423 protein-coding genes, 8 tRNA genes, 1 other RNA gene, 6 pseudogenes, 1 CRISPR repeat array and 1 riboswitch (1 of these 440 running past the window's edge) are annotated in these 454,508 nt (G+C 65.5%); of the genes and pseudogenes, 196 read left to right on the top strand and 242 right to left on the bottom strand.

Annotated elements, in window-relative coordinates; all coding sequences use genetic code 11:
• The 11 genes from EP380_RS02175 to EP380_RS02125 form a co-directional block, all read right to left on the bottom strand.
• Positions 1-222: the beginning of an ABC transporter permease gene (locus EP380_RS02175; RefSeq protein ID WP_127596770.1), read on the bottom strand. Its footprint begins 780 nt before the window's first position; 222 of the gene's 1,002 nt are visible here — the first part of the coding sequence; its start codon is at positions 220-222; its stop codon lies beyond the left edge, outside the window.
• Between the two features lie 182 nt (positions 223-404).
• Complete coding sequence (locus EP380_RS02170; RefSeq protein ID WP_127596103.1) at positions 405-2,048, bottom strand: phytoene desaturase family protein; 1,644 nt, start codon at positions 2,046-2,048, stop codon at positions 405-407.
• 51 nt (positions 2,049-2,099) lie between these two features.
• Positions 2,100-3,083: a dipeptidase gene (locus EP380_RS02165; protein WP_127596100.1), complete on the bottom strand. Its 984-nt coding sequence runs from the start codon at positions 3,081-3,083 to the stop codon at positions 2,100-2,102.
• Positions 3,084-3,606: 523 nt separating this feature from the next.
• Positions 3,607-4,614, bottom strand: coding sequence for a LacI family DNA-binding transcriptional regulator (locus tag EP380_RS02160; protein WP_127596096.1), 1,008 nt, complete (start codon positions 4,612-4,614; stop codon positions 3,607-3,609).
• Positions 4,615-5,603: 989 nt separating this feature from the next.
• On the bottom strand, positions 5,604-5,906 hold the full coding sequence (locus EP380_RS02155; protein WP_127596093.1) for a DUF1330 domain-containing protein: 303 nt from the start codon (positions 5,904-5,906) through the stop codon (positions 5,604-5,606).
• A gap of 39 nt (positions 5,907-5,945) precedes the next feature.
• Positions 5,946-7,580, bottom strand: coding sequence for a phytoene desaturase family protein (locus tag EP380_RS02150; RefSeq protein WP_127596089.1), 1,635 nt, complete (start codon positions 7,578-7,580; stop codon positions 5,946-5,948).
• A gap of 30 nt (positions 7,581-7,610) precedes the next feature.
• Positions 7,611-8,369: an ABC transporter permease gene (locus EP380_RS02145; RefSeq protein ID WP_164749721.1), complete on the bottom strand. Its 759-nt coding sequence runs from the start codon at positions 8,367-8,369 to the stop codon at positions 7,611-7,613.
• Between the two features lie 88 nt (positions 8,370-8,457).
• Entirely contained in the window at positions 8,458-9,291 is an 834-nt protein-coding gene (locus EP380_RS02140) for an ABC transporter ATP-binding protein (protein ID WP_238719677.1), read from the bottom strand.
• A gap of 134 nt (positions 9,292-9,425) precedes the next feature.
• Positions 9,426-10,457, bottom strand: coding sequence for an ABC transporter substrate-binding protein (locus EP380_RS02135; protein WP_238719702.1), 1,032 nt, complete (start codon positions 10,455-10,457; stop codon positions 9,426-9,428).
• Between the two features lie 63 nt (positions 10,458-10,520).
• Positions 10,521-11,567, bottom strand: a complete 1,047-nt coding sequence (locus tag EP380_RS02130) for a membrane dipeptidase (RefSeq protein ID WP_238719676.1) — start codon at positions 11,565-11,567, stop codon at positions 10,521-10,523.
• Between the two features lie 8 nt (positions 11,568-11,575).
• On the bottom strand, positions 11,576-13,024 hold the full coding sequence (locus EP380_RS02125) for an aldehyde dehydrogenase family protein (RefSeq protein ID WP_127596076.1): 1,449 nt from the start codon (positions 13,022-13,024) through the stop codon (positions 11,576-11,578).
• Positions 13,025-13,125: 101 nt separating this feature from the next.
• On the opposite strand from EP380_RS02125, the gene EP380_RS02120 reads away from it, so the two are divergent.
• The 4 genes from EP380_RS02120 to EP380_RS02105 all read left to right on the top strand — a co-directional run bounded on the left by EP380_RS02120 (position 13,126) and on the right by EP380_RS02105 (position 16,660).
• A complete protein-coding gene (locus tag EP380_RS02120) occupies positions 13,126-14,031 on the top strand; it encodes a LysR family transcriptional regulator (protein WP_127596073.1) in 906 nt (301 codons plus the stop codon).
• A gap of 139 nt (positions 14,032-14,170) precedes the next feature.
• Positions 14,171-14,869: an EF-hand domain-containing protein gene (locus tag EP380_RS02115; protein ID WP_238719675.1), complete on the top strand. Its 699-nt coding sequence runs from the start codon at positions 14,171-14,173 to the stop codon at positions 14,867-14,869.
• A 79-nt stretch (positions 14,870-14,948) separates the two neighbouring features.
• Positions 14,949-15,335 (top strand): DUF302 domain-containing protein, encoded by a 387-nt coding sequence (locus EP380_RS02110; RefSeq protein ID WP_127596070.1) that lies wholly within the window; start codon positions 14,949-14,951, stop codon positions 15,333-15,335.
• Positions 15,332-16,660, top strand: a complete 1,329-nt coding sequence (locus tag EP380_RS02105; protein ID WP_238719674.1) for an APC family permease — start codon at positions 15,332-15,334, stop codon at positions 16,658-16,660. Before EP380_RS02110 ends, EP380_RS02105 begins: the two co-directional genes overlap by 4 nt.
• Before the next feature lie 96 nt (positions 16,661-16,756).
• Here EP380_RS02105 and EP380_RS02100 read toward each other — a convergent pair whose 3' ends face one another.
• The 3 genes from EP380_RS02100 to EP380_RS02090 are packed head-to-tail and all read right to left on the bottom strand — an operon-like array spanning position 16,757 to position 20,178.
• The gene (locus EP380_RS02100; RefSeq protein WP_127596761.1) at positions 16,757-17,719 is read right to left on the bottom strand and encodes a DMT family transporter; all 963 of its coding nucleotides are present in this window, start codon (positions 17,717-17,719) and stop codon (positions 16,757-16,759) included.
• Between the two features lie 25 nt (positions 17,720-17,744).
• Entirely contained in the window at positions 17,745-18,062 is a 318-nt protein-coding gene (locus EP380_RS02095; protein WP_127596066.1) for a hypothetical protein, read from the bottom strand.
• 16 nt (positions 18,063-18,078) lie between these two features.
• Complete coding sequence (locus EP380_RS02090) at positions 18,079-20,178, bottom strand: copper-translocating P-type ATPase (protein WP_238719672.1); 2,100 nt, start codon at positions 20,176-20,178, stop codon at positions 18,079-18,081.
• 494 nt (positions 20,179-20,672) lie between these two features.
• Here EP380_RS02090 and EP380_RS02085 point away from each other — a divergent pair, with 494 nt between their 5' ends.
• The 3 genes from EP380_RS02085 (at position 20,673) to EP380_RS02075 (ending at position 22,457) form a co-directional block, all read left to right on the top strand.
• Positions 20,673-20,993 (top strand): DUF5676 family membrane protein, encoded by a 321-nt coding sequence (locus EP380_RS02085; RefSeq protein ID WP_238719671.1) that lies wholly within the window; start codon positions 20,673-20,675, stop codon positions 20,991-20,993.
• Between the two features lie 442 nt (positions 20,994-21,435).
• Positions 21,436-21,807 (top strand): hypothetical protein, encoded by a 372-nt coding sequence (locus EP380_RS02080; protein WP_146149173.1) that lies wholly within the window; start codon positions 21,436-21,438, stop codon positions 21,805-21,807.
• Between the two features lie 68 nt (positions 21,808-21,875).
• Positions 21,876-22,457, top strand: a complete 582-nt coding sequence (locus EP380_RS02075) for a sigma-70 family RNA polymerase sigma factor (RefSeq protein ID WP_106571386.1) — start codon at positions 21,876-21,878, stop codon at positions 22,455-22,457.
• A gap of 110 nt (positions 22,458-22,567) precedes the next feature.
• On the opposite strand, the gene EP380_RS02070 is transcribed toward EP380_RS02075, so the two are convergent.
• Both EP380_RS02070 and EP380_RS02065 read right to left on the bottom strand, forming a co-directional pair.
• Positions 22,568-23,797: a type II toxin-antitoxin system HipA family toxin gene (locus EP380_RS02070; RefSeq protein WP_127596060.1), complete on the bottom strand. Its 1,230-nt coding sequence runs from the start codon at positions 23,795-23,797 to the stop codon at positions 22,568-22,570.
• Positions 23,797-24,135 (bottom strand): helix-turn-helix transcriptional regulator, encoded by a 339-nt coding sequence (locus EP380_RS02065; RefSeq protein ID WP_164749720.1) that lies wholly within the window; start codon positions 24,133-24,135, stop codon positions 23,797-23,799. The genes EP380_RS02070 and EP380_RS02065 overlap by 1 nt, the downstream gene beginning before the upstream one ends.
• A 546-nt stretch (positions 24,136-24,681) precedes the next feature.
• Here EP380_RS02065 and EP380_RS23915 point away from each other — a divergent pair.
• Positions 24,682-25,551: a TrbI/VirB10 family protein gene (locus tag EP380_RS23915; protein WP_127596053.1), complete on the top strand. Its 870-nt coding sequence runs from the start codon at positions 24,682-24,684 to the stop codon at positions 25,549-25,551.
• Here EP380_RS23915 and EP380_RS02055 read toward each other — a convergent pair.
• Complete coding sequence (locus EP380_RS02055) at positions 25,486-26,379, bottom strand: DMT family transporter (RefSeq protein ID WP_127596050.1); 894 nt, start codon at positions 26,377-26,379, stop codon at positions 25,486-25,488. The two genes, EP380_RS23915 and EP380_RS02055, sit on opposite strands and share 66 nt — an antisense overlap.
• Positions 26,376-27,272 carry an EamA family transporter gene (locus tag EP380_RS02050; RefSeq protein WP_238719670.1) on the bottom strand — a complete coding sequence of 299 codons (897 nt, stop codon included), beginning with the start codon at positions 27,270-27,272 and terminating at the stop codon, positions 26,376-26,378. Before EP380_RS02050 ends, EP380_RS02055 begins: the two co-directional genes overlap by 4 nt.
• 116 nt (positions 27,273-27,388) lie before the next feature.
• On the opposite strand from EP380_RS02050, the gene EP380_RS02045 reads away from it, so the two are divergent.
• A complete protein-coding gene (locus EP380_RS02045; RefSeq protein ID WP_238719669.1) occupies positions 27,389-27,841 on the top strand; it encodes an Lrp/AsnC family transcriptional regulator in 453 nt (150 codons plus the stop codon).
• A gap of 41 nt (positions 27,842-27,882) precedes the next feature.
• Here EP380_RS02045 and EP380_RS02040 read toward each other — a convergent pair whose 3' ends face one another.
• Positions 27,883-28,134 (bottom strand): hypothetical protein, encoded by a 252-nt coding sequence (locus EP380_RS02040; protein ID WP_127596044.1) that lies wholly within the window; start codon positions 28,132-28,134, stop codon positions 27,883-27,885.
• Between the two features lie 50 nt (positions 28,135-28,184).
• On the opposite strand from EP380_RS02040, the gene EP380_RS02035 reads away from it, so the two are divergent.
• Positions 28,185-28,991 carry an AraC family transcriptional regulator gene (locus EP380_RS02035; protein ID WP_127596041.1) on the top strand — a complete coding sequence of 269 codons (807 nt, stop codon included), beginning with the start codon at positions 28,185-28,187 and terminating at the stop codon, positions 28,989-28,991.
• Between the two features lie 145 nt (positions 28,992-29,136).
• Here the strand turns inward: EP380_RS02035 and EP380_RS02030 are convergent, their stop codons facing one another.
• A complete protein-coding gene (locus tag EP380_RS02030; protein WP_127596038.1) occupies positions 29,137-29,706 on the bottom strand; it encodes a TetR/AcrR family transcriptional regulator in 570 nt (189 codons plus the stop codon).
• Positions 29,707-29,787: 81 nt separating this feature from the next.
• Here EP380_RS02030 and EP380_RS02025 point away from each other — a divergent pair, with 81 nt between their 5' ends.
• The 4 genes from EP380_RS02025 (at position 29,788) to EP380_RS02015 (ending at position 32,407) form a co-directional block, all read left to right on the top strand.
• Complete coding sequence (locus EP380_RS02025) at positions 29,788-31,263, top strand: MFS transporter (RefSeq protein WP_127596034.1); 1,476 nt, start codon at positions 29,788-29,790, stop codon at positions 31,261-31,263.
• Between the two features lie 66 nt (positions 31,264-31,329).
• Positions 31,330-31,482 (top strand): hypothetical protein, encoded by a 153-nt coding sequence (locus EP380_RS23460; protein ID WP_164749718.1) that lies wholly within the window; start codon positions 31,330-31,332, stop codon positions 31,480-31,482.
• Between the two features lie 2 nt (positions 31,483-31,484).
• On the top strand, positions 31,485-31,901 hold the full coding sequence (locus tag EP380_RS02020; RefSeq protein ID WP_127596031.1) for a hypothetical protein: 417 nt from the start codon (positions 31,485-31,487) through the stop codon (positions 31,899-31,901).
• Positions 31,853-32,407, top strand: coding sequence for an MmyB family transcriptional regulator (locus tag EP380_RS02015; protein ID WP_127596028.1), 555 nt, complete (start codon positions 31,853-31,855; stop codon positions 32,405-32,407). The genes EP380_RS02020 and EP380_RS02015 overlap by 49 nt, the downstream gene beginning before the upstream one ends.
• Before the next feature lie 113 nt (positions 32,408-32,520).
• On the opposite strand, the pseudogene EP380_RS23695 reads toward EP380_RS02015, so the two are convergent.
• The 6 genes and pseudogenes from EP380_RS23695 to katG form a co-directional block, all read right to left on the bottom strand.
• A pseudogene (locus EP380_RS23695) lies at positions 32,521-32,707 on the bottom strand (IS630 family transposase); the annotation flags it as partial.
• Positions 32,705-33,112: pseudogene (locus EP380_RS02010) on the bottom strand (Arm DNA-binding domain-containing protein); the annotation flags it as partial. The pseudogenes EP380_RS02010 and EP380_RS23695, both read right to left, overlap by 3 nt.
• A gap of 289 nt (positions 33,113-33,401) precedes the next feature.
• Positions 33,402-34,964, bottom strand: a complete 1,563-nt coding sequence (gene guaA, locus EP380_RS02005; RefSeq protein ID WP_106571387.1) for a glutamine-hydrolyzing GMP synthase — start codon at positions 34,962-34,964, stop codon at positions 33,402-33,404.
• 123 nt (positions 34,965-35,087) lie between these two features.
• Positions 35,088-35,546 (bottom strand): PaaI family thioesterase, encoded by a 459-nt coding sequence (locus EP380_RS02000; RefSeq protein WP_106571441.1) that lies wholly within the window; start codon positions 35,544-35,546, stop codon positions 35,088-35,090.
• A 145-nt stretch (positions 35,547-35,691) separates the two neighbouring features.
• Positions 35,692-36,978 carry an RsmB/NOP family class I SAM-dependent RNA methyltransferase gene (locus EP380_RS01995; RefSeq protein WP_127596025.1) on the bottom strand — a complete coding sequence of 429 codons (1,287 nt, stop codon included), beginning with the start codon at positions 36,976-36,978 and terminating at the stop codon, positions 35,692-35,694.
• A 215-nt stretch (positions 36,979-37,193) separates the two neighbouring features.
• The gene (gene katG, locus EP380_RS01990) at positions 37,194-39,389 is read right to left on the bottom strand and encodes a catalase/peroxidase HPI (protein WP_106571389.1); all 2,196 of its coding nucleotides are present in this window, start codon (positions 39,387-39,389) and stop codon (positions 37,194-37,196) included.
• 358 nt (positions 39,390-39,747) lie between these two features.
• On the opposite strand from katG, the pseudogene EP380_RS01985 reads away from it, so the two are divergent.
• Positions 39,748-40,632, top strand: a pseudogene (locus EP380_RS01985) (hydrogen peroxide-inducible genes activator); the annotation flags it as partial.
• Positions 40,633-40,665: 33 nt separating this feature from the next.
• On the opposite strand, the gene EP380_RS01980 reads toward EP380_RS01985, so the two are convergent.
• Entirely contained in the window at positions 40,666-41,085 is a 420-nt protein-coding gene (locus EP380_RS01980) for an MAPEG family protein (protein WP_106571390.1), read from the bottom strand.
• A 142-nt stretch (positions 41,086-41,227) separates the two neighbouring features.
• Between EP380_RS01980 and EP380_RS01975 the strand changes: the two genes are divergently transcribed.
• Both EP380_RS01975 and EP380_RS01970 read left to right on the top strand, forming a co-directional pair.
• Positions 41,228-41,680 (top strand): Rrf2 family transcriptional regulator, encoded by a 453-nt coding sequence (locus tag EP380_RS01975; protein ID WP_106571391.1) that lies wholly within the window; start codon positions 41,228-41,230, stop codon positions 41,678-41,680.
• On the top strand, positions 41,673-42,587 hold the full coding sequence (locus EP380_RS01970; RefSeq protein WP_127596022.1) for an NAD(P)/FAD-dependent oxidoreductase: 915 nt from the start codon (positions 41,673-41,675) through the stop codon (positions 42,585-42,587). The genes EP380_RS01975 and EP380_RS01970 overlap by 8 nt, the downstream gene beginning before the upstream one ends.
• 11 nt (positions 42,588-42,598) lie before the next feature.
• Here the strand turns inward: EP380_RS01970 and guaB are convergent, their stop codons facing one another.
• A complete protein-coding gene (gene guaB, locus EP380_RS01965; protein ID WP_127596019.1) occupies positions 42,599-44,101 on the bottom strand; it encodes an IMP dehydrogenase in 1,503 nt (500 codons plus the stop codon).
• Between the two features lie 240 nt (positions 44,102-44,341).
• Between guaB and EP380_RS01960 the strand changes: the two genes are divergently transcribed.
• The 3 genes from EP380_RS01960 to EP380_RS01950 all read left to right on the top strand — a co-directional run bounded on the left by EP380_RS01960 (position 44,342) and on the right by EP380_RS01950 (position 48,064).
• Positions 44,342-45,451, top strand: coding sequence for a YjgN family protein (locus tag EP380_RS01960; RefSeq protein WP_106571393.1), 1,110 nt, complete (start codon positions 44,342-44,344; stop codon positions 45,449-45,451).
• Positions 45,441-46,517 carry a M48 family metallopeptidase gene (locus EP380_RS01955; RefSeq protein WP_238719668.1) on the top strand — a complete coding sequence of 359 codons (1,077 nt, stop codon included), beginning with the start codon at positions 45,441-45,443 and terminating at the stop codon, positions 46,515-46,517. Before EP380_RS01960 ends, EP380_RS01955 begins: the two co-directional genes overlap by 11 nt.
• A gap of 131 nt (positions 46,518-46,648) precedes the next feature.
• Positions 46,649-48,064 (top strand): MFS transporter, encoded by a 1,416-nt coding sequence (locus tag EP380_RS01950; RefSeq protein ID WP_127596013.1) that lies wholly within the window; start codon positions 46,649-46,651, stop codon positions 48,062-48,064.
• A 7-nt stretch (positions 48,065-48,071) separates the two neighbouring features.
• Here EP380_RS01950 and EP380_RS01945 read toward each other — a convergent pair whose 3' ends face one another.
• Together EP380_RS01945 and EP380_RS01940 are read right to left on the bottom strand one after the other, a co-directional pair.
• Positions 48,072-48,770: an RlmE family RNA methyltransferase gene (locus tag EP380_RS01945; protein WP_238719667.1), complete on the bottom strand. Its 699-nt coding sequence runs from the start codon at positions 48,768-48,770 to the stop codon at positions 48,072-48,074.
• Positions 48,767-50,155, bottom strand: a complete 1,389-nt coding sequence (locus EP380_RS01940; protein ID WP_238719666.1) for a Ppx/GppA phosphatase family protein — start codon at positions 50,153-50,155, stop codon at positions 48,767-48,769. Before EP380_RS01940 ends, EP380_RS01945 begins: the two co-directional genes overlap by 4 nt.
• A gap of 270 nt (positions 50,156-50,425) precedes the next feature.
• Here EP380_RS01940 and EP380_RS01935 point away from each other — a divergent pair.
• A tRNA-Gln gene (locus tag EP380_RS01935) sits at positions 50,426-50,499 on the top strand.
• Positions 50,500-50,620: 121 nt separating this feature from the next.
• Here the strand turns inward: EP380_RS01935 and EP380_RS01930 are convergent.
• A complete protein-coding gene (locus tag EP380_RS01930; RefSeq protein ID WP_127596005.1) occupies positions 50,621-50,857 on the bottom strand; it encodes a hypothetical protein in 237 nt (78 codons plus the stop codon).
• Between the two features lie 427 nt (positions 50,858-51,284).
• Here EP380_RS01930 and EP380_RS01920 point away from each other — a divergent pair, with 427 nt between their 5' ends.
• Positions 51,285-52,292, top strand: a complete 1,008-nt coding sequence (locus EP380_RS01920; protein ID WP_127595999.1) for a hypothetical protein — start codon at positions 51,285-51,287, stop codon at positions 52,290-52,292.
• A gap of 44 nt (positions 52,293-52,336) precedes the next feature.
• On the opposite strand, the gene EP380_RS01915 is transcribed toward EP380_RS01920, so the two are convergent.
• The 21 genes from EP380_RS01915 to EP380_RS01815 form a co-directional block, all read right to left on the bottom strand.
• The gene (locus EP380_RS01915) at positions 52,337-52,891 is read right to left on the bottom strand and encodes a hypothetical protein (protein ID WP_127595996.1); all 555 of its coding nucleotides are present in this window, start codon (positions 52,889-52,891) and stop codon (positions 52,337-52,339) included.
• Between the two features lie 97 nt (positions 52,892-52,988).
• Positions 52,989-53,507 carry a hypothetical protein gene (locus EP380_RS01910; protein WP_127595993.1) on the bottom strand — a complete coding sequence of 173 codons (519 nt, stop codon included), beginning with the start codon at positions 53,505-53,507 and terminating at the stop codon, positions 52,989-52,991.
• Positions 53,508-53,564: 57 nt separating this feature from the next.
• Positions 53,565-53,906: a hypothetical protein gene (locus EP380_RS01905; protein WP_127595990.1), complete on the bottom strand. Its 342-nt coding sequence runs from the start codon at positions 53,904-53,906 to the stop codon at positions 53,565-53,567.
• Positions 53,907-54,310: 404 nt separating this feature from the next.
• Complete coding sequence (locus EP380_RS01900; RefSeq protein ID WP_127595987.1) at positions 54,311-54,859, bottom strand: hypothetical protein; 549 nt, start codon at positions 54,857-54,859, stop codon at positions 54,311-54,313.
• 221 nt (positions 54,860-55,080) lie between these two features.
• The gene (locus EP380_RS01895; protein ID WP_127595984.1) at positions 55,081-57,132 is read right to left on the bottom strand and encodes a phage tail tape measure protein; all 2,052 of its coding nucleotides are present in this window, start codon (positions 57,130-57,132) and stop codon (positions 55,081-55,083) included.
• Between the two features lie 11 nt (positions 57,133-57,143).
• Complete coding sequence (locus EP380_RS01890; RefSeq protein WP_127595981.1) at positions 57,144-58,754, bottom strand: terminase large subunit; 1,611 nt, start codon at positions 58,752-58,754, stop codon at positions 57,144-57,146.
• Positions 58,751-59,161 (bottom strand): phage terminase small subunit P27 family, encoded by a 411-nt coding sequence (locus tag EP380_RS01885; protein WP_127595978.1) that lies wholly within the window; start codon positions 59,159-59,161, stop codon positions 58,751-58,753. Before EP380_RS01885 ends, EP380_RS01890 begins: the two co-directional genes overlap by 4 nt.
• Positions 59,161-59,472: a phage head closure protein gene (locus tag EP380_RS01880; RefSeq protein ID WP_238719701.1), complete on the bottom strand. Its 312-nt coding sequence runs from the start codon at positions 59,470-59,472 to the stop codon at positions 59,161-59,163. The genes EP380_RS01885 and EP380_RS01880 overlap by 1 nt, the downstream gene beginning before the upstream one ends.
• Entirely contained in the window at positions 59,469-59,882 is a 414-nt protein-coding gene (gene gp17 / locus EP380_RS01875) for a tail completion protein gp17 (protein WP_127595975.1), read from the bottom strand. Before gp17 ends, EP380_RS01880 begins: the two co-directional genes overlap by 4 nt.
• Positions 59,879-60,298, bottom strand: coding sequence for an HK97-gp10 family putative phage morphogenesis protein (locus tag EP380_RS01870; protein ID WP_127595972.1), 420 nt, complete (start codon positions 60,296-60,298; stop codon positions 59,879-59,881). The genes gp17 and EP380_RS01870 overlap by 4 nt, the downstream gene beginning before the upstream one ends.
• Before the next feature lie 2 nt (positions 60,299-60,300).
• Positions 60,301-60,591 carry a head-tail connector protein gene (locus tag EP380_RS01865; RefSeq protein WP_127595969.1) on the bottom strand — a complete coding sequence of 97 codons (291 nt, stop codon included), beginning with the start codon at positions 60,589-60,591 and terminating at the stop codon, positions 60,301-60,303.
• Entirely contained in the window at positions 60,588-61,016 is a 429-nt protein-coding gene (locus tag EP380_RS01860; protein WP_127595966.1) for a hypothetical protein, read from the bottom strand. Before EP380_RS01860 ends, EP380_RS01865 begins: the two co-directional genes overlap by 4 nt.
• Positions 61,013-61,354: a hypothetical protein gene (locus EP380_RS01855; RefSeq protein ID WP_127595962.1), complete on the bottom strand. Its 342-nt coding sequence runs from the start codon at positions 61,352-61,354 to the stop codon at positions 61,013-61,015. Before EP380_RS01855 ends, EP380_RS01860 begins: the two co-directional genes overlap by 4 nt.
• Positions 61,351-61,503 carry an HNH endonuclease signature motif containing protein gene (locus EP380_RS23910; protein ID WP_338036289.1) on the bottom strand — a complete coding sequence of 51 codons (153 nt, stop codon included), beginning with the start codon at positions 61,501-61,503 and terminating at the stop codon, positions 61,351-61,353. Before EP380_RS23910 ends, EP380_RS01855 begins: the two co-directional genes overlap by 4 nt.
• Positions 61,504-61,697: 194 nt before the next feature.
• Positions 61,698-62,294 (bottom strand): hypothetical protein, encoded by a 597-nt coding sequence (locus tag EP380_RS01845; protein WP_127595956.1) that lies wholly within the window; start codon positions 62,292-62,294, stop codon positions 61,698-61,700.
• Positions 62,295-62,309: 15 nt separating this feature from the next.
• Entirely contained in the window at positions 62,310-63,899 is a 1,590-nt protein-coding gene (locus tag EP380_RS01840; RefSeq protein WP_127595953.1) for a phage major capsid protein, read from the bottom strand.
• Positions 63,892-64,227, bottom strand: a complete 336-nt coding sequence (locus tag EP380_RS01835) for a gene transfer agent family protein (RefSeq protein WP_127595949.1) — start codon at positions 64,225-64,227, stop codon at positions 63,892-63,894. Before EP380_RS01835 ends, EP380_RS01840 begins: the two co-directional genes overlap by 8 nt.
• Complete coding sequence (locus EP380_RS01830) at positions 64,224-65,462, bottom strand: phage portal protein (RefSeq protein ID WP_127595946.1); 1,239 nt, start codon at positions 65,460-65,462, stop codon at positions 64,224-64,226. Before EP380_RS01830 ends, EP380_RS01835 begins: the two co-directional genes overlap by 4 nt.
• Before the next feature lie 104 nt (positions 65,463-65,566).
• Positions 65,567-67,345, bottom strand: a complete 1,779-nt coding sequence (locus EP380_RS01825; RefSeq protein ID WP_164749717.1) for a site-specific integrase — start codon at positions 67,343-67,345, stop codon at positions 65,567-65,569.
• 391 nt (positions 67,346-67,736) lie between these two features.
• Positions 67,737-68,147, bottom strand: a complete 411-nt coding sequence (locus EP380_RS01820) for a hypothetical protein (protein ID WP_127595940.1) — start codon at positions 68,145-68,147, stop codon at positions 67,737-67,739.
• Between the two features lie 98 nt (positions 68,148-68,245).
• Positions 68,246-68,809 (bottom strand): NADase-type glycan-binding domain-containing protein, encoded by a 564-nt coding sequence (locus EP380_RS01815; protein WP_106573573.1) that lies wholly within the window; start codon positions 68,807-68,809, stop codon positions 68,246-68,248.
• A 137-nt stretch (positions 68,810-68,946) separates the two neighbouring features.
• Between EP380_RS01815 and EP380_RS01810 the strand changes: the two genes are divergently transcribed.
• Positions 68,947-69,570, top strand: coding sequence for a response regulator (locus tag EP380_RS01810; RefSeq protein WP_106573574.1), 624 nt, complete (start codon positions 68,947-68,949; stop codon positions 69,568-69,570).
• A gap of 110 nt (positions 69,571-69,680) precedes the next feature.
• Here the strand turns inward: EP380_RS01810 and EP380_RS01805 are convergent, their stop codons facing one another.
• Positions 69,681-71,444 carry a hybrid sensor histidine kinase/response regulator gene (locus EP380_RS01805; protein ID WP_127595937.1) on the bottom strand — a complete coding sequence of 588 codons (1,764 nt, stop codon included), beginning with the start codon at positions 71,442-71,444 and terminating at the stop codon, positions 69,681-69,683.
• Between the two features lie 317 nt (positions 71,445-71,761).
• Between EP380_RS01805 and EP380_RS01800 the strand changes: the two genes are divergently transcribed.
• The 4 genes from EP380_RS01800 (at position 71,762) to cas2 (ending at position 77,349) form a co-directional block, all read left to right on the top strand.
• Positions 71,762-71,989: a hypothetical protein gene (locus tag EP380_RS01800; protein WP_106573576.1), complete on the top strand. Its 228-nt coding sequence runs from the start codon at positions 71,762-71,764 to the stop codon at positions 71,987-71,989.
• A 705-nt stretch (positions 71,990-72,694) separates the two neighbouring features.
• Positions 72,695-75,997: a type II CRISPR RNA-guided endonuclease Cas9 gene (cas9, locus tag EP380_RS01795; protein ID WP_127595934.1), complete on the top strand. Its 3,303-nt coding sequence runs from the start codon at positions 72,695-72,697 to the stop codon at positions 75,995-75,997.
• A gap of 54 nt (positions 75,998-76,051) precedes the next feature.
• Positions 76,052-76,978 (top strand): type II CRISPR-associated endonuclease Cas1, encoded by a 927-nt coding sequence (cas1, locus tag EP380_RS01790; RefSeq protein WP_127595931.1) that lies wholly within the window; start codon positions 76,052-76,054, stop codon positions 76,976-76,978.
• Entirely contained in the window at positions 76,975-77,349 is a 375-nt protein-coding gene (gene cas2, locus EP380_RS01785; RefSeq protein ID WP_238719665.1) for a CRISPR-associated endonuclease Cas2, read from the top strand. Before cas1 ends, cas2 begins: the two co-directional genes overlap by 4 nt.
• Positions 77,350-77,421: 72 nt before the next feature.
• A CRISPR array of direct repeats spans positions 77,422-78,777; the repeat unit is 36 nt; unit sequence AGGCTAGCAGTTCAGAAATCGCAGGCCAACCGCAAC.
• 56 nt (positions 78,778-78,833) lie between these two features.
• On the opposite strand, the gene EP380_RS01780 is transcribed toward cas2, so the two are convergent.
• Together EP380_RS01780 and EP380_RS01775 are read right to left on the bottom strand one after the other, a co-directional pair.
• Complete coding sequence (locus tag EP380_RS01780) at positions 78,834-79,730, bottom strand: ROK family protein (protein ID WP_127595929.1); 897 nt, start codon at positions 79,728-79,730, stop codon at positions 78,834-78,836.
• 11 nt (positions 79,731-79,741) lie between these two features.
• Positions 79,742-80,602, bottom strand: a complete 861-nt coding sequence (locus EP380_RS01775) for a cupin domain-containing protein (RefSeq protein ID WP_106572256.1) — start codon at positions 80,600-80,602, stop codon at positions 79,742-79,744.
• An 82-nt stretch (positions 80,603-80,684) separates the two neighbouring features.
• Here EP380_RS01775 and EP380_RS01770 point away from each other — a divergent pair, with 82 nt between their 5' ends.
• The 5 genes from EP380_RS01770 to EP380_RS01750 are packed head-to-tail and all read left to right on the top strand — an operon-like array spanning position 80,685 to position 85,123.
• Positions 80,685-81,308, top strand: coding sequence for a TetR/AcrR family transcriptional regulator (locus EP380_RS01770; RefSeq protein ID WP_106572255.1), 624 nt, complete (start codon positions 80,685-80,687; stop codon positions 81,306-81,308).
• Positions 81,298-82,413 carry an ABC transporter substrate-binding protein gene (locus EP380_RS01765; protein WP_127595926.1) on the top strand — a complete coding sequence of 372 codons (1,116 nt, stop codon included), beginning with the start codon at positions 81,298-81,300 and terminating at the stop codon, positions 82,411-82,413. Before EP380_RS01770 ends, EP380_RS01765 begins: the two co-directional genes overlap by 11 nt.
• Positions 82,414-82,416: 3 nt before the next feature.
• Positions 82,417-83,493, top strand: a complete 1,077-nt coding sequence (locus tag EP380_RS01760; RefSeq protein ID WP_127595916.1) for an ABC transporter ATP-binding protein — start codon at positions 82,417-82,419, stop codon at positions 83,491-83,493.
• Positions 83,490-84,347: an ABC transporter permease gene (locus EP380_RS01755; protein ID WP_106572252.1), complete on the top strand. Its 858-nt coding sequence runs from the start codon at positions 83,490-83,492 to the stop codon at positions 84,345-84,347. Before EP380_RS01760 ends, EP380_RS01755 begins: the two co-directional genes overlap by 4 nt.
• Positions 84,344-85,123 (top strand): ABC transporter permease, encoded by a 780-nt coding sequence (locus tag EP380_RS01750; protein WP_106572251.1) that lies wholly within the window; start codon positions 84,344-84,346, stop codon positions 85,121-85,123. Before EP380_RS01755 ends, EP380_RS01750 begins: the two co-directional genes overlap by 4 nt.
• 24 nt (positions 85,124-85,147) lie before the next feature.
• Here the strand turns inward: EP380_RS01750 and EP380_RS01745 are convergent, their stop codons facing one another.
• From EP380_RS01745 to EP380_RS01720, 6 genes are all read right to left on the bottom strand, one after another.
• Positions 85,148-86,509: a phenylacetate--CoA ligase family protein gene (locus EP380_RS01745; RefSeq protein ID WP_127595909.1), complete on the bottom strand. Its 1,362-nt coding sequence runs from the start codon at positions 86,507-86,509 to the stop codon at positions 85,148-85,150.
• The gene (locus tag EP380_RS01740) at positions 86,506-88,509 is read right to left on the bottom strand and encodes a TRAP transporter permease (RefSeq protein WP_127595906.1); all 2,004 of its coding nucleotides are present in this window, start codon (positions 88,507-88,509) and stop codon (positions 86,506-86,508) included. Before EP380_RS01740 ends, EP380_RS01745 begins: the two co-directional genes overlap by 4 nt.
• A gap of 14 nt (positions 88,510-88,523) precedes the next feature.
• The gene (locus EP380_RS01735; protein WP_127595903.1) at positions 88,524-90,245 is read right to left on the bottom strand and encodes a hydantoinase B/oxoprolinase family protein; all 1,722 of its coding nucleotides are present in this window, start codon (positions 90,243-90,245) and stop codon (positions 88,524-88,526) included.
• A 12-nt stretch (positions 90,246-90,257) separates the two neighbouring features.
• On the bottom strand, positions 90,258-92,330 hold the full coding sequence (locus EP380_RS01730) for a hydantoinase/oxoprolinase family protein (RefSeq protein WP_106572248.1): 2,073 nt from the start codon (positions 92,328-92,330) through the stop codon (positions 90,258-90,260).
• A gap of 78 nt (positions 92,331-92,408) precedes the next feature.
• The gene (locus EP380_RS01725; protein WP_127595900.1) at positions 92,409-93,221 is read right to left on the bottom strand and encodes a helix-turn-helix domain-containing protein; all 813 of its coding nucleotides are present in this window, start codon (positions 93,219-93,221) and stop codon (positions 92,409-92,411) included.
• A gap of 146 nt (positions 93,222-93,367) precedes the next feature.
• Positions 93,368-94,534 (bottom strand): TAXI family TRAP transporter solute-binding subunit, encoded by a 1,167-nt coding sequence (locus EP380_RS01720; RefSeq protein WP_127595897.1) that lies wholly within the window; start codon positions 94,532-94,534, stop codon positions 93,368-93,370.
• A 263-nt stretch (positions 94,535-94,797) separates the two neighbouring features.
• Here EP380_RS01720 and EP380_RS01715 point away from each other — a divergent pair, with 263 nt between their 5' ends.
• From EP380_RS01715 to metC, 5 genes are read left to right on the top strand one after another with little or no spacing between them, the layout of a single operon-like run.
• Positions 94,798-95,631 carry a DUF169 domain-containing protein gene (locus tag EP380_RS01715; protein WP_238719664.1) on the top strand — a complete coding sequence of 278 codons (834 nt, stop codon included), beginning with the start codon at positions 94,798-94,800 and terminating at the stop codon, positions 95,629-95,631.
• Positions 95,628-95,975 (top strand): monooxygenase, encoded by a 348-nt coding sequence (locus EP380_RS01710; RefSeq protein WP_106572245.1) that lies wholly within the window; start codon positions 95,628-95,630, stop codon positions 95,973-95,975. Before EP380_RS01715 ends, EP380_RS01710 begins: the two co-directional genes overlap by 4 nt.
• A complete protein-coding gene (locus EP380_RS01705) occupies positions 95,972-97,207 on the top strand; it encodes a CaiB/BaiF CoA transferase family protein (protein WP_106572244.1) in 1,236 nt (411 codons plus the stop codon). Before EP380_RS01710 ends, EP380_RS01705 begins: the two co-directional genes overlap by 4 nt.
• Positions 97,204-99,540: a molybdopterin guanine dinucleotide-containing S/N-oxide reductase gene (locus EP380_RS01700; RefSeq protein ID WP_127595894.1), complete on the top strand. Its 2,337-nt coding sequence runs from the start codon at positions 97,204-97,206 to the stop codon at positions 99,538-99,540. The genes EP380_RS01705 and EP380_RS01700 overlap by 4 nt, the downstream gene beginning before the upstream one ends.
• Entirely contained in the window at positions 99,537-100,721 is a 1,185-nt protein-coding gene (metC, locus tag EP380_RS01695; protein ID WP_106572242.1) for a cystathionine beta-lyase, read from the top strand. The genes EP380_RS01700 and metC overlap by 4 nt, the downstream gene beginning before the upstream one ends.
• A gap of 30 nt (positions 100,722-100,751) precedes the next feature.
• Here metC and EP380_RS01690 read toward each other — a convergent pair whose 3' ends face one another.
• Positions 100,752-101,588 (bottom strand): universal stress protein, encoded by an 837-nt coding sequence (locus EP380_RS01690; RefSeq protein ID WP_127595891.1) that lies wholly within the window; start codon positions 101,586-101,588, stop codon positions 100,752-100,754.
• Between the two features lie 222 nt (positions 101,589-101,810).
• Here EP380_RS01690 and EP380_RS01685 point away from each other — a divergent pair, with 222 nt between their 5' ends.
• Positions 101,811-103,403 (top strand): bifunctional aminoglycoside phosphotransferase/ATP-binding protein, encoded by a 1,593-nt coding sequence (locus tag EP380_RS01685; RefSeq protein ID WP_127595889.1) that lies wholly within the window; start codon positions 101,811-101,813, stop codon positions 103,401-103,403.
• A gap of 56 nt (positions 103,404-103,459) precedes the next feature.
• Positions 103,460-103,807 (top strand): c-type cytochrome, encoded by a 348-nt coding sequence (locus tag EP380_RS01680; RefSeq protein WP_164749716.1) that lies wholly within the window; start codon positions 103,460-103,462, stop codon positions 103,805-103,807.
• 66 nt (positions 103,808-103,873) lie between these two features.
• Here EP380_RS01680 and EP380_RS01675 read toward each other — a convergent pair whose 3' ends face one another.
• From EP380_RS01675 to EP380_RS01615, 13 genes are all read right to left on the bottom strand, one after another.
• Positions 103,874-106,555, bottom strand: a complete 2,682-nt coding sequence (locus tag EP380_RS01675; protein WP_127595882.1) for a bifunctional acetate--CoA ligase family protein/GNAT family N-acetyltransferase — start codon at positions 106,553-106,555, stop codon at positions 103,874-103,876.
• Between the two features lie 374 nt (positions 106,556-106,929).
• Complete coding sequence (locus EP380_RS01670; protein WP_158264393.1) at positions 106,930-107,424, bottom strand: cytochrome c3 family protein; 495 nt, start codon at positions 107,422-107,424, stop codon at positions 106,930-106,932.
• Between the two features lie 63 nt (positions 107,425-107,487).
• Positions 107,488-109,029 (bottom strand): flavocytochrome c, encoded by a 1,542-nt coding sequence (locus EP380_RS01665; RefSeq protein WP_127595879.1) that lies wholly within the window; start codon positions 109,027-109,029, stop codon positions 107,488-107,490.
• Positions 109,030-109,268: 239 nt separating this feature from the next.
• Positions 109,269-109,344, bottom strand: a tRNA-Phe gene (locus EP380_RS01660).
• 316 nt (positions 109,345-109,660) lie between these two features.
• Positions 109,661-109,867 carry a DNA gyrase inhibitor YacG gene (gene yacG / locus EP380_RS01655; protein ID WP_106572283.1) on the bottom strand — a complete coding sequence of 69 codons (207 nt, stop codon included), beginning with the start codon at positions 109,865-109,867 and terminating at the stop codon, positions 109,661-109,663.
• 101 nt (positions 109,868-109,968) lie between these two features.
• A complete protein-coding gene (locus EP380_RS01650) occupies positions 109,969-110,601 on the bottom strand; it encodes a Maf-like protein (RefSeq protein ID WP_106572223.1) in 633 nt (210 codons plus the stop codon).
• A gap of 37 nt (positions 110,602-110,638) precedes the next feature.
• The gene (gene infA / locus EP380_RS01645; protein WP_106572222.1) at positions 110,639-110,857 is read right to left on the bottom strand and encodes a translation initiation factor IF-1; all 219 of its coding nucleotides are present in this window, start codon (positions 110,855-110,857) and stop codon (positions 110,639-110,641) included.
• 94 nt (positions 110,858-110,951) lie between these two features.
• The gene (locus EP380_RS01640; protein WP_420845826.1) at positions 110,952-111,437 is read right to left on the bottom strand and encodes an arsenate-mycothiol transferase ArsC; all 486 of its coding nucleotides are present in this window, start codon (positions 111,435-111,437) and stop codon (positions 110,952-110,954) included.
• 8 nt (positions 111,438-111,445) lie between these two features.
• Positions 111,446-111,928, bottom strand: coding sequence for a UPF0262 family protein (locus tag EP380_RS01635; RefSeq protein WP_238719663.1), 483 nt, complete (start codon positions 111,926-111,928; stop codon positions 111,446-111,448).
• A gap of 7 nt (positions 111,929-111,935) precedes the next feature.
• Positions 111,936-113,228 carry a histidinol dehydrogenase gene (gene hisD / locus EP380_RS01630; RefSeq protein ID WP_127595873.1) on the bottom strand — a complete coding sequence of 431 codons (1,293 nt, stop codon included), beginning with the start codon at positions 113,226-113,228 and terminating at the stop codon, positions 111,936-111,938.
• A gap of 13 nt (positions 113,229-113,241) precedes the next feature.
• Positions 113,242-113,676, bottom strand: coding sequence for a DUF2948 family protein (locus EP380_RS01625; protein WP_127595870.1), 435 nt, complete (start codon positions 113,674-113,676; stop codon positions 113,242-113,244).
• A gap of 116 nt (positions 113,677-113,792) precedes the next feature.
• The gene (gene murA / locus EP380_RS01620) at positions 113,793-115,082 is read right to left on the bottom strand and encodes a UDP-N-acetylglucosamine 1-carboxyvinyltransferase (protein ID WP_127595867.1); all 1,290 of its coding nucleotides are present in this window, start codon (positions 115,080-115,082) and stop codon (positions 113,793-113,795) included.
• Between the two features lie 136 nt (positions 115,083-115,218).
• The gene (locus tag EP380_RS01615; protein ID WP_238719662.1) at positions 115,219-115,416 is read right to left on the bottom strand and encodes a hypothetical protein; all 198 of its coding nucleotides are present in this window, start codon (positions 115,414-115,416) and stop codon (positions 115,219-115,221) included.
• A gap of 176 nt (positions 115,417-115,592) precedes the next feature.
• Here EP380_RS01615 and EP380_RS01610 point away from each other — a divergent pair.
• Positions 115,593-115,667, top strand: a tRNA-Thr gene (locus tag EP380_RS01610).
• Positions 115,668-115,926: 259 nt separating this feature from the next.
• On the opposite strand, the gene galE is transcribed toward EP380_RS01610, so the two are convergent.
• The 3 genes from galE to mscL all read right to left on the bottom strand — a co-directional run bounded on the left by galE (position 115,927) and on the right by mscL (position 118,917).
• Positions 115,927-116,919: a UDP-glucose 4-epimerase GalE gene (galE, locus tag EP380_RS01605; RefSeq protein WP_127595861.1), complete on the bottom strand. Its 993-nt coding sequence runs from the start codon at positions 116,917-116,919 to the stop codon at positions 115,927-115,929.
• Positions 116,920-117,141: 222 nt separating this feature from the next.
• On the bottom strand, positions 117,142-118,314 hold the full coding sequence (locus EP380_RS01600; protein WP_127595858.1) for a pyridoxal phosphate-dependent aminotransferase: 1,173 nt from the start codon (positions 118,312-118,314) through the stop codon (positions 117,142-117,144).
• 177 nt (positions 118,315-118,491) lie between these two features.
• Entirely contained in the window at positions 118,492-118,917 is a 426-nt protein-coding gene (gene mscL, locus EP380_RS01595; RefSeq protein ID WP_106572214.1) for a large conductance mechanosensitive channel protein MscL, read from the bottom strand.
• Between the two features lie 221 nt (positions 118,918-119,138).
• Here mscL and EP380_RS01590 point away from each other — a divergent pair, with 221 nt between their 5' ends.
• Entirely contained in the window at positions 119,139-122,639 is a 3,501-nt protein-coding gene (locus tag EP380_RS01590; RefSeq protein WP_106572213.1) for a NahK/ErcS family hybrid sensor histidine kinase/response regulator, read from the top strand.
• A gap of 4 nt (positions 122,640-122,643) precedes the next feature.
• Here EP380_RS01590 and EP380_RS01585 read toward each other — a convergent pair whose 3' ends face one another.
• Complete coding sequence (locus EP380_RS01585) at positions 122,644-123,306, bottom strand: response regulator transcription factor (RefSeq protein ID WP_106572212.1); 663 nt, start codon at positions 123,304-123,306, stop codon at positions 122,644-122,646.
• 246 nt (positions 123,307-123,552) lie between these two features.
• On the opposite strand from EP380_RS01585, the gene EP380_RS01580 reads away from it, so the two are divergent.
• Both EP380_RS01580 and EP380_RS01575 read left to right on the top strand, forming a co-directional pair.
• On the top strand, positions 123,553-123,972 hold the full coding sequence (locus EP380_RS01580; RefSeq protein ID WP_199190491.1) for a hypothetical protein: 420 nt from the start codon (positions 123,553-123,555) through the stop codon (positions 123,970-123,972).
• A gap of 123 nt (positions 123,973-124,095) precedes the next feature.
• Entirely contained in the window at positions 124,096-124,962 is an 867-nt protein-coding gene (locus EP380_RS01575) for a thioesterase family protein (RefSeq protein ID WP_127595855.1), read from the top strand.
• A gap of 12 nt (positions 124,963-124,974) precedes the next feature.
• On the opposite strand, the gene EP380_RS01570 is transcribed toward EP380_RS01575, so the two are convergent.
• Positions 124,975-125,406 (bottom strand): hypothetical protein, encoded by a 432-nt coding sequence (locus tag EP380_RS01570; RefSeq protein WP_127595852.1) that lies wholly within the window; start codon positions 125,404-125,406, stop codon positions 124,975-124,977.
• A 131-nt stretch (positions 125,407-125,537) separates the two neighbouring features.
• Here EP380_RS01570 and EP380_RS01565 point away from each other — a divergent pair, with 131 nt between their 5' ends.
• Both EP380_RS01565 and EP380_RS01560 read left to right on the top strand, forming a co-directional pair.
• A complete protein-coding gene (locus EP380_RS01565; RefSeq protein WP_127595849.1) occupies positions 125,538-125,885 on the top strand; it encodes a DUF952 domain-containing protein in 348 nt (115 codons plus the stop codon).
• The gene (locus EP380_RS01560) at positions 125,882-126,964 is read left to right on the top strand and encodes a quinone-dependent dihydroorotate dehydrogenase (RefSeq protein WP_127595845.1); all 1,083 of its coding nucleotides are present in this window, start codon (positions 125,882-125,884) and stop codon (positions 126,962-126,964) included. Before EP380_RS01565 ends, EP380_RS01560 begins: the two co-directional genes overlap by 4 nt.
• A 4-nt stretch (positions 126,965-126,968) precedes the next feature.
• Here the strand turns inward: EP380_RS01560 and EP380_RS01555 are convergent, their stop codons facing one another.
• Positions 126,969-128,339: an MATE family efflux transporter gene (locus EP380_RS01555; protein WP_127595842.1), complete on the bottom strand. Its 1,371-nt coding sequence runs from the start codon at positions 128,337-128,339 to the stop codon at positions 126,969-126,971.
• Positions 128,340-128,489: 150 nt separating this feature from the next.
• On the opposite strand from EP380_RS01555, the gene EP380_RS01550 reads away from it, so the two are divergent.
• Complete coding sequence (locus tag EP380_RS01550) at positions 128,490-129,419, top strand: histone deacetylase family protein (protein ID WP_127595839.1); 930 nt, start codon at positions 128,490-128,492, stop codon at positions 129,417-129,419.
• Here the strand turns inward: EP380_RS01550 and EP380_RS01545 are convergent.
• Both EP380_RS01545 and EP380_RS01540 read right to left on the bottom strand, forming a co-directional pair.
• On the bottom strand, positions 129,409-129,663 hold the full coding sequence (locus EP380_RS01545) for a DUF6460 domain-containing protein (RefSeq protein ID WP_238719661.1): 255 nt from the start codon (positions 129,661-129,663) through the stop codon (positions 129,409-129,411). The two genes, EP380_RS01550 and EP380_RS01545, sit on opposite strands and share 11 nt — an antisense overlap.
• A gap of 92 nt (positions 129,664-129,755) precedes the next feature.
• Positions 129,756-130,835 carry an AbrB family transcriptional regulator gene (locus tag EP380_RS01540; protein ID WP_106572205.1) on the bottom strand — a complete coding sequence of 360 codons (1,080 nt, stop codon included), beginning with the start codon at positions 130,833-130,835 and terminating at the stop codon, positions 129,756-129,758.
• 181 nt (positions 130,836-131,016) lie between these two features.
• On the opposite strand from EP380_RS01540, the gene EP380_RS01535 reads away from it, so the two are divergent.
• The 4 genes from EP380_RS01535 (at position 131,017) to EP380_RS01520 (ending at position 136,534) form a co-directional block, all read left to right on the top strand.
• Complete coding sequence (locus EP380_RS01535; RefSeq protein ID WP_238719660.1) at positions 131,017-132,306, top strand: DUF2254 domain-containing protein; 1,290 nt, start codon at positions 131,017-131,019, stop codon at positions 132,304-132,306.
• Between the two features lie 226 nt (positions 132,307-132,532).
• Entirely contained in the window at positions 132,533-134,722 is a 2,190-nt protein-coding gene (locus EP380_RS01530) for an anthranilate synthase (RefSeq protein ID WP_127595836.1), read from the top strand.
• 60 nt (positions 134,723-134,782) lie between these two features.
• Complete coding sequence (locus EP380_RS01525; protein ID WP_106572203.1) at positions 134,783-135,691, top strand: cation diffusion facilitator family transporter; 909 nt, start codon at positions 134,783-134,785, stop codon at positions 135,689-135,691.
• Between the two features lie 168 nt (positions 135,692-135,859).
• On the top strand, positions 135,860-136,534 hold the full coding sequence (locus tag EP380_RS01520; RefSeq protein ID WP_158264392.1) for a DUF1236 domain-containing protein: 675 nt from the start codon (positions 135,860-135,862) through the stop codon (positions 136,532-136,534).
• Positions 136,535-136,690: 156 nt separating this feature from the next.
• Here EP380_RS01520 and EP380_RS01515 read toward each other — a convergent pair whose 3' ends face one another.
• The 3 genes from EP380_RS01515 to EP380_RS01505 all read right to left on the bottom strand — a co-directional run bounded on the left by EP380_RS01515 (position 136,691) and on the right by EP380_RS01505 (position 141,013).
• Positions 136,691-138,370, bottom strand: coding sequence for a formate--tetrahydrofolate ligase (locus EP380_RS01515; protein ID WP_106572201.1), 1,680 nt, complete (start codon positions 138,368-138,370; stop codon positions 136,691-136,693).
• Between the two features lie 218 nt (positions 138,371-138,588).
• Positions 138,589-139,710, bottom strand: coding sequence for a DUF2333 family protein (locus EP380_RS01510; RefSeq protein ID WP_127595830.1), 1,122 nt, complete (start codon positions 139,708-139,710; stop codon positions 138,589-138,591).
• A 16-nt stretch (positions 139,711-139,726) separates the two neighbouring features.
• Complete coding sequence (locus EP380_RS01505) at positions 139,727-141,013, bottom strand: DUF6638 family protein (RefSeq protein ID WP_127595827.1); 1,287 nt, start codon at positions 141,011-141,013, stop codon at positions 139,727-139,729.
• A gap of 226 nt (positions 141,014-141,239) precedes the next feature.
• Here EP380_RS01505 and EP380_RS01500 point away from each other — a divergent pair, with 226 nt between their 5' ends.
• Positions 141,240-142,787, top strand: coding sequence for a phospholipase D family protein (locus EP380_RS01500; RefSeq protein WP_127595824.1), 1,548 nt, complete (start codon positions 141,240-141,242; stop codon positions 142,785-142,787).
• Positions 142,788-142,913: 126 nt separating this feature from the next.
• On the opposite strand, the gene EP380_RS01495 is transcribed toward EP380_RS01500, so the two are convergent.
• The 4 genes from EP380_RS01495 to EP380_RS01480 form a co-directional block, all read right to left on the bottom strand.
• On the bottom strand, positions 142,914-144,824 hold the full coding sequence (locus tag EP380_RS01495) for an AAA family ATPase (protein ID WP_106572197.1): 1,911 nt from the start codon (positions 144,822-144,824) through the stop codon (positions 142,914-142,916).
• A gap of 57 nt (positions 144,825-144,881) precedes the next feature.
• Positions 144,882-146,027, bottom strand: a complete 1,146-nt coding sequence (locus EP380_RS01490) for a hypothetical protein (RefSeq protein ID WP_127595821.1) — start codon at positions 146,025-146,027, stop codon at positions 144,882-144,884.
• Between the two features lie 15 nt (positions 146,028-146,042).
• Positions 146,043-147,131 (bottom strand): hypothetical protein, encoded by a 1,089-nt coding sequence (locus EP380_RS01485; protein WP_127595818.1) that lies wholly within the window; start codon positions 147,129-147,131, stop codon positions 146,043-146,045.
• Positions 147,132-147,269: 138 nt separating this feature from the next.
• Positions 147,270-147,884: a thymidine kinase gene (locus EP380_RS01480; protein WP_106572194.1), complete on the bottom strand. Its 615-nt coding sequence runs from the start codon at positions 147,882-147,884 to the stop codon at positions 147,270-147,272.
• A gap of 242 nt (positions 147,885-148,126) precedes the next feature.
• Here EP380_RS01480 and EP380_RS01475 point away from each other — a divergent pair, with 242 nt between their 5' ends.
• The 12 genes from EP380_RS01475 (at position 148,127) to EP380_RS01420 (ending at position 160,693) form a co-directional block, all read left to right on the top strand.
• On the top strand, positions 148,127-149,071 hold the full coding sequence (locus EP380_RS01475) for a choline ABC transporter substrate-binding protein (protein WP_106572193.1): 945 nt from the start codon (positions 148,127-148,129) through the stop codon (positions 149,069-149,071).
• Between the two features lie 182 nt (positions 149,072-149,253).
• On the top strand, positions 149,254-150,108 hold the full coding sequence (gene choW / locus EP380_RS01470; protein ID WP_106572192.1) for a choline ABC transporter permease subunit: 855 nt from the start codon (positions 149,254-149,256) through the stop codon (positions 150,106-150,108).
• On the top strand, positions 150,105-151,286 hold the full coding sequence (choV, locus tag EP380_RS01465) for a choline ABC transporter ATP-binding protein (RefSeq protein ID WP_106572191.1): 1,182 nt from the start codon (positions 150,105-150,107) through the stop codon (positions 151,284-151,286). Before choW ends, choV begins: the two co-directional genes overlap by 4 nt.
• 461 nt (positions 151,287-151,747) lie before the next feature.
• Positions 151,748-152,827: an ABC transporter ATP-binding protein gene (locus EP380_RS01460; protein ID WP_106572190.1), complete on the top strand. Its 1,080-nt coding sequence runs from the start codon at positions 151,748-151,750 to the stop codon at positions 152,825-152,827.
• Between the two features lie 134 nt (positions 152,828-152,961).
• Positions 152,962-154,050, top strand: coding sequence for an ABC transporter substrate-binding protein (locus EP380_RS01455; RefSeq protein WP_127595815.1), 1,089 nt, complete (start codon positions 152,962-152,964; stop codon positions 154,048-154,050).
• A 75-nt stretch (positions 154,051-154,125) separates the two neighbouring features.
• Positions 154,126-155,391: an ABC transporter permease gene (locus tag EP380_RS01450; RefSeq protein ID WP_106572188.1), complete on the top strand. Its 1,266-nt coding sequence runs from the start codon at positions 154,126-154,128 to the stop codon at positions 155,389-155,391.
• A gap of 9 nt (positions 155,392-155,400) precedes the next feature.
• Positions 155,401-156,252, top strand: a complete 852-nt coding sequence (locus tag EP380_RS01445; protein WP_106572187.1) for an ABC transporter permease — start codon at positions 155,401-155,403, stop codon at positions 156,250-156,252.
• A gap of 257 nt (positions 156,253-156,509) precedes the next feature.
• Positions 156,510-157,271 carry a 3-hydroxyacyl-CoA dehydrogenase gene (locus EP380_RS01440; RefSeq protein WP_106572186.1) on the top strand — a complete coding sequence of 254 codons (762 nt, stop codon included), beginning with the start codon at positions 156,510-156,512 and terminating at the stop codon, positions 157,269-157,271.
• Between the two features lie 16 nt (positions 157,272-157,287).
• Positions 157,288-158,445 carry a CaiB/BaiF CoA transferase family protein gene (locus tag EP380_RS01435; protein ID WP_127595812.1) on the top strand — a complete coding sequence of 386 codons (1,158 nt, stop codon included), beginning with the start codon at positions 157,288-157,290 and terminating at the stop codon, positions 158,443-158,445.
• Positions 158,446-158,481: 36 nt separating this feature from the next.
• The gene (locus tag EP380_RS01430) at positions 158,482-159,261 is read left to right on the top strand and encodes a HugZ family pyridoxamine 5'-phosphate oxidase (protein WP_127595809.1); all 780 of its coding nucleotides are present in this window, start codon (positions 158,482-158,484) and stop codon (positions 159,259-159,261) included.
• Positions 159,262-159,429: 168 nt separating this feature from the next.
• The gene (locus EP380_RS01425) at positions 159,430-159,753 is read left to right on the top strand and encodes an ArsR/SmtB family transcription factor (protein ID WP_106572183.1); all 324 of its coding nucleotides are present in this window, start codon (positions 159,430-159,432) and stop codon (positions 159,751-159,753) included.
• 121 nt (positions 159,754-159,874) lie between these two features.
• Positions 159,875-160,693 (top strand): TrmH family RNA methyltransferase, encoded by an 819-nt coding sequence (locus tag EP380_RS01420; RefSeq protein ID WP_127595806.1) that lies wholly within the window; start codon positions 159,875-159,877, stop codon positions 160,691-160,693.
• Here EP380_RS01420 and EP380_RS01415 read toward each other — a convergent pair.
• Together EP380_RS01415 and EP380_RS01410 are read right to left on the bottom strand one after the other, a co-directional pair.
• Positions 160,682-161,923 carry a coiled-coil domain-containing protein gene (locus EP380_RS01415; RefSeq protein WP_106572181.1) on the bottom strand — a complete coding sequence of 414 codons (1,242 nt, stop codon included), beginning with the start codon at positions 161,921-161,923 and terminating at the stop codon, positions 160,682-160,684. The two genes, EP380_RS01420 and EP380_RS01415, sit on opposite strands and share 12 nt — an antisense overlap.
• Positions 161,924-162,062: 139 nt before the next feature.
• Positions 162,063-162,590, bottom strand: a complete 528-nt coding sequence (locus tag EP380_RS01410) for a DUF1134 domain-containing protein (protein ID WP_106572279.1) — start codon at positions 162,588-162,590, stop codon at positions 162,063-162,065.
• 434 nt (positions 162,591-163,024) lie between these two features.
• On the opposite strand from EP380_RS01410, the gene chpT reads away from it, so the two are divergent.
• A complete protein-coding gene (gene chpT, locus EP380_RS01405; protein WP_127595803.1) occupies positions 163,025-163,654 on the top strand; it encodes a histidine phosphotransferase ChpT in 630 nt (209 codons plus the stop codon).
• Between the two features lie 144 nt (positions 163,655-163,798).
• On the top strand, positions 163,799-164,167 hold the full coding sequence (locus EP380_RS01400) for a response regulator (RefSeq protein ID WP_106572179.1): 369 nt from the start codon (positions 163,799-163,801) through the stop codon (positions 164,165-164,167).
• 200 nt (positions 164,168-164,367) lie between these two features.
• Here EP380_RS01400 and ctrA read toward each other — a convergent pair whose 3' ends face one another.
• Entirely contained in the window at positions 164,368-165,063 is a 696-nt protein-coding gene (gene ctrA / locus EP380_RS01395; protein ID WP_106572178.1) for a response regulator transcription factor CtrA, read from the bottom strand.
• 432 nt (positions 165,064-165,495) lie between these two features.
• Between ctrA and EP380_RS01390 the strand changes: the two genes are divergently transcribed.
• Complete coding sequence (locus EP380_RS01390) at positions 165,496-165,873, top strand: flagellar export protein FliJ (protein ID WP_106572177.1); 378 nt, start codon at positions 165,496-165,498, stop codon at positions 165,871-165,873.
• Between the two features lie 142 nt (positions 165,874-166,015).
• Positions 166,016-166,456 (top strand): paraquat-inducible protein A, encoded by a 441-nt coding sequence (locus EP380_RS01385; protein WP_106572176.1) that lies wholly within the window; start codon positions 166,016-166,018, stop codon positions 166,454-166,456.
• A gap of 15 nt (positions 166,457-166,471) precedes the next feature.
• Here EP380_RS01385 and sciP read toward each other — a convergent pair whose 3' ends face one another.
• Entirely contained in the window at positions 166,472-166,747 is a 276-nt protein-coding gene (gene sciP / locus EP380_RS01380; protein ID WP_106572175.1) for a CtrA inhibitor SciP, read from the bottom strand.
• Between the two features lie 256 nt (positions 166,748-167,003).
• Between sciP and mnmA the strand changes: the two genes are divergently transcribed.
• Positions 167,004-168,185, top strand: coding sequence for a tRNA 2-thiouridine(34) synthase MnmA (mnmA, locus tag EP380_RS01375; RefSeq protein WP_127595800.1), 1,182 nt, complete (start codon positions 167,004-167,006; stop codon positions 168,183-168,185).
• Between the two features lie 39 nt (positions 168,186-168,224).
• Here mnmA and EP380_RS01370 read toward each other — a convergent pair whose 3' ends face one another.
• From EP380_RS01370 to EP380_RS01360, 3 genes are all read right to left on the bottom strand, one after another.
• Positions 168,225-169,178 carry a Gfo/Idh/MocA family protein gene (locus EP380_RS01370; protein WP_106572173.1) on the bottom strand — a complete coding sequence of 318 codons (954 nt, stop codon included), beginning with the start codon at positions 169,176-169,178 and terminating at the stop codon, positions 168,225-168,227.
• A 147-nt stretch (positions 169,179-169,325) separates the two neighbouring features.
• On the bottom strand, positions 169,326-170,762 hold the full coding sequence (locus tag EP380_RS01365; RefSeq protein ID WP_127595797.1) for an aldehyde dehydrogenase family protein: 1,437 nt from the start codon (positions 170,760-170,762) through the stop codon (positions 169,326-169,328).
• A gap of 157 nt (positions 170,763-170,919) precedes the next feature.
• On the bottom strand, positions 170,920-171,534 hold the full coding sequence (locus EP380_RS01360; protein ID WP_158264391.1) for a TetR/AcrR family transcriptional regulator: 615 nt from the start codon (positions 171,532-171,534) through the stop codon (positions 170,920-170,922).
• A 300-nt stretch (positions 171,535-171,834) separates the two neighbouring features.
• Between EP380_RS01360 and EP380_RS01355 the strand changes: the two genes are divergently transcribed.
• The 6 genes from EP380_RS01355 (at position 171,835) to EP380_RS01330 (ending at position 180,204) form a co-directional block, all read left to right on the top strand.
• Positions 171,835-172,968, top strand: coding sequence for an ABC transporter substrate-binding protein (locus EP380_RS01355; protein WP_127595794.1), 1,134 nt, complete (start codon positions 171,835-171,837; stop codon positions 172,966-172,968).
• A 38-nt stretch (positions 172,969-173,006) separates the two neighbouring features.
• A complete protein-coding gene (locus EP380_RS01350) occupies positions 173,007-174,833 on the top strand; it encodes a feruloyl-CoA synthase (protein ID WP_238719659.1) in 1,827 nt (608 codons plus the stop codon).
• A 48-nt stretch (positions 174,834-174,881) separates the two neighbouring features.
• Positions 174,882-175,919: a branched-chain amino acid ABC transporter permease gene (locus tag EP380_RS01345; RefSeq protein WP_106572168.1), complete on the top strand. Its 1,038-nt coding sequence runs from the start codon at positions 174,882-174,884 to the stop codon at positions 175,917-175,919.
• A 50-nt stretch (positions 175,920-175,969) separates the two neighbouring features.
• Complete coding sequence (locus tag EP380_RS01340) at positions 175,970-177,694, top strand: branched-chain amino acid ABC transporter ATP-binding protein/permease (protein ID WP_106572278.1); 1,725 nt, start codon at positions 175,970-175,972, stop codon at positions 177,692-177,694.
• Positions 177,691-178,413, top strand: coding sequence for an ABC transporter ATP-binding protein (locus EP380_RS01335; RefSeq protein ID WP_106572167.1), 723 nt, complete (start codon positions 177,691-177,693; stop codon positions 178,411-178,413). Before EP380_RS01340 ends, EP380_RS01335 begins: the two co-directional genes overlap by 4 nt.
• 141 nt (positions 178,414-178,554) lie before the next feature.
• The gene (locus EP380_RS01330) at positions 178,555-180,204 is read left to right on the top strand and encodes a sulfatase-like hydrolase/transferase (RefSeq protein ID WP_127595787.1); all 1,650 of its coding nucleotides are present in this window, start codon (positions 178,555-178,557) and stop codon (positions 180,202-180,204) included.
• A 40-nt stretch (positions 180,205-180,244) separates the two neighbouring features.
• On the opposite strand, the gene EP380_RS01325 is transcribed toward EP380_RS01330, so the two are convergent.
• A complete protein-coding gene (locus EP380_RS01325; RefSeq protein WP_127595784.1) occupies positions 180,245-181,102 on the bottom strand; it encodes a beta-keto acid cleavage family enzyme in 858 nt (285 codons plus the stop codon).
• Between the two features lie 77 nt (positions 181,103-181,179).
• Between EP380_RS01325 and EP380_RS01320 the strand changes: the two genes are divergently transcribed.
• Positions 181,180-182,070 (top strand): MurR/RpiR family transcriptional regulator, encoded by an 891-nt coding sequence (locus EP380_RS01320; protein ID WP_127595781.1) that lies wholly within the window; start codon positions 181,180-181,182, stop codon positions 182,068-182,070.
• Positions 182,067-183,398, top strand: coding sequence for an aspartate aminotransferase family protein (locus EP380_RS01315; protein WP_127595778.1), 1,332 nt, complete (start codon positions 182,067-182,069; stop codon positions 183,396-183,398). Before EP380_RS01320 ends, EP380_RS01315 begins: the two co-directional genes overlap by 4 nt.
• A gap of 36 nt (positions 183,399-183,434) precedes the next feature.
• Here the strand turns inward: EP380_RS01315 and EP380_RS01310 are convergent, their stop codons facing one another.
• Complete coding sequence (locus EP380_RS01310; RefSeq protein WP_106572163.1) at positions 183,435-183,872, bottom strand: helix-turn-helix domain-containing protein; 438 nt, start codon at positions 183,870-183,872, stop codon at positions 183,435-183,437.
• Positions 183,873-183,874: 2 nt separating this feature from the next.
• Here EP380_RS01310 and EP380_RS01305 point away from each other — a divergent pair, with 2 nt between their 5' ends.
• On the top strand, positions 183,875-185,179 hold the full coding sequence (locus tag EP380_RS01305; RefSeq protein WP_420845825.1) for an MFS transporter: 1,305 nt from the start codon (positions 183,875-183,877) through the stop codon (positions 185,177-185,179).
• A gap of 24 nt (positions 185,180-185,203) precedes the next feature.
• Here EP380_RS01305 and EP380_RS01300 read toward each other — a convergent pair whose 3' ends face one another.
• The 3 genes from EP380_RS01300 to EP380_RS01290 form a co-directional block, all read right to left on the bottom strand.
• The gene (locus EP380_RS01300; protein ID WP_127595775.1) at positions 185,204-185,638 is read right to left on the bottom strand and encodes a universal stress protein; all 435 of its coding nucleotides are present in this window, start codon (positions 185,636-185,638) and stop codon (positions 185,204-185,206) included.
• 11 nt (positions 185,639-185,649) lie between these two features.
• Positions 185,650-188,277 (bottom strand): TRAP transporter permease, encoded by a 2,628-nt coding sequence (locus EP380_RS01295; protein WP_106572160.1) that lies wholly within the window; start codon positions 188,275-188,277, stop codon positions 185,650-185,652.
• 84 nt (positions 188,278-188,361) lie between these two features.
• Positions 188,362-189,330 carry a TAXI family TRAP transporter solute-binding subunit gene (locus EP380_RS01290; protein WP_106572159.1) on the bottom strand — a complete coding sequence of 323 codons (969 nt, stop codon included), beginning with the start codon at positions 189,328-189,330 and terminating at the stop codon, positions 188,362-188,364.
• Between the two features lie 283 nt (positions 189,331-189,613).
• On the opposite strand from EP380_RS01290, the gene EP380_RS01285 reads away from it, so the two are divergent.
• Genes EP380_RS01285 through EP380_RS01250 form a run of 8 tightly spaced genes read left to right on the top strand, consistent with a single transcriptional unit; the run spans position 189,614 to position 196,524 of the window.
• On the top strand, positions 189,614-190,261 hold the full coding sequence (locus tag EP380_RS01285) for a TetR/AcrR family transcriptional regulator (protein ID WP_106572158.1): 648 nt from the start codon (positions 189,614-189,616) through the stop codon (positions 190,259-190,261).
• Between the two features lie 29 nt (positions 190,262-190,290).
• Positions 190,291-191,355 (top strand): C4-dicarboxylate TRAP transporter substrate-binding protein, encoded by a 1,065-nt coding sequence (locus EP380_RS01280; RefSeq protein WP_127595772.1) that lies wholly within the window; start codon positions 190,291-190,293, stop codon positions 191,353-191,355.
• 20 nt (positions 191,356-191,375) lie between these two features.
• Positions 191,376-191,960 carry a TRAP transporter small permease subunit gene (locus EP380_RS01275; protein ID WP_127595769.1) on the top strand — a complete coding sequence of 195 codons (585 nt, stop codon included), beginning with the start codon at positions 191,376-191,378 and terminating at the stop codon, positions 191,958-191,960.
• Positions 191,957-193,270 carry a TRAP transporter large permease gene (locus tag EP380_RS01270; RefSeq protein WP_127595765.1) on the top strand — a complete coding sequence of 438 codons (1,314 nt, stop codon included), beginning with the start codon at positions 191,957-191,959 and terminating at the stop codon, positions 193,268-193,270. The genes EP380_RS01275 and EP380_RS01270 overlap by 4 nt, the downstream gene beginning before the upstream one ends.
• A 9-nt stretch (positions 193,271-193,279) precedes the next feature.
• Positions 193,280-194,056, top strand: a complete 777-nt coding sequence (locus tag EP380_RS01265) for a cyclase family protein (RefSeq protein WP_127595762.1) — start codon at positions 193,280-193,282, stop codon at positions 194,054-194,056.
• A gap of 11 nt (positions 194,057-194,067) precedes the next feature.
• Positions 194,068-195,006: a 3,5-dioxohexanoate:acetyl-CoA acetone transferase gene (gene kce / locus EP380_RS01260; protein WP_106572153.1), complete on the top strand. Its 939-nt coding sequence runs from the start codon at positions 194,068-194,070 to the stop codon at positions 195,004-195,006.
• Positions 195,006-195,497, top strand: a complete 492-nt coding sequence (locus EP380_RS01255; RefSeq protein ID WP_106572152.1) for an OsmC family protein — start codon at positions 195,006-195,008, stop codon at positions 195,495-195,497. The genes kce and EP380_RS01255 overlap by 1 nt, the downstream gene beginning before the upstream one ends.
• Before the next feature lies 1 nt (position 195,498).
• A complete protein-coding gene (locus tag EP380_RS01250) occupies positions 195,499-196,524 on the top strand; it encodes an SMP-30/gluconolactonase/LRE family protein (RefSeq protein WP_106572151.1) in 1,026 nt (341 codons plus the stop codon).
• A gap of 12 nt (positions 196,525-196,536) precedes the next feature.
• Here the strand turns inward: EP380_RS01250 and asnB (EP380_RS01245) are convergent, their stop codons facing one another.
• Entirely contained in the window at positions 196,537-198,054 is a 1,518-nt protein-coding gene (asnB, locus tag EP380_RS01245; protein WP_127595759.1) for an asparagine synthase (glutamine-hydrolyzing), read from the bottom strand.
• Between the two features lie 322 nt (positions 198,055-198,376).
• On the opposite strand from asnB (EP380_RS01245), the gene EP380_RS01240 reads away from it, so the two are divergent.
• From EP380_RS01240 to EP380_RS01210, 7 genes are all read left to right on the top strand, one after another.
• On the top strand, positions 198,377-199,678 hold the full coding sequence (locus EP380_RS01240; RefSeq protein WP_127595756.1) for an ABC transporter substrate-binding protein: 1,302 nt from the start codon (positions 198,377-198,379) through the stop codon (positions 199,676-199,678).
• 66 nt (positions 199,679-199,744) lie between these two features.
• Positions 199,745-200,635, top strand: coding sequence for a carbohydrate ABC transporter permease (locus EP380_RS01235; protein ID WP_127595753.1), 891 nt, complete (start codon positions 199,745-199,747; stop codon positions 200,633-200,635).
• The gene (locus EP380_RS01230; protein WP_106572147.1) at positions 200,632-201,501 is read left to right on the top strand and encodes a carbohydrate ABC transporter permease; all 870 of its coding nucleotides are present in this window, start codon (positions 200,632-200,634) and stop codon (positions 201,499-201,501) included. Before EP380_RS01235 ends, EP380_RS01230 begins: the two co-directional genes overlap by 4 nt.
• The gene (locus tag EP380_RS01225; RefSeq protein ID WP_127595750.1) at positions 201,498-202,373 is read left to right on the top strand and encodes an ROK family protein; all 876 of its coding nucleotides are present in this window, start codon (positions 201,498-201,500) and stop codon (positions 202,371-202,373) included. The genes EP380_RS01230 and EP380_RS01225 overlap by 4 nt, the downstream gene beginning before the upstream one ends.
• Complete coding sequence (locus EP380_RS01220; RefSeq protein WP_127595747.1) at positions 202,370-203,116, top strand: GntR family transcriptional regulator; 747 nt, start codon at positions 202,370-202,372, stop codon at positions 203,114-203,116. Before EP380_RS01225 ends, EP380_RS01220 begins: the two co-directional genes overlap by 4 nt.
• A gap of 26 nt (positions 203,117-203,142) precedes the next feature.
• Positions 203,143-203,937: a sugar isomerase domain-containing protein gene (locus EP380_RS01215; RefSeq protein ID WP_106572144.1), complete on the top strand. Its 795-nt coding sequence runs from the start codon at positions 203,143-203,145 to the stop codon at positions 203,935-203,937.
• Positions 203,938-203,978: 41 nt separating this feature from the next.
• Positions 203,979-205,076, top strand: a complete 1,098-nt coding sequence (locus EP380_RS01210; protein WP_127595743.1) for an ABC transporter ATP-binding protein — start codon at positions 203,979-203,981, stop codon at positions 205,074-205,076.
• Between the two features lie 72 nt (positions 205,077-205,148).
• Here EP380_RS01210 and EP380_RS01205 read toward each other — a convergent pair.
• A tRNA-Gly gene (locus EP380_RS01205) sits at positions 205,149-205,223 on the bottom strand.
• A gap of 68 nt (positions 205,224-205,291) precedes the next feature.
• Positions 205,292-205,771 (bottom strand): class I SAM-dependent methyltransferase, encoded by a 480-nt coding sequence (locus tag EP380_RS01200; RefSeq protein ID WP_127595740.1) that lies wholly within the window; start codon positions 205,769-205,771, stop codon positions 205,292-205,294.
• A 207-nt stretch (positions 205,772-205,978) separates the two neighbouring features.
• Between EP380_RS01200 and EP380_RS01195 the strand changes: the two genes are divergently transcribed.
• Positions 205,979-206,767, top strand: a complete 789-nt coding sequence (locus EP380_RS01195) for an ion transporter (RefSeq protein WP_106572141.1) — start codon at positions 205,979-205,981, stop codon at positions 206,765-206,767.
• A gap of 48 nt (positions 206,768-206,815) precedes the next feature.
• Entirely contained in the window at positions 206,816-207,991 is a 1,176-nt protein-coding gene (locus EP380_RS01190; protein ID WP_127595737.1) for a dipeptidase, read from the top strand.
• A gap of 25 nt (positions 207,992-208,016) precedes the next feature.
• Here the strand turns inward: EP380_RS01190 and EP380_RS01185 are convergent, their stop codons facing one another.
• Complete coding sequence (locus EP380_RS01185) at positions 208,017-209,129, bottom strand: 2'-deoxycytidine 5'-triphosphate deaminase (protein WP_420845824.1); 1,113 nt, start codon at positions 209,127-209,129, stop codon at positions 208,017-208,019.
• 76 nt (positions 209,130-209,205) lie between these two features.
• Positions 209,206-209,283, top strand: a riboswitch (SAM riboswitch).
• A gap of 44 nt (positions 209,284-209,327) precedes the next feature.
• Between EP380_RS01185 and EP380_RS01180 the strand changes: the two genes are divergently transcribed.
• Complete coding sequence (locus tag EP380_RS01180) at positions 209,328-210,521, top strand: O-succinylhomoserine sulfhydrylase (protein WP_127595729.1); 1,194 nt, start codon at positions 209,328-209,330, stop codon at positions 210,519-210,521.
• A 38-nt stretch (positions 210,522-210,559) separates the two neighbouring features.
• Here EP380_RS01180 and EP380_RS01175 read toward each other — a convergent pair whose 3' ends face one another.
• Complete coding sequence (locus EP380_RS01175; protein ID WP_106572275.1) at positions 210,560-211,162, bottom strand: CDP-alcohol phosphatidyltransferase family protein; 603 nt, start codon at positions 211,160-211,162, stop codon at positions 210,560-210,562.
• A gap of 142 nt (positions 211,163-211,304) precedes the next feature.
• Here EP380_RS01175 and apaG point away from each other — a divergent pair, with 142 nt between their 5' ends.
• Positions 211,305-211,697, top strand: coding sequence for a Co2+/Mg2+ efflux protein ApaG (apaG, locus tag EP380_RS01170; protein ID WP_106572138.1), 393 nt, complete (start codon positions 211,305-211,307; stop codon positions 211,695-211,697).
• A gap of 22 nt (positions 211,698-211,719) precedes the next feature.
• On the opposite strand, the gene EP380_RS01165 is transcribed toward apaG, so the two are convergent.
• From EP380_RS01165 to EP380_RS01155, 3 genes are read right to left on the bottom strand one after another with little or no spacing between them, the layout of a single operon-like run.
• Positions 211,720-212,712: an Hsp33 family molecular chaperone gene (locus EP380_RS01165; RefSeq protein ID WP_238719658.1), complete on the bottom strand. Its 993-nt coding sequence runs from the start codon at positions 212,710-212,712 to the stop codon at positions 211,720-211,722.
• Positions 212,705-213,664, bottom strand: a complete 960-nt coding sequence (argF, locus tag EP380_RS01160; protein WP_127595723.1) for an ornithine carbamoyltransferase — start codon at positions 213,662-213,664, stop codon at positions 212,705-212,707. Before argF ends, EP380_RS01165 begins: the two co-directional genes overlap by 8 nt.
• Entirely contained in the window at positions 213,657-214,847 is a 1,191-nt protein-coding gene (locus tag EP380_RS01155) for an aspartate aminotransferase family protein (RefSeq protein WP_127595719.1), read from the bottom strand. Before EP380_RS01155 ends, argF begins: the two co-directional genes overlap by 8 nt.
• A gap of 396 nt (positions 214,848-215,243) precedes the next feature.
• On the opposite strand from EP380_RS01155, the gene EP380_RS01150 reads away from it, so the two are divergent.
• Positions 215,244-215,759, top strand: a complete 516-nt coding sequence (locus EP380_RS01150) for a GcrA family cell cycle regulator (RefSeq protein ID WP_106572274.1) — start codon at positions 215,244-215,246, stop codon at positions 215,757-215,759.
• Positions 215,760-215,865: 106 nt separating this feature from the next.
• Here EP380_RS01150 and phoU read toward each other — a convergent pair whose 3' ends face one another.
• Together phoU and EP380_RS01140 are read right to left on the bottom strand one after the other, a co-directional pair.
• Entirely contained in the window at positions 215,866-216,579 is a 714-nt protein-coding gene (gene phoU / locus EP380_RS01145; protein WP_106572134.1) for a phosphate signaling complex protein PhoU, read from the bottom strand.
• 93 nt (positions 216,580-216,672) lie between these two features.
• Positions 216,673-217,956, bottom strand: coding sequence for an ATP-binding protein (locus tag EP380_RS01140; protein WP_238719657.1), 1,284 nt, complete (start codon positions 217,954-217,956; stop codon positions 216,673-216,675).
• 123 nt (positions 217,957-218,079) lie between these two features.
• Here EP380_RS01140 and ppk2 point away from each other — a divergent pair, with 123 nt between their 5' ends.
• Positions 218,080-218,982, top strand: coding sequence for a polyphosphate kinase 2 (gene ppk2, locus EP380_RS01135; RefSeq protein WP_127595716.1), 903 nt, complete (start codon positions 218,080-218,082; stop codon positions 218,980-218,982).
• On the opposite strand, the gene EP380_RS01130 is transcribed toward ppk2, so the two are convergent.
• Positions 218,969-219,679, bottom strand: coding sequence for a glycosyltransferase family 2 protein (locus EP380_RS01130; RefSeq protein ID WP_127595713.1), 711 nt, complete (start codon positions 219,677-219,679; stop codon positions 218,969-218,971). The genes ppk2 and EP380_RS01130 overlap by 14 nt on opposite strands.
• 106 nt (positions 219,680-219,785) lie before the next feature.
• Here EP380_RS01130 and EP380_RS01125 point away from each other — a divergent pair, with 106 nt between their 5' ends.
• Entirely contained in the window at positions 219,786-220,190 is a 405-nt protein-coding gene (locus EP380_RS01125; protein ID WP_127595709.1) for a hypothetical protein, read from the top strand.
• A 79-nt stretch (positions 220,191-220,269) separates the two neighbouring features.
• The gene (locus tag EP380_RS01120; RefSeq protein WP_127595706.1) at positions 220,270-222,099 is read left to right on the top strand and encodes a site-specific DNA-methyltransferase; all 1,830 of its coding nucleotides are present in this window, start codon (positions 220,270-220,272) and stop codon (positions 222,097-222,099) included.
• Here the strand turns inward: EP380_RS01120 and EP380_RS01115 are convergent.
• A complete protein-coding gene (locus tag EP380_RS01115) occupies positions 222,096-223,061 on the bottom strand; it encodes an IS1595 family transposase (RefSeq protein WP_127595702.1) in 966 nt (321 codons plus the stop codon). The genes EP380_RS01120 and EP380_RS01115 overlap by 4 nt on opposite strands.
• A gap of 106 nt (positions 223,062-223,167) precedes the next feature.
• On the opposite strand from EP380_RS01115, the gene EP380_RS01110 reads away from it, so the two are divergent.
• Positions 223,168-223,389 carry a DUF6471 domain-containing protein gene (locus tag EP380_RS01110; protein WP_127595700.1) on the top strand — a complete coding sequence of 74 codons (222 nt, stop codon included), beginning with the start codon at positions 223,168-223,170 and terminating at the stop codon, positions 223,387-223,389.
• On the opposite strand, the gene EP380_RS01105 is transcribed toward EP380_RS01110, so the two are convergent.
• The 5 genes from EP380_RS01105 to EP380_RS01085 form a co-directional block, all read right to left on the bottom strand.
• The gene (locus EP380_RS01105) at positions 223,384-223,959 is read right to left on the bottom strand and encodes a hypothetical protein (RefSeq protein ID WP_127595697.1); all 576 of its coding nucleotides are present in this window, start codon (positions 223,957-223,959) and stop codon (positions 223,384-223,386) included. The two genes, EP380_RS01110 and EP380_RS01105, sit on opposite strands and share 6 nt — an antisense overlap.
• 101 nt (positions 223,960-224,060) lie before the next feature.
• Positions 224,061-225,506, bottom strand: a complete 1,446-nt coding sequence (locus EP380_RS01100; protein ID WP_127595693.1) for a glycosyltransferase family protein — start codon at positions 225,504-225,506, stop codon at positions 224,061-224,063.
• A gap of 76 nt (positions 225,507-225,582) precedes the next feature.
• Positions 225,583-226,332, bottom strand: coding sequence for an enoyl-CoA hydratase-related protein (locus tag EP380_RS01095; RefSeq protein WP_106572131.1), 750 nt, complete (start codon positions 226,330-226,332; stop codon positions 225,583-225,585).
• A 60-nt stretch (positions 226,333-226,392) separates the two neighbouring features.
• Entirely contained in the window at positions 226,393-227,031 is a 639-nt protein-coding gene (locus tag EP380_RS01090; protein ID WP_127595690.1) for an acyl-homoserine-lactone synthase, read from the bottom strand.
• Positions 227,032-227,121: 90 nt separating this feature from the next.
• The gene (locus EP380_RS01085) at positions 227,122-227,853 is read right to left on the bottom strand and encodes a helix-turn-helix transcriptional regulator (protein ID WP_106572129.1); all 732 of its coding nucleotides are present in this window, start codon (positions 227,851-227,853) and stop codon (positions 227,122-227,124) included.
• 170 nt (positions 227,854-228,023) lie between these two features.
• Here EP380_RS01085 and EP380_RS01080 point away from each other — a divergent pair, with 170 nt between their 5' ends.
• A complete protein-coding gene (locus EP380_RS01080; RefSeq protein ID WP_106572128.1) occupies positions 228,024-228,857 on the top strand; it encodes a transporter substrate-binding domain-containing protein in 834 nt (277 codons plus the stop codon).
• On the opposite strand, the gene EP380_RS01075 is transcribed toward EP380_RS01080, so the two are convergent.
• Together EP380_RS01075 and EP380_RS01070 are read right to left on the bottom strand one after the other, a co-directional pair.
• On the bottom strand, positions 228,844-229,728 hold the full coding sequence (locus EP380_RS01075) for a sterol desaturase family protein (RefSeq protein ID WP_127595687.1): 885 nt from the start codon (positions 229,726-229,728) through the stop codon (positions 228,844-228,846). The genes EP380_RS01080 and EP380_RS01075 overlap by 14 nt on opposite strands.
• 94 nt (positions 229,729-229,822) lie before the next feature.
• Complete coding sequence (locus tag EP380_RS01070) at positions 229,823-230,236, bottom strand: tellurite resistance TerB family protein (protein ID WP_106572272.1); 414 nt, start codon at positions 230,234-230,236, stop codon at positions 229,823-229,825.
• Positions 230,237-230,402: 166 nt separating this feature from the next.
• Between EP380_RS01070 and EP380_RS01065 the strand changes: the two genes are divergently transcribed.
• Positions 230,403-232,061 (top strand): lysine--tRNA ligase, encoded by a 1,659-nt coding sequence (locus tag EP380_RS01065; RefSeq protein WP_127595684.1) that lies wholly within the window; start codon positions 230,403-230,405, stop codon positions 232,059-232,061.
• Here the strand turns inward: EP380_RS01065 and EP380_RS01060 are convergent.
• From EP380_RS01060 to EP380_RS01005, 12 genes are all read right to left on the bottom strand, one after another.
• Positions 232,044-232,712 (bottom strand): thermonuclease family protein, encoded by a 669-nt coding sequence (locus EP380_RS01060; RefSeq protein ID WP_127595681.1) that lies wholly within the window; start codon positions 232,710-232,712, stop codon positions 232,044-232,046. The genes EP380_RS01065 and EP380_RS01060 overlap by 18 nt on opposite strands.
• 7 nt (positions 232,713-232,719) lie before the next feature.
• Positions 232,720-233,370 carry a S24 family peptidase gene (locus tag EP380_RS01055; protein ID WP_127595678.1) on the bottom strand — a complete coding sequence of 217 codons (651 nt, stop codon included), beginning with the start codon at positions 233,368-233,370 and terminating at the stop codon, positions 232,720-232,722.
• Between the two features lie 141 nt (positions 233,371-233,511).
• Positions 233,512-234,132, bottom strand: coding sequence for a 2-hydroxychromene-2-carboxylate isomerase (locus EP380_RS01050; protein ID WP_127595675.1), 621 nt, complete (start codon positions 234,130-234,132; stop codon positions 233,512-233,514).
• Between the two features lie 121 nt (positions 234,133-234,253).
• Complete coding sequence (locus EP380_RS01045) at positions 234,254-234,799, bottom strand: thioesterase family protein (protein ID WP_106572122.1); 546 nt, start codon at positions 234,797-234,799, stop codon at positions 234,254-234,256.
• A gap of 135 nt (positions 234,800-234,934) precedes the next feature.
• Positions 234,935-237,151, bottom strand: a complete 2,217-nt coding sequence (locus EP380_RS01040) for a 3-hydroxyacyl-CoA dehydrogenase NAD-binding domain-containing protein (RefSeq protein ID WP_127595672.1) — start codon at positions 237,149-237,151, stop codon at positions 234,935-234,937.
• Between the two features lie 158 nt (positions 237,152-237,309).
• Positions 237,310-238,518, bottom strand: coding sequence for an acetyl-CoA C-acetyltransferase (locus EP380_RS01035; RefSeq protein ID WP_127595669.1), 1,209 nt, complete (start codon positions 238,516-238,518; stop codon positions 237,310-237,312).
• A gap of 67 nt (positions 238,519-238,585) precedes the next feature.
• The gene (locus tag EP380_RS01030; RefSeq protein WP_106572119.1) at positions 238,586-239,218 is read right to left on the bottom strand and encodes a glutathione S-transferase family protein; all 633 of its coding nucleotides are present in this window, start codon (positions 239,216-239,218) and stop codon (positions 238,586-238,588) included.
• Positions 239,215-239,658 (bottom strand): PaaI family thioesterase, encoded by a 444-nt coding sequence (locus EP380_RS01025; protein ID WP_106572118.1) that lies wholly within the window; start codon positions 239,656-239,658, stop codon positions 239,215-239,217. The genes EP380_RS01030 and EP380_RS01025 overlap by 4 nt, the downstream gene beginning before the upstream one ends.
• A gap of 2 nt (positions 239,659-239,660) precedes the next feature.
• Positions 239,661-240,833 (bottom strand): acyl-CoA dehydrogenase family protein, encoded by a 1,173-nt coding sequence (locus EP380_RS01020; RefSeq protein ID WP_127595666.1) that lies wholly within the window; start codon positions 240,831-240,833, stop codon positions 239,661-239,663.
• A 72-nt stretch (positions 240,834-240,905) separates the two neighbouring features.
• Positions 240,906-242,702 (bottom strand): acyl-CoA dehydrogenase C-terminal domain-containing protein, encoded by a 1,797-nt coding sequence (locus tag EP380_RS01015; protein WP_106572271.1) that lies wholly within the window; start codon positions 242,700-242,702, stop codon positions 240,906-240,908.
• A gap of 137 nt (positions 242,703-242,839) precedes the next feature.
• Positions 242,840-243,295: a MerR family transcriptional regulator gene (locus EP380_RS01010; protein ID WP_127596741.1), complete on the bottom strand. Its 456-nt coding sequence runs from the start codon at positions 243,293-243,295 to the stop codon at positions 242,840-242,842.
• Positions 243,296-243,335: 40 nt separating this feature from the next.
• Positions 243,336-243,719 carry a hypothetical protein gene (locus EP380_RS01005; protein WP_127595662.1) on the bottom strand — a complete coding sequence of 128 codons (384 nt, stop codon included), beginning with the start codon at positions 243,717-243,719 and terminating at the stop codon, positions 243,336-243,338.
• Positions 243,720-243,764: 45 nt separating this feature from the next.
• On the opposite strand from EP380_RS01005, the gene EP380_RS01000 reads away from it, so the two are divergent.
• From EP380_RS01000 to EP380_RS00985, 4 genes are all read left to right on the top strand, one after another.
• Positions 243,765-247,472, top strand: a complete 3,708-nt coding sequence (locus EP380_RS01000) for a peptidoglycan-binding protein (protein ID WP_127595659.1) — start codon at positions 243,765-243,767, stop codon at positions 247,470-247,472.
• A gap of 203 nt (positions 247,473-247,675) precedes the next feature.
• Positions 247,676-248,599, top strand: a complete 924-nt coding sequence (locus EP380_RS00995) for a sulfite exporter TauE/SafE family protein (protein ID WP_106572114.1) — start codon at positions 247,676-247,678, stop codon at positions 248,597-248,599.
• Positions 248,599-249,423, top strand: a complete 825-nt coding sequence (locus tag EP380_RS00990) for a TIGR02186 family protein (RefSeq protein ID WP_106572113.1) — start codon at positions 248,599-248,601, stop codon at positions 249,421-249,423. The genes EP380_RS00995 and EP380_RS00990 overlap by 1 nt, the downstream gene beginning before the upstream one ends.
• Positions 249,424-249,453: 30 nt before the next feature.
• Positions 249,454-249,915, top strand: coding sequence for a DUF3429 domain-containing protein (locus tag EP380_RS00985; protein ID WP_164749715.1), 462 nt, complete (start codon positions 249,454-249,456; stop codon positions 249,913-249,915).
• Between the two features lie 115 nt (positions 249,916-250,030).
• Here the strand turns inward: EP380_RS00985 and pdeM are convergent, their stop codons facing one another.
• Genes pdeM through EP380_RS00970 form a run of 3 tightly spaced genes read right to left on the bottom strand, consistent with a single transcriptional unit; the run spans position 250,031 to position 254,274 of the window.
• A complete protein-coding gene (gene pdeM, locus EP380_RS00980) occupies positions 250,031-250,738 on the bottom strand; it encodes a ligase-associated DNA damage response endonuclease PdeM (protein WP_106572111.1) in 708 nt (235 codons plus the stop codon).
• Positions 250,735-253,257 carry a ligase-associated DNA damage response DEXH box helicase gene (locus EP380_RS00975; protein ID WP_127595652.1) on the bottom strand — a complete coding sequence of 841 codons (2,523 nt, stop codon included), beginning with the start codon at positions 253,255-253,257 and terminating at the stop codon, positions 250,735-250,737. Before EP380_RS00975 ends, pdeM begins: the two co-directional genes overlap by 4 nt.
• Positions 253,258-253,296: 39 nt before the next feature.
• Positions 253,297-254,274 (bottom strand): class I SAM-dependent methyltransferase, encoded by a 978-nt coding sequence (locus tag EP380_RS00970; protein WP_127595649.1) that lies wholly within the window; start codon positions 254,272-254,274, stop codon positions 253,297-253,299.
• Between the two features lie 115 nt (positions 254,275-254,389).
• On the opposite strand from EP380_RS00970, the gene EP380_RS00965 reads away from it, so the two are divergent.
• A complete protein-coding gene (locus tag EP380_RS00965) occupies positions 254,390-255,400 on the top strand; it encodes a ligase-associated DNA damage response exonuclease (protein ID WP_127595646.1) in 1,011 nt (336 codons plus the stop codon).
• Positions 255,401-255,406: 6 nt separating this feature from the next.
• On the opposite strand, the gene EP380_RS00960 is transcribed toward EP380_RS00965, so the two are convergent.
• Complete coding sequence (locus EP380_RS00960; protein ID WP_127595643.1) at positions 255,407-255,730, bottom strand: hypothetical protein; 324 nt, start codon at positions 255,728-255,730, stop codon at positions 255,407-255,409.
• Between the two features lie 103 nt (positions 255,731-255,833).
• Here EP380_RS00960 and EP380_RS00955 point away from each other — a divergent pair, with 103 nt between their 5' ends.
• Positions 255,834-257,435, top strand: a complete 1,602-nt coding sequence (locus EP380_RS00955) for a cisplatin damage response ATP-dependent DNA ligase (RefSeq protein WP_127595640.1) — start codon at positions 255,834-255,836, stop codon at positions 257,433-257,435.
• A gap of 5 nt (positions 257,436-257,440) precedes the next feature.
• Here EP380_RS00955 and EP380_RS00950 read toward each other — a convergent pair whose 3' ends face one another.
• On the bottom strand, positions 257,441-258,634 hold the full coding sequence (locus EP380_RS00950; RefSeq protein WP_127595637.1) for a hypothetical protein: 1,194 nt from the start codon (positions 258,632-258,634) through the stop codon (positions 257,441-257,443).
• Positions 258,635-258,889: 255 nt separating this feature from the next.
• On the opposite strand from EP380_RS00950, the gene EP380_RS00945 reads away from it, so the two are divergent.
• Together EP380_RS00945 and EP380_RS00940 are read left to right on the top strand one after the other, a co-directional pair.
• Positions 258,890-259,843 (top strand): NAD(P)H-dependent flavin oxidoreductase, encoded by a 954-nt coding sequence (locus EP380_RS00945; protein WP_127595633.1) that lies wholly within the window; start codon positions 258,890-258,892, stop codon positions 259,841-259,843.
• Positions 259,840-260,721: a DMT family transporter gene (locus EP380_RS00940; RefSeq protein ID WP_238719656.1), complete on the top strand. Its 882-nt coding sequence runs from the start codon at positions 259,840-259,842 to the stop codon at positions 260,719-260,721. Before EP380_RS00945 ends, EP380_RS00940 begins: the two co-directional genes overlap by 4 nt.
• A gap of 31 nt (positions 260,722-260,752) precedes the next feature.
• On the opposite strand, the gene EP380_RS00935 is transcribed toward EP380_RS00940, so the two are convergent.
• Positions 260,753-261,199, bottom strand: a complete 447-nt coding sequence (locus tag EP380_RS00935; RefSeq protein WP_106572105.1) for a MarR family winged helix-turn-helix transcriptional regulator — start codon at positions 261,197-261,199, stop codon at positions 260,753-260,755.
• A gap of 73 nt (positions 261,200-261,272) precedes the next feature.
• Here EP380_RS00935 and EP380_RS00930 point away from each other — a divergent pair, with 73 nt between their 5' ends.
• From EP380_RS00930 to dgcN, 3 genes are all read left to right on the top strand, one after another.
• Positions 261,273-262,355, top strand: coding sequence for a WD40/YVTN/BNR-like repeat-containing protein (locus EP380_RS00930; RefSeq protein WP_106572104.1), 1,083 nt, complete (start codon positions 261,273-261,275; stop codon positions 262,353-262,355).
• A 47-nt stretch (positions 262,356-262,402) separates the two neighbouring features.
• On the top strand, positions 262,403-262,681 hold the full coding sequence (locus EP380_RS00925; RefSeq protein ID WP_106572103.1) for a MoaD/ThiS family protein: 279 nt from the start codon (positions 262,403-262,405) through the stop codon (positions 262,679-262,681).
• A gap of 83 nt (positions 262,682-262,764) precedes the next feature.
• Complete coding sequence (gene dgcN, locus EP380_RS00920) at positions 262,765-263,763, top strand: N-acetyltransferase DgcN (protein WP_127595630.1); 999 nt, start codon at positions 262,765-262,767, stop codon at positions 263,761-263,763.
• A gap of 24 nt (positions 263,764-263,787) precedes the next feature.
• Here dgcN and EP380_RS00915 read toward each other — a convergent pair whose 3' ends face one another.
• The 5 genes from EP380_RS00915 to EP380_RS00895 all read right to left on the bottom strand — a co-directional run bounded on the left by EP380_RS00915 (position 263,788) and on the right by EP380_RS00895 (position 270,068).
• Positions 263,788-264,708, bottom strand: coding sequence for a DMT family transporter (locus EP380_RS00915; protein ID WP_106572101.1), 921 nt, complete (start codon positions 264,706-264,708; stop codon positions 263,788-263,790).
• A gap of 103 nt (positions 264,709-264,811) precedes the next feature.
• Positions 264,812-265,963 (bottom strand): D-alanyl-D-alanine-carboxypeptidase/endopeptidase AmpH, encoded by a 1,152-nt coding sequence (gene ampH, locus EP380_RS00910; protein WP_127595626.1) that lies wholly within the window; start codon positions 265,961-265,963, stop codon positions 264,812-264,814.
• Positions 265,964-266,150: 187 nt separating this feature from the next.
• Positions 266,151-266,951 carry an FAD binding domain-containing protein gene (locus tag EP380_RS00905; protein WP_127595623.1) on the bottom strand — a complete coding sequence of 267 codons (801 nt, stop codon included), beginning with the start codon at positions 266,949-266,951 and terminating at the stop codon, positions 266,151-266,153.
• Positions 266,952-267,090: 139 nt separating this feature from the next.
• Positions 267,091-269,439, bottom strand: a complete 2,349-nt coding sequence (locus tag EP380_RS00900) for a xanthine dehydrogenase family protein molybdopterin-binding subunit (protein WP_106572098.1) — start codon at positions 269,437-269,439, stop codon at positions 267,091-267,093.
• A gap of 128 nt (positions 269,440-269,567) precedes the next feature.
• On the bottom strand, positions 269,568-270,068 hold the full coding sequence (locus EP380_RS00895; protein ID WP_127595619.1) for a (2Fe-2S)-binding protein: 501 nt from the start codon (positions 270,066-270,068) through the stop codon (positions 269,568-269,570).
• A gap of 314 nt (positions 270,069-270,382) precedes the next feature.
• Here EP380_RS00895 and EP380_RS00890 point away from each other — a divergent pair.
• Positions 270,383-270,458 (top strand) — tRNA-Thr (locus EP380_RS00890).
• Between the two features lie 303 nt (positions 270,459-270,761).
• On the opposite strand, the gene EP380_RS00885 is transcribed toward EP380_RS00890, so the two are convergent.
• Positions 270,762-271,004, bottom strand: a complete 243-nt coding sequence (locus EP380_RS00885) for a hypothetical protein (RefSeq protein WP_127595616.1) — start codon at positions 271,002-271,004, stop codon at positions 270,762-270,764.
• 136 nt (positions 271,005-271,140) lie between these two features.
• On the opposite strand from EP380_RS00885, the gene EP380_RS00880 reads away from it, so the two are divergent.
• Entirely contained in the window at positions 271,141-271,635 is a 495-nt protein-coding gene (locus tag EP380_RS00880) for a DUF2165 family protein (protein WP_127595613.1), read from the top strand.
• Between the two features lie 391 nt (positions 271,636-272,026).
• Here the strand turns inward: EP380_RS00880 and EP380_RS00875 are convergent, their stop codons facing one another.
• From EP380_RS00875 to EP380_RS00850, 6 genes are all read right to left on the bottom strand, one after another.
• Positions 272,027-273,040 carry an ABC transporter ATP-binding protein gene (locus tag EP380_RS00875; RefSeq protein WP_127595610.1) on the bottom strand — a complete coding sequence of 338 codons (1,014 nt, stop codon included), beginning with the start codon at positions 273,038-273,040 and terminating at the stop codon, positions 272,027-272,029.
• The gene (locus EP380_RS00870; RefSeq protein WP_127595607.1) at positions 273,037-274,083 is read right to left on the bottom strand and encodes an ABC transporter ATP-binding protein; all 1,047 of its coding nucleotides are present in this window, start codon (positions 274,081-274,083) and stop codon (positions 273,037-273,039) included. The genes EP380_RS00875 and EP380_RS00870 overlap by 4 nt, the downstream gene beginning before the upstream one ends.
• Entirely contained in the window at positions 274,080-275,093 is a 1,014-nt protein-coding gene (locus tag EP380_RS00865) for a dipeptidase (RefSeq protein WP_127595604.1), read from the bottom strand. Before EP380_RS00865 ends, EP380_RS00870 begins: the two co-directional genes overlap by 4 nt.
• Positions 275,094-275,120: 27 nt before the next feature.
• Complete coding sequence (locus EP380_RS00860; protein ID WP_127595601.1) at positions 275,121-276,035, bottom strand: ABC transporter permease; 915 nt, start codon at positions 276,033-276,035, stop codon at positions 275,121-275,123.
• Positions 276,036-276,041: 6 nt separating this feature from the next.
• A complete protein-coding gene (locus EP380_RS00855) occupies positions 276,042-276,959 on the bottom strand; it encodes an ABC transporter permease (protein ID WP_127595598.1) in 918 nt (305 codons plus the stop codon).
• 91 nt (positions 276,960-277,050) lie between these two features.
• A complete protein-coding gene (locus EP380_RS00850; protein ID WP_127595596.1) occupies positions 277,051-278,562 on the bottom strand; it encodes an ABC transporter substrate-binding protein in 1,512 nt (503 codons plus the stop codon).
• 176 nt (positions 278,563-278,738) lie between these two features.
• Between EP380_RS00850 and EP380_RS00845 the strand changes: the two genes are divergently transcribed.
• Complete coding sequence (locus EP380_RS00845; protein ID WP_127595593.1) at positions 278,739-279,350, top strand: cupin domain-containing protein; 612 nt, start codon at positions 278,739-278,741, stop codon at positions 279,348-279,350.
• A 41-nt stretch (positions 279,351-279,391) separates the two neighbouring features.
• Positions 279,392-280,402, top strand: a complete 1,011-nt coding sequence (locus tag EP380_RS00840) for a dipeptidase (protein WP_127595589.1) — start codon at positions 279,392-279,394, stop codon at positions 280,400-280,402.
• Positions 280,403-280,483: 81 nt separating this feature from the next.
• Here the strand turns inward: EP380_RS00840 and bhcD are convergent, their stop codons facing one another.
• From bhcD to bhcA, 4 genes are all read right to left on the bottom strand, one after another.
• The gene (bhcD, locus tag EP380_RS00835) at positions 280,484-281,449 is read right to left on the bottom strand and encodes an iminosuccinate reductase BhcD (RefSeq protein ID WP_127595586.1); all 966 of its coding nucleotides are present in this window, start codon (positions 281,447-281,449) and stop codon (positions 280,484-280,486) included.
• Between the two features lie 95 nt (positions 281,450-281,544).
• Positions 281,545-282,666, bottom strand: a complete 1,122-nt coding sequence (locus tag EP380_RS00830) for a DSD1 family PLP-dependent enzyme (RefSeq protein ID WP_127595583.1) — start codon at positions 282,664-282,666, stop codon at positions 281,545-281,547.
• Between the two features lie 30 nt (positions 282,667-282,696).
• On the bottom strand, positions 282,697-283,653 hold the full coding sequence (gene bhcB, locus EP380_RS00825; RefSeq protein ID WP_106572858.1) for a beta-hydroxyaspartate dehydratase BhcB: 957 nt from the start codon (positions 283,651-283,653) through the stop codon (positions 282,697-282,699).
• Between the two features lie 20 nt (positions 283,654-283,673).
• Entirely contained in the window at positions 283,674-284,873 is a 1,200-nt protein-coding gene (bhcA, locus tag EP380_RS00820) for an L-aspartate--glyoxylate aminotransferase BhcA (protein WP_127595580.1), read from the bottom strand.
• A 248-nt stretch (positions 284,874-285,121) separates the two neighbouring features.
• Between bhcA and bhcR the strand changes: the two genes are divergently transcribed.
• Positions 285,122-285,961 carry an HTH-type transcriptional regulator BhcR gene (gene bhcR, locus EP380_RS00815; protein ID WP_127595576.1) on the top strand — a complete coding sequence of 280 codons (840 nt, stop codon included), beginning with the start codon at positions 285,122-285,124 and terminating at the stop codon, positions 285,959-285,961.
• Here bhcR and EP380_RS00810 read toward each other — a convergent pair whose 3' ends face one another.
• The 5 genes from EP380_RS00810 to EP380_RS00790 form a co-directional block, all read right to left on the bottom strand.
• Complete coding sequence (locus EP380_RS00810; protein WP_127595573.1) at positions 285,962-286,789, bottom strand: dipeptide ABC transporter ATP-binding protein; 828 nt, start codon at positions 286,787-286,789, stop codon at positions 285,962-285,964.
• Entirely contained in the window at positions 286,786-287,637 is an 852-nt protein-coding gene (locus EP380_RS00805; RefSeq protein ID WP_106572854.1) for an ABC transporter ATP-binding protein, read from the bottom strand. Before EP380_RS00805 ends, EP380_RS00810 begins: the two co-directional genes overlap by 4 nt.
• 2 nt (positions 287,638-287,639) lie before the next feature.
• Positions 287,640-288,548 carry an ABC transporter permease subunit gene (locus EP380_RS00800; protein WP_127595570.1) on the bottom strand — a complete coding sequence of 303 codons (909 nt, stop codon included), beginning with the start codon at positions 288,546-288,548 and terminating at the stop codon, positions 287,640-287,642.
• Between the two features lie 4 nt (positions 288,549-288,552).
• Complete coding sequence (locus EP380_RS00795; RefSeq protein ID WP_127595567.1) at positions 288,553-289,557, bottom strand: ABC transporter permease subunit; 1,005 nt, start codon at positions 289,555-289,557, stop codon at positions 288,553-288,555.
• Between the two features lie 85 nt (positions 289,558-289,642).
• The gene (locus tag EP380_RS00790) at positions 289,643-291,235 is read right to left on the bottom strand and encodes an ABC transporter substrate-binding protein (RefSeq protein WP_106572851.1); all 1,593 of its coding nucleotides are present in this window, start codon (positions 291,233-291,235) and stop codon (positions 289,643-289,645) included.
• Positions 291,236-291,461: 226 nt separating this feature from the next.
• Here EP380_RS00790 and EP380_RS00785 point away from each other — a divergent pair, with 226 nt between their 5' ends.
• Both EP380_RS00785 and EP380_RS00780 read left to right on the top strand, forming a co-directional pair.
• Entirely contained in the window at positions 291,462-292,025 is a 564-nt protein-coding gene (locus EP380_RS00785; protein WP_127595564.1) for a DUF924 family protein, read from the top strand.
• 142 nt (positions 292,026-292,167) lie between these two features.
• Complete coding sequence (locus EP380_RS00780; protein WP_106572849.1) at positions 292,168-293,910, top strand: long-chain-fatty-acid--CoA ligase; 1,743 nt, start codon at positions 292,168-292,170, stop codon at positions 293,908-293,910.
• 54 nt (positions 293,911-293,964) lie between these two features.
• Here EP380_RS00780 and EP380_RS00775 read toward each other — a convergent pair whose 3' ends face one another.
• Positions 293,965-294,666 carry an HAD family hydrolase gene (locus EP380_RS00775; protein WP_127595561.1) on the bottom strand — a complete coding sequence of 234 codons (702 nt, stop codon included), beginning with the start codon at positions 294,664-294,666 and terminating at the stop codon, positions 293,965-293,967.
• Positions 294,667-294,670: 4 nt separating this feature from the next.
• Positions 294,671-296,314 (bottom strand): glucose-6-phosphate isomerase, encoded by a 1,644-nt coding sequence (pgi, locus tag EP380_RS00770; RefSeq protein ID WP_127595557.1) that lies wholly within the window; start codon positions 296,312-296,314, stop codon positions 294,671-294,673.
• Between the two features lie 212 nt (positions 296,315-296,526).
• Between pgi and pdxR the strand changes: the two genes are divergently transcribed.
• A complete protein-coding gene (gene pdxR, locus EP380_RS00765) occupies positions 296,527-298,017 on the top strand; it encodes a MocR-like pyridoxine biosynthesis transcription factor PdxR (protein ID WP_127595554.1) in 1,491 nt (496 codons plus the stop codon).
• Between the two features lie 60 nt (positions 298,018-298,077).
• On the opposite strand, the gene EP380_RS00760 is transcribed toward pdxR, so the two are convergent.
• The gene (locus tag EP380_RS00760) at positions 298,078-299,895 is read right to left on the bottom strand and encodes an IlvD/Edd family dehydratase (protein WP_127595550.1); all 1,818 of its coding nucleotides are present in this window, start codon (positions 299,893-299,895) and stop codon (positions 298,078-298,080) included.
• Positions 299,896-300,038: 143 nt separating this feature from the next.
• Here EP380_RS00760 and EP380_RS00755 point away from each other — a divergent pair, with 143 nt between their 5' ends.
• On the top strand, positions 300,039-300,491 hold the full coding sequence (locus EP380_RS00755; RefSeq protein WP_106572845.1) for an SRPBCC family protein: 453 nt from the start codon (positions 300,039-300,041) through the stop codon (positions 300,489-300,491).
• A gap of 124 nt (positions 300,492-300,615) precedes the next feature.
• On the opposite strand, the gene paaG is transcribed toward EP380_RS00755, so the two are convergent.
• A complete protein-coding gene (gene paaG / locus EP380_RS00750) occupies positions 300,616-301,413 on the bottom strand; it encodes a 2-(1,2-epoxy-1,2-dihydrophenyl)acetyl-CoA isomerase PaaG (RefSeq protein WP_127595547.1) in 798 nt (265 codons plus the stop codon).
• A 172-nt stretch (positions 301,414-301,585) separates the two neighbouring features.
• On the opposite strand from paaG, the gene EP380_RS00745 reads away from it, so the two are divergent.
• Positions 301,586-302,254 (top strand): Crp/Fnr family transcriptional regulator, encoded by a 669-nt coding sequence (locus EP380_RS00745; protein WP_238719655.1) that lies wholly within the window; start codon positions 301,586-301,588, stop codon positions 302,252-302,254.
• Positions 302,255-302,298: 44 nt separating this feature from the next.
• Here the strand turns inward: EP380_RS00745 and EP380_RS00740 are convergent, their stop codons facing one another.
• The 3 genes from EP380_RS00740 to EP380_RS00730 form a co-directional block, all read right to left on the bottom strand.
• Positions 302,299-306,486 (bottom strand): cytochrome P450, encoded by a 4,188-nt coding sequence (locus tag EP380_RS00740; protein WP_127595544.1) that lies wholly within the window; start codon positions 306,484-306,486, stop codon positions 302,299-302,301.
• An 85-nt stretch (positions 306,487-306,571) separates the two neighbouring features.
• On the bottom strand, positions 306,572-308,392 hold the full coding sequence (locus EP380_RS00735) for an adenylate/guanylate cyclase domain-containing protein (protein WP_127595541.1): 1,821 nt from the start codon (positions 308,390-308,392) through the stop codon (positions 306,572-306,574).
• Positions 308,393-308,633: 241 nt separating this feature from the next.
• A complete protein-coding gene (locus EP380_RS00730) occupies positions 308,634-309,788 on the bottom strand; it encodes an Mrp/NBP35 family ATP-binding protein (RefSeq protein ID WP_127595538.1) in 1,155 nt (384 codons plus the stop codon).
• A 263-nt stretch (positions 309,789-310,051) separates the two neighbouring features.
• On the opposite strand from EP380_RS00730, the gene EP380_RS00725 reads away from it, so the two are divergent.
• The 4 genes from EP380_RS00725 to EP380_RS00710 are packed head-to-tail and all read left to right on the top strand — an operon-like array spanning position 310,052 to position 312,184.
• On the top strand, positions 310,052-310,462 hold the full coding sequence (locus EP380_RS00725) for a VOC family protein (protein ID WP_127595534.1): 411 nt from the start codon (positions 310,052-310,054) through the stop codon (positions 310,460-310,462).
• 23 nt (positions 310,463-310,485) lie between these two features.
• Positions 310,486-310,974 carry a VOC family protein gene (locus EP380_RS00720; RefSeq protein WP_127595531.1) on the top strand — a complete coding sequence of 163 codons (489 nt, stop codon included), beginning with the start codon at positions 310,486-310,488 and terminating at the stop codon, positions 310,972-310,974.
• Between the two features lie 22 nt (positions 310,975-310,996).
• The gene (locus EP380_RS00715) at positions 310,997-311,224 is read left to right on the top strand and encodes a DUF4287 domain-containing protein (RefSeq protein ID WP_127595528.1); all 228 of its coding nucleotides are present in this window, start codon (positions 310,997-310,999) and stop codon (positions 311,222-311,224) included.
• Positions 311,225-311,281: 57 nt separating this feature from the next.
• Positions 311,282-312,184, top strand: a complete 903-nt coding sequence (locus EP380_RS00710) for a LysR family transcriptional regulator (RefSeq protein WP_106572836.1) — start codon at positions 311,282-311,284, stop codon at positions 312,182-312,184.
• Between the two features lie 428 nt (positions 312,185-312,612).
• Here EP380_RS00710 and EP380_RS00700 read toward each other — a convergent pair whose 3' ends face one another.
• Positions 312,613-312,867 carry a PIN domain-containing protein gene (locus EP380_RS00700; protein ID WP_127595522.1) on the bottom strand — a complete coding sequence of 85 codons (255 nt, stop codon included), beginning with the start codon at positions 312,865-312,867 and terminating at the stop codon, positions 312,613-312,615.
• A gap of 416 nt (positions 312,868-313,283) precedes the next feature.
• Between EP380_RS00700 and EP380_RS00695 the strand changes: the two genes are divergently transcribed.
• From EP380_RS00695 to EP380_RS00675, 5 genes are all read left to right on the top strand, one after another.
• Positions 313,284-313,769 (top strand): formate dehydrogenase subunit gamma, encoded by a 486-nt coding sequence (locus EP380_RS00695; protein ID WP_127595519.1) that lies wholly within the window; start codon positions 313,284-313,286, stop codon positions 313,767-313,769.
• Complete coding sequence (locus EP380_RS00690) at positions 313,766-315,322, top strand: formate dehydrogenase beta subunit (protein WP_127595515.1); 1,557 nt, start codon at positions 313,766-313,768, stop codon at positions 315,320-315,322. Before EP380_RS00695 ends, EP380_RS00690 begins: the two co-directional genes overlap by 4 nt.
• A 76-nt stretch (positions 315,323-315,398) precedes the next feature.
• Positions 315,399-318,284, top strand: coding sequence for a formate dehydrogenase subunit alpha (fdhF, locus tag EP380_RS00685; protein WP_127595512.1), 2,886 nt, complete (start codon positions 315,399-315,401; stop codon positions 318,282-318,284).
• A gap of 13 nt (positions 318,285-318,297) precedes the next feature.
• Positions 318,298-319,122 carry a formate dehydrogenase accessory sulfurtransferase FdhD gene (fdhD, locus tag EP380_RS00680; RefSeq protein WP_127595509.1) on the top strand — a complete coding sequence of 275 codons (825 nt, stop codon included), beginning with the start codon at positions 318,298-318,300 and terminating at the stop codon, positions 319,120-319,122.
• A complete protein-coding gene (locus EP380_RS00675; protein ID WP_106572830.1) occupies positions 319,112-319,363 on the top strand; it encodes a formate dehydrogenase subunit delta in 252 nt (83 codons plus the stop codon). The genes fdhD and EP380_RS00675 overlap by 11 nt, the downstream gene beginning before the upstream one ends.
• Positions 319,364-319,379: 16 nt before the next feature.
• Here EP380_RS00675 and EP380_RS23690 read toward each other — a convergent pair whose 3' ends face one another.
• Entirely contained in the window at positions 319,380-320,609 is a 1,230-nt protein-coding gene (locus tag EP380_RS23690; RefSeq protein ID WP_127595507.1) for a hypothetical protein, read from the bottom strand.
• A gap of 175 nt (positions 320,610-320,784) precedes the next feature.
• Between EP380_RS23690 and EP380_RS00665 the strand changes: the two genes are divergently transcribed.
• Entirely contained in the window at positions 320,785-321,333 is a 549-nt protein-coding gene (locus tag EP380_RS00665; protein WP_106572890.1) for a VOC family protein, read from the top strand.
• Between the two features lie 134 nt (positions 321,334-321,467).
• Here EP380_RS00665 and EP380_RS00660 read toward each other — a convergent pair whose 3' ends face one another.
• The 18 genes from EP380_RS00660 to EP380_RS00575 form a co-directional block, all read right to left on the bottom strand.
• Entirely contained in the window at positions 321,468-322,307 is an 840-nt protein-coding gene (locus EP380_RS00660; RefSeq protein WP_238719654.1) for a CheR family methyltransferase, read from the bottom strand.
• 166 nt (positions 322,308-322,473) lie between these two features.
• Positions 322,474-323,445, bottom strand: coding sequence for a flagellin N-terminal helical domain-containing protein (locus tag EP380_RS00655; RefSeq protein ID WP_238719652.1), 972 nt, complete (start codon positions 323,443-323,445; stop codon positions 322,474-322,476).
• 428 nt (positions 323,446-323,873) lie between these two features.
• Positions 323,874-324,179 (bottom strand): DUF6074 family protein, encoded by a 306-nt coding sequence (locus EP380_RS00650; protein ID WP_106572826.1) that lies wholly within the window; start codon positions 324,177-324,179, stop codon positions 323,874-323,876.
• Between the two features lie 184 nt (positions 324,180-324,363).
• Positions 324,364-325,125 carry an ABC transporter permease gene (locus EP380_RS00645; protein WP_127595498.1) on the bottom strand — a complete coding sequence of 254 codons (762 nt, stop codon included), beginning with the start codon at positions 325,123-325,125 and terminating at the stop codon, positions 324,364-324,366.
• Positions 325,122-326,048 carry an ABC transporter ATP-binding protein gene (locus EP380_RS00640; protein WP_127595495.1) on the bottom strand — a complete coding sequence of 309 codons (927 nt, stop codon included), beginning with the start codon at positions 326,046-326,048 and terminating at the stop codon, positions 325,122-325,124. The genes EP380_RS00645 and EP380_RS00640 overlap by 4 nt, the downstream gene beginning before the upstream one ends.
• 105 nt (positions 326,049-326,153) lie before the next feature.
• The gene (locus tag EP380_RS00635) at positions 326,154-327,725 is read right to left on the bottom strand and encodes a hydantoinase B/oxoprolinase family protein (RefSeq protein WP_127595492.1); all 1,572 of its coding nucleotides are present in this window, start codon (positions 327,723-327,725) and stop codon (positions 326,154-326,156) included.
• Between the two features lie 117 nt (positions 327,726-327,842).
• Positions 327,843-328,841 (bottom strand): zinc-binding dehydrogenase, encoded by a 999-nt coding sequence (locus EP380_RS00630; RefSeq protein WP_127595488.1) that lies wholly within the window; start codon positions 328,839-328,841, stop codon positions 327,843-327,845.
• Positions 328,842-328,948: 107 nt separating this feature from the next.
• Entirely contained in the window at positions 328,949-330,061 is a 1,113-nt protein-coding gene (locus EP380_RS00625; protein WP_127595485.1) for a M24 family metallopeptidase, read from the bottom strand.
• Between the two features lie 92 nt (positions 330,062-330,153).
• Positions 330,154-330,990 carry an aspartate/glutamate racemase family protein gene (locus EP380_RS00620; protein WP_127595482.1) on the bottom strand — a complete coding sequence of 279 codons (837 nt, stop codon included), beginning with the start codon at positions 330,988-330,990 and terminating at the stop codon, positions 330,154-330,156.
• A 27-nt stretch (positions 330,991-331,017) separates the two neighbouring features.
• Positions 331,018-332,682, bottom strand: a complete 1,665-nt coding sequence (locus EP380_RS00615; protein ID WP_127595479.1) for a hydantoinase B/oxoprolinase family protein — start codon at positions 332,680-332,682, stop codon at positions 331,018-331,020.
• Between the two features lie 11 nt (positions 332,683-332,693).
• Positions 332,694-334,769: a hydantoinase/oxoprolinase family protein gene (locus EP380_RS00610; protein ID WP_127595476.1), complete on the bottom strand. Its 2,076-nt coding sequence runs from the start codon at positions 334,767-334,769 to the stop codon at positions 332,694-332,696.
• A gap of 2 nt (positions 334,770-334,771) precedes the next feature.
• Positions 334,772-335,275, bottom strand: coding sequence for a GAF domain-containing protein (locus tag EP380_RS00605; RefSeq protein ID WP_106572818.1), 504 nt, complete (start codon positions 335,273-335,275; stop codon positions 334,772-334,774).
• The gene (locus EP380_RS00600; RefSeq protein WP_106572817.1) at positions 335,262-336,074 is read right to left on the bottom strand and encodes an ABC transporter ATP-binding protein; all 813 of its coding nucleotides are present in this window, start codon (positions 336,072-336,074) and stop codon (positions 335,262-335,264) included. Before EP380_RS00600 ends, EP380_RS00605 begins: the two co-directional genes overlap by 14 nt.
• On the bottom strand, positions 336,071-336,961 hold the full coding sequence (locus EP380_RS00595) for an ABC transporter ATP-binding protein (RefSeq protein ID WP_127595473.1): 891 nt from the start codon (positions 336,959-336,961) through the stop codon (positions 336,071-336,073). Before EP380_RS00595 ends, EP380_RS00600 begins: the two co-directional genes overlap by 4 nt.
• A complete protein-coding gene (locus tag EP380_RS00590; RefSeq protein WP_127595470.1) occupies positions 336,958-337,791 on the bottom strand; it encodes an ABC transporter permease in 834 nt (277 codons plus the stop codon). The genes EP380_RS00595 and EP380_RS00590 overlap by 4 nt, the downstream gene beginning before the upstream one ends.
• The gene (locus tag EP380_RS00585; RefSeq protein WP_106572814.1) at positions 337,788-338,813 is read right to left on the bottom strand and encodes an ABC transporter permease; all 1,026 of its coding nucleotides are present in this window, start codon (positions 338,811-338,813) and stop codon (positions 337,788-337,790) included. The genes EP380_RS00590 and EP380_RS00585 overlap by 4 nt, the downstream gene beginning before the upstream one ends.
• 65 nt (positions 338,814-338,878) lie before the next feature.
• Positions 338,879-340,471, bottom strand: coding sequence for an ABC transporter substrate-binding protein (locus EP380_RS00580; RefSeq protein WP_127595466.1), 1,593 nt, complete (start codon positions 340,469-340,471; stop codon positions 338,879-338,881).
• 10 nt (positions 340,472-340,481) lie between these two features.
• Positions 340,482-341,156: a helix-turn-helix domain-containing protein gene (locus EP380_RS00575; RefSeq protein WP_238719650.1), complete on the bottom strand. Its 675-nt coding sequence runs from the start codon at positions 341,154-341,156 to the stop codon at positions 340,482-340,484.
• A gap of 274 nt (positions 341,157-341,430) precedes the next feature.
• Between EP380_RS00575 and EP380_RS00570 the strand changes: the two genes are divergently transcribed.
• The 13 genes from EP380_RS00570 to EP380_RS00510 all read left to right on the top strand — a co-directional run bounded on the left by EP380_RS00570 (position 341,431) and on the right by EP380_RS00510 (position 355,583).
• Entirely contained in the window at positions 341,431-342,360 is a 930-nt protein-coding gene (locus EP380_RS00570; protein WP_106572811.1) for a sugar phosphate isomerase/epimerase family protein, read from the top strand.
• A gap of 154 nt (positions 342,361-342,514) precedes the next feature.
• Positions 342,515-343,339 (top strand): metallophosphoesterase, encoded by an 825-nt coding sequence (locus tag EP380_RS00565; protein ID WP_164749712.1) that lies wholly within the window; start codon positions 342,515-342,517, stop codon positions 343,337-343,339.
• Between the two features lie 341 nt (positions 343,340-343,680).
• Positions 343,681-344,913 carry a 3-methyl-2-oxobutanoate dehydrogenase (2-methylpropanoyl-transferring) subunit alpha gene (locus EP380_RS00560; protein ID WP_106572888.1) on the top strand — a complete coding sequence of 411 codons (1,233 nt, stop codon included), beginning with the start codon at positions 343,681-343,683 and terminating at the stop codon, positions 344,911-344,913.
• A gap of 2 nt (positions 344,914-344,915) precedes the next feature.
• Positions 344,916-345,929, top strand: a complete 1,014-nt coding sequence (locus EP380_RS00555; RefSeq protein WP_106572808.1) for an alpha-ketoacid dehydrogenase subunit beta — start codon at positions 344,916-344,918, stop codon at positions 345,927-345,929.
• Position 345,930: 1 nt separating this feature from the next.
• Positions 345,931-347,289 (top strand): dihydrolipoamide acetyltransferase family protein, encoded by a 1,359-nt coding sequence (locus EP380_RS00550; protein WP_127595457.1) that lies wholly within the window; start codon positions 345,931-345,933, stop codon positions 347,287-347,289.
• Positions 347,290-347,293: 4 nt separating this feature from the next.
• Complete coding sequence (lpdA, locus tag EP380_RS00545; RefSeq protein WP_127595454.1) at positions 347,294-348,688, top strand: dihydrolipoyl dehydrogenase; 1,395 nt, start codon at positions 347,294-347,296, stop codon at positions 348,686-348,688.
• Between the two features lie 257 nt (positions 348,689-348,945).
• Entirely contained in the window at positions 348,946-350,562 is a 1,617-nt protein-coding gene (locus EP380_RS00540) for an ABC transporter substrate-binding protein (RefSeq protein ID WP_127595451.1), read from the top strand.
• Between the two features lie 71 nt (positions 350,563-350,633).
• Positions 350,634-351,614 (top strand): ABC transporter permease, encoded by a 981-nt coding sequence (locus EP380_RS00535; protein ID WP_106572804.1) that lies wholly within the window; start codon positions 350,634-350,636, stop codon positions 351,612-351,614.
• Between the two features lie 3 nt (positions 351,615-351,617).
• Positions 351,618-352,601 carry an ABC transporter permease gene (locus EP380_RS00530; protein WP_106572803.1) on the top strand — a complete coding sequence of 328 codons (984 nt, stop codon included), beginning with the start codon at positions 351,618-351,620 and terminating at the stop codon, positions 352,599-352,601.
• Positions 352,598-353,653, top strand: a complete 1,056-nt coding sequence (locus tag EP380_RS00525; RefSeq protein WP_106572802.1) for an ABC transporter ATP-binding protein — start codon at positions 352,598-352,600, stop codon at positions 353,651-353,653. Before EP380_RS00530 ends, EP380_RS00525 begins: the two co-directional genes overlap by 4 nt.
• Positions 353,650-354,702: an ABC transporter ATP-binding protein gene (locus EP380_RS00520; protein ID WP_127595448.1), complete on the top strand. Its 1,053-nt coding sequence runs from the start codon at positions 353,650-353,652 to the stop codon at positions 354,700-354,702. The genes EP380_RS00525 and EP380_RS00520 overlap by 4 nt, the downstream gene beginning before the upstream one ends.
• Before the next feature lie 347 nt (positions 354,703-355,049).
• A tRNA-Gly gene (locus tag EP380_RS00515) sits at positions 355,050-355,135 on the top strand.
• A 25-nt stretch (positions 355,136-355,160) separates the two neighbouring features.
• The gene (locus EP380_RS00510; protein WP_127595445.1) at positions 355,161-355,583 is read left to right on the top strand and encodes a hypothetical protein; all 423 of its coding nucleotides are present in this window, start codon (positions 355,161-355,163) and stop codon (positions 355,581-355,583) included.
• Positions 355,584-356,069: 486 nt separating this feature from the next.
• On the opposite strand, the gene EP380_RS00505 is transcribed toward EP380_RS00510, so the two are convergent.
• The 4 genes from EP380_RS00505 to EP380_RS23450 all read right to left on the bottom strand — a co-directional run bounded on the left by EP380_RS00505 (position 356,070) and on the right by EP380_RS23450 (position 360,431).
• Positions 356,070-357,902: an acyclic terpene utilization AtuA family protein gene (locus EP380_RS00505; RefSeq protein WP_238719648.1), complete on the bottom strand. Its 1,833-nt coding sequence runs from the start codon at positions 357,900-357,902 to the stop codon at positions 356,070-356,072.
• Between the two features lies 1 nt (position 357,903).
• Complete coding sequence (locus EP380_RS00500; RefSeq protein ID WP_127595440.1) at positions 357,904-358,707, bottom strand: enoyl-CoA hydratase/isomerase family protein; 804 nt, start codon at positions 358,705-358,707, stop codon at positions 357,904-357,906.
• A 99-nt stretch (positions 358,708-358,806) separates the two neighbouring features.
• Positions 358,807-359,796, bottom strand: a complete 990-nt coding sequence (nadE, locus tag EP380_RS00495) for an NAD(+) synthase (protein ID WP_127595437.1) — start codon at positions 359,794-359,796, stop codon at positions 358,807-358,809.
• Entirely contained in the window at positions 359,793-360,431 is a 639-nt protein-coding gene (locus tag EP380_RS23450) for a class I adenylate-forming enzyme family protein (protein ID WP_164749711.1), read from the bottom strand. Before EP380_RS23450 ends, nadE begins: the two co-directional genes overlap by 4 nt.
• A 60-nt stretch (positions 360,432-360,491) precedes the next feature.
• On the opposite strand from EP380_RS23450, the gene EP380_RS23445 reads away from it, so the two are divergent.
• Both EP380_RS23445 and EP380_RS23440 read left to right on the top strand, forming a co-directional pair.
• Positions 360,492-360,559 (top strand) — tRNA-Leu (locus EP380_RS23445).
• Between the two features lie 278 nt (positions 360,560-360,837).
• Complete coding sequence (locus EP380_RS23440) at positions 360,838-361,248, top strand: hypothetical protein (RefSeq protein ID WP_164749710.1); 411 nt, start codon at positions 360,838-360,840, stop codon at positions 361,246-361,248.
• A gap of 107 nt (positions 361,249-361,355) precedes the next feature.
• On the opposite strand, the gene EP380_RS00485 is transcribed toward EP380_RS23440, so the two are convergent.
• The 3 genes from EP380_RS00485 to EP380_RS00475 are packed head-to-tail and all read right to left on the bottom strand — an operon-like array spanning position 361,356 to position 364,759.
• Positions 361,356-361,628, bottom strand: coding sequence for an acyl carrier protein (locus EP380_RS00485; RefSeq protein WP_106572794.1), 273 nt, complete (start codon positions 361,626-361,628; stop codon positions 361,356-361,358).
• Between the two features lie 29 nt (positions 361,629-361,657).
• Positions 361,658-363,610, bottom strand: a complete 1,953-nt coding sequence (gene asnB, locus EP380_RS00480; RefSeq protein ID WP_127595430.1) for an asparagine synthase (glutamine-hydrolyzing) — start codon at positions 363,608-363,610, stop codon at positions 361,658-361,660.
• A gap of 27 nt (positions 363,611-363,637) precedes the next feature.
• Positions 363,638-364,759: a hypothetical protein gene (locus EP380_RS00475; RefSeq protein ID WP_127595427.1), complete on the bottom strand. Its 1,122-nt coding sequence runs from the start codon at positions 364,757-364,759 to the stop codon at positions 363,638-363,640.
• A 206-nt stretch (positions 364,760-364,965) separates the two neighbouring features.
• On the opposite strand from EP380_RS00475, the gene EP380_RS00470 reads away from it, so the two are divergent.
• The 12 genes from EP380_RS00470 (at position 364,966) to EP380_RS00415 (ending at position 374,641) form a co-directional block, all read left to right on the top strand.
• Complete coding sequence (locus EP380_RS00470; RefSeq protein WP_127595423.1) at positions 364,966-366,147, top strand: 3-hydroxybenzoate 6-monooxygenase; 1,182 nt, start codon at positions 364,966-364,968, stop codon at positions 366,145-366,147.
• A gap of 28 nt (positions 366,148-366,175) precedes the next feature.
• Positions 366,176-367,225 carry a gentisate 1,2-dioxygenase gene (gene gtdA, locus EP380_RS00465; RefSeq protein WP_106572790.1) on the top strand — a complete coding sequence of 350 codons (1,050 nt, stop codon included), beginning with the start codon at positions 366,176-366,178 and terminating at the stop codon, positions 367,223-367,225.
• An 11-nt stretch (positions 367,226-367,236) separates the two neighbouring features.
• Positions 367,237-367,938 (top strand): fumarylacetoacetate hydrolase family protein, encoded by a 702-nt coding sequence (locus tag EP380_RS00460; protein ID WP_127595420.1) that lies wholly within the window; start codon positions 367,237-367,239, stop codon positions 367,936-367,938.
• The gene (locus EP380_RS00455; protein ID WP_127595417.1) at positions 367,935-368,426 is read left to right on the top strand and encodes a MarR family winged helix-turn-helix transcriptional regulator; all 492 of its coding nucleotides are present in this window, start codon (positions 367,935-367,937) and stop codon (positions 368,424-368,426) included. The genes EP380_RS00460 and EP380_RS00455 overlap by 4 nt, the downstream gene beginning before the upstream one ends.
• Before the next feature lie 271 nt (positions 368,427-368,697).
• A complete protein-coding gene (locus EP380_RS00450; RefSeq protein WP_106572787.1) occupies positions 368,698-368,985 on the top strand; it encodes a hypothetical protein in 288 nt (95 codons plus the stop codon).
• A gap of 100 nt (positions 368,986-369,085) precedes the next feature.
• Positions 369,086-369,481: a hypothetical protein gene (locus tag EP380_RS00445; protein WP_106572786.1), complete on the top strand. Its 396-nt coding sequence runs from the start codon at positions 369,086-369,088 to the stop codon at positions 369,479-369,481.
• Between the two features lie 15 nt (positions 369,482-369,496).
• Entirely contained in the window at positions 369,497-370,612 is a 1,116-nt protein-coding gene (locus EP380_RS00440; protein WP_127595414.1) for a nucleotidyltransferase family protein, read from the top strand.
• Between the two features lie 112 nt (positions 370,613-370,724).
• A complete protein-coding gene (locus EP380_RS00435; protein WP_127595411.1) occupies positions 370,725-372,083 on the top strand; it encodes a hypothetical protein in 1,359 nt (452 codons plus the stop codon).
• A 52-nt stretch (positions 372,084-372,135) separates the two neighbouring features.
• On the top strand, positions 372,136-372,882 hold the full coding sequence (locus EP380_RS00430; protein WP_127595407.1) for a nucleoside/nucleotide kinase family protein: 747 nt from the start codon (positions 372,136-372,138) through the stop codon (positions 372,880-372,882).
• 250 nt (positions 372,883-373,132) lie between these two features.
• Positions 373,133-373,450, top strand: a complete 318-nt coding sequence (locus EP380_RS00425) for a hypothetical protein (protein ID WP_127595404.1) — start codon at positions 373,133-373,135, stop codon at positions 373,448-373,450.
• 101 nt (positions 373,451-373,551) lie between these two features.
• The gene (locus EP380_RS00420; RefSeq protein ID WP_127595401.1) at positions 373,552-374,211 is read left to right on the top strand and encodes an SH3 domain-containing protein; all 660 of its coding nucleotides are present in this window, start codon (positions 373,552-373,554) and stop codon (positions 374,209-374,211) included.
• 223 nt (positions 374,212-374,434) lie between these two features.
• Positions 374,435-374,641 carry a DUF3955 domain-containing protein gene (locus EP380_RS00415; RefSeq protein ID WP_238719646.1) on the top strand — a complete coding sequence of 69 codons (207 nt, stop codon included), beginning with the start codon at positions 374,435-374,437 and terminating at the stop codon, positions 374,639-374,641.
• 14 nt (positions 374,642-374,655) lie between these two features.
• On the opposite strand, the gene EP380_RS23685 is transcribed toward EP380_RS00415, so the two are convergent.
• From EP380_RS23685 to EP380_RS00370, 9 genes are all read right to left on the bottom strand, one after another.
• Positions 374,656-375,429: a hypothetical protein gene (locus EP380_RS23685; protein ID WP_238719644.1), complete on the bottom strand. Its 774-nt coding sequence runs from the start codon at positions 375,427-375,429 to the stop codon at positions 374,656-374,658.
• Positions 375,430-375,591: 162 nt separating this feature from the next.
• The gene (locus EP380_RS00405; protein ID WP_127595398.1) at positions 375,592-375,906 is read right to left on the bottom strand and encodes a hypothetical protein; all 315 of its coding nucleotides are present in this window, start codon (positions 375,904-375,906) and stop codon (positions 375,592-375,594) included.
• A gap of 29 nt (positions 375,907-375,935) precedes the next feature.
• Positions 375,936-378,002: a M13 family metallopeptidase gene (locus EP380_RS00400; RefSeq protein ID WP_164749709.1), complete on the bottom strand. Its 2,067-nt coding sequence runs from the start codon at positions 378,000-378,002 to the stop codon at positions 375,936-375,938.
• 10 nt (positions 378,003-378,012) lie between these two features.
• Positions 378,013-378,675: an MliC family protein gene (locus tag EP380_RS00395; RefSeq protein WP_127595391.1), complete on the bottom strand. Its 663-nt coding sequence runs from the start codon at positions 378,673-378,675 to the stop codon at positions 378,013-378,015.
• A gap of 79 nt (positions 378,676-378,754) precedes the next feature.
• Positions 378,755-379,543, bottom strand: coding sequence for a CPBP family glutamic-type intramembrane protease (locus EP380_RS00390; protein ID WP_127595388.1), 789 nt, complete (start codon positions 379,541-379,543; stop codon positions 378,755-378,757).
• A gap of 109 nt (positions 379,544-379,652) precedes the next feature.
• The gene (locus EP380_RS00385) at positions 379,653-380,096 is read right to left on the bottom strand and encodes a hypothetical protein (RefSeq protein WP_127595385.1); all 444 of its coding nucleotides are present in this window, start codon (positions 380,094-380,096) and stop codon (positions 379,653-379,655) included.
• Between the two features lie 15 nt (positions 380,097-380,111).
• On the bottom strand, positions 380,112-380,441 hold the full coding sequence (locus EP380_RS00380) for a hypothetical protein (protein ID WP_106572774.1): 330 nt from the start codon (positions 380,439-380,441) through the stop codon (positions 380,112-380,114).
• Positions 380,442-380,561: 120 nt separating this feature from the next.
• Complete coding sequence (locus EP380_RS00375; RefSeq protein WP_127595381.1) at positions 380,562-381,563, bottom strand: L,D-transpeptidase; 1,002 nt, start codon at positions 381,561-381,563, stop codon at positions 380,562-380,564.
• Between the two features lie 141 nt (positions 381,564-381,704).
• Positions 381,705-382,592, bottom strand: coding sequence for a LysR substrate-binding domain-containing protein (locus EP380_RS00370; protein WP_127595378.1), 888 nt, complete (start codon positions 382,590-382,592; stop codon positions 381,705-381,707).
• A gap of 269 nt (positions 382,593-382,861) precedes the next feature.
• Here EP380_RS00370 and EP380_RS00365 point away from each other — a divergent pair, with 269 nt between their 5' ends.
• Positions 382,862-385,294 (top strand): DUF3772 domain-containing protein, encoded by a 2,433-nt coding sequence (locus tag EP380_RS00365; protein WP_127595375.1) that lies wholly within the window; start codon positions 382,862-382,864, stop codon positions 385,292-385,294.
• A 13-nt stretch (positions 385,295-385,307) separates the two neighbouring features.
• On the opposite strand, the gene EP380_RS23435 is transcribed toward EP380_RS00365, so the two are convergent.
• From EP380_RS23435 to dctP, 7 genes and pseudogenes are all read right to left on the bottom strand, one after another.
• Positions 385,308-385,598: a hypothetical protein gene (locus tag EP380_RS23435; protein ID WP_338036288.1), complete on the bottom strand. Its 291-nt coding sequence runs from the start codon at positions 385,596-385,598 to the stop codon at positions 385,308-385,310.
• An 83-nt stretch (positions 385,599-385,681) separates the two neighbouring features.
• Positions 385,682-385,825, bottom strand: a pseudogene (locus EP380_RS00360) (IS3 family transposase); the annotation flags it as partial.
• A gap of 132 nt (positions 385,826-385,957) precedes the next feature.
• Complete coding sequence (locus tag EP380_RS00355) at positions 385,958-386,896, bottom strand: IS5 family transposase (protein WP_127596726.1); 939 nt, start codon at positions 386,894-386,896, stop codon at positions 385,958-385,960.
• A gap of 612 nt (positions 386,897-387,508) precedes the next feature.
• A pseudogene (locus EP380_RS00345) lies at positions 387,509-387,845 on the bottom strand (transposase); the annotation flags it as partial.
• A 136-nt stretch (positions 387,846-387,981) separates the two neighbouring features.
• Entirely contained in the window at positions 387,982-389,313 is a 1,332-nt protein-coding gene (locus EP380_RS00340; RefSeq protein ID WP_127595365.1) for a TRAP transporter large permease, read from the bottom strand.
• Positions 389,310-389,849: a TRAP transporter small permease subunit gene (locus tag EP380_RS00335; RefSeq protein ID WP_127595362.1), complete on the bottom strand. Its 540-nt coding sequence runs from the start codon at positions 389,847-389,849 to the stop codon at positions 389,310-389,312. Before EP380_RS00335 ends, EP380_RS00340 begins: the two co-directional genes overlap by 4 nt.
• Positions 389,850-389,916: 67 nt before the next feature.
• Complete coding sequence (gene dctP, locus EP380_RS00330) at positions 389,917-390,972, bottom strand: TRAP transporter substrate-binding protein DctP (RefSeq protein WP_127595359.1); 1,056 nt, start codon at positions 390,970-390,972, stop codon at positions 389,917-389,919.
• Between the two features lie 229 nt (positions 390,973-391,201).
• Here dctP and EP380_RS00325 point away from each other — a divergent pair, with 229 nt between their 5' ends.
• From EP380_RS00325 to EP380_RS00315, 3 genes are read left to right on the top strand one after another with little or no spacing between them, the layout of a single operon-like run.
• A complete protein-coding gene (locus tag EP380_RS00325) occupies positions 391,202-392,536 on the top strand; it encodes an FAD-dependent oxidoreductase (protein WP_127595356.1) in 1,335 nt (444 codons plus the stop codon).
• 9 nt (positions 392,537-392,545) lie between these two features.
• The gene (gene ilvD, locus EP380_RS00320; RefSeq protein ID WP_238719641.1) at positions 392,546-394,213 is read left to right on the top strand and encodes a dihydroxy-acid dehydratase; all 1,668 of its coding nucleotides are present in this window, start codon (positions 392,546-392,548) and stop codon (positions 394,211-394,213) included.
• 19 nt (positions 394,214-394,232) lie between these two features.
• A complete protein-coding gene (locus tag EP380_RS00315; RefSeq protein ID WP_164749708.1) occupies positions 394,233-394,934 on the top strand; it encodes a GntR family transcriptional regulator in 702 nt (233 codons plus the stop codon).
• Positions 394,935-395,159: 225 nt separating this feature from the next.
• Here the strand turns inward: EP380_RS00315 and EP380_RS00310 are convergent.
• Positions 395,160-396,332, bottom strand: a pseudogene (locus EP380_RS00310) (IS3 family transposase).
• A 51-nt stretch (positions 396,333-396,383) separates the two neighbouring features.
• Between EP380_RS00310 and EP380_RS00305 the strand changes: the two are divergent.
• Positions 396,384-397,595 (top strand): recombinase family protein, encoded by a 1,212-nt coding sequence (locus tag EP380_RS00305; RefSeq protein ID WP_127595350.1) that lies wholly within the window; start codon positions 396,384-396,386, stop codon positions 397,593-397,595.
• On the opposite strand, the gene EP380_RS00300 is transcribed toward EP380_RS00305, so the two are convergent.
• The 6 genes from EP380_RS00300 to EP380_RS00275 form a co-directional block, all read right to left on the bottom strand.
• Positions 397,566-397,642: transfer RNA gene (locus tag EP380_RS00300), tRNA-Arg, on the bottom strand. The two genes, EP380_RS00305 and EP380_RS00300, sit on opposite strands and share 30 nt — an antisense overlap.
• Positions 397,643-398,102: 460 nt before the next feature.
• Entirely contained in the window at positions 398,103-398,300 is a 198-nt protein-coding gene (locus tag EP380_RS00295; protein WP_420845828.1) for an ATP-binding protein, read from the bottom strand.
• A gap of 6 nt (positions 398,301-398,306) precedes the next feature.
• Positions 398,307-399,803, bottom strand: a complete 1,497-nt coding sequence (locus EP380_RS00290; RefSeq protein WP_127595347.1) for a sensor histidine kinase — start codon at positions 399,801-399,803, stop codon at positions 398,307-398,309.
• Positions 399,804-399,834: 31 nt separating this feature from the next.
• Positions 399,835-401,265, bottom strand: coding sequence for a dihydrolipoyl dehydrogenase family protein (locus EP380_RS00285; RefSeq protein WP_127595344.1), 1,431 nt, complete (start codon positions 401,263-401,265; stop codon positions 399,835-399,837).
• A 61-nt stretch (positions 401,266-401,326) separates the two neighbouring features.
• Complete coding sequence (locus tag EP380_RS00280) at positions 401,327-402,073, bottom strand: TVP38/TMEM64 family protein (protein WP_238719639.1); 747 nt, start codon at positions 402,071-402,073, stop codon at positions 401,327-401,329.
• A 10-nt stretch (positions 402,074-402,083) separates the two neighbouring features.
• Positions 402,084-402,926 (bottom strand): DUF547 domain-containing protein, encoded by an 843-nt coding sequence (locus EP380_RS00275; protein ID WP_127595340.1) that lies wholly within the window; start codon positions 402,924-402,926, stop codon positions 402,084-402,086.
• 335 nt (positions 402,927-403,261) lie between these two features.
• Between EP380_RS00275 and rpmH the strand changes: the two genes are divergently transcribed.
• The 5 genes from rpmH (at position 403,262) to EP380_RS00250 (ending at position 407,010) form a co-directional block, all read left to right on the top strand.
• Complete coding sequence (gene rpmH, locus EP380_RS00270; RefSeq protein ID WP_106572747.1) at positions 403,262-403,396, top strand: 50S ribosomal protein L34; 135 nt, start codon at positions 403,262-403,264, stop codon at positions 403,394-403,396.
• 16 nt (positions 403,397-403,412) lie between these two features.
• A complete protein-coding gene (gene rnpA / locus EP380_RS00265) occupies positions 403,413-403,781 on the top strand; it encodes a ribonuclease P protein component (RefSeq protein WP_280951743.1) in 369 nt (122 codons plus the stop codon).
• The gene (yidC, locus tag EP380_RS00260) at positions 403,765-405,582 is read left to right on the top strand and encodes a membrane protein insertase YidC (RefSeq protein WP_127595337.1); all 1,818 of its coding nucleotides are present in this window, start codon (positions 403,765-403,767) and stop codon (positions 405,580-405,582) included. The genes rnpA and yidC overlap by 17 nt, the downstream gene beginning before the upstream one ends.
• 151 nt (positions 405,583-405,733) lie before the next feature.
• Positions 405,734-406,273: a sigma-70 family RNA polymerase sigma factor gene (locus EP380_RS00255; protein ID WP_127595334.1), complete on the top strand. Its 540-nt coding sequence runs from the start codon at positions 405,734-405,736 to the stop codon at positions 406,271-406,273.
• Positions 406,270-407,010 (top strand): anti-sigma factor, encoded by a 741-nt coding sequence (locus tag EP380_RS00250; RefSeq protein WP_127595331.1) that lies wholly within the window; start codon positions 406,270-406,272, stop codon positions 407,008-407,010. Before EP380_RS00255 ends, EP380_RS00250 begins: the two co-directional genes overlap by 4 nt.
• A gap of 36 nt (positions 407,011-407,046) precedes the next feature.
• On the opposite strand, the gene EP380_RS00245 is transcribed toward EP380_RS00250, so the two are convergent.
• The gene (locus tag EP380_RS00245; RefSeq protein ID WP_127595328.1) at positions 407,047-407,847 is read right to left on the bottom strand and encodes a glutathione S-transferase family protein; all 801 of its coding nucleotides are present in this window, start codon (positions 407,845-407,847) and stop codon (positions 407,047-407,049) included.
• Between the two features lie 273 nt (positions 407,848-408,120).
• Here EP380_RS00245 and EP380_RS00240 point away from each other — a divergent pair, with 273 nt between their 5' ends.
• Positions 408,121-408,678: a fasciclin domain-containing protein gene (locus tag EP380_RS00240; protein WP_106572741.1), complete on the top strand. Its 558-nt coding sequence runs from the start codon at positions 408,121-408,123 to the stop codon at positions 408,676-408,678.
• A 189-nt stretch (positions 408,679-408,867) separates the two neighbouring features.
• Entirely contained in the window at positions 408,868-409,377 is a 510-nt protein-coding gene (gene msrB, locus EP380_RS00235) for a peptide-methionine (R)-S-oxide reductase MsrB (protein ID WP_127595325.1), read from the top strand.
• Positions 409,378-409,428: 51 nt separating this feature from the next.
• Here the strand turns inward: msrB and yihA are convergent, their stop codons facing one another.
• Entirely contained in the window at positions 409,429-410,085 is a 657-nt protein-coding gene (gene yihA / locus EP380_RS00230; RefSeq protein ID WP_106572739.1) for a ribosome biogenesis GTP-binding protein YihA/YsxC, read from the bottom strand.
• The gene (locus tag EP380_RS00225; RefSeq protein WP_127595322.1) at positions 410,082-410,720 is read right to left on the bottom strand and encodes a CatB-related O-acetyltransferase; all 639 of its coding nucleotides are present in this window, start codon (positions 410,718-410,720) and stop codon (positions 410,082-410,084) included. The genes yihA and EP380_RS00225 overlap by 4 nt, the downstream gene beginning before the upstream one ends.
• A gap of 273 nt (positions 410,721-410,993) precedes the next feature.
• On the opposite strand from EP380_RS00225, the gene argB reads away from it, so the two are divergent.
• Positions 410,994-411,890, top strand: a complete 897-nt coding sequence (argB, locus tag EP380_RS00220; RefSeq protein ID WP_106572737.1) for an acetylglutamate kinase — start codon at positions 410,994-410,996, stop codon at positions 411,888-411,890.
• Positions 411,891-411,919: 29 nt separating this feature from the next.
• Here the strand turns inward: argB and EP380_RS00215 are convergent, their stop codons facing one another.
• Positions 411,920-412,825, bottom strand: a complete 906-nt coding sequence (locus EP380_RS00215; RefSeq protein ID WP_106572736.1) for a DMT family transporter — start codon at positions 412,823-412,825, stop codon at positions 411,920-411,922.
• An 83-nt stretch (positions 412,826-412,908) separates the two neighbouring features.
• A complete protein-coding gene (locus EP380_RS00210; protein WP_238719637.1) occupies positions 412,909-413,811 on the bottom strand; it encodes a GGDEF domain-containing protein in 903 nt (300 codons plus the stop codon).
• Between EP380_RS00210 and EP380_RS00205 the strand changes: the two genes are divergently transcribed.
• The gene (locus EP380_RS00205) at positions 413,810-414,523 is read left to right on the top strand and encodes a pyrimidine 5'-nucleotidase (RefSeq protein WP_106572734.1); all 714 of its coding nucleotides are present in this window, start codon (positions 413,810-413,812) and stop codon (positions 414,521-414,523) included. The genes EP380_RS00210 and EP380_RS00205 overlap by 2 nt on opposite strands.
• Positions 414,524-414,559: 36 nt before the next feature.
• Here the strand turns inward: EP380_RS00205 and EP380_RS00200 are convergent, their stop codons facing one another.
• A complete protein-coding gene (locus EP380_RS00200; protein WP_106572733.1) occupies positions 414,560-415,399 on the bottom strand; it encodes an LOG family protein in 840 nt (279 codons plus the stop codon).
• 150 nt (positions 415,400-415,549) lie between these two features.
• Between EP380_RS00200 and dapD the strand changes: the two genes are divergently transcribed.
• Genes dapD through EP380_RS00185 form a run of 3 tightly spaced genes read left to right on the top strand, consistent with a single transcriptional unit; the run spans position 415,550 to position 417,495 of the window.
• Positions 415,550-416,404 (top strand): 2,3,4,5-tetrahydropyridine-2,6-dicarboxylate N-succinyltransferase, encoded by an 855-nt coding sequence (gene dapD, locus EP380_RS00195; RefSeq protein WP_127595319.1) that lies wholly within the window; start codon positions 415,550-415,552, stop codon positions 416,402-416,404.
• Between the two features lie 5 nt (positions 416,405-416,409).
• Entirely contained in the window at positions 416,410-416,772 is a 363-nt protein-coding gene (locus EP380_RS00190) for a DUF805 domain-containing protein (RefSeq protein ID WP_158264415.1), read from the top strand.
• A 9-nt stretch (positions 416,773-416,781) separates the two neighbouring features.
• Positions 416,782-417,495 carry a hypothetical protein gene (locus EP380_RS00185; protein WP_106572731.1) on the top strand — a complete coding sequence of 238 codons (714 nt, stop codon included), beginning with the start codon at positions 416,782-416,784 and terminating at the stop codon, positions 417,493-417,495.
• 64 nt (positions 417,496-417,559) lie between these two features.
• On the opposite strand, the gene EP380_RS00180 is transcribed toward EP380_RS00185, so the two are convergent.
• Positions 417,560-417,997: a YqaA family protein gene (locus EP380_RS00180; RefSeq protein ID WP_127595313.1), complete on the bottom strand. Its 438-nt coding sequence runs from the start codon at positions 417,995-417,997 to the stop codon at positions 417,560-417,562.
• 327 nt (positions 417,998-418,324) lie between these two features.
• Here EP380_RS00180 and EP380_RS00175 point away from each other — a divergent pair, with 327 nt between their 5' ends.
• The gene (locus tag EP380_RS00175) at positions 418,325-419,908 is read left to right on the top strand and encodes an adenylate/guanylate cyclase domain-containing protein (protein ID WP_127596716.1); all 1,584 of its coding nucleotides are present in this window, start codon (positions 418,325-418,327) and stop codon (positions 419,906-419,908) included.
• Positions 419,909-419,937: 29 nt separating this feature from the next.
• Here EP380_RS00175 and EP380_RS00170 read toward each other — a convergent pair whose 3' ends face one another.
• The gene (locus EP380_RS00170) at positions 419,938-420,975 is read right to left on the bottom strand and encodes a 2-dehydropantoate 2-reductase (protein WP_127595308.1); all 1,038 of its coding nucleotides are present in this window, start codon (positions 420,973-420,975) and stop codon (positions 419,938-419,940) included.
• Positions 420,976-421,119: 144 nt separating this feature from the next.
• On the opposite strand from EP380_RS00170, the gene dapE reads away from it, so the two are divergent.
• On the top strand, positions 421,120-422,307 hold the full coding sequence (gene dapE, locus EP380_RS00165; RefSeq protein ID WP_127595305.1) for a succinyl-diaminopimelate desuccinylase: 1,188 nt from the start codon (positions 421,120-421,122) through the stop codon (positions 422,305-422,307).
• 7 nt (positions 422,308-422,314) lie between these two features.
• Entirely contained in the window at positions 422,315-422,908 is a 594-nt protein-coding gene (locus EP380_RS00160) for a transporter (RefSeq protein ID WP_127595302.1), read from the top strand.
• A 22-nt stretch (positions 422,909-422,930) separates the two neighbouring features.
• Here the strand turns inward: EP380_RS00160 and truA are convergent, their stop codons facing one another.
• From truA to def, 4 genes are all read right to left on the bottom strand, one after another.
• Positions 422,931-423,674, bottom strand: coding sequence for a tRNA pseudouridine(38-40) synthase TruA (gene truA, locus EP380_RS00155; protein ID WP_127595298.1), 744 nt, complete (start codon positions 423,672-423,674; stop codon positions 422,931-422,933).
• Positions 423,675-423,679: 5 nt separating this feature from the next.
• Positions 423,680-424,180: a GNAT family N-acetyltransferase gene (locus EP380_RS00150; protein WP_127595295.1), complete on the bottom strand. Its 501-nt coding sequence runs from the start codon at positions 424,178-424,180 to the stop codon at positions 423,680-423,682.
• The gene (fmt, locus tag EP380_RS00145) at positions 424,177-425,112 is read right to left on the bottom strand and encodes a methionyl-tRNA formyltransferase (protein ID WP_127595292.1); all 936 of its coding nucleotides are present in this window, start codon (positions 425,110-425,112) and stop codon (positions 424,177-424,179) included. The genes EP380_RS00150 and fmt overlap by 4 nt, the downstream gene beginning before the upstream one ends.
• An 80-nt stretch (positions 425,113-425,192) precedes the next feature.
• Complete coding sequence (def, locus tag EP380_RS00140; RefSeq protein WP_106572723.1) at positions 425,193-425,723, bottom strand: peptide deformylase; 531 nt, start codon at positions 425,721-425,723, stop codon at positions 425,193-425,195.
• A 101-nt stretch (positions 425,724-425,824) separates the two neighbouring features.
• On the opposite strand from def, the gene EP380_RS00135 reads away from it, so the two are divergent.
• Genes EP380_RS00135 through EP380_RS00125 form a run of 3 tightly spaced genes read left to right on the top strand, consistent with a single transcriptional unit; the run spans position 425,825 to position 428,996 of the window.
• Positions 425,825-427,078, top strand: a complete 1,254-nt coding sequence (locus EP380_RS00135) for a DNA recombination protein RmuC (protein WP_127595290.1) — start codon at positions 425,825-425,827, stop codon at positions 427,076-427,078.
• A 57-nt stretch (positions 427,079-427,135) separates the two neighbouring features.
• The gene (gene recR, locus EP380_RS00130) at positions 427,136-427,741 is read left to right on the top strand and encodes a recombination mediator RecR (protein ID WP_106572721.1); all 606 of its coding nucleotides are present in this window, start codon (positions 427,136-427,138) and stop codon (positions 427,739-427,741) included.
• A gap of 25 nt (positions 427,742-427,766) precedes the next feature.
• Positions 427,767-428,996: a lytic murein transglycosylase gene (locus tag EP380_RS00125; protein WP_127595287.1), complete on the top strand. Its 1,230-nt coding sequence runs from the start codon at positions 427,767-427,769 to the stop codon at positions 428,994-428,996.
• 103 nt (positions 428,997-429,099) lie between these two features.
• On the opposite strand, the gene EP380_RS00120 is transcribed toward EP380_RS00125, so the two are convergent.
• From EP380_RS00120 to ffs, 5 genes are all read right to left on the bottom strand, one after another.
• The gene (locus tag EP380_RS00120) at positions 429,100-429,945 is read right to left on the bottom strand and encodes an arylamine N-acetyltransferase family protein (protein ID WP_238719635.1); all 846 of its coding nucleotides are present in this window, start codon (positions 429,943-429,945) and stop codon (positions 429,100-429,102) included.
• 32 nt (positions 429,946-429,977) lie between these two features.
• A complete protein-coding gene (locus EP380_RS00115) occupies positions 429,978-430,979 on the bottom strand; it encodes an LLM class flavin-dependent oxidoreductase (protein WP_127595284.1) in 1,002 nt (333 codons plus the stop codon).
• An 88-nt stretch (positions 430,980-431,067) separates the two neighbouring features.
• Entirely contained in the window at positions 431,068-431,391 is a 324-nt protein-coding gene (locus EP380_RS00110) for a YbaB/EbfC family nucleoid-associated protein (protein ID WP_127595281.1), read from the bottom strand.
• A 16-nt stretch (positions 431,392-431,407) separates the two neighbouring features.
• A complete protein-coding gene (locus tag EP380_RS00105; protein WP_476739141.1) occupies positions 431,408-433,267 on the bottom strand; it encodes a DNA polymerase III subunit gamma/tau in 1,860 nt (619 codons plus the stop codon).
• Positions 433,268-433,350: 83 nt separating this feature from the next.
• Positions 433,351-433,448, bottom strand: an RNA gene (gene ffs, locus EP380_RS00100) — signal recognition particle sRNA small type.
• A 239-nt stretch (positions 433,449-433,687) separates the two neighbouring features.
• Here ffs and EP380_RS00095 point away from each other — a divergent pair.
• Together EP380_RS00095 and nudC are read left to right on the top strand one after the other, a co-directional pair.
• A complete protein-coding gene (locus EP380_RS00095) occupies positions 433,688-434,107 on the top strand; it encodes an HIT domain-containing protein (protein WP_127595276.1) in 420 nt (139 codons plus the stop codon).
• A gap of 33 nt (positions 434,108-434,140) precedes the next feature.
• Positions 434,141-435,085, top strand: coding sequence for an NAD(+) diphosphatase (nudC, locus tag EP380_RS00090; protein ID WP_127595273.1), 945 nt, complete (start codon positions 434,141-434,143; stop codon positions 435,083-435,085).
• A 65-nt stretch (positions 435,086-435,150) separates the two neighbouring features.
• Here nudC and EP380_RS00085 read toward each other — a convergent pair whose 3' ends face one another.
• Both EP380_RS00085 and EP380_RS00080 read right to left on the bottom strand, forming a co-directional pair.
• Positions 435,151-436,017, bottom strand: coding sequence for a prephenate dehydratase (locus EP380_RS00085; protein WP_106572716.1), 867 nt, complete (start codon positions 436,015-436,017; stop codon positions 435,151-435,153).
• Positions 436,018-436,021: 4 nt separating this feature from the next.
• Complete coding sequence (locus EP380_RS00080) at positions 436,022-436,759, bottom strand: 3-deoxy-manno-octulosonate cytidylyltransferase (RefSeq protein WP_127596711.1); 738 nt, start codon at positions 436,757-436,759, stop codon at positions 436,022-436,024.
• A 165-nt stretch (positions 436,760-436,924) separates the two neighbouring features.
• Here EP380_RS00080 and EP380_RS00075 point away from each other — a divergent pair, with 165 nt between their 5' ends.
• From EP380_RS00075 to EP380_RS23430, 8 genes are all read left to right on the top strand, one after another.
• Positions 436,925-437,695: a c-type cytochrome gene (locus EP380_RS00075; protein ID WP_106572714.1), complete on the top strand. Its 771-nt coding sequence runs from the start codon at positions 436,925-436,927 to the stop codon at positions 437,693-437,695.
• Positions 437,696-437,874: 179 nt separating this feature from the next.
• Positions 437,875-439,713: an extracellular solute-binding protein gene (locus EP380_RS00070; RefSeq protein WP_238719633.1), complete on the top strand. Its 1,839-nt coding sequence runs from the start codon at positions 437,875-437,877 to the stop codon at positions 439,711-439,713.
• A 13-nt stretch (positions 439,714-439,726) separates the two neighbouring features.
• Complete coding sequence (locus EP380_RS00065) at positions 439,727-441,598, top strand: extracellular solute-binding protein (protein WP_106572712.1); 1,872 nt, start codon at positions 439,727-439,729, stop codon at positions 441,596-441,598.
• Positions 441,599-441,637: 39 nt separating this feature from the next.
• Complete coding sequence (locus EP380_RS00060; RefSeq protein WP_106572711.1) at positions 441,638-442,729, top strand: microcin C ABC transporter permease YejB; 1,092 nt, start codon at positions 441,638-441,640, stop codon at positions 442,727-442,729.
• Positions 442,729-443,880: an ABC transporter permease gene (locus EP380_RS00055; RefSeq protein WP_106572710.1), complete on the top strand. Its 1,152-nt coding sequence runs from the start codon at positions 442,729-442,731 to the stop codon at positions 443,878-443,880. The genes EP380_RS00060 and EP380_RS00055 overlap by 1 nt, the downstream gene beginning before the upstream one ends.
• A complete protein-coding gene (locus EP380_RS00050; protein WP_106572709.1) occupies positions 443,877-445,505 on the top strand; it encodes an ABC transporter ATP-binding protein in 1,629 nt (542 codons plus the stop codon). The genes EP380_RS00055 and EP380_RS00050 overlap by 4 nt, the downstream gene beginning before the upstream one ends.
• Positions 445,506-445,531: 26 nt before the next feature.
• The gene (locus EP380_RS00045; RefSeq protein ID WP_127595267.1) at positions 445,532-446,482 is read left to right on the top strand and encodes a 2-hydroxyacid dehydrogenase; all 951 of its coding nucleotides are present in this window, start codon (positions 445,532-445,534) and stop codon (positions 446,480-446,482) included.
• 109 nt (positions 446,483-446,591) lie between these two features.
• Entirely contained in the window at positions 446,592-446,729 is a 138-nt protein-coding gene (locus EP380_RS23430; RefSeq protein ID WP_164749706.1) for a hypothetical protein, read from the top strand.
• Between the two features lie 27 nt (positions 446,730-446,756).
• Here the strand turns inward: EP380_RS23430 and EP380_RS00040 are convergent, their stop codons facing one another.
• The 3 genes from EP380_RS00040 to EP380_RS00030 all read right to left on the bottom strand — a co-directional run bounded on the left by EP380_RS00040 (position 446,757) and on the right by EP380_RS00030 (position 449,411).
• Entirely contained in the window at positions 446,757-447,614 is an 858-nt protein-coding gene (locus EP380_RS00040) for a C40 family peptidase (RefSeq protein ID WP_127595264.1), read from the bottom strand.
• Positions 447,611-447,961, bottom strand: coding sequence for a MarR family transcriptional regulator (locus EP380_RS00035; protein WP_106572706.1), 351 nt, complete (start codon positions 447,959-447,961; stop codon positions 447,611-447,613). The genes EP380_RS00040 and EP380_RS00035 overlap by 4 nt, the downstream gene beginning before the upstream one ends.
• Positions 447,962-448,034: 73 nt before the next feature.
• Complete coding sequence (locus EP380_RS00030; RefSeq protein ID WP_127595261.1) at positions 448,035-449,411, bottom strand: leucyl aminopeptidase family protein; 1,377 nt, start codon at positions 449,409-449,411, stop codon at positions 448,035-448,037.
• Between the two features lie 120 nt (positions 449,412-449,531).
• Between EP380_RS00030 and EP380_RS00025 the strand changes: the two genes are divergently transcribed.
• Both EP380_RS00025 and EP380_RS00020 read left to right on the top strand, forming a co-directional pair.
• Entirely contained in the window at positions 449,532-450,347 is an 816-nt protein-coding gene (locus EP380_RS00025; RefSeq protein ID WP_106572704.1) for a tetratricopeptide repeat protein, read from the top strand.
• A 173-nt stretch (positions 450,348-450,520) separates the two neighbouring features.
• Entirely contained in the window at positions 450,521-450,982 is a 462-nt protein-coding gene (locus EP380_RS00020; protein ID WP_127595258.1) for a hypothetical protein, read from the top strand.
• A 90-nt stretch (positions 450,983-451,072) separates the two neighbouring features.
• Here the strand turns inward: EP380_RS00020 and EP380_RS00015 are convergent, their stop codons facing one another.
• The 3 genes from EP380_RS00015 to EP380_RS00005 form a co-directional block, all read right to left on the bottom strand.
• Complete coding sequence (locus EP380_RS00015; RefSeq protein ID WP_106572495.1) at positions 451,073-452,092, bottom strand: type II secretion system F family protein; 1,020 nt, start codon at positions 452,090-452,092, stop codon at positions 451,073-451,075.
• 28 nt (positions 452,093-452,120) lie between these two features.
• Entirely contained in the window at positions 452,121-453,134 is a 1,014-nt protein-coding gene (locus tag EP380_RS00010) for a type II secretion system F family protein (protein WP_106572496.1), read from the bottom strand.
• Between the two features lie 26 nt (positions 453,135-453,160).
• The coding region (locus EP380_RS00005) for a TadA family conjugal transfer-associated ATPase (protein WP_164749705.1) at positions 453,161-454,508 on the bottom strand (1,348 nt) is incomplete at its 5' end.

The raw sequence follows: 454,508 nt of genomic DNA, 5'->3' as shown, positions 1-454,508 counted from the left end.
GTTGCCGTCGGCATCGAGGGTCGGATGCTTGGGCAGAACCCCCAGCCACTCGCCGTAGCGCACAAAGAAATTGTCGCGATAGCCGTGCCGCTCGAGCCAGCGCTCGATCTCCTGGTCGCCGGCACGCGCATGCGTCTCCGACATCGCGTACTTCTTCAGGTTCGGCTCGATGTTGACCAGATAGAAGACGGCCATCGAGACGAAAAACATCATGACGACCATCTGCAACAGACGCCGCAGAAGGAACCAGCCCCAGCCGCGAACGCCGTAATACAGGCTGCGCCACGGCACTGCGTTCCTGAGCGGGCCCGGCAAAGCCTTGCCGACGGCGCTTTCCTGCATCTTTGCCCCTCCCCTTGGTCGCGACTGCCGAGCGCGACGCACTGCGGCCGACCGCCTGGCCGTCACTGGATCGGCGATTCACCGAGTTGCTTGCGGACCTCGCGACCGTTCGCGTTCGCCGAAATGACCTTCATCGCCGCGTTGCGACCGGGAATGCCCGAGCAGTAGTTGCTTGGCCAGGTGCCGACACCGCACAGATAGAGCCCGGCGATCGGCGTGGTGTAGTCGCTGCGCCCGGCAATGGCGCCCCAGCCGAACAGACGCCGGCTGCTTAGGCGGCCATGGGTGATGTCGCCGTGAAACAGGCCGAACTCGTCCTCGAGATCCTGCGGCGTCCGGCAGCTCGCCTCCAGGAGGACGTCGTCGAGATTGTCGATATACTCGGCCAGCTCGCGCAGCACGTGCTTTGTCCATGCCTCGCGCCGGCCGTCCCAGCCATCCTTGAGCCGGTAGGGCGAGCCCGACACCGAGAGGCTCAGAATGTGTTTTCCAGGCGGCGTCAGGGTCGGGTCGACGGCGGACGGGATCACGCCGTAGATCACCGGACGGGCATGCCAGTGCCCGCCGGCCGCCTGGGCCGCAGACTGATCCGCCTCGGCAAGGCTGATCGCGGTGCGGAAGCCCGCCTTCATGAGCAGGTCGTTCTCCGCCTCGTTTCGCGCGGCCTTGAACCGCGGCTTGCCGTCGAGCGCGACATAGACCTTCGACATGCAGCCGTCGGTGATGTCGCCGCCGATGCCGTCGCAGTAGCCGGGCGGCAGCTCGCTGTCGGGAACGAGCTCCAGCATCGTCTTGGCGGGATGGAGGTTGGAGATCACCGTCGAGGCGCCGAACTCGCGACCGTCGGCGAGAACCACGCCGCGGGCGCGGCCATCGCGGCAGAGAACCTGCGCCACCTTGGCCTCGGTGACGATCTCGACGCCGGCGGCGCGGATCGACCGCTCCATCGCCTCGGCGATGGCGCCCATGCCGCCGACCGGCACCGTCTTGCTCCACGGCGTCGAGGCGGTCTCCTCCGACAGCCCGCGCGCCAGGCCGTCGCGCGCGATCCGCGCGCCACGCTCAAGCGCCCGGTGGATCAGCGGATAGGCCGTACCGGCGGCGCTCGGACCCGACGCCGCACCGACGACGGAGACCAGGCCGATGGAGGAGCGCATTTCCTCGGATTCGAAATACTCGCGCGCCAGGTCGCCGATGCTGCCGAACATCACCTTGGAGAAGAACTCCTCGCGGCCCGACGACCGCACCCGGTCGATCAGCTCGTCATAGCCCGGCGGCGTCTCGAAGAAGGACACGTTGAGCAGCTTTGCCAGAGCGCTGACCTCGTCGAGCAGCGCGACATAGGCCTCGTAGTCGCGCGCGGAGAAGACCGCGACCTCCCGGCGAAACGCCTCGCGATCCGACCAGTTGACGATGCGGCGGCCGCCGGTGAACAGCGTGGCCGAGCTCGGCTCGACCGGCACCATCGTCAGGCCGTGCTCGTAGAGCTTCATGTCGTCGACGACCTGCGGAGCCAGACTGTGCGCGGCATTCGTGGCCACATTGCCGCGGAAGCCGGGAAAGAGCTCGTCGGTGACGACGAGTCCCCCGGTGACATGACGCATCTCGAGGATGAGAACCTTCAGCCCCGCCCTAGCCAGGTAGTGCGCAGCCACCATGCCGTTGTGCCCCGCACCGACGATGATCGCATCGAACTGTGAACTCATGTCCCGATTGACCTCCCTCTTTCCCTCTGCCCGCGCGTCCGCCGCCGCGCGCTAGCCGAAGTTCGCGCGGAAAAGCCGGATCCAGTTCTCGCCGGCGATCTTGTCGACCTCCGCCTTCGAGAAGCCGCGCTTCTCCATGGCGGCATGAATGTCGGGGAAATCCTCGGGGGACTGGAACCAGTCGGGCCAGCGCGACAGACCGGTGATCGGCACCGCGCTTTCGCGCGCGAAGCGGCCGCAGCGGGCCCATTTCAGGCGGTCGACGGTCCAGCCCATGAAGTAGTCGGTGCCGAAGCCGACCGCGTCGACGCCGATCTTGTCGACCGTCCAGGAGATCATGTCGATGAAGGTGTCGAGCGTGCAGTCGGAACCGCCCTTGAGGATCTTGGGATAGGGGCTGAGGCCGATGACGCCGCCGTTGGCGGCCAGCTTCCTGAGCAGGTCGGTGCTCTTGTTTCGCCGGTTCAGCTCGATCTCCGTGCCGATGAACTCCTCGGGGTTGGCATGGGTGACGGCAACCGGACGGCTTGAGTTCTCGATCGCCTCCATCGAACTCCGTTCGCCGCAGTGGGAGATGTCGACGACCATGCCGAGACGGTTCATGTCCGACACGACATTGGCACCGAAATGTTTCGAGATCCCGCCGTCGACGGTCTCCCAGCAGCCCGAGGCGACGCGGTTCTGGACGTTGTAGGTGAGCTGGATGATGCGGATGCCGAGATTGTAGAAAACCTCGACCAGCTCGATGTCGTCCTCGAGCGGCGTGGTGTCCTGGAAGCCAAAGAGCACGGCGGTGCGGCCGGAGGCCGAGATGGTCTCGATCTCGTCGACGGACCGGGCCAGCGCGATCAGGTCGCTGTTGTCCTCGAGCAGTCTGTTCCAGTTCCCGAGCAGGCTCAGCGTTTCTCGAGCTCCATGCATTGTGGCGACGGTGACATGCACGCAATCAAGCCCGCCCTTTCGCCACTCCTCGAAACGTACACGCTCTGGTTTGGCCGCTTCCAGACAGTCAACAACAAGCGCCTTCCGTACCATTCTCGATCTCCGATTCTCTGCTTCCTGGAAATGGACCAAGGGTTGAATGTCGGCCTTCGTCACCCGGAGAATCGCCTCCGAAACCGGCACAGACCCAGCATCCAACCCGAACTGCAAATCTTATTTTTCAAATTTGTAAACGTTATTTTCTTAATGTCAACGTTTTCATTTTGATATTTATGCACGAACTCGAGCTGTGGGTCAGCAGGCGACCACAGCGGTGGACGGCGGCAAAAGCCAAGCGGAAAATGCCGCCGAACCAAAGGAAGGAAGCTCCGTCAACAGCCGCAACGTTCGCCGTGACAAAGGCGCTGGCTAGGAATTGGAGAGCGAGCCGACCTTGCGCCTATTCGCCCTTAACGCAATGCGCTCCTGACCTCAGCGCCGCGTCTCGAATACGATTAGACGTGCGGGCAGATAGGCGCATCCAGGCTTGAGCGTCGACAACTGCAAAAACCCGCGCCTCTGGCGTACAATCTGCCAGCAAGGTCACGTGATGTTAAGCAACCTGGCGGGCTTCGATCTAGGCCGAGTCCCGCAACACCAGGCGTCGCGGGATCACTGCCGAAATCGAGTCACTCGATCCCGCAAGGGCACTTTTGAGGCCAATGGAAAACTGCTCGGCGATAGCCGCGGTATCGGCGTCGAGAGTGGTCAGGGCCGGCCGTACGTACCCTGCCCATTCCAGGCCGCTGAAGCCAATGATCGCAACATCCTCGGGGACGCGCAGTTTCAGATCCAGCGCCGCAGCCATCGCTCCGAGGGCGAGTTCGTCGCTGCTGGCAATAAGTGATCGGAAATTCACGCCGCGTCGCCTGACATCAAGCATCGTATTGTAGCCGGCGGTAAAGCGGAAGGAGTCCGTCTGGCTCCACTCAAGGCTCGGATCGCGCTCAAGCCCGTTCTGGATGAGCCCTCTGAGATAACCGGCAAACCTTACCTGCCCCGTCATCGACTTTTCGATGCGCCCCATATAGGCGATCGGCGCGAAACCGCGTTGTGCCAAGTGAGATACTGCACGCGCGCCAGCCTCCTCGTCGTCGTAGACGATACTCGGCATGCCCAGCCCGTCGACACGGTGACCGATCGCAATGAACACGATTCCGGCCTCCGCAAGCCGCCGCCATATCCGGGCAATCGTAGCGCTGGGGATCTGGTCGCTGGTCGCGAGCGCCACCGCGCGCAACCTGAGCGAAATGACCCGCTCAACGACCTCGTTCAACCTGCTTTCGCTGCGACCGAGGTTGAAGAGCACCAAATCCATGCCCTCCCTCTCCAGCAACACCTGCATGTCGCGTGTCAGCGAGGCGTACCAGCCCTGCCCTATGTCACCTACAAGCAATGCCACGGCATTGATATGGCCCGCTCGCAGCGCCTGACCGATCGGGTTGGGAGCATAGCCAAGCGCATCGACAGATAGCAGAACCCGCTCACGGGTTTCAGGCGTGACAGACGGCAGATTGCGAAGCACGCGCGACACCGTCGCAATCGACACCCCCGCATGCCTCGCAACGTCATGCAATGTTGGCATAAAGTGTCATTTTCCATTATCCAGTATTCAAATTCAGGCGTCGTAAGGAATCCATTTCCTTCCTCTAGCCTCCCTTGCTCACCTGAAAAAGAAGGAAATCAGCCCACAGCCCCGACAGGTACACTCAGATTTCTAGCTTTTCTCTACTCGGCAAATCCCAAAACCCCGTATCCTGCCATCATATTGTATTGGCAGGATGCCAGCCCCGCCATGAAGATCGCCGGCGGCGAGCCGTGCGTCGCTTGCTTCGTGTGGCTGCTGCGACGCAAAAAACGCGCGCAACTCGGGCCCACAGTTGCGCGTGCTCGCTTCGTCGTCAACTGGAAGGTCGACGCGGCACCTACTGCTGGAGCAGGACGCAGGCCTGCCGGTCGCAGCTCCGGATGTCGTTGGGATGGAGACTGTTCGTCCAAGGACGGGGTAGCGATTTGCAACGATCGCGAACCCGGCCGCGCACTCCAATCGCGGCGGTCTGGTGTCTCGATACCGGCTGGACCGTCCCGGCCCTCGCCCTCGGTCGGTCGTCGCTAAGGCGGAAAAACAGTGCGCAACGGCGCAGCCAGTTCGCGGCCGTGGGGTTTACGGTTCAGATGCGCGTCTATTGGGCTGCGCTTCGCTCGGAGCCGCACCCACCTGTCGTCCGAGAGTCAAATCGCGCGGTGATACAAGATCAGTATCCGGATCCGAACGAACGCCTTTTTGCCATGGTGCCATTGATTGTCATGGCCGGCAGCCATGGGCAACAGAGCAAATGCTGCCCTCGCTTGGGCGTCGTCCACTCCCTGAGGACGTAAACCGATGGCGGTCGGGAAGACACACGCCTCGTCGGTTTGTGATGAGAGATCGTTTCATATGGCCCTTGAGACGCTGGGTGCCGCTGTAAAACAACCAGCAGCGTCTCGCCGTGCTCCCGATCGTGTTACGCTGACAGATCACCGGATCAGCGCAGATCGAGAGCACGGCTTTGGCAACTCGCGGTCGAGCCTTGGCTATGCCGTACCGTCGACGATGAAGACGCGGCCCATGGCGCACGTCTCGCGGATGCGCTTGGCCGCCTGGTACTCGTCCGATTCGTACCAGCGCTGCGCGGCCTCCAGCGTGTCGAACTCCAGGATGATGACGCGCGGCGGGGGACCTTCGGCGAAGGTGACCCCCTCGAAATCGGTCACGTCCGTGCCGGCGGCGAGCACGCGACCGCCATATTGCGCGATCGAGGGGGCTCCGATCTTTTGATAATCCTTGTAGCGGTCCGCATCCAGAATCGCGAACTGGTTGACAACATAGGCTACCATCGACTGTCTCCTTGAAGGTGCTCGCAGACGCGCGAGAAACTAGACCGCGCGCCGCATGCGAGGCTTGGCCTTGAGGTCGGCAAGAATCATCCGGCTCGTGTTGAAGCCCGGAACGCCGGTCACATAGCCACCGGGCCAGGTTCCCGAACCCGTCAGGTAGAAACCGCCAAGCGGCGTGCGATAATCGTCGGCCATGGGATGCGGGCGGGGACCGAACAGGCGTTCGGTAAACATGTCGCCATGGGTGATATGCGAGCGTTCCAGGTCGAGTTCGCGCTCCAGTTCCACCGGTGTCATCGCCTTGACGCCGACGATGCGGCTGCGCAGATCCGGCATCAGTTCGCCGAGCGTGTCGATGCAGCTTTCAACAAATCGCTCGCGCGCCTGCGACCAATTGCGCCCGTCGGCGAGCGCATAGGGCACGTGCCAGACATTCGCGCTCAAAAGGTGACGGCCGCGCGGCGCCAGTTCCGGCGAGGTCAGGCTGGGGATCAGACCCCAAATCAGCGGCCGCTCGGGCAACAGGCCGGCTTTGGCGGTGCGGATGACCGATTCGATATGATCGAGCGAGCCGGCGATCCGAAACTGCGTTCTGGCCGCCTCCTCGTTCGCCAATCCCTCCGGCAGGCCGGCATAGTCCGGCACCCCGTCGAGCGCGAGCACCAGCTTGAAGGCCGAGCCTTGCAGTGGCGAGGCCTCGACTTGGACGCGCATCTCATCCGGCACGCCGCCCGGACCCAGCAGGCGGAAAGCGGCGCGCGGATTGATCGCGGAGACGACCGTTCGGGCATGGAAGGTTTCGCCATCCGCGCCGACCACTCCACTCACGCCCTCCTCGTCGTGAAGGATCGACGCGATACGCGTATTGCGGCGGATTTCAACGCCATGGGCCAGGCAAGCGCTTTCGAGAGCGTCGACCAACGCGCCCATGCCGCCGACGGGAAGGCCGGTGGAGCCTCTGAGCGCCGATCCGCGCGGATCGTCCGCGCCAGACGGCGGGCTGGAGGCGAGCGCGATCGGCCGCAGCATCAGCCCGGCCGCTGTGCCGGTCGTGGACGGAAGCGCGAAGCCGACATTGAGCCCCACCATGCCGAGCAGCGTCTTGGCCTCGACCGAGCGCAACCGCGCATCGAGAAGGTCGCGCAGGCTGCCGTAAAAGACCTGGTCGAAGAGTTCCGCCTGTGTGCGGGAAAGGCGGGCACGGGCCGCCTCGAGGTCGCGGGCGGGCGCATAGAGCGAGATGCCGAGTGCCTGGGCCAGCGCCTCGAGATCGCTGAGCAGCGTGGAATAGCGTGCCGCCTCTCCGGGTGCGCAGGCGTCGAGTTGCGCCGCCACCCGGGCGCGGTCGCGCCAGCCGATGAAGACACGATCGTCGCAGCGATGCACCAGCGTCGGGTCGGGGCGTATGAAACGCAAGCCGTGGGCGGCGAGATCGAGATCGCGCACCACCTTCTGCTCCAGCGAGCCTGGCGAATTCGTGAAGGCTGCGCGATATCCAGGCAGGAATTCGTACGTGCCCACCGGGCCGCCGAGAATCGGCCTGGATTCGAGAAGGGCCACCTTGAGACCGCCTCTGGCGAGATAGGCGGCGGCCACGAGGCCGTTGTGACCGGCGCCGACGACGATGGCGTCGAAGCGATTGCGCGACGAAGCGGCGGAAGGAACGGAAGCCATGCGTTTCAGAGTCCGATGCGCCCAGAAATGTCAGTTCTCGGGGGATTGCTGCGTCTGATGCCACGGCAGCAGCCAGGCCTCGATCAACAGCAGAAGATAGAAGAGCACGACGCCGATCACCGAGAGGACGACGATGGCGGCGAACAGAAGGTTCGTGTCCATCTGGCCGTTGGCGAACAGCAGCAGATAGCCAAGCCCGCGATCCGCGCCAACGAACTCGCCGATGATCGCGCCCGACACGGCAAGGGTAACACCCACCTTGAGCCCTGCGAAGAGATGCGGCAGCGCATGCGGAATAAGAAACTTGTAAAGCGTGACATAGGCATTGGCGCCCATCGAGAGAGCGAGCTTGCGCATCGAGGACGGTACCGAGCGGATGCCGGCGACAAGATCGACGACGATCGGGAAAAAGGCGATGAGCACCGCCACCAAGACCTTCGGCTCCCAGCCGAAACCGAGCCAGACGATGAAGAGCGGCGCGATGGCCACTTTCGGCACAGCCTGCGAAATCACCAGCAGCGGGTAGATCGCGCGCTCCACCGGCCGGAAACTGGTGATGAGCAGCGCCAGAACCACCCCGACCACGATGCTGAGTAGAAACCCGACAAGGATCTCCCCCGTCGTGACGAGCGTGTGCATGGCCAGTAGATCGTAGCGCGCAACGATGGTCGCCAGCACGCTGCTCGGCGGCGGCAGCAGATAGGCGGGGATATCGAATTGCCGGCAGGCGATTTCCCAAATAACGAGTATGGCCACGATGGTGCCAACCGGATAGGCGATATCGCCCACACGCTCAGACAATCGCGCCCGACGCCGCGTGCCACGCGCCTTCGCAGGTGCACCGGCACCGTCGTTTCGCTGAAGAGCTTGTCCCATATCAAAGAACCCCCGCGCTTTCGAAAATCGTTCGGATACGGCCGGTGTATTCGCCGAATTGCGGCGTCTCGCGCAACGCAAGCGGCCGGGGACGGGGCAGGTCGATGTCGATTATCTCGGCGATCCGCCCCGGCCGTGGCGTCATCACCACCACCCGGTCGCCGAGGAAGGCGGCATCCGTGATGCTGTGGGTAATAAACAGCGTCGTCGTCTCTTCGGCCAGACACAGCGCCTGCATGTCCACGTTGAGTTTGTCGCGAGTCAACGCATCGAGAGCGCTGAAGGGCTCATCCATCAACAGCAGGCTGGGTTTGTGCACGAGCGCGCGCGCAATGCTCACACGCTGCTTCATGCCGCCGGAAAGCTGGCTGGGATAGGCATCCAGGAACCCCTCCAGCCCCAGATTGGAAAGCAAATCCAAGGCACGCGCGCGATAGGGTTCAACCGGCAGCCGTCGCACTTCGACCTGCAGCATGACGTTGTCGAGCACGGTGCGCCAATCCATCAACGTGGCGTCTTGGAAGACGATGCCGACATCGGTGAGCGGTGCATTCAGGACCTCGCCGGATACGCTCAGCCTCCCGCCGGTGACGCGCTCCAGGCCGGCAACCAGGTTGAGTAGGGTCGTCTTGCCGCAGCCACTTGGACCGACCACCGACAGGAACTCGCCGCGCGGCACCGTCAAGTCGATTTCCTCCAGCGCGATCACAGGTCCCTGACGACCGTGGTAGATCTTGGACACGCGCTCGCAATCGAGAAGCGTCGGGGCGTTTGATCGCTTAGCTGACATTGGGCCTAGAGTGTCCTGCGCCTTGATGATGGTGGCAAGCTGCACGTAGCATTCTCCTGGAGCATCGAAAGAAGAGACGACAGGCGGCGAGCGGACCGATCCGATGTTCTTTCAATTGGATGAGGTAGGGACGCCCCATGCCGGCTTGGCGCGGTGCCATGGGATGTCCCCGGCCGAGCTCAGGACGGCACAAACGCGTTCGTCCAGTACTCGGACTGATCCTTGTCGGAGATCAGCCCGCCATAGGCCGTCAAAATCTCCAGCGTACCGCCCCAAACCTGCGGGTCGTTGACGCCGCTATAGGGCTTGCCGTCGGTCACACCGGATTTGATCAGGTCCAGGAAGCCCTTGAGAATCTCGTGCACCGTCTCGTCCGTCTGTGCGGTGCCGGAAATCCGTCGGTAGATGGCGATTGCCTCGTCCATGTTTGCGTCGACATAATGATATCCTTCGAGACAGGCAGCGACGAAACGGCTGATGCGCTCGGGATGAGCGTCGATGAAGCTCGTGTTGGAGATCAAGCCATAGCCGATCGTGTTGGCTTCGAAATCGCCGAAAAGCAATTGCTCCAGCTCGACGCCCTTTTCCGCAGCAAGCGCGATATAATAGTAGCCGTCGCCGCTGACGACATCGATCTGGTCGGACAGCAGAGCCCCCAGCTTGGCATCACCCGGCAGGTTGACCAGCGTCACCTGCGTATCCTCGATACCGTTCTTGGTGAAGAAGGCGGGCAGTATCTGCGCATCCGATCCGCCGGCGGTCGTACCGATGCGCTTGCCGAGGAGATCCTTGACGCCGCCTATCGTACCCTTTTTGAACACGAGGGCGGAGGCTCCCTTGTTGGCGATCGTGGCAACGCTTTTGATCGGGATGCCCTTGGCGATGGACTGGGCGGCGGTCGTCTGGTTCACGTGGCCGATGTCATAGCTACCCTGGCCGACGACCTGGCAGGTCGTTCCCGAACCCGCGCCCTGTCGCATCTCCACGTCCAGACCTGCCTTGCCGAAAAAGCCCTTGTCATGGGCTACAAGCAACGGAATCTGCGGCGGCCACCAGGTCCAATCGAGAAGAAACTTCACCTTCTCCGGGCTTTGGGCAAGTGCCGGCATGCCAAGGCCGGCGGCCAGCGGAACGGATGCCAGCCCCTTCAGGACGGCCCGTCGGTCAAGTCTGTTTGTCATGATGTCTCCTCCCTTTGCTTTCTCATTCACTTCCAGCAACAAACCATGATCGCTTCCGGATTACGGCCCGGCTTGCGTGTGATGCTTGCGCGGTCATGTGGCCGGCATGTCGGTCGCGAGGTCAAAGGCCCTGCTCGTCCCGACTTGCGCATCATGCGCGGCATCTGGTGGCGCGTCCTTGCCGGGCTCAAACGCCGCACGCATGAACCGGTGCCAGTTGTCGCCAAGAATTCCCGCGACCTCGGCGGCAGCGAAACCGGCCGCCCGCAGCCCGTCGCCAAGACCCGCAAAATCCAGGCTAGAACGGAAAAAGGCTGGCTGAGGCGGGAACTCGAACGCCTCGCGCTCGGTTGCGAGCGGCGGCCGCCAACGGCCCTCGCGCATCCATTGGAGCACACTGCCAGGCTGCCCGCGGCATAGATCCGAGCCGATGCCGATATGTTCGGGGCCGATCAGGTCTGATAGCCGTGCGGCCATGTCGCAAAAATCCTCGATCGTGGTTGCCGAGCCCTGCGCCAGATGAACCGGATAGAGCGACAGACCAACCATGCCCCTCCGCGCCGCGAGCTGTTTCAGGACATGGTCGGACTTGTTGCGCGCCGTGGCATGCCACGAACTGGGATTGGCGTGCGTGACCGCGACCGGGCGGCGCGACAGATCGATGGCTTCCAGCGTCGAGCGCTCGCCGGAGTGGGACATGTCCACAACCATACCCAGCCGGTTCATCTCCTCGACGACCTGCTTTCCCATATTGGTGAGACCGGCATCCTCGGGCTCCGTCCACCCGGCGCACAAAAGCGACTGGTTGTTGTAGCTGAGCTGCATGAAGCGGATACCTAGATCGTGCAGGACCCGCACGAGCCCGATATCGGCCTCTATCGGCGAAGGATTCTGCAGGCCGAGAAAGATCGCCGTTCGGCCGGTCCGGCGCGCGCGCTCCAGGTCGTCGGCGGTTCGCCCGGGCAGGATCAGGTCGCCATGCCGGCGGAACCGCCAGTTCCAGGCAACGAGATTGTCGACCGTGTCGCGAAAATTCTCGTGATAGGCGACCGTGGCCTGGACACCGCACAGACCGCCGGCCACCATCTCCTCGAAGATGCTGCGCGACCAATTGCAGTACTGCGTCGCGTCAATCAACATCGGCCGGGTCATGCGACCGGCCCCGGCTGGATATAGGCGGTCTTGACGGTGGTGTAGAATTCGGCGGCATAGGCACCCTGCTCACGGGGGCCGTAGCTCGACATTTTCATACCCCCGAAAGGTACGTGATAATCCGTACCGGCCGTGGGTAGGTTGACCATGACGCAGCCGCTGCGCGAACGTCGACGGAATTCGGTCGCATAGGCGATGGAACGCGTCACGATGCCGGCGGTCAGGCCGTAACGCGTGTCGTTGGCGATCGCAACGGCCTCCTCGAAACCCGACGCCGGGATGACGCAGGCGATGGGGCCGAACATTTCCTCCTGGTTGACGCGCATATCATTGCGCGTCCCGGTGAAAAGCGTCGGTTCCATGAAAAAACCGGGGGTGGCCCGCTCCAAGCGGCCGCCGCCGGTGACGAGTTCGCAGCCGGCTGATCGGGCCAGCGCCACATAATCGAGATTCGAATCCAGTTGCTGGGCGCTGACGACCGGCCCGATTTCCGTCTTCGGCTCGAGCGCGTGCCCCACCTCGAGCGCACGGGCACGAGCGACACACCGCTCCACGAAATCGTCGTGCACCGCCTCGTGCACGATCAAGCGCGACGACGCCGTGCATTTCTGGCCCGTGCCGCCGAAGGCACCGCTGACGGCCAGAGCGGCGGCAATGTCGAGATCGGCGTCCTCCATCACCAAGAGCGGGTTTTTCGAGCCCATCTCCATCTGAAGCTTGGTCAGGTTCGAGATGGCGGCGGCCGCAACCTGCCGGCCGACCTCGACGGAACCGGTGAAACTGATCGCATTCACCTGCGGATGAGCGGCCAGCCGACCACCGACGCTGCCGCCAGACCCCATGACGAGGTTGAACAGGCCGGCGGGGATGTCCTGTCTACTGAAGATTTCGGCCAATGCCCAAGCGCTGGCAGGCGTCTGGTTTGCCGGCTTCCATACCACCGCGTTGCCAAAGGCCAGGGCGGGCGCAATTTTCCAGCACGCCGTTGCCATTGGAAAATTCCACGGCGAGATCACCGCGACGACGCCGACCGGCTCACGGGTGACGGTTATATCGACGCCCTGGCGAACCGATTGGGCCGTGTCGCCGATCTGCCTGAGAACCTCGCCCGCGTAATAGGTGAAGAACTGGCCGGCGCGGTAGACCTCGCCCTTGCCTTCGGCAAGCGGCTTGCCTTCCTCGCGCGAAAGCTGCGCGCCCAGTTCCTCCGCCCGCGCCATCAGCTCGCGGCCGACCCGGTCGAGCACATCGGCGCGCGCCTCCAGCCCCTTCGCATTCCACGCAGGCAGCGCATCGTGCGCGGCAGCGACGGCTGCCTCGACCTGATCCGGCGTTGCCTGCGCATAACGCCCGATCAGATCGTTCGTGTCCGACGGGTTGACGTTGTCGATCAGCCTGTCCGATCCGGCCCAGGATCCGGCGATGAAGTTGGCGAAGGGTGACATTGGGTTCCTTTGTTTGCATGTCCTCTTTCCAATGTGCCGTTTCTCCGGCATAAATCAAACGGGAATTAGTCAAGCGAATTTGAGGAAAGCTGGAAGAACCTATGTTCAAACTCGCTCATTTTCGCGTTTTGCACAGCGTGGCCCGGAATGGCGGCCTGGTGCCCGCCGCCGTTCAGCTCAACCGGAGTTCGTCCGCCGTCTCGCTCACGCTCAAGCAACTCGAGGAAGAGGTCGGAGGGCGGCTTTTCGAGGGCGACCGCAAATCGAAGCTCACGCCGCTGGGACGCTTCATCGTCGAAGAGACCCGGCCGCTGCTCGAACATTACGACCGCATCGTCCAGGCGATCCGGCATCATGCCGACGGCGCGCCGGGCCAGCTCGACATTGCCTGTGTCCCCTCCATCGCCGCCACGATCGTGCCGGATGCGATTACCGCAACGTGGAAATCGCGCCCCGGTTCGCGGGTGGAGATCAGAGACATGGATTCCCATTCGGTCACGCAGGCGGTTCTCCTGGGCACGGTCGAGATCGGGCTGGCATCGGCCGTCGGAAGACGGGATGAGCTGACCTTCACTCCCCTTTTGTCGGATCCGCTCGACGTTGTGTGCGCGCAGGACGACCCGCTGGCGAAGTCGGCCCGGCCGGTGGAATGGGATGAGGTTCGGGCACGGCCTTTTTTGGGGAACGGCAGCTATACCGCGACGCCTTCGAGCGAGCTCGACCGGATCAATTCCGACAGGATCATGTATATCGCCAACGTAATCTCGATCCAGGCGGCCGTGCGTGCCCATATCGGGATCACGATCCTGCCACGCATGATGCGCAACAGCGCCATGACCGGGGTCGCGTTCGTGCCGCTTGCCGATGCGTCGGCGCGGCGTACGGTCCATGCAATCTGCCGCAAGGGACACCGGCTATCGCCGATCGGCGAGCGTTTCCTGTCGCTGTTGCGCGCGATATTGGACGCCAAGCGGCAAGAGATGGGCATCGAGCTTTTCGGCACCTGACAGCCGCATCGCCGGATCTCGCACCGCGACGACCGGGCCTGGGCGAAGCCGGTAATTTCACGACGATCTGTAATCATCAGCCGCGCGGCGCGTCTTAGGCAGCGAACGCCATCGTGCAGCATTGTGCGAGCGGCGGTCCATGACGACGCAACCACAGCGAGGACAACCAATGAAACGCATACCGACAACGGCGCTCGGACTGGCCGTCATACTTGGCGTGGCAGCCGCATCACCGGCCATGGCACATGGTCCAGGGTGGGGCGGCCCGGCTCAGGGCATGGGGCCCGGCATGATGGGCCAGGGTCAATGGGGTGGCCAAGGCATGGGGCCTGGCCTGATGGACCACATGTCTTCCATGATGCCGATGATGATGCGTATGCACGGCTCGATGATGAGCGGCGGCATGGGCATGGGCGGTACGGGCATGGGCGGCGGCATGGGTATGATGGGCCCGATGGGCGCCATGACCGATCTGTTCGACAGCGACGAGAACGGGGTTTTGACTGCCGACGAATTGCGCGCCGGCCTCACCGCCCGACTGGAAGAGTATGACGCCGACGGCGATGGCCGGCTGTCGCTCGAAGAATTCGAAGGGCTGCACGCGGTCATGGTCCGACCGGCCATGGTCGATCGCTTCCAGGCTCTGGACGAGAACGGTGATGGTGCCGTGACGGGCGAGGAGATCACCGCGCCGGCCGACAAGTTCGCGCGGATGGAACGCATGCGCGAGGCGATGCGGGCGCAAATGTCCGCTCAGGGCCGTCCCGGCCGACCTGGAACCATGATGGGCAACGGCCGTTCCATGATGGACGATGACGACATGATGGACGACAATTGACCGATCGGACTTTTAGGGTGTCAGGCCGCGTCCGGCGAGCGGGCGCGGCTTGGTTTTATGATATTGCAGGGAGTTTTCCATGGACTACACGATCACCCGCACGATTGAAGGCGCCGATTTCGACGCTGTCGACGCGAAGGTCCGCAGCGTCCTGGCCGACCACGGTTTCGGCGTTCTGACCGAGATCGACGTCAAGGCAACGATGAAGAAGAAGCTCGACGAGGAGATGGACCCCTATCGGATCCTCGGCGCCTGCAATCCGACCATGGCGTGGCAGGCGATCGGCATCGAGCCGCGCGTCGGCGCCATGCTGCCGTGCAACGTGATCCTGCGCCAGACCGAGGACGGCATCGAGGTCAGCGCCGTCGACCCGGTCGCCTCGATGCAGGCCATCGACAACGAAAAACTGGCCGAGGTCGCCGCCCAGGTGCGCGACATGCTTGCCAAGGTGATCGCCGCGCTTTGACACACAATAGCGACGCGCCTGACAAAACCGACCAAGCCGGTTCGATCAGCCTGCCCGGCGCGGTCGCCATGGGCACCGGCGTGATGATCGGCGCCGGCATCCTGGCGCTGACGGGCCAGATCGCCGAACTGGCGGGGTCGTGGTTTGCGCTGTCGTTCCTGCTCGGCGCCGTCGTGACCGGCTTCAGCGCCTATTCCTACGTCAAGGTTTCCAATGCCCATCCCTCTTCGGGCGGCATCGCCATGATCCTGCAAAGGGCCTACGGACCGACGACCGTGGCAGCCGGCGCGGCGCTGCTGATGGCGCTGTCCATGGTCATCAACGAGAGCCTGGTGGCGCGGACATTCGCCACCTATGCGCTTCGGGGTCTGGGAAGCGAGCCCGGTGGCATCGCCGTGCCGGCAATCGCCGTGGCGCTGATCCTGGCGGCCTGGCTCGTCAACGTCGCGGGCAGCCGCTCGGTGAGCCTGGTTTCGCTGGTCATGGCCGTGCTCAAGGTGGGCGGCATTGCCCTTTTCGGCGCCGCCGCGCTGTGGGCGAGCGGCCTGTCGTTCGAGGCGTCGGGCGGGGCAAGCCGCTTTTCGCCCACCGGTTTCCTCGCCTCGGTTGCACTGTCGATTTTGGCCTTCAAAGGCTTCACCACGATCACCAATTCGGGCGCCGAGATCACCGATCCGCATCGCAATGTCGGCCGGGCCATCATCTGGTCGATCCTGATCTGCGTCGTCGTCTATCTGCTGGTCGCCCTGGCGGTAGGGTCCAGCCTGTCGCTCGACGCTCTGGTCGCGGCCAAGGACTATGCGCTGGCTGAGGCGGCGGAACCCGCGCTCGGGCGCACCGGGTTCTACCTGACCGTGGCCCTGGCGCTGGTCGCGACCGCGTCCGGCCTGCTGGCCTCGATCTTCGCGGTCTCGCGCATGCTGGCCATGCTCACCGAGATGAGGCTGATCCCGCACAGCCATTTCGGCATGCCGGGCGCGATCCGAGATCACATGCTCGTCTATACGGTCGTCATCGCCGCCGTCCTGGCCGTGTTTTTCGACCTGTCGCGCATCGCGGCGCTGGGTGCCTTCTTCTACCTGGTGATGGACATCATCATCCATTGGGGCGTTTATCGTCATCTGCGCCGGGACGTCGGGGCCAGCGGCTGGATTCTCTTGACCGCGATTGCGCTCGACGCGGTGGTGCTTGCCGCCTTCACGACGATGAAATGGCGGGCCGACCCGGCCATCGTCGTCATCGCTGCGGGCGCGATGGCAGCGGTGTTCGCCTTCGAGCGGATCTATCTGGCAAGGGTCCGCCCTTCGCCGCAGCGCCAGGATTAAACCCGGTTCCTGACCCGGTTTCCCGAAACGCGGCCGGACGATGGCAGGCGAGAGCGGCTTGCCGACGGCACTGACCGCCCCCGGCCGGCGCCGGTTTCAACGATCTGGGAATGCCGGAGGCTGTTTTGACGGCCTTGGAGACCATGGTTCCCGCCATGCGCCTCCCGGCGTTGCGGGCGCTTCGGCGGGGCTCCCTTGGCCGGTTGCCAGCCAGACGCCAATGACCGACAACACGGCACCGGCAATCGTCAGCGTCGTTACCGTTTCCTCGAAAAATGCCCATCCAACCGTCAGGCCGATCACCGGGACGATGAAACTGAAGGCCACGGCTTGCGAAACCGCGAGCCGCGCGAGAGTGATTTGCCAGAGCCAGAAGGCGAGCGCCGTTCCGGGCAGCGCGAGTCCCAGCAGCGCCAGCACGAAACGCCCGGTCCAGTCGATCCTCGTCGGGTCTTCGATGGCGATCGCCAGACCGGCCAGAAGGAACGCGCCGACTGCAAGCTGCAGCCCCATTGCCATGACCGGTGCGACGTCCTCGGCAAGACGCTTGATCGCGATGTGTCCGGCCGCCACGCCGGTGGTCGCCAGCAGCACATAAGCAAGGCCGATCAGGTCGGTCGCGTCCGCGCCTGGCCGGAAGCTTGGCAGCGCGATGACGGCGACGCCGACGAAGCCGATCACGAGGCCGCTCCAGCCGGTCGCGCCGGTGCGCTCCCCCAGAAAGGCGGTCGCCAGCAGCCCGGCGATCAGCGGCTGCCCGTTGGACATCACCGTCGCCAGCCCAGGCGCGACGAATTCGGCGCCATGGAACATGCCGAAATAACCGATTCCGGTCATGCCGACGCCGGCAACGAGGATCCAGCGCCACTGCCGCCCGGCGGCCGGCCAGCTGACGCCCGTTGCCAAGGCCACCGCCATCAAGGTCGCGCCGCCGAGTGCCGCGCGCAGAGCGGCGAAAGTCAGATGCGGGGCATCGTCGAGCGCCAAGGCGATCAGGGGGTAGCACATCGCCCACAGGGCCATGACGACGACCGCCAGAAGCCGGGGCGGTACGGACATCAGGACGCATACCGGGATTGTGCCCTCACGCGGTCCCCCGGTCGTCCTCGTCAGGCCAGTCGTCCTTCCGGATCGAGCGGTTCCGTTCATGCCCGTCTCGACCATGCCCGCCATGCCCCCGTCCGCGATGTCCCCCTCCACGATGCATGAAGACGTGCATGCCGCCGCACAGCGCCAGCAATGCCGCGACGGAGAGCAGTTCGACAGGTATGGCGGCGCGATACTGGTAGACCAGAGCAGCGATCAGGCCGATCAGGAGGGCGATCAGCGGCCAGGTTCGGCCATTGTCGCGGCGTCCGGGCGATGAGCCACGCCCGCCTTGCGGCGGTGGATTGTGTTGCATTGGATGATCTCCTTGATCATTGCGCGCCGGCGGGCGATCGCACGGCGGCCGGCGCCGGGCCGGCACCGGCGCCGCGCTGCCGGTCGAGCCTGAGAAGCTGTGCGTTGAGCGCGCAAATGACGGTGCTCGCCGACATGAAGATCGCGCCGATGGCGGGGCTCAACACCAAGCCCCAGGAAAAGAACACGCCGGCGGCGGCGGGAATCGCGAAAGCGTTGTAGCCGGTCGCCCAGGCGAGGTTCTGGATCATCTTGCCGTAGGTCGCCCGCGCCAGGCCGAGTATGGCGGCGACATCGCCAGGATCGGAGCGCACCAGCACGATGTCGGCGGTCTCGATAGCGACATCGGTGCCCGCGCCCACCGCGATGCCGACATTGGCCTGGGCGAGCGCGGGGGCGTCGTTGACCCCGTCGCCGGTCATCGCGACGATCAGCCCGCGTTCCTGAATCTTTCTGACCGTCTCGGCCTTTTGCTGCGGCAGGACCTCGGCGATCACTTCGTCGAGCCCGATCTGTCGGCCGACCCAGTCGGCCACTTGCCTGTTGTCGCCGGTCAGCATGATACAGCGGATGCCGAGCTTCTGCAGGTCGGCGATGGCCTGCCTGGATTCGGGCCTGACGATGTCGGCAAGCGCGATCGCCCCGGCGAGTTCGTTGTCGATCAGCACGAACACAACCGTCTTGCCCTCGCCGCTGAGCGTTTCATAACGCGGATCGCCGATTTCGAACCCGTTGGCGCGCAAGTAACCGGGGCTGACGACCTTCACGTCCCGGCCCTTGACGGACCCTTCGGCGCCCTTGCCGGGGATCGCCCTGAAATCGTCGACACCCCAAAGGTCGAGCGCGTCGTTGACGATGCCCTTGGCGATCGGATGTTCCGACCGGCTTTCGACCGCCGCGGCGTAGGCGACGATTTCGGCCTCCTTGTAGCGCGTGTCGAAGACCAGAGTGTCGGTGATGCCGAATTCGCCCTTGGTCAGCGTGCCGGTCTTGTCGAAGATGATGGCCTGGGTATTGCGCGCCTCCTCGAAGGCGGTGCGGTCGCGGATCAGGAGGCCGTTGCCGGCGGCGATCGCCGTCGAGCGCGCCACCACCAGCGGCACGGCCAGCCCCAGCGCATGCGGGCAGGCGATGACCATGACAGTCACCGCGCGCTCCATGGCGAAGGCAAAGCCCTGGCCGGTCGCAAGCGTCCAGAAAAGAACGGTGACCAGGCCGCCGCCGAGGGCGATGAAGGTCAGCCAGCGCGCGGCGTTGTTGGCCAGATCCTGGGTCTTCGACTTGCTGGCCTGCGCGTCCTCGACCAGTCTGATGACGTTGGACAGGAAGCTGTCTTCGCCGGTGTGCACGACCTTGATGGTGAGCGCGCCCTCGCCATTGATCGAGCCGCCGATCACCTGCGCCTCCGGCCCCTTGTGGACCGGCCTGGACTCGCCGGTCAGCATGGCCTCGTTGAGCGCCGACTCGCCCTTGACGATCACCGCGTCTGCGGGAACCTTCTCTCCGGGCTTGACCAGCAGCGTCTCGCCGCCGTTCAAATCCGAGACCGAGACATCGCGGATGCCGCCATCGGGCTCGACCAGATGGGCGGTGTCTGGCATCAGCGCGGCGAGCTTTTCGAGCGCCTTGCCCGCGCCGATGATCGACTTCATCTCGATCCAATGGCCAAGCAGCATGATGGCGATCAGCGTCGCCAACTCCCAGAAGAAGGTCTCCTGAGAGCCGATGGCGACCATCGCCATCGAATAGGCATAGGCCGCGGTGATGGCCACCGCGATCAGCGTCATCATGCCGGTGCGGCCGGTGCGCATCTCGGACCAGAAGCCGGACAGGAACGGCCAGCCGCCATAAAAATAGACGACCGAGGACAACGCGGCGAGCACAGAGGCGTCGCCCGAAAAGTCGAGCGCCTGCTCGAGACCCAGCCAGCCCTGGATCATCGGGGCGAGCAGCAGGATCGGCACGGTCAGGACGAGCGTGATCCAAAAGCGCCTGCGGTAGTCCGCGATCATCGCGCCATGGTCGTGGCCGCCATGAGCGTCATGGCCGTGATGCGTCCGCGACTTGGCGCGCGCGGCGCGGGCGTCTGCGTGGTGGTGGCTGGCCATGTGGTTCATTCAGGTGTTCCCGGTGGTGCGTATCCGGGCCGGCGCGAGGACAGGCTGGGACAGGCCGGGCATAGGCCGCCGGACGCTTGAGGAACCGCCCGTGGCACGCCGCCGTGCGGAAGCAATACTCACAGGCCCCATAGACGGCGCGTCCTTGTGCCGATGCTTGTGCATGTCTTCGCCTCCATCGGTGACTGCCGCCCTCGGGCACGGCCTTTCTCACCGACTAGGACGCCGAAGCCGCCGGTTCATTACGGCATTTCGCGGCGAAGGCTCGAAACCGGGCAATCGGAAGCGGGTCGCCATGGGCGACGCGGGGCCGATGCGGCAAGACCGGCCGATCCGGCTTCCTGGATCCGGTCCGCGCCGTCCGCCGCTCGATGCCCGCCGGGAACGCCGCGCGTAACGAAACGGGCTGCGGGACGTCTTTGTCGGCAGCCGGGTCACGCCCTCAGCCACCGGCCGAGCGGTAGCCGAAGGCCCGCGAGACGAGGAGGATTGTCATGAACACCGTCCGCACCGAGAGCGGCAGCGGCCGCTCCGACATCGCGCCGCACGCGACCACCGGCCAGGTCCCGGTATTTGCCCTTGGCATGAGCCTTGGCCTGTTCCTGGCGATCACATTTGCCGTATGCGTGATCTTCGATCTCGTTGTTCCCGGCCAGGCCATGTACCGGACATGGCTTGCCCTGATTCCCTGGTTCGAATGGCTGAGTTGGCCCGATTTCTTCTGGGGACTTGGCGTTTCCTTTGTCTACGGGTGGTATGTCGCCCTGGTCTTCGCCCCGCTTTACAATCTATGCGCCGGGTGGGGTTCGCGATAAAACCGCCGATCTCAAGGGGCCGGCTGCCGTGGCGGCGCCCTGCCGGTGAAGGTCGCCGCCGCCAGAACCGCTGCCGCGTCCAAAAACACGCCAGCGCGTTGGGGCTCGCCCCCTGTGTCGGGAAGGACGGCAGCGCACAGTCCGCCGGACGTCCCAATGCGACAGTCCCTCATTGGCGCACGCCGATCGTTTCATCGCCGGCGCACCCCTCCTTTCTGTCTGATTTAAGATTGGTGTTTTCACGCGGGGACGAGGCCGGCCAGAGGCGGGTGCCGCCTGGCCAGCGCCCCCCTGCCAACAAGCACATATGCAAAGGGCGCCCAACGCCCATCACAAACGCGTGAACTGTCGAAACCGGCCATGGAATTGACGGAGGTCAAGGCGAAGCCATCGGTTCTTGTCGAGACTGCGGTTGCGATTCCAAGAACCAAAGAGCCTGCTCGTGCGGCGCAAGAAAGCAGAAACGGTCTGGTGGTCGGCGCGCCTGCGCGCCGGATCGCTGGTTTTGCTTGCCGCCATCACGCTCGCCATGGCGGCCGACTATCCCAGGCTCGCCGCGGCCGCCGAAGACGCCCATCAGATCGCGGCCGATCCGACTGATCTGTCCTGCCGGCTGGCCGCCAGCGAACCGGACGTCGCCGTCGACCAGTGTTGCCGCCCGGCGGGGACGTGCGCCATCAATCTACCGCCGAAACCGGTGGATGTCGGCATCGTTGTGACCGCGAGCCGCCTGTCGATGAACCGCCGCGACCGGGATCCGCCAAGTCCCAGCTACCGGCCTTTCAAGCCGCCCCGCCTTCAGACCCGAGCCTGAAGAACCGCCAGCGATGCGCGTCGTGCCCTCGCTGGCTGTCTTGCACGCCTTGAGTTTGGAGATTTGTCATGACTGCCCATCATGCCGCCGACGTCGCATCGGGCGCGGCCTATCGGGAGCCCGTTACCGCGGTTCAACAGTGCCTTGTGGAACACCGCAAGGCGTATCTGCGCTATTTCCGGTGGCGGCTCAATCGGCCAGAAGATGCCGACGACGCCTTTCAGGAACTCTGTTTGAAGGCCTTGCGCTGCAATGGCGCGCCTGACGACGTGCCCCATGCCGAGATCTGGCTGCACTGCGTCATGCGCTCGGTGCTTGTCGATCAGTACCGGCGCCGCGCCGCCAGAAGGCGCGGCGAGGAGGCCTACCGCCTGGAACCGCGCGAGACCGAAACCGACCCGAGCGCGGACGGTTCGCCGGCCTGTCAATGCGTGAGCGCCGCGCTGGCGCGTCTGCGCGACGACCAGGCCGATTTGATCCGTCGCATCGACCTCAACGAGGAGGCTCGCGCCACCGTCGCCGAAGATCACGGTGTGACCCAGAACAATCTCGGTGTGCGGCTACACCGGGCGCGACAGGCGCTGAAGGAGGCGATCGCCGATATGTGTGCGACCTGCGGCGATGGCCGTTTCTCCGATTGCGATTGCTGAAACCGGCTTGCGGCTCGCCCCCCGGGGCGGGCCGCTGGGCATTCGGCCGCCACCCGACCGCAACCGACACTTCGGAAATCGGCTCCAAGTGACTGGCGTTCTTTTCTCGTTCAACCGACAATCCGAAGCGCCCTTGCTGCTTCATCGTGTTCAAAAGCGTCCGCATACACACGGACCTCGTCAGCCGACGATCCTTGATCGCGAAGAGCCTGTCTCCAGCCCTCTGCTATGATCTTCGCCATTTCCGAAATCTGGGCCTTCGCGCTTTCGCGTTTCACGTCGAAGAACTCGCAGGCTTCCAAAGCGATGTCGAGCGACGCATCGAACGAACCGCCCTGGATGATTCCTGTCTCCAATACGCGATGCCGCGACGGCGACGGGTTGATGTCGAAGGCCGGCGATAGCCGCCATCTGTCACCGCCCGCGTAGATGAAGCCGTGGTTCTTCAGGTGATCGTCCTTGTTCGACACGAGGATCGTGAAGACGATCCGTCGCCAGATTTCGTGCAGATCGTCGATCGGCTTGCTCGAAATCTGCCGGATCACATCGGCAATGTCTGTGTAGAACCCGCCCTCGTCGCTCTCCCAATCGAGTGCGGTTTTCGCGGAGATGTAAGGGATGCGCGTATTGCCGCGCCGATCGAACCGCTTAATGAGCGCGACCGGACTGTCGCTGTTCGCCAGTTCGAGCTTCGCCTTCGCGACCCGCAATCCGCACCTGGCCGCCAGCTTCAGCGTAGCGACCTCGACGCGCTCCACCGGTCTCGTGTCCTGGGCCGAGGTGAACTTCGCAATCCAGAGATGGCCATCACCCTCGACATTGGCTTTCGGCCGGGCGCCGCCAAGCGATCCCGCGACGCCCGCGAGATCGCGCGCCTCTTCTTCCGCCCCGCCGGGATCGCGTTCGAAACGCGCGGCGAGCGCCCGAAGCCGTTCCAGTTCGACGAGCCGAGGAATCGGCGGTGTCAGGTCCGACAGCGGCTCCATGTCGTCTCCGAGGAATCGCAAAGCGCCCTGGCGCGTGCGATCGTCTGACAGGACCAGATAGTCGAACTCGCTCAGCCCGCCGCCAAGCGCCCTCGCCATCAACCCGCGGCCCCATGAGTCGGGCGCGGCATCTGCAAAGCATCCAGGGAGCGCCGAGCGTTTGTCGTCCTTGCCGGAAAAGAAATGACCTCCTTCGCGCAGTGGCAGGCCCGGAGACAGCGCAAAGCGATCCGGCGCCGCCAGCCATTCGTCGGAATATTCGAACTGCGAGTGCTGGCGTCGGCCGTCGCTCTCGAAGCGCAGGCGACCAACGACCCGCTTGGCCTCCCCCAGGGCGACAATGGCTTCGGGCATCAGAAACCGACCCCTTCCTCGTCATCGTCTTCGGCGGCGGATGAGCTCTGAGGATCGTCGCCAGCTTTCGATCCCGCTTTTCGCTTGCTATCGATCCGTTTCGGGAGCGATTCACGGTCGAGAAGCAGTCCTGTGTCGTCCGATCCTGGGTCTAGGAATTCCGAGATGCGGTGGATCTCACCGAGAACGAGACAGGCCATCGCCAGCGTTCCAATGCTGACCCCGTCATCGCCTTTCTCAAGGCGCGCGACGGTGCTTTCGGACACGCCGATCCGTTCGGCGAATCCCTTCACCGAGATTCGCCGCTTCAAGCGCGCCGTCCTGATGTTGACGCCCAAGGCTTCTAGCGCCCGGCGTGCGCTCACAGAGTTCACTCTAACCGCCATATCTGACGTCCAAAATACGTTTACCCGTCAAATATGACGGTTAAAACATATACCGCTTGTATGCAACCCAATTCAGGCCGAGATACCGCTCATCCTAAAGCTGCACCTCTGCCTCGGACACTTCCCCGCAGATTGAAAGCCGAAGAACCGCAGGTTGGGAGAACCGTAAGGGGCAGGCGTCACCTGGCGTCAGCGATCAATCCGGCACCGTGGGTGATACCAAAGCTCAGACTTCAGCCGCCACGGTGTAATGATTTGTATCCTCGCCAAGGCAGATGGGGCGTCTCCCTGCGGGCCGGGCTGTCGGCGAAGCGGAAGCCACTGACGGATCTTCCTCCTCCCGGGCTTCCATCCCTGACGCGAGCGTCCAGGGGTTCCAGCCGTCCCGATATCTTCCGCATTCGTCAGCGCGAAAGAGTAAGAGGCCTGCGGCTGTCGCCGCGACGGGTTTGGAGGTCGAGAGAGAGGCTCTCGGGCCGCCCGTCATGGAGATGAGTCATGACTGCAATCGAAATCACGAACGGCCGCCCCGAGAGCGGCGGCTACAAGGTGGATGTGTCGCGCGGCGGGCACAACGGCCGGGTATCGTCCGAATGGTTTTCCCGGCCCGACGACGAGAGATATCTCTCGCTCTCGGACCTCTACGCCTCGGTGAAGGGCCGCGCCGAGCGCAGCCGCACGCGGACGGTTGAGAGCGCGGCGATCCGCGGCGAAGCCCATCGCGACGATCCGAAAAACTTGGCGCTCATATTGCCCGAAGCCGCGCGGCTCAGCCGGCTGTTCCACGACGCCAGCACCGTCGAGAGCGGCGGCATGCTCGATATCGCGGCGCCGACCGGGCCGCAGATCGATCCGCAGACGGTGTTTCCGACGGTCGCGCAGCCAGGATCGGAGCCCAACGCAGTCGAACAACAACAAGCGTTTCTCGCCCAGCCCGTCGACAGGCGCACGACCAGCGGCGAGCGTCTCACCGATCCCGTCAGCCCTTACGTGCTGCAGGCCGGTTCCGTCATTCCGGCCGCGCTGGTGACGGGGCTGCGCTCCGATCTCTCCGGTCAGATCGCCGCCCAGGTGACGCAGCACGTCTATGACAGCCCGACCGGGCGCTTCCTGCTGGTGCCGCAAGGCGCGCGGCTCATCGGCGAACATGACAGCCGGGTCGCCTTCGGCCAGCGCCGCGTGCTCCTGGTCTGGAACCGGCCGCCGCTGCCGAAGGCGTCTCCTGATCCGACAAAGGTGAGCTTCATGACAGGGCCCTCATGCTCTGGTCGCGCCTGGCCGCTGCCATTGTCTCACGCCCGCTCATGCCCGTCTCCGCACCCGCGCCTTCAGGCACACCATCATCGCCACCAGGACGACGGCGGCTGAGGCGAGCGCGGTCGTCGTGATCGTCTCGCCGAGAAAGAACGCCGGCCAGACAAGTGCTGCCAGCGGCAACAGGAGGTTGATCTGCCCGATGCGGGCGATGCCGCCGGCCGCCAGGCCACGATACCAGAAGATCGCCGCAAGAAACATGCTGACGATGCCGAGATAGGCCATCGACACCCAGCTCCACGGCGCCACCGAGGCAAGGTCCACGCCGCGCAGCGACCAGACGAGCGGGCCGGCGGCGAACGGCGTCAGAAACAGCATCGCCCAGCACAGGGTCGTTGTGCCGCCGAGCTCGGCCGAGACGCGCCCGCCTTCCACATAGGCCACGCCGAGGCACAGGAGCGCGAGAAGAAGCCAGCCGTCGGCGGCGCTGAAATCGCCGCCACCGGCGTCATGGGCGTAGGTGAGAACCGCCGCGAAACCGATTGCGCAGGCCAGCCAGAAGATCGGCGGCGGGCGTTCGCCGGCCCGCAGGACGGCGATGATCGCGGTCGCCGCCGGCGCGAGGCCCGTGACGACGGCGCCATGCACCGCCGGAACCGATTGCAGCGCCACCGCCAGAAAGAACGGATAACCCACCGCGAGCCCGAGCCCCATGACGGCGATGGCGAGGAGATGCCTTCGTTCCGGCAGCGCGGTCCGGCCCGTGAGAACGAGCGTGACGCCACCGAGAAGACCCGCGATCACGATGCGCGCGCAGGTGATCGTGAGCGGCGAGAAATCGGCGACCGCGACGCGGGTCGCGGCCAGCGTGCCGCTGAAACCGAGCATGCCAAAAAACCCGAAGAGGACGCCGACGGTCCAGGGCGCGGGTCGCGCACTCATCTCACGGCCGGCCGGTGAAGGGCGATGCCGGCCATGACGAGCGCGATCCCGACCAGATCGCGCGAGCCCGGAAGCTGGGCCAGCACGATGGCCCCGATCGCGGTCGCCGTCGCCGGCAGGAGCGCCAGAAGCAAGGCGAAGGAGGCGCGCGGCAGGCGCGCCATGACAAGCTGATCGCAGACATAGGGGATGACCGACGACGCCAGCCCGACGCCGATGCCCGCCAGAACGATCAGCGGCATGCCGAAGGCGCGGGCCGCCTCCAGAAAGCCGATGGGCATGAGAAGGACGAAGGCGATCGCCATGGCCGCGCCGAGACGCTCGACACCGCCGCCCGCGCCCGCTTCGGCCGCCCTGTGGCCGAGAACGATGTAGCCGGTGAAAAGGGCGGCGTTCAGCGCCGCCCAGAACAGGCCGAGCGGGTCCGAAGCCCAGGTGACGTCGATGAGGAGGACGACGCCGAACGCGGCAAGTGCGAGCGCCAGAAGGTTCCGCCGGGTCCTGAGGCCATGGAGCGCGACGATGAGCGTTCCGAGAAACTCCATCGCCGCGACGAGGCTCATGGGCAGTCTTTCGAGCGCCAGATAGAAGGCCATGTTCATGGCAGCGAGGCAGGCGCCGAGGCCCAGCAGCAACAGCCGCGTGCGTCCGTCGGCCTCGCGCAACGTCCTCCACGGCCGGGTCAGGGGCGCGAAGACCAGCGCCGCCGTCGCGATGCGGAACCACGCGATGCCGAGCACGCCGACGACGGGGAACAAAAGCACGGCGAAAGCGGGACCGAGATAGCGCGAGATTGCGCTGACACCGAACCATGCGAGCGGCGGCACCGCATTGGCGGCGCGGTCGAGCCCGGGGAACGGCGCGCGCGCGGAGACGGTGGGCGGCACCTTCATGCTCGACATCATGGAGGGTCTTGCGGCCTTTTCATATGCTCGAACTGCGTTATCCTGGGCCTTGATCGCAGCAATCGAAGGCCAGTCCTGTGAAACGCCTTGGATACCAAAACGGCATGCTCGACGCGGTCGACCGGAAGATCCTGACCCTGCTTGTCGAAAACGCCCGCACCACCACCGCCGAGCTGGCGCGCGCTGTTGGGCTGTCCGCCCCGAGCGTCGCCGAGCGGGTCCGGCGCCTCGAAGAGGCCGGCGTGATCGGCGGCTATACGGCCGAGATCGCGCCGGAGGCCGTCGGCCTGCCGATCTCGGTCTGGCTGCGCATCCGCCCCGTACCGGGCCAGCTGGAAAAGGTCGTCGAGATCATCCGGGACATCCCAGAAATCACCGAATGCGACCGGGTGACGGGCGAGGACTGCTTTCTCGCCCGCGCGCATCTGGCCTCCGTCGCCGAGATGGAGCGGATCATCGACCGGATCATTCCTCACGCGATGACGAACACCTCGGTCATCCAGTCCTCGCCGGTGAAACGCCGCCTTCCGCCCCTGCCGAACGGGCCGACCCGATGACGGCCAGGCGAGAGGCTCGGCGGTTCGTTGCGTGGACATTCTCATGCGGCGACCAGCGCCAGCCCGACCGAGGCGAGCAGCATCAGCGCGGTGACGCCCGTTGCGATCATCAAGAGCACCCCGGTCGTGCCGGCGACGATGCCGGCGAGATAGGGCAGGCCCGGCCGAAAGCCGAAAGCCGTGCCGATCCCGGCGAGGCTGAGCGTCGCCGGGCCCGGGCTGCCCATCAGCGGGAAAGCGGCGAGCCAGAGCAGGCCGAGCGCGTTTGCAAGATGCGGCAAATCCTCCATCATCGGGCCATGATCGCCGCCGCGCTTCCCCCTGTCTTGAACGATCGTGCGCCATGACCCGTCCCGGCGCCGGCCTGATCCGCTCCCGCCCCGTCGCGGCCGGGCTGGAGGTCGTCGAGACGGCGGGCCTGAGAACCGGCTACCGCCCCCACCGCCATGACAGCTATGTCATCGGGACGACGGCGCACGGCGTGCAACGCTTCCGCTACCGGGGCGAGGAGCGCCACGCATTGGCCGGCCAGGCCTTCATCCTCCATCCCGACGAGCGGCATGACGGACGGCCCGGAACGGACGATGGCTACGGCTATCGCGCGATCCACATCGCGCCCCGGCTTGTCGCGGAGGCCAACGGGCTGGGCCCGCTGCCCTTCGTCGCCAACCCCGTCCTGACCGATGCCGGGCTGATCGAGGCGATCGGCGTCCTGATCGAGGCGCGGGCCGATGCACCATCGGACATCGCCCTCGTCAGCGCGCTCGCCGATCTGGCGGACGCTCTGGAGCGCCTCGCGGGCCGGCCGCGGCGCCGGGCGCCGATCGCCGAGGAGACGCTGCACCGCATCAAGGCGGAGCTCGACGACACGCCCGGCGCCGCCGTCTCGATGTCGGCGCTCGAGACCGCCTACGGTCTCAGCCGCTTTGCGATCGCGCGCCAGTTCCGCCGGTACTACGGCGTCAGCCCGATGCGTTACGGTCTGATGCGGCGGCTCGATGTGGCGAAACGCCGGATTCTTGCGGGCGAAAGCCTGGCCGATGCGGCGCTCGCCGCCGGGTTCAGCGACCAGAGCCACATGACGCGGCACTTCCTGCGGGCCTTCGGCATGACGCCGGGACGCTGGCAGGCGCTCCACGAGAGCCGGTGAGCCGGCGCGTCAGCGCGGGCAGATGTTCCTGTTGGCGGCTACCATTATGCGATTGTGGTGGGGCGCGCCTTCCAGGGCCACCAAGTGACCGATCCCGACGGTCGCCAGCTTTGACAGTCCGTAGGCGCAAAGGCCGCTCGTTTTGCTAAGCCCCGCCGCTCTGATCGGTGTCGTGCTCTTCGATCTTCGACAGCAACTGCGTAAACAGGGCATCCCATTTCGCCTCATCGAGATCGACGAGGCCGAACGCCCGCAGCATGAACGCGCCTTCGCCTGCGAGAAGGGCCAATGCCGCCTCCCGGTCGGCGGGATCGGCCATGTCCAGCGGCGAAAGACGGTCGGTGTACCATTTGCGGGTGGCGGCGACCTGATCGGGGTGTTGCAACTGCGCGATCATCATGACGGCGGAACGCGAATACTCCGCGTCGTCGCTGTCGCGGGTCGCTTCCAGATGCGCGCGAATCACCGAGCGTGGGGATGTGTCGCCGCCTGCGCGGGCCATGACGTCGTGCTCGAAAGACCGACCCCAGCGCTCCACCATCGATCGGATCAGGTTGTCCCTGGTTCCGAAGCAATATTGCACGCCGCTTTTGGTCACCCCCGCTTCCTTTGCCACGGCATCGAAGCTCAGGGCGCCCGCGCCCGACCGCGTCACCAGCGCCTCCGCCGCGTCCAGAACCGTGTCCCGATCGATGCTGCGTGGGCGTCCGGCCATTTTGAGGCTTCCTTTTCTGTACGATCGTATTTATATCGTCCGAACGAGAGTGCAAACACACCACCGAAATCGGAACCGCAAATGGCCGACGCCAATCGCTGGCCCATACTGGCCATTGTCTCCAGCGCCTTGCTCATGATCGTAACCGACATGACGGTGCTTTATACGGCGTTGCCAACGCTCACGCTGGCGCTTGAAGCGACCGCCAACGAAAAACTCTGGATCATCAACGCCTATCCGCTCGTCGTCGCCGGCCTTTTGCCGGGGCTCGGCACGCTTGGCGACAAGCTTGGCCACAAGAAGATCTTCATTGCCGGCCTTATGGTTTATGGCGCAGCTTCCCTCGGCGCCGCCTTCGCGCCGTCTGCCGGGATCCTCATAGCATGGCGCGTGGCCCTCGCGGTCGGGGCGGCAATGATGATGCCCGCCACATTGTCGATCATACGGCTCACCTTCACGGACGAAAAGGAGCGCGCCTTCGCCATCGGCATCTGGGCCTCTGTCGCATCGGGCGGAGCCGCGCTCGGCCCCGTTTTGGGCGGTCTGCTGCTCGAATACTTCTGGTGGGGGTCTGTCTTCCTCATCAACGTTCCGATTGTGCTTGTCGCACTGTTGGCCGGCACGCTGCTATTGCCCGCCCGAGCCGGCGATTCCAGGCGGCATTGGGATTTGATCGGCTCCGTTCAGATAATGGTGGGTCTCATCGGCGTCGTCTTTGCAATAAAGGAGGCGAGCAGACAGAGCCCGCTATGGGCCACGGTCGTTGCCAGCGGCCTCATCGGCGCGGCAGCGCTTTTCCTCTTCGTGCAGCGACAGCGACGGAGCGCGGCACCGCTGATCGATTTCTCGCTGTTCACCAATCCGCGCTTTTCGTCTGGCGTTGCCACCGCGATGGTCGCTTCCGCTGTCATTATCGGTGTCGAGCTCGCGTTCAGCCAAAGATTGCAGCTGGTGCTTGACTATTCGCCTTTGCAGGCGGGGCTTCTCATCTTGCCTATTCCGGTCGCCGCTTTCATTGCCGGCCCGGTTGCGGGCCTGGTTCTGCCCTATGTGGCGCCGAGCCATTTTCTGTCGGGGACGCTGTTGACCACCGCCCTTGCCCTGGCCGCGTTTCTTCTTGTCCGCCATCACGAACCGACGATGTGGATTCTGCCGCTTGCCGTCATGGGCTTTGGGATCGGAGCGGCCATGACGGCGGCGTCGAACGCTATCATGCTCTCCGCTCCGGAGGAGCGCGCAGGCATGGCGGCCTCGGTCGAGGAAGTCTCCTATGAGCTTGGCGGCGCGCTGGGCATTGCCTTGCTCGGCAGCCTGATTTCGGTCCTCTATTCGCGCGCGCTCGTCCTGCCCGGACAGATTGAGATCGCCCCCCAGGCACGAGACAGCCTCGACGAGGCGCTCATGCTGGCGTCACGCCTCCCGATGAATGACGCCATCGAGGTAAGCGTCCTTGCCCGCTCGGCCTTCGACCAGGCGTTTACCGGCGTCATCGCGGCAGCGACCGCATGTCTGATCATTGTCTCGGTGTTCGTGTGGCATATCCGGCCCCGGCGATGATCCTACGCTTTCAGGAAGGCATCGAGACCAAATACACTTGGCTATCGGATGATCGAGGGACTGCCCATGAGAACGCTTCACCAGGGTCTCGACCGTCTCAATGGCTGGCTCGTCGCGCGGCGGCCGCAGGCGCCGGTGGCTTCCGCTTTCGGCGATCTCGCCGCGCTCGCGGCCCTTGAGCCGGGGCGCTGCATGCGCCGCCGGGCGCGGCGCGACTGACCTTGACCGACGGCGCGCCGGGGCTCGGCGGCGGCGATCGCTTTTCCTTTGAAAGCCCCGCGCCATCGGGCGATCCGGCCAATGACCTTGTGCACGGCATGCGATGGCGAGCCGGCGCAAAACCGTCCAAAGCCGCCGTGATCATGCTTCATGGCGGCTTCGCACCGTTCTTTGCCGCCGAAAAGCTGATCGCGCCGCCCTTCCTGAAGGCCGGAATCGATGTCCTGGCCCTCGCCCTGCCATTGCACATGGAACGGGCACGGGCCGGAGGCGCACGCAGCGTCGGTGTCGGCGGCGTCAGCCTTGGCGGGCTCGTCACCCAGCAGATCGCCGGCCATGCCGAGGCCTGGCCCGAGGTGATGCCCCGGACATGGCCTTCATCGGCGCGGGTTCAGGCCGCGTCGACGAGGTGGTCGTGATGGGCGATCTGTCCGCAAGGCTCTGCATGAGATGGCCGTCGGTCGACCCGCTGATCCGGCAATTGCTGGACGATCTGACGGCGCGACCCGCTTATGTCGTCAATCTCCGCTGGGACATCATCGCCTGGAACAGGGCGGCCGAGCGTCTGTTCGACTTCTCCGGCCGGGCGCAAGCCGACCGCAACTTCATCCGGTTGGTTTTTGCCGACCCGGAGTTCCGGCGCCGTTTGCCGGCCTGGCGCGAGGATGCCCCCCGACTGCTGGCTCAGTTCCGCCACGATCTCGCGTCGGCGCCGGACGATCCCGCCATGCTTCTACTGATCGACGAGATGAAGAAGGTCTCGCCAGACTTTCGGCGCTGGATCGAAAAACCAGGCATGGAGCGTTACGGATGGGGCGTCTCCATAGTGCTCGACCACAAAGGCGGGCGCCTGAGCTTCGACCACCAGATGCTCACGGTGGACGAGCACCGCCATCTCAGGATGATCGTGTACTTCGAGCAATGAGGGTGGCGCCCTATCTTCGGAGCACAGACAGACCGTCAGAAGTCTCATTGATGGCGAGCGTGCAGACTGCGCTATCGACCGACGAACGTCACCCGCATTAGAGCAGATTCCGATCATTCCGGTTCATAGCCTGCAGCGGGGAAGAAGCCCCGACAGTCTTGTGGGGTGACAGCGTCGATAGCATCTCGGAAGGCATCCCATAGAGAGGAGACGGTTCTGGCGGCGGCTTTCTTGAGCAAGGCCTCGATCTTCGAGAACGCCATTTCGATCGGGCGAAAGTCCGGGGCTGTACGGCGGCAGCCGCGTTTGCCAGAAAGGGCGAAGCTCGCGTTCGAAGATGGAACGACGCATCGCTCGCGTGCTGTCGGCCATCGGCGCCTTCTGAAACCAGCGCTCGCCGAACTCTCCGAAGCTCTTCGCCTCTTTCAGGCGCCGCTTCTGGCGTTGCTTCTCCTGCGCGGGCGAAAGGCCCTCGCCGACCATTCGTCGGGCGTCGATGCATTTCTCGCGCGCACGGGCCAGCGTGAGATCGGCAGGTCCGTAGCGGCCGAGAAGCACGGTCTCTCTTCGCCCGTTGAGGCGGTAATCGAGCCGGAACGTGATCCGGCCGGAGGGAGCGACGTGGACATATATCCCCTCGCGGTCGCTGACTTTGTAGGGCTTTGCCCTCGGTTTGAGGTTCTTGAGCGCAACATCGGTGAGCATGGCGGTTCCTTTCGCGAATACCGTCAGCTCAGTGCGGTGCCACCACCTCCTCATTTTTTCAGCGTTATCAATGTGATAAGCTAGAAAAACTACCGTCAACTGGGCTTGTGAGAATGGCGGTATGCCCGAAAAGCGAATGTGGCAAGCCCATCGCGGCCCATCAGCCGGCCCGTTGGTTCACTTCCCTGCAGGACGATAGTGGTTGAATGTGATGGAGCGTTTTATAATTTATATCAATGGGTTGAGAACGGCACTCCGATAGCCGCCGATCGTCTTCGGCGCTTCGGAATTATTCCCACTCGATGGTGCCGGGCGGCTTGGAGGTCACGTCGTAGACGACGCGGTTGATGCCGCGGACCTCGTTGATGATGCGGGTGGCGGCGCGGCCGAGGAATTCCATATCGTAATGGTAGAAATCCGCCGTCATGCCATCGACCGAGGTGACGGCGCGCAGCGCGCAGACGAATTCGTAGGTGCGGCCGTCGCCCATCACGCCGACCGTCTGCACCGGCAAAAGCACGGCGAAGGCCTGCCAGATGGCGTCGTAGAGGCCGGCCTTGCGGATCTCGTCGAGATAGATCGCGTCGGCCTCGCGCAGGATGTCGAGCTTGTCGCGGGTGATGCCGCCCGGACAGCGGATGGCGAGCCCCGGGCCGGGAAAGGGATGGCGGCCGATGAAATGGTCGGGCAGGCCGAGCTCCTTGCCGAGCACGCGCACCTCGTCCTTGAAGAGTTCGCGCAGCGGCTCGACGAGCTGCATGTTCATGCGCTCCGGCAGGCCGCCGACATTGTGATGCGACTTGATGGTGACGGACGGGCCGCCGGTGAAGGACACGCTTTCGATCACATCGGGATAGAGCGTGCCCTGGGCGAGGAAGTCGGCGCCGCCGAGCTTTTTGGCTTCCTCCTCGAAGACTTCGATGAACAGCCGGCCGATGGTCTTGCGCTTCTTCTCGGGGTCCGCCTCGCCCTCGAGCGCGCCGACGAACCGGTCGGCCGCGTCGACCAGAACCAGCGGCAGATTGTAATGTTCGCGAAACATGGCGACCACCTCGGCCGCCTCGTTCTTGCGCATCAGGCCGTGGTCGACCAGAATGCAGGTGAGCTGGTCGCCGACCGCTTCGTGGATCAGAAGCGCGGCGACCGAGGAATCGACGCCGCCCGAGAGCGCGCAGATCACCTTACCGTCGCCGACCTGGGCACGGATCGCGGCGACCGCCTGCTCGCGATAGGCAGCCATGGTCCAGTCGCCCTTCAGGCCGGCAATGTCGAGCACGAAATTGGCCAAAAGCCTGGCGCCGTCCGGCGTATGGACGACTTCGGGATGGAACTGGACCGCGTAGAAGCGACGGGCCTCGTCGGCGATCGCGGCGAACGGCGCGCCGCTGGAGGTGCCGACGACCTCAAAACCCGGCGGAATATCGGTGACGCGGTCGCCATGGCTCATCCAGACCTGATGGCGGGTTCCGGCGGCCCAAACACCCTTGAACAGCGCGCATTCCTGCTTGACGTCGAGAAAAGCGCGGCCGAACTCGCGGTGGTGGCCGGCCTCGACCGTGCCGCCAAGCTGGGCGCACATGGTCTGCTGGCCATAACAGATGCCCAAAACGGGAATGCCGGCCTCGAACACCGCGTCGGGCGCGCGCGGCGAGCCGATGTCGACGGTCGAATGCGGGCTGCCGGACAGGATCACCGCCTTGGGCGCAACGCGCGCGAAGGCCTCGGCGGCGGACTGGAACGGAACGATCTCGGAATAGACGCCGGCCTCGCGCACGCGCCGGGCGATCAGCTGGGTGACCTGGCTGCCGAAATCGATGATGAGGACGGTATCGGGATGGGTGGTCTCTGTCATGACAGGGAACTAGGCGGAATCGCACGGCCACGCAATGGCCGGGCACGGCAGGGCAGCCCTGCGCTCACAGAAATCGGCACTTGCTCGCCCACAGGCGTGCGGGATCGCTCGGCTTGGCAACCGTCAGCCGGCGAGGTTTTGCCTGCCCTGCACGGTCATCATGGTGCCGGTCATGGTGGCGACCAGCTTGGCCTCGCCGCCGTCGCCGAACGCATAGGCCTGGCCGTCGGCCACGATGATGGTGCGACCCGGCTTGGTGACGGAGCCGCGAAACAGGAAATGCTCGCCCTTGCCCGGCGCGAGCAGATTGACCTTGAACTCGATGGTCAGTACCGCCGCGTCGGCCGGCATCAGCGAGTAGGCGGCATAGCCGCAAGCCGAATCGAGCGCCGCCGAGATCACCCCGGCATGCAGGAAACCGTGCTGCTGGGTGAGCGCCTGGCTATAGGCCATCTCGATTTCGACCATGCCGGGCGTGACCCGGGTCAGTTCGGCGCCGATCGTCGTCATCGCCTGCTGGCGCGCGAAACTGGCACGCACCCGCTCTTCGAACCCGTCTTCCGGTACGATCATCGCTGCCATCTGCTGCTCCTTCGAGGCCCTCGGCCGACCCGGCACCGGCGCTGCGCGCCGCGTTCAACACTTTGCCGGCTGGCCATTGTCGCAAAGCAATTGCTGCATTGCAAAGGCGAAATGCTGCAACGCAATATCAAACGGCGTCTGCCCGTCAGCCCGCCTTTTGCACCATGGCGAAGAAGAATCCGTCCGTGCCGGTGAGCCGCGGCGACAGAAGCAGGCCCGGGTCGCTCGTGCGGCAATGCGCGGCGTGCGCGGCAAAGCGGTCGCGCCACAAGGCTTCGGCATCGACGGCTGCAAAATCCGCGTTCGCGTCCAGAAAATTCCGTATCTGGACGCTATTCTCCTCGGGAAAGATCGAGCATGTGATGTAAACGAGACGGCCACCGGGCTTCACGAACCGGCTTGCCCGCTGCAGGATTTCGACCTGCTCGGAAAGCCGCACCTCGACCTGGCGTGCCGTCAAGCGCCATTTCGCGTCGGGTCGGCGCCGCCACGTGCCCGAGCCGCTGCAGGGTGCGTCGACGACCACCAGGTCCATGCGCCCGGCAAGCGGCTCGAGCTCGTCCGCCCGCGCCGTCACCTGCACGTTGCGACACTCGGCGCGGCGCAGGCGCTCGAAGATCGGCGCCAGCCGGGCCTTTTCGGCATCGTAGGCGAAAAGCTGGCCGCCATTTTCCATCGCCGCCGAAAGCGACAGCGTCTTGCCGCCCGCGCCCGCGCAATAGTCCAGCACCTGCATGGCGGCGGTGGCGCCGGCCAGCGCGGCGGTCAGCTGCGAGCCCTCGTCCTGAACCTCGAACCAGCCCTTGCGGAAGCCGGGCTCGGCCTGGACATTAGGGTGGCGGCCGCTGCCGCGGATCGGCGGGATACGGACGCCATACGGGGCGATCCGCGCCGGCCCCGCGCCGCTGCGCTCGATCTCCTGCAGCACACGCTCGCGGCTTGCGCGCAGCGGATTGACGCGCAGATCGAGCGGTGGACGGGACGCAAGCGCCGCCGCCTCTTCGACCCAGTCTGCGCCGAACGCGGCCTGGATCGACGGGATGCACCAGTCCGGGCAGTCGGCCCGCACGGGGTCGGGCGCATCCTCGAGCCGGTTTTCCGCCAGTGCGCGGCGTTCCTCGTCCGTCAGGGGCGGCGGAGAAAAATCGTCCTTGGCCAGCGCCGCATCAATGTCGGCCAGGTTCATATCCCATTCAAGCAGCAGCGCGCCCAGCGCCAGGGCGCGCGGGGCGTCCGACTGGAACATCCACGCCGCCGAGCGGCGCCGACGCAACGCGTCATAGACGATATTGCCGATCGCGCCACGATCGCCGGACCCGGCGAAACGATGCGACAGGCCCCAATCCTTGAGCGCGTCGGCGGCAGGCCGATGGCGCGTGTGGATATCCTCGATGATTTCGATGGCGGCGGCGAGCCGTCCCCCTAGACGCATTCCGGTGTCCCCGATGTCGGCATACCCGATTACCGAGCGACCTAAACCATCTTGCCCGCAGGGTGAAGGGGGGTCGTCCAAGCTTGCCGACGGGCACGCCGAAAAACACGCCACACTGCAACGCGAAGGGCGCGGCCGAGGCCGCGCCCTTATGGTTCGTTCACGGTCGCGCCACCGCTGCCGACGCGAGGACGGCAACGCCGGCGCACGCCGGATCAGGCGAGATCGAACCGATCTGCGTTCATCACCTTGTTCCAGGCCGCCACGAAGTCGGCAACGAACTTAGCTTGCGCATCGTCCTGGCCGTAGACCTCGGCCAGGGCACGGAGTTGGGAATTCGACCCAAAGACCAGATCGACACGGGTCCCGGTCCATTTCAGTTCGCCCGTCTTGCGGTCGCGGCCCTCGAACGTGTCCTCGTCCTCGGAAACCGCCTTCCACTGCGTGCCCATATCGAGCAGATTGGCGAAGAAGTCGTTGGTCAGCGTTTCGGCGCGGGCGGTGAAGACGCCATGGCTCGACTGGCCGTGATTGGCGCCCAGCACACGCAGGCCGCCGACCAGCACCGTCATTTCCGGCGCGGTCAGCGTCAGCAGTTGGGCCCGGTCGAGCAGCATTTCCTCGGCCGGCACGGTGAACCGCGCCTTGAGATAGTTGCGGAAACCGTCCGCGACCGGCTCCAGCACATCGAAGGATTCCACGTCGGTATCTTCCTGTGCAGCGTCAGTGCGCCCCGGCGAAAAGGCGACTTCAACATCGTGGCCTGCGGCTTTCGCCGCTTTTTCGACCGCCGCGTTGCCGCCCAGCACGATCAGGTCGGCGAGCGAGACCTTCTTGTTGCCGCTCTGCGCGGCGTTGAAGTCGCTCTGGATGCCGGTGAGCGTGTCGAGCACCTTGGCGAGTTGGGCCGGCTGATTAACCTCCCAATCCTTCTGCGGCGCCAGGCGGATACGGGCGCCGTTGGCGCCGCCGCGCTTGTCGGAACCGCGATAGGTCGAGGCCGAGGCCCAGGCGGTCGAAACGAGCTCGGACACCGAAAGGCCGGAGGCGAGGATCTTGCCCTTCAAAACGGTGATATCCGCGGCGTCGATCAGGTCATGGTCGACCGGCGGGATCGGATCCTGCCACAACAGATCCTCGGCCGGGACTTCCGGGCCGAGATAGCGCGATTTGGGACCCATGTCGCGATGGGTCAGCTTGAACCAGGCCCTGGCGAAGGCATCGGCAAACTCGTCCGGGTTTTGATGGAAGCGCCGCGAAATCGGCTCGTAGATCGGGTCCATGCGCATCGCCATGTCGGCGGTCGTCATCATGGTCGGCACGCGCTTGGAGGGATCGTGAGCGGCCGGGGCGAGATCCTTGTCGGCCACGTCCTTCGGTTTCCACTGCCAGGCGCCGGCGGGGCTCTTGGTCAGCTCCCACTCATAACCGAACAGCATGTCGAAATAGCCGTTGTCCCATTTGATCGGATCGGGGGTCCAGGCACCTTCAAGGCCGCTGCCGATCGCGTCGCCCCACACGCCGGAGCCGAAGCTGCTCTTCCAGCCAAGCCCCATCTCGGCCAGGCCGGCCGCTTCCGGCTCGGGGCCGACCAGCGCCGCATCACCGGCACCGTGGCACTTGCCAAACGTGTGGCCACCGGCAGTCAGTGCGACGGTTTCCTCGTCGTTCATGGCCATGCGCGCGAAGGTTTCGCGGATATCGCGGCCCGAGGCGACGGGATCGGGCTCGCCGTTCGGTCCTTCCGGATTGACGTAGATCAGTCCCATCTGCACGGCAGCGAGCGGGTTTTCCAGATCGCGTTCGCCCGAATAGCGCTTGTCGTCGAGCCAGACGTCTTCCGCGCCCCAGTAAATGTCTTCCTCCGGCTCCCAGATATCCTCGCGTCCGCCGGCGAAACCGAACGTCTTGAAGCCCATCGATTCCAGCGCGACATTGCCGGTGAGGATCAGCAGGTCGGCCCAGGAAATCTTGTTGCCGTATTTCTGCTTGATCGGCCACAGCAGCCGGCGCGCCTTGTCGAGGTTCACATTGTCCGGCCAGCTGTTGAGCGGGGCAAAGCGCTGCGAGCCCGACGAGGAACCGCCGCGCCCGTCGCCGGTGCGGTAGGTACCGGCGCTGTGCCAGGCCATGCGAATGAAGAGCGGCCCGTAATGACCATAGTCGGCCGGCCACCAATCCTGGCTGTCGGTCATCAGCGCGTGAAGGTCTTTCTTCACCGCGGCCAGATCGAGCTTCTTGAACTCCTCTGCATAGTCGAATGCCGGGCCCATCGGGTCGGACAGGCTCGAATTCTGGTGCAGAATTTTCAGGTTCAACTGGTTGGGCCACCAGTCGCGGTTAGACCTGACACCAACGGAGGTGTGCAGGACGGGGCATTTGCCCGCGTTCTTGTCAGTCTTGGCGTCCATCTTGTTCTCCGATCCGATCTAAAATTCTTCCGATCATCCAGCGAGGCCTTCCGGCCTCCGCAGAACGATACCCTTGCCGATTCCGCCGACACGCCGCACGCCACGACCGGTCCTCACCGGGTTAGGCCCGCGGTCCCGTTGCCCACAGGCAAAGCCTTGCGCAAGCGGCAGGCCTGCGCGCCACGATGTCGCCCGGCGGACGATCGATCACGAATTTGGCCTCCCATCGCGACATTCTCGGTGTCGTCGAAACCGCACCGGATCAAGAGCCGGCAGCTTTCGTTGAATGGTTCTAAACTAGGCCGCATCTTTCATAGATACAAATTGCGTTTTCTATTCATTTTGATAATTTCAAATTATGATACGCTTGACGCTGCGCCAGATGGAATATTTTGAAGCGCTCGCCGAAACCCTGCATTTCGGCCGTGCCGCGGCGCTGGTCGGGGTAACGCAGCCGGCGCTTTCGGCACAGATCGCGGAAATGGAGGAAAAGCTCGGCTGCCGGCTCTTCGAACGCGGTCGCGCCGGCGTGCGGCTGACGGAGGATGCGCGCTCGCTGCTGCCTCGTTTCGCCGCGATGCTATCAGAAGTCCGCGACATCGAGGCGGCGACGCAGAGCGGCCGCCGGCCGATGGAGGGACGTTTCCGGCTCGGCCTGATCCCGACGGTCGCGCCCTATCTGCTTCCGCGGGTGCTGCCCACGCTGCAACGGCGTTTTCCGGACCTTCAACTCGAATTGCGCGAGGCGGTAACGGCGACACTGGTGTCGGAAACGTCGGTCGGCGGGCTCGACGCCTTCATTGCCGCGCTGCCGATCAAGGCGCCGGGCCTGGTGGCCGAACCGCTGTTCGAGGATCGCTTCTTTCTCGCCGCGCCGGCCGACGACCCGGACTTCGTCGCGCCGCCGGTACCGCCGGAAAGCCCGGCTCTGGAAAGACTGATGTTGCTCGAGGAAGGCCATTGCCTGCGCGAACAGGCGCTTGCCGTATGCGGCAGCGTCAAGCCGGTGGCGATGGCGAGCTACGGCGCAACCAGCCTGACAACACTCGTCCAGATGGTCGCGCACGGGCTCGGCGTGACCTTGATCCCCGAAATGGCGATCGCGGCGGCCGGCCAGACCCGCGGCCTCAAGGTCGTACCGTTCGCCGCTCCCATGCCCGCGCGCACCGTCTGCCTGGCGCGGCGCAAGAACAGCGCCAGGGCCGAGGAATGCCGAACGCTGGCCACGCTGATACGCGGCATCGTCGAGGCGGCGCCCGAGCGGGATCGACCTGGCTCAGACGAGCCCCAGAAGATGCAAGGCCAGCCACAACCACATCGCGCCGAGCGCGAGAAAGCCGAGGGCGAAGGCCGGCTGGCGGTGGCGGATACGGTTGGTGGTGACATGGATAACGGCGTGGACCACGCGTGAGGCAACGAACAGCCAGGCCAGAACCACCGCGACCAGCCCCGCGCCGCCGGTGACATAAAGCGCCAGGCATCCGGAATGGAACAGCACCGGCAATTCGAACTGGTTGGCCAGATTGTTGCGCACGAACTGGCTTTCGGGCGGCTCGACAACGTTCTCGCGGAACTGCGACGGTTTTGCCGAGCCCGCCTCGATGGCGGCGTAGCGGCGCCGGGCGATCAGCGCATAGATACAGTAGACCAGCACGACATGGGCAATCATCGGCCAGATGATGGCGGTCTGGTTCATGCGCGGCGCTCCTTCGCTGTAGGTCTCTCCCCAAGCCGATAGCACTTCCGGACCCGACATGCGACAGCCGCGAGAAACCCAATTGGCACGTCCTGCCCTGCCTGGGTTGACACCATCGCTATCATGTAACATTTATTGACACATGAAACGCGACACGCGGCTTTCCGCCATGCTTCATCTGCTGCTGCACATGGCAGACACCGACCGGCCGCTCAGATCGGCGGACCTGGCGCGCTTCATGCACGGCAACGCGGCCGCGGTGCGCCGCACGATGGCAGGCTTGCGCAAGGCCGGGATCGTCGTCTCCGAAAAGGGCCATGGCGGCGGCTGGCAGCTGGCGCGCGCGATCGAGGCGGTCACGCTTGCCGATATCCATCGCGCGCTCGGCGCACCGGATTTCTTCGCCTTCGGCAACCGGACGAGCCAACCGCGCTGTTCGATCGAACAGGCCGTCAACGCCGCGCTGGAAGATACGTTAAGCGACGCCGAACAGCGTATTCTGGAACGCCTTTCCTCCGTCACGCTGGCCGACGTCTTCGCCGATTTCCGCAACCGGTTCGACCGCTATCCGGGAAAGGGAGACTTTCATGTTTGACGTCATCATCGTCGGTGGCAGCTATGCCGGCATGTCGGCAGCCTTGCCGCTCGCACGCGCCCGGCGCAGTGTCGCGATCGTCGACGCCGGCGAGCGTCGCAACCGCTTCGCTCGCAGCTCGCACGGTTTTCTCGGCCGCGACGGCCATGCGCCCGAGGCGATCGCACGCGAAGCGCTGCAGCAATTGCTCGCCTATCCGACCGTGACCTGGCTCGAGGGCCATGCGACGACGGCATCGGGGGAGATCGACGGCTTCGAGATCACGCTCGCCGACGGCAGGCGGCTTGCCGGACGCCGGGTGGTGATCGCCTGCGGCGTCGCCGACATCCTGCCCGAGATTCCGGGCCTTGCCGCGCATTGGGGCGTCGGCGCGATGGCCTGCCCCTATTGTCACGGCTACGAGCTCGAACGCGGTCGCATCGGGGTTCTCGCGACCAGCCCGATGGCGTTGCATCAGGCGATGATGCTGCCGGAATGGGGCACCACCACGCTGCTCGCCAATGGCGCCGTCGTTCCCGATGCCCCGGAGATGGCGGAACTCGAGCGGCGCGGTGTCGCGATCGAGCCGGTCACCGTCGCGGAGATCGGCGGCGAGGCCGGCGCCCCGGTCGCGATCCTGCGCGACGGCCGACATCTTGCCTTCGACGGACTTTTCGTCACGCCGCGCACGCGCATCGCAAGCACCATCCCCGAACAATTGGGCTGCGCGCTGAAGGACGCGCCCCTCGGCCCGATGATCGTCACCGACGACACCCGGCAGACCACGGTGCCCGGCGTTTTCGCCTGCGGCGACGTCGTGCGCCCGGTCGCCTCGGTGGCGCTGGCGGTTGGAGACGGCGCCTTCGCCGGCACCGCCACGCACCGCTCGCTGATTTTTGAGACCGCCACCCAGCCCCGGGCAGCGTAAGCGCGGCTTTGTCAGCTCACGCCGGGATAGTTCGGGCTTTCGCGGGTGATGGTGACGTCGTGGGTGTGGCTTTCGCGCAGACCCGCGCCGGAAATGCGCACGAAGGTCGCGCGGCGGCGAAACGTCTCCAGATCGTGCGCGCCGACATACCCCATCGCCGCCTTCAACCCGCCGACGAGCTGGTGCAGGACGCCGCCGACCGGCCCTTTGTAGGGCACCTGGCCCTCGATCCCCTCGGGCACGAGTTTGAGCGTGTCGCGCACCTCGGCCTGGAAATAGCGGTCGGCCGAGCCGCGCGCCATGGCCCCCACCGAGCCCATACCGCGATAGGCCTTGAAGGAGCGGCCCTGATGCAGATAGACCTCGCCGGGGCTCTCCTCGGTGCCTGCGAGCAGCGAACCGACCATGGCCGCGCGCGCGCCGGCGGCCAGCGCCTTGGCCAGGTCGCCCGAATATTTGATGCCGCCATCGGCGATCACCGCAATACCCTGTCTGTCGGCTTCCTCGGCCGCCGCCATGATGGCGGAGAGCTGCGGCACGCCGACGCCGGCCACGATCCGGGTCGTGCAGATCGAGCCCGGCCCGATGCCGATCTTGACCGCATCCGCGCCGGCGTCGATCAGCGCCTTGGTCCCGTCCGCGGTCGCAACGTTGCCGGCAACGATGCGCACGGCGTTCGACAGTTTCTTGGCGCGCGCGACCGCATCCAACACGCGCTGGGAATGGCCGTGCGCCGTATCGATGACCAAGAGGTCGACGCCGGCGTCGATCAGCCGCTCGGCGCGTTCGAACCCGTCATCGCCGACACTGGTCGCGGCCGCGGCCCGCAGCCGGCCCTGCACGTCCTTTGAAGCGTTCGGATTGAGCTGCGACTTTTCGATATCCTTGACCGTGATCAAGCCGATGCAACGGCCGTGCTCGTCGACCACCAGCAGCTTTTCGATACGGCGCTGATGCAGGAGACGCTGGGCTTCCTTCTGGTCGACGCCGTCCTGGACCGTCACCAGGTTCTCGTGGGTCATCAGTTCCGAAACCTTCTGGTCCGGATCCGAAGCAAAACGGACGTCGCGATTGGTCAGGATACCGACCAGCCGCCCGGTGGTGTGGCCGCCAGTGCCGCCGCTTTCGACCACCGGAATGCCGGAAATGCCGTGCGAACGCATCAGCGCCTGGGCGTCGGCAAGCGTGGCGTCGGGGCCGATCGTCACCGGATTGACCACCATGCCGGATTCGAATTTCTTGACCTGGCGAACCTCCTCGGCCTGCTCGGCGGGCGTCAGGTTGCGGTGGATGACCCCAATTCCGCCGGCCTGCGCCATCGCGATCGCAAGGCGAGATTCGGTGACCGTGTCCATGGCCGCCGACAGGATGGGAATATTCAGATCGATGTCGCCGGCAATGCGGGTGCTGACGTCGGTCTGCCCCGGCAGCACGTCCGAATGGCCCGGCTGCAGAAGCACGTCGTCGAAGGTCAACGCTTCCAGACCCGTCACGCTTTCGATGATTTTCGCCATGGCCATTCCTTGAATGCTGAAACCGGCGCGGCCCCTTATGGCCACGCCGAGTCGTTGATTTCCCGTTCAGGATTGGCGCTGGCTGGTATCACGTCTGGATGACATTGAAAAGAAGCACGCAGACAGCTTGACGCATCGTGGTCCGGCGGCCGGCACGAAAAGGTTCCGCTTGCCGTGCCGGCCGCCGGAGGCCAAGATTTGGCCCACGTCAACCGGAGCCTTGGCGGGAAAGACCGGTCCATGAACGAGACGGCACCAATACGCGAACACGGGGACGCCGATCAGGCGATGCGGCGCGAACCGTTCGTCTTCACCGGGACCGCGCGCGAATATTTCGGTATCTGGCTGGTCAACGTGCTTTTGACGATTTTGACGCTCGGCATCTATTCGGCCTGGGCCAAGGTACGTCGCATGCGCTTTTTTCACGGCAGCACCCGTCTTGGCGATGCCAGTTTCGAATATCACGCCAAGCCCGGCCAGATCCTGCTCGGCCGCATCATCGCGCTGGCGCTGATCGCCGCCTACAATCTGGCGCTCTATTTTGCGCCCGGCTTCAGCATCGTCCTGGTAATCGGCTTCTTTCTCGCCCTGCCCTACCTCGTCATGCGCGGATTGCGCTTCCGCGCCCGGGTGACGAGCTATCGCAATGTCCGCTTCGACTTCGAGGGCGGGTATTGGGGCGCCCTGCTCGCCTATGTGGCAGGCGGCGTGCTGACCTGGGGTACGCTGGGTGTTCTTGCACCCGTCGCCTCGCGCTGGATCTGGAGCTATACGCTCGGCAATCTCACCTATGGCGGCCGGCCGATCGACTGCGATCCGCGCCTGGAGAAGCTTTTCGGGCAATGGTGGCTGCCGGCGATCCTGTTTGGCGGCGGTGGTGTGCTGTTCCTCGCCGGCTCGCTCGCGTTCGGCTATCTCTACGGCTCCCAACTCTCGGACCTCGTCGGCGGCGGCGGCGGCGTCGGCACGCTGACCGCCGGCGTGCTGGCGCTGATCTATGTCGGCTTCCTGCCGCTGATCCTGCTCTACGTGGTCGTCGGACTGCTCTACCACGCCGGCTCGCGCAACGTCGCCGTCAGCGAGACCGTCATCGACGGACGCCACGCACTCGCCTCCACGCTCGGGCGCTGGCGCTATGTCTGGATCTCGCTTTCCAATCTCGTCGCCACGGTGCTCTCGCTGGGACTGCTGCGCCCCTGGGCTGCGGTACGCATGGCGCGCTATCTCGCCGCCTGCACGGCGCTCGACACGGTCGGGGCGCTCGACAGCTATATCGACACGATAACCGATGAAGGGGCAGCCGTCGGCGCGGAATATATGGATGTGGAGGGGCTCGACTTTGGCTTTTGAACCCAAGGTAGCTGGCAAATGGCACGCCGCGCGCTCAGGGCGCGACATCGCGGCTGAGCTTTTTCTGACCGACGATGGCGACGTCGCCGTGCGCGACGCGCAGACCGGCGCAATCCTGGTGCGCAGTGCGCGATCCGACCTTCTCATATCGCGGCGCGTCGGCTCGGTGCCCCGGCGCATCGGGTTTTCCGACGACAGCGTGTTCGTGTGCCGCGACAATGACGGTGTCGACCGGCTGCTCGCCGACGTCGTCGGCCGCGGCTCGCGCTGGCTGGTCGAGATCGAGCGTTTTCGGCCGCGCCTGATCGTGCTGGTGGCCGCGGTCGTGCTTCTGGCGGTCGGCGTCTACCGTTTCGCCGTGCCGCTTCTTGTCGAGGTGGCGGTATTGGCGACGCCCGAGATCGTGCCCGAATTGATGAGCAAGGGCGCGCTCGCCTCGCTCGACGAGACCGCCTTTTCCGAAAGCACTCTGCCCGAACAGCGGCGTGCTCGGATCGCGACCGATTTTCTGGAACTCGCCGCACTCACCCCGCGCGGCGCATCGCGCTTCGACCTACAGTTTCGCAGCGGCGGATCGATCGGCCCGAACGCCTTCGCCTTGCCCAACGGCACGATCGTTGTCACCGACGAACTCGTCGATCTGGCCGGTTCGGACGACGAGCTCGTTCTCGGCGTGCTCGGCCATGAGATCGGTCATGTCGAGCACGATCACAGCCTGCGCCAGCTTTACCGCGCCGCCGGCGTCGTCGGGCTGATCATGGTGATCGGCGGCGATGTGGGGTCCGGCGTGCAGGATCTGCTGGTGCAGGGATCGGCGCTCCTGGCGCTTTCCTATTCACGCCGCCAGGAGCGCGACGCCGACCGCTACAGCGTCGAGATCATGGCGCGCGCCGGGCGCGACCCGGCCGCGATCGCGCGGTTCTTCGAGCTGATGCGCGCGCGTTTCGGCGATGCCGGCAATGGCGCGATCCTGACCACCCATCCTGCAACCGGCGAGCGGATCGAGGAAACCCGGCGCTACGCGGCCGAGATCGCGCGAAGCGGCGGCGTGGACCCGTCCAACTAGACTGCGGGTTTGACTGCGCCGGCTCACGGCTCTGTCCAGGCACCGGCCATTTTCGGCTTTGGCACAGGACAGCCACGCCCGGACGTGCTACCGCCCGGGCGAAGAAGAAGAATCGCAGTCAGGACAGCAGTTTGAACCGGACCATTCCGCTGGTGCTCGCGGTCGCCCTGTTCATGGAACAGATGGACTCCACGGTGATCGCGACCTCGCTGCCGGCGATCGCGGCCGATATCGGAACGGACCCGATCGCGCTCAAGCTGGCCCTGACCGCCTATCTGGTTTCGGTCGCGATCTTCATCCCCATCAGCGCCTGGATGGCCGACCGGTTCGGCGCGCGGCGCGTGTTCTGCACCGCGATCGGCGTGTTCGTCGTCGGCTCGATCGCCTGCGCCTTCGCCGGATCGCTTTCCGGCTTCGTGCTGGCGCGCTTCCTGCAGGGCATGGGCGGGGCGATGATGACGCCGGTGGCGCGCCTGCTCCTGGTCCGGGCGACGCCGCGCGGCGACCTCGTCTCGGCTATGGCCTGGCTGACGGCGCCGGCGCTGATCGGCCCGCTGCTCGGCCCGCCGGTCGGCGGTTTCATCACCACTTTCGTGAGCTGGCACTGGATTTTCCTGATCAACGTGCCGATCGGGCTCGCCGGCATCGTGGCCGCCGCCTTTCTGCTGCCGGAAGCCGGTGGCGAGGGTACGGCACCGATCGACATGCGCGGTTTCGTTTTGTCCGGTGTGGCGGCGGCCGGTATCGTGTTCGGCCTCTCCGTCGTCAGCCTGCCGGCGCTGCCGCCGATCGTCGGTCTGGTCACGCTCGGCGTGGGGCTTGGCGCCACCGCACTTTATCTCGTACACGCACGCCGCGCGCCGCGCCCGATCCTCGACCTCAGCCTGTTCGGCAATGCCAGCTTCCGCGCCGCGATCAGCGGCGGCTCGATCTTCCGTTTCGGCTCGGGCGCGACGCCGTTCCTTCTGCCGCTGATGTTCCAGCTCGGCTTCGGCATGACGCCGTTCGAATCGGGGATGTTGACCTTCACCGCCGCCATCGGCGCCATCGGCATGAAGTTCTTCGCCCGGCGCACGCTCAGGCGCGGCGGCTTCCGTACCGTGCTCGTCGCCGCCGCGCTTGGCGGGGCGCTGATGATCGCGGCCGCCGGCCTGTTCAGCGCCGGCACCCCGGTCTGGGTGATCATGGCGGTGCTGGTTGCCGCCGGCTTCCTGCGCTCCCTGTTCTTCACCTCGGTCAATGCGCTGGTTTTTGCCGACCTCGACGATGCCAGGGCCGGACAGGCGACTGCGATCGCGGCGGTGACGCAGCAGGTCAGCATCGCGCTCGGCGTCGCGCTGGCCGGCGTCATCCTGGAGGCCGTGACGATCATGTCCGGCCAGCCGCTGCAGGCCGGCGCGTTCCAGATCGCGTTTTTCATCGTCGCGGGGGTGGCGGCGTTGGCGGCCCTGCCCTTCTGGATGCTGCATCCGACGGCCGGAAACGCGGTCTCCGGCCACAGGCTGGGCGGCGACAATGCCCGCTCGCAGGTGCTGCCACCGCGCTGAGGGCCGCTCAGTCCGCTGCGCGTCCCTTGAAGCCCTTGGCAAGCAGATAGAGTTCGACCGATTCGTCGCGCGAGGCCGGCGGCTTGACGTGGTGCACGCTGGCGAAATTCCGCTTGAGCCGGGTCAGCAGATCGTTTTCGGTCCCGCCCTGGAAGGTCTTGGCCAGAAAATGCCCGCCCGGACGCAGCACCTGGATGGCAAAATCGGCCGCCACCTCGCATAGGTGCATGGTGCGGATATGGTCGGTGCGCTTATGACCGGTGGTCGGGGCGGCCATGTCGGACAGCACCACGTCGGGCGCTTCGCCGAGCGCGTCAAGCAGCCGCTCGGGCGCGTCGTCGTCGAGAAAATCCATCTTCAGGAACGTCACGCCGGCAATCGCGTCCATATCGAGATAGTCGATCGCCACAACCGTGGGCGCATCCGGCGGCGAGCCGGTGCGCCGCACCGCAACTTGCGACCAGCCGCCCGGCGCCGCGCCGAGATCGATGACGCGCGCCCCCGGCTTGAGCAGTTTTTGCCGGTCATCGATCTCGGTCAGCTTGAAGGCGGCCCGCGAGCGATAGCCGTCGGCCTTGGCGCGGTGCACGTACGGATCGTTCAGATGCCGCTCCAGCCAGCGTCGCGACGAGGCCTTCAGACCACGCTTCTTTTTTACCCGGGCCTTCAGCGCCCGCGCGCCCGGTTTCGGATCTGGTTTCTTCACGAGACACGGCTCCGTGGGCGGCGGTCGCGGTCCCAGACCCGGTCCTCCGCCATCAATTCGGTCAAAATGCCCTCGCGCAGCCCCCGATCGGCCACCCGCAACCGGGTCGCCGGCCAGGTGCGCCGGATCGCCTCCAGGATGGCGCATCCGGCGAGCACGAGGTCGGCACGATCCGCGCCGATGCAGGGGTTTTTCACACGCTCGTCGAAGCCCCAGCCGACCAAAGTCTCGACCATGCGGTCGATATCGGCCTCGTTCATCCACAATCCGTCGACGCGGCGGCGGTCGTAGCGCGGCAGGTCCAGAAAGATGCCGGCGAGCGTCGTCACCGTGCCGGAGGTGCCGAGCAGGTGGAAGCCCTCGCCGGTAGCGACCGCGCCCAGCCGGTCGCGGCCGTCGAACGCGTCGATCATGCCGGCGACGTCGTCGACCATGGCGGCGAAGATCTCCGGCGTCACATGGCGGCCGCCGAAGCGCTCTGAAAGCGAGACCACACCGACCGGCAGCGACGTCCACGACACGATATGGTTGGCGAGGCGGCGGCTGCGCCGGCGGGAAATGTCGATCAGCGCGATTTCGGAGGACCCGCCGCCAATGTCGAACAGAACCACGCCACGCGTTTCGCGCTCCACCAGCGAGCCGCAGCCCGACACGGCCAGCCGCGCCTCGGTCTCGCGGTCGATGACCTCGAGCGTCAGGCCGGTTTCCTCGCGCACCCGGTCGATGAAGTCCGCGCCGTTTGCGGCGGCGCGGCAGGCTTCGGTGGCGATCAGGCGCGCGCGCGCGATCTTACGCGCCTCCAGCTTGCCGGCGCACACTTTCAGCGCTTCGAGCGCGCGCGCCATGGCGTCGTCGGCCAGGCGCCCGTTCGCCGTCAGCCCCTCGCCGAGCCGAACGATGCGCGAAAACGCGTCGACGACCCGAAACCGGCCGGGACGATTGGGGACGGCGACCAGGAGGCGGCAATTGTTGGTGCCGAGGTCGAGCGCGGCATAGGCGGGCGGCGGCACGAACGGCGCCTGGGCGTGCCGGTGCCCCGGCCTTTGCACGGCGCCGGAAGCCGCAGGCTTAGTCTTGCCGTTGACGACCGGCGGGCCGGCGGACCGCTCCGTCGGCCCGCCGACAGCGTTTGGCGCCACGGCATTGACGGCATTGCCGGCGTCGCGCACATAAGCCTTGCGGCCGCGGCGACGCTTCTTGCGCCTGCGTTTTTGTGCGTCCTGCGGATTGGCGCCCGGCTTTTCGGCTCCACCGGCGCCGCCGCCATCGGCGCGGTTATGCGCCCTGGCCTGCGCCGCCTTGCGCTTGCCGCGGCGACGTTTGCCGGGGCAGCGGCCGGGAGCCTCCGCGTCCGGCGTTTTGTCGCCGTCCTCGAGGTCCTTCACACTTCCGTCCTTCGGGCGCCGCGCAAATCGCAAGGTTGCCGCTGGCGCCGCAATCGTTCAGTTGCCAACAATGTAGCAGCGGCGGGCGCGATCACCAAGGGTTTTGCGTGACCGCACACCGTGTCACCGGCCGGCGAACGCCGGGCCCTGCGAAATTTGCGCCGCGTCAGGAAAGGCTTGATCGGCGCGGCGGATATGCTAGAAGCGCGCGCATCCGGGTTGCGCGCCGAACTGCCGCCGGATGTGCGCCGGGAAGACCGGCATTGCCGTTGGGGAATAGTTTAACGGTAGAACAGCGGACTCTGACTCCGTCAGTCCTGGTTCGAATCCAGGTTCCCCAGCCATCTTGCCAACTAATTGATTTTGTTGGCTTTTCCGAATTCTATTAGCAGCACTTATTAGCAGTTTTTCTTAGCATCCTAGTCCTTTTGCCAGCAGGCAGTGATGCGGAAAGCGCCTCCCGATTTAGCCCTGTGACATCGGTGCGTGATGCGGCTCGCGGTAATTGGCCGGGCGATCATTCAACAGATTGAGCGCCCGGTGTAGAGCGCGGTCTAGCTCAGAAAGCGCGTTGTAATGCTCGCGAAGCGGCGTGAGTGAAATTTGCGCGCGCCTCGTGGCAATGCGCAACAACCCGATCTGTTGGTCGATCTGTTGCAGGTCATAGCTGTTGATCTTGAGATGGCGTTTTCGACGCGGCATATGTCCGGCTCCCATGATGAGAACAAAATAGGAACATATACCTTGCGCCGTCAAGCGGCCGGTGGCAATCTCGCGTGGCAGGAATGGAGGTCGTCAGATGCCCGGAAGCGTGCCGCAGATATCGTCAGTCGATGGTGACGCCTTGGAAGCTGAGGTTGATGAATGGATCGCCTTGTGCGGCGGGGACATGCAGGAGACGATCCGCGTTCTCGTTGTGGCTCACAACATGCTTCATAGTGAGGTCGCGACAGCACTACCGGCCGTCAGCTACGGCTATTCGAAGGGCTGGCATGCGCGACGGCGAGGATAGCGCCTCGCGACTCCCTGCTTGCTAGACGCCTCACCTTCCTGCCTAGCCCTCTGCGACGATTGTCGATTATTCTCCCGTCCCGAAGAGCGATTCTTACTTTTCGGAGAACTCAAGAGAATGGATATTTCATTTGCTCACCGAGCGGCCAAGTTAGTCCTGCCGAAAATTCAGGATATTATTATCCGCCACGCTGATACGGCGCGCTCAGATCCTGCACATTACGCTGAATGGAAAAATAGATTTATTTCAATTTTTGAATCTCTCCAGTATAGTGATAGATATATATTGAAGAAGCTTGAATTATATAATAGTCTTATTTTTGTTTATGACAAGCAAGTGTCTAATACTTATAACGTGTTGCCGGCAGAAGATCGATCCACCATAGATAGGATTAGAGAAACCATACAGCAATTTATCAATAGCACGGCACAATACGTGGAAAAAGAGCAAGCGGATACAACTGAGCCCGTTTTGACGATCGTTATGCCTATTGAGGCAGGTGCGAATACAACCTTGCATCTAATAAGCGAGATGGAATGGTTCTACCATGTATTTAATAGAGCTTACAAAGGGTATGCTCCAGAAAGTGATGGGCCAAAAATTCTACGTGTAGACAACGTTGATGTAAGTGTGTCAGTCGTAGTCGAGTGGAAATTTATGCTTATTACGGCGATGTTTATTTGGAGAATTGTCAAAAATCGACGAGAGACAACAAGTGCTAAGTCGGCTGTAGATGCGCTTCGCGATGTAGGGATATCCGAGGAGAGGTTGAGCCAGATAGAAAAAGAATTAGATGCGCGCGAGAGTTCGGCGATGGAAACATTCCTTGAACCTGTTAGAGGCATGATACCAGAAATCGATGAAGAGAACGCGAGCGCGTTCACTGCGTATTTCAAGAGAATTTCCGAGGGAATGCAAAGAGGATACAGATTTGGTATTGATCTTCCAAGTAAGGGAGAAGCTCTAACATCTATTGGCGGGGAGCCCGAAGAGGCCAAAAAATTATTTGATAAGATAAAAGAGTTGAGCAAATACAGGCGAGACTCAGAAGATGTTGGCGACACTAATCCCAAAGCTCTAGCCGCTTCGGGCAAGCTGGGGGCCGGTCCAGATCAGAAGGAATGAGTTGGGCGCGAAAAGTAGTTTCCGCGCCCATCGTTCTGTCAGCTTTAGCGCCTGCGATCGGTGTTTGGTAGCAGATTGTCGGTCCAACCCGTCAGCTGTGAACGATACGCGCGGGCGAACGTATTCACGCGCCGGCCCCGATGGTCGCGCGGCATCCCCAGCGCGCAGAAGCTCTCGGCAAGCTTTCGCGGCAGCTTCCGATCCCAGCCGCTAACAAGTAGCAGCCCGTTTATCACTTGCCGGGCTGCTGTAGGTGACTGGGTCTGCCGGTAGGTGTCGGCAGCCTTCTGCATAGTTTCGGTGACCTTGACGTGCTCGAGGTAGCCCGCCTTTAGCTGTTGCAACGAAGCTGCCAGCGACTCAGCGTAGCCAACCAGATCGTGAATCCTGTCTGCCATGTCGGCGGGGCGCTTGCCGTAGTCAACCAAGCTGTCGGCTAGTTCATCTCGGCTCGGCAATTCGTTGTGGATGCTATCGACATCGAACGCTAGGTCTGCGAGCAATTCGCGTCCTTCGTCGCCCCTGAGATACTCGACGAAAGTGAGGTCGTCGGACTGCTTGGCTGTGCTGCCGGCTACCGGCGTGCTATCATTGCTCATACGGAATCTCCTTTTTGATGAGCGTCAGACTGGAATTTCGGGGTTGCGGCATGGCCAAGGTGCAAGCTTGGCCATGCCGTTCTTCGCTATTCTGTCGTCATCGCGCCTCCTCCTCTTCCGCCCTAGTTCCAAGCACGATGTGCCGGGACGGCCGCCTAAGCTCGGATCTAATGGCCTTCAGCCGATAGATCTCCGCAAACGATACCTTGAGGGCTTCAACATCGCCCTTCGGGAGGTCGGCGCTTTCCTGCATCGCGTCCTCGATCGCTCTTTCGATTTCTTGGAGCTTGTAGACGTTGATCAAGTGAGCCAGCTCTTGCGCCGCATCGATGAAGACATCGACCAGTCCCATCGCTCGCTGCAGTGAGGTCAAGGGTTCTTCCCGATCATACTGAGTCGGGAAACTCTGTAGTTCCTCGCTCAGGGGGCTTCCGGTGATCTGAACCCCGAATGCGTCAAGGTTCTCATCGAAGTCGGGCCAACGGTCGGCGATAAAGGCGGAGAACGGCGTCTTCACATAGCTCGCCGGGGTGGCTGGATTGGTCAGCGCCTTCCTCTCCGCATCTTTTTGCCGCTTCCGAAATTCTCGACTTCTTTCCGTTGCTGACTTGGCCATGGGTCTGTCCATCGTTGCGTTGCCGTTGCGCATATATGCAACGGCAACAACCCAAAGTCAAGAAGCAAGGTGAGAGTTCTCTGCCGGCGTCTCGCGGATCGAAGCCGGCCATATGCCGCCGTGCTCGCCGAGCGCCAGCTTCACGCTGCACAGATCGATCTCGCCGGTGAAGGCTGACGGCTCAAGGTCAAGCAGGGCGTCCAGAAGCTCGCCGTGGTGCTCAGGGGCGATCCGGCCGCCGGTGAGGCACAGCCCGCCCATATCGAGCCCCATGGTGCGCAACGCCGCGTGTATGTGGTCCCGGCGCGTGTCCGGGTCAGGGTGCCGCTTGCGCAGCGCCTTGACGAGATAGGCGGCATTGAACGCGTATCGATCGGCCGGCAGATAGATGTCTTCCATGGGAGTTCCTTTCCGGTGCTGATTTGCAGGGCGGATTCTGCAATCAGCCGGAAGGGTTAGGCAATCAAAAAATGAGTAAAAACAGAAATCTATCGCAGATTCTGTCAGTAGTGAGTGACTTTTGTTTGAGTCTGCCGGGACAGGGTGTCACGAAAAACGTTCCGAATTTCCCTACTATAATAGAGTCTGTTCCTTCTTAATAAGATTCTTCTCCTATTTGAAACACCGGAACGTTTTTCGTGACACATGGTGTCGAACACGGTGGAATGTTTTTCGTGACACTGTTCCGGCGAACGAAACACCTCAACAAGAAACAAGATGATGATCCTCCGGCGAACGAAACCCCGTGCGGGGCGCGGGGAACATGATTCGAGGGAATCGCCGGAACACTTCCGCAGGGCTTGTCAGAATCTTCCGTAGAGAGGATTAGGCCGGCGTTTCTTCGCCCGGCGCTTCTGTTGCCGAAGCCGGGCTTTCTCACGATCGTGAGCGGCCCGTTCCTCGGGCGACATTAGCTTGCGGCTCGTATCGTAGAGGGGCGAGCGGTCGCCGGCCTGCCATGCAGCGGCGGACTTCGCGAGCTTGCGATTGCGATCCTTCATCCGCCGACGCGCCGCTTCATCAAGGCCACGATCATGAAAGAGCGCGGCAAGGCCCTTCTCGACCTCCTTCTTGTAGTTGCGCACGAGGGTGCGCTCCCACCAATCAACATGCTCGGATGTCGGCTCCGTTGGCAGGTCGGTATCGCCCGCCTGTATCGCGTTTTTACGCGCTTGGCTGATGGCCTTCGATCGGGCTTTGCTGCGCGCCGACCGGCGCACGGTCTCATTCCAAATCTGGATGAGCGGGCTGTATCTGGGCGGGGTGTAAATCTGACGATAGCGCCGGCCCCTTGGTCGGGTCGCGCTTTGGCGGTCTTCGGGCGTGAGGTCGCACGCGTCGTCGTTCAACATTTGTCGTCCTTGTCGCCGGTCGTCGTTTCGAGAGGCTGGCCCGACGACAAGGCCAGCCTCTCGTTGTAGTGCGGGGAGCTACCCGGCACCGCTGCGCAACCACATTATAGCACGCCGACAAGCGCGGGCGCGTAATTTTTCTCAGGAAATCAACGGCTTGTCAGTCACCATAAAGCTAAGGTGAGTGAACGCGCGTTGGGCAGTCGGAGCGCTCTAGGCTATCAGCCGTGTCCCCTCTGGTTAAGCAGGTTGCCCGGCTTGCGCTGACGCTTGATCTCGTCGACGACGACGCCGCGCAACGTGCCCTCCATCTGCTTGCCGATCTTCGCGGCGAGGTCGGCATTTTGTGCCGGTGTCCCGCCGCTGGCGTTGACCGTGACCGGCGCTGAAATGTTGACGATCTGGCCAGCAACTGCATTGTCATTGTCGCCACGGATCGCCCTGGCGACGGCGCGCGAGCCGGCATCGCCGACATGGCCGCCCGCCGCGAATGCCGGCACGCGGTTCTCGTTTACGGCCTCAAGCAGCGGCCGGTGCTTCGCCGTCGCGGCAGCGTTGACGACGAACTCGCCGTCGCTGAGCATCGCCGGGATACGGTCATCACGCGGCCCGCCGGGGCCGCGCACGTGTCCGCCATCGGCTAGGCGCAAGCCCTGCCACTTGTCGGCGCGGACAATGCCGCCGTCTGCAAAGCCGAAGATACCCATGATGAACTTGGCGAGCCCGCCGAAGATGTTGCCGCTGCCGGCGTTTTCGACGGTGAAGATCGCATTCAGAAGTTCGTCGAGCATGCGATCGGCGAGGCGGCCGATCGCATTGCCGAGCGCGTCCATAGGCTTCACGCCTGCCCGAATGTCTTGCAGGAAGCCGCCTACGAACTCACGGCCAGCATCGGCGACCGTCTGTAGCCGATCGCGCTGTTCGTCGAGTGCAGCGGTTTCCTGATAGATCGCCTCATTGAGCGCGATGATACGCTGGCGCTGCTGGTCAGTCGCGGCAGCACCTGCCATGCGTGAGGCGGCAGCGGCACGCTGCTGGGCCTCAGACGCGCCTATCAGGCGAAGTTCTGCCTCAAGCTCGGCAATGAGGTCCACAACGGCTTGGCGCTCGCGTGCGGCGCTGTCTGTCGAGCTTGAGCGCGCCGACGATGAACGTCCGCCGGTGTTTGTGCGCGCGGGCGGTGCGCCCGGTGCCGGCGAGGTCGGTTCCGGCGCATCCGGCACGCGGCGGCTTTCGAGGATCGACAAGATGCGCGCCTCTTCCCGCGCAAGCTGTTCGCTTTGTGCGGCAAGCTCGTTGATGGTGCCCTGTAGCACGCGGCGCTCGGCTTCAGCGGTGAAGCCGCCGATCTCGGCTTGCTGTTCCTTCAATTCGAGGATGCGGTTTTCGATCTCAAGGCGCTCACGGCCGATGTCCGTCACGCGCTCATTGAGCGTGCGGCTTTGCTGGCGCTCGATATCGCGGAACGTGTCTATGAACGTCTGAAGCGCCGATGTTGCCTCGACGATGGCGCTCTTGAGGCTGGTGCCGATCGTGGTCGTGATCGCCCGGAACTTGCGGTCCACTTCGTCGGCGCGTTCGATCAGTTCTTCGTCCAGCACGACGCCAAGATCGTTCGCGGCCTTGATCTGGTCCCGGATGGCACGCTCGCCGCGATCTATCAGCTGCACGAAGCGCTCGCCGCCCGTGCCGCCGAAGATTTCATCGGCGATACGAATGCGCGCCGCGCGGTCGAGGTTTTCCAGCTTGCCGATGATCTCGGTGAAAAGTGCCGACGGATCTTTCAGCTTGGTCTTCAGTTCCTCGGCAGTGAAGCCCAGCCGGGCGAATGACTCGGCAGCCGGCCCGCCGCCCGTCTCAATCCATTCATCGGCCCGCAGGTTCAACTCCTTGATGCCGTCGGTAAGTGAGTCGACGCCGATGCGGTTCTGTTCCGCGACGTATTTCAATTCCTGAAACGCCTTCACATTAAGGCCCGCGCGCTTCGCTTCGTCACCGATCTGGGCAATGCCGCCCGCCACGTCGACCAGCCGGCCGGCAATGCTGAGCGCACCGCCTGCTACCAGTCCGGCGAGCCCTGCCTTCATCGCCGCGCCCATGCGGCGGCCCGCGCCGCCCATGATCGCCTCAAGCCGGTCGCTCGACTTTTTGGCGCGCCGCTCCATGCCATCCATCTGCTTGCCGAGCGTGCGATTGGCCTTGAGGATGTTGCGCTCGAAATCGCGAATGCGCGCCTCTAGCGCGACGACAAGCCGTTCTTCGTCAGTGGCCATGCAGGTTTCTCCTAGCTGTAAAGGATGTCTTCGTAGTCATCGCGCACATAGATTGACGGGGTATTGTCGGCCGCAATGGCGCGGCCCACAGCCATGGACGCGGCGATCGCTCCGTCGATCCTGTCGAAACGGACGCCCTTGTGCAGGTGGACAAGGCCGGTGTCGCCGCGCGAGACGACCACGGAATCGAAATGATGCCTTAGCGCAGGGTTGCCGCCGTGCCGCAACCGGCGGCCGTTGACGGTGCGCTCAAGATGGCCGATGGCGGGCGCCATCGTGAGCGGTTTCTGCCGGAACTCGATTGCCGGCAGACCTTCCAACTGTAGGCGCTGCATGATGAGGCCTGCCCGGTATGGATCGAACAGCACTTCGCGCACGTCATAGGTGGCGCACAGTTCGCGAATGTGATCCTCGATCGATTGCGGTTCGATCACCGGGCCGTCGATCACCGTGATATGGCCATCGGCGCGCCATTGCAGATATGGCACGCGGTCCTGCTTGGCGCGGCTGTCCAGATCGTCGCCGGGCACGAACAGCCAAGGGTGAATGGTGATCCGGCCGTCATCGTGCCGCCAAGCCGCGACGATCGCAGTCAGGTCGCCATTCACCGACAGGTCGACGCCTAGATAGCAGGGCAGGGCTTCAAGCTCGCTCAGGTCGACCTCGACGCGTCCTTCGTCGTAGGTCGCCATATCGAACAGGGGGTCGCGCGAGTGCGATTTCCAGATATTTAGGTTGAACTGTTCGAAGGCGTGCCGTTCGGCGGGCCGGTGCGCGGCCTCGCGCGCCTGTGTGCGCATCGCGTCGAGATTCGGGAAGCCGTAGCGCAGGCCAGGGTTCACGCGGTGCCAGACCGCTTCGTCCTGCCAATCATCATTCGGGTCCGCTTCGAAGATGATTGGCAGGAAAGCCGGGTCTATGATTTCGCCGGTGGCAACCTTCCGGGCATACTCATATTGCTCGGAACCGATGTTTTCCGAGCCACGGCCCGCCGTGGTGGCAATGAGCATAAGGGTGTTGCTGGTCTTCACAAGGCCGGACTTGAGCGCTTCCCAAAGGTCGCGGCCTTTCCAGACGTGGATTTCATCGACCAGCACGAATGAAGGCGTCTTGCCGTGCTGGGCCGCGCCGTCGCTGGAAATCGCCTGTAGCGTTACGTCTTCGGCCTTGAAGACGATCTTCTTTGCGCTGTTATGCGCGTCATAGATGCGGGTCGCGCTGGCGAGCCGCTTATCCATCCGCACGATGTTCGCGGCCTCACGGAAGCCGAGCCCGGCTTGCTCACGATCGGACGCGGCGAAGATCACTTGCCCGGCGCGAACGCGCTCAGGGCCGATCGTATGCAACAGTGCCAGCGCGGCAGCGAGGCTGGTCTTGCGGTTGCCGCGCGGGATCATCCAGAAGACCGTTTCGACGATCCGGCGACCGTCAGCGTGCCGCGGTCCATAGATGCGCCGCACGATCCGCTCTTGCCAGTCGAATAGCTGGAATGCGTTCTTTGGCGCGGTGCTGTTCGGGTGCTTCAGCCGCCGCAAGAACTCGACGGCATCCGCGCCGTAGCCGAGCGGATCATCAATCGGGCTGCCGTCGAACAGCCATGCAGGATAGGCGCTCTTGGTCATCGGCCGCGCCCCACGGCGAGGGGGCTGTCGGCGTCATCGTCGCCTTGTTCCATCATCGCGGCACGCGACCGCGCCGAAGGCGTAAGGCCAAGCTCGCCGGCGCATCGAAGCTGTTGCTGTTGCGCAGCGCTCAGGATGCCGTAGGCCGGATGCCGCTTGCCGTTCGGCAGGACCATGCCTTCCTGATTCAGCGCGCGGTGCGCCTCGCGCATGGTGCCCGTGGCGATCACGAAGTTCTCAAGCACGGCAAGATCGGCGACCGTCAGCACCTTGCGCTCGTCAATCAAGATTGGCGCGACCCGTCGCCATTCGGCCTTGGCGTCCTTGGACAGGTAGGAAGGCGGGGCAGGCACCTTCGTCACCGGCGACGTGCCCGGCGCGATGTTCGATGGCTTTTTACCGCGCATTAGGTCTTTGCCCGCAGTTCTAGCGCCCGCCTTCGGCCGATCTCGACGATCTCGCCAATGTCGTATGCGGTGCCGGCGTGAACGACCCGATCAGCCGTGGTGATGCCGGCGAGGTAGCGAATGCGAAAGACGATGCCCGTCGCTTCGTCCTCGCCGAAGCCGCTCAGGAACTCATCGGTCGAGCGCTGCACGATCTCAGCGCGCACTGTGGCAAATTCTGCCCAGGTGGTGCTGACTGCACCGGTCGCAGACACGGTTTCTGTCTCGCGTTCGATGGTAATCTGTCGGTCGAGTTTGCCGGCGCGCATCACAATACCCACCGGATGACGGCCTCGACCTTCAAAATGCCGTGGCCGTATTGCGGGTCAGGGTCGCGCGGAAACAGCGCGTGCGTGACGGCGAACTTGTCAAGCTCGCTATCGGCGAGCGCCGGCCACGTCAGCAATGATTTCTTCGCCGCGAACGCGATCGACCTAGCAGTATCAGCGCCGGCTTCGATCGCCCATATGTGCAGGTCAAGGAATACGCGCGCCGCATATTGCCCCCCGGCAGCACCACCGAGAAAGACCGTCTGCGCGCCGGCCATGTTGACGCAAGGCAGTTGTTCCGGGCGGCTTGAGCCGGCGCGAATATGGTCCGCCGGGACAAGGGCGCTCACGGTCGCATCTGCGTTCAAGTGCGCGCGGATGCCGGCCTGTAGTGCAAGCGATGGTTCGATCATCCGCGCCCCCAATGGTCGCGGACAGCCTTGGCGATGGCGCGCTTGGTCCGGTTGTTGATCCGCTTCTTGAGTAGCCGCACCGACGGCCAGAAAAACGGCTGCGCATCATGCTCACTGGTTCCGTATTCCTGTAGGTGGGGATAGCGGACATCACTGTTGCCAACCGTGACGATCGCCTCTAACTCGCCGGCAACGCGCTCGCCGCCCGGCTGCGAATAGGCCGGGGTCTGTTCGCCGGGCGGGGTCGCCACGATCGACGCCTTAAGGTCGCCTTCGTCTTCAGGCGCAAGCTGGCGCATCATGCCGGCGAGTTCGTTGGCGGATTTCGTCAGGCTCGGCTCGACGGCCTTGCGCACTTCGGCGGGAATCGCTTCTAGGCGGCGCTGTATCCGCGCGACTTGCTTTGATCTGGCCATGGTCAGATTTCCCAGACGCGATGCGGCCGGATCAGATCGACCACGCCGAACGGCAGTTCCGAGCCGGACACGCCGACAAGGGTCGCTTCGCGGTTCTCATAGAGATGCGCGGCAAGCTGAAGCACGGCTTCCGTAATGCTCGCCGGCAGCGGGTCGAGTTCGGCGAGCGGCGTGCCGATGAAGCTTTCAATCCAGTTTTCAGCGGCAGCGATCTTCCGCTCAAGGAAGTCGTCTGCCTCGAACCCCGGCTCGATATTCAGTTGCTCGCGTAGGTCGTTGGCGGTCGCGATCATGGTGAGTCCTCGATTTCAGAAAAACCCATTTTCGGCATCGCTTGCACGTCGCTCCCCGCGCCGGTCCCCATAGACGCGGAAAAATTGGAGACCCGCCCCCTCTTGGTGGGCGTTGTGAGCACGCGCTTGATCTGCCAACCGGCGCGGATTCGATCGCGCAACACGCATTGTGAAATGCCGGTAATCTTCGCCCACTCCGCGATCGTATGCGCTTGGCCGTCGAACTCGTAGGTCTCAGGCGTCGAGGGTGGTTCGGGTAATTGATCGCCCGGCTTCGCACGCATCGGTTTCGTTATCGCCCGCGCGGTCGACATGCCCCTGTTCAGCCGTGTCAAGATCAGGCTGGCAGGGATGCCGTAGTCGAGCGCCCATTCTGCGATCGGCTGTGTGACGCCGTTCATGGTGAGAAGGTCGTCGCGGGTCATGTGGCTTGCCGCCCATGCGGTTTCATGGTGATTGCGGTATGAAACGGCATGCCGGTGCGAATGCGTCGTTGAAGCGTGCGATAGGTCACGCCAGCGATTTCAGCCCATTCGCTGAGCGATTTGCGCTCGCCGGCGTGCTCATAGAGCTTCGGCTTGCGGCCCAGCTTCGGGCGCGTGATGAAGGTGGGCGGTGGTTCCTTGCCTATCCAGTCCGCGACGCGCTCAGCTTCCTCCTGTTGCCGCGTCTCGACATGCCGAAGGGCACGCGCACGGGCAGCGCGGCACTCGGCTTCGAACTCAAGCCGGTCGATAAGGCGGGCACGTTCGGCGCGGGTCATCGCCTGCGCTCCTGCGCTTGTAGCGGCCCGTCATGGCAGGGCTGACAGGCAGGCATCCAATTGGAGCGATCCCAGAACAGGCGCTTGTCGCCTCTATGGGGCTTGACGTGATGCACGACGGTAGCCGGCCGGCCGCAGCGATTGTGCATGCAGAACGGGTGCCTGCGCAGATAGTCAGCCCGCGCGCGTTCCCATTCGGCCGTATAGCCGCGCTCACGTGCAGACGGCCGGCGCGCATCGTGGCGGGCCTTGCGGGCGCGATCCTGCTTGACCTGGCAAGCACAGCGCTCGCCGGCTGGCACGACCTTCTGACAGGCGCATATGCGGGGCACACGACGCGGCATTAGGCGGCCTGCCTCGCGCCGCGTCGGGCGCTTGCCTTGAGCTTGTCGATACCTTCTAGAACGGTTTCCGGTGCTACTTCTTCGCGGGGGTCATAGGCGAGTTCATCGGCCGTGCCGTGAACAGCCTTAAGCTTGGCGATCATGCCGCGCTGGGCTGCGATGATCTCGCCGGGCGTTGCGGCCCAGGTATCGGCAGCGCACCAGCCTAACCAGCCGGTGCCGATCTCGAAAAGGCCATTGAGCGCCGTTTCCATGCCGTGCACATCGCCGGCCCGGAACTTCTCTTCCGCCGGATGATCTACCTCGCCATCAACGCCGAACGTCGCGGCGAGGTAGTGCAAGAGCAGATTCTGTAGATCCCCGAATTGGGCGATGCCATCGGTGAGCTTGACGCTCATAAGTGCCTCGCCTTCGATGATGTCGCCGCCCGTCGTCAAGATATCGGTCATGACGGTGACGTTCGCCGTCTCGACGCCCTCAATAAGCTTGCCGAAGCTGTGCTTGCGCAGCAGCAGGATTGCGGCCCGCAAAGACGGCCGCAGCCGCACAGCTTGGTTGCCGCGCAGAACTACGAAATCGTCAGATGCGAGCCGCATGATCGTGTTCCTCGCTTACGCCGCAGCGACTTTGAGCTTGAGGAAGCGATCCGGGTGCGTGACGTCACCGCCCGTGCGTCGGCGCGCGTGGAAGCGGATTTCGCCATTGGTCGCGCGGCTGAACGGGTCGCGCAGCACCTGAAGCTGAATGCGGTCGATGATCCGGTAGCCCTGAAGGTCGCCGAACACGATCGGGTAGGCGTCGGCTTCGATGTCGGGCATGTCGAGGCATTCGACGATCGGCCGGCCCAGCATGGTGATCGGCATGCCGTCGGTGATCGGGTCAATGACGAGATAGCGGCCGTCGCTATCCTTCCACTTGCGGATCGTGGCCAGCGTGTTGCGGTTCATCATCCACACGCCGCGCTGCGCATGCGTCGTCGGCAAGCCGTGATACATGGTGATCAGAACATCGGCCGGGTTCGCTGCCGGGAAGCTCGACGCTTCGCCGGTCAGGATTTCGGCGATATCGGCGTTGACCAGAAGGCCGGTCGGCTGGTTGTTGTTATCGCCGGTGCCGGCCACGAATGCCGCGCCCTCGGCAGTCGCGAAAGCTTCCGCGAACTCGCGCTGAAGCTCGCCTTCCAGATCATAGGCGTTGTCTTCCAGAAGCTGGGCAGAAACGTCCGTGTAGGTCGCCAGTTCGTGCGGCTTGATGGCGATCTGTTCGTAGCTGCCCTGCGAGGCCGTGCGGTTGTCGTTCTCACCGACCCAATAGGCCGTCGGCGAGCCGACGCGGCGAGGATACTTCGTTTCCGGCGCGCCGATCGTGACGACGCGCGCATATTGCCGAATAGGGCTGAATTCCTTTAGCTGCTTGATGAGTTCGGCCGCGAACGTCTCCGGTGCCAGGTATCCGGCAGTCGCTGAGGTGCCCACGGTTAGCGCCTTGCGCTCATCGGGGTCCATCTGTTCCAGCCCGCGCCGGGTGTAGAGGCTAAACGCCTTGGTTTCGACGTTGTCGTTGTCGGCGACCGGCTGGTTGTTGTTCGCGGCCACGGGCCGCTTGCTCTTGGCTTCCAGCTTGTCGAGCCGGGCCTTCATGGCGTCGAACTCTTTCTTGTCGATCACCGGCTCGGCTTTCGCCTCGGCCTTCGGCTCCGGCTGGTCTTCCTTCACTTCTGCATTTTCCATGTCGATTTCCTTTTCGGGGGACGCCGCGCCACCTGCGGACTTGACTGAGTGAATGCGCGCGTCCGGGTGGCACGGGTTCGCGACGATCGAGATTTCAGAGACGTGCAGGGAATAGATGTCGCGGCCGCCGCCGGGGCGTGCCTTCGTCTCGCCGGCCCGGAAGCCGATCGACAGGCCGTTGACGCGGCCATTGCGCAGCCGGCCGTATACATCACGGGCACGCGGCACGCCGTCGACGAAGAGCCGCCCCTTCGCCTCAAGGCCGGCGTCCGTCTCGTTGACCGACTCCCATGTGCCGACGACACGATCGGGGTCGTGTTCGAACAGAATCGGCATTGCCGCCGACACCTTGAACGCGCCCTTGTGAATGACATCGCCGACCCGATCGGCTGAGCCGAACGGCCATGCGATGCCGGTGATGGTGCCGGTGTCGTCGACCGTGAAGCTGGCCTTGATTTCGAGCTTATCCATTGGCTGTCTCGTCGTTGGCGGGGTCGGCTTGGGTGTCGCCGAAGAACGCGGATTCGAGGATCGGCACGACGACGGTGAGCAGTTCGGCGATCGGCCGGTTGTCGGCATATGCCGCGATAAGGTCAGCGGCCTCTTTCGGTGATGCGCCGCCGCCGATCAGCGCCCAGCGGATCGTTTCTGTTAGATCCGCGATGGCGAACTCGCGTGCGAAGACGATCTTGCACAGCCGGCCGATGCCGTGGCCGGTCGCGCGCTCAAGCTGGCGCGTCTCGTTAAGCGGCAAGGCAAAAGGGCGCTCGCCGTCGCCGAAGAATGCGACGTGCGTCATGCGGCTTCCTCGCCGTTGGCAGGGTTGTCGTTGTCGGCGGGCGGCGCGCCGGGTGTGATGTTGGGATTTGCCAGCGTGTCGCCGCCGTCGATCGGCGGCAGATTGAGCCCGCTGCGAACCTCGTTCGCCGTCATCGCGCCCATCTGGCGATATGCCTGATAGGTCTTTGCACGGGTCGCGGCATTCGAAGTCAAAAGGTCGTCGACGACAAACTCGACATAATGACCGGCAGCACGCTCTTCCGACGACAGCAGCACGCGCTGATAGGCTGCTTCCCATTCGTCCAGCCAAGGGCGTAGCGTTAGCGTCAGGAACGATTGGAACATCTCTTCGGCGTTCGACCATGTGGCGCGGGAAAGCTCGAAAAGCAGGTGCGGCGGCACGCGGAACAGGCGCGCAATCTCGACCACCTGTTCCTTGCGCATGGTTTCGAAAAACGCGGGATCAAGCGGCGAGTATTTGGCTTCGTCATAGGTCCAGCCGCCATCAAGGAACATCGGCTCGGTGAACTGGCCGGACGCTGTTGCCGTGCGATAGGCTTGCTTGATCGCCTTGACTTCCGCCGCGCCGCTTTCGCCGCCCTTGGCCTTTTCGTGCTTGAAGATCGCAGTCGGTCGAGCGCCGCCTGCGAACACGCGGCCGGCAGCCTGTTCGATGTCGACCGCTAGACCGATCGACTCGCGCCCGGCAGTGATCGGCGAGATGCCAAGCGGCACTTCGACATGCAGAATGTCGCGATAGTCGTAGCGGACTTCACGGCCTTCCTTGTCGCGATGCACATAGACCGGCTCGCCGCTGTCTTCGCATTCGATCGACGTGGCGTTCGGGTCGAGCCGGATGAACTCGACGACGCGGCCGTCGACACGATTGGCGAAGGCATAGCCGTTGCCGCGCAATAGCGCGTCTGCCGTCAGTTGCGAGCGCAACTTGCCGGCTGAAGTCCAGTCATTTGCCTCATCATGGACAAGGCGATAGGCGGGATGATCCTTGGCGGTCTGCTTGCCGCCGTCCGCTTCCCGGAACAGCTTCGCGGGCAATGAGCCGATCGCGCTGGTTATGAGCGTGACCGCTGAATAGACCGCTGGCACGCGAATAGCGGTCGACGGGTTGATGTTCTGACCGGAAATCGTCGGGCTGCTTCCGAAGATTTCGAACACCGATGAATCAGAAAGCGGAACCGCTTTCTTTTCGGTTCCGCTCGCTGGTAGCCAACTCAGAAGATCACGCCAACGCATATGCTACAATTCCATTTCAAGGATATTGTAACAGTGTTTTAGATAGGAAAATAGTCTCTATAATTGACTAAATAGGAATCTTTTCCATTGATTTTCGTGATGATTTATGATCTAGCTTCGATCGTCGGATACCGCACTTTGTTCACCAACGTCGCGCGCCGCTTCAGTGAGCCGCTATGTTCGGTTCCGTATCGGCCGGTCATCGTTGGCTTGTCGTGTCCGACGACGGTCCCGATTTCTTCGTCCAAGAATCCGGCGTCCCGCGCTCGACCGATGAACGTATGCCGCAAGCTGTATGTCACGATGTCGGTGCCCGTCTTGACGCCGATCTTGGCCAGATAGCGATTGAACTCGCGCGAGAAGGCTGCCGCGACCTGCCCTTCTTCGGGAATGTCGACTTCCGGGAACACCTGCTTGTGCCCGGCAGCGGCCATGCGCTGGCAATGCTCGACAAAGCCCAGCTTGGCGAGTTCGTCGTGGATCGGCACGACACGCATTGAGCCCTTGGTCTTGGTTCTCTTCCGGCCTTCGCCTTCTTCGGTGATATGCATGATCCAGACGCCGTGAGTCTGCCGCACGTCGTCAACATGCAGTTGCGCGATCTCTCCGGGCCTCGCCCCGCTGTAGAGCATTACATAGGGAATCCAGTAACGGTGATCGCGCACTGCGACGTTGCCGGGCTTGTCGACATCGCGCCAAACGTCACTTTTGCATGTCGTGAAGAGCGGCGACGTGAACAGGGCGGACAGCGCGTCATCGGTGAAGGTGCGGCGCTTGTTCGCCGGCCCGTTCTTTTTCGGCAGCATGTCCGTGACCGGGTTCGCCGCTAGATAGTCGTGCACGACGAGCCAACGACAGAAGCCGCTGAGGCTGGCCATGTAGCGGCGGATAGTATTGCGCGTGATCGCAGGCTTGGGCCGCTCAAGCCTGTTGTTGGCCGCGATGATCTCTTTGACGCTCAGCCCCTCGAACGCGGCTGTGTCTGCCGCCTTGACAGGCCACTGTGTAAGCAAGTCCTTCCATTCGCGCACCATGCGCCTGTCGATCTTGGACACGCGCACGCGCGGCCCTACGAAGTCAGAAAAATGCTGCACGTCGCGGCGGGCCTGCTTGAACGTCTCCGGCCGGATGCTATTCGGGTTCTCGGCTTCGTATTTGTCGAACAGCGGCATGATCCGCTCGCCGCCCGCGTCCGGCCTGTCGGGCATTTCTGCCGGCTCGACCACGATCGGGTCGCTAGGCTTGCCGGTATAGTCGCCGCGATCGCGCTCGGCATTTCGCTCAAGCTGCTCGATGTCGGCGCGCATAAGCTTGTGGCAAAGCTCGCGATAGAGTTCGCTGCCGTTTTCGATGGTGAAGCCGTGCTTGGCGAGGAAGCGATCGGCGTCTGGTTCAATGAGGCGCGTGTCGCCAGACGCCAGATCAGACCGCAATCTGTTTAGCCGGGCTGCCCGGCGTCTCGCCGCCCACGTAGCCTTGTTGGCGAGAGTTTCGACTTCGGCCATGGCGTTGATCATGGCGATCGGACCAGCCTTGTGAGCGCCTGAGCGGATCGCGGCCACTCCGGCCTTCTCAATGGCGTCGTCGATCTGCGCTGTCGTCGGACGGCTGGCGCGTTCCCGATCGCCTTCGTCCATCTTGGACGTGTAGTGTTCCCAGACGGCACCGGCGATGTCCGCGTCGGTCAGGTCGCGGCGTCGACGCAACTCGTCGAAAGTCGCCATCCATTCGTCGATCACGGCCGCCTGCCGGCGCGTGGCCTCCTTGCGATCCTTCGTGCGCAGCGAAATCCATTTCTGCTTGCAGCCCATGGCGGTCTGAAGGTCGGTCGGGACGTTGAGAACTACGTAGTAGACGGGGCCGCGCCGGTGCAATTTCGCCATGATTTTCGCGCCGTTTTCGAGGGCATCTATTAGCACCATCTATTAGCAGTAGCCGTTTCGCAACCCCTTGAATCATAATATTTTTCTGCCGCATCAACGACTTGAGTTGCCTTGAAACCTTAGTAGCTGAAAGTCCAGGTTCCCCAGCCACATCTTTGAAGAGCTGATTTTATTGTACTTTTGCGCGAGGCGTCGAAGCCTGCCCGTGGCCGGCGCCGTGATTGTCGGACGTTGCCATAGCGCCATCTCGACCTTGATGCTGCGGGGTTTCGCGGGCGGATCGGCACCGGCCGTTTCCAGGACCATCCGGCCTGATTTGTTCCTGGGTTGCTGGTGATTGCGAACCGCCTCGACGGGCACTTGCCGGAGACGGACCGTCCCTCGCGCCCCGTTACGGCGGCAAGGCGAACCGGAACACCGCACCGGAAATCGCGCCTCCCGCGAGCGCGCCCCACACGAGCGGATTGTGCGCGTTTTCATTCGCCGTCGAGCCGGCAAACAGCAGCGGCGCGATGCAGACCGCACCGATGGCAAGACCGAGCCCCGCCCAGCCCCAGACCGGCCACAAACGCAGTTTCTTGAACCCGAACCAGGCCACCGCCGCCAGCACCAGAAGACCCGGCAGCGCCAGAGGCAATCCCAAAACGACCGTCCAGACCACGCCGAGCACGATGGCACCAGCGCTTCCGCCCCCGGCGACGAGCCAGAACCCGATGGTGGGTAGGCCGGCGGCCGCGAGCCAGGCCGCGATCGCGGCAAAGATCCAGCGCCGCGAGGGTGGACGTCGTTCCAGCGCTTTCATGAATTTGACACTCCCTTTTCGGAAACCTCCTCGCCGATGCCGGTGCGCCGACGCATACATGACGACCGGATCGACTGGGACGCGTTCCCTCACCGTGCCTACATGCCGTAGTCGACCGAGAAGCCGGTCACACAAAGGTCCTCGTCGGTCTGCCCGGGATAAACCGACGTGATGCGCAGCTCGAAATAGCGCGGGTCGGCGACGCGCCAGGGAAGCGCGATGGTCTGTTCCGTGGCGTTGTCGCCGAGCACGATTTCGGCCCTGCGCTGCGGTTGCTCCAGCCCGTAGGAAAAGGCGACCAGTTCCATCGTGCGTATGCGCGCATGATTGCGGAAGGTTTGTTGCGACTTCGCGTAGCCGTTGCGTATCCAGAAATTTTCCGGCGGGGCGGCGTCCTCCAAGCGCACGATGATGGATTCGCCGATCCCGTCTCCGTCGACGCACCAGGCCGTGGCATCGTCCCAATCGGTCAGGCTTCGTATGTCGTAGACTGTGCCGCCCCTCGGCTGCCGGGCGCTCGACACGCAGATGCTCTGCGTCTCGAAGGCCTGGGTAAGACGGGTGGTTGCGCACAATTGCCCGGCCTCAGCCCCGGCCGGGCCGAACGGCAAGGCGCCAAGCATCGACACCCCGCCGACAAGCCAAATCACCATGCGTTTCATGCGCGTGCTCCGGAACATTGGCATTGGTCGCCCAAACCATCTGCACGGCGCGGCGGGAGGGCAACTAGACCAGTTGCACTAATGACCCGCCGGCATTCGATGTTAAGAATCCGGAACGACGCTGCAGTGGAAAGACCATGCCTCCGGTTCATATCGTCATCGCGGATGACCACCCGCTTTTTCGGGAAGGCTTGCGCCGGCTCGTCCAAAGGACGTTGCCCCATGCCGAGATCTTCGAGACGTCGCGCTTCGACGCCGTCCTGGCACAGGCGCAAACCAGGGCACCCGACCTTTTCGTTCTCGACCTCAATTTTCCCGGCTTCGAGCCCCGGCGGTCGATCGCGGCGCTGCGCAGCGCGTTTCCAACCGCCTCCGTCCTCATCATCTCCATGTCGGACGACGACGACACGATCGAAACTGTCATGAAGGACGGGGCCGACGGTTTCGTCAGCAAGGCGATCAATCCCGCGGCAATCGCCGGCGCCGTGCGCGACATACTCGAGGGGCAGATCGTCATTCTGGGGCCGCACGACGCCGACGACGACATCCAGGAGAACGCTTCCCCGAGCGCCGCCGAATTGCCACCCCGGCAAAGGGAGGTGCTCCAGCTGATCGTACAGGGAAAATCGAACAAGGAGATCGCGCGGGAACTGGACATTTCCCCCTTCACGGTCCGCATCCACGTTTCGGCCCTGCTTCGCACGCTCGGCGTGCCGTCCCGCGCGGCGGCCGCCGCGCTCGGGCGCGACATGGGGTTTTGAGGCACGGCGCAGAGCAATTTCGGCAAGGGTGCGAAACGGCTTCCGCGCCCGCAATTCCATGAAATAGATAGCGAGACCCTCTGTGCGATCCGGGTCTCGCCGGATATGCTCTAATCGCGGGTGCTCAGGGCAAGCGAGACCAGCGATGCCCGCAACTGCGCGGGCGGGGCGGGTTTTGCGAGAAGCTGCACGTCGTCGAGCCCGGCAATACCCAACGCCTCGTGATCCAGCGTGCCACTGACGACGATGGCCGGGACGGTTTTGCCGGCCTGTTCGCGGATGGCCGTTATCGCCTGCGCGGCATTCTCGTTGCCATTCATGCCATGATTCAGCAGGATCAGGCCCGGCTTCGATCGGCCCAGGCGCGCGGCCGAGCCTTCCGGCGCAACCACGCAGCCCCAGTTCTCCAGCAGCACCTCGGTCGCCTTTCGCGTATCGCCATCGCGATCGACGAGATAGACTTCCAGTCCCGAAAGCAGATGCGCGGCCGTCCAGCGGCCCTTGACCGCTTCGCGACAGGCAGCGACCCGCTTCATGGCGCCGATTTCGACCAGCGTTCCATGTCCGGGCCTGGTTTCCAGCCGGCAATCATGGCCGAGAAGTTCGGCGAAACGGACGACCAGCGGCAATCCCAGGCCCAAGCCCTGCACGCGTTCGGCGTCGTCGCCCGATCGGTAGAATTCGTCGAATATGCGTGGCCTGTCGGCTTCACCGATCCCCGGCCCCTGGTCCGCCACCACGACGGCGATGCCGTTTTTCCTGTGCCGCACACCCATCAGCACCGTGCTGCCCGGCGCGTATTTCGCGGCGTTCGAGATCAGGTTTTGAAGCATGGTCGTGAGAAGCCGCGGGTCGGTCTCGACCCAGACACTGGTCGGCGAAACGACAATCGCCCCGCCCATGCGTTCGACAAGCGGCATGTTCTGCTTGGCGAGACGATTAAGGACGGCGTTGAGGTCGACGGCCTCCGTCGAAACCCTCATCCGCCCCAGATCCAGGATCGAAAAATCGAGCAGGGACTGGAACAGCTCGCTGAGCGAGGTCAACGACAGGTCGATCTTGCCGACGATGTCGCGGGCGTCCCGGTCGAGTTCGTTTTCGCGCAACAGGCTGATCAGCAGATTCATCGTGTGCACCGGCTGGCGCAGATCGTGGCTTGCGTGGGCGAGGAAACGCGTCCTGGCCTCCTGGGCCATGTCGGCGCGTTTTTTTTCGTATCGCAATTGATGAACCTGCCGGTCGAGCCTCTCGACAAGCGCATGGTTGGAGGCCACGAACCGGTGCATTCGCGTGGCGAGGATGGTGAGCACCGCGCCGTAGAGGACGATCATGGCCGCATTCGCCTGGCCCAGCCTCGTCGCATCCAAGGCCAGATGCGCGGCCGCCAGGCCGGGGACCGACGTCCAGATGCTGAGCAGGCACGATCGCATCACCGCGTGCTGCGACGACACGGCGCCGAGCGCCGTCCCACCCAGCGCCAGCGTGTAGAGAAGCAGGTTGTCGAACCCCGCTTCGGCGGCCACGAACGCCCCCCAGGCCCACAGCAGCCCGACGGTCGCGGTCAGCGCGGAATGAAACCAGGCGGCGATCGCGAGCGCGCGCGGCGGGACGTCCGGCAGGCGCTGGCCATACTGGCACAGTCCTGCAAGCACGAGTGAAAGAGTAATCATGCCGGTCAGCCACGCCTGGGCCGCCAGTGACAGGTTCTGCTGCGCCACAAACGCAAGCAGGACGACAAAGACATGGATCAGCCAGCTTCTGGCGCCGATCGAAAACAGGTAACGGGTCTTCCACGGCTCGGGAGACAGAAGCCCCGCAACCGTTATGCCTGGCGCGCGCGCCGCGCCGCCGACACTTTCCTTCGCACCGTCCAAAATGCCCCGTCGCCCTGTGTCCGAACCTGTGGCCCGCAACGTTTGCGACCATGCATCGTCACGGGCCGGGTTCCGCTCACCCTAGAGACGGTTTGTGGCAGGAATCAACCCGCGGCAGCGGCCCGGCGATCGACCGCGCCAGTCAAGGCACGACCAACGGCCAAACGACGCGCGCCGCCCCCCCTCATCGGGCCGCGCAGACGCGTCGATGCCGGCGACGGCAGGCGCAAGTTCAATTAGTGCAGCCGACCTAATTGTGTGCCGCTGCCGATTTCGTTTCTTTCGCACCGTCGAAAACACAAGGACGGAGTTCTGCCATGACACTCAACCTGGACAACACAAAACGCCTCGCAGCCGCCGCCGCGCTGGCCTCGTTCACGCTTGCCTTCACAGGCTCGGCGCATGCGGGCAGCTACAAGCTGAGCTGTGTCGATTCGGTCACCGGGCAGTCCGTCTCGGTCACCGTCGAGGCATCCTCGCGCGCCGCCGCGATCGACAAGGTCCGCAACGACCCGGCCTATTCGAATTACGACAAGTGCCAGTAAGACGGCGTGACCGCGCAGCCGGGCCTACACGGCATTCGGCGATGCGTGTGGGCTGACGGGCCGGCCCCGTCAGTCCCGCCTTGTTCGCCCTGCCTGGCGGTGTGCCGGTGCCGGCCCGCCAAAGCCCGCCAGCGGGCTCTTGCCCAAACGCCGTTAAATAAAACGCGTCGGCTCCATCGCGCTGCGGCAGGCATGCGGCAGCTCATTTCGGGCCCGCGCCCGATGTGGCGGCTCCCGCACGGACGATCCGGCGCCCAGCGCCCAGGCGTTTCCCGCCCCGCCATATGACGGCGCGACTGCCGAGAGACCAAACAAAAGCGCCCGCCCTTTCTGCAAGCAGGAGGTGCGAGCGCCTTATCTGGTGCTATCTCAGCTTGTTAACGGCTGGACTGCGATTTCTGAACGCTTGTTCCCTAGTTCATCAAAGACCCGAAATCAAACAAAAAGGAGAGGCCGCCCCCCTCCTTCAACCCGGGTTCAGAAATCGCAGACCAACCGTAATCACACGCTCGGCCTTGCTTAATCCAATGAAGCAAGAGAATAGTATAATTGCAATTGAAACGCGGTGAAACGCGCGTCCGCCGCGATTGATCGCTTTGCGTATCTCTTATTTCCGGGAACGATCTGGAAACCCAGGCACAAAATTGATTTATGAGACCAAATTGTCATCCAGCTAAAAATACATAGAACATAAGGGGAGCAAAAATGAGGACACTCGGCCTCGATCTCGGCACCAACTCCCTCGGCTGGGCGATCATTGAAACGCGCGGCGAGCCAGGTGAGGGTGACGAGGGCCGCATCGTCGAGTGCGGGGTGCGCATCTTCTCCCAAGCCGAGATGGCGGGGCGCGACCCGCAGTCGAAGGCCTCACTGGCCGTTGCCCGGCGCGAGGCGCGCGGCGCGCGGCGGCGACGCGACCGCTATCTGAAACGCCGGCAGCGCCTGCTCGATCTGCTGACACAATACGGGCTGATGCCGGCCGACGACAAGGCGCGCGCGGCGCTGGTGCGCGACCATGGCGATGGCGCGGGCGGCGATCTGTCGACGTCCGTCTATGCGTTGCGCGCCCGGGCGCTCGACAAGGCGCTGACGCCGCACGAGATCGGCCGCGCGATTTTCCACCTCAACCAGCGCCGTGGGTTCAAGAGCAACAGGAAAACCGACAGCAACGATGCCGAACAGGGCAAGATCGCGACAGCCATCAGCGCTTTGGACGCGCAGATGATGGAGGCAAAGGCGCGCACCTTCGGCGAATGGCTGCACATGCGCCGCGCGCGCGGGCTGTCGGTGCGCGCACGCATGACCGCCGACGGCAAGGGTTACGATTTCTACCCCTCGCGCGCCGCACTGGAACGCGAATTCGACCTGATCATGCGTTGCCAGAAGCGCTTCCATCCGAAGCTGCTGGACGATGCCGTGGTCGACAATATTCGCGACACGGTGTTTTTCCAGCGCCCGCTGAAGCCGGTGAAACCGGGCAAATGTTCCTACAATCCGGCCGAAAGCCGGCTCGCCAGGGCGCATCCGCTGTTCCAGAAATTCCGGCTTTTGAAAGAGATCAACGAGCTGGAGATCATCGGCGAGGACCAGCGGCATATCAAGCTGGCGCCGGAACAGCGCGACATCCTGGTGCTGGCGCTGCGCACCGGCCTCAACAAGCAGGGCAAGATGCCGTTCTCCAAACTGAAGAAGCAGCTTGGCCTCGGCAAGGAGGTGCGTTTCAACAAGGAGACGGACAACCGCACCGACCTCGAAGGCGATGTGATCCATTTTCGCATGACGCGGCCGGACTGTTTCGGCACCCGATGGGCTGACATGCCGGCGGACGAGCAGGCGAAAGTCAGCGAAATGCTGCGCACCGAGCCCGACCACACGCAACTCGTGCAATGGCTGCGCACGCAGGCCGGGCTGGACGAGGCGCGCGCGAAAGCGGTGGCCGACATTCCGATTCCCGACGGCTTCGGCCGGCTCGGTCCGTCGGCGCTGGCCGCGCTCATCGACGCAATGGAAAACGAGGTCGACGAGAACGGTTTTGTCATCACCGAGGCGGCGGCTGCGAAAAAAGTTTACGGCCGGACCAATTCCGAAGTCGATCCGAACCGTCGGGGCGCCGCGCGCTTGCCGAAATACCAAGACGTTCTGGAACGCCACATTCCGCCGGGAACCGGGGAGCCGGACGATCCCTACGACGAGCGCATGGGCCGCATCACCAATCCGACGGTGCACATCGCGCTGAATCAGTTGCGCCGGGTGGTCAACGCGTTGATCGCCAGGCACGGCAAGCCGGATCGCATCGCCATCGAGGTCGGCCGCGAGTTGAAGCTGAACGAGAAGCAGCGCGAGGAAATCAACCGAACCATCGGCCGCAACACCAAGGCGGCGATCGAACGCGGTAAGAAACTGGTCGAGACCCATGGCCAGGCGAATACCGGTTACAACCGTCTGCGGCTGGAATTGTGGGAGGAGTTGAACCAGAAGCCGGAGAACCGCGTCTGCACCTATTGCGGCAAGCCGATTGCATGCCACATGCTCTTCAACGGGGAGAGCGATATCGATCACATCCTGCCCTATTCGAAGACGCTGGACGACAGCAAGGCGAACCGGCTGCTGTGCTGCACGGCGTGCAATCGCGAGAAGAAGAACCGCGCGCCCGCCGACGTACCGCAATGGAAGGCGCGCTATCCCGAGATCCTCGCCCGCGCGGCCACGCTGCCGAAGAACAAACAGTGGCGGTTTGCCGAGGACGCGATGGCGCGTTTCGGCGAGGAGGAAGGTTTCCTCGCCCGGCAGCTGATCGACATGCAATATATTTCGCGCCTGGCCTTGACCTATCTGGCGAGCCTCTACGGGGCCGAGCAGGTCGACCCGGACGGGGTTTTCAAGCGCCATTCGCGGGTACGGGCCCTGCCCGGTCGGATGACCGAGATGCTGCGCCGGCAATGGGACCTCAACGCCCTGCTCTACGACCACAACATCGCCGGCGCCGACGTGACCAAACCGAAAAACCGTCTCGACCATCGGCACCACGCCATCGACGCGGTGGTGATCGCGTGTACCACCCGGTCCCTGATCCAGAAACTGGCGACCGCCTCGGCCTCCGCCGAGGAACGCGGCGCGGAGCGCGTGGTGGAAAGGATCGCGCCGCCCTGGCCCTGTTTCCGCGACGATCTGCGCAAGGCCGTCCACGACATCACCGTCTCCCACAAGCCGGATCACGGCACCGTCGGCCGCGCCGGTTATGCCAAGGGCCGCGGGCAGACTGCCGGAAAGCTGCACAACGATACCGCCTATGGCCCGACCGGGCAGAAGGACGAGAAAGGCAACGATCTGGTCGTGCGCCGTATCGCGATCACCGACATCAAGAAGCCTGGCGACATCATGAAGATCCGCGCCAACGACCATGGCCACTCGGAACTGCGCGACCGGCTGTGGGAGGCCACGCGCGATCTTGAGGGCAAGGCCTTCGAGGAGGCCGTGCTGAATTTCGTGAGCAACGACGCCAAGTTCAAATCCATCCGCCATGTGCGCGTCGTCGAGCCGTTGAAGACGATCCCGATCCGCGACCGCAAGGGGCGGGTCTACAAAGGCTACAAGGGCGACAGCAATCACAGCTTCGACGTGTGGCAGGGACCGGACGGCAAGTGGGCGAGCGAAGTCGTGTCCACCTTCGATGCCCACCAGCCCGGTTGGCAGTCGGCGATACGATTGCAGCATCCCACCGCCAAGAAAGTGCTGAGCCTCAAGCAGGGCGACATGGTCGCTCTCGATGGCGAGAACGGTCGCCGCATCCTGCGCGTGGTGAAGTTCTCGGAAGCCGGTTCGTTGACACTGGCCGACCACAACGAGGCCGGCTCCCTGAAGGGGCGCGATGCCGACAAGGGCGACCCCTTCAAATATGTCTATCTCAGTGCGTCCAGCCTGAGAAAGAACAGGGCGCGCCAAGTGCGCATCGACGAGATCGGCCAAGTGCTCGATCCCGGCGCCTGGTGGGAAAGGCGCGACGGTTAACCAAAGGCACAGCCTCGCCGGGCGCGCGACACGCTAAAGTGGTAGGTTTCGGCCATGCTGCGCGTGGTTGATCTGTCCAGCGAAGGCCTGCATGTGGCCGTTCATCGCGGCTTTCTCACGGTCCGCCGGGACCGCGAGGAGGTCGGGCGCATCGCGCTCGACGATATTGGCGGCGTCATCGCCCACGCGCACGGTCTGACCTGGTCCAATACCGTGTTCACTCGCCTTTCGGAACGGGCTGTTCCCGTCGTCCTGTGCGCGCAGAACCATGCTCCGGTGGCCTGCGTCTGGCCGGTGGCAGGCAACCACCTGCAGGGCGCGCGGCTGAACGCGCAGGCAAATGCGCCGCGTCCGCTGGCCAAGCGCATATGGCGCGACATCGTCGTGGCGAAAATACGCATGCAGGGTTCGGTACTGGCCTCAGTCGGCGCGGAGCCGGGCGCTTTCGCCATGCTGGCGCGTAAAGTACGCTCCGGCGACCCGGACAATGTCGAGGCCCAGGCTGCGCGGCGCTATTGGCAAGCGCTCATGGGACCGGATTTCCGCCGCGACCGGGCGGCGGAGGGTGCCAATTCCCTGCTCAATTACGGCTATACCGTGCTACGCGCGACGCTGAGCCGGGCGATCTGCGCGGCCGGGCTTCACCCCTCCATTGGACTTCATCATGCCAATCGCGGCAATGCGTTCGCGCTCGCCGACGACCTGATGGAGCCTTATCGCCCGCTTGTCGACCGGGCCGTCTACAATCTGGTGCAGGATGGTTGCCTGGATGTCTCCTCCCAGGCCAAGTCCGCGCTTGCGGCCCTGACCGCCCTTGACCTGCTCGCGCCGCGCGGGATGAGCCCGCTTCACGTTCACGCCGCGCGCCTCGCCCAGCAACTTGCAGGCCGATCTTGCGGCGCCGAAGACGATTTCGACCTGCCCGTGCCACCGGAACCGCTGACGATGGCGGGCCTGGCGCGTCGGGGCGACGCGACATGACCACGCTTTATACGCAGAAACGGGGAGAGCGGACGCAGCCGTCCTATATGTCCGCTTACAGGCTGATGTGGATGCTCGTGACTTTCGACTTGCCGGTAGACACGAAAAAGCACCGGGCGCAGGCGACAAAATTCCGCGGATTCCTGCTCGATCAAGGCTTTGAGATGAGCCAGCTTTCGAACTATCTTAGGCTGGTCAACGGGCAGGACCAGTTCGACACCTATGCTCGGCGCATCGAATGCAACCTTCCAGAGCGCGGCGATGTCTTTATCTTTCAGTTTACCGACCGCCAATATGAAAACATCGTCAGATTTAGCGATCAAAGCCGCCGAATCCGCAAGAAAAACCCGGAACAAATCGCCCTTTTCTAGCAAAAATGACGTGTTTTGCAGCCGGATCCCCCCCCAAAATCCCTGCCGGAACAGAGTTTTGGGGCGTCATCCAGGCTAGCAGTTCAGAAATCGCAGGCCAACCGCAACGGTCGGGCTCTGCAATGCAAGCCCGGCGTCAGGCTAGCAGTTCAGAAATCGCAGGCCAACCGCAACCACGCGCGGGCGTCACCAATCCGGCTCTCCAGGCTAGCAGTTCAGAAATCGCAGGCCAACCGCAACAGGGGGGCGAGCCCCATCAGCCCCATGGTCAGGCTAGCAGTTCAGAAATCGCAGGCCAACCGCAACCGCTGGACGAATGGATGGGCGCTATGATCGAGGCTAGCAGTTCAGAAATCGCAGGCCAACCGCAACGGCGCGAGGATGCGGTAGCCGGCAGCCATCAGGCTAGCAGTTCAGAAATCGCAGGCCAACCGCAACCCGCATCTCGATGCTCCTGCCGGGCCTCGGAGGCTAGCAGTTCAGAAATCGCAGGCCAACCGCAACATAGTAACGTCCGCGAAGATGACGCGGTTGAGGCTAGCAGTTCAGAAATCGCAGGCCAACCGCAACCGAGCGTGCCCCATACCGATTTGACGGTCGAGGCTAGCAGTTCAGAAATCGCAGGCCAACCGCAACATGCGCCCCGTTCAAGAACGTGTGTGGGTGAGGCTAGCAGTTCAGAAATCGCAGGCCAACCGCAACATGTGGACTTGTCGGTAAACCGCTGCGAGCAGGCTAGCAGTTCAGAAATCGCAGGCCAACCGCAACAATGAAAGCGGCGCCCCGTTGTAGGTTTCAAGGCTAGCAGTTCAGAAATCGCAGGCCAACCGCAACTGCAGTGCCTGGCGATAGCATCCATTTCGGAGGCTAGCAGTTCAGAAATCGCAGGCCAACCGCAACGAAAAAGGGTTCCAAGGTTTATGTGGAAGGAGGCTAGCAGTTCAGAAATCGCAGGCCAACCGCAACATGAAGGAGAGGTAGGGGCGTGCAGCGACGAGGCTAGCAGTTCAGAAATCGCAGGCCAACCGCAACCCGGTCACGTAGCTGGCGGGGCGAAACTCGAGGCTAGCAGTTCAGAAATCGCAGGCCAACCGCAACGATTGGCCGTTGAACGTCGTTGAAAGTGTCAGGCTAGCAGTTCAGAAATCGCAGGCCAACCGCAACGGAAACCGGCAGCATTCGCGCCGATGCCCCAGGCTAGCAGTTCAGAAATCGCAGGCCAACCGCAACGGATGGCGCGAGCCATCTCACGCTTCAACGAGGCTAGCAGTTCAGAAATCGCAGGCCAACCGCAACGCCCCGGCCACGTTTTCGCCTTCAATTTCGAGGCTAGCAGTTCAGAAATCGCAGGCCAACCGCAACCACGTAAGTCTTCCTGTGTCACATGCGAGTAGGCCAGCAGTTCAGAAATCGCAGGCCAACCGCGACAGCGGGAGAGGTCGCCCCGCCGGTGGAGGCCGGGTTCCAGGCACGGCGATGGCGCTTCAGGCCGGTGCGGCACCTTTTTCCTGCGGTGCGGCCAGCAGCGCCGCGCCGACGAGGCCCGATTCGGGGCCGAGCCCGGCCACCCGCAGCTCAGGGCACAGTGGCGCCGGGCGCCACAGGCTTGCGTCGAGCGCGCGCCTGCATGCGGCGAGATAGGTCGGGCTCGCCGACGGCATCCCGCCGCCCAGAACGACCACTTCGGGATCGAGCACATTGGCCAGGAAGCCCAGTGCGCGGCCCAGCAGCGCGCCGGCGCCGGCGACAACACCGTGCGCGCCCGGCTCGTTCGCTTCCGCCTCGGCGATCAGCGCGGCCACGGATGGCACGGCCAGGCCGGCCGCACGCGCGCGCGCCAACATGCCCGCGCCGCCGGCAATGTCTTCGACGCTGAGCGGCTCGCGGCGCGCGTCCTCCTCGACCAGGTGGCTCATGCCAAGCCCCATCGCCCGGCCGCGACACCCTAAATAAGGCACGGCGCCGCGCATCACGACGCTGGCAATGCCGGTCCCGGCATTGGCGTAAAGCCAGTCGCCCAGTCCGCGTCCGACGCCGAAACACGCCTCGGCCACGGCCGCGGCGCGGACATCGGAATCGATCGTCAAGGCCGGCGCGAACGAAAAGGCCGCGCGCAACTCCGCCGTCGTCCACGGAACGCGATGGGCGCTGACGATCTCGCCGGCCGTATCGACGGCCTCGCAGATGCCGACCCCCAGCGGAACCGCGGCATCAGCCGACAGCGCCCGCGCCTCGTCGGCCACACGGCGGAGAAAATCGCTCCCGGCACGCGCGCGCGCCGGGGTTTCCAACCGCACGGTACGGTCGACCCGTCCGCTGACGGTGTCGACCAGACCGATGACGGTCTTGCTGCCGCCGACGTCGATACCGATTGCGTTCATGCGCCGTCAGCTCACACGCCCTTGTCGCCCAGTCCGGGGCCGACACCGAAGACGAAGCTTGCCGGTTCGCCGCGCAGATTGGCGTATTGGTGGCGCGTGCCGTCGGGAAAGAAGAAGCCGTCGCCCGGATTGAGCTCGAACCAGACCTGGCCTTCCCTGTCCGGGCACAGGACATGCAGGCAGCCCGAAAGCACATAGAGACATTCGTCGCCCTTGCGGGTGATCATCGAGGATTTGCGCCCAGGCAGCACGGTCGTCTTGCCGCTTTCCAGATGTTCCGTGGCCGCGTAAAGGCCGGTGATGACACCCTGATCCTCGGGGTCGAGTTCCCAAAGCAGGTCCGCGTCGCGCAAGGTCTTGATGGTCGCGGTCTGCTTTTCCTCGTCGGCGGCCATCGGCCAGCGGCCGATGAAACGCTCCTGGCGATAGGTCGACTGTTCGAGATAGGGACGGGTGCGGGCATAGACGCCCGACGTGCCGGTCGACGGCGGCGGCGAGAAATATTCGAGCACGCGCACCGGCTTGTCGGACAGGCTGAAACCGTGATGCCAGGTGTCCTTGCGGAAGAAGATCGCCTCGCCTTCCTGGACGATGCGAACCTCGCCGGTTTCCGGATTGGCCGCGCCGAACGTGCCCGACAGCACGTAAAGCACCTCGTCGGCGCCGAACACGGTGCGGTAATCTTCCGAATGTTTGAAACCCGTGCCGCCGGCCAGGCTGAAGACGAGCTGGTGGATCTTGTCGGTGGAGGCGTAGATCAGGTCGTCGACCAGTCCGGCTCCGGCATCGCCCCACACATGACGCGTAACCTCGGCATAGGGGATGTGGGTCGGCCTGTCGAAAACAGGCCGCGGCGACGATTTGTAGCCCATTGGAAACTCTCCGCTGAAGGGTGTTTCAAGGCGCGAGCGGATCGCCCCTTGTTTTTGTACCGTCCGGACAGTACAAAGAACTATGAGCAAGCGCAAGACCTCTCATCCGACGGTCCAAAAATTGCTGGACACCGCCGAGACCATCGTCGCCAGGGACGGCCTCGTCGGCCTCACCTACGACCGGGTTTCGAAGGATGCCGGCGTCGCCAAGGGCACGGTGCTTTATCACTTCGCCTCGAAGGAAGACCTCATCACCGCGATGATCGAACGGCTGGTGTCGCGCTTCGACGCCGCGCTGTCGCACGCGATGGGCTCCGATCCCGACGCGAGCGGACGGGCCGTGCGCGCCTATATCGCAGCCACCCACGAAGGCGACGCCTTCACCGGGGAATATTTCGACCGGGTGAACGGCGCCATCACCGCCGCGCTCGCCAACACGCCCGAACGGCTTGCCGCCGTCCAGGCCCAGGGCCGCCGCCACCAGGACGCCATCATCGCCGACTCGCCCGATCCCGTGCTCGCCACGATCGTGCGCATGGCGATCGACGGCCTGTGGTTCTCGGAAAGCCTCGGCCTGATGAACTACGACCCCATGCTCAAGGCGGCGGTTCTCGCCCGCCTGAAGTCATGGACCTACGGCAAGGAGACGCCTGCCGCCCGCAACACACCCCAGGAACAACAACAGGGAGAAAAGAATGCAACGTAATCACGCCAAACCGCGCCACGGCCTCGACCGCCGCAGCTTCATCGCCGCCGGCACCGCGGCCGCGGCAATGCTGACGCTTCCGCGTTCGGCCATGGCCGCCACGCAATTGTCGTGGATCGGATGGCAAGGCTACGATGCCCCCCTCAAGGCCGATGACTTTCTGAAGAACAACGACATCGACCTGTCGACCACCTATATCAGCTCGAACGAGGAGATCATCACCAAGCTGCAGGCCGGCGGGGCCGGTCAACTCGACCTGATCTCGATCTATTTCGGGCACATCCCGATCCTGGCCAATGCCGGGCTGGTCGAACCCATCGACGAAGCGCGCGTGCCGGGCATCGAGAAAATCTTCCCCGAATTCCTCGACGTCGACACGATCCGCAAGGACGGCAAGCTCTACGCCGTGCCCTTCACCTGGGGCACCTTGTCGATGGTCTACGATCCCGCCGCGATCGCCAAACCGGCCTCGTGGAAGGACTGCCTGAAGGACGAATACAAGGGCAAGGTCTCGCTTACCGACGACATTACCGGCCTGATCTCGACCTGGGCGCCGATCGTCACCGGCACCAAGACGCCGACCCGCCTGACGCCGGATGAGCTGAAGCAGACGATCGACTTTCTGATCAAGATCAAGCGCGAGCACGCCCGCACCCTGTCGCCCAACTACGGCGAGGCGACCGACCTTTACGCTCGCGGCGAGGTCGTCATTTCGGCGATCGGCTGGGACGCGCAGGTGGCCTTCGCCGCCGAAAAGGACAAGCAACTGGCTTTCGTACGCCCGCAGGAAGGCGTGATGGTCTTCATGGATACGCTGGCCATTCCGAGCGGTGCGCCCAACCGCGACGCCGCCTACAAGGCACTGTCGCAGGCGATCTCGGCGAGCGGACAGACGGTGATGGCGTCCGATCTCACCCAGGCCGTCGTCAGCAGCGACGCCGTCCCGCTGGTCGATCAGGTCAACCGCGAAGTCTATCAGTACGGCGACTTCGAAAGCCTGTTCCAAAGTGCCCGCTTCAACCCGTTCTGGCCGCTGCAGGACGACGGCGAGCACGCCAGCTACGACCAGATCCAAGAAGAGTACCAGCGCTTCCTGCGAGCCTGATCGATGCACGCAACGGCACCCCAAGACCCGATCCTGCTTCTGGCGGGATTGGGCCGACGCTACGGCCAGAGCGACGTGGTCAAGGATATCGAGCTTGCGATCCCGCGCGGATCGTTCACCTCGATCCTCGGCCCGTCCGGCTGTGGAAAGTCGACATTGTTGCGGATGATCGGCGGCCTGACGCTGCCGACTTCCGGCCGGATCGAGATCGACGGCGAGGACGTCACCTACCTGCCGCCGCAGAAGCGCCCCACCAACACCGTGTTCCAGAGCCACGGCCTGTTTGCACATATGAGCGTGCGCGAAAACGTCGCCTTCGGCCTGTCGCTCGCCCGACGCCCGCGCGAGGAGATCGCCGAGCGGGTGGTCGACGCGCTGAAGCTGGTCAGGCTCAGCGGCTTCGAAGACCGCCCCGTCGATCGGCTGTCCGGTGGCCAGCAGCAGCGCGTGGCGCTGGCGCGCGCGCTGGTGATGCGCCCCAAGATCCTGCTGCTCGACGAACCGCTCTCCGCCCTCGACCTCAAACTGCGCCAGGCGATGCAGGAGGAGTTGCGCGCCATCCATCAGGACGCCGGCGGCACCTTCATCTTCGTCACCCACGATCAGGCCGAGGCCTTCGCGCTCGGTGACCGCCTCATCGTCATGAACAAGGGCCGGATCGAACAGGCAGGACCGCCCGGCGAGGTCTATGCGCGTCCGCGCAGCCGGTTTGCGGCCGAATTCGTCGGCGACGCCAATTTTCTGGCCGGCGAGCGCAAAAACGGGCGGGTCGCGCTCGCTATCGGCGTAGAATTCGACCTGGCCGGCCCGGACGGTCCGCTGCACCTCATGCTGCGCCCCGAGGCGGCGCGCCTGCACACCACCGACAAGGGCGGGCCCGAAGACGGCCGGCTCCGTGTCGCGGGCAACATTGTGGAGATCGTGGATCTCGGCCCATTCGCCCAATGCGTCCTCGAACTGGAAGGCGGGCACAGGATCGAGATTGCCGGCATCCCCAGAACCATGGTCGACGAGATCGCCGTCGGCGGCAGGGTCACGGCAAGCTGGCCCGAGGCCGCCATGGTCGACGTGGCGCCATGACCGGCGCACGCATGCCCTCGCGTCGCCTGCGCGCCGTTCTGCTTGCCGCCCCCGCCTTCGCGATCCTGGCGGTGCTGTTCGCAGTGCCGATGCTGCTGCTTTTCGTCGTGAGTTTCTGGCGCGTGCGCAATTTCGCGCTGACACCCGACATGTCCCTGGCCGCCTACGCCCGCGTCTTCGACACGTATGGCGACGTGCTCGTCTCGACGATGATAAACGGGGGCCTGACCGCGCTGATCTGCGTCGGGCTCGGCTTCCTGTTCGCCTATGCCGCACGCTTTCGCGCCGGCCGCTGGGGCGATGCCCTCATCCTCGTGGCGATCGTCACGCTTTTCGGCGGCTATCTGGTCAAGATCTACGCCTGGAAGGCGATCCTGAGCACGGACGGCTTCCTGAATGCCATCCTGATCGCGTCCGGGCTGAGCGCCCAGCCGCTCGACACGCTGCTCTACAATCGCGGCGCCGTGATCGTGGCGCTGGTGCACTTCCTGCTGCCCTTCGCCATCCTGCCGATCTACGGCCAGTTGCGCAACGTGAGCGACATCCAGATCGAAGCCGCGCACGACCTGGGGGCAAGCGGGCGCCAAACGTTGATGCGCGTCATCGTTCCGCAATGCAGAACCGGGCTGTTCGCCGCCTTCGCGATCTCGTTTCTCTACGCCGCCGGCGACTACATCACGCCACGCTTTCTGGGCGGCGGGTCGGGCTCGATGATCGGCCAGTTCATCGCCCAGGAATTCTCGACCCGTTTCAACTGGCCCGCCGGCGCGGCGATGTCGTTCGTGCTGATGGCGGCGAGCCTGTTGGTGCTTGGGCTGGTGGGCGCCCTATTCGTCAGGAGAAGACCGTCTTGAGACCGCTTGGCGCTGTCCTCTGGTTCGCCGTGATCGCGACACTGGTGCTGTTCATGCTCGGCCCGCTGGCAATCGTCGTGGTGTTTTCGTTCAATTCCGGGGCGCTGGTCAGCCTGCCGCTGACCGGTTTCAGCCTCGACTGGTACCGGACGCTGTTTTCGTCGGCCGAGTTCTGGGCCGCGTTCCAGAACAGTCTCGCCGTGGCGGTGCCGACCGCGTTGCTGGCGACGGTAACCGGCACGATGACGGCCCTTGCTCTCACCCGCAAGAGCGCAGCGGCGAGCGTCCCGCTGCTGACGGCGCTTTCGGTGCCGATCATGATCCCGCCGCTCGTCGTGGCGATCGGACTTGTCGTGCTTTACGTGCGCTGGCTGTCGGTGCCGCTCGGGCTCGGCGCCGTGATCGGCGGGCACCTGCTTTTGACCCAGCCGCTGGTCGCACTGGTCGTCAGTGCCCGCATGGCGAGCTTCGACCGGGTCGCGCTGGAGGCGGCGCGCGACCTCGGCGCGAGCCCGTGGCAGGCCTTCCGGCACGTCACGCTGCCACAGATCAGGGCAGCGCTGGTCGGCGCGGCGCTGCTGGCCTTCGCCATCTCGCTCGACGAATTCATCATCACGATCTTCACGATCGGGTCCGGCAACACGCTGTCGACCTTCGTCTGGGGCAAGATGCGCACCTCGCTCGACCCCTCCATCAACGCGATCGCCACCCTGCTTCTCGTCATCACGATCGGCTCGACCGCGATCGCGTTGCGGATGACGCGCTATCGCGGCTGAGCGGAACGCGGCCGCCGACGCCCCTCAATAGCGGCGTTCGAACAACGGCGTCTTGCGTGTCGCCTTCTCGAACGTGCCCGGCGGCACGAATTCGATCTGCGGATTGATTTTTAGGGTGCGGTGCAGCGCAGCCGCGATGCGGCGACCAAGATCCTCGAGATCGCCGGCACCGGTTTCGGGGGCATGTTCGATCCGCAGTCCGAGCGGCGGAAGCACGGTCGGCGGCGGCGCGTTGAGCACGATGCGCATGTCGCCGGTGACGGCGGGGGCGAACTCGCTGACGACCGACTTGATCGCGGCCGGATAGACGTTGACGCCCTTGACGATCAGCATGTCGTCGGAGCGGCCGACGAGCTTGACGCGCGGCCCGCGAAAGCCGCAGGACGGACATTCATCGAGCAGAAGCTGAACGATATCGCCATAGGCGTATTTGATCGTCGGACAGGCCTCGCGCTGAAGCGATGTGTGGACCATCTCGCCGATCGCCCCATGCACGAGATCGACCGGCGCGCGGGTCACCGGATCGATCAGATCCTGATAGCTGGTGCACAGTTCGGGCGCGATGCCGTGCAGGCCGTGATAGGCCTCGCTGTCGCAGGAATGGCCCGAGGCATGGCCGGCCGGCGTCCACACGTCATAGGCACGGGCGCCGTATGTCTCCTCGATGCGCGCCTTTACGCCCGGGATCGTCGCCCAGCTTTCGCCGGTCAGGATCAGCCCGCGCAACCCCAGATCGCCAACCTCCATGCCGATGATCTCCGGCGCCCGCGCGGCGAGATATTCGGCCAGCGAGGGCGTGCAGGACAGCCATTGCGGCCGCGTCAGCGCTGCCATGCGCAGCATCACCTCCGTACCCGCGCGCGCGTCGATGTCGATCGGCAATGCGCGCGCCTTGCGCAATCCGAACAGCGAAATCGTCGTGGCGTAGATGCCGAGCGCGAAGCAGAACAGCACGCGCTGCCCGGGCTGCACGCCGATATTGCGGAACCGGGTCGCGATCGCGCCACTCAACCGGTCGATGTCGTCGCGCGAAAACGTATAGGAAAAGGTAGGGACGCCGGTCGTGCCCGACGTCGTCGCCGTCAGATGAAGGTCCTCGAGCGGCGCGCACAGATGCATGCCGAAAGGGTGGCCGAGTTTCTCCCGGCTTTCCTCGGCGCTGCGGCGCTCGTCGTCCTTGCCCATCAGAACCGGCATCGCGCGCAGGTCCTCGAGCCCGCGAATGTCGCGCGGGTCGATGCCATGCGCGGCGAAACGTTCGCGGAAGAAGGGCGAACGCTCGTGGCAATAGGCGAGTTGGCGCACGATCAACCGGTCCTGCATGGCGCGGATCTCGTCGCCGGAACGGGTGTTGTTGGCGGGATCGGAATAGTTGGTCGTGATCATGAGGCTTTCCGGGGGCTGGGTTTGGGCGCGGTCGGCGCGGCCGCCCGTTGCCTGCCGCGCCCTGCAAGGCGCAGCAAGATCACGCCGAGCCCGTAGGCAGCGGCCGCGACCAGCAGCGAGGACCAGACGCCGTATCCGGCGGAAATCGTCCCGCTCGGCAGGACCAGCAGCAGGCCCGCGGCCAGCGCCAATGCACGGGCGGGCCACTCGGCGAGCCCTGCGGCCACGCCGGCCCCCGGCAGATAACCCTGGAGCGCGCAGGACACACAGGTGACGCCGACCACGGCGGTGGCGAAAGCCAAAAGGATCTCGGACGCGGGCGCGTCCATCAGCAGGGCCGGATGGAACACGAAGACGAAGGGGACGATATAGATGATCGCGCCGATGCGCATGGCCTCGAAACCGGTCTGGATCGGACCGGAATGGGAGATCGTCGCCGCCGTCAGCGCGGCGATCGCGACCGGAGGTGTGATGTAGGAGACGGCGCCGTAATAGAGCAGGAACATATGGGCGGCGAGCGGGTCGATGCCCAGCCTGGTCAATGCCGGGACCAGAAGAATGGCGAGGAAGATGTAGCTGGCGGTGATCGGCATGCCCATGCCGAGGATGAAGCAGGTCGCCGCGCCCATCAGCAGCAGCGCATAGACATTGCCGCCGGCGAGCGCCAGCAGATCGTTGGTCAGCGAGCCGATGACGCCGCTGACGAAAAGCGCACCGATGACGAAGCCGATCGAGGCGACGATGGCGGCCAGTTCGGCCAGCGCGACGCCGATGCCGGTCACCAAGTTTGCCGCGCCGCGCAGGTCGAGACGATGGCGCGGATTGAACTGGTTGATCACCAGCAGCAGCATCGTGGCGTAGTAAGGCGCCTTCTCCTCCAGACTGGTCAGAAGGATCAGCAGCACCAGCGCTACGATCACGGCCGCATAATACCAACCTTCCCGCAAAACCTTGCGAAATTCCGGCATCAGCGACGGATCGAGCCCACGCAGGCGGGTGCGCGCCGCATAGGCGTCGATCTGGACGAACATGCCGAAGAAATAGAGGAATGCCGGGATCGTGGCCGCGATCGCGATCGTGGCGTAGGACACGTTGAGGAAGCTCGCCATGACGAAGGCGGTGGCGCCCATGACCGGCGGGGCGAGCACGCCGCCCGTCGAGGCGCACGCCTCGACGGCGCCGGCCATGCGCGCCGACAGGCCGCTGCGCTTCATCGCCGGGATCGTCAACGTGCCGGTCGACATCACATTGGCGACCGCGCTGCCCGACAGGGAACCGAACAAGCCGCTGGAGACGACCGCCACCTTGGCCGGGCCGCCGCGATATTTGCCGCATAGCGCGAAGGCGACGTCGATGAAAAAAGCGCCGGCGCCGGTATGCTGCAGCGCGACGCCGAAGATGATGAAGCCGAGCAGGGAGGTGGCGACCGTCCGGCTCGGCAGGCCGAACACGCTTTCTCCGCCATAGACGTGATAGGCCGCGAGATCGAGCAGCGGCTGGGAGATACCGTTGAACGGGCTCGGCAGATGGGCGGCGACCAGGGGAAAGGCCGAAAGCAGCAGGCAGACGATGAAGACCGGCGTACCGCCGGCGCGCCGGCCGCACTCCATGCACAGCGCCCACATCGCCAGCGCGATCCACTTCGCATCGTTCGGCGCGGCGAACTCCCAGCCCTGTTCGAAGATGATGTCGGCCTTGACGAACAGGTAGGCGGTGATCGCCAGGCTGACGAGCGCGAGGCCGGCATCGACCGCCCGCGACAGGGCGCTGTGGCCGATCGGCCGCAACGGCATCACCAGAAAGGCGGTCGCAATCAGCAGGCCGATGATCAGCATGACGGCGGTCGATTCGATCAGCACGTAGCCGACGAGAAAATCCAGCCCGAACGTGTGGTTGACGCTGATCGCGGTCACCACGATCGCGACCGTGAAGATCACCATGCGCTCGAACCCGCCTCGGCCCGATCCCTCCCGCACGGTTGGCTCCTCCTGCCGTTTCATCCTCCCGACCTCCCTCAGTTGGATGCTGCTCGCCTGTTGGGCCCCGCCCGCAGCGCGGCGGTTGCCGGCTCGTCGACCTCCAGAGCGGCCGTCAGCACAACCCCGTAATCGCGCATGGCCGCCTCGCGGCTCACGAAGCCGTTTTCGACATCTTCGCGCACCCGCGCCGGGTCGCGGGCGAACGGATCGCCGCGGCCGGCACCGCCCGGCGGTTCGACGATGATGACGTCGTCGCCCGGCACTTCCTGCCGCCCCATGGGACTGAAAGGACGCCCGGAACCGAGCCGCACCGTGCCGGGTTCGCCGTCTCGTCCGCCGTCGAGGCCACGCGGCGCGTTGCCGGTGCGCTCGTAGGACGCGGCCATCCAGAACGGATCGCCGTCGCGGCTCGCCACCTCGATGACCTGGCCGAGCCCGCCCCGGGTCCGGCCCGCACCGCCCGAATCGCAGCGCAGCGCGCGCCGCCGGTAAAGCACGGGCGCGCTCTTTTCCGATATCTCGATGGGGATGGCGCGCACGCCGCTGGGAAACGCGGTCGCGTTAAGGCCGTCCAGGCCGGGACGCGCGCCGGTGCCGCCGGAATGGAAGAACAGCGCGTTGAAACCCGCCTTGCCGTCGCCATGCGCCGACCGCAGCAGCCGGATGTTCCATAGCGTGCCCGCGCCTTCGGCCGGCACCCTGTCGGGCACGGCCTGGGCCAGGCAGCGAAACACCAGATCAGGCAGCATCTGGCCGATCAGGTGCCGCGAGGCAACCGGCGCAGGATCGGTGGCGTTCAGGATCGACCCTTCCGGCGCGCGGATCGTGACGGCGGAAAGCGAGGACCAGTTGTTGGGCACCGAACGCCCGACAATGCAGCGTACACCGTAGCTGGCATAGGCTTCGGTATAACAGAACGGAACGTTGTTGCCGCGCGGCGACGGCCGCAGATCGCCGCCGAATTCCACATCGATGCGCCCGTCGGCGACCGTCATCGTCGCGGTCATCGCGACAGGCCGGTCGATGCCGTCGAGCGTCAGCGCGGCCTCGTAAACGCCGGTCGGAACGCGCTCGATCTCCTCGCGCATGCCGCGCATGGAGCGCTCGAAAATGAAATCGGACAGCGCCTCGAGATCGGCGAGAGCGAACTCGTCGCACATGGCCAGCAGGCGCCGGCCACCGGTATGGTTGCCGGCAATCAGTGACATCAGATCGCCGGTCACCTGTTCGGGCATGCGCACATTGGCACGCAGGATGCCCAGCACCTTGTCGTCGACGCGCCCGGCATCGACCACTTTGGTGATCGGTATCCTGATGCCTTCGTGAAAAACGTCCTTGGCGTCGAACCCCGGCCCCATCCCGCCGATATCCACCAGATGGCTGGTGGCGGCGAAGAAGGCGATCAGCCGGCCGGCCCGGAAGACGGGCGTGACCACGACCAGGTCGTTGAGATGGCCCGTGCCCTGCCAGGGATCGTTGGTCAGCGCGACATCGCCCTCGCGCCAGTCGTCCAGGGGGATGGCGTCGATGAAGTGGCAAACCGATCGGGCCATGGAGTTGATGTGGCCGGGCGTGCCGGTCACTGCCTGCGCGATCATGCGCCCGTCTGGCGTGAACACCCCCGCCGACAGATCGCCGGCCTCGCGCGTGGTCGGGCTGAACGAGGTCCGGATCAGCGTCTGCGCCTGTTCCTCGACCACCGAAGTCAGGCGTCGCCACATGATCTGCCGGGCGAGGTCGCCGGTTTGGAAGGACATGCCGCTCATCCCCTACGTCGACATTCTCAAATGGATGAAACCGCGCTCATCCGTCTCGCAAGCGAACCCGGCGGGTACCACCGTCGTCGTCTGCTCTTCGGTGACATAGGCCGGGCCGGCGCCCCGCCAGCCCGCATCCAGCGTTTCGCGCTCGAAGCGGTCGGCCGCCACGTAGTCGGCCTCGGCCAGATCGTAGGCCCGCGCCGGCGCCGTTTCGACCGATTTTGCAGAAGGGGCCCGCCGTCCGTTCCACATCGTGGCCGGGTCGCTCAGCGACAGCGCGTTGCGGTGAACCCAGCCGACGATCTCGATCGGCAGGTGCGGTAAAACGCGACCGAACTGCCTGAGATATTCGGCTTCGAACAGATCGGTCATCCAGGTTCGGAAATCGTCCCTGGCAAAGGGATATTCGAAGGGCACCTCGATATGGTGGCCCTGCCCGGCATATCGCATCAGCGCCTTCCACTCGATGTCCGGTTCGGCGGTCGCGGCGAAGCGGCCGGTGTGACCGGACGCGGCAGCCACGATTCCGTCGAGCTCGGCGGCCACCTTGTGCGGCTCGACGTCGTCGAGCATGAGATAGCTGGTGCGCCGGATCGTGTAGGCGATAGGGGCGGCGAGGAAACCGACGGCCGAGCCGACCCCGGCATTGGGCGGCACGATGACATGGCCGATGCCGATCTTCTGGGCGATGCGCGCGGCGTGCAGCGGGCCGCCGCCGCCGAAGGCGACCATGGTGTATTCGGAAATGTCCTTGCCCTGCTCGATGGCGTGCATGCGCGCGGCATTGGCCATGTTCTCGTCCACGACCTCGGCGAGCGCGGACGCCGCCTGGGCCGGCTCCAGGCCCAGAGGTTCTGCGAAGACGGCGGCGAGTGCCGCCTCGGCCCGCGCCTGGTCGAGAACGATGCGGCCACCGGCAAAACGCTGCGGATCGAGCTTGCCGAGCACCAGATTGGCGTCGGTGACGGTCGGCCGGTCGCCGCCGAACCCGTAGGCCGCCGGCCCCGGCTCGCTGCCGGCGCTATGCGGGCCGACCTCGATCTGGCCCATGGCGTCGACATGGCCGATCGATCCTCCGCCGGCCCCGATCTCGACGAGATCGACGACGGGAATGCGAAGCGGCAGGCCGCTGCCCTTCTGGAAACGATAGGTCCGGTCGACCTCGAACCAGGCATCATATTGGGGCACGAAGTCGTCGACGATGCAGACTTTCGCCGTCGTGCCGCCCATATCGAAGGACAGGAGCTTGTCGATACCGAACGCATGGGCGACCGACACGGCCAGCGACGCGCCACCCGCCGGGCCGCTCTCGACCAGGCGAACCGGCGCCTCGCACGCCGTCTCGATCGACGCCAGGCCGCCTTCCGACATCACGATCAGTACCGGCGCGTCGATGCCCATCGCGCGCAGGCGTTTTTCCATCCGCACGAAATAGTCGACGACAATCGGTCTCACATAGGCGTTGGCGCATGTGGTCGAGGCGCGCTCGTACTCACCCGCCAGCGGAGAGATGTCGCATGACAGCGAGACGCTGATCTCAGGAAAGCGCTCCCGCACGAAGCGGGCAACGGCCCTTTCGTGCGCCGCGTTGGCGTAGCTGTGCAGCAGGCAGACCGCGAGGCTTTGCGGCCGCGTGCTGGCAAGAAATTCCGCCAGGTCCTCGAGCGCCTCGTCGCAGAGCGCGGTGATCACGTTGCCCTCCACGTCGATGCGCTCACGCAGGCCGAAACGCAGCGGCCGCGGCACCAGCGGCCGCGGCCGGGTGATCATCAAATCATATTGCTCGAACCGGTTTTCGTGTCCGATATCGATCATGTCGGTAAAGCCGGACGTGCTCACGAAGGCGGTCCTGGCGCCTTTTCGCTCGATGATCGCATTGGTGGCCAGCGTCGTGCCGTGAATGACGAGGTCGACCTCACCGGGCGCGACCCCGGCGCGGGCCAGCAAATCGCGCGCGCCGTCCAGGACGGCCTCCTCCGGACGGTCCAAAGTGGTCAAGAGCTTGCCTGTCAGCAGGTCTCCGTCGCGGTCGAGCGCGAGGTCGGTGAAGGTTCCGCCGATATCGGTGGCCAACCGGATCATATAGGCTGCTCCATGCTTTTAGTGCCCGCCTTCTAATGGCGCGCGCCTGCAAGCAGCCACCACACAGTGGCATTTTATTCACGGAGTGGACAACGCGAGGAACCCCAGATCCTGCCTGGTTTGCACCGTCATGCTCATTTCGGCGGCGATTTCCGCCGCCGCTTCCCGCAGGGGGCCGAGACATTTTCTGGCCACCTCGGCTGCGGTGGTGACCTGCGGCAGGAACACGGTGTCGATACAGCACGCCACCCGGTCGCCGATCATGACGGGAACCGCAATCGCGCCGACCTTCGGCGGCAGGGCGAGGTCGCGCGATCCGTAGCCGGCCGCGCGGGTATGTTTGATCTCGGCACGGATGCGCCGCTGGTCCTGCAGATTGCATACGATGCGGATCAGGCGCTCGCGCTCCTCTTCCGGGCACCAGGCCAGATAGGCGCGGCCGGACGCCGAGCCCAGCACGGGCGAGCGCATGCCGACGAAGCGCGGGTTGATGTCGATGACGGAATGGCCGCGATTGGAATGGCTGACCACCATTTCGCGACCGTGCAGCATCAGGATGTCGGACGGCCAGCCGATCCGGCGCAGCAATTTGAGCAGGATCGGGGTCGTCGCCGATTCCAGCCACAGGTTGAAGTTGAAACCCGACGACAGCAAATGCACCTTCGGTGTCGCCTGGTAGACGGCCTGATCGGGATCGCGGTGAACCAGATCGGCGACCTCGAGCGTGTCGAGCATGCGAATGACGGTCGCGCGCGGCAGCCCCACCGCGCGGACGATCTCCGGCAGGCGCGCCTGACCGAGGCGATTGACTTCCTCCAGCACCCGGAAGGCGCGCAGCACGGCCCTGACCGGCTCGTAACCGGACGAGCCGCGCCGGGCGCTCGCTTCCAAACCGGTCTCGTTTTCCTGCGACAGCCGACGTCCTCCCCGCTCTGCGCCCGGTTCTGTTAGCACGATGCAAGCGCGGGGTGGAACAGCCCTGCTCCACCCCGCCTTTTCAAAGCTCCGCTTTTTTGCAGCCTCGGCCTAACCGGCTCCTACCAGTCCTCGAACACGGTGTCCTGACCCGCCGCAGCCAGCTTTTCGGCCCGGATCGTCTGCCACGCCTTGACGAAATCGGCATCGCTGTCGTCACCGGCCTTTTCCTTGGCCTCGGCCCAGGCCTCGGCCAACAGAGCCTGGCGCTCGAGATTGCGCTGCTGGCGCGCCTCGAACTCAGGCGTCCAAAAGCCGATTTCCTTGTAATAACGAACCGCGCCGGGATGGATCGGCACGAAGACATTGCTGAAACGCTGACTGTCCAGCTTGAAGCCGGCATTCGACGGATAGCCATCCTTGAAGTCGTCGTAATAGGTGAACAACGCCTTGGTGAAATTGTAGACGAGTTCCTCGTCGGTCTGGTCGACGGCGGAAAAGATCGGATAGGCGAGCGTCGCCATCTCCAACCCCGCTTCCGGTACGTCCGGACCGATCGTGGCGACATGCTTGATCAGCCAGGGCGAGACCTTCCACATGCGCTCCCAGGCTTCCTTGTCGTCGTGCGGCGTCACCAGCCAGGTGAGGCCGCGGTTCGACGAGGAAACGCGTACGCCGTCTGAATTGTTGGTGTTGGAAATCGCCGTGTCGGCCCGACCGTCGATGACCGCGTCGATGCCGGCCTTCAGACTGGCCACCTCGACCACCTCGACATCGTCGAAATCCAGACCGCCAAAGGCGAGATAGGACAGGTTCAGACGCCGCGACACCGGCGAGCCTTTCACGATCGCCATGCGCTTGCCCTTGAGGTCGGCCGCGCTCTCGACGCCTGCGTCCGCCGCCACGATCAGCCCGGTCGAGCCTTGCGAGATGCTGAGCGCCACGTAGCGCACGGGGACAGGACCGAGATTGGGCGCTCCGAACTCGTAGACGCCCTCCTGCGAAAAGATCGAATCCGTGCCAAGCGTGGCGAACTGGGCCCGCCCGTCCTTGAGCGGCGTCAGCCGGGCCACATCGCTCTTGGCGGGAAGGATTCGAACCTCGGTACCGGTCTTGTTTTTCAACGTCGCCGCGATCGAGACCGCGGAGTTATAGGCCGTGGCGCCGACATCGTAGGAAACCCAGACCATGTTGCCGGGCAATTCGACGTCCTCGGCCTGCGCGGGCGCGACCGGCGCCAGGCACATGGCCGCCAGCCCCACCGCCGCCAGTATCCGTGTTCGAAACATACTCGCCTCCTTCCATTTTTTCTTGTCGCTTCTAGCGTCGACCGATCTCCGATCAACAGTTCCCACCGGGATGCGACAAGCGTCGGCAGGAGTGGCCTCGACCACAAGTCGCTTGGCATCAAAGTATTCACTGTATGGACACTCGGCGGCGGTCTTGTATCCATTCCGCCGCTCTTTCCCGTAGCGAATGGCCGTCAGAGGCAGCGGGGCCGATATTGGCTCGGCCGGGCTCGACCTTGACCAGAATGCCGGGAGAACCGCTTATGGCCGACATCAGCACCGCGGACCACCCCTCACCGACTATGTCGGACGCCCTCGACGCTGAGGCGCTGAAGTCCTTGGGGGCACGATTGCAGGACCTGTTGCGTCTGCGCACCTTGCCGATCGCCATGAAACTGTTCGAGACGGTGGAGGCGATGCAGGCCGTCCGTGGACTGCGGTTGCCGGAAGCCGGCACCGCCTTCACCTCCTGCCAGCTCGTGACCCGGTGCCGCTATTCCGGCGTCACGCTCGGCTTCACGCACGACAATGTGCGCCCGCACTCCAATTGCGGCGGCATCCTCGGCCTCAACAAGCCGTCCGAGGCCTATCTTTCGGGCGAGCGGATGAACGGCATCTGGTTCGAGAACCAGGAAGCGGCCCACCAGCACCAGCAGCAGATGCCACGCGTCCCGCATGGCCGCTATGCCGGGGTCGTGGTTTCCCCGCTCCGCTCGGCCCGCCTCGACGACCCCAATATCGTGCTGTTTTACGGCACGCCCGGCCAGATGATCATCTTCATCAACGGCCTGCAGTGGCGGCGCTACGAGCGGTTTGATTTCTCGGTCACCGGTGAAAGCGCGTGCGCCGATTCCTGGGGCACGGCGCTGGCGACCGGCAAGACCAGCCTGTCGATCCCCTGCTTTGCCGAGCGGCGCTATGGCGGCGTCGCCGACGACGAGCTTTTGATGGCGCTGCGACCGCATGAACTTGCGCGTGCCATCGAGGGCATGGAGGGCCTGTCGCGGGCCGGACTGCGCTATCCGATCATTCCCTACGGCCCCAACGCCGATCCCGGGCCGGGCATGGATTTCAGCTACGGCGACAAGCCGAAATGAGCGCCGCCCCGCTGACGATCGCGATCGTGCAGATCCCGCTCTCAGGGCGCAGCCGTCAGGCCGCTATCGCGTCCGCCTTGAAAAGCGCGCCGACCTATCGGGCGCTCGCGCCAAAGGGGCTGGTGCGCAAGGATTATCTCAACGGGCCGGCCGGCGGCGGCGGTGTCTACACCTGGCGCAGCCGCAGCGAGGCGGAAGCCTGGTACGACGGGGCCTGGAAGGCGCGCATGACCGAACTGTTCGGTGTCGAACCGGTTGTCACCTACTACGAATGCGCGGTCACGGTGGACAATCTCTCGGGCGAGACCATCGTCCGCGATGGCCGCCAGGAAGCGGCGCGATGAGCGGTCCCCTGTCCGGGATCCGGGTGCTGGATTTCAGCTCGGTCGTGCTCGGACCGTTCGCCGCGCTGATGCTCGGCGACATGGGGGCCGAGGTGCTCAAGATCGAGTCGCTCGATGGCGACGTGATGCGGCACGCACAACCGTTCCGCAATCCGGGAATGGGCGCGATCTTCCTCAACCTCAACCGCAACAAGAAGAGCCTGGCGATCGACCTCAAGCGCGAGGCGGCGCGCGAGGTGGTGAGGCGACTGGTTGCGGGGGCGGACGTGGTGCTGCATTCGATCCGCCCGGAAGCCGCCACGCGGCTCGGCCTCGACTATGCCTCGCTGGCGGCGATCAATCCGCGCCTGATCCACTGCGCGGTGCGCGGCTTCTCGTCCGGCCCCTATGCGGACCTGCCCGCTCTCGACGACGTCATCCAGGCGGCAAGCGGCGTCGCCCGCCTGCAGGGCGGCGACGGGCCACCACGCTTCGTCAGCACCATTCTGGTCGACAAGACCGCCGGCCTGCACGCCGCCTCGGCGATCGCCATGGCGCTGTTCGAACGCGAGCGCTCCGGCCTCGGCCAGGAGGTCGTCGTGCCGATGTTCGACACAATGGTCCAGTTCATGGCGGTCGAGCATCTGCAGGGCTTGACCTTCGAGCCGCCCGAGGGACCGGCCGGCTACGCGCGCGTTCTGTCGCCGCACCGCAAGCCCTATCCGACGCGCGACGGCCATATCAGCGTCATCCCCTATACCGACCGGCAGTGGACGCGCTTCTTCGCTGCCGCCGGCAGGCCCGATCTCGCCGGCGATCCGCGCGTCGGCTCCGCCACGGCGCGCTCGACCCATGTCGACTGGCTCTACGCCACGCTTGCCGAGATCCTGACCGAGCGCGGCACGGAGGAATGGCTGTCTTTGTGCCGAAAAGGCGACATTCCCGCCATGCGGGTCAATTCGCTCGAGGAGCTCCTGACCGACGAGCAGGTGGAGGCGACCGGACTGCTGCGGCACGACCGGCATCCCTCCGAGGGCGCGCTGCGCCAGGTCGACATCCCGGTCCGCTTTGCGCGTACGCCCGGCAGCGTGCGCCGCCTGGCGCCGCGCCTCGGCGAACACACGGTCGAGACGCTCGCCGATTGCGGCTTCTCGACCGAAGAGACCGAGGCGTTGACCAAAGCCGGCGTCTGCCTGGCCGCTCCGTCGTCGCACACGGGCATGGCCGACGCATCCAAGCTGGAGGACACATGACCGAATTTCTCGACGACCCCGCCATTCGCTGGGTTTCCCACAGCTCCCATTGGGGGGCGTTCGACGCCGGCGTGCGCGACGGCCGGCTGGTCGGCGTCAGACCCTTCCGGCACGATTTGCACCCCTCGCCGCTGACCGGCGCCATACCGGACGCCGTCCACGCCGGGAGCAGGATCACAACGCCGGCGGTGCGTCGCGGCTTTCTCGAACGCGGCGCGGCCTCACGCGAGGCGCGCGGACGCGACGAATTCGTCGCGGTCGGCTGGGACGAGGCGCTCGATCTCGTCGCCGCGGAGTTGGAGCGGGTGCGCTCCGCCCACGGCAACGAGGCGATCTTCGGCGGCTCCTACGGCTGGAGCAGTGCCGGTCGTTTCCACCACGCCAAGACGCAGCTGAACCGATTTTTGAACACGACCGGCGGCTTCGTCGGCCAGATCCAGAACTATTCCATCGCCGCCGGACTGACGCTTTTGCCGCATCTGCTCGGCTCGACGCAGGCCTGCAGCGGCCCGCTCACCGGCTGGGGCAGCATCGCCCGCAACAGCGGATTGGTGGTCGCGTTCGGAGGCGTGCCGGACAAGAACCTTCAGGTCGCCGCGGGCGGGCCGGCCGAACATGCCGCGCCGTCGGGACTCCGTGCCGCGCGCGCGGCCGGCGTCGAATTCGTCAACATAAGCCCGTTGCGGAGCGACATCGATGCGGAAATCGATGCGGAGTGGATCGCCCCCAGACCGAACACCGACACCGCGCTGATGCTCGGCATCGCTCACACGCTGCTTGCCGAAAACCTGCACGACCGCGCCTTTCTCGAGCGCTACTGCGTGGGCTATGCGCGTTTCGAGGCCTATCTCGCCGGGCGGACGGACGGCACCGAAAAGAACGCCGTTTGGGCGGCGGCGATCTGCGGTATCGATCCGGCAACGATCCGCGCCCTGGCGCGGCGCATGGCAGCAACGCGCACGATGATCACCATGACGTGGTCGCTGCAGCGCGCCGACCACGGCGAACAGCCTTTCTGGATGGCGATCACGCTTGCCGCCATGCTCGGCCAGATCGGCCTGCCCGGCGGCGGGATCGCGTTCGGGCACGGCTCGATCTCGGGCATGGGCACGCCGCGCACGGAGATCGCCTCGCCCAACCTCAGCGCCGGCGCCAACCCGGTCGAGACCGCGATCCCGGTGGCCCGCATCTCCGACATGTTGCTGCATCCCGGCGCGGCCTACGATTTCAACGGCCGGACCTGCCACTATCCCGACATCCGGCTGGTCTACTGGGCCGGCGGCAATCCCTTTCACCACCACCAGGACATCAACCGGATGCGCACGGCGCTGCGCCGACCGGAAACCTTCATCGTTCACGAGAGCTGGTGGACGGCCACGGCGCGCTTCGCCGACATCGTGCTGCCGGCAACGACAACGCTGGAACGCAACGATGTCGGGGCGTGCGGACGCGACCGCTTCATCATCGCGATGAAACAGGCGATCGAGCCGCTTCACGAGGCACGCAACGACCACGACATCTTTCGCGGCCTCGCCGAACGTATGGGCACGCTGCAGGCTTTTACCGAGGGCCGCTCGGAACGGGACTGGGTCCGCCACCTCTACGAAACCGCCCGCGAACAGGCGTCGCGCCGTCAGGTCCAGCTTCCGGATTTCGATAGTTTCTGGGAACGGGGTTTTGCCGAGATCGAGCCACCGGCTGCGGATTTCGACCTGTTTGCCGATTTTCGCGCCGACCCCGAAGGATCCAGGCTCCAAACGCCGTCGGGCCGCATCGAGATCTATTCCGAGACGATCGCCGGCTTCGGCTACGACGACTGCCCCGGACACGCGACCTGGCTCGAACCGGCCGAATGGCTGGGCTCGCCGCATAGCCGCACCTATCCGCTGCATATGATCTCCAACCAGCCGCGCAACCGGCTGCACGGACAATTGGACGACACCGCGCTCAGCCGTTCCGGCAAGGTCGGCGGGCGCGAGCCGCTCCTGATCAATCCCGCCGACGCGGGAGCCCGCCAGCTTGCCGACGGCGACATCGTGCGCGTGTTCAACGCGCGCGGCTCCGTGCTCGCCGGGGTCAGGATCACCGACACGATCCGCCCCGGCGTCGTGCAACTGGCGACCGGTTCCTGGTACGACCCCGCCGACCCCAGCCGCGACGGCAGCACCGACAAGCACGGCAATCCGAACGTGCTGACCCTCGACAAGGGTACCTCCAGGCTCGGTCAGGGGCCGATCGCCCAAACCGCCCTCGTCGAGGTCGAGCGGGCGGCCGACGCGCCGCCGGTGACGGCCTACGACCCGCCGAAAATCGCCCGGGGAGTGACGCCATGAGCGGCGGCGAGGGTGGCGACCGGCCGATGACGCGCGTGGTCCATGCCGGGCGCGATCCCGAAGCGTGGAACGGTGCGGTCAACCCACCGCTCTATCGGGTCTCGACCGTCATTCAGGCCAGCATGGCGGACCGCAAGGCCGCCTTCGCGGAGCGCGCGGCCGACGGCAAGCGCATGGTTTACGGCCGTACCGGCACGCCGACCACCCGCGCGCTCGAGGACGCGCTTTGCGAACTGGAGGGCGGCCATCGCGCCCAACTCTATCCCTCGGGCTTGAGCGCGATCGCCAGCGCGATCACGGCCTTCGTCACGGCAGGCGACACCATCTTGATGACGGACAACGCCTACGGGCCGACGCGAACGTTTTGCGACACCTATCTGCGCCGCATGGGAGTGAAGACCGTCTATTTCGACCCGCGGCTGGGCGCAGACACCGCCCGGCTTATGACACCGGACGTCAAGCTGGTCTTTCTGGAATCTCCGGGTTCGCTCACGTTCGAGATCGCCGACGTGCCGGCGATCGCCCGGGCGGCGAAGGCGGCCGGTGCGACGGTCATGATCGACAATACCTGGGCGACGCCGCTTTTCTTCCAGCCGCTCGCGCATGGTGTCGACGTCTCGATCCATGCCGGCACCAAATATATCGCCGGCCATTCCGATGCCATGCTGGGGATTGCGATCGCCAATGAGGAAAGCTGGCCGCGCCTGCGCGACGGCGCCCGCCAGACCGGCATCTGCGTCGGCGCCGACGAGGCCTATCTGGCGCAGCGCGGGCTGCGCACGATGGCGGTACGCCTGCGCCAGCATCAAGAAAGCACACTCGCCGTCGCGGCCTGGCTCGCCGCGCGCGACGACGTCGCATCGGTGTTTTATCCGGCCTTGCCGGAAAGCCCGGACCACGCGCTGTGGCGACGCGACTTTGCCGGGGCGTGCGGCCTGATGGCATTCGAACTCGCCACCAAGCGCGCCGACCGCGCCGCGGCGATCGTCGACCGCCTGCGGCTGTTCGGGATCGGATCGTCCTGGGGCGGTTACGAAAGCCTGGCAATCGTCGCCGATCCGGCGGCATACCGGACCGCGACGCGCTGGCAGGCCCGCGGCGCGCTGATCCGCCTGCATGTCGGCCTAGAGGACCCCGCCGACCTGATCGCGGATCTGGACGCCGCGCTGGAAACCGGCTGAACCGACCCGAACCACCGCGACGGACCGGTCTCAGCGCGCCATCAGCACAGGCACGGGCGGTTGTTCGAGCATGGATTTGGTCACCCCGCCGAACAGGCGTTCCCGCAGACGCGAATGTCCGTAGGCGCCCATTACCATCAGTTCCGCATTTTTGTCGGTGGCGTGCCGGCGCAGGATGTCGGCGACCGGGCGGCCCTGGCTCGGCAGCCGGTCGACGGTGACCTTGGCGCCGTGACGCGACAGATAGACGGCCAGGTCGGCGCCGGGCTCCTCGCCGTGGACCGCATTCCCCGCGACAGGATCGACCAGCGCCAGCGACACGTCTTGCGCACCGACGAGCAGATCGAGCGCCGCGGTCACGGCGCGCGACGCCTCCGGGCGGGCGTCCCAGGCGACGGTGACGCGCTCGGGACGCAGGTTCGGCGTCAGGCCTTGCGGCACCAGCAGCAGCGGCGTACCGGACGAAAACAGCACGCCTTCCACCATCTTGTCCCACAAGGCGGGATTGTCGCGCAGCCCCGGCCCGGCCAGGACGAGATCGGCATAGCGGGCGCGCCGGCCTATGGCGTCGTCGGCCCAGGCCTGCTCGACATAGTCGCTGGCGACATCACCGGGAACCGGAAGCGCTGCGACCAGCTTCGACACCGCCTCGGTACGCGCGTCCAGCCGCTCGATATCCTCCTTGCGCTCCCTGGCCCAGACATCCGAAGCCATCGCGGCGTATTCGCCGACCGGCGGCGGAGCGGCGATGACGAGCACGAGCACCGAGAGGTGGGCGTCAATTTGACTGCACAATTCGGCGGCACGATGCAGGTCGTCGTCATTCGCCTCCAGCCCGGTGACAGCGAGTATCGTTTTGATGGTCATAATCCGTTCTCCGTTCGCCGTATCGACATCACGGCCTACACTCGCGTTCGATAGACGTTGGCGCGCACGCCGTCGTTGCGATAAATCAAGCGGGGCCCAACGCCGCCATTCCGGTGCGATCTTGATCCGCATCAAGGCACCGCCCGTCGCAGCCCCGCATGGTGGGTTGCGTGGACCAAAGCGGGCCACCGCGCCAGAGCGCACACCATGAGGCCGGCCGATATGACACCGCAAAGCACGATCAATGAAGACGGCGCGCAGGATGCGGCGACCGGATTTCTGTCGAAGCCGGAGACCTATCGGCTCGGCACCCCGGTCGAGGTGATCGAGACGCATATTTCGCGCATCTTTCTCGTCGGCGATCGCGCCTTCAAGATGAAGCGGGCGGTGCGACTGCCTTATGTCGACTTTTCCACGCCGCAGCAGCGGCTGTCGGCCTGCCGCAAGGAGGTGACGCTGAATTCGCGCACCGCGCCCGATCTCTATCTGGGGACGCGGCGCATCACCGCGACACCGGATGGCGGGCTCGAATTCGATGGCGACGGCGCGCTCGTCGACGCGGTGGTGGAAATGAAGCGCTTCGACCAGTCCTGCCTTCTCGACCGGCAAGCGGAGGCGGGCACCCTGACGCCGCGCCTGATGAGGGATGTGGCGCGCGCCGTTCTTCGTTTCCACGACGCGGCGCCGGTCGTGCATGACGGCGGCGGCGCCGACAATATTGCCGGCGTGCTCGACATCAACGCGGCGGGGTTCGCGACCAGCACGCTGTTCTCGCCCGATGCGGTCGCCGCACTCGGCGATCGCTTCCGCGCGACGCTCGCCCGCCATGCGGCCCTGCTCGACGCCCGCGAGACGGCCGGCAAGGTCCGCCGCTGCCATGGCGATCTGCATCTGCGCAATATCTGCGTGCTCGACGGCGTGCCCTGCCTGTTCGACTGCATCGAGTTCAACGACCAGATCGCGACCGTCGACGTGCTCTACGATCTCGCCTTCCTGCTGATGGATCTTTGGCATCGCGGGCACCGTGATCTCGCGAACCTTGTTATGAACCGCTATTTCGACGCCCAGGACGAAGAGGACGGGTTCGTGCTGCTGGTGTTTTTCATGGCCGTACGCGCGGCCGTGCGCGCGCATGTCACGGCAACCCAGTACGAGGAAGGCGGACGGCAAAACCGGGCACTCGCCGACGAGGCACGGTCCTATTTCGACCTTGCCGGAGCCCTGCTCGAAGAGCCTCCCGCGCGGCTGACCGCGATCGGCGGGCTCAGCGGCTCGGGCAAGACAACGGTTGCGGAGGCGCTCGCCGCCCATGTCGGCGCAGCCCCGGGAGCGCGCATCCTGGAAAGCGACCGGCTGCGCAAGGCGATGTTCAACGTCGCCGCCGAGACGCGATTGCCCGCGGAGGCCTACAGCGCCGAGAACTCCGCCAGGGTCTATGCCGACATGGCCCGCCGCACCCGCAAACTGCTCGACGACGGCGGCACGGTCGTCGCCGATGCCGTGTTCGACCGGCCCGGCGACCGCGCGCGGATCCGGCAATGCGCGCGCGACACCGCAACGCCTTTTATCGGCATTTGGCTGGATGCGGGCGCCGCACTTCTGCAACGTCGCGTCAGCGAAAGGTCCGCCGACGGCCCGTCCGACGCCACGGTCGCGGTGCTGGCGGGACAGTTGCGGCGCACACGCGACGATATCGAGTGGACCAAGCTCGATGCCGCCAGACCGCTGGAGCGGATCGTCGCCGACATCCTTGCCCTACATGGCTCAAAGAGCCTGCCGGACCGTGACGGCGTGCGCACCGGAACGAGAGGATGACCGCAGACCGCAACGCCATGGATTTCCAATTCGGACCTGTCGGGGGAATGCCAGTGATGCACACAACACAAGCCGGGCGGACGACCGCCATCGCCGTGGCACTTTTGGCGATGGTCGCGATGGTACCGGCGGCCGCGCAGAGCCTCGATCCGGAAAGTGCGTTTCGCGGCCGCCGTTTGGCCGAGACCAATTGCGCGCCGTGCCACGCCATCGCGCAGATCGACGAAAGCGAACATCCCGACGCGCCGCCATTCAGACACATGGCCAACCGCCGGCCGCTCGAGACACTGCCGGCCGACATGCTCGGCGACCTTTTTCTCCGGCACGCGGTGATGCCGCAATTCGAGCCGGACGAGCGCCAGGTGAACGACATCGTCACCTATATGAAAAGCATCCAGGAATAGGCGGCGACCCGAAATCCGCACAAAGCCGGCCGTGACCGGGACCGCTTGCGACCGCGCGAACCGCCCTCAGGCCAGATCCAGCGCGGCCACGCAGAGACCCGGCTCGGTTTCGCTGCGCGCGACCGCAAAGCCGAATTCACGGCACAAGGCCAGCATCTTTTCGTTGTCGGCGAGCACGAAACCCTCGATGCGGCGGATGCCCTCGCTGCGCGCATAGTCGACCAGCTGCGACAACAGCGCCCATCCGAGCCCGCGTCCCTGCAGGTCGGTGCGCACGAGAAGCGCATATTCGGCCTTTTCTTTGTCGGGGTCCGACGACAGCCGCCCGACGGCGGCCAGGTCGCCGCTGCTTGCGTCGAGCGCGACGAACGCCATTTCGCGCGCGTAGTCGAGCTGGGTCAGCCGGACCAGCATCTGATGGGGAAAGCTCTTGCGCTGCGCGAGAAAGCGGAAACGGATGTCGTCGGGCGCAATGCGGGCCAGAAAGTCCGAATAGAGCGCAATGTCGGCCGGGCGGATCGGACGAATGTCGTAGCGCGCCGGGCCGGCGTCGATCCGCTTTTCCCAGCCGTCGGGATAGGGTCTGATCGCCAAATCCGAATTGGGGCCGGCCTCGCCGACGCGTCCGGGGTCGATCTCGACGCGGGCGTCGAGCGCGATCGTGCCGTCGGCATCCGCCAGAAGCGGGTTGATGTCGATCGACACGATGCAGGGGAAGTCGACGATCAACTGCGACAGGCCCTTGAGCGCTGCCGTGATCGCCGCGCGATCGGCCGGCTTGCGGTCGCGATAGCCCGCCAGAAGACGGCCGATACGGGTTCGATCGATCAGATCGCCGGCGAGCACACTGTCGAGCGGCGGCAGCGCGATCGCGGTGTCGTCCATCACCTCGACGGCGATGCCGCCGGCTCCGAACAGGACGACCGGCCCGAAGATCGGATCGTTGCTCATGCCCAGAATCAATTCCTGGGCATGTTTGCGCACCACCATCGGCTGAACGGCGTAACCCTGGATATCGGCCTGCGGAGCGTGCGCGCGAACGCGGCTTTCGATCTCGGCGGCCGCCGCCTCCGCCGCCTCGGGCGTGCTCAGATTGAGCACGACGCCGCCGACATCCGACTTGTGCGAAATCGCCTTCGACAGCAGCTTCACCACCACTTTTTCGCAAGCCTGCAAAAGCCTCGCTGCCGCCTTGCCGGCCTCGGCCGGCGATTCGGCCACGACCGTCTCCGGCACGGCGATCCCGTAGGCGGCGATGACGGTTTTGGCTTCCGGTTCGGTCAGCATGCGCCGGCCTTCGCTGGCCACAGCAGCGAACACGGCCCGGACTTCATCGCCATTTTTTGCGACATTCTCGCCGCCGCTCGACGGCACCCGCATCAGCGCGCGCTGGGCGCGCGACCAGTCGCTGAGATAGGAAACCGCGGTGGCGGCGGCGGCCGGTGTCTCGAAGCTGGCAAGCCCTGCTTCCTGCAGGATGCGACGTCCTTCGCGGGCGGTATGGTCGCCGAGCCAGCAGGTCAGAACCGGCTTGCCGCCGATCTTGCCCCTGGTCGTCAGGCCGGCAACCGCACGGGCGGCCTCGATCGGCGAGGCCAGGCCGGTCGGACAGTTGAGCACCATGACCGCATCGACGCCCGGATCGGCGGCGACCGCCGCGACCGCCGCGCCGTAACGCTCGGCCGCAGCGTCGCCGATAATGTCGACCGGGTTGGCGTGCGACCAGGTGGCCGGCAGGGCCGCGTTCAGCCGTTCGATGGTCGTGTCCGCCAGCGCGGCCAGTTCGCCCCGGCAATCGACGAGCTGGTCGACGGCCAGCACCCCGGCGCCACCGCCATTGGTGACGATGGCGACCCGCGCGCGTTCGAGCGGGGCAAAACGGGCTGTGGTCTCGGCGGCATCGAACAGATCGGCCAGGCTCGTCACACGCAGGATCCCGGCCCGCTGCAGCGCGGCCTCGACCACGCGGTCGGCGCCCGACAGCGCGCCGGTATGGGTGGCGGCCGCCTTGGCCGCTGCTTCGTGGCGGCCAGACTTGATGGCGATCACCGGTTTGAGGCGCGCTGCCGCGCGCGCCGCCGACATGAATTTGCGCGGATCGGGGATCGTCTCGAGATACATCACGATCGCGCTCGTGTGCGCGTCGCCGGCCAGCATGTCGAGCCAGTCGCCGACGTCGACATCGGCCATGTCGCCCAGCGAGACGATGTGGGAAAAGCCGAGATGGTTTTCCGCCGCCCAGTCGATCAGCGAGGTGGCGATCGCGCCCGATTGCGACAGCAGCGCTATATTGCCGGGCTTGGCCGCCATATGCGCGAAGCCGGCATTGAGCCTGGCCGGCGGAATCATCAGCCCGAGCGTGTTCGGCCCGATAATGCGAAAAAGATGCGGGCGGGCGGCCTCGAGCATGGCCTGGCGCAAGCCGTTTTCGTGCGTCAGGCCGGCGGTGATGACCACCGCGGCGCGCGTGCCCCTGGCGCCGAGCTCGCCAATGATGCCGGGCACGGTCGCCGGCGGCGTGGCGATGACGGCGAGGTCGGGAGTGCCTGGCAGGTCGGCGACGCCGGCAAAACAACGCCGCCCCGCGACCTCCTCATATTTCGGATTGACCGGCCAAACCTCGCCCTGAAAGCCGGCATCGACGATGTTTCGCATCACCACGTCGCCGACGGCCCCGTCGCGGACCGAGGCGCCGAAGACCGCCAGCGATTTCGGGTGAACGGCGCGCTCGAGATTGCGGATGGTCACTGCGAAGCTCCTTGGCCCTGACGTGGTGCGGATGGACTGTACGACGTCCAGGCCCGCTCCCCTAGGCCCCGAGCGGACAAACCGGACATGTTTTTGATCGCGCTTGACGCTGGGGCGCGGCGCGAATTGCGGGACGCGGATCTTCTTTTTTCGCACGGGTTCGGGCAGGATCGGCGGCGTCAGCCGGTTCGAGGCGTGGTTTTCCCAGCCGCCTCATCCCCGCGCGCCGCAGACAAATACTGTCCTGCGCGCGGCGAGCAGCCAGCCCGACGGGACGTCTCGCGCGCCGCGGCGTGTTTTTTGCTACAGGGCGTCGATCGCCCGTTCGGACACGCCGTCGGCACCGGAATGCGGCCCGGTCTTGGCGGCCGCGATCACGGCACGGAATAGTCGAAATCGTGACACTGGGCGCAGAAATTCTCCGATTCTTGGTGGACCTTGTGGCAAAGGTCGCATTCGGCGAAGGTCGGGCCGTGCGGCGTCGAATGCGGATTTGCCGGATGCGTGTCGGCCGTCCGTGCTGCAAGGTCTTCCAATGGGCCGTGGCAGGCGAGACACTGCTCGGTCGACATCGGCCCCGGCGCCTCGGTTTGATTGTGGCATGTTTGGCACGTCACCCCGCTAAGCAGGTGGCTGTGATCGAGCGGGATCGCCGACAGCAGCGCGAGCGGGGTGTCCGGCGCATGGCAGGCCACACAGTCATCACGCTTCATGCCGGCGGTGGGAACGTGTCCGGGTGACAGCACCTGCGTGTCGCCGTGGCAGGTTGCGCAATCACCGGGGTCGTCGCTGTGCATCAGCAACGCCGTCGCGGCGGGCGCTGCCGACACCACAAGAAGCACCGCCAGCCCGAGCGTCGCCCACAGCACGCGCCGCCTATCTTTGCCGCACATCGTCATATCCCGAAAACGCTGCGCCCTCTATGTGCCAGGTCAGCCCCAGCCCTTTTCCGCCGCGGCGTTCCGCCCCGCAATACGACCGAACGTGAGACAATCCGTATAGGCGCAAGACCCCAGTCGTGACGCGCCGTGGATGCCGCCGGCGGCCTCGCCGGCCACGTAGAGACCGGCAATCGGCTCGCTCGACAGGACATCGAGCGCCTGTGCGTCGCCATTGATCGCGCAGCCGCCCATCGTGTGGTGAATCTTCGGCGACAGCCTGACGACATAGAAGGGGGGCGTGCCGATCTTGCCGGCATCCGCCTGCATGTATCGTCCGAATTCGGTATCGGCACCCGCATCGACACTTTCGTTGAAGGTCTCGATCGTCGCTTTCAACGGCGCGAGCGGAATCTCGTGTGCCTCGGCCATCTCCTCGAGCGTGGCATATTCCATCAGCACGCCGGCTTCCTTCATGCGTTCGAAACGTTCGCGGCGGCCGGCCGCGCTGCCCTTGGCATAGCCGGCGGAATCCACGAAGGCGACGGTCTTGTTGCCCACGGCAAGCATCGCATCGGCACGGGTCTTCCTGTCGGCCAGTTCGTTGACGAACCGTTTGCCGGTCTGCGTGTCGATCCACAGCCCATAGGACGCCGCCACGCCCTGGGCGAAATGCGGGGTTCGCCCGAAGCCGCGTTCGTCCGGACTCGTCCACGGACCAAGCTGAATCCAGGATGGCTGAACAAGGACGCAGCCGATGCCGAGCGCCTCGCGCAGCGCCTCGGACGTGGCGCCCGGCTGATTGGTGGTGTCGAGTTCGCCGCCAAGACGCGGATCCTGCAAGGCCCGGAAGACAGGGTCGGCGCCGAAACCGCCGGTCGCAAGCACCACCGCCTTGCGCGCCTTGATGGATATCGGCGTACCGCTCTCCAGATCGGGATGGCTGAATCCGCTGTGAGCGATCACGCCCTTCACGCGCCCGTCACCATCGCGGATCAGACGCTTCAAAAGCGTGCGGGTGCGCGGTTCGACGCCCATTTCCTTGAGTTTGGCCAGTTGCGGTCCGATAATGCCCGATCCGCTGCCGGCGGCAAGCGCGTAGGACCGAGGCACGGCGTGGCCGCCCATATGGGTGAGGCCGGTATACTCGGCCCCCAATTCGTCGATCGTCCACTGCACGGTTTCGACCGACTTCTCGGCGACGATGCGCGCCAACTCCGGATGATTGAGATGCAGCCCGGCTTTGAGCATGTCGTCATAGAGGCTGTCGACGGTGTCTTCGATTTCCGCCTCGGCCTGCAGCGGCGAGCCGGCGGCCGCAATGACGCCACCACTGATGATCGAGTTCCCGCCCGGCGTGCGCATTTTTTCCAACAAGGCCACCGACGACCCCGCCTTCGCGGCCTCGTGAGCGGCGGCCAGTCCGGCAAAACCGGTGCCGACGACAACGACATCGAATTCCTCATCCCATGTCTGCGGAAGCGCCGCCGTGGCAGCCCGGACGTCGGCCGCCGACCATGGCAACAGGCCGCCTGCCAGAACCGTGGCCGTCCCCGCCAGCATGCTTCTGCGGGTTACATTAGGGGTGGTGACCATGATGCCCTCCTTCTGTCAGGCCCGAACTGTCGTCGCAGCATTTTTGATATTAAGACGGCCTGCGGGCCATCCCGGCATTGACGTGGATCAAAACGCTGCCCGTTCGGCCTGACTTGGCGAGCGCGATCGGACGCCGACCCGGCGCGGCGGCCAGCGCAAATCGCACACGCCAGCACGCTTCGGCACACCCCAGAGCAGCGGCGCTATTCTGTTAAATATTTGGTTTTATTGAAGAAAAATGGTGCCCAGGGGCGGAATCGAACCACCGACACGCGGATTTTCAATCCGCTGCTCTACCAACTGAGCTACCTGGGCACGGCTAGCGGTCGACCGCCGGCCGGAGTGCTGAAGGCCGGCGCGAACCAGCCCGAAAGCGCGTGGGTTATAGCACGAGTTTGGCCCCTGTCCAGCGTCGCCACAGGGAAAATTCGCAGGCGCGGACGAACCCGTTTTCCCGCGCCTCCCGACGCCCCGGCACACGGGCCCGGCAATCGCGGAAGACCGGGCGCGAAACGCAGCGGAGGGCCGAAACGGCGCCCCGTTTCAAGATACCAGATGTCCTCGCAACGGCCTGACCGGCGCCGATGTCACGCCGGGCGAGCGGGCCGAGGCCGGGGCGAACCGGCCCGTGTCAGGCTTGGCCGTCGTCGCCGTCACCGGAGATATCGGCCGATTCGCCGGGAATGGCATAGCGGCCGGAAAGCCAGCGGTTGAGATCGACCTCCTTGCAGCGCGTCGAGCAGAAGGGAAAGGTGGGGCGCGCCGACGGCTTGCCGCATTCGGGGCATTTGGCGCGCGGCCTGAGCGGCGTCACCTTGGGGTCGTGTGCAGTGTTCATCTCGATCTCAGCGGCTGCGCCAAAAAACCGGTCCTTCGGCCCCGCCATATCGGATTGTCGGCCACGGCGTCAAACAAGCCTGTCGGCTCGGGCATCGTCCGTCAGGCGGTGCGGGCGCCCGAGAGCCAGGCGAAATGCACCTTGTAGCCCTCGCCGGTCAGCAGACCGACGGTTTCGTAGAGCGGCAGGCCGACGACGTTGGAATAGGAACCGACCAGCTTGACGACGAAGGTGCCGGCAAGCCCCTGCACGGCATACCCGCCGGCCTTGCCGCGCCATTCGCCGGAGGCGAGATAACTCTCCAGTTCCTCGCGCGACAGCCGCTTGAAGCGCACCCTGGTCTCGACCAGCTTCTGGCGCGTCTTGCCGGACGGCGTTTTCAGGCAGATGCCCGTATAGACGCGGTGGGAACGCCCCGACAACAGTCGCAGACAGTTGGAGGCTTCGTCGAGCAGCTCGGTCTTGGGCAGAATGCGGCGCCCGACCGCCACCACAGTGTCTGCGGCCAGGATGAAGGCGCCCTCGAAACCGTCCTCCTCCGACAGCGCCGAAAACGCCTTTTCAGCCTTGGTCTTCGACAGGCGCTTGGCCAGAGAGCGCGGATGCTCGGCCTTGGCCGGCGTCTCGTCAATGTCGGCGGGAAAGACGCGATCCGGCTCGATGCCGGCCTGCTGCAGCAGTTCGATGCGTCGCGGCGACCCCGAGGCCAGCACCAGATTCTGGAATACGCTCATGAATGAACCGTCGGCACGCGGCCGGTTTGGGCCGGCGCTATTTGAAGCGGTAAGTGATGCGGCCCTTGGTGAGATCGTAGGGCGTCATTTCGACCAGAACCTTGTCGCCGGTCAGAACGCGAATGCGATTCTTGCGCATCCGTCCAGCCGTATGGGCGATGATTTCGTGTTCGTTTTCGAGCTTGACCCGGAACATTGCATTGGGCAGCAATTCCGTGACGGTGCCCGGAAATTCGAGGACTTCTTCCTTCGACATTCGGTACCTTTTCTTGAGAACATATGCGGCCGGCACCCGGGCGGGCCGCAGATCGCGCGGAACCTATATGATTATCCCGCGCTTGTGAACACGCTTATTGCGCCGGCGCGCCGGCGCCGAAGCGATCGCGAATCCGGGCTTCGAGGCGATCGCGCACCTCGCGATAGGCGGCGAGGATGTTTTCGCGCGAGCCCGAGACGATCGAGGGGTCCGGCGTGGGCCAGTATTCGACCTCCACCGACAGTGCCCGCGTCAGTTCGAGCGCGGCGTGATGCGCCTCCGGCGCCAGCGTGACGATCAGGTCGAAATAGTCGTCCTCCAGATCGTCGAGCATGCGCGGGGGGCGCTCAAGCGGCGCGAGGCCGTTCTCGGCAAGCACGGCATCGACGAACGGGTCGCGCTCGCCGGCCCGCACGCCGGCCGAGGCCAGAAACACATTGGCCGGCAGCAGCGCACGCGCGATGCTCTCGGCCATCGGCGAGCGGATCGCGTTCATGCCGCACACGAAAAGGATGGAGTTGGGCGCGGCGCGACCGATACCCGGCGACGGGTTGGATGCGGGAACGTCCGGCACACTCAAGGGCGCCCTCACCCACGCCAATGCAGCACGCAGATCAGCGTGAACAGCCGCCGCGCCGTGTCGAAATCGACATCGATCTTGCCGGCGAGCCGGTCCATCAATGTCTGCGAGCCTTCATTGTGGAGCCCGCGCCGGCCCATGTCGATCGCCTCGATCTGCGACGGCGTGGCGCTGCGGATGGCTTGATAATAGCTTTCGCAGATCATGAAGTAATCCTTCACGATGCGCCGAAAGGGCGTCAACGACAGAATATGGGTGACGACGGCGGCGCCGTCCTCGCGCGATACCTCGAACACCAGCCGGGATTCGGCCAACGACAGGCGCAACCGATAGGGGCCGCCGTCGTCGCCGACGGGGCGGAAGTGGTTTTCCTCGATCAGGTCGAAAATCGCGACGGCGCGTTCATGTTCGACATCGGGCGTCGAGCGCCCGATCGATTCATCGAGGACGACGTCGACAAGGCGGGACTTGGTGCCGGTGCCCTGTTCCACCACCGCCTCACATGTTGAGCCGGATGGCCACGGAGCGGGCATGGGCGCCCAGCCCCTCGGCCTCGGCCAGCGCGATCGCCGCCGGCGCCAGCGCCCGCAACTGCTCCGATCCCAGTTTCAGGATCGAGGTGCGCTTGACGAAATCGAGTACCGACAGACCGGAAGAAAACCGTGCCGAGCGCGCGGTCGGCAGGACGTGATTGGAGCCGCCGACATAGTCGCCGATCACCTCCGGCGTATAGCGACCGATGAAGATCGCGCCGGCATTGCGCACCCGCGCGGCAAAGGCTTCGGCGTCGTCGAAGGCAAGTTCGAGATGTTCGGGCGCGATCCGGTCGGCAAGCGCGACGGCCCGGTCGAGCGACGGCACCAAGATGATGGCGCCGAAATCGCGCCAGCTCGCCGCCGCGGTCTCGCCGCGCGTCAACTGCTTGAGCTGACCGTCGACGGCGGTCTCGACGGCTGCCGCGAACGCAGCATCGTCGGTGATCAGGATCGACTGGGCGGCGGTATCGTGTTCGGCCTGGGCAAGCAGGTCGGCGGCGATCCATTCGGGATCGTTGTCGGCGTCGGCAACGACCAGCACCTCGGAGGGGCCGGCGATCATGTCGATGCCGACCTTGCCGAACACCTGGCGCTTGGCGGCCGCGACGTAGGCGTTGCCCGGCCCGACGATCTTGGCCACCGGCCGAACCGTCCCGGTACCGTAGGCGAGCGCGGCGACCGCCTGCGCGCCGCCGAGGCGGTAGACCTCCGACACGCCGGCCAGGCGCGCGGCCACCAGCACAAGCGGGTTGAGCACGCCGTCGGGCGCCGGCACGGTCATCACGATACGCTCCACACCGGCAACCCGCGCGGGCACGGCGTTCATCAGCACCGAGCTGGGATAGCTCGCGGTCCCGCCGGGTACGTAGAGCCCGACCGATTCCACCGGCGTCCAGCGCGAACCGAGCTCGACGCCCAATGCATCGGTATAGCGGTCGTCGGCCGGCAACTGGCGCCGGTGATGGGCCGAAATCCGGTCGCGGGCCAGCTCCAGTGCCTCGACCGTTTCCGGATCGGCGGCGGCGAGCGCGGCGTCGAACTCAGCCTCGCCGACGCGCAGCGTTTCGGCACTCAGGGAATTGCGGTCGAGGCGTTTCGTATAGTCGATGAGGGCTTCGTCGCCGCGTGCCCGCACATCGGCAACGATGTCGCGAACGGTCTGGTCGACGTCGTCGGAAACCTCGCGCTTGGTTTCCAGAAAGGCCGCGAAGCGCGTCTCGAAATCGGCCTTCTGCGCATCGAGTGTGATTGCCATTGCCGGCCGTTCCTCAAATACCGTGGCTGGGCCGGGCGCGCGCCTCCCAGGCGCCGCCAAGATCGGCCAGTTGCGCCTCGATGCACTCGACCTCAAGCCGCAGCACGCCGCCGCCGGCGAAAACCAGCTCGACCACCCCGCCCGGCGCGTCGCCCTCGATGAAGCGCAGGGCAAGCAGCGACAGGACGTCGTCGGGTTTCTCGCGAGCAATGCCGGCGGACTTGACCGACAGGACGCGGTCGAAATGCAGGATCGCGTTGCGGCGCTCATTGTGCGGCACCAGCAGCTTTTTCGGCGCTTCCCACACGAACCGGTTCATCGGCAGCACAACCCGCCGCTCGCGCGGCAGATAGTCGATGTCGCCGATCTTGATCACCGCGTCCTGGACGTGGGCCGAGATGATGCGGAGATCGTCGGTGTCGAGCGCCACAAGTTTCAGAAAAGACATGGATATCGGCTCGGTTCCGGTCGGTGTGCCAGTTCGCGCCTGTGTTAGGCGGTCTTTTCGGCAAGCGCAATCCGGCGCCGCGATTCCTTGGCTGCACGAGCGGCCAAACAGCACTCTCAGCTGGAAATACGTTCGATCTCGGCCCCGCAGCGCGAGAGCTTTTCTTCCAGCCGCTCGAAACCGCGGTCGAGATGATAGACCCGATTGACCGTGGTCTCTCCCTGGGCGGCCAGGCCAGCAATGACGAGCGACACCGAAGCGCGCAGATCGGTCGCCATGACGGGCGCACCGTTCAGTTGCGGCACCCCCTCCACGATCGCCGTCTGCCCCGACAGGCTGATATGGGCGCCGAGCCGGGCCAGTTCCTGGACATGCATGAAGCGGTTTTCGAAAATCGTCTCGGTGATGCGCGCGCGGCCCTCGGCGCGGGTCATCAGTCCCATGAACTGGGCCTGCAGGTCGGTCGGAAAGCCCGGAAACGGTGCGGTCGAGATGTCGACCGGCGCGATGCCGGCGCCGTTGCGGGCGACGCGGATGCCTTCATTGGTGGTGCTGATCTCGGCGCCGGTGCGCGCGATCGCCTCGAGCGCGGTTTCGAGAAGGTCGGCGCGCGCGCCTTCCAAAAGCACGTCGCCGCCGGTCATCGCCACCGCCATCGCATAGGTGCCGGTCTCGATCCGGTCGGGGATGACGCGGTGGCGCGCCCCTGACAATGCGCTTACGCCCTGGATCAGGATGGTGTCGCTTCCGGCGCCGGATATGCGTGCGCCCATGGCGTTGAGACAATTAGCAAGGTCCGCGACCTCGGGTTCGCGCGCGGCGTTTTCGATCACCGTTTCGCCCTTGGCCAGCGACGCCGCCATCATCAACACATGGGTGGCGCCGACCGAAACCTTGGGAAAGACATAACGGCCGCCGGCAAGCCCGTTCCTGGCGCGGGCGACGACATATCCGTTGTCGATGTCGATCTCCGCGCCGAGCGCGCGCAACCCGTCGATGAACAGATCGACCGGCCGCGTGCCGATGGCGCAGCCGCCCGGCAGCGACACGCGCGCCTCGCCGATACGCGCCAGCAAGGGGCCGATCACCCAGAAACTCGCCCGCATCTTGGAAACCAGCTCGTAGGGCGCGGTGGCGTTGACGATGTTGCGGGCGGTAAAATGAATGGTGCGCGAATAGCCGTCGCCCTGGCTTTCCCGGCGCCCATTGACCGAATAGTCCACCCCGTGATTGCCGAGAATGCGGATCAGCTGCTCGACGTCGGCCAGATGCGGGACATTTTCCAGGGTCAGCGTATCGTCGGTCAAAAGCGCGGCGATCATCAGCGGCAAGGCCGCGTTCTTCGCGCCGGAAATGGGGATCGCCCCGTTCAAAATGTTGCCGCCGACGATCCTGATCTTGTCCATTAAACCCGCTTTCGGCGCGTCCGCGCCCGCTGGTGTTGCTTTCTTGACGAGCCGGTCTATGTCAGCCGGCCGCCCGGTTCAAGAAAATCCCCGCAAAACCTCTAGCCGGCAACAAGGCCGAAATCAGGCGGTGCATCTATTGCCCGTCGTCTCGCGCTGTCTTTTCACCGTTTTCGGCGCATGTGGCATCGAGGCCGTCGGGGCGCTCATCGGCCCCGCCGGCGCGGCGCGCACGCGCCTGCGCCTTGCGGCGTGCGAGATTGGCGCGCAGCTGTCCGGCGAGCCGCGCTTTACGCGCCGCGCCGTCGTCCTGCTTGTGCGTCTTGTCGGCCATCGTCTCCCCGGCCCGATGTAAAATGGTCGCCCCAGAAATAGCCCGCCCGATGGGCGTCGATCAACCGTGCCGAAAACCGAGCCCCGGCGACGGCTTTGCGGCGCTGTCAAAAATGGCGGCCGGCTGCTTGCGCTTGCCTGTGCGATATGCCAGAAGTCCGCCGCGTCGCACGGACTGCTGCCGTAGCTCAGGGGTAGAGCACTCCCTTGGTAAGGGAGAGGCCGAGAGTTCAAATCTCTCCGGCAGCACCAGACGCATAACTTCCCTTGGTTTCGAGCGCTTTTCCCGCACGGTTGCCGGTCGTGGCCAAAGGCCAGCCGCGCGCGCACCCCGCATGCCTGGCCGGAAAAACCGCGCAAAAAACGAAAAAGGCCGGGGCAAACCCGACCTTTCTCCACTGCCTCAACATCCCGCCAGTACATCCGTGGTCGGCGATGGAAGCAATCTGCTTGGACCCTATATGGGGATGATTACCGAAATGTGAAGGCCTGCGGCCGAACGGCACCGCGGTCAGGCGGCCGAATTCTTGCGCGACAGGTCATCTTCCCAGGCGAGCGCGGATTCCACGATCTCGTCGAGATCGTCGAAGCCCGGTGCCCATTTGAGCTCCTTGCGCGCGCGCGCGGCATCGGCAATGACGCTGGCGAGGTCGCCCGGGCGCCGCGCGGCCTCGCGGACTGCAAAGTCGCGGCCGGAGATCTTTTTGGCGCTTTCGATCACCTCGCGCACGGAATAGCCATGGCCATAGCCGCAATTGGCGATCAGACTTCCGCCGCCGGCGCGCAGGCGCTGCAGGGCGAGCCGATGCAGACGCACCAGGTCGCTGACGTGGATGAAGTCGCGCACGCCGGTTCCGTCCCTGGTATCGTAATCGGTGCCGAAAATATCGACATGGTTGCGCTTGCCGAGCGCGGCCTCGCAGACGACTTTGACCAAATGGGTGGCGCCCGCCGTTGACTGGCCCGCGCGCCCCTTCGGATCGGCCCCGGCGACGTTGAAGTAGCGCAAGGCGGCGTAGTCGAGGGGATGGGCAACGGCAACATCGCACAGGATCTGCTCGACCATCAGCTTCGACATGCCGTAAGGCGTTTGCGGGGCGACCAGCGCGTTCTCGTCGAGCGGCTCGACGCCGCCGGCGGCATAGACCGCGGCGGTCGACGAAAAGATGAAATGGCGCACGCCGCCGTCGACGGCACTCTCGATCAGGGCCCGCGACTTGCAGGTGTTGTTTTCGTAGTAGGCCAACGGCCTGACGACGGAGTCGGGGACCACCACGGATCCGGCGAAATGGATCACCGCCTCGATCCCGTGTGCCGCGATCACGCGCCGCACGAGCGCTGAATCGGCGACATCGCCCCGATAAAACGCCGCCTCGGGCGCGACGGCCCATTCGAAACCGCTCGCCAGATTGTCGACGACGACGACGTCCTCGCCGTGGTCGAGCAATTCCCAGACCATGTGACTGCCGATATAGCCGGCTCCGCCGGTGATAAGCACCGCCATCGCCCTACCCCCGTTTGGCTCGCCTCTGTCTCCGGGCGGCATCGGCAATGGCGCAGCGACGCGTGGGCGGTCCGCCGCACGCCGGTGAAAATCCGCGATTCAACAATACGCCAGAACCTGAATGCAGCGCGGTCATCGCGCATCATGCGCAGCTTTGCCCTAGCGGAAGGTTAAGACGGCACCGCCGGCGGGCCCGGGCGGGATGTGGCCCGACGCCCGGCGCTAGCGCGCGACGATCCAGTCCGCAAGCCGTGCCGCAGCCTCCTCGACATGGTCGAGACGCCGGTGGAAGCACAAGCGGAAAAACCCTTCGCCGCCGGCGCCGAACGCCGCGCCCGGTGCCAGGCCGACATTGGCTTCGTCGATAATGTCGAGCGCGGCGCGGTGCGAATCCGTCACTCCGGCGATACCGAAGAAGAGATAGAACGCGCCTTCGGGCACCGCCAGCCGCACCCGCCCGGTCGCCGTCAAGGCGCGGCAGATACGGTCGCGGGCGGTGCGCGCGCGTTCAACCTGTTCGTCCACGAAGGCGTCGCCCTGTTCCAGCGCCGCAACCGCGCCGCGCTGCAGGAAATGCGGCACTCCGGAATTGGAATATTGCACCAGGTTTTCGAACAGTTGCTGCAAATGCGGCGGAATTCGCAACCAGCCGATCCGCCAGCCGGTCATTGCCCAGTTCTTGGAAAAACTGTTGACGAACAGGATGCTGTCGCCGGCCTGCGTCACGTCGAGGAAAGACGGCGCGCGCGCATCGTCATAGTGGAAGCGCGAATAGATCTCGTCGGCGATCAGCCAAAGCCCCTTGCGGCGGGCGATGTCGCGCAGCTGTTCCAGCGTCGACCTGTCCGCGGTCCAGCCGGTCGGGTTCGACGGCGAGTTGACGAATATGGCACGGCTGCGCGGGGTGATCGCCGCCTCCAGCCGGGCCAGGTCCAGCGTCCAGCCATTCTCCGACAGGTCGAGCTCGACCGGCACGGCACGCGCGCCGGCGATTTCGGCAGCGGCGGCGAAATTCGGCCAGGCCGGCGCGATATAAACGACCTCGTCGCCATGGCCGGCCAGCGCCTGCAACGCGAGCAGGATGGCATGCATGCCGCCGCCGGTGACGATGAACTCCTCGTCGGAGAAATCCGCTCCGAACTGACGCCGGTAATAGGCGGCGAGCGCGGCGCGCAGCTCCGGGATGCCGCGCTGCCAGGTGTAAAACGTGTCGCCGCCGCGCAGGCTGTCGACGGCCGCGTCGCAGATGAAACCGGGCGTGGCCAGATCCCCTTCCCCGACCCAGAGTGGAATGAGACCCGGGCGGCCGCGACCATGACCGATAACGGCGGTGATGCCGCTTTCGGGCGCACGCCGCGCTTCATCGCGCAGGTGATGAAAAAGCTTCGACGACACGTCCGGCTCCGGCAAACAATCAACCAAACCGGCGCGGCAGGCCCTTGCGCCGCGCCAATGCGCTAGATCATGGCGGCGGCTGTCTGGCCGCCATAATCGTCTTGCTGCTGTCGCACGGGATATAGCGAAAACCGCCCAGGTCGGTTCGCCGCCCGCACAACCTCCTTCTCGCCGCGCCTATTTGCCCTTGGCCAACAGGTCGCGGATCTCGGTCAGCAACTTCACGTCGGCCGGAGGCGCCGGCGGCGGAGCAGCTTCCTTTTCGGCCTCCAGTCGGCGACGCAGATTGTTGACCGCCTTGACCATCAGGAAGATGATCCAGGCCAGGATCAGGAAATTGAGCAGCACGGTGATAAAATTACCGTAGGCGAGTACGGCACCTTGCTCGCGCGCCGCGTCCAGCGTCGCGGCGGTAACGCTCGACGACAGCGGCACGAAATAGTCGGAAAAGTCGAAACCGCCGAAAATCGCCCCCACGATCGGCATAATGATATCGTCGGTCAGCGATTTCACGATCAGCGCGAACGCACCGCCGATGATGACGCCGACGGCAAGGTCCATGACATTGCCCTTGGCGACGAACTCCTTAAATTCCTTCAGCATATACTATTCTCCTAACGCCGAATCCCCCGGCCGCGCGAGCGCGCCGCCGACAGTGACTATACTGGCGGGCGGCTCAAAGAAAATGCCGACCGCGGCACAAATCGGCGCCGTTGCCATCACGGCCAGGTGGCTGTGCCTCCAAAGCATCAATTGCAATTTCGCCGCCGCGGTGAAACGCTGCCGATCATGATCGCACGACAGGGACGGGAGGTGGAACGTCGTTGAGCGGTTGGGTCGTCGTTATCATCGCCATCGCCTATGTCACCATGCTGTTTGCGATTGCCAGCATCGGCGACCGACGCGCCGCCAATCGCGACACGATGCGCTCGCGCCCGATCATCTACGCGCTCAGCCTGGCGATCTATTGCACCTCATGGACCTTTTTCGGCTCGGTCGGGCTGGCGAGCGAGCGCGGCTTCGAGTTCATCGCCATCTATATCGGCCCGACGCTGGTGTTCCTGTTCGGATTTCCGCTACTGCGCCGGATCATCCGCCTGTCGAAAGCCGAGAAGATCACCTCGATCGCCGACTTCCTGTCGGCGCGCTACGGCAAGAGTTTCGCGGTCGCGGCGATCGCCACGCTCATCGCCACCGTCGGGGCGGTTCCCTATATCGCGCTGCAGTTGAAGGCCATCTCGGGTTCCGTCAGCCTGATGGTCGAGCACTATAACGGCGCGCCGCCGGCCATCGACCTGTTCCTCGGCGACATCTCGCTGCTGGTCGCACTGCTTCTGGCACTTTTCGCCGTTCTGTTCGGCACGCGCCACTCCGACGCGACCGAACACCAGGACGGGCTGGTGCTGGCGGTCGCGGTCGAATCAGTGGTCAAGCTCGCCGCCTTCCTGGCGCTCGGCGCCATGGTCGCGTTCGTGCTGTTCGACGGCGCCGGCGGGCTGATCGACATGGTCGCCGCCGATGCCGCAGTCGACGCGGCGCTGGCCTATCCGACCTCGCTTGCCACCTGGTTCGTGCTGACGGGCCTGAGCGCGTTCGCCATCATCATGTTGCCGCGCCAGTTCTACGTGATGATCGTTGAAAACCGCAGCGAGACGGAGCTGCGCCGCGCGAGCTGGGTGTTTCCGGCCTATCTGGTGGCGATCAACCTGTTTGTGCTGCCGATCGCGTTTGCCGGGCTGGCCGTCGTCGGCGGGCAGACGAGCGCGGACCTCTACGTGCTGTCGCTGCCGCTGATGAGCGGCCACGATCTGCTGGCGATGATCGCCTTTATCGGCGGTTTGTCGGCAGCCACGGCCATGGTGATCGTGGCCAGCGTCGCGCTGTCGATCATGATTTCCAACGATCTCGTCATTCCGCTTATGTTTCGCCGGCTTTTGACGCATGGAAGGCGCGAGCACGAAGACTGGACGACCGTCATCCTCAATGTCCGGCGCGCGGCGATCTTCTGCATCCTGTTCGTGGCGTTTCTCTATTACCGGGAATCGACCTACAATACGCGTCTGGCCTCGATCGGGCTGATGTCGTTCGCCGCCATCGCCCAGTTCGCACCGTCCTTCTTCGGCGGGCTGTTCTGGCGCGGCGCCAATGCGCGCGGCGCCCTGATCGGCATGACGGTCGGTATCTTGACTTGGTTTTACACGCTTTTATTGCCGTCAATCGCGCCGCCCGACACCGACATTATCGTCAATGGGCTGTTCGGCCTGGAGGCGCTGCGCCCGCAGGCGCTGTTCGGCGTTGAAGCCGAGCCGCTCAACCACGGCACGTTCTGGAGCCTGCTGCTCAACACGATCGGTTTCGTGTTCGGCTCGCTGTCGCGGCAGGCCGTGCCGCTGGAGCGCATTCAGGCCTCGATCTTCGTGCCGCGCGACGTCAGTCCGATGCCGAGCCTGCGCCGCTTTCGCACCGCGGTCACGGTCAACGACCTCAAAGACACGATCTCGCGTTATCTCGGCGTCGAACGTACCGAACGCTCCTTCGAGAGCTTCGCCCGCTCGGAGGGCCGGCGGATTTCCGGCAACGAGCAGGCCGACATGGCGCTGATCCGCTATTCCGAGCAGTTGCTGGCCAGTGCCGTCGGCTCGTCGTCGGCGCGGCTGGTTCTGTCGCTGCTTTTCCAGCGCAACGACCCCTCGGCCAAGGACGCCTACCGCCTCCTGGACGACGCCTCCGAGGCGCTGCAGCACAATCGCGACCTCTTGCAGATCGCGCTCGACCAGATGGAGGAAGGCATCACGGTGTTCGACCGCGATTTCCGGCTGACCTGCTGGAACCGGCAGTTCCGGACCCTGTTCGACCTGCCGGACGAGCTCGGCCGCGTCGGCGTGTCGCTCGGCCAGGTCGTCGACGCGCTCGCCAGTCGCGGCGACATCGCCGACGGCACGGAGGCCGACACGATCGACCGGTTGACGCGTTTCGGCAAGCCCTGGTTGATCGAACTTCTCACCAGCGGCCGCATCATCGAAGTGCGGTCGAATCCGATGCCTGATGGCGGGATCGTCGCCACCTATGCCGACATCACCCAGCGCGTGCGCGCCGATCTGGCCCTCAAGGCCGCCAACGAGACGCTGGAACAACGGGTCACAGACCGCACCGGCGAACTGACACGGGTCAACGAGGAGCTTGCCCAGGCGCAGATGCTGGCCGAGGAGGCCAATCTCGGCAAAACGCGGTTTCTGGCCGCCGCCGGCCACGACATCCTGCAACCGCTGAATGCGGCGCGGCTTTATTGTTCCTCGCTGATCGAGCGGACCAGCGAGGAGCCGGTTTCGGCCGCAGCAGCGGCGATCGACTCCTCGCTGGAATCGGTCGAATTCATCCTCGGCGCGGTGCTCGACATTTCCCGTCTCGATGCCGGTGCGATGAAACCCGCCGCCAGCGCCTTCCGTCTCGAGGGCCTGATGCGCCAGATCGGAACCGATTTTTTGCCGCTTGCCCGCGAGAAAGGCCTGGATCTGCGCATCGTGCCGTCCTCGCTGACGGTGGCCACCGATCGCAACCTCATGCGCCGCCTGTTGCAGAACCTCGTGTCCAATGCGATCAAATATACACGCAACGGCACCGTGCTGGTCGGTGCGCGGCGACGCGGCGACCTGGTCGAAATCCAGGTGCTCGATTCGGGGATCGGCATTCCCGCCGACCAGCTCAACACGGTTTTCCGGGAATTCCATCGCCTCGACGCCGGTGCGCGCGAGGCCCAGGGCCTGGGTCTCGGCCTGTCGATCGTCGACCGTATCGCACGCGTGTTGCAGCTCGAGATCAGGATCGGCTCGCATCATGGCCGCGGCACGGTGTTTTCGGTGATCCTGCCGGTTGCGCCCGCAATCGCGGAACGGGCGGCGGAACGGGCGGCGGGCGAACCGCGCGCGGCCTACTCGCTGGCCGGGCTACGCGTATTGTGCATCGACAATGAAAACCGCATTCTGGACGGCATGCGCCTGCTTCTCGAGGGCTGGGGCTGCGACGTGACGACGGCAACCGGGTTGGCCGCCTATCGCGGCTGCGGCAGCGCCGAGCGCGGCGCCCCCGACGTCATCCTGGCCGATTATCACCTCGACAATGACGATGACGGGGTGGCCGTGGTCAAGGCGCTGCGCAAACTGCACAAGGAAACGATCCCGGCAATTTTGCTGACCGCGGACCGCTCCGCCGACGTCCGCGACCAGGCAACCGAAATCGACGTGCCGGTGCTCAACAAGCCGATCAAGCCCGCGCAATTGCGCAGCCTGCTGGCGCGCTGGCAGCGGATCAGCCCCGCGGCCGAATAAGTCCCTAGTTTTCCGGCGCGAGAAGGGCGTCGGCGCCGATCCGGGCAAGCTGGATGACCGCCTGGGTGCGGCTGTCGACATCGAGCTTTTGCAACACTGCGGAAACGTGAGCCTTCACCGTCGCTTCCGACACGCCGAGTTCGTAGGCGATCTGCTTGTTGAGCAGCCCGTCGGCCAGCATATTGAGCACGCGCGCCTGTTGCGGTGTCAGGGACCGCAGGCGCCGGATCAGGTCGAAGATTTCCGGATCCGATTCCGGACCGAGCTCCTCTTCGGTCGGGGCCGAAACCCCGCCTTCGAGTACCGTCGTCACGGCGATGCGTATTTCGTCCATGCTGGCGGATTTGGAGATAAAACCGGACGCGCCGAGCTCCAGCGCCCGCCGGATCGTGTCGGTGTCGTCACGCGCCGACACCACAACCACCGGCACGACCGAATTGATGGCGCGCAGGGCGACGAGGCCTGACAGGCCGCTCGCCCCCGGCATCGTCAAATCGAGCAGCAAAAGATCGACATCGTCGCGCCCGCATACCGCCGCCTTGGTTTCCGAAAAGGTCCCGGCCTCGAGGATGGTGATGTCGCGGTCCATCGACACCAGCGCCTGTTTCAGCGCGCCACGAAACAGCGGATGGTCGTCCGCGACGATGAACGTATAGCCTGAAGACAAACGCCCGGCCCTCCCTGTCTCCGTTTCCTTGCCCGAACGGATGACGCGCCGATTATGCGGGGATGATACGCCATTTCAAGCCGCGCGGCCAAACCGGGCAACAAACGGGCGGCCGCATGCCCTGCCGGGGACACCGAAAGACAGCCGGCGCAACGGTTTGCCGTTGCCCGTCGCCCGATTGTGATTTGTGCGCCGGCCGGAAAACCGGGCATTGTCGGTGCCGTCTCGGAGCTGCGGACCCCGTTGATGGAACCGATTCGTCAAGTCGCCATGGTCTGTATCGGCCGCGCCGTCATGTTCGGCGCGATCGCGATCGCGCTCGTCATGCTGTCTTTTTCCTTCAATCCGGCGCTCGCCTTCCGCTCCGGCGCGATCACCACCATGGTCATGGCCGGCATCCTCACCTTCAAGGCCGTGGCCGCCATGTCGCAAAATCCGAAACGAACCGAGGTCTGGCTCAATCTCGCCGAACAGTTCCGACCGCAAAACCCCGAAGCCAGGCTGGTGTTCCTGAAAACCCTGCGCGAGGTCTATGGCCGCTTCGCCCGCGCCAGCTTCCTGATCGCCTGTGGGTTTTTCGCCGTTTCGATGGGATTGGTCGCACTGGGTTTCGATACGGCCCCGTTCACCCCGGCAACGCCCCTCGTCAGCCAGATCCGCCCGTAGCGCGGTTTTCGTGAACGGCAAGGCAAATCCTGGCAGACGCGAGCCGAATCATGCGCTAGTCCGAAGACCGTCCAGGCCGGGCCGCTGCATGGGGTCGCCCCGCCATCGACCGAGGGAGGATTCGTGGACACGACAGCCGAGACTGCGCCGACGCCGGCCGAGCTTGCCGAAACGCATCGCGCCTTCGTCAACACCTGGGAATGCGACGAGAACGCCCATCTCAACGTGCAGTTCTATTTCAAGCGCATCGACGAGGCGGCGCGATTCTTTGCCGCCACGCATGGCGGCGCGCTCGACGGCGCCTTGCCGCATGTGCGCCACGTGCGCTTTCACGCCGAACTCCATGTCGGCGCCATCACCCGCATCCTCAGCGGAACGATCGCCGACGGTCCGTTTCGCGGATATGTGGTGCATCTGCTCGAAAATCTGGAGACCGGCGCGCTGGCGGCGACCGCGCTCGACACGCCCAACGGCGCGGACGGCACCCGCGCCGTCCCGGCGGCAGCCGTGGCGCGCGCGCTGCCGCGCGGCGTTGAGCCCGAGCCCGCCGTCCCAATGCCCGGCGAAGCCGTGCTCGCGGCAAACGGGCTGATCGCCAGCCGCTCGATCGCGCTGCCCGGCGAGTGCGACGCTGCCGGCCGGCTCACCGAACAGTTTTATGTCGCCCGCTTCACCGACGCCGCGCCGCATGTGTGGGAGCAAGGCGGCGTAACCATCCGCTGGCTGCGGCGCCACAATTACGGCCGCGTCGCGCTGGAAATGAAAATCACCCACCATCAGGCCGCGCGCGCCGGCGACGGGCTGCTGCTTTATGCGCGCCCCTCGGCCTTTTCGGGCAAGACCTTCCGGCTGCGGCACGAAATGAAACGACTTTCAGACGGCGCGCCGCTGGTGACCGGCGAGGTGGTGGCGGTGGTTCTCGACCTTCAGACGCGCAAGAGCGTGGCGCTTCCCGCAACGCTCGACACGGACAGCGCGTGCGGGCATTGACGCCGGCGGCCGTCAGGTCTTCTGCGATGTGCCGTCGTCGGGTTCGCCGCCGAGATCGCGTTCGAACTCCTTGACGATACCCATGAAGCGACGGAAGAAACGCTCCATGTAGCCCATCGTCTTTTCGAACTCGTCCTCGCTCGGCAACCCTTCCTCGCGCGGCCGGTTCTCGAGCGAGGCGAGCCGCTCCTCGATTGCCGCGACCTCGTCCTGCAATCGCGCGATCTCGTCCTGCAATGCGCGCCGATCGTCAGCGGCCAGCCGGCAAACGAGCCGGCCATCCCGTTGATTGCAATAGGACATCTCCCCGGTTTGGCGATCCATGCGCACGTAACCGTCCTGCGACTTCTCGACCCAATAACGCTCGCCATCCTGCGCGGACGCTGTGCCGCCGGCGGTCATGATCGCGCCAAACGCGGCCGCCGCCAGAATTTCGATTCGCATCTCGCCCTCCGTTTCTTCGCGGATCGACACCAGCACGGCAATGCGCCGGAATTGCGGTTGCTGTCCACAACGGCGCAATAATTTGCCGCCGCCCGCTTCCGCGCAACGGCGTGCGGTTCTATAGGGCGTGCATGAGCACCGTCATTTACAAAATCTGCCCCCGAACGCTTTGGCGAGAGGCTGAGGCGCGCGGCGTCTTCGAGGGCGCGGCGATCGACCTTGCCGACGGCTACATCCATTTTTCGACCGCCGAACAGGCACGCGAAACCGCAGCCAAGCATTTTTCCGGCATGGACGATCTTCTTCTGATCGCCGTCGACGCGGCAGGGCTCGGCGAAGCCCTGAAATATGAGGTCTCGCGCGGCGGCGCGCTGTTTCCCCATCTCTACGCGCCGCTCGATCCCGCCGGCGTGCTTTGGGTGAAACCGCTTCCGCTCGGTCCCGACGGCCGGCACGCGTTTCCGGACCTCGATCGGTGAAGGCGCTTGTCGACGGGCTCGGGCGGCGAGCCCTGTTCAGCCTCGACCCGGAAACGGCCCACGGCCTGTCTATCGCAGCGTTGAAATCCGGCCTGCCGCTGGCGCGGCGGCCGCTCGTCGACCCACGTCTTGCAACCACGGTCGCGGGATTAACCTTCGCCAATCCGCTCGGCATGGCGGCAGGCTTCGACAAGAACGCCGAGGTGCCCGACGCACTGCTGAGGCTCGGCTTCGGCTTCGCGGAGGTCGGTACGGTGACGCCGCTGCCGCAGCCCGGCAATGCAAGGCCGCGCATCTTCAGGCTGATCGAGGACGAGGCGGTGATCAACCGGCTCGGTTTCAACAATCAGGGACATGCCGCCGCCGCTGCTCGGCTGGCCGCGCGCGCGCGAAAGCCCGGGATCGTCGGCGTCAATATCGGCGCCAACAAGGAAGCGGAGGACCGGATCGGCGACTATGCGGCCGGCGTTGCCCGTTTCGCCGGGCTCGCCTCCTATCTGACCGTCAACATCTCTTCGCCCAACACGCCCGGCCTGCGCAATCTGCAGGGTCGTGGCGAACTGAAAACACTGCTGCAGCGGGTTGGCGAAGCACGGGCTTCCTCTCCGGCGCCGGGCATCCCGATCTTTCTCAAGATCGCACCCGATCTCGGCGAGGCCGATCTCGACGACATCGCCCTGGAAGTCACGGCGCAGGGAATCGACGGCGTCATCGTCTCCAACACCACGCTCTCCCGCCAGGGGCTGCGTTCGGCCAAGCGTACGGAAGCCGGCGGGCTTTCGGGCAAGCCGCTTTTTCGCCGCTCCACCGCCGTGCTTGCCCGCATGCGTGAGCGGCTCGGTCCCAAGCCGGCCCTGATCGGCGCAGGCGGCGTCGACGGAACCGAGGCGGCGTTGGAGAAAATCCGCGCCGGAGCCGATCTGGTCCAGCTTTACACGGGGATGATCTATGCCGGCCCGTCCCTGCCCGGCGCGATCGTGGCCGGGCTCGCCCGCCATGCCGAAAAGGAAGGTCTGCGCTCGCTGGCCGAACTCCGCGACAGCCATGTCGCCAAATGGCTGGCCGCGCCGATCGACTGACCCCTTATGGCGTGACGAAGGTTCGCCGAATGCGGCCGGGCAGAACGGCGGTCAGGCTCAGCCCGCGCGCGATCAGGAAGACATGCAGCGCGGCCCAAAGCCCGTGATTGCCCCACCATTGCGGCAGCGCGATCAACGCGACGACGAACAGGGCGAACGACAACAGCATCATGTTGCGCATGTCGCGCGACCAGGTCGCGCCGATATAGACCCCGTCCATCTGAAAGGCGAGCACGCCCGAGGCGGCGGTGAAAGCGGCCCATGGCAGATAGACCGCGGCGCCGGCGCGCACCTCCTGCGCCGTGGTCATGATCGCCACGATCCCGTTGCCGAATCCCAGCATCGCCAGCGCCGCCAGCCCGGCCATGACGAAACCCCACAGCGAAGAAAGCCGCACCGCGTCGACGAACGACTGACGCTGGCGCGCGCCGACGGCACGGCCAGCCAGTTGCTCCGCGGCGGTGGCGAACCCGTCGAGAAAATAGCCGGCGACGAGGAAAAAATTCAGTAGAACGGCGTTGACGGCCAAGGTGAGCGTGCCCAGTTGCGCGCCCTGGCGGGCAAACAGCGCAAACGCCGACAGAAGCACGAAGGAGCGGATCATGATGTCGCGGTTGACGGCGAACATTTCGCGCAGCGCGGTGGCGTCGAGCAGTTCCGAGCGGCGCGGCCGCGGCAGCCGCGCGAAGCGGCGCATAACCATCGTGGTGCCGACCAAAAAGGCGATCGCCTCGCCGCAGACCGTGCCCCAGGCCACGCCTTCGATGCCCCAGCCGAGGCCGAGGCCGAACCAGACCGACAGCGCGATGTTGCAGCCATTGAGTACGATCTGGAGGAAAAGGCCGCGCATGCCCTCGCCACGGCCGAGCACATAGCCGAGGATCGCGTAATTGGCGAGCGCCATCGGCGCCGACAGCAACCGGATCAGCACATAGGTGCGCAAGGCCTCGGTGACGGCGGCCTCGCCGTCGATGAACCAGGCACCGAGAAAGGCGATCAGCGGCGCGGCCGCCAGCAGCAGCCCGCCAGACACCAGCGACACGGCGTAAGCGCGCCAGAACCAGGCCTGTTCGGCGCGTGCGTCGCCGCGCCCATAGGCCTGCGCGACCAGGCCGGTGGTCCCCGAACGCAGGAAGTTGAAGCTGGCGAAGACCAGGTCGAAAATGATCGCCCCGGCGGCGAGGCCGCCGAGCAGGGCCGGATCGCCGAACTGGCCGACCACCGCCGTGTCGGTCAGACCGAGCAGCGGGGTCGTCAGATAGGCAAGCGTCATCGGCACGGCGATCGACAGGATCAGCCGATGGGTGACGACGAAAGCGCGCTGGTTGCCTTGGGGCGCGGAAGGCTCGTTCACGACCTCCGGTTTGGCGTCCATCAATGCCGGTCCCGTTTGCTGACTGCGCCGGCCACCGCCGTACGCCCCCGCCCGTGCGGACGTGGTGCTTACTATTCGGCCGCAGGGGGACAACACAATAGTGCCAGGCCCGGGCTTTTCTTGGCGGTCCGGCGGCCCTAGTTCTTGCCGATGGCGCTTTCGATCGTTCATCATCCCGACTACGATGCCGCGTTTCCCGCGCATCATCGCTTTCCGATGGGCAAATACCGTTTCCTGATGGAGGCGCTGCGCCGGCGTGGCCTCACGCCAGCCGCCAGCGTGCATGTTCCCGAACCTGTCGGCGCCGAGATCCTGGCGCTGGCGCACGATCCGGCCTATGTCGAACAGGTGCTGACCTGCACGGTACCGGCGACGATCGAGCGCGAAATCGGCTTTCCGGTCGGCGCCAAAGTGTCGCGACGGGCGCATTTGGCCGCTTCGGGCACGCTGCTGGCCGCGCGGCTGGCGCTGGCAAACGGCATCGCCTGCAACACGGCCGGCGGCTCGCACCATGCGCGCCGCGCCCAGGGCGCCGGTTTCTGTACCTTCAACGATGTCGGCGTGGCCGCCCTCGCGCTGCTTGGGCAAGCCGCCATCCGGCGCGCGCTGGTGATCGATCTCGACGTGCATCAGGGCGACGGCACCGCCGATATCTTTGCCGGCGAACCGCGCGTGTTCACCTTTTCCATGCATGCGGCAAAGAATTATCCGGCGCGCAAACGCGCCTCCGACCTCGACATCGCGCTGCCGGACGGCACCGGCGACGCTGCCTATCTCGCTCGCCTCGACGCGATCTTGCCTTTGTTGTGCGACTACGGCCGGCCCGACCTGGTGTTTTACAATGCCGGTGTCGATCCGCATGCCGACGACAGGCTCGGCAAGCTCGCCCTGAGCGAGGACGGACTGCGCCGCCGCGACCGCGCGGTGATCGGCCATTTCCACAGCCGGGGCGTGCCCGTCTGCGGCGTCATCGGCGGCGGCTATTCGACCGACGTTCCGGCGCTTGCAGAACGCCACGCAATCCTGTTCGAGGTCGCGGCCGAGTTCGCAGGCGCCGAGGCGCCCGAAATCACCGCCTGACGCTGAGCAGCCGCAGGATGATGAAAGCCGGCACGACGACGGCCGCACCGAGCACGATATAGTCGGCGAAACGGCCGAGGGCGGAAAAGCCCATGTGCCAGATATCCAAGATGACGTCGCGCACTTCCATCCATACCGCCAGCGCCGACCAGCCGAACGCATCCATGACCATGCCGACGAGGAAGGAGACGACAAGCAGCTTGAGCACCAGGCGAACGGGGCTGTCGCCGAGGATCCGGGTCACGCGTCCTGCCACTGGCTTGCTCTCATCCGCTGCTGTTTCCGTCAGCGCCACATAGAGGCTGGCCGCGCCGGCATCAAGGCCGCAATAAGCGTTCAGCTTTTCATTCGGCCCGCGATCAGCCGCGCCACCGGCGGGCCGAAGACCAGCACGATGACGAAGCGCGCCATCTGCAGGGTCATGACGAAGGACAGGTCGACGCTGCGCGAGGCGGCCGCGATGATGGCGACCGAATCCATTCCGCCGGGGCTGGTGGCCAGGAAGGCGGTCAAACCGTCAACGCCGAAAACCGGCGCCATGGCGACGCCCAGCCCGGCACAAAACGCGATCAACAGCAGGATGGCGAGCACGACCTGGGGCAGCGCCCTGCCGGCGTGCGCCAGGATCGGGCGCGTGAATTTGAGCCCGATCGTCCAGCCGATCACGGCATAGCTCGCCGCAAGCAGCCATTCCGGCAATTGCAGGGTGCCCAGACCCGAAAGCTGGTAGGCGGCACCGAGCAGGATGGGCGCCAGCAGCGCGCCGCCGGGAAAGCGCAACGCCCGGCCACCGAACGCGCCGACCAGCGCGATTGCCACCGTGGCGGGAAAGTCCGGCAGGCGCAGTGGCGGAAACCAGTCGATCGGCGGCGGTGCGACGCCGGATGTGTCGACGAACAGGCGGGCGAACAGGGCGGCCGACAGAGAGACGAAGATGACGCGCAGATATTGCATGAACGCGACCAGTCGGGCATCGGCACCGAAAGCGTCGGCCATCACCACCATGGCGGAGGCGGCGCCGGGCGCGGAACCCCAGACCGCGGTCGTGCCCGGCAGCGCACCCCAGCGACCGACGATGGCGCCCAACAGGCCTGAGGCGACCAGCGTGGCGAGCACGACACCCAGGAACAGCGGCCAGCGTTCCAGAAAACCGGCCAGGACCTGGGGCGCGATCGCCATCGCGACCAGGCAGCCGACGACGCCCTGAGCGGCGAAATAGGCCGGTTCGGGCACACGCACCGACGCGCCGCCGACACCGCACAGCACCGCAACCACCATCGGGCCGATCAACAGCGCAGCCGGCATGCCGAGAAGTTCCAGCCCGCCCGCCAACAGCGCGGACGCAACGAAAAGCAGGCCCCATTGCCATGGCGCCGATAGATGTTCGAAACGGGCCGACATTCTTGGAACGGACATGGACGGAAAGCGTTGCCGTGACAATCCAGTCCGTTATGTCGGCTTGCGGCGATCATGCCAATCCCCTCATCGCGCATCGTCTCGGTGCCGCCGCCGCGACCCGCGGCAACGCGCGGCCGTTGCGCAGGACCATGGCCACGGCCATAAAGGACGCCACTTTTGCAATCCGAGGAGACGGCACATGGTGTCGCGATGGGGATGGCTGCTCCTACAGGTGACGCGACGCCTGTGGTTTCGCGCCACGCTGATTTCGCTGCTGGCGGTGGCGGCCGCGCTGCTTTCGCTGGTGGTCTCGCCCTACCTGCCGCAGGGGCTTTCGGCGCAGATCGGCGCCGGCGCGGTCGAAAACATTCTCAACATCATCGCCTCGAGCATGCTCGCCGTCACCACCTTCTCGCTGAGCACGATGGTGGCGGCCTATGCGGCCGCGACGGGCAACGTCACGCCTCGGGCGACCCGGCTGTTGATCGAAGACACCACGACCCAGAACGTGCTCGGCACCTTTGTCGGCTCGTTCCTGTTCAGCCTGGTGGCGATCATCACGCTCGCCATGGGTGCCTATGGCGAGCGCGGGCGCGTGCTGCTGTTCGCGGTGACCATCTTCGTCGTCCTGCTGATCGTGGTCACGCTTCTGCGCTGGATCGATTACCTTCTACGGCTCGGCCGCGTCAGCGAAACGACCCAGCAGGTCGAAACCGCGGCGGCGCAGGCGATTCGCGGGCATGTCGAGCGTCCCTGCCTCGGCGGGCGGCCGATCTCTCCCGCCGAAGCCCGTCTCCGGCCCGGCGGCCGGTCGGTCTTCTGCGACCGGATCGGCTATGTCCAGCATGTCGACATGCGCGCGCTTTCGAGCGTGGCGGACAAGGCCGAAACCGAGATCGTGGTCGAGGCCGTCCCCGGCACCTTCATCGATCCGGGCCGCCCCCTGGCCCGGTTCAACGGCGACGAGGACCATGAACCCGCGATCCGCGCCGCCTTCACGATCGCCAACGAACGCTCCTATGATCAGGATCCGCGCTTCGGCCTTGCGGTGTTGGCCGAGATCGCCTCGCGCGCGCTGTCGCCGGGGATCAACGATCCCGGCACGGCGATCGACGTACTCGGCCGGGCTGTGCGCGTGCTGGCGATATGGACGAATGAAGGCCGGAACGGCGAGCCCGCCTTTCCGCGCGTGCTGGTGCCCGAAATCGAGATGGCCGATCTCGTCGACGATATTTTTACACCGATCGAGCGCGACGGGGCAGGCCTGGCCGAGGTGCAGATCCGCCTGCACAAGGCACTGGCCGCGCTGGCGCGCGCCGGCGACGGGCGCTTCCGCGACGTGGCGATACAGCGCTCCCGCCTGGCCCTGCAGCGCGCGGAGACGAGCCTGTCGTTTCGTCCGGATTTCGACCGCGTCCGGGCCGCCGCCCAACTCGTCGGCGCCGATCCTGTCGCCGGGCAACCGGCGCGCGCACCGGCGAGCGGCTGACCGCGACGCAACCCTGCGTCGCGCACGCCAAAATCGGTTGCGTCCGGCCCCCTTGGCGGGTATGGAAACCCCATGAGCGTAACGATGATCGCACAGGCATGGTGGTGGGGCTGCTGACAGCGGCCCGATCGTGCTTGCGTTCGAAATGGATGATGGCCGCTGCGGGAGTTCCGGGCGGCCTTTTTCATGCGGTGTCCGGTCTTCCACCAATTCGGAGGGATTGAAGATGACGATGGACGTCCTGGAAGACGGAACAGAACGATACCGCACCGAAGGCGGGCTGACGATCACGCGCAAGCGGATCGAAACCGCCTATCAAGACGCGATCGAACCCTATCTCGACGGGCTCGACAGCCGTCGCGGCTGCGTGTTTTCCTCCAACTACGAATATCCGGGCCGCTACACGCGCTGGGATACCGCCACGATCGACCCGCCGCTCGCCATCTCCGCGCGCGGGCGGGCAATGACGATCGAGGCCTTCAATAAGCGCGGCGAGGCCGTGATGCCGGCGATCGTGGCTGCGATCGACGCGCTGGAAGAGGTCACGCCCGGCCCGCGCGATGCGAAAGCGGCGACATTCACCGTCAACCCGCCGGCCACCATCGTGTCGGAAGAAGAGCGGTCGCGCGCGCCCTCCGTCTTCACCGTTCTGCGGGCGGTCGTGGCGCTTTTCCGCAGCGAGCACGATCCCGATCTCGGACTGTTCGGCGCCTTCGGCTACGATCTCGCCTTCCAGTTCGATCCGGTCGATCTGCGGCTTGAGCGGGCGGAAAGCCAGCGCGACCTGGTCTTGTACCTGCCCGACGAAGTTCTGGTTGTCGATCACCATGCCGCCCGCGCCTGGTTCGACCGTTACGACTATTCCGGCGATGGATTTTCGACCGAGGGTCTGCCGCGCACGCACGTCGAAGATCCTTTCAAACTCGCCGACACGACGCCGCCGCGCGGCGACCACGAGCCGGGCGAATATGCAGGTCTGGTGCGCAAGGCGGTGGAAAAATTCCGGCGCGGCGACCTGTTCGAGGTGGTGCCGGGGCAGATGTTCTACGAACGCTGCGAAACCGCGCCGTCGGCGATCTCGCGCCGACTGAAGACCATCAACCCGTCGCCCTATTCCTTCTTCATCAATCTGGGCGAGCAGGAATATCTGGTCGGCGCGTCGCCGGAAATGTTCGTACGCGTGTCGGGCCGGCGCGTCGAGACCTGCCCGATCTCCGGCACGATCAGGCGCGGCGAGGACGCCATCTCCGATTCCGAACAGATCCTGAAACTGCTCAATTCGAAGAAGGACGAGGCCGAGCTGACGATGTGCTCCGACGTCGACCGCAACGACAAGAGCCGGGTCTGCGAACCCGGCTCGGTGCGTGTCATCGGCCGACGCCAGATCGAGATGTATTCGCGCCTCATCCACACGGTCGACCATATCGAGGGGCGGCTGCGCGAGGGCATGGACGCCTTCGACGCGTTCTTGAGCCACGCCTGGGCGGTGACCGTCACCGGCGCGCCGAAATTGTGGGCGATGCGTTTCATCGAACAGCACGAAAAGAGCCCGCGCGCCTGGTATGGCGGTGCCGTCGGCATGGTGCATTTCAACGGCGACATGAACACCGGCCTGACGCTGCGCACCATGCGCATCAAGGACGGGATCGCCCAGATCCGCGCCGGCGCGACACTACTCTACGATTCGGTGCCGGAGGAAGAGGAAGCCGAGACCGAGCTCAAGGCGTCGGCACTGGTCTCGGCAATCCGCGATGCCGGCAAGGCCAACGATGCGGGAACCGAGCGCGAGACCGCGCGGGTCGGCGCCGGTCTCTCCATCCTGCTCGTCGATCACGAGGATTCCTTCGTTCACACGCTCGCCAATTATTTCCGCCAGACCGGCGCGAGCGTGACCACGGTCCGCTCGCCGGTCGCCGAGGCGGTCATCGACCGGGTCGCGCCCGACCTGGTGGTGCTGTCGCCCGGCCCCGGCGCGCCGGCCGATTTCGACTGCAAGGCCACGATCGACATGGTTCGGCGGCGCAACCTGCCGCTGTTCGGCGTCTGCCTGGGGTTGCAGGCGATCGCCGAGGCCTTCGGCGGCGAACTGCGCCAGTTGCGGGTGCCCATGCACGGCAAGCCGTCGCGCATCCGGGTGACCACGCCGGGCATCGTGTTTTCCGGCTTGCCGAACGACGTCACCGTCGGCCGATATCACTCGATCTTCGCCGACGCCGTGCGTCTGCCGGACTGTTTCACCATCACCGCCGAAACCGAAGACGGCACCGTCATGGCGATCGAACACAAGACGGAACCGGTCGCGGCCGTGCAATTCCATCCCGAATCGATCATGTCCCTGGGGCAGAATGCCGGTATGCGCATGATCGAGAACGTCGTGGCACACCTGCCGCGCCGGGCGCGGGAACAGGCGGCTTAGGAGCAATAAGGCCGCCCGGTTTTCCGCAACACGGAAAACCGGGCGGCGCATCACGACACGATGACAGCGAAGCACAAAATCCGGCGTCTCGCCTTCTGGTCGATCATCATCGCCTTTGCGGTGATGGCGTTGAAATTCGTCGCCTGGCGAATGACCGGTTCGGTCGCGCTCTATTCCGACGCGCTGGAATCGATCGTCAACGTGATCGCGGCGGCCGCGGCCTATTACGCGATCAGGCTGAGCCAGAAACCCGCCGACGCCGATCATCCGCACGGGCACCACAAGGCGGAGTATTTTTCCGCCGTGCTCGAGGGCGTGCTGATCGTATTGGCGAGCTTCCTGATCATCTCGGAGGCTTGGACAGCCCTGCAGACGCCGCGCAGCCTCGAAGAACCCTTCGCCGGCCTGGCGGTCAACGCGCTCGCCACGGTCGTCAACGTCGTATGGGCGACGCTGCTGCTGCGGGTCGGAGCGGCCGACCGCTCGCCGGCGCTCGAGGCCGACGGGCGCCATTTGATGACCGACGTCATCACCTCGGTCGGCGTCATCGGCGGCCTGCTGGTGGCGATGGCCACCGGCTGGCGCGCGCTCGATCCGCTTTTGGCGCTGATCGTGGCGATGAATATTCTGTGGCAGGGCTGGAAGGTGATCGGCCAGTCGGTGCAGGGGCTGATGGACGTCGCCGCCGATCCCGAACTGACGATGAAGCTGCGCGACATCATCTCGGCCAATTCCGGCGGGGCGCTCGAAGTCCACGACCTGAAGACCCGGATCGCCGGCCGCGCCACCTTTGTGGAGTTTCATCTCGTCGTCGACGCCACGATGTCGGTCGGCGACGCGCATGCGATCTGCGATCGCATCGAGGCAGCCCTCGAGGCCGAAATTCCATCCTTGCGGGTGATCATCCATGTCGAGCCCGACGAGGAAGCCAAGCTCCCCAAAGGCACCAGCGCGGTGCCTTTCGCCTGAGGGCTAATCGCCCCCAAAGGCGTGACCTCTTTCGACATGCAAACAGCGGCGGCGGGCCGGCCGAGCGCCATCGTTAGGCGACAGATTTGCCACAAAATCATCACGGAACACGTTGCCGGTATGGGCGTTTTTGCGCCGAGGGACGCAAGCAACCGAAAGGAAGACCCCATGCGTAAGCTTCTACTCGCCTCCGCCGCCCTGTCGGCCCTGACGCTCGGCGCCGCCCAGGCGCAGGAATCGCCGGTCAAGCAACCGGCGACCGAGCGCGCCGAGGACCAGATCACCACGCAGAGCACCAACGAGAATGCCGAGACCGGCGCTGCCGTCGGCGGCACTGCGGGCGCCATCACCGGTGCGGTGGTCGGCGGTCCGGTCGGCGCGGTGATCGGCGGTTTCGCCGGCGCGATGCTGGGCACCGCGGCCTCCGTACCCCAGCCCGCGGTCGACTACGTTGTCGCCAACCCGGTCGAGCCGGTGGTGATCGAGGGCGAATTGCGCGAAGGCGTGACCATCCCCGCCTCGGCCGCGCTGCAGCCGATTCCCGAGCATCCGGATCTGGCCTATGTCTATGTCGATGGCCGTCCGCTGATCGTGAAGGCCGAGACGCGCGAGGTCGTCTATTCGCCCGGCTATCTCGTCCCCGACGAGAGCGTGGCCTATGTGAAGGCCAATCCGGTCGATCCGATGACCGGCGCCAGCCTGACGCTCGGCGCCAGCGTGCCGGCCGAGGTCGAGTTGGTGCGGATCCCCAACGATCCGGCCTATGCCTACGTCTACACCGAAGCCGGCCCCGTACTGGTCAACACGTCCAGCCGCACGGTGGTTTGGGTGCAGGGCGGCTGATTGCCCTGATGACCCCATAGAAAACGGCGAGGCGCCCGGTCCGCGCGACCGGGCGCCTCTCATTCCGTCCGACTTGGAGACGCACCGCGCACGCACGGTCTTTCTTCAGGCCGCGGTTGCTCCCGAAGGCGGGAGGCCGCCCTCCGGACCCGTGGCCTAGAAAAGCCCTTCGATATAACCGGCTTCGTTGAGCATGATCCGTTCCGAAGACGGCACTTTCGGCAGGCCGGGCATGGTCATGATCTCGCCGCAGATCGCCACGACGAAGCCCGCTCCGGCGGAAAGCCTGACCTCGCGCACCGGTACGACATGGTCGGTCGGGGCTCCGCGCAGATTGGGATCGGTCGAGAACGAATATTGCGTCTTGGCCATGCAGACCGGCAAATTGCCGTATCCCGCCTGCTCCCACTGGTGGAGCTGATCGCGTACCGCCTTGTCGGCGATCGCCTCCGAGCCGCGATAGATGCGTTTGACGACGGTGTTGATCTTTTCGAACAGCGGCATTTCGTCTGCATAAAGGGGCGAGAACTGCGCCACGTCGCTTTCGACGAGCTCGACAACTTTTTGTGCGAGCTCGATCGTGCCTTCCGATCCCTTGGCCCAGTGCATGCACACCACGGCCTCGGCACCCGTCTGCTCTACATAGGCCTTGACGGCCTCGATCTCGGCGTCGGTGTCGGAGATAAAATGATTGATGGCCACGATCGCGGGCACGCCGAACTGCTTCACGTTCTCGATATGGCGGCCGAGATTGGCGCAGCCCTTGGTCACCGCCTCGACATTTTCGGCACCAAGGTCCTCCTTCTTCACTCCACCATTCATCTTCAGCGCCCGGATGGTCGCGACGATCACCGCCGCCGCCGGCTTCAGCCCGGCCTTGCGGCACTTGATGTCGAAAAACTTCTCCGCGCCGAGATCGGCGCCGAAACCGGCCTCGGTAACGACGTAGTCGGCAAGTTTGAGCGCGGTGGTGGTGGCAACCACCGAATTGCAGCCATGGGCGATGTTGGCGAACGGCCCGCCATGCACGAAGGCGGGGTTGTTTTCCAGCGTCTGCACCAGGTTCGGCGACATCGCCTCTTTCAGCAGCACCGCCATCGCCCCGTCGGCCTTGATGTCGCGGGCATAGACGGCGCTCTTGTCGCGCCGGTAACCGATGATGATGTCGCCCAGTCGCCGTTCCAAATCCTTCAGATCGCTGGCCAGGCACAGGATCGCCATCACCTCGGAGGCGACGGTGATGTCGAAGCCGGCCTCGCGCGGAAAGCCGTTGGTGACGCCGCCGAGCGAGCACACGATCTGGCGCAGCGCCCGGTCGTTCATGTCCATCACCCGCCGCCAGGCGACGCGGCGCGTGTCGATCTCGAGCGCATTGCCCCAGTAGATGTGGTTGTCGATCATCGCCGAGAGCAAATTATGCGCGGAGGTGATGGCGTGAAAATCGCCGGTAAAGTGGAGGTTGATGTCCTCCATCGGCACGATCTGGGCATAACCGCCGCCGGCGGCCCCGCCCTTAACGCCGAAACAGGGGCCAAGAGAGGGCTCGCGCAGACACACCATCGCCTTCTTGCCGATCCGGTTCAGTCCGTCGCCGAGCCCGACCGTCGTCGTCGTCTTGCCCTCGCCGGCCGGTGTCGGATTGATCGCGGTCACCAGGATCAGCTTGCCATCCGCCCTGTCCTGGACCGAACGGATGTAGTCGGCGGAAAGCTTCGCCTTGTCATGGCCGTATGGCAGCAGATGTTCGGACGGGATGCCGAGCCTGGCGCCGACCTCCTGGATCGGCTTCTTGGTCGCCGCGCGCGCGATTTCGATGTCGGACTTCACTTCGGCCATATCGGCTCCTCTGCGGTCGGTTTTCGAAGTGCGGCCGCTCCGCCCCCTCGCGGGGCGCATAGAAGCGCGAGAATCGGACATCCTGCCGTCCCGTTTCGGTCGCCGAATGCACGAAATGCGACAGGACTGGCCAGCATGGGCACGCATGGTGCCGACGGACCGGCCGCCCGCTGGGGCGAGCGCTCTCTGTCACCTTCACCGTGCGGCCACGAAAAAGCTCAGCGGTCGAGCACGCTTCTGAGCTCGACAAGGTTGGAGCGCACGCGCAACACGTAAAACCCCATGGTCGCGAGATGGGTCGGCATGATCCAGCCCGCCTCGTTGCCGTTGGAGATCACCAGCGGCTGAATGTTGAGCGCGGCGCGGAACTGCTGTTCCGTCCGACTCCACAACGGGGCCAGGCTGCGCGAAACGATCACGTCGTCGAAATCCGCGCGCGTGGCGTTCAAGACGCCGTAATAGGCGTAAAGTTGCCCGTAGGCGAACCAGAAACGGTCGTCGGCGCGCGGATCGAACCAGCCGAGATTGTATTCTTCCGACCGCGCGCGCAACAGGTCCGACGTCGAGCCGATATCGCTGGCGATGCGGTCGAGAAAGGTAATGAGATTGTCGGCACGCGTGTCGAAAATCGCGTTGCAGGCCTCGAGGCGATCGTTGAAGACCTGCAGATCCTTGATGGCAGAGCGGTAAAAGCTGGGCGACGGCGTTTTCGGTCCGAACGGATTGATGCCGAAATACCAGGTTTCCTCGTCGAAGGTGACGGCGCCGCGCGCGTCCTGCAGGTTCTGGTCGATCTGCGAGGTGCCGCGCACACGGCCGAGCGTGTCGACCAGTTCGATGGACACGCGCCGCACGGCCTGATGGATGCCGCGCTGAAAGGATGCCTTGTTGTCCATGAACGGCGTGTGATCCCAGTCGATCCCGAACAAGCCGAGCTTGTAGAGCAGCATGGAGGATATCCAGGCGTTCTCGTTGACGTTGAAATCGATCAGGTCGGCGGTAAGATCGGTGAGCGCGGAGCGCCCGCAGGTCTTTTCGGCGCCAACGCGGCCGTCGGGCGCCTCCTTGCCGGCCGAGAGATTTCGCGTGTCGAAACCGTACGCCGCCACATAATCCGGATCGAACCCGGTCCAACGCTGGGTCTGCCAGAAGAAGTAGCCGTAGAGCCCGACCAGGATCAGGAGACCGATGCCGATCGGCCCCTTGAGCAGCCAGCCGCGGCGCGCATACCAGCGGCTGGCGGCCAGGAACGGCCACAAAATCCACGCCACGACAATGCCGATGCCGCGGCCGATCCACTCAAACACGCGGGTAAAAAACGCAACGATCGGATCAAGCATGTGTCCGGAACCCCTTTCAGTCCGTCAAGCCATAGAGCTTCTGGCGGAATGCCCGCTTGTCGCGGAGATATGTGGTCTGGAGCGTGTCGACAACATGGCGTCGCCAGCGCTCGCTCAGGGCTTCGTAATCGCGGTAAAAACCCTGCTTGTTGAAGACATAGCGCGAAACGAAGTCGTCGGGAACGAAATCGGAGATCAGCCGGCCGGTGAGCCAGGCATCGGGATGGTCGGGTTTGGGACGCACGACCAGGAACCGGCGATGCGGCGCGATTTCATCAAGATCGATCTGGCCGGTCTGGGCGGCTTCGCGCTTGGCCGCGTTCAGGAACGGAAAAGCGCCGTCGCGCTGAATCAGGTCGGCATGGCGATGGATCCAGGTCTGCAACCAGACCTTGTCGACCCGGTTCAGATCGGCTTCGGGGTCGGCCTTGCGGATCAGGCCGCGCACCACCATCTCGGCGCGGTGCTCGAGATAGCCTGAGCGCTCGAGCCAGGATTCGCGCGGCAGATCGAGCCGACCGGTCTTGAGCAGGAAGTCGAACACGCGTTCCGGGTCGCGGATCGACAGATAACTCACCTGCCAGGGCCGCGAGCGACGAAAGCCCGGCGCGGCGGGGTCGGAGATCACGGTCGTCACGTCGGGATCGACAAAGACGTAAAGCCCGCCGAAATGGCTGGTCCAGAACGCGTTGTGACGAAAAATCACCTGATCGGGCACCAGCGCGTTCTCGCGAATGTCGCCCGTCACCTTGGCAAGGTCGACCATACGCTCCAGCATGGCGTCGTTGCGCCAAGCGTCGGGTTCCTGACGCAGCCGATCGGCCAGCCGGCCGAGTTCGGCCGCCTTGCCGAGCACGTCCTCGGCCGACAGCACGCGGAACTCGACCTGGTTGATCGACAGGAGATCCTCGATGTCCTCGACCTTGGCGACGGTGTCCTCGATCTCGCCGTAGATGACGTCCTTGATCGTCAACGCGTCGATCGCTCGGCGATTGCGGCTGAAAAACTCGAACATCAGCTGAGCGGTGTTGGAAAAGGCCGTGTGTACGACGGGCAAGTCGGCCTGACGCGGCGACAGGATGATGAAACGCCGGTTGATCCGGTTCGGATCGAGATAGTTGTCGTCGCCGAGTTCGTCGGCCACTTGCGGCGAAAACCCGGTCCGATCGACATCGATCGCCGCGAGCGCGGTCGGTTTGAGGCCGAAGGCGGTCAGCGCCTTGTTGTAACGCGCGACGAGGTGCGGTTCGTCGACCCGCATCAAACGGCCGTAGATCAGCTCGCTGTCGTAAAGGCGCTTCATCCGGTCCTTCTCGCTCGCAACATGCGACCTCGCCGGCAATTTCCGGGCGAGCACCGTTTATGATCTAAAGGCTCGCGCTGTTTCCCTCAAGGCATGGTTCGCGGCCACGGCCACATTCCCGGCACGGCCCTCTGCTCGAAGGACGACGACCGGCGCAGAAAGACAGGCTTGCCCCTCGCCCTGGTCCATGAAACGCTAGATCGTCGCGTTGCGGGGTACAGACAGTTTGTTAAGCCTTCTCAAATGGTTGCTTGGCGTCTCGGCCAGCCTTGGCCTGTTGATCGTTTCCGCGCGCCTGCTCCTGCCCCTTCCCGACCTGCAGGCGCGCACGCCGAGCACGGCCATACCCCTGTCGAAGGAGACAGCCTGGGGGCGCGGCCTTGCGGCCTCGGTCCGCGACCACCCGGAAAAGTCCGGCGTTCTGCCGCTCGCCACCGGACACGAGGCGCTGGCCAGCCGGCTTCTTCTGACGGCCCAGGCGGAACGCTCGCTCGACGTACAATATTACATCTGGCACGACGACGTTTCCGGCCGCCTGCTGCTGCGGGCGCTGGCGGACGCGGCGCGGCGCGGCGTGCGTGTACGCCTGCTGCTCGACGACAACGGCGTTTCGGGAATGGACGCGACGCTGGCCGCGCTGAACACACAGGACGACTTCGAGGTGCGGCTGTTCAACCCGTCGCGCGTACGCCGGCTGAAGCTTGCGGGTTTCGTGTTCGACTTTTTCCGCATGAACCGGCGCATGCACAACAAGGCCTTCATCGTCGATGGCGCGGCCGCGATCATCGGCGGGCGCAATGTCGGCGACGAATATTTCAGCATCGGCGAACAGAACTATTTCCTCGACCTCGACGTGCTGGCGGCCGGTACGGTCGTGCCGGAGACGGCGGCGAATTTCGACCGCTACTGGAACAGCCAATCCGCCTATCCGATCGACGCGGTCGCCCCCAGCGCCGACAGGCGGCTGCCGGACTGGCTGACGGAAGGCGGCACCTCGCCGGAGGCCGAATGGCTGAAACGGATGCCGGAACTGGAAGAATCCGTCGCGGGGCGTCTGAACAGCGGCGACATCACCCTGGAATGGACCGATGTCCGGCTTTTCAGCGATCCGCCCTCGAAAGGGCTCGGCAGAGCCAAACCCGGCGAGTTGATGATCAGCCAGCTCGGGTCGGCTCTCGGCCCCGTCCGCAAGAGGCTGGACGTGATCTCAGCCTATTTCGTTCCCGGCAAGGGCGGCATGGATTATTTCAAGTCGATCCGCAATTCCGGCACCGCAGTCACCATCCTTACCAACGCCCTCAAATCGACCGACGTCGCGATGGTCCATGCCGGCTACAGCAAGTATCGCCGGCGCCTGTTGAAGGCCGGCATCGCGCTCTACGAGCTCAAACCCAGGCCCGGCCTGCCCGATGGCGCCTCGGAACTGTCGGCGACCGGCTCATCGGGCTCCAGCCTGCATGCCAAGACCCTGAGCGTGGACGGCCAGCGCGTCTTCGTCGGCTCGTTCAATTTCGACCCGCGCTCGGTCCATCTCAATTGCGAGATGGGTTTTCTGATCGAAAGCGCCTCGATGGCCCGGCGCATCCACGAGGCGTTTACGCGCGATCTGGCCCACAGCGCCTACCGGGTGGAACTGCAGAACGGCGAACTGCGCTGGATCGAGACCGGTCCCGACGGCACCACCACGGCACTGGATACCGAGCCCGGCGCCTCGCTGACCGACCGGATCATGGTCACCGTGTTCGGCTGGCTGCCGATCGAATGGCTGCTTTAGCCAAGGCGGCGTGAAAGTGCTCGGTCGGTCGTTTCTCCGGACGCCGCACAGGCCCACCGGTCGATACGCCGCCTCGCACGCGGCAACGCAGAAAAAGGATCCTCTCGGCGTCCGCCGCGCGGCCACTCACGCGTGCCACGTTCCTTTCGCCTTCATCTGCTCGATCTCGCGCAGTGCGCGCTCGCGCAGCCGCGCGTCGCGGATCATGGTCGAGACCGCGGCGTCGTCGGAGCGATCAGAATAGCGGAACTCGGAATCGGCGTAGCGGTTGATCTCCTGCATGACCATCGCCATCGTGAAGGGACCGCGCAACTCCTCGATCATGGCTTTCTTGTCGTCATAGGCCTTGTGCATGAAGGTTTCGGGTTTTTCGAACCAGTCGTCGGGCAGTTCGATATCCATGGCCCGCATCTTGATGGCATCGGTGATGTTCTTGATCGCCCGGCCGGTGAAGCGCGGCTCCGCCTCCTTGATGAGATGCAGGTACGAGCCGATGTCGGCCAGCGTGCGGGGCTCGCCATACTGGTCGAGATAACGCTCATAGACTTTCTGCAGGCCCTCTTCCTGCGGCTTGGAATGATGCTCGTAGGCGGTGTTGACGGCGCGCTGGATCACCTGGGCGTCGAACAGATCATGCTCGCCGAGCGGGATGCCGTGATTCTTGCCGGCCAGCAGCACGAAAATGTCGATATAATCGTCGCGCGTCTGCGGCCCGTCGACAAGCCAGCGCGCCCCGGCCCGCTGCCTGAGCGCGTCGTCGACATTTTCGGGATAGTTGGAGAACATGCCGAAGGAGCAATTGCCGCGCACAACCGTCGAGGCGCCGGCGAAACTTTCCATCAAAACGCCGGTGATCTCCTGCTGGCCGGCCGATGCGCGATCGTCGGAGCGCTTGGCGGCGACCTGATCGATGTCGTCGACCGTGCCGAAACCGATGGCGCGCGGATTGATGACGTTGTTGACGAACTGCTTGCAGTTCTGGCCGGACTTGCCCTGGTAGGACGAGATCTGGTCGACGCCGAAATTCTCGTAATGGAACGGGTAGCCGGCGATCTGACAATAGTCGTTGATCAGCCCGGCGGTCATCTGGATCAGGATCGTCTTGCCGGTGCCCGGGGCGCCGTCGCCGATGAAGGTGAACAAAAACCCGCCGAGCTCGACGAACGGGTTAAGCTGGCGGTCGAAATCATAGGCCATCAGCATCTTGGCAAGCTTCATGGCCTGATATTTGGCGATGTGGTTGCCAACGATCTCGTTCGGCTTCTTGAACGTCATCACCAACGGCTTGCGCTTCTGACCCGGCGCAACGTCGAACCCGTCAAGGGTGAAATCGTCCTGGTCGATACGGATATGCGCGTCCTCGAACGGCCCCAGCCCGTCGAACCGGCCCTTGCGCGCCAGCAGACCCTCGACCGCCTCGCGGGCAAAGGCGCGCGCCCGGCTCAACAGGTCCTGATCGTCCTTGGCGCCGGCAATCGCGGCATCGAGGCCGGCGATCATCGATTTCAGCGCATCCTGCGGCGTGTCGAACAGGAAATCCGGTTCCTCGACGTCATTGGGCGCCTCGGCGTCGCTTTCGATGGTCTGCAAGAGGTAGCAAGCGAGGCTGAAGGCGGCGACATAGGCCGAGGCCGACAACAGCCGCTTGAAGCGCTGGGCCTCATCGCCCTCCAGCGGGGCACGGCTGTTTTTGGCCTGCAGGCTTTCCAGTTCGCTGGAGCGGGCGAAAACGTCGCCGACCGCCAGCGCGACCGCAAGCCCGCGGCGGGCGCGAAACAATAAAGTGTGCTGGGGGATCGACATCATCACGTCGTCGGCGCGCACAGCGGCGACCGATTTGGCGAACTCGACCTCGCGCGTGCGGCGCACGGAGCCGGTCGATACCGTCGAGACGAAACGCCGGCCGGTGCCGGCAAGCGCGGTCGAAGAGCGCCCGCCGCCGTCCTCCATCACGATGATGCGGGTGATCATGCCCTGCGCCACGGCGCGGTGCTTTTCGATGTCGGCTTCGCCGATCGTGGTCAGGCCGGTATCCATCTTACGCCCCGAATCCTCTGCATTGCTCGACAACCGCCCCGGACACCATCGCGGAGGCTACACATCGCTGATCACCCGCTCGCCGGACAGGATGTGGACCTTGTAGCCCGAAAAGACCGTCTCGGCCTCGCCGGCCGCATACAGCGCCTGATAGGCCTCGTGCGGCACCAAAGCGTGTTTTTCGTACGCGCTCACGCCCTGTCTGGCCGCCTCCAGGTCATCGGTGTTGATGAAAAACTCGTCGCGCGCCGGTGTGCTCGACCACAGGCCGCGCCGGCCGGGTTTTTCCCCCTTGGAAAACACCTCCTGGATCGTCCAGGTCAAAAGCCAGGCATTTTTGGAATCGCGCACCTTGTCCAGCACGTCGGCCACGGTCGAATTGTGCTCGGTAATGCCGGCCGAATAAAACGGCCCCAGCACCACGCGCCGCAGCTGCTTGGGGTGCAGCGTGTCGAAATCTTTGTCGAGATTGCCGGCGATCGTCGCCGGCGACAGCGAATAGGCCGAGTTCTTTTCGGCGAAATCGTCGAAGCGGTGCGCCAGGTCCGGGTTGAGAAGCCCCTCGACCGGCAGGGGGATCGGCACGGTTTCGTTGAGCTTGCCGTCCCGCGTGACCAGCGCGCCGACCATGTCGTCGGACGAATCCTCGATCATCGCCATATAGACGAGCGGCAGGTTGGCCGACCCGTCGAAGGCGCCCCAATGGACCAGGCAGTAGGGCCGCCCAGTCTTGGGATTGACCGACACCCGGACCGTCTTGGGCAGGATGAAGGGGGCGAAGACGAGACCGGTGCCCACATCCTGCAGATAAAGCCGCTCGGCCATTGAGCGCTGCAGATCGCTCGGAAACGCCTTGCGGCGCAGGATGAAGTCGACCATCTCCGCGCGCAGCTCGTCCGGCTTGGGGATCGCAGCCAGCTTTTGATCAGCGGTGCGGCGGTCTTTCTCCAGTTCCATGACGTTCTGGAACACCGGGAAGCCGCTTTCGGCCCGCGAGATGCGGAACGACTGGGTGAAGCCAAGCCGGTTCTTCCAGCACGCAAACGAATTTTCCAGCCGGGCGATATATTCCGACACGACCTGCGCCACCAGGCCGTGGCCGTAAAGCGGCGAATTGTCGTGCCGCAAAAAGATATCGAGCCCCTTCAGGGCAGCCGAAATGGCGTCGAAATAGCGGTTCGCGGCTGTGCTGGTATCGGTCATGCGCGGACGTTTCGACTACTGTTTCACGTAGTCGGCCGCATTGTGCTTTTTCATCACCTCGTCGAAGCGGCGGGCGAAGGCATCGTCGGCGAGCTTCTTGCGACGCTGGATGTCGGCGGTCGTGACCATGTTCTTCTCGTGCAGTTCGAGCAGGTCGCCGATATGGCGCTGCGCGGCCGCGCCGATGCCCGCCATCGTCTCCTCGGCGGTGTTGTCGACCTGGCTGCCCAACGTGTTGATGCGGTGGGCGACGTCCTGTTGGGCCGCCGTCTTCAAGGAGTCCTCGAGCGCCTTGTACAAGACGATGCGCTGTTCGGTGTCGATGGTCAGCTTGTTGATCAGCGTGTTCTGGGCGGCGATCTGATTGTTGAGCGAATCGACGAAGGTCTGGAACATCGAGGTGTAGCGCTCGAGCGTCTGGCTTTCGGCCAGCAATTCCTGCTCCTTGGCCTGCATCTCGTTATATTCGGTGGCCAGCTTCGAGCGCTCGCCTTCGAGTTCGGTGCGGTCGGCCTGGCTGGTGGAGGCGGCGATGCGGTTTTCGATGTCGAGCAGCATCGGATTCAGTTCCTCGATGCGCTTTTGCGTCGTCGTCAGCGTGTCCATGGTCGTCTTGCGGCGCTCGATCACTTCCGCCAGGCTCGCCTCGGAGGTCTTGTAGCGCTCGTCCAGCACCTGTTTCTGGTCGGTCAGGATGCCGACGATCGTGTCCGACTTTCCGAGCAATTCCTGCAGGTTTCCGGCCAGCGACATGTTGCGGACGCGCTCGGTGCGCATGCGCTGCTGGCGCTGCTTGGAGAAGAACCCGACAAAGGTCTCCCAGCCGGTATAGCTTTTCATGCTCTCGAATTCGGCGCCGAACACATTGGTGGCGTCTTCGAGCCCGATGATCAGGTCGGCGATATTCGCCTCCATCGTCTTCTGCTGCTTGAGCACGTCGGCGATACGGGCGTTTTCGATGTCGAAATCGACTTCGCCGATCTTCTTGTCGGCCTGCGCGATCTGATCCAGCACGATCCCCGACTGCTCGATCTTGGAGCGCATGTCCTCGACCGTTTTCCGGGTCCTGGCGATTTCGGCATCGAAATTTTGCAGGGTCGCCATCCAGTTTCTCCACTTCGCTGATCGATGCCGGCGGTCGCGCGGCGGTGGTTGAATATATGAGCCGAATGTTGCGATTGAAAGTCCGCTTGCCGTCAACGACGACCCGGCGTTTTCAAGCCCGCCCGGCGCTTCGACCCGTCAGCCGCGCGCGAAGCCGACCATATCCTCGGCCGGCCAACGGCCCATTTCCTCTTCCCAATGGCGCCGGCACAAGGAGACATATTTGTCGTCGCCGCCGATCACCACCTGCTCGCCCTGCCGGCTCACCTTGCCGTCGGGTCCAAGCCTGACGACCATCGTTGCCTTGCGTCCGCACCGGCAGATCGTACGCACCTCGCGCAACTCGTCGGCGATCGCCAACAGCGCGTGCGAACCGGGAAACAGATTGCCCTGGAAGTCGACGCGCAACCCATAGCACATCACCGGAATGTCGAGCCGGTCGACGACCCGGGCGAGTTGCCAGACCTGCTCGTGCGACAGGAACTGGGCCTCGTCGACGAAGACGCAATGCACGACGGTATGCGCGTGGTGCTCGGCGACGCGCCGGTAGAGATCGTCGTCCTGCCTGAACGTCTCCGCCCCTGCCGCCAGGCCGATACGCGAGCCGATGCGGCCCTGGCCGGCGCGGTCGTCGAAGGCGGCGATGAACTCCATCGTCGTCATGCCGCGTTCACGGTAATTGTAGGACGCCTGCAGAAGCATAGTCGACTTGCCGGCATTCATCGTGGCGTAATGAAAATAAAGCTTGGCCATATGTCCCTATAAGCGCAGTCCGCCGCCGGCGGGGAGATGCCGGGCGACGAAGCAGCTACAAAAGCCACGGTCATCCACGCAAATCATGCATATTTTTCGCCTCCCGCACACGCGGCCGCGGCAGAACGGCCGGCACGACGCTTGAATCGACCGCAAAATGGTGTTTGGTTCGCATACCCAACAAAAGGAGTGCGGACCAATGCCGTCGCGCTCCGACAAGGCGTCTCAACGGGAGAAAATTCATGCACCGCACCAAGACCTTCGCCATCGCGCTCGGCCTGAGCGCCGCGCTGTCGGCTCACGCCCAGGCCGCCGACCCCGAAAGCTGCAAGGAAGTGCGCTTCTCCGATGTCGGCTGGACCGACATCACCGCAACGACGGCGGCGGCCTCCGTCATCACCGAGGCGCTCGGCTACCAGCCCAGCGTGGAAATCCTATCGGTTCCCGTCACCTACAGATCGCTGGCGTCGAACGACATCGACATCTTCCTCGGCAACTGGATGCCGACGATGGAAGCCGATATCCGTCCTTATCTCGACGACGGCACGGTGGAAACGGTCACCACCAATCTCGAAGGCGCGAAGTACACGCTTGCGGTGCCCAAATACACGTTCGACGCCGGCCTGCAGAATTTCAGCGACATCGCCACGTTCAAGGACAAGCTCGACGGCCAGATCTACGGTATCGAGGCCGGCAATGACGGCAATCGCCTGATCCTCGACATGATCGAGAACGACACGTTCGGCCTGTCGGGCTTCGAACTGGTGGAAAGCTCGGAAGCCGGCATGCTGTCGGCGGTCTCCAAGGCGGTCGGCAATAAGGAGGATGTGGTCTTCCTGGGGTGGGAACCGCATCCGATGAATGCCAATATCGAGATGGCTTACCTTGCCGGCGGCGATGACGTGTTCGGCCCCAATTACGGCGGCGCCACCGTGCACACCAATGTGCGCGCCGGCTACACCACGGAATGCCCGAATATCGGCAAGCTGCTCGAAAACCTCGTCTTTTCGCTGAAAATGGAAAACGAGATAATGGGCGCGATTCTCGATGACGGCGCCGAGCCGAAGGCCGCGGCGACGGCGTGGCTGAAAGCCAATCCCGACGCGATCGCGCCGTGGCTGGACGGCGTGACCACGCTTGACGGCGGCGACGGCATGGCTGCGGTCAAATCGGCGCTGGGCATGTGATCGCCGATCGCGGCCGCGGGGGCGCCGCCGCGACAGAACCGGCTCGTGGCGCGCCGGCGCTGGGTGCCGCCGGCGGACGCACGGGCGCAGCCATTCGAGCGCGTTGCGGCGACTGCCGGGCGTGGCGATGCAAGATGAGCATGGATGCGCCGGTCGGCGGCGCATCCGGTGGGGGCTAAGACATGGATCCGATTTCGGACTGGATCGCCAGCGTCAAGATACCGATCGGGCGCTGGGGCAAGCAGTTTTTCGATTTTCTGACCACCAATTTCGAGTGGTTCTTCGATTCGATCGCCGACGGGCTCAAGCTCGTCCTCGACGGCCTCGTCGACCTGCTGCTTCTGGCCCCGCCGGTGGTGCTGGTCGCCGCGATCGCCGCGCTTGCCTGGTATCTGCAACGCTCGTGGAAACTCGCCCTGGCCGTCGCGCTGGGGCTGTTGTTCATCGTCAACCAGGATTTGTGGAAGGAAACCGTCGAGACCCTGGTGCTGGTCGTCGCCGCCGCCGCCGTTTCGATGGCGATCGGTGTGCCGATCGGCATCTGGGCCGCGCACAAGGAAAGCGTCTACCGCTTCCTGCAGCCGCTGCTCGACCTGATGCAGACCCTGCCGACTTTCGTCTACCTGATCCCGGTGCTGATCCTGTTCGGCCTCGGCATCGCACCGGGCCTGATCGTGACCGTCATCTTCGCCTCGCCGGCACCGATCCGGCTGACCTATCTCGGCATCACCTCGGTGCCCAAGCCGATGCTGGAAGCCGGCGAAGCCTTCGGCGCGACCAAGCGCCAGCTCTTGTGGAAGGTCGAACTGCCCGCCGCGCTGCCGACCATCATGGCGGGGTTGACCCAATGCATCATGCTGTGCCTGTCGATGGTGGTGATCGCGGCGCTGATCGGCGCCAACGGCCTCGGCAAACCGGTCGTGCGGGCGCTGAACTCTGTCAACATTCCGCTCGGCCTGGAAGCGGGTCTGGCGATCGTCATCGTGGCGATCATCCTCGACCGGATGTCGCGGATCGGCCGGGGAGACGACACATGAGCACGGCGGTCGAATTTCGCGACGTCGACATCATTTTCGGCGAGCAGCAGGCGGCTGCGCTCGCCCTGCTCGACAAGGGCGCCGACAGGGCCGAGATCCTCGACAAAACGGGCAGCGTGCTCGGCTGCGCGGGCTGCAGCCTGACCGTCGAGGAAGGCGAGATCTCGGTGCTTATGGGTCTGTCGGGCTCGGGCAAATCGACCCTGCTGCGGGCGGTAAACCGCCTGAACGCGGTCACACGGGGCGAAGTGATCGTGCACGCCGAGGACTGGCAGGCCGATGTGGTGTCCTGTTCGGAGGCCGAGTTGCGCAAGATCCGCCGCGAATGCGTGGCGATGGTTTTCCAGCAATTCGCCCTGCTGCCCTGGCGCACGGTGGCCGAAAATGTCGGCTTCGGCCTGGAACTTGCCGGCGTGCCGGAAAAGGAACGGCGCGAGCGGGTCGCGCGCCAGCTCGAACTCGTCCGCCTCGACCAGTGGGCGGACAAGTATGCGCATGAGCTGTCGGGCGGCATGCAGCAGCGCGTCGGGCTGGCCCGCGCCTTCGCCACCGAGGCGCCGATCCTTTTGATGGACGAGCCGTTTTCCGCGCTCGACCCCTTGATCCGGACAAAACTCCAGGACGAATTGCTGCAGCTCCAGAGCGATCTGAAAAAGACGATCATCTTCGTCAGCCACGACCTGGAAGAGGCGCTGAAGATCGGCAACCGCATCACCATCATGGAAGGCGGACGCATCGTACAGTCGGGTTCGCCGGAGGAGATCGTGCTGGAACCGGCCAACGACTATGTGCGCGACTTCATTTCCAACGTGAATCCGCTTTCGGTGCTGACGGCGTGGAACGTCATGCGCGACCGGCGCGACCTGGATATCGGCAGCGACGGCTGGGTCTGGCTCGACCGCCGGCAGACGACCCGCTTCCGACTTGACGAAAACATGCTGGTCATCGGCGCCGAGCGCAACGGAAAGCCCGCAATCTGGGCGGCGTGCGACCCGCTCGAAACGCTGCCGGAAGATTCTCACCAGGTCTACTGGGCCAAGCCGGGCACGACGTTGAAGGCGGTCATGCACGCCATGCACCAGTCGCAGACCGCACCGGTCGCCGTGTTCGACGAACAGTCGCGCTTCATCGGCGCCATCGGTATCCGCGACGTGCTCGGTGCCGTGCTGCGCCGCTGAGGCCGCTCGCCAGGATCGGGCCTACCATCGCGAACCGGCATCGCACGACGACCGGAGGCGCATGGTTTTCCCTCTGCGGGCGAGAGGCCCGTCGGCGGCCGACGACATGGCAGCGGGTCTGTGAACCGGCTAATCATCATGTATATTTTTTTGGAATTTTCAGGAACGCGCCCATATTTTGATATTTTTTTCGCAACCAAGAATAGCAATATAATTACTTTCTATTCTTTTAAAACATTTCCAAAAAACTTTATAATCAAAAATAAAGCTAATTACTTTCAAGATGGCTAATATGCTATCGCACATGTGAAACAAGGGATTTGATCACGCGGCTATATTCCTCTAGGGTCATAAAAAAAGATAACCAGAGGGAGAAAACATTGAATGAGCTTGTCGACGAGGAGCGGGAAGCCGAGTCGTCATCGAGGTCACAGCGCCAAAGCGCGCCCGCTGACCAGCCGATGGTTCTCTTCGAAGAAGTGCAGAAATCCTATGACGGCGAGACACTTGTCGTAAAAAACCTCAATCTCCGCCTCGAGCGGGGAGAATTCATGACCATGCTCGGACCGTCCGGGTCCGGAAAGACCACCTGCCTGATGATGGTCGCCGGCTTCGAACCGGCCACGCACGGCGAAATCTATCTCGACGGCCAGCCCATCAACAGCGTCCCGCCGCACAAGCGTGGCATCGGGATGGTTTTTCAAAACTACGCGCTGTTTCCCCATCTCACGATCGCCGAAAACCTCTCTTTTCCGCTCGAGGTGCGCGGTTTCGACAAGGCCGAACGCGAGAAGAAGGTTCAGCGCGCGCTCGACATGGTGCAAATGGGCGAAGGCGGCTTTCACGGCCGCCGACCGGCTCAGCTGTCCGGCGGCCAGCAGCAACGCGTGGCGCTCGCCCGCGCACTGGTGTTCGAACCGGAACTGGTCCTGATGGACGAGCCGCTCGGCGCGCTCGACAAACAACTGCGCGAACACATGCAGTTCGAAATCAAGCACCTGCACGAATCGCTCGGCGTCAGCGTGATCTACGTCACCCACGACCAGAGCGAAGCACTGACGATGTCGGACCGGGTCGCCGTCTTCAATGACGGCGTCATCCAGCAACTCGCCTCGCCCGAGGTGCTCTACGAAAAGCCGGAAAACAGCTTCGTCGCCCAGTTCATCGGCGAGAACAACACGCTTGTCGGCAAGATACGATCGATCAATGACGGCATCGCGCGGGTTCTTCTGAACGACGGCGAGGAGGTCATGGCGCTAGCAATCAATGCCGGCCCCGGCGAGCGCACCCAGCTTTCCATCCGGCCCGAGCGTGTCGAGATCGATCCCGACGAAAGCGTCACGGATCACACGGTGACGGGACGCGTCGAAGAGGTGATCTATCTCGGCGACCATATCCGCACCCGCATGACGGTCGCCGGCAACAGCGCCTTCGTGGTCAAGACACGCAACCGGCTCGGCGCGCGCCGCTTCAAGGCCGGCGAAAGCGTGCGGGTCGGGTGGGCGACCGAGGATTGCCGGGCCCTCGACCACGGCGACTGAGTGCCCGGCGCGGGCGCGGTCCGAACAGGTCATCCGGCGGACCTTGAGAGAAAGAAAAACCAGCGTCGGACACAAACTCGATGTGTCTTTCATCCCGAAGTCAAAGCAGAAAAAAATCAAAGGAAGGTGTCAGTATGAAACGGGTTCTGATCTTAACCGGCACGGCCGCGGCGATCGCGCTTGGCGGCGCGATTGCGCAGGACAAACAACTGACGATCGTCTCGTGGGGCGGTGCCTATTCGAAATCCCAGATCGAGGCCTACCACAAGCCCTATACCGAAAAGACCGGCGTGGAGATCCTCAATGAGGACAAATCGGCCAACGCGCTCGCCGGCATTCGCGCCCAGGTCGAGGCCGGCAACGTGACCTGGGACGTGGTCGACATGCTGCAGGCCGACGCCCAGCGCGCCTGCGACGAGGGTCTGGTGATGGAAGTGCCGCACGACGAGTGGCTCAAGGCCGCACCGGACGGCACGCCAGCCTCCGAAGACTTCATCGAAGGCACGCTCGGCCCGTGCTTCATCCCGCAGATCCTCTACGCCACCATGTTCGCCTACAATACCGAGGCGTTCCCCGACGGCGGCCCGCAGACGGTCGAGGATGTGTGGGACGTGGAAAAATTCCCCGGCACCCGGGCGCTGCAGCAGATTCCGCAGAAGAACCTCGAATGGGCGCTGCTCGCCGACGGGGTGGAGACCGACAAGGTTTACGAGGTGCTCGCCACCAAGGAGGGCCAGGACCGGGCCTTCGCCAAGCTCGACGAGATCAAGGACAACGTGATCTGGTGGTCGGAAGGCGCGCAGCCGCCGCAAATGCTGGCCGACAAGGAAGCGGTGATCGCCACCGCCTATAATGGCCGCATCTTCAACGCGCAGGTCAACGAGGACCAGCCGTTCGAGATCATGTGGGACCACCAGATGTTCGAAACCGACGGCTGGGTGGTGCCGGTCGATACCGGTAATCTCGACACGATCAAGGACTATCTGGCGTTCGCGACCGACACCCAGCGCCTCGCCGACCAGGCCAAGTACATCTCCTACGGTCCGGCGCGCAAATCTTCCGCGCCGCTGGTGGGTATGCTCGAGGGTACGGATATCGACATGAAGCCGCACATGCCGACCAATCCGACGAATCTCGAGACCGCGATCCCGTTCGATGTCCAGTTCTGGGCCGATTACGGCGACGCGCTTGAAGAGCGTTTCAACGCCTGGGTCGCCGGCTGACCCCAAAACGGCGGCGGGGCGCCAGCGCGCCCCGCCCGCTTCGCCGCCGCATCCCGAACCCGACCGGACGGACCCATGGCATCGTCACGAAAGACTTCCCGCGAGCCGATCCTCGCAGCCGACGGCACACCTTTGAAGCAGGCGCTGCGCCGCTCTCAAAAGGCCGAAAGGCGCCGGGCCTTCGCGCTGGTGGCGCCGTTGCTGATCTTTCTCTTGATCGTGTTCGTCGTGCCGATCCTGGCGATGATCTGGCGCTCGGTCTACAATCCCGAGATCCGGGGTTACCTGCCGCAGACCGCGGCCGCGCTTCAGCAATGGGACGGTCAGGACGTGCCGCCGGAACCCGTGTTCCAGGCCATGGCCGCCGACATGATCGTCGGCATCGAGAACCGCACGATCGGCCGCGCCGCCGCGCGTATCAACCGCGAAATCCCGGGCGCGCGCAGCACCGTGATGCGCACCGCCCGCCAGGTTGACGAATGGTCGGCGCCCTATCGCGAAAAATTCCTCGACGCCGACGCCGACTGGGCCAATCCGGAACTGTGGCGCATCCTGAAGCGCGAATCGCGCCTTTTGACGCCGACCTACTATCTGCTGGCCGTCGACTACGAATACAATTCCCAGGGCGAGATCGCGCCGCGTCCAGAAGTCTACCAGGTCTATAAGGGGCTGTTTTTCCGCACCGCCTGGATGAGCATCCTGATCACGCTGATCTGCGTGGTGCTGGCCTATCCGATCTCCTACATGCTGGCGACGCAGCCGGCGCGGATCGCCAATCTGCTTTTGATCCTGGTGCTGCTGCCGTTCTGGACCTCGCTGCTGGTGCGCACCTCGGCATGGATCGTGCTGTTGCAGCAGCAGGGCGTCATCAATGAGCTGCTGGTGGCGGTCGGCATTATCGGCGACGACGGCCGGCTGCGCATGATCTACAACCGAACCGGCACGATCGTGGCCATGACGCATATCCTCCTGCCCTTCATGGTGCTGCCGCTCTATTCGGTGATGAAGACCATCCCGCCGAGCTACCTCAGGGCGGCGAAATCGCTCGGTGCGCATCCGTTCCGCGCCTGGTGGCGGGTCTATTTCCCGCTCACCATTCCGGGCCTGGCGGCCGGCTGCATTCTCGTGTTCATCCTGGCGATCGGCTACTATATCACGCCGGCCCTGGTAGGCGGCGACAGCGGCATCTTCATCTCCAACCTGATCGCGCAGAACATGCAGGGATCGAGCGCCCAGCTCAAGCTGGCGGCCGCGCTGGCCACCATCCTGCTGGTCGCGGTGCTGATCGTGTACTGGGTGTTCAACAAGCTGGTCGGCGTCGACCGGTTGAAGTTCGGATAGGAGGCACCCATGGCCCTGCCGTCATACGCAACGCCGGTCGAGCGCATCTGGCACTACGCCTTCAATATTATCTGCGGGCTGATCTTCTTTTTCCTGATCGCGCCGATCATCGTCATCATTCCGCTCGCCTTCAACGCCGAACCCTATTTCACCTTCACGCGCGAGATGCTGACCTTTAATCCGGACGGCTATTCCCTGCGCTGGTTCAACAATCTGTTCGGTTCGACGGAATGGATGAGTTCGATCCGCAATTCCTTCATCATCTCGATCGCCTCGACGATCCTGGCGACCGCGCTCGGCACGCTGGCAGCGCTCGGGCTGAACCGGCCCAGCATGCCGGCACGCGGCTTGATCACCGCCGTGCTGATCTCGCCGATGATCGTGCCGTTGATCATCACGGCCGCCGCCTTGTTCAGCTTTTTCGCCCGCGCCGGCCTGTCACAGACCTTCCCCGGCATCATCCTCAGCCATGTCGTGCTCGGCACGCCGTTCGTGGTGCTGACCGTGACGGCCTCGCTCGCCGGCTTCAACGAGACGCTGATCCGCGCCTCGCAAAGCCTCGGTGCCAACCAGACGCGCACCTTCTTCAAGGTGATCCTGCCGCTGCTTTTGCCCGGCGTGATCTCCGGCGCGCTGTTTGCCTTTGTCACCTCGCTCGACGAAGTCGTCATCGTCAACTTCATGGCCGGCCCGGAACAGACGCCGATGACGGTGCGGATGTTCTCCGGCCTGCGCGAGGAAATCAGCCCGACGATCCTGGCGCTCGCGAGCCTGCTGGTGGCGCTGTCGATCCTGCTCTTGAGCACGCTGGAAATGATCCGGCGCCGCAATGAGCGGCTGCGCGGCATGTCGCCGGGCTGACGGAAGCCCGATCATCCGAGGGGAGCGCGGCGCGCACGGACGATAAAGTCTCGGCGCGTCGCGCCGTTTGGCGCCAGGGCCGCGCGATGACGGGCTTCATAGATTTCGTCGGAACCGCCCCGCCCGATCCGCTTTTTCCGCTTGATCGTCACCGCAATCGACCGCACTGTCGCCGCCCGGCTTGCGCAGCCGCCTCGGCCGGCGCTACGATGAGACTGGATGGTTCTATTTCATAACATTATTGGAGGAAACTCACCATGAACCCATCGGGCGAGATTGCGATCGTCACAGGCGGCGGCTCGGGACTGGGCGAGGCGACGGCAAGGGCGCTCGCCGCCAAGGGCGCCAAGATCGCCATTCTCGACGTCGGCATGGAGCGCGCGCAAAAAGTCGCCGACGAACTCGGCGGCATCGCGGTGCGCTGCGACGTTTCCAGCGCCGAGAGCGGAGAAGCCGCGATCGCGGAGGTGGCCGACACGCTGGGCGGGCCGCGCATCCTGGTCAATTGCGCCGGCATCGCGATTGCCATGAAGACCACCGGCAAGGAGGGCGCGCATTCGCTCGACGCCTATCGCAAGGTGATCGAAGTCAATCTGATCGGCACGTTCAATATGATCCGGCTTTTCGCCGTGCGCTGCGAGAAGCTGGAGCCGCTCGACGGCGGCGAGCGCGGCGTGATCATCAACACCGCGTCCGTGGCGGCGTTCGACGGGCAGGTCGGCCAGGTAGCCTACTCCTCCTCCAAGGGCGGCGTGGTCGGCCTGACCCTGCCGGTTGCGCGCGACCTGTCGCGCGCCGGCATCAGGGTGTGCACGATCGCGCCAGGCATTTTCCGCACCCCGATGATGGCGGGCCTGCCGGAAGAGGCGCAGCAATCGCTCGGTCAGCAGGTGCCCTTCCCGCCGCGCCTGGGCGAGCCTTCGGAATATGCCGCGCTCGCCTGCCACATCGTGGACAACCAGATGCTCAACGGCGAGACCATCCGCCTCGACGGCGCGATCCGCATGGCGCCCCGCTGAACCGGAGCGGCGGGCGATGGAGGTCACGCAGCGCACCGGACCGCTCGCCGGCCTCAAGGTCGTCGAGATGGCGGGGATCGGCCCGGTACCGCTCGCCGGCCTCCTGCTCGCCGAAATGGGGGCGCAGGTCCTGCGCGTCGAGCGTCTGCGCGCCGGGCGCCCGTTCCTGAGCATCCCGGAGGCCTTCGATCTCGACCGCCACGGCCGCGACACGCTCAAGATCGATCTCAAACACGCCGAGGGCGTGGCACTGGTGCGCCGCCTCGCCGCCGGCGCCGACATCGTCATCGAAGGCTACCGACCCGGCGTCATGGAACGGCTGGGGTTGGGGCCGGACGTGCTGTGCGCCGACAATGCCGGGCTCGTCTATGGGCGCATGACCGGTTTCGGTCAGGACGGGCCGCTCGCCGGACGGGCCGGGCACGACCTGACCTATCTGGCCCTGTCCGGCGTCCTGCACGCGATCGGTCCCAGAAACGGCAAGCCGCTGCCTCCCCTCAACCTCGTCGCCGACTATGGCGGCGGGACGATGTTTCTGATCGCGGGCGTGCTGGCCGCCTTGGTGGCGCGGGGGCGCACCGGCAAAGGCCAGGTTGTGGACGCGGCGATGATCGACGGCGCCTCCATGCTCGCGGCACCGTTCTTCGCCTTCATGGCGGCCGGCATCTGGCAGGCCAGACGCGGCGCCAATCTGCTCGATTCCGGCTGCCCGTTCTACGACACCTACGAGACGGCCGATGACAAACATGTCGCCGTCGCCTGTCTGGAGCCGCAATTCTTCGCCGAATTCGCGCGCCTGCTGCCGCTCGCGGAGGGCCTGGCCAAGGCGCAGTACGACACCGCGCGCTGGGACGAGATGCGCGCCGCGATCGCCGCCAGGCTGAAATCCAAATCCCGCGACCACTGGGCGGCCCTGTTCGAAGACAGCGACGCCTGCGTGGCGCCGGTGCTGTCGCTTGCCGAAGCGCCGACGCATCCGCACAACCGGGCGCGGGCGACCCATATCAAGACCGGCGGCCTGACTCGGCCCGGCCCCGCTCCCCGCTTCTCCGAAACCCCGTCCGCGCCGCGCGGGCCGGTGGCCAAACGGCCTGCCGCCGCTATTTTGGGCGATTTCGGCATCGAGGCGGCCAGAGCCGCCCCTCTTGTCGACGCGGGCATTCTCGATGCATGAACGGCAGCAACAATGCGACCGCTTCGCGGGACAAAAATGACCGAGAAGAAATTCGATCCGATCCGTGAAACCGATGCCGCATCGATCCGGCTCGCCAGCACGCTGATCCGCACGGCCCGCTTCGGCGCGCTGGCCGTGCTCGACCCAAAGACCGGAGCGCCCTCGGCCAGCCGGGTGGCGACGGCGACCGATCTTGACGGTACGCCGCTGATCCTGGTCTCGGCCTTGTCCGGCCATACCGCCGGGCTGATGGCCGATCCGCGCTGCTCGTTGCTGCTCGGCGAGCCAGGCAAGGGCGACCCGCTCGCCCATCCGCGCATCACGCTTAGCTGTCGCGCCGAAAAGCTCGACCGCAACGCCCCAGAGGGCACGCGCGCCCGCCGCCGCTACCTCAACCGGCATCCGAAAGCGAAGCTTTATGCCGATTTCGGCGATTTTTCCTTTTTCAGGCTTGCCCCCCAGGGCGCCAGCCTGAATGGCGGTTTTGCCAGGGCCTATGTCCTGGCGCGGGCCGACCTCGTCGCCGACCATTCCGCCAATGCGGCCCTCGCCGATACCGAACAGGGCGCGATCGACCACATGAACGCCGACCACGGCGACGCGGTCGCGGCCTATGCCCGCCATTTCGCCGGCGTCAAGGACCGGCGCGCCTGGCTTTTGACCGGCATCGATGCCGAAGGGCTGGATATCGCCGCCGGCGACGAGAGCCGGCGGATTTTCTTCGCCAGCCCGCTGGCGGACGCCGCCGATTTGCGCGGCGTGCTTGTCGACATGGCAAAAACGGCGCGTAACCACGACGCATCCACGACTTCGTGAGGCCAAGCGGCATTATTTGACGCACCTGCGCTTTCGTCCGCTACGAATCTGGACTAACTTCATTGATACAGGGGGTAACGGCTGGGTATGGGGCACCCGGTTGGATCGTTTTCCGATCCTGGCTTCCTGAAACAACGATCAGATCAATCCCCTCGCAGGAGGCGGACATTGGCACCAGTACAACTCTTGGCTCATGCCGACACCGCAGCAGAATTCCTAACCGCTTTCGCAAACAGCAAGCGAATACAGATCATGTGCGAAATCCTCGGGCGCGAATTGCCGGTCGGGGTGATCGCCTCAAAGGTCGGGCTCAGCCAGTCCGCGCTCTCGCAGCATCTGGCGCGCCTGCGCAATCTCGGTCTAGTGCACACGCGCCGCGACAAGCAGACCATCTACTATTCCTGCGGGTCCGACGACGTTAGAAGGTTGTTCAAGGCCCTCGACGACATTTTCGCAGACGAAGACGAGAGCGCGGTTTCCGAGCAGCGCTGACCGGCTCAAATGCCCCGGCTTAGGCGCCCCAGCATAGGCACTCCGGCGCGACGGGCCCGGTTCACAGTTTTGCCGATTTGGCCGATGATCGGATTTTGCTACCGATTCCGGATCTCCCCGCATGCCAGCCCAGATCATTCCCGTCGACGATCCGGCCGATCCCCGGCTCGCCGCCTATCGCGACATCCGCGAACGCGATTTGGTCGGCCGGCAGGGCCGTTTCATCGCCGAAGGCAAGGTGGTGCTCAACGTCCTGTTGCGCCAAAGCCGGTTCGAGACCGAATCGCTGCTCTTGCTGGAAAACCGGCTCGCCGGTGTCGCCGGGCTGATCGAGGCCGCGCCCGACGGCGTGCCGGCCTATGTCTGTCCGGCCGCCGTGCTCGACGCGGTGGCGGGCTTCCACGTCCATCGTGGCATTCTGGGGCTCGGCCGCCGGGGCCCGGCGCGCGACCTAGATACGGCACTCGGCGCGCTCGGAGACAACGCGCTGGTGGTCGTGTTGGCCGGGCTTGCCAATCACGACAATATCGGCGCCATCTTCCGCAACGCCGCCGCCTTCGAAGCCGACCTGATCGTTCTCGACGAAACCGCGGGCGACCCGCTCTACCGCAAGGCGATCCGGGTCTCGGTCGGCGCGGCGCTGAAGGTGCCGTTCGTGCGGGCCGGTGCCGTGGAGGAGATAGTCGACCGTCTTTCCGGAAACGGCTTCGACTGCCTGGCCTTGTCACCGTCCGGCGGCACGGCCATCGGCGCATACCGGCCCAACCGGCGTCGGGCGCTGTTTTTCGGCAGCGAGGGTCCCGGACTGCCGGAACCGGTCATGCGCTCGATGCGCACGGTGCGCATCCCGATGTCGGACAGTTTCGACAGCCTGAACGTGGCCGCCGCCTCCGCCATCGCCCTGCACCGGCTCTGGCACGGCGCGGGCTCAGCGGACTGAGGCCGCTTCCTTCAGGGCGCGTACACGCTCGGCGAGGCTGGTCGCCGGCGCCCCCTTGGACGGCGTCCCTTCGCCGGCCTTGGCCAGTTCCTCGCCGATCGGCGAGTCGGGGCCATCGAGCATCTCGGTCAGCTTGACAACTTCGGCGGCGAGATCGTTGATCTGCTCGCGCAGCAGCGCGTTTTCGCGACGCTGCTCGTCCCAATCGTCGGAGCGGGCGCGCGCATGGGTCGACAATTCGGTTTTGAGCTTGCGGTTTTCGCGCAAGACGAGTTTCATGCGTTCCTCGAGCCGGGCGCGCTGCTCGTCGACCCTGGCAACCGCCTTCTCGACATCGCCGCCGGTCGCTCCCGACAGCAGCGTCGACATCTGCAATGTCAGATCGGCGATTTCGGCTTCGAGTTGGACCCGGTTCTTTTCCGATTCGGCAAGCTCGGCACTGAGATCGCTTTCCGTCTTGGACGAGCCCTTGAGCTGCCCGCGCAGCCGGGCGAGTTCCTTCTCGCGCCGGTCGAGCTTGTCTTCGCGATCGCTCAACGTCGTGGTCAGTCGCTCCAGCTTCTTTTCCAACCCGCCGCTCTTCTTCTTCTCCGCCCGCAGGCTGTCCTGCAAACTCTTGCTTTCGGCGACCGCCTCGCGCAGGCGCCGCTCGGCGTCCTTCCGCTGCTCGCGCAGGGTGCCGACGTCGCCGGAGACGCGCTCGAAATCCGCTTCGCGCGCGACCAGTTCGATCTGTCGGTTGCTGGCGGTCAGGCTGGCCTCGTCATACATGCGTCCGAGCTTGTCGAGCTCGACCGCCTTGTCCTCGATATCGCGCTCGGTCTCCGCCAGCCGCTCGCCGAGGCGCTGCAGGCGGTCCTCACGCTGGCGCAACTCGTCGCGCAGCTCGCCGGCCTGCTTTTCCAGCGCGGTGATCGCATCGTTCTTCTCCGCGCGCTCGGCAGCCAGTTTCTTGAGCTGCTCGTGATTGCGGTTGATTTCGATGATCTGGTTGGCGGCCTTGTCGCGGAACGTCTGAATGCTCATTTCCAGACGCCGGGTCGACATGGCGAACTCCGCGCGCATGCGATCCTTGTCGGCCTCGATCTCGCCCAGCGTCAAAGGCACCGACGCCTCGATCCGTTTTCGGGTCAGCGCGACGGCGCGCCGCCACAGCGCGGGCGCGATCATCAGCGCGAGAAAGGCCGCGCACAAAAAACCCAGTGAGAAGAACAGTGTGGATTCGATCAAGACCGGCCGCCCTGCCAAGCTTCAAGTCGCGATTGCACGCAGGCAAGATGCCACGACGGCGTCGTCACGATCCATAGTGCATGCGCGTTTACTTTGCCTTAACGTTAAGGCCGAGCGCAGCCCGCCGGCCCGATAGAGATCAGAACGGGTTCCAGGTCGGACGCTGGGTGAGCTTTAGATAGCCGACATTGACGCCGAGCCGGGCACCGACGCCGGTGCGCACAGGGATCAGCAGCATGTCGCCATGCTTGAGCACGTTGAACCCCACGCCCGCAACGACATAGGCCGAGCCGGCCACACCGACGAAACGGCGGAAAAGACCGTCGATCGTCTGCAGGTCGTAGACCAGCATCATGGTGCGCGAGCCCTGGCCGCCGAAATCCCAGCCAATCGAAGGTCCCTGCCAGAACACCGGGTGGTCGCCAGCATTCTTGGTGTAGAGGTTGCCTTCGCCATAGGTCAGCCCGCCGACAAGGGCACCGGAACCCTCCTCGCCCAGAATATAGCCATTGGGGGTGCCATAGGCGGAAAAGATCTTCTCGATCACCGCGGCAAGACCGCCCGAGGTCGCGCCGAAGAAACGATGCCCCGAATCGACGATTTCCTGGGCCGTGTACCCCTCCTGCGCGACAGCGGCCGGAGACGGCGCCATCACCAGCGCGGCCATGGCGACGAATGCCGCGGCGAATATCTGCCGGACCGTCGTCCGGGGCTTTTGCAAAAATCTCAAATCGGTCTCCCTTGCGGAGCGGCGTGAACGAGGGTTGGCGCCGACTGGCGCCGGACGGCGGCGCTCAGGCGGGCGCGCCGGGCCATGAACGGCCGAAGCATCGCGGTTCGGCGAGCCTCATAATTGACGAAACCTGGTTACCAAACGTTTTCCAAGCCGCAACTAAGCGAACGAAGATGGCGCTTCAAAGGCCGGAACCAGCGCCGGCGTGCCTCCGCCTTTGTTGCAGCGGCCGCGACCATGTGTAACGAAACGGACCGGCATGGAACCGGTGATTCGCGCCGGGCATCCGCTTGCCGACACGGGCGTTATTTCAGGCGGGACCGGCGCGGCAAGCCACGGCGTTCCGTATGCGCGAGGAGAAACGGTCAATGTCCGAACTGTTCACACTTTCCGCTCCCGACCTGGCAGCTCTTTTGTGCAGCCGCGTCTGTCACGACATCATCTCGCCGGTCGGCGCCATCAATAACGGCCTGGAACTCCTCGACGAAGGCGGCGCAGACGAAGATGCCATGGCGCTGATCCGCCAGAGCGCCCGAACCGCCTCGGCACGGCTGCAATATGCGCGCATCGCCTTCGGCGCGGCGGGATCGGCAGGCATGCAGATCGACACCGGCGACGCGGCCTCGGTAGCGGCGGCGTTTTTCGCCAATGAAAAACCCGAGCTCGAATGGAACGGCGCGCGGGCGCTGCTGCCCAAGAACAAGGTCAAGCTGCTGTTGAACCTGTTGATGGTCGCAGCCGGCGCCATTCCGCGCGGCGGCCGCCTTGCGGTCGACCTGGCCGAGCTGGAAACCAACCCGCGCTTCACCATCAAGGCGAGCGGGCCGATGGTGCGCGTGCCGCCGAAATTCCTTGAGATGCACTCGGGAACCAAACCCGAGGAGCCGATCGACGCCCATGCCGTGCAGCCCTACTACACCTTGCTGCTGGCGCGCGAGGCCGGCATGACGATCTCGATCCGCGCCACGGCCGACGACGTGACCCTGACGGCCGCCTGACCGGCCAGGCCAGGCCAAACCCGATCCCGGCGACGGTTCAAATTTTAGGTCCCGGTTAGGCCAATTCCTTTACGATCCCGTTCTAGGATGCAGTCGGGGTAGCCGGCATGCCGGCATTTTGGGCCGCAATCAGGGATTGGGACGATGAAGCGCTGCATGATCATCGACGACTCCAGCATTATCCGCAAAGTCGTCAATCGGATTTTGGGAAGCCAGGACACCGTGGTCGTAGAGGCTTCCAACGGCACCGACGCCCTGGCGATGTGCGCCACGCAAATGCCCGACACGATCATCGTCGACTGCGTGCTGCCCGACATGGCCTCCAGCGACTTCATCCGCGACGTCAAGGCCCTGCCCGCTGGCAAGAACGTGCGCATCCTGATCTCGATCCTGGAATTCGATATCGGAACCATCATGCGCGCCAAGCGCGCCGGGGCGAATGGCTACATGTTCAAGCCGTTCAACCGGGCGCAGCTCGTCGAGCGGTTTCGCGAATTGCAGGAAGCCGCGTAGGCCGGCCGCGCCCGCCTGTCCGCAGCCGTTGGCACCGTGTCGGCGGGATTTCCGACCTTTGGGCATGCGGCTCGACCTGTGTCCCGCTCCCGTAAAAGGGCCGGTCGCGTTCTGAGACCTGCAACGAATTGAAACCCGGTACGGAACGAAAAATGCCCGGCATGGCCGGGCATCGTCTCGGATCGTGAGGCCCGTCCCGGTCAGGCGCTGGCGCGTACTTCCTCGGGTTCGCGCAGCACATACCCACGCCCCCAGACCGTCTCGATGAAGTTCTGGCCGCCGGAGGCCGCGTCGAGCTTCTTGCGCAATTTGCAGATGAAGACGTCGATGATCTTCAGTTCCGGCTCGTCCATGCCGCCGTAAAGGTGGTTGAGGAACATCTCCTTGGTGAGCGTCGTGCCCTTGCGCAGGGAGAGAAGCTCCAGCATCTGATATTCCTTGCCGGTCAGATGCACGCGCTGGCCGCCGACCTCCACCGTCTTGGCGTCGAGATTGACGATCAGGTCGCCGGTGGTGATGACGGACTGGGCATGGCCCTTCGAGCGGCGCACGATGGCGTGGATGCGTGCCACCAACTCGTCCTTGTGGAACGGCTTGGTCATATAATCGTCGGCACCGAAGCCGAGGCCGCGAACCTTGTCCTCGATGCCGGCGAGACCCGACAGGATGAGGATCGGCGTCTTGACCTTGGAAAGCCGCAGCGTGCGCAAGACCTCGTAGCCGGACATGTCCGGAAGATTCAGGTCGAGCAGGATGATGTCGTAGTCGTAGAGCTTGCCAAGGTCGACACCTTCTTCACCGAGATCGGTGGTGTAGACGTTGAAGCTCTCCGACTTGAGCATCAACTCGATGCTCTGCGCCGTGGCACCATCATCTTCGATCAAAAGGACGCGCATCTCATTCCCCTTCTCTGCCGCCCGACCGCCGTCGCGGCTCGACCGTCCCGGGAGCAGCCATTACGTGAATCGGAGGCTGCCAGCAAATGGTTAACAAAATCTGATTCAGTCTGGCAAGCGCAGGCCAAACGTTGAGCACGTTTTGTCACCGTCTTGAATCCACACATGAATCTTCGATCACACTCGTTAATGTTCTGGCTTAGAAAACCGACATAAGCGACTCAGGCGACTCAGCTTGTCGGTTTCGTCTCCGGCGAACCAGGTTTCTTTACCCGGCCTTAAGCCCTCCCCACTATGATTAACGGTGCCCGTAAACGAATGGTTACCGCGACAGAGAAAGTTGAGGATATCTGTGGTGGCGGCCGCGACCGGGGGGACGCGCGACGAGTTCGATGCGCGCGATCGTGAGTAGCGTAGTGTGGAGTGTGGGTTATGAAATCACGTGGAAACCTGGTGCGACTGAAACAGTTCAAGGTCAGTGAAGCCCGCCGGCAATTGGCTCAGATCGATGCGATGATCGCAGATTTCGACCGTATGGCCTCTGAATTGGACGCCCAGATCCTGCACGAGGAAAAGAAGTCCGGCATCACCGATACGTCGCATTTCGCCTATCCCACCTTCGCCAAGGCGGCCCGTCAGCGCCGGGACAACCTCAACAACTCGCGGCTCGACCTGATCGAGCAAAAGGCCAATGCAGAGGCGGCGCTGGCCGAGGCGGAAGCCGAACTCGCCAAGGCCGAACAACTCGAGACGCGCGACACACGCGTACGCGAGGCCGAAAACGAACTGCGCCGCGCCATCGTCGGCTGATCCTGGCACCAGAACCGCCACGCCTCCCGCTCCCCGGCGGGCGGACGTTTTTTCCCGATGCTACGCTCAACAGACCCGCCGCGTGCGGTCTCACCGCATGGCGCGGCTGTCCCTGCCGTCATTGCTGGCTTATAGGGCGGGGATGCGTTATCTGCTGCCCGTTCTGCTTTTTGCCGCGACCTTGTGCTTTGCGCTCGGGATCGTCCTGCCGCTCCTGCGCGTCGACAGGCTGCTGGTGTTCACCGAGGAGCCGTCTCTCGTCGGCCTGGTCTTCGGCCTGTGGACCGCGGGCGACTGGCTGCTGGCCCTGCTTGTCGGGCTGTTTTCGATCGCCTTGCCGACGCTGAAGCTCGGATTGCTGCATGTCGCCGCCTATGCCGGCGACGGCGCGCACCGGTCAGTGCCGCGCTGGTTGGCAGCCCTGTCCAATTGGTCGATGCTGGATGTGGTTTTGGTCGCCCTGGTGATTTTCGCCGCCAAGACCAGCGGTCTGGCCGCAGCCGCAGCCCAGCCCGGCCTTTGGTTTTTCGCCGCGTCGGTGGTGTTGACGGCGACGGCGGCGGCGCTTGTGCGCCACCGGTGACGGCAACCGGACAATCTAGTGGCGATATTGCTGGATACGCGTGGTACGCAGGCCCGCCAGGCCGTATTCGTCGATCGACGCCTGCCAGGACAGGAACTCCTCGACGGTCAGCTTGTAGCGCTGACAGGCCTCGTCGAGGCTGAGCAGACCACCGCGAACCGCCGCCACGACCTCCGCCTTGCGGCGGATCACCCAGCGCCTCGTGTTCGAAGGCGGCAGGTCGGCAATGGTGAGCGGGCTGCCGTCTGGCCCAATAACGTACTTAACGCGAGGTCTAACCAGCTCGGTCATTGCACTCTCTGAACTACTCACTCAAACACTAATCCTCACCAGACTAGACCCACAGCTTTAAAAAAGCGCTAAACGTTCCACACCGCCCTGTTGCGAAACGAGACTGGATAAAACTTGAGCGTTTTGGGCCCATTCGGCGGACGCGACCAGCATTGTCCGCTCTACCCCGCCGCCGACTGGCGATAGCGGTCCGCTTGACCTATCTAAGGGGTGTTGGCATTACCGCCGCGACTTCGAACGACGAGCCGTATCGATCATGAACAGTCTCGACCTTCCGGGCCGCCCGCAAGATACACGCGTCGTCGTGGCGATGTCGGGCGGCGTCGATTCCTCCGTCGTCGCCGGGCTGTTGAAACGCGAAGGCTACGACGTCGTCGGAATCACGCTGCAACTCTACGATCATGGCGAGGCCGCGCACCGGGCCGGGTCGTGCTGCGCCGGCCGGGACATCGAGGACGCGCGGCGCGTGGCGGCAACGCTCGACGTGCCGCATTACGTGCTCAATTACGAAAAGCGTTTCCGCGAGGCCGTGATCGCTCCCTTCGCAGCCAGCTATCTGTCCGGCGAAACGCCTATTCCCTGCGTGGCCTGCAACCAGACGGTCAAGTTCGCCGACCTTCTGGCGACCGCGCGCGAGCTCGGCGCCGACGCGCTCGCCACTGGACACTATATCCGCTCGCGCGCCAACGGTGCGCACAGGGCACTGTACCGCCCGGCCGATGCCGATCGCGACCAGAGCTATTTCCTGTTCGCCACCACCCAGGAGCAGGTCGATTATCTGCGCTTTCCGCTCGGCGGCATGGCCAAGAACGCGGTGCGCGCGATGGCCGAGGAGATGGGGCTCAGCGTTTCGGGCAAGCAGGACAGCCAGGATATCTGCTTCGTGCCGCAGGGCCGCTACGCCGACATCATCGCCCGGCTGAAGCCTGAAGCGGCCACGCAAGGCGACATCGTCCATATCGACGGGCGCACGCTCGGCCGTCATGAAGGCATCGTCAACTACACGATCGGGCAGCGTCGCGGCATCGGGATCGCGGCCGGCGAGCCGCTTTACGTCGTCGAGCTCGACGCACAGAGCGCACGCGTGATCGTGGGACCGCGCGAGGCGCTCGAAACCCGCCAGGTGACGCTGCGCGATTTCAACTGGCTGGGCGACGGCGCGCCCGAGACCCTGCCGGCCGAAGGCATGGAGGTCTTCGCCCGCGTGCGCTCGACGCGACCGCCGGGGCCGGCCGTCCTGCACTGGCGCGACGGCGCGGCGGTGGTGGAGCTTCTCGACGGCGAGACCGGCGTGGCGCCAGGACAGGCCTGCGTGCTTTATTCCGACCCCGGCGATGAAGCGCGGGTGTATGGCGGCGGCTTCATCGAACGCTCGCGCCGCGCGGACGAGGCCGAAGCCGCCCTGGCGCGCCTGCGCACCGTGTCGGCGCATGGCTGAGTGAACAGCCGGCGCAGCGCGTCGGCGCGATCGCCCACTCTAATCGTGAATGACCGTTCCGGCGGTCAGTATTTTCAGAACCGTGACCGCTTCCTCGCCGGTCGTGCGCGGTTCGGCGCGCGTGTCGAGACAGTCGATGAAATGCTCCAGTTCGCGGGTCAGCGGCATGCCCTGCTGCACCTCGACATAAGACGGCTCGTTGGCCGTGAACGCCCACTGGCCGGAATCCTGCCACACCGCATGGCGGTAGACGGCGAGCTTGCGCTCCCAGGGCTCGACATCGTCGAACACCGCCATCGCCTTGGTGCCCACGACCGTCAGCCGCCTTTCCCGGTAGGGATTGAGACGCGAGGTGAACAGATGGCCGCGCACGCCACCGGGAAAAAGCATGTGCAGATGCGCAAAATCGCTCAGATTGTCGAGGATCGCGGCCCCTTCTCCGCGCACTTCCAGCGGCGCGGTGCCGGTAATGGCCAGGATCATCGACAAATCGTGTGGGGCGAGATCCCACAGCGCGTCGTTTTCGGTGTGGAACTTGCCCAAGCCGAGCCGATGCGAGTGGATATATCTGACTTCGCCGAGCTCGCCCTTGTCGATCAGCGCCTTCAGGGTCTCGAAGGCGGGATGGAAGCGCAGCACATGGCCGACCATGAAGACGCGGCCATGCGCGCGCGCCGCGGCGACGGTGCGCTCGGCGTCGGCAACGGTCAGCGCGATCGGCTTTTCGACCAGTACGTCCTTGCCCGCCGTGACCAGCCGTTCGGCGAACTCGGCATGGTATTGCGGCGGCAGCGCCAAAACCACCGCGTCGACATCATCGCGCCGGTGGAGCTCGTCCGGCGCGATGGCCAGACATTCCTGTTCGCTGGCAAAACCTTCCGCACGCGCGCCGTTGGCGTCCGAGACGGCATGAAGGACGCCGAGCTTCTTGAGAGTCCGGATGTGGTTGCTCCCCCAGTAACCGCATCCAAGAACTGCAATACGTGGCGCCATATGACACTAGCCTGACAGGTTTGGCCTGACATATCCATCGCCCGGCGCGAACTCAACCCCTACGGCCCGTTTGAAGACACGCCGCCGGCGACCGCCATCCGCCGCGCGGACGCGACGGCAATCGACCCGCCCGCCGGCATGCCCGGCTCAGGCGAGCGTGTAGGCGGTCTTCACCGTCGTGTAGAACTCGGCCGCGTAACGGCCCTGCTCGCGCGGCCCGTAGCTGGAGCCCTTGCGTCCGCCGAACGGCACGTGGAAATCGACGCCGGCGGTCGGCAGATTGACCATCACCATGCCGGCCTCTGCATTGCGCTTGAAATGCGTGGCGTGCTTCAGGCTGGTGGTACAGATGCCTGCGGAAAGCCCAAAGGGCGTATCGTTGGCAACCGACAGCGCTTCCTCGTAATCCTTCACCCGAATGACCGAGGCCACCGGCCCGAAAATCTCCTCGCGCGAGATACGCATGGTGTTGCTGGCCTCGGTGAACAGCGCCGGCTGCAGGTAAAATCCCGGCGTCTCGCGGTTGAGGCGCTCGCCGCCGAAGGCGAGCTTGGCGCCCTCGTCGCGACCGATGGCGATGTACTTCTCGTCCTGCGCCAACTGATTCTCGTCGACCACCGGGCCGATCTGCGTGCCCTCTTTGAGCGCGTTGTCGACCACCAGCGCGCGCAGCTTTTCGGTCGCGGCCTCGACGAAGCGGTCGTGAATGCCTTGCGTCACCACCAGCCGCGAGGAGGCGGTGCAGCGCTGGCCGGTGGAAAAGAAGGCACCGTTGACGGCGCAGTCGACGGCGGTCGCCAGATCGGCGTCGTCGAGCACGACCAGCGGGTTCTTGCCGCCCATCTCGAGCTGCACCTTGCGCATGTGTTTTGCGCAGGCGGCCGCCACACGTGCGCCTGTCGCCACCGAACCGGTAAAGGTGATGGCATCGACGTCGGGGCTGTCGAGCATGGCCTGGCCGACGACGGAGCCCTTGCCCATGACAAGATTGAGCACGCCCTTGGGCAGGCCGGCGCGATGGAGAATGTCGACGATCGCCCAGGCGCAGCCCGGCACCAGTTCGGCCGGCTTGAACACGACCGTGTTGCCGTAGCACAGCGCCGGCGCGATCTTCCAGGCTGGGATGGCAATCGGAAAATTCCACGGCGTGATGATGCCGACGACACCGACCGCCTCGCGGGTGATCTCCACCCCGACGCCGGGCCGGACCGACGGCACGGTCTCGCCCGCCAGTCTAAGCGCTTCGCCAGCGAAGAACTCGAAAACCTGACCGGCGCGCACCGTTTCGCCGACACCCTCCGGAAGCGTTTTCCCTTCCTCGCGGGCCAGCAGCCGGCCGAGTTCGTCCTTGCGGGCGAAAATCTCGTCGGCCGTCTTGCGCAGGATCGCATGACGCTCCATCAGGCCGGAACGCGACCAGGCGGGGAACGCTGCCCGCGCGGCGTGGATGGCGCCGGCAGCCTGATCGCCGTTGGCGCCCGCATAGTGGCCGATGACATCGTTCGTATCGGACGGGTTGATGTTGGCCACTCCTTCGCCGTCCACCCAAACGCCGTCGATGAGGTTGCGATGCAGTTCCGCCATAGTCTGTTCCTGTCCTGTTCTTTCCAGCTCGGTCCGCTGTCATGTGCGCGCCCTTTAGCGCGGATTTCCGGCTCTGCGTCAACGGGAGATGTGGCGGCAGGGCGCGCTGCCGATACGGCAACGCCGCTCGGGGCCCGAAACCGGCGATCCTGGCGACCTATCGAGCGGCGCCGCTGAGGAACGCAACACACATGTCGACGGCGGCAAGACGCTCCTGCCGGTCCGGATGCGTCTTCAGCAAGGCTTCTCCCAACATAAAGGATTGGGCAATCGCGGCGCGGCGGCGCGCCTCACCACCGGAAAAACCGAGCGCGCCCATCAATTCGAGGAAAAATTCGGCCCGCATCTCGTCGACCTTGCGCACCGTTTCGGCGGCGAGCTTCTCGCGCCGCGCCCAGGAGCGCACCGCAAGCTCGATGTCGGCGCCGTGCTTGTCGGGCGGCGTGTTGGCCGGCAGCGACAACAGCCGCGCCAGCCGCTCCTTGCCGGTGCCCTCCTCCGAGCGGGCCCAGCGCGTCACCTGAATGGTGGCGCGGTCCATCCAATGTTCCAGCACGCGCTCGACCAGATGCTGGCGATTGCGGAAATGCCAGTAAAAGCTGCCCTTGGTGACGCCGATCTCGCGCGCCAGTTCCTCGACCCGGATGTCGTCGAAATTCGCCTTGGCGATATGCCGGAAGGCCGCGTCGATCCATTCGCGCTCCGTCAGCCGGTTGCCGCCGGCGGCGGAACTGCGAAGACTGGGCTCGTTTCGATCGGACGTAATCGACATGAAGGCACCGACGGCAATTGGCATTTTCGGCCATGATTGCAATGACCATACGCAACCGTATTGACATGTTTTATGCTTTACGGCAACGTTTGGAAAATAAACAGAAAATAACATACGCTACCGTATAGGAACTTTTCGCAATGCAACATTCCAGGCGAGTGTATTTGTGCATTGCAGCGTGCGCCGGGCCCGACTTCATGCCACGGATAGCGCGCCGGGTTCGGCCTCGACGCCGGCCTAGACCATAGGGCAGCGCCCCGCAGGAGGCGGGACGCGCTCAAAGCAACAGGGAGGTCTTCGATGAAAGTGAAATTCGCGCTTGCCGGGCTTTGCGGCCTTTTCGCCGCGACGCCGGCCCTTGCCGACATCTCGGTCTGCATCACCGTTTCGGCCACCGGCCCGGCGGCCTCGCTCGGCGTGCCGGAAAACAACACCATCCCCATGCTGCCCAAGGAAGTGGCCGGCGAGGCAATCAACTACACCTCCTTCGACGACGCGACCGATCCGACGGCGGCGGTCAAGAACGTGCGCAAATGCATCGAGGAGCAGAAGGCCGACCTTCTGATTGGCTCGTCGACGACGCCCACGACGATCGCGGTCGCCGGCGTTGCGGCCGAGACCAAGACGCCGGTGCTCACGCTTGCCCCCGTCGGCCTGCCGGAGGAATCGGAGGTCTGGGCGTTCCGTACGCCGCAGCCGGTTAGCCAGATGGCGGGCGCGCTGGTGGAACACATGACCGCGAACGGGGTCAAGACGCTCGGCTTCATCGGTTATGCCGACGGCTACGGCGAATTGTGGCTGAACGTCATGAACAAGGCGCTCGAAGGCACCGGCATCACGATGGAGCCGATCGAGCGTTTCGCGCGCAACGACACCAGCGTGACCGGCCAGGTGCTGAAGCTGGTGGCGGCCCGGCCCGACGCGGTGCTGGTGGTGGCCTCGGGCACGCCGGCGGCCCTGCCCAACCTGGCACTGGCCGAGCGCGGCTATGAAGGCCAGATCTACCACACCCACGGCTCGGCCAGCCTCGACTTCATCCGGGTCGCCGGCGCCTCGGCCGAAGGCAGCATCCTGCCTGTCGGCCCGGTCGTGGTCGCCGCCCAGTTGCCCGATTCCCATCCCTCGAAGGCGCTCGGCGTCGAATACACCAAGGCCTACGAGGCCGCGCATGGCGAAGGCTCGCTGTCGTCCTTCGGCGGCCATATGTTCGATGCCGGCCAGATCATCCTGGCAACCGTGCCGGTCGCCCTGGAAAGGAGCGCGCCGGGCAGCGAGGAGTTCCGCGCCGCGCTGCGCGACGCGCTGGAAAACATGAACGAGGTCGCGGGCGTGCACGGCGTCTTCAACACCTCGCCGGACGACCATTACGGGCATGACGAGCGCAGCCGCGTGCTGGTGAGGGTCGAGAACGGGGCTTGGAAATATATGGAATAGGCCTCGTCATGGTCGCCACGGCGAGGAGTTCCGGCCCGATGTCTGCCCTGTTTGCCGAACCCCGGGTGTGCATGACCCGGCGCGACGACGGCTCGACGATCCTGTCGAGCCCCGTCGCGCTGCCCGAGCCGGCGCGCTGCGTCGGCGCATGGCTGGTCCGCTGGGCCCGGGACGACCCGGAACGGACCTTCCTCGCCGAGCGCGACGACCCGGCAGCCGCCTGGCGAACCATCACCTACGGCGAAACGCTGACCAGGGTGCGCGCGATCGCCGCCTTCCTTCTCAAGCGCGGCCTTTCGGCGGCGCGGCCGGTCGCCATCCTGTCGGACAACGCCATCGACCATGCGCTTCTGGCACTTGGGGCCATGCATGCCGGCGTTCCGGTGGCGACCGTCTCGCCGGCCTATTCGCTGATGTCTCAGGATCACGAAAAACTGCGCGCCATGATCAACCTGCTGCAGCCGGGTCTGGTCTATGCCAGCGACGAGGCGCTGTTTTCGACCGCCCTGGCCGCGGTCGCCGACCGCCATGACGGTCTCGTCGTCACCAGCCGCCGTGCCGAAAATGGCGTGGCAACCGATTTTGGCGCGCTTTTGGCCGAAAGCGACGATGCGGCCGTCGACGCCGCCTTCGCCGCCGTCGGCCTCGACACGACCGCGCGCTACCTGTTCACCTCCGGTTCGACCGGCGCGCCGAAAGCGGTGATCAACACCCACCGCATGCTGACGGCGAGTCAGGAAGCCAAGGCGCTGACCTGGCCGTTTCTGGCCAGCGAGCCGCCGGTGATCGTCGACTGGCTGCCGTGGAGCCACACGTTCGGCGCCAACCACAATTTCAACCTTGTGCTGCGCAACGGCGGCACGCTTTATATCGACGCCGGCAAGCCGGCCCCGCATCTGTTTCATCACACGGTCGCCAATCTGAAGGAGGTCGGCCCCGATATCTGTTTCAACGTGCCGCGCGGCTTCGACATGCTGATCGGCGCGCTGCGCGAGGATGCGGACCTGCGCCACCGCTTCTTCACCCGCACCAAGGTCATCTTCTATGCCGGCGCGGCCCTGCCGCAGAACCTGTGGGCGGCGCTGGAGACGATGGCGCGCGAGACCACCGGCGCGGCGGTGCCGATGGTGAGTTCATGGGGTTCGACGGAAACCGCGCCGCTCGCCACGGACTGCCATTTCCAGGCCGAGCGCAGCGGCAATATCGGCATTCCGGTTCCCGGCACCGAACTCAAGCTGGTGCCGGCCGGCGACAAGCTCGAAATCCGGGTGCGCGGTCCGAACGTGACGCCGGGCTATCTGAAGAACAACGACCTCACGCGGGCGGCCTTCGACGAGGAAGGGTTTTACAAGATCGGCGACGCGGTGCGGCTCGCCGACCCGGAGCGCCCCGAACGCGGGCTGTTCTTCGACGGTCGCGTGGCGGAGGATTTCAAGCTGATGTCGGGCACCTGGGTCAGCGTCGGCGATCTGCGCGTGCAGGGCATCGCCGCGCTCGATCCGGTCGCGCAGGACATCGTCGTCACCGGCCACGATCGCGAGGAGGTCGGCTTCCTGGTGTTTCCCAACGCTGCGGCCTGCCGAAAGCTGGCCGGGCTGGGCGACGACGCGCCGCTCAGGGCCGTGCTCGATCACGAGCGGGTGCGCGCGCATGTGCGCAATGGCCTGGCCGCGCTCAAGGCGCGCGGCGGCGGCTCCTCGCGCCATGCGACCCGCGCGCGCCTGCTCGATGCCACGCCCGCCGTCGACGCGGGTGAAATCACCGACAAGGGTTACGTCAACCAGCGCGCCGTACTCTCCCGCCGAGCCGACGAGGTTAAACGTCTGCACGGCGAGGATCCGGCCGATTTCATCGGCCTCGAATAGGTTAACGACCGCTCATCGGACGAGCGGCATCGACAGGGCGGGCAGGACTTGGACGTCACCATCGCACTCTTCCTGATCCAGGACGGCATCATCAACGGCGCGATCTACGCGCTGTTGGCGGTGGCGCTGGTGCTGGTGTTCGCGGTCACCCGGGTGATCCTGATCCCGCAGGGCGAATTCGTCACCTTCGCCGGCCTGTCGCTGGCGGCGATGGAAACCGGCAGCGTGCCCGGCGCGGTCTGGCTGCTGCTTGTGCTGGCGGCCGCTGCAGCGGCCATGGACGCCGGCGCCGCGCTGCGCGAACGCAGCCCCGCCAAGGCCGTGCGGCTTGCCGCGTGGAACCTTGTGCCGGCGATCGCCATCGCCGCGGCGGTGCTGGCGATGGTGCCGCTCCAACTCGGGCTCGGCGTCAACATCGTGCTGTGCGCGGCGCTGATCGTGCCGATGGGCCCCTACCTCTATCGGGTCGCCTTCCAGCCGCTCGCCGACGCCTCGGTGCTGGTGCTTCTGATCGCGTCTGTCGGCGCGCATCTGGCGCTCACCGCGCTCGGCCTGGTGCTGTTCGGCGCGGAGGGCTACCGCACCTCGCCGGTCGTGTCGGGCTCGTTTCAGATCGGACCGCTATTCGTCACCGGCCAGAGCCTGCTGGTGGTCGGTGCCACGCTGGCGCTGCTTGCGGGGCTGGCGCTGTTCTTCGGGCGCACGCTGATCGGCAAGGCGCTGATGGCGTCTGCGATCAACCGGCGCGGCGCACGCCTGGTCGGCATTCCCACGATGCTGTCGGGGCGGATCGCGTTCGCCATGGCCGCGGCGATCGGCGTGGTTTCGGCGGTGCTGGTCGCGCCGCTGACCACGCTTTATTACGACAGCGGTTTCATCATCGGGCTCAAAGGGTTCGTGGCCGCCATCATCGGCGGGCTCGGCGCCTATCCGGCCGCCGTCGCCGCCGCGCTCGCCGTCGGTCTGCTGGAGGCGTTTTCCTCATTCTGGGCCAGCGCCTTCAAGGAAGTGATCGTCTTCGCCTCGATCCTGCCGGTGCTGTTGTGGCGCTCGCTGACCTCCACCCATGGCGACGAGGAGGATTAAGGCCGGTGAACCGACGCGACCTCACCCGCTTTTTGGTCTTCGCCGCCATCATGGTCGCGATCCCGTTCCTGCCCTTCGTGCCGGATTTCTGGGTCACCCTGCTCGATTTCGTCGGGCTGGCCAGCCTGGTCGCGCTCGGGCTGGTGATGCTGACCGGCGTCGGCGGCATGACCTCTTTCGGCCAGGCCGCTTTCGTCGGCTTCGGCGCCTATGCGACAGCACTTTTGACGACGGCTTATGGCTGGTCGCCCTGGCTGACCCTGCCGGTGTCGCTCGCCGTCACCGTGGCCGCCGCGCTTGTTATCGGGCTGGTCACGGTCAGGCTGTCGGGCCACTATTTGCCGCTCGGCACCATCGCCTGGGGCATCTGCTTTTATTATCTGTTCGGCAATCTGAAGACGCTGGGCGCCTATGACGGCATTTCCTCGGTGCCGCCGCTTTCCATATTCGGCATGCCGCTTCTCGACAGCCGGTCGTTCTATTTCGTGGTCTGGGGTTTCGTGCTCGCCGCGATCCTGGCGACCGCCAACCTGCTGGATTCGCGCGTCGGGCGCTCGATCCGCGCGCTGCGCAGCGGCGCGGCGGCGGCGGAGTCGGTCGGCGTCAATGTCTGGCGCGCCAAGCTCACCGTGTTCGTCTATGCCGCGCTGCTCGCCGGCCTGTCGGGCTGGCTCTACGCCCATTTCCAGCGCGCCGTCACACCGGGCGTGTTCAGCCTCACCGTCGGCATCGAATATCTGCTGATGGCCGTTCTGGGCGGCGCGGGTTACATTTACGGCGCCATCCTCGGCGCGGGCATCGTCGTGGTGTTGAAGAATTTCCTGCAGGACCTGTTGCCGCTTTTCTTCGGGGCCGGTGGCAATTACGAGGGCATCGTGTTCGGCATCCTGCTGATCGTCATGCTGCAGGGCGCGCGCGACGGGCTGTGGCCGGTGATCGCCGGCCGGCTCGGCAAAGCGGCGCCGCGCGTCGTCGACGCGACCGGCACCCTGCCCGGCCGCGGCTTCGACGCCGGCGACGGCGCCCTGCTGCGTGTCCAGGGCGCGCGGCGCCTGTTCGGCGGGCTGGTCGCGGTCGACAACGTCTCCTTCGAGGTCGGTCGCGGCGAGATCGTCGGCTTGATCGGGCCCAACGGCGCCGGCAAGAGCACGACCTTCAACCTGGTGACGGGCGTGCTGGCGCTGTCGGGCGGGGAAATCCATTTCGAAGACGAACGCGTCGACGGGCTCGGCCCGGAACAAATCGCGGCCCGGCGCATCGCGCGCACCTTCCAGCATGTCAAGCTGGCGCCGACGATGAGCGTGCTCGAAAACGTCGCCATCGGCGCGCATCTGCGCGGCCGGGCCGGCATGGTTTCGGGCATCATGCGGCTCGACCGCGAGGAGGAGCGCAGGATCTTCGGCGAGGCGGCGCGCCAGATCGAGCGCGTCGGGCTTGCAGAAGCCATGCATCAGCCGGCCGGCGCGCTGGCGCTCGGCCAGCAGCGCCTGGCCGAAATCGCGCGCGCGCTCTGCCTCGATCCGAAATTGCTGTTGCTGGACGAACCGGCAGCCGGGCTGCGCCATCTGGAAAAACAGGCGCTCGCCGACCTGATCCGCCGGCTGCGCGACGAGGGCATGAGCGTGCTCCTGGTCGAGCACGACATGGATTTCGTCATGCAGTTGACCGACCATATCGTGGTCCTGAATTTCGGCGCGCGGATCGCCACCGGCGCGCCCGCCGAAATCCAGCGCGATCCGGCCGTCATCGAGGCCTATCTGGGGAGCCCGGCGTGAGCGCGCTGCTGGAAGTCGGCGATCTGTCGGTCAATTACGGCCGCGTGGAAGCCGTACGCGCGGTCTCGCTGGCCGTGCAAAGCGGCGAGATCGCGACCGTCATCGGCGCCAACGGCGCCGGCAAGACCAGCCTGCTTGCGGCGATCATGGGACTTTTGCCGTCGCGTGGGCGCGTCGTCTTCGACGGCCAGGACCTTGCCCGCGTGCCGGCCGAGGAGCGGGTGGCGATGGGCATCAGCCTGGTGCCGGAGCAGCGCGACCTGTTCGGCACGATGAGCGTGGCCGACAATCTCGCGCTCGGCGCTTTCCGGCGCGGACGCGCCGAGATCCCGGCGCGCCTGGAACGGGTCTACGCGCTTTTTCCGCGGCTCGAGGAACGGCACCGCCAGGAAGCCGGGACGCTGTCGGGCGGCGAGCGGCAGATGCTCGCCATGGGGCGCGCATTGATGGCCAGGCCGCGCCTGTTGATGCTCGACGAACCGAGCCTGGGTCTGGCGCCGCTGATCGTGCGCGACATCTTGCAGACCGTGTCGGAACTGCGCGACGAGGGCGTGTCGATCCTGCTGGTGGAACAGAACGCCCGTGCCGCCCTGCGGATCGCCGACCACGGCTACGTGATGGAACTCGGCGCGGCGACGATGCGCGGCCCGGCCGGCGAACTCGCCGCCGACCCCCGCGTGGCCGAAATCTATCTCGGCGCCGCGCACGGCATGGCCTGAACGATAACGGACCGGCCCGGTCCGGCTTCTTCGCGGTTTGCGACGGGACGACAGAGCCGGCCGCGTGCGTTATCGTCCCGCGACAGCGGCGCTGCTTGTCGACGCCGCTGCCTGTTTCCACGGCCACCATGAAGGGCATCGATGGCGGATCGGCGCAAAAACATCCTCTTCATCATGTATGACCAGCTCCGGTTCGATTATCTGGGCTGCACGGGACACCCGCACTTAAAGACGCCGCATTTCGACCGCGTCGCGGCGATGGGCGTACGCTTCTCGCGCGCCTATGTGCAGTCGCCGATCTGCGGCGCCTCGCGGATGAGCTTCTACACCGGCCGCTACGTCCATTCGCACGGCGCGAGCTGGAACGGCTACCCGCTCAAGGTTGGCGAGAGCACGCTAGGCGACCATCTGCGCCAGGCGGGCATGGACGCCGTGCTGGTCGGCAAGACCCATATGCGCGTCGACGCCGACGGGATGGAGCGGCTCGGCCTGTCGCGCGACACGATGATCGGCGCGCGGGTGGCCGAGTGCGGCTTCGACCTTTGGGAGCGCGACGACGGGCTATGGGGCAAGGGACCCGACGGCTACTACGATCGCGGACCGCAACCCTACAACGACTACCTGAAAGCCAAAGGCTATCCAGGCGACAATCCCTGGCACGATTTCGCCAATGCCGCGCTCGACGAAAACGGCGACATGGCCTCGGGCTGGTTCATGAAGAACGCCGGCCGGCCGGCCAATATCGCCGAGGAAGATTCCGAGACCCCGTATATGACGCGGCGGGCGGAGGAGTTCATCGCCTCCGCACACGACCGGCCGTGGCTGTGTCACCTGTCCTACATCAAGCCGCACTGGCCCTATATCGTTCCGGCACCCTATCACGCGATATACGGGCCGGCGGATGTGCAGCCGGCTATCCGCTCGCAACGCGAGCGGCAGGACCCGCACCCCGTCTACGAGGCCTTCATGAACAACCAGATCGGCCGCGCCTTTCAGCGCGAGGCGGTGCGCGAAAAAGTGATTCCCGCCTATATGGGCCTGATCAAGCAATGCGACGACCAGCTCGGCCGGCTGCTCGCCTTCCTGGAGGAGCGGGGCGACCTCGCCGACACGATGATCGTCATCACCTCGGACCACGGCGATTATCTCGGCGACCACTGGCTGGGCGAAAAGGATCTGTTTCACGAACAGTCGGTCAAGGTCCCGCTGATCGTCTACGACCCGTCGCCGGAGGCCGACGCCACGCGCGGCACGGTCTGCGACCAATTGGTGGAATCGATCGATCTAGCCGCCACCTTCATCGAGGCCGCCGGCGCGGCGGTGCCGGACCATATCATGGAGGGCCGCTCGCTGCTGCCTTTCGTGCACGGCAAGACGCCGGAGACGTGGCGCGACTTCGCGGTGTCGGAATATGATTACGGGCCGACGCCGATGGCGGCCGAACTCGGTGTCGCCCCGGACCGGGCGCGGCTGTTCATGGTGGCGGACCGGCGCTGGAAATACATCCATGCCGAAGGGTTTCGGCCGATGCTGTTCGACCTGGAGACCGACCCGGACGAATTCCGCGATCTCGGTGGCGATCCGGACCATGCCGATGTTGCCGCGATGATGGCCGAGCGGCTGGCGGCCTGGGCGCGGCGGCCGTCGCAACGCACCACGCGCTCAAACGCCGAGATCGAGGCGATGCGCCATGGCGGCGGCCGCACCGGCATTCTGATCGGTCTCTACGACGACGCCGAGGTCGACCCGGAACTCACACAGGCTTATCGCGGCCGGCCGGGACGCGATTAGGTCCGTTCCGAAATGGGTTGACGCCACGGCGGCACGGTTTTCAGGCCTGGAGGGCGGCCCAGAGATCGCGCAACTGGCCGGCGGAGGCGAGCGGCACGCCGCAGGCTTCCAAAGCCCGCGCGGTCGCGCGCACGATTGCGGCATTGTCCGCGGCGACCGTGCCATCGGGCAGTTGCAGATTGTTCTCGAAGCCGACACGGGCATGGCCGCCCATCAGCGCGGCGGCGGTCACGCAGGCCGTCTCGCGCGGCCCGAACGCGCACAGCATCCAGTGCGCAAAGCGGTCGGCCGGCCCGTCGAGAAAAGGCAGCAGGTCGCGCGGCGTCGAGCGCTGGCCCGGCACGTAACGGCCGAGCACGAACAGGACCGGCACCGTTTCGAACGGCACCAGCCCGCGGCGCATCAGCCCGGCGAGGCGCGTCGCCTCCTCGGGCGCGTAGAGAATGATCTGCGGGGTGATGCGTTCGCGGGCGAGCCAAGCCAGAAAACGCAGGAATTCGGCCTCGTCGGCTGGCTCGCCGGCCAGTTCGCGCAGGGCCAGCGAGACGGCCTCCGGCCGCGTCTCGCGCACCACCTGCATCTGTTGGGCGGGCGTGTAGGCCCCGAGCGCTTCGCTGGTGACCTGAACGACGAGATCGTCGCCGACCGCACCGCGCACCGCCTCGGTCGCATCCCGATAGGCCTGGGCGTCGAGCAGATGCGCGCCCTGCCGGTCGCGCACGTGCAGATGGATCATCGCCGCACCGGCCTCGCGGCAGGCGAAAGCCGTTTCGGCCAGCTCCGCCGGCGTCAACGGCAGGGCCGGATGGTCGGCCTTGGTGCGCCGACCGCCATTGGGCGCGACGGCAATCGCGACCGGCCGCGGATCGGGCTGGTAAGCGTGCGGGATGCCGCTCATAAAACACCGTTTATTGCACAAATGGACATTGTGCAACATTTGTTGCATATCTCTCATTCGAGGTCTACAGTCCGACGATGGACCGTGACGCGCTCGCCCAAAGGATCATCGACAGCTTTCCCGACCTGCCCGCTCAGCTCGCCATCGCGGCGCGTTATATCGTCGACAATCCGGACGACGTGGCGTTGCTTTCGATGCGCGAACAGGCGCGCCGCGCCGGCGTCCGGCCCTGGACGATGAGCCGGCTTGCCAAACGGCTCGGTTATGACGGTTACGAGGAAATCCGTGCCCTGCACGCCACAGCCATCAGACAGGGCGAGCTCGGTTTCGCCGGCAAGGCAGGACGGCAGGCGGCCAGACAGAAAGAAAGCGGCGAGACCGCGCTTGCCCGCGACATCGTTGCCGCCGGCGCGACCCAGATCGACCGGCTCGCTGCGCCGGACAGCCTGGCCGCACTCGCCGACGCGGCGGCGCTTCTGGCCACGGCGCGGCGCATCCATTGCCTGGGCCTGCGGTCGAGCCACGCCGTCGCGGCGCAATTCGCCTATATCATGTCCTTTCTCGGCGACAGGACGGTGCTGCTCGGCACGGACGGTTTCGGCGGCTACGACGCCGTGCGCGTGGCCCGGGCCGAGGACGCGCTGCTTGCTGTCAGCGTCGCGCCCTATTCGCGCCTGACCCTCGACGTCGCCCACTGGGCAGCCGGCGAGAACGTGCCCGTGGTGGCGATCACCGACAGCCCGGTCTCACCGCTGGCGGCGATCGCCCGGCACACGATCCTGGTGTCGACGGAGAGCCCGTCCTTCTTCCATTCGATGGCGCCGGCCTTCGTGGCCGCCGAAACACTCGCCGCGCTGGTGGCCGGTCGCGGCGGCGCCGAGGCGCTGGCGGCGATCTCCCAGGCCGAACAGCAACTCGCCGCCTTCGGCGTGCATCATCTCGCCCCCGCTCCACGGACAGGACCATGACCCACATTCTGCATCGCCAGATTCACGGCACGCTGCCGGTCGCCGTTGCCGGCCGCGGGGTCGAGTTGTTCGACCGCGACGGCCGCGCCTATATCGACGCCTCGGGCGGCGCTGCCGTCTCCTGCCTGGGCCACGGCCATCCCGACGTCGTCGGCGCGCTGCACGAGCAGGCCGACCGGCTCGCCTATGCCCATACCGGCTTTTTTACCAGCGAGCCGGCGGAAGCGCTCGCCGACATGCTGATCGCCAACGCGCCGGCCGGCATCAGCCATGTCTATTTCGTCTCCGGAGGCTCCGAGGCGGTCGAGGCGGCGCTGAAGATGGCGCGGCAATATTTCGTCGAAAAGGGCGAGCCTCAGCGGCGCGCCATCATCGCCCGGCGCCAAAGCTATCACGGCAACACGCTCGGCGCGCTGGCGGCCGGCGGCAACGCAATGCGCCGGGCCCAATTCCGGCCGCTGCTGGCCGAAACCCACCATATCGAGCCGTGCTACGCCTATCGCCACAAGCGCGACGACGAGAGCGAGGAAGAGTACGGGCTGCGCGCCGCCCAGGCGCTGGAGGACAAGATACAAGAACTCGGCGCGGAGACGGTTATGGCCTTTATCGCCGAGCCGGTCGTCGGCGCGACCGCCGGCGCGGTGCCGGCCGTGCCCGGTTACCTGAAACGGGTGCGCGAGATCTGCGACCGCCACGGCGTGCTCTTGATCCTCGACGAGGTGATGTGCGGCATGGGCCGTACCGGTACGCTGCACGCCTGCACGCAGGACGGCGTGGCGCCCGACCTGATGACCATCGCCAAGGGTCTGGGCGGCGGCTATCAGCCGATCGGAGCGGTGTTGTTGTCGCGGGCGATCTTCGACGCCTTCGCCACCGGGTCGGGCCTGTTCCAGCACGGCCACACCTATATCGGCCATCCGATGGCCTGCGCGGCCGCGCTCGCCGTGCAGCGCGTGATCGAGCGAGACGGGCTGCTGGAGAACGTGCGCACGATGGGCGAACGGCTGCGGAACCTGCTGGCGGAGCGTCTGGGCACGCATCCGCATGTCGGCGACCTGCGTGGGCGCGGACTGTTTATCGGCCTGGAGGTCGTCGAGGACCGGACAACGAAAGCGCCGTTCGATTCGGCGCTGAAACTGCATGCCCGCATCAAGCAGGCGGCGATGGCGCGCGGGCTCCTGGTCTATCCGGCCGGCGGCACGATCGACGGCTCGCGCGGCGATCATGTGCTTGTCGCGCCGCCCTTCATCGTCGAGGATCAGGACCTGGACCGGATCGTCGACCGGCTCGACGCGGCGATCGACGCCGCGGTCGCGGAAGTCGGTTAGGGTCGGGGCTCGCCAGGCCGGCCAGGGCGCCGGCTGTTATCCGACGGATTTCTTGCGCCCATGCGCGCGGACGCGCCCACCCGCCCGTCGCCCGGCCACATCCACCAGCCGCCTGAATGTCGGGCATTCCATATGGGTCGGAGCCGAACAATCCGCGACATGGCGCAACGTATCGCGCAACGCCGCCAGTTCGCGAATCTGCCGGTCGAGATCGTCCGCCCTTTGGTGCAGAACCGCGCGCGGCAGTTCCGGAGCGCCATCCTTGCCCAGGATGCCGGCAATCTCGTCGAGCGAGAATCCCGCCGATTTTCCCATGGCGATCAGCTTCAGGCGCAATAGCACGTCGGCGGGAAACTGACGCCGCAACCCATGGCGGAAAACCGAGGAAATCAGCCCGATCTCCTCGTAATAGCGCAAGGCCGACGGCCGTATCCCGGTCCTGTCGCAAACGTCTCCGATATCGAGAAATTCCATGCTTGACCTCAAGTCAACTTGAATTCGTAGAATGCCCTTTCATCACATTCGAGACAAGGGGCAGCAAAGCCATGGAGCAAACCAGACAATCTGTTTTAGACGGTGCAAATTGGGGCGTTATGGCAGCGCTGGCATTGTCGATGCTGCTGGGCTCACTGGGTACCAGCATCGCCAATATCGCGTTGCCGGTTCTGGTCGGGGCGTTTTCGGCGCCGTTTCATCACGTCCAATGGGTCGTCATTTCTTATCTCGCGGCGCTGACGGTCTCGGTGATCGTGGCCGGACGCCTTGGCGACATCTACGGATTGAGGCGCATGCACCTTTTCGGCCTCGGTCTTTTTCTGCTGGCATCGCTGCTTTGCGGCATCGCGCCAACCCTGTGGGTGCTGATCGCAGCGAGAGCGCTTCAGGGCATCGGCGCGGCCTTTCTGATGACCCTGACCCTGGCGCTGATGCGCGAAACGGCGAACGAAACGCGCATCGGCCAGGCCATGGGCCTGCTCGGCACGGTTTCGGCACTCGGCACAGCCATCGGTCCATCGCTCGGGGGCATGATCATCGCGGCAACCGACTGGCGTGGGATTTTTCTGGTCCTAATTCCGCTCGCGGCATTGGCGCTGATCCTCGCCTTCATTTCACTGCCCATGGATGCCGGCGAGGATCGTACGCAAACAGCCAACTTGCGGACCATGATAACCGGGAGCCTGGTCCCCAGTCTTTTGGCCAATTGCCTGGTGGCCGCCGTGATGATGTCGACACTCGTGGTCGGCCCGTTTTATCTCGGTCTGGGGCTCGGTCTGAAAGAAGCGATGGTCGGTCTGGTCATGTCGGCCGGTCCGGCCATCTCGATGTTCAGTGGCGTCCCCTCCGGGCGCGCGGTCGACGCGTGGGGAGCGCGAGGGATATTGGCGATCGGGCTGACAATGCTTGCGGCCGGCGCATTTCTGTTGTCGGTTCTGCCGGAAACGTTGGGCGTAACCGGCTATGTCCTGGCGATGGTCGTTCTGACACCGGGCTACCAGCTCTTCCAGGCCGCCAACAACACCGCCGTCCTGGCGGATGCGCCCAAAGACCGCCGGGGCGGCATCTCCGGATTGCTGAGCCTGTCGCGCAATATCGGCCTGGTCGTCGGCGCATCCGCCATGGGCGCGGTCTTCGCCTTCGGCGTCGGCACGGCCAACCTGGCCAGCGCATCCCGTGCGGCGATCGCCAGCGGCATGCAACTGACCTTCATGCTCGCCACGCTGCTGATGGTCGCCACTCTGTGGATGACGTTTGGGCGCCGCACGCAGGCAAAGCGCCCCTGACCAGCCAGCCCTCCACGCCCTCCGCTACGCCGCGTCGCGCAGGACGAACACCGACTGGCGCGCGTGGCGCACCACGCGCGCAGCGTTGGGCCCGAGCAGGTAATCCTTCAGCGCCGGGCGGTGCGAGGCCATGACGATCAGGTCGGCGCCGAGCGCGTCGGCCGCCTTCATGATCTCGTCGTAGATCGTGCCGTGGGCGACATGTCCCTTGATCGTCACCTCGGTGGCGGGGCGGGCATCGAGCATCGTCTTCAAGGCCGAGCGGGCCGCCTCCAGCGTGGTCTCCTCGAAATCCTTCGGGAAGGCGGCGCCGACGATCGACATCGAATAGGTCGGCACCACGGTGAGGACATCGAGCCGGGCACCGTGCTTGACGGCGAGCTCCTCGGCAACGACCAGGCTGCGGGCAGCGATCGCGGGTTCGCCCAGGTCGACCGGGACAAGAATGCGCTCGAACATTAGCGGGCTCCTCAAAAAGCCGGAACGGTCTGCCGGCGGCGTTGCGACAGCACGATCAGCACGAGCAGCAACAGGGCGGGAATGTAAAAAACCTCCTTGGGCATCCGTTCGGCCGCAAGCTGCACCGTGGCGATCTCCACCGGCACGTCGCCGTAAAAATCGAACGTGTCGGTGAAATCGGTGAAGAAGGGCGTGCCGGCGAAGGGCTCATCGAGGACCGCCTTGCCGTCCTCCTCGCGCACCGGCAGGCCGGCCTGCTCGAGCCTCTGCAACCCGTCGCCCGTCGGTCCGAGTGCCGCCAGGATCGTCCGCTCGCTGATCTTGTCGGGGTCGTCGAAATCGGGGCCGGTGATCACCAGCCTCAAATTGGCCTCGTCGGGCTGTGCGGCGGCGATCGCCACCACCTCCGCCCCCGGGCGGTCCTCATAGGGGGGCTGGACATAGTCGAGCCAGAAGCCTGGCCTGAACAGGGTGAAGGCGACGAGGATCAGCGCCACCGTCTCCCAGAGCCGACTTCTGGTGAGGAAATACCCCTGGGTCGCGGCCGCGAACAGCATCATCGCCACCACCGCGACGATGAAGATGAAGACCGCCTTGTAGACCGTTACGTCGATCAACAGCAGTTCGGTGTTGAAGATGAACAGGAACGGCAGCAGCGCGGTGCGGATGTCGTAGGTGAAACCCTGCACGCCGGTGCGGATCGGGTCGCCGCCGGATATCGCCGCCGCCGCAAAGGCGGCAAGCCCCACCGGCGGCGTGTCGTCGGCCAGGATACCGAAATAGAACACGAACAGATGCACCGCGACCAGCGGCACGATCAGCCCGGTCGACGCCCCGACCGAGACGATGACCGGCGCCATCAGCGACGACACGACGATATAGTTGGCCGTGGTCGGCAGGCCCATGCCGAGGATCAGGCTCATCACCGCAACCAGTAGCAGCATGGCCATCAGATTGCCGCCCGACAGGAACTCGACGAACTCGCCGACGACCTGGTGTGCGCCGGTCAAGGACACGGTGCCGACGATCACCCCGGCCGCGCCGGTGGCCACCCCGATCCCGATCATGTTGCGTGAGCCGGCGATCATGCCGTTGAAGAAATCCGCCCAGCCGTCGCGAAAGCCCTGGCCGAAACCGCCCTCGCCGCGGAACATGCGCTTCAACGGCTTCTGGGTCAGCACGATGACGATCATCGACACCGTCGCCCAATAGGCCGACAGGGTCGGCGAAAGACGCTCGATCAGGATGCACCAGATCAGGATGACGATCGGCAGGATGAAATAGAGACCGGTGATGGCGACATCGCGCGGGCGCGGCAACACGTCCATCGGCGCGTTGGGGTCGTCCTGGGCCAGATCGGGATGGCGCGCGGCGCGCTCCACGAGGATGACATAAGCCGCCAGGAAGATCAGCGCGGCGGTCCAAAAGGTCATGCCCGGAAAGACGACCTTGATCCAGCCGAGCCCGTAATAGACCAAGCCGGCCAGGACGGCCATGGCGATAAAGCCGAACAGAACTCCGGCCAGACGCTGGGCCAGCGTGCCGATCACCGGCGGGCGCTCCAGCCCCTTCAAGCCGAGCTTCAGCGCCTCCAGGTGAACGATGTAGACGAGTGCGATATAGGAGATGATCGCCGGCAGGAAGGCGTGCTTGATCAGTTCGGGATAGGCAACGCCGGTGAATTCGGAAATCAGGAACGCGGCCGCGCCCATGACGGGCGGCGTAAGCTGGCCGTTGGTGGAGGAGGCGACCTCGACCGCGCCGGCCTTTTCCGGTTTGAATCCGGTGCGTTTCATCAGCGGAATGGTGAACGTGCCGGTGGTGACGACATTGGCGATCGAGGAGCCGGAATAGAGCCCCGACAGCGCCGAGGCCACGACGGCGGCCTTGGCCGGCCCGCCGCGCAAATGGCCGAGAAGGGCGAAGGCGAGCTTGATGAAGAAATTGCCGGCGCCGGCCTTTTCCAGCAGCGAGCCGAACAGCACGAACAGGAAGATCATCGAGGCCGAGACGCCGAGCGCGACGCCGAACACGCCCTCGGTCTGCATCCAGTAGTGCCACATCGCCTTGCCGAACGAGGCTCCCTTCCACTGGATCGCGTCGGGCATCCACGACAGATGGCCGAAAAAGACGTAGAAGACGAACACGCTCGCCACGATGACCAGCGGCAGGCCGAGCGCACGATAAACGGCGATGCCGAGCGCGAGCATGCCGATCGAGGAGAACACCAGATCGGCCGTGGTCGGCAGGCCGGCGCGGCCGGCGATATCTTCCTTGAACCACAAAAGGTAGAGGCAGGACGCCGCCCCCAGGATCGCCAGCGCCCAATCGTAGACCGGGACGCGATCGCGCGCGCTCGATTTGAACAGCGGATAGGCGAGCATGGCCAGCACCAGCGCGAAAGCGAGGTGGATCTGGCGCGCCTCCTGATTGTTGAAGACGACGTTGACGCCGGTCAGGCTGGTCAACGTGAAGGGGATGTTGGAGGCGATGTAGATCTGGAACAGGGCCCAGACGAAGGCGATCGCGATGATGATCCTGCCGGCGAGACCGGTTGCGTTGCGCGCGCCGCTCTCCACCTCCGCCACCATCATGTCGACATCGACGCCGGTTTTGTTCGTGGCTGGATTATCCGCCATCGCGTTGTTCTCCCCTCCCGGCAACGGCCCCTCCGCCGATGCAAAAAGGCCCGGGCGGTTTTCCGCCCGGGCCGCAGCGCGGTGTTACATCCAACCGCGTTCCTTGTAGTATTTCTCAGCGCCCGGATGCAGCGGCGCGGACAGGCCGTCCTTGATCATCTCCGCTTCCTTGAGATTGGAAAAGGCCGGGTGCAGCTTCTTGAAATCGTCGAAATTGTCAAAGACCGCCTTCACCACGGTGTAGACGACCTCCTCGGAGACGTCGGCCGAGGTAATGAAGGTCGCGCCGACGCCAAAAGTCGTCACATCCTTGTCGGTGCCCTTGTAGGTGCCGGCCGGAATGGTCGCGATGCGATAATACGGGTTGTCTTCGACCAGTTTCTTGATCGGATCGCCCTCGACCGACACCAGTTCCACGTCACAGGTCGTGGCCGCCTCGGTGATTGCGGCGGCGGGGTGGCCGATCGTGTAGATCATGGCATCGATCTTGCCGTCGCACAGCGCCTGCGCCATTTCCGAGCCCTTGAGCTCGGCTGCGAGCGAGAAATCGTCCATGGTCATGCCGAAGGCTTCCATGACGATCTCGGTCGTTGCCCGTTGGCCGGAACCGGGATTGCCGACATTGACCTTCTTGCCCTTGAGGGATTCGAAACCGTCAATGCCCGTGTCCTTGCGCACGACGAGCGTGAACGGCTCGGCATGCACGGAAAACACCGCGCGCTCTTTTTCGAACGCACCCTGCTCCTCGAATTTCGAGGTGCCGTGATAGGCGTGATACTGCCAGTCCGACTGCGCAACGCCGAACTCGAGCTCGCCGGCACGCACCGTGTTGATGTTGTAGACGGAGCCGCCGGTGGATTCGACCGAGCAGCGAATGCCGTGTTCCTTGCGGTTCTTGTTGACCAAACGGCAGATCGCGCCACCGGTCGGATAGTAGACGCCGGTCACGCCGCCGGTACCGATCGAAATGAACTGCTGATCCTGGGCCATTGCATGGCCGCTCAACCCAGCGAGCGCCACGCCGGACAAGGCGCCGACAACCAGTTTTTTCATGTTTTCCTCCCTCTAACTGGGGTTAAGTGGTGGCGTATTCAGGCACCATCGCGGCGCCAACGTCAACCGCCGCACCGATATTCGCCACACGTTACGGTCGTTGTCCAACGACCGTCTCTCGCACGCCACGGCCGTCAAAGCCCGCGATAGCGCGCTCCAAGCGTGTCGGTCCCTTCGGCTCACCCGGTCCCGGCGGCGCGGCCGCCGCGCGGGGACGCGACGTCGGCCTTGACACAATCCGCGAATTCGTCAAACGTTTAATGAATAAGGGAGGAAGGCTGCCGTGCTCACCCAGTCGCGCGCGGATAACGACGTCAGCACCGCGATCCTGTTCGCGGGCGAGAGGGCGTTCGCCGAGTTCGGCTACAACGGCGCCTCGATGCGCGCGATCGCTCGCGAGGCCGGCGTCAACCAGGCCATGATCGCCTATTATTTCGGCTCCAAGGAAGGCCTGCTCGAAGCGATCATGCGCAGGCGTTCGACCTTCGTGAACACGCAGCGCCAGGAGCGGCTCGCCGCGCTGCGCGCGGCGGGCGCGCCGAGCGTGGAGCAGTTGATCGATGCGTTCCTGCGCCCGTTGATCGAGCTCGGCACCGACGGCGAGCGCGGCGGCTACGCCTATGTGAAACTGCTGGCGGTGCTGACGCATTCCGTCGACGACCTGGCCAAGCGGATCGTGGCGGAGAATTTCGACGGCATCGCGCGCCGATTCGTGGAGGCGTTCCAGGAGGTCGCGCCCGCAATGAGCGAAAGCGACGCCATCCGCGCCTATCTGCTGTCGCTTGGCACTGGCATCGCCTCGATCGGCATCGAGGGGCGCGCGGGCCCGATGTCGCACGATCGCTACGACCGCGTCGACACCGAACAACTGATCCGCTCCGTCGTCGCCTTTGCCAGTGGCGGCGTCAGCAGCTTGATGCAGAAACGCTAAGCCAGACCAACGAACACCGGGAGGAAAAGATGTTCGTACCAACCTTGCGCAAGACGATGATCGCGGCCCTGGCCGTGGCGGCGGCGACGGCTGCCCGCGCCGAGACCATCAATGTGACCTACGTGGCCGGGCATCCGCCGGTCTTTCGCTGGGTCCGGCTGGCCAACGAGGTCTTCATTCCGGCCGTGAACAAGCAGTTGGAGGGCAGCGGGCACACGATCAACTGGGACGAGCAATATGGCGGCTCGCTGGCCAAGGTCGGCGACGAGCTCGAGGCCGTCGAGGAAGGCCTGGCCGAAATCGGCGGCATCTCGTCGGTCTTCGATCCAGCCAAGCTGTCGCTGCAGAACGTGACCTATTACACGCCGTTCGTTTCCAGCGATCCGAGCCTGGTGGTGGAAACCATCGACGCCCTGCACGAGACCAACCAGGCGATGCTGTCGACCTGGGAGGAAAACGGGCTCGAATATCTCGGCGGGCCGATCGCCATTGACGATTACGTGTTGATGACGACGTTCCCGGTCAACTCGATCGAGGACCTCAACGGCAAGAAGATCGGCGCGCCCGGACCGGCGGTGAACTGGCTGGAAGGCACCGGCGCGGTCGGCGTCTCGGGCAATCTCACCACCTACTACAACGAGATCAAGACCGGCGTGTACGACGGCGTGATCGTGTTCGCCACCGCCGCCCTGCCGGGCAAGCTGCACGAGGTCGCGCCGCACATCACACGGATCGGCTTCGGCGCCCAATATGCCGGTGCGATCGCGGCCAACAAGGACTGGTTCGACAGCCAGCCGGACGCCGTCCAAAAGGCACTCAAGGACGCCGCCGACACCTATAAGGCCGCTTATCTCGACGATCTCGACAAGGCGGTGACGGCGAGCTTCAAGGCGATGCAGGAACAGGGCGCGACGATCTCCGAGGTCGATCAGGAGTTCCGCCAGAAATGGGCCGCCGGCATGGACAACGTCGCCAAGAAATGGGCGGCCCAGGTCGACAGCGAGGGCAAGGCGGGGACCGAGATCCTGAAAGCCTATCTCGATGCGATCCGCGCGGCCGGCGGCGCGCCGGTGCGCAACTGGGACCAGGAATAATCCCCCTCGGGTAAGCGGCCATGACAGAACAGCAAACGCCGGAGCCACGCCGCGGCTCCGGGGCGGGACGGCGCCTCCGCGCGCTCGCCGATGGCGTCTCCAACGGCCTCAACGTGCTCGGCACGCTGCTGATCCTCGGCCTCGTCGTGCTGGTCAATGCCGACGTGATCGGCCGCGAGCTGTTCCTCGCGCCGATCTCCGGCGTACCGGAAATCGTCTCGATGTCGATCGTGGCGATCGTCTTCCTGCAGGTGTCGCAGGCCTTCCGCATGGGCCGCTTCACCCGCACGGACGCCTTTCTCGACCTGATCGCGGCACGGGCCCCGCGCCTGCGCCACGCTATCGAACTGGTCTATGCCAGCGCCGCGCTGGCGCTGATCTGGTTCGTGTTGTCGGCGAGCTATCCGCTGTTTCAAAAAGCCTGGGAACGCAACACCTATGTCGGCACGTTCGGCGACTTCACCGCGCCGGACTGGCCGGTGAAGCTGGTCATCCTGATCGGCTGCGCGGCGCTGATCATGCAAATGGCGATTTCCGGCCTGATCGCCGCCTACCTTACGGTGACCGGAGACGATGACGGCGCGGGCGGGGAGCGCGGACGATGAGCCCGTTCGAAATCGGTCTCGCCACGCTCGGCGCCATGGTCGTGCTCGTCTATGCCGGGCTGTGGGTGCCGATCGCATTGATGCTGTGCTCCTATGTCGGGGTCTGGCTGATCAAGGGCTCGCCGCTCCTGGCCGGCAAGCTTCTGGCGCTCGCGGCTTCCGAGACGATCTCGTCCTATTTCTTCGGCGTGGTGCCGCTTTTCGTGCTGATGGGGTTCCTGGTGTCCGTCACCGGCATGGGCCGTGACGCCTACGACGTCGCCGCCCAGCTTTTCCAGCGCCTGAAAGGCGGGCTCGGCGTCTCCACCGTCGCCGCCAACGCGATCTTCGCCGCCATTACCGGCATCTCGATCGCCTCGGCCGCCGTCTTCACCCGCATTGCCGTGCCGGAAATGGTGCGGCACGGCTATACCAAGCAGTTTTCGGTCGGCGTGGTCGCCGGCTCCTCGGTGCTCGGCATGCTGATTCCGCCGAGTCTGCTTCTCATTCTCTACGGGCTCTTGACCGAGCAATCGGTGGGCGATCTGTTCATCGCCGGCATCATTCCCGGCCTGCTTCTGGCCGCGATCTTCGCCGGCGGGGTGATCGCGATGGCCCGTTTCTGGCCGCGCTTCATCGGCGAGGACCTGTCCGGCGATCGGCTGCACAGCCTGTCGAGCCGCGAAATGATGGCCAAGGGACTGCCGATCGTGATCCTGATCCTCGTCGTGCTGGGCGGGATCTATCTGGGCGCCTTCACCCCGATCGAGGCCGGCGCCGTCGGCTGCCTCGGTGCGATCGTCATCGGCCTGTGGCGGCGCGCGCTCACCGTCTCCAGTTTCTGGAACGTGCTGACCGATACCGGACTGGTCACGGCCTCGGTCTGCTTCCTGATCATCGCGGCGCAGATGTATTCGCGTATGTTGGCGCTTTCGGGCGTGCCGAACGAGTTCGGCGCCTTCGTGGCGACCGCCGATATCGGCTTTTGGGGCGTGATCATCGCCTATGTGCTGCTGGTCATCGTCATGGGCACGATCCTCGATTCCTCCTCGATCATGCTGATCCTGGTGCCGTTGATGCTGCCGGTGCTGCAGCCGATGGGCGTCGACCTGGTCTGGTTCGGCATCGTCACGGTGATCGCGGTCGAGATCGGCCTGCTGACGCCGCCTTTCGGCATCTCCGTCTTCGTCATCAAGTCGACGCTCGACGACGACACGATCAGCCTCGGCGACATTTTCCGCGGCGCCGCCCCCTTCGCGCTGATGATGGCCGTCGTGCTCATCCTCGTGCTCGCCTTCCCCTCCCTTGCAACCCTGCCCCTAGGCCGTTGAGGACCACCCATGCCGCGCAGAATCGTCGACCTTTCCGTTCCGCTCGAAACCGATATCGCCTCGGACCCGCCAATGGCGCTGCCGAAGATCGACTATTTCGATCATCGAATGACGGCCGACCAGATCACCGGTTTCTTTCCCGGGCTCGACAAGGACCAACTGCCCAGCGGCGAAGGCTGGGCCGTCGAGCAGTTGAGCGTCTCCACCCATAACGGCACCCATCTCGACGCGCCCTGGCACTACGCCTCGACGATGAACAATGGCGAGCGCGCCATCACCATCGACGAGGTGCCGCTGGAATGGTGCTTCAATCCCGGGGTCAAGCTCGATTTCCGCCATTTCGAGGACGGCTATGTCGTTACCGCCGCCGATGTCGAGGCGGAACTGGCGCGCATCGGCCACACGCTCAACCCGCTCGACATCGTCGTGGTCAACACCACGGCCGGCGCGCATTACGGCAAGCCAGACTATGTCGCCAAGGGCTGCGGCATGGGGCGGGAGGCGACGCTTTACCTGCTGGAGCGCGGCGTGCGCGTGACCGGCACCGACGGCTGGAGCTGGGATGCGCCGTTCGTGCACACGGCGAAAAAATTCGCCGAAACGCACGACCCGAAAATCATCTGGGAAGGCCACCGCGCCGGGATGGAGATCGGCTACTGCCACCTGGAAAAGCTTGCCAATCTCGATCAGCTGCCGGCGACCGGCTACGAGATCGCCTGCTTTCCCTTCAAGATCAAGGCGGCCTCGGCAGGCTTCACCCGCGCCGTCGCCATTTTCAACGACTGAGGATCAGACCCATGGCCCGCAAGAACGACAAGGTCATCATCACCTGCGCGGTTACCGGCGGCGTGCACACGCCGACCATGTCGGACGCGCTGCCGATCACGCCCGACGAGATCGCGCGCCAGTCGATCGAGGCGGCCGAGGCCGGCGCGTCGATCATCCACCTGCACGCCCGCGATCCCGAGACCGGCAGGCCGACGCCGGACCCGGCGGTGTTCATGCAGTTCCTGCCGCGCATCAAGCAGGCCACAGACGCGGTCGTCAACATCACCACCGGCGGCGGGCTCGGCATGACCATCGAGCAGCGTCTGGCCGCGCCGCTTGAGGCCGAGCCGGAACTGTGCTCGCTCAACATGGGCTCGATGAATTTCGCGCTGCACCCGCTCGCCGGCAAATACAAGGACTGGAAATTCGACTGGGAAAAGCCGTTCCTGGAAGCCAGCGACGACTTCATCTTCCGCAACACCTTCCGCGACATCGGCTATATCCTCAAACATCTCGGCGAGGGCTGCGGCACGCGTTTCGAGCACGAATGCTACGATGTCGGCCATCTCTATAATCTGGCCCATTTCGTCGACCGGGGCCTGGTGAAGCCGCCCTTCCTGGTGCAGTCGATCTTCGGCATTCTGGGCGGCATCGGCGCGGAGATGGAAAACGTCATCTTCATGAAACAGACAGCCGACCGGCTGTTCGGCGACGATTATGTTTGGTCGGTGCTGGCGGCGGGCCGCTACCAGATGCCGTTCATCACCCAGGCCGCCATGCTGGGCGGGCATGTCCGTGTCGGGCTCGAGGATTCCCTGCATATCGGCCGGGGCACGCTGGCGAAATCCAATGCCGAGCAGGTCGCCAAGATCCGGAAAATCCTCGAGGAGCTCGGCCACACCATCGCCACGCCGGCCGAGGCCCGCGACATTCTGGAGTTGAAGGGCGGCGACCGGGTGAAATTCTGATGGCCGCGGCAATGCAGAAGGCGATGGTGCAATTCGACTGCCGGGGCACCGCGACCGGCAAGATGCGCAACGAGCTCGACGTGACAATGGTGCTGCCCTTCGAGGAGGGGCCGTTCGCGCTGGCCACCGACGAGGGCGCCTTCCACGGCGGCGACGCCAGCGCCCCGCCGCCGCTGGCGCTGTTCGTGGCCGGGCTGACCGGCTGCATCATGACCCAGATCCGCGCCTTCGCCAAACGGCTAGACGTCACGCTGAACGACCTGTCCGTCGATGCCCGCGTGCAATGGGACTGGCAGGCGGCGGGCCGGGTCTACGAAACCGCCCCGCGCGGTTTCGAGATCGATGTCTCGATCGACAGTCCGGACGCGGACGACAAGGTCGCCGCCCTGATCGAGACGGCGAAGAAGGGCTGCTTCATCGAGCAGACGCTGGGACGGCGGAACACCATCCGTCACCGGATGAAGACCGCGGACGGCTGGCAGGAGGTCTGAAATGACAAAAAACCCGATCGACGGCTTCACCGTCTCCAAAGCTGACATCCGCCATGTCGGCCGCGACCTGCAGCGGCCCGAATGCATTCTGGCCGAGCGCGACGGCAGCCTGTGGGCGGCCGACGCACGGTCCGGCGTCATGCATATCCGCCCCGACGGTTCGCAGGAACTGATCGCGCAAAGCCACGCCCAGGCCTTCGCCACCGCGGCCGACGACGCCAAGCGTTTTACCGAAGGCACCTTGCCGAACGGGCTCGCCTTCGCCCGCGACGGCTCGATCTACATCTCCAATTTCGGCACCGACTGCCTCGAGCTGATGACCCGCAATGGAGACACCAAAGTGCTGCTCGACCAGGTCGACGGCAAGCCGATCGGCAAGGTCAATTTCGTGCTGCGCGATTCCAGGGACCGGCTCTGGGTGACGGTCTCGACCCAGATCAGGAACTGGATGGAAGCCGCAGGCCGCCTGATCCGCGACGGGTCGATCCTGCTGGTGGAGGGCGAGCGCGTACGCACGGTAGCCGACGGCATCGCCTTCACCAACGAGATCCGCCTCGATGCCAAGGAGGAATGGCTCTATGTCGTGGAAACCACCGGCCGCAGGGTGATCCGCTTCCGCGTCGGCGAGGACGGCACGCTGTCGCAGCGCCAGACCTACGGGCCCGAGGACCACGGCGCCTTCATCGACGGCATCGCCTTCGACGCCTACGGCAATCTGTGGGGCACGCATGTGATGAGCGACCGCATCTTCGCCATCACGCCGGACGGCGATTTGCGCATCATCCTCGACGACGACAATCCCGGGCCGAGCCGGCGGCTGATGGAGGCGTTCGAAGCCGGCAAGGCGACGCCGGAATTGATGCTGGCCTGCGGCGGCACGATCGCGCCCTGGTTCGCCAGCGTCACCTTCGGCGGGCCGGATCTGCAAACGGTCTATATCGGTTCGCTGCGCGGCACCACCATTCCATCCTTTCGCAGCCCGGTCGCCGGACTGCCGATGGTGCACTGGAACGACGCGCGGCCGTAGACGCGCGCCGCGTCAAACCGCGAGCGCGACCCGGCCAGCCTCCCATCTGCCGGCATTGGCCAGCACGCGCTCGGGGTTCCGGTAGCGCGCACGCAGCAGGCGTTCGTAGACCGCGCCCTCCGCCACCCGGTCGAGCGGCGCCTTCGCCCCTTCCATGATCATCAGCGCCTCGGACAGCGCCTCGACCGTGCCCGACCCCTCGTCGAACTGCGCCTTCTTGCGCCAGATCAGATCGTGCGGCAGCAGGTCCTGGCAGGCCTTGCGCAGGACCCATTTTTCCGTGGTCGGGCCCGTGCTTTCGGCCGCGGACGGATCGGTGCGGCGCATTTTCAAGGAGGCGGGAATCGCCTGGGCGAAGGCGATCAGATCGCGGTCCAGGAAGGGCGTGCGCGCCTCCAGGCTCTCGGCCATGGTAATGCGGTCGACGCGCTGCAGATTGATGTTGTGCATCGTGGCCAGCGAACGGGTCAGTTCGTCGGCAAGAGCGCGCGGCCGGTCGACATAGGCGTGATGATAGGTGTAACCGGCGAACAGCTCGTCCGCGCCCTCGCCGGTCAGCACCGCCTTGACATGGCGGCGCGCCAGCGCGGCGGCGAAATGGGTCGGCACGGCGCTGCGCACCAGGTCCACATCCGCGCTTTCGAGATGGTAGATCACATGCGGCAGCACGCGCGCGACGTCGTCGGGGGTGAAGGCGTGTTCGAAATGCTCGCTGCCGATATGGGCGGCGACCCGCCGCGCCGCGACGAGGTCCGGGCTGCCGTCCAGCCCGACCGAAAAGGTCTTCAGCCGCGACGGCGCGGCCCTGGCCGCCAGCGCGGCGACGATGGAACTGTCGAGCCCGCCCGACAGGAAGGCGCCGACCTCGACATCGGCGACCATCCATTTCTTGACCGCGTCCTCCAGCACCAGACGCAATTCACGCCACGTCGCCTGTTCGTCGAGCCCCGTCTCGGGTTCGGCCGCGCCGTGGGGCAGGCGAAACCAGCGGCGCATGTCGCCATCGCTGTCGAAAAGGGAGCCGGGCGGTATCGCCTCGATGTCTGACACGGCCAAGCCGTCGAACGCCTTCAACTCGGAAGCGAAGGCGAAACCGCCGCCGAGCCGGGCGACGTAGAGCGGCTTGATGCCGAGCGGATCGCGCCCGGCAAGAATGCGTCCGCGCGTGGCGAGCACGAAAGCGAACATGCCGTCGAGCTGCGACACCCAGCGCTGGCTGGCCTTGCGCGACAGATGCAGGATCGTCTCCGAATCGCTTTTGGTTTCGAAGACGCTTTCTCCGAGGATGGCGCGCAGATCGACGTGATTGTAGATCTCGCCATTGACCACCAGAATGTCGTCGCCCTGATGGATCGGCTGCGCACCGTCCTGCGGTCCGATGATCGACAAACGGCAATGCGCCATTACCACCGGCGTGTGCGGGGCGCGGGCGACGGCGACGGCGTCCGGCCCGCGATGGGCGATCTTGTCGATCATCGCGGCGGCGAGCGCCTCGTCGCCGACGTTCCACAGACACACGAAACCGCACATGATCGTCTTCCTTCGCTTGTTCTTCCGGCGATGCGCGCGGCATCGCGCGCGATTGGCGGACCGTGAGCGGTGCCCGCCTGTCGGGCGGCCGCTGCCGCCAACCGGCAGCTGACGGAACGTTCGCCCCGACGGCAATGCCTAGCGCGAATTGTGCGCACCGTATGACACGAATCCGACGCCAATTCCCACCGCCGCCGGCTTTGCCCGGCGATTTGAGCCGACAAACCGGGAAACGGCATTTGCAAAATTGATTATGTTGTTATAACCAATTTTGCGCACACATATCAAACACTCTGTCAAAGAGGCTTCCGGAGGAACGAAAATGATCAGACATCTCACGCGCATCAAGCTGGCCCTCGCCGCCGCCGTGGCCCTACCCTGCACGGCCTTCGCCGAACCCGTCGAGATCTCCTACCTGACGCACTGGTCGCCCGACACGGTCGCGCTGCTGGAGGCGGCGGCGCAAAAATACCGCGGCGCCAATCCCGACGTGACCGTCACCGTCCAGGCCGTGCCGTTCGGCGACCTGTTGACGACCATCCGTTCCCAGGGCGGGGGAGCCGGCGGCCCGACGATTGCCAGCATCTACGATCTGTGGCTGCCTGAGCTGGTACGCGACGGGCTGGTCGAGAAGGCCCCGGACGCTGTCGCCGGCGAAGTCGGCACTGCATGGCCGGCGGGCATTGCCGCGGCGGCGAGCGTCGACGGCACCGTCTACGGCATCCCGAACGAGATCAATGTCTATGCGCTCAACTACAACAAAACCCTGTTCGAGGAGGCCGGCATCGCCGCGCCGCCCACGACCTGGGACGAGTTGAAGGCGGCGGCCGCGGCGATCACCAAGACCGAGGGCGGGCGCATCACCCGCCAGGGTTTCGGCATGATCAATTCCTGGCCGGCGGGCGTGGTCCATCCCTTCGCCTCGCTCTTGGTCTCCAATGGCGGCGACCTGGTTCTCGATGGCGAACCGGCGCTCGACAGCGTGGCGGCCGGCGAGACCTTCGCCCTCTACGAGACGATGATCGGCGAGGGTTATACCGATCCGGCCATGGGCACGGCCGACGCCAACACGACCGGCCCCTTCCTCGACAATTTCGTCTCCGGCAATACCGGTATGATCATCATGGCGAACTGGTGGGAAAGCGCGTTGCGCGCCGGCATGGGCGACGCCTTCGCCACGATCGGCACGGCGCCGATCCCGGTCGGACCGAGCGGCGATACCGCGCGCTCGATCTCCTATTCCTGGCTGACGGTGGTCAATGCCGGCGCCGAGGACGCCAGGCGCGAGGCGGCCTGGGACTTCCTGGCCTGGATCAACGGTCCGGAGTCGGGCGAGAACGGCGCTTCGGCGATGTCGGGCATCCTGATGTCGATGGGTATCCTGCCCTCGCGCAGCTCGGACGTGGAAGCCTATCAGGACAAGCTCGGTCGCGACTTCCTGGCCGGCTATGTGGACGTCTTGGCCAATGCAAAGGCCTTCCCCGTCGTGCCGGGCGGCCAGGAGTTCTCCGAAGCGTTGCAGCAAGTGATCGAAGCCCTGCAATATGGCCAGGTCACCGCCGCCGAGGCTCAGGCCAACGCCCAGGCGGACGCGGCCTCGATCCTGGAGCGCGCGCGCCAGTAGGTTGAAACGTGTGGGCCGGGCACGGACGCCTTCGTGTCCGGTCACGCGGCGAGCGGATGTGAGACCATGAGCAGGACAGCGAACGGACCGATCGGCCTCATGCTGGCCCCGGCGGTCGGCCTGATCGGGGTGTTCATCGTCATCCCGATGGCGTTGACCGTGTGGCTGTCCTTCCACGACTGGTCGACCCAGACGGGGTTCGCCACCGCGCGTTTCGTCGGCTTGCGCAACTATCACGACATTTTCGGGCCGATCTCGGTCGGCCGCGACTTCAAGCGCGCCTTCTCCAACACCGCGCTCTACACCGCCCTGTCGGTCGCCATCATCCTGCCGCTGTCGGTGCTGCTCGGTCTTCTGGTCTACCAGCGCCGCGTCGCCGGCGGCAACGTGCTGCGCACCATCCTGTTTTCCACCTACATGGTGCCGATGATCGCGGTCGCGCTGGTCTGGTCGAAGCTTTATTCGCCGAACGAAGGCCCGATCAACCAGATGCTCGGCTGGATCGGTTTCAGCCCGCAGCCGTGGCTGTCCTCGCCCGACACCGCGCTCCTGTCGATCGTGTTCCTGAACGTCTGGCAGCAGGTTGGCTATTTTACCGTCTTGGTCATCGCCGGGCTGACGCAGATTCCGACCGCGCTCTACGAGGCGGCGCGGATCGACGGCGCCAACCGGATGCAGGAATTTTTCGGCATCACCCTGCCGCTTCTCAAGCGCACGCTGCTGTTCAGCGCCGTCATCGCCGTCATCAACGCCGTGCAGGTGTTCGAGCCGGTCGCCCTGATTACCCAGGGCGGGCCGGCCGGCTCCACCAACGTGCTCACCTATCACATCCGCCGGGTCGGCATCGAACGGGCCCAGGGCGGGCTTGGCTCGGCGATGGCGGTCATGCTGATGCTCGCCTTGATCGTCGTCATCGTGGTGCTGTTTGCCTTCGCCCGTCGGAGGGACGAGGAATGAACCCGCGCACCGTCTCTCCGCCGCGCCGGCCTCGCATTCGCGTCGATGCGGCATCCGCCGGCCTGCGGCTGGCGATCGTGATCGCGGCGGTGGTCGCCGCCTTTCCGCTCGTTTGGATGGTGCTGTCGAGCTTCAAGACCCCGGCCGAAAGCATGCAGGTGCCGCCGGTCTGGCTGCCCGGCACGCCAACCTTGGACGCCTATGGCGAGGTCGCCGACGTCATCAATGCCGGCCGCTCGTTCTGGAACTCGGCGGTGATTGCAACCGTGACCACCGCCGGCATCCTGATCACCAGCCTGATGGCCGGCTACGCTTTCGCCAAATATCGCTTCCGTGGCCGCGACGCGCTGTTTGCGCTGCTGATCGCGACCATGTTCCTGCCGCCGATCGTCACCCTGATTCCGCTCTACCGGCTGGTCACGGCGATCGGCCTCAACGCCAGCCTGTTCGGGGTGATCGTGCCGCATCTGGCCAACGCTTTCGGCATCTTCCTGATGCGCCAGTTCATCGCCGGCGTGCCCGACGACCTGATCGACGCCGCGCGCGTCGACGGCGCCTCGGAACTCAGGATCGTTTTTTCCGTCGTCGCGCCGAGCGTGGTTCCGGCGCTCGCCGCGCTGACCCTGTTCGCCTTCGTCTATCACTGGAACACCTATCTGTGGCCGCTGACCGTGCTGCAAGGCAACAGCGACGACTACCCGATCGTCATCAGCCTGAGCCGGCTCCTGTCCTATAATCGCGGCGCCATGAACACTCATCTGGTCATGGCCGGCGCGACACTGGCGGTGCTGCCGCCGCTGGTGATGTTCGTTCTGCTGCAGCGCTTCTTCGTCGACAGCATCGTCAGTTCCGGGGTGAAGGGATGAGCGCGATCCTCGCCATCGATCTCGGCGGCACCAATCTGCGCGCCGCGATCGCCCGGCCGGGCCGGGCGGCCCCGCTCGAGCCGGTCGGCCGCTGGGCCGCGCCCGCCTGCCTAGAGGATTTCGTCGCCCTGATCGGCACTCTGGTTCAGCAGCATCAGGCGGCACGCGTCGGCCTCGCGGTGCCGGGTCTGGTGTTGGGCACGCGCTGCGCCTGGATCCCCAACCTGCCCTGGCTCGAGGGCGCGGACCTGGCCACGCTCGTACCCGACACGCCGGTGGCGGTCGGCAACGACGCCCATATGACGCTTCTGGGCGAGGCCAGCGCCGGGGCAGCGCGCGGCATGGCAGACGCGCTTCTGCTTGCGATCGGCACCGGCATCGGCTCGGCGGTGCTGGCCGGCGGACGTATTCTTCGGGGCGCGCATGGCGGCGCGACCTCGTTCGGCTGGGCGTGCGCGGACCCGGACGATCCCGGCGACGGGCGCGCCGGCTGGCTCGAACGGCAGGCGGCCGGCCGCGCGCTCGACGAAATCGCACGCAACAACGGCATGGCCGACGGCGGCACGCTGATCGTCCGCGCGCGCACCGGCGACGCCGCCGCCAACGCATTGCTCGACCGGCCGGCGGCGGCACTCGGCGCCAGCCTCGCCGGCGCCGTCGCGCTGACCGACCCGCAAATCGTCATCGTCGCCGGCGGTGTCGCGGCCGGGTTCGACGTGATCGAGCACCGCGTCGCGGCGGCGATGCGGCGCCAATTGCCGCCGCATCTGCGCCAAATCGAGATCCGGCCGGGCCAACTCGGCGACACCGCCGCGCTCGCAGGCGCGGCGGCCGCGGCAGCCGGCAGCACTTTGTGGGAGACGACGGCATGAGCGAACTCGGCAACACCGCCCTGCCCGACCGGCGCCGGCCCGAGCCGCTGTGGCACCAGGCCGAAACCGCGATGCGCGAGCTGATCGCAAACGGCACCTGGACCGACGGCATGCAATTGCCGAACGAGGCGCGGCTGAGCAGCCTGCTCGGGGTCAGCCGCATCACCGTGCGCCATGCCCTGCGCAACATGGAAGAATCCGGCCTGCTGCGGCGCGAGCACGGCCGCGGCACCTTCGTGCGGTCCTCGCGGGTGATCGCCGGGGTGCGCGGCCTGACCAGCTTCACCCAGGAAATGGCCGGCCTCGGCCTGAAAGTGGGCTCGCGCCTGCTCGATCTGGGCGAGGAAGCGGCTTCGCCCGAGGTTGCGACGGCGCTGGAAATCCACGATGGCGCGCCGGTGGTCAAGCTGCGCCGCCTGCGGCTGGGCAACGAGGCGCCGATCGGCCTGCAGACGGCCTATCTGCCGGCCGCGCGCGTGCCCGGCCTGGTGTCGCTGCACCGGCCCTCCGCGTCGCTCTACGAAACGCTGAAGCGCAATTTCTCGATCGCGCCGCGCGAGGCGCGGGAAGTCTACCGGGTCGGCACGGCCACGGCAGAGGACGCCGCCCTGCTCGGCATCGCGCCCGGCAGTCCGGCCTTCGTCGTCGAACGCATCACCTGCGACGCGATCGGCCCGTTCGAATTCGTCCACTCCATCATGCGCGGCGATCGCTACGAGATCCGCTCGCGCCTTCATCTTTAACTGCAAGGGAAAGGCATTTCACACCCATGTCCACGCTTTACATCAGCCGCCTGATCGAACTCGCCGAGGAGGCCGCACGAACCAACCAGGAGGCCCTCGACACGGTGTCGACGAAACTCGCCGGCTCGCTCGCCGATGGCGGCCTGGTCCATCTCTACGGTTCCGGCCACTCGGTCCTGCCGTGCCAGGAGGCGTTTCCGCGCTACGGCTCCTATGTCGGGTTCAACCCGCTCACCGATCCGCGGCTGATGTGGCACAACGTGCTCGGCGCGGGCGGCGTGCGCGAACTGCTGTGGCTGGAGCGCACCGAAAACTACGCCGAAAAATTTCTCGACCACCAGCCGCTCAATCCCGGCGATTCGATCGTCATCTTCGGCCATAGCGGCCGCAACGCCTCCGGCATCGAGACCGCGCTCTACGCTAAGAAACGCGGCCTGTTCGTTGCCGCGATCACCTCGACCCATAATCTCGACAAGCCGGCCACCCATTCGTCCGGCAAGCGGCTGGGCGACATCGCCGACGCGATCGTCGACACGCGCGCGCCGATCGAGGATTCGATCGTCAAGGTGGACGGCTGGTCGCGGCCGGTCTCCGGGTCCTCGACCGTGCTTGCGATGATGCTGATGCACGAACTGATCGCGCGCACCGCGCAAAAGCTCGCCGATCGCGGCATCGAACTGCCGACCTTCGCCTCGCCGACGATCGCCGGGGTGACGCTGGCCGACACCGACCTGATCTACGGCCAGTACCGCGAACGCATGATCGAGGCGCAGCAAAAGCATCTCGGTCATTTCAAGGACCGCATGAAGGGCTCGGCGTAAGCCGGCCCGCGACGGACTTTTGTAAAGGGGCGCGGAACGCCATGGCAACGGTCAGGCTCGACGGTATCGAAAAGGCCTATGGCCATCTCCGGGTGATCAAGGGCGTCGACCTGGACGTGGCCGATGGCGAGTTCATCGTCTTCGTCGGCCCGTCCGGCTGCGGGAAGTCGACGCTGCTGCGCATGATCGCCGGCCTGGAGGAGATTTCCGGCGGCGATCTTCATATCGGCGGCGAGCGCTGCAACGAAAAGGCGCCGAAGGATCGCGGCATCGCCATGGTGTTCCAGAGCTACGCGCTCTATCCGCACAAGACCGTCTACCAGAACATGGCCTTCGGCCTGAAGCTGGCGCGCCGGCCGAAGGCGGAGATCGAGACCAGGGTGAGCGAGGCCGCGCGCATCCTGCAGATGGAACACCTGCTCGACCGGCGCCCGAACCAGCTTTCGGGCGGCCAGCGCCAAAGGGTGGCGATCGGCCGGGCGATCGTGCGCGATCCGCAGGTCTTCCTGTTCGACGAGCCGCTGTCCAATCTCGACGCCGCGCTGCGCGTCAGCACGCGGCGCGAGATCGCCAAGCTCCACGCCGATCTCGGCGCGACGATGATCTACGTCACCCACGACCAGGTCGAGGCGATGACGCTCGCCGACCGCATCGTCGTGCTCGACGCCGGCAGCGTCCAGCAGATCGGCACGCCGATCGAGCTCTACGATCGGCCGCAAAACCTGTTCGTGGCCGGGTTCATCGGCTCGCCGAAGATGAATTTCCTCGCCGCCGAGATTGTCGGCCCCGACGCAAACGGCCTGCGCGTCAGCAGTCCCGAAACCGGCGAATTGCTGGTGACGGATCGCGACATGCAGGGTCTTGCGCCAGGCGCGCCGGTCACGCTCGGCATCCGGCCCGAACATCTCGTTCCCGCCGCCGACGCAAATGGCGACCTGCTGGCAACGGTGCGCCTGGTCGAACGGCTCGGCGATCAGACGCTCTTGGAGGTGGAGACGCAATCGGGCGCCACGCTGGTGGCCAAGGCGCCGCCCGAGCGGCGCTTTGCGCCCGGCGCGACGGTCGCGCTCAACCTTGTGGCCGGCAAGACGCATCTGTTCGACCGCAACGGCAAGGCGGTCGCCCGGCGCGAACCGTAACCATCGCTGCGCCCCGCTCCCGAGCGCACCCTTGCGAACGAAGTGGCACTGTGTGTTCGAAATCCGTGAATTTGGAGCGGGCGATGGGAATCGAACCCACGACATCAAGCTTGGGAAGCTTGCGTTCTACCTCTGAACTACGCCCGCATTCGCGCCATTAATCGGCGAGCGGCGGGCGTGCGTCAAGCGGAATCGCCACACGAACGCCGCCGCCGTCAACGCCGCCTGTAGAAAAAATAACGGCCCTCGGCCACACTCGGCGGCAGGGAGAGCGCTTCCAGCCTGTCATGCTCGAGCGGCATGCCGCTGACGGCCAAACCGCCGGGGCGCAGCAGCGGCGCGACGACACCGGCAAGCCAGGCGATGGTGGCGTCGTCGACCTCGGCATAGCCGGTGGCGATGTCGCAATGGACGAGTGCTGCGCCGATGCCGGCGAAGGCGTCGGCGCGCTCGCGGATCTCGCCCTCGACGAAATCCTCCGGCGCCGGCCTGGACGCGGCGAAGGCCGACATCTTGCGGTCGAAGACGAGAATACGGCGTTGCGGGAACAGGGCGCGCAGATGGTCGAAGGTGCGGCCGTTGCCGAGCCCCAGTTCCACCACCGGCCCGTCGATTTCGGCGAGCCGGCGCGCCGCCTCGTCGAGCAGATCGCGCTGTGCGCTCATGCGGCGGATGAAGGAGTCGAGGCGGCTCATTCGATTGTCCCGCGATCGGAGGGCGACGCCAGGCCGAGGCCCAGGCGGACCCGGCACCAACCAGCATCGCATAGGCCGGAGGGGGGCGTGAAGTCACGATGATAATTCGCCGCGGCTCTGGCCACGGCGCCGACGAGCCCCTATCTGGCGGCAACGGTCCACCGCGACCGCGATGCCGACCTTGCCACCCTGCCGGAGCCCGCCGCCGTGAACCAGCTCAAATCTCTGATCGAATCCCGTCGCTTCGATCTCGCCATCACCGTCCTGATCGTCATCAACGCGATCACGCTGGGCCTGGAGACGTCGGAGCGCGCGATGAACGCCGCCGGCCCGCTGCTGGTGGTGATCGACCGGGCGATCCTGGCGGTGTTCGTGGCCGAGTTGCTGGCCCGGTTTATCGTCTACCGGGCCGATTTTTTCCGCGACCCGTGGCGCATTTTCGACCTGGTGGTCGTCGGCATCGCGTTGATGCCGGCCACCGGCAACCTGTCGGTGCTGCGCGCGTTGCGCATCCTGCGCGTGCTCAGGATCATCGGCATGGTGCCGTCGCTGCGCCGCGTCGTCGGCGGGCTGATCGCTGCGCTGCCGGGCATGGGCTCGATCATGCTGCTGCTGTCGCTGGTCTATTACGTGTTTTCGGTCATGGCGACCAAGCTGTTCGGCGCGGCCTTTCCAGACTGGTTCGGCAGCATCGCGCTGTCGGCCTATTCGCTGTTCCAGATCATGACGCTGGAAAGCTGGTCGATGGGCATCGTGCGGCCGGTGATGGAGGTCTTCCCCTGGGCGTGGCTGTTCTTCATCCCCTTCATCGTGTCGACCACCTTCACCGTGCTCAACCTGTTCATCGGCATCATCGTGTCGGCCATGCAGGAGGAGCACGACGCCGAGGCGACGGCGGAACGCCAGGCCCTGCAAAGCGAGCAGGAACTGATCCTGGCCGAAATCCGGGCGCTGCGCGAGGAGTTGCGCCAGCGCGCCGAAACAAGCAAGACTTGAGCCACGGCCGTTCGGGCCGTGAAGCGTTAGCGCCAAGGGGGACGATCGATGCGCCGGTTCCTGAAAATCGCGGCCGCCGCCGCCGTGCTGGTCGTGGCGATCGGGCTCGGCATCTTCTTTTTCGTCGCGCCGGCGATGGTCGAGCGCTCGATGAACCAGGTGCTGGTTGCGCCGCCCTACGAGGCGACGGCGGCCGCCCGGCGCCTGCACGAGACGCTGGTTGTCGCCGACATGCACGCGGATTCGCTTTTGTGGGGCCGCGACCTGCTCGAACGCGGCGAACGCGGCCATGTCGACATTCCCCGGCTGATCGAGGGCAATGTCGCCGTGCAGATGTTCACCCTGGTTTCCAAGACCCCGAGCGGCCTCAATATCGAGCGCAACGCCGACGACAGCGACAACGTCACCTGGCTCGCCATCGGCCAGCGCTGGCCGCTGCGCACCTGGTTCAGCCTCAAGCAGCGCGCGCTCTACCAGGCCGAAAGGCTGCACGCGATGGCGGACGCCTCGAACGATCGCTTCGTCATCGTCAAGACCAAGGCCGATCTGACGGCGTTTCTCGAACGCCGCAAATCCGAACCGGAGATCGTCGCCGGCATTCTCGGCATCGAGGGCGCGCAGGTTCTGGAGGGCGACCCCGCCAATGTCGACGCCATGTTCGCGGCCGGCTACCGGATGATGGCGCCGACCCATTTCTTCGACAATGAAATGGCCGGCTCGGCGCACGGCATCGACAAGGGCGGCCTGACCGAGGCCGGCCGGAAGATGATCGCGCGCATGGAGGAGATCGGTATGATCGTCGACATCGCGCACGGCTCGCAGAAGCAGATCGACGAGGTGCTGGCCATGGCGACCCGGCCGGTCGTGGTGTCGCATGGCGGGGTCAAGGGAACCTGCGACAACAACCGCAATCTCAGCGACGGGCAATTGCGCGCCATCGCCGCCAATGGCGGACTTGTCGGCATCGGCTATTGGGACACGGCTGTGTGCGGCACCGATCCGGCCGCGATCGCCCGGGCGCAGAAATACGTGATCGACCTGATCGGGGCCGAGCATGTCGGTCTCGGTTCCGACTATGACGGCGCCGTCGACGTGCCGTTCGACACCACCGGCCTGCCGCTCCTGACCGAGGCCTTGCTTGCCGAAGGGTTGGGAGAGCGGGACGTCGCGCGGGTGATGGGCGGCAACCAGATTCGGCTCCTGGCCGAGCTCCTGCCGGACTGAGCGCGGGCCCGCGGGCAGCGCCGGCTCAGCGGAAATGTTTCGACAGTTTCAGGCCCTGGGCCTGATAGTTGGAGCCGAGATCGGCGCCGTAGAGCGCGCCGGGCGCGGAGGCCATGTGCTCGTAGACCAGCCGGCCGACGACCTGACCGTGCTCGAGGATGAACGGCACCTCGTGGCTGCGCACTTCCAGAACGGCGCGGCTGCCGGTGCCGCCTGCGGCCGAATGGCCGAAGCCTGGGTCGAAGAAACCGGCATAGTGGACGCGGAACTCGCCGACCAGCGGATCGAAGGGCGTCATCTCGGCGGCGTAGCCGGGGGGAACGTGCACGGCCTCGCGCGAAACCAGGATGTAGAACTCGTCGGGATCGAGGATCAGTTCGCGCCGGTCGCGAATGTCGAGCGGCTCCCAGAAATCGCGGACATCGTGCGCGGCGCGCTGGTCGACGTCGATCAGCGCTGTGTGATGCTTGGCCCGGTAGCCGATCAGGCCGCCGTCACCGCCCGCCCCCTCGAGGTCGATCGACAGAGCGATGCCGCCCCCGGTGATGTTGGGCGTGTCGGAGGCGACCAGCGTTTCGGCGTCGTGCAGGGCCAGAAGCGCATCCTCGTCGAGCGCCGCGCGGCCGCGGCGGAAGCGGATCTGCGACAGGCGCGAGCCGGTGCGCACGACGATCGGAAAGGTGCGCGGGCTGACCTCGAGATAGAGCGGGCCCTTGTAGCCGGCGGGGATCTTGTCGAATTCGGGTCCGAAATCGGCCATGACGCGGGTGAAGATGTCGAGCCGGCCGGTGGAGCTTTTCGGGTTGGCGGCCGCCGATACGCCCTCGCCCAGATCCAGCGCCTCCAGAAGCGGGACGATGTAGACGCAGCCCGTTTCCAGAACCGCACCGCCCGTCAGGTCGACCTCGTGCAGTTTCAGCCGATCGAGCTTGTCGATGACACGATGGCGCGGACCGGGCAGGAAGCTCGCCCGCACGCGATAGGCTTTTTCGCCCAGGCGCAGGTCGAGGCTTGCCGGTTGTATCTGGTCGGCGTCGAGCGGGATCGGCGCGGCGAGCGCACCCGTCTCGAACAGGGCCGAGATTTCGTGATCGGGCAGAATGCCAGTCTTGCGCAAGGTCGGCGGCTCCCGGGCCAATCGACAGTCATGTTTCGGGCGCGGCGAGCATTAGCGGAGCAAATTGTTGACGCAAGGCCGGCAGCCGTTTATTGGACACTTATCCCGTGGTGATTTGGCCGGTCGGCTTGCAGCCACGTTAAACAAGTCGCTAAAGGGCCGAACGCAAGCCGGTTCGCGACTTTCCGCGACCGGTTTTTTTGTGTTCGAGGCAAGGCCATGACAAGCGAAACGAAGCGCAACTGGAAACCCGCGACCGCCTTGGTTCACGGCGGCACCCAGCGCTCCGCCTTCGGCGAGACCTCCGAGGCGCTCTACCTGACGCAGGGCTTCGTTTACGACAGCGCCGAGGCGGCCGAGGCGCGCTTCAAGGGCGAGGCGCCCGGCTTCATCTATTCACGCTACGCCAATCCCACGGTCGACATGTTCGAACGGCGCATGTGCGAACTGGAGGGCGCCGAAGACGCCAGGGCAACCGCATCCGGCATGGCGGCGGTGGCGGCGGCGCTGCTGTGTTCGCTCGGTGCCGGCGATCATGTCGTCGCCGCGCGGGCCTTGTTCGGCTCGTGTCGGTGGATCGTGGAAACGCTGATGCCGAAATACGGCATCGAGACGACGCTGGTCGACGGCACCGACATCGACGCCTGGAAAAGCGCGGTACGCGCCAACACCAAGCTGTTTTTCCTCGAAAGCCCGACCAATCCGACGCTGGAGGTGATCGACATCGCCGCCGTCGCCGCGATCGCCAATGAGTGCGGCGCGCGGCTGGTGGTCGACAACGTGTTCGCCACGCCGCTGCAGCAAAAGCCGCTCGCGCTCGGCGCGCATGTCGTGGTCTATTCGGCAACCAAGCATATTGACGGCCAGGGCCGCTGCCTGGGTGGCGTCGTCCTGTCGGACAAGGCCTGGATCGACGACAAGCTGCACGACTATTTCCGCCATACCGGGCCGAGCCTGTCGCCGTTCAACGCCTGGACGCTGCTCAAGGGGCTGGAAACGCTGCCGTTGCGGGTACGCCAGCAGACCGAAAGCGCCGCCCGGATCGCGGGCCATCTCGCCTGCCACCCGGCGATCGAGCGCGTCGTCTATCCCGGCCGCAACGACCACCCGCAGGCCGACATCGTCGCGCGGCAGATGACGGGCGGCTCGACCCTAATCTGCTTCGACGTCAAGGGCGGCAAGAGCGCGGCCTTTTCCTTCCAGAACGGGCTCGACCTGGTCCGTATCTCAAACAATCTCGGCGACGCCAAGAGCCTGATTACCCATCCGGCGACGACCACGCACAAGAACCTCGCCGAGGCGGCGCGGCTGGAGCTCGGCATCAATGCGGGCACGGTCAGGCTTTCGGTGGGGCTCGAAGACGCCGACGACCTGATCGACGATCTCGACCGGGCGCTGGCCCGGGCGGCCTGATCCTGGCGGCCCGTCGCGGCCGCGGCGTCACGGACGGTTCAGAAGCTGCGCCTGGCCAGAACGATGCGCGAGACGGCCGTATAGGCCGTCAACGCCGCGAAAGCATAGGCAAGCGTGGCAAAACTGGCCGGCAGAAGGCAGAAAGCGACAAAAAGCAGGATGGTTTCGGTCGCTTCCGCAAGCCCGGTGGTGAAAAAGATCGATTTTTCGCCACGCGCGTCGCTCGACAGCCCGCGTCGTTCGGCCATGACGGCGAACGCCAGAAAGCTCGCGCCATTGACGTAGAAGGTGAAGATCAGCACCGCGCCGGCGACCGCGTTGGCGGCCGGGTCGAGCAGCACGAAGCCAAGCGGAATCGCCCCGTAGAAGACGAAGTCGAGCACGATGTCGAGGAAGCCGCCATAGTCGGTCTTGCCGTTGAGCCGCGCCACGGCCCCGTCCAGCCCGTCGCCGAGGCGGCTGATCAGCAACAGCGCCAGCCCGGACCAGAGATAGCCGAGGGCGATCGCGCCGGTCGCCAGGAGCCCGACCGCGCAGGCCACCACCGTGACGGTGTCGGCGCCGACGCCGGTGGCGGCCAGTTTTCTGGCCAGCCCGTCGAGCATCGGATCGAGCCGCGGCTTGACCCAGCCGTCAAGCACGACCGATATCCCGACCGACCGCCCGGCCAAATCGCCGCGCGGATCGAAACGACGCACGCGAGAGCCCGTGTGCGGATCGCGGCTTGACCCATCGGGCCGGCTCGGCAAGGATTCTGTGCATGAACGTTCGGGAGCCTCAATGATGTACCAGGCGGTAACGCGAAACATAGAGGTGCGCGTGGAGCCTTTCTATCTCGATGAACGCTCCGACCCGTCACAATCGCGCTATGTCTGGGCCTATCGGGTCACGATCGCCAACAATTCGCAGGTGCCGGTGCAGCTTCTGTCGCGCTACTGGCACATCACCGACGCAGAGGGACGCGTCGAGGAAGTGCGGGGGGCCGGAGTCGTCGGCGAACAGCCGCAACTGGGGCCCGGCGATAGTTTCCAGTATACGTCCGGCTGCCCGCTTTCCACACCTTCGGGCATCATGACCGGCCACTATACGATGCGCGACGCGGCCGGATCCATGTTCGAGATCGACATTCCCGCCTTCTCGCTCGATCTGCCAGACGATGCGCGCACGTTGAATTGAACGGGCGTGAACGGTCCTGTCTTCACTCGCTGTCGGAACGCGTGAATTCGGCCGGATCGAACCGGTATTCCTTGGAACAGAACTCGCAATTGACGCGAATTTCGCCGTTTTCGACACTTTCGGCGATCTCGTCGTCGGAAAACCCGTCGAGAATGGCGCTGATCTTCTCGCGCGAACACGAACAGTCGTCGGCGACCGTCTGGCCGGGGAAGACGACCACGCCGTGCTCGTGGAACAGCCGATAAAGCAGCCGTTCGGCCCCGATCGTGGGATCGAGCAGTTCGTCCGCCTCGATGGTGGCAAACAGCGCCAGCAATTCGGCCCAGGCGTCGTCGAGACGCACCGGCTCGGCAGCGTCGCTTTCGCCGTCGCCGCCCGGCAGATCCGGCAGGCGCATGCGATCGGGCGCATCGGGCAAAAACTGCGCCAGCATGCCGCCCGCGCGCCACGACGCCTTGCCGCCTGCCTCCGGCAGGACCTGGCGGGCGACCGACAGCCGCACGTCGGTTGGGATTTGTTCCGACTGCCTGAAATAGTTGCGCGCGACTTCCTCCAGCGACGCCCCGTCGAGCTGGACGACGCCCTGATAGCGCTGCATATGCGCGCCCTGGTCGATCGTCATGGCCAATACGCCGGTGCCCAGCAGTTGCTCGGGCGCGGTGTGTCCTTCTTCCTGGGCGCGGGCAAGCCTTGCCTCGTCGAAACGGGCGTAGGCGCGCATGGCACCGCGCGCGGCGAAATCGGCCACCAGCATGTCAACCGGTCCGTCGGACTGGGTCTGCAGGATGAGCTTGCCGTCGAATTTGAGCGAACTGCCCAGAAGCGCGGTCAGCACCACGCATTCGGCCAGCAGCCGGGCCACGGGCTCGGGATAGTCGTGGCGCGCGAGCATGGTGTCGAGCATCGGCCCCACCTGCACCGCCCGGCCGCGCACGTCCAGCGCCTCGACCTGGAACGGCACGATGACGTCGTCGCCGGCATGACCGAAATCGCCGAGCTTCAACCGTTCACTCACCCGCGCCCGTCCCCGCCAGGCACCAGGCCAGCACCGCCTTTTGCGCGTGCAGCCGGTTTTCCGCCTCGTCGAACACCACCGAATGCGGCCCGTCGATGACGGCGTCGGTCACTTCCTCGCCGCGGTGAGCGGGCAGGCAATGCATGAACAAGGCGTCGGGCTTGGCGTTCTCCATCAGCGCCTCATTGACCTGATACGGCACGAAGACGTTGTGGCCGCGGGCGCGGTGTTCCTGGCCCATCGACACCCAGGTGTCGGTCACGACGCAATCGGCATCGCGCACGGCATCCTCGGGCTTGTCGTGGAAGGCGATGCTGGCGCCCTCGCCGCGCGCCCAGGCCACATAGGACGGCTCCGGCTCCGAGCCCTCGGGCACGGCGATGTTGAGCGCGAACTGGAAACGGGCAGCCGCCTCGACCAGGGAATGCAGCACGTTGTTGCCGTCGCCGGTCCAGGCGAACAACCGGTCCTTGACCGGACCGCGATGCTCCTCGAACGTCAGGATATCGGCCATGATCTGACAGGGATGGGTGTCGTCGGTCAGGCCGTTGACGACCGGCACCGTCGCGTTGGCCGACATTTCCAGCAGGCGATCGTGCGAGGTCGTACGGATCATGATCAGGTCGACATAGCGCGACAGCACCTTGGCCGTGTCGGCGATCGTCTCGCTGCGGCCGAGCTGCATTTCGGTTCCCGTCAGCATGATCGTCTCGCCGCCGAGCTGGCGCATGCCGACATCGAACGACACCCTCGTCCTGGTCGAGGGTTTGTCGAAGATCATCGCCATGACCTTGCCCTCGAACGGCCGCTCGCGCACACCCGATTTCAACACCGCCTTGCGCGCTTTTGCATCCTCGAGAATGGCGCGCAGCGTCTCCGGCGGCAGCGCCGACAGATCGGTGAAGTGGCGCGGCCGCCTGGCGGTCGGGGCGTTTGCCGTCGCGTCAGGCATCGACAGCCACCTTGGACAGCTTCTCGGCGGCATCGCGCATATGGCCAAGCGCGACGCGGATTTCCTCGTCCGACACCGTCAGCGGCGGCAACAGCCGCACGACATTGTCGCCGCCGGGAACCGTGAGCAGGTTTTCGTCGCGAAAGGCGAGCGTTACGGCGGCATTGGCCTGCCGGCATTTCAGCCCGAGCATCAGCCCGGTGCCGCGGAATTCCTCGAACACGGCCGGAAAGGCGTCGACGAGTTCGGCCAGACCCTGACGCAAGAGCAGGGATTTGCGGTTGACCTCGTCGAGAAAACCGTCGCCTAGAATGACATCGAGAACGGCATTGCCGACCGCCATCGCCAGCGGATTGCCGCCGAACGTGGTGCCGTGGACGCCGGCCGTCATGCCGGTGGCGGCTTCGTCGGTCGCGAGGCACGCACCGAGCGGAAAGCCGCCGCCAATGCCCTTGGCGATCGCCATGATGTCGGGTTCGATCCCGGCCCATTCATGCGCGAAAAGCCGCCCCGTGCGCCCGACGCCGCACTGGACCTCGTCGAGAATAAGCAGAATGCCGTGCCTGTCGCACAGATCGCGCATCGCTTTCAGCATGTCGTTGGCAACCAGACGAATGCCGCCCTCGCCCTGCACCGGCTCGACGAGGATGGCGGCCGTTGCCGGCGTGATCGCGTTTTTCAGCGCCTCGATATCGCCGAACGGCACCTGGTCGAAGCCCTGGACGTCGGGTCCGAAACCTTCCAGATATTTCTTCTGACCGCCGGCCGCGATGGTGGCCAGCGTGCGCCCGTGGAAGGCGCCTTCGATGGTGATGATGCGATTGCGCTCCGGCCGGCCGGCGACATAATGATAGCGCCGCGCCGTCTTGATCGCGCATTCCAGCGCCTCGGCGCCGGAATTGGTGAAAAACACCTTGTCGGCGAACGTGTTCTGCGCCAGACGCTCGCCGAGCCGGCTCTGGCCGGGGATCTCGTAGAGATTGGAGACGTGCCACAGCTTGCCGGCCTGCTCGCCGAGGGCGGCGACCAGATGCGGGTGGGAATGGCCGAGCGAATTGACGGCGATCCCGGCGGCGAAGTCGAGGAAACGCTCGCCATCGGACGTAATCAGCCAGCTGCCCTCGCCGCGTTCGAAGGCGAGCGGAGCCCGTGCAAAAGTTTCATACAGCGCTGAACCACTCATGAGCGCACGCTCCGTTCCGCGTTTCGGATCGGCCGCAAAGCCTTGTAAAAACCGGCCGCGGCCACCAAATCAAAAAGCCGCCCTCCGGGCGGCCGCGTCGTCAGCATATCGGTTTTTTTGGCGCCAGAGTCAATGTTGCGGCTTCGTGGGAAGCGAGGCCGCAAATCCGGCCGACCGGACGCGGCGGCGGCAAGTTGGGGAAAACCGAGAAATCGGATTCAGCGAACCGGCGCGACTCTTGTCATGGAGTCAGCCGCTATTGTAGTTTGAGCGCAAGAAAAAACTATATTTCGTGCGGCGGACAATCTCACCGGGTACATCTCGTGTCTTCCTGGCTTTGCCGGGACGGGAAACGATTCCGATTCCGCCACCCGAATGCACCAGGAGCGTGAGCGGATGAACTGGACGGATGAAAGGGTCGAACTGCTGAAGAAGCTGTGGGCGGAAGGCCTGAGCGCCAGCCAGATCGCGGCCCAATTGGGCGGTGTCAGCCGCAATGCCGTGATCGGCAAGGTTCATCGTCTGAAGCTTTCCAGCCGTGGCCGCGCCTCGGCCGCGCCGAGCCGGCCGAAGAAGACCGCGCGGCCCGGCGCCACCGGCAAGCCCGCGCCGCGTTCCTCGGGCTCACGCCCGCTGCCGCAGACGGTGGGCGCCAACGCTCTCAATGCCGCGATCGACGCCGACGCCGTCCCGCGCCCCATGCCGCGGCCGGCAGAAGACGTGGTGGTGCCGATCTCGCGGCGCCTTTCGCTGGCGGAGCTGACCGAGCGGACATGCAAATGGCCGAACGGCGATCCGCTACACGAGGATTTCCACTTCTGCGGCAACGAAACGGCGGAAACCGGGCCCTACTGCACCTACCATTCCCGCCTCGCCTTTCAGCCGGCCTCCGAGCGCAGACGTCAGCGTTGACCGAGGCGCGGCGACCGCGATCCCTCAAAATTGCGCTTGCTGCGCCTCGACCCGCGCGGGCTGTCGGAGCTTGTAAACCGTTCAAGCGGCCCGCCGGCCGGCGGGCTCATTTGGTCGGGATGACGACCTTGTGGCTCTTGTCTTCCTTGGGGCGCTCGGCCGGCATCTGATCGCCGGTCACGATGTGATAGACGGTTTCGGCGATGTTGGTGGCGTGATCGCCGATGCGCTCGATGTTCTTGGCGCAGAACAGCAAATGGGTACACGAGGCGATGTTGCGCGGATCCTCCATCATATAGGTGAGCAGTTCGCGAAACAGCGAGGTGTACATGGCGTCGATATCGTCGTCGCGGTCGCGCACCTGGCCGATACGGGCGACGGAGCGCGTGGCGTAGGCGTCGAGCACCTCCTTCAACTGGGTCAGCGCAAGCTGGGCCAGCGCCTCGAGCCCGCGAAAGAGCTGTATCGGTTGCGCGGCGTCGCTCAGCGACACGACACGCTTGGCGATGTTCTTGCCGAGGTCGCCGACCCGTTCGAGATCGGAGGAAATCCTGATCGCGCCGATGATCTCGCGCAGGTCGTCTGCCATCGGCTGGCGTCGGGCGATGATGATGACGGCCTTGTCGTCGATGTCGCGCTGGGCCTCGTCCAACGCCATGTCGTCGGCGACGACCTTACGCGCCAGATCGGTGTTGGAGGCGACCAGCGCCTGGACGGCCTGGTCGACCATACGTTCGGCATGGCCGCCCATGAAGGCGATCCTATTGGCCAGGAACTTCAGTTCCTGGTCGTAGGCGTTCATGATGTGATCGGACTTCATCGCGGTGCCACTCCAAGGCGCAGGATCGGCCCTCTATACGCCATGCACATGACCTAAAAAAGAACGGGGCGAACGGCTTGCAGCCGTCGCGTCTCATGACGAACGGCTTTGGCTTGGCGGGAACTGAACCGTGAAAGCCGCACCCTCGCCAGACGGCGAACGGATCGTCAGGCGTGCATTGTAGCGGGTTAGAATATGCTTGACGATGGCCAGGCCGAGCCCCGTCCCCTTCTGGGCGCGGCTGGTTTCGGCATCGACGCGGTAGAACCGTTCGGTCAGGCGCGGAATGTGCTCTTCAGGTATTCCCGGCCCGAAATCGCGCACCGTCACGCTGGGGCCGCTCGCCTCCGCGCCCGTGCCCGCATCCAGCGACACCACCACCTTGCCGCCGGACTGGCCGTATTTGCAGGCGTTTTCGACCAGGTTCTCGAACACCTGGATCAACTCGTCCGGCTGGCCGAGAATTTCCACCGGCACGGGCGGGACTTCCCTGACGATCGTCACGCCCACCTCGGCGGCCAGATGGTTCATCGCGTCGATGACCCGGTCGATGACCTGGCGCAGGTCGACCGCCCTTGACGGCGCGGCATAGGTCTTCATCTCCAGTCGCGACAGCGACAGCAGATCGTCGATCAGCCGCGCCATGCGCGCGGTCTGGTCCTGCATGATCTGCAGAAAATGATCGCGGGCCTTGGCGTCGTTGCGGGCCGGACCACGCAGGGTCTCGATGAACCCGGCCACGGAGGCGAGCGGAGTGCGCAACTCGTGGCTGGCATTGGCGATGAAATCGGAGCGCATGCGGTCGATCCGCCGCGTCTCGCTCTGGTCCTTGAAGACCAGTACGAAAAGTTCGGTGCCATGGCCGAGCGGCCGTCCGACGACGCGGAACCAGCGTTCGATCGGAACGCGCTCGGCATAGTCGGTAACGTGCGGTTCGGCCGCACCCTCGCGAAGCCCGCTCAAAAAACTCTGGAATTCCGGCGTGCGGAACCGCAACTGGATCAGCGTCCCGGCCCGGAAATCGCCGAACGCGGCGCGGGCGGCGTCGTTGGCATGGACGATCGCGCCCGCCTGGTCGATCATCACCAGCGGATCGGGAATGGCGGCGGCCAGATATTCGGCCGAATAAGGCTGAAGCCCGGCGGAAGCCGGTGCCGCCGCGCCCGCGGAAGTCGGCAGCGGTGCGCGCGCGCCGGGCCCGAACGCGGCGACCGCCAGAACCGCGGCCAACGCAAGCCCCGCGACCGGCCAGTCGAGGCCGCCGAGCCAGGCCAGGACGACGATCGCCGCGCAACCGGTCGCAACGAGCCATTTCGCCCGTCTCAGATTGGATGCGCCGCGCCGCATCCACCGATCTATCGCCTCGTCAACCGCCATCGAGCCTAACGCGCTCCGCCTGTGCGCGCCCCACGCGCGGGCGTCTTGGAATCGACCCGCTGCACTGGACGCCTGCCGGAGCGCCCCATAGCATGGCCGCGACCGCAATTCGGAGAAAAATCAATGTCCAAGGCCGACCTCGCGCATCCTGAGCTGAACGCAGACCCGATCAAGCTTACCATCGACGGCGAGGAACGCGTGTTCGACATCAACGATCCCAAGCTGCCGGACTGGATCAAGGACAACGATATGGCGTCCGGCGGCTATCCCTATGCCGACAAGATGGACAAGGACGACTACGAAGACCGGCTCGAACGGCTGCAGATCGAGCTGGTCAAGCTGCAATACTGGCTGCAGGCCAGCGGACATCGCGTCCTGTCGCTTTTCGAGGGACGGGACGCGGCTGGCAAGGGCGGCACCATTTTCGTCATCCGGCAATATATGAACCCGCGCGTGGCCCGCAACGTCGCCCTGCCGAAACCGACCGAGGTCGAGCGCGGCCAATGGTATTATCAACGCTATATCGAGCATTTCCCGACCGCGGGCGAATTCGTCACCTTCGACCGATCCTGGTATAACCGGGCGGTCGTGGAGCCGGTGATGGGGTTCTGCACGCCGGCACAGACGGAGAAATTTCTCGGCGAAACGCCCTCCTTCGAGCGCATGATCGTCAATGAAGGCATTCATTTCTTCAAATTCTGGCTCAATATCGGCCAGGAAATGCAGCTCAAGCGGTTTCATGACCGGCGCCACGACCCGCTGAAGATCTGGAAATTCTCCCCGATCGACATTGCCGGCATGGGCCTTTGGGACGACTACACACGGCGTCGTGACATGATGATGAAACGCACGCATACCGCGCATGCCCCGTGGACCGTGCTGAAGACCAACGACAAGCGGCGCGCGCGGCTGGCGGCGATCCGCCACATCCTGTCGTCGCTGCCTTATGACGGCCGCGACGACGCGCTGATCGGCGATCAGGACGACAAGATCGTCTGCGCCGGGCCGCAGATCATCGGAAGCTGACGCGCGGACCGGCCGGTTGCGGCGGGCGTGGGGACCTCCGGAAGCGGGCATGCGGGCTGCCGGTCTCGCCCTCGGTGCCGGCGTGGCGCTTGTGCGGCGTCTTTTCCCAATAATGCGGCCACCAGCAGATCTGCCAGCAGGCGCGCAACGCGGCTGCCGACATCAAAAGCCAATAGGCCGGCGTCAGCGCGGCGTTCTTCCAGAAACCGCGCCTGTCGGCCTTGTCGAGGCAGCGCAAGCCCAGAGCCAGGAACGAGCCGTAGCCGAGCACCATGTTGAAAAGCGCGAGCGCCAGCAGCACGGCGTCGCCGCCATCGAGCGTGCCGGCCCAGCCCAGCTTGGCCCCCAGATAGGCGATGCTCGCCAGCAGGACGGGATGCGCGAGCGCCGAGGCGATCATGCCGGCGAACATCACCTGGACCGCGATGAAGGACGCCGCCCCGACCTCGCGATAAAACCGCGCCGGTCGACGCATATGAACGAACCAGGTCTGGATCCAGCCCTTGAACCAGCGCGTGCGCTGGCGCAGCCAGACCCCGACCTCGTCGGGTGCGTCCTCCAGGGTCGGACAGGTGATGGTCTCGCAGCGATAGCCGAACCGCGCGAAGCGGGTTCCCAGATCCGCATCCTCGGTGACGTTGTAGGGATCCCAGCCACCGACCGCGATCAGCGCGCGCCGACGGAAATGCGGCCTTATGTATCAACAGCACCAACATTTCCAAGGCGCATCATAGCGGGTTCCCATAGAATCCGCACCTATGAGACCTTCACGTACAGACACCTACGACCACACGATATCCGGGTTGCTCCGCAAGCGCGGCGAAATGCTCGCCAATCTTGCCGATCTGCGGGAACAGATCGCGGTCCAGTCGAACGACCTAGAGGCCATGGAGCGCATCCTGGAAACGCTCGGCTATCAGGGCGATTTGCCGACGATTGCGACCAGAGCGCCGCGCATCGTGCTTTTCTACCGTGGCGAGTTGCGCGCCTTCCTTCGCCAGTCATTGAAGGAACATGGCCCGTCAACGTCGCGCGAAATGGCAGAGCGCCTAATCCAGATCGAAGGCAAGGACTCCCGCAACCGGCGCATGATGAACGACATCGTGAAGCGCATGGGGAAGGCGCTTCGGCAGATGCAGGACGCCGGTATTGTAACGCGGACATCGGAAAAGGTACGCGGCGAGTTCATCTGGAATCTTCAAAAGTAAACGATCCCTTACCGGGTCGCTTTTCCTTTCTTAACCACATTTCGGCACACTTCTATTCGGCGCGGCGAGGGCAACGGCGATGAACAAGCTATTCTTTGGCGATAATCTCGACATCCTGCGAGAGTATGTGGACGATCAAAGCATTGATCTGATCTACCTTGATCCACCCTTCAACAGCCAAGCTCAGTACAATGTCCTTTTTGAGAGTCCAAAAAATGCAGCAGCAGCTGCGCAGGCCGAAGCTTTCAGGGACACATGGACATGGGGTGACGAAACCAATTGGGCCTATCGCGAGATAATGGCCTCGGGCGGTGGTGTCGCAAAATTCATCGAGGCTCTGCGATCCGCCTTGGGCCAGAGCGACATGATGGCCTACTTGGTAATGATGGCCGTGCGGCTACAGGAACTGCACCGGAAGCTTAAGCCCGAAGGTGCGTTGTTTCTGCACTGCGACCCAACAGCTAGCCACTATCTAAAAATCATACTTGATGCGGTATTCGGGCCTCAGAACTATCTCAACGAAATCATCTGGCGGCGCACCGGCTCACACAACAAGGCGAACCGCTTTGGACCGATTCACGATGTCATCCACTTCTATCGCAAGTCGGATGCCTATAGGCATCGGCCAGTATTCCGACCGTATTTGAAGGGGCACGTCGAAAGCTATTTCAAGCAGAGCGATGAACGGGGCCGCTATTGGACAAACTCCATCCATGGCGCAGGAACGCGTAATGGAGAATCCGGGCAAAAGTGGCGCGGTTATGATCCGACCGCACGAGGAAGGCATTGGGCGGTTCCAGGTGAACTTGTTGAAGCGTTTGGCATTGACTCTAGCCTTCCGCAACATGAAAAACTGGACACCCTCGCTGATCTAGGCCTTGTTGACTTCCCCGATCCTTCGACCGGGTCTCTTCCAACGTACAGGCAGTATCTCGACAGCAGCCCTGGATTGCTGTTGCAAGACATATGGGCTTACCAGCCGTACACGAAGGGTCTTCTTCACGAAAGCGCGGAAGCGATTGACGAAGATGTTAGATGGCTTCCAGCGCAAGGCGGCCGCGAGAGGATAGGTTATCCGACTCAAAAGCCGCTGGGTCTTTTGGATCGCGTTATTCGAGCGGCATCCGACGAAGGCGGCATTGTGCTCGATCCATTTTGCGGCTGCGGTACGACTGTCGAAGCTGCGCAACGGCTTGGAAGGCAGTGGATCGGCATCGACATAGCGATCCACGCGGTCAAGGTGATTGAGGCGCGATTAGGCGAGCGGATTGGCGAAGTTGCATACGATATAGAGGGTATGCCTCGCGATTTTGCGTCTGCGGTGAAGCTGGCGGAACGCGACAAATATCAATTCCAGTGGTGGGCGAATTACCTTTTCAACCCCCACGCACTTCGCGAGCAAAAAAAGGGTGCTGATCGCGGCATTGACGGCGAACTATTTTTCCCGAATGGTCCGGCCCGCCCATGGGGGCGCATGCTCACATCGGTGAAAGGTGGATCGTCGGTTGGGCCGGCCATGGTGCGTGATTTCAGAGGTGTAATCGAACGGGAAAACGCCGAGATGGGGCTTTTCATTTGCTTGCATCATCCAACAGCTGCGATGCAGGCAGAGGCGGATGCGGCAAATTTCGCCGACACGGTACACGGCGATATTCCACGCATACAGATCGTGTCTATTCAAGATTGGTTCGATGGGCGGTTGCCGAAGCTGCCGCCGCTTGAACATCTGCCAACGGCTGCATTCTCGACTGCCAAACGGCGTGCCAAAGCGAAAGCGGTTCGGCCGCCCGATCCGTCGCAGCCCGAACTGCCGCTGAGCTTTACAGGTGGGAAATCCACTGGCGTCAAAAGACACTTCAATCCCACGATGGTTTATTCCGCGCCGGGCGACAAACGGAAAACGGCTTAGGCTGCGCGCCGCTGCCAGTACCCCGCCCACACCCGCGACACCGGATGATTGAGCGCGCCACCAAGCAGGGCGAAGGCGTTCGCACCGTTTGAGCGGCGGCGGTGATCTTCAAGCCAAGCGGCATGGTTCGCATACTGGTACAGGTAGCGGTGCGAAACGTGGTGGTGTTGACCGCTGACCATGCGGCGAAGGCGCGAGAAGTAGCTTTCGACAAAGTTCGTGTGCTTGCCGTTGCCGTCGCTGTAGGCTTCGCTGTGATTGATCCGGCCCGTCTCGAACTGCATTTCCAGAACATCCCAATGGGTGGCTTCATCGGCAAACAGCTTGGCCTTGGCGACGAGACGGGCGCGGGCGATTTCGACGCCCTCGGCTTCCCGGTTGCGCACGAATGACAGGGTGCGGCCCTTGCGCTCGCGCAGGGCGATGACGACGCGGCGACGGTCGGAACGGTTCTCGGTGCGGCGACGGTCGCGGCGATCTTCCTCGCGGTTCTCCGGGCGAACGTGACCGCCGAAATAGGCACCGTCGATTTCAACTTCGCCGTCGAGGATTTCATTCGCGGTTTCAGCCGCCAACGCCTCGCGCAGCTTGTGCGCCAGAACGAAAGCAGTCTTGTACTGCACGTCCAGATCGCGCGAGAACTGGACCGCCGACATGCCCTTGGAGCCGTTCACGAACAGGCAAATCGCGGCCAGCAGATCGGTGAAGGACAGTTTGCGGGAAGCGAACATCGTGCCGCTGGTAACGCTGTACTGCGCATGACAGGCCGCGCATTTGAACTTGCGGCGGGTGGTGATCGCGTAATGATCCAGGCATCCGCATTTGGGGCAAACCGGCTCGCCTTTCGTCTCCTGCCAGCGGAGACGCTTGAACGCCTCGTAAGCCTTTTCCTCGCCGCCCTGATAGATCGCTTTCAGGGAAAGGGTGCGGGCTTCTGCGGAAAGGAGGAAGTGCTGTGCCATTTGTCATCATATCCGTTACGTTCGTATCGGATATAGTACGTTGACGTATGGCTTACAAGGGCATATGTCATCATTTGCGATACTTTTTGCATCGAAGGTGATACATATGGCAGAGAAGACGGACTATGAGGCTCTAGCGGCCAACCTCCTGAAGGCCGAGTTGAAGCGGAAAGGCGTCACCTATTCGCAGCTTGTCGAGAAACTGGCAGCGATAGGCGTTGACGAGAAGGAAGTGAATATCCGCAACAAGCTTTCGCGGGGCAAGTTTACGGCAGCGTTCTTGTTACAATGTATGATCGCGATTGATCTTAGAGCGTTGCGGCTATGAAGGCTCGCTCGGCGTGAAGGGTAGCCATGACGGCTCTATCGCCCTCGTAATTATCCGTTCTGGAACAAAAACCTCGAACACCTTTTTGCGTCTTTCGACCCTGCCGCCAACGTTGATTGTCACCTCGACAAGAATTAACTCTACATCCTTGATTGAGATGTCTCGATCAAAGACGCGGACTTTATGAGCGTCGTCCGGTTTCCGCAAAAATACTTGCCGCTCGACCTCCTCGCCCTTTGCCCCACGCGCTGTCTCCCAAAGGGTAATGGGAGGCGTCTCCCATTTCCATTTGGTCGTTCCGTCCATGTAGTGCCTTAACCTCGCGGCACGGCCAGTAAGAAAAACTCTGCCGCTGTTCCGGCCAAGCTTCACCTTAACTTCGTAGTCAAAGGCGCGATCATCCCTCGCATTGAATCGAAACTCAAATGTGGCTCGGTGCCCTCGCCATTCCTTCCATGTCGATAGAACCCATGATCGCGGCGATAGGAGGTCATCCACGATGAACGCTATCACCGCACCGATGCCGATACCTCGAAGTAGTGGGAGGTAGCCGGTCAAAAACTCCGCCATCTCAAATTGTCTCCCAAAGAGAGACTTCGATGCGGCGTCTATCAACCCACCTACTGGAAACCAAACGACCAGTTCCAGAAGCGCGGCCGGGATGACTTTCTTTAAGAGATTTCGAGGCTCGCCCATCGCAGCAGCATGCCCGCTTTCGGTCTGGTTGTGGAGTCATCATGACTCCACCCGCAGCCTTGGTGCCTTTGATACATAAGGCCGCGGAAATGGTTGGACGTGCCGCCGAGCGGGAAGCTCAGCCCGTGCCGCGAGAGCCAGGGCAAAATCCCGTTGAAATGCAACGCATATTCCATCTGGAACATGCGTGGCAGCGCACCGGCGGCGGCATTGGCCACCACCAGCGGCGCCTGGACGCAGGCCAGCCGCTCGTCGCCGTCCCGAAAACGTTGCCAGGCCTCCAGCAACTGCATGGGATGCGGGCGGTCCTCGGCGTCGTAGAGCGCCACCAGTTCGCCGCCGACCGCCGGCAGCGCGAAGGCGAGCGCCTTCGGCTTGGTGCGCGGTTGGCACGGCGGGACCCGAATGATCTCCATCCACGGTCGCAACCGCTGGCGGGCGATGGCGGCGAGCGTGGGCGCGTCATCGGCCTCGCAGACGAACTTGATCTCCAGCTTGCTGCGCGGCCACACGATCCGCGCCAACGCGTCGAAAAGATCGTCGATGATCTCGGCTTCCGAATGCAGGGCGATCAGGATCGTGTAGACCGGAAGCGTCCGCGCGGTCGCGACGGCGGGCGGACGCGGATCGGCGGGATGCGCTTGCGTCAACGCCGCCAGGCGCAGACCGACGCACATGAAAAAGATCGCGGTGATGACCACGAAGGCGGACCAGACCGTAATTCCCGGCGCCAGGGCGTAGGCGACCGGTCCACCGATCAGCAGCAGCCCGAGCGTCAGCCCCTGCCAGGAGGTCGCGCCCTGGCGGGCGGACAGGTCCGGCCGGGCGGCGAACAGGCCGCGCAAGGCCTCGTCCAGCAACAGACGCCGCGCCAGATCCAGCAACGCAGCGCGCAGGCTCCCTGGCGCGACCAGGCGCAGGCGGCTGACGAGATCGGCGCGACCGTCGAAGCGGCGGCGCGCCTCGCCCGGATTGAGCCTCGTCGACGACAACAGCACCCCTGGCGGTCCACCGCCATCGGTGCGCACGTGAAGCTGTCCGCGCGGCCGGGAAAGCAGCATAAGCAGTTCCCGGTCGCGCAGGACGAGCGCGCCCGACGGCGTGGCCGGTTCGAAGGCGAGTCCGATCTCGTCCGCCAAGGCGCGGTAGAGCGCGTCTTCGGGCACGAAGCCGGCCACGTAGAGTTCGTCGAGCAGTTCGGTGCCGTTAAGGTCGGCGCGCACGGCAAGCCGCAGCGCCTCGTCCTCCGACAGGCGCAGCCGGCGCAGCATCCCGCGCCAGCCGCTCAAGGTCGCCATGCCGGCGAGCAGGCGCGCACCGTCGTGCCACGGCGGCCGCCATGGACGCCGCGCGGGCGGCGTCTTTAGCCCGCCCGGCGCGCCTTGCGGCCCGCGCCAGCCCTTTCCAAGGCGCTGTTGCACCGTCTCCCCTCCCTGGCGAGGCGCGCCCGTAGCCGTTGTCCCCCCGGCCGGGCACGCCCGGTTCTGCCGCCGGCGCTCAGGCGGCCATGCGCGCGATCCGCTTCAGCCGGCGCAGCGTCGCTTCATCCTGCAGCGCGTCGTGAAACAGCGACACCTCCCGGTCGATGCGCGCGCACAGCTGGGCGGCATCGCCCTTGAGAAGCCCCCGCGTCTGGGTGAGCGCCCGAACTGGCTTCTTCGCCAGTTGCCAGGCGACCCGCGCGGCGGCGGTTTCCGGTTTTTCCGTTTCCACGAGATCGGTCACCAGGCCGAGCGCCTGCGCCTTTTTGGCGTCGAGCGTCTCGCCGAGGCAGAAGAAGCGGAAAGCATTGGCGTAGCCCAGTTTTTCCGGCGCCAGGATGCTGGTCGCGGCGTCGGGCACAAGGCCGAAATCGACGAACGGCACCCGGAACGTGCTCTGCACCGAGGCGAAGACCAGATCGCAGTGGAAAAGCACCGTACACCCCACGCCGACCGCGTCGCCGTCGACACAGGCCAGAATCGGCTTGGGAAAGGTCGCCAGCATGCGGAACATGTCGGTGACGGCCCCGATCAGGGATTGATGCTTGTTGGCGTCGAGGAATTCCGAAAGATCGCCACCGAGGCAGAAGCATCCCGACAGGCCACGCAGGACGACCACGCGAACGTCGTCACGCGCCTCCGCCTCGCGCAATGCCTGGGCGAGCCGCAGATAGGCCCGGTGATCGAGCACCGGACGGCCGTCCGCGTCCGACAGCGTCAGCGCGAGCGTGTGGTTGCCGAATTCGGTGACATGTGCGTTGTCCATGATTTTCTCCCATCGTCCAAGCCGCGCGGCCTTTGCCGGCGCGCGGCGCCCCATCTGGCGTCAGGACGCGCGCCGAAAGACCTCGTCCTCCGGCATGCCCCGGCTCAAGACCGGCGCATGATGGCCGCGGCGGCTGCGCACCACGTCCAGCGTCTGTTCGTTGAAGGTCAGCAAGGTCGCGACCACCTGCTGGCGGCCATAGGTCCGCTGATAGCCGAGCGGACGGGCCAGGAAGCTGAGCTGCAGGGCGCGCAGCACCCACATTGGCTCGAATTCGATGATCACCTGGTCGACGCCGCGTTCCAGGCCCCATTCGACGAAGCCGGCGATCAGCTCGCTGCCGACCGTGGACACGCCGCGCCGGCCGTCCCGATGCGCGTGGGTAACCGCATAGCGGGTCAATTCGAACACGTTGGGGCCCTTCGGCCCTTCGCCCTCGCACAGATCCGACAGAATGTCGGTCAGCAGATGCGGACGTGTGGTCGGCAGCATGCGCTGGTAGCCGGCGAGCCGGCCGTTGCGCATGCAAAGGTGATGGACCGCTTCGTCGTGGTCGAACTGGTCGCTTTCGAGGCTGTCGGGACTGCGAAGGTCGTCCCAGCCCATCTCCTCGACGAAGATCTTGTGCCTGAGCCGGCGAACCTCGTCCCACAGATCGGACCGGTCGGCCAACTCGTTCGTCGTCAGTGCGTAGATCATGGTTCCCTCCTGTGGATGGAGAGAAAAACTTACGACGAGTCCGGAGAGCGAATATTACGTGATCACGTAATGCCCGGCCTGCTCACGCGATCAGGAAATGTATCCGTGGCGAATGGCCTCGGCGACGGCGTGCACGCGATTGGCCGCGCCCAGCTTGCGCTTGGCGTTGAGCAGGTGTTTTTCCGATGTGTGCTCGGAAATTCCCAGGATCTGGGAGATCTCCCATTCCGACTTGCCCTCCGCGGCCCATTTCAGGCACTCGGTCTCGCGCGGGGTCAGATCGGGGCGCTGGTCGAATATGGCCTGGGCATTTTGCAATTGCATGGCGCGTCCGATCGCGTAGGTGGAAGCCAGTGAAACCACCCCCACCCCTTCGGGAGAGATGTCGACGAACTCGCCACCCAGCGACACCATCACGATGGTGCCCTCGATGGTGATCAGGGGAAAGGCGAAACCGTCCTTGAGCTTGAACTCGCCGGCATCGCCCATCACCTGGCGGGCGGTCTTGCCGGCCTGCAGTTCGCTGGTGGCGCTGCGCCAGTTCACCATCGTGGGGGAGCGTTTGATATAGGTGACCACCGGATCCTGGTCGACATAGTTGCGCGCCACGTAGCGCTCGAGCCAATCCTGCGGCCAGTCGCACAGCATGACATGGCTTTTCTGCTTGCCCTTGGGCGTTCCCGGGCGCGGTACGGTACCGGCCATGATCGCCGTCAGGCCGAAGCTGCGCGTCAGACCGAGCAACTGCCGACACACCGTTTCCGGTGTTTCAGCCCGATCCAGCTCTTCGATAAATTGCAGCGTATCGTCGAACTGCCCCATTCTTGACCCCAAATGGCCGGATTGGAATCGCAACGCACTATAGCGTGTACGGATTTTTCATCTATTAACCCGTGGTTGCAAATACGACAAACGATTGGGCCACAACGCGGGAGGATGAAAAAGGCGCGCTCACGTGCTAGCCATCGCACGGGGCGGTTGGGGATTTATGCATGCTGAGAGCCTTGTGCACCGTGTTCGTCTATCTGGCGTTGTCGGCGGCCCCGGCAGCCGCCGAGCCCGCCATCCCGAACCTATGGGACACGCGCGAAAGGCTGGCGAAACCCGAACTCGGCGAGTTGCCGCGCCTGCGCTTCCTGACCACGATCGATTTTCCGCCCTTCAATTTTCTCGACCGCAATGGCCGCCTCAGCGGCTTTCACGTCGATCTCGCCCGCGCGATCTGCGCGGAATTGTCGCTTGAAGATTTGTGCCAGATACAGGCTTTGCCCTGGGACGAGTTGTCCAACGCCCTGGAAGCGGGCCAGGGCGAGGCGATCCTGGCCGGCTTGGCGGTCACGGCCGAAACGCGCCAGCTCTACGCCTTCTCGCGGCCCTATCTGCGGCTGCCGGCCCGCTTCGTGGCGGCCAAGGACAAGACCGTCGCCGAGCCCATGCACGAGGCGCTGGCCGGCGAACGCGTCGGCGTGCGCGGCGGCAGCGTGCACGAAAAAATATTGCGGGCGCTGTTTCCCGATCTGCGCCCGGTGGTCTATTCGCGTTCCGACTGGATGCTGGACGACGTGCGCCAGGGCAAGACCGCGGCCGCGTTCGCCGACGGCATGGCGCTGTCCTTCTGGCTTTCGGGCTCCGGATCGCAATCCTGCTGCCGTTTCGTCGGCGGCCCCTACCTGCTTCCGGCCTATCTCGGCCCAGGCATGGCGATCGCCACGCGACGCGACAGGCCAGAGCTTGCCGCCGCCTTCGACTATGCGCTGCACGAGATCAACGCCAACGGCACTTTCGCCGAGCTTTATCTGCGTTATTTCCCGATCAGCTTCTTTTAGGCCCGGCTCCGTCGGCCAGTTCCTCCTTGCCGGCACCCGGCGTATTGGAGCCCGCCGCCCGCAAGGCGCGAAACGGCAGCAACAGCGCCCACACGAGGCCGGACGGCGCCTCGCCGCGATAGTCCGAAAGCCCTATTTCCATGCCGTCATGACCAAGCCGCGGCTGGGCGCGATAGGTGCGAAACAGGCGGTCCCAGAACGGGAAATTGAAGCCGTAATTGGAATCGGTCTCGGCGCGGATCGAGGAATGATGGACCCGGTGCATGTCGGGCGTGACCAGAACCCGCCGCAAAAGCCGGTCGAAGCCCAGCGGCAGCTTGGCATTGGAATGGTTGAACATCGAGGTTCCGTTGAGCACGATCTCGAACACCAGCACCGCCAGCACCGGCGGACCGAGCGCAACAACGACGGCCGCCTTCCAGACCATCGAAAGCAGGATCTCCAACGGGTGAAAGCGCAGGCCGGTGGTCACGTCGAAGCCGGTGTCGGCATGGTGCATCCGGTGGATGCGCCACAAAAGCGGGATCTTGTGGCTGGCGACGTGTTCCAGCCAGACAGCGAAGTCGAGCAGCACGAAACCGATCAACCCGGCAAGGCGCGGATCGACCTCGAACCAGCGTAAGATGCCCCAGCCGCGGCTTTCGGCCCACACCGCGGCCCCGACGGCCGCCGCGGGAAAGATCAGCCGCAGCAGGATCGACGAGATCAGCACCATCGACAGATTGGTGAACCAGCGCCGGGCCTTCAGAGCGCCGGCCATCTCGGCGCGCTCGAGACGGGGCGACCACAGTTCGAACGCGGCCATGGCGCCGAATATGACAAGAAAGGCGGTCAGGCGCGCGGCCGCCTCGGATATCTCGAACCCCTGCATATTTCCACCACCGGCTTTCGCTCGCTCAGGCGGTCAGTGCCACCGTGCAATGGCAAACACCAATCAACAGGCGGTGAGCGCGATTCCGGCGCGCTCAGACGGTGCGATGGCGCACCACCGCCGCGCGTTCGATCGCCGCTGCCGTCAGCGTGTCGACGCCGAGCTGCGCGCGCAGCAATTGCAGGATGCGAAGCTCCTCCGGTCGGACATGCAGATCGGCCGCCGCGATCTCCACCGCGATGGCGTAGGCGGTGTCGTGCAGGCGCACCGGCACCGCTTCCACGATCGAGGCGAGGATGGCGTTGAGCGCGCCCTCCTGCTGAAGAACCGCCTGGCTCTTCTTGGCCACGTCCAGCAACGCGTCGGGGTCGAAGCTGGCGAACACCGGCATGGTGCGCACGACACTGCCCATCTTGGCCAGTTCGCGGTCGGTCATGTTGCTGTCGGACGCCGACACCACCACCATGATGTGGATCAGGGCTTCCTGCACGCTTTCTGGCTTGATCACCGCAAAACTCCGTCCGGCAAGGTCGGGTGCAAAGTAGAAAGCCGTATGCTGCACTGCAAGGAAAAATATGCCCCGCAATTGACGCTGTCAGCCGCCGGCTCTAGAGCCTGTGCGACCCCCTCACCGCAGGACTGGCTCCAGTTGGGCGCCCGAACGGAAGAAAGACATGTCAGACAAAGCCGCGATCGCGATCGATCTTGCTCCCGACCTCGTTGCGGAAGCCACAAAAAGCAAAGCCTGGCCGTTCGAGGAAGCCCGCAAGGTCATCGCACGCTACGAAAAGTCCGGCTTTCCCGACACGGTGCTGTTTGAGACCGGCTACGGTCCTTCCGGCCTGCCGCATATCGGCACGTTCGGCGAGGTCGCGCGCACGACGATGGTGCGCCATGCCTTCCGCGTCCTGACCGGGGACAAGGTCAAGACCCGGCTGCTGTGCTTTTCCGACGACATGGACGGGATGCGCAAGATCCCCGACAACGTGCCCGATCCCAAGGCGCTGGAGCCGCATCTGCACAAACCGCTGACCGTCGTGCCCAACCCGTTCGGCGGCGACCACGCGAGCTTCGGCCATCACAACAACGCCATGCTGCGCCGGTTCCTCGATACGTTCGGCTTCGACTACGATTTCGCCAGCGCGACCGACTATTACAAGACCGGCCGCTTCGACGCCGTGCTGCTGCTGGTGGCCGAGCGCTACCAGGCGATCATGGACATCATGCTGCCGACACTCGGCGAGGAGCGCCGCGCGACCTATTCGCCGTTTTTGCCGATTTCGCGCAAGACCGGGCGCGTGCTCTACGTGCCGATGAAGGCCGTCAATGCCGATGCCGGCACGATCACCTATGTCGACGAGGACGGCGAGGAAGTCACGCACGGCATCACCGGCGGCCAGGTCAAGTTGCAGTGGAAGCCGGATTTCGGCGCGCGCTGGGCCGCGCTCGGCGTCGATTTCGAGATGTTCGGCAAGGATCACGGCCCGAACATGCCGGTCTATGACCGTATCTGCGCGGCACTGGACGGCCGCCCGCCCGAGCACTTCGTCTACGAGCTCTTTCTCGACGAGAACGGCGAGAAGATCTCCAAGTCGAAAGGCAACGGACTGACCATCGACGAGTGGCTGACCTACGCCCCGACCGAGAGCCTGGCGCTCTACATGTTCCAGAAGCCGAAGACCGCCAAGCGGCTTTATTTCGACGTCATTCCGCGCGCCGTCGACGAATATTACCAGTTCCTGTCGGCCTATCCGCGCCAGGACTGGGCGGCGCGCCTGTCGAACCCGGTCTGGCATATTCACAGCGGCGCGCCGCCGGCGATCGACATGCCGGTACCGTTTGCCATGCTGCTCAACCTGGTCAGCGCCTCCAACGCCCACGACACGGCCGTGCTGTGGGGCTACATCTCCCGCTACGCGCCCGGCGTGACGCCGCAAACCCATCCCGAACTCGACCGGCTGGTCGGCTACGCGATCCGTTATTTCGACGATTTCGTGAAGCCGGCGAAAACGTTCCGCGCGCCGGACGCGGTCGAGCGCGCGGCGCTGGTCGGCATGGCCGACAAGCTCGCCACGCTGCCGCCGGACGCCGACAGCGCGACGATCCAGAACGCGCTTCTGGACGTGGCGCGCGGCATCGAGCGTTACCAGGACCACACAAAAACCAGCCCGAGCGGCGGGCCCGGCGTGTCGGGTGCGTTTTTCCAGATGATCTATCAGGTGCTGATCGGCCAGGAGCGCGGCCCGCGCTTCGGCTCGTTCGTCGCCCTTTACGGCATCGAGGAAACCCGCGCGATGATCGCGCGTACCCTGGCCTCAGCCGCCGAGGCCTGAGGCCGCCTCGCCGGCCGGCAGGATGGAGACCGGCGGCGCTTCCGCGGCCGGTGCCGGGTTGCCGCGCCCCTGGGCGAACAGGCCGCGCCTGTTGTCGATCGCCCTGCGCTGGGCGTCGGCGTAGGGGCCATGTCCGGCCGCCATCGCCCAGCCGTTCTCGACCAGCCAGGCGCCCAGATCGCGCGTGCCAAGCCGGCACGTGGCCCGACGCACCGCGCCGTCCCCCTCGCCGACCGGATCGCAGGCCACGGTGCGCCCGCGCAGGAAACCGCGCAACGCGGTGCGGGCGCGCATGCCGCAAGGCCAATCGCTGCCGTCCCGGCCCCGGCACCGGCGCTCGGGCTCGACGATGTCGATGCCGGCAAGCACCACCGTCACGCCCCCCGCCTCAAGCCGGCCGGCGGCCGTGACCAGCGGGCGCGCCAGCGTCCAGTCGGTCTGCCCGGCCAGCGGCCCGGGCGGACGGGCCGGACCGATCTCGCTCAGCGGGGCGCGCGGCGCGACGCGCTCGATCTCTTCCGGATCGACCGCCGGCGGCGCGACGACGTCGGGCGCGATCGTGCGCGCGGGGGCCGTCTGCGACTGGGCGGAAACGGCCGGCACGGACCCCAGCAACAGGCCGAGCAGGGAGACGAAACGAAGGACCCGCATCGACCCGCTACTGGCTCGCCCACACGATCCGCGCGATCCACTCGATCTCGCCGACCGCCAGGGTGCGGTCTTCATGGTCCGGGTTGAGGGAGCGCAACTCGACCTGACGCGTCGTCTGGCGGGCCAGAACCTTGGCCATGACCTCGCCGGCGACGGTCTTGACCACCACGCGGTCGCCGCGCCTGACGCTGGCCCCCGGCTCGACGATCAGCACGTCACCGTCGCGATAAAGCGGCAGCATGGAATCGCCCTGGACGCCGAGCGCATAGGCGCCCTCGCGCGCACCGGCCGGGATGTCGACCAGGTCCCAGCCCTGCCCGGCGGGAAAGCCGGCATCGTCGAAGAACCCGCCGGCGCCGGCCTGGGCGAAACCGAGCAGCGGCACGGTCGAGCGCTGCACCGGCAGCGCGTCCTGCACATCGCTCCGCCCACGGCCGACCAGGGCCGCGAACTCGTCCATCGTGGCCCCGGTCGCCTCCATGATCTTGGCAAGCGATTCGGTCGACGGCCAGCGCGGACGGCCGTCGGCGGAACTGCGCTTGGACTTGTTGAAGGCCGTCGAATCCAGGCCTGCCCGCTTGGCCAGGCCGGACACCGACAGCGAATAACGCTCGGCCAGCGCGTCGATCGCAGCCCACACGCGTTCATGCGAGAGCATGATGCATTCCTCGCGGAAACACAGGAAAAAATACCTTTTGCGGCGTTTTAATGCCCCGCGCCGCCGCTGTCCAGTGCCAGTGCCGCAACAGCCCGCGGCCGGCCGTCGCCGACCGGCCCGGCGCCCGAAGGCGCGGAGGGGTCAGCCCGCGGTAAACGGCGCCCGTCCCGTCTCCAGCGCCAGCGCCAGGTCCTCGATCCGATCCTGGCCCCAGAACACTTCCCCGTTCAACACATAGGCGGGCACGCCGATCGCGTCGGCGGCGACGGCATCGGCCGTGTTTTGCATGCGCTCGGCCTTGACCGCCTCGCCCTGAGCGGCGTTCAGCACGTCGGCGGAGTCGTGCCCCTCGGCATCCAGATAGCGCGCGAGCGTGTCGGCGTCGGCGACGTTTTCATCGTTCGCCCAGACACCGGCAAAGACGCGCCCCATGAAGCCGGTCGGGTCGGCCTGACGCTGAAGCAGCGCGATCACCACATGGTCGGCGAGTGCCGGATCGGCTGGAAAAAACTTCGGCTTCAGATTGATCGGCAGGTCGCGCCGGAACGCCGCGCGCTGCAGCTCGAGCAGGCGATATCGCTGGCGGGTGGGCGAGCGTTGGGCCAGCGGCACCGAGCCCGAAACCTCCCACAGGCCGGGAAGCAGAACCGGCTTGTAGTGGATGGAGGCGCCATGTTTCTTGACCAGGTCGACCATGGCCTGGTGGCCGAGATAGACATAGGGCGACACGGCGGTGAAATAATAGTCGATGACGGCGGACATGGCTGGCTGCTCTCCGGGGTTTGACCCGGCACAGTAGTGGGCGCGCGCGGGCCGGGAAAGCCCACGGCGTTCACATTCGCGGGGGGCCCTGCCCTCCCGCCTCCCCGGGCGCCAGGACCGCTTAGCGCAGCGATTTGGCGAGCGCCCGCAGGCGTCCGTGCGAGCCCATGAATTCGGCTTCCGCGGGATTGGGCGCACGCGGTCTCACCCGCGCACCGAGCGCCTCGACGACCTCGTCGATCGCCAGGAAACGCCGGTTGGGGGAATCGTAAACGCCCGCCGTCGTCATGATCAGCGCCGCCGTCTCGCCGTTTTCGAGCACGAAGCGGTGGCGCCCGATCACCTGGGTGCCCTCCCAGGTCTCGATCGAGGACAAAACGTCGAACCGCCGCCACAGCCTGATCTCGCGCACATAGACCGACTGCACGCCGCCCATCATGGGCGCCCATTTATTGCTCCGCGCCAGCCCCAAAAGCCCGGCGCGCAGGAACAAGTCGATGCGGCCGAGATCGGCCAGCATCATGTAGCGCGCATTGTTCAAGTGGATATTGGAATCGATATCGGACGGCAGGCAGCGGAAAGAGAGCCTGCTTTCCTCGCCGAGGCGGTACGCGCCGCGCGATTTGGAGGTCAGCGCGACCCGCAACAATCGTCCCCACACATACATGGAATGCTCCTTTCCTCCTCCCCATCGACGGGAAGAAGGGCCCCGAAGGGGCGCAAGGAGGACCGGCAGCGCGCCGGTCCTCCCTTTTGCTTTGCTTATCCTTTCCGCGCCCGCGACGCGGCAGCAGAGTCGTCCTCAGGCCGCCTTTTGCCGGCGATCCGCGTAAGGGTCGAAACGCTGGTAGAAGCTTTCATCCTTGGCGGCCATGTCGACCAGCACTTTCGGCGCCTTGAACTGCGGGCCGTATTTCTTCTGCAGCTGCTTGGCGAGCTTGACGAACGCGGCCGAGCCCATGCCGTCGATATAAGACAGCGCCCCGCCGGTATAGGGCGCGAAGCCGAAGGCCAGGATCGAGCCGACATCGGCCTCGCGCGGATCGGTGACGATGCCCTCGCCCATCACCCGCGCGGCTTCGAGCGCGATGGTGACGAGGAAGCGCTTTTTGAGCACCTCGACGTCGATCTCCTCCGGCGCCTTCTGCGGATAGAGATCCTTGAGCCCCGGCCACAGGTGCTTTTTCGCCGGCTTGGCCGGGTAGTCGTAAAAGCCCTTGCCGTTCTTGCGGCCGTGGCGGCCATGGGTGTCGACCATGGTGTTGATCAGCGCGAACTGCTCCTGGTCGACCGCCTTTTCGCCGAGATCGCGGATCGTCTGTTTCATGATCTTCTGGGCGAGATCGATCGCGGTCTCGTCGGTCAGCGCCAGCGGGCCGACCGGCATGCCGGCCATCTTGGCGGCGTTTTCGATCATCGGTGCCGGCACGCCCTCGATCAGCATCTGATAGGCTTCCGACATGTAGCGCAGCACGCAGCGATTGACGTAGAAGCCGCGCGTGTCGTTGACCACGATCGGCGTCTTGCGGATCGCACGCACATAGTCGATCGCCACCGCCAGCGCCTCGTCGCCGGTCTTCTTGCCCAGAATGATCTCGACCAGCATCATGCGGTCGACCGGCGAGAAGAAATGGATGCCGATGAAGTTCTTCGGCCGCTTGGAGTTCTTGGCCAGGCCGGTGATCGGGATCGTGGAAGTGTTGGAGGCGAAGGTCGCCGAGGCGGCAAGAACGGCCTCCGATTTCTCGGTGACGCCCTTCTTGATGTCGGAATCCTCGAACACCGCCTCGATCACCAGCTCGCAGCCGTCGAGCTGGCCGTAATCGTCGCTCGGGGTGATCAGCGACAGCAGCTTTTCCTTGTCCTCGGCCGTGGCGCGGCCCTTCTTGATCAACCCGTCCATCAGGCCGGCGGAATGGTCCCTGCCCTTTTCGGCCGACGGCATGTCGCGGTCGAGGAGCACGACCGGAATGCCGGCCTTGGCGGTGACATAGGCAATGCCGGCGCCCATGAAGCCGGCGCCGATCACGCCGATCTTGGTGAACTTGGTCGGGGCCACGCCCTCGGGACGGCGCGCGCCCTTGTTGAGTTCCTGCAGCGACACGAACAGCGAGCGTATCATCATCGCCGCCTCGGTGGTCTGCAGGATTTCGGTGAAATAGCGCTGCTCGATGGTCAGCCCGGTCTCGAAGGGCACCAAAAGCCCCTCATAGACGCATTTCAGGACCGCCGCGGCGGCCGGATAGTTGTTGTAGGTCTCGCGGCGCAGGATGGCGATCGCCGGCGGCCACAGATTGGCGCCCGCGGCCGAATAGACCGGCCCGCCCGGCAGCTTGAAGCCCTTCTCGTCCCAGGGTTGGACCGGCTTGAGCCCGTTCCTGATCATCGCCTTGGCGGCGTCGACCAGCTTGGCCGGCTCGGCGATCTCGTGGATCAGGTTCATGCCCTTGGCCTTTTTCGGCGACAAGGCAGCACCCGTGGTCAGCATCTGCAAAGCCTGCTGGCCGTCGGTCAGGCGCGGCACGCGCTGGGTGCCGCCGGCGCCCGGGAAAAGACCGACCTTGACCTCGGGCAGGCCCATCTTGACCTTGTCGCCGTCGGCCGCGACCCGGCCGTGGCAGGCGAGCGACAATTCGAATGCCCCGCCCATGCAGGTGCCGTTGATCGCCGAGACCCAGGGCTTGCCGCAGGTCTCGATCTTGCGGAACAGCCAGCTCATGCGCCCGGCGCCCTCAAACAGCATCTTGATCGCCGCTTCGTGGTCGCGGGCCTCCTCCTGCTGGAAGACCTTCAGCATCTTCTGCAGCATGGTCAGGTCGGCGCCGCCGGAAAAGGCTTCCTTGCCGGAGGTGATCACCACGCCCTTGACCGCCTCGTCGGCGACGATCTGGTCGGTGATGCGGTCGAGTTCGTCCATCACCTCCTCGGTGAAGACGTTCATCGAGCGGTCGGGCATGTCCCAGGTGACGAGTGCGATGCCGTCGCTGTCGGTTTCGACCGTGAAATTCGTGTAGGCCATGTTAGGATTTCTCCCTTTCGAAATCTCTGTGCGTCGCAGGTGGCGCGGGCTTGTCGCCGGAGGGGCCGGGGCGGCGATTTCGACCGGTTTGCCCGCCGCTTCGCCCGTTCGACCCTCCCGGCGCCCGTTGCCTCCCCTTTCGGAGAGGACCGAGGCCGTCACACCCGCTCGATGATGGTCGCCGTGCCCATGCCGGCGCCGATGCACAAGGTCACCAGAGCCGTGTTGAGGTCGCGCCGCTCGAGCTCGTCGAGCACCGTGCCGAAGATCATCGCGCCGGTCGCGCCGAGCGGATGACCCATGGCGATCGCCCCGCCATTGACGTTGATCTTGTCGTGCGGGATGTCGAAGGCCTGCATGTAGCGCAGCACCACCGAGGCGAAGGCCTCGTTGAGCTCGAACAGATCGATGTCGTCGATCGTCATCTTCGCCTTCTTCAAGAGTTTCTCGGTGACGTCGACCGGCCCGGTGAGCATGATCGCCGGTTCCGAACCGATATTGGTGAAGGCCCTGATCCTGGCGCGCGGCGTCAGGCCCATGGTCTTGCCGGCCTTCTTGGAGCCGAGCAGGACGGCCGCCGAGCCGTCGACGATGCCCGACGAATTGCCGGCGTGGTGAACGTGGTTGACGCCTTCGATCTCGGGGTAACGCTGCACGGCGACGGCATCGAAGCCGCCCATCTCGCCCGGCATGACGAAGGAGGGGTTGAGCGAGGCCAGCGACTGCATGTCGGTGCCCGGCCGCATGTGTTCGTCGTGGTCGAGAATGGTCAGCCCGTTCTGGTCCTTGATCACGATCACGGAGTCCTTAAAGCGACCGTCCTTCCAGGCGGCGTCGGCGCGCTTCTGGCTCTCGACCGCGTAGGCGTCGACGTCGTCGCGCGAAAAGCCGTATTTGGTGGCGATCAGGTCGGCCGACACGCCCTGCGGCATGAAATAGGACGGCAGGCCCACGGACGGGTCCATGAACCAGGCACCGCCCGACATGCCCATGCCGACGCGGCTCATCGATTCCACGCCGCCGGCGATCACGATTTCGTCGGAGCCGCCGGCGATCTTGGCCGCGCCGAAATTGATCGCGTCGAGGCCGGACGCGCAGAAACGCGAGATCTGCATGCCCGGCGCCTCGGTCGCGTAGCCGGCCTCGAAGGCCGCCGCGCGCGGGATCACCGAGCCGGCCTCGCCGACCGGATCGACGCAGCCGAAAATGATGTCGTCGACCTTGGACGTGTCGAGCCCGTTGCGGTCGCGCACCGCCTCCAGCGTGCGGGCGGCCAGGCGCACGGCCGGCACCTCGTGCAGGGATCCGTCCTTCTTGCCGCGGCCGCGCGGCGTCCTCACGGCGTCGTAGACATATGCATCAGCCATTGGATGTCTCCTTTTTCTGGCGGGTGCGCCCGAGGGCGGCCGCGCAGGGGTCGCGTCTTTGGTTCAGTCATTGCCCGGACGGCATCAGCGCCTCGGGCGCCTGCCAGCCGGGAAGTTTCTTCAGCCTGTGCAGCCAGCGGTCGATGGCGGGATAGTCGCTCCAGTCCGCGCCGATCTGCTCGGGCCAATAGAGATAGCCGCACAGCGACAGATCGGCGATCGTCGGCCGGTCGGCGGCAACCCAGTCACGACCGCGCAGATGGGTTTCCAGGACGTTCCAGGCGTCCTTGGCGCGGGCATAGATGAATTCGGCGGTCGGATCGCCGGCCTTGCCGCGGAAATGGCGCATGAAACGCTCCGTCGCGGTGTAGCTGGTCAGTTTGTGGTTGTCGAACAGCACCCAACGCAGAATCTCGAACTCCTCGGCCTCGGTCTCGTGGCCGAATTTTTCGAAATGACGCGCCAGATAGATAAGGATCGCGCCCGATTGCGACAGCGTGAAATCGCCGTCGGCGCGGTGATGGACCAGAACCGGCGCCTCGCCCATGACGTTGAGGGCGCGATAGTCCGCGCCGCGGGTCTCGCCCTTGAAGAAGCCGATGCCCCTGGGCTGCCAGTCGGCGCCGCACATCTCCAGCATCAGCGCGGCCTTGTAGGCGTTGCCGCTCTCGGCGAAGCAATGCAGGGTGAACTCGCTCATGCCGGGTTTGCCTCCGCTCGGCTGGCGCCGATCGGCGTCAGCTTGGTGCTGGACACCGCCCGCGCGGCCAGAACGCCGTCCTTGTCGAACAGCTCCGCCTCGACGAAGGCGACGTTGCGGCCGGCCCTGACGATACGCGCCTCGACCTCGGTGCGGCCATAGGCGACCGGACGGAAAAAGTGGGTGTGGATGTCGATCGAGGCCTGGGCGTTCTTCATGTCCATGCTGATGAAGGCGTTGAAGCCCATCGCGTCGTCCATCATGGCGACCAGGAAACCGCCCTGGATCACACCGCCGAAATTGATCACGTCGCGCGGCGGATCGAACGAGACCCTGAGGGTGGCGGCCTCGCGGTCCCAGGACACCACATCCATGCCCAGCCAGCGGGCGGTGGCCGGCGCCTGGTCGGCGGAAAAGCCCGGTACGATCGCCGCGCCCATCTTCAAAGGCTCCTGCCGATCAAAAGCTTCATGATCTCGTTGGTGCCGCCATAGATGCGCTGCACGCGCGCGTCACGATACATGCGCGCGATCGGGTATTCGTTCATGTAGCCGTAGCCGCCATGAAGCTGCAGACATTCGTCCACGACCTTGCCCTGCAGGTCGGAGAGCCAGTATTTGGCCATCGACGCCGTCACCGGATCGAGCCCGCCATCGACATGGCGGGCGACGCAATCATTGTAGAAGACGCGGCCGATCGTGACCTCGGTCTTCAACTCGGCCAGCTTGAACTGCGTGTTCTGGAAGTCAATCACCTTGCGGCCGAACGCGCCGCGTTCCTTGACGTAGTCGATGGTCAGCGCCAGCGCGCGCTCGGCCATGGCGATCGCCGTGCCGCCGATCTGCAGGCGCTCCTGCGGCAATTGCTGCATGAGCTGGACAAAACCCTGGCCTTCCTCGTGGCCGAGCAGGTTGGCGGTCGGCACGCGCATATCGTTGAAGAACAGCTCGGACGTGTCGTTCGACTTCAGGCCGATCTTGTCGAGGTTGCGGCCGCGCTCGAACCCCTCGACCTCGTCGGTCTCGACCACGATCAGCGACGTTCCCTTGGCGCCCTTTTCGGGATCCGTCTTGGCGACGACGATGATCAGATTGGCGAGCTGGCCGTTGGTGATGAAGGTCTTCGAACCGTTGATGCGATAGTGGTTGCCGTCCTTTTCGGCGCGCGTCTTGACGCCCTGCAGGTCGGAGCCCGCGCCCGGCTCGGTCATGGCGATGGCGCCGATCAGCTCGCCGCTCGCCATCTTCGGCAGCCATTTCTTCTTCTGCTCGTCCGAGCCGTAATGGGCGATATAGGGGGCGACGATCGAATTGTGCAGCGCGATGCCGAAGCCGTCGACGCCGACATGGCTGATCGCTTCGATGATCGCGCTTTCATGGGCGTAGCTGCCGCCCGCCCCGCCGTATTCTTCCGGCATGGAGGCGCACAACAGGCCGTTGGCGCCGGCCTTTTCCCAGCTTGCGCGATCGACGATCTCGGCCTTTTCGAACGCCTCGTAATGCGGCGCGATCTCGGCCTGGAGGTATTTGGTCGCCATGTCGTAAAGCATGGTGACCTCCTCGTCCGCCCAGGCGGGCTTTGGAAGAGCGAGGACGGTTGCCGGATCGGTGGCCATGGACGTCTCCTCTTTGGTTATTGCCTATAGCAAAGTCGTTCAAGTCTGAACAGAGTAGATCGCCGCCGACGGTCAGAAAGCCTCCGCATCGAGCGCCATCATGGAGTCCGCACCGGCCGAGATGCGGGCGAGATGGGCAGCCGTTTCGGGCATGACGCGCTCCATGAAATAGCGCGCCGTCACCAACTTGTTCTCGCAGAACGCCGTCGCGCCGTCGGCGCCCGCGGCGATCTTGTCCTGCGCGGCCTTGGCCATCAACCCCCACATGTAGCCGAGGGCGACCAGCCCGAACAGATGCATGTAGTCGCTCGAGGCAGCGCCCGCATTGTCGGGCTTCTGCATGGCGTTCTGCATCAGCCACATGGTGGCCGCCTGCAGATCGTTCAAGCCCTTTTTCAGCGCCTTGGTCAGTGGCGCCATCTGCTCGTCGGAACGGTTTTCCTCGCAGAAATCGCCGACCTCCTTGAAGAAGGCCTGGACGGCGCGGCCGCCGTTCTGCGGCAGCTTGCGGCCGACCAGGTCGAGCGCCTGGATGCCGTTTGCGCCCTCGTAGATCATGGTGATGCGGGCATCGCGCACGAACTGGCTCATGCCGTGCTCTTCGATATAGCCGTGCCCGCCGAAGACCTGCTGGGCCATGACGGCATGCTCGAAGCCCTTGTCGGTCAGCACGCCCTTGATGACCGGCGTCATCAGGCCCATGTGATCGTCGGCCGCCTGGCGTTCCTTTTCGTCGCCCGAGCGGTGCGCCACGTCCGATTTCAGCGCCGTCCACAACACCAGCGCGCGACCGGCCTCGTTGATCGCCCTCATCGTCATCAGGTTACGGCGGATGTCGGGATGGACGATGATCGGATCGGCCTTCTTGTCCTTGGCCTTGGCCCCGGACAGGGCGCGGCCCTGGATCCGCTCGCGGGCATAGGCGGCCGCGTTCTGATAGGCGATCTCGGAAACCGACAGGCCCTGCATGCCGACACCGAGGCGGGCCTCGTTCATCATCACGAACATCGCCTTGAGGCCGCCATTCTCCTCGCCGATCAGATAACCCGTCGCCTCGTCGTAGTTCATCACGCAGGTCGAATTGCCGTGAATGCCCATCTTTTCCTCGATGGAGCCGCAGGCGACGGCGTTGCGCTCGCCGGCATTGCCGTCGGCGTCGAGCTTGAATTTGGGCACGATGAACAAGGAAATGCCCTTCACCCCTTCCGGCGCGCCCTCGATGCGGGCCAGCACCAGATGGATGATGTTTTCGGCCATGTCGTGCTCGCCGGCCGAGATGAAGATCTTCTGACCGGAAATCTTGTAGGCCCCGTCACCGTCGGGAACCGCCTTGGTGCGCAGCAGGCCCAGATCGGTACCGCAATGCGGTTCGGTCAGGTTCATGGTCCCCGTCCACAGGCCCTCGACCATCTTCGGCACATAGGTCTGCTTCTGCTCGTCGGAACCGTGGACCAGGATCGCGGCGATGGCGCCCTGGGTGAGGCCCGGATACATCATCAGCGCCATATTGGCCGACGACATATATTCGCCGACGGCCGAATGCACCGTGTAGGGCAGGCCCTGGCCGCCATAATCGGCCGGCGTGGCCAGGCCCATCCAGCCGCCCTCGCGATACTGGTCGTAGGCGTCCTTGAAGCCCTCCGGCGTCTTGACCGAGCCGTCCTCGGCGCGCACGCAGCCCTGTTCGTCGCCGACGCGGTTCAGCGGATGCATAACGTTTTCGGCCAGCTTGGCGCCCTCGGCGAGGATCGCCTCGAGAACGTCAGGCGTGGCGTCGGAAAATCCGGGAAGATTGGAATAGCGCTCGTAACCGAGCACATCCTTCAGAACGAACAGCGTGTCTTCGACGGGCGCGCGATAGGTCGGCATGATTTCCTCCGGCAAAAGCTGACCGCGCGCCGACAGGCCGGCGCGCGGCACCGATTTCGGAGACAAGCCGTATCAAACTTTGACGTTTGCGTAAACGTCAATTTTTGCTGCCACGTCGAAATGTGCTCGCGCGCGCCTTACGAGGCGGCGGCCGCGACGGCGCGCTGCGCGAGCCTGTCGCGGACGACGTCGGCGGCGGTCTCGAGCTGGTCGATCGCCTCGCTGATCGCCGCGCGCTGCCTGTGAAGGCGTGCGAGCTGCTTTTCCGACTTTTCCAGCGTCACCCTGAGCTGCTTCACATTGCTGCCCGAGGGATCGTGGAGATCGAGCATCTGTTTGATCTCGCGCAGCGAGAAGCCGACCTGGCGGCCGAGCAGGATCAGCTTCAGACGCGCGCTTTCGCGCCGCGAATAAAGCCGCACGCTGCCGTCGCGACGCGGGCTCAGCAAGCCCTTGGCCTCGTAGAAACGCAGTGTGCGCAACGACACGCCGAATGTCTTGGCGAGATCGCCGATCCGCGCGTAGCCGTCCCGGGGTTCGGCGAACGCCTCGGCGGCGTTGGCCATCGCTTCGATGGCTGAGACAGTCTTCATCATTCAATGGTTCCAAAAAAGCGTGTCAGCGGCGACGGCGTCAAACGCATCGCGCGCCGAACGGTCCTGTCAGGTCTATCGCTGGTTCGGCCGTACGGTCGCGAATCACGACATCGACGACCCGATTGTGCAGTGCACCTAATACGCCGATGCGGAATTTCAACTCAAGTTTGACGACAAACTGTTTCAATCCACGACCGGAGCGCCCGCATTGCCGGCAAATCGGGGGCCGGTCAGCACTTTGGTAAGCTTGGTTAACGCCTTGTTTACCACGTGTGGGGAATTGTTCGGCTGTCGATTTTCCGTGGTTATTCTGTTTCGCGTTCTTCACGGCGATGCGCACCGGGGTTGAAGGCACATTGCCCGCGCAGATGGCCCGCAAGCGGCCAGGCCTTGTGTCCAGCCCGTTGGTGCACCCTGTCATGACACGGGCACCCGCCCGTGACGCCGAACTCGAACGGACGTCTTGATGAGCAGCCATCGTTCCTATCTCGAGTCCCTCAATGTCGGGCGCCAAAGGCGGCCTCGCACGTCGATCGAGGACCTCAATCAAACACTCGACGATCTCGAGAGCCGCTTCGGCATGCCGCGCAGCGGCGCGGCCGAACGCGGCCCGCAGACCGAAGGCATCGACGCGCGTTCGCGCCGGGACCGGCGTCTGGCCTCCGGAACGTCGCTGGAACGGACCTTTTCCGGCGACGAACCCCGCCGCCAACGCCCGGCGGGCGGCAACGACCCGGTACGGCCCTATCCCTGGGAGCGGTCGCAGACACGGTTCGAGGACGATCATCGCGACGACGGCGCGCACCGGGCCCTGGCCGGCGACCTGAAGGCGCTGCGCCGGGAACTGCATGAGCAGATCGCCAGCGACCTGAGCCAGGAATTTAGCGCGCTGCGCCGCAAGATCGACGGCGTCGCCGCCCAGCGCGGCCCGCACGCCGACGGACAGGCTCTGCATGCCGAGCTGGAACGCCTCTCCGAAACGATCCAGTCGCTCGCCGAACGCAGCGACGACCGCGGCATCGGCCTGCTGCGGCTCGAGCTGGAGCAGGTGCGCCAATCGCTCTCGGAACTGGCGCGCGAGGACACGGTCCGGTCGCTCGACCGTCGATGGGAGAAATTGCAGGACCGCGCGGCCGGCGGCGTGCCCGATCCCGAAATCCGCGCCCTGTCCGACCGGCTCGAGCAGATCAGCGCGGCGGTCGGCAACCTGCCCGATTCGATGTCGCTGCACTCGCTGGAAGACAAGGTGCGTTCGCTCGCCACGGCACTGGAACATTTCGCCGCCCAGACCGGGCAGCCCGATTCCGGCCTGATCGACAAGCTCGAGGACCGGCTCGATGAGATTTCGCGCGCGATCGCGGCATCGGCCGGCAGCCCGTCCGTCGACCACGCGCCCCTGGATCGTATCGAGGCGCGGATCTCCGCGCTCGCCGAACTGCTTGAGGATGTCGCCAGCGAAGCACCCGGCGACAAGCTGCTGCAGCGCATGGACGTGCTGTCTAGGCGCGTGGAGGACCTTGCCGGCCGCGTCGCGATGCCCGAACAGGCGATCGAGCACCTGACTGCCCAGGTCGCCAACATCGCCGCCAAGCTGGACCGCGGCGGCGGCCAGGCCGGCGCGCAGGATATCGTCGACAGCCTGGAGCGGCGCCTGTCGGAAATGGCGGCGTTCATCGAGGAGCGGCAGGGCCACTCGCAGGCCGAGAGCAAGGCGCTGTTCAGGGAGTTCGACCGTCGGTTGGAGGACCTGCACGCGCAGATGGCCGACCAGGGCGCGGTAGCGCCGGCCGCCGATCCCGAATTGCTGCGCGCCCTCGACGAGAAGTTCGCCGACCTGAGCGACCGTATCGACAGCCAGACCGCTGTGCAGCCGCAACTCGCGGCCGACCTGGAACGCCGGCTGACGGAAATCTCCGAACGCCTCGACCTGTCGAGCCAGCGCAGCTCCGACATCGATTCCGATCTCATTCGCAGCCTAGAAAGCCAGGTTGCCGATCTGACCGCGCATCTGTCCCGGCCGACGAAGCCGAGCGACGATCTCGGAACGCTGTCGCCACGCCTCGACGACATCGAACGCTCCTTGAGCGAGCAGCGCGACATGATCGTCGCAGCGGCGCGCGAAGCGGCCGAAAACGCCGTGCGTTCGCTCGATACGGCCGGCATCGCCGACGAAGACGCGACCCTGCTTGCCGGTGACCTGAAGGCCCTTGAAGGCTTGATGCGCAAATCCGACGAACGCAACTCGCGCACCTTCGAGGCCATCCACGACACGCTTTTGAAAGTGGTCGACCGGCTCGGCACTCTGGAAACCAGGCAAAGCCAGCCGGCCGATAAGGCCAAGATTCCAGTGGCAAGCGCCCCGTCGATCGCACCCGAAGACGTCGGACCGGCCCTGGAGCCGAGGCTGCCCGAGCCCGCCCTTGCCGGCGATTTCACCCCCGAACCGCCTGTCGGCAGCCGCTCGCCGGCAGAGGCCGCCGCCGCTGCCGCAAAGGCGGCGCTCAGCGCGGTCGACGCCGACAAGGCCGCCCCCGAACCGGTCAAGACATCGATGCTGGGCGGGTTGGCGCGCGCTCTGACAAGCAAGAGGGGCACCGACAAGCCCGACACGCCGCGCAAGGACAAGGCCGAGCCGAGCCTGTCGGCGGCGCCGGAGACGACCGAGCCCGTCGCCCCCGAAGCCGTGGATCGTCCGCTCGAACCCGGCTCGGGCGCGCCCAACCTGAACGCGATCATGAAACGCGTCAGGACCGAACGGGCCCAGGCGGCGGCGTCCGGCGGCGACCCCGGCGCTGCCAAGGCCGATTTCATCGCCGCCGCCCGGCGCGCCGCCCAAGCGGCCGCCGCCGAGGCCGATTCCTTCAAGCGTGGCTCCGACAAGGGCAAGAAATCGCGCAAGTTGAGCCCCGGCGAGTTCCTGCGCGCCAAGCGCAAGCCGATCCTGATGGCGGCGGCGGCGATCATGATGGCACTGGCCGGCCTGCAGCTCGGCAAGGCCTTTATCGGCGGATCGCAGGACATCGCGGGCGGCGACATCGAGGCGCCCGTCGAGCAACCCTTGATCGCCAGCGCGCCGATGCTCGACGCCGAAGAGACCCCGGTGGACGAGACCCGGACCGAGCCCGTGCGCATGATCGGCGAGCCGGCCGACATGGCGCAGGCGGCGGACGCCGAAGCGGAGGCGCGAACTGCGGAAAATGCCGAAATCGACGCGCCGGCGCCGGACACGGACATGGCGCGGCCCGAGCCGACAATGGCGGACGACGCCGAAATCGCGGCCGAGCCGGTTGCGGAGCCGAGTGATGCGGCGGCCACGCGCGCCGCGCCGATACCGGACGAGGCCGGACCGCTGCCGCTGCGCGAGGCCGCGCAGGACGGCGATCCGCGCGCCATGTTCGAAATCGGCAACCGTTACCAGCAGGGCCGCGGCACCGACACCGACATGGCGCAGGCCGCGCAGTGGTACGAGCGTTCGGCGGAGCTGGGATTGGCGCCGGCGCAATACCGGATCGGCAATCTTTACGAAAAAGGCGTCGGCGTGGCGCGCGACCTCGCCAAGGCCAAGACCTGGTACCAGTTGGCCGCCGACCAGGGCAATGCCAGCGCCATGCACAATCTGGCGGTGCTGTTCGCCATGGGCGGCGACGGGCCGCGCGACAATGATTCGGCGGCGCGCTGGTTCATGAAAGCGGCCGAACTCGGCGTCAAGGACAGCCAGTTCAACCTCGGCATCCTGGCCGCCAAGGGACTCGGCGTGCCGCAGAGCCTGGAAGAATCCTACAAATGGTTCGCGCTCGTCGCGGAGGCCGGCGACAAGGACGCCGCGGTCAAGCGCGACGAAGTCGCCAAGGCGCTGCGGCCGGAGCAGCTCGCCAAGGCGCGCGCTGCGACCGAATTGTGGAAGCCCAAGCCGGTCGTCGAGGAGGCCAATACGGTCGACATCCCCGAATCCTGGCGCGAGAGCGAGACTGTCACCGCCGCCGTCGACGTCAAGCAGGCGATCCGCGCGGTCCAGGACATCCTCAACAAGCGCGGTTTCAACGCCGGTCCGGCGGACGGGATCATGGGCGCCAAAACACAGAGCGCAATCGCCGCCTACCAGGCCGAACAGGGCATGGAGCCGACCGGGCAGATCAACGAGGCGCTGGTGCGCTCGCTGCTCGAGCAGGACTGAGCCGCCCGATCGTCCGGCCGTTTTCGGCGCCATCGAAATGCCTCCAGGCTCGTGCCGTCTCCCAAGACGGCACGATTTGCCGTTTCGGCCGGCGCGGCGTTTGACATGGCCTCAATGTCGGCGCAAGAACACCTTAAGCTTCCTACGATAATGTAAGAGCCAAATCAGGCTCTTGTCTCAGGTAGATCGGTCGAGTTCGTCGCGTGGGCATCTATCTCCCCATCGCTGAAATGTCAGTCAATATCTTCGTGCTCCTGGCGATGGGCGCGGCGGTGGGCTTCTTGTCCGGTCTGTTCGGCGTCGGCGGCGGGTTTCTGATCACGCCGCTTCTGATCTTTTACAACATCCCCCCCGCGATCGCGGTCGCCACCGGCGCCAATCAGGTCGTGGCCTCATCCTTTTCCGGTGCGCTGGCGCATTTCAAGCGCGGCACGCTGGACATCAAGCTGGGGACGGTGCTGCTTGCCGGCGGCATCGTCGGCTCGACCCTGGGCATCTACGTGTTTTCGCTGCTGCGGCAGATGGGACAGCTCGACCTGTTCGTATCGCTGCTGTACGTCATCCTGCTCGGCACGGTCGGCGGCATGATGTTCGTGGAAAGCGTCAACGCCATCCGTAACGCACGGCGCGGGGTCAATCCGAGCCTGAAAAGGCCCGGTCAGCACAACTGGATCCATCGTCTGCCGCTGAAGATGCGCTTTCGCGCCTCGAAACTGTTCGTCAGCATCATCCCCGTCCTGGTGCTCGGCGCGGCGATCGGCTTTCTGGCCTCGATCATGGGCGTGGGCGGCGGCTTCATCATGGTGCCGGCGATGATCTATCTGTTGAAGGTGCCGACCAACGTCGTCATCGGCACGTCGCTGTTCCAGATCGTGGTCGTGTCGGCCTACACCACCATCGTCCACGCCACCACCAACCAGACGGTCGACATCATTCTGGCCATGGCGCTGATGGTCGGCGGCGTGGCCGGCGCGCAGTACGGCGCCAAGGCGGGGCAGAAGCTGCGCGGCGAGCAGCTGCGCGCCCTGCTTGCCTCGCTGGTGCTCGCCGTCGCCCTCAGGCTGGCCTACGATCTGTTCGTGCGTCCGCCCAATCTCTACTCGCTGTCGGCGCTGGGGGCGCTGTGATGCGCGTGCGCGGCCCGACCCTTCCCGCCGTGACGGTGCTGTCGCTCCTCCTGGCGGTCGCCTGCGCACGCGCGCAGGGGCCGGTGCCGCGTGCCGACCCGGAACCGCCGGCGAATGCCGAAAGCATCCAGATCGGCCTGTCGACGGACAGGATTTCGATCACCTCGGATTTCTCCGGCGCCGATCTGACGATCTTCGGCGCGCTCGACAATGCCGATCCGCTGATCAACAGGCAGGGCCGCTACGACGTCATCGTCGTGCTGGAAGGACCGGCCCGCCCGGTCATGGTCAGGCGCAAGCAGCGCATTCTCGGCGTGTGGATGAACACCCAGTCCGAGGTGTTCGTAAATGTGCCGGTGTCCTATTCGGTCGCCACGACGCGGGTTCCCCAGGACATCACCGATCCGATCAACTATCGCCAGCTCGCGCTCGGCGCCGACAACATCTACATCGAACCGCTCGACAAGGACCTCGACACGGCCACCATCAAGGAATTCGAAACCGCGCTGCGGCAGCTCAAGAAAACCACCGGCCTTTATTCGGAGCGCATCGGCGGCGTGCAGTTCCTCACGCAGAGCCTGTTCCGCGCGACGCTGACGCTCGCCCCCAACGTGCCGGTAGGCACCCACAAGGCGCGCGCCTTCCTGTTCCGCAACGGCATCTTCATCAAGGAAAACTCCGCCCAGCTCGTCATCGTCAAAGCCGGCTTCGAGCAGAGCGTGTTCCGCTTCGCGCACGAATACAGCCTGTTCTACGGAATTTTCGCGTCCGTTCTGGCCGTGTTCACCGGCTGGCTGGGGCGCATCATCTTCCGGCGCGACTGACGTTCGCCCGACATGAGGCCAGAGCCTGCGATGTCCGATCCAGACGACCAGCAGCCGGCACCGTCGCTCCGCATTTTCCGCTTCCTTTCGGCGCTCGCGCTGGCGCCGTTCGTCGTGCTCGCCCTGTGGCTGGCCGGAATTGCCGACGACCACCCCTGGCGCGGCGCGACCGTCGATCTTCTGAAAGCCTATGCGGCGCTGACCCTGTGTTTCGTCGGCGGGGCGCGCTGGGGCATCGCCGACGGGGGCGTCGCGACCGCACCGCGCGATCTGGCGGCCGGCCTCCTGGCACTGTTCGTCGGCTGGGCGCTTTTTTTCGTTCCCATGCCCTATGGCTTCGCGCTGTTTGCGGTCGCCTTTGCCGCGCAGGGTGCCTGGAACGCGGTCGCCGCGCCTGACGGCGGCGCGACCGCCCGCTTCGCCCGTTCCCGCCTTTTCGCGACCGTCGTGATCGTCGGCGCGATGATCCTCGCCTTTCTGACCACGGCCTAGAAGCGTTTCCAGGCGAGGTGGACGCCGGTTCGCCGTTCGGAAACGCGTTAAAACAATAGGGTGGAGCCGGTCTGTGAAACCGTGAAAAGCAGAACGACTCCAGAAGCGCCCGGCCCTATCCGGGCCGCAGCAGGGCGCCTGCGATCGGATAGACGCGGTCGCGTCCCAGCATGTAGGCGTGCAGGCGCGCCGGCTCGAACAGCCCCCACAACACGCGCTCGCGCAGGTTCAGCATGCCGGTGAAGGCGCCGAAAGCCGGCATCACCAGCCGCCGCCCGTCAGTGGCAAAGCAGCGCCGCCGCACCGAGCGCCCGCGCCGCACGATGCGCGCGCCGGGGTGGAGATGGCCGGCGACCTCGCCGGCCGCGTCGGCGCGACTCGGCTCGTGGCGAAAGACCAGGCGACCGACGGCGATTTCGCGCACCGTCGATCCGGGCAGGCCGGCGGGCGGCTCCGGATCGTGATTGCCCGCGACCCAGAACCACTCGCGGCCGTCCATCAATGCCATCAATCGCGCCCGGAACGGCTCGGGCATGCGCGCGGCGCCCCAGCCGTCGTGAAAACTGTCTCCCAGGCTGATGACGATCTCGGGCCGGTAGACCTCGATCAGTTCCCTCAGCAGCGCCAGCGTGGCGGCCGAATCGTAGGGCGGCATCAACGCGCCGCGCCGTGCCAGCGCCGAGCCCTTTTCCAGATGCAGATCGGAGACCACCAGCAGGCGGTGGTCGGGCAAGAACAAGGCCCCGCGATGATCGAGCATCGCCGCCTCGCCGTTCAAATCGGCGAGCGATGTCGCGTCCTGCGGCCTTGCTGCCAGATTCATGTCGGTCCCATCGCGTCCTCGATCAGATCGCCGGCGGCCTCCGACAGCAACACGTCGTTGGCCTCGCCCGTCACCGGCTCGCGCCCGATCTCCAGCATCACCGGCACGGCGAGCGGCGAGATGCGCTCCAGATGCTTATGCACGATTCGCCCGCGAATCCGCGACAGCATTTCGCCGAGCCGGTGAATGTCGAGCAGCCCGGCGGCGGCATCGGCGCGGGTCGCGCTGAGCAGGATATGGTCGGGCTCGTGGGCGCGCAGGACGTCGTAGATCAGATCAGCCGAGACGGTCACCTGGCGGCCGGATTTCTCCTGGCCGGGATAGCGTTTCTCGATCAGGCCGGCGATCACCGCGCAAGCGCGGAAGGTGCGTTTCAACAGCCAGCTCTCGGCCAGCCAGGCTTCGAGGTCGTCGCCCAGCATGTCTTCGTCGAACAGCTCGGCCAGCGACAGCCGTCCCGACCCGATCATGCCGCCCATGTCGCGCAGCCCCCAGATCGCCAGCGCGTACTCGCTGGCGACGAAGCCGAGCGGCTGGGCGCGGGCGCGCTCCAGCCGGCGCGTCAGCAGCATGCTGAGCGTCTGGTGCGCCAGCCGTCCCTCGAACGGATAGACGATCATGTAATGGCGGTCGCCGCGCGGAAAGGTTTCCACCAGCAGGTCGCGGCGCTTCGGCAGCACCGACTTGTCGCGCTGCAGGCGCAGCCAGTCGGCAACCTGCGCCGGCAGGGCCTGCCAGCGCGCCGGATCGGCGATAATGCCGCGCACCTGATCGGCGAGATAGCTCGACAGCGGAAACTTGCCGCCGGCATAGGAAGGAACCATCGCGTCGCTGCCGGCGGCGTTCGACACATAGGCCTCGTTCTCGCGGATGCCCTCGAAACGCAGCACCTTGCCGGAAAACATGAACGTGTCGCCGGGGCTCAGCGTCTCCAGGAAATATTCCTCGACCTTGCCGAGCACCGGTCCGCCGCGCGAGGCCGTACCGCGACCGGCGCGCACGTAGCGCACATTGAGCATCGGCGCCTCGATGATCGTGCCGACATTCAGCCGGTATTGCTGGGCGACGCGCGGATGGCTGATGCGCCACAACCCATCCTTGGTCCGGCGGATGCGTGCATAGCGCTCGTAGCTCTTGAGCGCGTAGCCGCCAGTGGCAACGAAATCGACCACCTTGTCGAACGTGGCGCGGTCGAGCGCGGCATAGGGCGCGGCGGTGCGGATCTCGTCGAACAGCGCGTCGGCCGAAAACGGCGCCGCGCAGGCCGCGCCCAGAACATGCTGGGCAAGCACGTCGAGCGTGCCGTCGAGCAAAGGGGGCGTGTCCTGGGCGCCGATATAATTGGCCTCGAGCGCGGCGCGGCATTCCATCACCTCGAAACGGTTGGCCGGAACGAGTATGGCGCGGCTCGGCTCGTCCATGCGGTGATTGGAGCGGCCGATGCGCTGGGCGAGCCGGCTCGCGCCCTTGGGCGCGCCGACATGCACGACCAGGTCGACGTCGCCCCAATCGATGCCGAGATCGAGGGTGGAGGTGGCGACGATGGCGCGCAGGGCGTTGTCTGCCATCGCCTTTTCGACCTTGCGGCGCTGGCCGACGTCGAGCGATCCGTGATGCAGCGCGATCGGCAGGCCGTCCTCGTTCACGCGCCACAATTCCTGAAACAGGATTTCGGCCTGGCTGCGCGTGTTGACGAACAACAGCGTGGTGTTGTGACGGCGGATCGCCTGGTAAAGCTCGGGCACGGCGTAGCGCGCCGAGTGGCCGGCCCAGGGCACGCGCTCGTCGGAGGCGAGAATGGTGATCTCAGGCTTGGCTCCGCCCTCGACCGCGATGCGGTCGGCCATGCGGCCGGGTGGGTGCTGCGGCACGAGCCAGCGCCTGAGCGCGTCTGGATCGGCGACCGTCGCCGACAGGCCGATGGTCTGCAGGTCCGGAGCGAGCCGGCGCAGTCGCGCCAGCCCAAGCGACAAGAGATGGCCGCGCTTGGAGACGACCAGCGAATGCAGCTCGTCGAACACGACATAACGCAGTCCGGCGAAAAACCGTTCGGCGTCCGCGGACGCGATCAAAAGCGCCAGTTGCTCGGGCGTCGTCAGGAGGATGTCCGGCGGGACGTGTTTCTGACGCTGCCGCTTGTGGGTGGGCGTGTCGCCGGTGCGCGTCTCGATGGCGATCGGCAGGCCCATCTCGGCGACCGGCTTACCCAGATTGCGTTCGATGTCGACGGCGAGCGCCTTGAGCGGTGAGATGTAGAGCGTATGCACGCCGCGGAAGGCCTGGCCGGGTTTGCGCGGTGCGCGGGCGGCGAGCCCGGTCAGGCTGGGCAGAAACCCGGCCAGCGTCTTGCCCGCGCCGGTGGGCGCGATCAACAGCACCGAGGCGCCGCGCTGGGCGCGGGCCAAGAGCTCGATCTGATGCGCACGCGGCGACCAGCCCCGCTCGGCGAACCAGCGCAGGAAGGGCTCGGGCAGGCGCGCGGCTGTCTCGCCGTCGAAAAGGCTGATTTGCTCGCTCACACGCCAGAACTAAACCAGAACGAACTGGCCGCCAAGCCGCTATCGCGCCACCGGGCGGGCGGGCCCGACGGCGTGGGGATCGTCGAGCCGTTCGACGGCGCCGACCGAGACGGTGCGGCGCGCGACGAGGATCAGGCCGGCGACGGCTTCGCCGCGATCGCGGCGCAGTTCCGTCTCCTCTATGAAAACGAGCTCGAAACCGCTGCGCGTCAACAACGCCCGAAGATGATGCGGGGCATGCGCGAAACGCCGCGACGACCGCAACATCATCGGCTCCGGGCCATCGTGGAGTTCGACCGAGAAGGCGAACAGCCCGTTCGGCTTCACCATGCCCGCGACCACCGACACGATCCGGTCCAGCGCGCCGAGATAGATCAGCACGTCGGCGGCGACGACGAGATCCGCCCGGCACGCGCCGGCTTCCATCACGGAAAGATCGACGCGGTCGAGCCGATCGTAGAACCGTTTCGCCTCCGCCTTGCGCAGCATGGCGCGCGAAATGTCGTTGCCCTCCAGGAAACTGGCCCGGCCACGCAGCCTCTCGCCCATCAGGCCGGTGCCGCAACCGAGATCGACGACATGCGCGAAGGTGCGCGCGCCGAGGCGGGAGAGAGCCCCGGCAATCAGGTCGGGCACCCGGTAGCCGAGCTTCTCGACCAGCGACATGTCGAAACGGTCCGCATATTGGTCGAACAGCGTTTCCACGAAGGCGGCCGGCGCCGTCTCGATCCCCTGCGCGGCCCCGATCAGGCAGAGCTTGAGGCTGGCGCCCATGCGGTCCGAGGGATCGAGCCGCAGCGCCTCGGTCCAGGCTCCGGCCGCGCCGGTCAGATCGCCTACCTCTTCGCGCATCTCGCCGAGCCGGAACCAACCCGGCGCCCAGCCCGGTGCCAACGCCAGCGCGTCGGCCATCAGATCGATGGCGGCGGGCTTGTCGCCCATATCCCACAACATAGCGGCATAATCCGCCCGCCGGTCGGCGATGCGATCTCCGGAGCAGAAAAAGGGCATGGTCATTCGGTTTTTCCAAAACCGCAAAAAGCGGGCGAGGCTTATCCGCCGGCTTTCCCGCTTTGGCAAGAGGATTTTTTCGCGGGGTTCCTCCGGGCCGGCAACGCGCTATCTTACTCCCATGCGCGCCCCGGACCTGCTTCATCCGCGCCCCGAGGGGCTTTATTGCCCGGCCGGCGATTTCTTCATCGATCCGGTGCGGCCGGTTGCGCGCGCGCTGATCACGCACGGCCATGCCGACCACGCCCGCGCCGGTCACCATGCCGTGCTGGCCACCCGGGAAACGCTCGACATCATGGCGCTGCGCTACGGCGCGGATTTCGCCGCCAGCAGCCAGGCCGCCAAGCTGGGCGAGACGACGACGCTTGGCGGGGTGCGGGTTTCGTTTCATCCCGCCGGCCACGTTCTGGGCTCGGCCCAGATCGCAGTCGAAAAGGACGGGTTGCGCATCGTCGCCTCCGGCGACTACAAACGCCGGCACGACCCAACCTGCCAAGACTTCGAGCCGGTCGCCTGCGACGTCTTCATCACCGAAGCCACGTTCGCCCTGCCGGTCTTCCGCCATCCCGACGACCGCGGCGAGATCGCCCGGCTGATCAGGTCGGTGGCCCAGTTTCCCGAGCGCGCCCATCTGGTCGGCGCCTATTCGCTCGGCAAGGCGCAGCGCGTGATCGCACTTTTGCGCGCCGCCGGCCATGACGGCCCGATTCACATTCACGGCGCGCTGGAAAAACTGTGCGCCTATTACGAAAGCCGCGGCATCGCGCTCGGCCCGCTCGCGCCGGCAACCGTCGATGACAGCGAGCGCGGCCGTTTCGCCGGCGCGGTGGTGATCGGCCCGCCGGCCGCCTTCGCCGAGCGCTGGGCGCGGCGCTTTCCCGATCCGGTGTCGGCCTTCGCCTCCGGCTGGATGCGGATTCGCCAGCGCGCCAGGCAGCGCGGCGTCGAGCTGCCGCTGATCGTGTCGGACCATGCCGACTGGGACGAACTGGTCGCCACCATCGGCGAGACCGGCGCCGGCGAGGTGTGGGTCACGCATGGCCGCGAGGAGGCGCTGGTGCGCTGGTGCGAGCTTCAGGGCATCAAGGCCCGGCCGCTCCACCTCGTCGGCTACGAGGACGAGGGCGACTGATCGGTGTCAGCGAACCTCGTTCACATCCAGTTGCGCGATCTCCTCACCTTCGTGACGGATATGGACCTGCGTATAGGCCCCCGCGCCCGCCTCTTGAGTGTAGCGGGCAGGGCGGAAGGCGACGAGTTGTATTCCGGCATCCCCTTCCTGCTCGATGGAAAGTTCAAGAATCAGGATCTGCGGATTGATCCCCTGGGGAACGGCCGGCCTGAGTTTGGGCACCATGTTCCCCGCGCTGGTTTGGACCTCGCCGGTCACATAAAGCGTTGGCGTCACTCCGGGCATCAGATCATGCCAGGCCCGCCATTGGATCGAAATTACTCCCGTCATTTCCCCTACCCCAACGTTGAGTTGTTAAACTAGGCTTTATGCAATCTATCATAGAATTTTTACCCGGAGAAACGCTCTCCTCCGCGTTTGGCGGCATACGCGCGTGAGACGCTTCGCCGAACTGCTCGACCGGTTGGTGCTGACGCCCTCGCGCAACGCCAAGCTCCGGCTGCTGGTCGATTATTTCGCCACGACGCCGGACCCCGATCGCGGCCTGGCGCTGGCGGCACTGACAGGAGATCTCGACATACCCGGCATCAAGCCGGCCATGCTGCGCGCCCTGGTCGGCGAGCGTATGGATCCGGTGCTGTTTGCCTATTCCTACGATTATGTCGGCGATCTCGCCGAAACGGTCTCGCTGGTGTGGCCCACGACGCACAAGCCGTCAGACGGACCGGCGCCGCGTCTTGGCGAGGCCGTCGAGGCCTTGATGGCGGCCGGGCGCGTGCGCGGCGCAGCCGTCTTCGCCGGTCTGCTCGACAGGCTCGACGCCTCGGCCCGGTTCGCGCTGATCAAGCTCGCCACTGGCGGCCTGCGGATCGGCGTGTCGGCGCGCAGCGCAAAACAGGCGCTGGCGGCAATGGGCGACGTCGACATCGCCGAGATCGAGGAGTTGTGGCATGGGCTGGAACCGCCTTATCTCGAGCTGTTCGCCTGGCTCGAAGGGCGCGCGGAGCGGCCGCAGGCCAGCGCGCCGGCGCTGTTCAAACCGGTCATGCTCGCCAGTCCGCTCGGCGAGCGCGATCTGGAGACGCTCGATCCCGACGACTATGCGGCCGAATGGAAATGGGACGGCATCCGCGTGCAGGCGGTCGCGGAACGGGGCCGCGCCCGGCTCTACTCGCGCACCGGCGACGACATCTCAGCCGCCTTTCCCGACATAATCGACCGTCTGGATTTCGAGGCCGCGCTCGACGGCGAATTGCTGGTCGGCCGACCCGATGGCGAGACCGGCAGTTTTTCCGACCTGCAGCAGCGGCTCAACCGCAAGACGGTTTCGGCCCGCACGCTGGAGACCCATCCGGCCTTCATCCGCTGCTACGACCTGTTGCAGCTCGAGGGCGAGACGCTGCGCGACAAACCCTTTCGCGAACGGCGCACAAGGCTGGAAGGTTTTGTCGGCACGCTCGCCTCACCGAAATTCGACCTGTCGCCGCTGGTTCGGTTCGACAGCTGGAGCGCGCTCGAGGCTTTGCGGCGCGCGCCGCCGCACCCGGTGATCGAAGGCGTCATGCTCAAGCGCTGGGACGCGGCCTATGTCGCCGGCCGACCGAAAGGTCCCTGGTTCAAGTGGAAGCGCGATCCCTTCACGGTCGACGCGGTGCTGATGTACGCCCAGCGCGGCCACGGCAAACGGTCGAGCTATTATTCGGACTATACGTTCGGGGTGTGGACCGGCGCGGCGGAGGCGCCCGAGCTTGTCCCGGTCGGCAAGGCCTATTTCGGCTTCACCGACGCGGAATTGCGACAGATCGACAAATTCGTGCGCGACAACACGGTCGAGCGCTACGGCCCGGTCAGGGCGGTGCGCGCCGAACCCGGGCACGGGCTGGTGCTGGAAATCGCCTTCGAGGGGCTCAACCGCTCGAAGCGGCACCGCTCGGGCCTGGCGATGCGCTTTCCGCGCATCGCGCGTCTGCGCTGGGACAAGCCGGCGGGTGAGGCCGACAGGCTCGAAACCCTGCAGGCGCTGCTCGACCGGTAGGCCGGCTACTGCGCAATCGACACCCGGATCTCGAAAATGTCGACCGCCCTGGCGCCGGCGTCGACGTCGGGCACGATGGCGATCGTGCCTGCCGCCCCCGGCGCCGCGTCCGGCATGGCGAGGTCGAACAGGTAGTCCGAACGCGTCGGCACGACGCTGTAGCGGTTGCGGCCGCAATCGCCCAATTCGCCGAAATTGCAGGTAACGGAAACCTGGGTCTCCTCGCCCTCCTCGGACCGCGCGACAATGTCGAACAAAGCGCGCCGGCCGGCGATCTGCTGCAGCACGCCCTGGCCGACATCGAACAGGACCGGCGTGTCGGCACCCTCGCCGCGGATCCGCAGCGCCGGCTCGCCATCGGAGTCGACCACCTCCGCGCTCGCCCCGGCGGGCGTCACCACCGCGCCCGGATTATCCGGGGAAAAGATCGTGATCCAGTTCCGCTCTTCGCTCGGCTCGCTTCCAAGCCTTGGCGGGTCGGCCGGTTGGAATTCCTCTTCCTCGAGCGTCTTGGGCGGGTTGGGCACAGACGTGTCGCGCTCCTCGGGCGAACGCAGCAGACCCTGTTCGGACACCCACCACACACCGATGCCGACCGCGGCCACGACGGTCGCGGCCAGAAACAGCCCGGCAAACAGCCGTCCGCGACGGCGCCGCGGCGCGGGCCGGGTTTCGGCGCGCAAATCGCCGTTCTCGTCGCGTTTGACGGCAACGGTTTCGCCGCCCGTCTCGAAAGCCGGCTCGCGCCGCTCGGCCGCGCGCGCCCGGCGCGGCCCGGCGGCGGGGACGTCGGCCGCTGCCGGGGAGCGCGGGGTTTCAATCTCCACCGCCGGCGCCGCCGGCGCGTGCTTTTCCGCGACGTCGAGTTCCACACCCGGCGCCTTGCCCGCGGCCGGCTCGCGCGGCCCCGCATCCACCGCCGGCGCCGCATCCGCCGGGTCTTCGTCGCCCGGGCCGGGCCGCCCGTCAGCGGCGGTGGGCGGCGCCACGGCGGGAATGAATTCGGTTTCGATGGCGCTGATCGCCGTCTTCAGCGCCTGGCGGCGCTGGCGCAGAATGTCCGGCGTGACGTCGGGATTTGCCTGCAGCGTTCTTTCGAGCGCGGCATGAACGGATCGGTAGACCTTTTCGCGAAAAGCGCGGTCACCGGCATCGCCCTTGTCGAGGGCGTTCCTGATCGCCTTTTCAATCGGGTTCAATGCATCATTCCCATTGCGCTTTTCGTAACCGTTAGCGGCAGTGCCGCCGTCAATCAACCAAACCCGACCGGCGCGGAACGGCACGGGCGACGATTCCGGACGATGATGCCCCTACGGCAACAGTCGGTCCGCAAATCGCCACCCGGCGAACGGAGCCGGGCCGGGCGAACGAGATTCCCGGTTGCCTGCCCGACGGCATCTGCTAGAAAAGCGACGTTTACGGAAACGTCAATCAAGCCGACGCGGGAGGTGCGCATGGCGCTGCCGGACATTTTGAAGAAAAACCTCAGGATTCCGGTGGTCGGGTCGCCGCTGTTCATCATCTCGCACCCGCCGCTCGTGCTGGCGCAGTGCAAGGCCGGCATCGTCGGTGCTTTTCCCGCCCTCAACGCCCGTCCCGAGGCCCAACTGCACGACTGGCTGGCCGAAATCACCGAGACGCTTGCCGACCATGACGCCAAGCATCCCGACCGGCCGGCGGCGCCGTTCGCCGTCAACCAGATCGTGCATAAATCCAATTCGCGCCTCGATCACGATTTGCGGGCCTGCGTCGAGCACAAGGTGCCGATCGTCATCACCTCGCTCGGCGCGGTCGAGGAGGTCAACCAGGCCGTCCACTCCTACGGTGGCATCGTGCTGCACGACATCATCCATGACCGGCACGCGCGCAAGGCGATCGAAAAGGGCGCGGACGGGCTGATCGCGGTCGCCGCCGGCGCGGGCGGCCATGCCGGCACGCTGTCGCCCTTCGCGCTGGTCCAGGAAATCCGGCAATGGTTCGACGGGCCGCTGCTGTTGTCGGGGGCGATCGCCAATGGCGGTGCGATCCTGGCGGCACAGGCGATGGGCGCCGACATGGCCTATATCGGCTCGCCTTTCATCGCCACCCACGAGGCGCGGGCTGTGGAGGACTACAAGCAGATGATCGTCGACTCCAGGGCCGCCGACATCGTCTATTCCAACCTGTTCACCGGCGTGCACGGCAACTACCTCAAGGGCTCGATCGAGGCCCAGGGGCTCGACCCGGCCAACCTGCCGGTCTCCGATCCGTCGAAGATGAATTTCGACAGCCGCGAAACCAAGGCCTGGAAACAGATTTGGGGCTGCGGCCAGGGCATCGGCGCCGTCACCGACATCGTCGGCGCGGGCGAACTCGTCGATCGCCTCGCGCAGGAATACGAGGCCGCCAAGACCAGACTGGCCGCGTGAACCGGACGCGGCGCGCCGGAGACGTCGCCGCCGCCGTCGGGATGATGGTGCTTGCCTGCGCGCTGGTCGCCGGCACCACCTTGTTCGCCAAAATGCTCGGCCGCGCGGTGGACGGCGCGCCGATCCACCCGCTGCAGGTTTCGGCCGGACGCTATTTCTTCGCCTTGCTCGCGCTGGTGCCGATCATCCTGTGGCGCCGCCCGCGCTTTGCCGGCACCGCATGGGGCAACCATCTGGCACGGGTGGCGGCCGGATGGTCCGGCGTTACCTGCCTGTTCGCCGCCTCGGCGTTGATGCGGCTTGCCGACGCCACGGCGATCAGCTTCCTGAACCCGATCGTGGCGATGGTGCTGGCGATCCCGCTCCTCGGCGAGTCCGTCGGTCGCTGGCGCTGGGGCGCGGCGACGATCGCGCTCGCCGGCGCGCTCGTGCTGACCAATCCGGGCAGCGACGCCTTCCAGCCAGCGGCGCTGATCGCGCTGGCGGCGGCGCTTTTCATCGGGCTCGAAGTCGTGCTGGTCAAAAAGCTGACCAATCGCGAACCGACGCTGCGCATCCTCGTGGTCGGCAATTTCCTCGGCACCGTGCTGTCGGTCGCGGCGGCGGGGTTCGTGTGGCGCCAGCCGAGCGCGTCGCAATGGGCGCTGCTTGCCGCGATCGGGATTGCGATGGTCGCCGCCCAGGCGCTTTTCCTCGAAGCGCTGCGGCGCGGCGACGCCAGCTTCATCGTCCCGCTGTTCTATACCACCCTCGTCTTCGCCGGCCTCTACGATTTCGCCGTTTTTGGCGAAAAGCCCGGCATCTACAGCCTGGCCGGCTCGGTGCTAATCGTAACCGGCGCGGTCGCCATCGCCTGGCGGGAGAGGCTACGCGGCTGAAACCCGGCCCGGCCGCAACACCGCAGCCGGCTCATGACAGCGCCAACAGGGCGGCGCGCAAACCGTCGGCGTCGCGCCCCGGCAGCCTGGCCTCGATCTCGGCGTGGCTTGCGCGCCAGGCCGGCACGGCGGCGGCCAGCGCGGCGCGGCCGGCCTCGGTCAGATGAAGCACGCGGTTGCGCCGGTCGGCCGGATCGATTTGCGACGAGGCCAGGCCGCGCCTTTCCAGAGGCTTGAGCGCGGCCGTCAACGTGGTGCGATCCATGGCCAGCGTGGCGGCGACGTCCTTCATGCGCGGCGGCTGGGGCCGGTTGAGCGCCATCAGCAGGGAAAACTGGCCGTTCGACAATCCGTATGGGCGCAACACCTCGTCGAAATGGCGCGCCAAGGCGCGCGCCGCCCGCTGGACGTGGAGACAAAGGCAGGCGTCGCGGACTTCCAGCGTCGTGGCGAAGGTCAGCGGTTCGGGTTTTGACATGGTCACCGTATTATGTTGATATCAACGCATTGTCCAGCGCCGGCTGATCGCTGGCAGCACGAGGAGGAGCGCAATGCCCGCTAAGGTAGTTGTTCTGATCGGAACCAAAAAGGGCGTCTTCATCGCCGAAAGCGACAAGACCCGTCAGGGCTGGACCTTGCGCGGCCCCTTTTGCGAAACATGGCCGATGAACCATGTCATCGGCGATCCGCGGAGCGGCACGATCTACGGCACCGGCGGCAATGAATGGTTCGGGCCGGCGGTCTGGAAATCGCCCGATCTCGGCGCAAGCTGGACGCATTCCAGCGACGGGCTCGCCTACGACGAGGGCGAGGAGCCGGTCGCGGCCGGCTGGAGCCTGGCGCTGGCGCCCGACGGGCTTTACGCCGGCGTGCAGCCGGCCGGCCTGTTCAAGAGCGAGGACGACGGCGCAAGCTGGCGTCATCTCGACGGGCTGCAGAAACATCCAACCCGGCCGGAATGGAACCCGGGCGGTGCCGGCCTCATCCTGCATTCGCTGGTTTTCGACCCCGCCGACGCCAGGCGCATCTGGGTCGGCATTTCGGCCGCCGGCGTGTTTTACAGCGCCGATGGCGGCGATAGCTGGGAGCCGCGCAATCTGGGCACGCGCGCCGATTTCCTGCCCGAGGGCCAGAACTATCCCGAATTCGGCCAATGCGTGCACTGCCTGGTGATGGCGCCCGGCATGCCCGACCGGCTCTATCAGCAAAACCATTGCGGCATGTATCGCAGCGACGATGGCGGACGAAACTGGCACAGTATCGAGGACGGCCTGCCCTCCTCGTTCGGCTTTCCCGCCGCCGCGCATCCCAGGCAGCCCGACACGCTGTTCCTGCTGCCGCTCAACGGCGATTCGGCCGGCCGCTACGTGCCCGACGCCAGGGCCGCGGTCTGGCGCACACGCGACGGCGGCAAGAGCTGGCAGGACCTGCGCCGCGGGCTGCCGCAGGAAAACGCCTATTTCGGCGTCCTGCGCCAGGCGATGGCGAGCGACCGGCTCGATCCGGCCGGCGTCTATTTCGGCACCAGCGGCGGCGCGCTGTTTGCCAGCGCCGACGAGGGCGAAAGCTGGCAGACGATCGCCCAGCACCTGCCGGCGATCCTCTCGGTGGAAACGATGGTGCTCGACGGTTAGGGGCGAAACCCGGTCCTCCGCCTCACCCGCCTGAAGGGACTTTGCCGATGACGCAACCAAAACCGGTACGGGTGACCCTTGCCGGCGTGCTGGCCGACCTGTTTCCGGGCGCGCCGCGCCACCTCGAGGTGGAGGCCGACAGCGTGCGCGGCCTGATCGACGCGCTCGACCGGCGCTGGCCGGGCATGCGCGACCGCATCTGCGACACGCGGCCGGCGATACGCCGGCATATGAACGTGTTCGTCGACGGCGAGCGCTGCGGGCTCGAGGCGACACTCGAACCGGGCGCCCAGGTCCACATCCTCACCGCGATCAGCGGCGGATAAAACGCATGCTTGACATTGCCGGCCGGCTTGCGGCTCTATCGCGGGCCGTTCCGGCACTGATTTTCAAAAACGTTGCGACGCCCATGCTCAAGACACCTTACCTGCTCTTTCTCGGCGACGCGCCGGATCCGCTCGCGGCCAAGGTGGCCCAGGGCGTCAAGGACTGGCGGCCCGAATTCGCGCTCGCCCAGCACCGGCTCGACGGCTGCAAGGCCGATCTCGGCCTGCCGGAGATGAGCATCGCCGAGGCCCGTGCGGCCGGTGCCCAAACGATGATCGTCGGCGCGGCCAATCGCGGCGGCGTCATCGCCGAGAATTGGCGCGCCAGCCTGATCGAAGCCTGCCGCGCCGGCATGGACGTCGCCTCGGGGCTGCACAATCAGCTTGCCGACATTCCCGAACTCGTCGCGGCCGCGCGCGATGCCGGCACCCGGCTGTTCGACGTTCGCGTGCCGCAAGACACCTACCCGATCGCCGACGGCAAGAAACGCAGGGGCAAGCGTTGCCTGGCGGTCGGCACCGATTGCTCGGTCGGCAAGATGTACACCGCGCTCGCCATGGAAAAGACCATGCGCGAACGGGCGATGAAGGCGACGTTCCGTGCCACCGGGCAGACCGGCATCCTGATCACCGGCTCCGGCATCCCGCTCGACGCGGTGGTGGCCGACTTCATGGCCGGCGCCGTCGAATGGCTGACGCCGGACAATGACGACGATCACTGGGACCTGATCGAGGGCCAGGGCAGCCTGTTTCACCCGTCTTTTTCCGGCGTGACGATGGCGTTGATCCATGGCGGACAGCCCGACGCACTGGTGCTGTGCCACGAACCGACCCGCACCCATATGCGCGGCCTGCCCCATTACGGGTTGCCGTCGCTGGAAGATTTGCGCGAACTTTCGCTGTCGGTCGCTCGGATCGTCAATCCCGAGGTCCGCGTGACCGGAATTTCGGTCAATACCGCCGCCTTGAGCCCGGAAGAAGCGGCCGAATGCCTGTCTGCGATCGAAAGCCGGATGGGACTGCCGACCGTCGATCCGTTCCGCGACGGCGCCGAGCGGCTGGTCGACGCGCTAGCGGCGTAGAGCGGTCTTTCAGGTCCGGCCTTTCTATTCCGCCGCCGGCGCCACGGCTTTCTGCGCGCGCGCCAGGCGACGCTCCCTCACGACGATATAGAGCCCGGCGGCGATGGTGATCGCGATCCCCAGCGCCGCCAGTCCGTCCGGCAGGTCGCGGAAGATCACCCAGCCGATGATCGTGGCGAACGGAATTTCGAGATATTGCATCGGCGCCAGCGTCGACGCGGGCGCGTAGCGCAGCGACCAGGTCATCAGCAGATGGGCGAACGTGCCCAAAACGCCGATCGTGACCAGAAGCGCGATCTCGTTCGCCTCCGGCGCAATCATCGTCAGTTGCGGAACCGCGAACCGCCAGCCTATGGCGACCGCGACCACGAGCACCGCGCTCGCCATCAGGCCGCTGACCGCCTGCAGCGCGATCGGGTCGCTTTCGCGGGCGAGCTGGCGCGTCACCAGCATGAAGAACGAAAACGCGACCGCCACCACAAGCGGCAGCAGGGCGGGCCAGCCGACATCCTGGAAGCTGGGCTGGATGACCAGCAGCGTGCCGGCGAATCCGACGGCGCAGGCCGCCAGTCGGCGCGGGCCGACCTCCTCCTTGAGCACCAGCTTGCCGAGCAACAGCATGATGAAGGGCATGACGAAGGCGATCGCGATCGCATCGGCCAGCGGCAGGTAGCGCAGCGAGGCGAACATCGCCCCGATGCCGATCATGTGGAACAGCGTGCGCAATCCGGTCAGCCACAGGAAGCGGCGCGACAGCGCCAGCCGGATCGTCCGCCAGCCGACCCAGGGCAACAACAGCAGGCCCTGGAAGGCGAAGCGCACGAGCAGGAGCTGGATCAGCGGGATCGTGTCGCCGAGGATCTTGGCGATCGAATCGGCCAGCGGCGCCAGCGCGCAAAAGCCGGTCATCAGCGCGATGCCGAGAAGAGGACGGTCTTTGGTCATCGTTTAAGGTTAAACATCCCGGCGGCACGGCAAAATGGGCCAACACCGGCAAGCGGCGCTGCCAGCGCCCTCGCCCGCTTGCGCAGCGTTGCCGCCGCATATGTCAATCACCGGCCAACTCGACCAGCAACTGGTTGGCGAAGGCGGCCATCGCATAGGCGGCGGAAAAATCGAACTTGTTCATGCTCACGAAAATGCCGACCTGTTTTTCCGGCGCAAAGGCCAGATAAGACATCTGCCCCTGCAGCGCACCGGCCTTTTGCAGCACGAACGGGCGTTGTGCGGTCGCGTTCATCGCCACCCAGCCAAGCCCCATGCCATCCATGCGGCCGGATTCGTCCATCCCCACGACCGTCGCCAGCCCGTCGCGCCTGAGATAGACGGCGTGGTCGAGGAACCGCGCCTCGCGCGCTGCCCCGTCGGCGGTGTCGTCGAGATGCCATTGCAGCCAGCGCAGCATGTCGTTGGCGGTGCTGCGCAGGCCGCCCGACCCGGTAATCACGGCGCCCGAGGGCACGTCCGGCAGCGGCGCGCCATCGAAACCGTGACCGCTCATCAGCCGTTCGGCCATGTCGCCGGCGAGCTCGAAGCGCGTGTCAACCATACCCAGCGGGCCGGTGACGCGCTCGGCGAGCAGTTGCGGATAGAGTTTCTTGCCTGCACCAGCCAGCGCCGCCGACAGAAGGTCGAAGCCGAAATTGGAGTAGAGCACGGCGCTGCCCGGCCGGAACAGCAAGTCGTTGCCGTCGAGCCAGGTTGCGAAGGCATCGTCGGTGATGGTGGAAAACGGATCGCTGTCCGGCCCTGGCGCGCGCGGCACCTCGCGCGGCAGGCCGCCGGCATGGGTGGCAAGATCGATCAGCCGGATCGGCTGACGCTTGGCCGCCGCCGCGCCGAGCGCGTCGGGCAGAAGCGGCGCGACCGGATCGGTGAAGCCGGCCTCGCCGGCGGCGACCGCATGGGCCAGCATCGCGCCGGCGAAGGCCTTGGTGATCGAGCCGATGCGCAGCACCGTGTCGCCGGTCGGCGTCCGGCCATTGCCCTTGCGGGTCTCGCCAAGCCCGACCACCGTCGTCTCGCCATCCTTGACGGCGGCGACGACGACGCCGGGCACGTCGACATCGAGAAAGAAGATCTCGGCGGCGAACGAAACCGTCTCGTCGAGGAGCGGACCGGCCGCGGCCGGAGTGGCGGCAAAACCGGCAACCGACGAGGCAAGAAGGGCAGCGGCGAGCTGCCGGCACAGGCGAACCATGGACTTACTCCGGCCTGGGGAACGGAAATCGGACGACCGGTCGAATTAGGCGGTTTTGCCGCCCGCTGTCCACTGGCAAGGATCATTCATGCTTGCCAATCCGTGACCCGGCACACTCGGCAAAAAAATACCCCCGCACGCGGCGGGGGTATCGACACGGATGCTGCCGTTGTCGTCGCGACGCCGTTCAGGCGTTGGCGGCGGCAACCGCGCGCTTGGCCATCACCACGACCAGATTGGCGCGGTATTCGGCCGAGGCGTGGATATCGCTCATCAGGTCGCGCGACGACACCGCGACACCCTCGAGCGCGGCGGCGTCGAACTTTTTGGCCAGTGCCGCCTCGATCTCCTTGGAGCGGAAAACGCCGTCATCGCCGGCGCCGGTGACCGCGGCGCGCACGCCGTCCTTGCCCTTGGCGACGAACACGCCGGTCATGGCGTAGCGCGAGGCCGGGTTGGGGAACTTGGCGTAGCCGCATTTGGCCGGTGCTGTGAAGGTGACGGCAGTGACGATCTCGCCGTCCTTGAGCGTCGTCTCGAACAGGCCCTTGAAGAATTTCGCCGCCGCGATCTCACGCTTGTTGGTGACGATGGTGGCGTCGAGCGCCAGCATCGCCGCGGGATAGTCGGCGGCCGGGTCGTTGTTGGAGAGCGACCCGCCGATCGTGCCCATGTGGCGCACATGCGGATCGCCGATATGAGCGGCGAGACCGCAGATCGCCGGGCAGACCTTGGCGAGCTTGTCGTTGCCGGCGACCTCGGCGTGGGTGGTCGCCGCGCCGATGGTGACGGTCTTGCCGGAGACCTTGATGCCCTTGAGCTCATCGACATGGCGCAGGTCGACGAGATCGGACGGGGCGGCGAGCCTGGTCTTCATCGCCGGGATCAGCGTCATGCCGCCCGACACGACCTGGCCGTCCTCGGCCTTTTTCAAAAGCTTGACCGCATCGGCCACGGACGAAGCACGGTGATAGTTTACCGAATACATCTGGCATTCCTTTCGCTTGCGGACCGTGCGCGCGCCTGCGCGCCGGCCGTTTGCGGGGGCGCGGGCCGCGGCGCCCGACGGGCCTTGTCCGCGACCACGCTCGGCCTGGCTTGCAGGCGTCCCCGCACGGGTTTCGTCCTCAATGTTTCGCCGCGTTCAGTATCGACCACACTTTCTGCGCCGTCGCCGGCATGGTCAGATCGTTGTTGCCGATCGCGTCGGTGATGGCGTTGATGACGGCCGGTGGCGACCCGATCGCGCCGGCCTCGCCGCAGCCCTTGATGCCGAGCGGATTGGACGGGCACGGCGTGTTCGAGGTCGAGACCTGGAACGAGGGCAGATCGTCGGCCCGCGGCATGCAGTAATCCATGTAGCTGGCGGTGATCAGCTGGCCGTTATCGTCGTAGTGACACCCTTCCAGCAGCGCCTGGCCGACGCCCTGGGCGATGCCGCCATGGACCTGGCCTTCGACGATCATCGGATTGATGATGTTGCCGAAATCGTCGGCGGCGACGAACTGCACGATCTCTGTGCGGCCGGTCTCGGGATCGACCTCGACCTCGCAGATGTAGCAGCCAGCCGGGAAGGTGAAGTTGGCCGGGTCGTAGAAGGCGCCTTCCTTCAGGCCCGGCTCCATGCCTTCCGGCAGGTTGTGGGCCGTGTAGGCGGCGAGCGCCATCTGGAACCAGGGCACCGTCTTGTCGGTTCCCGCCACCTTCAGTTCGCCGTTTTCGATGACGATGTCGCCTTCGTCGGCCTCCATCAGGTGGGCGGCGATCTTCTTGGCCTTGGCCTCGACCTTGTCGAGCGCCTTGACAATCGCCGACATGCCGACCGCGCCGGAACGCGAGCCGTAGGTACCCATGCCCATCTGCACCTTGTCGGTGTCGCCATGCACGATCGAGACCGAATCGAGCGGCACGCCGAAACGATCGGCGACGAGCTGGGAGAAAGTCGTCTCGTGGCCCTGGCCGTGCGAGTGCGAACCCGTCAGCACTTCGATGGTGCCGACGCCGTTGACGCGCACTTCGGCCGACTCCCACAGGCCGACGCCGGCGCCGAGCGAGCCGACCGCGGCCGACGGCGCGATGCCGCAGGCCTCGATATAGCAGCTCATGCCGATGCCGCGCAGCTTGCCGGCCTTCTTGGCCTGCTCGCGGCGCTTTTCGAAGCCGGCATAGTCGGCCGCCTTCATCGCCGCGTCGAGCGAGGCGGCATAGTCGCCGGCGTCGTAATTCATGATCACCGGGGTCTGGTGCGGGAACTCGGTGATGAAATTCCTGCGCCGCAATTCGGCCGGGCTCATGCCCAGTTCGCGCGCCGCCGTTTCGACGACGCGTTCCACCACATAGGTCGCCTCCGGGCGGCCGGCGCCGCGATAGGCGTCGACCGGCGCGGTGTTGGTGTAGACGGCCCGCACATTGCAGTGAATGGCCGGAATATTGTACTGGCCAGACAGCAAGGTGGCGTAGAGATAGGTCGGCACCGAGGACGAAAACAGCGACATGTAGGCGCCGAAATTGGCGATCGTGTCGACCTTCATCGCCGTCATCTTGTTGTCGGCGTCGAAGGCGAGCTTGACCTCGGTGACGTGGTCGCGGCCATGCGCGTCGGTCAGGAAGCTTTCGGTGCGGTCGGCCACCCATTTGACCGGCACGCCGGTGCGCTTGGATGCCCACAGGCACACGATCTCCTCGGGATAGATGAAGATCTTGGAGCCGAAGCCGCCGCCGACGTCGGGGGCGATCACCCTGAGCTTGTTTTCCGGCGCGACATTGTAGAAGGCGCTCATCACCAGCCGGGCGACATGCGGGTTCTGCGAGGTCGTCCAGCAGGTGTAGTGGTCCTCCGCCTTGTCGTAATGGCCGAGCGCGGCGCGCGGCTCCATGGCGTTGGGCACCAGCCGATTGTTGACGATCTGCAAGGTGGTGACATGGTGGGCGGCGGCGATCGCCTTGTCGGTCGCCTCGGCCTCGCCGATCTCCCAGTCGTAGATCAGATTGCCGGGCGCCTCGGGATGAAGCTGCGGCGCGCCCTTCTTCAGCGCCGAGACGGTGTCGGTGACCGCCTTCTTTTCCTTGTAGGTGACCTCGACGGCCTCGGCGGCGTCGCGCGCCTGGCCCTTGGTCTCGGCGACGACGATCGCCACCGCATCGCCGACATAACGCACGCGGTCGACCGCCAACGGCGACCAGGCGCCCATATTCATCGGCGAACCGTCCTTGGAATGGACCATCCAGCCGCAGATCAGATTGCCGATGCCGTCTGTCTTGAGTTCCTTGCCGACCAGCACGTCGATCACGCCCGGCATCTTCTTGGCCGCCTTGACGTCGATCTTCTTGATGTCGGCATGGGCGTGCGGCGAGCGCACGAACGCGGCATGCTTCATGCCCGGCACCACCATGTCGTCGACGTAACGGCCGCCGCCGGTGATGAATCTCTTGTCTTCCTTGCGCGCCACCCGCGCGCCGATACCTTCAACACCCATTCTCATATCCTCCCGGAAATCTGGGGCTTAAACCACGTCGATCCCGCTCGAGGGCAGGGCCGGGACGGAACGCCCGGCACGGGGCCCCGCTGGACAAGCCGTCCGCCCGCCGTCGAGCCGGCCGCGGCTCAGGCCGCCTTCTTCGCCTTGCCCTTGCCCTTGGCCATCGTCTTCGACGCGGCCAGGATCGCCTTGACGATATTGTGGTAGCCGGTGCAGCGGCAGATATTGCCCTCCAGCTCGGCGCGCACCGTGGCCTCGTCGAGATTGCCGGGCCCATGGCGCTCGATCATGTCCGTCGCGGCCATGATCATGCCGGGCGTGCAGAACCCGCACTGAAGCCCGTGATGCTCCTTGAAGGCCGCCTGCACCGGGTGCAGATCGTTGCCGTCGGCCAGCCCCTCGATCGTGGTGATCTGGCTGCCGGCCGCCTGGGCGGCCAGCATCGAGCAGCTCTTGACGGCCTTGCCGTCGACATGGACCACGCAGGCGCCGCACTGCGAGGTGTCGCAGCCGACATGCGTGCCCGTCAGGCCGAGATGTTCGCGCAGAAAATGGACGAGCAGCGTTCGGCCCTCGACCGTCGCCGACACCTCGCGGCCGTTCACACTCATCGAAACCTCAGACATCGATCCTCCTCCAAAGCGCTTCGTTTTGAAAACCGCGCGATCTGTAACGCAGAAAGGCTGGTGCCGAAGATTAACGCAGCGGCACCGAGAGTCCATTGGCACAGCATTGTTTTTCCAGTGCGCGCGATGGGAATTTGGTCGCATGGTGCCACCGGCGGCAACGGCGCGCCGCGGCGGCCCGCCACCGGCAACGCGATCGGGCGCGGGCGCGCCGGCGCCACGCCGATTTGTCGCCACAGGACGCTTGAAATCGGCCGCCATTGTCGATATCACCCGCACACCGTATCGTCGGCTCGTCCAGACGCCGGCATAGGGCCGCTTTAGCTCAGTTGGTAGAGCACATCATTCGTAATGATGGGGTCGCGTGTTCGAGTCACGCAAGCGGCACCATTTTCCAATGCCAGCAGATGGATTTGCTGCAGGCTGCGTAAAGTCCTCCAAGGCTCCTCCGTTCTCGTCGTCTCTCCAACATGTGATAGGTGAGCGGCTTGATATCGGCATCCTGCAACCGCCCGGGTCACATAAGACAACATCGATCACGGCTTGGACTTGCCTTCTTCGGCCCGGCCGGACTTCATGTGCGAACGAGGTCAAATGGCAGGCCAGGCTGCGCCGGGCTCGAGCGTTGGCAGTCAACGTCCCAGCGAACCACGTGAAGGCCCAGCCGGGAGCGGCAGCGAAACGGCACCCTTCTTATCGGCCGCCCGGCCCGAGGGGATAGTCGAGCGTTATGACCAGTTCGGTCGCGGCGTCGGCTGCGACGCGAATGCGCCGCGCGTGAACGACGAAGACCGCAGAGCCATCCGCCGTCTCGAGTTCGACCTGATCGCCTCTCGCCACCCAGGCGTCCAGGACCAGCCCTTCGAGCCGGCTGGTCAAGCCCCTGCGAACCGCCTCCCGCTCGGCGGTCTTGGTTAATCTGGTTGACAACCTCATGTGAACGCTCCTGCCGCTGGACTTAGTGGAAACTCCGGTTACGGTCTCTCCAAGATGCGCCGCGCGCTCGCATCGATCCGCGGACGCCATGACAATCAGGCGCGGCCCGGAAAACGATCAACTGGAGCCCTGTTTCATGACCACACGCTATGCAAAAATCCTCATGACGCTGGCACTGGCGGCATTTGCGTTCATGGTCACCTTCAACAATATAGCCGATTACGGCTCCAATTTCGCCTTTGTGCAGCATGTGCTGAGCATGGATACGACCTTCGAGGGCAATGCCGCAATGTACCGTGCGATCACCACGCCGTGGATGTGGCACGCGGCCTATTGGCTGATCATTTTCGGCGAAGGCGCGACCTTCGTTCTGTTTCTGGTCGGGGCTCTGGCGATGATCGGCGCGCGCGGCGGCTCGGCGGCGGCGTTCAACGCATCGAAGAAATGGGTGATCGCCGCGGCCACGATCGGTTTTGGCGTCTGGTTCTTCGGCTTCATGGTCGTCGGCGGGGAGTGGTTCTTGATGTGGCAGTCCAGCACGTGGAATGGACAGGACGCCGCGTTCAAGTTCTATATGGCCATACTCGGCGTCCTCATCTTCGTGAACCAGCCCGATCATGACGTCGCCTAGGGCCGCACCCGTTTGACCGGAATCGGTCGCCGCCGGGATTTTGCGGTCCGGCAGGAGCGCGTGGCGATGCGGTGCAGGCATCGCGGGCCGCGGCAAGACAGTGAAATATCTGGATCGGACGATTGCGATCTTGATGGCGATGGCGAAACCGGAGGCGTAACCCGGCTTGGGCCGCCTTTTCGCCCCGGCCGTGCCGAAGTCCCTGCCGATCACACTATGGCGCGGCGCGCTTCTTGTTGCCGGACCGGAAAATCCACTCCACTAAACCGCGTCCAGACAAGAACGCGCCGCCGCCCCGGGACCGGAACCTCGACGCTGAGCGCCGGCTAGAGCCAACGCCGGCCCGGGCCGGCGTGGCGCCATGGCGGTCAGGCTCGGGTCACGCCGCGTCTCACTGCGATATCGGGCGGAATCGTTCCGTGATCCGGTTTCCGTCGAGTTCGTCGAGGCGCAGGCAGCGGGCCCTGTGGTCCGGCTCGTGCTCGAGAAGTTGCGGCGTGGTTTGGCTGCACATTTCCCGAACGTAGGGACAGCGCGTGGTGAAATGGCAGCCCGCGGGCGGGTTGACTGGGCTGGGAACGCCGCCTTCAAGGATGATCTCGTGCGAAACGGCGCTGGGATCGGGTTCGGGGTGAGCGGACAGCAGGGCCTCGGTGTAGGGATGCAACGGCCTGCGATAGATCTCGGTGGCCTCCGCTTCCTCCACGATACGGCCCAGATACATCACCGCCACCCGGTCGGAGATGTGCTCCACCACGCTGAGATCGTGCGAGATGAAAAGATAGGAGATCCCCAGTTCGCGCTGCAAGCGCTGCAACAGGTTGATGATCTGCGCCTGGATCGACACGTCGAGCGCGGAGACCGGCTCGTCGCAGACGATCAGCTTGGGTTCCAGCGCCAGCGCGCGCGCGATCCCGATCCGCTGCCGCTGCCCGCCGGAAAACTCGTGCGGATAGCGATCGACATGTTCGCGCCGCAGGCCGACCTGATCGAGCAGTTCCGCCACCCGTCGGCGCCGTTTGGCCCGATCACCCTTTTGATGGATGATCAGCGGCTCCTCGAGGATCGCGCCCACGGTCATGCGCGGGTTGAGCGATGCGAACGGGTTCTGGAAGATCATCTGGATCGACTGGCGCACCGGCAGGAGAGAGCTGTCGTCGAGACCGGCAATGTCCTTTCCCTCGAACAGGATTTCGCCCGCGGTCGGGTCGTCGAGCCGCGCGATGAGGCGTCCCAGCGTCGATTTTCCGCAACCGCTCTCGCCGACAAGGCCGAGCGTCTCGCGTTCGCCAACCACGAGATCGACGCCGTCAACCGCCTTGACCGTGGGTTTGGGTCCAAACAGCGGTCCCGCGGTCGGGAAATGCCGCTTCAGGCCTTTCACGGTGAGCAGGGGTGTCGTCATTGCGGTGGCCTCGTATGCAACCAGCAGCGTACTTTGCGGGGCGGCGACGCCATGTCGTCCGGCACCGCCAGAGGCGGTTCCCATTTGCGGCAGGGCTCGTGCACCATCGGACAGCGATCGGAAAAGCGGCAGCCCGGCGGCAGCGCGCTCAGCGCCGGCACGGTGCCCTTGATCGTGTCGATCTCCTGCTGGCGGTCCTGGCGTGCGGAGGGACGCGGAATCGAACGCATCAGCCCTTGCGTATAGGGATGAAGGGGCCGGTCGAACAGGGTTTGCGCATCCGCCTCCTCCACCACGACCCCGGCATACATGACCAGAACGCGCTGCGCCATTTTCGCGACCACGCCGAGATCGTGGGTGATCAGCACCAGCGACATGCCGATCTCGCGCTTCAGCTCGTTCATCAACTTCAGGATCTGCGCCTGGATGGTGACGTCGAGCGCGGTCGTGGGTTCGTCGGCGAGCATCACCTTGGGCCGGCACGCCAGCGCCATGGCGATCATCACCCGCTGGCGCATGCCGCCGGAGAGCTGATGGGGGAAGTTGCGGTAACGCTCGGCCGGCAAGGGAATGCGCACCTGCTCGAGCATGTCGATGGCGCGGTCGCGGGCTTCCGCGACGGAGACGTCGTGGTGGACGCGGATCGCTTCGCTGATCTGGTAGCCGACCCTGAACACCGGATTGAGCGAGGTCATCGGCTCCTGGAAAATCATCGACACATCGTTGCCGCGAACGCGCCGCATGGCGTGTTCCGACAATCCCGTCAGATCGCCAACCCCGTCAATGGTGATCGAACCGCCGGTGATGCACCCCACCGGACGCGGCAGGAGCCGCATGATGGACAGCGCCGTCATGCTCTTGCCACAGCCGGATTCGCCCACGATGCACAACGTCTCGCCCGGCATCACCGAGAAGGAGACGTCGTCCACCGCCGGCAGAACGCCGCTCTTGAGGAAGAGACGCGCCTTCAGCCCGGCGACGGTCAGCACCGGTTTGATCTCGGCGTCGGCGGAGCGGTCGGGTTTCGTCGCGCGTGTGGTCATCGTCCCCAAACGTCCTCGTAGACCCTGAGCAGGTTGCCGCCCATGATCTTGTCGACATCGGCTTCGCTGTAGCCGCGTGCGGCCAGACCGTCGATCAGCCGGCCGGTATGGGCCAGGCTTTCGTACCCTTCGGTGAAACGTTGCGTGAAGACAAACCAGTCGCCGAGGATACCGGTGACCTGCGGATAGATGCCGCGCGGGCCGAAACTCGACTGCCACTCTTCCTCGGTCTTGGTCTGCTCCGAGCAATCGCTGCCGAAGGCGACGTGCTCTATGCCGACCAGATTGACCATGTAGTCCACCTGGGCGAAGAAATCCTCCAGCGTCGGACGCGTGGCATGCCGCAGCATCGGCGGCCACAGCGTCACACCGACCGTTCCGCCGGTGTCGGCCACGGCCCGGATCTGGTCGTCGGGGATGTTGCGCAAACTGTCGCACAGTTTCCGGGCGTTCGAGTGGCTGCAGATGACCGGGCGCTTCGACGCTTTTGCCGCGTCCATCGCGGTCTGATAGCCGACATGGGACAGGTCGATGAGAATGCGGGCCTCGTTCATCAACGCCACCCACTCGTGTCCCTTGGCGGTCAGGCCGGCGGGCTCGGGCGCCAGCACGCCTGACCCGAGCGCGTTCTGTTCCATGTAGGTCGGCTGCATGATGCGCACGCCCACGCGCTGCATGACCCGGATCAGCGACAGGTCGTGCTCGAGAAACGTGGAGTTCTGGGTGCCCAGAATGATGCCCAGTTTGCCCTGCTCGGCAGCCTGGCGGATTTCCGCCACGGAGGTGACGATGGAAACGAGATCGGCGTTGGCGGCCGCCACGGCGAGCGCCTTGGCCAGGTCGCTCATCGACGCCGCCAGATCGTTGGCCGGCCGCAACGAGGTGAGATTGATCGCCGCGACCCGGCCGTCGAGAGTGCGCTGGAACTGGTCGCGCGTCAGGATCGCGCAATTGAGGCCGTCGACGACCGGCGTGCGTTCGCGATGGTTGCGGGCGGCGATCTGGTCCATGGCAAGGTCCTCCGGGATGACTGCGGTTCAATCGTGACTGAGTTGGGGATCGAGGGCGTCGCGCAGTTCGTCACCCAGCAGGTTGAAGGCCAGGATGATCAGCGCGATGGCGATGCCGGGGAACAGCGACACCGCCCACGAAATCGAGAGATAGTTCTTCCCGTCATTGATCATCCCGCCCCAGGTCGGCGTCGGCGGTTGAACGCCGAGCCCCAGGAATGAGAGGGTCGCTTCGAGAAGGATCATGCGGGCAAGCTCGAAACTCGCATAGACGATGATCGCCGACAGGATGTTCGGCAAGATGTGCCGGAGCATGATGCGCAGCTTGCCGGCGCCGATCGACCGTGCCGCCTCGATATACTCCAACCCGCGGACCGAAAGCACCGAGCCGCGCACGATGCGCGCGAATCGCGGCCATGCCGACAGCCCCATCAGAATGATCAGGTTGGTCAGCGAAGGCCCCACCACCGCAACGATGGCGATGACGAGCAGGACCACCGGGAAGGCGAGCTGCATGTCGATCAGACGCAGGATCACCGCGTCCGTCCGGCCGCCAAAGAAGCCTGCTGCCAGTCCCGCCCAGATACCGGCGACCGCGGAAACGACAACGGCGAACAGGCTGACCAGCAGGGTCGTCCTGGCCCCGTGGACAATGCGCGAAAGCGTGTCGCGGCCAAGATGGTCGGTGCCGAGCCAATACCCTTCGACGCCCTGATCCAGGAACGATGGCGGCTTTAGCCGTCGTATCAGCGACTGCGCATAGGGATCGTGCGGCGCGATCAGGTCGGGCACGAGCGCGCAGGCCACGAGCATGACGACGATGACCATGCCGAACACGGCGGCCGGTTTCGACAGCAAACGCGCGAAGACGATACGGCTCTGGCTGCGGCGCGGCGGCAGGTCGTCTTCGGTTTCCTGCGGAAGAGTGGTGGTGGAGGTCATAAGCGCCTACCGGTATCCAATGCGAGGGTCGAGCACGGCATAAAGGAGGTCGACGATCAGATTCACCCCGACGAAGATGACGGCGAAGAACAGCACCACCGCCTGGACGACGGGGTAGTCCCGCGCATAGATCGCCTGGATGGCGAGCCGGCCGACCCCCGGCCACGAGAAGACGGTTTCGGTCACGACCACGCCGCCCATGAGCAGACCGACCTGAAGGCCGATCACCGTCAGAACGGGGATGAAGGCGTTGCGCAGCGCGTGACCCCAGACGATCCAGTTCTCGCCCAGGCCCTTGGCGCGCGCAGTGCGGATATAGTCCTGGTTCAGAACGTCGAGCATGCACGAACGGGTGGTCCGCGCGATGAGCGCGACAAGGTTGAGCGCCAGGGTCGAGGCCGGCAGGATGAGATGAGCCCACGTCCCGCGCCCACCGCTGGGAAGCCAGCGCAGCCATACGGCGAAGATGATGATGGTGAGGATGCCGAGATAGAAGGACGGCACGGCCTGCCCCATCAGGGTGACCGCCCTCACGGTGGCGTCGGTCGGCGTGTTGCGCCGGTACGCGGCGACCACACCGGCGGGGATGCCGATCAGAATGGCCAGCAGCATCGCGGTCGCGGCGAGTTCCGTCGTCGCGCCCAGCCGCTCCAGCACCAGCGTGACGGCGGGTTGGTTGAAACGGAGCGAGTCGCCGAAATCGCCCTGCAGGGCGTGAACGCAGAATTGGTAGAACTGGACCCAGACCGGCTGGTCGAGCCCGTGTTTCTGACGAAACAGCTCGCGTGCCTCATCGGGCGTGTCCGGCGCCAGGATCAGATCCGTCGGGTCGCCGCTAATATGCGTCAGCATGAACGAAATCAGCAGGATTCCGAGCAATACCGGAAGGGTGAGGATCAGTCTGCGGACGACGTATTGCAGCATCGACGTATCCGATCAGGTGGCAGGGCTGTCTTGTCGGGCAATGTGCCGGCCTCCGCCCGGAAGCATCTGCCTCCGGGCGGCGCCAATGCGGCTATTCGCTCAAAGCGGTGTCGTACAGGAAGAAACGACCGTCGCCACGCGCCATGAAGTTGCTGAGCTTGGCGGAGGTGCCGTAGAAATCCACGCCGCCATACAGGAAGATGATCGGTGCTTCCTCATGCATCAGCGCCATGGCGTCCTTGTAGATCTGAACGCGCTTCTCGCGATCCATCTCCTGCTTTCCGGCGTCGATCAGCGCATCGAGCTCGGCATTCTTGATGTAGGAATAGCGCCAGGTGGAATGATACTGCGCGACCTGCAGATCGGGGTCGTCCTGCGGAGCGAGACCCACGAAGGCCATCGGCTGCAGCTCCTTGGCCCGCAACTGACGCAGGAATTCGCCGGGCTCGAGGGCGACCATGTCGGCCTTCACGCCAACCTCGCTCAACATGCCCGCGACCGCTTCGGAAACCTCGCGGTCCTGCGCATAGCGGCCGGACGGGAATTTGAAGGTTATTTCAAAACCGTCCGGGTACCCGGCTTCCGCAAGCAGCGCCCTGGCCTTGTCCGGATCGTAGGGATAGTCGCTCAGGTCCGGATTGAAACCGATCTGCGGCTTGCGAAGGACCTGTCCGTTCAGCGCCACCGCATTGCCGAAGAACAGGCTGTCGATGATGGCCTGCTTGTCGACGGCATAGTTGAGCGCCTGCCTGACCTTCTTGTCGATGAGCGGGCTTTCGTGCTCTTCGAGCGAGGACAGGATGATCTGGTAGATTCGGTAGCTCGGCACCGGCACCAGCTCGACCTCAGGATTGTCCTTGACCTCCATCGCGGAGGTGACCGCGAGGTTGGACGCAATGTCGTACTCGCCCGTCGTCAGGCCGGCGGCACGGGCGATATCGTCGGGAACCGGCTTCCAGACGACCTCGTCGATACCTTCAGGCAGCTTTCCCCAGTAGTTGTCGTTGGCCTTCATCACGAGCCGATCGTCGCGCGCCCAGCTTTCGAACACGAACGGACCGGTGCCGATCGGCTTTTGTCCGTACGCCTCCAGGCCGACCTCGTTCCAATAGCCGGGCGGCGTGATGTAGAGCTGGCTCAGGGCGAGCTCGATCGGGGGAAAGGGGTATTTCAGCGTCATGCGCACCGTCAGGTCGTCGACCTTCTCGATGCCGTCGAACGGGTCCGAGACGCGCGCATAAGCGGGGCTCTTTTCCTTGTCGACAAAGATGTTGAAGCTGTGGATCACGGCGTCGGCGTTCATTGGCTCGCCGTTCGAGAACTGCACGCCATCCCGCAACTTCACCAGGACCGTCGTGGGATCCTCAAGCTCGTAGGCTGTCGCCAGCAGCGGCTTGAACTCCTCGCCGTGGGGATCCACCCAAAACAGCGCCTCGACGATGGCCGAGCCCGCGTTGAGATTGTCGGACGCCGTCGTGCCGTTCGGCCACAGGGTCTGCGGATCGAAATTCTGCGCCACCGTGAGCGTCGCGGCCGAGGCGCCGGCGAGCGTCGCGACGCTCAGCATGCTCGTAAGCAGCAATTTGCGGATGATCTTTTTCATTGGCGGCTCCCATTGTTTCGGTTTGCAGCCGCTCCTGCGGTATCGGCTGCCCACCTCACGGCGACGACCCACGGCGACTGAACATTTTCGATGCTATTCGCGACTGAGTGAATTTACAAACAAAAATTTCACGAATATGATCGTGACCATAAGCTAATTCACCATGAGGTAGTTTCGTGCCGAAGGCTTCACGCGCGGGAAAAGCTTCCCTCGACGACGACCAGCGGCAAACGGACATTGCCGTTGGCAACCGCGTCAGGCAGTTGCGCAGGGTTCGCGGGCGCTCGCTCAAAGAGCTCGCGCAGCGGGCCGGCCTGTCGATCGGCTTCCTCAGCCAGATCGAGCGCGGGCTTTCTTCGGCCTCCGTGCGGGCCCTCGCCCGCATCGCGGACGCCCTGGAAGTCAGCATCGGCGACGTCTTTCCGGCCGTCCCTCCCAGCGACGACGGACAGCGCATCACCGCCGCCCCCTCCGAACGCAAGCGGATCGACCTTGCCGACTCGGGAGCATCCAAGGAACTGCTGACGCCGTTCAGCCGCATTCCGCGACTGGATGTGTTCATCATCACACTACAGCCGGGCGGCGGTTCCGGCGAGGAGGCCTACGCGCATAGCGGCGAGGAAGCCGGCTTCGTGATGGAAGGCGGTATCGAACTGATCGTCGATGGCAAAAAACACATACTCGGCGAAGGCGACAGTTTCCGTTTCAACAGCAACCGGCCCCATCAATTCCGCAACGCCGGCGACCGACCGGCCAAAGCACTGTGGGTCAATTACCGCGAAAAATAGCCGCTCATTCTACCCTCAAACCAGCAAGACGAGGCAACGAGATGAATGCAACCGCCGGCGCGCCGCGCCCAATCACGATCGACGGACTGAACTGCGCCGCCGTATCCCGCGAACAGGCCCTGCGCACCCTGGAGGGCGGCGTTTCGGCCATCAACCTCACGGCGATGTCACCCTTTGTCGGGCTGTCGGATTCGCTCGTCGAACTCGAGGCGAATTGCGCGAAAATCGACGCAATGAGCGATATCGCCACGGTCGTGACGAGCGTTGCCGACATCGAGAAGGCGCATCATGACGGCAAGCTCGGTTACATCTTGGGCACGCAGAACTCCATGATGGTGGAAGACGATCTTCAGCTTCTGGCCACCATGAAACGTCTCGGCGTGCGGATCCTGCAGCCGACCTACAACGAGGAGAACGCGCTCGGCTACGGCGCGCCGTTCGAAAAGGACGACGACAAGGGCATGAAGGCGAAGGGCGTCGAGTGGATCGAGGAGATGACGCGCCTTGGGCTGATCATCGACCTTTCCCATTGCGGCCATCGCACGACCAGCGCCTATCTCGCCGCCGCCAAGGGGCCGATGGTGGTCAGCCACGCCAATGCGTTCGCGGTCTGCCCCAGCCTGCGCAACAAGAAGGACGAGCATATCCGCGCCATTGCCGAGACCGGCGGCCTGATCGGCGCTGTAATGTGGTCCCCGGCGGTGCGGCACGACCAGCGGCCGACGCTCGACGATTATCTCAACCACATCGATCATCACGTGAAGGTCGGCGGCATCGAGCACGTCGCCTTTGCCAGCGACGTAACCGAGGGCCAGGTGCCGAGCCCGGAAAAATGGGACAAATCCTACGGACCGAACGGCTACAGCCCCAATATTACCGGCGTCCTCGGCGACTGGTACACGTACGAAAAGCGGCTCAACGTCGATTTCCAGTCCCTGGCGCACACGCCCCGGATCTGGGACGGCATGAAAAAGCGCGGCTATTCGGAGACCGATATCGACAAGGTGCGCTCCGGCAACTGGCTGCGCGTCATGAAGGATGTGTGGAACTGACCGGCGCCCGGCGCATGACAACCGGGGCCGGCGCCTACCGCACCGGCCTCGGCTACTACCTCATCGATATCTCGTGACGCGCTACAGATCGACGGTCGCCAGCGGGCCGGTGTCGCGGGCGAGCTCGACCACCCGGGCCGCGCCGGCGAGGTCCTGCAGCGCGACGCCGGTGCCGTCGAACAGCGTGATGTCGTCGGCCGACCGGCGGCCGGCAAGCGTGCCGGTGATGACCGCGCCGATCTCGCCGATATCCTCGCGCGAGATCAGGCCGGCGGCGACCGCATGCTGGCATTCGCCGATCGAGGCCGATTGCGCGACCTCGTCGGTGAACACCCGCGCGGCGGCGACCAGCGCCGGATCGAGCTCCTGCTTGCCCTTGGTGTCGGTGCCCATCGCCGCGATATGCGTGCCCGGCCGCACGTGACAGCGCTTCAGGATCGGCGCGAAGCTCGACGTGATGGTGACGATGACGTCGGCCTCCGCGCCCAGACGGTCGAGTTCGACGGCCTCGAACGGCACGCCTTCTTCCGCGGCCACCCCGCCGAGCCGGTCGAGCATGTCGGGATGCAGGTTCCAGGCCACCACCCTGTCGAAGGCGCGCTGGGCGAGCGCGGCGCGCAACTGGAAACCGGCCTGGTGTCCGGCGCCGACCATGCCGAGCACGCGCGCGTCCGGGCGCGCCAGATGGCGGATGGAAATCGCGCTCGCGGCGGCGGTGCGCATCGCGGTCAGATGGTTGCCCGACACGATCGCGGCCGGCCGGCCGGTGTCGGCATCAAACAGCAACACCGCCGACTGGTGGTTGGTCAGACCCTTTTCGCCATTGTTGGGCCAGTAACCGCCGGCTTTGAGGCCGAGCGCGAGACCGGCGCGGTCGAAGCCCGACTTGATGCCGTAGACGGCGTCGGCATGGCCAATCATGTCGCGCACGACGGGGAAATTGACCGCCTCGCGTCGGCTCATGGCGGCGAAGACGGCTTCCACCGCCTCGAACGCGGCCTCGGCCGTAAACAGTTTTTCGACCAGATGTTCCGGAATCACGATCATCGGCGGGTCCACTCTCCTGTCCGGGCAAAAATCCGCCCGGCGCGCCTCCCCTTGCGCGCGCCGGGCGTGGGCATTCGCGATCCGCATCGCGGCGGCTACAGGCACATGCCGCGCGCGGTGACCGGCCACAGCGCTTCCACGCGGCCGTTGCGAATGCCGACATACCAGTCGTGGACGTTGACGGTGGGATCGCAATGTCCGGGAACCAGCTTCAGCTTGTCGCCGAGACGAAGCTTGTTGTCGGGATCCGAGATCACCCCGTGCTCGTCGGAGGCGCCGATATAGGTGACGTCGTCGCGGCCGAAGATCACCGGCAGGCCGCTGTCGACGCTTTGCGCCTTCAGCCCGGCGTCGCAGATGGCGCGGTCGGTCTTGGTCTTCGACATCACGGTCGTGTAGATGAACAGCGCGTTGTCGAACTCGCCGATGAAGCCGCCCTTGTCGTCCTTCACCCTTTGATAGTCGGCGTCCATGAAGATGTAGGAGCCGCATTGCAGCTCGTTGTAGACGCCGCTGTCGCCCTCGAAATAATAGCTGCCGGTGCCGGCGCCGGCGACGATGTCGCAGCCAAGCCCCTCGGCCTTGAGCAGGTCGACCGTCTCGCGCACCATGCCGACCGCCTTGTCGATCAGCCCCTTGCGCTCCTCGAAATCGTGCACGTGCTGGGCCTTGCCCTGATAGGCCTGCAGGCCGGCGAATTTGAGCCCCGGCGCGGCATCGATCTTCTTGGCCAGCGCCACGGCATCGGCGCCCGGGCGCACCCCGCAGCGGCCGGCGCCGACATCCATCTCGACCAGGCACTCGATGGTAACGCCGTATTTCTGCGCCGCCGCCGACAGGTCGTCGACATTGCCGAGATCGTCGACGCAGACCAGCACCCGCGCCCTGGTCGCCATGGCGGCCAGCCGCTCGATCTTTTTCGGCGTGACGACCTGGTTCGACACCAGCACGTCGCGCACGCCGGCCGAAACCAGCGCCTCGGCCTCGCTGACCTTCTGGCAGCACACGCCGACGGCCCCGCCGCGCTCGACCTGGATGATGGCGATGTCGGAGGATTTATGCGTCTTGGCGTGGGCGCGGTGGCGCAGGCCGTGCTTTTTCATGAAACCGGCCATGGTGTCGATATTGCGGTCGAAGGCGTCGAGATCGACGAGCAGGCACGGCGTGTCGACCTCCTCGACCGGCATGCCGACCGACGCAGGAATATTGATGGTCATCGAAGTCTCCTCGAAAACGAAACAAGGGGGTCAGGCGCGCGCCATCCACGGCAGCTTGTCGAGATCGACATTGCCGCCGGTCAGGATGACGCCGACGCGCCGGCCGGCGAACAGGCCGGGATTTTTCAGGACGGCCGCGACCGCCACCGCGCTCGACGGCTCGATGACGATCTTCATGCGCTGCCAGACCAGGCGCATGGCGGCGACGATCTCGTCTTCGGTGACCAGCAGGATGTCGGCGACATAGGTCGACACGAAGTGGAAGGTGCGCTCGCGCAACGAGACCTTGAGCCCGTCGGCAACGGTCTGCGGGGCGTCGTCCTCGATGATGCGGCCGGCCTTGAAGGAGCGGTAGGCATCGTCGGCGTTTTTGGGTTCGGCGGCGAAGATCCTGGTCGTCGGCGCCAGGCTGGCCAGCGTCAGGCAGGTGCCGGAGATCATGCCGCCGCCGCCGATCGGCGCCACCACGGCGTCGAGTTCGCCGGTCTCCTCGAGCAGCTCGCGCGCGCAGGTGCCCTGGCCGGCGATGACGCGGTGGTCGTTATAGGGATGGACGAATTCCGCCCCGGTGCGCTCGACCAGCGCCTCCAGCGTGCGCTCGCGCGCTTCGGTGCTGGGCGCGCAGGTGATCACCTCGCCGCCATAACCGCGCACGGCATCCATCTTGGCCTTCGGGGCGGTCTCCGGCATCACCACGGTGGCCCTGATGCCGCGCCGGCCGGCCGCGTAGGTGAGCGACAGGGCGTGGTTACCGGAGGAATGGGTGGCCACGCCGTGCCGGGCCTCGGCATCCGACAGGCCGAAGACCGCGTTGCAGGCGCCGCGCACCTTGAAGGCGCCGGCTTTTTGAAAATTCTCGCATTTGAAGAACAGCTCGGCGCCGGACAGCCCGTTCAGATAGGCGCTGGTCAGCACCGGCGTGCGGTGGACATAAGGCGCAATGCGCTCGTGCGCCGCGCACACATCGTCATAGCTGGGGATATACATGCTGGTTGCCGTATCCATCATCAGGCCGCCTTGCTGGTGAGACGGTTGGTCATGCCGTTGGTGGCGCGGAAATAGTCCTGGGCGGCGCGCACGCCGGAGCCGAGCTGGACGGGAAAGTCGAGATCGGCCATCGCCATCTCCGCCGTCGCGATGCCCGACAGCGCCATGACGTCGGTCATGGAGCCGAGATGGCCGATGCGGAAAACCTTGCCCGCAACCTCGCCCAGGCCGACACCGAAGGCGACGCCGAACTTTTCGGCCGCATGGGTGACGACCTTGGTGCCGTCCAGCCCCTGCGGGACGACGACGGCGCTGACGGTGTTGGAATAAAGCCGCGGGTCGCGCGCGCACAGGGCCAGTCCCCAGGCCTCGACCGCCTTGCGGATGCCCTCGGCAATGCGGAAATGGCGTGCGAACACTCTGGGCAGCCCCTCCTCCTCCAGCATCCTGATCGATTCGACCAGGCCGAAGATCAGGTTGAGCGGCGGGGTATAGGGATAGCCGCCGCGCTGATAGGACGACAGCATGTCGCGGAAATCGAAGAAGCAGCGTGCGCAGCGTGCCTTTTCCATCGCCGCCTGCGCCTTGGGGCTGACGCCGACAATGGCGAGCCCGGCCGGCAGCATGAAACCCTTCTGCGAACCGGTGACGGCCAAATCGACGCCCCATTCGTCCATGCGGAAATCCATCGAAGCGATCGAGCTGACGCCGTCGACGTAAAGCATGGCGGGATGGCGCGCCGCATCGAGCGCCTGGCGCACGGCGGCGATGTCGGAGCGCACCCCGGTCGCGGTCTCGTTGTGGGTGGCCAGAACCGCCTTGATGCGATGGCCGGTGTCGGCGGTCAGCGCCGCCTCGAACCGGTCCGCCGGCAGGCCTTCGCCCCACTCTGCCTCGATCACCTCCACATCGAGCCCGTGGCGCGTGCACAAATCGATCCAGCGATGGGAGAACATGCCGTGGCGCGCGGCCAGGACCTTGTCGCCCGGCGACAGCGTGTTGGTGATGGCGGCCTCCCAGCCGCCGGTCCCCGTGGCCGGAAAGACGATCACCTCGCCGGTGCGGGTCTTCAAAATGCGCTTGACGCCCTCCACGGCCGGCCTGAACGCCTCGGCGAACAGGCTCGAGCGATGGTCGATCGTCGGCACGTCGATGGCGCGCCGCAGACGGTCGGGAATGTTGGTGGGGCCGGGTATGAAAACCGGGTTCTGGGTCGACATGGATCATCCTCCATCGCGCGGCCTTGTCGCGCGGCCTTATCGAGCGGCCTTGTCGCGTGGCGTCGACACGCCGGCGATGACTGCTTCAAACTCGCCTCACGATAAGGCGGAGGGCAGCAGGACGCAATTTTTCTGAAAAAGTTTTTCATTTCTTTGGAAAACCGGATTTACCTTTTGTTTTATCTATGCTTTCATTTTTTCCGACTAGCAGAAAATTTTTTTGGAAAACGAGGGGCGAAGAGGAACCGGTGGAGACCGACGATCGGATCAAGCGCTCGCGCGGCCGACCGCGTGCCTTCAACCGCACGCAGCAGGGCGGCTCGGTGCAGTCGCTCGACCGGGCGGTTGCGATCCTCAAGCGCGTCGCCGACGCCAACGGGTTGTCGCTGTCGGAAATCGCATCGGCGATGGGGCAGGCCCCGTCGACGGTCTACCGGGTGCTGATCACGTTGCAGAAACACGGCATCGTGGAGTTCGAACAGGACACCCAGCTCTGGTTCGTGGGGCTGGAGGCGTTTCGCATCGGCAGCACCTTTCTCGGCCGCACCAGCCTGGTCGAGCAGAGCCGGCCGGTGATGCAGGAACTGATGGCCGCGACCGGCGAAACCGCCAATCTCGCCATCATCGACGGCGGCGAGGTGATCTTCGTCAGCCAGGTCGAGACCCACGAACCGATCCGCGCCTTCTTCCGGCCGGGCACGCGCGGGCCGGTCCACGCCTCCGGCATCGGCAAGGCGTTGCTCGCCTTCCTGCCGCCCAATCGGGTCGAGCGCATCATCCGCGACAACGGCCTGACCGCTTTCACCGACCAGACCGTCGCCGACCCGGCCCGGCTCGACCGTGAGATCGCCGCGATCCGCGCGCGCGGCTGGGCCGTCGACGACGAGGAACGCACGGCCGGCATGCGCTGCATCGCCGCCCCGGTGTTCAACGCCTATGGCGAAGCGGTGGCGGGCATCTCGATCTCGGGACCGTCGGTGCGGGTGGCGCCCGACAAGGACGCCTGGCACGGCGCGCTGGTGCGCGACGCCGCGGCACGCATCACCGACGCGGTCGGAGGACGCCCGCCCAGGCCGGTCGAGGGCTGATTACGCCGCGCGGCGGGCGAGCCGCGCCTTGATGCTTTCCACGTCGGCGCGCGGCGTGGCGGCGAAAAGCGTCTTGGTGTAGTCGTGCCGTGGGTCGGAGAACACCCGCTCGCGGCTACCATATTCCACCGCCTCGCCGAAATACATCACCATCACGTCGTCGGCGATGTAGCGCACCACCGACAGGTCGTGGCTGATGAAGACGTAGGTCAGATCGAACTCGTCCTGCAGATCGGCGAGCAGGTTCAGCACCTGGGCCTGCACCGACAGGTCGAGGGCCGAAACCGGCTCGTCGAGCACCAGCAGGCGCGGGTTGAGCATCAGCGCGCGCGCGATCGCGATGCGCTGGCGCTGGCCGCCGGAAAACATGTGCGGATAGCGGCTGAAGTGCTCCGGGCCAAGGCCGACCTTGAGCAGCATCTGCATGGCGCGGTCGCGGCGCTCGGCCGCCGGCATGGCGGTGTTGACGAGCAGCGGCTCGCCGAGCACGTCGCCGATCTTCTGGCGCGGATTGAGCGAACCGTACGGGTTCTGGAACACGATCTGCACCTTGCGGCGCATCTCCGGCGTCAGCCCGTCCTTGACGATGTCGACCTTGTCGCCGTCGATAAGCAGGTCGCCGGAGGTAGGCGCGTCGATCATGGTGATGATGCGCGCCAGCGTGGACTTGCCGCAGCCGGACTCGCCGACGATGGCCAGCGTCTTGCCCTTCTCGACCTTGAACGACACGTTCTTGACCGCGTGAACGACGCGGCCGGACGAGAAAAGCCCGCCGCCGACATGATAGTCGCGCACCAAATTGCGGCCTTCCAGGACGACCTCGCTCATGCCGGCGCTCCGCCGTCCACGTCTTCATTGAAGATGCTGGAGATCGTCGGCAGCCTGTCGCCGGTCGCCCTGTCCGGCAGCGCGGCGAGCAGCGCCTTGGTGTAATTGTGCTTGGGCGCCTCGAACAGCGACAGCACGTCGGCCTCCTCCATCTTGCGGCCCTTATATTGCACCACGACGCGGTCGGCGGTTTCGGCGACCACGCCCATATTGTGGGTGATCATGATCATGCCCATGCCGGTTTCGATCTGCAGGTTCATCAACAGGTCGAGAATCTGTTTCTGGATGGTCACGTCGAGCGCCGTGGTCGGCTCGTCGGCGATCAGCAGCTTGGGATTGCAGGCGATCGCGATTGCGATCATCACGCGTTGGCACTGGCCGCCGGACATTTGATGGGGGAACACGCCGAGGCGCTGTTCGGGATCGGGAATGCCGACATCGTTCAGCAACTCGATCGCGCGGGCGCGGCGCGCCTTGCCGTCGAGGCCCATATGGACGCGCAGCACCTCCTCGATCTGAAAGCCGACGGTAAAGCACGGGTTGAGGCTGGCGACCGGCTCCTGGAAGATCATGGCGATGTCCTTGCCGATGATCTTGCGCCGCTGGCTGGCGGTCAGGGACAGCAGATCGCGGCCGGCGAAACGCATCGCGTCGGCACTGACCTTCGCCGTCCACGGCAGCAGCCCCATCACCGCCAGCATCGACACGGATTTGCCCGAGCCGGATTCGCCGACGATCGCCAGCACCTCGCCCTCGTCGACATGCAGAGACACCCCGTCGACGGCCCGGAAGGGACCGGCGGCGGTCTCGAACTCGACGACCAGGTTCTCGATCTCCAGAAGATGCATGCTCACGACCTCTTCAGCTTCGGGTCGAGCGCGTCGCGCAGGCCGTCGCCCATCAGGTTGATCGCCAGCACGGTGACCAGGATCGCCACGCCCGGAAAGGTCACCACCCACCAGGCGCGCAGGATGAACTCGCGCGCCTCGGCCAGCATCGTGCCCCATTCGGGCGTCGGCGGCTGCGCGCCCATGCCGAGAAAGCCGAGCGCGGCGGCATCCAGGATCGCGGTGGAAAACGACAGCGCGGCCTGAACGATCAGCGGCGACAGGCAGTTGGGCAGGATGGTGACGAACATCAGCCTGAGCGGACGGGCCCCGGCGACCCGGGCGGCCACGACATAGTCCTTGGTCTTTTCCGACAGCACCGCGGCGCGCGTCAGGCGCACGTAGTGCGGCTGCTGGACGATGGCGATCGCGATCATCGCGTTGATCAGGCTCGGGCCGAGCACGGCCACCAGGGCAAGCGCCAGCAACAGGCTCGGAAAGGCCAGGATGATGTCCATCACCCGCATGATCAGCGCGTCGACGCGCCCGCCGGCATAGCCGGCCACCAGCCCGACGATGACGCCGACGACCAGCGCGCCGGAGACCACGATGCAACCCACGAACAGCGAAAAGCGGCTGCCGTAGATCAGCCGCGACAGCATATCGCGGCCGACCGCGTCGGTACCCAGCAGAAAGCGCGGGTCGGCCCCTTCCTGCCAGAAGGGCGGTTTCAAGAGCGCGTCGCGATACTGGTCGATCGCGCCGTGGGGCGCGATCACGTCGGCGAAGACGGCGATCGCGACGACGAACAGGAACACCCACATCCCGATCACCGCGCCGCGGTTTTCGCTGAAATAGAACCAGAATTCGCGCAGCACGGCCAGGCGCGGATCGATCGGCTTGGCGGCGGCGGTCGTGGAGGTGTCGGCCATGGCGTTAATACCTGATCTTGGGGTTGATCAGCCCGTAGAGCAGATCGACGATGAGGTTCACCAGCATGACGACCACGGCGATCATCAACAGCCCGCCCTGCACGGCCGGATAGTCGCGCCGGAAAATCGAATCCACCATCCATTTGCCAATGCCCGGCCAGGAAAAGATGGTCTCGGTGAGGATCGCGCCGCCCAGCAGCACGCCGACCTGCAAGCCGATCGTGGTGATCACCGGGATCAGCGCGTTGCGCAGCGCATGCAGGCCGATGACGCGGACCGGCGCCAGCCCCTTGGCGCGCGCGGTGCGGACGTAATCCTCGCCCAGCACCTCGAGCATCGCCGAACGGGTCTGGCGGGCGATGACGGCGAGCGGAATCGTGCCGAGCACGATGGTGGGCAGGATCAGGTGCGACACGGCGGAGGTGAATGCCCCCTTCTGGCCCGAAAGCAGGCTGTCGATCAGCATGAAGCCGGTGACGGGCGGGAAGAAATAAAGCAGCGAGACGCGGCCGGAGACGGGCGTCCACTGCAGGATGCCGGAGAACAGGATGATCAGCAGCAGGCCCCACCAGAAGATCGGCATCGAATAGCCGACCAGCGCGGTGCCCATCACCGTCTGGTCGAGCCACGACCCGCGCCGCGTGGCCGCCAGCACGCCGGCCGGAATGCCGAGCAGCATGGCGAAGATGATGGCGCAGATCGACAGTTCCAGGGTTGCGGGAAAAAGCGTGAAGAACTCGTCGAAGACCGGCTTCTTGGTCACCAGCGAATTGCCGAGATCGCCGGTGGCGATGCCGCCGAGGAAATCGAAATACTGCTCCCACAAAGGCCGGTCGTAACCGAACTGGCGCATCAGTTCATCGTAGCGCTCCGGGCTGACGCCGCGCTCTCCCGCCATCAGGAGAACCGGGTCGCCGGGCAGGATGCGAATGAAGCCGAAGGCGGCGATGGTCACGCCGATAAAGGTCGGAACCAGCAGGCCGATCCGGTACAGGAGAAAACGGAGCATTTCTCTCAGACTTTGCAAACTCCCTCCCGCGCCTGTGCGACGCGGGAGGGAGACGATTGCGGCGCCTCAACGGCGCCAGAAGCGCTTATTCGGCCAGATCGACGCCGTCGAAGCGGTGCGAGCCGAGCGGGTCCATCTTGTAGCCGGTGACCTTGGTCGACATCGGCATGAAGACGACCGAATGGGCGATCGTCGCCCACGGGGCCTGCTCCTTGAACACCATCTGGGCTTCTTCATAGAGCTTGGTGCGCTCGGCCTGGTCGCTGATGACCTTGGCCTTCTGGATCATGTCGTCGAACGGCTTGTGGCACCACTGGGCGCGGTTCGCGCCGCCGACACCGTCGCAGCCGAGCAGAACGGCGAGGAAGTTGTCCGGGTCGCCATTGTCGCCGGTCCAGCCGAGCAGCACCGCGCCGTCGCGGTCGGTCGCCTTGGACCGCTCCAGATACTCGCCCCACTCGTAGGAGACGATCTCCACCGTCACGCCGACCTTGGAGAAGTCCTCCTGGATCAGTTCGGCCATGCGTCGGGCGTTGGGGTTGTAGGGACGCTGCACCGGCATCGCCCACACCTTCATCGACAGATCGGCGACGCCGGCTTCCTCGAGCATCTTCTTGGCGGCTTCGGGATCGTACGGATCGTCCTCGACCGCGTTGTTATACGACCACATCGTCGGCGGGATCGGGTTCTTGGCGGCCTGGCCGGCCCCCTGGAACACGGCGTCGAGAATGGCCTGCTTGTTGATGGCCATGTTGAGCGCCTTGCGCACCTTCGGATTGTCGAACGGCGCCATCTGTGTGTTGTAGGCCAGATAGCCGACATTCAGGCCTTCCTGCTCCATCACCTGCAGGTTGGAGGCCGCCTTCAGCGCCTCCAGATCGGCCGGGTTCGGATAGGGCGCGACATGGCATTCGCCGGCCATCAGCTTCTGCTGGCGTACCGAGGCGTCGGTGGTGATGGCGAACACCAGATCGTCGATCGGCTGCTTGCCGTCCCAGTAATCGGGATTGGCCTTGTAGCGGATCACCGCGTCCTTCTGATAGGCGACGAACTGGAACGGGCCGGTGCCGACCGGCTGCTGGTTCAGCATGTCCATCTTGCCGTCGGCTTCGAGCTTGTCGGCATATTCCTTCGACATCACCGAGGCGAAATCCATGGCCAGGTTCGCCACCATCGGCGCCTCGGGACGCGTCAGCACGAACTTGACGGTCATGTCGTCGACCTTGACGATCTCCTTGATGAGATCGGGCATCGACATGGCGTTGAAATATTCCCAGGAAATGCCGGCGGTATATTCGTTCCAGGGATGATCCTTCTTCAACTGGCGCTCGAAGGTGAACAGCACATCGTCGGCGTTGAAATCGCGCGTGGGGGTGAAGAAGTCGGTGGTGTGGAACTTCACGCCGGGACGCAGCTTGAAGGTGTATTCCAGACCGTCGTCGGACACGTCCCAGCTTTCGGCGAGGCCGGGAATGACATTCGTCGTGCCACGCTCGAACTCCACCAGCTGGCTGTAAATCGGCTTGGCCGAGGCATCGAACGTCGTGCCCGAGGTGTACGGCGCCGGATCGAACCCTTCGGGCGATCCTTCGGAGCAATAGACCAGCGTCTTGGCGTTGGCCACGCCACCAAGCATCGTCGCAGCCAGAAGCGCGGCCGCGAAGCTATACCGTTTCATGTGAATGTACTCCCATTCCTTGTCCGGGACCGTTTTGCCCGGTCCGTGAAGCCGGCATATAAGCACCGATTTTTCAGCATGGAAACACCCGCCTGCGATGCCCTTGGGGAAGTTTCGTCCCCGATCGCGCGGTACGTGAGAAAATTTTTCCTTCGCGGCCTGCGTTCGTAACATCGACGCTTTGCAATTTTATCGCGTGTCGCCTAACTGGAAGATCGGAGGCGCCATGAACACGACAACGCATAGTCTCGATACCGACGCCGTACTTGGATTTTGGTTCGAGGAACTCGGCCCGGAAGATTGGTATTCCGGCGATCCCAAGATCGACGAACGCATCGAGGCGCAATTCGCGCAAACCTGCGCGGCGGTACTGGCAGCGCCGCCTGAACGTTTTCTCGGCGACGCGCGCACCGCACTGGCCGCCATCATCGTGCTCGACCAGTTCACGCGCAACATCCACCGCCGTACCGCGAACGCGTTTGCGGGCGATCCCGGTGCCCTTTCGATCGCCCACGGCGCGATCGAGCGCGGCTACGACAATGCCATGACCCAGGCCGAACGGCAGTTCCTCTACATGCCGCTGATGCATTCCGAGGTGCTCGCCGACCAGGAGTTGTCGGTGAAGCTGTTCCGCGACCTCGGCAATGAGAACAGTCTGAAATTCTCCATTGAGCACCGCGACATCGTTGCCCGCTTCGGACGCTTTCCGCATCGCAACCAGGCGCTCGGGCGGACCAGCACGAAGGACGAGATCGACTTCCTGAAAGGCCATAGCGGCTACGGCCAATAGACAAACCGCAAGAGCTGCGGTCCGGCCCGGCCGCTTGATTACTTTTACGTATACGTAAATATTGCGCGGACCGGCGAGTTGGGCCTAGATACGAGCCGGCGATTGCATCGACAGCGCGCGTGGCCGACAGTGGTCGATAAAGATGCGCTGGCGGCGAAATGCGCTCATCGGCGCGAGGGAGGTAACAGTGACCAAGACCAATGCGAACAAGGCAACGACCGCCGCGCGCCCGTGGCTGAAAAGCTATCCGGAAGGCATGCCGGCCGAGATCGGCCCGTTGCCCGCCCCCTCGATCGGCGCCCTGCTTTCCGACGCCTGCAAGACCTATGCCGACAGGCCGGCCTTCACTTGCATGGGCAAATCGCTGACCTATGCGGAGGTCGAGAGGAAGTCGGCCGAATTCGGCGCCTTCCTGCAGTCCAAGGGCCTCGAAAAGGGCGCGCGCGTCGCCATCATGATGCCGAACGTGCTGCAATATCCGATCGCCATGATGGGCACGCTGCGGGCCGGTTTCACGGTGGTCAACGTCAATCCGCTCTACACGCCGCGCGAACTGGAACATCAGCTCAATGATTCCGGCGCCGAAGCGATCGTTATCCTTGAAAATTTCGCCGCCACGCTGCAGGCGGTGATCGCGCGCACCAAGGTCAAGCATGTGGTGGTCGCCACCATGGGCGACCTGCTCGGCTTCAAGGGACTGATCGTCAATCTGGTGGTGCGGCGGCTGAAGAAGATGGTCCCAGCCTGGTCGCTGCCCGGCCACCTTCCCTTCAACGACGCGCTCGCCGCCGGCGCGGCAGCCGGGCTGAAGCCGGTCGAACAGGGCCCCGACGACGTCGCCTTCCTGCAATATACCGGCGGCACGACCGGCGTCTCCAAGGGCGCGACGCTGCTGCACAGCAACATCCTGGCCAATGTCGCGCAGAACGCGATCTGGATCGAAAGCGCCTATGCGAAAAAGCCGCGGCCGGAACGCGCGGTCTATCTGTGCGCGCTGCCGCTTTACCACATCTACGCGCTGACGGTGAACGCGGTCATGGGCATGCAGCAGGGTGCCGAAAACATCCTCATTCCCAATCCGCGCGACATTCCCGCGCTGGTCAAGGAATTCGACAAATACGCCATCAACGTCTTTCCCGGCCTCAACACGCTGTTCAACGCGCTGTTGAACAACGATGACTTCCAGAAGATCGACTTCAAGCCGCTGCTGTTGACGTTCGGCGGCGGCATGGCCGTGCAGCGCGGCGTCGCCGAGCGCTGGCGGGACCTGACCGGAATCGTGATCGCCGAAGGTTACGGACTGTCGGAAACGTCGCCGGTGGCGACGGCGAACCGCTTCGACAGCGACACCTTCACCGGCACGATCGGCCTGCCGATCCCGTCGACCGAAATCGCCATCCGCGACGAGGACGGCAAGGATCTCGGGCTCGACGAGGTCGGTGAGATCTGCATTCGCGGTCCCCAGGTGATGTCCGGCTACTGGAACCGGCCCGAAGAGACCGCCAATGTCTTCACCGCCGACGGTTTCTTCAAATCCGGCGACATGGGCTTCATGGACGAGAACGGTTTCGTCAAGATCGTCGACCGCAAGAAGGACATGATCCTCGTCTCCGGCTTCAACGTCTATCCCAACGAGATCGAGGAGGTGGTGGCGGGCCATCCCGGCGTGCTGGAAGTGGCCGCGGTCGGCGTACCGGACGAGAAATCCGGCGAGGTGCCGAAGCTCTTCATCGTCAAGAAGGACCCGACGCTGAGCGAGCAGGACATCTACGATTACTGTAAGGACAAACTTACCGGATACAAGCGCCCCAAGCAGATCGAGTTCCGCGACGAACTGCCCAAGACCAATGTCGGCAAGATCCTCAGGCGGGAATTGCGCGACTGACGCGTCGCGCGGGCAAACCCGCCGCCGGCCGCGTTTCCAAAGGCGGCAGCGCCTTCAGCGCCGCGCCAGCCAATCCGGCAGCGCGGCGACGGAGTCCAGAATGACGTCGGCGCCGGCCAGGGACTGGCGCGTGCCGGTCCCCGACAAGACCCCGATGGCCAGGCCCGCGCCGGCCGCGCGCGCCATGTCGAGATCGTGGCGGTTGTCGCCGACCATGGCGATCTCGACCGGTTTCAGCCCCGTCAGGTCGCAAAACGCGTAAACGGTATCGGGTGCCGGCTTCGGCGCCGCGACGGCATCGTAACCGTAAGCGGCGTCGAACATTTGGGCGATGCCCAGGCTCACCAATGTCTGCTCCGCCCCGCCGGTGGAATCGTTGGTCGCCACGCCGAGCCGCAATCCGGCCGCCTGCAGGGCTTCGATCGCGTGCGCGCAGCCCGGCACCGCGACGGCGGCGGCCGCGCCCCGGCTTGCCGTCAGCCGGTCGAAACGGGCGATCATCTCCTGGCGCGCCAGCGGCTCGAGCGCCGGATACCACAGCGCCACCACGTCGGCGTTGGTGCCGGCCGCCAGCACCGAATCGGCCTGAAACCGACCGGCAGCGGCGTCGTAGCCGACAGCGGCGAGCAGCGCTGCGGCGCGGGCGCGGTCGCCGCCGGCGGCCTCGTGGGCGAGCGCCTCTGCGACCGCCGACCAGGTGGCGTGGAAATCGACCAGCGTGCCGTCCTTGTCGAACAGAATGCCCCGGATCGCCATTCTCTCAGCCCCGCCAGCCGGCGCGCACATAGTCGACCAGCCCGGCGGTGGAGGCGTCCTTGTCGTCCGCGCCGCGCGCGCCGCGCAGGACCGGCAGCAGCGCGGTCGCCAGTTCCTTGCCGAGCTCGACACCCCACTGGTCGAAGGCGTTGATGCCGAAAAGCTGGGCCTCGACGAAAACCCGATGCTCGTAGAGCGCGATCAGCCGGCCGAGCGCATAGGGGTCGAGCGATTTGTGCAGAATGGTGACCGAGGGGCGGTTGCCGGCAAACACGCGGTGCGGCGCCAGCGCCTCGACGGCAGCGTCCGCCAGGCCGCGGTCTCGCAACTGCGCGCGCGCCTCTTCAAGCGTGCGCCCCTTCATCAGCGCTTCGGACTGGGCCAGGCAATTGGCCAGCAGCAGCGCGTGATGGGCCTCCAGCGCCGGCTCGTGGCCGCGGGCGGCGGCGATGAACTCGACCGGGATGACGTCGGTGCCCTGGTGCAGAAGCTGGAAGAAGGCATGCTGGCCGTTGGTGCCGGGCTCGCCCCAGACCAGCGGTCCGGTGGCGGTCGCCGCCGGACCGCCGTCGACAAGCACGGACTTGCCGTTCGATTCCATGTCGAGCTGTTGCAGATAGGCGGGCAGGCGCGCCAGGCGCTGGTCGTAGGGGATGATCGCGCGGGCCGGATAGCGGCACACCACCCGGTGCCAGAAGCCGATCAGGCCGAGCACGACCGGCATGTTCTCCAGAAGCGGCGCGGCCCGAAAATGCTCGTCCATGGCATGCGCCCCGGTGAGAAACTCCAGGAAGCGCGTCGGGCCGATCGCCAGCATGATCGGCAGGCCGATGGCCGACCACAACGAGTAGCGGCCGCCGACCCAATCCCAAAAACCGAACACCCGATCGGCGCCGATGCCGAAGGCCGCCACCTTGTCGAGCGCGGTCGAGACGGCGGCGAAATGCGCGCCGACAGCCTCGCGCCCGAGCGCGCGCTCGATCCAGTCGCGCGCCGTCGCCGCGTTGGTCATCGTCTCGACGGTGGTGAAGGTTTTCGAGGCGACGACAAAAAGCGTGGTCGACGGCTCCAGCCCCTTCAGCGTGTCGGCGATGTGGGCGCCGTCGACATTGGAGACGAAATGGCAGCGCGGCCCGTCGTGAAACGGCGCCAGCGCCTGGGTGGCCATGGCCGGCCCGAGATCGGAGCCGCCAATGCCGATATTGACGATGTCGGTGAACGGCCGGCCGCTGGCGCCGGCCAGCGTGCCCTGCCTGACCGCGTCGCAGAAGGCGGCCATGCGCGCCAGAACGTCGTGAACGCCGGCCATCACGTCCTCGCCCCCGGCCCGGAAGGAAGCCGTGCGCGGCGCGCGCAGGGCGACGTGGAGCACGGCCCGGTCCTCGGTGGCGTTGATCGCCGCGCCGGCAAACATCGCCGCGCGCCGCTGTTCGACCCCGGCCGCGCGGGCGAGTTCGGCGAGCCGGCCCATGATGGCGTGGTCGACGGCGGTCTTGGACCAGTCGAGGAGGAGATCGTCGAGGCGCAGCGAAAACGCCTCGAAACGGCCCGGATCGGCGCGGAACGCGGCCGCTATGTTGAAGGGCACGGGCGCCTCGCGCGAGGCGCGCAGCGCGGCGAGCGCGCGATCGAAGGCGTTGCGGTCCACGGTATCGTCCTTTCCCGTCCGCACTTAGAGTATTTCATCGGCGAAAAGAAGCGCTCCGGTCGATTTCACCCGCGCCTGTTGCATGGCCGTTTGCTGCCAAACCTTTCGTTGCGGAATTGCATCGGTGACAAAAAAGCCTGGCAGAGGTGGTTGGACCAGTCTTGAAGCGCACTAAACACCTGTTTAATGGTCTAGGTGGAGGGTGTTGCGCCATGGCTACGAGAAACGATTCCGCGATCTGGTCCGGACTGTTCACCATCTCGCCCGATTCCGGGCAGACGCTGCAGGCGCAGATCCGGCAGGCGATCGTGGCGGCGATCCTCGATCGACAGATCTCGCCCTCCATGCCGTTGCCGTCCTGCCGTATCCTGGCCGAAAAGCTCGGTGTCGCGCGCGGCACGGTGGTGCTCGCCTTCCAGCAGCTCGTCGACCAGGGCTTTTTGATCGCGCGCGAGCGGCGCGGACATTTCGTTAATCCGGAAGTGCTGACCACGCCCTCGCGGCAGGTGCCCAAGGGCCTGCCGTCGGCCAGCGGCCTCGACTGGAAGCGCCGTCGCAAAATCCCGGCCAGCGAAATGCCGGCGCCGATGAAGATGGACAACTGGATCAAGTCGTCCTACCCCTTCGTCTACGGTCAGTTCGATCCGGCGCTGTTTCCGACCGCCGAATGGCGCGAATGCAACCGCATGGCGCTGGCGGTGCTGGAAATTCGCGACTGGGCCGCCGACATGGTCGACCAGGACGACCCGCTTCTGATCGAGCAGATCCAGGCGCGCCTCCTGCCGCGCCGCGGCATCTTCGCCAATCCCGACGAGATCATCGTGACCTTGGGCGCGCAGAACGCGCTTTACATGCTGGCGCAGCTTTTGATGGGCAAGGGCATGCGCGTGGCGATGGAAGAGCCCGGCTATCCCGATGCGCGCTCGATCTTCCGGCTTTCGGGCGCGGAGACGGTGCCCGTGCCGGTCGACGGCGACGGCATCGTCACCGAGCGCATTCCCGACGATTGCGGCTACGTGTTCGTCACGCCGAGCCATCATTGCCCGACCATGGTGCCGCTCAGCGCCGCGCGGCGCGAGGACCTGCTGGCGCGCGCGGTCGAGCACGACCAGATCATCATCGAGGATGGGTACGACAGCCAGTTGATCGACGACGCGCCGCAGCAGGCGCTGAAAAGCCTCGACCGGACCGGCCGCGTCATCCATGTCGGCTCGATGTCGAAGACGCTCGCGCCCGGTTTGCGGCTCGGCTACATCGTCGCCTCGGCCGAACTGATCGCCGAATTGCGCGCGTTGCGGCGCTTCATGCTGCGCCATCCGCCGGCCAACAACCAGCGCGCCGTGGCGCTTTTCCTGTCGCTCGGCCATCACGACGCGCTGGTGCGGCGCCTGTCGAGCGCCTTCGCCGAGCGCCGCGAGCGGCTGGCACAGGCCATCGCCTGTCACCTGCCGGACTGGCGGATGACGGATTCGGCGGGCGGCACCTCGATCTGGCTGCGAGGCCCGTCGGACATCGATTCAGGCAAGCTTGCCGAGATCGCGGCGGCGCGCAGCGTGCTGATCGAGCCCGGCGCGCGCTTCTTCGACGCCGCCAGCGCTCCGACGCGGTTCATGCGGCTGGGGATTTCCTCGATCCCGCTGCAAAACATCGAGCCCGGCATCCGGGAACTGGCCGCGGCGGCGGGACGGCGCGCCGCCGCCTGAGCTGCGCCGCACGCCGCCCGCAAAGGTCGCCCGGTCTTGCGGGCCGCCGCCGCGCTCGGCTCAGTGATTGTCGCGCGGGATGCCCATTTCCTGGGCGATCCGGCGATAACGCAGCGCCGGTTTCAGCACCATGCCTTCTGAAAGCTGGTCGACCATGGCGCGCTGGATCTCCTGCCACGGCGTCTGGTGGTCGGGAAAGGCGTAACCGCCCCGTTCGGCCAGCTCGGCGCGACGGCGCTCCAGTTCCTCGTCGGAAACCAGCATATTGGCGCTCGCCTTGCCGAGATCGATGCGCACCCGGTCGCCGTCGCGCAACAGCGCCAGCCCGCCGCCCGTCGCCGCCTCCGGCGAGGCGTTGAGGATCGAGGGGCTGCCCGAGGTTCCCGACTGGCGGCCGTCGCCGATGCAGGGCAAGGCGTGGATGCCGCGCTTCAACAGCGCGGCCGGCGGCTGCATGTTGACCACTTCGGCCGCGCCCGGGTAGCCGACCGGGCCGGTGCCGCGCATGAACAGGATCGAGTGCTCGTCGATGCCGAGTGCCGGATCCTCGATGCGGGCATGATAATCCTCGGGGCCGTCGAAGACGACAGCCTTGCCCTCGAAGGCGTCGGGGTCGTCCGGGTCCGACAGGTAGCGCGCCCGGAACTCGTCGGAAATCACGCTGGTCTTCATGATCGCCGACGCAAACAGATTGCCCTTCAGATTGATGAACCCGGCCGCCGTCTTCAAGGGCCGCGCCGCCGGGCGGATGACGTCCGTGTCGAGCGTTTCGACCGCCCGGCAATTGTCGCCGATCGAACGGCCGTTGGCGGTCACGGCGTCGGGATGCGGCAGCAGGCCGGCCTTCACAAGCTCGGCGACCACGGCGGGAACGCCGCCGGCGTGATGGTAGTCCTCGCCGAGATAGTCGCCCGCCGGCTGCAGGTTCACCAGAAGCGGGATCTCGTGCCCGAGCGCCTGCCAGTCGTCATTGTCGAGCGGCACGCCCAGATGGCGGGCGATCGCGTTGAGGTGGATCGGCGCGTTGGTCGATCCGCCGATCGCCGAATTGACGACGATCGCGTTTTCGAACGCCGCCCGCGTCATGATGTCGGACGGTTTCAAGTCTTCCTCGACCATGGCGACGATGCGCCGGCCGGTCTGGTAGGCGATCTGGCCGCGCTCGCGGTAGGGGGCGGGAATGGCGGCGGAGCCGGGAAGCTGCATGCCGAGCGCCTCGGCGAGCGAGTTCATCGTCGTGGCCGTGCCCATCGTGTTGCAATAGCCGACCGAGGGCGCGGACGAGGCCACGATCTCCATGAACTCGTCATAGTCGATCTCGCCGGCCGCCAGCCGCTCGCGCGATTCCCACACGATCGTGCCAGAACCGGTGCGCCGGCCCTTGTGCCAGCCATTCAGCATCGGGCCGACCGACAGTGCGATCGCGGGAATGTTGACGGTCGCCGCGGCCATCAAGAGCGCCGGGGTGGTCTTGTCGCAGCCGATCGTCAGCACGACCGCGTCGAGCGGATAGCCGTAGAGCACCTCGACCAGCGCCAGATAGGCGAGGTTGCGGTCGAGCGACGCGGTCGGGCGTTTGCCGGTCTCCTGGATCGGGTGGACCGGAAATTCCAGCGGGATGCCGCCGGCCGCCTCGATGCCGGCGCGCAGCCTTTTGGCCAGCTCGATATGGTGGCGGTTGCAGGGCGACAGATCGGAGCCGGTCTGGGCGATGCCGATCAGCGGCTTGCCCGATTGCAGTTCCTCGCGGGTGAGGCCGTAATTGAGATAGCGCTCGAGATAAAGCGCCGTCATGCCGGGATCGTCGGGATTGTCGAACCATTGCTGGGAACGCAGCCTGGTCGTCTGCCGCCGGTGACCGTTCGCCCTGTCCGTCATCGCGCCCTCCCATCGTGATCGGCTTATGGTTAGTGCAAGGGGCCGGCGGCGGCAAGGATATGCGCGCGGGTCCGCGACCACATGCCGATGGACACGCGCGGGCGACTGGGTTAGGTCGAACGCCGAGAGTAAGGGAGACATTCATGGCCGTGAATATGGAAGGTGAGGAGACGATCGAGGCTCCGATCGGCGAGGTGTGGAAGGCACTCAACGATCCCGACGTGCTGAAAGCCAGCATCCCGGGATGCGAAAGCCTGGAAAAGAAGTCCGACACCGAGATGGCGGCGACCGTGTCGCTGAAGATCGGGCCGATCAAGGCGAAATTTTCCGGCGAGGTCGAGTTGAAGAACCTCAAGCCGCCGCATTCCTACACGATCCAGGGCGAAGGCAAGGGCGGCATCGCCGGCTTCGCCAAGGGCGGCGCCGATGTCGAACTGGTCGAGAAAGGCCCGAACGAGACGCTGTTGACCTACAAGGTCAACGCCGATGTCGGCGGCAAGATCGCCCAGCTCGGGAGCCGCCTCATCATGTCGACGTCGAAAAAGCTCGCCGGACAGTTTTTTTCCAATCTGAACGAGCAGGTCAGCAAGTCCTGACGCGATAGAGCCCGTAACGACCGGACGGCCCGCAGCCTCCGCGCGGGCCGTTTCGGTTTGCGGCGCCAGATATCCATGCGGAGGCCCCGCCCCGGCACAGACCGGCGTTGGCCGCCGGCACGCCCTATCCCGCCTTGCGCCGATAATTTGCCGGGCGCTTTTCGAGGAAGGCGCTCACGCCTTCCTTGTAGTCGTCGGAGCGGCCTGCCTCGCGCTGCAATTGCCGCTCCAGGTCGAGCTGCGCGTCGAGCGAATTGGTCGAGGCGGCATGGATCGCCTGCTTGGTCAGCGCATAGGCGTGGGTCGGTCCGCCGGCGAAACCCTCGGCGAGCCGGGTCGCCTCCGCCATCAGATGCTCGTCGTCGACGGCCCGCCAGATCAGGCCCCAGTCGGCGGCGTCTTCGGCGGTAAGCGGATGCGCCGTCAGCGCCAGCGCCTTGGCGCGCGCTTCGCCCACCAGCCGGGTCAGCCAGTAGGTGCCCCCCGCGTCGGGGATCAGCGCGATCTTGGAAAAAGCCTGGATGAATTTGGCCGACTTGGCCGCGATCACGATGTCGCAGGCGAGCGCGATATTGGCGCCGGCGCCGGCGGCCACGCCGTTGACGGCGCAGATGACGGGCTTGGGCATCGCCCTGATCTTGCGCACCAGCGGATTGTAGAAGGTTTCCAGCGTCTTGCCGAGGTCGGGATTGTCGCCGATCAGCGTCGGATCGCGGTCCGAAAGGTCCTGGCCGGCGCAAAAGCCGCGGCCGGCGCCCGTCAGGACGATCGCGCCGCAGCCGGCATCGGCCTCGCAGGCGTCGAGCGCCGCGCGCAATTGCTGGTGTTGCAATTCGTTAAACGCGTTCAAACGATCCGGCCGGTTGAGCGTGATGACGCTGTAACCGTCTTTTTGTTCATGCAATACTGGTGCGTCGCTCATCGGGTTGGTTCTCCTGGATCCGCCGGCCGGCAGGGCTCGCGCCAGTTTACATGTCGCGCGCCCGCGATCAATTTCGCTTTAGGCGACGGCCTCGCTAGAAAGCGCCCCGCCGAGAGAAGCGATCCGGCATGGCGGCGGATACCGGGTGGGTATGGGTATGGCAAGTGAACTGATGGATAGGTCGGCGGGCGAGCAGCAACAGGTCCGCCTGGAGGAAAAATTGTTCGCAGCGCTGTTCGACGGCTGTCCGCAGGAGCGGGTCAACGCCGGTCACCACCTGTTCATGCAGGACGACGAGGCCGACCGGGTCTACGGTGTCATCGACGGCACGATCGAGATCGCGATCTATTCCGAAGGCGGGCGCAAGCTGGTCGCCAATATCGAGACCGAAAAGAGCCTGATCGGCGAGATCGGCGCGCTCGACGGCGGTTTGCGCACGGCCACCGCGACCTGCCTGACGGAAGCCACCCTGGTGTCGGTGTCGCGGCGGCAATTGTTCGACCGCATCGAGGCCCATCCCCGGCTCGCCAGCGCCATGATCGGCGTGTTGTGCGCCAGGCTGCGCTGGGTCAGCGCGGAGCTGGGCGACCAGGCCCTGCTAAAGATCGAGGCGCGGCTGGCCAAACGGCTTTTGTTGTTGTGCGAACTGATCCAGGACGAGACCGGCTGGATCGGCATCTCGCAGTCGGAATTGGCCGAGTTTCTCGGCGCGACGCGGGAATCGATCAACAAGACGCTGACCGATTGGCGCCGCCTCGGCGTGATCGAAATCCGGCGCGGCGGGCTCAAGGTTGTGAACCATGCCGTGCTGGAAAAGCTCGGCTCGGCGCCGGACGGCTGACGCCGGCGTGCCGGCGGACGCTGCCCGGGGCGAAGCGCTTGGCCCTATGTCTGCCAAAGCAGGTAGCGCAGCGCCCGCCTGCCCGGCACGAAGAAATAGCCGCCGCCGCGCACGGTCACGAAGGCACTCAGCCCGTTCAAGCGCAGCGGCCCGTCCGGTCCGGCGATCGTGAAACAGCCCGCGCCGGCCACATTGCCGACCAGCGGGTCCGCCTCCTCGCGCAGGCTCTCGAAGCCGCGATTGTTCACCCAGGTCTGCTGGATGAAGGCGAACTGACGTTCGATGTCGGCGTTCAAGCACATGAACACCATGCCCTTGTCGGCTTTTTTACCGCCTTTGGCCTTTCTGGCGTAGGTCCGCCCGACCCGCAGGATGCGATGACGCTTGGAGATCTGGATCTGCGTTTCCGGCTTCGCCCCCAGCGAATCGCGCGGATTGGAACGGCGGATATGGGCGCCGAACGGGCATTGGCGTCCCTGCGGATCGTCACGGGCAAACAGGAAGCCGTTGTCGGGCTCCTTCCCCGCGCGCCATGTCGGCTGGCTGATCAGCGAGGTGCCGTCCTTCCAGCGGCCGAGCAGTTTCGCGCCGACCCATTCCGGCGCCGGCCGGCCGCCGATCTCGCCGCGCCCGAGCGCGCGCGCGGTATCGCGGCAGAACTTCTCGAAAGCGTCGACATTCTGGGCCAGTTGGCGAATAACGAGATACGATCCGTTGCGGCCGAAATCGCGCCATTGCGGATCCTCGCCGGCGCCGGCCGCACGCTCGTGACCCGACAGGCGGCCGCGTGCGTCCAGCCCGGCGCCGAGCACCGGTGAGGGCGGGCATCGGCCGAGTTCGTCCGGATAGCCGAGAATGAACTCGCCGGCGGCGACCCGGTGCTGCGCGGCGGCGGCGCGCAGCGCGCGCGGCGTGCCGGCGATAACCGGTTGGGAGATGCCGTCGCGAAAGCCGAAATGCTCGATCGGCTTTCCCTTGTCGTCGCGCTCGATCGCCAGCGCCAGGCTGATGACCGTCTCCATGCCGGCCGCCTGCGACAGTTTCAGCAACGCGTCGCCATTTTTCTGCAGCCGGTCCGGCGTGTCGGCATAAAGCACCAGCACCGCGTCGACCGGCGCGTCGGGACTGCCCCATTCCCACCGCTCCGGTGCATTGTCGCCGATATCGCCCAGCACCCGGCTTTGATGCGGGTCGGCCATGCCTTGGCGAAAGACCGTCGGAAAGGAGGCCGGAAGCCCGTCGCCGAGCCCGGTCAGGCCGAGCTTGACCAGACCACCGGGCGCAAACGCGCTGACCATCGCCGCCTCGGTCGGCTCGGCGGCGCCGAAGGCGGTGTTGCGCACAAGATGGTCGAGCCAGTCGCGCCTGGCCGCATCGGGCATGCGCGCGGGCATGCGCAGCGCCACCAGGCGGGCTTCGGAAAGCCGCCCCATGCCGCCGAACAGGATCGACTGGATGTCCTCGGTCTCCAGTCCGCCGGCGGCCCGCTGCTTGGAGCCGAAAAGGGCAAGCCAGGCCGCGGCCTCGCTGTCGGTGCGCGCGCTGGCCAGGCCGTGCCTTATCGCACCGTTGCGGCGGATCGCGCCGGTGGTGAGCGTGGGATAGGCCGAATACCAGAACAGGCTCGGGATCTGCTGGGCCCGCGCCCACAGCTTGAAGCGGTCGCCGTCGGTCGCGCCGTCGAAGAACAGATTGTTCGCCTTCGGGAAACCGGCCGTATTGCTCCAAACCCCCGTCAGCCCCTTCGCCGCCTTGGTGATGAAGTCCTCCAGATAGCTGCCCCAGCTGCCGCCGTAATTGCTGAAGAACAGCAGCTTGTCTGTGCCCGGCAGCAGCACCCAGCGCGCGTAGTGGATCGAGCCGATATCGGCGAGCCGCCCGGGCGCGAACACATGCCGCACGAATTGCAGGATGGTGAAGAAGGCGAGCCGCAGGGCGAGCCGGCGCAGGCGGCCTGGCTTCATCACCGAGATCGCGGCGAGGTGGTTCTGCACGCCGTGATCCTCGCGCGCCACGATCGGCTCGAAACGCTCGCGCGGCAGCGGCCCGGCCTCGATCGGCGTTTCCCGCTCCAGGCGGCGGAAGCGCCAATAGGCGAACGCGGCCGGCAGGCCGACCAGCGCGCACAGGGCAATCAGACCGACAGCCAGCGCGGCAAGGATGGAGAACAGTCCCCGGAAAAAACCGTCGAACGGCGCCTGGAAGGCGAAGAACAGGATACCGGCGGACACGATGACGAACGCGGCGGCGACAGCGGCGAGCGGACGCGGCGCCAGAACGGTCTTGCGCACCATGTCCCACACATTACCGACCGGCGCGTCGAGGCCGCTGGGGGCGGCCCGGAAAGCCCAGTCGTAGCCGCCCCTGTCGGCCAGCGCCCGCCGCACCGCGTCGAGACGGTCGAGCGCGCTGTCGCCCGGGCCGGCCGGCTGGGCGCAGACGATCTCGTTCACCTCGGTTGAGAGATCCTCCTCGGCCAGGATGCGGCGTACCGAATGGCCGGGCGTGCCGGTGAAGCAAAGCCCGGCCACGTCGCCCGGCGCCGGCGAGACGGCCAGGCAATGCCGGTGCAGCAGGTCGGCGAAATCCGCCCTTTCGTCGAGCGCGCCGGCGGCCTCGAAGATCGGCCGCAGCCACGGACCGGCTTTGTCGGCCACGGCCGCGATCGCGGCTTTCTCAGGTCCGTCGGCGGAAAATTCGAGCACCAGGTGGCTGGGTTCGTCCGGGCGCTCGCTGGCCTGATCGGCCTTGCCGATCACCGACAGGCTGGCGAAATGCACCAGGCCGGTCCCGTCGAGGGCGGCGCGGATCTCGCCGCCGGCCGGATTGCCGAGCGCGTCGACCATGGCGCGCAGCCGCGCGGGGGCGACGGTGCCGGCGACCGGCACGGCGATGGTGACGAAGGCATGCTCGACACGGCGCGCTTCGGCCGGGACGTCGAACTCCACGCACAGCCTTTCGGGAAAGGCGCCGCGGCGCGCAAGCCGGCCCGGCGCGCCCGCTGCCCGGCGCAGGCCCGGTCTGGAAAACAGGGCGCGAAACGCCTCGCCGATCTGGACCCTGGCGAGCGCGGCGCCGACGCACCAGTGAATGCCGTGCCCGAACACCAGCGAATTGCGCTGCGGCCGCTCGGGATCGAACCGGTCCGGCTGGTTGACATCGTCCTCGTCGAACATCGCCGACACGGTCCAGGGCCAGACCGTGGTGCCCGCCTTGAGCGTCCTTTGCCGCCGGCTGCCCTTGGCCAGCACCGTGTCGCGCGGCACGATGCGAAACGGACCGGGATTGATCGGCTTGAAGCGCATCGCCTCGTCGATGGCCCGGGTCAGCGCGGCGTCGTCGCCGGCCGCAAGCGCGGCCTCGACCGCCGCGCGCGCCTCCGGCATCGTCAAGACGACGTCGAGCGCGTTGCCGGAGGCAAGCAGATTGGTCGGCGTGAACCCGGCAATCATGCCCATCATCACCGAGCGGATTTCGTCTTCGCTGAGTGCGGCCGGGTCCGCGTCGCGCATGGCGACCAGCCGGGCGAGCGGCGTGTCGCTCGGGCCGTGGCCGGCCCGCACGCGCGCCAGCGAGCGGTCGATTGTCTCCAGCATGCGCGCGGATGCCACGACGGCGAGCTCGCGCGTGCCGGCGCTGCCGGTCGGGTCGGCGAAAAACAGCGACGACAGCGCGATCGCCCAGTCGGCAAAGGCGGTCTCGTCCTCGATCGCCAGGCCGAAATAGTCGCGGCAGATCCGCACCGGCACGATTTTCAGCATCCGGTCGACAACGTCGAAGCCCGGCACGGCGGCGCGCATGACCTCGGCGCTGTGGCGGGCCGCGATCGGGCGCACGACGGCTTCGACCTCCGACGGCGGAAAAGCCGACAGCAGCGCGGACTTGACGCGCCGGTATTCGGCGCCGTCCTGCATGCCGAGGACGAAATTGGCGCCGCCCGCCATTTCCGTCATTTCCGGGCCGAACGGGGTTTCGAAATCCTCCTGGCGCTCCAGGACCTCGCGCACATCGGCGTTCTTGAACAGGATGACGGTCTTGCCCAAGGACAGGATCGGCCAATAGCGCCGGAAGAAACGGGCGGCCGGTCGCGGATTTTCCAGAAACGCCGACACCGCTCGCGCGATCGGCCCGGTGCCGCGCAGGCGCTCGGGATCGAAGGGCGGCATCTCGCCTACCGGACGCTGCGCCGCCTGCGCCGCCCGCACGCCGTCATGATATTTTGTCCGGAACATCCCGTTTCCCGCATATGGCCGCGATCCTAGCAGTGGGATGATGCCGCGCCCTTTGTAAGTGAGACGCTTCACATAAGCCGACCGTCTAGCGCTCTTCTTGCTCGCACTGCGCGACAGCGCGCTCGTAGGTCGCAATCAGGAACCGGTTGAGCTCGGGCCGGCTGTAGGGGACCCATTCCACGCGCGTGGTCGAAAATTGCGGGTGGCGGGCAAACAGGATCGCGTGTTCCGCCGCCGCGGCGGCGCCTTCGCCCAGCGCGCCCAGCGCCACGATCTTCAGGAAGCGCGCATACCAGTAGGACGGCGCCAGCGACAGCGAGCGGTCGGCCGCGGTCGCAGCCGCCCGCCAATCCTCGTCGAAGCAATAAGCGGCGGCAAGCTCGCCGAGATTGTGGAACCGGTAGAGGTCGAACGGGCTCAGCCGGTCGGCGTCGAGGAAAAGCGGGATCGCGCGTTTCTGCTCGCCCAGAAGCAGATGCGCACTGCCCATGGCCGAACGCGCGAAGGCGAAGCTGGGATTGATGCGCAGCGCCTCCGACAAATGCTCGAGCGCGGAGGCCGGCCGCGCCAGCATGATGTCGACGATGCCGAGATGGGCGTGCGGCCGCGCGTCCTGGCTGTCCATGTAGAGCGCCTTGCGAGAATAGTCCTCGACCCGGGCCAGATCCTCGCGATACTCGCCGCCATCGCCGAAATTCAGCCAGGAACGCCAAAAATACCACCAGGCGAGCTCGTTCAGCACGGTGCTGGCGTTGCGGTCGCGCTCATGCGCCTTTTCGAAAAAATCTAGCGCCAGCGCGGTGTCCTCGCGCGTGCGGCGCTGCATGTGCCAGCGTCCGCGGCGCACGAGCTGCCAGCTCTCCAGCCCCTCCCAGGGGATGCGGAAGGTGCGCGCCTGCTCGACGCGGTCGACCTCCTTTTCCAGCATAGCGACGATCTCGTTGCCGATCTCGGCCTGCATGGCGAACATGTCGGCAAGCTCGCGGTCGAACCGGCGCGACCAGATGGTGCGGTTGGTTGAGGCGTCGTCGAGCGCGACGCGCACCCGCAGCATGTCGCCGGCGCGCGCGATCGTCCCGGTGACGACATAGCGGGCGCCGAGCGCGCGGCCGGCCGCCTCCGGCGACACCGCCTCGTCCCTGAACTGCAGGCTGGAATTCATCGAAATCACCGGCAGCCAGCGCGTGTTCGACAGGCCGACGACGATATCCTCGGCGATGCCCTCGGCCATGTAGCCGATCTCGGGGGCGCCGCCCTCGATGCGGAACGGCAGCACCGCGATCGCCGGCGGGCCGCCCTTGCCGTCGGCACGGAAGAAGGAGAACGCCGAGGCGGGCAGCGCCTCTACCGTTCGGTCGGTCTCGTTCACGGCGCCCGCGTCGGGCCGGTCGACGCGGAAGGCGCGCACCGGCAGCAGGATATTGTGAAACTCCTGCACGCCCAGATCGGCGAAGCGGACGGCCGCCACGCCGCGCAGATGGTGCCAGCTCGTCTCCGACACCACCACGCCGCCCTCCGGCGCGATTTCCTGCAGCCGCGCGGCGATGTTGACGTCGTCGCCATAAAGGCTTTCGTCGCGGACGATCACCTGGCCGGTATTGATCCCGGCGCGAAACGCCATCCGCCCGGCCTCGGGCACCTCCTGATTGGCACTGGCGATGCGCCGCTGGAACTCGATCGCGGCCAGGAGCGCGTCGACCGGGGCGCCGAATTCGGCCATCATGCTGTCGCCGGCGGGACCGAACATGCGCCCGCCATGGCTCGCGCAGCAGTCGCGGATGATGTCGCGATGGCTCTCGAAGGCGGCGACGGCGGCCTCGTCATCCATGCCCATCAGGCGCGAGAATCCGGCCGCGTCGATCGACACGATCGTCGCCACCTGCCGCGTGAACTGCCGGCTGCTCACTCGCGCCCCCCGATCGCGGCCGCGTGCACGCAAACGACGGACACGCCCGCCCCCTTCAATCCGCGTTCGACAGGCGCCGCCAAGCCCGGCCTGCCCGAGAAACAAACAATCATCTGTGCCCCACGACGTGTCCCGAAGGACAACGCAGGGTTTTGATTAGCAAATCCGATTGCACGATTCCACCGCGGATATCCCGAGCGCTTGCCGCCCGGCCCTTTGCGCCGCGAAGCGAACCGGTCGCCTATTCGTAGACGATATCGGGAACCGGCTGGGTTTCGGCGCTCATGCCGGCCAGGACGGCCTCGGCGATCGCGCGGTATTTTTCGGCGTGGGGGCCGTCCGGCTCGCTCGCCACCACCGGCGCGCCGGCATCCGACGTCTCGCGGATCGCCATTTCCAGCGGCACGGCGCCGAGAAAAGGCACGCCGAGCCGGCCGGCCTCGGCCTCGGCGCCGCCATGACCGAAAATGTCGTAGCGCTTGCCGGTGTCGGGCGCGATGAAATAGCTCATGTTCTCGACGATGCCGAGCACGGGAACGTCGACCCGACGGAACATGTTCAGCCCCTTGCGGGCGTCGATCAGGGCCAAGTCCTGCGGCGTCGACACGATGACGGCGCCGGCGAGCGGCACCTGCTGGGCCATGGTCAGCTGCGCGTCGCCGGTGCCGGGCGGCATGTCGACGACCAGGATGTCGAGTTCGCCCCAGGCAACCTCGCGCAGCATCTGGGTCAGCGCCGACACCACCATCGGACCGCGCCAGATCATCGGCGTCTCCTCCTCGACCAGGAAGCCGATCGACATCACCTTGAGGCCGTATTTCTCCATCGGCTTCAGGATCTTGCCGTCGACGGTCTCCGGCTTGCCGGAAATGCCGAGCAGGCGGGGCATGGACGGCCCGTAAATGTCGGCGTCGAGCAGACCGACGCGCTTACCGGCCGCCTTGAGGGCGAGCGCCAGGTTGACGGCCGTGGTCGATTTGCCGACGCCGCCCTTGCCCGAGGCGACCGCGATGATGGCGCCGATGCCTGGAACCTCGCGCTTGCCGGGCTGGCGTCCCGCGGGTGCGCCCTGCGGCGCGGCGGCCGGGCGTTGCGCCTGCGGGGGCGGGGCCGGGCGCGGCGCCGGCGCGCGTTCCATGCCGCCGCCCTTGCGCTCGGCCGTCAGCGCGACCACCGCCCCGTTTACCCCCTGCATCGCCTTGACCGCACGCTCGGCGGCGGCGCGCAACGGTTCGAGTTGCTGGGCCCGCTCGGCGGGAACCGTAATGGAGAAAAACACCTTGCCGTCGGCGACGAAGATTTCCGACACCAGCCCCAGCGAAACGATATCGCCCTCGAAATCGGGGCCCTTGATGGAGCGCAGTTTTTCCAGGACGGCTTGTTTTGTGACGCTCATGACATCTCTCGCATTCGCTTGGGTCTGAGATCGCGGGCCGGAACTCGTCGACCCTGGAATAAGACAGATCGCCGGCCCGGCCAAGAGCGACAAATCCGCCGACTGGCTCGCTTCGGCCACGCCGCCATGCGCCGGAGAAAAAATCGGCCGCTGCTGTCGAAACGCACTCGTGCCGTTCGTCGTCATCGTGAAAGCCTGCCACCGGGCGGCTTCCACGCAAGGACCGGGCCCGGCCCGCCACCACGATCGAAAAGGACATTGCGATGAAATTCGTTCCCTATCTTTCCTTCGACGGCCGCTGCCGCGAGGCCTTCGAATTCTACGCCAAGGTGCTCGACGGCCGGATCGAGGCCATGCTCACCCATGCCGAGACCCCGGCGGGCAGCGAGGTCTCGGCCGCATGGCAGGACAAGATCCTCAACGCCCACCTCGTCACCGAGGCGGGCGAGTTGATGGGCGCGGATACGCCGCCGGAATTCGGGCCTGCAGAGCAGCAGGGCGTGTCGATCTCGATCCAGCTCGAAGACGAGGCGCGCGCCGAAAAGATCTTCGACGCGTTCGCCGACGGCGGCACGGTGACCATGCCGTTCGCGCCCACCTTCTGGGCAAAGAAGTTCGGCATGGTGAAGGACCGCTACGGCACGGCGTGGATGATCAATTGCGCGCAGACATGAACGCACGGAAATGGGAGAGTGACATGGAAAGCAGGATCAGCACCTGGCTGTGGTTCGAGAGCCAGGCCGAGGAAGCCGCCCGCTTCTATGCCTCGGTGTTCCGCCGGGCCGAGCTCGGCGCGATCGCCAGGGCGCCCGGCGGCGGTGAACCCTATACGAAGGAAGGCCAGGTCCTGACGGCGGAAGTCGTCATCGAGGGCCACCGCATCGTGTGCCTCAACGGCGGCGCCCACCCCGACGCCACGCCCAATGACAGCGTCTCCTTGCAGATGCTGTGCGCCGATCAGGCGGAGGTTGACGCGTATTGGGACAGGCTGTGCGCCGATGGCGGGCGCGCGGTCCAATGCGGCTGGGTCAAGGACAAATACGGCTTTGCCTGGCAGATCGTCCCCGAGGCGCTGCCGCGTCTCATGCAGGGTCCCGACCGGGACGCCGCCGGGCGCGTCGCCGCCGCCATGATGGGGATGGTCAAGCTCGACGTGGCGGCGCTGGAAGCCGCGGCAAAGGGCTGAGCCGATAAACGGAGCCATATCGATGTCCTTCCAGGCCTATCTCGACACGATCGAGAAAAAGACCGGCAAGAGCCCCGACGATTTTTACCGGATGGCAGAAGAAAAGGGCCTGATGGACGGGCCGCTGCTCAAGCCGGCAGTGAAGGCGGGCCAGATCGTCTCATGGCTGAAAGCCGAGTTCGGGCTCGGCCACGGCCACTCGATGGCGATCTACGCGCTGCTGTCGGGCAAGAAGAAACCCGGCGATTGAACGCCCCGGCCGGCGCGGCGAGTGGCGCGCCGGCGTAGGGAGGGGTAATGTCCGGTCATGATCGACAAGCTCGAATTCTTCATCGCCCTCGCCCGCGAACAGCATTTCGGCCGCGCGGCGGAGACGCTCGGCATCAGCCAGCCGACGCTGTCGGCCGCCGTCAAGCAGCTCGAGGACCAGCTCGGCGTGATGCTGGTCAAGCGCGGCTCGCGCTTCCAGGGCCTGACGGCCGAGGGCGAGCAGGTTCTGGGCTGGGCGCGCCGCATCGTCGGCGACGCGCGCGCCATGCGCGAGGAGATGCGCGCGGCGCGCAACGGTCTGTCGGGCCGCATCCGCATCGCCGCCATTCCGACCGCGCTCGCCATGGTGGCGCGCATCACCACGCCGTTTCGCGAGCGCCATCCCGGCGTCAGCTTCTCGGTGCTGTCGCGCACCTCGATCGAGGTGCTGTCGCTGCTCGGCAATTTCGACATCGATGTCGGCATCACCTATCTCGACAACGAGCCGCTCGGCAACGTCACTTCGGTGCCGCTTTATTCGGAGCGCTATCAGTTGATCACCGCCGTCGGCAACGCGCTGTCGGATCGAAGCCAGGTGAGTTGGGCCGAGGTCGCGGAACTGCCGCTGTGCCTGCTCACCCCCGACATGCAGAACCGGCGCATCATCGACCATCATCTGGCCGAGGCCGGCACCGTGTCGCGGCCGACGCTGGAATCGAACTCGATGATCGTGCTGTTTTCCCACATACGTACCGGCAAATGGGCCTCGATCATGCCGCTCAACCTGGCCGAGACATTCGGCTTTTCCGAGCCGATCCGGGCGATTCCGATCGTCGAGCCGGACGCCAGCCACATCGTCGGCATGGTCGCCACACGGCGCGAGCCGCACGTGCCGCTGGTCGCGGCGCTTCTGGACGAGGCCGCAAAACTGGCCACCTATGCCGATGGCAAAAAAGCCTGACGCTAAACCCACGTAGCAGGGCGCTCAATATCCTTTCTACCCGCCCTCTTGACGACAGGAGGAAACTGACACGCAGCCAGTTCGGCATCATCGATATAATGCTTGAATGACGCTACGGCTTCCAAGGATGGGGACGGAATAGGGCGCGAGCTTCGCGAGCGGCACGGTGCGACAATGCAAACCTGTTTGCCGACCTCTTGAGTGACGATACGGATTGGCTCAACGAGATCGGTATCGTTCGTGATGACGTAGGCCACGTCGAACGCATTCACAAAGGCATCCCGAACCAAATGAACGCCTAAATTCACATCGCTACCCTTTTCTTCTGTTTTGGTCACGTACACGACGGCAGGAGCTGGCATATTCCAAACATACCCGTCGGGCTTCGCCCTTGGCGGCTGCACCAGACCAGCCCATTTCTCGGCATATTAAAAACGACCGTTATGGATGGAAATTTTTGGCTCTGTCCGCAATGCTGCGAAGAGCTTTTGCTGCCGCCTTGGTGCATCATCATCTATTTTACCTGAGACCGGCGCCGTATAGTAATTAACCTTGTCAACCGTGGTGCCGGATTGCACGATTAGGTCGGCAAGCGCTTTCATGTTCAGCCACTTAAACTGCGGCTGCTTCTTTGTCCTGAGATAGTAGAAATTGAAACCGTCGATATAAAATATCGCTCTCATTGGGCACCCGAACCCAAAGACGCAAAAGCCGCGCAGGATTGCTCCATTGCGGCTTTTGGAGTGACAGCACGCTGCCACTGGTTGACATAAGACATATAAGATATTCGACCTTTTTGTTCAATGTCGCAATTCCGCAAGATACGCGCAATTGCGGCGTGTCCCTCAAAACCATCTCACGTGCAGCCAAGCACCATCATGCAGGTGCGCCATTAGCCGCGCCGCTTTTGAACGGGACTGCGGCGCTGACAGACAAGCTTGCCCTGGACCGCTGACCTATTGGTTCGCTGGCAGTGATGTTTGATAGAAATTTTCTATCAAGCGACGGAACCGCTTTATTGATTATGGCGGTTTCGTCTGGTTTCCTAACCACTTAGCGCCGCTCTTCGGCGCGCCGAACAGGGAGGGCGCTGCACGCCATGCAGCAGCAGGGTACCCAGGCGCCGGCGGATGTCGCCGGACGGACCATCGCCGTCATCGCGGCGACGAAAGGGCTGGAAGGTCCGCTTTTGCCGATTCTCAACGGCGTGCAGGCCGAGTTCGGCTTCGTGCCGCAGGAAGCGCTGCCGGTGATCGCCGACGCGCTCAACCTGTCGCGGGCCGAGGTGCACGGCGTGGTGTCGTTTTACCACGATTACCGGCGCGAACCGGCCGGGCGACACGTGGTGAAGCTGTGCCGGGCCGAGGCGTGCCAGTCGATGGACGGCGACGCGCTCGCCGCGCGGCTGATGGATCTGCTCGGCATCGGCTTTCACGAGACCGCGGCCGACGGATCGGTGACGCTGGAGCCGGTCTATTGTCTGGGCCTGTGCGCCTGCGCGCCGGCGGCGATGGTCGACGGCCAGGTGATAGGCCGCCTCGATCGGGACGCGGTCGCGGCGATCGCCCGCGAGGTGCGGTCGTGACGGCGCGGATCTTCGTTCCCGGCGATTCCGGCGCACTGGCGCTCGGCGCCGACAAGGTCGCGCGCGCTCTGGCCGACGGGCTCGCCGAACGGGGGCTCGACGCCGAAATCGTGCGCAACGGTTCGCGCGGGCTCTACTGGTTGGAGCCGATGGTCGAGGTCGAGACGGAGCGCGGCCGCATCGCCTACGGCCCGGTCGCGCCCGCCGACGTGCCCGCGCTTTTGGCCGGCGACCTGCTTGCCGGCGGCGACCATGCGCTGCGGCTCGGCGACCCGGAGGAAATTCCGTTCCTGAAGCGGCAAAGCCGGCTGACCTTCGCGCGCTGCGGCATCACCGACCCGCTGTCGCTCGACGATTACCGCGCCCACGGCGGGCTGGCGGGGCTGGAAAAAGCGGTCGCCATGACGCCGGCCGCGATTGTGGACCAGGTGACGGAATCGGGCCTGCGCGGGCGCGGCGGCGCCGGCTTTCCGACCGGCATCAAGTGGAAAACGGTGCTCGCGACGACCGACGCGCGCAAATATATCGTCTGCAATGCCGACGAGGGCGACAGCGGCACCTTCGCCGACCGGATGATCATGGAGGGCGACCCCTTCGTGTTGATCGAGGGCATGGCGATCGCCGGCATCGCCACCGGCGCCACCAAGGGGTACGTCTATCTGCGTTCGGAATATCCGCACGCCATCCGCGTCATGGACGCCGCGATCGCGATCGCGCGCACGGCCGGCATTCTGGGCGCCAGCGTGCTCGGCTCGCCCAACGCCTTCGACATCGAAGTGCGTGTCGGCGCCGGCGCCTATGTCTGCGGCGAGGAAACCTCGCTCCTGGAAAGCCTCGAGGGCAAGCGCGGCCAGGTGCGGGCCAAGCCGCCGCTGCCGGCGCACAAGGGTCTGTTCGGCCGCCCGACCGTGGTCAACAACGTCATCTCGCTCGCCTCCGTGCCGGTGATCATGGACAAGGGCGCGGCGTTCTACCGCGATTTCGGCATGGGCCGCTCGCGCGGCACGATCCCGATCCAGATCGCCGGCAATGTACGCCATGGCGGCCTGTTCGAGGCCGGCTTCGGCCTCACGCTGGGCGAGATCGTCGACGAGATCGGCGGCGGCACGGCGACCGGCCGCCCGGTCAAGGCGGTGCAGGTCGGCGGCCCGCTCGGCGCCTATTTCCCGCGCGCCCTGTTCGACACGCCGTTCGACTACGAGGCGTTCGCGGCCAAGGACGGGCTGATCGGCCATGCCGGCATCGTGGTGTTCGACGACACGGCCGACATGCTCAAACAGGCGCGCTTCGCGATGGAGTTCTGCGCCGTCGAAAGCTGCGGCAAGTGCACGCCGTGCCGGATCGGCTCGGTCCGCGGCGTCGAGGTGATCGACAAGATCGCCGCCGGCGAGGCGCCCGACACGCAGATCGCGCTGGTGAGCGATCTCTGCAACACGATGAAGTTCGGCTCGTTATGCGCGCTCGGCGGCTTCACGCCCTATCCGGTGATGAGCGCGCTGACGCATTTTCCCGAGGATTTTCGTCCCCGGGCGATGAACGAGGCGGCGGAGTGACCGAGCGCCTCGCCGCCCTTCCCCATTGCCGCCGCGATAAGGCGGCAGGATAGACATTCGGTTCAGGAGCGATCCCATGGGTCTGATCACCGAAATCGATTACGGAACCCCGAAATCGGACGCCGACAAAGACGTCACGCTGACGATCGACGGGTTTTCGGTCACCGTGCCGGAAGGCACCTCGATCATGCGCGCGGCGATGGAAACCGGGATCCAGATCCCGAAACTGTGCGCCACCGACATGGTCGACGCCTTCGGCTCGTGCCGGTTGTGCCTGGTCGAGATCGAAGGCCGCAACGGCACGCCGTCGTCGTGCACCACGCCGGTGGCGCCCGACATGGTGGTCAAGACCCAGACCGGCAAGCTCAAGGACATCCGCCGCGGCGTGATGGAGCTCTACATCTCCGATCACCCGCTCGACTGCCTGACCTGCGCGGCCAACGGCGATTGCGAGTTGCAGGACATGGCCGGCGTGGTCGGCCTGCGCGACGTGCGCTACGGCTATGACGGCGAAAACCACGTCCATGCCCGGCGCGCCGGCGACGGGGCGGAGAATTTCCGCTGGATGAAGAAGGACGAATCCAACCCCTATTTCACCTACGACCCGTCCAAATGCATCGTGTGCTCGCGCTGCGTGCGCGCCTGCGAGGAGGTGCAGGGCACCTTCGCGCTGACGATCGAGGGCCGTGGCTTCGAAAGCCGGGTGTCGGCGGGCATGCATCAGCCGTTCATCGAGTCCGAATGCGTGTCGTGCGGCGCCTGCGTGCAGGCCTGCCCGACCGCGACCCTGCGCGAGAAATCGGTGATCGAGATCGGCCAGCCGGAACATTCGGTGGTCACGACCTGCGCCTATTGCGGCGTCGGCTGCTCGTTCAAGGCCGAGATGCGCGGCGACGAGCTGGTGCGCATGATGCCCTACAAGGACGGCAAGGCCAATCGCGGCCATTCCTGCGTCAAGGGCCGCTTCGCCTGGGGCTACGCCACCCACAAGGACCGCATCCTGAACCCGATGGTGCGCGACAAGATCACCGACCCCTGGCGCGAGGTCAGCTGGGAAGAGGCGTTTTCGCATGTCGCGAGCGAGTTCCGGCGCATCCAGTACCAGTACGGCAAGGGCGCGATCGGCGGCATCACCTCCTCGCGCTGCACCAACGAGGAGACCTTCCTCGTCCAGAAACTGATCCGCCAGGGCTTCGGCAACAACAATGTCGATACCTGCGCGCGCGTGTGCCATTCACCGACCGGCTACGGGCTGAAGACCACCTTCGGCACCTCGGCCGGCACGCAGGATTTCGATTCGGTCGAGCACACCGACGTCGCGCTGGTCATCGGGGCCAATCCGACCGACGGCCACCCGGTGTTCGCCTCGCGGCTGAAGAAGCGGCTGCGCGCGGGCGCCAAGCTGATCGTCATCGACCCGCGCCGCATCGACCTGGTGCGCCAGCCGCATGTCGAGGCCGCGCACCATCTGCCGCTCAGGCCCGGCACCAATGTCGCGGTTTTGACCGCACTCGCCCACGTGATCGTCACCGAGGGCCTGTTCGACGAGGCCTTCATCCGCGAGCGCTGCGACTGGTCGGAATTCGAGGATTTCGCCGCCTTCGCCGCCGAGCCGCAGCACAGCCCTGAAGAGGTGGAGAAGGTTTCGGGCGTTGCGGCCGACACGATCCGCGCCGCGGCCAGGCTCTACGCCACCGGCGGCAATGCGGCGATCTATTACGGGCTCGGCGTGACCGAACACAGCCAGGGCTCGACCACGGTGATGGCGATCGCCAATCTCGCCATGCTGACCGGCAATATCGGCCGGCCGGGCGTCGGCGTTAACCCGCTGCGCGGCCAGAACAACGTCCAGGGCGCCTGCGACATGGGCTCCTTCCCGCACGAATTGCCGGGCTATCGCCACATGTCGGACGACGCCACGCGCGAGGTGTTCGAGGCGGTGTGGAACGTCGCGCTCGACCCGGAACCGGGCCTGCGGATCCCCAACATGCTCGACGCCGCCGTCGAGGGTACGTTCCGGGGCATCTACATCCAGGGCGAGGACATTTTGCAGTCCGATCCCGACACCAAGCACGTCGCCGCCGGCCTGGCGGCGATGGACTGCGTGGTCGTGCACGACCTGTTCCTCAACGAGACGGCCAACTACGCCCACGTCTTCCTGCCCGGTTCGACCTTCCTGGAAAAGGACGGCACCTTCACCAATGCCGAGCGGCGCATCAACCGCGTGCGCAAGGTGATGGCGCCGAAAAACGGCCTGGCCGACTGGGAAGTCACCCAGCGCCTCGCCCAGGCGATGGGACTCGACTGGGCCTATACCCATCCCGCCCAGGTTATGGACGAGATCGCGCTGACGACGCCGAGCTTCGCGGGGGTCGATTACGACCTGCTGGAGCGCGAGGGCTCGGTGCAATGGCCCTGCAACGACAAGGCGCCGACCGGCACGCCGGTCATGCATATTGGCGGCTTCGTGCGCGGCAAGGGCAAGTTCATCCGCACCGACTATGTCGCCACCGACGAAAAGTCCGGGCCGCGCTTCCCGCTGCTGCTGACGACGGGGCGCATCCTGTCGCAATATAATGTCGGCGCGCAGACCCGGCGCACCGACAACGTCGTGTGGCACAGCGAGGACAGGCTGGAGATCCATCCCCACGACGCCGAGCAGCGCGGCCTGCGCGACGGCGACTGGGTCAGGATCAGGAGCCGGGCCGGCGAGACGACGCTGCGGGCGCTGGTCACCGACCGGGTGGCGCCGGGCGTGGTCTACACCACCTTCCATCACCCCGACACCCAGGCCAACGTGGTCACCACCGAGTTTTCCGACTGGGCGACCAACTGCCCCGAATACAAGGTGACCGCCGTCCAGGTCTCGCCGTCGAACGGGCCGTCCGACTGGCAGGTCGAATACGAGGAACAGGCCCGGCTGGCCCGCCGCATCGCCCGGCCTCTGGAAGCGGCGGAATGAGGATGGCCGCGTCATGACCCGGCCGCCGCTGAGTTCGACCTCGCGGATCGCCCGCCGCGCCGGCGCAAACCGGGCGGCCGCGCGCATGGTTCCCGAGGAGACGCCGGTGGCGCTCAGCTTCGCCGGCACCACCCATGCGGTGATGATGGCGACACCGGCCGATTTCGAGGATTTCGCGCTCGGCTTCGCGCTGACCGAGGGCATCGTCGCCGCGCCGGACGAGATCGACACGATCGCCGTCGAGGACGCCGGACCCGGCGTCGATATCCAGATCCGGCTCAAGGACGCCGCCAACCGGCGCTTCGAGGCGCGCCGGCGCAGGCTGGCCGGTCCCGTCGGCTGCGGCCTGTGCGGCATCGAATCGATCGAAGAAGCCATGCGCGCGGTCGCCGATGTCGGTCGCTCCTCGCTGACGCTTTCGGCCGACGACATCGCGGGCGCCGCCAGGCTGCTGGCCGAGGCGCAGCCGCTGCACGCCGAGACCGGCGCGGTGCACGCGGCCGGCTTTTACCGCCCCGGCCGCGGCATCGTCGCCGCGCGCGAGGATGTCGGCCGGCACAACGCGCTCGACAAGCTTGCCGGCGCGCTGGCCAAAGCAGGCATCGACGGGGCCAGCGGCGCGGTCGTCGTCACCTCGCGCGTGTCGGTGGAAATGGTGCAGAAGACCGCGGCCATCGGCGCCGGCGCGATCATCGCGGTCTCGGCGCCGACCGCGCTCGCCATCCGCATGGCGGACGAGGCCGGCATGACGCTGGTCGCGCTGGTGCGCGGCGACGAGTTCGACATCTTCACCCATCCCGAGCGGATCAGGAACGGAGCCAGCCAGAATGTCGCCTGAGCACGAAACGCGCACCGGCAAGGACAAGCTCGTCTACATGGCCAACCAGATCGGTCGCTTTTTCGAGACCATGCCGCCCGCCGAGGCGGCCGAGGGCGTGGCCAAACACATCAACGATTTCTGGGAGCCGCGCATGCGGCGTCAGTTCTTCGAGATCGTCGACGCCGGCGGCGAGGGGCTGAGCCCGCTGGTCGCCGAGGCGGCCGACAAGGTCAGGCGGCCGGCGCAGCAAACCGCCTGACGGCGCCCTATTCGCTCTATTGCCTGACCAGCGCGACGTTGCGCGCCAGCCTGCCGGAGACCTCGCGATTGATCGCCGGCGTGCCCGCCTGCAGGCTCGACATCAGATAGATCTGCCCCGACCCCGCCTCGAAGGCGAGGTAGTCGGCATAGAAATCGTAGGCCTCGCCCGTCTTGCAGGCGGTGAAGGCGGTCAGAACCGCCGGGTCGTCCTCGGCGGGTTTCTTGCCGGACGCGAACGAGCCGGCGCATTTGCGTGAATCCGTGGCGATCATGTCGGCCAACACCGTGCCGGCGGCCGCGCCGGCCGTGAAAACATGCAACGTGCCGCGCGTATCGGGCGAGGTCCAGCCGACGGCCGCCCGGCGCAGGAACTCCGGCGTCTCGGCGTCGAGTTCGCCCTGGTCGGTCAGCTTGTGGTCGGCGAACTCGCTCGCGGTAAACAGCGCGATCACGAAGCGGGTCGCATCGAGTATGTCCTTGGGTGACTCGGCATAGGCCGGGCCGGTTTCAGCGGCCGGTGTCTGCGGCGGCGTGGCGGGTTTGGCCGGCGGACTGGCCGCCGCCACTCGTTCGGGCGGGGCGGCCGGTGTCTTGGGCACGCCCGAACCCGGCAAGCGCGGCGCGGCGACGGCCGGGGTTTCGGCTCTTTCCGGTGCCTTGGCGGCGGGCGCCGGCGCGGCTGGCGTCTTGGCGATCGGCGCCGGCGCCTTTGCGGCCGGTGCGGGCGCGGGCGCCCTGGCGACCGGTGCGGTATGGTCGAGATAGCGCCCGACGCATTTGAGCGTGCGCGCCAGGGCACGCGACGTGCCGCTCAGGGTGAAGGAATAAAGCTGGCCGCCGGCCTCGACCTTCAAAAGCCGGCCGCGCCGAAACTGGTCGAACAAATAGTCCTTGGCGATCAGCTCGGCCAGCAGGAAACCGGACGAGATCACCTTGGCAGTCGCCGAGACGACCTTGTGCTTGTCGATCTGGTAGCGGATGGCGAGGTTCTCGCCGGGCTGCATGGTCCAGTCGGCATGCGACATGCCCATGCGCCAGAAATAGTCCTTGTCGATGGCGAAATGCAGCCGGATGCCGGATTTGTAGGCCGCCGAGATCGCGCAGTGGCTGAACCCGCCATCGGCATCGTAGGCCCCGCCTTCCCAGTTGCCCGATTTGAAGGCGCTGCCGCGGATCTCGTCGGCCAGCACCGGCGTGGTCGCGAAAAGCCCGATCGCACATGCGATGGCCGACAATCTCCCCATGGCGAACCTCCCACCCGAAGGACCGTTTTGACAGACAGCCCGGCCGGAAGCCGGGACCGGGCCATCATAGGCCGGACCGGCGCCGGCGCCAAATTCGCGCGCCGCGTCTCGTTTGGTCTTGTTAGTTACAAATACAACAGTTACAAGCGCAACTAAATTAATGGAGGACCTGCCGATGAAGATCGAGAAAATCCACCACGTCGCCTATCGCTGCAAGGACGCCAAGCAGACGGTCGAGTGGTATGTGAACAATCTCAACATGGATTTCGTGCTGGCGATCGCCGAGGATCACGTGCCCTCGACCCACGAGCCGGATCCCTACATGCATGTGTTCCTGGATGCCGGCAACGGCAATGTTCTGGCCTTTTTCGAACTGCCCACCAAGCCGGAGATGGGGCGCGACCAGAACACGCCGCCCTGGGTCCAGCACATCGCCTTCAAGGTCGCCGACCGCGACACGCTGCTGGCCTTCAAGGAGCGGCTCGAGGCCAACGGCATCGACGTGCTCGGCGTCACCGACCATTCGATCTTCCACTCGATCTATTTCTTCGACCCGAACGGCCATCGGGTCGAGCTCGCCTGCCCCGATCCGCAGGAAGAGGCGCTGATGAAACGTCTCGATGCCGTCAAATGGGACATGCTGGAGGAATGGTCGCGCACCAAGCGGGCGCCGCGCCATGCCGAATGGCTGCACGAGCGGGAACTGGCCGAGATCGCCGATTGATACGGCGCATGCGGCCGGACCTGGCTGATGTGGCAAGCCGGGCAACGGCGCTTGCGCGGCCGCTCGAGCGCCGCTGAAGTCGCGAAACGGGAGCGGGCGCCGTGGCGGAAAACCGAGGCCGGCTCGACCGTTCCTCAGCCGGGCAGGCGACGCCAGGTTGCGGGTCCGTCGGCGGCGAAATGTCTTGCCGCCGGGCCCGACACGCATTCGCCCTGTCCGACATAAAGCACGCCGGACGGCTTCAACGCCGCGGAAAAGCGCATCCAAAGCTCGGCCTGCTTGGCGGCGTCGACATAGATGGCGACGTTGCGGCAGAAAATCGCGTCGAAACGCTTTTTCATCGGCCACCGGGCAAACAGGTTCAGTTCGCGGAACGCGATCAGGTCGCGCAGGCTCTCGTGCGCCTGCCAGCGCGGTTCGCCGGCGCCGGCACGCTCGGAAAACCACTTTGTCCGCAAATCCGCCGGAACGTCGGCAAGCGCTGCCTCGGAATAGATGGCGGCCCGTCCCTGCTGGATCATCTGGGGGTCGATGTCGGTCGCCAGAAGCCGCACATCGTGGCGGGCCGCGTCGGGCATCGCCGACAGCAAGACCAGCGCGATCGTGTAGGGTTCCTCGCCGCCCGCGCATCCAGCCGACCAGATCCGGATGGGCTGGCCTTGTCGCGCGCGTGCCGCAAGAGCGGGAAGCACGCGCGTTCTCAGATGGTCGAAATGATCGGCCTCGCGGTAGAATTTGGTGCCGTCGCCCGTCAGCGCCGCGACCATCTTCTGACGCTCGCCGAGACCGTCGCTGCCGGCCACCAGCGCGCAATAGTCGCGAAAATTCTCGAGCCCGAGCGCCCGCAGGCGCTTGGCCAGTCGTGCATAGACGAGCGCGGCCTTCGCCTGCGGCAGGTGGATGCCGGCGTGATCGTGAAGGATCGAGGCGATATGGCAAAAATCCGCCTCGGTGAGCACATAGTCACCGGGCACGATTCCGCCTGTCGGAGGCACGGCAGCTCGGTTCAATTCAGTGTCCCTGTGCCCTCGTTGCGTGCCGCGATGTGGCCGTTGATGCGCCGCTCCGCCTCGCGGCAGGCTGCGGTGCGCCAGCGTCTCCTCCTGGCCTCGCCTTTATAGGTTTAGGGGCCCGGCGTCATCAGCCCTGGAACAGCGACAGGATGCCCTGGACCGAGGAATTGGCGATCGACAGGCCCTGGATACCGAGCTGCTGCTGGACCTGCAGCGCCTGCAGGCGGGTCGATTCCTTGTTCATGTCCGCGTCGACCAGCGCGCCGACGCCGCGTTCGATCGCGTCCATCAGGCTGTTGACGAAGGAGACCTGCAGAGCGACCCGCTTCTTGGACGCGCCCAGATCGGAGGCGGCCTTGGTCATGCGGCTGATGGCGTCGTCCACGCCCTTGATGAAATTGTCGAGCCTGGTCAGGTCGGCCGCGTTGTTGGTCAGGCCCGCAATGTCGAGCGTGGCGACGGTGAAGACGCCCGCGGCGGTGGTCTGGTCGGCGTGCAGGGCGCCGGTGGTTTCGTCATAGACGCCGTCGAGAAGGCCGACGCCGCCGGTCACGGTGTTGGCCCCGGCATCGAACAGTTTCACGCTGTCGGTGTTGATGGTGATGGTGGACACCGACACCGTGCCGTCGGAGGCGCGGGTGAACGAGGCCACGATCGACTTGGCCGAGTTGTAGCCGGGCGAATCCGAATCCACCGACAACCAGTTCTCGCCGGAGAAGGACGAGGCGGCGGCATTGCTGACGAGCTGGCCCTGCAGGGCGGTGATCTCGGCCTGAATCTTGGAACGGTCGACGCCCGGCTCGCGGGCCGCCACCAGCTTGGCCTTGATCTCGTCAACCACGTCGATGGTGTTGTTGATGCCGGTATAGGCGATGTCGATCTTGGCCGCGCCGAGACCGAGCGCGTCCTGCACGGTCAACAACGCCTTGCTGTCGGAGCGCATCGTGGTAGCGATCGACCAGTAGGCCGCGTTGTCGCTGGCCTCGGCGACACGGTAACCGGTGGAGATGCGCGCCTGCGTCGTCGACAGCGCCTTGTTGGTCGCCTGCAGGCTCTTCAGCGCGGTCATCGCGGAGGCGTTGGTCAGAATGCTGGACACGCTAGGCCCCTTTTGTCTCGCCCGCGGCGTCGCAGGCTGCCGATTTATCTCTTTGCGGCCCGCCACCGGCCTCCGCCGGACAGCCGTCTCGCCGCGTCTTAACCTTTGTGAACGATCATGCTTAACAAACGGTAAACCGGTTAACACTCGCGTGGCCGCCCGACCTGCATTGCCGATATCGTGCGCCGCCCATGCGGTTTTCCGCCCCATTCGGGGAAAAATCTCCGGATTCTCGTTATTTCCCGCAAAATTCACGCAAACATGCGCACGCGACAGTTAACACGCGGTCGGGCCGATCGTTAACGCCGACAGGGCCGGCGCGCCTTCGTGGAAGCCGCGCCGGCCCTACCCATGACTGTCAAAACATGATTCGGCCGGTGACCGCGCCGCGACCGCGAGATCGGCGCGCGCCGAGGCGCGGCGGCTGGTCAGACCATGCCGGTGGTGACGTCCTTCAGCGCTTCGCCGAACAGATCCTCGAGCGCGAACTCGACCTCGTAGAAGAACGCGCCGACCTCCTCGTCCTGGTCGGCCTCGCTCAGGCCGAGCGCGTCGAGCTCGGCGAAAAACCGCGCCGCGAGCCGGTGGCGGTAATCGTCGCGCGCGTCGAGATCGCCGAGCGCGGCCAGCGCCCTTGCGGCGCGCGCCACCGCGTCGGCCCGCCGCCACAGCGGAAATGCAACGACCCGGGCGCTGTGCGCGCCGTCTCCTTGTGAATCGTGATCTGCCTTCACCCCAAAGTCTCCCCTCACACACGCCGGCCGGGACCGCGGGCGGCTGTCGGACCTGTCGGTCCGCTACCTGCCGTCCCTGCCCGGCCTCGGCCTTGAATCGCGAATCGCCTGCGATCGATAGGCCGAGCTTGCGGGCGAGAACCTTTCGGGAAAGTTAGCGCCGGCTGGAGCCGCCGTGCGCGCGTCAGCTTTTCAGCCGGTAGCCGGTGCGGAAGATCCAGGACACGATCCCCAGGCACACGGCCAGGAAGATCAGTGTCATCGTCAAGCTGACCCAGACCCCGACATCGGCGTCGCCGTAAAAGCTCCAGCGGAAACCGCTGACCAGATACAAGACCGGGTTGAAAAGGGTGACGGAGCGCCAGAACGGCGGCAGCATGTCGATCGAATAGAACGATCCGCCCAGGAAGGTGAGCGGGGTGATGATCAAAAGCGGCACGAGCTGCAGCTTCTCGAAACCGTCGGCCCAGATGCCGATGATGAAGCCGAACAGCGAAAAGGTGCAGGCCGTCAGCACCAGAAACAGCACCATCACCAGCGGATGCTCGATGCGCAGCGGCACGAACAGCGTCGCGGTCGCCAGGATGATGGCGCCCAGGATCATCGATTTGGTGGCGGCCGCCCCGACATAGGCCACGACGATCTCCAGATGCGAGACCGGCGCCGACAGGATCTCGTAGATCGTGCCGGTGAACTTTGGGAAATAGATGCCGAAGGAGGCGTTGGAGATGCTGTGCGTCAACAAGGACAGCATGATCAGGCCCGGCACGATGAAGGCGCCGTAGCTGACGCCGCCGATCTCCTGGATGCGCGAGCCGATCGCCGCGCCGAAGACGACGAAATAGAGCGAGGTCGAGATCACCGGCGACACGATGCTTTGCAGCACGGTGCGGAAGGCGCGCGCCATTTCCTGCCGGTAGATCGCCCAGATCGCGCGATGGTTCATCGGTCGTTCCTCACCAGGTCGACGAAGATTTCCTCGAGTGTGCTTTGGCGCGTGTCGAGATCGGTAAAGCGGATGCCGGCGCCGTCCAGCGCCCTGAGCAGGCGAGTGATGCCGGTGCGGTCGGCGCGCGTGTCGTAGTCGTAGGTCAGCGCCAGACCGTCCTCGGACAGGCTCAGCTCATACTCGGCGAGGCTTTGCGGCAGCGCGCCGAGCGGCTCCTTGAGCTGCAGGGTGAGCTGCTTGCGGCCGAGCTTGCGCATCAGTTCGGCCTTTTCCTCGACCAGGATGATGCGGCCTTCGCTGATCACGCCGACGCGGTCGGCCATCTCCTCGGCTTCCTCGATATAATGCGTGGTCAGGATGATGGTCACGCCGGAGCTCTTCAGCCCGCGCACCATCTCCCACATGTCGCGCCGCAGCTCGACGTCGACGCCGGCCGTCGGCTCGTCGAGAAACAAAATGCGCGGCTCGTGCGACAGCGCCTTGGCGATCAAAAGCCGGCGCTTCATGCCGCCCGACAAAGCCACGATCTTGTCGTCGCGCTTGTCCCACAGGGAAAGCGTGCGCAGTACCTTTTCGATATGGGCCGGATCGGCGGGCTTGCCGAACAGGCCGCGCGTGAATGACACCGTCGCCCACACGGTCTCGAACGCGTCGGTGGTCAGTTCCTGCGGCACGAGACCGATCAGCGCGCGCGCGGCGCGGTAGTCGGTAAGGATGTCGTGCCCGTCCACCGCCACGGCGCCGCCGGAGCGGTTGACCAGGCCGCAGATGATGGAGATCAGCGTGGTCTTGCCGGCGCCGTTGGGGCCGAGCAGGGCGAAAATCTCGCCCTTGCGGACCTCCAGGTCGACGCCGTTCAGCGCCTGGAAACCGGAATCGTAGGTCTTGGAGAGATTCGAGACGGAAATGATCGACTGCATGCGCCTGCGATACCCGAAGACGGCGCAAATGTCAGGCCCGCAATGCGCCCCCCGCCCGCCCTCCTGACAGGCCATGGCGCTGATTTGCCGGGGCCGGTCCTTTCGTCAGGCCGGCGTCCGGCCCCAGCCGCCGCCATTGGCGGTGCCGACCAGAACCTCGTCGCCGGGCTGCAGCCTCACGCCGCTGGCGAAGGTGTAGTCCTGACGGCTGCCGTCTGGATGGCGCACGGCAAGGCCGTTGACGCCGCCGTCCGCGCCGCCATTGGCGCCCCACACCGGCTGGCGGGCGCGGCTGTATCCGGCCGACATGATCGCCGGCGCGCGCAGCCTGTAGCTGGTTTCCATGCCCCGGCCGCCGGCATGCAGGCCCTTGCCCTCGCCGCTGTCGCGCAACCGCTTGTAGCCGACATCGAGGCCGTAGCGCGCCTCGCAGATCTCGACCGGGCAGTTGAACGTCTCGCCGTGACTGGCCGAATACATCGCGTCGAGCCCGTCGCGCGTCGCGGTCGCGCCCCAGCCGCCCATTTGCGGTTCGACCATGGTGAAGCGGCGGCCGCTGTCGGGATGATCGCCGGCGATCACCGTGCCGCAGATCGAGGCGAAATGCCCCGCCGGCAGGCGCTCCGGCATCGCCCGGGCCATGCAGCGCCATAGCATGTCGTAGAGCCGGATGCGGGTCTCGAAATAATAGCCGTGCGGCGCGGTGCCGGTGGCGTGGAAGATCGTGCCCGGCTCGGTGATCACCTCCAGGGCGCGGAACGAGCCGGCATTGGCGAACAAGGTCGGATCGGTCAGCGCCTTGAAGATCATCTGGGCCGAGATCACGGCGCCGTCGCGGCTGGTGTTGTAGGGTGCGGCGCGCTGTTGCGGATTGCCGCTCAGATCGACGACGAAGCGCTCCTTGCTGACCGTGATGGCGGCCCGCCACAACGCGCCGTCGTCCTGTTCCTCCTCGACCGTGAACGTGCCTTCCGGCAGGGTGGCGAGACCGGCCAGGCCGCGCCGCTCGCCCTCCTCGAACAGATCGGCAAGCGCGGCGCGATAGGCGGCGAGCCCGTAGCTTTCGACCAGCTGGCGCACGCGGCTTTCGGCCTTGCGGCTGGCCGCCACCTGGGCCCACAGATCGCCGTTGACGAAATCCGGCAGGCGCGAATTGGCGGCGATGATGTCGAACACCGACCGCAGCGGCTGGCCGTTCTCGAACAGTTTGACGGCCGGCAGGCGCAGCCCCTCCTGGAAGATTTCCGACACGTCGACCGCCATCGAGCCCGGCGTCATGCCGCCGAGATCGTTCCAGTGCGCGATCGAGGCAGTCCAGGCGACCAGTTCGCCATGCGCGAAGACCGGCAGCGCGATGACGACGTCGTTGAGATGGGTGACGCCGCCATAATAGGGATCGTTGGTGACATAGCAGTCGCCGTCGCGGATCGCCTCGAACCCGTGCAGCTCGACGATGCGCTTGACCGCCTTGTCGAGCACGCCGACGAAGGTCGGGATGCCGGCGCCGGACGAAACCAGTTCGCCCCTGGCGTCGGTGATGCCGGTTCCGACATCGAGCACCTCGTAGATGATCGGGCTCATCGCGGTCTTTTTCAGGACCGCGAACATCTCGTCGGCCGCCGAAACCAAGCTCGCCTGGATGACGGATATCGTAAACGGGTCAGCAGGTTTCGTCATTGTCCTCAAATCCTAAAGGCATGGTGCTCTCGCAACACCTCCCGGATGAACCGGGCGGCTGAGGCCCGGGGGTCGTCCCCGGCTCCAAGAAGCAATCCGCCCGGTCGGGCATTTGGTTCATCTGCCGGTATCGACGACGACCTTACCGTAGTTTGCGCGCGGCCCGGAAAGATACCGCCATGCGTCGACATAGGCGTCCATCGGGAAGACCCGGTCGACGTTGGGCGTCAACTTCCCATCGGTCAAAGCCTTATAGACGAAGGCCGTTCCGCGATCCTGCGCGTCCTGGTCCTCGACGTAGTTGAACAGCGAATACATGTGCAGCCAGGCATTCTTCTGCCACATGTCGACATAAGGGATTTTGGGAAGTTCCGCGGTCAATAGCCCGTAGAGCATCAGCTTGGCGCCGCGCGCCATTGCCGGGCCGTAGCGCAGGACGAAATCGCCGCCGATCGGATCGAACGAGGCATCTATGCCCGCGCCTCGGGTCGCCTCCATCAGAAAATCGGCCAGATCGCCGCTGCCGTCGACATAGACGTGGTCGGCGCCGGACTGCATCAGATAGTCCCGATTTCGTTCCGAGCGCGTGGTCGCGATCATGGTCGCACCGCACAGACGCCCGATTTGCAGAGCGGCGGTCCCGGCGGTGCTCGTGCCCGCAGGAACCAGAATGTTCACCCCCTTCTTCGCACCAGCGAGTTCGACGACCGGGTAGTAGGCGGTCATGTACTGCATCCAGATCGATGCCGCCTCGACGGCACTCATGCCCTCGGGCGCCGGCGTCACATATTTCTGGTCGATGACCAGCGTGTCGGCGCTGGCGCCGCGATTGTAGTAGAAATAGGGCAGCGTGCAGTAGCGCGCGCCGACGGCAATTCCGGTCACGTCCTGTCCCACCGCTTCGACGATCCCGGCGGCTTCCATGCCGATCCGCGCGGGAAAGCTTTCGAAGCTGAAGGAATAATTGTCCTTCATCAGGTCCATGTCGCCCCAGTTGAGGGCAAAGGCCTCGATGTGCATCCTGATCTCGGTCGGTCCGGGCTCGCCCTTTTCGCACGCCGCCAGGCGCAGGCCCTCGTACCCGTCATAGGCGTCGATCACCCATTCTCTCGGCATGTCGTTTCCTCCCGCTGCCGCACCCTCGCGGCCCTTTGATTTTTCGGTGACGGCGCTGTGTCGTTTGTCGGGATCGAGCGCAAAACCGGCGGCTTTGCGCGTTCTCCTCAAGCCTTCGCGACATGCAGGTCGCGCGGCAGGCCGGAGAGGATTTCCGGACCGTCGGCGCGCAGCACGACGATTTCCTCCAGGCGGATGCCGAAGCGGCCGGGCAGGTAGATGCCGGGCTCGATGGAAAACACCATGCCCTCCTCCAGCACGGTGTCGGCGGTGGCGGTGATGTAGGGCGGCTCGTGCCCGTCAATGCCCATGCCGTGGCCGGTGCGATGCACGAAATACTCGCCGTAGCCGGCATCGGCGATCACCGTGCGAGCGGCCGCGTCGACCGCGCTCGCCTTCACGCCCGGACGCGCGGCCTTCATCGCCGCCTGGACCGCCTTTTCCACGATGGTGTGGATCTGGCCGTAGCCTTCGGGCGGACGGCCGACTGCGGCCATGCGGGTGATGTCGCTCGGAAAGCCCGCCTTGCGCGCGCCGATGTCGATGACGATCGCATCGCCCTCGGCAAGCGGTCTGTCGCCCGACTGGTGATGGGGAAAGGCGCCGTTCTGTCCGCCGCCGACGATCCAGAACGACGGTACGGCGCCCTCGGAGGCGAAATGGTCCTTGACCACTTGTGCGAGATCCTTTTCGGCCATGCCCGGCCGGATCGCGGCGAACGCCTTTTGCATGGCGCGGTCGGCGATTTCGGCGTTCATCTTCAGCTTGGCGATTTCGCCTTCGTCCTTGACCATGCGCAGCCGGCCGAGCGTGCGGTCGGTAAAGGCGTGGGTCGCGCCCGGCAGGGCGTCGAGCACGAGCAGCGCGAAATCGGCCCGCATGGTTTCGTCGAGCACGACGGTTTTCGCTCCCTCGGCGCTGATCGCGGCAAGAGCTTCGCCAAGCGCGGCCTTCGGGCCCTGGTCGTCCGACCAGGTGTGAAAGGCGATGTCGGTGTGCTCGCGGGTGCCTTCGGCATTGAGCGCCGGCATCAGGAACGCCTCCTTTTCAGCGCCCACCAAAAGCAGGCAGGGGCGCTCGTCCGGGTGCGGATGGAAGCCGACCAGCCAGTCCATGTGCGAGCCGGGCGCGATGGCGACGAGGTCGGCCGCTTCGGCTTTCATCGCCTCGCGCAGGCGGGCGAGACGGTCGGCGGTCTGGTTGGAAGAAGGCTCGGTCATGGGGTCCTCGAACGAAAAAATGCTGTCTCGGCGGCCGATCGCCGCCAGGATGGGCCGGCCCGCGTCTGCAGCGCGGGCCGGCCGGTTCAATGTCAGGCGGCGCGGCGGGCCGGGCCTGCCTCCTCGGCCGGCACCACGACGCGGTTGCCGAAGATCTCGCCGTCGTCGAAGCCGCCGAAACGGGCGATCTCCTCCTCGGGCGGCGCCTCGCACGACCATTTGCGCGACGGGATCCAGCCGCATTGGCGCTTGAGGACGGCGGCGTATTCGGCCCGCTTGAGCGCGGCGATCGACGGATCGATCACCGGCACGCCGAGCTTTCTTTCGACTTCGCGATAAAAGCCGACCTCCATCGTGCAGCCGAGGATCAGCGCTTCGGCGAAATCCTCCTCCACCGCCTTGCGGCCGGCCTCGATCAGCCGGCGGCCGGTCTCGGCGTGGTCGGCCTGGAACTCGGTGACGCCGAGCTCGACATGGTAGAAGCCGGACAGCCGGTGCGCGTGGCCGAGATCGTGCACGGTCGACTGCATCTGGTGGACCCATTTGCGGCGTCCGACGATGACGCCGAACCGGTTGGAAATGGTCGAGGCGATTTCGCATGACGACTGGCACGGCGCGGTGACGATCATGTCGCCGGAGATCTCGCGCGCGTCGTGCAACGCGGTATCGTAGAAGCAGCCGATCGCGAACGCGTCGAACCCTTCCCTGGCGGCCTGGCGCGCCGCGCGGATGATGCCGCGGGTGACCATCGCCTCGTAGGAGCGGTACTCGATATGGGTGAAGCCGCCCTCGGCCTCCGGCAGCGAGGTCACGTGCACCTCGGTGCCCGGCAATTTGTGGTCGCGGGCCATGTCGGCGAAAATGTCGTCATAGGCCGCGCTGCTCGCCAGCGGATTGAGATACATGATCTTCAGCGGTGATTGGGTCATTTCATCCTCCTTCCCAAGGACCGGCGCTCAGCCGGCGTAACCGTAAATTTCCTTCGCCCGTTCCGGCGTGATCAGGCCGTTCTTGATGTCGCGCGCCACCGCCTCGCGGTCGCGCTCCTTCGGATCGCCGATCCCGCCGCCATTGCCCGTCACCACGCGGATGACGTCGTCGGTGTGGGTGGTCAGGCCGGACACGAAGGAGAACTTTTCGCGCTCGCCGTCCTTGCGGATCACCTCGACATAGTTGGGAGAACCCTCCTTGCCGCCGTCGAGCGACCAGGGCGGAAACTTCGAGCGCGTGTAGCCGGCGGTCAGAAAGCCGTTGTCGGCGCGCAGCCGGTAGTCCATCACGATGCCGCGCCCGCCGGTGAACTTGCCTTCGCCGCCCGGCTCCAGATTGAGCTCCATGCGGTCGACCAGAAGCCCGTTGCGCGCCTCGTTGATCTCGGCCGGGCAATTGTAGGTCTCGCCGTGAAAACCGCAGAAGATCGCCGAATTGCCGTCGCGCCCGCGGCTCGCGCCCCAGCCGCCAAGCTGCGGCTCGATGATGGTGTATTGCCGGCCGGTATCGGGGTGGATGCCGCCGATGAAGGTGCCGCACACCGAGGCGAAATGGCCCGAGGCGAGGCGTTCGGGCATGTGCGGCGCCAGACAGCGCCACATGATGTCGTACACGCGCAGCTCGATCTCGTAATAGAACCCGATCGGCGCCGGCTCCTTGGCGTGGAACACCGAGCCCTCGCGGGTCAGGAGCCGGATCGGCCGGAACGAACCCTCGTTCGCCGGCGAATAGGGGTCGGTCAGCGACTTGAAGATCATCTGCGCGGCGACCATGACGCCGTCGCGGCTGGTGTTGACCGGATTGTCCGACTGGTCGGGATTGTCGAGCAGGTCGACGGTGAACGTGTCGTCGTCGATGGTGATCTTGACGTTGAAGATGCGCCCGTCGTCCTGCTCCTCCGACAGTTCGAACGTGCCCTTGGGCAGGTTGGCGAGCTCCTTCAGCGAGACCTGCTCGCCGAAATCCATGAACGAGGCCATGGCGTTCTCGAACGTGCCTACGCCGTATTTCTCGGCGATCTCCTGCAGGCGCTTGGCGCCGATGCGCACCGAGGCGATCGCCGCCCACACGTCGCCTTCCAGCACGTCGGGCATGCGCGAATTCACCTTGATGATCTCCATCACCGAGCGGATCGTCTCGCCCTTGGCGATCAGCTTGATGGCCGGCAGGCGCAGCCCTTCCTGGAAGATTTCGGTCGCCTCGCCGCTCAGCGAGCCCGGCGCCATGCCGCCGACATCGGAATTATGGGCGATGTTGGCCGTCCAGGCGATGATGCGGCCGCCGGCGAAGACCGGCATGGCGACGATGATGTCGTTCAAATGGGTGACGCCGCCATAATAGGGGTCGTTGGTGGCGAAGACGTCGCCGGGCTCGATATCGCCCGGCTTGGAGAATTTCTCCACGATCACCTTCACCGCCTTGTCGAGCACGCCGATGAAGGCGGGGATGCCGGCGCCGGAGGAGGCGAGCGCGCCCTTGGCGTCGGTGATGCCGGTGCCCATGTCGAGCACCTCGTAGATGATCGAGCTCATCGCCGTCTTTTTCATCACCGCGAACATCTCGTCGGCCGTCGCCTGCAGGGAGTTCTGGATGATCTCGAGCGTGATCGGGTCGTTGGAAGCGTTCGCCATCTCGCCTCTCCTCACTGCGACAGAGTGATGTGGATATTGCCGTAACCGTCGATTTCGACCGCGTTGCCGGGATGGATCACCACCGTGGTGCCGGGGTCCTCCACGATCGCCGGGCCGTCGAAACGCATGCCCGGTTCCAGCTTGGTGCCGTCGTAGATCGCGGCCGTGTGGACGCCTTCCAGCGCGTAGTCGACGTCGCGGTTCCCCTTCAGGGCCGCGCTCGACGGCGTGCCGGTCGGCTGGCGCTCGGTCATGGTCAGCTTGCCGACCTCGGCCGAGGCGACCAGATGGATGCCGACCAGTTCCACCGGCGCCTCGAGGCGGTAGGTGTATTCGCGCTCATAGGCCTCGTGGAAGGCGGCCTCGATGCCGGCGAGGCGGTCGTCGGTGATGGCGCCCTCCTCGATCAGCACTTCGGTGGTGTGCTCCTGGTTCTGGTAGCGGAACTTGCCGTAGCGCAGGAACTTGACCTTTTCGGCCGGCACGCCCTCGTCGGTGAACTGCTTGCGCGCCTGGGCCTCGGTTTCGGCGAACAGCGCCTCGACCGCCTTGGCCGCGCCGGGCTTGAGGTCGGCCAGCCTGGTGACGAAATAGTCGCGGCGCAGGTCCGACATCATCATGCCCCAGGCCGAGAACACCGCGGCACCGGCCGGCACGACCACCTTCTTGACGCCGAGCTCCTGGCCCAGCGCCACGGCATGCATGGCGCCGCCGCCGCCGAAGGCGACCAGGGTGAAGTCGCGCGGATCGTGGCCGCGGTTGAGGGAGACCAGCTTGAGCGCGTTGACCATGTTGTTGTTGGCGATGCGGATGATGCCGCGCGCCGCCTCCTCGGCGTCGACGCCGAGCTTGTCGCCGACGGCGCGGATCGCCTTTTCCGAGGCCGCCATGTCGGCCGTGACCTCGCCGCCGCAGAAATAGTCGCGGTTGATGCGGCCGAGCCAGAGATTGGCGTCGGTGGTGGTGGCGTTGTCGCCGCCGCGGCCATAGGCGGCCGGGCCCGGCATCGCGCCGGCCGATTGCGGACCGACATGCAGCTTGCCGAAATCGTCGACCCAGGCGATCGAGCCGCCGCCATTGCCGATCTCGACCAGATCGACCACCGGCACCATGATCGGATAACCGGCCGAGGTGCGGTCGCGCTCGATCCAGTAATCGGTCATGATCTTGACCTGGCCGTCCTCGATCAGCGAGCACTTCGCCGTCGTGCCGCCGATGTCGAGCGCCAGCACGTTGGGCGCGCCGATCAGCTTGCCGAGCTCGGCCGCACCCCAGAAGCCCGAGGCCGGACCGGATTCGACCATGGTGATCGGGATCTTGGAGACGCTTTCCAGAGAATCGACCCCGCAATTGGACTGCATGATGTAGGGGCTGCCCTTGAGGCCCTTTTCCTTGAGCCCGCCGGCCAGCCGCGACAGATAGCGCTCGGCGATCGGCTGGACATAGGCCGACAGCACGGCGGTGTTGGTGCGCTCGTATTCGCGCCATTCGCGGGTGATCTGGTGCGAGGACACGACCGAGACCTCCGGCCACAATCTGCGCACCTCGGCGAGCGCGGCCTGCTCGTGCGACAGATTGGCGTAGGAATGCAGGAAGCTGATCGCCACCGCCTCGACGCCGTCGGCCTTGAAATCGTCGAGGATCGCGGCAAGACCGGACAGGTCGAGCGGCTTCATCTCCTCGCCCTTGTAGCTGATGCGGCCGGGCAGCTCGCGGCGCAGATAGCGCGGCACGAAGGGTTTCGGCTTCTCGTAGTGCAGGTTGAAGAAGTCGGGCCGGTTGCCGCGCGCGATCTCCAGCGTGTCGCGGAAACCCTCGGTGGTGATCAGGCCGACCTTGACGCCCTTGCGCTCGGTCAAGGCGTTGATGACCACGGTCGTGCCATGCGCCAGGAAGTCGATCGCGGCGGGGTCGACGCCGGCCTTGGCGATGACGTTGAGCACGCCCTGTTCGAAATCGGGCGGCGTGGTGTCGGACTTCGCCGTGACGATGCGGGCCTCGCCGGTCGTGCCGTCGGTCTCGAAGCACACCAGATCGGTGAAGGTTCCGCCGACATCGGTCGTGACGCGGATGGTGTTTGCGGCCATTGTCAGGCTCCCCTGGGCTGAAGGCGTTCGTTCAGGAGCAGGCAGACCATGCCGGGAAGCTTGAGCGCTTCGGCGGCGGCGACCCGCTCGGGTGTGTAGAAACCGGCTTCGTGCAGGCAGTTGATAGTGCCGGCGACCTTGCCGTCGATCTCGATCGGCACGTTGATGACGCTTTCGCAGCCGAGCGTGCGGATCAGCTCGTGGTCGTCGAAGACGGCGCGGATGCCGTCGATGTCGTTGGCCACGAAGGTCTTTCTCTGGCCGATCACCAGGCGCGACCAGTCGGTCTCGTTGGCCGGCTTGGTGCCGGACACGGGATAGGCGTCGGGCATGTTGGAATAGATCCGCCCGGCGACGCCGTTCTTGGCGTCGTGAGTCATGATGGTGAACAGTTTCACGCCGACGATCTGCTCGGTCAGCGCGCACAAGGCGTCGAAGGCGGCCTGCGGCTGGTTATCGGCGCGCGCTGCCTCGTTCACGAATGGCGCGTAGTCAGGCGGCTGCATCGTCGTTCTCCATCAAGCGGTTGCGCAACGCCACCTCCGCGTCGGCGACCACCGGCACGGCGGCGATCAGGCGGCGGGTATAGGCGTGCTGCGGATTGGCGAATATCGCTTCGGTCGTGCCCAGCTCGCGCAGGCAGCCCTTCTCGAACACGGCGACGCGGTCGGCGATGTTGCGCACCACCGACAAGTCGTGGGTGATGAACACATAGGTCAGCCCGCGCTTGTCGCGCAGATCGGCGAGCAGCTTCAAAACCCGCGCCTGGACGAGCACGTCGAGCGCCGAGGTCGGCTCGTCGAGCACGACCAGGTCGGACTCGCTGGCCAGCGCCCGCGCGATCGCCACGCGCTGGCGCTGGCCGCCCGACAGGGCCGCGGGCGAGCGGTTCATGAAGTCCGCCGGCAGGCCGACCTCCTCGAGCAGCCGCGCGACCCTGTCGGCGCGGTGCGAGCGGTCGCCGATGCCGTGCACGTCGAGCGGCAGGCGCAGCGACGCGCCCACCGACCGGCGCGGGTTGAGCGAGGAGAGCGGGTTCTGCTGGACGAGCTGGATCGCGCGGCGATGGCGCAGCTCGCGCCGCGCCGGCAGCACGTCGCCGCGCCAGGCGATCGTGCCCATCGAGGGCGGGTAGATGCCGAGGATCATGTTGGCGATGGTCGACTTGCCCGACCCGCTCTCGCCGACGATGGCCAGGCACTCGCCCTCCACGACGTCGAACGAGACATCGTCGACGGCGCGGATCTCGCGCTGGCCGAGGGTGAAGACCTTGGAGACGTTGCGCAACGACAAAAGACCGGTCATGCCGCGCCCTCCGGCTCGCCGCAGCCCTCGTGCACGACGAGCGGCTGGAAATAATCCTCCGACACGTCCTCGATCTCGGGAATGCCGCCGCCGGTGATGCGCGGCACCGCCGATAACAGTGCGCGCGTATAGGGATGGCGCGGATCGGCGAACAGGCCCTCGGCGGTGGCGTGCTCGACGATGCGGCCCTTGTAGATGACGTAGACCCGGTCGGCGAACTCGCGCACCACGCCGAGATTGTGGGAGATGAACAGCACCGAGGTGTGGTGCTCTTCGACCATGTCGCGCATCAGCGCCAGCGTCTGCGCCTGAACGGTGACGTCGAGCGCCGTGCCCGGCTCGTCGGCGATCAAGAGCGCCGGCTCGTTGGCGAGCGCCATGGCGATCATGACGCGCTGGTTCATGCCGCCGGAGAGCTGGAAGGAATAGGAGTCCAGCGCGCGCTCAGGCTCGGGGATGGCGACGGCCGAAAGCAGCGCGGCGGCCCTGGCGCGGGCGGCGGCCTCGGAGATCGCCGGTTCGGCGCGCTTCAAGACCTCGTGAAACTGCGGCGCGATCCGGTAGACCGGATTGAGCGAGGAGGTCGGATCCTGGAAGATCATCGACATTCTAGTGCCGCGCAACGCGTGGCGCTCGCGCGCCGACAGGCGGTCGAGATCGCGACCCTCGAATTCGACCGTGCCGGAGATGCGGGCGCTCTTGAGCTCCTGCAGCAGGCCGAGAACGATGCGCGCGGTGACCGATTTGCCGGAGCCGGATTCGCCGACCAGCGCCACGCGCTCGCCCTTGTTGATGTGAAGCGAGATGCCGTGCAGCACCTCGACCGGCCCGGCCCATGTCCGGAAGCCGAGGCCGAGATCGGCGATCCGCAGCGTCGGCGCGCTCATTGGTCGACCCCCAGAATGTCGCGCAGCGCGTCGCCGAGCAGGTTGAAGCCGAACACCGCGACCAGGATCGCCAGCCCCGGAAACACCGTCAGCCACCAGGAATCGGGCAGGTATTTCGCGCCGTCGGCGACCATCGAGCCGAGATCGGGCGTCGGCGGCTGCACGCCCAGGCCGAGGAAGGACAGCGAGGAGGCGATCAGGATGACGAAACCCAGATCGAGCGTCATCTTGGTGACGATCGACGGCACGCAATTGGGCAGGATCTCGCGGAAGATGGTGTGCGCTCTGGAGGCGCCGATCACCTCGGCGGCCAGCACGTAGCCCTCTTCCTTCTCGGAACGGGTCAGATTGTAGACCAGCCTCGTATACCAGGGCCACCACATCGCCGTGACGGCCAGCATGCCGTTGGTCAGTGTCGGTTCAAGCAGGCCCATCATCGACATGGCCAGCACCAGCGGCGGGATCGACAGGAACACGTCGGTGATGCGCATCAGCACATATTCGACCCAGCCGCCGACATAGCCGGCGACCAGCCCGATCGTCACACCGATCGGGACCGCGATCGCGAGCACGACCACGCCGAGCAGCAGCGAGATCCGGTAGGCGTAGAGGATGCGCGAGAACAGGTCGCGCCCGACCAGGTCGGTGCCGAACAGATAGGGCCATTCCGGCGGCTTGTTGAAATTGGCGAAATCGACCACCGCGCCGCGATGCTCGGGGAACGGCGCGATCAGGTCGGCGAACAGCGCGCCGAACACCACCAGCGCAATCAGGATCACGCCGGTCAGCGACAGCGGATTGCGCACCAGGATATAGGCTGCCCGCTTCATGACGCCCTCTGCGAATAACGGATGCGTGGATTGATGAAGGCGATCAGGAGGTCGACGATGATGTTGACCAGCAGGAACATGGCCGAGATGATCAAAACCGTGCCGACGATGGCGTTCAGGTCCTTGCGCAGGATCACCGCGACGCCGTAGCGCGACAGGCCCGGCCAGGCGAACACCGCCTCGACCAGGAAGGCGTTGCCGAGCATGGCCGCGAAATCGAGGCCGATGATCGTCAGCGAGGGGATCAGCGATGGACGGAAGGCGAAGCGTCGCGCGATGCGGCGCTCGGGAAAGCCGTAGGACCGCGCCATCTCGATGAACGGCTTGTCGTAGGTCTCGACCATGTTGGAGCGCGTCAGCCGCGCCGCCTGGCCGATCCCCGACAGCGACAGCGCGAAGGCCGGCAGCACGATGTGCCAGGCGGCGCTGCCGAAAGCGGCGAGATTGCCGGCTATCAGCGTGTCGATGGTCAGGAAGCCGGTGACGGAGGCGATGGCGTAACTATCGGCGATGCGCCCGGCGATCGGAAACAGCGGCAGGTAGAAGGCGAAGATCAGCATCAGGATCACCGCCCAGACGAAACTGGGCGCCGACACGCCGAGCAGCGTGAAGATGCGCACCGCATGGTCTGCCCACGAGCCGCGATAGCGCGCCGCGATCACGCCGAGCGGCAGGCCGATCAGGATCATCATCAGTCCGGCCACGAGGATCAGCTCCAGCGTCGCCGGCAGGAACTGGGCGATGTCGGCCGTCACCGGCCGGTTGGTATAAAGCGATATGCCGAGATCGCCGCGCGACAGGTCGCGCAGGAAGTAGCCGTACTGGACCGGAAGCGCCTCATCGAGGTGCAGCCGCTCGCGCAGCGTCTCCACCTGCTCGGGCGTGGCGTTGGGGCCGAGCGCGATGCGCGCGGGATCGCCGGGGATGACCCGGGCGATGGTGAAGATCAGCATGGAGACCCCGACAAGGACGATCAGGGAGGTCCCCAGCCGCTTCGCAAGGAGGCGGACGACTGGCGGCATGATGCTTACCCGTGATGCGCGGTGCCGGCCGACGGCGCGCCTGCCGCCGGCCGGCGTCCTGGGGGTTACTCTGCGGTCATTTCCATGAGCCGGAAGGTGAAGCCGAAACCGTCCAGCCCGAACGCCTTGGCGGGATCGGACAGCGCCGGCACCTTGACCCGGTCGGAGGCGGCGAAGATCGACTGGCGGTCATAGGCGTAGATCGACGGGGCGATCTCCATCAGCCGGTCGTTGAGGGCCGTGTAGGCGGCCTGGCGGCCCTCGTCGCTGGTCTCCGCGCGCCCCTTCTCCAGGGCGGCGTCCACCGCCTCGTCCTTCAGATATTCCGGCGACTGCCAGGTGCCGGCGGCCGAGGAATGGTACATCGGATAAAGCAGCGTGTCGGGATCGCCGGTGACCGCGTTGGCGAAGATCTGCGAGATATGCGGCGTATTCTCCGGCTTGGTCACTTGTTCGGTGAACAGCGCCCATGGCAGTTTCCTGATCTCCGACTTGATGCCGAGCTCGGCGAAATTCGCCTGCATGAGAAGCGCGAAACGCTCTTCGATCGGCACCTCGCCGATCCAGGAGATTTCGAGATTGAAATCCTCGGGCTTGTATTTGCACGCGGCCAGGTGCTCTTTGGCCTTTTCCAGGTCGCGGTTCATCGCCTCGGAGGCCGGCTTGGCGCCGTACATGCCGACCGGCACGCCGCCGGTCGCCGGCGAGCCCTGCGCCACGTCGTCGGTGACGGCGACCATCTTGAGGCCGGAGGCGTAGTCATAGGCACTGGCGAGCGCGAGCCGGCAATTGACGTCGTCGAGCGGCGCCTTGGCGGTGTTCATCTTGATGTAGAAAGCGCCGCCGCCCGTCTCCTTGAGCATCTGCGCGCCGTCGGCGGCAAGCGACTTCAACACTTCCGGCGGCAGCCATTGCGAGGAGATGTCGTGCTCGCCCTGCGCGATCAGCGTGCGCACGGTGGCCGCCTCGAGCCCGTAACGGAAGCGCACCGTATCCGGCGCGACGTCGGCCACGCCGAGGAAATAGTCGGCGTTCTTGGCCATCACCGTCTCTTCCTGCGGATTGTGCGAGACGACCTTGTAGGCGCCTGTGCCCGCGCCGTTGGCCGACAGGAACGCCTGGCCCCAATCCTTCATCTCGCCGTCGCCCTCGCCGAGATTGTCCATCACCAGCTTCTTGTCGACGATCGGAAGGCGCACCAGCGAGGCCACGAACGGCGAATAAGGCTGGGAGAGCTTGAAGCGCACCGTGGTGTCGTCGACCTTTTCGACGCCGTCGACATTCTTGAACAGGAAGGACAGGCCCTGGCCAAGCGCCTTCATGCGCTCGAAGGAGAACACGACGTCGTCGGCCGTCAGCGGGTTTCCGCTCTGGAATTTCACGTCCTGGCGCAGCGTGAACACGAAGTCGTTGCCGTCGGCCTCGTAGCTTTCGGCCAGATGCGGCACATAGCCCGGACCGCCCTGGGCCGGGATGACCAGCGTATCGTAGATGTTGAACATCAAGATGGAGTCGGCGTAGTCGGTCGCCTTGCCGGGATCGAGTTCGCCGACCGGCACCTCGTCGAGGCGCAAAACGGTTTCGGCAAGCGCCGGCGCGGCGGCGAGCGTGGTCGCGGCAAGCAGCGCCGCGGCAAGCGATTTCGAAATCCTGTTCATCACAATTCCCCTATGGTTTCTGGCTCTTGGCAGTTGCTTGGTGGCGGCCGCCCTTCTTGCGCACCGCCGGCACGACGCTGTGCGTCGCATCGCCCGGCTCGTCGCCGAACACGTCCATCGTGCAGGTGTGCAGGATGGTCGACGGCGCGCCGGTGTGGTTCCAGGACGAGTGGACCCGGGTCGACGGAAAATGGATCGAATCGCCGGGCTCCAGGATATGGACCTCGCCCTCGACCTCGACCGTGATCCCGCCGGCAAGCACGTAGAAGATTTCCTCGCCCTCGTGCGCGATCGGTTCGGAACGGTATCCCGGCGGTTCGTGGATGATGACGCTGCGCAGGACGTTTCCCGGAAACGAGGCCGACAGCCGCTCGTAGACGAGCGAATTGGAGCCGACCGCGTAATGCGGGCGTTGGTCGTGCCGGGTGGTCGGAACGGTCAGTTGCGGCTGGGCGAGGAATTCCGAAACATGCACCTTGAGCACGCGGGCGACCGACACCAGCGAGCACAGAGACGGGGTGGTGATGCCGCGTTCGATCTGGGAGATGAAACCGACCGACAGACCCGCGCCTTCGGCGACATGCTTGAGGGTCAGGCCGAGTTCGCGACGCCGGGCCCTGAGCCTTTCGCCCAGCGGATCCTGGTTGGCGGCGCCGTTGCCTTCGCGTGCGACCTGCTCGTCCACAATCGCTCCCTCGATCGTTTTAGTATTTGTAAAAAACGATGCCTTCAGCGATGGCATGAGTCAAGCAGAATTTTAGTCAGGCTAAAACTCTGAAATCGCGGCACGAATCGCCCCGCCATGCAAATCCACATGCACCACCGCACCGCGGCGCGCTCGTTCGCCGTCGCAAAACCTCCATCCGGCTGTCAGACGGCTGACATGCGCGGCGGGCAGGTTCGCGGGCTACGAATCACTCCCCCGCGCGCGGCGCGGACCAGACTGGAAAGGAATTCTCATGCTCGAAAACGGTGTCGCGGGAACGGGACTGTCAGCGCGCAAACGACAGGACGATCTGTCGGACTTCGCCGCGGAACTCGATCTGATCGAGGCGCTGGGCGTGGAGTCGATCGAACTGCCGATCTTCGATCTCGACGTGATCGTCGGCGGCAAGATCCGGCGGCCGCGCCTGGAGGAGATCAAGCGCGCCTGCGCCGGCCGGTCGGTGGCGTTTTCCGTGCACGGGCCGCTCGCCATCAACTTCATGGACGAGGCGCGGCGGCTGCCGCGCCATCTCGACGTGTTGTCCGCGTCGCTCGAAGTCGCTGCCGAACTGGGTGCCAAGCATTATGTCGTCCATTCCGGGCTCGCACGCCACCAATCGGGCGACGGTCTGAAGGCGGCCTATCACCGGCAGCGCGAGTGGCTGGCGCGCGGCGGCGACATCGCCCGCCAGAACGGGCTTTACCTGTGCGTGGAGACGATGTTCGGCGGCTATGACGGCAGCGTACACGCCTCTTCGCCGCAGCGGCTGGCGGACGAGCTGGCCGCGATCGCCCATCCCAACGTGGCCGCGACGATCGATTTCAGCCACGCCTATATCAATCTCGACTTCGCCGGGGCGCGCCAGAACTTCGTCGCGGAGATCAAGGCGCTGGCGCCCTATGGCCGCCATCTGCATGTCCACGACAGTTTCGGACGCCAGGACGACATCTGGATGTTCACCATCGGCGAACGCCTGGCCTACGGCCATGGCGACCTGCATCTGCCGGTCGGCTGGGGCGACCTGCCGTGGGAGGAAATCCTCGCCGAATGCACGTTCCCCGAAGGCGTCGTCTTCAATATCGAACTGCAGCAGCGCTACTGGTACGCCGCTCAGGAGGCCGTCGACGCGACCAAAGCGCTGGCGGCGCGGGCACGCACAACGGCACGTGCCGCGGCGGCCTGAACCGGCCTGGCCGGGTGCCGCGCCGGCCGCGGCGCCGGCCCGGCCGCGACAAAATCCCGGCCCGGTGCTTGCCGCACCGGGCCGCTTTGCGACATGGTGGCCGTCCCGCCGACCCCGGTCGCACCCTGCCCCTTTCCGACGCGGACAGTTTTCGATGAGCGATGCCGTCACCTTCGTCCACCTGACCGACCTGCACGCCATCTCTCCACCGCACGCCGAGGACGATGCCTGCGCGGCCAATCTCGACAGGTTGGCGGCGGTGATGGCAACGATCGCCGCGATCGCGCCGCGTCCCGATTTCGTCGTTGTCAGCGGCGACATCACCGACCGCGGCGATCCGGAAAGCTACCGGCGGGTGCGCGCCGTGGTCGAGGCGCACGGCCTTAAAACCCTCTACGCGCTCGGCAATCACGACACACGGCCGGGTTTTTACGCCGGCATGCTCGACGAGCCGGCCGGCGCGACCGCCCCCTACTGCCACGACCGGCTGATCGGCGGCCTGCACGTCGTCACGCTCGACACCAGCGTCGCCGGCAAGGTGGCCGGCGCGCTCGGCGCGGACCAGTTCGCCTTTTTGGACGCCGCGCTGCGGCGCCATCCGGAAGCGGCGAAGCTGCTGGTCATGCACCACGCGCCGCTGGTCGCACCCGGCACCGGCTATGGCTGGGAAAGCCTCGGCGCGGCCGATACGCGGCGCCTGGCGGAGGCCATCGCCGGCCACCCCGTCGCCGGCATTGTGACCGGCCACGTCCATTACGACCGCGTTGCGATATGGAACGGCGTGCCGGTCGTCACCACCACCGGGCTCCACAACGCCAACGACGTTCTTTATCGCGATGGGCTGCGGTTCGTGGCCGGCGGATCGTTCGCCTTGTGCAGCGTGCGAGACGGCGCGCTGTCGGTCGCCTTCGTGCCGCTCGCCTCCGACCGGCGCGAGCTGGCCATTCTCGACGCGGCGACGGTGCGCGGCTTTTCCTGAGCGGTTTTCGGGCCGAAAACACCTCGATTCGACCACAGAAATTGCGATTTTTGCCCTCGAAAAAGTGCAAAAATCGCAAAAGCGACGCCAAAATCGCTTCTTTTTCACGCAAGACTGCGCGTGTTTGGGCGGCTTTCCGGCTCACAAAATTTCGCCGGCGCGACATCGGCCGTAGCCTTGTTGCGATCATGCGCCGCCGGCCCTCGCGACCGCGACTTTTTCTTGCGTCGGCGTGACGAAGGTGGATGATCGGCACCAGGGAGGAGACGGCGCGGCCCGGCGGCCTTGAACGAAACGCCGGCCGGCGCGTTTGCTCCCCCGACCACCGGGAGCCCGATGCCATGGCCGAACACAAGCCGCTTCGCCTCAACGTGCCAGAGCCGGAAGTGCGCCCGGGCGGCAAGCCGGATTTTTCCAACGTCAAGATCCCCAAGGCCGGCAGCGTCGAGCGCCCGCCGATCGACGTGCCGCCGGAAGACATCCGCGACATGGCCTATTCGATCATCCGGGTGATGAACCGCAAGGGCGAGGCGGTGGGTCCGTGGGCGGGCACGCTGACCGCGCAGGAGACGCTCGACGGGCTGCGCGCCATGATGCGCGTGCGCGCCTTCGACCGGCGCATGCTGATGGCGCAGCGCCAGGGCAAGACCTCGTTCTACATGCAGTGCCTGGGCGAGGAGGCGATCGCCTGCGCCTTCCGCAAGGCGCTGGAAGACGGCGACATGAATTTTCCGACCTATCGCCAGCAGGGCCTGCTTTTGGCCGGCGGCTATCCGATGGTCGACATGATGTGCCAGATCTATTCCAACACCCGCGACCCCAACAAGGGCCGGCAATTGCCGGTGATGTATTCGTCGAAGAAATTCGGCTTCTTCTCGATCTCCGGCAATCTCGCCACCCAGTTTCCGCAGGCGGTCGGCTGGGCGATGGCGTCGGCGATCAAGAACGACACCCGCATCGCCGCGGCCTGGATCGGCGACGGGTCGACGGCGGAAAGCGACTTCCATGCCGGCCTGGTCTTCGCCTCGACCTACAAGGCGCCGGTGGTGCTGAACATCGTCAACAATCAATGGGCGATCTCGACCTTCCAGGGCATTGCGCGCGGCGGCTCGGGCACGTTTGCCGCGCGCGGCCACGGTTTCGGCATTCCCTCGCTCAGGGTCGACGGCAACGACTATCTCGCCGTCCACGCGGTGGCCAAATGGGCGATCGAGCGGGCCAGACGCAATCTCGGGCCGGTGCTGATCGAATACGTTACCTATCGCGCCGCCGCGCACTCGACCTCGGACGATCCGTCCGCCTACCGGCCGAAGGAGGAGTCGGACGCCTGGCCGCTCGGCGACCCGGTCGAACGGTTAAAAAACCATCTGGTCGCCGTGGGCGCCTGGACGCAGGAGCGCCACAGCCAGGCCGAGGCGGAGATCGACGCCGAGGTGCTGGCCGCACAGAAGGAAGCGGAGGCCTTCGGCACGCTGCACAGCGGCCCGAAAGCCTCGCCGCGCGACATTTTCGAGGAGGTCTACGACACCATGCCGCCGCATCTCAGGCGCCAACGCCAGGAAGCGGGGTACTGACGATGCCGCGCATGACGATGATCGAGGCGATCCGCGACGCCCATATGGTGGCGATGGAAAAGGACGACAACGTCGTCGTGTTCGGCGAGGATGTCGGCTATTTCGGCGGCGTGTTCCGCTGCACCCAGGGCCTGCAGGAACGGTTCGGGCGCGATCGCTGCTTCGATAGCCCGATCAGCGAATGCGGCATCGTCGGCACGGCGATCGGCATGGCCGCCTACGGGCTCAGGCCATGCGTGGAAATCCAGTTCGCCGACTATGTCTATCCCGCCTACGACCAGATCGTGTCGGAGGCGGCGCGCCTGCGCCACCGCTCGGCCGGCGACTTCACCTGCCCGCTCACCATCCGCATGCCGACCGGCGGCGGCATTTTCGGCGGCCAGACGCACAGCCAGAGCCCGGAAGCGCTGTTCACCCACGTGTCGGGGCTGAAAGTGGTGGTGCCGTCGAACCCGTACGACGCCAAGGGGCTTTTGATCGCCTCGATCGAGGACGACAATCCGGTGATCTTCCTGGAGCCGAAACGGCTTTATAACGGGCCCTTCGACGGCCACCACGACAAGCCGATCATCCCGTGGTCGAAGCACGCGCTCGGCGAAGTGCCGGCCGGCCATTTCACCGAACCGCTGGGCAAGGCGGTGGTGCGGCGCGAGGGCGCAGCCGTCACCGTGCTTGCCTACGGCACCATGGTCTACGTGGCCGAGGCGGCGGCCGAGGAGAGCGGCGTCGACGCCGAGGTGATCGACCTGAGGACGCTGCTGCCGGTCGACCTCGACACGATCGTGGCCTCGGTGAAGAAGACCGGACGCTGCCTGATCGTGCACGAGGCGACGCTGACCTCGGGTTTCGGCGCCGAACTCGCCGCGCTGGTGCAGGAACATTGCTTCTACCATTTGGAAGCGCCGATCCGGCGCGTCACCGGCTGGGACACGCCCTACCCGCATGCGCAGGAATGGACCTATTTTCCCGGCCCCGCACGGGTCGGCGCCGCGCTCGGCGAACTGATGGAGGGCTGAGATGGGCCAGCACGTCATCAAGATGCCGGATGTCGGCGAGGGGATCGCGGAGGCCGAGCTGGTCGAATGGCACGTCAAGGTCGGCGATCCGGTGGCCGAGGACATGGTGCTGGCCGCCGTGATGACGGACAAGGCGACGGTGGAAATTCCCTCGCCGGTCGAAGGCACCGTCGCCTGGCTCGGCGGCGAGGTCGGCGAGCAGATCTCGGTCGGCGCGCCGCTTCTGAAGATCGAGGTCGCCGGCGACGGCAACGACGACGCGGCCGCAGCGCCAAAGCCGGCGGCGCCGCAGGCGGAAGACGAGGACGAGCCGGCGGCGCCGGCGCGACCGACAGCCGATGGGGCCGAGACGACCGCCAACAGGCAGCCGGACGACGACGCGGCGCAGGACGCGCCCGTCGCGCCACGCGAGCGGCCGGACACGCCGGCGCCGCCGGCGGGCAAAGCCGCGCGCGACCGCCGCTTGCCGGCCCAGACGCGCAAGGAAGGCGACAAGCCGCTCGCCGCGCCGGCCGTGCGGCTGAGGGCGCGCGAGGCCGGCGTCGATCTGCGTTTCGTGCGCGGCAGCGGTCCGGCCGGCCGCATCACCCACGAGGATCTCGACCTGCATCTGGAAGCCGGCGACCGCCCCGGCGCGGTTGCCGCGCGCGCGCCCGACAACCGTGTCACCGACTTCAAGGTGGTGGGCCTGCGGCGGCGCATCGCCGAAAAGATGCAGGTGGCGAAATCGCGCATTCCGCACATCACCTATGTCGAGGAAGTGGAGATGGACGCGCTGGAGGATCTGCGCGCCGCCCTCAACACGCGCAAGCGCGACGACCAGACGCGGCTGACGGTGTTGCCGTTCCTGCTGCTGGCGATGGTCAAGGCGATCCGCGAACAGCCCGGCTTGAACGCGCTCTACGACGACGAGGCCGGGGTCGTGCACCAGCATGGCGGGGTGCATGTCGGGATCGCCACCCAGACCCGCAACGGGCTGGTGGTGCCGGTCGTACGCCACGCCGAGACGCTCGATCTGTGGGCGTGCGCGGCGGAGATCGCCAGACTGGCGGAGGCGGCGCGCAACGGCACGGCGACACGCGAGGAACTGTCCGGCTCGACCATCACCATCACCTCGCTCGGCGCGCTCGGCGGCATCGCCACGACGCCGGTCATCAACCATCCCGAAGTCGCGATCGTCGGCGTCAACAAGATGCAGGTGCGTCCGGTCTGGGACGGCGCCCAGTTCCTGCCGGCCAAAATGATGAATTTGTCGTCGAGCTTCGACCACCGCATCATCGACGGCTGGGAGGCAGCCGTCTTCGTGCAGCGGATCAAGACGCTTCTGGAAACGCCGGCATCGATCTTCATCGAGGACTGACAGGATGAGAGACATCAAGTGCCAATTGCTGGTCATCGGCGCCGGGCCGGGCGGGTATGTCTGCGCCATACGCGCCGGCCAGCTCGGCCTCGACACGGTGATCGTGGAAGCCGAGAAACCGGGCGGAACCTGCCTCAATGTCGGCTGCATTCCCTCCAAGGCGCTGATCCACGCCGCCGACGAATTCGCCAAAGCGAGCGCCTTCGCCGCCGGCGGCACGCCGCTCGGCATCCATGCCGGCGAGGCCCGGATCGACTATCCCAAGACCGCCGAATGGAAGGACGGCATCGTGCGCCGGCTCACCAACGGGGTAAGCGGGCTTTTGAAAAAGGCCGGCGTCAAGCATGTCGACGGCTGGGCGCGGTTTCGCGACGGCAAGACGGTGCATGTGGACACGCCGACCGGCCCCCAGACCGTCACGGCCGACCATATCGTGATCGCGACCGGCTCGACCCCGATCGAGCTGCCGGGACTGCCGTTCGGCGGCGCCGTCCTGTCGTCGACCGGCGCGCTGGCGCTGACGGAGATCCCGCAAAAACTGGCGGTTGTCGGCGCCGGTTATATCGGGCTCGAACTGGGCACGGCCTTCGCCAAGCTCGGCAGCCAGGTGAGCGTGCTGGAAGCCATGGAGCGCATCCTGCCGGCCTATGACGAGGAACTGACCAGGCCGGTCAAGAAGCGCCTCGAAGCGCTCGGCGTGCGCGTGCTGACCGGGGTCAAGGCCGAGCGGCATTCGGCGAGCGCCGGAACGCTATCCTACACCGATGGCGGGCAGTCCGGCACGGTGCCGGCCGACGCGGTGCTGGTCACGGTCGGTCGCGCCCCGGCCACAAAAGGCTGGGGGCTGGAAGAGCTCGACCTGACCATGGACGGGCGCTTCATCGCCGTCGACGACCAATGCCGCACCTCCATGCGCGGGGTCCACGCGATCGGCGACGTGACCGGCGAGCCGATGCTGGCGCACCGCGCGATGGCGCAGGGCGAGATGGTGGCCGAGATCGTGGCCGGCAAAAGGCGCGCCTGGGACCGGCACTGCGTGCCGGCGGTCTGCTTCACCGATCCCGAGATCGTGACGGCCGGCCTGTCGCCGCAGGAGGCGACCGCGGCCGGGCTCGACGTGCGCAGCGCGAGCTTTCCGCTGCAGGCCAACGGCCGCGCCATGACGATCGAGCGCGACGACGGCTTCGTGCGCATCGTCGCGCGCGACGACAACCATCTCGTCGTCGGCGTGCAGGCGGTCGGCGCGCAGATTTCCGAACTCGCGTCCTATTTCGCCCACGCCATCGAAATGGGCGCGCGGCTGGAAGACGTGGCGCAGACCGTCCACGCCCATCCGACGCTGGGAGAGGCGTTCCAGGAAGCCGCCCTGCGCACGCTCGGTCACGCCCTGCATATCTGACGCGCAACGGCTGCGACGATCGGGATCGAACGATGCGAATTCGAGCGTGATTTCGCATGATTTTCGATAGGCTACGGCAGTTTTTCGCGCAAAATACGCCCGTTTCGGGCCAATTTCGCGCGTTTTCGGCACAACCTTGCCGGGTCCGGAAAGAACATGGCTTGCGCGTCGTGCGGGTTTTCTGAATAGTGCCGGCCAAGAGCATTTCTTCTGATAATCAAAAAACCATCAATGCTCGCCAATGGGAGAAGACAATCATGAGCATCGGACAATCGCTTCGTAGTCTGCGCGCGCGAAGCCGCAAGGTGGCCCTGGCCGCCGCTGGCGCGGGACTGCTTCTGGGCTCGACCGCCCACGCCGAAACCCTGCGGTTCGCCTTTCAGGGCACGCTGAACGCACTCGACCCCTATTCGCTCAACGAGACCTTCACGCTCGGCATGCTGGGCAATGTCTATGAGGGCCTGACCAAGCGCGACAAGGATCTCAAGATCATTCCGGGCCTGGCGGAGAGCTGGGAGGTCGTCGACCCGCTGACCTGGCGCTTCAATCTGCGCAAGGGCGTGAAATTCGCCAACGGCAACGATTTCACCGCCGACGACGTCATCTTCTCGGCCGATCGCGTGCGCGCCGAAACATCGGACCTGAAGACCCGCATCCCCGCCGATTCGCAGTGGACCAAGATCGACGACCATACGGTGGAGGTGAAGCTCACCTCGCCCAACCCGATCCTGCATTACGAGTGGGACACCTGGTATATTTTCGACAAGGAATGGGCCGAGGCGGAAGGCGCGGTCTCGCCGGTCTCGGCGCGCGACACCAATCCCGGACCGGCGGCGTTCAAGGCCAACGGCACCGGCCCGTTCGTGATCGACAGCCACGAGCCGGGCGTGAAGACGATCTTCAAGCCCAACGAGGGCTGGTGGGGCGAGCCCGAACACAATCTGACCGAGGTGGTGTTCACGCCGATCGCCGCCGACGGCACCCGCGTCGCCGCGCTTCTGGCGGGCGACGTCGACCTGGTCGATCCGGTTCCCGTGCAGGACATTCCGCGCGTCAACAGCGACCCGAACACCGAGGCGCTGACCGGCCCGGAACTGCGCGTGATCCATCTCGGCTTCAACCAGTTCCGCGACGAGCTGCCGACATCCGACGTCAAGGGCAAGAACCCGTTCCGCGACGTCAATGTGCGCAAGGCGATCTATCAGGCCATCGACATGGAGGCGATCAAGGAACGCGTGATGCGCGGCCTGTCGACGCCGGTGCCGCTTTTGATCGCCAACGAGCTGTTCAGCGGCTCGGGCGAGTTCGAGCGGCTGCCCCACGACCCGGACGCGGCCAAGCAGCTTCTGGCCGATGCGGGCTATCCGGACGGGTTTTCGGTCGGCATGGACTGCCCGAACGACCGCTACGTCAATGACGAGGCGATCTGCCAGGCGGTGGTGTCGATGCTGGCGCGGATCGGCGTGACGGTGAACCTCAACGCCCAGCCCAAGGCGCAGTATTTCGCCAAGGTGCTGGCGCCCGGCGGCTACGACACCGACTTCTACCTGCTCGGCTGGACGCCCGGTTCGTTCGATTCGTGGAACGTGATCACCAATCTGGTCGGCTGCCGCGACGAGACCGGCAAGGGCGGGCCGTTCAATCTCGGCGGCTATTGCAGCGAGGAGGTCGACGCTCTGGCGGCCAAGATCGTCGGCGAGATCGATCCTGAAAAGCGCGATGCGCTGATCAAGGAAGCCTACACGATCATGACCAACGAGGTCTCGCACATCCCCTTGCACCAGCAGTCGCTGGTGTGGGGCAAGCGCAAGAACATCGACATCGTCCAGCGTCCGGACAACCAGGTCCTGTTCTACTGGGCCACGGTGAACTGAACGTCCAAACCGCCATCTGACCCCCGCGCGCCCGGCGCGCGGGGGAGGCATGGACTTCAGGGGCACAATCGATGATCGCATTCGCCATCAGGCGGTTCATGCAGGCGCTCGGCGTCATGCTTGTCGTCGCGCTGATCTCCTTCTTGATGTTCCGCTTCGTCGGCGACCCGGTGAACCAGCTCGTCGGGGTCGACACCTCGCCGGCCGAGCGCGAGGCGCTGCGCCAGGCGCTCGGGCTCAACGATCCGGTGATGATCCAGTTTTCCCGCTTCATCGTGAAGGCGGTGCAGATCGATTTCGGCATTTCCTACCAGTTCAAGCAGCCGGTCGCCGCGCTGATCGCCTCGCGCCTGCCGGCGACGCTGGAACTGTCCTTCGTGTCGGCGCTGTTCGCGCTCGCCGTCGGCGTGCCGATGGGCGTCTATACGGGGCTCTATCGCAACACGCTCCTGGCGCGCGGCTTCCTGGCGATCAGCCTGATCGGCGTGTCGCTGCCGACCTTTCTGATCGGCATCCTGCTGATCTTCGTGGTCTCGGTGAATCTCGGCTGGCTGCCTTCGTTCGGGCGCGGCGAGACGGTCAATCTCGGCGGGGTGTGGACGACCGGACTGCTGACCAAGTCGGGGCTGTTGTCGCTGATCCTGCCGGCGATCACGCTCGGCCTGTTCCAGATGACGCTGATCATGCGGCTGGTGCGCGGCGAGATGCTGGAAGTGCTGCGGACCGACTACATCAAATTCGCCCGCGCGCGCGGGCTGTCGCGGCGCGCCATCAATTTCGGCCATGCGCTGAAGAACACGCTGGTGCCGGTGATCACCATCACCGGGCTGCAGCTCGGCTCGATCATCGCCTTCGCCATCATCACCGAAACCGTGTTCCAGTGGCCGGGCATGGGGCTGCTGTTTTTGCAGGCGGTGCAGAACGTCGATATCCCGATCATGGCCGCCTACCTGCTTTTGATCGCGTTCCTGTTCGTGGCGATCAACTTCATCGTCGACCTGCTCTACGTGGCGGTCGACCCGCGCATTCGCCTCGGCGAAGCCAGGAGATAGCCGATGCCCCATGTCGCCGGCGAGACCACAAACGGCGCGGTGGCGGCGCGCGGCGGCGACGGTGCGCCCCCGGCGAAGGGACGGCTGCGCCGGGCGCTGGAATCGGATCTGTGGTACTCCTTCGTCCGCTCGCCGGTGACGGTGGTGTCGGCCGCCGTCACGCTGGTGATGATCCTGTCGGCGGCGTTCGCGCCGCTGGTGGCGCCGCACAACCCGTTCGACCCGGCCACGATCTCGATCCTGGATTCGTTCTATCCGCCGGCCTGGATGGAGGGCGGCGACGCCCGCTTCCTGCTCGGCACCGACGACCAGGGCCGCGACATCCTGTCGACCATCCTCTACGGCATGCGCATCTCGCTGGCGGTGGGGTTCGCCAGCGTCTTGTTCGCGATGGTGATCGGCGTCACGCTCGGCCTGGTGGCCGGCTATATTGGCGGGGCGGTCGATTCCGTCATCATGCGCATCGCCGACGTGCAGCTCACCTTTCCCGCCATCCTGATCGCGCTTCTGATCAACGGCGTGGCGCGGGCGATGGCCGGGCCGCAATCCTACGACCAGGTGGTGCTGGTGGTGCTGGTGCTGTCGATCGGGCTTTCGTTCTGGGTGCAGTATGCGCGCACGGTGCGCGGCTCGGTGCTGGTGGAGGCCAACAAGGAATATGTGCTGGCCGCGCGGCTGATCGGACTGAGGCCGTGGACGATCATGTTCAAGCACGTGCTGCCCAACGTGCTGGGCCCGGTGCTGGTGATCGCGACGATCAATCTGGCGCTGGCCATCATCACCGAGGCGACGCTGTCGTTTCTGGGTGTCGGCGTGCCGCCGACCGAGCCGTCGCTGGGCACGCTGATCCGGATCGGCAACGATTTCTTGTTCTCCGGGGAATGGTGGATTACCATCTTTCCCGGCATCACGCTGGCAATCCTCGCGCTCGCCGTCAACCTGCTCGGCGACTGGCTGCGCGACGCACTCAATCCGAAGCTCAGATGACAGCAACGCTTTCCGTCCGCAATCTCCGGGTCGAGATCCCCACGCGCGCCGGCGTATTGAGGGCGATCGACGATCTGTCGTTCGACATCGCGCCGGGCGAGGTGCTGGGGGTGGTGGGCGAATCGGGCGCCGGCAAGTCGATCACCGGCTCGGCGATTATCGGCCTTCTGGAGCCGCCGGGGCGGGTGGCGGCCGGCGAGATCCGGCTCGGCGGCGAGCGCATCGACGATCTGGGGCCGGACCAGATGCGGCGCATACGCGGCCGACGCATCGGCATGATCTTCCAGGACCCGCTGACCAGCCTCAACCCGCTTTACCGGATCGGCGACCAGCTCACCGAAACCATTCTCACCCACGAGCGTCTGTCGCAGCGCGCGGCGCGCGACAAGGCGCAGAAACTGCTCGAGGAGGTCGGCATCCCGGCCGCCGGCGCCCGGCTTTCGGCCTATCCGCACCAGTTTTCCGGCGGCATGCGCCAGCGTGTGGTGATCGCGCTGGCGCTGTGCGCCGACCCCGAACTGGTGATCGCCGACGAACCGACCACGGCGCTCGACGTGTCGGTGCAGGCCCAGATCATCGCACTGTTGAAACGGCTGTGCTCGGAGCGCGGCGCCTCGGTGATGCTGATCACGCACGACATGGGGGTGATCGCGGAAACCGCCGACCGGGTGTGCGTGCTCTATGCGGGCCGGCTCGCCGAGATCGGGCCGGTGCGCGCGGTCGTCAAACATCCGCAGCACCCTTATACGCACGGGCTGATGTCGGCGATCCCCTCGCTGGCCGGCGACCCGGACGAGGAACTGGCGCAGATTCCGGGCGCGATGCCGCGGCTGGGCGCCATCCCCGACGGCTGCGCCTTCAACCCGCGCTGCGACCACGCCTTCGCGCGCTGCCGGGCGGAACGCCCGCACCCCTACTCCGCCGGCGCCAGCGACGCGGCCTGTTTCCTGCACGATCCCGACCCCGCGCGCCGCCCGCCCGAGCCGGTGGCGCGCGCGGCCGCCGCGCGCGGCATCGCGGCGGCGGACGAAACGCCGGAGGCGACATCATGACGGCCGCGCACACAAGCCCTGCGCGCCCGGCCGCGCCGGACCAAGACGCCGTGCCGCTGGTGGAGGTCGGCGGCCTGCGGCGCGTGTTCGATCTTTCCAAACCCTGGCTCAACCGCATGATCGAAGGCGGCGGGCGGGTGACGCTGACGGCGGTCGACGGGGTCGATTTTTCGATCAATCGCGGCGAGACCTACGCGCTGGTCGGCGAATCCGGCTCCGGCAAGTCGACGATCGCCAAGATGGCGGTCGGGCTGCTGCCGCCCTCGGCCGGGCGGGTGTCGATCGACGGCACCGACGTGTGGGGCGAAAAGGGCGCGGATGCGATGCGGCGCATGCGCCGCAAGATCCAGATGATCTTCCAGGACCCGTTCGCCAGCCTCAATCCGCGCTGGCGCGTGCAGGCGATCATCGAGGAGCCGATCAAGGCGTTCGGGCTGATCGCCGACCCAAAGGACCGCGCCGCGCGCGTCGGCGAACTGCTGTCGCTGGTCGGGCTCGACGCGCGCGACGGCCAGAAATTCCCGCACGAGTTTTCCGGCGGCCAGCGCCAGCGCATCGCGATCGCGCGCGCGCTCGCCTCCGACCCGCAATTCATCGTCTGCGACGAGCCGACCTCGGCGCTGGACGTGTCGGTGCAGGCGCAGGTGCTCAATCTGTTGCGCGACCTGCAGGAGCGGCTCGGCCTGACCTATCTGTTCATCAGCCACAACCTGGCCGTGGTGCGGCACGTGGCGACGCGGGTCGGGGTGCTCTATCTCGGCCGGCTGGTGGAGGAGGCGCCGGCGCGCGAGTTGTTCGCGGCGCCGAAACACCCCTATACGAAAATGCTGCTCGACGCGGTGCCCGACATCGAGATGGAGGGCAAGGAAAGGCTGGCGATCGCCGGCGAGATTCCCAATCCGGTCAACCCGCCGCCGGGCTGCCATTTCCATCCGCGCTGCCCGTTCGTGATGGAGCACTGCTCGACCGACACGCCGCCGGCGCATCTGGTGGGCGACGCGGCGGTGCGCTGCCACCTGTTCGCCGAAGACCGGGCAAAGACGCGCTGACCGGCTGGGAAACGGCGGCGACCGGGAGGCTGAAGCGCGCGCGGTGACGGCCGCGCCGGCGAAGAGATCTATTCGCTTGCTTGGCGCAATGGTGAGCCGTCCAATGCGGCTTATGGCGAAAAACACATCGCTACAGGCCCGCTATAAAGCCGAGATATCACCTGCGAAATTGCCGGACTCCGCGGAAAGGATACGCGAGGAAAGGCACGTGCGGAGCCTGAAGGATGCGAAGGGGAACACGCTGAGGGGCCGGCAGCGCAACAAGCAAAGACAGTCAATCCATTGATTGTGAATTATCAATCAATCGGCCTTGACGCCGCAACGCGAGTCGCTTTTTATGCCAGCGTGCCGCCGTGGCGAAATGGCAGACGCGGGGAGCTTCCAACTCCTTACCTCCCAAGGTGTGCAGGTTCGAATCCTGTCGGCGGCACCATGTTTGGCCCTTTCAGGAGGCAACAATGGCCGTAGGAAAAAAGGAAATGAAAAGCAGGCTTCTTCAAGAGCGCGATGCCTTGATCAAGCAGAAAGAGGCGCTCGAAAATCAAATCTCTGGCTTGGAGCTTGCGATCTCGCTCATTGATGACGACGCAGGCAGTACGTCCCACAAATCCAGAAAACGGGTCGCCACGAAAGGTGTAGTGCTTGACCTGCTTCGCGACGTAGGTACGCGTGGTTTGAATGCGCAAACAGCGGTGGATCTCGCCAATAAGCGAGGTATCACGTTAGACAGGGCTAGTGTGTCGTCACTTCTTAGCCGATTGAAGAAGGATGATATCGTAGTATTCGATAACGAGGTGTATCGGCTTAGGGAGTTCGCTCCGAAAGAGCAGGACACAGCGTGGGTTACACCGTTTCCTAAGAAAGCGTCAGCTTTTGATTAAGCAAGCCCTGCCTCAACGAAAAAGGCACCCTTCGCAGGGTGCCTTTTTTTGTGAGAGTTCCACTTCTCACGGCGAAAGAGACGCGGCCCACCGATGTGGGACCTCCCAAGGATTTCTTCGACCCCTTCACCAGATTGATATGGACATTTTGCAGCGCATTGGGAAGTGGAAAATTCCGCATTGCGTAACAGAGTCAATCAGTGAACGTTCCGCTGCCAGTACCGTGCCCACGTCTGCGAAACTCAATGATTGAGCCCGCTGCAACAATTGCAGGGCGGGAACATTGTCATGTTCGACTTTCCTAATGCGCATGACTGGAACGTGGCGTTCCCCCAGGCGACAAAGGCAGGTACGACGTCGTTGAGCACAACCGTCACGACGACCAGAGCCGCCATCGCCGCTCTCAGTAAGTCTCGTCTGCCCCGCTGCCGATGCGGCGAACCAGAGTTGGTGCCTTTGCCTCGCAAGGCCGCACACTTGCTGACCTCACTCATCCCCCTCCGGCCGCCAGCCGGCGAGCGGGCCGTCGGGGTCGAGCCAGGCCCGGGGGATTTCGACGGTCAGGTCGAGCGCCATCTGGGCATAGGTCTTGGCCTGCGGATCGTAGCGCAGCGAGGCGGTGCCGCCGCCGCCGAGCACGTCCTCGAGCAGGAAGTTGAGCGCGTTAAAGCCTGGCAGCAGGTAGCGCCGTACCTCGCCCTCCAGATAATGCGCGAAAAAACCGGCGATGCGCGCGGCGGTGATCTGGTGGCACAGCCAGGGATAGAATTCGGGCCGGCGGGCGACGATGCCGATATTGGCGTGATTGCCCTTGTCGCCGCTGCGCCCCCAGGCGAGCGCGCGCAACGGCACCAGCGTCGTCGCGCCGGCGGCAACGGGCGCCGGCGGGGCGGCGTGCGGCGGCGGGTCGGCGGCGGCCCTCGTATCGGCAATGGCGGCGGGGCGGGTGTCGCCGTCGAGATCGATCGCAACCGGTACGTCGCGCTTCGGCCACAGGAAGGAGTGGACGCGCAGCACCGGCACCGGTTTCGGCCGGCCGTGCATGACGCCGGTCAGGCCCTGCGCCATGGCGACGCCCGGATGGGCGAATTCGCGCGCGAACACCTCCAGCGCCCTGGCGTCGTCGTGCTTGAGCCCGATCTTGACCACCACCTCGCGCGCCTCGAAGGCGCGCCGGCCCGCGCCATACGTGTCCTCGGCGCCGATCACCTCGATGGAGACCTCGCGATAGGGCGCAAAGCCCTTGGCGCGCATGATGCGCGCGGTGCGCTCGATCAGCGCCTCGGCGGTGCGCCGGCCCTTGGCGCCGGCCTGAAAGCCAGCGATCATGTAGGTCGTCACCAGCCGAAACCCGTCGAGGTGGGTGCCGCAGACCTTGTAGTCCGGCCCCGGGGCGCGGCCCCGCGCGCCGCTGACCCGCACGCGGTCCGGGCCGATTTCGTCCAGGACCACCTCGGAGAAATCGCAGGTCACGTCGGGCAGGCGATAGGCGCGCGGGTCGCCGATCTCGTAGACGATCTGCTCTGCGACCGTGCCGCGCGAGACCTTGCCGCCGGTGCCCGGCGGCTTGGTGACGACGAAACTGCCGTCGGCGGCGCAGTCGACGATCGGGAAGCCCATGTCGTGCCAGCCGTCGGCAATCTCCTGCCAGTCGGTGAACAGGCCGCCGGTCGCCTGGCAGCCGCATTCGATGACATGGCCGGCGAGGCTGCCGGCGGCGAGGCGGTGGTAGTCGTCGTGACGCCAGCCGAACTCGTGCATCAGCGGACCGAGCGTCATGGCCGAATCGACGACGCGGCCGGTGATGACGACATCGGCGCCGGCGTCCAGTGCCGCGGCGATCGCGGTCGCGCCGAGATAGGCGTTGACGGAGGCGAAGGCCGCCGGCGGCGGCGCGGCGGAAAACATCTCCGGCGGGCGGGCGGCGGCGATCGCGCCCGCCTGCGCGGTCAGATCGTCGCCGGTGACGACCGCGACCTTGAAGGCAAGCCCCGCCGCGTCGGCGGCGGCCACGAAGGCGTCGCGGCAGGCGGCCGGGTTCATGCCGCCGCTGTCGGTGACGAGCCGGATGCGCTTTTTGTGGATTTCCGGCAGGATCGGTTCGACCGAGGCCAGCCAGTCGGGCACGAAACCGCCGTCGGGCGATTTCGCCCTGGCGCGCGCCAGCAGCGCCATGGTGACCTCGGCCAGATAATCGCCGACGAGATAGTCGACATCGCCCTTTTCGACGAGCTGGCGCGCGCCCAGCAGCGTGTCGCCCCAGGCCGCCGCGGCGCCGCCGATCCGTACCGTCCGTGCCGTCATGGTATCGACTGCCACCTCAAACCGCCCAGCGCGGCTTGCGCTTTTCCAGGAAGGCGGCCACGCCCTCGCGGCCTTCCTCGCCGAGCAGGCACTCGGCAAACCCGTCGGCGGCGAGATCGCGCAGCGCCGCGCCATCCAGGCGCCCGGCGGCAAGCACGATGTTCTTGGTGACGGCGTTGGCGCCCGGCGCGCAGCGATGCACGGCCGCGCGCACCGCGGCCTCGGCCGCCTCGAGGCCGGCGACGTCGTCGGCAAGCTGGTCGGCGATGCCGAGCCTGAGCGCCTCGCCGCCGTCGAAGCGGGCGCCCGTCAGCATGATCCGGCGCGCGGCCGCCCTGCCGGCGCGCTGGACGACGAAGGGCGCGATCTGCGCCGGGGGAATGCCGAGCATGGTCTCGGTGAGCGCGAATCGGGCGTCGGCTGCGGCAATCACGATGTCGCCGGCGCAGACGAGACCGAGCCCGCCGGCCATGGCCGCGCCGTGAACGAGCATGACGGTAACCTGCGGCAAGGTGTCGACGGCGTGAAACAAGGCGCCGGCGCGCCGGCTGAACTCGACGATGTCGGCGCGCGGGGCGTCATCACGCAACAGCGTGCCGAAATCCTTGAGGTCGCCGCCGGCGCAGAACATGTCGCCCTTGCCGCGAAAGGTGACGCCGCGGATCGAAGGATCGCCGGCGAGCGCGGCAACGGTGGCGGCAAGCTCGTCGGCCATTGCCGCCGACAGCGCATTGCGCGCCGCGGGCCGGTTGAGCCAGACCGTCAGCCAGCCCCCGTCCCGTTCCAGAATGAGCGTCTCGGTCGATGGCAGATCGGTCATGCGCTGGCGTCCTTTCGACCGGATCGCGGCCCTGTCCGCCGACCCGGCTAAACGGTCGGGGCGCGGCGGCGGCCGACCCCTTCGCGGCCCAGTGTGGCGTCAGTCGAGCGGCGCGGCAAGCTGGGGGCCGAGATGGAGATAGCGGGCCACTTTGCGCTTTGCGGCAATGTCCTTCCAGACCATGGCGACCTCGTCCTCGCTCAGGGCGACCGCGCCGGCGACGGCGGCGGCGGGCACGTTGTTGTCGAGGGCGTAAAGGCACAGATCCATCTTGTCGTAGGGCAGCGCGAAATAGAACTCCTCCTGCGTCTGGGCCATGGAATAGGTGTCGGTGGTGGGCGGGCGGCTGCACACTTCCGGCGGCACGCCGAGATGCTCGGCCAGCCGGTAGACCTGCGACTTGTAGAGGTGGGCGATCGGCTTGACGTCGGCGGCGCCGTCGCCGTTCTTGACGAAAAAGCCCTGATCGTATTCGAGCCGGTTCGGGGTGCCGATAACGGCGTAGTTGAGCCGGTCGGCGTGATAATATTCGAACTGCTTGCGCGTGCGCTGCTTCATGTTGGTCGCCGCGACGATGCCGAGATAGGCCTCGGCCGGCAGGCGGTGTTTTTCCACCCGGCCTTCGGGATCGCGGACCACCAGCGACGACATGTTGTACCCGGCGGTGGTGAGCGCGTTGGCGAAGACGATCTTCGAGCTCCAGCCCGGCCCGTAGGCGGGCACGACCTGGCGGATGAAGCCGTCCCGCCTGTCGTAACAGCCCATCGCCGCGAGCGCGGGGCCGATATTTTCCACCTCGGCCGACAGGGCGAACCGCTCGGCCACCAGCCGGCCGAGCCGCAGGCTTTCGGGATCGGAATCGTCCTCGGGCATCAACAGGCAGTGAACCCTGTCGGGCCCGACGGCCCTGGCGGCGAGCCCGGCGCAGACGCTGGAATCGATGCCGCCGGACAGGCCGAGCACCAGGCCGCGCTTGCGCAGCGTCCCGCGCAGCTGGGCGCGCAGCGCGGCGACAATGCGCTCGATCTCGGCCTCGGGGTCGATGGCGAGCGCGTCGGGCGAGAAGACGGGGACGGAATGCTGGTTCATCGGTCTGTTCCTGTTTCGAGTACGAGCCGCCGCACCACCTTGCCGCTCGCGGTTTTCGGCAGGGCCTGACGGAACTCGATCTTCCTGGGCACCATCAAATCGGGCAGGTTGCGCGCGCAGTGGCGCAGGATGGCGCGGTCGTCGAGATTCGGATCGGCGCGCACGACGGCGGCGTGCAGGACGTGGCCGAGCACAGGATCGGGCACGCCGAAAACGAGCGCCTCACGCACGCCCGCACAGGCATGCAGCACGGTTTCCACCCGTTTCGGCGCGACCTTTTCGCCGCGGATCTTGACGATATCGTCCGTGCGGCCGACGAAATAGAGGAAACCGTCGGCGTCGGCGCGAAACAGGTCGCCGGTGTGAAGCTGGCGCGCGCCGGGAGCCGGGGCGGGCCGCAGCGCCAGGGCGGTGGCTTCCTCGTCACGCCAGTAACCGCGCATCAGATGCGGGCCGCGCACCACCAGTTCGCCGACCGCTCCCGTCGGCACCGGGCGACCGGTCTCGTCGAGAATGGCGACCTCGGTGCCGGGGATCGCCTTGCCGACCGAATCGGGCCGGCGCTCGAGTTCCTCGGGCGGCAGGAAACTGGCGCGGGCGCATTCGGTCAGGCCGTACATGGAATAAATGCGCACGCCCGGAAACAGGCGCCCGAGGCCGGCGACATGGGCCGGCGGCAGGGCGGCGGCGGCGTTGGTGATGTAGCGCAGCGCCGGCAGCGCGCCGGGCTTAAGCTCCGACAGGCCGAGAATCATCGCCGCCATGGTCGGCACCAGAGGAAGGCCGGTGACGCCCTCGGCGCGAGCACGCGCGAGCACGTCGTGGGGAAAGGCGAAGCTCTTCTCCAAGACCAGGGTCGCGCCGACCCGGGCGGCGACGATCAGCTGGTAAAGCCCGTAGGTGAAGGAGAGCGGCAGCACGGCGAGCACGACATCGGCCGGGCCGTTGTCGAGATAGGTGGCGATCGAGCCGGAGACCGCGATCATGGCGGTGTGGGCGATCATCACGCCCTTGGGCCGGCCGGTCGAGCCGGAGGTGTAGATGATCATCGCCAGGTCGGACGCATCGCCCTCCGCCACGCGTTCGGCGTGCGTCTCTTCCAGCAGGCTCTCGAAGCCGGCAACGCCTTGCGGCAGCGCCGCGACGGCGCGGGCGGCGACGATCAAAGGCGGCGCGGCGAGGCCGGCGGCGGCCGCGGCGGCGGCGCGCGCATATTTGGCCTGGGTGAGCACGACGCGCGGCGTGCAGTCGCCAAGGATGTGGGCGAGCATGTCGGCCGATGTCGAGGGATTGACCGGGCAGAAGACGGCGCCGGCCCTGAGCACGGCGAAGATCGACAGCGCGGCTTCCCAGATATTGTCCATCAACACGACGACGCGGTCGCCGCTTTTGACGCCGCGCGCGGCAAGCCCGGCGGCGAGCCGGTCGGCGCCGGCGTCGAGTTCGGCGTAGCTCAGCCGCGTGTCGGCGTCGACGATCGCGACCTTATCGGCGCCGGCGGCGGCGCTGCGGCGCAGAAACTGCTCGACGCGGGCGATCACCGGCATGGTTGCGCCGCGCTAGCCGGCCAGCCTTTGACCTTCGCCGCGCTTGCGGGCGACGAAGGCGGCGATGCGGTCGATGGAATCGAGATTGGCCGGCACGATGTCGGCATCGGCGACCGCGATCTCAAAGCGCTCCTCGAGAAAGGAGACCAGTTCCAGGATGCCGGTGGAATCGACCAGATCGGTTTCGATCAGCGAGACGCCGTTGTCGAGCTCGTAGTCGTCGTCGCCGAACAGGAAGTTCTCGACGATGAACTCGCGGATGTGCTGGTGGACAGGTTCTGACATCGGATGAGCCTTTCGTTGTTTGAGCGCCGTCACACGGCCTGCGCGGATTGCTTGCGGGTCGCGGTGCCGGCGAATTCCCGCAGCCAGAGCTGGGTGGAAAGAATGCCGACGAAGGCGGCGCTATCGCGGAAGCCGGCGACCGCGCCGCGGCCATGCTTGTCGAGCAGTTTCCGGGTCGCCTGGGGATTAAAAAGCCCGTCCTCGGCGATGCGTGGCGTCGCCATCAGCGCCTCGACATAAGCGCCGTCCCGGCCGGCGAACGACACGCTCTCCGGCGCGCGATAGGGCTGTTTGGGGCGGTCGCTGATCTCGGCCGGCAACAGGTCGGCGCCGGCCCGGCGCAAAATGTGCTTTTCGCGCAGGCCGCGCAGTTTCATATCGGGCGGGATGCGCGCGGCGAACTCGACCAGGCGGTGGTCGAGGAAGGGAAAGCGCGATTCCACCCCGTGCGCCATGACCATGCGGTCGCCCTGGGCCGACAGGATGTAGCCGGGCAGGAGAAAACGCGTCTCCAGATACTGGGCCTGGTGGAGCGGGTGCCAGCGGGAAAACTCAGCCGGCAGCGAGGCCGCCAATTCCTCGGCCGCGTCGTAGCCGGCGAGTTCGGCCTTGAGCTCGCGCGAGAAAAACAGCTTCGCCCCGGCGGTGGCGCGGAAGCGCGGCCGGTGGGAAAACAGCGGATCGTCGGGCAGATCGGCGCCGGCGCCGAAAAACGCGGCGAGATATTCCGGCGTCTGCTGCTGCAGCGAGGCGATATAGGGATAGATCCTGCGGAACAGATGCGGCCGCAGCTTAGAGCCGGGCTGGCGCGCGCAGAAGCGGCGAATCCGCGCCTCCCTGAACACGTCGTAGCCGGCGAAAATCTCGTCGGCGCCCTCGCCCGACAACACCACCTTGAGCCCCTCGCCGCGCAGACGCTGCGACAACAGATAGAGCGGGGCGGGCGCGGTGCGCAGGACCGGCCGCTCCATCTGGCGCACGACGGCGGGAAAGGCGGCCGCGATGTCGCCGGCCCGGCAGGTCAGGACATCGTGGCGCGTGCCGAGCGCGGCCGCCATCGTTTCCTGATGGCGGCTTTCGTCGAAGGCGGGATCGTCGAAAGCGAGCGAAAAGGTGCGCAGCCGGCCCGGCGCCTGACGGGCGGCAATGGCGGAGATCAGCGAGGAATCGAGGCCGCCGGACAAAAACGATCCGACCTCGACATCGGCGCGCATGCGGATGCGGGTGGCGTCCTCGAGCAGCGCGCGCAATTCCTCGGCGACATCGTCCTCGGCGCGCGGCGAGGCGCGGTCGCCCGGCGTCGGAAAATCGAACGCCCAATAGGGCCGGGTGACGGCGCGGCCACCCTCGACGATCATCATGTGAGCCGGCGGCAGTTCGTTGACATTCTTGAAAGCGGTGCGCGGCGCAAGCGGCGTCCACAGGGTGAAGATCTGGTCGAGCGCCAGCGGATCGATCTCGGCCGAAAAACCCGGCACCTGCATCAGGGCCTTGATCTCGGAGGCGAAATAGAGCGTGCCGCGCAGCCAGTGGTAAAAAAGCGGGCGCACGCCCATGCGGTCGCGCGCCAGGAGCAGGCGCCGGTTGCGCCCGTCCCAGATCGCCAGCGCGAAATCGCCGTTGAGCCTGGCGACGAAGTCGGGGCCGAACTCCTCGTAGAGCTGCAGCACCACTTCGGTGTCGCTCTCGGTGCGAAAACGCCGGCCGCGCGCGACGAGCTCGTCGCGCAGTTCGAGGTAATTGAAGACCTCGCCATTATAGGCGATGCGGATCGCACCGCAGGCGCTGGCCATCGGCTGGGCGGCGTCGTCGGAAAGGTCGATGACGGCAAGACGGCGATGGCCGAGGCCGATGCCGCGGCCGACATGGCTGCCCTGTCCGTCCGGGCCGCGATGGGCGAGCTCGCGGCCCATGCGCCACAACAGCGCCGCGCCGTCCTGCGGCGCGACGCCGTCGCCGCAATACCCCGCTATGCCGCACATGGACAGCCTGCCGTCTTGGGAGCGAACTCAGTCAAAGCGGTCTCCGATCAAGCGCGACCAGGATTCGCCGGCAAACCCGTTGAAAAAAGCCCTGCCGGCGACAAACGGCTCGATCAGGCTCTTGTCGCGCGCGTGCACGATGGAGGAGGAGGCGTGAACGAACATGAAACGCCGGCCAAGCATCGCCTCCAGAAGTGCGGGCATGGTGCGGCCGCGCAACGCGACAAGGCCGGTTTCGCCGGCATGGGCGAGCATGCTGTCGAGGACAATGCCGGCCTGGCCGGGCGCGTGCAGGACCTGCACCACCCGCCCGACACGCCCCGGGTCGCCGTAATAGAGAAACAGGCCGACCGGGCGGCCGTTGCGGGCCACGACCTTGCGGCGCACCATGGCGCCGTAGACCGCCTTGCGGCGGGATTCGGCCAACATCCGGGCGAGGCTTTGCGCGCGCCAGTTTGGCCGCACTTCGTAGCCCCCGGTCAATTCGACAAACAAAGCCGCGGCCTCGCCATCGTCGACCTCGGCGCTGGCCAGCGTGCCGGCGGGCAACCCGACCGGCAGATGGGTCCAGGACGGGCCGTCGCCCCTGCGCCGGACCAGCGCGTCGACGGGACGCGCGAGCGGGCGCAGCACGCCGCCAAGGCCGACCGCGCGCGCGGCCATCTCGGCGGCGAAGCCGGCCGGGCGGATCACGCGCAGCCATTCCAGGCTGTGGTCGGGCAGAACGGTGGCCCTGAGCTTGCGCCACATGGTGGTGGAGATGTCGTTGGCGGTCTCGGTCAGCGAAACGTCCTGCGGACCGCCGAGAAAGGCGCGCATCAGCCGCGCGCCGGCAAAGGGATCGTCGGCGTGGTCTTCGACCATCAGCGTGCCGCACAACGCGCCGCGAACCGGCCTGTCGCCGACCAGCAAGGGCAGCGGCAGGACACCGACAAAACCGTTGACGCAGCCGTCGCGACGCAAATGGACGAAGGAATTGATCTCCGGATCGCGGTCGGGACCGTCCAGAAAGACGCTGGCGAGATAGGTCTCGAGCGCCGGCGTGGCGGGCTCGCGGGTCTTGCGCAGGATCTTCTGGAACAGCCGCGCGACAACCGGAACGTCGGCTGCAACCAAGCTTCGCGTGGTGTCGGTGTGATGCTGTATCATCCGTCAATCCGATCCGGCCGATCCGCCAGGCCGATACGCGCAACCCAGCGCAAGCCATACGGGACGACCGCGGTCATATTAGATGCCGGGGATTAAGGTTCGGTTGAAGCCAGGCCGAAACGGCGATCCGGCTTTGCCGCGACAATCGCGCTTGCACTATTCAGTATTATGCTCATAATACTGATTATTATCGGGAAGGAACAGCCATGCGACCGGTTATCATCGCCGGCGGCGGCATTGGCGGCATCGCCACCGCGCTCGGTCTCGCCCGCAGCGGCCGCGCCTCCATCGTTGTGGAGCAGGCCTCGAAAATCGGCGAGATCGGCGCCGGCATCCAGCTCGCGCCGAACGCGTTCCACTGTTTCGACGCGCTTGGCGTCGGCGACCAGGCTCGCGCGGAAGCCGTCTTCATCGACAAATTGCGCCTGATGGACGGGCTGACCGGCGACGAGATCGTGCATATTCCGCTCGATCAGCCGTTTCGCGAGCGTTTCGGCAACCCCTATGCGGTGGTGCATCGCGCCGACTTGCACATGGCGCTGGTGGAGGCTGCCCGAAACACAGGGCTGGTCGACATCCGCACCTCGCACCGGGTCGAACGCTACGACCAGGACGGCGCGGCGGTACGGGTATTTTGCGCCGGCCGGGAGCCACTCGACGGCAGCGCGCTGATTGGCGCCGACGGGCTGCGCTCGCCGATCCGCGCCCAGATGCTGGCCGACGGCGACCCGATCGTGTCGGGCCACACCACCTACCGATCCGTCATCCCGGTCGAGCGCATGCCGGCGGATCTGCGCTGGAACGCGGCCACGCTATGGGCCGGCCCGAAATGCCACATCGTCCACTACCCGCTGCAGGGCTGGAAGATGTTCAACCTGGTCGTGACCTACCACAACGACGTCGAGGAGGCCGTGACCGGCAAGCCGGTGCCGGTGGAAGAAGTCATGCGCGGTTTCGAGCATATCCACCCGCGCGCGCAACAAATCATCGAGCACGGCACGAACTGGAAATTGTGGGTGCTGTGCGACCGCGAACCGGCCGAGCGCTGGGTCGACGGCCGGGTGGCCCTGCTGGGCGACGCCGCCCATCCGATGCTGCAATATTTCGCCCAGGGCGCGGCGATGGCGATGGAGGACGCGGTGTGCCTCGCGCACATGCTCGACGCGCACGCGGGCGACGTCGAGACAGCCCTTGCCGCCTACCAGCACAACCGGGTGCCGCGCACGGCCCATGTGCAGATCGATTCGCGCCTGATCGGCGAGTACATCTACCATCCGGCCGGCGCCAAGGCGCTGGTGCGCAACCAGGTGATGACCTCTCTGTCGCCCGAACAGTATTACGACCGCCTCGAATGGCTCTATGGCGGGACCGGGCTCGCGCGGGCCTGAGAGACGAGAGCCGCAAGGAGGAGACCGCATGTCGCTGACCGAGAAGCCGGCCGAGACGCCGCAACGCAAGGCCTTTTACGACAAGATCGACAAGAAGAGCCTGACCCCGCTTTGGGCGGTGATGTCGTCGATCATCACGCCGGAGCCGACAAGCGGCTGCGTGGCCCATTGCTGGAACTACGAGGAGGCGAAGGCCTATCTTCTGGAGGCCGGCGGGTTGATCACCGCCAAGGAGGCGGAACGGCGGGTGCTGATCCTGGAAAATCCCGGCCTGCGCGGCCAGAGCCGGATCACGACATCGCTCTATGCCGGCCTGCAACTCGTCATGCCGGGCGAAGTCGCCCCCGCGCACCGGCATTCGCAATCCGCGCTGCGCTTCGTGCTCGACGGCGACGGCGCCCATACCGCGGTCGACGGCGAACGCACGATCATGCGTTACGGCGATTTCGTCATCACCCCGCCCGGCGCCTGGCACGACCACGGCAACCGCACCGACGAGCCGATGATCTGGCTCGACGGGCTCGACATCCCGATGATCTCGTTCTTCGACGCCTCGTTCGCGGAAGGCTATCCCGACGACGAGCAGCCGATCTCGCGCAGGACCGGCGATTCGCTCGCCCGTTTCGGCGCCAATCTCCTGCCGGTCGACTTCGAGCCCCGCAAAAAGACCTCGCCGATCTTCAACTATCCCTACGAGCGCTCGCGCGCGGCCCTGGAGCAGATGCGCGCCCAGGAGGAGTGGGACCCGTGCCACGGGCTCAAGCTGCGCTACGTCAACCCGGTCGACGGCGGCTACGCGATGCCGACCATCGCTACGTTCCTGCAGCTTTTGCCGGCAGGCTTCGCCACGGCCACCTATCGCTCGACGGACGCCACGGTGTTCGTGGCGGTGGAGGGATCGGGCCGCACGACCATCGACGGAAAAGTGTTCGAATGGGGTCCGAAGGACATTTTCGTCGCCCCGTCGTGGAAACGCATCGTCCACGAGCCCGCGACCGACGCGGTGCTGTTTTCCTATTCCGATCGCGCCGCCCAGGACAAGCTGGGCCTGTGGCGCGAAGACCGCGGCAACCACTGAGAGCGCCCATCATGACCGACTACGTTTTTTCCCCGCCGGCTCGGCCAAGCCTCGCCGTTGCAGGCGAGACCGCGCGCTTTCCGGTGCGCCGCATCTTCTGCGTCGGCCGCAACTACGCCGCGCATGCCCGCGAAATGGGCAAGGATCCCGACCGCGAGGCGCCGTTCTTCTTCACCAAGCCCGCCGACGCGATCGTGGAGGACGGCGCGACCGTCGCCTATCCGCCGCTGACCAAGAACCTGCACCACGAGGCCGAACTGGTGGTCGCGATCGGCCGCGCCGGCTTCAAGATCGCCGAGGCCGCCGCGCTCGACCATGTCTACGGCTATGCGATCGGCAACGACCTGACCCGCCGCGACCTGCAGTTCGAGGCGCGCGAGCAAGGCCGGCCCTGGGACTGGGGCAAGGCCTTCGACCGGTCCGCGGTCTGCGGGCCGATCCACACGGTCCCGGCATGCGGACATCCCGACGCGGGCTCGATCCGGCTCAGCGTCAACGGGGTGACGCGCCAGGACGCCGATCTGTCGGAACTGATCTGGTCGGTGCCCGAGATCATCTCAATCCTGTCGCAGTCGATGCATCTCGCGCCGGGCGACCTGATCTATACCGGCACGCCGGCGGGCGTCGGCGCGCTGGTGCCTGGCGACCGATGCACGGTCGCGATCGACGGTCTCGGCAGCATCACCACCCTTATCGGCGAGCCCGAGGCATGAACGACCCTACCGCCGCCGCACACGGCCAAGAGGACAATTTCCTCGACATGCCGGGGCATCTGTTGCGGCGGTGCCACCAGATCGGGGTCGCGGTGTTTCTGGAGGACTGCCGCGCCGTCGACCTGACGCCGCTGCAATTCGGCCTGCTGGCGGCGCTAGAGCGGTTCGGCGCGATGGACCAGGCCAGTCTCGGCCGCGTCGCCGCCCTCGACCGCACGACGATCGTGGTCGTTCTCGGCAAGCTGGCGCAACGCGATCTCGTCACGCGCACGCCCTCGCGCAAGGACCGCCGCGCCAAGATCGTCGCGATCACCGAGGCCGGCCGCGCCCTGCTGGCCAAGGCGATGCCGCTGGCCCGCCAGGCGCAGGAGCGCATGGTCGAGCCGCTCTCGCCGTCGGAGCGCGCGCAACTGACCGCGCTTTTGGCCAAGATGGCCGACGGCAACAACCGGCTGAGCCGCGCCCCGCACAGCTTGCCGCAGGCGTGAGGCGTTTCGCGCGCCCGACCGCAAGCCGCGGCGCCACCGGCACGGCCTGATCCTTATCGAGAGACCTACGGAGCCGTCTGGGCGCGAGCCTCGACGCCCCGACGCCGCGACACCGCGCGCACAGCACCAACCGGACGCACGACGCGGGCGGTGCGGCCGCCTCCGCACGCCCGGCCGTCGCGTCCCCCTCTCACTACCTTTAAAGTGTATTTATGTTGACCTCTACCTATGGTTGTTTTATCTTAAGACTGTTCAGGAAGGAGGAGAAAGCATGGCCTATTCGCGAAATCCGTTTTTGCAGGCAGCCCGTGCCAAGCCGGCTGTCCGACGACGCTCCAACCGGTTCTGGGCCTCCCCGGCCGGCCGCCACCTGAAGATGGCCCGCAACTGCTTCACGCTCGCCAAACGCCACCGCTCTCGCGGCAACCGGAAGAAATACTGGGCGATGATGGCAATGGGCCGCAGGGCGCTTGCCCTGTCGAAGGCGGAGGTCCGGCTTTGGAAACGCGGCAACGCGCTGCGCCGCAGGTCCTTTTCCATTCAGCGCGCGCGCGCATGAAGGTGCTCGCCGCACGCGCACGACACCGCAGACCACGGGGCGCGTCCGACCACGGAGGCGCTCCGTAGCGCACTGACGCACACAACCATGGGAGGCAAGAATGGGCGACGGTCTGTTGTTCGGGTACACCGTCGAGGAGAATGACGGCACCTTTGTAATCACCCTGTCGGGCAAGCTCGCCGTTCCGATCCTGCAGGATATCGGCGCGAATATGGGGCGCAAAAACGGGCGCGACACCGACGTGCCGGCCCTGTTCCCGTTCAGCGCGCTCGCCTCCAACGCCGTTCATCTGACCGCGCAGGACGCCGAGGGCGCCGCATCGGGCGAGGCCAATCTGGAGGAAATCTTCGGCCAGGGCTTCGACCGCGACTTCGCCGAGTTCGACCAGCAGCTCGATCAGTACAGGCAGCTTCTGCAGCATTACGGTGCAGCCGCGCCCCAGGCCGCCTCCGCCGACGATGACGGCAAGTCGAAAAAGCCGCCGCAAAAAACCTAGCGCGGGAGCGGGACGATGATCCATCTTTCTCGTGAGGAAACCTTTCTGCTTTTGACCTGCCGTCCGCGGCTCGACGATGCCGGCGACGAACGGCTCGCAAGCCTTGTCCGCAAGGAGATCGACTGGGCCTACGTGCTGTGGCGGGCCGAAACCTACCAGACGATCCCGCTGTGCCGGTTTCACCTCGATCGGCTGGGCCTGTGGCGCACCGTGCCCGACTGGGTCGCGGCCTATATGGCGGGGTGGTCGAAGCTCTCCGAGCTGCGCACGGTGGTGCAGTTCCGGATGCTGGCGCAGATCCTCAACACGTTCCAGAACAACGGCATCGAGCACTATATCTTCAAGGGCGCGCTGATGGCGGCGACCGTTTTTCCGGACCCGTTTTTGCGGCCGATGCAGGATCTCGACATCATGGTGCGGCCGAAGGACGTGTGGCGCGTCCAGAAGGCGCTTTACGGGCTCGGCTTCAAGCACGGCGTGTTCGACCCCGCCAACGGACACTTCACCCACATGTTCCGTCGGATCACCAAAAACACGCTCGAGCACAAATACGCCCTGCACTCGGTGACCAAGGTGGAGGCGCTGCAGCCCGGCTTCGACGCCAGGCTCATGCCCAGGGAATGGCGGCAACGGCAGATAAAATCCTTCGTCCAGGGCGACGGCACGGTGCTGATGCCGGTCTTCGTCGACATTCATTTCGGCCTGGCGAACGGGATCGAGGAGGAAGACGTGTGGCGCGGCGCGGGGCCGGACACCGTGCTCGGACAGTCAATCTGGTGCCAAGGGCCGACGACCGCCTTGTGGTTCAGCGCCGCGCGGGCCTATTTCGAGGCCTTCCAGCACGGCACGGTCAAGCCCTATATGCTGGGCGACATCGATGCGCTGGTGCGCCGCCACCAGGACGCGATCGACTGGGCCGAACTGTTGCTTCTGGCCCGCAAATACGGCTTCTCCTCGGCGCTGTTTTACGTCTTCGAGCAGCAAAGACGGCTCTATGCCACGCCGGTCCCCGAACACGTCATCGCGCTTTTGATGCCGAACCAGAAAGGCATTCCCGACCCGGGCGATTATGGCGACCTCATCCCCAAGCTGCTGTCGCGCGTGGTGGTGAACGATTTCGCCCTCGCCTGACCGGACACTGCCGACCCGCGCCGCGGCGCTCACACTTTTCCACGGGGCACAAAGACCATCGACCCGGCCGGACGGATCGGCCGGTGCAGCGAATTCATCGCAGGAGTTGGACATGGCGCGTATTGCTATCATCGGCGGCGGACCGGCGGGACTGGCCGCAGCGTTTTGCCTGGCCGCGAGCGGGATCGAGTTTCGCCTGTTCGAGGCCGGCCGGGCGCTGGAGGAGCGGCATCACGACAAAGCGAGCGAGCTGGGATGCGGCATCGGCGGAGCCGGCCTGTTCTCCGACGGCAAGTTCAGCTTCCACCCGTCCGGCTCCCATCTCTATCGGCTGCGCGACAAGGACCGGCTGTGGACGGCCTACGACCGGATCTGCGCCCTGCTCGACGGCGTCGGCATCAAGGTTCCGGTCACACAGAAGCCCGCCGGCGGCGACTTCGTGTGGACCGGGGACCCGATCACCACCAAGGACTATCCGTCGAGCTACGGCACGCTCGAACAACGGGCGGAATTGATTGCCGCGCTGAGCCGCGACTACAGGGCCTGGATCGAGACCGGCACGTCGGTCGAACGCGTACGCCGCAACGGCGCGGGATATACGGTGCGGAGCCGGCGGGAAGGCGGCTCGGCCCGCGAGGACGACTTCAGCCATGTCGTCGTCGCCACCGGCCGGTTCGGACCGCAGGCGATCGACGACCTGATGCCGGAGCTCGCGCCCACGGCCGAGCTCAGATACGAATTCGGCATCCGCATCGAGCATCCCAACCATGTCGGCTTCCTGAACGCGGTCGACCGACCGGACGTCAAATACATCATCAACGCGCTCGACACCGAGGTCAGAACCTTCTGCACCTGCCGCAACGGCGAGGTCTGGCTCATCCCCTATAACGGGCCTTCGGCGCTGTCGGGCCGCTCCGACGGCCCGCCCTCGGGCTATTCCAATTTCGGACTTCTGGCGCGGTTTTGCGGCGAGACCGTCGACAAGGGCCGACGGCTGTGGCGGCAGTACCAGCAGGCGCTGGCACAAAGCGAAAGCGCGCTGTGGCAGCCGTTGCCGGCGTTTCTGGACGGAGGCGCGGCAGGCACGCCCGCGCTCGACGGGCGACCGTGGCATCCGCGCGCGGAGTTCCGCCGCGGCGATATCGCGGCGATGCTGCCCGAGGAGTTGCATGCGATCCTGAGCGGGAGCCTGCGACTTCTGGTCGACCAGTATCCCGACCTCTATTCGCCCGAGACCGTGTGCCTGTTTCCCGCCATCGAAGGCGTCGGCGCATTCCCGCTCAACGATCTGAACCTGAAGGGCCCGGCCGAAAACATCTGGTTTTGCGGCGACGCCGTCGGACGGTTTCGCGGCCTGATCCCGGCTCTGGTCAGCGGCGGCTACGCGGCGGCGGCCGTGTGCGCGGCCATTGCCGGCGACGAGCCCGCCGCAGCCGTCCAGCAGTCCGAGACCAAGATCGCGGCCGAGTGAACGGTTTGCGCACCGTGACCAGCGCGATGGCGGGACGTTCAGGGGAGGCTTCATGCTGATCGCGATAGAAGGCATCGACGGGGCGGGCAAAACCCATATCAGCCGCAAGCTCGCGCGCGCCCTAACCGCGAGCGGCCGGCGGGCCGTCTATGTCGACAAAAAAGACCTTTCGTTCGGCGACCGCTTCGCCGACGGCAGGCTGGCGCTGCTCAAGGAGGCGCTGTGGCCAAGTAGCGGCGAACCCCGCCAGGACCTTCTGGGAACGCGGTTCTACCTCCATCTGCTCGCCGCCTGGTTCGCGGCCGCCGGGCAGTATTTCCGGCGACAGGCGACTCGCGACAGCGACACGCTGCACGTCATGGACGGTTCCTATTTCCGGGTGATCGCCAAGGCGCATCTGCGCAGCGGAATCGAGATCGCAGCGTTGCGCGGCTTCTTCACCGAAGCCGCCGAGCCGGACCTCGTGGTGCTGCTCGACCTGGAGCCGCACATGGCCTGGGCGCGGCGCAGCGCCTTCAAGGAAACCGAAATCGGTCGCTGGGACGGTTTCACCGGCGACCCGCAAGAGGCGTTCTGCGCCTATCAGCAACAGGTCCGGCAAATCCTGCGCGCGCTGGGCGAACAGCAGGGCTGGATGGTCGTCGACCAGAGCACGATGCATAACGATACGGAAATCGTCGACCACATCATCGCCCATATCGCGGGCGACCGGGGTGCGTGCGGACCCGACCGGGATACGCAAAACCGCCGGACCGCGGCGACGCGAGACGCCACCAATGGCGGGATCGGAACCTGTTAGCGGCCTTTATCGTCCGATGGATCGCTTGACCGTCAGTGTCGGTGTGCCGCGCGGGAACACGGACGGTGCGATATCGCCACGCTGGGGCGGATGCGAAGGGCTCCGGCAGCGCCATTGGTGACTTCAGATCATTCATTGCCTACGAATTTCAGATTTTCGTCGTGCGTTTCTTCGTTAATCTTCAATCATCGAGGCCCTCGAGGGGATCGATCCCGTCGAGCGTGCCGCAGACAGGAGATGGAAACTCGTCATGTATTCACGCCTTGTGCTTGCCGTTCCCCTCGCCGTGCTTTTCGGATGCCAGACCGACACTGGCGGCAGCGGCGGCGAACCGCTTCCCGGTGTGGCGAGCGCGCCGGCGGCACCGGTCGATATCGCCGACCTGGTCGGAGCGCGCGGCGCCGGGGGCGAAACGCAACTGCAATTGCGCGGCTACGAACTGGCCCGCACGCGCGGACTGACCGCCTATTGGTGGAACGCCGAGACCCGGACCTGCGCACAGGTCGTCACCGCCAACGGGCGTTATGAAAGCGTCGTGGAGGTCAACCCGGCCGAATGCGAGGCCTGACGCGTCTGCGGCAAACCGGTCGAGCGCAACGGCCCTGAGCCACCTGGATCGTTCTGCGGCGGGCACGCTTTGTCCAGACCAGGAAGGAAAGGAGTGTCCAAATGCGGATTTTCTCGATCGTCATGTTGGCGGTCCTGCTCGCCCTTGGCATGGGCAAGGCCGGGGCGCAGGAGATACGCGAGGAAAGGGTACGGTTCGAGGCCGGCAGTTCCGGTACCATGCTTGGAGGAACGATCCGGGGTTACGAGATCGTAGACTACCTGCTCGGCGCGCGCGCCGGCCAGGACATGGCGATCGAGTTCGAAACCACCAACCCGTCGGCCTATTTCAACCTGCTGCCGGCCGGCAGCGAAACCGCGATCCATGTCGGATCGAGCAGCGGCGACAGCTTTGCCGGCATGCTTCCGCAGGACGGCGACTACCGCATCCGCGTCTATCTGATGCGCAATGCAGCGCGCCGCGACGAGGAGGCGGACTACGCGCTGTCGATCGGCATCGGCGGCGGCGCCGATCCCGACTACGCGGACGGGCTGTCGGGCGGACCCGATTTCTGGCGCGTGGCCAACGTACCGGCCAACGACACGCTCAATGTGCGTTCGGCACCGGGCACCGGCAATCCGGTGATCGGCGAACTGGCCAACGGAGACCGCGTACGCAATCTCGGCTGCGCCATGCACGGGCAGTCCAGATGGTGCCGGATCGAGGCCGGCCTCGAGCAGAAGTTCACCGGCTGGGTCAACGGACGCTATCTGCGGGAATGAGGCAAGCTCCGCTTCGGCGGACCCGCTTTGACGGAAAGGGCGCGGATTTCGTTCCCGCGCCTCTTCGCCGTGCAGAAAGCCAACGGCGACGGGTCATATTTCGGACATTTCGGTGAAGAAGATCGCGGCTCCAAACCGAGACGGTTGCGACAAGCCGGCGCGCGGCGATGCCGCCACCGCGTCAGCGCAAACCGTTCGGCCCCACACATAGCGGAGAGCCATAGTGCCCACGAAACTGATGACGGTTCTGCTTGTCGCTGGGCTCGCCTGTCTGGTGGCGTTTCGCCTGATCGGCAGCGATGTCGACGAGAACGGCATCCTCAGGGAACCCTTCTTCCTGCTTCCGATCGGGTCCTTGCTCGTCCTGGTCGGGTTTGCCGGCCTCGCCGGCATGGCCGTTTCCAGACTGTTGCGCCGGCTGAGCGGATAGACGGCGCGCCGGCCTCAACCGCCTTCGATGACGGCATCGGGGATGGCGAAATGCTCCGCCCCGTCGACGGTCACGAACGTGGTGTCCTGTTCGCGATGGGTCGCGACCTCGCCGGTTTGCGGGCTGGTGACGACGCCGTTGTCGAAATCGAGCGTGCGCTTGAAGCCGTCGGGAAAGACGATATCGACCGTCGCCACCGCCCCGCCGGCGCGCACGACGCCGAAATCGCAGCGCGTCACGGTCTCGTCGCCGGTAAAGGTGCAATCGATCTTGCCGGTGGCGCTGTAGGGCGTGCCGGCGACGCGCGCGTCGGTCTCGGCCACGCTGGTCGCGGTCGACGGCGCCACCGCGCCGGCTTGCCCGCCCATCGCGTCGATGCCGATGTGAAGCTGGTAGTCGGCCTCCTCGCCGCGCCGGGCCGCGGCCCGCACGAGATAGACCTGAACGGTGTAGGTGCCGTCGGCGGGCAACACGCCCGAATAGTCGTTGCCGTTGATCGCGCCGATGAACATCGCTTCCTCGCCCGGCCCCTTGCCCGGCTCGTAAATGTTGAAATAGGCGCCGGCATTGCTGGGCTCGAACACGACGGTCATGGTCTGACCGGCGCGCGCGTCGAGCAGATAGTCGACCGAACCGTAGCCGACGATCCGATCGGACAGCGTGGTGGAACTCTCGCCGGCCGCGAAACGCACCTCCTGGTGACGAACCGCGTCGGAGGCGAGCGCAAGGCCGGCGGCCGAAAGCGAGAGGACCAGAAAGACCGATAGGACGCGAAGCACGCCAAACATGATGCCAGTTCCTTTTCACCAACAAAGCCGCCTCGTCGACGACAATAGTCCGGGACGGCGGCGCGGCCAAGAAGCGCGTGATGCGGTTATGCCGCCCGCCGCGCCAGCCCGATGAGCAGCAACAGGGCGAGCGCACCGACAGGCCGCCGCCGGGGCCGAAATCTAAAGCGCGCCCTCGTCGACCATCGACATCACCTCGGTGACCACGCCGCCGGAAATCAGGCAGCGCCACGGCGCCCGGTCCGGCCCCACGCCGACCATCACCAGCGTCGCCGCCTCGGAGAATTCCGAGCTGAGCACCGTGACCGTGTTTCCCGTCTGCCCGGCCACGGCCGCAAGGCAGGCCCTTTCATCCTCGGCGCTTCCCGAGCGCAATGCCGGTTGATCGTCCGGCGGCGCCGTCTGCGTGCAGCCGGCAATGGCGGCCGCGGCCGCCAGCATGACCGCATGCGAACTTCTTTTTGCAACGTTGCTCATGTCTGCGCTGTCTCCTTCAAAAAGCCGTCTCACCATGCATGGACCCGCTTGGCCGGCGGCAGCCACATCGGATCGCCCTCCTCGATCCCGAAAGCCTCGTAGAAGGCGTCGACATGTTGGAGCGCGGCAACGGTGCGGTAGAAATTCGGCGGATGGCCGTTGCCGGCGACGATGGCGCGCAAATAGGGTTCGGCCGCCTTCATCGTCCAAAGCTGGGCCCAGCCCAGGAAGCAGCGCTGCGCCGGCGTGAAGCCGTCGATCTCGACATTTTCCTGCGGATGTTCGTCGAGATAGGTCATCAACGCCTCGTAGGCGAAGGTGATCCCGCCGACATCGGCCATGTTCTCCCTGACATTCAGCGGACCGTTGGCATGAAGGCCAGGCAAAACCTCGAAGGCATTGGCCTGGTCGATGAGTTTCTGCGCCTCGGCCTCGAAGGCCTCGGCATCCTGCGGCGTCCACCAGTCGCGGAAATTGCCGATCGCGTCATAAAGCCGGCCGCCGCTGTCGAAACCATGGGTCATTTCGTGGCCGATGATCGCGCCGGTGCGGCAAAAACGCAGCGGCGCATCCATGTCGTGCGCATAGGCCGGCGGCTGCACGATCGCCGCCGACACCTCGAAGCCGTTGATCGAGGGGTTGTAGGCCGCATTGACCACGATCGGCAGCGTCGAAGAGGCGTTGAATTCGTCGTGCTCGACCGGACGTTTGAGCTTCTCGGCGAGGCGGGCCATCGAGAAGGCACCGAGATTCATCATATTGGCAACCGGGTCGGGGCCGATATCGACGCTCGAGAAATCGATCCATGTGTCCGGATAGCCGACCTTGTAATAGAATTTGGCGACCTTCTCGAGCGCCTGTGCGCGGGTCTCTTCCGACAACCATTCGCGGGTCTTGATGCGGGAGCGGAACACCGCGTGAATACGCTCGACCATGTCGAGCACGTCGGCCCTGGTCTCCTCGGAAAAATGGGCGTCGACATAGATCCGGGAAGCCGGGTGGCCGAGCGTGTCGATGAAGAGCCGGTAGAGACGGTCCTGTCGCGGACGGTCGGCGCTGGCGCCGAGGAGGGCGAGATCGAGCGCCTTTGCCGGCGCGTCAAGCGCCGTGGTCAGGAAGGGCCTGTAATTGTCGACGACACGAAACGCGGCATAGTCCTTGAGCGCGCCGAGCGACGTGGTGCGCCAGAGCTCGGCAAGGGCCTGCAGGGCGCGCGGCTCGAACATGTAGAACACATCCGGCTTGGCGAAGCCGACCGTGTCCAGGTAGAGCTCGAGATCGAGCGCGGGGATCAGCGCCTGCACCTCGTCATAGGTCTTTTTGGTATAGCGGTTGCGCGGATCGTTGGCCTCCTCCGGTGTCAGCAATCCGGCATAGAGCGCGAATTCGATCTCAAGCGTGGTCTCCGCGATGCGGGCCGCATCGGCGGGCGCATAACCGGCAATCGTCATGACGTCTTCGACATAGGTGCGATAGGCGTCCACCCGCGGGTCGCCCTGCGCATTGCGGTAGATGTCGAGAAATTTGTCGTCGACGCCGAAGCTTTGGCCCGCGACGAACATCGCGTAGCGCTTGCTGTCGGCGGGGTCGGAGCTCGGCGCGACCACGGCAAACAGGCTCGGCCCCGCGATCACCGCCTGCTCGGCCATGAAACGGGTCATGTCGTCCAACGAGGCGATCGTCTCGATCCGGTCGAGCAGGCCGCGCACCGGCCCGATGCCGGCCGCGTCGATCGCCTCGACATCCATATAGGCGTTGTAGAAATCGCCCACGAGCTGCACGGCGCTGCCCTTGGGCGCACCGGCGGCTGCCCGCCCCGCCTCGGCCGCGGCGGCGGCCATCTGCTTGATCAGGCGCTCGGTCATGATCTCGAACACGCCCCAGGAGGCGCGGTCCGACGGCCGCTCGATCCGGTCGAGCCATCTGCCGGAGGCGTACCGGTAGAAATCCTGGCTGGGATCGACGCCGGTATCCATGTTTTCGACCGAAAACATCAGATCGTCGGGACCGAGCGGCGGCAGTTCCTGCGCAACCGTGGTCCCGCACAGCGCGGCATAGGCGGCTCCAGACAGAAGCACGGCGGCAAAACGGGACATCACGGCCTCCTCAGTTCGTGGCCCTGCATTCATATTCGGCGCCGTCCGGGTCGGGGTCGCGATAGGTCGCCCGCTCGCCCTTGATCCAGATCGAGCGGCCGAAGCTGCCTTCATATTTCGCCCCCGAACCGCTCGGCACCAGCGAGCCGGTGTCGACGCTGTCGCCGCGCTCGAAACGGACGGACGGCAACTGCGTGTCGAAGAACATGGTGACCACCTCGTTGGCCGGGCTGTCGCCGCATTGCCAGGCGGTGGTGGCGGTCGGGCTTTCGAGCAGGAAGCGGGCGACCAGTTCGCCATCGCGGCGCAGATAACTGCCTTCGACGCAGGCGCGCTGGTCCTCGGCCTTCCAGCATTCGTCGCGCCCCTTGACCCAACCCCGCTGATAGGCGTGAAGTTCGTCTTCGGCTTCCGTCGCGCCGGCGTCGAGCGTGCGAACCGCCGCGAGCGCCGCAGCGAAGCGATCCGCCAGCAACCGGTCGAGCGCGGCCAGTTCGGCATCGCCGCAAACCAGCTTCTCGGCCGCGCTTTGCGCCTCGGCGCAGTCGAAGGACGGGCCGTCCTGGGCCAGCGCCGGAACGTTGCCGGCAAAAAGCGCCGGGGCGCAGAAGACGGCAAAGGCGAGCCGGCGCCCGCGTCCGGCGAAAAAACGCCAATCTCGGATATGTGTCATGCAGCTCTCCTCGTCCCGGTTCGTCGTCCGCACCGACGCCGGTCTCGGACCGTGCCGCGCGTGGAGGGTCCAGCCCGCCTCACCCGCCGTCTCCGGCCACCCCCGCCGCACCCAGGATGGAGACGGCGAAGATCGCCCAGTCGTTCAGGATATGGGCGCCGGTCGACACCCAGATATTCTTGGTGACGATATAGGGCAGCAAAAGCACGATGCGCGCCATCCCGACGCCCATCAGCGCCTGGGCGACGTTCCAGCCATAGGTCGGCAGATGCGCGGCGGCGAAAATGACCGCCGCCGCCAGCGTCGCCACGACGACCGCGGCCCTGCGACCCATGCCGCGCCCCGTGAGCCAGGCGAGCACGGCCAGGAAAGGCAGGATCGACATGACCTCCTCGCCGAGCAGCTGCACGGCCGTGCGCGCGAAAAACAGCCACAGCCCGGCGCCCTGCAGGGCGCCGGCATCGGCGACGACCTCGTTGGCCGTGGTCTGCATCAGGTTGACCATGATCGCGCCGACGACGAGCGTCACGGCGATGTTGAGAACGGCGAAGCCAGCCATCAACAGGAAATCGCGCCCCCGCAGCGGACGAAAGATCGCCGTCCAAGCGCGACCGGCGACGAAGGCCAGCGCGGCAAGCGGGATCGCGGCATAAAGAGCAGCCGGCACGAAACCGGAAAACTGGCCGCGCAGGAAGGGCGGCGGATAGACGAAGACCGCGAACCCCGCGACGACACCGACCATGACGACCCACCACCCAGCGGCCGAAATCGCGACCGGCCGCCCCCGGTAATAGGGAAAATCGTCGCCAGGACGTTCCAGCCAGGCAAAACGCTGCGAAGCCGCGACCGGCGCGGGACTTTCATGCATCGTCAGCCCCTTTTGCAATCCTTACCTGCGCGCCGCCTCGCTCGCGGTCCTGGCCGCAATGACGGTCTGGGCACCGCGTCGGCCAGCGCAGCGCGGCGACACCCATTCTCTATTCCGACGCCCAGACCTGCTCTTCGGCAAACTCGGGGTCGGCCCGCGCCTCGGCGGCCTCGTGGCAGGTCTCGCCCGGATCTTCGGCGGCCGTGGCCAGTTCGCCGCCGATCAGGATGCCGTAGACGACCAGCAGGTGGCGCTCGAAATATTGTTTCTGCTCGTCCGACATCTCGGCTTCGGATTCGTGGGCGAGCGCGCCGAACTTTTCGAGAAAGCGCGTCTCGTCCAGTTCGAAGCCGACGCAGACCGAGGCTATGGCGGCCTGATGGGCGAGCAATTGCAGCCCGGTGAACTGGTCGTCGGTCAGCTTGTCCTCGAGCAGATCGAGGGCATGGGCGCGCACGAAGGCCCCTTCATCGTTGATAGCCGCGGCCGGCGCGGCCATGGACAGGACCGCAAACGCGCAGGCCACCGTCATTGCAAAAGGCTTCGATTTCATGATCCCCATCCTCGTCTAGCGATACAGGCGCCGCGTCCAGCGCGGGGCGTAGCGGCCATTGGCGCGATAGCAGCTCCGCTGCGCCGGATAGCAGGTGATGCGCGGGGCCGGACTGAAAGGCGCGTGGGACGCGCGCACAGCCCGACGGGACTCATAATGGTGGCGATGGCGATGGTGGCGCGAGGAGGCGGCAAGCGCGGCCGCGCCGACCAAAAGGCCGCCGACCACCGCCGCCGCGGTCCGCGATTCGTTCTTCGAATGGTGCCTTTTCTGGGCGAGCGCCGGGGAGGCGAACGAAAACGCGAGCGCTCCCGCAACGAAAAACCTTATCAAGACGCTGGACATCGCTTTCTCCACGGTTTGCCGGACAGGCCGGCCAGAACGATTGGAAGTCGTGCGCCACCGCACTGCGCGGGGCCGACGGACGGCTGCCGCGCGCCGCCATCGCGGCCAAGCGCGGCCCGCTCACGACATGATGACGAAGTCCTTGCCCGACCTTGTTTCGGGATGGAGCGGCGCGTCGGTGACGACCATCGTCATACCGGGGTGCATGCGTGCGCCCATCTTGGTGACGAAGGCATGATCGGCGGTCAGACGCACAAGCACGTCTTCCTCGCGCGCGAAGGCGCCAACACCTTCCCTGTTGTGACTGATACCGGCCCAATGCATGCCCTGCGACCCGCCATGCGCGCCCTGCAGGACGAAAACATGATTGCCGAGTTTGCCATTGCCCTTGATCGTCAGACGTCCCGTGGTCAGGACCTCGCCGTTTTCCACCAGCAAAATCTCGTTGCCGGACGATGAGGCGATCACCGACGTCACGGGATGGGCTTCGGCCTCGGTCCAGTCCTTGGGATGCTTCTTGCCCTTGAGGGTCGCTTCGATCTTTTCGAATTCGTGTTCGGCATAGCCGCTAAGCACCATGCCGGGATGTTTCAGCTCCCAGGGATCGGAATGGGCGCCGGAGATGATCACCGGCGTGCCGAGATGGGTGATGGTGAAGAGTTTCGCGGAAAAGTCCAAGGGCAGGCGTATGCAGCCATGCGAGGCCGGATAACCGGGCAGCTTGCCGGCATGCAGGGCGATCCCGGACCAGGTGAGCCGGTTCATATTGGGCATCGGCGCGTTGTTGTAGGTCGAGGAGCGATGGTGCTTGTCCTTCTGCAGGACGACGAACACGCCCGTCGGCGTGCCGTGGCCCTTCTTGCCCGTCGAACAGGTCGAGACCGCGATGCGCACGCCGTTGCGATAGACATGGACAAGCTGCTCGGGCAGCGACACGACCACGGCGACCGGACCATCCGGCTGGCGGTCGGGATGCCAGGTGAACTCGCCCGGCTGCAATTCGTGGATTTCCTTGAGAACTTCCTTGGCAATGCCTTCGGCACCGAAAAACGCACCCGCAGCGACCGCTCCACCGGCAAGGAAGTGGCGACGGGTCAGGCCATGTGGGCCAGCTCCGCTCATTTCGATTCTCCCATCGAGTCGACGCCGTTCGGCCGTCTGGCGCGGCCGTCACGAACGTTTGCACACCCTCTATTCGCTTTCATTACGGCCCATAAATCGATTAAGGTCCAATGAGTTCTGATAATCATTGTTGATTTTGCCTCATGACCCGCCGGTTTCGGCGATCTGCCGCCGGAACCAGGCCTCGAAAGCCCGCAGAGCCGTCTCGTCGCGCCGCGCGGCCTTGATGCACAAGTAATAATCCTCCTCGGTCGGCAGCCGCGCCGGCGACAGCGCCCTGAGCCGGCCCGCTTCGATATCACGCGCGGCCAGGAAATCGGGGACAAGCGCCATACCGAGTCCGTTCTTGGCCATTTCCAGCGCGAGCAGGTAGTGCGACGTCTGCAACCAGCGGCCGGTGTGGATGTCCGTCAACGCCACGCCGGCGATTCTCGACCAGGCGATCCAGTCATCGCCCAGGCGCAGCGGATCGAGCGTGGTGGTGACCAAGGGCAGGGATTGCGACGCGAACCGGCTTTCGGGCGCGGGCGCGACCGCGATCAGCTTTTCGGCCTGAAGCTGCATCGCCCAAAACCCCCGCTCCGTGGGGAGGGTGGTCACGAAGGCGTCGGCGACGGCGTCGGTGAGTTCGGGGTCCTGGGCATACATGCGCAATTGCAGATCGATCTCGGGATGCGCGGCAAAAAAACTGCCGAGCCGCCCGATCAGCCATCCGGGCGCAAAACTGCTGCAGATCGCCAGCCGCAACACGTCGCGGTCGGTGCCCACCACTTCCGCCAGCGAGCGCTCGATCTGGGTGAAGGCCACCTGCAGCTTGGCCGCGAGGCGCCGGCCGGCCGGGGTGAGCATGATGCCGCGCCCCGAACGGACCACGACCCTTTCGCCCACCACCTCGGTCAACTTGCGGATCTGGTGGCTGACCGCGCTCTGGGTGACGCCCAACTCGGCGGCAGCCCCATGGATCGATTCGTGTCGGGAAACGGCCTCGAAAATCTCGAGGGCGCGCATGTTCGCCCTGTGCCGGTTCATGGCCGCAAACCAGGCCGGCCGTCAGAAAAGACGGGGCCGCCGGGGCCGCTTGGCGGGATTTTGCCTCCCTGGCTACCTTGCCCGCGCGCCTGCGCCATCGCCTCTGTCAAAAGCAAATCCAGTCTCCCGAACCATGCAGAAATACACCATGGCCACCGCTGCGCACAAAGTTCGACTTTGTGCCAATCTCTCGGCGCCGTGGACCAACCGACTTGTTCGCGGCGGCAAAATCGGGCCAATATCGGCCATCGGGGGGAACCGAGGATCGCATGGCGCGCTTCATCACGCATTTTCTGACCGTGTTGGTGCTGGCGCTGATCGCCGGAGCCGGACCGGCGCGCGCCCAGAATGCGCCGGACGCGCAGGATACGCCGGAAACCTTCGAGCAGCGCGTTGCCGAGTGGAACGAAACGGCGGAAAGGGCCGAGGAGACGCTGCGCAATGCGCGCGCCTCGAACGAGGCGCTGGAGATCCTCAGGAGCGATGTGGCCGCGACCCGCAGCGAGGCGCTGGAGATCATCGAGCGCGGCAATATCGAAACACTGACGCTGAAGGCCAGACTGGAGGCGCTGGGGCCGCCGCCGGCAGAGAAGGACGCCGAACCGGAACGCATCGCCACGCAACGCAAGGCGCTGCAGGAGGCGATCGCGATCGCCGACGCGCCGGTGCTGACCGCCCGCCAGGCCCATAACCGCGCCGAGGTGCTGATCGAGGAAATCGACAAGCTGATCCGCGCACGGCAACGCAGCGAATTGCTGGCACGCGACCCCTCGCCGCTGGTGCCGACCTATTGGTTGCCGGCTTTGAGCGAAGTGTCGGCCTATCTGGGGCGCGTGCTGGACGAGCTCGGCGACATCGTCACCAGTCCGACGCAAGGCGCGCTGATGCGCCAGCGCCTGCCGCTGGCGGGCCTGCTGTCGGCGATCGGGCTGTTCGTGCTTGTGTTCGTGCATCCGCGCGCCATGCGCCGCCTCGAAGCCGCGAGCGCCGCGGCGACGGGCGCCATCCGCAAGCGCGGCTATACCGGCCTGGCACTGGCGCTGCGGCTCGTTCTCCCGGCAACCGGCGCCGGCCTGCTGGCGGTCGCCTTCCTGTCTCTGCGGCTGGCACCACCGTCGGCCAAATCGCTCGACGCGGTCGCCGTCACGCTGGCGCTGCTGCTGGTCATCGCCTACTGGCTCGCGCACGCGGTGTTCGCGCCGAGCCAGCCGGAACGCCGGCTCGTCGAGCAAGACGACCAGACGGCCATGCGCGCGACCTGGGTCGCGCTCGCCCTCGCCCTGGTGCTGGGGTTCGATGCCATCCTGGAGGCGATGGAACGCGACTTCCAGTTCACGCCGGCCTCGCGCTCGGTGATGGCGGCGATCGTCGTGGTGCCCGGAAGCCTGCTTTTGTGGCGGCTGGCGGGCCTGCTGCGGACACCGGCCCAAGGCTCCGACAAAGCCGGCACGGCGCAAGCGGCCGGCGACGAGGCGGCGATCTCCCTGACCGGGCTGACCGCGCGCGCGCTGCAGCTTGCCGCCGCGCTGGCGATCTTGTTCTCGGTCGCCGGTTACGTGCAGATCGCCCGGCAGGCGATGGTGCCGATGGTGTTGTCGATGGCGCTGCTGGCCTTCTGCCTTTCCGTCTACCACGTCCTGACCGGCACGGTGACGCGGCTTCTGGGCGGCCACCAGCCCGATGAGCGGGTCGCGGTCACGCTCCTGCCTTTCGCCGTCGGGCTGTTGGTGCTGATCGCCTCGCTACCGGCCTTTGCGCTGATCTGGGGCGCGCGGATCGCCGATATCTCGGAGGTCTGGATCCTGCTCACCCAGGGCGTGGAGATCGCCGGCATCAGAGTGTCGGTCGGCGTGGTCTTCACGCTGATCGCCGTGTTCGTGCTCGGCGTCTTCACCACGCGCTGGCTTCAGCGTTTCCTGGGCACGACGGTGCTGCCGCGCACCCGGCTCGACAGCGGCGGGCGCAACGCCGTGCTGACCGGGCTCGGTTATGCCGGCATCACGCTGGCGGCGCTGATCGCGGTGTCGGCCGCCGGACTCGACCTTTCCAACCTGGCCATCGTCGCCGGCGCGCTGTCGGTGGGCATCGGCTTCGGCATGCAGGCGATCGTGTCGAACTTCGTGTCCGGCATCATCCTGCTGGTCGAGCGGCCCATCAAGGAGGGCGACTGGATCGAGGTATCGGGGCATTCGGGCATCGTGCGCAAGATCGCGGTGCGCTCGACCCGCATCCAGACCTTCGACCGGCACGACGTCATCGTGCCGAATTCGGACCTGATCGCCGGCACCGTCAAGAACATGACGCTGACCACGCAGACCGGGCGCGTGATCGTCCCGGTCGGCGTCGCCTATGGCAGCGACCTGGAAAAGACCCGGCAGATCCTGCTCGACGCGGTCAGGGACAACGACATGGTGCTGTCCTATCCCGAGCCGGCGGTGCTGTTCATGGGGCTCGGCGACAGTTCGCTCGACTTTGAACTGCGCTGCTTCCTCAAGGACGTGTCCAACGTGTTGACCGCGCGGTCCGACCTTTTGTTCACGATCTACGCGGAACTCAACAAGGCCGGCATCGAGATCCCGTTTCCCCAACGCGACATCACCGTGCGCAATGTCGAGGACCTCGCCCGGGCGCTCTTGCGGTCGCACACCGAAACCGAAGCCGACGGGGCGGCGAACGCGGCTTCGCGCGCGGCCGACCCCTGAGCCTCGACCGGCCTCACACGCGCAGACGGTCGCGCAGTTCCAGGGTGGCGATGATGGCCGGCATGAACCAGGGATCGCCGGTGTAGAAGGGCTGCCTCTTGAAGGGGACCTCAAAGGTGGGGTCGTAGGCGTGGCCGAGCGCCTTGCGGGCGGCGATATCGCCCAGATACGACATCATCGCCACGCCGCTGCCGCAACAGCCGCCGATATAGTGAATTCCGTCCTTGTCGGCGATATGCGGCATGTGGTCGAAGCTGAAGGCGATGAACCCGCCCCAGCTATGAGTGACCTTGGTCTCGGCCAGTTGCGGGAAGCCGTCTTCAGAACATTCGGCACAACTCGGGGTGCAGATTGGCGGAGTGCCGCTTCATCTGGGGTTTGACGTTGGGCGGCGAGCTTGCGGTGCTGCAAGCACCGATATTCGATGGTCTGTAGCTTGATCCTTTCGCGCTGTTTGATGATGGCAGGCGCCCTGCCGAAGTAGGCGTCAGCAGGTGTCACCTTGGCCAGGTTCTCGTGGCAACGCTGATGTTTTTGCGAGATCTGTGCGCGGATAGGATACGCCATTGAATTTGCGTATCTTTTTACTTCTGGAGTGCATTCGTGGGGGTCCTGGGGTGCCCGGCGGATGCTCCGACTTTGCGGGCTGGGGGGCGTTGGCAATCACGCCGCTCCGGCGACAATGCACATTGTTCGCTTAAGGTTGTAGGCGATGGCGGTGAGGCGGAGCTGGGCAGCGGCTTTGGCAAGTCCGCGCCACCGCATTCGTCGCAGACCGTAGCAGCGTTTCCAGGTGCCGAAGATCTTCTCGATGCGTGCGCGGATGTGATGGATCGGTCGGTTCCAGGCCTCAAGCCGCACGATCGTTTCAGCCTCGTCGCGTCCCCACAGGCCAGTAGAAACAACGCGCGGCGTGCCGCCCCTGGCCCGAACGGCATCGCCAAAATGCTTTCCCCGATACGCACTGTCGGCAAAGACTTCGCCGGGATCGTCGGGCAAGGTTTCGGGCCCGGCCTTGCCGTCATTGACATTGGCCGGTGTGATGGCAACCTCTTCCACCAACGCCGTATCGGCGTCGGCGCCGACATGTGCTTTGAAGCCATGAACCGCAGGCTTGCCCTTGTGTTTGACCCAATGGGCATCCTCGTCTTCGTCACTGGCCGAGGCAATGATGGTGGCGTCGACCAGCGTGCCCGTCTTGACGCGGATCGCTTTCGCCTTCAACTGAGCGGTGATCGCATCGAACAACGTCTTGTCCAGCCCACGCGACACCAGTGTTTTGCGAAAGCGCACAAAGGCAGTGCGTTCGGGAGTCGGCTCCGACGCTGAAAACCCGTAGAATCGTCGGAACGATCCTCTGTCATCCAACGCCTCGGCGAGCTTGACGTCCGACAGATCATACCAGACCGCAAGCAGCATCGCCTTGAACAAGGCCAGGGGCGACCAGGCCGGCTCACCCTTGGCTGCGCTGGAAACATCAGCAAGTTGGCTCTCGACCCGCGACCAGTCGATCAGCCCCGCCAAATCGTCCAGCGATGATTGTCGACGCCCCCGATGATCGCCAAAGCCAAAGTCTTCTTGACCAATTCGACGACACGACATATCCACCTCAACCCCTTGAACGGATTGATGGAATCACAGCCTTATCAACGCGTCTAGCCCTATCCGCGCACAGGTCTCCTAGGGCATAATGAGCGCCTCCCCGAAAATCGGACAGTGAAGTAAGCTACGATTTGCAATCTGCTGATCTTCGACGAAAAGGAGATCAGAGATGTCGAAACGCAAGCAGCACGCGCCCGAGTTCAAGGCGAAGGTCGCGCTGGAAGCCCTGAAGGGTGGGGAGACGGCAGCCGAACTGGCGAGCCGGTTGGGGTGCATCCGACTATGATCCACCGATGGAAGCGGGCCCTGCTCGAAGGCGCGTTGGGCGTCTTCGAACGCGGAGGCCGCAAGAAGCCCGAGAGCGACGAGGAGCAGGTGAAGGAGCTCCACGCCAAGATTGGGGAGCTGGCGGTGGCCAACTCCTTTTTGGAACGAAAGCTGAAGCCCTGGGCAGGAAGTGAGGGGTGGCATGATCGGGCCGGACCACCCGGAACTGTCCATCGAGCAGCTGTGCAAGCTGCTGTCGATCGCGCGCTCGTCCTTCTAATACATCCCCAAGGGTGCGACCGAGCAGAACCTCGACATGATGCGGCGGATCTCCGGGCATGCGTTTTTGAGTAGTCGGTTCTCAAGCGTCAGGTCGGCAACGTCCTCCTTCAGCGTAGAGGTCTCGGCCCTTAGTTCACTCGACTTCCGGTGCCGTGGCATGCCGCACTGTGTCACCGGCAAACCGCCGTTTGTCGGCTTCGAGGAATTCCTTGAACCAGCTGTAGTAGAGGCTCTGGGCAATCTCCTCCAGGGGACAGCGCGGCGATGCTGTCCTCCCCCGCAGTCTCTCCAGCACGATGCTGATCTTCTCCTCGGCCGAATACTGGCGTCGGGTCCTGCGGCAAATGTCCTGGACGACTTTGTCGGGCGGCGCATTGTGCTTTTCGGATTTCTGTCTCAGCTTCGCTCCTTTGAAAGGTTGCGATGCCCCAGAAATTCTCCGTTCGCAGTTAAGCCGCTTTGGATCCATCGGTGTTGAAGCCGAATAGCATCGTTTTCGCGCGACCGCCCGGCCGATGGTGTCATCGACGCTCCATTCAGAAGCCCAACAAGACACCTGGAAGCCAGGTGGCCAATCCGGGGAACGCCGCCATGATGGCGAGGCAGATCGCCTGCAGCACCAGAAACGGCACGACGCCGCGATACATGTCGGTCAGCGTCATCTCCGGCGGTGCGATGCCGCGCAGATAGAAGATCGCGGGCGCCAGAGGCGGCGTGAGGTAGCTGGTTTGGACGATCAGCAGGATCAGCATGCAGAACCACACCGGGTCGAAACCGGCATCGCGCACGAACGGCATGAAGATCGGGATGAAGATCAGAATGATCGAGATCCACTCCAGGAAGAACCCGGCGACGAAGACGATGCCCAGGAAGATCGCCAGCATGACCGCCGGAGAGACGTCGAGATCGCCCAGCACGCCGCGCAGCTGGGTGATGCCGCCGACCGAACCGAAGGCGACCGTGAACATTGACCCGCCCAGCAGGACGAACATGATCATCGCAGTCACGATCAGCGTCCGCCAGCCCGCATCCTTCAGCATCGTCAGGCTGAGCGTGCGATAAAACCCGGCCAGCACGACCGCGGCCACGGCCCCGATGGCGGCAGCCTCGGTCGGTGCGGCCACGCCCGCGATAATGGTGCCCAGCACGGCGCAGATCATCAAAAGCGGCGGGATCAGGGCCTTGAGCGTGATCCACAGCTTGTCGATCAGCGGCATGGAGTCCGCAAGGGACGGATCCGGCCGCGGCGCCTTGTGCGGCTGGACCACCGCGACCCCCACCACGTAGACGAGGTAAAGCAGGGCCAGGATCGAACCGGGCACGATCATCCCCACCATCAGATCGCCGATCGAAACATCGGCCACTGGCCCGAGGATGATGACGACGACGGAGGGCGGGATGATGGTCCCCAGCGATCCGCCCGCGCAGATCGTGCCGCTGATCAGGCTTTTGTCATAGCCTTGGCGCAGCATCGGCGGGATGGCCAGCAGGCCGATGACGGCCTCGGTCGCACCGACCACGCCGGTCGAGGCGGCGAAGATGATGCTCATCAGGATCGTGCCGACGGCAAGCCCACCCGGCAGCCGCCCCGTCCAAAGCTGCACGGCGCGGAACAGCTGCTCGGCGATGCCGGACCGCTCGAGCACAGCGCCCATGAAGACGAACAGCGGCACGGCCGCCAGGACGAAGTTCGACGCGGTTTCATCGATCTTCTGGGTGAACTGGAACAGGATCGGCCGCAGGTTGAAATCGAACTCGATGAGCCCGAAGACGAAGCCGGACACCATCAGGGCCAAGGCCACCTGGACGCCGCAGAAGATCAGCACGAACAGGCAAACGAACATAAGGACGGGCAACAGCTCCATCATCGCGCCCGCTCCTTCGTCGTCAGCACCGCGACGGCGTGCAGGATCTTCGCGACCACCTGCAGCGCCAGCAGAACGAAACTGGCGAACATGATGGCGCGGAACGGCCAGGCAGGCGGGTTCCATGCGCTCTTGCCGGTCGTGCGGCCGGACAGGTACGCCTCGGCCATGTAGTCGAACAGGGCGTGGCTGATCAGGACGCAGAACGGCAGAAAGAGAACCGCCAGGAAGACAAGGTCGATGACGGCCTGCCCGCGGGGAGCGAACTGGCTGTAGACGAGATCGATGCGCACGTGTTCGCCGCGCATCAGCGTGACTGCTCCGCCGAGCAGAAAATACGTCCCGGTCAGCATGTAACCGAGCTCGAAGGTCCACGTTGTCGGAACGCCCAGAATCTTGCGGGCGATCACCTCCCACACGGTGACGACGACCAGCGGCAGAAACAAGAGCGCCGCCGCCGCGCCGCTCCAGAGCGTCACCCTGTCCAGATGCGCAGCCAGCGTGCCCGGCCAGCCCGAATTCCGGTTGGCAAAATCCATATGAATGCCTCGATGAGAAAATGATTATGGCCGGCCCTCAAGGCCGGCCAACGCGACTGTATTACCCTCAGCGTTCGATCTTGCGATACCGCTCGGCTCCCCGCCACAAGGCATCGAACTCTTTCTGGCTCTGCCAGACGCGGGCAAACCATTCGTTTTCCTGCGCGTTGCGCTCCGCATAGGCCGCACCGGCCTGGTAGATCGCTTTCTGCACCTCGGGGGCTAGGTCGATGACCTCGTTACCCTCGTCCTCGTAAAAGGTCTTTGCCATGGCATCGCGCTGCCCGAAGGTCATCCAGCAATCGAGCGTCACCAGACGCGCCGCGTCCTGAAGCAGTGCGCGATCGGCGTCCGAGAAGCCTTCCCAGACCCTGGGGGAGATCACCAGCTCGAAAGGCGCCACCGGCTGGTGCGCGCCGGGCAGGATCACGTATTTCGCGACTTGGTGGAAACCGGAGGTCTGGTTCTCGCCCAGGCTACCGGACTCGACGGCGTCGACGACCCCGCGTTCGAGCATCGTGTAGACCTCGCCCATCGGCGCGGTAACCGGCGCGGCGCCCAGTTCGGACGATATTTCCAGCCACGCCCCGGCGGTCCGCAACTTCAGACCCTGAAAATCCTCGAGCGTGCGCACCGGCTTGTTGGAGTGCAGGAACACTTCCGGCGTGCGGATGCCCAGCGGCATCGAGACGAGGTCGAATTTGTCGGCCCGGAACTCCTGCCAAAGCTCGCGCCCGCCACCGACATAGAGCCAGTGAAGCATCCGCTCGCTGTCGAAGGACCCGGCAAAGCCTCCGAACAGGATCGTCGTGCGATCCTCGCCCCAGTCGTAGCCCATCCACGTATGCCCCATGTCGGCCACGCCGTTGCGGACGAGATCCGACACTTCCAGGGCCGAGCCCAGCGTACCCCCGGGATAGGTTTCGATCGTGATCCGGCCGTCGGTCAGGCGGGCGACTTCCTCTGCATAGGCATTCGCCATCAGCTCCATCGTATACCCGCCGCTCCAGCTGGTCGCCATGCGAAGGGTAATCTTGTCCTGCGCCAGAACCGGCGACGCTGCGGTGGCCATGGAGAGCGCCGGAGCGGTCAGGGCCGCGCCCAAAAGTGATCTGCGTTTCATCGGTTCCTCCAAAGATATCATTAACGCCGCGTCGTCGGCGTCCGAACGCTCCAGCGCGCCCAATCGACCATTGACGAGATGGCGAGCCGTAGAATATTAGTAATATGTCAGTTGTCAATATTTCCTATTTGATAACATATTTTCGTTTAAAAACATTTATTTAGCAAAAAATCATCTAACATATCAGAGCGAATGTCGGACTGAGAAATCCAAAGAGGAGATCGTATCAATGGTCGAAACGGATCGCAGACCGGTCGAGAGAATCGACGCGGACATCTTGGTGGCCGGAGGAGGCGCGGCCGGCGTCGCCGCCGCGGTGACCGCCGCGCGTTCGGGTGCGTCGGTGGTCCTGGTCGAACGCTACGGCTTCTGCGGAGGCGGCGCCGTGGCCGGCCTGTCGGGAACCATATGCGGGCTCTACGAGGCCACGGACCGGATGGAGCGCGCGCCGCAGAAGGTCGTCTTCGGCTTCGTCGACGACTTCATCGCCGAAATGGAGAAGCGGGGCGGGCTGACCGATCCGATACGGTATGGCAAGACCTGGACACGCGTGCACGACCCGCTGATCTGGCGCGAAGCGGCCGACACGCTGCTGTCCGACGCCGGAGTCCGCGTCATCTACCACGCCGAGATTCTGGCCGCGCTCTGCGAAGGACAGGTGCTCGAAGGCGCCCTCCTCTCCACCGTAACGGGCAGGCTCGAAATCCGGGCGAAAACATGTGTCGACGCCACCGGCGACGGCGCGCTCTCGGCCATGGCCGGCCTGGAGACCTATATGGGCGACGGCCACACGGTACAGAACCCAACCATGGTCTTCCGCATGCTGAATGCGGACCTCGACAAGTTCCAGCACACCTACGGCAGCGACAGCATCATGCCGGTCGAGGTCAGCGAACTGATCGCGAAGGCCGACGGCAACGGCTATTCCCTGCCCCGTCGCAAGATCTGGATTTTTCCGACCACGCGTCCGTCGGAGCTGATGTGCAACTGTACCCGCATCGTCGGCGAGGACGGCCGGGAACTCAACGCAACGCTGTGGCGGGATTTTTCCGAGGCCGAGCTGCAGGGACGCCGGCAGGTTCGCGAATATGCGCGCTTCTTCCGCGACACACTTGCGGGTTGTGAGAACACCGTGGTCAACGATACCGGCGTGCAGGTCGGCGTTCGCCAGACCCGACAGGTGCGCGGACGAGCGACGCTGACGAATGCCGACGTGGTGACCGGCGCCAAGTTCGCCGACGGGATCGCCCGCTCACCCTGGCCGATCGAGCTTCACAGCGGCGACAAGCCCCGCGTGGAATGGCTGCTGGAGGATTGGTACGAGATCCCGTTCGGCTGTTTCGTTCCCCCGGCGTCGGAGGGTCTTCTGACCGCGGGGCGCTGTCTCTCCGCCGAACACGAAGCCGTCGCCTCGGCCCGCGTCACAGCGCAATGTTTTTCTTATGGGCACGCCATCGGCCATGCCGCAACCATCGCAGCGCGGGACCGGGTTTCCGTTCACGCCATCGACGGACGCGATGTGCGCCTCCTGCTGAACCAGGATGGCGCCGGCCTCGGCAACTAGGAGATTTCAATGAGCTTTCGCAGCAATTTCACGCCCGGAACCACACGCTGGGCCGTCCGGCGGGCGCAATGGATCGCCATGGGTATCGATGAGGCGGATTTCGACAAACCCAAGATCGCCGTTGTCAACAGCTCGTCCGGCCTGTCGGTTTGCTTCCAGCATCTCGACGCCGTGGCCGAGACGGTCAAAAAGGCGATCCGCGACGCCGGCGGGCTGCCCTTCGAGATCCGGACCGTCGCGCCGTCCGATTTCGTGACCTCCGCCGGCAAGCAGGGCCGTTACCTGATGCCCAGTCGCGACCTTCTGGTCAACGATATCGAAGTCCAGGTTGAGGGCGCGGAACTGGACGGCATGATATTGCTGTCCTCCTGCGACAAGACCACGCCTGCCCACCTCATGGCCGCCGGACGCCTGAACGTGCCCGCGATCATCCTGCCCTGCGGCTTCCAGCTCGGGTCCAACTGCGGCGGACGCGAGAACGACATCGAGGAAGTCTACAAGGCCGTCGGCGCCGTGAAGGCAAAGAAGATGACGCTGTGCGAACTCAAGGAAATGACGCGCAGCGCCATTAACGGTCCCGGCGTGTGCGCGGGCCTCGCCACCGCCAACAGCATGCACTGCATGGCCGAGGCGCTTGGCATGGCCCTGCCCGGCAACGCCCCGATTCGGGCCGGCTCGGCGGAGCTGGACACCTATGCCCGCAAATCCGGCGCCCGGATCGTCGCCTTGGTCGAACAGGATATCCGCCCCCGCAGCATCCTGACGCCGGCGGCCTTCCGCAACGCCGTGCGGGTGGCCACGTCGATCGGCTGTTCGGTCAACGTGGTTCGGCACCTGACGGCGACCGCAGCCGAGGCCGAATGCGACGTCGATATCCTTGCCGAGTTCGCAGCCGCGGTCGAGCTGCCGCAGATCACCCAGATCAGGCCCAACGGCCCCGACCGTATCGAGCAGTTCGCGGCGGCCGGCGGCGTCTCCGGGGCGATGGCCATGTTGCTGCCGACGCTTGACGGCAGCGTTCGAACCGTCAGCGGCGCGACCCTGACCGAAAACCTCGCGGCCCGCCCTGCCCCCGATCCCCAGATCATCCGCCCGCTCGACGCGCCCTTTCGCAAAGAGCCCGGCTTGGTCATCGTGCGCGGCAATCTCGCCCCCGACGGATCGGTGGTCAAGCTCTCCGCCGTTCCACCCTCCGTCCGTCGCTTCCGCGGCCAGGCCATCGTCTTCGAGAACGAGGCCGATGCCATCGATGCCATCGAAAGCGGGCAGGTCGGCGCCGGCAAGGTCGTCATCCTGAGAATGCTCGGCCCGAAGGGCGGTCCTGGCACGGTCTTTGCGGCGTCTTTCATGGCGGCGCTGGTGGGGGCCGGTCTTGGCGCCGATGTTGCCGTTGTCACCGACGGCGAGCTTTCCGGCCTGAACAGCGGCATCACGATCGGCCAGATCATGCCTGAAGCCGCCGAGCGCGGGCCGTTGGCCGCGGTCGAGGACGCGGACATGATTGCCATCGACCTCGAGGCGCGAACGATCACGCTCGAGATTTCAAACGACGAGCTTGCCGCTAGGATCGACGCCCTGCCGCAGCGTCCGCGCACCAGCGAACGCGGCTGGCTGGCCATGTACCAGAAACTCGTGCAGCCTCTGTCGAAAGGCGCAATTCTTCGCGTAGATGAATGACCATGAGAGGAATCGGAGCGTGAAGGACGAACCCAACAGCACCCAGATGGCGAAGGCCTACGCGGAACTGGAGCGGCGCATCGTGTCGCTCCAGCTTCTCCCCGGAGAGGTCGTGTCGGAAAACACGCTTTCTCGGGATCTGTCGATGGGCCGTACGCCCGTACGCGAGGCCCTTCGCGAGTTAAGTCGCGAAGGGCTTGTCGTTATCATGCCCAAGCGGGGCGTGGTGATCGCGGAGATCGACGTGATGCGGCAGCTTCGCCTGCTCGAGTTCCGTCGGGTCGCGGAGCGCTTCGTGGTGGAATCGGCCGCGCGCCGGGCCAGCGACGTCGAGAAGCGCCGCTTCGCCAATTTGACCAGCGAGATGTTGCGGGCCTCCATCGCGGAGGACGGCGAGACGTTTCTGGATCTCGACCGGCAGTTCAACGAAATGATCATCGAAGTCAGCCGCAACGAGTTTGCCGCCGCCTCCATGCGGCTGAGCCAAGGGCTCTCCCGGAGGTTCTGGTTCGCCTATTACCGGCATTACGACAATCTCTCCGAGACGATCCGCCTGCATGCCGAGATCGCCAAAGCCATCTCCGTGGGCGATCCGGTCGCGGCCGGAACAGGGCTGGACCGGCTCATAGACAATGTCGAAGCGTTCACCCGCGCGACGCTTGATTTCGAAAGCGGCTGGCTGTCCTCAGCACACGAAAGTACTGAAGCTGTCGACATTTGAGAACGTAGCCCGCTCGTCCGAGTTCATAACCAATGAGACAATTTTGGTCTTGATCCTCGCTGAGATCGGTGCGGGCAAGGTGACGCTCAAAGAGCTACCAGTCGACTTCCATTCATCGAGGTGACGTCCCGGGACGTGGTGTAGCTGGTAGGGCGGTGGTCATCGGCGCTTTCCGGTAGGGTCTGTCTGGACCTGTCACGGATTGATGGCGCTCTGGTTGCTCATTTATGCGGCCTTTTGTTCGAAGACCAGGGGCTTTTCCAACCCAGTGCTGAGTGTCTGCGGCGTGGATTGTAGAAGCCGTTGACGTATTCGAAGATGGCCAGCTCGGCGGAACGGCGGGTTGGCCAAGATCGCTGCCACAGCAGTTCTGCCTTGATCGTTTTGAAGAAGGTCTCCACCGCTGCGTTGTCATAGCAGTTCCCAGTGCCGCTCATCGACACCTCGAAGCCGTTATGGCGCAGAATCTTCTGGTAGTCGTGAGAGCAGTATTGGCTGCCGCGATCCGTATGATGGATGCAACCCCTTGCTGGTCGTCGCAACGCAATGGCCATATTCAGCGCCCGGATCGCCAGATCACGTTTGATGCGGTTGCTTACGGCCCACCCAATGACCCGCCGGGAATGCAGGTCGAGGATGACCGCCAGGTAGAGCCAGCCCTCCTGGGTCCAGACATGGCTGATGTCGCCAGCCCATTTACAGTTTGGCCCATCCGCCGAGAAGTCCCGGTTCAGAAGATTGGCGCGATGTTGAAGCTGTGGTTGCTGTCGGTGGTCGCCTTGAACTTCTTGTTTCGCCTGACCTTTATGCCATTTTCTCTCATAAGGCGACCGACACGCCGGTGGCCGACATCGAGCCCCAGCTCCTTTAGTTCTTCGGTCATGCGTGGGCGACCATAGCTACCCAGTGACTGCTCGAACTGATCCCGGATATGGGTCAGCACGACCATGTCCTTGCGCTGACTGGCACTGATGGGGCGGTTGCAGAATGCCCGATACCCTCGCGGACTGATGTCCATCATCTGGCACAGACGGCTGATGGGCAGCATGTTCCGGTTCTTTGTGATGAAGGCAAATCTCATTTGCTTCGCTCCGCGAAGAACTGGGTGGCGTTCCGCCGGGAAAACGCCCCACTGGGGTCTTTTCTGATCCGGCTTCAATTTAGCACATCCCTCTCCTCCCGGAGCAGACGGTTCTCACGCCGCAGCTCGGCAATCCCGTGTTCAAGATCCGACTGCGCAGACGGTTTCTCAGGGTTGCGCCGGTCCTGCTGAATCCACCGGCTCAGCGTCGAGAAGCCGATTCCAAGATCAGCCGCCACCTGCTAACGCGGCAAATCGCTCGTTAGCGCCAAGCGCACCGCTTCTGCGCGGAATTCGTCCGTTCGTCGAAGTGCCATTCATATTCTCCTTTGTGACACGTTATGTGATCAAAGGAGCGGCAAAATCCCGTGACAGGTCCACTGGATGCCCGACAAGGCTTCTGGAACGGCGCGCGACCGCCTATTGGCTACCGTATCGTCGCAGCCGAACAGCGCGGATCGAAGATCAAGAAGAAGCTGGAAATCGACCCGCTGCACGCCGACACCGTGCGGCTGATCTATCGGCTATACCTCGAAGGTGACGGCACATGCGGCGCGATGGGCGTCAAGGCCATCGCCACCTATCTCAACGAGCGCCGTTTCTTCACCCGTGACGGCGGGCGTTGGGGACTGGCGCAAATCCACGCTATCCTGACCCGCACCACCTATGTCGGCGAGCACAGGTTCAATACCCGCTCGCACAAAGACCGAGAAAAGAAGCCGGAGAGCGAGGTCGCCATCATGGCGGTGCGGCCCCTGATCGAGCGCGAGATATTCGATGCCGTACAAGCGCGTTTGAAGTCACGCGATCCTTTGGTGACGCCCGCACGTGTTTCCAGCGGCCCGACGCTGCTGACCGGCATTTGCTTCTGCACCAAATGCGGGGGCGCGATGACGCTCCGCACCGGCCGAGGCAGCGCGGGCGCGACATACCGCTATTATACCTGTTCGACCAAAGCCCGGCAGGGCAAGACTGGCTGCAAGGGTCGCACGATCCCGATGGACAAGCTGGACCATATGGTCGCCGATTATATCGGGGATCGTCTGCTCCGGCCCAAGCGGCTGGAAACCGTCCTCGCCAGCGTCATCGACCGGCGGCAGGAGCGCGCCGAGCGCCGCCGCGAGCATCTTGCCGAGCTGAACCGGCGAATCACGGAAGCCGACCAGCGGCTTGGCCGTCTCTTTGACGCTATCGAAGCTGGTATGGTGGACAAGGACGATGCCATGGCGAAAGAGCGCATGACGAGCCTCAAGGCATTGCGGGATCAGGCCGCCGCCGACGCCGAGCGCACACAGCTCGCGCTCGACAGTTCAGGCAATCAGGGCGTCAGCCCCGACATGCTCAAGGGGTTCGCCCGCAAGGCTCGTGAACGGATACGGCTCGACGATGGCGGCTACCGCCGCGACCATCTGCGCGCCTTGGCGCAGCGTGTCGAGGTTGCTGACGGCGAGGTTCGCATCATGGGATCAAAGTCGGAACTGCTGCGAACGCTGGTCGCCGCTTCAAGCGTAGAAACGGCGGCGTTCGGCGTTCAGAGTTCTGTACTGAAATGGCGCGCCCGAAAGGATTCGAACCTCTGACCCCCAGATTCGTAGTCTGGTGCTCTATCCAGCTGAGCTACGGGCGCGCGGGGCCGCTTCCAGGGCGGCCCGCGGACGGGCGTTGCCGCCATCCGCAAACGAAACCGCTACCTAATGAAGACGCGGGCGAAAAGCAAGCGGGCGCGGGCGAAAACTTTGCGCTTTCGGCGGGCGGCCCTACGAGACCGCCGCGCTGCGCGGACGCGGCCACAGCGCAGCGTAAGCCAGCCGGTGGCGGACGCGGGGCTGGAAGGAATGTTGCGGTCGCGGGCGGTGCCCGGCGCCGTCCAGCGGCCATGGCGCCGCGCACGCCCGGCCTGACCGTGCGATCCCGGCGATCAAACGGTCGCCTTGCGCCAGCGATGGACAGCCCGATCGACCGGCGCGCCACGCCCGCCGCCACCGGCCCGTCGGGATGCGGATCGCGGGACCGGTGTCGGGCGTCGTGGATCGGCCGGGCTGAGCAGCGGGTTAGCCCGGCCTGCCCCGGCGCCCGGCAATGGCCGCTTAAGTCTGGCGGCGGATGGTCTGGCGCGCCTCGTCGGGCCGGACCGGCTGGTCGGGAATCGTGATCAAGAACCGGGTGCGCCCGCCGACGCTTTCCACCAGTTCGATCGCCCCGCCATGGGCGCGCACCAGCTCATGGGCGATCGCCAGGCCGAGACCGGTACCGCCGGAGCGCGCCGCGAAAGGCGGCGAACAGATGGCCGCTCAGGCCGGGCGGCGGATGGTCTGGCGCGCCTCGTCGAGCCGGACCGGCTGGTCGGGAATCGTGATCAAGAACCGGGTGCGCCCGCCGACGCTTTCCACCAGTTCGATCGCCCCGCCATGGGCGCGCACCAGCTCATGGGCGATCGCCAGGCCGAGACCGGTGCCGCCGGAGCGCGCCGCGCCGCGAAAGGCGGCGAACAGATTGTCGCGCGCCTTGGCCGGCAGGCCCGGACCGGTGTCCTCGACGAGGATGCGGCTGACGCTGCCCTCGCGCTCGGCCGACACGGTCAGCCGGCGCACCAGCGAGCCCTCCCGGTCGGCCGCCATCGCCTGGACGGCGTTGCGGCACAGATTGTTGAGGACACGGAAGAGCTGCTCGGCATCGGCGTCGACCTCGAAATCGGGCGCGACCGCGTTGACGAACTCGATGTCGGCGCGCGGATCGAGACCGACCAGGCCCTCGACCTCGGCGACGAGCGTGCGCAGCCGCAGGATGCGGCGCGTCGGCGGCGCCTCGTGGGCGCGGCCATAGGCCAGAACGCGCTCGGTGTAGCCGACGGCGCGGTCGATGGCGCGCACCAGCTTGGGCGCGAACATCTGCACGGACGGGTCCTTGACCGCACGCAGCCGGTCCGAGATCAACTGCGCGGACGCCAGGATGTTGCGCATGTCGTGATTGATCTTGGACACGGCCAGGCCGAGATCGGCGAGATGTTTTTGTTCGCCCAGCGTCTGGTGGAGCTGGTTCTGCATCACCGACAATTCGCGCTCGGCGATGCCGATCTCGTCGCGCCGGCCGGAGGGGCGGATGATGCGGCCGGGATCGTCGGGCGCCTCAGCGAAAGCGGACATGGCCCGGCGCATGCCGTGAATCGGCCTGATCATCAGCGCGTGGATGGCGAAAAACACCAGCCCGGCGGTGATCAGCGAAATCAGCAACGACAACAGCGCGACGTTGCGCGCATAGACGAACATGGCCGCGCGCAGCTTGGCGTCGGGCAGGATCAGCTCGAAATCCATCGGGCTGTCGCCGACGCGCCCGTAGACGCGCAGCATGCGGTCGCCGCCCTCCATCATCGTGTCGAGCGCGCCGGCGATCGCGGCCAGCGGGCCGACCTCGGACGGGGTGACGTGCTCGTCGACATCGGGCGGCATGTCGGACGCCACCAGCAGCCGGGACACGCCCTCGTCGCGCACGGCGATCGCCTTGGCGCCGAGCGCCATCAAGACGTCGTCGCGCAGTTGCGGCGGCAGCTCGATCTCACCGCTTTCGATCAACGGCACGCTGGCGGCGGCGGCCGTCGACAGCCGCTCTTCGAGCCAGCGCAGCCGGAAATTGGCCACCGACGGGATGAAGATCAACACCTCGGCGATCAGCACCGACACGATGGTCAACAACAAAAGCTTGGTCGACAGGCGATGTGGCCAGGCGGCCGGACCGGCCGAACCGTCCGGAACGGTGTCATCGCCGTGCTGGGCTTTGTCGTGGCTCGTCATCGCGCCTTTCCTGCCCGCGCGGACCGGCCGGTCAGCCAAACAATCGCAAAAACGCGATCAGCCGCCTGACCACCGGCTTGCGGGCCACACCCGAAAAATAGGTGATCGCGGCGCGTTTGCCAATTTCGCTCATCGTGGGATAGGGCGGCACATAGGCGGCGACGTCGCGCAAACGCAGTTTTTTCGACAGGACCAGGGCCCAAAGATTGATCATCTCGCCGGCATTGGCGCCGACGATCGTGACGCCGAGCAACCGGCCGCGCCGATCCGCCATCAGCTTGATGAAGCCGGCGGTCTGGCGCTCGGCCTGGGCGCGGTCGTTTTCGGCATAGGGCCAGCGCAGAATGCGGACCCCGCCACGGGCCTTGAGAGCCTCGGCCTCGGTCATGCCGACCTGGGCGAGCTCGGGATCGGCGTAGGTAACCCGCGGCAGGATGGCACGGTTCTCGCGCGCCGGCAGGCGAAACAGCAGCGCGCGCACGACCAGCCCGGCATGATAGCCGGCGACATGGGTGAATTGCGGCCCGCCGGCGACATCGCCGATCGCGTAGACGCGGCGGTTGGTGGTGCGCAGCTTGGCGTCGACTTTCACGCCCTTTTCGTCGTGGGCAATGCCAGCCTCGTCGAGGCCGAGCCCGTCGACATCGACCGTGCGACCGGTGGCCACGAGCAGATGGCTGCCGTCGATGGGCTCGGGCCCGGCGTCGGTCTCGACATAGACCCGCACCCCAGTCTTGCCGCGCCGTTCGACCCGCGCGACGGCGGTGTTTTGGCGGATGACGACGCCTTCGCCGCGCAACCGCTCCAGGACCGCCGCGGCCGCCTCGGGATCGTCCCGGCCGAGTGCTGAAAACGCCTCGAGCACGGTCACCTCCGAACCCAGACGGCGATGGGCCTGGGCGAGCTCGATGCCGATCGGCCCGCCGCCGATGACGATCAGCCGCGACGGCCGGCGGGTGAGATCGAAAATCGTCTCGTTGGTCAGGAAATCGACATCGTCGAGCCCGGGGATCGGCGGCACCATCGGCGAGGAGCCGGTGGCGACGACGAAGCGGCGGGCGCGAATCTCGGTGTCGCCGGCCACGACCGTGCGCGGGCCGGTGAAGCGCGCCTGGGCGCGGATGACATGAACGCCGAGCGCGGTGAAGCGCTCGACCGAATCATTCGGCGCGATCGCCGCGATCACGTCCCGGACATGGCGGTTGACGGCCTTGAAATCGACCTTCGGCTCGACGTCGGCGATGCCGAAGGCGGATGCGCCGCGCAGCGCGGCGGCACGCTTGCCGGCCGCGATCAACGCCTTGGAGGGCACGCAGCCGTAATTGAGGCAATCGCCGCCCATCCTGCCCTTTTCGACGAGCACCACCGGCACGCCGAACGCGGCGGCGGCGGCGGCGACCGACAGGCCGCCGGAACCGGCGCCGATGACGCAAATATCCGGTTTCAATATCGTATCGGTCATAAAATCCCTTCGCATGGCCCCGGGCCCGCCGGCTTTCGCGGCGGCGCGGCGGCACCGCGGTTCAGGCGCGCCGGCCGCCGACCTTCTTTACGATGGTGGGGATCGCCGCAACAAGGGCGAGCGCGACGAAGGCGAGCGTGATTTCGGGCGTCACCAGATCGCGAAGCGCAATGTCGCGGCCGGATTGGCCCGCCGCGACCAGGACGCTGTCGAGCCCGGCGCCGAGCCAGGCATAGGCGAGCGTGCCGGGCAGGATGCCGATGAAGGTGGCGGCGACGTAGGTGCGCAGCTCGACCGCGAAGAACGCCGGGGCGATGTTGACGATCCAGAACGGGAAGATCGGCGCCAGCCTGAGCACGAGCAGATAGCCGAACGCGTCGCGCCGGAACCCGTCGGCCAGACGCGCCGTGCGCGCACCGAGCCTGCGCTGCAGCACGTCGCCGAACGCGGTACGCGCGGCCAGGAAGACGACGGTCGCGCCGAGTGTCGCGGCAAACGCGACCAGCACGGCGCCGACCAGCCAGCCGAACAGGAAACCGGCAAGGACGGTGAGCACCGAGGCGGCCGGGAAGGAAAACGCCACGGCCAGCACATAGGCGGCGAAGAACAGCACAGCCGCGCGTCCGTAATGCGCCGCGACGAAGGCGGCCAGCATCTCGCGACTTTCCGACAGATAGGAAAGCGAGAGGAAGCGGTGCCAGCCCATGGCATAGCCGAACAGCAGCCCGGCCACGACGACGGCGATCGGCGCGTAGCGCCACAGCGCCGCGCGCCGGCCGGTCGGGCTGTTGCCGGCATCGCCGGACATGGCTGTCTCCTCAGACATCGTTGAGCGCCCAGTCATAAACGAAATCGCCAAGCCGCGCTGTGTCGAGGGCGTTTTTCAGCGGCGGCGCGGCGAAACGGCGCCAATGCCGTTTCAACCGCCCCCTGCCCCCGAAATCGGACGCGTACCAGGAATAGAGCCTGGAGGCGGTGATCGCACGGCCGGCGACGCTGAGGCCACGGTGGTGATTGACGTAGGCGGCCGCGTTGTCGGCCATCAACCGGTCCAGATTGGCGCCGGTAAAGGCCCGGGCGGCCAGGTTCGGGCAGGAATAGGAGGCGCAGTTGAGCGCATAGTGGCTCATCGGATCGGCGAAGATCGGACGCACGATGCGATGCTCGACATCGTCGAGCGAGACGTCGCGCCCCTCGACGCGGATAATCTTCTTCGACCAGGGGCCGCGACCGAACAATCCGCCGCCGCCGAGATTGATCTGCTTGATCGAGGCGACCGGATAGTTGTCGAGCACCACGTCCAAAGTCTTGGCATTATAAAGATTGATCCAGTAGGCATGCGCCTCGGCGCGGCCGAAAGTCGACGGGCGGGCCTGCTGCAGACGGTCGAGATAGGATTTCAGCGTCGCGCGGCCGGACGCGGCGAAACCGCGATAGTCGACGCGGTTGTAACCGTGTCCGTCGGGCCTGACATGGGCCTGCAGGAGCCGGTCGTAGGCGGCATGGTCGAACCCGCCCGTGCCGCGCGGCCCGAACGCGCCGATCGGCGCCGCCAAGGCCGGCACGCCCGCCATTGCCAGAAGCGCGGCCGCGCCGCCGCCGGCCAGCACGTGGCGCCGTGTCGCGCGCGGGGCCGGTTTACGGGTGGCGGCATCGGGCATGGCACAATCCTGTGGCGTTGGGTGCGGCAAAGAAACACCCACCCGAATTGGCCCAGCAACCGGATGGGTACAACCCGTCAGGCCGCGATCTCACCGTCTATTGACCGCACTCCGAAAGGGCCTCACCCTTTCGTGAGCCGTCTCGTCACGACATTTCGAGCGCCAGCGCGCCAGATGCCGGCTTTTCATTGACTTCCGGCGACCATCTTTTTATAAGCCGCCGCACGTTCGGGTCCGTGGCCCGGCGCCATTTGTGTGCGCCCACGTCCAGATCCGAAAGCTCCTGTTTTGAAGAGATAGATCCAAGAAGGGCCGCACGCCGCGGTATTAAATAAATGAAACGTACCTATCAGCCGTCCAAGCTCGTGCGCAAACGCCGTCATGGCTTCCGCGCCCGTATGGCAACCAAGGGTGGCCGCCGCGTCATCGCGGCGCGGCGCAACCGCGGCCGCAGCCGGCTTTCGGCCTGAACCGGACCGCGCGGCGTTGACCGGCAACCGGCGCAGTGCGCGCCCGCCGGAACGGATGCGCAAACGCGCCGATTTTCTGACCGCACGGCGCGGAGAAAAACGGCGCGGACGTCTGTTTCTGCTCGAGGTTTACGATCGTGGCGACGACGCCGCGCCGCGCCTCGGCTTGACGGTCACAAAAAAAACCGGCAACGCCGTTATACGCAACCTTATCCGGCGTCGCCTCAAGGAGGCCGTGCGCACGCACGCAGCCGATGACATGGCGCGCGGCAAGGACTATGTGATCGTCGGGCGCCGCGAAATCGCGGCGATACCCTTCGACCAGCTGAAAAGCGAACTCTCCCGACGAATGCGCGGAACGGCTCTTGATGGAAAACAACCGTAATTTCTTCATCACGATCGCGCTGTCGATCCTGATCCTGACGGTGTGGCAGGTCTTCTACGTCAACCCGAAGATCGAGAGTCAACGCGAGCAAACCCGCCTCGAGACGGAACAGGCCGAGGCGGACGGAGCCGCAAAGGCCGACGGCGCGACCGGCGCGCCGGCGGTAAACCCAGACATACCCGGCGCCGCGCCGGCCGACGTGCCCGGCGGGCCGGCCGGACAGGGCGGCCGCGACGACGCGCTCGCCGGCGGCGGTCGCGTCGTCATCGACACGCCGCGCCTTGCGGGCTCGATCAACCTGACGGGCGCACGTATCGACGACCTGTTGCTCAAAGACTACCGCGTGACGGTGGAAAAGAACTCGCCCAACATCGAGCTTCTCAACCCGTCGGCGGTTCCCAACGCCTATTACGTCGAAATCGGCTATGTCGGCAGCGAGGCGAGCGGCCAGGTGCCGAGCTACGATACGGTCTGGTCGGTCGACGGCAATGCGAAGCTGACGCCGCAGAACCCGGTCGTGCTGACCTTCACCAACGACAAGGGCCTGACCTTCAAGCGCACTGTCGCGGTCGATTCGGACTATATGTTCACGCTGTCCGACACGATCGAAAACGCCTCGGGCAACGCGGTTTCGATCAGCAATTACGGTCGGGTGACGCGCTTCGAAAAACCGCAGACGACCGGCATCTACGTACTGCACGAGGGCCTGATCGGCGTCACCGGCGAGGAAGGTCTGCAGGAAATCGACTATTCCGACGTCGAGGAAGACGGCAAGATCGTGCCGTCGAAATCGAGCGACGGCTGGCTCGGCATGACCGACAAATACTGGGCCGTGGCGATGGTGCCGTCGGGCAAGCAGGCCTTCCAGCCGCGCTTCGTCTATCTCGACGACAACCGCTCGCGCTACCAGGCCGATTTCCTGTCCGATCCGATGGTGGTCGACGCCGGCGGGTCGGCAACCGTGGAAACCATGGTGTTTGCCGGCGCCAAGGAAGTCTCCCGGGTCGACGCCTACGAGGAAAACCGGCAGATCCGCCAGTTCGACCTGCTGATCGACTGGGGGTGGTTCTATTTCATCACCAAGCCGATGTTCTATCTTATCGATTGGCTCTACAAGCTGCTCGGCAATTTCGGCCTGGCGATCCTCGCCACCACCGTCGTGGTCAAGCTGATCTTCTTCCCGCTCGCCAACAAGTCGTACAAGTCGATGGCGAACATGAAGAAGGTGCAGCCGAAAATGCTGGAAATCCGCGAGAAATACGCGGACGACAAGATGAAGCAGCAGCAGGCGATGATGGAGCTCTACAAGACGGAGAAGATCAACCCGCTGGCCGGGTGCTGGCCGGTGCTAATCCAGATTCCCGTCTTCTTTGCGCTCTACAAGGTGCTTTACGTCACCATCGAAATGCGGCACGCGCCGTTCTTCGGCTGGATCCAGGACCTGGCCGCACCCGACCCGACGTCGATCTTCAACCTGTTCGGACTTCTGCCCTACGACGTGCCGGCCTTCCTGCTGATCGGGGTGTGGCCGCTGATCATGGGCATCACCATGTTCTTGCAGATGCGCATGAACCCGACGCCGCCCGACCCGACCCAAGCGATGATCTTCAACTGGATGCCGGTGGTGTTCACCTTCATGCTGGCCACCTTCCCGGCCGGGCTGGTAATCTACTGGGCCTGGAACAACTTCCTGTCGATCCTCCAGCAGGGCGTGATCATGAAGCGCCAGGGCGCCAAGATCGAATTGTGGGACAATCTGGGCGGGCTGTTCAAGAAGAAGCCGAAACAGCCGGCGGAATAGCCGAACCGGATCGGCGCAAGTTCGGAAAGCCCGCCGCGTGCGGGCTTTTTGATGCCGGAAACGGGGCGGCGGAGCGCCGCGCCGCTTTCCATCGCCGCAATGGGGCGATGCCGCATTGCAAATACAGCGCGGCGCGCTAGGTTGAGCCGGCATGACGCCGCACGACATTACAAAACTGATCGTCCGTACCGCGATGAAGGATCGCGGGGCTTTCGATTTGCTTTACCGGCAAACCAGCGCGAAACTCTTCGGCGTGTGCCTGCGTGTCTTGAGGGACCGGGCGGAGGCCGAGGAAGCGTTGCAGGACGTCTATGTCAAAATATGGACCAAGGCCGACCGCTTCGCCGTCTCGGATCTGAGTCCGATCTCGTGGCTGGTGGCGGTGGCGCGCAACCATGCGATCGACAAGCTGCGGGCGCGGCGCCCGAGCGGTGCGCCGATCGACCATGCCGCCGAGATCGCCGATCCTAAGCCTGGACCGGAATCCGTCGCCGTGATGACCAGCGAGAGGCGGCGCATCGACGAGTGTATGGACGAACTCGACGACGAGCGGTCGGCGGCGGTGCGCGGCGCCTATCTGAGCGGCGACAGCTATGCCGAGCTTGCCACGCGGCACGGCGTGCCGCTGAACACGATGCGGACATGGCTGCGGCGCAGCCTGTTGAAACTCAGGGACTGTCTGGAGCGATGAGCGCTGCCGACGACAACGGACGCGAACTGACCGGCGACGACGCGCTGGCCGCCGACTATGTGCTCGGCGCGCTCGACGGCGACGACCGCCGCGCGGCCGCCCGCCGGATCGAGACCGATCCGGACTTCGCCCGGCTGGTGGAGCGCTGGGAAGAGCATATGGCGCCGCTGGCGGCGGGTTACGAACCGGTCGAGCCGCCGGCCGCGGTCAAGGCCGGGCTCGACGCACGGTTGTTTGCGGCCGACGGCGCCACGGCAACGTCACGGGGGGCCGCGGCTCCCGCAGGCGGCTTGTGGCAAAGCCTTGCCGTGTGGCGCGGCATCGCGGCCGCGGCGATCGCCGGGCTGGTTCTCGCCCTGGCCGTGCCGCTGCTTGCGCCGCCGCCGGTCGACGAACCGGCCGGGCGCCTGGTGGCTTCGCTGGCGCCGCAGGAAAGCAATGTTCATTATTTCGTCGTCTACGACGCCAGCACCCGCGATATCGGGCTGTCGCACGTTACCGGCGAGCGCGACGGCGGCCGCGATTTCGAATTGTGGGTGATCGAGGGAGACACGCCGCCGGCCTCGCTCGGGATTATCCCGGCCGGCTCCACCGTCCATCTCGCCGTCGGCGAGGCGCTGCGCCGCAAGATCGAGGCCGGCGCGGTGTTTGCGATCAGTCTCGAACCGGCCGGCGGCTCCCCCACCGGCCAGCCGACCGGTCCGGTCGTGGCGGCCGGCGACTTGCGCGCCATTTGAGCGCGACGGCACCCGGCCGCCGAAAGCAAAGTCCGATCAGGCCAAGCCCAAGGCGGCGTCGTCCGCCGGTTCTCCGTATTTGGCGCGTGGCGGCCAGGGCCGCGCGCGCCAAGACGGCTCGAACACGAAACTCGATTTCGTCCGCCCCGGCAAAAGCGCGCCATTGCCGGCGCCTTGCGCGTAGTCGTAGTAGAGCTTGACGATCTCCTCGCGGCTCACCTGGCCGGCGGCCGGATGCGCCAGGCAGGCCTCGCGCCAGGCAGCGACGCGCTCGAACCCCTCCACCGGCAGGTCGAAATCCTCGTAATAGTCGAGGAACCAGAAGCGCATGAAAATCGGCGTGAACACGGTTTCGGCAAGGCCGAACCGGTCGAACAGAAACGGCCCGTCGGGATTGTGCTTGCGCAGGAAGCGGTCGAAATCGCGGTAATGGCCCAGCATCTTGTCGTGAAAACCGGCGCGGGCGGCCGGATCCTGGTTGAGGACGAACATATAGCCGGTGGCGGTGAAGGGGCCCTCGCGGGCGATCAGCATGTTTTCGACCGCGCGCTCGTAAGCGTCCGCGCGCGCCACCCGCCGCTCGGCGAAGCGGTCCTCGAGATAGGCCATGATGACCAGGCTTTCCTTGATGACGCCGCCGTTTTCGGTCGCAAGCACCGGCAGCGCGGTCGTCCCGTCGGTCAGTTCGAGCAGCCAGTCAGGGCGCGGTTTTGTGATGTCGATCACGTGAAAGGCGACACGGTCGCGCAGTCCCTTGAGTTCGAGCAGGATCTCGAGGCGCTGCGAAAACGGGCAGACGGGAATGTGGTAGACGACCGGTTTCGACTGGTCGGGCATGATGCAGCACCTCTTTGCTTTCCAATGGCGGTCCGACAGACGCCGGTCGCGGCCGCGCCGCCCTGCCGCGGCACCGGCTCCGACTCGGCCGAGCAAACGATAAAGCAGGCCAGGCTGCGGACCAACGCCTTCCAGTCCGCGGCGTCGTTACATCAACATTCGGAATAAATCAGCTTTCACTTTCAACGATTCTTCCCTGAAACTCTCGGCCAAACGATCCCGTGTCTTCGCCTGCCCACCCGCTGGGACAAACCAACAGGGAGTTTCGATACGATGAAAAATTCCAAGCTTCTCGCACTCGCCGGCGCCTTCGCCGTCTCCACCCTCGCCGGCATCGCCCATGCCGACAATCCGATGGTCGGCGGAGCGGCGATGTATGCCGACAAGAATATCGTCGAAAACGCCGTCAACTCGAAGGACCACACCACGCTGGTGGCGGCCGTCAAGGCGGCCGGCCTGGTCGAGACGCTGCAGGGCGAAGGGCCGTTCACGGTGTTCGCGCCCGTCAACGCCGCCTTCGACAAACTGCCCGACGGCACGGTCGACACGCTGCTGAAGCCGGAGAACAAGGACACGCTGACCAAGGTTCTGACCTGCCACGTGGTGGCGGCCGAGGCGATGTCGGATGCGATCGGCAAGATGATCAAGGATGACGGCGGCAACCATCCCGTCGAAACCGTCGGCGGCTGCATGCTGCAGGCCAAGATGGACGGCGACAACATCACGCTGACCGACGAGAACGGCAACGTCGCCACCGTGACGATTGCGGATGTCGACCAGTCGAACGGCGTCATCCACGTCATCGACACGGTGCTGCTGCCGAAGGCCTAAGGCCCGGCGCCACCCGCTCTCGCGGCGCCGCCGCGGATTTTCGAACACCCCGTGCGGCGGCGGGGCACGCTCCGCGCCACGGCCAAGCCGTGGCGCGGAGCGTTCGCGCAAGTGCCGGTCTTCGTCAAGGCGAATTGATTTCTCCGTGACCGTGCCTGCCCGATACGCTATCTGGAAAAGGAGACCGCCATGAACCGAAGATTTTTTCTCTACGGCTCGACCGGCGCCGCCATCGTGGCCGGATTGCCGCTCCTGGCGCGTCAGGACATAGCGAGCCCTGCAATGGCCAAGGACAAAGACCAGTTCGAAATCGAAAAGACCGAGGCCGAGTGGCGGGAAATCCTGACGCCCGAGCGCTACAAGGTGCTGCGCGAGGAGGCGACCGAACGCGCCTTCACCAGTGCGCTCAACGATGAAAAGCGTGCCGGCACCTTCCACTGCGCGGGCTGCGATCTGCCGCTTTACTCCTCCCAGACCAAGTTCGAGTCCGGCACCGGTTGGCCGAGCTTCTGGGAGGCACTGCCCGACGCGATCGGCACCAGGATGGACCGGTCGTTTTTCATGGTGCGCACGGAGTGCCATTGCAGCCGCTGCGGCGGCCATCTCGGCCACATCTTCGACGACGGCCCGCCGCCGACCGGCAAGCGCCATTGCATCAACGGGCTGGCGCTTACCTTCAAACCTTCCGGCGCGGCATAACCGACGCAAAAACGGCGACCGGGCAGCGCTTCGCGCCACGCCCGGCCCGGCCTACGAGGCGATTGCCGTCATGATCGCGGCGCGCAGGCCGTCAATGCCGACGCCCTTTTCCGACGAGGTGGCCAGCACCTCGGGATAGGCCGCGGGCCGCTTCTTGACCGTTGCCAAAGTCTGCGCGAGCAGGGTTTCAACCGCCGGCGGCTTGATCTTGTCGGCCTTTGTCAAAACGATCTGATAGGAGACTGCGGCGCGGTCGAGCAGGTCCATCACCTCGCCGTCGATCGCCTTGACGCCGTGGCGGGCGTCGATCAGCACGTAGACGCGCTTCAGCGTGACGCGGCCGCGCAGATAGTCGAACACCAGCCTGGTCCAGTTCTCCACCACCGCCTTGGGCGCCTTGGCGAAGCCGTAACCCGGCATGTCGACCAAAGCGAGCGGCGGCAGGTCATCGGCGGTGCCGGCGTGGCCGTCGGGCACGAAATAGTTCAGCTCCTGCGTGCGGCCCGGCGTATTGGAGGTACGCGCCAGCGCCTTCTGGCCGACCAGCGCGTTGATCAGCGACGATTTGCCGACATTCGACCGGCCGGCGAAGGCGATCTCGGGCGGGCCTTCCGGCGGCAGGAATTTCATCGCCGGCACGCCGCGAATGAAGACCCACGCGCGAGGAAAGTCCCGCCCGGTGCCGCTGTCGGTTTTCGTCTCGCTCACGTCGCTGATTCCAACCGTTCCAGATCGTTTCCGCCGATGGCATCGATGTTGCGCGTCACCTTGTCAACAGGCCAGTTCCACCAGGCAACCGCAAGCAGGCGCTCGACGGTGGCGGCATCGAAGCGCATGCGCACGATGCGGGCCGGATTGCCAGCGACCACGGCATAGGGCGGCACATCGGCCGACACCATGGCGCCGGCCGCCACGATCGCGCCATCGCCGATCGCCACGCCGGGCATGACCGTGGCGTCGATGCCGAACCAGACGTCGTTGCCCACGACCGTGTCGCCGCGAAACCCGGCAGCCAGCGATTGCGGATCGAAACTGTCGCGCCAGGCGCCGCCGAAAATGGCGAACGGAAAGGTGGAAAAGCCGCGCAGATCGTGGTTGGCACCGTTCATGATGAAACGGGTGTTGGCGGCGATGGCGCAATAACGGCCGATGACGAGCCGGTCGCCGACGAAGTCGAAATGATAGAGCACGTTGTGCTCCTCGAAACGCTCGGGGCCAAGCGGGTCGTCGTAATAGGTGTAGTCACCGACCTCGATGGTCGGGCGGGTGATCAACGGTTTCAGAAACGCGGTGCGCGGGTGGAACGGCAGCGGGTGGGTGTCGTGCGGATCAGGCGCGTGCATGGGGCGTCTTTCTCGGTGAGCATGATGAACAGGGTGCGGGACAAACGATCCGGCCCGGCGCGACGACGCCGTTTCGTGCGGATCAGGCAACCTTGTTCATCGAACCCGTACTCCCCGAAAGAGGCCGCGCTTATAACGCCGCAAGCGTCACGCGTCCACGAAAAACCGGCATAGACGACCTCAGGGGGGCGCGGGCGCCGGCGGCAATTGCCCGATCCCCGCTTTCCCGCTATGACCCGCCGGACATTTTTTAACGGCCGCAACAGGAAACCGATGACGAGCGACATTGCCGCCACAGCCCGGGAACAAGCGCGTCTGCTTTCGGCGGCGCTGCCCTATATGCAGCGCTACGAGAACAAGACCGTGGTGGTCAAATATGGCGGCCATGCCATGGGCGACACGGAGCTCGGCCGGGCGTTCGCCCGCGATATCGCGCTGCTGAAACAGTCGGGCGTCAACCCGATCGTCGTGCATGGCGGCGGGCCGCAGATCGCGGCGATGCTGGCCAAGATGGGCATCGAATCGAAATTCGAGGGCGGCCTGCGCGTCACCGACGCCAAGACCGTCGAGATCGTCGAGATGGTGCTGGCGGGCTCGATCAACAAGGAGATCGTGGCGCTGATCAACGCCGAGGGCGAATGGGCGATCGGCCTGTGCGGCAAGGACGGCAACATGGTGTTCGCCGAGAAGGCGCATAAGACCGCGATCGATCCCGATTCCAACATCGAGCGCGTGCTCGATCTCGGTTTCGTCGGCGAACCGGTCGAGGTCGACCGCACGCTGCTCGATCTCCTGGCGCGGTCGGAAATGATCCCCGTGATCGCGCCGGTGGCGCCGGGCCGCGACGGCCACACCTACAACATCAACGCCGACACCTTCGCCGGGGCGATCGCCGGCGCCGTCAAGGCATCGCGGCTGTTGTTTCTGACCGACGTGCCGGGCGTGCTCGACCGCGACAAGACGCTGATCGACGAGCTGACGGTGGCCGAAGCCAGGTCGCTGATCGCCGATGGCACCATATCGGGCGGCATGATCCCGAAAGTGGAGACCTGTATCGAGGCGATCGAGCGCGGCGTGGAAGGGGTGGTCATCCTCAACGGCAAGACGCCGCATGCCGTACTTCTGGAACTGTTTACCGAGCACGGCGCCGGCACGCTGATCGTGCCGTAACGCGAGACGGCGCGGGCCTGCGCCCGGCGTCAGCCCATCGCCAGCAAAAGCAGGATGCCGGCCACGATCAGCAGGCAGCCGGCGGTTTCCATCAAATTGATACGCTCGCGGAAGAAATAGACCGTCGAGGCGAAGGTGAAGATCATCTCGACCTGCGCCAGCGCCTTGACCACCGCCGCCTGCTGCAACGTCATGGCCATGAACCAGCCGAAGGAGGCCGTGGCGCCGGCAAGCCCGACCACCAGGGCCGGCTTCCACGCCTTGCGGATGCGGCCGATCTCGGCCCGGTCCTGCCACAGCATCCACAAGGCCATGACCAGGCTCTGGAACACGATCACCCAGGCAAGCGTGACCGCGGCCTGCATGATGAAATTGGGTCCGCCGAGCGCCAGCGAGGCGGCGCGGTAGGCAACCGCCGTGATGCCGAACAAGGCCCCCGAGGCAAGCCCGACCAGGGCATTGCGACCGGCCAGCGAGGCAAACAGCGCCCGCCAGCTCAAGGGCGTATGGGCGACCGAGATCAGCATGACGCCGAACACGCTGACGCCGATGGCGGCCAGCGCGCCGGCCGAGACCTTCTCGCCGAGGAAAATCAGGCCGAACAGCGCCGCCTGCGCCGGCTCGGTGCGCGAATAGGCGGTGCCGACGGCGAAGTTGCGGAAGGAGAACAGGTGGATCAGCAAAAAGGTGGCCGCGATCTGACCGAGCCCGCCGACGAGCATCCAGGCAAAGAAGGTCGCGTTGAGCCGAGGCAGCGCATGGCCGGCGCCGAGATGCAGCATGGCCACGAACACAAGCGCGAAGGGCACGCCGAAACCGAAGCGCACGAAGGTTGCCCCCGTGGTTCCCATCACGCCCTTGAGATGTTTTTGCATCGCGGAACGGATGTTCTGCAGGAACGCGGCCGCGATGGTGATCGGTATCCAGAGTTCCAAGAACGCCCCTCGCGTAAAAGAGGCGATCTAGGCCGACCGCGACCTTCAAGGCAAGAGGAACGCCACGGACCGGCCTCGTCCCGTCATGCGGCCGCGCGGTTCTCGTCGTCCTGCGTCACCACGCAGTCGCGCCCGGCCCGTTTGGCCAGGTAGAGACGCCGATCGGCGCTGCGCAGCGCCTGCGAGACCGTCAGGGCGCGGGAAAAGTGCGTGCCACCAATGCTGACGGACAGCGGCACCGGCCGGTCGGACGGCCTGAACGACGTCGCGGCGACCGCGCGCCGGATATCCTCGCCGACCTGCGCGATCGCAGGACCCCGGCAACCGGGGAGGTAGACAGCGAACTCCTCGCCGCCGATGCGGCCGACAATGCTGCCGCGCGGCAGGGCACGGCGGATCGCATTGGCGATCGCCACCAGCGCAACGTCTCCCGCCTGGTGGCCATAGGTATCGTTGACCGCCTTGAAATGATCGGCATCGACAATCAGCAGGGCGCCGTCGCCCCCCGTCGCCTGCTCGCCGGCGATCGCGTCGAGCGCGCTTTCGCGATTGAGCATGCCGGTCATCGGATCGCGGCTCGCCCGCTCGGCCAGCCGCGCATGCGCCTGGTGCAGATCGGTGTGCGCGCGGGCCAGTCGGGCGTGCATGTCGAGGAACCGCCGCCGCTGGTACAGTTGGAAGGCACTAACAGGCCAGCCGATCACCAACGGGCATACGAGCGACATCAGGAGGCCATTGGGTCCCAGGGACAGGCCTTGCAGCCGCATAAGGCTGAAAGCGACCAAAACCGAGGTCGCCATGGCGCCGACGGCGATCAGTGCCGAGTTCAAAACAATAGAGCGCATTGCGTACTCCCCACGGGCCGCTGTTGCCATCGCACCGTTAAAAATCCGGTATGAGACTTCGGTCAAATTTGAAACGATCCGGAACTGCCGGATGGTCGTGTCCGCTGTCATCGCTGCGGCAAAGATGCGATAAGGCGGCATGACACAGATTCCCGAATCGTCCGACTTCACCGGCATCCGCAACTGGGTGTTCGACCTCGACAACACGCTTTATCCGCACCACTCGAACCTGTTCGCCCAGATCGACGTGCGCATGACGGCCTATGTGTCGGAACTGCTGGAACTGCCGCGCGATCAGGCGCGCGTGCTGCAGAAGGAGCTCTACCGCGAGCACGGCACGACGCTGAACGGGCTGATGGTCCGCCACGGCATCGACCCAGACGATTTTCTGCAGAAGGTGCACGATATCGACTACACCCATCTCGCGCCCGACCCGGCCCTCGGCGCGCAGATTCGGACCCTGCCCGGCCGCAAGTTCATCTTCACCAATGGCGATCGCGGCCATGCCGAGCGCACGGCGGCACAGCTTGGCATCCTCGACCATTTCGACGACATATTCGACATCGTGGCCGCCGGGCTGGTGCCGAAACCGGCGCGCGAGACCTACGACAAGTTCACCGCGCTACACCGGGTCGCGGGCGCCGATTCGGTGATGTTCGAGGATCTGGCCCGCAATCTGGCCGTGCCCAAGGCGCTCGGCATGAAGACGGTGCTGATCGTGCCGCGCAATTTCGAGCCGACCTTTGCGGAAATCTGGGAACAGGACGCCGACAAGGAGGACGATGTCGATTACGTGACCGACGATCTCGCCGGCTTCCTGGCCGCGATCAATCCAGCCGGCGGCAAAGCCTGACTGGCCGGCGCCGCAGGTCCGCGCCAGCGGCGCGCGTCAGATCTCGTAGAAACGCTTGACGCGATCCCAGGCCTCGTCGGCCGTGTCGACATAGTCGATCAGGTTGCGGTCGTCGGGCGAGATGGTGCCCTGTTCGGCCAAAAAATCGATATTGACCGCGCCTTCCCAGAACGCGCGGCCAAACAGGATGACGGGAACCCGCTCCATGCGCCCGGTCTGGATCAGGGTCAGCGTTTCGAAAAACTCGTCCATGGTCCCGAAACCGCCGGGGAAGATGGCGACCGCCTTGGCGCGCATCATGAAATGCATCTTGCGGATCGCGAAATAATGGAAGTTGAAGCACAGTTCGGGCGTGACGTAGGGGTTGGGCGCCTGTTCGTGCGGCAGGACGATGTTGAGCCCGATCGTGGGCGCGCCGACATCGGCCGCGCCGCGATTTCCGGCCTCCATGACGCCCGGACCGCCACCGGTGACGATGACGAATTCGCGGTAGTAGGACGCAGCCGAGTGATGCGAGCAGAGGCGGGCGAAATTGCGCGCCTCCTCGTAATAGCGGCTGTTGGCGAGCAGGTTCTTTTCCTGCACCTTGTTCTTGGCCGCCCAGGCCTCGCCGCCGGGCTCGGGTATGCGCGCGCCGCCGAACAGGATCACCGTGGAGCGGATGCCCCGCTCGGCGAGCGCCATTTCCGGCTTCAACAGCTCGAGCTGCAGGCGCACGGCGCGCAGTTCGCGCCGGGTCATGAAATCGTCGTCGTCCCAGGCCAGGCGATAGGCAGACGACCGCGTCTGCTCGGTATCGGGCACGCTGCGCGAGCGTTCCAGATCCTCATCCGAATGCGGCAACGGCGTCCAGCCGTTCTTGTCCATCGGGTTCATGCGTCTAGTCCCCTTGTGCGTCGCTTTGCACCGTCCGCCCGGCATGGTCGCGATTGACCCTCCCATGGCGTTGACATAGGTTCCGCGCGACTTTCGCCCCATCTATGGCTAAAGCCTATCCCTTAATGAGACGTTGTAATGGAGCCCTGGATGCACAAGCCCGACCTCGCAGCCCTCGAGCGCACGATCGAACAGGCCTTCGAGGCGCGCGACGGCGTCAGCACGACCACGCGCGGCGAGGTGCGGGACGCCGTCGAGACGGCGCTCGAGCTGATGGATCGCGGCCAGGCGCGGGTGGCCGAACGCGACGCCGACGGCGCCTGGCGGGTGAACCAATGGCTGAAAAAGGCGGTGCTTCTGTCCTTCCGGCTCAACCCGATGGAGATCATCAAGGGCGGACCGGGCGAAGCCGTGTGGTGGGACAAGGTGGCGTCCAAATTCGACGGCTGGAGCGCGAACGAGTTCGAGAAGGCCGGTTTCCGCGCCGTGCCCAACGCGGTGGTGCGCCGCTCGGCCTATATCGCGCCGGGCGCGGTCTTGATGCCCTCCTTCGTCAATCTTGGCGCCTATGTCGACGCCGGCACGATGGTCGACACCTGGGCGACCGTCGGCTCGTGCGCGCAGATCGGCAAGAACGTGCATCTTTCGGGCGGCGTCGGCATTGGCGGCGTTCTGGAGCCGATGCAGGCCGGGCCGACGATCATCGAGGACAATTGCTTCATCGGCGCGCGCTCGGAGGTGGTCGAGGGCTGCATCGTGCGCGAGGGCTCGGTGCTCGGCATGGGCGTGTTCATCGGCAAATCGACCAAGATCGTCGACCGCGCCACCGGCGAGGTGTTTTACGGCGAGGTTCCGCCCTATTCGGTGGTGGTGGCCGGCACGATGCCGGGCAAGACCATCCCCGGCAAGGATTGGGGCCCGAGCCTCTACTGCGCCGTCATCGTCAAGCGGGTCGACGAAAAGACACGCTCCAAGACCTCGATCAACGAGTTGCTGAGGGATTGAACCAGGTGGGTCCGGGCCAAATCCTCTGGCTGTTCTTCGGCTTTTCCGGCCGCCTCAGCCGCCAAGCCTACGCGCTGGCCGGGCTGCTGCTTTATTTGCTCCGGGTCTATCCGATCTATCGCATCATCAATGCCGGCGACAACGACGCGACGGCCACCTTCTGGGGCGGGATCTTCCTCCTGGTGGTCGGCGCAACGCTGATCTCGCATGTCGCCACCTCGGTGAAACGGCTGCACGACATGAACCAGCCGGGCTGGTTCGCGGTGTTCTTCATCATCGGCGACATTTTGATGTATCTGTTCTTGTGCCTAGCGCCGGGCACGCAAGGACCAAACCGCTTCGGCGCGCAGACCAACGCGCCGAAATAGAGCCGGGCGATGGCCTATCGCACCCTCGACCCCGAACGCATCATTCTCACAGCCGAGATACTGGAGCGTCGGGTCGAGGAGCGCTTTCCCGAGGCCGGACTGCGCAAGGTCGCGCATGAGCTGGTCCTTCTGGCGCGCGATCTCGTCCAGGGCGCGCAGGCGCTGGAGGCGCCGATCGGCTGGCTGCGCGCCCTGATCGGCGTGGTCATCCTGGTCGGGGCGTCGGTCTTCGTGTTCGTGGGCACGATCGTCTCGTTCGACCGGACGCCGACCGGCGCGTTCGATTTCGTCCAGGGTCTGGAAGCCTCGATTAATACGCTGCTGCTGGCCGGCCTCGGCCTGTTCTCGCTGGTCAGCGCCGAAGAGCGCATCAAACGCAAGCGCGTGTTCCGGCAGCTGCACGGGCTGCGCTCGATGATCCACGTCATCGACATGCATCAGCTGACCAAGGATCCGGCCGCCCTGTCGGCCGATTTCCGGCGCACCAGAAGCTCGCCGCAACGCACGCTGGGCGCGGGCGACCTGGCGCGTTATCTCGATTACTGCTCCGAAATGCTGTCGATCACCGGCAAACTTGCCGCGCTCTACGCACAGTCGGTCAACGACAGTATCGTGGTCGACGCGGTCAACGATATCGAGACGCTCGGCACCAATCTGTCGCGCAAGATCTGGCAAAAAATCATGCTGATCGGCGATGCCGGGATGAAGGCGAAGGGGGACTAGAGCCGCCACCCCCCTCTCCGTCCCGCTTCCCCAGCCCCGCTCCGGAACGGTCGCGAACGGCCGCTCAGCCCCAAAGACCGGCTGCGAGCGCCGAAACCGCGACATAGCGCCCGGTCTTGGCCACCGCCACCAGCAGCACAAAGCTCCAGAAGGGTTCACGCAGGACCCCGGCGGCGACGGTCAGCGCGTCGCCGCCGATCGGCGCCCATGACAAAAGCAGGCTCCAGCGCCCCCATCTGCGATACCAGTTCGACGCGCGGGCAAGTGCCTTCGGCGAGACCGGGAACCAACGACGATCCCGGTAGCGCGACACGCCGCGCCCGAGCGCCCAATTGACCATCGCGCCGAGCGTGTTGCCGACGCTGGCGACGGCGATGGTGAGGCCGAGCGGATAGCCGGCGAGCTGCAAGCCGACAAGCGCGGCCTCCGACTGGGCCGGCAGGATCGTCGCGGCAACGAAGGCGACGGCAAACAAGCTTGCGAGCGCGAACACTCCGTCCATTCGACACCACCCCGGTTCTCGGCGACGGCACTTGCCGAAGACCGTCTTCGGATCACCCGCCGGCAGACGAACGCGATAAGCCTCGCGCCCCGCAAGGGCCGGCGAAAGCCGCACATCGCGGGCCTGGCGGCAATCGAGGCCGGACGAGGCCGTTCGCGCCCGCTTCCTATCGCCGCCGCCAGACGCTGGCAAACGCCAAACCCGCGCATCGATACGGATCGCGCTCGTCACGGGCGCTTTGGTTGGCTATCCTCTCAGTTTCGGGGAGAGGGCTGGGAGAAAACCGTGTCGCAACCCGCCGAAGACAAGGACATCGCGATCGGGCGCATGTGGCTTTACGCCGCCGAACGCCCCTGGTTGCTGGGCACCATCGTGGCGCTGGCGCTGGTTTTGCTGCCCGTTGCCGTGTGGATGGATCTCAAGAACCTGTCCGACCGGGCGCTGACCGTCCAGGCCCGGACCCTGAACCGGATGCTCAACGACATACGCGGCTATTACGCCACCAATGTCGTGAGCCGGGTGCAGGGCCATGACGGCGACAGCATCGCCGCGCACGACTATGCCGACATTCCCGGAGCGGTGCCGATCCCGGCAACGCTGTCGCTCGAACTCGGCGACGTGATCGGTACCAGCGGCGAGGAGGAAATCGGCTACCGCTTCGTGTCCGATTTCACCTTCACGAGCCGGGCCGCGCACCGGCTCGACGGTTTCGAGCGCGCCGCGCTCGCCTCCTTCCGCGCATCGCGCGACCCCGACGCCGTCGTCACCGGGATCGCCGGCTCGCTGTTCGAGCGCGAGATCCGCATGGCGGTTCCCGTCATTCTCGGTCAGGCCTGCGTGTCGTGCCACAACAATCATCCGCTCAGTCCCAAACATGACTGGAGGGTGGGCGACGTGCGCGGCATCCAGGCGATCACCGTGCATCAGCCGATCGCGGAAAATCTTTTTTCTTTCAAATACCTGTTCATCTATTTCGCCGGCGCCGGCGCGTTCGGCATCGCACTGACCGGCCTCAACTGGCGCCAGGCCAATCAATTCCGGCGGATGAACAGCGAGCTGGAGGAGGCGAACGACTTCCTCGCCTCGGTGTCGATGAAAATCTCGAAATATCTGTCGCCGCAGATCTACAAGAGCATCTTTTCCGGCGAGAAGGACGTCACGATCTCGACCGAGCGCAAGAAACTGACGATCTTCTTTTCCGATATCAAGGATTTCACCGAGACCTCCGAACATCTGCAGCCGGAGGAGCTGACCAACCTGCTCAACGAGTATTTTACCGAAATGTCGGCGATCGCCCACGCGCATGGTGCGACGGTGGACAAGTTCATCGGCGACGCCATCCTCGCCTTCTTCGGCGATCCGCACACGCGCGGCGCGCGCGAGGACGCCAATGCCTGTCTCGACATGGCGATGGCCATGCAGCGACGCATGGTGGCGCTGAAAGGCGAATGGCGCCGGCGCGGCATCGAAAAGCCGTTCGAGGTGCGCATGGGCATCAATACCGGTTACTGCAATGTCGGCAATTTCGGCTCGGCCGACCGGATGGACTACACGATCATCGGCGCGGAGGCGAACCTGGCCGCACGCCTGCAACACATCGCCGAACCGGGCGGCATCGTGCTGTCCTACGAGACCTGGGCGCATGTGCGCGACAGGGTGCGCGCGCGTCCCCTGCAGCCGATCACGCTCAAAGGCATTTCGGGCGAAATCGTGCCCTATGCCGTGGAAGGCATTCACGACGGCGACGACGCGCCGGCCACGATCAACGAGGCGGAGAGCGGCCTGTCGCTGTTTCTGGACGTCGACCGTCTCGACGCCGGGGCGCGGCGGCGCGCCGAGACCGTGCTCGAAAAGGCACTGGACGCCGTGCGCGGCGCACGACCGGAAAAACCTCCCGAAACCGCCGGCTGAGATCGCGAAACGCTGCCGGCGACAGCGTCCTAGCGTGCGGCTTGCGCCAGCACAGCCTCCGGCTCGAGCCGCGGCGCCCCGCGCCCGGCCCGCTCGGCGCGCCGGATCGCGGCCAGTACGGCGCGGTTGGCGGGCGCGGCACGGCCATGGCGTTCTGCCAGCGCGATCACGGCGCCCTGAAACTGGTCGATCTCCGTCGGCCGGCCCCGTTCCAGATCCTCCCACATGGAGGAACGCGCGGCGGGATCGACGGCGAGCATGCGTCGGGCGAGACGGCGAAACAGCGGATCGGGCAGACGCAGCACCGCCGGCAGCAGGTCGGGCCGCAAGCGCCCGATGCGCGCCGGCCTGATACCGGCCGCCTTCATCGCGCCAAGCGCCTCGGCGATCTGGACGGCCAGCACACGCCGCCAGCGCCGGTCGGCGAGTTCGTCGGCCAGCGGCAGGCCCGACAGGGCGTTGAGGGCGTTGTTGAGATTGAGCAGCAGCTTGCCCCACAGCACGGCGTCCATGTCGGCGGCGGCCGAAACGGGAAAACCGGCGACATCGAGGAAAGCGGCGAGCCCTTCGGGCACGGGGTCGACCAGGGTCGTGCCTTCCGTCGCGCGGTGAAAGACCGGCGCGCCATCGGCCGGCATCGCGGCAACCACATTAAACGGCACCATGCCGGCCACGACCGGATGGCGCGCGCCCAGCCCGGTCCGCAGCGCGGCGGGGTTGGCGACGCCGTTCTGCAGGCTGACCACCACCGTGCCCGGCCTGGCATGGCGCGCGATCAGCCCGGCCATCTCCCGCGTCGCGCCGCTCTTGACGGTGACAAGCACGATGTCGGCGTCAACCAGCACGGCTGCGGGGTCTGCACCGGCCTGGACACGACCGGCAGGCAAATGACGCTGCGTACCGTCGAGGTCGCGGACCGCAAGACCGGCCCCGGTGACGGCATCGACGACGCGCGACCTTGCCAGCAGCGCCACCCGGCGCCCGCCAAGCGCCAGGCAGGCACCGGCATAACAGCCGATGCTGCCGGCGCCGGCGACCGCGATCCTGGTTTCGTCGCCAAAGCGCATCCCGTCCTCCGCTCTCCCCGCCATCACAGCCATTGCAGCGGCCGCGTCAAGCGGCCGGCCGGTTTTGCGGGTGACATCTGGCCCAAATGTCGATGCCGTTTCGCGGCGTGACAGGGGCCGCCCTTTCGACTATCCATCCGCCTCATGTCACTGCCCGTCGATCCCGCCGCCAATCTGGCCACCCTGATCCGCTGTCCCTCGGTCACACCGGCCGAAGCCGGCGCGCTGTCGGCGCTGGAGGCCATGCTGGACCCGCTCGGCTTTGCCGTCGAACGGCCGGTGTTCAGCGAGGTGGGCACGCCGGACGTGGAAAATCTCTACGCCAGGCTTTCCGGCGCCGGGCCGCATCTGTGTTTTGCCGGGCACACCGACGTCGTGCCGGTCGGCGACGAGGCGGCCTGGACGCATCCCCCCTTCGCCGCCACCGTCGCCAACGGCGCCATGTTCGGCCGCGGCGCGGTCGACATGAAAGGCGGCATTGCCTGTTTCGTGGCGGCGGTCGCCCGCCATATTGGCGAGCACGGCGCGCCGGCGGGCTCGATCTCGCTGCTGATCACCGGCGACGAGGAAGGCCCGGCCGTCAACGGCACGCAAAGGCTGCTGGAATGGGCGGCAGCCAAAGGCGAGCGCTGGGACGCCGCCGTGGTCGGCGAACCGACCAATCCCGAACAACTCGGCGACATGATCAAGATCGGCCGGCGCGGCTCGCTGTCGGGCACGCTGCGCGTCGCCGGCCGGCAGGGCCATGCCGCCTATCCGCACCTGGCCGACAATCCGGTGCGCGGGCTCACCATGCTGATCGACGCGCTGATGCATCCGGCCTATGACGAGGGCACCGAGAATTTCCAGCCGACCAATCTGGAGGTGACCAGCGTCGACGTCGGCAATCCGGCCGTCAACGTCATTCCCGCTTCGGCCACGGCCAGCTTCAACGTGCGCTTCAACGACCGGTGGACGGCGGAAAGCCTGCAGGCGGAAATCCACGACCGGCTCGACCGGGCGGCGCAGCTCACGCGGCTGCGACCCGGCCGGCCGGAGCCCGTGTCGTTCGAACTCGACTGGCGCGACCGGCCGAGCCCGGTGTTCGTGACCCACGATGACAAGCTGATCGCGTTGATGCGCAGAGCGGTCAGCGACGTGACCGGGCGCCAACCGGAACTGTCGACCACCGGCGGCACGTCGGATGCCCGCTTCATCAAGGATTATTGCCCGGTGGTCGAATTCGGGCTGGTCGGCCAGACCATGCACATGGTCGACGAACACGTGGCGCTGGCCGACCTGGAGACGCTGACGCAGATCTATCAGCGCCTACTGGCGCTGTGGTTCGAGTAGTCCGCCGATGCCGTCAGCCCAGGATATCCAGACCTACATGACCGGCGCCTGGCGGCTGATGATGGGCAAGCCGGAAGCGGTTCGTCTGTTCGACCTGTCGGCGGACGGCTTCTGGAACTCGTTCTATGCCATCGTGGTAGCGGTTCCCGCCCTGACCGTCGGCTGGGCGAGCTTCGCCGGCGATTTCGCGGTCGGCGCAAGCGGGCGTTTCGGGATCGTGTTCCTGCTTGGCGTGATCGATCTGGCAACCTGGGTGCTGCCGCTAATCGTCCTGGCCTTGGTGGCCAAACCCCTCGGGGTCGGCGACCGTTTCGTGCCTTACGTGGTGGCCAGCAATTGGGGCTCTGCGCTGCTGATCTGGCTGATGCTGCCGGCAACGCTGGTGCGCCTGCTGGCGCCGGGCGCCGACGAGCTGGCCGCGCTGCTGTCGCTCGCCGCCTTCCTGGTGACGATGGCCTTGTCGTGGCGGCTGACCAACGCGGTGATCGACCGCGGCGCCGGCCTGGCAAGCGCGGTGTTCGCGCTGATGCTGGCGCTGTCGATCGGCGTGCTTTTGACGCTGCAGGCGCTGTTCGGGCTCGACGCGCTGCCGCCGGCCTGATCGCCGGGGCGCGGCGCGTCGTTCAATAATCGACCTTGATCAGGCACAGTCCGCCCGGCGGCGCCACCGGTCCGCAGGCGGTGCGGTCGCGCGCGGCAAGCGCGGCGCTGACATCGTCGGCGCTCCAGCCGCCATCGCCGACCCGCTTGAGCGTGCCGGCCATGGAGCGGACCTGATTGTGCAGGAAGGAGCGCGCCGAGGCGCGGATCTCGATCAGCGGGCCGATGCGCGTCACGTCGAGACGGTCGAGCGTCTTTTGCGGGCTTTTCGACTGGCAGCGCACGGAGCGAAAAGTGGTGAAATCGTGATGGCCGACCAGCCGCTGCGCGGCCCGGTGCATGGCGTCGACGTCGAGTTCCTTCTTCACGTGCCAGGCGAAGTTTCGTTCCAGGGTCAGCGGCGGATGGCGATTGACGATGCGGTAGAGATAATGCCGGCCGGTGGCGGAAAAGCGCGAATCGAAATCCGGACCGACCCGGGCGGCGGCCAGCACGGCCACCGTCTCGCCGGCCATCTGGAGATGGGCGTTGACGGCGTCGCGCACGGTGTCGGCCGGCCAGTCCCGTTCGAGGTCGCAATGCGCGACCTGCCCGGTAGCGTGCACGCCGGCATCGGTGCGGCCGGCGCCGCCGAGCGTCACCCGTTCGCGGCAAAAGGCGAACAGCGCCGCCTCGATCGCGCCCTGCACGGAGGGCTGGTCGGCCTGGCGCTGCCAGCCGGCATAGGCGGTGCCGTCATATTCGATGTCGAGCCGGTAGCGTGGCATGGCGCTCAACCGACGCCGAAGGCGCGCGGATAGACGAGACGGCCGGTCTCGGGCGCAGCGTCCCAGGCAAGCGCCTGGAGCGCATCGCCCTGAAACAGGCTGTCGAAACCGGCCGCGCGCCGGTGCGTATACCCAAAGCGGCCGTAATAGGCCGGATCGCCGAGAACGACGGAAAGCCGTTCGCCGGCCGCGCGCAGGCGTCTATGGCCATCGCGGATCAGCGCCGTGCCGATACCCCGGCCCTGCAAACCCGGCGCGACCGCCACCGGCGCCAGCGCGACGGCCGCGAAGCGGGAACCGGCCGTCTCCACGCAGAGCCGCGAGAACAGGACGTGGCCGACGAGCACCCGGTCCCGTTCGGCGACCAACTCGAGAACCGCATCGCCGTCGCGGCGGATCGCCTCGACCAGTTCGGCCTCGTCCTTGCGGGCGAAGGCTGCCTCCTCGACCGAAAAGATCGCCGCGCGATCGGCCGCAACCGCCTTCCTGATGCCCGTTTCGGTCATGACACCGTATCTCCCCGGCGCAGCGCTGCGCCGCGCAGAAAGGTCTCGGCGGTCATCGGTTTGCCGCCGGCGCGCTGCAGCTCGACCAGCCGCACCGCGCCCGTTCCGCAGGCAATCGTCAGCGCGTCGTCGAGCACGGTGCCGGGCGCGCCGTCCCCTTCCGTCGGGGTCGCACGCAGGATCTTCAGCCGCTCGGGCCTGTCGGCCAGGGGCGCCTCGCACCAGGCACCCGGAAACGGCGACAGGCCGCGAATGTGATTGTGGATCTCGGCCGCCGACCGCGTCCAGTCGATACGGGTTTCGCCCTTGTCGATCTTTTTGGCATAGGTGACGCCTTCAGCCAGCTGCGGCGTCAGGGCAAGCCGGCCGGCCTCGAGCGCGGCCAAGGCCTCCACCATCAGCGTGGCGGATTCCCGCGCCAGAACGTCGTGCAGTTCGCCGGCCGTCATGTCCGGGCCAATCTCGACTTGCCTTTGCAAAGCGACGGGACCGGTATCGAGCCCCTCTTCCATCTTCATCACCATCATCGCGGTCTCGCTGTCGCCGGCCATGATCGCGCGCTGGATCGGCGCCGCGCCGCGCCAGCGCGGCAGGGCGGAGGCGTGGCCGTTGAAGCAGCCGAGCCGGGTGCCGTCGAGGATCGGTTTCGGCAGCAGCAGGCCGTAAGCCACCACGACGGCGGCGTCGGCGGCCAGGTCGCGAAAGGAAGCCTGCTCGTCGGCGCCCTTGAGCGAGACCGGCGTGCGCACCTGAAGGCCGAGCTCCTCGGCGGCGCGGTGCACCGGCGACCGGGTCACCTCCAGCCCGCGACGTCCGGCCTTGCGCGGCGGCTGGGTGTAGACGGCCGCAATGTCGTGGCCGGCCGCGGCAACCGCGCGCAGCGTCGGCACGGAAAAATCGGGCGTGCCCATGAAAACGAGACGAAGCGGCATGTCGGACTACCCGTTGCAGGACCAAGGGACGCGCGCACCACCCCGCTTCAAACGGGTTGGCGCGGCAAGATCAAGCTGCCCTACCCCGCCATCCGCGACGGCGGCTTGTCCCGAGCGATCTTTTTGAACTTCTTGACCACCATGTCGCGCTTCAGCCTGGACAGATGGTCGATGAACAGAACGCCGTTGAGATGGTCGATCTCGTGTTGAAGACAGGTCGCAAGCAGCCCGTCAGCATCGACCTGACGCTTGTTGCCGTCGATGTCGACATAGTCCACGGTCACCGCAGCCGGCCGCTCGACCTCGGCGTAATAGTCGGGAATCGACAAACAGCCTTCCTCGTAGACCGAGCGCTCGTCGACCGAGGCGACGATTTCGGGATTGATGAAGATCTGCGGTGCGCGCGGCTCGTCCTCCTTGGACAGATCGATGACAAGCAGGCGCAGCGGCTCGCCGACCTGGATCGCCGCCAGGCCGATGCCCGGCGCCTCGTACATCGTCTCCAGCATGTCGTCGGCAAGCGCCCGGACAGTCTCGTCCACCCGCTCCACGGGCTTGGAAACCTGGCGCAGGACGGGATCGGGCAGGAAAACGAGTGGCTTGATCGACATGGTCTTCAGGTAATCGGTGGTCGTGTGAGCGTCAACTCCATCTTAGCCAATGTTCCTGTTTTGATCTTATGCGACGCAAACGAATCGACTAGGATGGCGGGATGGACCCGATCACGCCGCTCCTGTCCCAGCCACTGTTTCTGTTCGGCGAGGCCACGTTGACCGTCGCGCACGCGCTGCTGGCCGGCGCGGGATTGATCCTGGTCCTGATCGTCCTGCTTGTCGCGACGCTGATGCGTGCGGCGCGCACGCGTGCAAGAGCTGCGGCGGACGCGGCCGCGGCAGCCCGCGAGGCGGAGGCGCGCATGGCCGAGATCACGCGCGCGCAATCGGAAATGCAGGGCCGGATGGCGACCATCGCCGAGGTGTTCGGGTCCAGGCAGGGCGAACTCAACAAGGCGATCTCCGAACGGCTCGACACGATGACCGGCCGGCTCGGCCAGTCGATGAGCCAGCAGGCCCGCGCCACGCACGAAAGCCTGGCCAAGCTGCAGGAGCGGCTGGCCGTGATCGACACCGCCCAGGGCAATATCCAGTCTCTAGCCGGCCAGGTCGTGCAATTGCAGCAGATCCTGGCCAACAAGCAGACGCGCGGCGCGTTCGGCCAGTCGCGCATGGAGGCGATCGTGGCCGACGGACTGCCGTCGGGCGCCTATGAATTCCAGGCGACGCTGTCGAACGGCAACCGGCCGGACTGTCTGGTCAAGATGCCGAACGGCGCGCCGTCGCTGGTGATCGACGCCAAATTCCCGCTGGAATCGTGGAATGCGATCCGCGCGGCCGGAGAAACCGAAAGCCCGGAGGCCGAAAAACAGGCCGCGCAAGCCTTCCGCCGCGACATCGACGTGCATATCAAGGCGATTTCCGAACGCTATCTGATCCAGGGCGAGACCCAGGACACGGCCTTCATGTTCGTGCCGTCGGAATCGATCTTCGCCGAGATCCACGAAAATTTCGAGGCGCTGGTGCAGCGCGCCCACCGCGCTCGCATCGTGATCGTGTCGCCGTCGCTGCTGATGCTGTCGATCCAGGTCATCCAGGCAGTGCTGAAGGATGCGCGCATGCGCGAGCAGGCGCATCTGATCCAGGGCGAGGTGGCGCGGCTGATGCTGGATGTGGGGCGGCTCGACGAACGGGTGCGCAAACTGCAGACGCATTTCTCACAAGCCAATCGCGATCTCGACCTGATTCTGACCTCGACGGAGAAGGTGACCAGGCGCGGCGAGAAGATCGAGGCGCTGGAACTGGGCGCGGGCGACGGCGGGGCGGCGGAGGCCGACGGCAGCAGCCCGCCCAAGATGGCCGAATCCAAGACCGGCTCGCTGCGGCTGCGCGTGGTCGACGGCGACGATTGAACGCTTTTGCCGCGCTCGGCGCTTCAATCGCGGCCGGATTGCACGTAGACATGCGCCATGTCGAAGCGAATCGCCGGCCCCGAAATCGAACGCCTGATCCAGTTGCTGGCCAAGGTGCCCGGCCTCGGCCCGCGCTCGGCGCGGCGCGCCGCCCTTCACCTGATCAAGAAGAAGGAGCAGCTTCTGGAGCCGCTGGCGGCGGCCATGGCAGAGGCGGTCGACACGGTGCGCATCTGTTCGACCTGCGGCAATGTCGATACCAGCGACCCGTGCACGGTGTGCACCGACGCGCGCCGCGACCCGGCAACGCTGATCGTGGTCGAGGACGTCGCCGATCTTTGGGCACTGGAGCGCGCCGGCGCGATCAACGCGCGCTACCATGTGCTCGGCGGCACGCTGTCGCCGCTCGACGGCGTCGGCCCCGAGGATCTCAATATCAAGGCGCTGGTGGACCGCGTCGCGGGCGGCGAGATCGGCGAACTGATCCTGGCCGTCAACGCCACGGTGGAAGGCCAGACGACCGCGCACTACATCACCGACCAGCTGGACGGGCTCGGGGTCAAGGTGACGCGGCTTGCCCACGGCGTGCCGGTCGGCGGCGAGCTCGACTATCTCGACGAGGGAACGCTCGCGGCGGCGCTGAAGTCGAGAACCACATTTTGACGCATTGTTTGCCCAGGAAACCGACATGACACGCCTGCGCCGCCTTGCCATCCTCGCCGCCGCGCTGCTTCTGGCGACAGTGCCGGCGGGCGCGTCCTCGGTCGAAAAACAGTTCCGCGCCTGGCTCGACGCCGATCTGTGGCCGACCGCCAAGGCCAACGGCGTGTCGCGCGCCACCTTCGAGGCCGCCTTTGCCGGCGTCTCGCCCAATCTCGACCTGCCCGATCTCGTCCTGCCCGGCAAGAAGGCGCCTGTGGCGCAGCATCAGGCCGAATTCCGCTCGCCGGCCGCCTATTTCAACGAAAACACCGTGCGCGGCGTCACCGCCGGCGGGCGGGCACGGCTCAAGCGGCATCGCGGCACGCTCGCGGCGATCGAAAAGCGCCACGGCGTGCCGGCCGGAATCATTCTCGCGATCTGGGGCCGCGAATCCGGCTTCGGCCGGGCAAAGATCCCGCACGACGCGTTCCAGGTTCTGGCCACCAAGGCGTTCCTGTCGACGCGCAAGGAGATGTTCCGCACCGAGGTGCTGGCCGCGCTCGTTCTGGCCGACCGCAACCAGATCAACCCGCGCAGCATGAAATCGTCCTGGGCCGGCGCGCTCGGCCAGCCGCAATTCCTGCCGAGCTCCTATCTGAAATTCGCCGCCGACGGCGACGGCGACGGGCGCGCCGATATCTGGAATTCCGAGCCCGATACGCTGGCCTCGATCGCGCGCTATCTCGACGCGCACGGATGGGTGCGGGGGCGCGACTGGGGGTTCGAGGTGACGGTGCCGCGGGACGTGTCCTGCGCGCTCGAAGGACCGGACCGCGGCCGGCGGATCGCCGACTGGGCGGCGATGGGCATCAAGCGCGTCGGTGGCAAGCCGTTTCCCGCGCACGAACGCGACGGCGAGGGCTATCTGATGATGCCGGCCGGCCGCTTCGGCCCCGCCTTCATCGTCACGCCCAATTTCTACGTGCTGAAACAGTATAATGAGAGCGACGTCTACGCGCTATTCGTCGGCCATGCCGGCGACCGCATCGCCTATGGCGACCGCCGCTTTGCCGGCGGCTGGACGGCGATCGACCGGCTGAACCGGGCTGACATCGCCGCGATGCAGAGCGGGCTGGAACGGCTCGGCCACGATGTCGGCGGCGCCGACGGGCTGGCCGGTTTCAAGACGCGCCGCTCGATCGGGGCCTGGCAGACGAAAAACGGCCGCGCGCCGACCTGCTTTCCCGATGCCGGGCTGGTGCGGGCGCTGCGCTGAGCCAGGGCCGTTCTGCCTGTTACGGAACCGCAGACCGACTCCACCTTACTATTTCGACGCTTTTTTGAGCGGCGAACCGCTGTCCGCTTCGCCTGGAAACGCCCTAAGCGTCTTTCAGGATGCCGGTTGCCTTGACGCGCGCGGCAAAACCGGCCCGGTCGGGGACTTCGACGCCGAAATCGGTTCGGAACGTTTCGACGAAATCGTCAATCGATTCCAGCCGGCGCTGGCGGACGGCGCCGTCGTGCCCGCGGAAGGTCAGGCGGTCGTTCGACAGGGTAAAACGCCCGTCGCGCGTCGGCCGGGCCGCCATGATCGTCCAGGTGAAATGCGATTGGGGATGGGTCGCCATATAATAGCTGGTGACCCGGTAGTCGATCGGCTGCTGCCGCTGCAGGTCGAAATGGTAGACGGGACGCCAGTCGCCGTCGACCGCGGCCTGCAGGCGGAAATGATCGCCACCATCGACGATGCGGTAGTCCTCGTGCGGGGTCGACTGGACCACGCCCGCGGCAAGGCGCAACGGCGCGGTCAGGGTCATACGGCCGAAGCCGACATCGGCAAGCCAGGTCTCGCCGTCGAGCGCGATGCGCAAAAGCATATGCGCGCGCGGGATCGCGGTTTCGTCCGGCTGGCCCCACATCACCCGGGCGGCGAGCCCCGTCACCTGAAAGCCGAGCGCGGAAAGCACCCGCCAGAACAGAAGGTTGTGCTCGAAACAATAACCGCCGCGCCTCGAGCGGACGAGCTTGTCCTGCACAGAAGCCAGATCCAGCTTCACCGGCCGGCCGAGCAGCGGATCGAGATTTTCGAAAGCGATCGCCTGGGGATGCAGACAATGAAGCTGCCGCAGCACCGCCAACGTCGCCGCGCGCTCGCCATGATAGGAGATACGGCGGAAATAGGCGTCGAGATCGAGCCCGCGGTCCTCCGGAATGCCGGCCGTCACCGTCCCCTCCGTGACGTCGCGCCGCGCATTCCTCAGGCGGCCCGCGCCAGGGCGCGATGGCAATCGGCCAGGATCTCGAAGGAGCGCAGCCGGGCGGCATGATCGAAGATCTGGCCGGTGACGATCAGCTCGTCGGCGCCGGTGCGGCGCGTGAAATCGGCGATGCCGGCCTTGACCGTCTCCGGCGATCCCACCACCGCGCAGGAGAGCGCCTGGGCGAGCATCGCCCTGGCGGACGGATCGAGCGTGTCTTGGTAATTTTCGACCGGCGGCGGCAGCTTGCCGGCCCGGCCGGAGCGCAGATTGACGAAAGCCTGTTGCTGCGAGGAAAACAAAAGCAGCGCCGCCGCGTCGGTCTCGGCGGCGAACACGCTCATGCCCAGCATGACATAGGGTTTTGCGAGCTGTTCGGACGGCTTGAAGCGTTCGCGATAGATCCGCACGGCGTTTTCCATCTCGGCCGGCGCGAAATGCGAGGCGAAGGCGTAGGGCAGGCCGAGCGCGGCGGCGAGCTGGGCGCCGAACAGGCTCGAGCCCAATATCCAGATCGGCACCTCCAGACCGGCGCCCGGCACCGCCTGCACGCGCTGGCCCGGCTGCGGCGGGCGGAACCAGTCGATCAACTCGACCACGTCCTGCGGGAAGGCGTTGGGATCGGCGTTCAGCCCGCGACGCAGCGCATGGGCGGTCGCCATGTCGGTGCCCGGCGCGCGGCCGAGGCCGAGATCGATGCGACCCGGGTAAAGGGCCGCCAACGTGCCGAAGGCTTCCGCGACCATCAACGGCGCGTGGTTGGGCAGCATGATGCCGCCGGCGCCGACGCGGATGGTGGAGGTCGCCGCCGCGACCTGGCCGACCACCACCGCCGTGGCGGCGCTGGCGATGCCGGGCATGTTGTGGTGCTCGGCCAGCCAGTAGCGACGGTAGCCCCAGCCCTCGGCATGGCGCGCCAGATCGAGCGTGTTGGCCAGCGACCGGGCGACGTCGCTGCCTTCGGCGACGGGCGCCAGGTCGAGAACGGAAATCGGGATCATGGCACGGATATGGGGGCCAGCGCGGGCGGATACCAGGGCGGATCGGGCAAGGACGACCAAGCCACCCCGTGCCCGGCCGGGCGCCGATCTAGAACGGCAGCTTGAAACCGGGCGGGATCGGCAGGCCGGCGGTCAGTTCCTTGGTCTTTTCCTGCATCAACGCCTCGGCCTTGGCCTTGGCGTCATTGTGCGCGGCCAGGATCAGGTCTTCCAGAATCTCGACATCGTCCTCCTTGAACAGGGACGGGTCGATCTTGAGCTGCTTCATCTCGCCCTTGCCAGAAAGCGTGACGTTGACCAAGCCGCCACCCGACTGCCCGGATGCCTCGAGCTCGGCGATCTCCTGCTGCATGGCCTCGAACTTGGCCTGCATTTCCTTGGCCTTGCCCATCAGGCCCATCAGATCCTTCATTGCACTGTCCTCGTGTTCAGCTGTCGTCTTCGTCGGCGTCCGGCGCCGGTTCGACCATGGGTTCGTCCGCCGCGACCGCATCGGGGATGCGCACGTCGATGATGCGGGCGCCGGGAAAACGGGCCAGGATCGCCGCGACCTCGGGGTCTGCGCGCGCATCGAGAATGGCGCTTTCGCGCCGGCTGGCCTCCTTCTCGGCCATCGTGTCGTCGCCGCGTTCGCGCGACAAGGACACGATCCAGCGCCGGCCGGTCCATTGCTGCAGGCGAGAGGTGATGTCGCCCAGCAACGTCTTCGGCGCGTCGTCGGTCAGGCTGACCTCGAGCCGGCCCGGCTCGATCCTGACAGGCCGCACGCAACGTTTGACCAGCACCTTGAAGGCCAGGTCGCGATTGCTGTCGGCCAGCGCGGCGATGTCGGCCAGCGAGGCGATGCGCGGCTCGGGCTGCGCGGTCTCGGCCGGTGCGGGATGGCTTTGGTGCGGCTGAATTGCCGCTTCCGGCGTCGTCGCAGCCAGCCGCATGGTCGCGCCGCCGCCGCCATTGCCCGAGGCGAGCGCAACGGGCGCGGACACCGCGCGCGCGCCGGCGCCCGGCCCCGGCGCGGACGTGCGGCGGGCGGGTCCGCCGGCCGGTGCGGGCTCGGCGCCGTCGTCGGCGCGCTTGAGCACCTCGTCAAGCGTCGGCAAATCGGCGGCATGCGCCATGCGGATCAGCACCATTTCGCCGGCGCTGACCGGGCGGCTGGAGGCCTGCACCTCGGGAATGCCCTTCAGGAGCATCTGCCAGGCCCTGGACAATATCCGCACCGACAGATCCGAGGCCAATTTCGGCCCGCGCACGCGCTCGTCCTCGGTCAGGGCGGCGTCGTCGGCGGCCTCGGGAACGAAACGCAACCGGGTGACGAGATGGGTGAACTCGGCAAGGTCGGTCAACACGGCGGCCGGATCGGCGCCGGCGTCGTACTGGGCGCGGAACTCGGCCAGCGCCGCGGCGATGTCGCCCTGCATAAGCCGTTCGAACAGGTCGATGACGCGGGCGCGGTCGGCCAGGCCCAACATGTCGCGCACCGTCGCCGCCGTCACCGCGCCGGCGCTGTGGGCGATCGCCTGGTCGAAGATCGACAGCGCATCGCGCGCGGAGCCCTCGGCTGCACGGGTGATCATCGCCAGCGCCTCGTCCTCGACGGCGATCTCCTCCTTGGCGGCGATCCCGCGCAGATGCTCCACCAGCACGCCCGCGTCGATGCGGCGCAGATCGAAACGCTGGCAGCGCGACAGGACCGTGATCGGCACCTTGCGGATCTCGGTGGTGGCGAAGATAAACTTCACATGCGGCGGCGGCTCCTCGAGCGTCTTGAGCAGGCCGTTGAAGGCCTGCGTCGACAGCATGTGGACCTCGTCGATGATATAGACCTTGTAACGCGCCGACACGGGGGCGTAGCGGACCTGCTCGATGATTTCGCGGATATCGTCGATGCCGGTATGCGAGGCGGCGTCCATCTCGATGACGTCGACATGCCGGCCTTCCATGATCGCCTGGCAGTGCTCGCCGGGTTGGGCGAGGTCGATCGAGGGCCGGTCGGTCGCCTCGGTCTTATAATTGAGGGCGCGGGCCAGAATGCGCGCCGTCGTGGTCTTGCCGACCCCGCGCACCCCCGTCAGCATCCAGGCCTGGGCGATGCGCCCGCTGGCGAATGCGTTGGTCAGCGTGCGCACCATCGGCTCCTGGCCGATCAGATCCTGAAAATCATGCGGCCGGTACTTCCGGGCGAGCACGCGATAGGCACGCTCCCTGCTGTCGCCTGCGCCGGCCTCGCTCATGGCTCGATGTCGCTCCGTCTGACTGCCCGGATCATGGACGCCCGGTCCGCTCAAATCTCGCGCGGCGGGTTGGCGGCGTCAATGCCGCGCCGCGCCCGAACTCGAAATGTCGATTGGCCCTGGAGCGCAACGGTGAGGTGGGAGGCTGGCACGATGACCCGTGCCGTGGCTCGTTAGGGCTGCTTCCTTCCGGACCTGACCCGGTTGGCGAGTGGCTCGTCCACCACCAACCTCCCACGCCCCATATCGTCAATTGCGCGGGCAAATGCAAGGGGCCGCAACATGGCAACGCACGATGACGCGCGGGACCCACGGACGCGCGCGCAATGCGCGCAAACGATGGCGATCCCCCGCCGCCTTGCCTTTCCCAACGCGGTTTTTCACCGGCCGGAGCCAAAAAACCTGCCCATCAAACCGCTTCCATTTGACGATGAACGGTTCTAGCCTTCGGACAACCAGATCGGGGAAACGCCCATGATGCGGGGGCAAGAACACGGTTTCATCCTGGACCGGCGGCTGAATGCGGAGAGCGAGCCGCTGATCTGGCTCGGGCTGTGCGAGTTGCGCGTCATGAACGACCGCCGCTGGCCGTGGCTCGTTCTGGTGCCGCACCGCACCGGCGTCGAAGAGCTGTTCGAGCTGACGCCGCTCGACCTGACCATGCTCACTTTCGAGATCAACCTGGTCGGTCAGGCGCTGAAGGAGCAAACCGGATGCACCAAGGTCAACGTCGCCGCGCTCGGCAATGTGGTGCGGCAGCTCCACGTCCACATCGTCGCACGCTCGGAAGGCGACCCGAACTGGCCCGGCCCGGTCTGGGGGCATGGCTTGCGCGAACCCTATCGCCGCGAGGATTTGCACCAGTTCGTGGAGTGTATCCGGCAAAGGCTGTAACGGCCCTATACCCCAGAAATGAAAGCTGACCTGATGGGATTTCACTTGTTCGACGCGCCCGAACGCGAGGCGAGCCAGTTTGTCGGCTTCGCCGGCAACGCGATCGACCGGCAGTCGGAAAACCGCAGGGACGACGATGTCGAGACCGCGCTTGCCGATCCCGCCTGCCGCGTGATGGTGATGGGCGGGGGACGCATGCATCTTAAAAAGGCCGGCGAAAGCTTTTCGGCCTGGTACGGCGCCGACGAGGCGCGCGCGCTCGACGCCAAGCTCGCCGATGCGGTCCTGCTTGGATGGGACGCGAACGGGCCGGTGATGGCGGCGCCGGCCGGCCGCGAGGTCGACGATCTTCCCGATACGGTCAAGGCGATCGACTATCGCTCGATCTATATGCAGGGCCTGCTCGACCCGGCCGCGCTCGGCGCGCTGGCGCAGGGCGCGGCGATGCTGGCCTGGCACCACACCCATCGTTTCTGCAGCCGCTGCGGCGCGGGCTCGCAAATGCGCGACGGCGGCTTCAAGCGAACCTGCCCGTCCTGCGGGGCGCAACATTTTCCGCGCACCGACCCGGTCGTCATCATGCTCGCGGTGACGCGCGACGCCTGCCTGCTGGGCCGCAGCCCGCATTTCATGCCGGGCATGTATTCATGCCTGGCCGGCTTCGTGGAGCCCGGAGAGACGATCGAAAACGCGGTGCGCCGCGAAACCTTCGAGGAGGCGGGCATCCGGATCGGCCGCGTCGTCTATCACGCCAGCCAACCCTGGCCGTTCCCGCATTCGCTGATGATCGGCTGCTATGGCGAGGCGATAACCGAGGCGATCGATGCCGACACGACCGAGCTGGAGGACTGCCGCTGGTTCAGCCGCGCCGAAACCCGCCAGATCGTGGCCGGCACGCATCCCGGCGGCGTGCTGGTGCCGCCGAAAATGGCGATCGCGCACCACCTGATCAGCGCCTGGGTGGATGCCGACGGGTAAAGCCCACCCGCGCAGCGGGCGCCGATAGGCAGCGGCATAACGACTTGCGCCGGCCGCCGCCAGCTTCAGTCGTCCTCGCTCTGGGTGGCGCGGAAGGGATGGGCCTCGTAGACGCCGAGAATGCGCACCTCGCGCGAGAAGAACTGCAGCTCCTCAAGCGCCAGTGCCACATTGCGGTCGTCGGGGTGGCCCTCGACATCGGCGTAAAACAGCGTCGAAAAGAACTTGCCGCCGAGCTGGTAGCTCTCCAGCTTGGTCATGTTGACGCCGTTGGTGGCAAACCCGCCCATCGCCTTGTAGAGCGAGGCTGGCAGGTTGCGCACGCGGAAGATGAAGGTGGTCATCATCGTGGTGTCGGGCCTTGTGCGCTCGGCCCAGCGCTTGGTCTTCGACAGCACGACGAAACGCGTCACGTTGCTGTCTGTGTCCTCGACGTTCTCGGCGACGACCTTGAGCCCGTAAAGCTCGGCTGCCAACCTGGGCGCCAGCGCGGCACAGGTAGGATCGCCCTCCTCGGCGACGAGCCGCGCCGCGCCGGCGGTGTCGCCGGCGACCACGGATTTCCACCGGTGGCGGCGGATCACCTTGCGGCACTGGCCCAGCGCGTGAATATGGCTGTAGACGGCCTTGATGTCGTCGATGTCGGCCGAAGGCAGCGTCATCAGCTGGAAATGAATCGGCAAAAAATACTCGCCGACAATATGCAGCCGCGATTCCGGCAGCAGATAGTGAATGTCGGCGACGCGGCCGGCGATGGTGTTTTCGATCGGGATCATCGCCAGGTCGGCCTTACCGGTCTCGACCGCGTTGAAGGCGTCCTCGAACGTCGCGCAGGGCAACACCTCCATCTCGGGAAACATGTTGCGGCAGGCGGTGTCGGAATTCGCACCCGGCTCGCCCTGAAAGGCGATCTTGTTGGTCTTGGACGACATGCGGTCAGTTTCCTCGGGTAGCGAGCGCCGCCCGGGCGCGTTCGAGATCGGCGGGGGTGTCGACGCCGAGCGGCACGGCGTCGACGATGCGGGCATCGATGCGCATGCCGGCTTCGAGCGCGCGCAACTGTTCCAGTTTCTCGCGCCGCTCCAGCGGCGAGGGGGCAAGTGCGACGAAACGTTCCAGAGCGGCGCGCCGGTAAGCATAGATGCCGACATGATGGTAGAGCGGCCCCGTGCCCCACGGGGCGGTGGCGCGGGTGAAATAGAGCGCCCGCAGGGTCGCCGGCGCCGTCGGCGAACCGACGATCTTGACGACGTTGGGATTGGTCTTTTCGTCTTCCGCGACGATTTCCACGCCGAGCGTGGCGATATCGACCTCGGCCCGGCGCAACGGCTCCAGCACGGCCGCGACATCGGCGGGATCGATCGTGGGCAGGTCGCCCTGAAGATTGATCACGGTTTCGACCTCGCCTGCCGAATCAAGCGTTTGCAGGGCCTCGAATATGCGGTCCGATCCCGATTGGTGATGGCCGCCGGTCAGCACCGCCTCGTGGCCATGAGCGCGCACGCTGCTGCAGATCTCGTCGCTGTCGGCGGCCACGACAACGCGGCCGAGCCCGCTTTCAACCGCCCGCGCCGCGACATGGGCGATCATCGGCTCGCCGGCAATATCGGCGAGCGGCTTTCCCGGCAGGCGGGTGGAGCCCATGCGGGCTGGTATGAGAATGACAATCGACATCTGGGGCGGGAAAAGTGGCAAAACGTCTCACATGGAATAGGTCTTATATGTGTTGCAAGGCCGTAGCAAAAGACCTAGACCCGTTCCGCGCAACTTGGCCGGTTTCAGCCGGTGCGGACCGCATGCGGTGGCAGGCGGTCGCGGATTTCAGGAGCCTCGGTTCACATGGATTCATTCGAACTCAACAAACTGCTCGGCGGGCTGCTCGGCGCGGCTTTTGTGGTGTTCACCATAGGCATCGTATCGGACTCGATCTTTGCCAGCCCCACGCCGGAGAATGCCGGCTACGCGATCGAGGTGGCCGAAGAGGAAGGCGGCGGTGGCGGCCCCGCTGTTCCGGAAATCGAGCCGATCGCCGTGCGCCTGGCTTCCGCCGATGCGGGCGCGGGCGAGAACGTGTACAAGAAATGCGCGGCCTGCCACACGGTCGACAATGGCGGCGCCAACAAGGTTGGTCCCAATCTATGGGACATCGTCAACCGACCGATCGCCACGCATGAGGGCTTTTCCTATTCCGGCGCGATGCAGGAGTTCGCCCAGGACGGCACGGTCGTGTGGGACTACCAGCATCTGGACGATTTCCTGGCCTCGCCGAAAGGCCTGGTTAAAGGCACCGCGATGGGCTTCGCCGGCATCAAGAAGCCGGACGAGCGCGCCGACCTGATCGCCTATCTGCACACGCTGTCGGACAGCCCGGCGCCATTGCCGGAAGTGCCGACGGAGGAAGAGGCCGCCCAGGCGGACGACGCCACCGCGGGCGACCAGCCGGCTGCCGAAACCGACGCGGCCCCCGCCGATGACGCTGCCGAAAGCGGCGGGGAAGCCGAAAAGCCGGCCGCAGAGACCGACGCGGAACCGGCTGCCGAGCAAGAGGCCGCTCCCGCCGACGACGCCGCGGACACTGGCGAGGAGGCCGAAAAGCCGGCCGCCGAATGACCAAATTGTAATCTCAATTCCACGAAAAAGCCGGGTTCGCCCCGGCTTTTTTTGTTAGCCTGTGCCAGAAACAGCAGATGCGGTTTCACCGCGGCACGCGGCGGACCAGCCGAGCCGGCAAGATCGAAGGGAGTGAGATGAGGCGTTTTTCGATATTCGCAAGCATGTGTCTGGGAGCCATGCTGCTGACGCCGCCGGCCGAACATGCCCGCGCGGCCGACGGGCAGTGGCATACCACGACCTCGCTGATCGGGACCTCCAAATATCTCGACGAATTTCCCCATTACGACTACGTCAATCCCGACGCGCCGAAGGGCGGCACGCTGAATTCGGTTACGGCCGGCACGTTCGACAGTTTCAACCCGTTCATCGTGCGCGGCACGCCGGCGGCCGGGCTGAATTTTTTCGGCGGTCTGTTGTGGGACACGCTGATGCAGCAATCGACCGACGAGCCGGGCACGAGCCACCCGCTGATCGCTGAAGCCTACAAATATCCCGACGACTATTCGTCGGCCACCTATCGGCTCAACCCGCAAGCCAAATGGCACGACGGCACACCGATCACCGCCGACGACGTGGTGTGGACCTTCGGCGTGCTGAAAGAAAACAGCCCCAATTTCAATCGCTACTTCTCCAGCGTGACCGAGGCCAAGGCGCTTTCGGAACGCGAGATCGAATTCTCCTTCGACCAGACCGGCAATCGCGAATTGCCGCATATTCTGGGCGACATGCCGGTTCTGCCCAAACAATGGTGGGACGGTGTCGACGCCAAGGGCAACAAGCGCGACGTCACCCAACCGACGCTGGAACCGCCGCTCGGCTCGAGCGCCTACCGGATCGAGAGCTTCCGGCCCGGAGCGGAAATCGTGTGGCGGCGCGTCGAGGATTATTGGGCGGCGGATCTGCCGGTGAATGTCGGACGCAACAATTTCGACCGGCGCAAATATATCTATATCCAGGATCAGAATGCCGAATGGCAGGCCTTCACCAAAGGCGGGCTCGAGGACATCAGACCGGAAAACAGCTCAAGACGCTGGACGGTGGAATACGACTTTCCCGCCTTCAAGGCCGGCGACGTCATCAAGCGCGAATTTCCAACCTCGAGCAACGAACCGATGCAGGGTTTCGTGCTCAATCTGCGGCGGCCGCAATTCCAGGACCGCAAGGTGCGCCAGGCGCTGACCATCGCGCTCGATTTCGAGAGCATGAACCGCAACCTCTTCTACGGCCAGAACACACGCACCGACAGCTATTTCGAAGGTGGCGAACTGGCCTCGTCCGGCCTACCCGAGGGGCGCGAACTGGCCATTCTCGAAGAATTCCGAGATCAGTTGCCGCCGGAAGTCTTCACCGAGGAATTCACCCTGCCGGTCTATGACAGCCCACAGGCGGAGCGCACCCATCTGCGCAGCGCCGTCAAGCTTTTTGCCGAGGCGGGCTGGGTGATCAAGGGCGGCAAGCTGGTCAGCGAGGCGAGCGGAGAGCAGTTCAGAATAGAATTTCTGGGCCGCAGCCCGACCGACGAGGTGATCACCGGTTCCTATATCGCCACGCTGCGCAAGCTCGGCATCGACGCCACGCTGCGGATCGTCGATACCTCGCAATATATCAACCGGCTGCGCGGCTTCGAATTCGATTCGCTCACCGGACAATTCGCCCAGTCGCTGTCGCCCGGCAACGAACAGCGCGAATTCTGGGGCTCGACGGCGGCCGACCAGCCCGGCTCGCGCAACCTTCCCGGCATCAAGGACCCGGTGGTGGACGCGCTGGTGGAAAAGGTGATCTACGCCAAGGATCGCGCGGAACTGGTGGCGGCGACCCATGCGCTCGACAGGGTATTGCTGTGGAATTTCTACGTCGTGCCGCAGTGGCACCGCTCGGTGCTCTGGCTCGCCTACTGGAACAAGTTCGGCATTCCCGATGAGCAGCCGTCCTATATCGGCGCCGATATCGATTCATGGTGGATCGATCCGGAGAAGGCGGCGGCCCTTGCCGGAAAAACGAGCGGCCAGAACTGAGCCGGGCCCAGCCATGACAAACACCTTGCCCCGCCGCGATTTCCTGGCCCTGGCCGGCGCCGCGCTTGGCCTTGCCCACTTGCCCGGTGCGGCGCTGGCCGCGCCACCGACGGGCCGCAGCCTGCACGGGCTGTCGGCCTTCGGCGATCTCAAATACGCGCCCGACTTCACCCATTTCGACTATGCGAGCCCGGACGCACCGGCGGGCGGCACGTTCAATTTCGCGCCGCCGAACTGGGGGTTCAATCAGAACGTTTTGACCTTCAACACGCTGAACAGTTTCGTGTCGCGCGGCGACGCGCCGCCGCGCATGGAACTGTGTTTCGACGCGTTGATGACGCGTGCGCTCGACGAGCCCGACGCGCTCTACGGGCTGGTTGCGGAAACCGTGTCGATCTCGGACGATCGCAACAGCTTCACCTTCGCGCTGCGGCCGCAGGCCCGCTTTCACGACGGCAGCCCGCTGACCGCGCACGACGTCGCCTTCAGCTACAATCTGTTCAAGGAAAAAGGCCATCCGAGCCTACTGTTGCCGCTGACGCACATGCGCGAGGCCGTCGCGGTCGACGACCACACCTTCCGCATCAGTTTTTCCGGCGACCAGTCGGCGCGCACCATTCTGGGCGTATCGGTATTTCCGATCGTCTCGCGGACCTTTTACGAGACGCATCCGTTCGACAGTTCCGAACTCAGGCCGCCGCTCGGCTCGGGCGCCTACAAGGTCGGCCGGTTCGAGCCGGGGCGCTGGATCGAATATGACCGGGTCGAGGATTACTGGGCGCGCGAGCTGCCGGTCGCCAAGGGACTCGGCCATTTCGGCCGCATCCGCATCGAGTTCTATCAGGAGCGCCAGGCCGGGTTCGAAGCCTTCAAGAAGGGCGAGGTAACCTACCGGCAGGAATTCACCTCGCGGGTGTGGGCGACCGGCTACGACTTTCCCGCTGTCGAGGACGGCAAGGTGGTCAAGCGCGAATTTCCATCCGAATTGCGCCCGTCGATGCAGGCATGGGCGCTCAACCAGCGACGCGAGCGATTTAGCGACCGCCGCGTGCGCGAGGCGGTCGGGCTGTGCTTCGATTTCGAGTGGACGCGCCGCAACCTTTTCTACGGCGCCTATGAACGCTCGCACTCGACCTTCGAGCGTTCCGACTACAAGGCCACCGGCCTGCCCTCGCCCGCCGAGCGCATGATCCTGGAACGGTTTCGCGGGCAGATTCCGGAGGCGGCGTTCGGCGAGGCGGTGACGCCGCCGGTCTCCGACGGGTCGGGGCGCGACCGAAAACTGCTTTCCCGCGCGGCGCGGCTGCTGGCGGAAGCCGGCTGGACGCGCGACGGCACGCTGGTGCGCAACGACAAGGGCGAAACGCTCGCGCTGGAAATCCTGGTGCGCGACCAGGTTTTCGTGCGGGTCGATTCGCCCTTTGTCGAGAACATGAAGGCGGTCGGCATCGACGCCTCGATCCGCCTGGTCGACGCGACGCAGTACCAGGCGCGCCAGCTCGATTTCGATTTCGACATGCTGGGCATCGCCGCCTCCTTCACCGCCACGCCGACGGGCGACGAGCTGACGCATTATTTCCATTCGCGCTCGGCCAGGCTGCCCGGCTCGCGCAATCTGGCCGGAACGGCCGACCCCGCGGTCGATGCGCTGATCGCGCTTGCCGAAGAAGCCGGCGACCGCGAAAGCTTCACCGTGGTCATGCGCGCGCTCGACCGGGTCTTGCGCGCGCGGCACGACTGGATTCCAAATTGGCATGCGGCGAATCACCGGGCCGCCTTTTGGGACATGTTCGGTTTCAAGCAGCCGAAACCCGATTACGGCTTCCCGGTCGAGACATTGTGGTGGGTCGATCCTGACAAGGCAGAGGCAATTGGGAAATCCTAGACGCTCCGACATGAAGGCGGGTTGCGGGGCGGCGGACTGATGGGAGCCTATATCCTCAGACGCCTGCTTTTGATGATCCCGACCCTGTTCGGGATCATGGCGATCTCGTTTACCGTCATCCAGTTCGCGCCAGGCGGACCGGTCGAGCAGGTGATCGCGCGCATCACCGGCCAGGGCGGCGACGCGGCCGACCGCATTTCGGGCGGCGGCGGCGATTCGGGCGTGCAGGACTTCGATGCCGGCGATTCCAAATATCGCGGCGCGCAGGGCCTCGACCCCGAATTCATCAAGCAGCTCGAGGTGCAGTTCGGCTTCGACAAACCGCCGCTCGAGCGTTTTTTCAAGATGCTGTGGGACTATGCCCGGTTCGATTTCGGCGAGAGTTTCTTCCGCGACATCACGGTCTTGGACCTGATCCTGGAAAAAATGCCGGTTTCGATCTCGCTCGGCCTGTGGATCACGCTGATTTCCTACCTGATCTCGATTCCACTCGGCATTCGCAAGGCGGTCAAGGACGGGTCCAGCTTCGACATATGGACCAGCGGCATCGTCATTGTGGGCTATGCCATTCCCGGCTTCCTGTTCGCCATCCTCCTGATGGTGCTTTTCGCCGGCGGCTCGTTCTACGATTGGTTCCCGCTGCGCGGCCTGGTCTCCGACAATTGGCACGAATTGTCGTGGCCCGAACGCATCGTCGACTATTTCTGGCACCTGACCCTGCCACTGACAGCGATGGTGCTGTCGGCCTTCGCGACCAACACGTTGCTGACCAAGAACTCCTTCCTCGACGAAATCCGCAAGCAATATGTCGTCACCGCGCGCGCCAAGGGGCTGACCGAACGCCAGGTGCTTTACGGTCACGTGTTCCGCAACGCGATGCTGATCATCATCGCCGGCTTCCCGGCCGCCTTCATCTCGGCCTTCTTCACAGGCTCGCTGCTGATCGAGAACATCTTTTCGCTCGACGGGCTCGGCCTTCTGGGCTTCCGCTCGGTGCTCGACCGCGACTACCCGGTGGTGTTCGCCAATCTGTTCATCTTTTCCCTGATCGGCCTCGTCGTCGGGCTGATTTCGGACCTGGTCTACACCTGGATCGATCCGCGCATCGATTTCGAGCGGAGGGACGTGTGATGCAGCGTGCCGTCACCGCTCCCGACGCCCCGCCGGCCAAGGCCGCCCCACGCCGTGGCTGGCTGTCGCCGCTCAACCAACGCCGTTGGCAGAACTTCAAGGCGAACCGCCGCGGCTACTGGTCGTTGTGGATTTTCCTGGTGCTGTTCGTCCTGTCGCTGTTCGCCGAGTTCATCGCCAACGACAAGCCGGTGCTGGCCTCCTATAAGGGCGAGATCCTGTTTCCGGTGCTTGTCGACTATCCCGAGGAAAAGTTCGGCGGCTTCCTGGCAGTGACCGACTATCGCGACCCGGTGATCTTCGAGGAGATCGAGGCCAATGGCTGGCTGATCTGGCCGCCCATCCGCTATTCCTACCGCACGGTCAACAACGAGATTCCCGAAGCCGCGCCCGCCAAGCCGTCCTGGCTCTACGACCGCGAGACGCGCTGCGCGCGCTATCCGCAGGGTGCCGACGACCCGAGCTGCACGCTCGGCAACTGGAACTGGCTGGGCACGGACGACCAGACCCGCGACGTGCTGGCGCGGGCGATCTACGGCTTCCGCATCTCGGTGCTTTTCGGCCTGGCGCTGACGCTGTGCTCGGCGGTGATCGGCGTATCGGCCGGCGCCGTACAAGGTTATTTCGGCGGCTGGACCGACCTGTTGTTCCAGCGCTTCATCGAGATCTGGTCGTCGATCCCGGTGCTCTACCTGATCTTGATCATCGCCGCCGTCCTGCCGCCGGGCTTCTTCATCCTGCTGGCGATCATGCTGCTTTTTTCGTGGGTCGGCTTCGTCGGCGTGGTGCGGGCGGAGTTCTTGCGGGCGCGGAATTTCGAATATGTCAACGCCGCCCGCGCGCTCGGCGTGCCCAACCGCACGATCATGTTCCGCCATCTCTTGCCCAACGCGATGGTGGCGACGCTGACCTTTCTGCCGTTCATCCTCAACGGCTCGATCACCACGCTGACCTCGCTCGACTTTCTCGGCTTCGGTCTGCCGCCGGGTTCGGCTTCTTTGGGGGAACTCCTCAAACAGGGCCAGCAGAACCTCAACGCGCCCTGGCTCGGCATTACCGGCTTCGTCGTGATCTCGCTGATGCTGTCGCTCTTGATCTTCATCGGCGAGGCGACCCGCGATGCCTTCGACCCCCGGAAAACGTTCAAATGAGCGCGCCCCTTATTTCCGTTCGCGATCTTTCCGTCGCCTTCTCGCAGGACGAGAAGCAAAGCCTCGCTGTCGACCACGTGTCGTTCGACATCGGCCGCGGCGAGACGGTCGCGCTGGTGGGCGAATCCGGCTCGGGAAAGTCGGTGACGGCGCTGTCGGTGCTGAAACTCCTGCCCTATCCGGCCGCCAGCCATCCGTCCGGCGAAATCCTGTTCGACGGCCAGGACCTGCTCGGCGCGAAGGAACAGGCGCTGCGCAAGATCCGCGGGCGCGACATCACCATGATCTTCCAGGAGCCGATGACCTCGCTCAACCCGCTGCACAGTATCGAGCAGCAGGTCGGCGAGGTGCTGAAACTGCATCAGGGCATGAGCGACACCGCAGCGCGCGCACGCACGCTGGCGCTGCTCGAGGAGGTCGGAATCCGCGAGCCGGAAAAACGGCTCGGCGCCTATCCGCACCAACTGTCCGGCGGTCAGCGCCAGCGCGTGATGATCGCCATGGCGCTCGCCAACGAACCGCAATTGCTGATCGCCGACGAGCCCACCACCGCGCTCGACGTCACCGTGCAGGCGCAGATCCTGGAGCTTCTCGACGAGCTGAAACGCAAGAACGGCATGTCGATGCTGTTCATCACCCACGATCTCGGCATCGTGCGACGCATCGCCGACCGCGTCTGCGTGATGACCAAGGGCAGGATCGTCGAAGCCGGGCCGACGCAAGAGATCTTCGACAATCCGCAACACGACTATACAAGGCACCTTCTGGCCGCCGAGCCGAAGGGCGAGCCGCCCCCGGCCGACGCGGCCGCCCGACAGGTGATGACCGGCGACGCCATCCGGGTCTGGTTTCCGATCAAGAAGGGTTTCATGCGCCGTACCGTCGACCACGTGAAGGCGGTCGACGGCGTCGACATCACGCTGCGTGCCGGGCAGACCGTGGGCGTGGTCGGGGAATCGGGCTCGGGCAAGACGACGCTGGGGCTGGCGCTGTGCCGGATGATCGCCTCGCAAGGCGGCATCCGCTTCGGCGAACGCGCCATCGATGCCCTGTCGTTCAAGGAGATGCGGCCGCTGCGCCGCGAACTGCAGATCGTGTTCCAAGACCCGTTCGGCTCGCTCAGCCCGCGCATGTCGGTGGCCGAGATCATCGAGGAGGGGCTTGCCATCCACGAAAAGGCGCTGTCGGCGGACGAACGCGACCGGCGCGTGGTGGCGGTTCTGGACGAGGTCGGGCTCGATCCGCAGACCCGCTTCCGCTATCCGCACGAATTTTCGGGCGGCCAGCGCCAGCGCATCGCGATCGCACGCGCCATGGTGCTGAAGCCGAAATTCGTCATGCTCGACGAACCGACCTCCGCGCTCGACATGAGCGTGCAGGCACAGGTGGTCGACCTGCTGCGCGACCTGCAGAAACGCCACGACCTGGCCTATCTGTTCATCAGCCACGATCTGAAGGTGGTGCGCGCGCTCGCCAACGAGGTGATCGTGATGCGCAACGGCAAGATCGTGGAGGCCGGACCGGCCGAGCGGATATTCCGGGCGCCGCAATCGGACTATACGCGGGCGTTGCTCGCCGCCGCCTTCGACATCACCGCCGCGCCGGAGGGCGTGGTCAGCCAGTAGTTTTCAGGCGCAAGACCGCACACACTATGCAAGCTCCCGTCAAAGGCCGCGTTCTCCTGTCCGTCGCCGGGTTCGACCCGCAGCACTGGCGCAAGAGGCTGTCGGCGGGCCGCGAGGTGGTGCTGGACCGCGAACGTCCGGTCGACACGTCGATCCACTATGCCGTGGTGTGGAACCGGCACCCCGGGCTGCTCGTCGGCCTGCCCAATCTCAAGGCGGTTTTCTCGGGCGGCGCCGGGGTCGACCATTTGTTCGCCGATCCGGATCTGCCGGACGTGCCGATCGTGCGCGTGGTGGCCGACAACCTGACGCAATATATGACAGAATACGTGGTGTGGCGCGTGCTCGACCATCACCGCCAGGGCTTTCTCTACCGCGCGCAGCAAAGGCGCAAGGCCTGGATCGAGCCGCCGCAGCCGGCGGCGAACAGGGTTTCGGTCGGCATTATGGGGATGGGCGAACTCGGTCGCGCGGCTGCCCGGGCGCTGCTTACGCTCGGCTTCCGCGTCAATGGCTGGAGCCGGAGCGGCGCCCCGGTGGAGGGCGTCGACGTCTATGGCGGCTCGGCGGGTCTCGACGCCTTTCTGGGCGCAACGGACATTCTGGTCGTGCTTTTGCCGCTGACGCCGGCAACGACGGGCATAGTCGACCACGTGCTGTTGTCGAAGCTGCGGCGCGACAACGCGCTCGGCGGGGCCGTACTGATCAATGCCGGGCGCGGGCTTCTGCAAAACAGCGCCGACATCCTGCGCGCCCTCGACGACGGCGTGCTGAAGGAAGCGAGCCTCGACGTGTTCGAGAGCGAACCGCTGCCGGAAACGAGCCGGTTGTGGACGCACGAGCGCGTGTTCGTCACCCCGCATGCGGCCGCGGCCTCCGATCCCGACCATCTGGCGACCTTTATGCTGGAACAGATGGATGCCTGCGACCGGAGCGAGCCCCTGCGCAATCTCGTCGATCGCAAGGCCGGCTATTGATCCCGCGCCGGGCCTGGTGCCACCGGTTTCCAATAACAACAACCGATTTGAACCTTCTCCGGCATCGCCGCGACCAAGCGGCAGAGGACACGGGACCGGAGAAGAGATCATGGCCGGCATCGCTCACTATGCCAGGCTCGCCCTGGTTGCCGTCGCGCTCGCGGCGTTTTTCGTTCAGCTTGGCGTCGCGACGCGGGCGCCCTCGCCGTTCGTTATTGGCGAACAGACACCGGACCGGGGACGCTGACGGCGCGCCCGCACGGAAAAATCACGCTCAGGGCCGCCGCAGAACGGTCGGCGCGCCGAACAGCCGCGCGATCCGGGCAATGGCCGCTGCAAGCGGCTCGCGCGCGACCGTCATCGTATTGCCGTTGGCATGAATGACCTCGCCGGGCGCGGTGACGATCGCGACATGGCCCTTCCAAAACACCAGATCGCCCCGGCGCACGGCCTGGAACTCCGGCCCCGGATCGAGCGGCGCGCCGATCGCTTCCTGCATGTCGGAATCGCGCAGCACGACCGTGCCGGCCATCCTCATGGCGAGTTGGACCAGGCCGGAGCAATCGAGACCGAAACCGGACGTGCCGCCCCACAGATAGGGCGCATGCTCGAACTGCTCGGCGACGGCGACATAGTCCGGCGCAACCCAGCCGACGGGCCGCAGGTGATCGGCAAACACGGCTTCGCCGTCAGCGGTAATCGCGAAACGGCTGCCGCGGGTTTCGGCCGTGCCGGTCACGGCAAGCCGGGTGCCGATCGACAGCGCGGCGATGCGCGGTGATTTCATGTCGGGCACGCCATAGACGAAGGTGCGCGGCACGATCACGACATGGGTCGCTGCAGTACCGGGTTCGGCCAGAGAGGCGGCTTCGACATAACCGACATAACTGTCCTCACGCGCCTGGACCCAGGCGAGCCCGTCGCGTTCGTCGAACAGGTCGACGTCGGCGCCGCGCAGCAACTGGGAATTGACGCCCGAAGCGCGATCGGGCCCGACCAGCAAGTCAACAACAGGGCTCGCGATCCGCCTGGCACGCGGCGACACGAAGCGCGGCGCGGCGACCCGGCCTTGCAAACGCGTGTCGGCGAGATCCTCGCGATAGGCGTGAAGCCTGCGATCCAGAACCGTCACAGCGGCAACTCCCGTCCCTGTTCGATGATCACGTCGCCGAGGCGCTCGACATAGAGCGCGCCCTTGACCGTACGCTTGATCAGCACATTGCGCTTGTCGTTGTCGTCACGGTGCCGGCTGACGAGGCCGAGCGCGCCCATGGTGTCGAGTGCACGCGTGATGACCGGCTTGGTCACGGCAAGTCTAGCGGCAAGCCCGCGCACGGTATGTGGCGGCGGATCGAGATAGATCGTCAAGAGAATGGCGGTCTGGCGCATGCTCAGATCCGGCCGATCGTCCAGCACCTCGGCCAGCGATACGTGCTGCCACAGCCTCAATGCCTGGCTCGGACGCAAGGATACGGACATGTCTTCCTTGATTCACAAGGCTTGTTTCGGGTCCGTTTCATTCAACCCCGAAATGTTGCCCGAGGCAAGCCAGTCACGCCGGATAGCGCGCCGCCAACAGGCTCTCAAGCGCGCGGATCGCCTGCGCCTCGCCGCCGGCCACGCCATGCGGCCGGTCGGTCGGGCTCCAGGCGAAAATGTCGAAATGCGCCCACGTGGCAGCACGTTCGACGAACCGCTTCAAAAAAAGCGCGGCGGTGATCGAGCCGGCAAAGCCGTCGGTGGTGACGTTGTTGACGTCGGCGACCTTGGAGGAAAGTCCAGCATCGTAAGGCGCCCACAGCGGCATGCGCCACACCGGATCGCAGACACGCCCGGCCTCGGCGGCCAGCGCGACGGCGAAGGCGTCGTCGTCGGTGTAGAAGGGCGGCAGGTCCGGCCCAAGAGCGACGCGCGCCGCTCCGGTCAGGGTCGCCATGTCGATCAAAAGCTGCGGCGCCTCCTCGTCGGCCAGCGCCAGCGCGTCGGCGAGCACCAGGCGGCCTTCGGCGTCGGTATTGCCGATCTCCACCGTCGGTCCCTTGCGGCTTTTCAAAACGTCGCCGGGGCGGAAGGCGTCGCCGGCAATCGCATTCTCGACCGCCGGCACCAAAACGCGTAGGCGCAGCTTCAGGCCCGCCGCCATGATCATCGAAGCGAGGCCGAGCACATTGGCCGCCCCGCCCATGTCCTTTTTCATCAGGCGCATGCCGCTTGCCGGCTTGATGTCGAGCCCACCGGTGTCGAAGCAGACCCCCTTGCCGACCAGGGTAACGCGCGGCGCATCCTGCGGTCCCCAAACGAGATCGATCAGCCGCGGCGCCTGGGCGGCCGCGCGACCGACGGCGTGGATCATCGGAAAATTCCGTTCAAGCAGCGCCTCGCCAGCGATCACCGACACGGCAGCGCCGTGCCGGGCGGCGAGACCGCGCACCGCCTGCTCGAGCGCATCGGGGCCGAGATCGTTGGTCGGGGTATTGACCAGGTCGCGGGCCATGAACACACCGGCGGCAATACGCTCAAGACGGTCGACATCGACGTCTTGCGGCGCGACGAAGCGCAAATCGTCGCCCTGCTTCTTGCCGTAGCGGGTGAAGCGATAGCCGCCGAGCAAAAGGCCGAGCGCGGCATTGTCCGGCTCGTCCAGCGAACCGGCGAAAAACCAGTCGCCCGGCGGCAAGTGTCGCGCCAGCCTTCCGGTGGCGAGCGGCGAAAACCCCTCCCGCGTCGCGGACCACCCTAAAAGCGCGCCGGCGAGGCGCCCGGTCTCGTCGGGGTAGCACAGCAATTCGCCAACCTTGCCGGAAAACCCGTTCGCTCCGGCCCAGGCGCGCGCGGCCGCGTCGAGCCCGGCCGCGTCGAGCCCGGCCTTGGTGACGAGATGGACCGGTCGGGCGGTAGCGGGTTTTTCGGCGATCAGTTCGACGGGCATCGGGCACTTATCCTTACGGGAGGCTGGCGTCCTTAACCAACCGTTAGGGTTAACGGAATATTTCTGCCTCCAGATGGCCGCACCATCAAACCCATGATGCAGCGAAGCGGAGACGAGCGCATGTTGACCAATCGCGACGCGAACGCAACCGCAAGGCGCTGGCGCCGCGCCGCTCTCGCCATTGCGTTGGCCGCCAGTGTCGCGGGCTGCGCCAATTCGCGCCTGACGACCGGCTCGATCGACCGCGGCAATTCGCGCCCCGTCGAGCAGATGTCCCCGCAGGAATTGCAGCAAGCCGCGGTTTCGCTGGGCCGCGCCTTCACCAAGGCACCCACCGACAAGCGCGTGGCGATACGCTATGCCAACGTGCTGCAGATGACCGGCAAGACGGACCAGTCGCTGGCGGTGATGCGCAAGCTGGCGATCGCACACCCCAAGGACCGCTCGGTGCTTGCCGCCTACGGCAAGGCCCTGGCGGCGGCCGGCGAATTCGAGACCGCGCTCGATGCGATCCGCCGCGCGCAGACGCCGGAATATCCGGACTGGAAACTGTTTTCGGCCGAAGCGGCGATCCTCGACCAGCTCGGCAATTCCGCGCAAGCGCGCACGCTCTACCGCAAGGCGCTAGACCTGAAACCCGACGAGCCGTCGATCCTGTCCAATCTGGGCATGTCCTATGTGTTGGAAGGCGACCTGAGAACGGCCGAAACCTATTTGCGCCAGGCCGTCGCGGCATCCGGCGCCGACAGCCGGGTGCGGCAGAACCTGGCCCTGGTGGTCGGCCTGCAAGGCCGGTTCGGCGAGGCCGAGAAACTGGCGCGCCAGGAATTGTCGCCCAAGCAGGCGGAAGCCAACGTCGCCTATCTGCGCTCGATGCTTGCCCAGCAGAACGCCTGGAACGAAATCAAGAAGGAAGACAAGAAGGCGACCAACTAGACCCCTTCGCCCAGCCTTAGCCGCCTGACCACCGGCGCGCGGCAAACGCGCCGCCGACAACCAGCTTTTCGGCCGCCAGACCGGCCCTGAAAAAAGTTTCGAACCTTTTCGTCCCTTCCCGCGACCAAGTTAACGCAACGCTTGTTCGCAGTTCAAAAGGAAGGGACCAAAAAATGTTCGCAAAACTGCTCTCCATTCTCCTCGCTGCCGCGCTTGCGGTCGGCATCGGCGCCGCGATGACAGGCCCCGCCGCGGCGCGGGACGGCGCCAATCTCCAGCGCGAGACCGGCACCGAGAAACTGGGTCGGGAACTCAAGGCGATCGGCACCCCGGCACGCACCCGCGCCAAGATCATCTCCTCGGTCGGCCTGGCGATCGGCACCGCCGTCGGCGAGGTGTCCACCACGGTGGTGACCTGCATCGCCCGGTGCTTCGGCGTCGACAGCGACTACCGGCCGGGCGACATGTCCAAAAAATCCTGGAAGGGTTTCAAGAAGATGTGGGGCATCAAGGACAGCCCCGCCAAGCCGCCCAAGCCGGTGCGCGCACGCCCCAACTATCGCGAGGCCCCGGTGCTGCGGCGCACCAATCGCGGCATGGGAACCCATATGGGCTATATCGCCGTCGACCGCTGAACCGCCGCCCGCAAGCACCATGCAAAACGCCCCGCGCGATTGTCGCCGGGGCGTTTTGCTGCTTTGTAAAGAGGCCGGGACCGCGCGGCGCTATCGGTCGCTGGACGATTGCTTCTTGTCGCCGAATACGCCCTGTTCGGAGAACTGCATGATGGCGGGGCCGAGGATGACGGCGAACAGGACCGGCAGAAAGAACAGGATCATCGGCACGGTGAGCTTGGGCGGCAGCGCGGCCGCCTTCTTTTCGGCCGCGTTCATGCGCATCTCTCGGCTTTCCTGGGCCAGAACCCTGAGCGCGTGAGCAACCGGCGTGCCGTAGCGTTCGGCCTGGATCAGAGCCTGGCTGACGCTCTTGACCGCCTCGAGCCCGGTGCGGCCGGCGAGGTTTTCGTAGGCCTGACGGCGCTCTTGCAGGAAGGACAGCTCGGCATTGGTGAGCACGAACTCCTCGGCGAGCTCGACGGACTGCACACCGATTTCCTCGGCCACGCGCCGGAAGGCCGCCTCGATCGACATGCCCGATTCCACACAGATCAGCATCAGGTCGAGCGCGTCGGGCCATGCTTTCTGGATCGACTGCTTGCGCTTGGTGGCGCGGTTGTTGACATAGATGATCGGGGCGTAGAAGCCGGCGTAGGCGGCGGCGATGACGATGAACACCTTGACCAGCATCGGCTGGTCGGCCATGCCGCCGAGCACGAAGATATACAAGCCGCCGAGCACCAGCCCGACCACGGGCAAAACCAGCCGAAAAAACAGGAAGCGCGTCAGCGGATTTTCGCCGCGAAACCCGGCCATGCGCAGCTTCGACAGGGTCGCCTGATCGACCAGGGCCCGCTTCAAATCGAGCCGCTCGACAATATCGCGCATGCCGCGCGACTGTTCCTCGCGCAAGCCCTTGCGGCGCCGGTCCGCCTCGGCGGCGAGACGCGCGCGCTGCTTGGCCCGCAATTCGTCGCGCTCCAGCGCGACCGTCTTCATGCGCGTTTTGAGCTCGCTCCCACCCAGCGCCGGCATGGCCGTGAACACGGTCGCGAAGACGGCAACCGCAACCAGCAGCCCGACGAGGAAGGCCGGTTCGAATATCGCGTTGACGATCTGGTCGGTCATGGGTCGGCCTTTTCGAAATGCGCCGTCTTCAAATGTCGAAATTCATCATCTTCTTCATCACGAAGATCCCGACCGACATCCACAGCAGCGATACGCCGAGCACCATGTGTCCGGTCGAGGTGGTGAAGAGCGGCATGATGTAATTCGGGCTGGTCAGATAGACGAGGAAAGCCACGATGAAGGGCAGCGCGCCGATAATGGCCGCCGAAGCCTTGGCCTCCATCGACAGGGCCGAGACCTTCGCCCGCATCCGCTTGCGGTCGCGCAGGACCCGCGAGAGATTGCCCAGCGCTTCGGACAGATTGCCGCCGGCCTGGCTCTGGATCTGGATGACGATGCCGAAGAAGCCGGCCTCCGGGCACGGCATGGTTTCGGCCATGCGCAGCGTCGCCTCGGGCAGCGAAAGACCCATTTGCTGGGCCTCGACGACGCGACGGAATTCGCCGCGCACCGGCTCCTGTGACTCGTTTGCGATCAACCGCACGCCATCGTTGATCGGCAGACCGGATTTCACCGAGCGTACGATGATGTCGAGCGCATTGGGCAGCTCCTCGAGAAAGGCCTTGACCCGTCGCGCGCGCAAATAGGCCAGTCCCCAGCGGGGCACGCCGATGGCGCCGGCAAGCAGCGCCCCGGGGACCGCCCACAGTGGCGCGCCGGCGAAAAACGCCACGATCGCGAAGAACAGGCCGCTAAAGGCCGAGATGACGTAAAACCGCTGCACCGGCATATTGAGGCCGGCCTGCTTGATCTGGCCCTTCAGCGGCGGCTTGCGCGTGCGGGTGTCCTTCGCCCGCTGCTTCTCGTCCAGATCCTTGAGCGAATCCTGGACCGATTTGCGCCGCTTGGCCGCTTCGGCCATACGATCACGCGAGGCCTTGACCACATTGCGGTCGGTCTCCGCCTTCTTGATCGTTTCCAGCCGCCGCCCTGCCTTGCGTTCGTTGGCGATGGTGTTGAACATGAACGCATAGGCGACCGCGCCGGCGCTGAGGCCGGCGAGCAGGATCACCGCCAGAACGGTCGTATCAAGTCCGAACATCGGCCTATTTCCTCACCGCGTTCACGTCAGCCGACCTGCTTTTCCATGGCTTCCAGCGCGTTGGCCAGCCGCGCTTCCTCGCCGTAGTAGCGGGCCCGATCCCAGAAATTCGGCCGACCGACGCCGGTCGAGGTGTGATTGCCGACGATGCGCCCGTTCTGGTCTTCGCCGCTGATGTTGTAGAGCACCAGGTCCTGCGTCACGATGACGTCGCCCTCCATGCCGATCACCTCGGTGATGTGGGTGATGCGGCGCGAACCGTCGCGCAGACGGGCGGCCTGGATGATGACGTCGACGGAGCCGACGATGATCTCGCGTACCGTGCGCTGGGGCAGCGAAAACCCTCCCATGGCGATCATCGATTCGATACGGTTGAGACATTCGCGCGGCGAATTGGAGTGAATGGTGCCCATCGATCCGTCATGGCCGGTGTTCATCGCCTGCAGCAGGTCGAACACCTCGGACCCGCGGACCTCGCCCACGATGATGCGTTCGGGGCGCATACGCAGGCAGTTCTTGACCAGCTCGCGCATGGTGATTTCGCCCTCCCCCTCGAGATTGGGCGGCCGCGTCTCCAGGCGCACGACGTGCGGCTGCTGCAGCTGGAGTTCGGCGGAATCCTCGCAGGTGATGATGCGCTCGTCGCGGTCGATATAGTTGGTCAGGCAGTTGAGCAGGGTCGTCTTACCCGAGCCCGTCCCGCCGGAGATGATGACGTTGCAGCGCACGCGGCCGATGATTTTCAGGACATCGGCGCCTTCCTGCGAGATGGCGCCGAATTTCACCAGCTGATCGAGCGTCAGCTTGTCCTTCTTGAATTTGCGGATGGTCAGCGCCGTTCCGTCGATGGCGAGCGGCGGCGCGATGACGTTGACGCGGCTGCCGTCGGGCAGGCGCGCATCGCAGATCGGGCTCGATTCGTCGACGCGCCGGCCGACCTGGCTGACGATGCGCTGGCAGATATTGAGGAGTTGCTGATTGTCGCGGAAGCGGACCTTGGTCTGCTCGACCTTGCCTTCGACCTCGATATAAACGTGCTTGGCGCCGTTGACCATGATGTCGGCAATTTCGTCGCGCGCCAGCAACGGCTCCAGCGGCCCATAGCCCAGAACGTCGTTGCAGATATCCTCGAGCAGTTCCTCCTGCTCGGAGATCGACATCGCAAAATTCTTGATCGCGATGATGTCGTTGACGATATCGCGGATTTCCTCGCGCGCCGTCTCCGGTTCGAGCTTAGCGAGCTGCGACAGGTCGATCGTGTCGATGAGCGCGGAAAAAACCTGGCTCTTGGTGTCATAATAGTTTTCCGTGTGCTCGCGCTCCTGGCGCGCGGCCGGCTTGGGCGCCGGAGGCGGCTCGACCGCCCGGCGCGGC

The organism is Nitratireductor alexandrii (assembly GCF_004000215.1).
Classification (GTDB): domain Bacteria; phylum Pseudomonadota; class Alphaproteobacteria; order Rhizobiales; family Rhizobiaceae; genus Mangrovimarina; species Mangrovimarina alexandrii.
This window is presented reverse-complemented; position numbering and strand designations above follow the sequence as displayed.

What these genes read in the sequence shown, in the direction of transcription:
- EP380_RS01085 (WP_106572129.1), bottom strand. Translation starts at nt 227,853, where the DNA reads ATGGGGCAGTTCGACGATACGCTGCAATTTATCGAAGAGCTGGATCGG.
- EP380_RS01025 (WP_106572118.1), bottom strand. Translation starts at nt 239,658, where the DNA reads ATGGGCGCGGCGATCGTACCGGGCTTTTCCGCCGACCAGGCGCCGGCC.
- EP380_RS01315 (WP_127595778.1), top strand. Translation starts at nt 182,067, where the DNA reads ATGACCCACATTCTGCATCGCCAGATTCACGGCACGCTGCCGGTCGCC.
- EP380_RS01755 (WP_106572252.1), top strand. Translation starts at nt 83,490, where the DNA reads ATGACCGGCGCACGCATGCCCTCGCGTCGCCTGCGCGCCGTTCTGCTT.
- EP380_RS00435 (WP_127595411.1), top strand. Translation starts at nt 370,725, where the DNA reads ATGGCGCGTATTGCTATCATCGGCGGCGGACCGGCGGGACTGGCCGCA.
- EP380_RS00355 (WP_127596726.1), bottom strand. Translation starts at nt 386,896, where the DNA reads ATGTCGTGTCGTCGAATTGGTCAAGAAGACTTTGGCTTTGGCGATCAT.
- EP380_RS00420 (WP_127595401.1), top strand. Translation starts at nt 373,552, where the DNA reads ATGCGGATTTTCTCGATCGTCATGTTGGCGGTCCTGCTCGCCCTTGGC.
- EP380_RS01885 (WP_127595978.1), bottom strand. Translation starts at nt 59,161, where the DNA reads ATGCGCGGTAAAAAGCCATCGAACATCGCGCCGGGCACGTCGCCGGTG.
- EP380_RS01400 (WP_106572179.1), top strand. Translation starts at nt 163,799, where the DNA reads ATGAAGCGCTGCATGATCATCGACGACTCCAGCATTATCCGCAAAGTC.
- EP380_RS01625 (WP_127595870.1), bottom strand. Translation starts at nt 113,676, where the DNA reads ATGTCTTTTCTGAAACTTGTGGCGCTCGACACCGACGATCTCCGCATC.
- EP380_RS02125 (WP_127596076.1), bottom strand. Translation starts at nt 13,024, where the DNA reads ATGTCACCCTTCGCCAACTTCATCGCCGGATCCTGGGCCGGATCGGAC.
- metC (WP_106572242.1), top strand. Translation starts at nt 99,537, where the DNA reads ATGAGCGGCGGCGAGGGTGGCGACCGGCCGATGACGCGCGTGGTCCAT.
- EP380_RS00585 (WP_106572814.1), bottom strand. Translation starts at nt 338,813, where the DNA reads ATGCCGCCAGTCGTCCGCCTCCTTGCGAAGCGGCTGGGGACCTCCCTG.
- EP380_RS01780 (WP_127595929.1), bottom strand. Translation starts at nt 79,730, where the DNA reads ATGAACGCAATCGGTATCGACGTCGGCGGCAGCAAGACCGTCATCGGT.
- EP380_RS01005 (WP_127595662.1), bottom strand. Translation starts at nt 243,719, where the DNA reads ATGACAGGGTGCACCAACGGGCTGGACACAAGGCCTGGCCGCTTGCGG.
- EP380_RS00550 (WP_127595457.1), top strand. Translation starts at nt 345,931, where the DNA reads ATGGGCCAGCACGTCATCAAGATGCCGGATGTCGGCGAGGGGATCGCG.
- EP380_RS00970 (WP_127595649.1), bottom strand. Translation starts at nt 254,274, where the DNA reads ATGACCATGCCCTTTTTCTGCTCCGGAGATCGCATCGCCGACCGGCGG.
- EP380_RS00070 (WP_238719633.1), top strand. Translation starts at nt 437,875, where the DNA reads ATGCTGCTGACGCCGCCGGCCGAACATGCCCGCGCGGCCGACGGGCAG.
- paaG (WP_127595547.1), bottom strand. Translation starts at nt 301,413, where the DNA reads ATGAGCGACGCACCAGTATTGCATGAACAAAAAGACGGTTACAGCGTC.
- EP380_RS01650 (WP_106572223.1), bottom strand. Translation starts at nt 110,601, where the DNA reads ATGAGCGTATTCCAGAATCTGGTGCTGGCCTCGGGGTCGCCGCGACGC.
- cas2 (WP_238719665.1), top strand. Translation starts at nt 76,975, where the DNA reads ATGACCACGCTTTATACGCAGAAACGGGGAGAGCGGACGCAGCCGTCC.
- EP380_RS00210 (WP_238719637.1), bottom strand. Translation starts at nt 413,811, where the DNA reads ATGCCGCCTTATCGCATCTTTGCCGCAGCGATGACAGCGGACACGACC.
- EP380_RS01765 (WP_127595926.1), top strand. Translation starts at nt 81,298, where the DNA reads ATGCAACGTAATCACGCCAAACCGCGCCACGGCCTCGACCGCCGCAGC.
- EP380_RS02155 (WP_127596093.1), bottom strand. Translation starts at nt 5,906, where the DNA reads ATGGTAGCCTATGTTGTCAACCAGTTCGCGATTCTGGATGCGGACCGC.
- EP380_RS01255 (WP_106572152.1), top strand. Translation starts at nt 195,006, where the DNA reads ATGGCCGCGGCAATGCAGAAGGCGATGGTGCAATTCGACTGCCGGGGC.
- EP380_RS00275 (WP_127595340.1), bottom strand. Translation starts at nt 402,926, where the DNA reads ATGCCCGATGCCGCCACCCGTAAACCGGCCCCGCGCGCGACACGGCGC.
- EP380_RS01215 (WP_106572144.1), top strand. Translation starts at nt 203,143, where the DNA reads ATGTCCACGCTTTACATCAGCCGCCTGATCGAACTCGCCGAGGAGGCC.
- EP380_RS23440 (WP_164749710.1), top strand. Translation starts at nt 360,838, where the DNA reads ATGATCATCGCCAGGTCGGACGCATCGCCCTCCGCCACGCGTTCGGCG.
- EP380_RS00990 (WP_106572113.1), top strand. Translation starts at nt 248,599, where the DNA reads ATGCGCGTGCGCGGCCCGACCCTTCCCGCCGTGACGGTGCTGTCGCTC.
- EP380_RS00075 (WP_106572714.1), top strand. Translation starts at nt 436,925, where the DNA reads ATGGATTCATTCGAACTCAACAAACTGCTCGGCGGGCTGCTCGGCGCG.
- EP380_RS01355 (WP_127595794.1), top strand. Translation starts at nt 171,835, where the DNA reads ATGAAAGTGAAATTCGCGCTTGCCGGGCTTTGCGGCCTTTTCGCCGCG.
- dapE (WP_127595305.1), top strand. Translation starts at nt 421,120, where the DNA reads ATGTCACTGCCCGTCGATCCCGCCGCCAATCTGGCCACCCTGATCCGC.
- cas1 (WP_127595931.1), top strand. Translation starts at nt 76,052, where the DNA reads ATGCTGCGCGTGGTTGATCTGTCCAGCGAAGGCCTGCATGTGGCCGTT.
- EP380_RS00205 (WP_106572734.1), top strand. Translation starts at nt 413,810, where the DNA reads ATGACACAGATTCCCGAATCGTCCGACTTCACCGGCATCCGCAACTGG.
- EP380_RS02040 (WP_127596044.1), bottom strand. Translation starts at nt 28,134, where the DNA reads ATGATGGAGGATTTGCCGCATCTTGCAAACGCGCTCGGCCTGCTCTGG.
- ampH (WP_127595626.1), bottom strand. Translation starts at nt 265,963, where the DNA reads ATGGTTCGCCTGTGCCGGCAGCTCGCCGCTGCCCTTCTTGCCTCGTCG.
- EP380_RS00875 (WP_127595610.1), bottom strand. Translation starts at nt 273,040, where the DNA reads ATGACGACACCCCTGCTCACCGTGAAAGGCCTGAAGCGGCATTTCCCG.
- EP380_RS02050 (WP_238719670.1), bottom strand. Translation starts at nt 27,272, where the DNA reads ATGAAGGTGCCGCCCACCGTCTCCGCGCGCGCGCCGTTCCCCGGGCTC.
- EP380_RS01110 (WP_127595700.1), top strand. Translation starts at nt 223,168, where the DNA reads ATGGCAGAGAAGACGGACTATGAGGCTCTAGCGGCCAACCTCCTGAAG.
- mscL (WP_106572214.1), bottom strand. Translation starts at nt 118,917, where the DNA reads ATGCTGAAGGAATTTAAGGAGTTCGTCGCCAAGGGCAATGTCATGGAC.
- ilvD (WP_238719641.1), top strand. Translation starts at nt 392,546, where the DNA reads ATGAGCTTTCGCAGCAATTTCACGCCCGGAACCACACGCTGGGCCGTC.
- EP380_RS01020 (WP_127595666.1), bottom strand. Translation starts at nt 240,833, where the DNA reads ATGGCCACCGATCCGGCAACCGTCCTCGCTCTTCCAAAGCCCGCCTGG.
- asnB (WP_127595759.1), bottom strand. Translation starts at nt 198,054, where the DNA reads ATGTGCGGTTTCGTGTGTCTGTGGAACGTCGGCGACGAGGCGCTCGCC.
- EP380_RS01265 (WP_127595762.1), top strand. Translation starts at nt 193,280, where the DNA reads ATGCCGCGCAGAATCGTCGACCTTTCCGTTCCGCTCGAAACCGATATC.
- EP380_RS01385 (WP_106572176.1), top strand. Translation starts at nt 166,016, where the DNA reads ATGCGTTATCTGCTGCCCGTTCTGCTTTTTGCCGCGACCTTGTGCTTT.
- EP380_RS01615 (WP_238719662.1), bottom strand. Translation starts at nt 115,416, where the DNA reads ATGGCCGACAAGACGCACAAGCAGGACGACGGCGCGGCGCGTAAAGCG.
- EP380_RS01515 (WP_106572201.1), bottom strand. Translation starts at nt 138,370, where the DNA reads ATGGCCGAAGTGAAGTCCGACATCGAAATCGCGCGCGCGGCGACCAAG.
- EP380_RS00640 (WP_127595495.1), bottom strand. Translation starts at nt 326,048, where the DNA reads ATGCAGTCGATCATTTCCGTCTCGAATCTCTCCAAGACCTACGATTCC.
- EP380_RS00285 (WP_127595344.1), bottom strand. Translation starts at nt 401,265, where the DNA reads ATGACCGATACGATATTGAAACCGGATATTTGCGTCATCGGCGCCGGT.
- EP380_RS01080 (WP_106572128.1), top strand. Translation starts at nt 228,024, where the DNA reads ATGCTGAGAGCCTTGTGCACCGTGTTCGTCTATCTGGCGTTGTCGGCG.
- EP380_RS00475 (WP_127595427.1), bottom strand. Translation starts at nt 364,759, where the DNA reads ATGATACAGCATCACACCGACACCACGCGAAGCTTGGTTGCAGCCGAC.
- dapD (WP_127595319.1), top strand. Translation starts at nt 415,550, where the DNA reads ATGCACAAGCCCGACCTCGCAGCCCTCGAGCGCACGATCGAACAGGCC.
- EP380_RS02110 (WP_127596070.1), top strand. Translation starts at nt 14,949, where the DNA reads ATGGACTACACGATCACCCGCACGATTGAAGGCGCCGATTTCGACGCT.
- bhcA (WP_127595580.1), bottom strand. Translation starts at nt 284,873, where the DNA reads ATGTCGACCCAGAACCCGGTTTTCATACCCGGCCCCACCAACATTCCC.
- EP380_RS23690 (WP_127595507.1), bottom strand. Translation starts at nt 320,609, where the DNA reads ATGGGGAGATTGTCGGCCATCGCATGTGCGATCGGGCTTTTCGCGACC.
- EP380_RS00865 (WP_127595604.1), bottom strand. Translation starts at nt 275,093, where the DNA reads ATGGACCAGATCGCCGCCCGCAACCATCGCGAACGCACGCCGGTCGTC.
- EP380_RS00030 (WP_127595261.1), bottom strand. Translation starts at nt 449,411, where the DNA reads ATGCCCGTCGAACTGATCGCCGAAAAACCCGCTACCGCCCGACCGGTC.
- EP380_RS01190 (WP_127595737.1), top strand. Translation starts at nt 206,816, where the DNA reads ATGCGCCGGTTCCTGAAAATCGCGGCCGCCGCCGCCGTGCTGGTCGTG.
- EP380_RS01235 (WP_127595753.1), top strand. Translation starts at nt 199,745, where the DNA reads ATGAGCAGGACAGCGAACGGACCGATCGGCCTCATGCTGGCCCCGGCG.
- EP380_RS00610 (WP_127595476.1), bottom strand. Translation starts at nt 334,769, where the DNA reads ATGGCCGCAAACACCATCCGCGTCACGACCGATGTCGGCGGAACCTTC.
- EP380_RS00245 (WP_127595328.1), bottom strand. Translation starts at nt 407,847, where the DNA reads ATGCCCGACCAGTCGAAACCGGTCGTCTACCACATTCCCGTCTGCCCG.
- katG (WP_106571389.1), bottom strand. Translation starts at nt 39,389, where the DNA reads ATGGACGCCAAGACTGACAAGAACGCGGGCAAATGCCCCGTCCTGCAC.
- truA (WP_127595298.1), bottom strand. Translation starts at nt 423,674, where the DNA reads ATGCCACGCTACCGGCTCGACATCGAATATGACGGCACCGCCTATGCC.
- recR (WP_106572721.1), top strand. Translation starts at nt 427,136, where the DNA reads ATGTCGAAGCGAATCGCCGGCCCCGAAATCGAACGCCTGATCCAGTTG.
- EP380_RS00395 (WP_127595391.1), bottom strand. Translation starts at nt 378,675, where the DNA reads ATGACACATATCCGAGATTGGCGTTTTTTCGCCGGACGCGGGCGCCGG.
- EP380_RS00540 (WP_127595451.1), top strand. Translation starts at nt 348,946, where the DNA reads ATGAGCATCGGACAATCGCTTCGTAGTCTGCGCGCGCGAAGCCGCAAG.
- apaG (WP_106572138.1), top strand. Translation starts at nt 211,305, where the DNA reads ATGTACCAGGCGGTAACGCGAAACATAGAGGTGCGCGTGGAGCCTTTC.
- EP380_RS23685 (WP_238719644.1), bottom strand. Translation starts at nt 375,429, where the DNA reads ATGTTTGGCGTGCTTCGCGTCCTATCGGTCTTTCTGGTCCTCTCGCTT.
- EP380_RS01295 (WP_106572160.1), bottom strand. Translation starts at nt 188,277, where the DNA reads ATGGCGGATAATCCAGCCACGAACAAAACCGGCGTCGATGTCGACATG.
- EP380_RS01115 (WP_127595702.1), bottom strand. Translation starts at nt 223,061, where the DNA reads ATGGCACAGCACTTCCTCCTTTCCGCAGAAGCCCGCACCCTTTCCCTG.
- EP380_RS00730 (WP_127595538.1), bottom strand. Translation starts at nt 309,788, where the DNA reads ATGAGCGTCACAAAACAAGCCGTCCTGGAAAAACTGCGCTCCATCAAG.
- choW (WP_106572192.1), top strand. Translation starts at nt 149,254, where the DNA reads ATGGATCCGATTTCGGACTGGATCGCCAGCGTCAAGATACCGATCGGG.
- rpmH (WP_106572747.1), top strand. Translation starts at nt 403,262, where the DNA reads ATGAAACGTACCTATCAGCCGTCCAAGCTCGTGCGCAAACGCCGTCAT.
- fdhD (WP_127595509.1), top strand. Translation starts at nt 318,298, where the DNA reads ATGACCCGGCCGCCGCTGAGTTCGACCTCGCGGATCGCCCGCCGCGCC.
- EP380_RS01370 (WP_106572173.1), bottom strand. Translation starts at nt 169,178, where the DNA reads ATGGCGCCACGTATTGCAGTTCTTGGATGCGGTTACTGGGGGAGCAAC.
- fdhF (WP_127595512.1), top strand. Translation starts at nt 315,399, where the DNA reads ATGGGTCTGATCACCGAAATCGATTACGGAACCCCGAAATCGGACGCC.
- EP380_RS01435 (WP_127595812.1), top strand. Translation starts at nt 157,288, where the DNA reads ATGGAGGTCACGCAGCGCACCGGACCGCTCGCCGGCCTCAAGGTCGTC.
- EP380_RS01530 (WP_127595836.1), top strand. Translation starts at nt 132,533, where the DNA reads ATGACGATGGACGTCCTGGAAGACGGAACAGAACGATACCGCACCGAA.
- EP380_RS00880 (WP_127595613.1), top strand. Translation starts at nt 271,141, where the DNA reads ATGACCACACGCTATGCAAAAATCCTCATGACGCTGGCACTGGCGGCA.
- EP380_RS00470 (WP_127595423.1), top strand. Translation starts at nt 364,966, where the DNA reads ATGCGACCGGTTATCATCGCCGGCGGCGGCATTGGCGGCATCGCCACC.
- EP380_RS00020 (WP_127595258.1), top strand. Translation starts at nt 450,521, where the DNA reads ATGTTCGCAAAACTGCTCTCCATTCTCCTCGCTGCCGCGCTTGCGGTC.
- EP380_RS00440 (WP_127595414.1), top strand. Translation starts at nt 369,497, where the DNA reads ATGATCCATCTTTCTCGTGAGGAAACCTTTCTGCTTTTGACCTGCCGT.
- EP380_RS00590 (WP_127595470.1), bottom strand. Translation starts at nt 337,791, where the DNA reads ATGAAGCGGGCAGCCTATATCCTGGTGCGCAATCCGCTGTCGCTGACC.
- EP380_RS00370 (WP_127595378.1), bottom strand. Translation starts at nt 382,592, where the DNA reads ATGAACCGGCACAGGGCGAACATGCGCGCCCTCGAGATTTTCGAGGCC.
- guaB (WP_127596019.1), bottom strand. Translation starts at nt 44,101, where the DNA reads ATGGCGAAAATCATCGAAAGCGTGACGGGTCTGGAAGCGTTGACCTTC.
- EP380_RS01360 (WP_158264391.1), bottom strand. Translation starts at nt 171,534, where the DNA reads ATGTCGATTACGTCCGATCGAAACGAGCCCAGTCTTCGCAGTTCCGCC.
- EP380_RS01210 (WP_127595743.1), top strand. Translation starts at nt 203,979, where the DNA reads ATGGCAACGGTCAGGCTCGACGGTATCGAAAAGGCCTATGGCCATCTC.
- pdxR (WP_127595554.1), top strand. Translation starts at nt 296,527, where the DNA reads ATGGCTACGAGAAACGATTCCGCGATCTGGTCCGGACTGTTCACCATC.
- EP380_RS01010 (WP_127596741.1), bottom strand. Translation starts at nt 243,295, where the DNA reads ATGAAGACTGTCTCAGCCATCGAAGCGATGGCCAACGCCGCCGAGGCG.
- EP380_RS01570 (WP_127595852.1), bottom strand. Translation starts at nt 125,406, where the DNA reads ATGCGAATCGAAATTCTGGCGGCGGCCGCGTTTGGCGCGATCATGACC.
- EP380_RS01480 (WP_106572194.1), bottom strand. Translation starts at nt 147,884, where the DNA reads ATGGCCAAGCTTTATTTTCATTACGCCACGATGAATGCCGGCAAGTCG.
- EP380_RS00580 (WP_127595466.1), bottom strand. Translation starts at nt 340,471, where the DNA reads ATGAACAGGATTTCGAAATCGCTTGCCGCGGCGCTGCTTGCCGCGACC.
- nadE (WP_127595437.1), bottom strand. Translation starts at nt 359,796, where the DNA reads ATGAACCAGCATTCCGTCCCCGTCTTCTCGCCCGACGCGCTCGCCATC.
- EP380_RS00385 (WP_127595385.1), bottom strand. Translation starts at nt 380,096, where the DNA reads ATGAAATCGAAGCCTTTTGCAATGACGGTGGCCTGCGCGTTTGCGGTC.
- EP380_RS23460 (WP_164749718.1), top strand. Translation starts at nt 31,330, where the DNA reads ATGAGAACGCTTCACCAGGGTCTCGACCGTCTCAATGGCTGGCTCGTC.
- EP380_RS00455 (WP_127595417.1), top strand. Translation starts at nt 367,935, where the DNA reads ATGAACGACCCTACCGCCGCCGCACACGGCCAAGAGGACAATTTCCTC.
- EP380_RS00810 (WP_127595573.1), bottom strand. Translation starts at nt 286,789, where the DNA reads ATGAGCGAGGTCGTCCTGGAAGGCCGCAATTTGGTGCGCGACTATCAT.
- EP380_RS00710 (WP_106572836.1), top strand. Translation starts at nt 311,282, where the DNA reads ATGATCGACAAGCTCGAATTCTTCATCGCCCTCGCCCGCGAACAGCAT.
- def (WP_106572723.1), bottom strand. Translation starts at nt 425,723, where the DNA reads ATGTCGATCAAGCCACTCGTTTTCCTGCCCGATCCCGTCCTGCGCCAG.
- EP380_RS00430 (WP_127595407.1), top strand. Translation starts at nt 372,136, where the DNA reads ATGCTGATCGCGATAGAAGGCATCGACGGGGCGGGCAAAACCCATATC.
- EP380_RS00050 (WP_106572709.1), top strand. Translation starts at nt 443,877, where the DNA reads ATGAGCGCGCCCCTTATTTCCGTTCGCGATCTTTCCGTCGCCTTCTCG.
- EP380_RS00565 (WP_164749712.1), top strand. Translation starts at nt 342,515, where the DNA reads ATGAGCGATGCCGTCACCTTCGTCCACCTGACCGACCTGCACGCCATC.
- EP380_RS00035 (WP_106572706.1), bottom strand. Translation starts at nt 447,961, where the DNA reads ATGTCCGTATCCTTGCGTCCGAGCCAGGCATTGAGGCTGTGGCAGCAC.
- EP380_RS01930 (WP_127596005.1), bottom strand. Translation starts at nt 50,857, where the DNA reads ATGCCGCGTCGAAAACGCCATCTCAAGATCAACAGCTATGACCTGCAA.
- EP380_RS01860 (WP_127595966.1), bottom strand. Translation starts at nt 61,016, where the DNA reads ATGACCCGCGACGACCTTCTCACCATGAACGGCGTCACACAGCCGATC.
- EP380_RS01550 (WP_127595839.1), top strand. Translation starts at nt 128,490, where the DNA reads ATGGCGCTTTCGATCGTTCATCATCCCGACTACGATGCCGCGTTTCCC.
- EP380_RS01040 (WP_127595672.1), bottom strand. Translation starts at nt 237,151, where the DNA reads ATGGCCTACACGAATTTCACGGTCGAAACCGACAGCGACGGCATCGCA.
- EP380_RS02025 (WP_127596034.1), top strand. Translation starts at nt 29,788, where the DNA reads ATGGCCGACGCCAATCGCTGGCCCATACTGGCCATTGTCTCCAGCGCC.
- EP380_RS00340 (WP_127595365.1), bottom strand. Translation starts at nt 389,313, where the DNA reads ATGATGGAGCTGTTGCCCGTCCTTATGTTCGTTTGCCTGTTCGTGCTG.
- EP380_RS00860 (WP_127595601.1), bottom strand. Translation starts at nt 276,035, where the DNA reads ATGACCTCCACCACCACTCTTCCGCAGGAAACCGAAGACGACCTGCCG.
- fmt (WP_127595292.1), bottom strand. Translation starts at nt 425,112, where the DNA reads ATGCCGCTTCGTCTCGTTTTCATGGGCACGCCCGATTTTTCCGTGCCG.
- EP380_RS01490 (WP_127595821.1), bottom strand. Translation starts at nt 146,027, where the DNA reads ATGACCGATACCAGCACAGCCGCGAACCGCTATTTCGACGCCATTTCG.
- EP380_RS01865 (WP_127595969.1), bottom strand. Translation starts at nt 60,591, where the DNA reads ATGATCGCGACCGCCAACGACCTACGCGAGCAACTGAATATCGAGCCG.
- EP380_RS01390 (WP_106572177.1), top strand. Translation starts at nt 165,496, where the DNA reads ATGAAATCACGTGGAAACCTGGTGCGACTGAAACAGTTCAAGGTCAGT.
- EP380_RS02055 (WP_127596050.1), bottom strand. Translation starts at nt 26,379, where the DNA reads ATGAGTGCGCGACCCGCGCCCTGGACCGTCGGCGTCCTCTTCGGGTTT.
- EP380_RS00055 (WP_106572710.1), top strand. Translation starts at nt 442,729, where the DNA reads ATGCAGCGTGCCGTCACCGCTCCCGACGCCCCGCCGGCCAAGGCCGCC.
- mnmA (WP_127595800.1), top strand. Translation starts at nt 167,004, where the DNA reads ATGAACAGTCTCGACCTTCCGGGCCGCCCGCAAGATACACGCGTCGTC.
- EP380_RS01685 (WP_127595889.1), top strand. Translation starts at nt 101,811, where the DNA reads ATGACACCGCAAAGCACGATCAATGAAGACGGCGCGCAGGATGCGGCG.
- EP380_RS00830 (WP_127595583.1), bottom strand. Translation starts at nt 282,666, where the DNA reads ATGACCATCAATATTCCTGCGTCGGTCGGCATGCCGGTCGAGGAGGTC.
- EP380_RS00625 (WP_127595485.1), bottom strand. Translation starts at nt 330,061, where the DNA reads ATGACCGAGCCTTCTTCCAACCAGACCGCCGACCGTCTCGCCCGCCTG.
- EP380_RS01015 (WP_106572271.1), bottom strand. Translation starts at nt 242,702, where the DNA reads ATGCCGACCTATCGCGCGCCCGTCGAAGACACGCTGTTCGTTCTGAAG.
- EP380_RS01410 (WP_106572279.1), bottom strand. Translation starts at nt 162,590, where the DNA reads ATGGCCGCGCTGGTGATGGCGCCGTCTCCGGCCGCTGTCGCGCAGGAG.
- EP380_RS01825 (WP_164749717.1), bottom strand. Translation starts at nt 67,345, where the DNA reads ATGGCGAAATTGCACCGGCGCGGCCCCGTCTACTACGTAGTTCTCAAC.
- EP380_RS01250 (WP_106572151.1), top strand. Translation starts at nt 195,499, where the DNA reads ATGACAAAAAACCCGATCGACGGCTTCACCGTCTCCAAAGCTGACATC.
- EP380_RS00630 (WP_127595488.1), bottom strand. Translation starts at nt 328,841, where the DNA reads ATGCCGAGAGAATGGGTGATCGACGCCTATGACGGGTACGAGGGCCTG.
- EP380_RS00525 (WP_106572802.1), top strand. Translation starts at nt 352,598, where the DNA reads ATGACAGCAACGCTTTCCGTCCGCAATCTCCGGGTCGAGATCCCCACG.
- chpT (WP_127595803.1), top strand. Translation starts at nt 163,025, where the DNA reads ATGTCCGAACTGTTCACACTTTCCGCTCCCGACCTGGCAGCTCTTTTG.
- EP380_RS01365 (WP_127595797.1), bottom strand. Translation starts at nt 170,762, where the DNA reads ATGGCGGAACTGCATCGCAACCTCATCGACGGCGTTTGGGTGGACGGC.
- EP380_RS01090 (WP_127595690.1), bottom strand. Translation starts at nt 227,031, where the DNA reads ATGATCTACGCACTGACGACGAACGAGTTGGCCGACCGGTCCGATCTG.
- EP380_RS01995 (WP_127596025.1), bottom strand. Translation starts at nt 36,978, where the DNA reads ATGCGTCTAGGGGGACGGCTCGCCGCCGCCATCGAAATCATCGAGGAT.
- bhcD (WP_127595586.1), bottom strand. Translation starts at nt 281,449, where the DNA reads ATGATCGTGATTCCGGAACATCTGGTCGAAAAACTGTTTACGGCCGAG.
- EP380_RS00930 (WP_106572104.1), top strand. Translation starts at nt 261,273, where the DNA reads ATGCCCGCTAAGGTAGTTGTTCTGATCGGAACCAAAAAGGGCGTCTTC.
- nudC (WP_127595273.1), top strand. Translation starts at nt 434,141, where the DNA reads ATGGGATTTCACTTGTTCGACGCGCCCGAACGCGAGGCGAGCCAGTTT.
- ppk2 (WP_127595716.1), top strand. Translation starts at nt 218,080, where the DNA reads ATGTCCAAGGCCGACCTCGCGCATCCTGAGCTGAACGCAGACCCGATC.
- EP380_RS01505 (WP_127595827.1), bottom strand. Translation starts at nt 141,013, where the DNA reads ATGAAGCGCCTTTACGACAGCGAGCTGATCTACGGCCGTTTGATGCGG.
- EP380_RS00745 (WP_238719655.1), top strand. Translation starts at nt 301,586, where the DNA reads ATGGATAGGTCGGCGGGCGAGCAGCAACAGGTCCGCCTGGAGGAAAAA.
- EP380_RS02075 (WP_106571386.1), top strand. Translation starts at nt 21,876, where the DNA reads ATGACTGCCCATCATGCCGCCGACGTCGCATCGGGCGCGGCCTATCGG.
- EP380_RS02095 (WP_127596066.1), bottom strand. Translation starts at nt 18,062, where the DNA reads ATGCAACACAATCCACCGCCGCAAGGCGGGCGTGGCTCATCGCCCGGA.
- EP380_RS01815 (WP_106573573.1), bottom strand. Translation starts at nt 68,809, where the DNA reads ATGAAACGCATGGTGATTTGGCTTGTCGGCGGGGTGTCGATGCTTGGC.
- EP380_RS00600 (WP_106572817.1), bottom strand. Translation starts at nt 336,074, where the DNA reads ATGACCGGTCTTTTGTCGTTGCGCAACGTCTCCAAGGTCTTCACCCTC.
- EP380_RS00380 (WP_106572774.1), bottom strand. Translation starts at nt 380,441, where the DNA reads ATGTCCAGCGTCTTGATAAGGTTTTTCGTTGCGGGAGCGCTCGCGTTT.
- EP380_RS02120 (WP_127596073.1), top strand. Translation starts at nt 13,126, where the DNA reads ATGTTCAAACTCGCTCATTTTCGCGTTTTGCACAGCGTGGCCCGGAAT.
- EP380_RS01240 (WP_127595756.1), top strand. Translation starts at nt 198,377, where the DNA reads ATGATCAGACATCTCACGCGCATCAAGCTGGCCCTCGCCGCCGCCGTG.
- msrB (WP_127595325.1), top strand. Translation starts at nt 408,868, where the DNA reads ATGAACCGAAGATTTTTTCTCTACGGCTCGACCGGCGCCGCCATCGTG.
- EP380_RS01760 (WP_127595916.1), top strand. Translation starts at nt 82,417, where the DNA reads ATGCACGCAACGGCACCCCAAGACCCGATCCTGCTTCTGGCGGGATTG.
- EP380_RS01740 (WP_127595906.1), bottom strand. Translation starts at nt 88,509, where the DNA reads ATGAAACGGCAGGAGGAGCCAACCGTGCGGGAGGGATCGGGCCGAGGC.
- EP380_RS00965 (WP_127595646.1), top strand. Translation starts at nt 254,390, where the DNA reads ATGCGCGCCCCGGACCTGCTTCATCCGCGCCCCGAGGGGCTTTATTGC.
- EP380_RS01510 (WP_127595830.1), bottom strand. Translation starts at nt 139,710, where the DNA reads ATGCTTGATCCGATCGTTGCGTTTTTTACCCGCGTGTTTGAGTGGATC.
- EP380_RS00605 (WP_106572818.1), bottom strand. Translation starts at nt 335,275, where the DNA reads ATGCAGCCGCCTGACTACGCGCCATTCGTGAACGAGGCAGCGCGCGCC.
- EP380_RS00160 (WP_127595302.1), top strand. Translation starts at nt 422,315, where the DNA reads ATGCCGTCAGCCCAGGATATCCAGACCTACATGACCGGCGCCTGGCGG.
- EP380_RS01350 (WP_238719659.1), top strand. Translation starts at nt 173,007, where the DNA reads ATGTCTGCCCTGTTTGCCGAACCCCGGGTGTGCATGACCCGGCGCGAC.
- dctP (WP_127595359.1), bottom strand. Translation starts at nt 390,972, where the DNA reads ATGAAACGCAGATCACTTTTGGGCGCGGCCCTGACCGCTCCGGCGCTC.
- EP380_RS00015 (WP_106572495.1), bottom strand. Translation starts at nt 452,092, where the DNA reads ATGACCGACCAGATCGTCAACGCGATATTCGAACCGGCCTTCCTCGTC.
- EP380_RS00720 (WP_127595531.1), top strand. Translation starts at nt 310,486, where the DNA reads ATGGAAAGCAGGATCAGCACCTGGCTGTGGTTCGAGAGCCAGGCCGAG.
- EP380_RS01745 (WP_127595909.1), bottom strand. Translation starts at nt 86,509, where the DNA reads ATGATCACGACCAACTATTCCGATCCCGCCAACAACACCCGTTCCGGC.
- EP380_RS00535 (WP_106572804.1), top strand. Translation starts at nt 350,634, where the DNA reads ATGATCGCATTCGCCATCAGGCGGTTCATGCAGGCGCTCGGCGTCATG.
- EP380_RS01540 (WP_106572205.1), bottom strand. Translation starts at nt 130,835, where the DNA reads ATGTCCGTTCCAAGAATGTCGGCCCGTTTCGAACATCTATCGGCGCCA.
- EP380_RS01520 (WP_158264392.1), top strand. Translation starts at nt 135,860, where the DNA reads ATGCGTAAGCTTCTACTCGCCTCCGCCGCCCTGTCGGCCCTGACGCTC.
- EP380_RS00895 (WP_127595619.1), bottom strand. Translation starts at nt 270,068, where the DNA reads ATGTCTGAGGTTTCGATGAGTGTGAACGGCCGCGAGGTGTCGGCGACG.
- gtdA (WP_106572790.1), top strand. Translation starts at nt 366,176, where the DNA reads ATGTCGCTGACCGAGAAGCCGGCCGAGACGCCGCAACGCAAGGCCTTT.
- EP380_RS02165 (WP_127596100.1), bottom strand. Translation starts at nt 3,083, where the DNA reads ATGGTACGGAAGGCGCTTGTTGTTGACTGTCTGGAAGCGGCCAAACCA.
- EP380_RS00700 (WP_127595522.1), bottom strand. Translation starts at nt 312,867, where the DNA reads ATGAGAGCGATATTTTATATCGACGGTTTCAATTTCTACTATCTCAGG.
- galE (WP_127595861.1), bottom strand. Translation starts at nt 116,919, where the DNA reads ATGGCGGTGCTTATCACCGGCGGAGCCGGCTATATCGGCAGTCACATG.
- EP380_RS00595 (WP_127595473.1), bottom strand. Translation starts at nt 336,961, where the DNA reads ATGAGCGCGCCGACGCTGCGGATCGCCGATCTCGGCCTCGGCTTCCGG.
- EP380_RS02070 (WP_127596060.1), bottom strand. Translation starts at nt 23,797, where the DNA reads ATGCCCGAAGCCATTGTCGCCCTGGGGGAGGCCAAGCGGGTCGTTGGT.
- EP380_RS00200 (WP_106572733.1), bottom strand. Translation starts at nt 415,399, where the DNA reads ATGAACCCGATGGACAAGAACGGCTGGACGCCGTTGCCGCATTCGGAT.
- EP380_RS01310 (WP_106572163.1), bottom strand. Translation starts at nt 183,872, where the DNA reads ATGGAATTTCTCGATATCGGAGACGTTTGCGACAGGACCGGGATACGG.
- EP380_RS01095 (WP_106572131.1), bottom strand. Translation starts at nt 226,332, where the DNA reads ATGGACAACGCACATGTCACCGAATTCGGCAACCACACGCTCGCGCTG.
- EP380_RS00530 (WP_106572803.1), top strand. Translation starts at nt 351,618, where the DNA reads ATGCCCCATGTCGCCGGCGAGACCACAAACGGCGCGGTGGCGGCGCGC.
- EP380_RS02035 (WP_127596041.1), top strand. Translation starts at nt 28,185, where the DNA reads ATGACCCGTCCCGGCGCCGGCCTGATCCGCTCCCGCCCCGTCGCGGCC.
- EP380_RS01060 (WP_127595681.1), bottom strand. Translation starts at nt 232,712, where the DNA reads ATGCGGGTCCTTCGTTTCGTCTCCCTGCTCGGCCTGTTGCTGGGGTCC.
- EP380_RS01870 (WP_127595972.1), bottom strand. Translation starts at nt 60,298, where the DNA reads ATGGCCAGATCAAAGCAAGTCGCGCGGATACAGCGCCGCCTAGAAGCG.
- EP380_RS00870 (WP_127595607.1), bottom strand. Translation starts at nt 274,083, where the DNA reads ATGACCACACGCGCGACGAAACCCGACCGCTCCGCCGACGCCGAGATC.
- EP380_RS00095 (WP_127595276.1), top strand. Translation starts at nt 433,688, where the DNA reads ATGATGCGGGGGCAAGAACACGGTTTCATCCTGGACCGGCGGCTGAAT.
- EP380_RS01715 (WP_238719664.1), top strand. Translation starts at nt 94,798, where the DNA reads ATGGCCGACATCAGCACCGCGGACCACCCCTCACCGACTATGTCGGAC.
- EP380_RS01565 (WP_127595849.1), top strand. Translation starts at nt 125,538, where the DNA reads ATGAGCACCGTCATTTACAAAATCTGCCCCCGAACGCTTTGGCGAGAG.
- EP380_RS00855 (WP_127595598.1), bottom strand. Translation starts at nt 276,959, where the DNA reads ATGCTGCAATACGTCGTCCGCAGACTGATCCTCACCCTTCCGGTATTG.
- EP380_RS01280 (WP_127595772.1), top strand. Translation starts at nt 190,291, where the DNA reads ATGTTCGTACCAACCTTGCGCAAGACGATGATCGCGGCCCTGGCCGTG.
- EP380_RS01485 (WP_127595818.1), bottom strand. Translation starts at nt 147,131, where the DNA reads ATGGCGACCCTGCAAAATTTCGATGCCGAAATCGCCAGGACCCGGAAA.
- EP380_RS01800 (WP_106573576.1), top strand. Translation starts at nt 71,762, where the DNA reads ATGACACTCAACCTGGACAACACAAAACGCCTCGCAGCCGCCGCCGCG.
- EP380_RS01035 (WP_127595669.1), bottom strand. Translation starts at nt 238,518, where the DNA reads ATGGCTGATGCATATGTCTACGACGCCGTGAGGACGCCGCGCGGCCGC.
- ctrA (WP_106572178.1), bottom strand. Translation starts at nt 165,063, where the DNA reads ATGCGCGTCCTTTTGATCGAAGATGATGGTGCCACGGCGCAGAGCATC.
- EP380_RS00085 (WP_106572716.1), bottom strand. Translation starts at nt 436,017, where the DNA reads ATGTCGTCCAAGACCAACAAGATCGCCTTTCAGGGCGAGCCGGGTGCG.
- EP380_RS01270 (WP_127595765.1), top strand. Translation starts at nt 191,957, where the DNA reads ATGAGCCCGTTCGAAATCGGTCTCGCCACGCTCGGCGCCATGGTCGTG.
- EP380_RS00335 (WP_127595362.1), bottom strand. Translation starts at nt 389,849, where the DNA reads ATGGATTTTGCCAACCGGAATTCGGGCTGGCCGGGCACGCTGGCTGCG.
- EP380_RS01445 (WP_106572187.1), top strand. Translation starts at nt 155,401, where the DNA reads ATGGCCCTGCCGTCATACGCAACGCCGGTCGAGCGCATCTGGCACTAC.
- EP380_RS00560 (WP_106572888.1), top strand. Translation starts at nt 343,681, where the DNA reads ATGGCCGAACACAAGCCGCTTCGCCTCAACGTGCCAGAGCCGGAAGTG.
- EP380_RS00405 (WP_127595398.1), bottom strand. Translation starts at nt 375,906, where the DNA reads ATGAGCAACGTTGCAAAAAGAAGTTCGCATGCGGTCATGCTGGCGGCC.
- EP380_RS00885 (WP_127595616.1), bottom strand. Translation starts at nt 271,004, where the DNA reads ATGAGGTTGTCAACCAGATTAACCAAGACCGCCGAGCGGGAGGCGGTT.
- EP380_RS02000 (WP_106571441.1), bottom strand. Translation starts at nt 35,546, where the DNA reads ATGGCAGCGATGATCGTACCGGAAGACGGGTTCGAAGAGCGGGTGCGT.
- EP380_RS00250 (WP_127595331.1), top strand. Translation starts at nt 406,270, where the DNA reads ATGAGCGCTGCCGACGACAACGGACGCGAACTGACCGGCGACGACGCG.
- EP380_RS01775 (WP_106572256.1), bottom strand. Translation starts at nt 80,602, where the DNA reads ATGGGCTACAAATCGTCGCCGCGGCCTGTTTTCGACAGGCCGACCCAC.
- EP380_RS01975 (WP_106571391.1), top strand. Translation starts at nt 41,228, where the DNA reads ATGAAACGCGACACGCGGCTTTCCGCCATGCTTCATCTGCTGCTGCAC.
- EP380_RS01970 (WP_127596022.1), top strand. Translation starts at nt 41,673, where the DNA reads ATGTTTGACGTCATCATCGTCGGTGGCAGCTATGCCGGCATGTCGGCA.
- EP380_RS01845 (WP_127595956.1), bottom strand. Translation starts at nt 62,294, where the DNA reads ATGCGGCTCGCATCTGACGATTTCGTAGTTCTGCGCGGCAACCAAGCT.
- EP380_RS01045 (WP_106572122.1), bottom strand. Translation starts at nt 234,799, where the DNA reads ATGTATGTGTGGGGACGATTGTTGCGGGTCGCGCTGACCTCCAAATCG.
- EP380_RS00290 (WP_127595347.1), bottom strand. Translation starts at nt 399,803, where the DNA reads ATGACGAGCCACGACAAAGCCCAGCACGGCGATGACACCGTTCCGGAC.
- EP380_RS02030 (WP_127596038.1), bottom strand. Translation starts at nt 29,706, where the DNA reads ATGGCCGGACGCCCACGCAGCATCGATCGGGACACGGTTCTGGACGCG.
- EP380_RS00840 (WP_127595589.1), top strand. Translation starts at nt 279,392, where the DNA reads ATGAATGCAACCGCCGGCGCGCCGCGCCCAATCACGATCGACGGACTG.
- EP380_RS00025 (WP_106572704.1), top strand. Translation starts at nt 449,532, where the DNA reads ATGTTGACCAATCGCGACGCGAACGCAACCGCAAGGCGCTGGCGCCGC.
- EP380_RS00060 (WP_106572711.1), top strand. Translation starts at nt 441,638, where the DNA reads ATGGGAGCCTATATCCTCAGACGCCTGCTTTTGATGATCCCGACCCTG.
- EP380_RS02115 (WP_238719675.1), top strand. Translation starts at nt 14,171, where the DNA reads ATGACGACGCAACCACAGCGAGGACAACCAATGAAACGCATACCGACA.
- EP380_RS01915 (WP_127595996.1), bottom strand. Translation starts at nt 52,891, where the DNA reads ATGAGCAATGATAGCACGCCGGTAGCCGGCAGCACAGCCAAGCAGTCC.
- EP380_RS00775 (WP_127595561.1), bottom strand. Translation starts at nt 294,666, where the DNA reads ATGGCGATCCGGGGCATTCTGTTCGACAAGGACGGCACGCTGGTCGAT.
- EP380_RS01680 (WP_164749716.1), top strand. Translation starts at nt 103,460, where the DNA reads ATGCACACAACACAAGCCGGGCGGACGACCGCCATCGCCGTGGCACTT.
- EP380_RS01065 (WP_127595684.1), top strand. Translation starts at nt 230,403, where the DNA reads ATGTCAGACAAAGCCGCGATCGCGATCGATCTTGCTCCCGACCTCGTT.
- guaA (WP_106571387.1), bottom strand. Translation starts at nt 34,964, where the DNA reads ATGACAGAGACCACCCATCCCGATACCGTCCTCATCATCGATTTCGGC.
- EP380_RS01030 (WP_106572119.1), bottom strand. Translation starts at nt 239,218, where the DNA reads ATGAGCGAGTTCACCCTGCATTGCTTCGCCGAGAGCGGCAACGCCTAC.
- EP380_RS01770 (WP_106572255.1), top strand. Translation starts at nt 80,685, where the DNA reads ATGAGCAAGCGCAAGACCTCTCATCCGACGGTCCAAAAATTGCTGGAC.
- hisD (WP_127595873.1), bottom strand. Translation starts at nt 113,228, where the DNA reads ATGGCAATCACACTCGATGCGCAGAAGGCCGATTTCGAGACGCGCTTC.
- EP380_RS01180 (WP_127595729.1), top strand. Translation starts at nt 209,328, where the DNA reads ATGACAAGCGAAACGAAGCGCAACTGGAAACCCGCGACCGCCTTGGTT.
- EP380_RS00960 (WP_127595643.1), bottom strand. Translation starts at nt 255,730, where the DNA reads ATGACGGGAGTAATTTCGATCCAATGGCGGGCCTGGCATGATCTGATG.
- EP380_RS00450 (WP_106572787.1), top strand. Translation starts at nt 368,698, where the DNA reads ATGGCCTATTCGCGAAATCCGTTTTTGCAGGCAGCCCGTGCCAAGCCG.
- EP380_RS00110 (WP_127595281.1), bottom strand. Translation starts at nt 431,391, where the DNA reads ATGAAGGATCTGATGGGCCTGATGGGCAAGGCCAAGGAAATGCAGGCC.
- kce (WP_106572153.1), top strand. Translation starts at nt 194,068, where the DNA reads ATGGCCCGCAAGAACGACAAGGTCATCATCACCTGCGCGGTTACCGGC.
- EP380_RS00780 (WP_106572849.1), top strand. Translation starts at nt 292,168, where the DNA reads ATGCGCTGGCGGCGAAATGCGCTCATCGGCGCGAGGGAGGTAACAGTG.
- EP380_RS00675 (WP_106572830.1), top strand. Translation starts at nt 319,112, where the DNA reads ATGTCGCCTGAGCACGAAACGCGCACCGGCAAGGACAAGCTCGTCTAC.
- EP380_RS01450 (WP_106572188.1), top strand. Translation starts at nt 154,126, where the DNA reads ATGGCATCGTCACGAAAGACTTCCCGCGAGCCGATCCTCGCAGCCGAC.
- EP380_RS00570 (WP_106572811.1), top strand. Translation starts at nt 341,431, where the DNA reads ATGCTCGAAAACGGTGTCGCGGGAACGGGACTGTCAGCGCGCAAACGA.
- EP380_RS02170 (WP_127596103.1), bottom strand. Translation starts at nt 2,048, where the DNA reads ATGAGTTCACAGTTCGATGCGATCATCGTCGGTGCGGGGCACAACGGC.
- EP380_RS00695 (WP_127595519.1), top strand. Translation starts at nt 313,284, where the DNA reads ATGCAGCAGCAGGGTACCCAGGCGCCGGCGGATGTCGCCGGACGGACC.
- EP380_RS00755 (WP_106572845.1), top strand. Translation starts at nt 300,039, where the DNA reads ATGGCCGTGAATATGGAAGGTGAGGAGACGATCGAGGCTCCGATCGGC.
- EP380_RS01810 (WP_106573574.1), top strand. Translation starts at nt 68,947, where the DNA reads ATGCCTCCGGTTCATATCGTCATCGCGGATGACCACCCGCTTTTTCGG.
- EP380_RS00425 (WP_127595404.1), top strand. Translation starts at nt 373,133, where the DNA reads ATGTATTCACGCCTTGTGCTTGCCGTTCCCCTCGCCGTGCTTTTCGGA.
- EP380_RS01230 (WP_106572147.1), top strand. Translation starts at nt 200,632, where the DNA reads ATGAACCCGCGCACCGTCTCTCCGCCGCGCCGGCCTCGCATTCGCGTC.
- EP380_RS01920 (WP_127595999.1), top strand. Translation starts at nt 51,285, where the DNA reads ATGGATATTTCATTTGCTCACCGAGCGGCCAAGTTAGTCCTGCCGAAA.
- EP380_RS01820 (WP_127595940.1), bottom strand. Translation starts at nt 68,147, where the DNA reads ATGAAAGCGCTGGAACGACGTCCACCCTCGCGGCGCTGGATCTTTGCC.
- EP380_RS02090 (WP_238719672.1), bottom strand. Translation starts at nt 20,178, where the DNA reads ATGAACCACATGGCCAGCCACCACCACGCAGACGCCCGCGCCGCGCGC.
- EP380_RS01220 (WP_127595747.1), top strand. Translation starts at nt 202,370, where the DNA reads ATGAGCGAACTCGGCAACACCGCCCTGCCCGACCGGCGCCGGCCCGAG.
- EP380_RS23910 (WP_338036289.1), bottom strand. Translation starts at nt 61,503, where the DNA reads ATGCACAATCGCTGCGGCCGGCCGGCTACCGTCGTGCATCACGTCAAG.
- EP380_RS02015 (WP_127596028.1), top strand. Translation starts at nt 31,853, where the DNA reads ATGGCCTTCATCGGCGCGGGTTCAGGCCGCGTCGACGAGGTGGTCGTG.
- EP380_RS00715 (WP_127595528.1), top strand. Translation starts at nt 310,997, where the DNA reads ATGTCCTTCCAGGCCTATCTCGACACGATCGAGAAAAAGACCGGCAAG.
- EP380_RS00485 (WP_106572794.1), bottom strand. Translation starts at nt 361,628, where the DNA reads ATGTCAGAACCTGTCCACCAGCACATCCGCGAGTTCATCGTCGAGAAC.
- yacG (WP_106572283.1), bottom strand. Translation starts at nt 109,867, where the DNA reads ATGAACACTGCACACGACCCCAAGGTGACGCCGCTCAGGCCGCGCGCC.
- EP380_RS01960 (WP_106571393.1), top strand. Translation starts at nt 44,342, where the DNA reads ATGAACGAGACGGCACCAATACGCGAACACGGGGACGCCGATCAGGCG.
- EP380_RS00170 (WP_127595308.1), bottom strand. Translation starts at nt 420,975, where the DNA reads ATGCGCTTTGGCGACGAAACCAGGATCGCGGTCGCCGGCGCCGGCAGC.
- EP380_RS01000 (WP_127595659.1), top strand. Translation starts at nt 243,765, where the DNA reads ATGAGCAGCCATCGTTCCTATCTCGAGTCCCTCAATGTCGGGCGCCAA.
- EP380_RS01730 (WP_106572248.1), bottom strand. Translation starts at nt 92,330, where the DNA reads ATGATCCGGTTGGCCACCGATATCGGCGGAACCTTCACCGACCTCGCG.
- EP380_RS00240 (WP_106572741.1), top strand. Translation starts at nt 408,121, where the DNA reads ATGAAAAATTCCAAGCTTCTCGCACTCGCCGGCGCCTTCGCCGTCTCC.
- EP380_RS01340 (WP_106572278.1), top strand. Translation starts at nt 175,970, where the DNA reads ATGGTCGCGATCCCGTTCCTGCCCTTCGTGCCGGATTTCTGGGTCACC.
- EP380_RS00400 (WP_164749709.1), bottom strand. Translation starts at nt 378,002, where the DNA reads ATGTCCCGTTTTGCCGCCGTGCTTCTGTCTGGAGCCGCCTATGCCGCG.
- EP380_RS00010 (WP_106572496.1), bottom strand. Translation starts at nt 453,134, where the DNA reads ATGTTCGGACTTGATACGACCGTTCTGGCGGTGATCCTGCTCGCCGGC.
- EP380_RS01475 (WP_106572193.1), top strand. Translation starts at nt 148,127, where the DNA reads ATGCACCGCACCAAGACCTTCGCCATCGCGCTCGGCCTGAGCGCCGCG.
- EP380_RS00135 (WP_127595290.1), top strand. Translation starts at nt 425,825, where the DNA reads ATGGACCCGATCACGCCGCTCCTGTCCCAGCCACTGTTTCTGTTCGGC.
- EP380_RS01140 (WP_238719657.1), bottom strand. Translation starts at nt 217,956, where the DNA reads ATGGCGGTTGACGAGGCGATAGATCGGTGGATGCGGCGCGGCGCATCC.
- pdeM (WP_106572111.1), bottom strand. Translation starts at nt 250,738, where the DNA reads ATGAATCTGGCAGCAAGGCCGCAGGACGCGACATCGCTCGCCGATTTG.
- EP380_RS00665 (WP_106572890.1), top strand. Translation starts at nt 320,785, where the DNA reads ATGAAGATCGAGAAAATCCACCACGTCGCCTATCGCTGCAAGGACGCC.
- EP380_RS00800 (WP_127595570.1), bottom strand. Translation starts at nt 288,548, where the DNA reads ATGGCCGACACCTCCACGACCGCCGCCGCCAAGCCGATCGATCCGCGC.
- EP380_RS01330 (WP_127595787.1), top strand. Translation starts at nt 178,555, where the DNA reads ATGGCGGATCGGCGCAAAAACATCCTCTTCATCATGTATGACCAGCTC.
- EP380_RS02150 (WP_127596089.1), bottom strand. Translation starts at nt 7,580, where the DNA reads ATGGCTTCCGTTCCTTCCGCCGCTTCGTCGCGCAATCGCTTCGACGCC.
- EP380_RS00325 (WP_127595356.1), top strand. Translation starts at nt 391,202, where the DNA reads ATGGTCGAAACGGATCGCAGACCGGTCGAGAGAATCGACGCGGACATC.
- EP380_RS01690 (WP_127595891.1), bottom strand. Translation starts at nt 101,588, where the DNA reads ATGACCATCAAAACGATACTCGCTGTCACCGGGCTGGAGGCGAATGAC.
- infA (WP_106572222.1), bottom strand. Translation starts at nt 110,857, where the DNA reads ATGTCGAAGGAAGAAGTCCTCGAATTTCCGGGCACCGTCACGGAATTG.
- EP380_RS01835 (WP_127595949.1), bottom strand. Translation starts at nt 64,227, where the DNA reads ATGACGCACGTCGCATTCTTCGGCGACGGCGAGCGCCCTTTTGCCTTG.
- EP380_RS01150 (WP_106572274.1), top strand. Translation starts at nt 215,244, where the DNA reads ATGAACTGGACGGATGAAAGGGTCGAACTGCTGAAGAAGCTGTGGGCG.
- EP380_RS00740 (WP_127595544.1), bottom strand. Translation starts at nt 306,486, where the DNA reads ATGTTCCGGACAAAATATCATGACGGCGTGCGGGCGGCGCAGGCGGCG.
- EP380_RS00905 (WP_127595623.1), bottom strand. Translation starts at nt 266,951, where the DNA reads ATGTATTCGGTAAACTATCACCGTGCTTCGTCCGTGGCCGATGCGGTC.
- EP380_RS00375 (WP_127595381.1), bottom strand. Translation starts at nt 381,563, where the DNA reads ATGAGCGGAGCTGGCCCACATGGCCTGACCCGTCGCCACTTCCTTGCC.
- EP380_RS02085 (WP_238719671.1), top strand. Translation starts at nt 20,673, where the DNA reads ATGAACACCGTCCGCACCGAGAGCGGCAGCGGCCGCTCCGACATCGCG.
- EP380_RS00615 (WP_127595479.1), bottom strand. Translation starts at nt 332,682, where the DNA reads ATGGCGAACGCTTCCAACGACCCGATCACGCTCGAGATCATCCAGAAC.
- dgcN (WP_127595630.1), top strand. Translation starts at nt 262,765, where the DNA reads ATGCTCAAGACACCTTACCTGCTCTTTCTCGGCGACGCGCCGGATCCG.
- EP380_RS00510 (WP_127595445.1), top strand. Translation starts at nt 355,161, where the DNA reads ATGGCCGTAGGAAAAAAGGAAATGAAAAGCAGGCTTCTTCAAGAGCGC.
- EP380_RS00935 (WP_106572105.1), bottom strand. Translation starts at nt 261,199, where the DNA reads ATGTCAAAACCCGAACCGCTGACCTTCGCCACGACGCTGGAAGTCCGC.
- EP380_RS00255 (WP_127595334.1), top strand. Translation starts at nt 405,734, where the DNA reads ATGACGCCGCACGACATTACAAAACTGATCGTCCGTACCGCGATGAAG.
- EP380_RS01105 (WP_127595697.1), bottom strand. Translation starts at nt 223,959, where the DNA reads ATGGCGGAGTTTTTGACCGGCTACCTCCCACTACTTCGAGGTATCGGC.
- EP380_RS01830 (WP_127595946.1), bottom strand. Translation starts at nt 65,462, where the DNA reads ATGCGTTGGCGTGATCTTCTGAGTTGGCTACCAGCGAGCGGAACCGAA.
- EP380_RS00445 (WP_106572786.1), top strand. Translation starts at nt 369,086, where the DNA reads ATGGGCGACGGTCTGTTGTTCGGGTACACCGTCGAGGAGAATGACGGC.
- EP380_RS01890 (WP_127595981.1), bottom strand. Translation starts at nt 58,754, where the DNA reads ATGACCAAGAGCGCCTATCCTGCATGGCTGTTCGACGGCAGCCCGATT.
- EP380_RS00850 (WP_127595596.1), bottom strand. Translation starts at nt 278,562, where the DNA reads ATGAAAAAGATCATCCGCAAATTGCTGCTTACGAGCATGCTGAGCGTC.
- argB (WP_106572737.1), top strand. Translation starts at nt 410,994, where the DNA reads ATGACGAGCGACATTGCCGCCACAGCCCGGGAACAAGCGCGTCTGCTT.
- phoU (WP_106572134.1), bottom strand. Translation starts at nt 216,579, where the DNA reads ATGAAGTCCGATCACATCATGAACGCCTACGACCAGGAACTGAAGTTC.
- EP380_RS00150 (WP_127595295.1), bottom strand. Translation starts at nt 424,180, where the DNA reads ATGACCGAAACGGGCATCAGGAAGGCGGTTGCGGCCGATCGCGCGGCG.
- EP380_RS23915 (WP_127596053.1), top strand. Translation starts at nt 24,682, where the DNA reads ATGACTGCAATCGAAATCACGAACGGCCGCCCCGAGAGCGGCGGCTAC.
- EP380_RS01980 (WP_106571390.1), bottom strand. Translation starts at nt 41,085, where the DNA reads ATGAACCAGACCGCCATCATCTGGCCGATGATTGCCCATGTCGTGCTG.
- EP380_RS00225 (WP_127595322.1), bottom strand. Translation starts at nt 410,720, where the DNA reads ATGCACGCGCCTGATCCGCACGACACCCACCCGCTGCCGTTCCACCCG.
- EP380_RS01900 (WP_127595987.1), bottom strand. Translation starts at nt 54,859, where the DNA reads ATGTTGAACGACGACGCGTGCGACCTCACGCCCGAAGACCGCCAAAGC.
- bhcB (WP_106572858.1), bottom strand. Translation starts at nt 283,653, where the DNA reads ATGTATATCCCCAGCTATGACGATGTGTGCGCGGCGCACGAGCGCATT.
- EP380_RS00900 (WP_106572098.1), bottom strand. Translation starts at nt 269,439, where the DNA reads ATGGGTGTTGAAGGTATCGGCGCGCGGGTGGCGCGCAAGGAAGACAAG.
- EP380_RS01320 (WP_127595781.1), top strand. Translation starts at nt 181,180, where the DNA reads ATGGACCGTGACGCGCTCGCCCAAAGGATCATCGACAGCTTTCCCGAC.
- EP380_RS01710 (WP_106572245.1), top strand. Translation starts at nt 95,628, where the DNA reads ATGAGCGCCGCCCCGCTGACGATCGCGATCGTGCAGATCCCGCTCTCA.
- EP380_RS01200 (WP_127595740.1), bottom strand. Translation starts at nt 205,771, where the DNA reads ATGAGCCGCCTCGACTCCTTCATCCGCCGCATGAGCGCACAGCGCGAT.
- EP380_RS01430 (WP_127595809.1), top strand. Translation starts at nt 158,482, where the DNA reads ATGACCGAGAAGAAATTCGATCCGATCCGTGAAACCGATGCCGCATCG.
- EP380_RS01300 (WP_127595775.1), bottom strand. Translation starts at nt 185,638, where the DNA reads ATGTTCGAGCGCATTCTTGTCCCGGTCGACCTGGGCGAACCCGCGATC.
- EP380_RS01275 (WP_127595769.1), top strand. Translation starts at nt 191,376, where the DNA reads ATGACAGAACAGCAAACGCCGGAGCCACGCCGCGGCTCCGGGGCGGGA.
- EP380_RS01050 (WP_127595675.1), bottom strand. Translation starts at nt 234,132, where the DNA reads ATGTCCGCCGTCATCGACTATTATTTCACCGCCGTGTCGCCCTATGTC.
- EP380_RS00620 (WP_127595482.1), bottom strand. Translation starts at nt 330,990, where the DNA reads ATGACCCAATCACCGCTGAAGATCATGTATCTCAATCCGCTGGCGAGC.
- EP380_RS01075 (WP_127595687.1), bottom strand. Translation starts at nt 229,728, where the DNA reads ATGCAGGGGTTCGAGATATCCGAGGCGGCCGCGCGCCTGACCGCCTTT.
- EP380_RS01910 (WP_127595993.1), bottom strand. Translation starts at nt 53,507, where the DNA reads ATGGCCAAGTCAGCAACGGAAAGAAGTCGAGAATTTCGGAAGCGGCAA.
- EP380_RS00125 (WP_127595287.1), top strand. Translation starts at nt 427,767, where the DNA reads ATGACACGCCTGCGCCGCCTTGCCATCCTCGCCGCCGCGCTGCTTCTG.
- EP380_RS00460 (WP_127595420.1), top strand. Translation starts at nt 367,237, where the DNA reads ATGACCGACTACGTTTTTTCCCCGCCGGCTCGGCCAAGCCTCGCCGTT.
- EP380_RS00795 (WP_127595567.1), bottom strand. Translation starts at nt 289,557, where the DNA reads ATGCTCCGTTTTCTCCTGTACCGGATCGGCCTGCTGGTTCCGACCTTT.
- EP380_RS00185 (WP_106572731.1), top strand. Translation starts at nt 416,782, where the DNA reads ATGGCCTATCGCACCCTCGACCCCGAACGCATCATTCTCACAGCCGAG.
- EP380_RS01720 (WP_127595897.1), bottom strand. Translation starts at nt 94,534, where the DNA reads ATGTTTCGAACACGGATACTGGCGGCGGTGGGGCTGGCGGCCATGTGC.
- EP380_RS00115 (WP_127595284.1), bottom strand. Translation starts at nt 430,979, where the DNA reads ATGATCCCGATTTCCGTTCTCGACCTGGCGCCCGTCGCCGAAGGCAGC.
- EP380_RS02160 (WP_127596096.1), bottom strand. Translation starts at nt 4,614, where the DNA reads ATGCCAACATTGCATGACGTTGCGAGGCATGCGGGGGTGTCGATTGCG.
- EP380_RS00180 (WP_127595313.1), bottom strand. Translation starts at nt 417,997, where the DNA reads ATGGACGGAGTGTTCGCGCTCGCAAGCTTGTTTGCCGTCGCCTTCGTT.
- EP380_RS01700 (WP_127595894.1), top strand. Translation starts at nt 97,204, where the DNA reads ATGACCGAATTTCTCGACGACCCCGCCATTCGCTGGGTTTCCCACAGC.
- EP380_RS02130 (WP_238719676.1), bottom strand. Translation starts at nt 11,567, where the DNA reads ATGTTGATTGACGCGACGCAGTACTGCAATTGGTCGCGCAGCATCTTC.
- EP380_RS01325 (WP_127595784.1), bottom strand. Translation starts at nt 181,102, where the DNA reads ATGAGCGGCATCCCGCACGCTTACCAGCCCGATCCGCGGCCGGTCGCG.
- EP380_RS01460 (WP_106572190.1), top strand. Translation starts at nt 151,748, where the DNA reads ATGGTTCTCTTCGAAGAAGTGCAGAAATCCTATGACGGCGAGACACTT.
- cas9 (WP_127595934.1), top strand. Translation starts at nt 72,695, where the DNA reads ATGAGGACACTCGGCCTCGATCTCGGCACCAACTCCCTCGGCTGGGCG.
- EP380_RS23430 (WP_164749706.1), top strand. Translation starts at nt 446,592, where the DNA reads ATGGCCGGCATCGCTCACTATGCCAGGCTCGCCCTGGTTGCCGTCGCG.
- EP380_RS01290 (WP_106572159.1), bottom strand. Translation starts at nt 189,330, where the DNA reads ATGAAAAAACTGGTTGTCGGCGCCTTGTCCGGCGTGGCGCTCGCTGGG.
- yidC (WP_127595337.1), top strand. Translation starts at nt 403,765, where the DNA reads ATGGAAAACAACCGTAATTTCTTCATCACGATCGCGCTGTCGATCCTG.
- EP380_RS00555 (WP_106572808.1), top strand. Translation starts at nt 344,916, where the DNA reads ATGCCGCGCATGACGATGATCGAGGCGATCCGCGACGCCCATATGGTG.
- EP380_RS01735 (WP_127595903.1), bottom strand. Translation starts at nt 90,245, where the DNA reads ATGTCCTTCCAAACCGGCGACCTCGCCCGGCAGATCATGTGGCGACGC.
- EP380_RS00725 (WP_127595534.1), top strand. Translation starts at nt 310,052, where the DNA reads ATGAAATTCGTTCCCTATCTTTCCTTCGACGGCCGCTGCCGCGAGGCC.
- EP380_RS01155 (WP_127595719.1), bottom strand. Translation starts at nt 214,847, where the DNA reads ATGAGTGGTTCAGCGCTGTATGAAACTTTTGCACGGGCTCCGCTCGCC.
- EP380_RS00785 (WP_127595564.1), top strand. Translation starts at nt 291,462, where the DNA reads ATGAACACGACAACGCATAGTCTCGATACCGACGCCGTACTTGGATTT.
- EP380_RS00760 (WP_127595550.1), bottom strand. Translation starts at nt 299,895, where the DNA reads ATGACGGACAGGGCGAACGGTCACCGGCGGCAGACGACCAGGCTGCGT.
- EP380_RS01555 (WP_127595842.1), bottom strand. Translation starts at nt 128,339, where the DNA reads ATGGACGCCAAACCGGAGGTCGTGAACGAGCCTTCCGCGCCCCAAGGC.
- EP380_RS02045 (WP_238719669.1), top strand. Translation starts at nt 27,389, where the DNA reads ATGCTCGACGCGGTCGACCGGAAGATCCTGACCCTGCTTGTCGAAAAC.
- EP380_RS01440 (WP_106572186.1), top strand. Translation starts at nt 156,510, where the DNA reads ATGAACCCATCGGGCGAGATTGCGATCGTCACAGGCGGCGGCTCGGGA.
- gp17 (WP_127595975.1), bottom strand. Translation starts at nt 59,882, where the DNA reads ATGATCGAACCATCGCTTGCACTACAGGCCGGCATCCGCGCGCACTTG.
- EP380_RS00805 (WP_106572854.1), bottom strand. Translation starts at nt 287,637, where the DNA reads ATGCATCTTCTGGAGATCGAGAACCTGGTCGTCGAGTTCGAGACCGCC.
- EP380_RS00645 (WP_127595498.1), bottom strand. Translation starts at nt 325,125, where the DNA reads ATGAACCATCGCGCGATCTGGGCGATCTACCGGCAGGAAATGGCGCGC.
- EP380_RS01895 (WP_127595984.1), bottom strand. Translation starts at nt 57,132, where the DNA reads ATGGCCACTGACGAAGAACGGCTTGTCGTCGCGCTAGAGGCGCGCATT.
- EP380_RS00390 (WP_127595388.1), bottom strand. Translation starts at nt 379,543, where the DNA reads ATGCATGAAAGTCCCGCGCCGGTCGCGGCTTCGCAGCGTTTTGCCTGG.
- EP380_RS01535 (WP_238719660.1), top strand. Translation starts at nt 131,017, where the DNA reads ATGGTGTCGCGATGGGGATGGCTGCTCCTACAGGTGACGCGACGCCTG.
- EP380_RS00915 (WP_106572101.1), bottom strand. Translation starts at nt 264,708, where the DNA reads ATGACCAAAGACCGTCCTCTTCTCGGCATCGCGCTGATGACCGGCTTT.
- murA (WP_127595867.1), bottom strand. Translation starts at nt 115,082, where the DNA reads ATGGACAAGATCAGGATCGTCGGCGGCAACATTTTGAACGGGGCGATC.
- EP380_RS01840 (WP_127595953.1), bottom strand. Translation starts at nt 63,899, where the DNA reads ATGGATAAGCTCGAAATCAAGGCCAGCTTCACGGTCGACGACACCGGC.
- EP380_RS01120 (WP_127595706.1), top strand. Translation starts at nt 220,270, where the DNA reads ATGAACAAGCTATTCTTTGGCGATAATCTCGACATCCTGCGAGAGTAT.
- EP380_RS01855 (WP_127595962.1), bottom strand. Translation starts at nt 61,354, where the DNA reads ATGACCCGCGCCGAACGTGCCCGCCTTATCGACCGGCTTGAGTTCGAA.
- EP380_RS00065 (WP_106572712.1), top strand. Translation starts at nt 439,727, where the DNA reads ATGACAAACACCTTGCCCCGCCGCGATTTCCTGGCCCTGGCCGGCGCC.
- EP380_RS00520 (WP_127595448.1), top strand. Translation starts at nt 353,650, where the DNA reads ATGACGGCCGCGCACACAAGCCCTGCGCGCCCGGCCGCGCCGGACCAA.
- EP380_RS00280 (WP_238719639.1), bottom strand. Translation starts at nt 402,073, where the DNA reads ATGTCCGGCGATGCCGGCAACAGCCCGACCGGCCGGCGCGCGGCGCTG.
- EP380_RS00925 (WP_106572103.1), top strand. Translation starts at nt 262,403, where the DNA reads ATGACGCAACCAAAACCGGTACGGGTGACCCTTGCCGGCGTGCTGGCC.
- EP380_RS00985 (WP_164749715.1), top strand. Translation starts at nt 249,454, where the DNA reads ATGTCCGATCCAGACGACCAGCAGCCGGCACCGTCGCTCCGCATTTTC.
- EP380_RS01495 (WP_106572197.1), bottom strand. Translation starts at nt 144,824, where the DNA reads ATGGATACCGGCCTGACCACGATCGGCGAAGCCGACATCGAAAAGCAC.
- EP380_RS00045 (WP_127595267.1), top strand. Translation starts at nt 445,532, where the DNA reads ATGCAAGCTCCCGTCAAAGGCCGCGTTCTCCTGTCCGTCGCCGGGTTC.
- EP380_RS01455 (WP_127595815.1), top strand. Translation starts at nt 152,962, where the DNA reads ATGAAACGGGTTCTGATCTTAACCGGCACGGCCGCGGCGATCGCGCTT.
- EP380_RS01055 (WP_127595678.1), bottom strand. Translation starts at nt 233,370, where the DNA reads ATGCTCTCGCATGAACGCGTGTGGGCTGCGATCGACGCGCTGGCCGAG.
- EP380_RS00080 (WP_127596711.1), bottom strand. Translation starts at nt 436,759, where the DNA reads ATGTCGATTGTCATTCTCATACCAGCCCGCATGGGCTCCACCCGCCTG.
- argF (WP_127595723.1), bottom strand. Translation starts at nt 213,664, where the DNA reads ATGCCTGACGCGACGGCAAACGCCCCGACCGCCAGGCGGCCGCGCCAC.
- EP380_RS01905 (WP_127595990.1), bottom strand. Translation starts at nt 53,906, where the DNA reads ATGGAAGACATCTATCTGCCGGCCGATCGATACGCGTTCAATGCCGCC.
- EP380_RS00635 (WP_127595492.1), bottom strand. Translation starts at nt 327,725, where the DNA reads ATGACGAAACCTGCTGACCCGTTTACGATATCCGTCATCCAGGCGAGC.
- EP380_RS02100 (WP_127596761.1), bottom strand. Translation starts at nt 17,719, where the DNA reads ATGTCCGTACCGCCCCGGCTTCTGGCGGTCGTCGTCATGGCCCTGTGG.
- EP380_RS01420 (WP_127595806.1), top strand. Translation starts at nt 159,875, where the DNA reads ATGCCAGCCCAGATCATTCCCGTCGACGATCCGGCCGATCCCCGGCTC.
- EP380_RS00365 (WP_127595375.1), top strand. Translation starts at nt 382,862, where the DNA reads ATGGCGCGCTTCATCACGCATTTTCTGACCGTGTTGGTGCTGGCGCTG.
- EP380_RS00945 (WP_127595633.1), top strand. Translation starts at nt 258,890, where the DNA reads ATGGCGCTGCCGGACATTTTGAAGAAAAACCTCAGGATTCCGGTGGTC.
- EP380_RS01665 (WP_127595879.1), bottom strand. Translation starts at nt 109,029, where the DNA reads ATGGTCACCACCCCTAATGTAACCCGCAGAAGCATGCTGGCGGGGACG.
- lpdA (WP_127595454.1), top strand. Translation starts at nt 347,294, where the DNA reads ATGAGAGACATCAAGTGCCAATTGCTGGTCATCGGCGCCGGGCCGGGC.
- sciP (WP_106572175.1), bottom strand. Translation starts at nt 166,747, where the DNA reads ATGACCGAGCTGGTTAGACCTCGCGTTAAGTACGTTATTGGGCCAGAC.
- EP380_RS00790 (WP_106572851.1), bottom strand. Translation starts at nt 291,235, where the DNA reads ATGAAACGGTATAGCTTCGCGGCCGCGCTTCTGGCTGCGACGATGCTT.
- EP380_RS01225 (WP_127595750.1), top strand. Translation starts at nt 201,498, where the DNA reads ATGAGCGCGATCCTCGCCATCGATCTCGGCGGCACCAATCTGCGCGCC.
- EP380_RS01580 (WP_199190491.1), top strand. Translation starts at nt 123,553, where the DNA reads ATGGAACCGATTCGTCAAGTCGCCATGGTCTGTATCGGCCGCGCCGTC.
- EP380_RS01525 (WP_106572203.1), top strand. Translation starts at nt 134,783, where the DNA reads ATGACAGCGAAGCACAAAATCCGGCGTCTCGCCTTCTGGTCGATCATC.
- choV (WP_106572191.1), top strand. Translation starts at nt 150,105, where the DNA reads ATGAGCACGGCGGTCGAATTTCGCGACGTCGACATCATTTTCGGCGAG.
- EP380_RS00175 (WP_127596716.1), top strand. Translation starts at nt 418,325, where the DNA reads ATGTGGCTTTACGCCGCCGAACGCCCCTGGTTGCTGGGCACCATCGTG.
- asnB (WP_127595430.1), bottom strand. Translation starts at nt 363,610, where the DNA reads ATGTGCGGCATAGCGGGGTATTGCGGCGACGGCGTCGCGCCGCAGGAC.
- EP380_RS01705 (WP_106572244.1), top strand. Translation starts at nt 95,972, where the DNA reads ATGAGCGGTCCCCTGTCCGGGATCCGGGTGCTGGATTTCAGCTCGGTC.
- EP380_RS00500 (WP_127595440.1), bottom strand. Translation starts at nt 358,707, where the DNA reads ATGACCGATCTGCCATCGACCGAGACGCTCATTCTGGAACGGGACGGG.